Genomic DNA, 344,133 nt, shown 5'->3' with positions numbered 1-344,133 from the left:
CCTCGGTGTCCGGAGCCTGCGCGAGCACCGTCCCCCACGGGTCGATGATCATGCTGCGGCCGAAGCACGTCCGCCCCGGCTCGTGGTCACCGATCTGCCCGGCGGCCAGCACATAACACTGGTTCTCGATCGCCCGGGCCCGGAGCAGCACCTCCCAGTGGTCCCGCCCGGTGTGCAGCATGAACGCGGCCGGCACCACGAGGATCTTCGCCCCGGCGATGGCGAGCTGCCGGTACAGCTCGGGGAACCGCAGGTCGTAACAGATGCTCAGGCCGGTCGGCACACCGTTGACCTCGGTCACCACGGTGTGCTCGCCGGGCGCCACGGTGCGCGACTCCTGGTACGAAACCCGGCCGGCGATCTCCACGTCGTACAGGTGAATCTTGCGATAGCTCGCCGCAAGCGAACCGTCGGGCCGGAAGACCAGCGTGGTGTTGAAGGTCCGGCCGTCGTCCGGGCCGGTCTCGTGGAACGAGCCGGCGTGCACCCAGATGCCGAGTTCGCGCGCGGCCGCGGCGAAGAAAGCGGCGAACTCCCCGTCGACCGCCTCCGGTTTCGGCGCGTCCGCGGCCCGGCCGAGAAAGTCCACGTACTCCGGGAGGACGGCCAGCTCGGCGCCGCCTGCGGCGGCACGCTCGAGCAACGACCGCGCGACGGAGAGATTGTGGGCGCGGTCATCCCGCGAGTTCAGCTGGCACACGGCGACACGCATGAATCCGAGGGTACGACGTTCGCCGGCCCCGAACCGTTTTCCACAGTCCCGCGTCATCCACAGGCCGCCCGGCCCGTCGCCTCCTCTCCCGCCACACTGTCTTGCGGGGGGCTTCCCCCTGGGAGGGCGGGATTGCTGGGCGGGCGGGATTGTTAGGCGCGTCGGCCCGGGGCGAGCTTGCCGAAATTGCGTTGGCCCGGACGGCTTGCGGCAAGCGTGCTTGCCGGAAGAGGGCTTGCCATAGCGGGACGGCAAGCAGTCCGGCGAACAAGCCGGCGGCTTCCCGCCGCTACCAGCCTGCGGTGCCCGGCATGAGAAGCACCTCGGACCCGACCGGCTGATAGCCTGCCGCGATCATCGCCCGCAAGCTCGCGGCATTACCCGGCGCACACTGCCCCCAGATCGGCCGGTCTCCAGGAATCAGATGCCGCGCCGCCTCCGCCAGCAGACGCCCATGACCACGTCCCTGCGCCGCCGGATCGACCTCGAAGGCGACCTCCCACCGCCCACCCAGCCCACGCCCGACCACCAGCAGACCGTGCTCGGAAGCCCACAGGCGCACGTCCGTGCGGTACCGGTGGGCACGGAGGGCCCGGGGATGTTCGCTCGCGTCGAGCGCGGTGAGCGGGATCGGCGGGTCACCGGGAAGCGGGCCGGCAAGCAGCGACACGTCGAAGGCGCCGGCGTGCAGGCCGAACCGGTCCTCCAGCGCCGTCAGGAAGCGCGGTCCGCTGGGCGCCGCGAAATCCTCGCCGGCGAGTTTCTCGGCCCAGGCCCACTCGACGTCGGCCGCGACGACCACATGGCCCGGGAACGACACCACCGCCGCCCGATCGGACGACGGTGGTGGAACGACTTCGAGCCACGGGTCCGGCGTGTGCCGGTCGCCGCGTTCGACGCCGGCGAGAATGCTCGCCAGATCGCGGGAGGTGCTCAGGCCGACTTCTCCTCGCGGGCGTGCCGGCGGCGGCCGACGAACTCGCGCGGGACGATCGTGGGAATCACGTTCTCCACGACGACCTCACGGGTGATCACGACACGGGCGGCGTCCGGGTTGCTGGGGACCTCGAACATCACGTTCTGGAGGACCTCTTCCATGATCGCCCGGAGACCGCGGGCGCCGGTGCCCCGCAGCATGGCCTGGTCGGCGATCGCCTCCAGCGCACCCTCGTCGAACTCCAGCTCGACGCCGTCGAGCTCGAAGAGACGCTGGTACTGCTTGACGTAGGCGTTCCGCGGCTCGGTGAGGATCTTGATGAGCGCGTCCCGGTCCAGGTTGCGGACCGTGGTGATCACCGGGAGACGGCCGATGAACTCGGGGATCAGGCCGAACTTCAGCATGTCCTCGGGCATGACCTTGCTGAAGATGTCGTCGGTGTTCTTCTCGGTGATCGAGCGCAGCCGGGCGCCGAAGCCGACGCCGCTCTGGCCGACGCGCTGCTCGATGATCCGCTCCAGGCCGGCGAACGCGCCGCCCACGATGAACAGCACGTTCGTCGTGTCGATCTGGATGAACTCCTGGTGCGGGTGCTTGCGGCCGCCCTGGGGCGGAACGTTCGCCACCGTGCCCTCGAGGATTTTCAGCAGGGCCTGCTGCACGCCCTCGCCGGAGACGTCACGGGTGATCGACGGGTTCTCGCTCTTGCGGGCGATCTTGTCGACCTCGTCGATGTAGATGATGCCCTGCTCGGCGCGCTTGACGTCGTAGTCCGCCGCCTGGATCAGCTTGAGCAGGATGTTCTCGACGTCCTCACCGACGTAGCCCGCCTCGGTGAGCGCCGTGGCGTCCGCGATGGCGAACGGCACGTTCAGCATCCGGGCCAGGGTCTGCGCCAGGTGAGTCTTGCCGCAGCCGGTGGGGCCGATGAGCATGATGTTGGACTTGGCCACCTCGACGTCGCTGCCCGCGCCGGGAGCGCCGTTCGACTCGGCCTGGATCCGCTTGTAGTGGTTGTAGACCGCGACGGCGAGAGCTTTCTTCGCCTGCTCCTGGCCCACCACGTAGTTGTCCAGGAACTGGCAGATCTCCATCGGCTTGGGAAGCTCTTCCCACTTCACCTCGCCGGTCTCGGCCAGCTCTTCCTCGATGATCTCGTTACAGAGATCGATGCACTCGTCGCAGATGTAGACCCCTGGGCCTGCGATGAGCTTCTTTACCTGCTTCTGCGACTTCCCACAGAAGGAGCACTTGAGTAGGTCGCCACCGTCACCGATCCGTGCCACCTACGTTCTCCTTGCGCTCAACGACTGACCACTGGCCGGTCCATGTCCGAGGACGGATTGCCTCGTTGCCATCTCATCGTCTGCCGACCCGCGTAACTGAGGATGCTGGCTCGACGTTACCCGCAAAGGGGCTGTTCTCCGACCCCCCAAAACGGGCGTGTCAGGGACCGGCCAGTCTAGTCCGACCGGTCCGGCCCCCGACATCACGTGCCTCAGCTGCCGGCGCCGACTGACTGCAAGCTCTTCTTCCGGCTGACCAGAACCGTGTCGACCAGGCCGTACTCCTTGGTCTCGTCGGCGGTCATGATCTTGTCACGGTCGATGTCCTTACGGACCTTCTCGACGGACTGGCCGGAGTGACGGGCCAGCAGCTCCTCGAGCTGGGTCCGCATCCGCATGATCTCCCGGGCCTGGATCTCGATGTCCGAACCCTGGCCGTAACCACCCTCGGTGGCCGGCTGGTGGATGATGATCCGCGAGTGCGGGAGCGCCATCCGCTTGCCGGGCGTGCCGGCCGCCAGCAGCACCGCGGCGGCGCTGGCCGCCTGGCCGAGGCAGACCGTGCTGATGTCCGGGCGGACATACTGCATCGTGTCGTAGATCGCCGTCATGGCGGTGAACGAGCCACCGGGCGAGTTGATGTACATGGTGATGTCGCGGTCCGGGTCGGTGCTCTCCAGCGTCAGCAGCTGGGCCATCACGTCGTTGGCCGACGCGTCGTCCACCTGGACGCCGAGGAAGATGATCCGGTCCTCGAACATCTTGTTGTACGGGTTCGACTCCTTGATGCCCCACGAGGTGCGCTCGGAGAACGAGGGCAGCACGTAGCGGTTGTGCACCGGAGCGAACCCGGGAGGCATGGAAAGGTCGGTCATGGGTCAGCTCCTCAGTTCAGCGTTCCGGCACCGTCCGGGACCTGGACGGCCCCGGTGATCACCTTGTCGATGAAGCCATAGTCCTTCGCCTCAGCGGCCGTGAACCAGCGGTCCCGGTCGAAGTCGGCAGCGATCTGCTCCTGGGTCTGGCCCGTGTGGAACGCGATCCGCTCCTGGAACATGCGCTTGGTGTAAAGCATCTGCTCCGCCTGGATGGCGATGTCGGCGGCGGTGCCGCCCATGCCGCCGGACGGCTGGTGCATCATGATGCGGGCGTGTGGCAGCGCGTAACGCTTGCCCGGCGTGCCGGCGCAGAGCAGGAACTGCCCCATCGAGGCAGCCATGCCCATCCCGACGGTCGACACGTCGTTGTCGATGAACTGCATCGTGTCGTAGATGGCCATGCCCGAGTAGACAGAGCCACCGGGCGAGTTGATCCACAGGTGGATGTCGCGCTCCGGGTCCTCGGCGGAGAGCAGCAGGAGCTGCGCGCAGATGCGGTTGGCGACCGCGTCGGTCACCTCGCTGCCGAGGAAGATGATCCGCTCACGCAGCAGGCGGTTGAAGACCGAGTCGTCGAGGTTGCCACTCAGGGAGTCGCCGCCGCGCCGTGACACCGGCCCGGCAGGGATGTGGAGATCGGTCATGGCAGCCCTTCACAGCTTGCTGTGTCGGCCGAGACTCCGGCCGGCAGGTTGTCCGTCGTACGACCAACCTAACTGGTCGATTGCGCATCAGCTTCCCGCTCGGGCAGGTGTTCGCTGACAGCGCACCGGGCTCCGTCGTACGCCGGAAAGGACAACGGCCACCGCGCACCGGAAGCGGTGCGCGGTGGCCGTGCAAAACGGTCTTGATCAGTGGTTGTGACCGGCGTGCTCGTCCTCGCTGGCCGCGCGCAGGTCGTCCAGGGAGAGCACGTTGCCGTCGCTGTCCTTCATCGTGACCTGCTCCATGACCGACGCGAGGGCCTTGCCCCGGCGCACGTCGCCGAAGACGGCGGCCGCGGCGCCCGAGCGGACCAGCTGGTCGTAGTACTGCTGCGGCTGCATCTGGGCGCGCTGCGCCCGGTGCACGATCTCGTGGCCGAACTCGTCGTCGGTGACCTGGACGTCCTCGGCGTCGGCGACGGTGTCGAGCAGCAGCTGGATCCGGACGCCCTCCTGGGCCGCCTCGGTCAGCTCCTGGTCGATCTGCTCCTCGGTCTTCTCCTCGGAGGCGAGGTAGTCGGCCAGGGTGGCGCCGATCCGCTCGAGCTGGTCGGTCATCGCCTGCTTACGACCCTCGACCTCCTCCTTGACGACACCCTCCGGCGCCGGGATGTCGGCGGCCTCGACGAGCTGCTTGAGGGCCTCGTCGCGGGCGGCGTAGATCTGCTCGACCTTCTTCACCCGGGTGAGCCGCTCGCGCAGGTCGCCCTTGAGCTCGTCGAGGGTGTCGAACTCGCTCGCCAGCTGGGCGAACTCGTCGTCGATCTCGGGGAGCTGCTTGTCCTTGACGGTCCGGACGACGACCTTGACCTCGGCGTCGCGGCCGGCGAAGTCGCCGCCGACGAGCTGGGTGGTGAAGGTGGTCTCGTCGCCGGCGGAGAGGCCGACCAGCACCTCGTCCAGGCCGGGGAGCAGCTGCTTGCTGCCGACCTCGTGGGAGATGTTGGTGGCCGAGCCGCCCGGCACCTCCTCGCCGTCGACGGTGGCGTTCAGGTCGAGCTGAACGTAGTCACCCTCCGCAGCGGCGCGCTCGACGGTCTTCAGCGTGGCGAAGCGCTCGCGCAGGCCGTTGATCTGCTCGTCGATCTCGTTGTCGCCGATCGCGACGACCGGAACCTCGACGGTGATGCCCTTCAGGTCCGGGATGGTGATCTCGGGGCGGACGTCGACCTCAGCGGTGAACTTCAGCGGCGCGTTGTCGGCGAACTCGGTGATCTCCACCTCGGGCCGGCCCAGCGTCTTGACGTCGTGCTCCTGAACCGCGGCGAGGATCTGCTGCGGGATCGCCTCCTGGACGGCCTCGTTGAGGACCGCGCCACGGCCGACACGCTGGTCGATGACCGCGGCCGGCACCTTGCCCTTTCGGAAGCCCGGCACCTGAACCTGCGCGCCGATCTCCCGGTACGCCTTCTGCAGGCTCGGCTTGAGCTCCTCGAACGGCACCTCGATGGCGAGCTTCACCCTGGTCGGGCTCAGAGTCTCGACGGTGCTCTTCACAGGCGTACTCCTTGTTGCTGCGGATAGTTGATGATCAGTCGGGGTGGCGGGATTTGAACCCACGGCCCCTCGCTCCCAAAGCGAGTGCGCTACCAAGCTGCGCCACACCCCGTGGCGTCGGCCAGTGTATGCGGTCTGCTTACCCGCGTGTGCGCTGGAGTCACCTGCTGGGGAATCCGGTTCGCGCGGACGGTAGATGATTCAGTAAGCTGACCACGAGCCCGGAGCTGATCCGGGCCTCGCGGGCGTAGCTCAATGGTAGAGCCTCAGTCTTCCAAACTGATTACGCGAGTTCGATTCTCGTCGCCCGCTCCAGCGCGAAGGCCCTGGTCAGAGGTTGTTCCTCCGGCCAGGGCCTTCGTCGTTCACCCCTCTGGATGATCTTGCGGGCCATCAGCGGGCCACCAGCTCGTCTCGGAGGGTCAGGTGGTCTCGAGCAGATCCTTGATCCGGGCCAGATCCGCCCGGTTGGCCCGCCGCATCGCCGTCGCCATCATGGGCGCGGCGACCCTGGAGAACCCCGATGGCTCACCGCGGTTTCGCAGCGTCATCCGGGTGCCACCGCCGTCAGCCGATGTCCAGGTGTAGGTGGTCTCCATCGGGAACGGCCCCTGCGCGGTACGCATCACCAGCCGCTCGCCGGGCTCGTACTCGACGATTTCGTACGTGTAGCGCAGGGTGCGGCCTAGGAACTGCGCCTGGAACGTCACCCGGCTACCCAGACGCAGCGGCGGCTCGCTCACCCACTCCACCGAGGCGATGTTGGCGTACCAGCTCGGCGCGTTGTCGGGATCGGCCGCGTAGGCGGCGACCTCGGTCACCGGCCTATCGATCACGGTCTCGGTCAGCACGTCGACGGCCATCACGCCTCCCAACCCACCAGGTCCTGTTGACGCCGCTGGCTGTCATCCTCCGACCGCGGCTCCGGCATGCTGCGGAGTTTTGGCGAACTCGTGCACGATGCGTTCGCAGAAGGCCGGCAGGTCGTCCGGTGACCGGCTCGTGGTGATGTTGCCGTCGGTGACGACCGGCTCGTCGACCACCTCCGCCCCGGCGTTGCGCAGGTCGGTACGGATGCTGGGCCACGAGGTCAGCCGTCGCCCGCGGGCGACGTCGGCCTCGACGAAGTTCCACGGGCCGTGGCAGATCGAGGCGACCGGCTTGCCGGACCGGACGAAGTCCCGGACGAACCGCACCGCCGCGGGCTCCATCCGGAGCTTGTCCGGATTCACCGTGCCGCCCGGCAGCAGCAGCGCCGCGTAGTCGCCGACCGACGCCTCGCCGACCAACTGGTCGACCGCGAACGTGCCGGCGTCCTCCAGGTCGTGGTCACGCGCCTGGATCTCGCCGCCGTTGATGGAGACCACGACGGTACGAGCGCCGGCGTCGTCGAGGGCCTGCCGCGGCCGCTCCAGTTCGACGCGTTCCACCCCGTCGCTGGCGAGGATGGCGATCCGGCGCCCGTTCAGCTCTCCGGCCATGTCAGGCACCCGCCCCCGCCATCGCCGGGTGCAGGACGACCTTCGTCCAGCCGTCGTCGCGCTTGTCGAAGTGTTCGTAGGCCTCCGGCGCCCGGTCGAGGGGCAGCTCGTGGCTGACGATGAAGGACGGTTCGGCCTTGCCGCCGGCGATCAGGTCGCGCAGCTGCCGGTTGTACTTCTTGACCGGGGCCTGGCCGGTGCCGATGTGCTGGCCCTTGAACCAGAACATGCCGTAGTCGAAGGCGAGTTTGCCCTGCTTGGCAAGCTCGTCGTTCGCGCCCGGGTCCTGCGGCACGAAGACGCCGACGTTGCCGATCTTCCCGGTGAAGCGCACCGAGGCGACCAGCCGGTTCATCGTCAGGTTCGCCTGTTCCTGGCCGTCCGGCTCGTGCGCCTGGTAGCCGACGCACTCGCAGCCGTTGTCCGCGCCCAGGCCTATCGTCTGCTCGAGAACGGCCTGCACCGGGTCGACCTTCGAGTCGTCGATGGCGATCGCGCCGATCGACTCCGCCAGCCGCAACCGGTCGGGATGCCGGTCGACGACCATCACCTTGCTCGCTCCCCGGATGGTCGCCGACAGGGCGGCCATCAGACCGACCGGACCCGCGCCGTAGATGACCGTCTGATCGCCGGGCTGCACGCCGGCCATCTCGGTGGCGTGGTAACCGGTCGGGAAGATGTCGGCCAGCATCACGTAGTCGGTCTGGCGCTCCTCGGCGTCCTCACCCAGCCGCAGGCAGTTGAAGTCACCCCACGGCACCCGCAGCAGCTCGGCCTGTCCCCCCGCGTACGGCCCCATGTCGGCGAAACCGTATGCGGCGCCGGCCATCTTCGGCTCCGGTTGAGCGGTCAAACAATAGTTCGTCAGCTGACGCTCGCAATTCTTGCAATGCCCGCAGGAAATGTTGAACGGCAGGACCACGTACTCCCCCACCTGTACCTTGTCGACCCCGTCGCCGACCTCGACCACCTGGCCCAGGTTCTCGTGCCCGAACCACCGGCCGGGCTCGAAATCGGTCCGGCCCTCGTACATGTGCAGATCCGAACCGCAAATGTTCGCCGACGTGATCCGCACCAGTACGTCCGTCGGCCGCTCGATCCGCGCGTCCGGCACGTCCTTGACGCTGACCTGCCGCGGGCCTTCGTACACCACTGCTTTCACTGCCGCCTCCTCGTCGCAGACTCCTCCCTCCGCCCGGGATCGGGCCGGGGTCTTCATTACATACACGCGATGAATCGCCGCGGGCCGGTATCGGTTTTTATACCGATACCGGCCCGGAGATCTCATTTCAGAATGGCGGAGCACCGTCCGTTGAATCGGTGCGAAGAATCGCGGCACGACGCATATGCAGACCCCGCCCGGGTATTCGGTCCCGCCATTTATCCCGGAATGCCGGGAAGAGGTCGCGCCGCGCCGCTCGGCATGCCCGGCCGTCCTCAGGGTTTGAGGACGACCTTCTCGCAGTTCTCCTGCTTGTTCTTGAACATCTCGAAGCCCCGCTCCGCCTCGTCGAGCGGCAGGGTGTGTGTGATGATCCGGGTCGGGTCGATCTCGCCGCGTTCGATGCGCTCCAGCAGCGGCTTCATGTAGCGCTGCACGTGGCACTGGCCGGTGCGCAGGGTCAGCGATCGGTTCATCCAGGCGCCGGCCGGGAATTTGTCCAGCAGGCCGCCGTACACACCGATGACCGACACCACGCCGCCGCTGCGGCACGACAGGATCGCCTGGCGCAGGGCGTGCGGGCGTTCGGTCTCCGACCGCACGGCCTGCTTGATCCGGTCGTACGCGGCGATGTGCGCGCTGCCGTGGGTGGCCTCCATGCCGACCGCGTCGATGCACTTGTCCGGCCCTCGCCCGCCGGTCAGTTCCAGCAGCCGCGACCGCACGTCGACCTCGTCGAAGTTGACCGGGATGTACCCGGCCTGCTCGGCCAGCCGCAGCCGGTACGGCTCCTTGTCGATGGCGATGACATTCGCGGCGCCGAGCACCCGGGCGCTGTCCATGGCGAACTGCCCGACCGGGCCGGCGCCCCACACCGCCACCACGTCGCTGGGCTGGATGTCGCACATCTCGGCGCCCATGTAGCCGGTGGGCAGGATGTCGGACAGGAACAGGACCTGCTCGTCGGTCAGATCGGACTCGATCTTCAACGGGCCGACGTCGGCGAACGGCACCCGTGCGTACTGCGCCTGGCCGCCCGCGAAACCGCCGGTGAGATGCGAGTAGCCGAAGATCCCGGCGACCGGGTGCCCGAACAGCTTCTCCGCGATCCCGGCGTTGGGGTTGGTGTTCTCGCAGCAGGAGTACAGCTCGGCGGCACAGGCGGCGCACGCGCCGCACGCGATCGGGAACGGCACGACCACCCGATCACCGACCCGCAGCCTGTCCGCGGACACCCCGGATCCGACCTCGACCACCTCGCCCATGAACTCGTGGCCCATGATGTCGCCGTCCTGCATGGTGGGCACGTACCCGTCGACCAGGTGCAGGTCCGAGCCGCAGATCGCGGTGGAGGTGATCCGTACGATGGCGTCGCGCTTGTTCAGGATCTTCGGGTCCGGCACGTCGCGGACCTCGACCTTGTTGCGGCCCGCCCAGGTGTTCGCCCTCACGCGTCCGCTCCCTTCGCCAGCTCTTCGTCCGACAGCGGCTGCGCCGGACGCTGCGGGAACTCCTTACGCGCCCGCTTGCCCCACGGGGCGCCGTCGGACCGGACCACCTCACCGGTCTCCAGCACCTGCTTGAACCGGCGCAGGTCGTCGTCGAGCTGCTGGTGCGGTTCCTCACCGAAGTACTTCGCGACCGCCTTGCCGACTGCTCCGCCCGGAATGTCGTACGCCAGGACGACGTGCACCTCGGTGCTCACGCCGTCCGGGGCCGGCAGGAAGCGGACGGATCCGGCGTTGGGCACGTCGGCGTTCCCGGTCGAGCGCCACGCGATCTTCTCGCCGGGCACCTCCTCGACGATCTCCGCGTCCCAGCCGACGTCCTTGCCGAACGGGGCATCGGCGGTCCACCGGCTGGTCCGGTCACCGGTGGTGCGGACCTGCTCGAGGTGCGTCATGAAGGTCGGAAGGTTCTCCAGGTCGCGCCAGAACCCGTACACCTCGGTCGCGGGTTTGCGAACGGTTGTCGTGGCCGTCAATTCCATAGGTCCTCCCTTGCGGTTGCCTCGCGCCGCCGGCGCGGGCCCGATGTCCTTGGTTCGGGTGGCTTGCACAGCGATCAGCAGGTCGAGCAGGGTGACGCCGACGACGGCGCCGGTGACCGCGAGCAGACGTCCCCGGCGGCTGCCGCCGCGGTGAGCCAGGGCGACACCCAACGCGGTCAGGTCCATCGCGTCACCGGCGACCCGGGTCCACGCCCAGGCTCCCTTGCGCCGGCTCGTCAGGAGCCCGGCCGCGTGCACCAGCTCTCGTGCGCCGACCAGCGGCACCACCACGCGCGAGGTCGCCGAGTCGTCCACACCGCTCAGCCGGCGCACCCTGTCCGGCGCCGCCAGCTGTGCCACTCCCAGACCGAGACTCATCCAGCCGAGCCCACGGCCTCGCCGTCGTACCTCGTCCTGTCTGTCCTTCGCCACCAGTAGGGTCACGGCAGCCTCCATATCCGGTTGCACTCAGCCGCACGCCCGGCGCTCAGCGCGTGACTCAAGGGCCCGAGTACCCCTGGAAAATCCCCTAAACCCGTCAGCCGGCCACAATGCGGGTCAGGCGTCGAGGCGGAGCAGCGCCGCGCGGACCCGGTCGGCGTCCGGGTGCCCGAGATCGTCGAGCACGGCGAGAGCTTTCCGGTACTCCTCGTGGGCGGCGCCCGACCGGCCGGCCGCGTGGTGGGTCTCGGCGAGGTGGATCCGGGCCGCCGACTCGTAGTAGCGATCACCCAGCTCGCGGTACAGGTCGATCGCCCGCTGGAGAGCGGCGACGGCCGGCCCGTGGGCACCGAGATGGTGATGGGCGTATCCCAGGGTGTCCCAGGCGTTGGCCTGTCCGGCACGGTCGTCGAGGCTCTGGGTGACCTGAATCGCCTCCCGGCAGCGGATGAGGGCGTCGTGATACTCGCCCAACCGGACGTGGTGCCAGCCGGCGGCGTTCAGCGCGTGTCCCAGGCCGAACCGAAGGCCGTTCGCCCGGCACAGGGCGACCGCCCGGTCGCCGTGGCCGGCCGCTTCCCGGTGGCGGCCCTGCTGCTCGCGCAGCGCGCCGAGGTAGTGGTGGGCCTGCGCCTGCCCACTCGGGTCGTCGTGCTCGCGGTACAGGTCGAGCGCCACCCGCAGGTGGGTCTCGGCCCGGTCGTCGTGGCGCAGCCGCAGGTGGGTCCGGGCCAGATGCAGATGCGCGCGGCCCTGCGCAGGAACGTCGCCGGAGCGCGCCGCGGCCTCCACCGCGTGCCGCTGGACGGTGACCTGGTCGTGCCACCTCCCCCGGCGGTAGAGGAACGTCGCCACCGCCTCGGCCAGCAGCCAGCTGCTGGGGGCGTGACCGGTGGCCGCGGCGGTCAGCAGGTTCGGGTGTTCGACGGTGAACCAGCGCATCGCCTGGTCCCGGTCGGCCGGCGCCTCGACGGTGACCCCCTCGCCCGGCGCGCCGGCCGGGACGGGATCACGCGCGGGGTCGAGCAGCCGGTCGGCGGCCCGGGCGGTGTGCAGGTAGTGCGCCAGCAGCCGGCCGGTCGCGGCGCCGGACTCGTCGTCCGGATTCAGCCGGGCGGCATGTTCGTGCAGCAGGTCGTGCATCGCGTAGCGGCCGGGGGTGGGCTCGGTCACCAGGTGCGCGCGGACCAGCTCGGCCAGTGCCGGCCGGACCCGCGGGGCGGGCTGCCCGGCCAGGCTCGCCGCCGCGGCGACGGAGAACTCCGGGGTCGGTTGCAAGCCGAGAAGGCGGAACAGCCGGGCGCCGGCCGGGGTCAGCGCCTGGTACGACCAGTGGAACACCGACCGTACGTCGGTGCCGGCGTCGCCGGTGACCAGGGTGTCGAGCCGATCCTCGACGGACAGGTCCGCGGCGAGAGCGGCAAGCGGAAGCCCCGGCCGCGTGGCGGCGCGGGCCGCGGCGACGGCGAGCGCGAGCGGTAGCCGTGTGCAGCGGGCCACGATCGTGTCGACGGCCTCCGGCTCGGCGGCCGTGCGATCGGCGCCGAGACGCCGGGCGAGCAGATCTCTGGCCTCTTCGCTGCTGAGCACGTCGAGCGGCACGGGGTGGGCGGCCTCGGCAGCGACCAGGCCGGTGAGTCCGTGCCGGCTGGTGATCAGGACGAGGCAGCCGGGTGCGCCGGGGAGCAGGGAGCGCACCTGGTCGGCGTCCCGGGCGTTGTCGAGCAGGATCAGCATCCGCTTCCCGGCGAGCAGCGTGCGGTACAGCCCGATCTGAGCGGCCGGTTCGCTCGGCCACCGCTGCGCCGGCACGCCGAGCGCCTCGACGAATCCCCGGATCGCCTCGGCCGGCGTGATCGGTGCGCCGGCCGGGGCGAACCCTCGCAGGTCGGCGTAGAGCTGGCCGTCGGGGAACCGGCCGGCGACCCGGTGCGCCCAGTGCACGGCGAGGGTGGTCTTGCCCGCGCCGGCCGTACCGGACACGATCACGATCGGCATCGCCGGCGCCGGGCGACGGGCCGAGGCGAGGAGCGCGTCGAGCCGGTCGAGCTCGCGGCCGCGCCCGGCGAAGCCGCGCACCTCCGGTGGCAGCAGAGCCGGCCGGGCGGCGCCGGCCGGCGGCTCCGCCACGCGGGTCCACTGCTGCCGCAGGACCCGCTGCCGATACTCGACCAGCGCGGCGCCGGGATCGATGCCCAGGTCGTCCGCGAGCCGGTCGCGGAGCCCGTCGAACACGGCCAGCGCCGCGGCCTGCTGCCCGGTCGCGGCGAGAGCCAGCATGAGCCGGGCGTGCAACTCCTCGTGCAGCGCGTGCTGATGGGCGAGCGCCCGCAGCCCCGGCACGCTGACGATGTGCCGGCCCTGGGCGCCGGCCAGGTCGGCGTGCCACAGGACGGCGGCGATCCGTTCGTCGGCCAGGGCCACGGCGAGCGGATGCCCGGCGAGCCCCGGCAGGTCGTCGAGAACATCCCCACGCCACAACGACAGCGCCTCACCGGCGACCCGCAACGCCGTCGCGGGCTCGGCCCCGGCGACCGCCCGGGATTCCTCGACCAGCTCGCGGAACCGCAGCGCGTCCAGCTGGCCGGCCTCCGCGTCGAGGCGGTAACCGCCGGTCGCCGGGGTCACGATCGCCGGGCTTCCCGGGGCTTCGAGACGGCGGCGCAACCGGCTCACGTACGTCTGGAGCAACCCGCGCGCCGAGCCCGGCGCGGCGTCGCCCCACAGCACGCCGAGCAGCTCGGCCTCGTGCACCGTCGTGCCCGCCGTCAGCGCGAGCCGCCCGAGCAGCGTCCGTTGCCGGACGGAGGTCAGCGCCGCGTCCGTCCGGAGCACCAGCGGGCCCAGGATCGCGACCGCCGGGCGGGCACCACCGCCGGAGGGAGCCGGGCGGCCGGCCGGTTCCGGCTCGGCGGCACGGCGCAGCGCCGTCGCCTCCGGCTCGTCCAGGCCGAGCGCGCGTTGCAGCACGCGCACCGACCGTGGGTGCGGATGCCGGCTGCGGGCCTGCTCCAGGTCGCGGAGCGTGGCGACGCTGATCCCGGCCAGCGCCGCCAGCTCCCGCTGGGTGAGCCCGGCCGCGCGACGGTGCGTCCGCAACCGCGTCGCGAACGTTGCCTCGCGAGCGTCCTGTGCACCGGTCACCGTTGATCTCCCGCGGCATCGATGGGCATCCACTCCCGGCAGAAGCTAGTACGGGACCGCTACTGGCGGTGCCCGTCCAGCGCCCGGCAAGCGGCTCCGCCGACGATCGGCGGTGACTCATTCCTCAGGACGTACGGAAAAGGAAGCTTCATGCGCATGAGACGGGTTCTCGCCGCCCTCACGGCGGGTGTCGCCGCCCTGGTCGGCGTTGTTCTGGCACCCGCGTCGCCGGCGTCCGCGGCGACCTATACGGCCTACGTCAGCATCCTCACGCCGAACGGCAACATCGGACCGAGCGTCATCGACATCCCGCGCGATCACATGAACGACGGCGTCATCGCCCAGCTGTGGATCCTGAGGTCCGGAAAAGACGTCGACAACCAGCGCTGGAACATCAACCGGATCACCAACCTCTCCGCTCCGTTCGGCAAATTCCAGTTCGCCAATTCGCAGACCGGCAAGTGCCTCACCGACTACGGGCCGCCTTTCGACGACCACACTGTGCGGCAGTACACCTGCACCACCAGCACCAACCAGTGGTGGCAGGCGGTGCGCGTGTCCAGTTCCAACGCCAACTGGGTCGAGCTGGTCAACATGAACTCCGGGAGGTGCCTGGACTCTCGCGGCTACGGATACGGCAACGGCGTGGTCCTCCAGACCTACCCCTGCCACGGCGACTGGAACCAGCGGTTCAACCCGTACCCCTGATCCGCGCTTCACCAGCGGCCCCGGTCAGCGAACCTGACCGGGGCCGTCGTTCGTGTCCGCACCTTGACATGTGACCCGATGGTCACATAACTTTGCGTCATGACAGACGACGATCGGGTGTTCAAGGCCTTGGCCGACCCGAGCCGTCGCTTCCTGCTCGACCTGCTGTTCGCGCGTGACGGCCGCACGCTCACCGAGCTGGAGTCCGAGCTGGAGATGACGCGGTTCGGCGTCGCCAAGCACCTGAGGGTGCTCGAGGAGGCGGGACTCGTCGTCACACGCCGGTCGGGCCGGGAGAAGCTGCACTACCTCAACCCGGTGCCGATCCGTGAGATCCACGACCGGTGGATCGACAAGTACACCGAGCACCAGATCACCACCCTCATCGATCTCAAGCGCACGCTGGAGGAGGAGTCATGAGCGACACCAAGGTGTTCCGGATCTGGATCAAGGCGACACCGGAGAAGATCTGGCAGGCGATCACCGACCCGGAGTGGAACGGGCGCTACGGCTACGCCGCCCCGCAGGTCTACGAGTTGAAGAAGGGCGGGAAATACCAGGCGACGGCCAGCCAGGACATGAAGGACTACGCCGCCGCGAACGGTTTCCCGATGCCGGACGTGGTGGTGGACGGCGAGGTGCTCGAGGCCGAGCCGCCGCGCCGGCTGGTGCAGACGTGGCGGATGCTGATGGACCCGACCTGCGCGGCCGAGCCGTTCACCACGCTCACCTACGACATCGAGGACTCCGGTCCCGGCGTGTGCCGGGTCACCATCACCCACGAGCTGACCGGCGCCCCGGCGACCGCCCTGATGGTGCAGGGCAACCCGGACCCGGGCGCCGACGGTGGCGGCGGCTGGGCCTGGGTCCTCAGCGACCTCAAGTCGCTGCTGGAGACCGGCAAGGTCCTCGCCGCGGGCTGAGTCACTGCGACGGTCAGGAGCGCGAGCACGGCCCGGAGTGCGCTAGCCTCCGGGCCATGCTCGTGCTCTGGTTCTCCCTTCTCGGGCTGGGGATATCGATGAGCGGCACGGCGATCTGGCTCACCCGCCGGGACCGCCGCCGCGCGCTGCCCACCCCCGAGCAGGACGACTGGCCGGGCCCGGCGGGCCGCCACCGGGAGCCACCCGGACCCTGACAGACTTGACCCGTGAGTGACGGGGAGTTGGCGGCGTACAGTCTCGTCGAGCTCGCCGTCGACCGGCTGCGGCGGGACATTTTGAGCGGGCGCACCGATCCGGGTGAGCGACTGGTCGAGGAGCAGCTGACCAAGCGCCTCGGGATCAGCCGGGCTCCCCTGCGCGAGGCCATGCGACTGCTGGCCGAGCAGGGTCTGGTCGAGCACATCCCCCGGCGCGGGGCACGGGTGGCCACCCTCTCCGACGCGGACGTGCAGGAGCTCTACGAGGTCCGGGACGTGCTGGAGCGGCATGCGGCCGGCGCCACCTCGGCCGGCCGGGACCTGTCCCGGCTGCGGGCCGCACTGGACCGCATCCGTGCGGCGACCGACGCGGACGACCGGCTGGAGCTGGCCAACGCGCACCGCCGGTTCCACGTCGAGGTGGTCGCGCTCAGCGGCAACCGGCAGCTCACCGCCCTGTACGAGACGATCCTGGTGAAGATCCAGCTCTACATGGCCGTCAACATGCGGCGCGAGGCGGAGGCGGCCCGGGCGGCGGACGGCGTGCACCGGCACGAGCGGCTGTTCGCGGCGGTCCAGCGCGGCGACGCGGCGGAGATCCAGGCGGCGCTGAGCACGCACGGGGCACGCGCGTACCTGTCCTGACCAGCGTCAAGATCACGCTGGGAAATCTTGTCGTTACGGGGAGCAGGGTTCCCGGAAACAGAACTGTCGACAATCGACGATGTGGACGGAGACGGATACGAGGTCTAGATCAACCGGTGCCTGAAGGGATTCTGCTGATGACCGCGACGATCGGGCCGGTGCCGGCCAACCCCTACCCCTGGCCCTACGACGATCGGGTGCCGGTCAGCCGCACCGCGCTGCTCTGCATCGACTGGCAGACCGACTTCTGCGGGCCGGGCGGCTACGTCGACGCGATGGGCTACGACATCGAGCTCACCCGCGCCGGGTTGCCGGCCACCGCCAAGCTCCTGCAGCACGTCCGGGACCTGGGCATGCTGGTCGTGCACACCCGGGAGGGCCACGATCCGGACCTCGCCGACCTGCCGGCCAACAAGCGCTGGCGGTCGGCCCGGATCGGCGCGGAGATCGGCGGCCCGGGTCCGTGCGGCCGGATCCTGGTCAAGGGCGAGCCGGGCTGGGAGATCGTGCCCGAGGTGGCGCCCACGCCCGGCGAGGTGGTGATCGACAAGCCCGGGAAGGGCGCGTTCTACGCCACCAACCTGGACCTGGTGCTGCGCACCCACGGCATCACGCACCTGATCCTGACCGGCATCACCACCGACGTGTGCGTGCACACGACGATGCGCGAGGCCAACGACCGCGGCTACGAGTGCCTGATCCTCAGCGACTGCACCGGGGCGACCGACCCGGCGAACCACGCCGCCGCTCTGCACATGGTGACCATGCAGGGCGGCGTCTTCGGCTGCGTGTCCACCTCCGACGCCGTGATCGCCGCGACGGAGGGCTGAGCCGTGCCGACCGTCGCCGCCGATCCCGGACCGTTCACCTTCGACCCGGCCACCACCGCGCTGCTGGTCATCGACATGCAGCGCGACTTCCTGCTGCCCGGCGGCTTCGGCGAGAGCCTGGGCAACGACGTGGCACAGCTGCGGCGGACGATCGAGCCGCTGGCCGCGCTGCTGGCGGCGTGGCGGGCCGCCGGCCTCCGGGTGATCCACACTCGCGAGGGCCACGTGCCCGACCTGTCCGACTGCCCGCCCGCCAAACTCCGGCGCGGCTCGATGATCGGTCAGCCCGGCAGATTCGGAAAAATCCTGATCCGCGGCGAGTACGGCCACGACATCATCGACGAGCTGCGACCGCTCGACGGCGAGACAGTCATCGACAAACCCGGCAAGGGTGCGTTCTATGCGACCGATTTGTCGGATGCGTTGAAAGACGCGACGTCGTTGGTCGTCACCGGGGTCACCACCGAGGTCTGCGTGCACACCACCATCCGCGAGGCCAACGACCGCGGTTACGAGTGCCTCGTGCTCGCCGACTGCGTCGGCTCCTACTTCCCCGAGTTCCAGCGCGTCGGCCTCCAGATGATCGCCGCCCAGGGCGGCATCTTCGGCTGGGTCGCCGAGTCCTCCGCCCTGATCAAGGAGATAACGCGATGAAACTGCCTTATTGGGTACGCGGTGACACCAACGCCTTCTTCGGCTTCGGCGTCAACGTCCTGGTCAACGTGCTCACCCTGACCGGCCTCTGCCTCGGCGTGATCAAGATGCCGGCCGGCGACGTGTTCGGCGTGGTGCTGCCCGCCCTCGGCATCGCCCTGGTCGCCGGCAACATCTACTACACCTTCCTGGCCCGCCGCCTGGCCGCCCGGGAGAACCGGGCCGACGTCACGGCGATGCCCTACGGCCCCAGCGTCCCGCACATGTTCATCGTGATCTTCGTGATCATGCTGCCGATCTATCTGGCCACCAAGGATCCGATCGCGGCCTGGACGGCCGGCATCGCCTGGGCGTTCATCATCGGCGTGATCGTGCTGATCGGCGCGTTCGTCGGCCCCTACATCCGCAAGTACGCGCCCCGGGCCGCCCTGCTCGGCACCCTGGCCGGCATCTCGATCACCTTCATCTCGATGAACCCGGCCGGCACCATGTGGTCCGCCGCCTGGATCGCCCTGCCGGTCTTCGGCCTGCTGCTGATCGGCCTGCTCACCGACGTCAAATTGCCGTTCAACCTCCCGATCGGCCTGGTCGCGCTGCTGGCCGGCACCGCGATCGGCTGGATCGGCGGGGCGATGAGCGTGCCGGACGTGACCGCCGCCGCGAAGGACATCGCGTTCGCCTTCCCGCACCTCAAGGTCGGCCTGCTGATCGACGGGCTGAGGGACATGGCGCCGCTGCTGGCCACCGCCATCCCGCTGGGGGTCTACAACTTCACCGAGGCGATGACCAACGTGGAGAGCGCGGCCACCGCCGGCGACCGGTACAACCTGCGCAGCGTGCTGCTCGCCGACGGGGCCGGCGCGGTGATCGGCTCCTGCCTCGGGTCGCCGTTCCCGCCCGCGGTCTACGTCGGCCACCCGGGCTGGAAGGCCGCCGGCGGCCGCACCGGTTACTCGATGGCGACCGGCGTGGTGATCGCGCTGCTCTGCTTCTTCGGCCTGTTCGGCCTGCTCGGCGCGATCTTCCCGACCGCGGCGATCGTGCCGATCCTGCTCTACATCGGCCTGTTGATCGGCGCTCAGGCGTTCCAGGCGACGCCCCGGGCACACGCCGCCGCGGTGGTCGCCGCCCTGATCCCGAACATCGCCCAGTGGGCCACCGGCCAGATGGACAACGCGTTGGCCGCGGCCGGCACCACCGCGACCCAGGTCGGCTCGGAGGCCCTGGCCGGGGCGGGCCTCGTCTACGACGGGCTGCGCACACTCGGCCAGGGCGCCATCCTGGCCGGTCTGGTGCTCGGCGCGATCGTCGCGTTCATCATCGACAAGCGGTTCTGGCACGCGGCGGTCTTCTCCGGGGCGGGCGCGGTCCTGACCTTCGTCGGCCTGATCCACGCCCCGAAGGTGCAGTGGAACGCCGACGGGCAGGTGACGCTCGGGTACCTGTTCCTGACCGTGGTCTGCGTGCTGTTCGCGCTGACCCGGCCGGCGCCGCGGGTGCCGGAACCGGACGAGGAGACCGAGGACGCTCCGGAAGCGGCGTCGGTGCCGGCCTGATGGAACGGGACATCCCCGCGGTGATGGCGGAGGTCGCCACCGCTTTCGAGGCCTATGAGCAGGCGCTGGTGGACAACGACGTCGAGCGCGTCCTCGGTTTCTTCGCCGACCGCGCGGTCCGTTTCGGCATCGCCGATCACCAGGACGGGCTCGACGAGCAGAGGCGGTGGCGGGTCGCGCAGGACCCGCTGCCGCCGGGCCGCCGGCTCAAGGAGACCCAGATCCATACGTACGGCCTGAGCACCGCCGTGGTGACCACCCTGTTCGGTTACCCCGGGTCCGACGTCCCCGGCCGGCAGACGCAGGCGTGGGCACGTCTGCCGGAGGGCTGGCGGATCATCACGGCGCACGTCTCGGAGCCGGCCTCGTGACTCAGGAGAACAGGTCTTTCACCCAGTTGAAGGCGTCCATCACCCACTGGGTCTGGCGGAGGAAGGTGAAACCGACGCCGACCAGGTAGAGCCCGGCCACCATGTGGGCGCCGCGGGCGGTGTGGCGGGGCCGGTTCAGATAGCGCTCCAGCACCACCCGGCCGACCAGCCGGGCCAGGAAGAAGAGGCCCACCCCGACCAGCAGCGTGATGACGAAGACCACCACCGGGGTGACCAGGGAGCCGCCCTCGGACAGCGCCCAGATGCCCCAGCAGACGAACGCGAAGAGCACCGCGGCGGTGCTCCACTCGCCACCGCGGCGCAGCTGGCGCAGGTGCCAGCCGAGGCTGTGCTGCTCGTGCGGCATCCCGGCGCCGGGCCAGCCGGTGCCGGTCGGCTCGTGGACCGCGGTGAAGTCGTCGCGCCGCTGGTCGCGCGGGGTGACCACGGCACGGCCCTGGCTGAACGGCGACGGCGGCGCGGCCTGCGGGCTGCTCGGCGAGGACTGCACGCGGGTGGGGTCGTCGGCCGGCGGCACGGGCGGCGCGGTCGCCGTCGGCTGGTCGGCCCACGGGTCCTGCGGCGGCATGTCGAGCGTCCGCTCCGACCACTGCGGTTGCTCAGGCATGGTTCCCCCTCCAAGGTTCGACCGGGCGGTCGTCTGTTCCGAGAGTAGCCAGCTCGCAAATAGCTGGCTCGCACACGCCCGAGTCCGTTACACAAGCTCCATGGACGACGCGGTACGGCTCCGGGCCGGGACACCCGAGGACATCACGGCGATCTGTGAGTTGCTCACCCTGGTGTTCCATCAGGATTTCGAGGGCGAGCTCAAGGCGGCCGAGGCATCGGTCCACGAGCCGGAGCGGTCGCTGGTCGCCGACGACCACGGGCTGATGGCCGGGCACGCCCTGGCGTTCAGCCGCGAGCTGACCGTGCCCGGCGCGGTGCTGAGCGCCGCGCACATCTCCAGCGTCGGGGTGCGGCCGACCCACCGGCGGCGCGGCCTGCTCACCGCGCTGATGCATCGCCAGCTGGCCGACATCGCGGCGGCCGGGCGGGAACCGATCGCGGTGCTCTGGGCCAGCGAAACCGGCATCTACCCCCGGTTCGGGTACGGCCTGGCCTCGTCCCGTCTCAAGTTCTCGATCATGAACCGGGAGGTCCGGCTGACCGTCCCGCCCGCCGAGCCCGCCGGCCGGCTGCGGATGGGCGCCCCGCTCGCGCTCCTCTCCGACCTCAGCAAGCTCTACGACCGGCTGCGCACCACCCGGCCCGGCTGGTCCGACCGCGACGACCGCTGGTGGCGATACGTGCTGACCGACGCGAAGGACCACCGCGACGGCGCCACCCAGCAGTACGCGGTGGTCCACGACGGGCCGGGCGGCCCCACCGGTTACGCCCTGTGGCGGGTCATGCACAGCTGGAACGACCACGGGCCGGACGCCGAGGTTCAGGTCCGCGAGGTGGTCGCCGATGATCCGCAGACCTATCAGGCGCTCTGGCGGTTCCTGCTGGGCATCGACCTGACCCGGCGGGTGAGCTGGAAACTGGCCGCGGTCGACGAGCCGTTGCAGCACCTGGTGGACGAGCCGCGGCGGCTGGGCGCCACGCTCGGCGACGGGCTGTTCATCCGGCTGGTCGACCTGCCGGCCGCGCTGGCCGCCCGGCGCTACCTCGCCCCGGTCGACGTGGTGCTGGAGGTGGCCGACCCGATCCTGCCGGCGAACGCCGGGCGCTGGCGGCTGACCGGCGGCCCGGACGGGGCGGCCTGCGTCCGGACCGGCGACCCGGCCGACCTGACGTGCTCGGTGACCGACCTCGGCGCGGCCTACCTGGGCGGGACCTCGCTCCAGGCACTCGCCGCGGCCGGCCGGGTCCGGCAGCTGACCGGAAACGATCCGAGCGTGGCGTTCGGCTGGCACCGGGCGCCCAGCGCGACCGAGGTGTTCTGAGGCCCGCGGCGGCGGTACCGTCGGGATCATGGCTGAGCCCGAACGCCGCCGCCGGCGGGTACGCCCCCCGTCCGGGGCGAGTCCCGCCCCGGCCGAGCCCGCGGCGCCGGTGCCCGCCCCACCGCCGTCCACCCCACCGCCGTCCCCGCCGGCCGCCCCACCGCCGTCCCCGCCGCCGTCCGCCCCGGTGCCGGCGCCGCCCGCGAGCGCCCGGCCGCCGGCCAAACGGCCCGCACCGGCCGGCAGCGGCGCGGCCGAGGACCGGGAGGCCGAGCGCGGGCTGCGTGGCCTGGTCGGCTCAGGTTCGTCACAGGTCAGCGTCGGCGCCGCGCTGCGCGCCCGGGACGCGGCCCGGCCCACCGACGAGGATCTGGCGGCGGCCGACCGGGATCTGGTGATCGTCCGGCGAAACTGGCTGCCCCGGGAGGACCTTCCCCGCCGCTGACTACGATGTGAGGGACCACCGTCCGCTTCTGGAAACGGTTGACCAACACATGCAGTGGAAGAACCGCCCCAACGGCCTGACCTGGTCAGGTGTCATCAAGAACGAGGAAGCCAAGCGGGAGGCGGCGGCCCGGCTGGCCGCCGAGTTGCAGGACGGGCAGACGGTCGGCATCGGCTCCGGCTCGACCAGCTTCCTCACCCTCCAGGCCCTCGCCGCCCGCGCGCGGCAGGAGGGGCTCTCGTTCACCGCGATCCCCACCTCGATCGAGGTGGCGAACGCGTGTGCCGCGCTCGGCCTGCGCACCGCGACGCTCAACGAGGTCCGGCCGGACTGGTGCTTCGACGGCGCCGACGAGGTGGACGCGAAAAAGCGCCTGATCAAGGGCCGCGGCGGCGCGCTCTACCAGGAGAAGCTGATGATGGCCGCGGCGCCGAAGGCGTACATCGTGGTCGACCAGTCCAAGATCGTGGAACGGCTGGGGCAGAACTTCGCGGCGCCGGTGGAGATCGACCCCGCCGCGCTCAGCCTGATCTTCGAGCAGTTGCAGGACTTCCCCGGTCTCGACGAGGTCACCCTGCGCCCGGCCGGCGGCAAGGACGGCCCGGTCATCACCGAGCGCGGCAACCTGACGCTGGACCTGCGGTTCAGCGAGATCGCCGACGACGCCCACACCCGCCTGAAGCAGATGTCCGGCGTCGTCGAGACCGGTCTCTTCTTCGGTTACGACTTCGAGTTGATCCTGGCCGGCTGACGCCGGTCAGAACGTCAGCGCGGCGCGGAGGGCGGCGGCGACCTGGTCGGCCGCCGCCCGGGCCGCGTCGATGGTGGCGATCTTGCGGGCGAAACCGTGGTTCATCCCCTGGTAACGGGTGTGGACCACCGGCACGCCCCCGGCGATCAGCGCGTCCGCGTAATCGGCGCCCTCGTCGCGCAGCGCGTCGTACTCCGCCGTGATGATCAGGGTGGAGGGCATCCCGGACAGGTCGGCGACGGCCAGCGGCGCCACGTCCGGCGTGAGCCGGGTCATCGGATCCGGGACGTAGGTCTCCCAGGCCAGCTTCATCGAGGCCCGGTCCAGCCCGTACTCCCCCAGCTCGTCGTACGACTCGGCGGAGGTGAGCGGGTCCAGCGCCGGGTAGATCAGCGCCTGGAAGTCCAGTGGGGTGCCGGCGTCACGCTGCCGGCGGGCGGTGACCGTGGCGAGCTGGCCGCCCGCGCTGTCCCCGCCGATCGCCAGCCGGGACGGGTCCACACCCAGCTCGGCGCCCTCCTTGCGGACGTGGTCGAGCACCGCCTCGGCGTCCAGGAGCGCGGCCGGGTGGACGTGCTCCGGGGCGAGCCGGTAGCCCACCGACAGCACCGCGAAGCCGGACCGGTCGGCAACCCGGCGGCAGAACCGGTCGACGGTCTCGATGCTGCCGTAGCACCAGCCGCCGCCGTGCAGGTAGACGAAGACCGGCGCGCCGGCCCGGGTCGCGTAGAGCCGGCAGGGCACGCCATTCGCGTCCAGGTCGGCGACCACCGGCAACGGCAGCGCCGGGCCGGTCTCCGCCTCGTTGGACTCCTCCATCGCCGCACGGGCGAACTGGAGCCTCTCGTAGGGGCTCGCCGAGAGCTGCTCGGCGGAGGGGCGGCGGCGAAGTCTCGCCGCCGCCGTCACCTGCGGATGGAGCACGATCAGCCGAGCTGGGCGAGGACGAGACCGCCCCGGGCCTTCGGGGTGAACCAGGTGCTCTTGCGCGGCAGCTTCAGCCGGGCCAGGTTGACCTCGACGAAGTCCTCCACGGTCACCGGGGCGATCAGCACGGCCAGCTCGGCGCGGCCGTTGTCGACCTCGTCGCGCAGCCACTCCACCGGGTAGTCGCCGCCGATGTAGGAGATCCGCTTGTCGCCCGGGTCCAGGCCCAGCACGTCGCGCAGCAGCACCCGCTCGACCAGGGCGTGGTCCAGGTTCTCCACCGCCGTGCCGGCCGGGTCGGACGGGAGGCCGACGGCGTAGGAGCGGCCCCCGGCGTACATCTCGATCGTCCCCTTGCCGGGCAGCGCCGCGGCGCGCGGCAGCTCGGTGACCGTCGCACCGGCCGCGCGGAGCCGCTCCAGCAGCTCGTCCGGGCTGGCCGGGAGCTCGCTGATCAGCCGGTTGTACGGCTGGATCGCGACCGACGCCGGGGTGGTGATCACGGCGAGGAAGCGGGGCAGGCCACCGGTCTGCGCGGCCAGGCTGCGGTGGTTGCCGTCGGCGACCACCAGCTCGCCGCCGCCGGCCAGCTCGGTGAGCCGGTCCTGGGTCTCGCCCGGCCCGAGCACCCAGATGGCGTGGGTCCGGCCGCTCTGGTCGGTGTCGGTGGCCTCCGGCTCGCCCGCGGCGGCGCAGGCGTCGGCCAGCGCCGCGTGCAGCTCCTCGCCCTTGCCGGTCTGCAGCAGCAGCACCGGGGAGAGCAGCGTCTGGAGCGCGTCGGCGAGCGCGACCCGCTCGCGGACCTTGGCGATGAAGACGTCCTCGTTGCGGATGACCAGGCCCGGCTCGTCGGCGCTGGTGGAGATCTGGTCGGTGTCGACCAGGCTCCACAGGCCGTAGGCGGGCGCCTCGTCCTGCGCGGTGATCCGGTAGAGCACCACGACGTGCTCAGCCTGCCGGTAGTGTCCCTCGGACTTGTCGCGCTCCAGGCGGACGACGGCGTCCGGCAGGGATTCGGCGAAGGTCTTCCCGAGGGACTCGGGCGCGAGATGCGGCATTTCCACGGCCAGCGAGCTGTGCGCGTTGGCCGCGATGATGTCGGTGATTTCGGCGTCGTCGGCGAACTCGTCGTAGTTCTGGGCTCCGGTACCGCCAGTGGTGATCCAGGCCCGGCTGATCGGGTGCACGACCGTCATGGCAGGCAACTTACCCGGCGGCCCGGCGGTACCCACGCACCGGCATGTTCCCACGTGACCTGCTCAACTGTGCTCGTCGGCGGACGTTCACCGGTCGCTCCACCGGCCGGGCCGTCACGACGACCGGCGGGGCGACGAGGCCCGCCAGTTCAGGGGATAAATCTGTCCAGACTTCGCGCTGGACACTGATCGTCACGCCGAGGGCGTCGCTGGATGAGGTGTACATCACCTCATCCAACGACCGCCCGCGGTGACAAGTGGCGAACTAATCGAAAATCGGACCGATCTCCCGGCTGCGCTTGATCTCGTAGAAGCCGGGGGTGCCGGCCACCAGCAGCACGCCGTCCCACAGCTTGCCGGCCGCGTCGCCCTTGGGCGCCGGGGTGACCACCGGGCCGAAGAAGGCGATCTTCTCGTCCGGGTTCGGCCCGGGCGCGTGGATCACCGGGGTGCCGACGTCCGTGCCGACCGGCTTCATGCCGGCGTTGTGGCTGGCCCGCAACGCCTCGTCGTACTGATCGGTGTCCGCGGCCGCGGCCAGCTCCGGGTCCAGGCCGACCTCGGTCAGCGCCTCCCGGTAAAGCTTCTCGTCGAGCTCGTACTTCTGCAGGTGGATCCGGGTGCCGAAGGCGGTGTACAGGTCCCGCAGCACCTCCGGGCCGGCCGTCTCGGCGGCGGCGATACAGACCCGGACCGGGCCCCAGCCCTTGCTCAGCAGCTCCTTGTAGCGCTCGGGCAGCTCGTCACGGCCCTCGTTGAGCACCGACAGGCTCATCACGTTGAAACGGACGTCGAGGTCCCGGACCTTCTCCACCTCGAGCAGCCAACGGGAGGTCATCCAGGCCCAGGGGCAGATGGGGTCGAACCACATGTCGACGGTGGCGCGTTCAGTCATAGATCGATCCTGCCACCACGGAAGCGGGTGCGGGTGCGGTGCGAGAGTGGCGCGGCGCATAGGCTGCGAGGAAACGCAGTCAGCTCGAAGGAGAGTGCACGTGGCCGGTGTTCACAACCTGACCCAGGTCGAGGCTGCGGAGCGGAGTCGTCTGCTCGAGGTGACCGCTTACGACATCAGCCTCGACCTGACCGACGGAAACGGCAACCCCGGGTCCGACACCTTCCGCTCCACCACCACCGTCTCGTTCCGGTGCGGCGAGCCCGGCGCCGAGACGTTCATCGAGGCCGCGGCGGCGAAACTGCACAGCGCCACGCTGAACGGCGCGCCGCTCGACCTGAGCACCTGGTCGGCCGAGAAAGGCCTCCCGCTGCCCGGCCTGGCCGAGACCAACGTCCTGGTCGTCGAGGGTGACTTCGCCTACTCGGCGAGCGGCCAGGGTCTGCACCGCAGCGTGGACCCGGTGGACAAGGAGATCTACCTCTACAGCCAGTTCGAGACCGCGGACGCGCAGCGGGTCTACGCGGCGTTCGACCAGCCCGACCTGAAGAGTGTCTTCACCTGGCACGTGACCGCGCCGAACCACTGGAAAGTGGTCTCGAACATGCCGGTCGAGCGGGAGGAGCCGGTCGGCGCGGGCGCGCGGACGGTCCACTTCGCCGAGTCGGCGCGGATGAGCACGTACATCACGGCGATCTGCGCCGGGCCGTTCCACGAGGTCCGCGACTCGCACGACGGCATCGAGCTGGGCGTCTTCTGCCGCGCCTCGATGGCCCGCCACCTGGACGCCGACGACCTGTTCCTGATCACCAAGCAGGGCTTCGACTTCTTCCACGAGCAGTTCGGGGTGCGGTACCCGCTGCCGAAATACGACCAGCTGTGGGTGCCGGACTTCAACGCCGGCGCGATGGAGAACTTCGGCTGCGTCACGCACGCCGAGGCGCACTACATCTTCCGCTCGCAGGTCACCGACTACGAGTACGAGCAGCGGGCGAACACGATCCTGCACGAGCTCGCCCACATGTGGTTCGGCGACCTGGTCACCATGCGCTGGTGGAACGACCTGTGGCTGAACGAGTCGTTCGCCGAGTGGGCCAGCCACTGGTGCAACGCCGAGGCCACCCGGTTCAGCGACGCCTGGTCGACGTTCCTGGCCATGCGCAAGGCCTGGGGTTACCGGCAGGACCAGCTCTCCTCCACCCACCCGGTCTACTGCGAGATGCCCGACCTGGAGGCGGTCGAGGTCAACTTCGACGGCATCACGTACGCCAAGGGCGCCAGCGTCATCAAGCAGCTCGTCGCGTACGTCGGCCTGGAGCCGTTCCTCACCGGCCTGCGGGAGTACTTCACCAAGCACGCCTGGGGCAACGCCACCTTCGACGACCTGCTCACCGACCTGGAGACGGCGTCCGGCCGGGAGCTGCGCAAGTTCGCCGCGCAGTGGCTGGAGACCGCGCAGGTCAACACGCTGCGCCCGGTCGTCGGACTGGACGACCAGGGCCGCTACACCAGCGTCGCGGTGCTCCAGGAGGCGCCGGCCGGTTACCCGACGCTGCGTACCCACCGGCTCGCCATCGGCCTCTACGACCTGGACGGCGAGCGGCTGGTGCGGCGCGACCGGATCGAGGTGGACGTGACCGGCGACCGGACCGAGATCGCCGAGCTGACCGGGGTCCAGGCGCCGGACGTGCTGCTGCTCAACGACGACGACCTGACCTACGCGAAACTGCGGCTGGACGAGCGCTCGATGGGCGTGCTGGTCGAGCACATCGCGGGCTTCGAGTCCTCGCTGCCGCGGGCGCTGTGCTGGGCCGCCGCCTGGGACATGCTGCGCGACGCCGAGCTGGCCGCCCGTGACTACGTGCAGCTGGTCTGCTCGGGCCTGCCGGCCGAGACCGACATCAACCTGACCACGGCCACCCTGCGGCAGGCGGCCGGCGCGCTGGTCAGCTTCGCCGACCCGGAGTGGGCGCCGACCGGCTGGGGCATGCTGGCGGAGCTGGCCACGGCGCAGCTCGCGGCCGCCGAGGCGGGCAGCGGCTGGCAGCTGACCTGGGCGCGGGCCTACATCACCGCGGCACGCACGCCGGAGCAGGCCGAGGTGCTGCGCGGCTGGCTCAGCGGCGGCACGAAGCCTGCGGGCCTGGTCGTCGACACCGAGCTGCGCTGGTCGCTGCTCCAGGCGCTGGCCGCGATCGGCGCGGCGACCGAGTCGGAGATCGACGACGAGGTGGCCGGGGACAAGACGGCCAGCGGTGAGCGGGAGGCGGCGATCGCCCGCGCGCTGCTGCCGACGCCGGAGAACAAGGCCCGGGTGTGGGCCGAGCTGACCGGCCCGCAGACGCCGCCGAACTGGCTCAACCGGTCGCTGCTGCAGGGCTTCCAGAGCACCCGCCAGGTGGCCCTGACGGCGCCGTACGCGGAGAAGTTCTTCGCGGTGGTGGACGACGTGTGGGCCCGCTCGGACAGCGAGCCGGCGCAGGAGTTCGCCACCCTGGCGTACCCGACCTTCCAGATCAGCGAGGAGACGGTCGCGCTGACCGACGCCTGGCTGGCGCAGGACGGGCACCCGGCGTCGCTGCGGCGGCTGGTCGCGGAGGGGCGGGACGGGATCCTCCGGGCGCTCAAGGCGCGGGCGAAGGACAGGAGCGCAAGCTGATTTTCGTACGCAAATAGCAGTTTGAAGGGCCTCGTCCGGTTTACCGGGCGAGGTCTTTTCTTCGTAAAGGCCCGGTAACTCGCCGGCAACAACGCTGAGTGAGTAGGCTTTCACTCCGCGGCGTCGGAGCCGGCCCGCTCTCACCGGCGATGCTGGAGGTGGCGCGTGACGATGCTGAGCCAGGGCTCGCCGATGCGGTGGACCGCGCCCGACGGCCGATGGACCGAGCCGGACCTGCATCTGTTCCCGCAGGACGGTCATCGGTACGAGATCGTCGACGGCAGCCTGCACGTCACCCCGCCCCCGCTGGACCCGGCACACGACGCCGTGGTCGACGCGGTGGTGCTCGCCCTGCGCGCGGCCGCCCCGCCGGACTGGTGGGTGTGCGCCCGGCTCGGCGTGGAGATTGGCGCCAGCAGCCTGGTGCCGGACGTGACCGTGCTGCGCCCGCGCTCGTCCGGGGCGATCTGGGTGGATCCGGCCGACGTGGCCCTGGTCGTCGAGGTGGAGTCACCCGAGACGCGGCGTTACGACCGTCTGCTCAAACCGGCGGTGTACGCGGCCGCCGGCATCCCCGGTTACTGGCGGATCGAGCCGGGCGCGGCGCTGGCCGTGCACGCACTGGACGGCGCGGCATACCGCGAGATCCAGCGCGTCGAGGGCGCCGAGCCGGTGAAACTCGACGCCCCGTACCCGATCCGGGTAAGCGGTTTCTGAGACGGGAGGATCAGGAGCGGCCGGCGTGCGAGGCCAGCTGGTCCAGGCCGATCAGCAGGCCGCCGACCAGGTCACCGCCGGCGAACGAGCCGGCCATGCCGAAAGCGGCCAGTTTCGCGTCCCGGTCGGTGATCCGCTTACGGGCCTCGTCGCCCGTGACGATCTCCAGCCGGCGCTGGCTCGGGGAGACCGCGAGCAGCACCGCCTTGTGCGGGTTCGCGATCTGGCTGTGCAGTTTCTCGGCGGACTCGCGGATCGGCTCCTCGAGCTCACCGAGGTAGATGCTGAAGGTCAGGCCGGTGGCCCGGTCGGCGATCCGCAGCGCCTCGTCGAGGCGCAGCAGCTGACGGGTCGTGAACGGACCTTCGCGGTCGGCCTCGACCAGCTCACCACTTGTCACTTGCGCCTCCTGTCGGGCCGGGCCGGACCGGAGCGCCGGAACTGTCCTCGATGACCAGTCCGCGCTCGATCGCCGGAGTGTCATGGCCGGCCGCGGCGGCGCGCGCGGGTGTAGCCATGAACCACATCGGCGCGAACTCGTATGGCCGGCCGGGACGGTACCGCTTGGACGGCTTGCCCTTGCCGGAGCCGGCGAACACGATGGCCGCCACCGTGCCGATGACCGCGGCCGGGATGATCACATAGACCAGAACGGTTGTGATTACAGACAACTGAACGCCCCCAGGCGCCGGTGATCCATTTTGAGGTTGAACATCAATCACGGTAGCGGAGCACGAGTCGTGCCGGACCGTCGGGTCTCGAACCGGGGTCTCACGCCGTCGGGATCTACGCGGAATGTGCGTCCCGGTGCGAAAATCACCTTCACGCGCCGTCCGCGTACTTTCGGACCGCGAACGGCGAGAGGGGGATTCCATGCGATGGATCGGTTCCGCCGCCGCTGCCGCGATGATCCTGGCAGCGACCCTGTTCCCGGCGTCCGCCGCGCAGGCCGCGGCCGTCTTCCTCGAGCTCAACCCCAGCACGGTGCGCGCCGGTGACCAGGTGTCGGTGCGCGCCTCCTGCGAGGACAACCTGAAACCCGCGACGGTCACCGTCGTCGAGATCGGGCCGATCCGGGCCAAGCCCGACTTCGGGTTCCTGACCGCGACCGCGAAGGTGCCGGGCGACACCCCGGCCGGCGACTACAAGGCCACCCTGCAATGCCCGAGCGGACAGACCGCGACCGCCACCCTGCACGTGGTCGCCAAGGTGGAGCCGAGCCGCGGGCCGGCCACCGGCGGCGGCGGGACGGCCCCGGAGCGGGTCGCGCCGCTGCTGGTCGGCGGCGGCCTGGTCGTGATGCTCGCCGGGCTGGCCCTGGCCGGGCTGGCGATCCGCCGCCGGCGGCTGGGCTGAGGCCGCGGTGACGGAGGAGACGAAGCGACCGCCGCGCATGCCCGAGGCGGTCGCCAGGAAACAGCCTGCCCAGGTGATCGGGGCGCCGCCGCCGGGCGTGGTGACCGGGCCGCTGCCGACACCGCCGTCGCAGGCCGGCCGGAGCCGGCGCAAACCGGTGCAGCCCGGCCGGCCGCGTCGCCGCCGGCGCCGGCGGCTCGGCATCGGCTGGATCGCGCTGATCCTGTTCTTCATCGGACTGTTCGCGGTCGGCATGGGACTCGGCGTGGCGACCGGCTTCGACCTCGGGATGTTCCAGGAGCCGGACAAGCCGCCGCCGCGGGCCTTCCCGGTGCTCGACCCGAGCCGGCCGCAGCGGCTGAGCATCCCGGACCTGGACGTGGACGCGCCGGTGTTGGAGGTCGGGCGGGCCGGTGACGGGTCGATCGACGTGCCGCCGCTGAAACGGCACAACGAGGTCGGCTGGTTCGACGGCGGGCCGACACCCGGGCAGTTCGGGCCGGCGCTGTTCGTCGGGCACGCGGACACCCGGACCGGGCCGTCGGTCTTCCACGACCTGGGCCGGCTCAAGCCGGGACAGCGGATCGAGGTACGCCGGGCGGACGACACGATCGCCGTGTTCGAGGTGAACTCGGTGGAGCACTACGACAAGGACCGGCTGCCCGTGCACCGCGTGTACGGCGACTACAGCCGGCCCTCGTTGCGCCTGATGACCTGTGGGGGCAGGTGGCTCGGTGGCGACCAGGGTTACTCGGACAACGTGGTGGTGTACGCGTTCCTGGTCGACTCCCGATAAAAGATCACGCCGCCTCGGCGTCGGCCAAGGCGGCGTGGTGATCGGGCAGGTCCAGCCAGTCCATCCAGCGGGGGTCGGGCGTGCGGTGCCCGAGCACCCGCCAGGCGACCCCGCGTGGGGCCTGCGGTATCGAATGGAGCCGCCAGCCCAGCTCGGCGGGGGTCTTGTCACCCTTGCTGTGGTTGCACTTGGCGCAGGCCGCCACGACGTTCTCCCAGGCGTGCAGGCCGCCACGGCTGCGCGGGAAGACGTGGTCGATGGTCTCGGCGGAACCCCGGCAATACGCACACCGGCCGCCGTCGCGGGCGAAGATGGCGCGCCGGGAGAGTCCGACATGGGTGCGATAGGGCACCTTCACATACCGGGTGAGGCGGACCACGGAAGGGACCGGGAGTTGCTCGTGCGCGCTGTGCAGGATGCCATCGCCGTCGGACACGCACTCGGCCTTGTCGGTGAGCACGAGGATGGTCGCTCGACGCACCGATACGACGCACAGCGGCTCGTAGGTAGCGTTCAGCACTAACGCGGAAGAGCCCACTGTGGGTCGTATGTCAGGCATCGCGATCACCCTTCCGGTGTCAGTTGCTGGTGCGCGCTCCTGTAGCTCAGCCGTGTGTGATCTGGGCCTCGCAGACGAAGCCTGTGCGCCAATAGTCCCTGATGGATGACCAAATTGCGAGCACAATCTGTGGCCAAGCGGTAAACGTCTGACGTCATGCACCCAGCCGGACCCGGTACCTTGCTTGGCGTGCTGCAAGCTGACCCATCCCCCTCCGTCTCGGTGGATATCGACCTGACCAAGTCCTGCAACTCCGACGCGGTGTGCAGCTGGCTGATCGAGAAAGCGGACGTGAGCCCGTGGCTCGCCAAGAGCGGCTACCTGTTCATCGTCAAGCCGCTCCGGGTCATCATGATCGTCCTGATCGCGATGCTGATCCGCTGGCTGCTGCACCGGATGATCTCCCGGCTGACCGCCAGCACCTCGCGGGCCGCGATGCCGGCCCTGCTGAAACCGCTCAAGGAGCGGGCGGACGTCACTGCCGAGGACGCGCAATACATCCCGGAGCGCCGCCGCCAGCGCGCCGAAGCGATCGGCTCGGTGCTGCGCAGTTTCGTCAGTGCCGTCGTCTTCACCATGGCCGCCCTGCTGGTGCTAGGCGAGTTCGGCTTCAATCTGGCCCCGCTGCTGGCCAGCGCCGGCATCGTCGGCGTCGCCCTCGGCTTCGGCGCGCAGAGCCTGGTCAAGGACTTGATAGCCGGCCTGTTCATGCTCCTGGAGGACCAGTACGGCGTCGGCGACACGGTCGACCTGGGCGAGGCCACCGGCGTGGTGGAGAGCGTCGGCCTGCGGATCACCACGGTCCGTGACACCCGCGGCGTGCTCTGGTACATCCGCAACGGCGAGATCGTCCGGGTCGGCAACAAGAGCCAGGGCTGGGCGATGGTGGTGATCGACATCCCGATCGGCTTCGTCAGCTCGGAGGAGGCGGTCGCGGTGCTGAAGGAGGCCGCCGACGCGGTCGCCGGCCACCCGGAGCACCAGAAGGAGTTCATCGAGCCGCCGGACGTGGTCGGCGTGGAGACGCTGACCGTGGACGGGGCGACGATCCGGACCATCGCCAAGACCACCGCCGACAGTCAGGCGACCGTGCAGCGGGAGCTGCGCCGCGCGCTGACCGAGGCGCTGGAGAACACCGGGCTGTCCGAGCGGATCGCCGCGTCCCGGCTGGTGCCGCGTTCCGCGGTGCCCCCGGCCTGGTACCCGGGCGGCGAAAATTCCTCGTCTTCGATGGGTGAACAGCGCCCCGGCGGAGCGTCCTGACCTGCGCCTACGCTAGATACATCGGTTACAACCTCCGCCGAACGGCCGAAAATCGGGCCAACCGCCCTAGCATCGACTAGGACGATCGGGCAGAATCCGGTAAAGCTTCTGCACATGCATAGGCACGTTCGCGTCGGCTGACCCGTGGACGCGTGCGGCCGTCGCCGGGCTCTCGGCGATCGTCGAGAGCGATGGAGGACACGTGGCCAACGCCCCGGAAGAACCCAAACCAGCCCCGGCGGCTACGGAAGGTGACAGACAGGTCACTTTCCGTAGCCTTTTCCGGCTGCGGGAGTACCGGGCGATCTACTCCTCGATGGTGATCAGCTGGCTCGGCGACTACCTGTCCCGGGCCGCCGTCACCGTCCTGGTGTACCAGCAGACCCGCTCGGTGCTGCTCTCCGCGATCTCGTTCGCCATCGGCTACCTGCCGTGGATCCTGCTCGGCCCGGTGCTCTCCGCTCTCGGCGACCGGTATCCGCACCGCCGGGTGATGGTCTTCTGTGACCTGTTCCGGATGTCGCTGACCGCCCTGCTGCTGATCCCCGGCCTGCCGACGCCGCTGGTGCTGCTGGTGATCCTGGTCGCCAGCCTGGCCACCCCGCCCGCGCAGGCGGCCCGCTCGGCGGTGATGCCGCTGGTGGTCGGCCGGGAGCGGCTCACCCTGGCGATCGCCACCGGCAACACCACCGGCCAGGCCGCCCAGGTCGTCGGTTACCTGATCGGCGCCACCATGGCGGTCGGGCTGAGCCCGCGGGTCGCGCTCGCCCTGGACGTGTGCAGCTTCGCCCTGTCGGCGCTGCTGATCGCCACCCAGGTGCGGGCCCGTCCGGCCGCGGTGGCCGCGTCGGAGCGCCGGCACCTGCTGCGCGAGACCGCCGAGGGCTTCGGGCTGGTCTTCGGCAACGAGGTGCTGCGCTCGATCGCGATCGTGGTGTTCACGGTGATCGCCTTCGCGGTGGTGCCGGAGAGCCTCGCCGCGTCCTGGGCCGCCGAGGCCACCCCGGACGGCACCTCGCAGGGGCTCGCCCAGGGCATGATCATGGCGGCCGGCCCGTGCGGGTACGTCCTCGGCGGCCTGCTCTTCACCCGCCTGGTCCCCGCCGAGCGCCGCTGGCGGCTGCTCCCGATGCTGGCCGTCGCCACTCCCCTGGTGCTGATCCCGACCCTGGTCAACCCACCGACCGTGGTGGCCGCGGCACTGATCCTGGTCTCCGGGATGACCCAGGGCGCACAGATGCCGGCGCTCAACGGATCGTTCGTGCTGGCCCTGCCGGCGAGCCACCGGGCCCGCGCGTTCGGGGTGATGAACAGCGGCATCCAGACCAGCCAGTTCCTCGCGGTCGGGATCACCGGACTGCTCGCCGACCGCTTCCACGTGCCCGCCGTGGTCGGCGGCTGGAGCGTCGCCGGCACGATCGCGCTGCTCGTGGTCGCGGCCTCCTGGCCGAACCGGGAGAAGTTCCTCGCCGCCGAGAAAGCCGCCGAGCGGGCGGCCGCCCCGGTGGCCGAACCCACAGGGTAGGCCGCGGGCGTTCCAGCGGGCGGCTGGCAGGATGGAACGGTGAGCGCACCCGTACCGGAAGAGGTCACCTTCTTCACCGCCGTCGGTGGTGAGGAGACGTTCCGCCGCCTCGTCGACAAGTTCTACGAGGGCGTCGCGCAGGACCCGCTGCTGCGGCCGATGTATCCCGAGGAGGATCTCGGCCCGGCCGCCGACCGGCTGACCCTCTTCCTGATGCAGTACTGGGGCGGGCCGAACACCTACTCCGCCAGCCGCGGCCACCCCCGGCTGCGGATGCGGCACGCGCCGTTCCGGGTCGGCCCGGCCGAGCGGGACGCCTGGCTGGCGCACATGCGGGTGGCGGTCGACTCGCTCGGCCTGGAGCCGCGGCTGCACACCATGCTCTGGGACTACCTGGAGCGCGCCGCCTATTTCATGGTGAACACCATGGATCCGGCGCACGGATAGTCACGCCGTTCCCGGGTGGCTCGTTGATCGGATTGTCCATCCACGATCCGGGAGCCGCCCCATGCGTCGTCGCCACCTGGCCGTCGCCACCGTTTTCCTCACCGCCCTGGGCGGATTCCCACCGCCCGCGATGGCCGACATCACGCAGTCCGCGATCGTCTCCAGCAACCCGGTCGACTGGACCCCGCACGTGCTGGACGGCACCGTCTGGTCGCTGGCGGTGGTCGGTGACACGGTGATCGTCGGTGGCGCGTTCACCAAGGTCGCGGACAGCAGCCGGCGCACCACCCTGGCCCGGAAGAACATCTTCGCGTTCGACCTGCACGACGGCACGATCCGGTCGTTCGCGCCGGAGGTGGACGGCGCGATCTACTCGCTGGCGCCGGGCGCCGACGGGACGGTCTACGCCGGGGGCGCCTTCAAGACCGTGAACGGCGCCTCGTCGCGCGGGCTGACCCGGCTCTGGCTGGGCAGCGGCAACCGGGACACCACGTTCAAGGCCCGGGTCAACTGGGGTGACGTGCGGGCCCTGGCGACCCGGGGCGACGACCTGTACGCCGCCGGCACGTTCTCCGCGATCAACGGGACCGGGCGGGTCGGCCTGGCCCGGATGAACGCCGAGACCGGCGCCGTCGACCAGGACTTCGACGCGCACCTGGCCGGGCCGGGGCTGAGCCGGACCCGGGTCGAGCACTTCGACGTCACCGCCGACGGGCGCAAGCTGGTCGCGGTCGGCGCGTTCCTCAAGGCCGGCACCGCGGACCGCACCCAGATCGCACTCTTCGACGTCGGTGGCTCCTCGGCGCAGCTCACCGGGTGGTACACGCGGGCGTACGAGCCGCAGTGCATGAAGGGCTTCGACACCTACCTGCGGCAGGTGAAGTTCTCCCCGGACGGCTCCTACTTCGTGGTCGCCGCGACCGGCCGGGCGTCCTCGGCGCAGAAGCTCTGCGACTCCGCCGCCCGCTTCGAGACGAACCGGACCGGCGAACAGCGCCCGACCTGGGTGCAGCGCACCGGCGGGGACTCGCTGTACGCGGTCGCGATCACCGGACCGGCCGTTTACCTGGGCGGGCACCAGCGCTGGTTCGACAACCCGTACGGCACCGACGGCAACGGCCCGGGGCCGGGCGCGGTCTCCCGGCCGGGCATCGGCGCGGTCAGCCCGGCCACCGGCAAGGCGCTGTCCTGGAACCCGACCCGCTCGCGCGGTGTGGGGGTGCGGGCCTTCCTCACCGTGCCGCGCGGGCTGCTGGTCGGCTCGGACACCGATCAGCTGGGCAAGGAGTACCACGGCCGGCTGGGGATGTTCCCCCTGGACTGACCGCTCAGAGCAGGGCGCCCTCGTCGTGCAGCCAGTCGACGAACGACGTCGCGACGGCGGCGCCACAGTCCAGCAGCTCGACCAGGAGGGTGTCGTGGGTGCCGGCGGCGAGCGGCACCTGCAGCTCTGCGTAGATCGGCAGCTGGCCGCGCTCGGTCGGATCCCCCACATACGCCTTGCAGAAGCGGCGGGTGTGGTTCCACTCGTTGACCACCCGGTACGCCCGATCCGCCCAGTCCGGCGGCACCGTCGCATGCGGACGCGCCCGCATCACCAGGATCTCGTCGTCCGGACCCTCCAGGGTGAACAGCACCGCGTGCCGCTCCCACATGGCGAGCAGGCTGCCGCCGCCGTCGGCGAGGAATCGGATGTCCAGCAGGTCGAGCGCTTTGCCGATGCGCGTCAGCGACACCGGCTCGACCAGATCGGAGGATCCGGTCGCAGGCAGTTCGGACGGAACGGTGGTCCGGCTCGGCTCGCGCTGGGCCGGGACACCGACGCGGACGGTGCTCTGCACCGCCACTTCGCCACCGGTATCCGGCTCGTCACCCGCGGCCGATCCCGGACGCCATGACCACCACGGCATCGTGTGCACCTCACTCCCCAACAGACCCACTGCCGGACGTAGCAGTAGATCCGAGGGCCGACGGTACCCGGACCGTTCCTGAAGGTCATCCCCCCAACGGGAGGGCGGGACCGGAAGGACTATGCGACCTCACCCTTTCGGGTGAGTCGTCATCGTCATAACAGTCAATTTGTGGGCGCTCTGTCGCCAAGCGACTCCATATGGTGCCGAAATTCCTACCCAACTGCCCGCGCGGCGCACTCGCGCCGCGGCCGGCTCGGGGTCCTTCGGACCGAGGAAACCCATCCGGGCAACCGCTTGCACGAGTCGCTGGGAGATCTCGACCGGGGCGCCGCCCTCCGGCGTGACGACCAGTGCCACGTGATCGAGAAGCGCGTCCCGGACCGCCCGCTGCCCGACCGCCCGGCCGTCCACCCCGCTCGCGGTCACCTCCCGCAGCGTGCCGGCGGCCGCTGCGGCGAGCCGGATCAGCTCGGCACCGGTGACCTCCTCGATGGCCTGGCTGGCGGCCGGCGGCAACGGCCAGCGCCACTGGGTGTCGCGCCGCTCCGGCAACTCCTCGCCACCGGCGGCGAGCACCGCGAGCAGGGCGGCCGCCGAGACCGTCGCGTCGCCCGGGCCGGGCCCTGCCACCTCGCGGGTGACCAGCACGTCCCAGGGCAGGTGCGCCCAGAGCGCGGTGCGGCCGCCGACTGATCGCAAACGGACCGGGGCGGCCGGATCCAGCCGGGTCAGCCGGGCCAGGAACGCGCCCGCGTCGGGAACCCCGAGCAGGCCGTGCCCACTCATGACCGGATCCGGTAGGGCGTCAGGAAGTCCCTCTCCTCGGCGGAGAGCCGCCGCGGGTGACCCTCGGCCAGGTTGTACGGCACGCAGACCGAGCGGGCCCGCGAGGCCAGCACCCCGTCGTCGAAGAGCTCGTAGTCCACCGTGAACGAGGCCGCTTTGAGCTCCGAGACCCACATCTCGATCCGCACCGGATCGCCGAAGTCGACCGGCCGCAGATAGTCGATCTCGTGGCGGGCGATCACGATGCCCTCCTCGAACGAGCCGAGCCCGTGCTTGCGGGCCCCGACGAAGAACATCGCGACGCGCGCCTCCTCGTACAGCGTGAGGAAGCGCGCGTTGTTGACGTGCCCGTACGCGTCCATGTCGGACCAGCGCACGGGCACGTCGTAGACGAAACGACCAGAATCAGTCACGAGTGAGCTTGCGGTAGGTCACCCGGTGCGGGCGGGCCGCCTCGGCGCCGAGCCGGTCGATCTTGTTCTTCTCGTACGCCTCGAAGTTGCCCTCGAACCAGAACCACTTGTCCGGGTCCTCGTCGGTGCCCTCCCACGCGAGCATGTGGGTGGCGACCCGGTCGAGGAACATCCGGTCGTGGGAGATGACCACGGCGCAGCCGGGGAACTCCAGCAGCGCGTTCTCCAGGCTGGAGAGGGTCTCGACGTCCAGGTCGTTGGTCGGCTCGTCGAGCAGGATCACGTTGCCGCCGATCTTCAGCGTCATCGCCAGGTTGAGCCGGTTGCGCTCACCGCCGGAGAGGACCTTGGTCGGCTTCTGCTGGTCCGGGCCCTTGAAGCCGAAGGCCGCGACGTACGCCCGGGACGGCATCTCGACCTTGCCGACCATCATGTGGTCGAGCCCGTCGGAGACGACCTCCCACACCGTCTTGGCCGGGTCCAGGCCGGCCCGGCTCTGGTCGACGTAGGACAGCTTGACCGTCTCGCCGATCCGCACCGAGCCCTCGTCCGGCTGCTCCAGCCCGACGATGGTCTTGAACAGCGTGGTCTTGCCGACGCCGTTCGGGCCGATGATGCCGACGATGCCGTTACGCGGCAGCGAGAACGACAGGTGGTCGATCAGCGTCCGCCCGTCGAAGCCCTTGACCAGGTCGCTGACCTCGATGACGGTGTTGCCCAGGCGCGGGCCCGGCGGGATCTGGATCTCCTCGAAGTCCAGCTTCCGGGTCTTCTCCGCCTCGGCGGCCATCTCCTCGTAGCGGTCGAGGCGGGACTTCGACTTGGTCTGGCGCGCCTTGGCGTTCGACCGGACCCACTCGAGCTCCTCGGTGAGGCGCTTCTTGAGCTTGGCGTCCTTGCGGCCCTCGACCGCCAGGCGCTGCGCCTTCTTCTCCAGGTACGTCGAGTAGTTGCCCTCGTACGGGTACGCCCGGCCGCGGTCCAGCTCGAGGATCCAGCCGGCCACGTTGTCCAGGAAGTACCGGTCGTGGGTGATCGCGATGACGGTGCCCGCGTACTTGGCCAGGTGCTGCTCCAGCCAGTGCACGCTCTCCGCGTCCAGGTGGTTGGTGGGCTCATCGAGCAGCAGCAGGTCGGGCGCCTCGAGCAGCAGCTTGCACAGCGCGACCCGGCGGCGCTCACCACCGGAGAGCTGGGTGACGTCGGCGTCCGGCGGCGGGCAGCGCAGCGCGTCCATCGCCAGCTCCAGCTGCGAGTCGATGTCCCACGCGTCGGCGTGGTCCAGCTCCTCCTGGAGCTTGCCCATCTCCTCCATCAGCTCGTCGGTGTAGTCGGTGGCCATCTGCTCGGCGATCTTGTTGAACCGCTCCAGCTTGGCCTTGGTCTCGGCGACCGCCTCCTCGATGTTGCCGAGGACCGTCTTCGCGTCGTTGAGCGGCGGCTCCTGCGCGAGCATGCCGACGGTGTAGCCGGGCATCAGCCGGGCATCGCCGTTGCTCAGCGTCTCGAGCCCCGCCATCACCTTGAGCAGCGTGGACTTACCGGCGCCGTTCGGGCCGACCACACCGATCTTGGCACCCGGCAGGAAGTTCAGCGTCACGTTGTCGAGCACGACCTTGTCGCCGTGCGCCTTGCGCGCCTTTTCCAGGACGTAGATGAACTGGGCCACGGTGTGCCCTACCTCCGCGATCGTGAGTTTTCGGTGCCGGAATCATTTCGGTGCCGGAATCAAAGGACAATCTTTCCAGGTCCCGCGGGCACCGTGAACGTCAACCCCTGGCGGTCACTCCGGCGCCAGGTCCTGCACCCGCGGCTTTCCGGACAGCGGCGTGATCAGCAGACGGTCGTCGTTCAGGTTGAAGATACTCCCGTCGGACGCGGTGCCCTCGTAGCTGCCGTCCGGCTCGTGCACGACGTCACGCAGGAAGAGCGCGGTCTTGCCCTCGATCCAGGTGGCCGACTCGCCGCCCTTGTTGGCGTGGTAGAAGAGCTGCCCCGCCTCGTTCTGGCAGATCCAGATCACCGTGCCGGCGGTGGTGCGGCGCCGCACCACCTGGGACAACGGGCCCGGGATCTGCGAGTGGACGGCGAAGTCCTGGGTCTGCTGCGGGCACAGACCGTCGGTCGGCAGGAGAGAGGGCGGCGCCGACGGGGTATACGAAGGAGCGGCGTCAGTGGTGGGGGACGTCGCCTCCGTGCCGCGGTCCTTCCGCTCGCTGAGCAGATACCCACCGATCATCCCGATGATCGTCAGCAGCACAGTGGCAATCACCACAGGAAAGAAGATCGGGCGCCGCTGCTGGGAATGATCATCGAGGGGGGTCACCGGCACAGGATGACACCCCGCTTCAAAGGCATGAAGAGAGTGGGTACGACCCGGGCTGGCTACGCACAGTAGGCTCGCCTTGGGAACAGAAACCACCCGGAGGTGTACTCAGCGTGGCCCAACGAAGTTCCTTCGTCGTCGTCGCCAACCGTTTGCCCGTGGACGAGGTCATTCTCCCGAGCGGGGAACGACAGTGGCGTCCCAGCCCAGGAGGCCTGGTCACGGCGTTGCATCCGGTGCTCACCGAGCACCGTGGGACCTGGATCGGATGGGCCGGCGGCGACGGTGCCGCCCCGGAGCCGTTCGAATTGGAAGGCATCAACATCCATCCGGTGCCGCTGAGCGCCGACGAACTCGAACGCTATTACGAGGGCCAGTCGAACGCGACGATCTGGCCGCTCTACCACGACGCGGTGGAGACCCCCGTCTACAAACGGCGCTGGCGGGACTCCTATCGCGCGGTCAACCAGCGGTTCGCCGAGGCCGCGGCGGACGTGGCGGCCGAGGGCGCCACCGTCTGGGTGCAGGACTACCAGCTCCAGCTGGTGCCCGCGATGCTCCGGGAGATGCGCCCCGACCTGCGGATCGGCTTCTTCCTGCACATCCCGTTCCCGCCGATCGAGCTGTTCATGCAGATGCCGTTCCGGGCCGAGATCCTGCGCGGCCTGCTCGGCGCCGACCTGGTCGGTTTCCAGCAGCGGCTGGCCGCGCAGAACTTCGTCCGGCTGGCCCGGCACCTGCTCGGCCTGCGTTACGAGGGCCAGTCCATCCAGGTGGACGGGCGCAAGGTGAAAGCCGGCGCGTTCCCGATCAGCATCGACACCCGGGAGATGGAGCGGCTGGCCGCCGACCCGTCGGTGCAGGCCCGGGCCAAACAGATCCGCGCCGAGCTGGGCGATCCGAAAACGGTCATCCTCGGCGTCGACCGGCTGGACTACACCAAGGGCATCGAGCTGCGGCTCAAGGCGTTCCGCGAGCTGCTGGCCGACCAGAAACTCAGTGTCGGCGACGCGGTGATGGTGCAGGTCGCGACGCCCAGCCGGGAGCGCGTCGAGCACTACCAGACGTTGCGGGTCAAGGTGGAGCGCGAGGTCGGCCGGATCAACGGCGAGTTCGGCAAGGTCGGCACCCCGGCCGTGCACTACCTGCACCAATCGGTCAGCAAGCAGGAGCTCGCCGCGATGTACGCGGCCGCCGACGTGATGATGGTGACCCCGCTGCGGGACGGGATGAACCTGGTGGCCAAGGAGTACATCGCCTGCCGCGGCGACACCGGGGGCGCGCTGATCCTCAGCGAGTTCGCCGGCGCCGCCACGGAACTGCGCCAGGCCTTCCTGTGCAACCCGCACGACCCCGACGGCGTGAAGGACGCGCTGCTGCGGGCGATCAACTCGGAGCCGGCCGAACTCAAGCGCCGGATGCGGGTCATGCAGCGCCATCTGCGCACCCACGACGTCGCCCGGTGGGCCCGCACGTTCCTCGACGAGCTCGACGTCGACGAGAAGGACGACTAGGACCACGCTTTCCGGTGCCGGGCCGCTGCGGCCCGGCACCGTCCGTTTCCCGTACGCCCCAAGCCCGGTCCCGCCCCGGTCCCGGCCGCGAGTCACCGTTCCCCGGCTGACCCTGTTCGTCGGGCTGGCACTCAGCGCCCTATTCCGAGCCCGGACAGGGCCACCAGCACCAGCCCGGGTTGTCGGGCTGGCACTCAGCGCCCTACTCCGAGCCCGGACAGGGCCACCAGCACCAGCCCGGGTTGTCGGGCTGGCACTCAGCGCCCTACTCCGAGCCCGGACAGGGCCACCAGCACCAGCCCGGGTTGTCGGGCTGGCGCCCAGCGCCCCATTCCGAGCCCGGACAGGGCCACCAGCACCAGCCCGGGTCGACGGGCTGGCACTCAGCGCCCTACCCCGAGCCCGGACAGGGCCACCAGCACCAGCCCGGGTCGACGGGCTGGCACTCAGCGCCCTACCCCGAGCCCGGACAGGGCCACCAGCACCAGCCCGGGTCGACGGGCTGGCACTCAGCGCCCTATGGCCGCCCCGGAAAGGGCCGTGAGGACCAGCCCGGTTCGTCGGGCTGGCGCTCAGCGCCCTATGGCCGCCCCGGAAAGGGCCGTGAGGACCAGCCCGGTTCGTCGGGCTGGCGCTCAGGGCCCTATGGCCGCCTCGGGAAGGGCCGTGAGGACCAGCTCGGGGTTCAGTTGGCGACCGGGGTGAACGCCTCCGTCGCCGCTACCACGTCACCGATCACGACCACCGCGGGCGGGCGGATCCCGGCGGCGGTGACCTCGTCGGCGACCGCGCCCAGCGTGCTGCGCAGCGACCGCTGGTGCGCCGTCGAGCCCTCCTGGATCACCGCGACCGGCGTCGCGGTGTCCCGGCCCTCGGCGAGCAGGCGTGCCGCGATCCTCGGCAGGTTCTTCAGGCCCATCAGCACCACCAGGGTGCCGCGCAGCCGGGCCAGGGCCGGCCAGTCGACCAGCGAGTCCGGGTGGTCCGGCGGGATGTGCCCGGAGACCACGGTGAACTCGTGCGCCACCCCGCGGTGGGTGACCGGGATGCCGGCCAGCGCGGGCGCCGCGATCGAGCTGGTCACGCCGGGCACCACCAGCACCGGGACGCCGGCCTCGGCGCAGGCCAGGGCCTCCTCGCCGCCGCGGCCGAAGACGAAGTTGTCGCCGCCCTTGAGCCGGACCACGAACTTGCCCTGCAGAGCCCGGTCGACCAGGATCCGGTTGATCTCCTCCTGGGCGGCGGACGGCCCGTACGGGATCTTGGCGGCGTCGATCAGCTCGACCTCGGGCCGCAGCTCGCCGAGGAGCATGCCGGGGACCAGCCGGTCGGCGACCACCACGTCGGCGGCGGCCAGCAGCCGGCGGCCCTTCACGGTGATCAGCTCCGGGTCGCCGGGGCCGGCGCCGACCAGGGCCACGCCCTTCAGTTCCGGGGCGGCCGGCGGGGTCGCCTCCAGCGCGTGCGCGACCAGGTCACGGACGGCCATCGCCCGGCGCCGGTCGCCACCGTCGGTCACCGCGACGGTCACCTGCCCGTGCCGGGTGACGGCCGGGGTCCACGCGGTGGCGGCATCCCGGTCGTCCGCGCGTACGCAAAAGATGTCGTGCTCCTCGGCCGCCGCACTGACCGTGGCGGCCGCCTCCGGGTCGTCGATGGCCACGTGCACCAGCCAGGCGCCCTGGACGTCGGCGGGCTCGAAGCGCCGGGGCGTCCAGGTCGCCCGGCTCGCGTCGACGTGCGCCCGCAGCGCCGGGGTCAGCTCGGGGGACACGATGTCCACCCGGGCGCCGGCCGCGATCAGCGCGGGCACCCGGCGGGTGGCCACCGAGCCGCCGCCGACGACCAGCACGCGGCGGCCGTCGAGGCGCAGGGCCAGCGGATAAAGACTCATCTCTCGACAACTCCCGCGCGGATCGTCCCGATTGCCATGATCATTTCTCCGAGACCCCCGCGGAATCGAACGTCGCGACCTCGTGCAGGACCCGGACCGCGGCCGCGACGATCGGCAGCGCCAGCACCGCGCCGCTGCCCTCGCCGAGGCGCATCCCGAGGTCGAGCAGGGGCGTCAGGCCCAGGTGGGCGAGCGCGACGGTGGCGCCCGGCTCGGCCGAGCGGTGCCCGGCGACCATCGCGGCGACCGCGTCCGGGGCGAACGCGGCGGCGGCCAGCGCGGCCGAGGCGGCGATCACGCCGTCCACGATCACCGGCACCCGGTTGGCGGCCGCGCCCAGGACGAACCCGGCCAGCGCGGCGTGCTCCAGCCCGCCGACCGTGGCCAGCACACCGAGCGGGTCGGCGGGGTCCGGCGTGTGCCGGGCCAGCGCCGCGGCGATCACCTCGGTCTTGTGGGCCAGCATGGCGTCGTCGATGCCGGTGCCCCGGCCGGTCACGGTGGCCGGGTCGCTGCCGGTGAAGACCGCGATCAGGGCCGCGGCCGGGGTCGTGTTGGCGATCCCCATGTCGCCGGTGAGCAGGCATCTCGCGCCCGCCGCGACGAGCTGGCCGGCGACCGCGACGCCCAGATCGACGGCGGCGAGGGCCTCCTCGCGGGTCAGGGCCGGCTCGACGGCCAGGTCCCGGGTGCCGCGGCGCACGTTCGCGTCCAGCAGGTTCGGCCCGCCGTGCAGCGGGATCGCCACCCCGGCGTCGACCACCATCACGTCCGCGCCGGCCTGCCGGGCGAACGCGTTGACCACCGCGCCGCCGGCCACGAAGTTCGCCACCATCTGGGCGGTGACCTCCTGCGGCCACGGGGTGACGCCCTGGGCGTGCACGCCGTGGTCGCCGGCGAAGACCGCGACGGTGGCCGGCTCGGGCAGCGGCGGCGGGCAGACCCCGGCCAGCCCGGCCAGGCGCACCGACAGCTCCTCCAGGTCACCGAGTGACCCGGCCGGTTTGGTCAGCCGGGCCTGCAACTCGCGAGCGGCGGCCATGGCCTGCTCGTCGGCCGGGCGGATGGCCGCCAGGGTGGTCTCCAGGGTCACGGGCGCTCCTCGATCACGTCTCGCAGAGTCTGCACGAATCTGTCCGTGGTGGCAGTGTCGCGCACCGCAATCCGGAGCCAGTCGGGGCCCAGACCCGGGAAGGTGTCGCCCCGACGGACCGCGTAACCACGTTTGCGCAGCTCGACGCGGATCTGATCGGCGCCGGGAAGGCGTACCGCAATAAATGCGGACGCCGGGTCGCCGGCAACCGTGACCTTCGGCACCTCCCGCAGGCGGTCCACCAGGTGGGCGCGCTCGGCCGCGAGCGCGGCCGCGATCTCGCGCTCGGCGGCGATCGCGACCGGCGAGGCGCAGGCGGTCGCCGCGGCGAGCGCCGGCGTCGAGACCGCCCAGAGCGGCTGGGCCGCGGCCAGCCGCGGCACCAGCTCGGCCGGGCCGAGCAGGTAGCCGATCCGCAGACCGGCCAGGCCCCAAGTCTTGGTCAGGCTGCGCAGCACGACCAGGCCGGGCAGGTCGCGGCGCTCGGCCAGGGATTCCGGTTCGCCCGGAGACCCTTTCCGGTACGTGGTGTCGGCGAACGCCTCGTCGATCACCAGGACCCGGCCGGGGCGGGCCAGTTTCGCCAGGTCCTCGGCCGGGTGCAGGACCGACGTGGGGTTCGTCGGGTTGCCCACGAAGACCAGGTCCGCGTCGTCGGGAACCTGCGCCGGATCCAGCCGGAAGCCGTCCGCCTCACGCAGCAGCACCCGCTCGACCCGGTGCCCCGCGTTGAGCAGCGCGGCCTCCGGCTCGGTGAACTGCGGATGCACCACGACCGGCCGCCGGGCGCCGCGCAGCGCCTGGGCGAGCAGCACGAACGCCTGCGCCGCACCGGCCGTGAGCAGCACCTCCGCCGGGTCGCGGCGGTGCCGGGCGGCGACCGCGGCGGTCGCCGCGGCGGCGTCGGGGTAGGCGGACAGGTGGGCCAGCGAGGCCGCGATCGGGTCGGCCAGCCAGCCCGGCATCGCCTGATGCCGCACGTTGACCGCGAGATCGATCAGGCCCGCCCCCACCTCGGCGTCGCCGTGATGATCAAGGTCGAACGTCATGCGCCCAGCATGCCGCACCCACGTTGTCTGGCTGATTCGTGGGGAACATGAGGCGATTTGTCATACCTTCAGAGGGTGACGAGCCGACGCCCCACCGTAGCCGGAAGAGTCGCCCTCCTGGTCCGCGCCGGGCTCATCGCGGGCCTGGTCATCGCCGGTCTCTCCTATCCGTTCACGGCCCTGGCCGGGATGGGCGTCAAGGCCGGCACCGACGCCCTGGCGAACATGCCCGAGCAGCTCACCGAGGTGCCCGCCGCGCAGACGACCTACGTCTACGCCAAGGACGGCAAGACCCTGCTGACCATGTTCTACGAGGAGTACCGGCGGCAGGTGCCGCTCGAGGACATGTCGCCGTACATCACCCAGGCCATCGTGGCCTCCGAGGACACCCGGTTCTACGAGCACCACGGCGTCGACGCCAAGGGGGTGGCCCGCGCCTTCGTCGCCAACCAGCAGGCCGGCGGCGTCTCCCAGGGCGCGTCGACGCTGACCATGCAGTACGTCCGGATGGCGCTGCGGGACAGCGCGAAGACGCCGAAGGAGGCCCTCGAAGCGACCGAGCAGACGGCCGCCCGCAAGCTGCGCGAGATGCGGCTGGCCATCGAGGTCGAGCAGCGCCTCAGCAAGCAGGAGATCCTCCAGCGCTATCTGAACGCCGCCTACTTCGGGCACCGCGCGTACGGGATCTACGCCGCCTCCGAGGTGTTCTTCTCCAAGCCCGCCAAGTATCTGACCCTGAACGAGGCGGCGCTGCTGGCCGGGCTGGTCAAGGCGCCGTCGGCGTACGACCCGGCGACCAAGGACCAGGGCGCGGCCCGGCAGCGGCGCGACTACGTGATCGACCAGATGCAGAAGATCGGGTCGATCACCGCGGCGCAGGCGGCCACCGCGAAGAAGTCCAAGATCAAGCTGAAGCTCAGCGCCCCGCCGAACGACTGCGTCTCGGTCCCCGACAAGTACAACGACTGGGGCTTCTTCTGCGACTACTTCAAGAGCTGGTGGCGCGAGCAGCCGGCGTTCGGCGAGACGGTGCTGGACCGGGAGGAGAATCTGCGCCGCGGCGGGTACCGGGTGATCACCTCGATCGACCCGAAGGTGCAGGCGGCGGCCATGAAGCACGTGCTGAACAAGGAGAAGCGGGACAGCCCGTTCGCGCACGGCGAGGTGGTGGTGCAGCCGGGGACCGGGCGGATCGTCAGCATGGCGGTGAACCGGAAGTACTCGCTGCACCAGGCCGCCAACGGGAAACACAGCGACCACGCGCAGGACTCCGACGTCCGCGGCAACTACCCGAACACGGTGAACCCGCTGCTCGGCGGCGGGGACATGGCCGGGTACCAGGCCGGGTCGACCTTCAAGATCTTCACGATGCTGGCGGCGCTGGACGCCGGGCTGCCGCTGTCCACGTCGTTCTACGCGCCGGAACGGTTCGTCTCGAAGTACATCACCGCGCCCGGGCCGGCGACCTGCGGGACGCACTGGTGCCCGAAGAACTCCAACAAGTCGATGACCGGGACGCAGACCATGTGGAGCGGGTTCGGCAAGTCGGTGAACACCTACTTCGTGCAGCTGGAGCAGCGGGTCGGCGCGGAGAAGGCGGTGGCGATGGCGGAGAAGCTCGGGTTGAAATGGCGTACCGAGGTGGACCGGAAGCTGGCCACGCCGGAGCACGCGTCCGGGTGGGGCGCGTTCACGCTCGGGGTCAGTGACGCCACCCCGATCGAGATCGCCAACGCGTTCGCCACGATCGCGGCCGAGGGCCGGTACTGCGAGCCGCTGCCGGTCATGGCCATCCGCAAGACCGACGGCACCGACGCGATGTACCGGGGCAGGATGATCGCCGCCCCGCGCTGCCACCGCGTCTTCAGCGAGAACGTGGCCCGCGCCGCGACGGACGCGGCCCGCTGCGTGACCGGGTACGGCGCCGACCGCGGCAGCTGCGGCGGCTGGGGCACGTCGCCGATGGTGTTCGCCACGCTGGGACGACCGGTGGCCGGGAAGAGCGGCACCACCGACAACAACAAGACGGCCTGGTTCAGCGGCTTCACCCCGCAGCTGGCGGCCTCGGCCTTCGTCGCCGACCCGGACAACCCGGAGCATTACGTGGGGACGAGCCGGTCCACGATCTCCAAGTACACGGTGGCGGAGACGCTGCGGGACGCTCTGAAGGGGCAGCCCAAGCTCGATTTCACGCCGCCTTCCGACAAGCTCGTCTGGTAATCCATCGAGACCTCGGGCAGGGGCCGTCCCGCACCTCGGGGGCGGCCCTCGCGCATGCCGACACCAGCCGGCGCCCCTCCGTGTAGCCGCGCCGGAGCCACGTCTTGGGTGGGGCCCTTGGTGGTCAGGCGGAGCGGGCGGCGGGTGGGTGCTCGCGACGGAGGTGGGCGGAGGGGACGTCTCGGGTGCGGGGTGGCCGCCAGGACGGGTCGCGGCCGGCCAGGGCCAGGGCTCGGGGCAGGGGGTCCTCGTCCGGGTCGATCGGGACCCGGGGGCCCAGGAAACCCGGGGTGCCGTCCGGTGGGCCGGCGGCCAGGAAGTCGATCAGGGTGGTCAGGACCCGCGGGTCGGCGGCGAAGTCCTGGCCGGTGGCGCGGGCCAGATCCCAACCGTGCATGACCAGCTCGTTGACCGCGACCGTGCCCATCGTGCGGGCCGGCATGGTGATCCCGCCGGCGCGGGCCTCGCCGAGCCAGGCGGACGGCGCTTTCCACGCGGTGGCGAGCTCCTCCAGCAGGACCGGGAGGCGGCTGCGCCAGTGCGGCGAGAGGTGCGCCGCCGACGGCGCCGGCGGCGGGCCGTCACCGGACGCGTCGGCGCCCTTGCGGGCGGCCTCGGCGAACGCCTCGGCCAGCCGCATCAGGTGATCGAGAAGGGTCGCGACCGACCAGCCCGGGCAGGGCGTGGGAGCGGTCAGCTCACGGTCGTCGACCCCCAGCAGCAGAGCTCTGAGCTGACGAACCGGCGGGTCCAGATCCAGCGGCAGACGGGCGGCCACGGTCATCCTCCTTCGGTTGTCGTGCCCCTCACGGTACGAGGCGGGTACGACAATTTCCGGTCCGCCGGCCGCCGTTTTGGCACGCTGGGCCGCTTCCGGCGAGCTTTCCCGCCGGCCGGCCCCGGGCCCGCCCGGTCAGCCGCTCAACGGCACCTCACGATGCGTGGCCGGGATCACCGTCAGGCTTCCGCGGAACCGTGCCGGACGCCCTTCCGGCCACCGCCGGAATCGGACACGAGCCTCTCCGGTGAACAACGGCAACGATCGGGCGCGAAACGGTCAGGACGGGATGGGGATGTCCGATGTGGGACGGTTGTCGGGTGTGCCGTCCGGGCCGGGGGACGTACCGGGGTTGCCGTGCACCGGGCCCGCGTTGGGCATCCCGGAACCGGGGCGCGGCGGGACCGGGCCGTTGGGCGGGGGCATCGGACCGTTGGCCGGCGCCGGTCCCAGGGCCGGGCCGTTGGGCGGGGCCATCCCCGGCATCGGGCCGTTCGGATGCGGCATCCCGGGCAGCGGACCGGTCGTCTGGCCCGGATCGGCAGGGGGCATGCCGGCGCCCTCGCCGGAGATCCCGGCCGGCGGCGACCCGTGATCGCTCGCCGGCGTCACACCGGGCCCGTAGTCACCCGCGTGACCCGGACCGGGGAAGAACTCACGCGCATGACCCGGACCGGGACCGAACTCACCCGCGTGACCGGGACCGGGACCGGGACCGAACTCACCGGCATCACCAGGACCAGGACCGAACTCGCCCGCCGGCACCGGACCCGGGCCGGGAATGCCCTGTCCCGGGCCACCTTGCTGAGCGCCGCCCTGCGCGGACAGCGACGCGCTCATCGGCATCGGGACCGGCTGGGCCAGCCCCTCGCTGACGCGCGGCACCGGAGCGGCCATCGGCCCGGCCGGGTGCGGACCGGACATCTGCGGACCGGACATCTGCGGAGCGGGCATCTGCGGGCCCTGACCGGACGCCGTCATCGGCCCGGCGACAGCGGCCGCGACCAGGCGTTTCGCGATCTCCGGTGCGGCCGCCCAGTGCAGGCCCAGCTGGGACGCGTGCACCTGCCGCCAGACGAAGCCCTCCGGGTTTCCACCCGACCAGGTCCAGGCCGGCGCGGCACCCGCCCGCGGCGTCACCAGCGCACGGTGCTGCTTGTACCCGGTGATCCGGGCGCCGGCCGGGGCCAGCACCGAGGTGCCCGGCGCGGTCGCCTCCCGATACCCGGCGACCGTCTGCTCCCCGGTGATCCCGGTGATGTCCAGCACCCCGCACATCGGCCGGCCGTCCAGGTCCCGGCCCAACCACGGCAGGGCCACCCCCTCGGCCACCACCGGCCAGCCCTCGCGGGCGAAATTCGCCACGTCGGCGCAGAGCCGCCGGTTGGCGGAGAGCTCCTCGGCATACCCCTCGGGGAGGCCGGAGCCGACGATCAGCGCACGGGTGCCGGGCGGCAGCGACTCGTCCCGGAGCGGATCGACCACCACCACCTCGGCGCCGACGGCGGTGAGCAGCTCGGCGGTCTCGACGTACGTGTAAGGCGCCCCCGGCCCACCGGCGAGCGCGACCACCGGGCGGACCTCGGCGGGCTCGCCGGCCTCGGCCGGCGTCCAGAGCGGACCGGGCAGCGGCGGCGCCGAGTTGGCCAGCGCCATCAGGCGGTCGAGGTCGAGCGACGAGGCGACCGCCTCGCCCAGCCGGCGGACCGCGCGCCCGGCCTCGACCGTCCGGTGCGCCACCGGAACCAGGCCGTGTGCCCGGGACGGCAGCACGTTGGGCAGGTCACCGCGGCGCAGCGCACCCAGCACCGGCATGCCGATGTCGTCCAGGGCGCTGCGCAGCATCTGCTCGTGACGCGGCGAGGCGACCCGGTTCAGGATCACGCCGCCCAGGTGCACCATCTCGTCGAACATCCGGAACCCGTGGACCAGCGCGGCCAGCGAGTGCCCCATCGCGGCCACGTCCACCACCAGCGCGACCGGGGCGCGCAGGGTGGCCGCGACCGCCGCGGTGCCGTCGATCTCGGGCTGGCCGGTGAGGCTGTCGAACAGGCCCATCGCGCCCTCGATCACGGAGAGCTGCGCCCCGGACGCGCCGTGCCCGAACAGCGGCGCGATGCGCTGCGCGCCGACCAGGCGGGGGTCCAGGTTGCGGCCCGGACGTCCGGCCGCCAGCCCGAGGTACGCCGCGTCGGTGTGATCCGGCCCGACCTTGAACCCCGCCGTGGGGACGCCACGGGCCGCCATCGCGGCGAGCAGCCCGACGGCTATCGCGGTCTTGCCGTGGCCGGACGACGGCGCACTCACGACCAGACGAGGCTGGGCGGTGATCAATGTCTCCCCCGAGGGTTACGCGGACCGGCGGTCACGTGGTATTGGCCGCCGGAAGTTCGCACAGTACCCGGCAACGGCGGAGGCTACCGCCTCGCCGGGTAGCCTCGGGGGGTGTACCGGTTCCTGCTGACCCCGCGCTGGTTGGCCGCCGCCGTCCTGGCCGTGGTCGCCTCAGTGATCATGGTGATGCTCGGCAACTGGCAGCTGCGCCGATACCACGAGCGCCACGAGATCAACACGAGGATCGATGCGGCGGACTCCGTCCAGGCGGTCCCGCTCACCTCGGTGCTGGCCGCGCCGACCGCGCCGGGCTCCGCCGGTGCCTCCCCCGGCAAGGCGCTGGCCTGGACAAAGGTCACCGTGACCGGGCGCTACGACCCGGCGCACGAGATCCAGGCCCGGGGCCGCACGGTGAACGGCGAGGTCGGTTTCGAGATTCTCACGCCGCTGGTGCTGGCCGACGGCACGGCGGTGCTGATCGACCGCGGCTGGGTGCCACCGGCGGGCAACGGGGCGCTCGCGCCGCCGCAGGCGCCGGCCGCTCCGGCGGGTGACGTGACCGTCGTCGGCCAGGTTCACCTGTCGGAAAGCCGACCTGCCCCGGTCGAGCGACGGGACGGCCGGCTGGACACCCGGCGGCTCAACCTGCCCCGGCTCGCCGGCGAGCTGCCCTTCCCGGTCTACGGGGCCTATGTGCTCGTCACCACGCAGACCCCGGCCAACGATCCGGCCTTCGTCCCGGTGCCGATCGACCACGAGGACGCCTGGCAGAACGGGGGTTATGCGGTCCAGTGGTGGCTGTTCGCGGTGATGGCCCTGCTGCTCTACGGATACCAGGCCCGCCGGGAGGCGCACGGCGCGAACACCCCGCCCGGCGAGCAGCCGGCCCCGCGCGACCCCGCCGAGCCCACCCGAGACCGCGTGGAAGCCGCCGACCAGCGCCGCACGGCGAAAACCATGGACCGCGTGGAAGCCGCCGACCAGCGCCGGACCGCGAAGACCATGGACCGCGTCGAGGCCGCCGACCAGCGCCGGGCCGCGAAGGAGCCGGTGGATCGGGTCGCCGAGGCCGACCGCAAGCTCGCGGCGCAGAACGGCGCGGATTAATGTCCCCGGCATGACCTTCCCGCCGGACGATCCCTGGGGCACCCCCGCGCCGGCCCCGCCCGGCCCGCCGCCGGGCCCGGTCGGGCCCCGACTCGTGCCCCCGCAGGTCCCCGCGCCCGCGCCGGACCCCGGACCGGCCCCGGCGCCGCGGCTCCCGAACGATCCGACGATCTACGTCGGACCGGTGATCGTGCAGATCGCCGAGATCGAGATCACCTCGACGGTGGTCCGCACCCCGGCCGGCGACGTCCCGCTGGCCCGCACGCAGTGGCAGGTCAACGACTTCTGGGTGACCCAGCGCCGCACCCCGACCTGGGCCAAGATCGCCGGCGTGGCCGGGGTCTGCTTCACCGGCGGGCTGAGCCTGCTGCTCTTCCTGGTCAAAGAATCGGTGCCGCAGGGCACCGTGCAGGTCACCGTCACCAACGGCCCCTGGCAATACGTCGCCCGCGTCCCGGTGCACGACGAGCGCGACGTGCACACCATCAATCAGCAGGTGAATTACGTCCGCAGCCTGGCCGCCCTGTAGGTGCCGGCCGCACCACCGGCAGGGTCAGCGCTGAGCCCCGATCGCGCGGACCGCGTCGATGGTGTCGGCCTCGGCGGCCCGCTTGTCGTCGCGGTAACGCAGCACCCGGGCGAACCGCAGCGCGACCCCGCCCGGGTACCGCGGTGAGGTCTGCACGCCGTCGAAGGCGATCTCGACGACCTGTTCCGGCCGCACCCGCACCACCCAGCCGTCGTCGCCGACCGCCAGCTCCTTGAACCGCTCGGTCTGCCAGCGCAGCAGCTCGTCGGTGAGCCCCTTGAACGTCTTGCCGAGCATCACGAAACCGCCGGTCTCCGGATCCCGGGCGCCCAGGTGCAGGTTGGACAGCCAGCCCCGGCGCCGCCCGTGCCCCCACTCGACGGCCAGCACCACCAGGTCCAGGGTGTGCCGGGGTTTCACCTTCACCCAGGCGGCGCCGCGGCGGCCCACGTCGTAGGGCGCCTCGGGCGCCTTCACCACGACGCCCTCCTGCCCGGCCGCGACGGCGGCGGCGAACGCGGCGGTCGCCTGCTCCTCCGTCTCCACCGTCTCCCGCCCGACGATCAGGTCACCGGGCAGCGCGTCGGCCAGCGCCGCCCAGCGCACCCGGCCCGGCTCGTCCAGCAGGTCCGTGCCGTCCAGGTGCAGAAGGTCGAAAAAATACGGCACCAGCGCGAGCGGGTTGCTCTTTCCCCTGGTCGCGGCCCGGCTCGACGTCTCCTGGAACGGCCGCGGCCGGCCCTGCTCGTCGAGCGCCATCGCCTCACCGTCGAGCACCACCTCGCGCAGCGGCAGCGCCCGGACCGCGGCCACCACCTCGGGCAGCCGCGGGGTGATGTCGTCCAGGCTGCGGGTGAACACGGCCACCTCGTCACCGGAGCGGTGCACCTGGATCCGGATGCCGTCCAGCTTGGTGTCGACCACCGCGGGGGCGCCGGTGGCCAGCAGCGCCGCGCCGACGTCCGGGGCGCTCTGCGCCAGCATCGGGGTGAGCGGGGTGCCGACCCGCAGGCTGATCCCGGCGAGCGCGGCAGCGCCGCCGCTCAGCGCGGCGACCGCGACCTGCTTGAGATCACCGGAGAGCAGCAAGGCCCGGCGTACCGCGGCGACCGGCACCTGCGCGGCCGCCGCGACCGCCTCGGCCAGCAGCCCGGCCTGCGCACCCTGCCGCAACTCCCCGCCGAACAGACCGACCAGCAGCCGCTGCTCGTCCTCGGTGGCCGCACCGAACAACGCCCCGAGCAACTCCCGCCGACGTGCCTGCGATCCCGCTCCGGAGACCGTCGCGATCTCGGCGATCGCCGCGTCGACCCCGGCCACGGTCAGCGTCGGCTCCAACGCCGGAGCCGGCCGGTTGCGCAGCCCGGCGTACCCCACCCCGGTCTGCCGTTGCCGCAGCTCACCCGCGAGGTAGGCGGACCCTGCCGCGACCTCGTCCGGCTCCAGCCGGCGCAGCGCGTCAGCCAGCAGCTCGATCTTCGCCTTCCGCCCACCGGTCGCGGAGACCGCGGCCGAGGTCGCTGCAATATCTACGAACCGCATGGATCCCATCCTCGCAGCGGAAGCCACATAACGATCACATTGAACGTCACGATCTTCGTGCACACCGGTCAGCGACAGGCCACCCGAAGCACCACGAGCGATCACGCCGACACACCCCGGCAGGCCGGTCGAATTACGGCAAAATCACCATCAAACCCTTTATTTGCGCGCGTCCGCTCGGGTGCGGACCGCACGCTCCCGCGCGGGCCGGGCACGGAGATCTGGCCGCTGGCGCGTCCAGAACGATCTCCGCACCCTTCATTGCCCGCGGGTGGCCCGGGAAATCAAATCCAGCCCGCAAACTCCCAGCTCACCCGCCCCGAAGCCGCCGCCGCACGGCGGCTCGCCCCGCACCCGGCCGACCCGCAACCGGCCGAAAACCGCACACACAGCGACTCGCCCGCACGCGAACCCGGCCCACACCGGAAGAAGCCATGACACACGCCGCCCTACCCGAACCGGCCCACACCACAAGAAGCCGTGACACACGCCGCCCCACCGGGCACCGAGGCCGGCAGCCGACGACAGAAGCCGCGGCACACGGTGTCCCACCCACACCCCAGGCCGACAGCCGACGACAGAAGCCGTGACGTGGGGCGGCTCCTCGCACCCGAAGTGCCCGCCAGGCGAGCCGGCCTGCGCAGCGCCCCCTCACCCGAAGCCGACCCGCGACCGCGAAAGCCGTGACACACGCGACTCACCCCAGACCCGAGCTGCCCGCCAGGGGGAGCCGGCCTGCGCAGCGGCCCCTCACCCGAAGCCGACCCGCGACCGGAAAGAACCGTGACGCACGGCAACTCACCCCGAACCGAACTGCCCGCCAGGAGAGCCGACGTGCGCGGCGACCCCTCACCCGAAGCCGACCCGCGACCGCGAAAGCCGTGACGCACGGCGACTGACCCCGGACCCGAGCTGCCCGCCGGAAAGAGCCATCGCGCGGAGCCTTACCCCGTATCCCGAGGTCGACCTGCGACCGGCGAAGCCGTCACGCACGGCAGCCCATCCTGCACCCGAAGTGCCGCCGGGAGGAGCCGTGGCGCGTAGCGCCCCGGAAGCCAGCCACGACCGAGAAGCCGCCGCGCACAACGACTAGCTGGCACCTGGGGCCCTGCCCGGAGAAGTCGTGTGACGCGCGGCGGCCCCATCCCGAAGCCGGCCCGCGACCGGGAAAGCCGTCGCGCACGACGACTCGCCCGCACACTAGGCCGGCCCTCCGCCGGAAGGAGCCGCGACACATGACGCACCGCCCCCGAAAACCGGCCCACGACCGCGAAAGCCATCGCGCACCACAACTCGCCCGCACACGAGATCGGCCCCCGACCGGAGAAGCCGTCACGTGCGGCGGCCCACCCCGCACCTGAAACACCCGCCGCGAGGAGCCGCGACGCGTAGCGCCGGAAGCCAGCCACGACCGAGAAGCCGCCGCGCACAACGACTCGCCCACACACGAGACCGACCCTCGACCGAAGAAGCCGTCACGTGCGGCGGCCCCGCCCCAAAGCCGGCCCGCGACCGGGAAAGCCATCACGCACGACGACTCGCCCGCACACTAGGCCGGCCCTCCGCCGGAAGGAGCCGCGACACGTGACGCATCGCCCCGAAAACCGGCCCACGACCGGGAAAGGCCATCGCGCACGACGACTCGCCCGCACACGAGACCGACCCCCGACCGAAGGAGCCCTCACGTGCGGCGGACCGCCCCGCACCTGAAGTGCCCCGGGAGGAGCCGTGACGCGTGGCCCCGGAAGCCAGCCACGACCGGCAAAGGCCATCGCGCACCACAACTCGCCCGCACACGAGACCGACCCTCGACCGGAGAAGCCGTCATGGGTGGCGGCCCACCCCGCACCTGAAGCGCCTGCCGCGAGGAGCCGTGACCCGTGGCGCCCCGGAAGCCAGCAACGACCAGGAACCCGCCGCGCACCACGACTCGCCCACACACAAGGCCGACCCGGACCGAAGAAGCCCTGACACGCGGCGGTCCACCCCGCACCTGAAGCGCCCACCGCGAGGAGCCATGACCCGTGGCGCCCCGGAAGCCAGCAACGACCAGGAACCCGCCGCGCACCACGACTCGCCCGCACACGAGGCCGACCCCCGACCAGAGCAGCCGTCATGTGCGGCGGACCGCCCCGGCACCTGAAGCGCCCACGGGAGGAGGTGTGGCGCGGGGCGGCTTGGTCAGCGGTAGAGGGCGGCACGCGACGGGAGGAACAGTGGCGCGGGGCGACTTGGGGGTCGCTCGGCGTCGGGGGCGGGCACGTGACGGGAGTAGTTGTGGCGCGCGGCGAATTGCGGCTCGCTCACCACGGGGAGCCGGCCGGTGGCGGGCAGTCTCGGGGTGGGTGCCGGGGTTGGGGTTGACCGGGACCACCCGCGAAGAATGAAGGGTGCGGCGATCGCCCTGGACGCGCCAGCGGCCAGATCGCCGTGCCCGGCCCGCGCGGGAGCATGCGATCCGTACCCCAGCGGACGCGCGTAAATGAAGAATTTGATCTTGATCAAGCGGTATTTCTCGACGCGGCCCGCGACCACCCGCCGCACGACGGTCATGCCGCTCTCTGCTCGTCGATGCGGAAGCCGCGGGCGCGAACCGCCTCGGCGACCCGGGTCAGCTCGGCGTCGATGCCGCACAGCGCCTGGGAGATCTCGTCCAGATGCTCGGTGAGGGTGGAGTCGTCCCACCCGGAGACGTCGACGTCCCCCAGGGCTCGGACCGCGGCGCGCAGCCGTGCGATCGTCTCGATCCGATCGCGAGTCCGAAGCCGATCCAGAGTGGCGCGCGGACCTGCGAGTTTCGCCCGGCCGGCGCCGCTCGTCGGAACAGCTGATATCGAACGCATGTTCGAATCCTAACAGGATCACCCGGCCCGCGGTCCCTGCCGGGTGACCGAAAGACACGCGCGTCACACGACCGGACGACGCCCGCTCACACCGCCATCGCGTGCCGGAATCTCGCCTCGGCCTCGGCCGGCTCGGCCCGCGACGCGACGAAGCCGTCGGGGCGGATGAGGTAGAAATGACCGGGTTGGAGAGGGGTGTTCGGGGCCGCCGGGAAGAGGTGCACGGGCAGCCCCAGATCGGGCGCCTCGGTGCCCTCGACGCCGCCGTATCCGTGGATCTGCCAGTCCGCCGAGCGCAGCACCGCGAAGTTCCCGCCGGTCCAGGGCAGGCGGCGGCCGACCACCGGATCACGCTTGCCGTCCGGGGTGCGCGCCTCCGGGCCGATCGGGTAGTGGATGCGGATCTGCGAGATGTATTGGAACAACCGGGACCCACCGGACGTCCGGGGCAGCACCCGGACCGCGACCGGCGCCGCCAGCCGGATCCCGGCGGCCCGCAGCGCCCGGACCGCCGGCCGCTCCGAGGTGATCGCCTGGAAGAGGCGGTCGGTGGTGGCGACCAGGGTGCGGGCGACCGGGCGGCGCTCCGCCTCGTAACGGTCCAGCCAGGTGTCCTTGCGCCGGCCCCGGAGCACGTCGGCGAGCTTGAAGGCCAGGTTGTGCGCGTCCTGGAGCCCGGTGTTCATGCCCTGCGCGCCGACCGGCGAGTGCACGTGCCCGGCGTCGCCGGCCAGGAAGAACGGGCCGTCCCGGAACGCCGCGGCGACCCGGTGGTGCACCCGGTAGGTGGCGAACCAGCGCGCTCGATCGAAGGTGACCGCGAACGAGTCGCGCAGCCGCTCGCGCGCGTCGTCCTCGTCCAGCACGCCGTCCGCGTCCTCGTCCCGGATCAGGCCGATCAGCCGCCAGTTGTCCCGGCCCGGCATGGGGAACGCCAGCAGGAACTCCCGGCCTCCGGGCCGTACGTTGATCGCGCCGGTCACCAGGCCGGCCGCCGCGGAGGCGTCCAGCACGTAGAACCGGTGCGCGTTGGTGCTGCCCTCGAAGGCGATCCGCCGGGCCTTGCGCACCGCCGAGCTCGCCCCGTCGCAGCCGACGCAGAACCGGGCCCGGACGGTGTCGTTGCCGACCTTCGCCTCGATGCCCTCCTCGACCTGGGTCATCGCGGTGACCGGGGTCTCCCAGACCACGTCGCCGCCGAGTTTGCGCAGGTTGTCGTAGAGGATCTCCTCGTTGCGGCTCTGCTCCAGCACCTCGAGGAACGGGTACGGCGTGACGCCCTGCCCGAGCGGCCCAACCGGGATCCGGCCGAACACCCGGGCGCCGGTGCCGGGCGAGAGTGCCTCCGCCCGGCAGGCCGCGTCGATCACCTGGTCGCCGATGCCGAGCTGGTCGTAGATCTCCAGGCTGCGCGCCTGCACCACCAGCGCCCGGGACTCGCGGGTCGGACCGTCCTTGCCGTCCACCACGAGCACCCGCACGCCGAGCCGGGTCAGCCAGTTGGCGAGCATCAGCCCGGTCGGGCCGGCGCCCACCACGAGGACCTCACACGACAGCTCGGCCATCAGCGACTCCGTCCTAGATCATCTCGTCAGGGTCTCCGCGACGTTCTTGAGCAGCAGCACCTCGGCCACGCAGACCCGCTCGAACTCGCCCAGGTGCAGGCTCTCGTTCGGCCCGTGCGCGGCGGAGTGCGGGTCCTCGACCCCGGTGACCAGGATCGTCGCACCCGGGAACAGCTCCTGGAAGGTGGCGATGAACGGAATCGAGCCGCCGATGCCCATGTCGACCGGCTCGGCGCCGTCCCAGGCGGAGCGGAACGCGGCCCGGGCGGCCTCGAAGCCGGCGCCGGTCGCGTCGATCACGCACGGGTCGCCGTCGCTCTCCAGGGTCACCTCGACGTGCGCGCCCCACGGGACGTTCTTCTCCAGGTGGCTCTTGACCGCGGCGTACACCGACTTGGGGTCGTCGCCGGGCGCGACCCGGACCCCGATCTTGGCCTTGGCCGTGGCCTGGAGGGCGTTGGCCGCCTCCAGGGTGCGCGGCGCGTCGATGCCGAGCACCGAGATCGCCGGCTTGGTCCAGGTCCGGTCGGTGATGGTGCCGCGGCCGATCAGCGCGACGCCGTCGAGCACCCCGGCCTCGTGCCGGAACCGGTCCTCCGGGTAGTCGACGCTGGCGCCCTCGCGGCCGACCAGGCCACCGACCGCGACCTCGCCGTCGTCGTCGTGCAGCGAGGTGAGCAGTCGGGACAGGGTCATCAGCGCGTCCGGCACGGCGCCGCCGAACATGCCGCTGTGCACGGCGCTCTTGAGCACCTTGACCTCGACGAACAGGTTGACCAGACCGCGCAGCGAGGTGGTCAGCGCGGGCGTGCCCACCTCCCAGTTGCCCGAGTCGGCGATCACGATCACGTCGGAGCGCAGCTCGTCGAGGTGCGCCTGGATGATCGCGTCGAGCGAGTCCGAGCCGTACTCCTCCTCGCCCTCGACGAAGACCACCACGCCGACCGGCAGCTGGTCGCCGAACGCGCGCAGCGCCGCCACGTGCGCCATCACGCCGGCCTTGTCGTCGGCGGCGCCGCGGCCGTAGAGCCGGCCGTCCCGCTCGACCGGCTCGAACGGGTCGCTCGCCCAGAGCGCGGGGTCACCGGCCGGCTGGACGTCGTGGTGCGCGTAGAGCAGCACCGTGGGTGCGCCGGGCGGAGCGGGTTTCCGGCCGATCACCGCGGGCTGGCCGCCGTGCCGCACGATCTGCGTGTCGAGGCCGCAGCCCCGCAGCAGCTCGGCGACCGCCTCGGCGGAGCGCTCCACGTGCGAGTGGTCGAAACCCTCGAAAGCGATGCCCGGGATCCGCACCAACCGTTCCAGATCGGCGCGGACACCGGGCATCTCCTGCGCGATTTTGGCGCGCAGTTCGGATTCAGTAAGGCTCATTCGCCGATCGTAATCAGCCCGCCTCGCCGCCGTTGCCGTTGCCACCGCCGTTGTCGTCACCGCGGGCCCGGCGGCGGGCCTCACTCGCCCAGTTCATCGCACGGCCGGCGGCCGCCCCGGCCATGTCCGAGGCGCCGTCGCCGAACCGGCGGACCAACCCGACCAGCGGATCCTGCGAATTGGCGAAGTCATCCCGGTACGACTTCGCCGCGGCCTTCACGTCCTCGGTGACCGAGGCGTCGCCGTCCGAGTCGCGGCGCGGGTAGTCGCCGCCGAGAATCTGCGCGTACGCCCCCGAGTCGATCCACTTGCGCAGCTCGGCGGCCCGCGCGACCGGGAACGGGTGGGTGCTCCACGCGGTCATGCCGAGCTTGTGGATGCTGTCCCGGATGTCGCCGCCGCCCTCGTACTCCGCGGCCTGCTCCAGGAACGCGGTGGTGTCGATCTGCGACAGGTCGCCGCCACCGGCCAGTTTCATCAGCAGCCGCAGCGAGGCGGCCGGGTCCTGCCCGGCGAGCAGGCCGGCCCGGTCGGCGGAGAGCTCCGCCTTGCGCCACCACTCCAGCATCGCGGCGATGATCGCCCGCAGCGCGATCGCGCCCACCGGGATCCAGCTGAGATTCGCCGCCCAGCTGGTCAGGATCATCATGATGGTCTTGTAGACGGCGTGGCCGCTGCGCACGTGGCCCAGCTCGTGCCCGAGCACGGCCCGCAGCTCGTCGTCGTCGAGTTTCTCCACCGCGCCCGTGGTGATCACGATGAACGGCTTGTCCAGGCCGATCGCCGAACCGTTGATGATCGGCGACTGGCTCACGAAGAGCTCGGGCAGCTCGGCGATGTCGAGCGTGCTGGCCGCCTCGGTGAAGCGCTGGTAGACCCGCGGGTACTGCCGGTGGTCGACGCGGATCGCGCCGGCCAGGTAGGCCAGCCGGAAACCGCGCTCGTTCCACATCCCGAAGAACGTCTTCACCACGTCGTCGAAGCCGCGCAGCTCCCGCAGCGCGGTCAAGGCGCCCCGGTCGGCCGGATGCTCCCAGGCACGTGAACTGATCCCGGTCAGCGTCACCCGGCGGCGTACCGGTCGGTTCTCCTCGTCGGTGGTCATCGATCACACCCCGTCCTCGTGGCACACATCCGGCCGCGCGGCGACCGCCGCGCCGGACCCAACGTACGCCCGGAGCGCAACGATGTCGTCAGGGTCCGACCCTTACGGGGCACCTGGCGCAACGAACGGCAACCCAGGTGGGGCGCCGTTTTCCAGCAGCCGCCAGAGCGCCTCGGTGTCCAGGTGCTCGGCCACCAGATCGCCGAGCACGTCCAGGGCGCGGGCGCGGATCGTGGCGTACCGGGTGTCCGGGGCCACCGTGAACCCGTGCCGCCCGGCCTGCGCGGCGGCCACGGTCAGGAAGCGGCGACGGAACTCGTCGGACTCGAACGCGCCGTGCCAGTGGGTGCCGTAGACGTTCCCGGACACCGCGCCCTCCGGCCGACCGTCGGCGTAGCGCAGCAGCGGCTCCGGCTCGCCGGCGGTGACCCGCCCGTGGTGGATCTCGTAGCCGTGCACCGGCGCGCCCAGCCCGGACCCCGTGCCGCGGGCCAGCGTCTTGCGCGCCGCGAAGGTGATGCCGACCGGCAGCAGGCCCAGCCCGGGCACCACGCCGTGCCCGCTCTCCACCTCGTCGTCGATCGACTCGGCGAGCATCTGGAACCCGCCGCAGACACCGAGCAGCGGCTTGCCGGCGGCCGCGTGCGCGCGCACCGCCTCGGCCAGCCCGGTCTCCCGCAGCCAGGCCAGGTCGCTGACGGTGGCCTTGGAGCCGGGCAGCATCACCAGGTCGGCGTCGGCGACGTCGCCCGGCTCGACGGTGAGATGCACCCGGACGCCCGGCTCGGCGGCGAGCGCCTCGGCGTCGGTGGCGTTCGAGATCCGGGGCAGCCGGATCACCGCGACCCGCAGCCACTCACGGCCCTGCGGCGGGCCGGGACGGCCCAGAGTCGTTCCGTACGCCAGCGAGTCCTCGGCGTCCAGCCAGACGTCCCGGTGGAACGGCAGCACGCCGTGCACCGGACGCCCAGTCACCGCGGTGATCATGTCGTTGCCCGGCTGGAGCAGGCCCAGGTCGCCGCGGAACTTGTTGATCACGAAGCCGGACACCAGCGCCTGATCCTCGGCGGAGAGCAGGGCCAGGGTGCCGAAGAAGGCCGCGAACACGCCACCCCGGTCGATGTCGCCGACCACCAGGGTGGGCAGCCGGAAACGGCGGGCCAGGCCCATGTTGACGAAGTCGCCCTCGCGCAGGTTGATCTCGGCGGGGCTGCCGGCGCCCTCGCAGATCACGGCGTCGTAGTCGGCTCGCAGGTCGGTGAGGGTGGCGTACGCGGTCTCGGCCAGCTTGGGGCGCAGGGACCGATAGTTCCCGGCGGTGACCGTGTCGATCGCCTCGCCGAGCAGGATGACCTGGCTGGAGCGGTCGCTGCCGGGTTTGAGAAGGACCGGGTTGAAGCGGAGGTCCGGGGCGAGGCCGCACGCCTCGGCCTGCATGGCCTGGGCTCGGCCGATCTCGCCGCCACGGCCGTCGGGGGCTACCACGACCACCGAGTTGTTGGACATGTTCTGGGCTTTGAAGGGGGCTACCCGGACGCCGTTGCGGTGCAGGTAGCGGCAGATGCCGGCGGTCACGACGCTCTTACCGGCGTCCGATGTGGTGCCGGCGATCAGGAGGCCGGCGGTCATCGGGGGGTGCTCCGGGTTGCGGGTGCGCTGGTGGCCCCTGCGGGGCCCCACCCCCACCCCCGCCTCCGACCAACCGCCCCAACCCCACCCCGGACCAGCGCACCCCCAGCCGCCAGCACCAGAGCAGCCACCCCCACCGCCCCGGAAACCCGAGCCGCCCGCCGCAGATGCACCGCCCCCGGCTTGGGCCCGTCCCCGAGAAACGGCCGGGTCTCACTACGTCCGAAATAGACGTTCCGCCCACCGAGCCGAACCCCGAGCGCCCCCGCCATGGCCGCCTCGCACTGCCCGGCGTTGGGCGACGGATGATCCCCCCGATCCCGCCGCCACACCCGCAGCGTCTCCCGAGGCGACCCCCGTCCGACCGGCGACACCACGATCGTCAACATCCCGGTGATCCGGGACGGCACCAGGTTCAGCACGTCGTCCAGCCGGGCCGAAGCCGTCCCGAACCGCGCATACCGCACCGACCGATGCCCCACCATCGCGTCCAGCGTGTTGGCCGCCCGATACCCGAGCAGCCCGGCCGGCCCCAGCACCGCCCCCCAGAACAGGGGCGCGACCACCGCGTCCGACGTGTTCTCGGCGACCGACTCGACCGTCGCCCGCGCCAGCTCCGGCTCGTCGAGCGCGGACGGATCCCGCCCGCACAGATGGTTCAGCCGCCCGCGGGCCGCCGCCAGATCACCGGCTTCCAGGTGCCGCGCCATCACCCGGGACTCCTTGCGCAGCGTCCGGCCGCCCAGCACCGTCCAGGTGGCGGCGGCGGTGAGCGCGAACCGGGCAACCGGAACGTTCCGGGTGGCCCGGCCGGCGGCCAGCCCGGCCAGGACCGGCACGCCCACCGCGACCGCGGTGAACACCGCTCCGGCCCGGCGCCGGGGCTGGTAGACCCGGCGCTCCAGGGCGGCGGCCGCGGTGCCGAACCCGGCCACCGGGTGGAATCGACGCGGGTCGCCGAGCACGGCGTCCAGCAGGTATCCGGCGATCAGCCCGGCCGCGTCCGCGGTCCATCGCGAGGGCACGGCGGTCAGCGGCCGAACGGGGTCAGGTCGAACGCCCACACGGCGAGCGCCACCGGCTCCGACTCCGGGTACGGCACCGGTTCCAGCGCGCCCCACTGGATCGACCCGGGCGCCCGGTCCTCCAGGAACTCCACCACGATCGCGCGCAGGTCCTCGGTCACCTGGTAGACGACCGGGAACACCAGGTCGCTCGGTTTCCGGCTGCCGACCGAGCAGCGCAGCTGGCCGGCCTCCGCGTCGTGCCACACGTAGAAGGTCGCGGTCCCCTGGTGACCGGAGACGGACACCTGCTCGCGCAGCGCGGCCGCGGTCTCCTCGAACGCGGTCACCACCTCGTCGGCCGACGTGCCCATCCGCTCGTGCGGCGGCGCGCCGAACCAGTTCGTGTTGACCTGCTCGGCGTCCGGATCCTCGGGCGTTAGCACCATCGTCTCGTCGGCGACGGCGCGGATGTCCTTCAGCATCACCGCCTCAGTCTGCCGGTTGGGGTTGTCTCGAGACCAATCGGGCCGCTCCGCCTGGCGGCTCGGAGAACCGGCACGATCGGCCTATCCCGATCGAGGGAATCGGGGTTCGTCGACAAACTTGGCACGTTGCCCGTCCCGCACCGGCGGCCCGGCCCGGACCCCGACGCGACCGGGCCGCCGGGCGCCGGCCACCCCGGGAATCCGCAGGGAGAGACCCCCGGGGCGGCGGCTGTGCGGGAAGGTCTCAGGCCGCGACCGGCTCCTTTTTCGTACGCCGTGAGCGCGGTGCCTCGACGGTCTCCTCCTCGGCGCTCTCCTCGGCCAGCTCGGCCACCACCTCCAGGAAGGCGGGCTCCACCTCACCGGGGATCAGCTCGGGCAGCCCGTCGCCGTACCGCACCGGCGTCTCGCCGTCGGCCACCGGTTCGGCCGGTTCGCCGTCGATCACGGTGTCCGCCTCGGTGTCCTCCACGGTGCTGGTCCCGGCCGGGCGGGCGCGGTAGAACCGGGATCGGCCGCGGGCCAGGTCGTGGCCGACGGCGAGGGCCTCCATCTCGTACGAGACGCGGTGGTTGGCTTCCTCGTCCTGCCAGTCACGGGTGTAGAGACGGCCGAAAACGATCACCGGGTCGCCGACGTTGATCGAGGATCCGACGTTCTCGGCCAGCTTGCGCCAGGCGGAGACCCGGACGCGGAGCGTGTTGCCGTCGACCCAGCAGCGGTTCTCCCGGTCGTACCGGCGGGCGGTGGAGGCGAGCCGGAAGTTCGCCACCAGCTGGTTGGAGTTGGTGGTGCGGCGCCACTCGGGCTTGGTCAGCACGTTGCCGACGACGACGATGTGGGTGTCGAACACTGGTGTCTCCTTGTGGTGGAAGTGCAGCGGACGTGGCACAGCCTGGCCCGCCGGCCACCTCCGGGCGGCTCGCCCTGTGGACGGCGCGGGATTGTGGAGGACCGGCCCGGATCTCGGTCGATCTGTTATGGCGCGCGACGGCGTACTCATGGGTAACCTGTCCGGGTGGAGACCGACGTCCTGGGCTGGCCGTATGAACGGCACACCATCGAGCTGGGCACCGACGACGAGGGCCCGGTCGTGGCCACGCTGGTCAGACGGCGCGCCGAGCAGCCGTCCCGCCGGGCGGTGCTGCACGTCCACGGGTTCGTGGACTACTTCTTCCAGACCCACCTGGCCGACTTCTTCGTCGAGCGCGGCTGGGACTTCTACGCCCTCGACCTGCGCAAGTACGGCCGCAGCCTGCTGCCCCACCAGACGCCGAACTTCGCCCGCAGCCTGACGGAGTACTTCCCGGAGCTGGACGAGGCGGCCCGGATCATCCGCGCCGAGGACGGCCATGACCAGCTGCTGGTGAGCGCGCACTCGACCGGGGGGCTGATCACTTCGCTCTGGGCCCATGCGCGCCGCGGGCAGGGCCTCGTCGACGGACTGTTCCTGAACAGTCCGTTCTTCGACTTCAACCTGCCCTGGTTCATGCGCCGCCCGGCCATGTCGATGCTGATCGCGACCACCGGCCGGACGCCGTACAAGCAGCTGCCGACACCCTCCCTGGGCCTGTACGGCCAGAGCATCCACCGCGACTACCACGGCGAGTGGGCGTACGACCTGGCGTGGAAGCCGATTCTCGGCTTCCCGGTCCGGATGGGCTGGCTGGCCGCGATCCGGCGGGGCCAGCGCCGGCTGCAAGCCGGCCTGTCCATCGACGCGCCGGTGCTGGTCGCCTGCTCGGATCGGACGTTCCGCGGGCGCGCCTGGCACGAGGACGTCCACGTGACCGACTCCGTCCTGGACGTCGAGCACATCGTCAAGTTCGCGCCGGGGCTCGGCCCGCGGGTGACGATCGCCCAGTTCAACGGCGGCAAGCACGACCTGACGCTGTCCGGCAAACAGGTCCGCGCCGAGCTCTTCCGGGAGCTGGGCCGCTGGACCGAGGCGTTCGTGCCGGAGCCGGGCACCCCGGAGATCGACGTCCCGCCGGCACCGGAGGATCAGGGCGGCCGGGCGGTGGTCCTGGAGGCGGCCGAGGCCGCTGTGGAGAAGGCGGCCGACGAGGCGGACGACAAGTCCGGCACGACCGCCTAGTATGTGCTGGCCAGCGCTCGTAGCTCAGCGGATAGAGCAACGGACTTCTAATCCGTGGGTCGTAGGTTCGAATCCTACCGGGCGCGCCAACCACTTCTACCTGCTAAAACAGCCGATCTAGCGCTGTACGGAGTCTCTCGGTGTACACGAGAGCGAGAGACTCCAGATGGCTGGCCTACAAAGAAACCACCCCTCGCCGGTACAAGCCCATGTGAACGAAGCCAGCGAAAGGACCTTCGCGAGCTACCGGCGAACGCTCCGGAGCCGCAACAGGTCGGGTCGAGACCAGCGCTGGGGAGGGCTTGGTTCTGGTGTCTCTACCCGCTCAGGAAGAGGAGCTGAAGCCGTTCCTGGTGCATGGGGCCATCGTCGGCGACCGGGTTGAAGGTGCCTACATCAGCATCGTTCGACGTAGTGGCGAAGACTCGATCCCGATCACGGTGGCGCAGATCCACTCCACCCTTGCCGCTGGTCGTGCCCTACTCCGTCGTGGCTAGGTGCCCGGCGTTGAGTAGTCGGGCCGAAGGTGAACACGGGGGTGCGGCGACTTCTTCGCAAAGGTCAACCCGCAAACCTTGCTTGCGCTAAGAACACCACGCTGAACCTCTGCGGGAGCACTGGCGTATACCAGTGTGCAGGTGCCAAATAGATGGCCATAAGCGACAGGTGAAGCTGAGCTTCTCCCTGGTCCGGCGCTCAACAAGTCGGCAGTAGATCTATGAGCGGCTATCAAGCGGTTGATCGTGAACCTGGAACCGGGGTTGCGCAGGTTGGCAGGAATCAGACACTCCGTCCCTCTTCATTACCGGGGGTAGTGACATGGCAACACGATCGGCTGGAACCCGACGACCTACTAGCGGGCTCGCACTCCTGCTGTTTGGCCTGCCCGCAGTAGTGGAGCCGCTCGTTGTAGGTGTCGCGGCAACCGGGTTCGACGAGATCGCGGACGCCTCGCCGTTCGGAGCCCAGGGAACCTTCGCCATCGGCGTCGTGGCTGCCGTGTTCTCGGCGATCGGAACAGTGATGGCCTGGCGGGGCGTCGACGGCTTGATCCGGCTGATTATGGCGATCTTGCTGGCCATCTTCGCGGGCTTGATCGCTGCGATGGCGCTCGCGCTCTTGTTCGCAGGGGGAGTCACTCTCATCTTCGCCGTGCTGTTGCTCCATGCCGCGTTCTCGATCGTGATGATCACTCAAGCGCTTCTACGGTCGAAGCCATCCTCGGAAGGACGTTGACCGACGATGCAGCCGGAAGCGTTCCGCCAACTACAGCAACGAGTTGAGGCACTCGGCCGGCTCGCTCAAGAGCTGGGAGCCGCTACCCCGCAGTGGTCTGAGGGCAGCGATCCGACCGGATGGGTTCATGTCGTGCTAGGTCCGAACGGTCTACCGGCGGAGATCCGTGTTCGCGACAAATGGCAGCAGCGACTTGAGCCGGAGCAACTTGGCGTCGCGGTGATGGAGGCTCACCGTGAGGCTGTCCGTCAAGCGATGCGGGTGTTGACGCGTCGACTCGACGACACCCACTGGTGGAGCCGAGAGAGAGACCTCGACGAATACCCGGAAGACTTTCTCGGCCAGAGTTCTCCCGCGACATCTCCATCGCCCCTCTCGGGCGGCCGAGTGCACAACGACGTCGAGTACGGCGAAGACGTCTTGAAAGCCCTCCAGGCGGTCCAACGCCGTGCGGATGAGGTTCCCCCGGCCACCAAGGGGGCGGAAGGACGAGACGACGGACGCCACGTCGTTGTTCGGCTCGGCGTAGGCGGCATGACGGGTTGCGAGATCGAGCCGAGATGGGCGCGCAACTGTGACGGCACCAGGATCAGCACCGCGCTGGCGGTGGCACTGAAGCGTGCGAAGAGCGAGATCGACGCGCCAGAGACGAACGCGGGGTCGGACGTCGACACACTCCTGAGCGATGCCCTCGCCACGCTCACAGCCTTTACCGATCAGCACCAGAGACCCGGTGGTATGCGATGAGCCAGCCCACTGCGGGAGAAGTGTCGGTCGCGACAAACGTGCTACGGAGCGAAGCGGGCCAGTGGGAAACGCAGGCCGGAAAGCTCACTTCCCTAAGCACCGAAGCGGCTGGCATGGAATTCGGCCGGCTCGAAGCTGGCCTCTTCCAGGCGATGGTTGGCCCGTACAACGACGTCATCAACGCCGTGACAGCCCGTGCTACCGAGGGCGCAACTGCCATGAAGGAGATCGCGGCAACCCTGCGCAATGCTGCGAACACCTACGAGGCCGAGGACCAGGCAGGGGCGCACCGGCTCAAGAACATCTACTAGCACGGGGTGAGTTGTGGACTTCAGCCGGGCGCAATACAAAGCGGTGATTGCCGAGATCGAAGCCGGCATCAAGACCTTGCAAGGAAAGCTGACCGAGGTGAAACCAGCCGCGCACGCTGCCGCAAATCACTGGTGGGTCAATCCAGCCTTCGGCGCGGCGATGGAAAAGCTTGCTGACCTGTCCGTTGAGGCTGGAACGGCAATCGCACAGTGGGTCATCGATGTTCTGAAGGGTGCCAGTGCCCCGATCTGGATGTTCGTCGACGCCTACAACTGGATGAATCTGCGCAGTACGGCCAACGGCGTGTCGACCGATCTCTCCACGCAGAACCTGGTGATCGACGACTCGGACTGGTCCGGCGATGCGCGCGAGAAGTACCTGGCTTCTGCGGGAGCACAGGCCAGCGCTGCTGCTCGACTCGGCTCGATCGCCACGACCACCTCCGCAACGCTCGCCGGATGCGCAGCCGCAGGTCTGCTCTTCTACATCTCAGTAGCCGCCGTGGTAGCGAAGCTGATCGCTGCAACAACCGCCTCCATCGCGGCGATGGGGACTGGCGTCTTCTCCATGACAGGCGCTGCTCTGCTCCTAGAAACTGCGGGCTTCAGCAGCGCTGTGTTGACTGGAGCCACGGCCACCCTTGCCACCTTCCTCACCTCTCAGGTCACGGCAGTAATCCTGCTGCACGGCGACGCCATCGACCCCGGCAGCTTCCCGGGCGGAGTCTGGCCGAAGTCGAACACCTCTCAGTTCAGCGACGCAACCGTCAAGGACGACGACGCCGACTGGAGCCTCAAGAAGAAGGACTAGCCGAGGGCCCGCCGAAGCCGGCGGGCCCTTCGTCGTCAGATCACCGGACGCGGATGCGAACCGTGTCGAAGGCCGGAGTCTGGTTGGCACGCTCCATCATCGGGATCCGGTGCGAGCCGTCACCGGCCCAGGACGCGCACTGCGCGAGCCCGGCCTGCGGCAGCCCCGGCACCTGGATGGTCACCGTGTCCGGGGTGCGGCCGCCCTTGCTGTCCTCGGTCGCCACGAAGAACGCGGGCACCGGGTCCGGGGCCGGCGCGGTGGTGGTGCTGGACAGCATCCGGCAGGCGGTGTGGAAGTGCCCGCGGACCAGGCCGTTCTTGAGAACGCTCGACTCCACGTAGTAACCGCCCTGACCGGCGGCCAGGAACCGGTCGCGGATCAGGTTGCGGGTGCTGACCTGGAGGGTGAACGCGGTGTTCCGGTTCACCTGCCGCGGCGCCGACGTGATCAGCAGCGACGGGTTGTTCGCCGCCGAGCCGACCTCACCGAACTCGGTGGAGACGCACCGGTCGCCCTTCTGGAAACCGTCGTGCCGCGTCAGCTTGCTGGTGTCGCAGCTGTTGGTCAGGATGCCGAGGTTGCCGCCGGGCACCGCGGTGGTCGCGGTCGCGACGGGCTTCGCAGGAGCGGCGCCGCCGCCCCCGTTCAGCGTGCAGGCGGCCAGCCCTCCGGCGTTCAGGTTCGGCTTCTGCGCGTTCCGGCCGATCGCGGTTTCGATCCGGCTGATGGTGGCGAACCGCTTGTCCTTGAGCGGGCCGAGGATGGCGTTCTGGATGAAGTTCGCCCCGCCCTGGCCCTTGGTGTCGGCGATCCGCTTGTTCGCCTCGGCGATCTGCGTCTTGAGCAGTTCGAGGTTGCGGTTCACCTCGTTCTGCGCCTGCGCCGGGACGGCGACGTTGATCTTCACGTCCGGACAGTTGACCGTGGGCGTGGACTCGGCGGCCGAGGCCACGCCGAGGCCGATGCCGGCGATGGTCACCGCGACTCCCACGACCGCGACCACCTGCCAGCGACGCGACTTGCTGCTGATTCTGGACCGATACATTGGCCGGCGCCTTCCCCTGGCAAAGAGATGCTTCGGCCATCGATACGGGATCGCTCCCAGATCGGATCAATGAAGGCGGAGAAGTATTCTCGGCGGATGCTCGCCAGCCTGTTGTTCGCCGTCGCCGCGCTCGCTCTCGTGGCCGGCGTGCTGCTCGGTTTCCGCCTGGCCCGGTCCCGCTGCCAGGCCGCCCGGCACGACGAGGCGGTCGCGATCGTGGCGGCGCTGGTGCAGACCCCGGACGCCCCCGATCTCTACGAGCGCGCCCACCGGCTGCTGCTCGACGAGCCGGCGGCCGGTGGGGCGCGTTGATGCGGCGTTCAGGCCGCGGCCAGCGCCTCGGTCGGGGACAGCCGGGCCGCCCGGATGGCCGGGTAAAGTCCGGCGATCGCGCCGATCAGCAGGGTGGCGCCGATCCCGCCGGCGGTCACCCAGAGCGGGACGGCGATCGGCCAGTCCTGGCTGGTGGCATACGCCGCGGTCACCACGGTCCCGCCGAGCACCCCGCCGAGACCGCCGAGCAGTGACAGCAGCAGGGACTCGGCGACGAACTGGGTGCGGATCTGTCCCCGGGTGGCGCCCAGCGACCGCCGCAGCCCGATCTCGGCCCGTCGTTCCAGCACCGAGATGACCATGGTGTTGGCCACCCCGATCCCGCCGACCAGCAGCGCGACCGCGCCGAGGCCGAGCAGCAGGGCGTTGAAGGTCTGGTTGGCGGCCCGCTTCGGCTTCAGGGCGTCGGACGGGTTGGAGACCTGCACCTCGTCCGGGTTCTGCGGGTTGGCGGTCGCGGCGAGCACCGCCCGCACCGCCTCCACCTGTGACTCGACCGATCGGGTGTAGACGGTGGTGGCGTGCCCGTCGAAGCTCAGGTACGACTTCGCCGCGTCCCACCCGATCAGCACCGCGTTGTCCAGCTCCCCGGCGAGCAGCACCGGCTTCAGCACGCCCACCACCCGGTACCAGCGCCCGCCGATGTAGACCGCCGGCACGTCGCCGAGCCGGCGGGCGGCCGTCGCCCCGAGCACCACGGCCGGGAACTTCGCGGTGGCCGCGTTCAGCCAGGTGCCCTCGGCCAGCGTGCCGCCGACCGTCGGGAGCAGGTCGAGCCGGGCCGCGAGCAGGGACAGTCCGCCGGTCTCCCCGGGCGGGATCCGGTCGGTGCGATAGACCGGGTTGTTCAGCACCTTGCCGACCGCGGTCGCGGCGGTGACCGGCCCGATCCGCTTGATCATCGACAGCGCCTCGTCGGGCAGCGTCGCGTCCTCGCCGAACATGGTGTTGCCCGGCGACACGGTCAGCAGGTTGGTGCCCAGCTGGGCCAGGGCCCGGTCGAGGTTGGCCCGGCTGGAGGCGGAGATCCCGACCACGGCGACCATCGCGGCGATGCCGATCGCGATGCCCAGCGCGGAGAGCACCGCCCGCAGCGGCCGGGCCCGCAGTCCCGATCCGCCGAGCCGGAACAGGTCGGCGGCACTGAGCCGGGCCGGCCGCAGCGACGACGCGGACGACGGCCGTGACGATTCCACCACGACGACCACTCAGACCACCTCCCCGTCCAGCATCGGCACCTGCCGCGGCAGCGATCCGGCGATCTCGTGGTCGTGGGTGATCACCAGGACCGTGGTGCCCGCCGCGTTGAGCTCGCGCAGCAGGTCGACCACGCCCGCGCCGGCGACCGAGTCCAGGTTGCCGGTGGGTTCGTCGGCCAGCAGCACGGCCGGGTCTCCGGCGACGGCCCGGGCCACCGCGACGCGTTGCCGCTCTCCTCCGGAGAGCTGATGCGGGCGATGCCCGAGACGATCGCCGAGGCCGACACGGATCAGGGCGGCCTCGGCGCGCCGCTCCCGCTCCTTTTTCGGTACGCCGGAGTACAGCAGTCCGTCGGCGACGTTGGCCACCGCGTTCCGCCCCGGCGCCAGGTGGAACTGCTGGAACACGAAGCCGATGGAGCGGGCTCGCAACGCCGACAACTGCCGGTCGGTGAGCGCCGCCACGTCGTGCCCGTCGATCCGGATCGCGCCGCTGGTCGGCCGGTCCAGGGTCCCGATCATGTGCAGCATGGTGGACTTGCCGGAGCCGGACGGGCCGACGATGGCGATCAGTTCGCCGGGCTCCACGGTGAGGTCCACCGCACGCAGCGCGGTCACCCCGCCGGGGTAGGTCTTGGTGACCTCGTTCAGCTCGATCACCGGGCTCACGTCGGGACACCCACCTTCATGCCCTCGGTGAGGCCGCCGCCGGAGACCTCGACCTGCCCGTCGGCGAACAGGCCGGTCCGCACCGCCACGATCCTGGTGGTGCCGCCGTCGACGACCTGGAGGCCGTACCCGCCCTCGGCGAGCGCCAGCAGCGCGTTGACCGGCACGGTCAGCACGTCCTTGGCCTGCGAGGCGACGAAGAGCACGGTCACCGCCGCCTGGTTCAGCCCGGCGGGCGTTTTGTCGAAGGTGATCGTGACGTTGACCTTGGTGGTGTCCTCCTCGCCGGGGTTGTCCGCCGTCTCCACGGTGGTCTCCACGTCGGTGATCCGGCCCGGGACCACGGTGCCGTCCGGCAGGGTGACCTCGACCTTGGCGCCGTTCTTGGCCAGCCGCTGGTCGTCGACGTCCAGCTGGACGGTGGCGACCCGGCCGGTGTCGCTGACCTGCAGCAGCTCGGCGCCCTGCTGGGCGGCGCCGCCGGGCTCGACGGTGTGCGAGGCGATCCGCACCGCCCGGGGCTTGAAGACCACCCGGCCCAGCTCGACCGTGCCGGTCTCGTCCAGGCCGAGGTCGTCCTGCCACTCCTCGACCGCGTCGGCGGTCGCCGAGGTGTACTCGTCGTCGACGGTGAAGCCCCGGTAGCCCAGTGCCCAGAGGTTCTTCTCCAGTTGCTTGACGTCGGTGCCCTCGTCGCCGGAGGAGAGCGAGCGGTAGGCGGGCATCGTGCCGTACATCAGCAGCACCGGCTTGTTGTCCACCTTGTACAGCGGCTTGCCGCGCCGGACGGTGGCGCCGGCCGCGGGCATCCAGGTGACGGTGCCGCTGAGGCTCGCGGCGAGCGCCGTCGTGTCGCCGTACCCGAGGGCCCCGTCGTGGCTCTCCTTGTCGACGAGCGTCTGCTTGGTCACCTCGGCGGTCGCGGCCGGCGGGCTGCTGCCGGCCTGTGCCGGCGTATTGCCGTCCGGCAGCCCCCCGACCAGCACGAACGCGGCCGCTCCCCCGGCCGCCAGGACACCGGCCACCGCTGCTGTCGTCCACCTGCGGTTCACGCGTTGCCTCCCCCGTCGCTGCCGGTGTCGGTGCCTTTGTCGCGGGGACCCGGCATGAACTGTTCGCACTTCTTCTCGGCCGCCTTGAAGGTGGGCGACTCGGGATCGATGCCGAGCTTCTTGTCGATGCCGATGCCGCCGTCCGGGTTCGGGTCCGGGAAGTTGGGGACGCCGTTCTCCCGCATGCACTTGGCCATCTGCCGGATCTTCTCCATGTCCTCGGCGTTCGGCTTCTCACCGGTCGCGCGGTCCGGCGCCCACTGCTTGCAGGCCTGCTGAGCGGCCTCGAAGTCCTCCGGCTTGACGTTCCGGGGAAGCTTGAGGGTCTGCCGGCCCTCGACCGGATCGGGGAACCAGGTCATGCCGTGCTCGCGCATGCACTTCGCGAATTTGACCGGGGCGTCCGGGTCGTCGGAGGGTGTCGCCGACGCAGTCGGCTTCCCGTCCGGTCCCGCGCTCTGCGCGGTGGCCACCGTCGGATCGGCCCCGGCGCCCTTCCCGCAGCCGGTCAGCGCCACGGCGAACATCAGGCCCGCCGCCAGCATCGTCGCCTTCCTCATCGTCGTCTCCTTCGCCGGCGGCCGTCCGGCCGCCACCCACCGAAGTAGAGCGATGCCGGGGTTTCCCCGGCGTCACGAAAAACGATGACGCCGAGTTGACAGCGGGCCGGGTCAAGATGGACGCATGCGGATCCTGGTGGTCGAGGACGAACCGCTGCTGGCCGACGCGGTGGCGCAGGGCCTGCGGCACGAGGCGCACGCGGTGGACGTCGTCTACGACGGCGGCTCCGCCCTGGAGCGCATCGATGTGAACGACTACGACGTGGTGGTGCTGGACCGGGACGTGCCGGTGGTGCACGGCGACAAGGTGTGCCAGGTGCTGGCCGAGCGCAACGCCGACATCCGGGTGCTGATGCTGACCGCGGCGGCCGGCATCGACGACCGGGTCACCGGCCTGTCCCTGGGCGCCGACGACTACCTGCCGAAACCGTTCGCGTTCCGGGAGCTGTCGGCCCGGGTCGCGGCGCTCGGCCGCCGGTCCCGGCCGGCCGCGCCGCCGGTGCTGCGCCGGGCCGGGATCAGCCTGGATCCGTACCGCCGCGAGGTGCACCGCGACGGGCGGTACGTGCCGCTGTCCCGCAAGGAGTTCGCGGTGCTCGCCGAGCTGCTGCGGGCGGACGGCACCGCGGTCTCCGCGGAGACCCTGCTGGAGAAGGCGTGGGACGAGAACGCCGATCCGTTCACGCACGCCGTGCGGATGACCATCCTGAAGCTCCGCCGCAAGCTGGGCGACCCGCCGGTGGTGCTGACCGAGCCGGGAGTGGGGTACCGGATCCGATGATGCTCACCGTGCGAGCCCGGCTCACCCTGATCTACGGCGGCCTGTTCGTGCTGGCCGGTCTGGTTCTGCTCGGCGCCACCTACGTGCTGGTCGGCCGGGACGCCATGGTGGCCGGCGAGCAGCGCGCCCAGGCGGTGATCGGCCCGGACGGGCAGCCGGCCACCCTCAACACCATCGTGCGGGACGCCCGGGCGGACACCATGCACGCGCTGCTCACCCAGGGTGCGATCGCCCTGGCCGTGGTGTGCGCCGCGACGATCGCGCTGGGCTGGCTGATCGCCGGCCGGATGTTGCAGCCGCTGCACCAGATCACCGCGACCGCCCGGCGGATCGCCGAGTCACCGGCCGCCGACCGCGGCCTGCACGAGCGGATCGCCATGACGGGCGCGGAGGACGAGGTCAAACAGCTGGCCGACACGTTCGACGTGATGCTGGCCCGGCTGGACCACTCGTTCGACGGGCAGCGCCGGTTCATCGCCAGCGCGTCGCACGAGCTGCGCACCCCGCTCACGCTGAACCGGACGCTGCTGGAGGTGGCGCTCACGCCGGAGACCGCGTCACCGGAGGTACGCCAGCTCGGCGCCACCCTGCTGGCGATCAACGACCGGCACAGCCGGCTGATCGACGGGCTGCTGCTGCTGGCCCGCTCGGATCGCGAGGTGACCGAACGGTCGTACGTCGATCTCGCCGACATCGTCGACCACGTGGCCGTCGCGGACACCGTCAAGGTGGTGGCCGAGCCCCGCGAGGCGGCCGTGCTCGGCGACCCGGTGCTGCTGGAACGCCTGGTGCAGAACCTCGTGGAGAACGGTGTCCGGCACAACGTGCCGGAGAACGGCTGGGTCCGGGTGTACACCGTGACCCGGCCGGACGGCTGGGTCGAGCTCCGGGTGCAGAACTCCGGCCCGGTCATCCCCCGTTACGAGGTGCCCGGCCTGTTCGAGCCGTTCCACCGCTACCGCAGCGAGCGCCTGGTCTCGCCGGGCGCCGGGCTGGGCCTGTCCATCGTCCGGGCGGTCGCCCGGGCGCACGGCGGCGACGTCCGCGCCGACGCCCGCGACGAGGGCGGCCTCGACGTCATCGTGCTGCTGCCCCGAGCGCCGTAACCGCCCGGAGCAACCCGACCGGCGGGAAAATCCGTTTCCCGCCGGGTTTCGCGCTGCCACGATCCGGATCGCGCGTTGCACAACGGCGGGGAGGCGGTGAACCGGCGCGGCCGCCCCGGCCGTAACCCACCGCGACAGCACGCCGGAAGGCCCGGCAACCGCCCGGTTGTTGGGACCTCACCCACACCGCACCGGCCGGCGCCGCCGAGGGGACTAGGCTTGACGCCTTGTGAACTGGGCTTCGGCGTGGCGGCCCGGGCGGTCTACCGAACATGGAACGGAAGATGATGATCGACCAGGCCAAGGTGCGAGTCCTGCTGTTGGAGAGCATCCATCCCGATGCGGTGTCCCGGCTCGAGGAGGACGGCTTCGCTGTCGAGTCCGTGGCGAGCGCGCTGGACGAGGCCGAGCTGATCGAGCGCATCTCCGGAGTGCATCTGCTCGGCATCCGCTCGAAGACCAAGGTCACCGCGAAGGTGCTGGAGGCCGCCGACAGCCTGGTGGCGATCGGCGCGTTCTGCATCGGGACCGACCAGATCGACCTGACCACCGCGTCGACCTCGGGCATCGCGGTCTTCAACGCCCCGTTCTCCAACACCCGCTCGGTGGTGGAGCTGGCGATCGCCGAGATCATCGCGATGACCCGCCGGCTCACCGAGAAGAACGCGCTGATGCACCAGGGTGTCTGGGACAAGTCGGCGGACGGCGCGCACGAGATCCGCGGCCGCCGCCTCGGCATCATCGGGTACGGCAACATCGGCACCCAGCTCTCCGTCCTCGCGGAGAACCTCGGCATGTCGGTCTCGTTCTACGACACCGCCGACAAGCTGGCGCTGAGCAACGCGCACCGCTGCGCCAGCCTGGACGAGCTGCTGGAGACCAGCGACATCGTCACCCTGCACGTCGACGGCCGCCCGGGCAACGCCGGTTTCTTCGGCGCCGAGCAGTTCGCCAAGATGCGCCCGGGCAGCCTGTTCCTCAACCTGTCCCGCGGCATCGTCGTCGACCACCTGGCGCTGCGCGACGCGCTGAAGAGCGGCCACCTGGCCGGCGCCGCCGTCGACGTCTTCCCGCAGGAGCCGAAAGGCCGTGGCGACGAGTTCCTCTCCGAGCTGCGCGGCCTGCCGAACGTGATTCTCACCCCGCACATCGGCGGTTCGACCGAGGAGGCGCAGTCCGACATCGGCGGCTTCGTGGCGAACAAGCTGGCCAAGTTCCTCACCGAGGGCAACACCACGCTGAGTGTGAACCTGCCCGGCGTGGTCCTGCCCGAGCAGCCCGGCCTGCACCGCATCGTGCACGTGCACATCAACACCCCGGGCGTGCTGGCCCAGGTCAACCGGATCCTGGCCGAGCACAACGTGAACGTCGAGGGCCAGCTGCTGAGCACCCGCGGTGAGTACGGCTACCTGATCACCGACATCGGCAAGGGTTACAGCGACGAGGTCCTGGAGCAGCTGCGCGCCATGGACCAGACGGTCCGCCTGCGCGTGCTGTCCTGATCCGCGTCCCCGCCTCGGGGGTCACCCGGCTTCCACGTTCAGCAGGGTGATCTTCGAGGCGGCGTCGACGTCGTACCGCCCGGCGGCGTCCCAGTTCTTCGGCGTCAGCGTCGACCCGGGCGCGACGTCCCGCAGCGTCCGGGACCCGGCCGTGACGGTGGCCGCCCCGCCGCCGACCTTGACCCGGATCGGGCTGCCGACCGGCGCCTTCAGGGTCAGCTCGTCGACCCCGCCGGTGATCTTCACGGGCACCGTGCCGGAGGGCACCGACAGGGCCATCACCGCCCGCCGGGTCCCGCCGACCATCTCGATCCCGGTCACCTGCCCCTTGCCGAGGTCCACGTCGCGTTCGGCCGCGTACCCGGAGAAGCGCAGGGTCCAGCGCACCGACTGGGCGAGCACCACGTCCACCTCACCGTCCGCGCCGTCGCCCTGCCGGGTCACCTGCAGGCGTACCCCGGTCTCGTCGAGCTGCGGGCTGGGCCGCAGCGGCGAGTCGTCCGGGGTGCTGATCCGGAACAGGTCGTCACCGATGTCGGCGACCGTCACCCGCACCCGGTCGCTGGCCGCCAGCATCTCGAAGGACGCCGTGGTCCGGCCGTTGAGCGGCGCGGTCACCAGCCGGGACCCGGCGGCGGCGCCGTCCCCGCCGAGATTGAGCATCTGGGTGACCTTGGAGTCCGGCCCGGAGTAGAACACCACCCCGGTCAGCGCGATCACCAGCACGGCGGCCACGCCGAGCACCGCCATGCCCGTGGTGACCAGCCGGGACCCGCGCCGCCGCGGTGGCGGCGGCGCCGGCCGCGGCCGGGCGGGCGGAGCATCGGCCGGCGCGGGCGGCAGCGAGGGGATCGGATCGAGCGTGCTGGCCCAGTTGTTCGTCTCCCAGGACGGCAGCGACGTCCACGGCCCGGCGGCGGGCGAGCCCTGCGAGGTGGGCGAGGCCGGCGAGGTGGGCGCGGCGTCGGCGGCCCGGCGCCGGACCACCGGCAGCCCGCCGGACGCGGATGCGGACTCGGCGGCCGGCCAGGCGTCGGCATCGGCGTCGTCCCGCCCGCCCAGCGGCCGGTTGCCGCTGATCGGCCCGGCGGTGAAGCCGAACGACGCGCGTCCCGGGCCACCCGGTGAGGCGGGCCCGTACTCGGGTGGGTCGACCGGCGCGGCAGCCGGAGCAGGAGAGGGTGCCGTGACCGGGCCGGGGGAGGCCGGCGAGCCGGCGGCGGCCGGCGGGTCGGGCGGCGCGGGCGCGTCCCCGAACCAGCTGGTGCCCTCCGTGGAGTCCGGCTGCGGTTGCCGGTACAGCCGTTCCCCACGCCGCCGCTGCGGCAGCTGTCCCGACGGCTCACCTGCCGACTCCGGCGTTGCGCCGTCGGCGACGGTACGGTCCACGGCCGATGTCCTCTCCCCTGCGACGTCGTCACTCGACGCCCGCAAGGCAATACGGATCGCAGCCCTCCGCAGATGAACCGGATCGACGTGTGATCGGCGAATTTACCGCCCGACAGGCCGGACCAGCCCGCGGCGAGTGGCGATCGCCACTGCCTCGAGCTGGCTGTGCGCGCCGAGCTTGGCGAGCACCGCCTTCTGGTACCCCCGGCAGGTGTGCACGCTGATGCCCAGCCGGCGGGCCACCGCCCGGGCGTCCAAACCGGCCGCCATCAGCTGCAACACCTCGTCCTCACGCGCCGTGAGCCCGCTGCTCGCCCGGGTGACGGTGGCCGGGCTGGTGCTGCGCAGCAGCCGGGCCATGATGTCGGTGGAGACGGTCATCCCGCCGTCGTGCGCGGTGCGCAGTGCGTTCAGCACCTCGGCCAGCGCGCCGTTCTTGGAGATGAAGCCGGCCGCGCCGAACGTGGTGGCCCGGCTGATCAGACCCGGGTCCTCGCGGGCAGTGAGGATCACCACACGGACGTCCGGCTGGCGCACCCGGATGAGCTGCGCGATCGCGATGCCGTCCGCATCGGACAGTTCCGGATCGAGGAGGATGACGTCCGGTGACAGCTCGGACGCGAGGTGCAACGCCTCCGCACCGGTCCGCGCGTGCCCCACCCAGCACAGGTCCGGCTGCCCTGCCAGGGCATGTCCGAGCAGCTCAGCAAAGGTCTGGTGACCGTCGACGACGAGCACTCGGATCGCCTCGCCGTTTCCCATGCGTGCACCATCCTCTGTCCAGCGGTTCGGCCCGATGGGCCCCGCGCAGTCTAAGGACTACCCACCACCATGCCCGCCCTACCAACAGGCGGCCGTTGTGCCACGAGGACGCCAGGGTGCCACCCGAGCGGCCGCTGTAACCAGTCTTTCGGCCGAGGGCACCCCCCGCATTGGGGCTTGCCGCTACCGGGGGCCGACGACACGATTTTGCATCATGTACGAGATTCAGCTCTTCGGCCGCATCGAGGTCCGCACCCGTGGCATCCGCCTCGGACGCGACGACTTCGGCGGCGACCGCCCGCGTCAGTTGCTCGCCCTCCTGGCGCTGCACGGCGAGCTGTCGCTTGTGGAGCTGTCCGACCTGGTCGGCGCCCCGTCCGCGACCGTGCGGGCGGATCTCAAGGTGCTGCGTGAGGCCCTGGAGCCGGGCGTGCGCGGCCGCGACTCGGTGGTCGTCGGCCGCTTCGGGCGTTACCACCTGGACACCGAGCGTGTCCGGGTCGACGTGCACACCTTCGACCAGCTGATCACGGCCGCCGAGGGCCGTTCGCCGGAGCGCGCCGCCCGCCCGCTGACCGCGGCCGCCTTCCTGGCCGCCCGCCCGCTGCTCGAGGACGAGGACGCCCCGTGGGCCGCCGAGCTGCGCGCGGAGTATCGCGCCCGGCTGCTGATGGCGAACCCGCCGGTCACGGCGTGCGTCTGAGATAGCGGCGGCCCGAGGGGGACAATCGCGAGGTGCTCGACGCCTCGACAGCCCTGCTCCCGGTCCCGCTGGCCCCGGAGATCTCCCTCCACCTGGTCGACGCCCCGGTCGGCCTCTTCGACCTGACCGGCGGCGAGTTCCGCAGTGACGTCCCGCCGCCGTTCTGGGCGTTCGTCTGGGCCGGCGGCCAGGCGCTGGCCCGCTACCTGCTGGACCACCCGGACGAGGCGGCCGGCCGGCGGGTGCTGGACCTGGCCACCGGCTCCGGGGTGGCCGCGATCGCCGCCGCCCGCTGCGGCGCCGCGCGGGTCGCCGCCACCGACATCGATCCGGACGCGGTCGCCGCGGCGCATCGCAACGCGGCCGCCAACGGCGTCACCCTCGCCGAGCCGATGGAGCTCCCCGAGCTGGTGCTGGCCGGCGACGTCTTCTACAGCCCCGCGGTCGCCCCGCAGATCACCGGGCAACTGCGCGCCTTCCGGCGGAACGGGGCGTCGGTGCTGGTTGGCGACCCCGGGCGTGGGTACTTCCCGGAACGACTCTTCGAGCTGATCACCGAATACGTGGTGCCGGTCCCGGAGAGCCTGGAGGACACCGGCGAGCTGCGCACCGGCGTCTGGCGCATGCGCTGACCCTGATGCGTTCATCACGCAACAACTTGTACGCTACACGTATTGTCCCCACACCTTGAGGACGGCAATCACGTGCACGAGGAGCAGAACGCCACGGCCGGCGTGTCGCGGTTGTCGGAGGAAATCATCCGGTTGATCCGGATGGGGCCGCGATTCCGAGGCATGCTCAAGACCGGAGACCTCGGCGCCGAGTTCTCCGCGTTGATGCTGCTGTTGCCGTTGCGTGCGATGGGCCCGATGCGGGTGACCGACCTCGCCGATCTGAAACAGGCCGACCCGTCGACGATCAGCCGGCAGGTCGCCCAGCTCGTCAAGGCCGGCCTGGCCCGCCGCGAGGCCGATCCGGCGGACGGCCGGGCCTCCCGGCTGGCCGTCACCGAGGACGGCGTGGCGGCCTGCGAGCGCCTGCGCACCGCCCGGACCGCCCTGCTGGAACGGGCGCTGAGCGATTGGCCGGCCGCACGGGTCGACACGTTCGCCCAGCTCTTCGAAGAATTCAACAGCTCCGTCGAGGCGCTGCTGCGCACCGACCTCGGCGCACCACCACGGGAGAACGCGTGAGCCACCCCAGCCCCCCGGCCGAGAAATCGACCGGGGAATTCACCCACCGGCAGATCCTCACGATCCTCGTCGGTCTGATGATGGGCATGTTCCTCGCTGCCCTGGATCAGACGATCATGGCCACGGCGACCCGGACCATCGCCGACGACCTGAAGGGCTTCGACCTCCAGGCCTGGGCCACCACGGCGTTCCTGATCACCTCGACCATCTCGACGCCGCTGTACGGCAAGCTGTCCGACATCTACGGCCGCCGGCCGTTCTTCCTGTTCGCGATCGGCATCTTCATCGTCGGCTCGTTCCTCTGCGGCCTCTCGCAGAACATGTACGAGCTCGCCGCGTTCCGCGCGGTCCAGGGCATCGGCGCCGGTGGCCTGATGTCGCTCGCCCTGGCGATCATCGGGGACATCGTGCCGCCCCGCGAGCGCGCCAAGTACCAGGGCTTCTTCCTGGCCGTCTTCGGCACCGCGAGCGTACTCGGCCCGATCCTGGGCGGTTTCTTCGCCGGCGCCGACCAGATCCTCTGGGTGGACGGCTGGCGCTGGGTCTTCTACCTGAACGTGCCGATCGGTCTCGCCGCGATGGCCGTGGTGGCCAAGGTGCTGCACCTGCCGCACACCCGGGTCAACCACCGCATCGACTGGCCGGGCGCGGTCGCCCTGATCGTCGGCCTGGTGCCGCTGCTGACCGTCGCCGAGCAGGGCCGCGCCTGGGGCTGGGACTCCGGCCGCTCGATCGCCTGCTACGTCATCGGCGCCCTCGGCCTGATCGCCTTCGTCGTCGCCGAGCGGGCCTACAAGGACGAGGCGCTGCTCCCGCTGCGCCTGTTCGGCAACCGGACCGTCGCGGTCGGCACCGGCGCCAGCACCATCCTCGGCGTCGCGATGTTCGGCGGCCTGATGACCGTCCCGCTGTACCTGCAGATCGTCAAGGGCTCCTCGGCCACCATGGCCGGCCTCCAGATGATCCCGTTCGTGTTCGGCATCATGGCCGGCTCGATCGTCTCCGGTCAGCTGATCGCCAAGACCGGCCGCTACCGGATCTTCCCGATCGTCGGCAGCACCTTCATGGTCCTCGCGCTCGGCCTGTTCTCGCTGATCAGCGCGGACACCCCGCTGTGGCGCACCATGCTGGTCATGGTGCTGATGGGCCTCGGCCTGGGCGGCAACATGCAGCCGATGATCACCGCGGTGCAGAACGCGGTCTCCCCGCGGGAGATCGGCGTCGCCACCGGTGCGGTCACGTTCTTCCGCTCGATGGGCGGCACGCTGGGCACCGCGGTCTTCCTGTCGGTGCTGTTCAACGTGCTGCCCGGCAACATCAGCGACGCCTACGCCGACGCCGGCAAGAACGACCCGGCGTTCCAGGCCGCGGCCCAGGCCCACCCGGACCAGGTGCAGCAGCTCCAGGGCGCGATGCAGCAGTCGCTCAGCGACACCTCGGTGCTGAACAAGTTCGCCGACGGGCTGACCCACCCGTTCAAGGTCGGCTTCTCCGACAGCGTGCACATCGTGTACCTGATGGCGTTCTTCATCATGCTGGTCGGCCTGGTGCTGGTCTTCTTCCTGCCGGAGATCCCGCTCTCCATGCGGTCCGCGCAGCAGGCCCGCGCCGAGGACGCCGCGCAGGCGGAGCAGAACGCCGCGGCCGTCGCCGACGGCGACCAGAACCAGGCGGAGGTCAAGGCGGGCAGCGACAGCCCGGGCCGCTGACCCGATTGCTACGGTACGGACGGCCACGCGCGCCGTCCGTACCCGTCGCACACGGGCTAGCGTGAACCGCATGGCTGTTGTGAAGATCAACGCGATTGAGGTCCCCGAGGGCGCCGGCCCCGAGTTGGAGAAACGCTTCGCCGCCCGGCAGGGCGCGGTGGAGAACGAGCCCGGCTTCCTCGCCTTCGAACTGCTCCGCCCGGTCGCCGGCGACAACCGCTACTTCGTCTACACGAAGTGGGAGTCGGAGGAGGCGTTCCAGAACTGGTCGCAGGGCAGCGCCCGGGCGGCCCACGCCGGCGAGCGCGCCAAGCCGGTCGCCTCCGGCGCCAGCCTTCTCGAATTCGAAGTCGTCCAGCAGGTCACCAAGCCCGCCTCCTGAACGTCACCGGCCGATCGGCCACCCGGCGAGCCGCGGCGCACCCGCGCCCGGCTCGCCGCCCGCGCTCAGGAGCCGGCGTCGCGGTCCCGGGTGGCGGCCGCGACCAGCCGCTCGGCGACCGCCAGCTGGTCCAGGCCAAGACGCTGGGCGCTGTCCCGCAGGATCCGGTGGGCCTCCTGCACCCCGCAGCCGCGCTGCGCGATGATCACTCCGACCGCCCGGTCCACGGCGGCCCCCTCGGTCAGCGCCTCCCGCCGGTGCAGCTCGCCGAGCAGCACCTCGGCCTGCCCGGCCACCGCCATCGCGGTCAGCAGCAGATCCGGACCGATCGCGCCGGGCCGCCCCAGGCAGATGCTGAGCGCCCCCACCGCCGCCCGCCGGACGTCCAGCGGAATCGCCGCGACCGCACCGATCCCGTCCCCCCGGGCCGCGGCGGCCAGCTCCGGCCACCGTTCGTCGGTCCCCAGATCGTCCGTGGTGACCAGACTGCGGGTGCGGGCGGCTTCCAGCCCGGGACCGCTGCCACCGGCGTACTGAAGGCGATCTGACGTCTCCCCGGCGGACCCGGCGGCCGCGACCGTCACCGGGCCGCCCTCACTGATCAGCGCGACCGCGCAGCGGGTCGCGCCGGGCAGCGCGCCGGCGATCAGCGAGGCCAGCCGGTCGAGCGCCTGCTGGAGCGTGTCGGCGGTCAGCAGGCGGGCGGTGACCTCGTGCAACAGCCCGGCCAGCTCGACCGGGTGCGGGCCGCCGGCGCCGAGCAGATCGGCGCTGCCGTGCCGGGGACGGCCACCGGCGACGAGCCGCCGGGCCTGGCCGGGTGCGGTCGCGCCACCGAGGGTGGTGCGCCGGCGGGACCGGGTGCCGCGCTGTGCGGCCGGTACGCGACGTTGCGGTACTGACACTCGACGGATACTGCCATGTCGATCCGCCGAAAGCCCGATGCGGTGCCCCGATCGGGGGGTGTTGTCCGTTTAAACCCTCTGTGCCGGGAACGCTCAAAATCGCCTGGCCGGGAAACCGGCCGGGAAAACAGTGCGGCCCCCGGCGAACCGGGGGCCGTACGAAGAAGATGCCGGTGTGCAGGTCGCCTCGCGGCGAGTGGCTCAGCACGGCTCCAGCCGAACGGTATTCCGTGCAGGCGATGGGTGAGGCCCGGGGACACTGGGCACACCGGCATCCGTTCACAACCTTCGGCAGCCGGCCATGATTCCGACAGCGGTTGTGACCTGGCTTACACGCCCGGCGGGGCCGGACGTTTGCCCGCCACCGCCGCGGGTAACCGTGCCGCCGTGACCGATGAACTCACCGGGGACGACTCCCGCCTGACCACCTTCCTCGACGAGGCGTACCGCGCCGAGGAGCGGATAAGCAGCGGCGACCTGCAGCGCCGGGCGATCGCCGAGGATCTGCCGGCCACCCTGCTGACTCGGATCGACGCGCTGCCGGAGGGCGAGTATCTGCAGGACGAGGCCGAGGAGGCGCTGCGCGTACGCTGATCGGGTCTCAGCCTTCCGCCTTTTCCTTGGCCATCGAGTAGGCCATCTGCAGGAAGTCGGAGACGGCGGTGGCGGTCAGCGCGGTCGCCGCCAGCCGGGTCAGCCGGGGCGCCAGCACCAGGCCGCCGGTCAGCCCGGTGGCCACCCAGGCGGCCAGGCAGAACGGGCAGGTGAGCAGCTCGCCGATGCCGTGCTTGACGCTGCTGCCGGAGTCCCGGACCTCCTCGTTGAGCTCGGCGGCCCCGGCCGGCTCGGTATACCGGGTGAACGGCGCCCGCAGCGGGCTGGTCACCGCGTCCTTGGCGAGCAGCCGGCTCAGCTTGTGGGTGGCGATCGAGATCAGCGCCACGTCGGCCAGAGCGGGACGTTCCGGGGGCGTGCGGCCGGTCACCTTGGCGGCCGCCGCGAGGCCGGCCGCGAGCGCGCCGTAAGCGCCCATCGCGACCAGATAGCCGGCCAGCGGCCGATGCTCGTGCGGCGCGTACGCCCGGGCCGTCTCGGTGGCCCGGGCCTGCAGGCTGGTCATGTCGGGGGGGGGTCCTCTCCGCTTCGGGTGGCCGTTCCGCTCCGGCGGATCAGAAGTCCTGGGTGAGCCTGCCGGGGTCGATCTCGCGCCCCGGAAAGCGCGCCATGTATTCGGTCTCCAGCTCCGCGGTCCGCCGGAAGTGGTTCTCCAGCGCCGCGTCCGGGCCGTGCCGCAGGGTGGCCAGCCGGGTCCGGTAGAGGCTGGCGAGTTCCCGGAACAGGTCGTCGTCGGGCAGGCCCACCGGGTCGACCCCGATCTCGAAGTCGACCACCGCGCCGCCCGCCGATCGCGGATCCGTCATCGTGCACCTCCGCTGTCTCGAAAGTCGCTGTCCGTTCAGGGCTTGCCCGCGCGGGCCACCGCCAAACCCGCCGGTAGTCTCGTGTGCATGAAAGGGCTGTGGACTCCGGCGTGGATCGCCCGGCACCTGCTCGCGCTGGTGCTGACCGCGGCCTGCCTCGGGCTCGGCTGGTGGCAGTTCAGCCGGGCGACCGGCGGCAACTCGCTCAGCTGGGGCTACATGTTCGAGTGGCCGGTCTTCGCCGGCTTCGTGGTGTTCATCTGGATCCGCGAGATCCAGGTGTTCCGGCGCAGGCTCACTCCCCCGGCCGAGCCCGGCGAGACGCCCGCCCCGCCCCGTGACCCGGACGCCCCGGTCACCCTGGGCCGCCCGGTCCGGGTCGCCGTGCAGCCGGCCGCGGCCGGCGCGAGCGACCCGGAGCTGGAGGAGTACAACGACTATCTGGCCTGGCTCGCCGAGCACCCCGGAGCCCGGCCGGCCGACTACCCCGGCCGCATCACCAAGAAGTAGAAGCAGAAGGAGACCCCGTGCAGGGCGCCCTCACCCGTTACCGGATCATCGCCTGGATCGTCGGCGTGCTCCTCGTCGTGCTCGTGCTGGTCGGCATGCCGCTGAAATACTTCGGCGACAACGCCACGCTGGTCGCCCTGATCGGCCCGCTGCACGGCTTCCTGTACATGGTCTACCTCCTGCTCACCTTCGACCTGTCCCGGCGGGCGCACTGGCCGTTCGGCCGGATGGTCGTGGTGATGCTGGCCGGCACCATCCCGTTCTTCTCGTTCTGGGCCGAGCGTCAGGTCACCCGGCATTGGCTGCCGAATGCCGCACTCGAGCCGGCACTGAACGAATAGCCCACTCGCCGCGGTCGAAATAACGCTCAGCGCGGATCAAATAACAGCCGGTTATCGGGATTTAGTTCGCAAGACCGACTATGGGAAGAAATCACTCGCCGAGGTCTTGATTTTGTTTTCTTCCCCGATAAGTTGATGCGGTTGGTCCGGTCCGCAGCCACAAACCCTCCGGTGGCGCCGGCCAACGCCGCCGAATCTCGAGCGAACCGGGGACCCAGGTCCCAGGGGTGAATCCGCGCCGGCGCGCGCGGTAGGGCCTTCTTCCGAGCCCGAACCCGTCAGCTAACCCGGTAGGCGGCTCCCAGCGGAAGAAAGGCCCCTGACCAGTGCCACTCCCCCGTACCAGGCTCCGGGCGCTGGTGGTCGCGCTGACCGCACTTGCGATCACCACGTCGGGAGCTGTGGCCGCCCACGCGGCTCCGTCCGAGAGCGAACTGAAGAAGCAGATCGACCAGGCTTCGCAGAAACTCGAGGACGTCACCGAGACGTACAACAAGACGCGTCTCGACCTGAAGAAGACCAAGGCGGACGCGGTGAAGCTGACCGCCTCGCTGAAGCCGGCTCAGGCGGCGCTGGCCCAGGCCAGCGCCAAGATGTCGACCATCGCCACGTCGCAGTACATCACCGGCCGGGTCGGCCCGATGACCGTGCTGCTCAGCGGCAAGCAGGGCGAGCTGCTCGACCGGATGGGCTATCTGGAGCAGATCACCCGCGCCAACCAGGCGGACATCGACACGTACACCGAGACCACGCAGACCTTCGCGCAGAAGCAGGCGGCCCTCAAGACCACCGAGCAGAAGCAGCAGCTCCAGATCAAGGAGCTGGACGCGCAGAAGACGAAGATCAAGAAGGACCTTCAGAAGCTGTACGACATGCGCGAGGCCGCGTACGGCAGCGCCACCGAGGACACCGGGTCGTACACCGGCAAGATCCCGCAGATCGCGGGCTCGGCGGGCAAGGCGGTCGCCTTCGCGTTCAAGCAGGTCGGCAAGCCGTACGGATATGGCGACGCGGGCCCGGACTCGTACGACTGCTCGGGTCTGACCATGGCGGCCTGGGCCGCCGCCGGCAAGTCGCTGCCGCACAACGCGGCCGCCCAGAAGGGCGCCGTGCGGATGTTCAGCGACAAGAGCCAGCTCCAGCCCGGCGACCTCGTGTTCTACCGGGGTGGCGGGCACGTCGCGATCTACGTCGGCGACGGCAAGATCATCGACGCGCCGTCGGCCGGCCGGGACGTGCTCTACCGGACGATCAACATCATGACCCCGGACAGTCCCGGGTACGGCCGGGTGTCATAACCGGCCGCAGGAACGCCGAAGGCCGGCACCCCTCGGGGTGCCGGCCTTCTCTGCTGGTGGTGGGTCAGGCTGCCTGCAGGCCCTCGGCCCGGGCCAGCTCACGCAGCCGGCCGAGCGCCTGGATCTCCAGCTGGCGGATCCGCTCGCGGCTGAGCGAGAAGCGCGAGGCCACCTCGGTCAGCGAGTGCTCGCGGCCGTCCTCCAGGCCGTAGCGGGCCCGCATGATGCCGGCCGAACGGTCGTCCAGGTGGTTCAGCAGGCCCTCGATGCGCTGGCGCTCCAGCGCGCTCAGCACGATCTCCTCGGGCGACGGCGCGTCGCTGTCGGCCACCAGGTCGCCCAGGTTCGTGTCGCCGTCGTCGCCGACCGGGGTGTCCAGGGACACGGTGTCCTGGGCCCAGCGGGTGAGCTCGTTGACCCGCTCCACGGTCACGCCCAGGGCCGCCGCGATCTGCTCGGGCTCCGGGTCACCGCCCAGCTCACGGACGAGCTGGCGGGTCACGTTACGCATCCGGTTGACGTCCTCGACCAGGTGCACGGGGAGGCGGACGGTGCGCTCCTGCTGGGCGATCGCCCGGCTGATCGCCTGCCGCACCCACCAGGTCGCGTACGTCGAGAATTTGTAGCCGCGCTCGTAGTCGAACTTCTCGACCGCGCGGACCAGGCCGGTGTTGCCCTCCTGGATCAGGTCGAGCATCGGCATGCCCGAGCGCACGTAGCGGCGGGCGATCGACACGACCAGTCGCAGGTTGGCACGGATGAACAGGTCTTTCGCCTTGGAACCCTCGGTGACGAGGCGCTCCAACTCCTCCCGGCTGACGCCGCGACGCTCCTCGCCCTGCTCGAGCAGGTGCTCGGCGTAGAGGCCCGCCTCGATCGCCTTGGAGAGCTCGACCTCCCGCGCGGCGTCCAACAGCGGCGTCCTGGAGATTTCGTGCAGGTAGACTCCGACGAGGTCGCGCTCCTCGGCAACCTGGTCGGTACGCATCACGGTGTTCTTCTCCACGTTGCCCACGGTCCCCTCATTGCCGTCACTAACCCTGTTACGGGCATTACCTGCGTCCATCAGCCCTCTCCCGTAACGTCCGCAGCTCGTGCATTGCGGTTGCTGACATCTACACAACAATTAGCTGCCTGCGCTGATTCCGGCTGGCTGGTCGAAAGTGTCACGAATGCCTGGGTCTTACCTGAGAGCCCAGTGCGCGGTAGCTGAGTGCGATCTCTCTGCGGCCGTCTTGCGGATAGACGGATACCCGTCGCGCGCCTCATAACACCATCGGCCTCTCATCGTCCACAGCGACGGGCATCACCTGGGCGCCGCGATGCTCGTCACCCTGGTTCTACGGGTTTTCCGCCCCGTGGGTTCACGTGCAGCATCGACCAGGCGCCGACGGGCCTGAATCAAACGCGAACATCAAATAGATCTCACCCTGCGTGACCAGCCGGTCGAACGGGACCATCGGCCACAATGCGCCACGCCGCGCCACAGTTCAGTCACCCGGGGGTATGACGTTCCCCGATGTGGTGACATTCCCCCGGCGGGCCTGCCGGGCATCAAGGAGTGAGCAAAAGCACATCCACGTCCGTGTGACAACCTGCTCCCATGACCAACACTGCTCTTGTGACGGGCGGCACCGGCGGGCTCGGCGCGGCCACCATCGCGGCGTTCCTGGACGCCGGGTGGCGCGTGGTGGCCCCGGCCCGCCCCGGCTCCGTGGATCGGCTGCCGACCGGCGTCGTCGCCGTCCCGGCCGACCTCACCGACCCGGCCGGCGCGACCGCCGCCGCCGAGGCGGCCGCCGGCGATCCGGACGCCCCGCTGAAGGCGGTGGTCAACCTGGTCGGCGGATACGCCGGCAGCGGCCTGATCGCCGACACCCCGGTCCAGGAGTTCGAGGCGATGCTCACCGCCAACCTGCGACCCACCTACCTGACCACCGCGGCGGCCCTGCCGCACCTGGTCGCGGCCGGCGGCGGCGCGGTGGTCTGCGTCTCGTCCCGGGCCGCGGTGGCGCCGTTCCCCGGCGCCGCCGGCTACATCGCCTCGAAGGCGGCGGTGCTGGCCTTCGCCGCGACCGTCGCGGTCGAGTACAAGAAGCAGGGTGTGCGCTGCAACACGGTGCTGCCCAGCGTGATCGACACCCCGGGCAACCGCGACGCGATGCCGGACGCCGACCGCAGCCGCTGGGTCGACCCCGCCGAGATCGCCGGCACCATCCTGTTCCTCGCCTCGGACGCCGCGGCCTCGATCAGCGGCGCCCAGATCCCCGTCTACGGCCGGGCGTAGTCCCCGTCGGCCAGCCATGATCCCCATCCCCGTCGATCGCCCGCGTTGTCCACAGTCGCGGGTTGTCCACAGGACCACCCGCGTGATCAGCGATCTTTCGCCACACTGACCGATGGGGGATCCCCCTGGGAGGGTGGGCTTTCGAGCGCGGATCGGGCTATCGACCCGGCAAACCGAAACGGAACGGGCGGCCGCTCAGAAGCTCTCCGCCACCTGCCACCCGATGACCGCCGCCCCGGCCACCACCGGCACGCCGGCCAGCACCAGCGTCCCCACCCGGACCCGGCGCTGGACCGGCGGCACGGCCGCCAGCCGCGCCGAGATCGCCGCGTGCACCCGCTCCGGCGACCCGTTCGCGTCGATCACCACGAAGTCCGCGAACTCCGGCAGCGACCGGTACGCCCGATCCGCCGCCGTCAGATACTCCATCGACTCCTGATCCGTGCCCCGCCGGTCGATCCGTTCCCGGGCCACCGCCGGATCGACCGCCAGCAGGAACGTCACGTCCGGCCGCGGGAACAACCGGTACGCCAGCCGCGCCCGGCGCTCGGCGGCCGCCCCGGCCCCGTGCGCGCGCAGGCTGGCGAACTGGCAGAACGCGTACCGATCCATCACCGCGACGTCCCGCCGGACCGCGCGGCGCAGCAGGGTCCGGGCGATCGCCAGCCAGCGCAGCAGCGACTCGATGACCAGCATGCCCCGCCGCCCGAACAGTCCCTCGGCGTCCCCGCGGCCCCAGCGCGCGGCCCGCCGGCTGAACCAGGCCCGGCCGCCGGCGTTCTGCCGGTAGACCGCCGGCTGCCCGGCGCCGGCCAGGGCGGCGGCCAGCAGCCGTGCCTGGGTCGTCTTGCCGGAGCCGTCGATCCCGATCAGGGCGATGGTGCGAGCGGGGGAGGACATACCAACCGACGGTAGCCGGGCACCGCACACCGCGTTCCCCCTCGCGAGCCGGGTGACGCGGACCAGAATGATCGTCAGTGGTTCAAGGTGTGACCACCCTGGGTAGTCGACATCAAATGGACACGGACAGGAGGTCACCATGCCGCACCGCGTCGACGAGGGGCTGGCCGGCACGATGAAACGGGTCGCCGCCTCCCTGAAGACCGCGGAGATACCGTTCGCCCTGGGAGGCAGCTTCGCTGTGTACGCCCACGGCGGTCACTCCAGTGACCACGACGTGGACTTCCTGATCCGCGAGCAGGACAAGGAGCGGGCTCTCCAGGAACTGGCCAAGGTCGGCTTCCAGACCGAGGAGCCGCCGGAGGACTGGCTGGTCAAGGTGTACGAGGACAACCGGATGGTGGATCTGATCTATCGCCCGGTGGAGACCCCGGTCACCGACGAGACGCTGGCCGACACCGAGCGGATCTCGGTCGAGGCGATCTACATGCCCGTGCTGTCGGCGACCCAGCTGATGATCCACAAGCTGCTCAGCTACAGCCAGCACCACTGCGATTTCGCCCAGGGGCTGCCGGTCGCCCGCTCGCTGCGGGAGCAGATCGACTGGGCCCGGGTCCGGCGGGAGACCGCGAAATCCCCGTACGCCGAGGCGTTCCTCGTCCTGCTGGACCGACTCGACGTCGTGTCACTGGAGCCCGACGAGGGGAAGGCCTGAGATGACCAAACAGATCGACCTGGAGGCCGAGATCCATCGGCTGCTGGCCGAGCACGACCGGATCGCCGAGCAGGGAGTGACCGTGCAGCAGCGGGAGAACACGCTGGTGCTGGGCGGCGAGGTGGAGAGCGCGCAGCGGCGGGAGGAGATCTGCCGGCAGATCACCGCGCGCTACCCGGACCTGGAGATCGCCTGCGACATCGGCATCACCCGGACCCAGGCGCCGGCCGAGGTGGAGGAGATTTCATGATCCGGATCGCCGCCGTTGGCGACGTGCATGTGGACAAGGACGTGGTGGGCCGGTACCGGCCGGCCCTGGACGAGCTGCCGGACCGGGCCGACGCGCTCCTGGTCGCCGGTGACCTGACCCGGCACGGCACGGTCGACGAGGCCAAGTGCTTCGTCACCGAGTTCGGCGGGCTGGCGGTGCCGGTCGTGGTGGTGCTCGGCAACCACGACCACCAGAGCGACCGGCAGGACGACGTCACCCAGGTGCTCACCGACGCCGGGATCACCGTGCTGGAGGGCTCCGCGACGGTGCTGGAGATCCGCGGGCACCGGCTCGGGATCGCCGGGACCAAGGGGTTCGGCGGCGGCTTCAAGGGCGCCTGCGCGAGCAACTTCGGCGAGCGCGAGTCGAAGGACTTCGTCCGCACCACCGAGCGGTACGCCGACGCCCTGCGCGAGGCGCTGCGCTCGGTCGAGTGCGACGCCCTGGTGGCGCTGACCCACTACGCGCCGGTCCCGGAGACGCTGGCCGGCGAGCCGCTGGAGATCTACGCCTTCCTCGGCTGCTACCAGCTGGGCCAGGCGATCGACGACGCGCCCACCGCGCTGGCCCTGCACGGGCACGCGCACCACGGCGCGGAGCGTGGCCGGACCCCGGGCGGGGTGCCGGTCCGCAACGTCGCGCACCCGGTGATCAAGCAGGCGTACAACGTGTATCAGCTGCTCACCGACACTGTGGACGAGCGGAACGAGGAGTTGGTGACCGCCTGATCCGGGGACAGGTTTTCGAGTTCCGGACATCGGGTATCGGACGGGCATGGACCTACTGCTCTGGATTCTCGCCGTTATCCTCGTGGTCGCCGGCATCCTCGCGCTGTTCCGGCGGCAGATCCTCTGGGGCGTTGTGCTGATCATCGTGGGGCTGTTGGTCGGCCCCGGCGGCGTCAGCATCTTCACCTGATCCGCATCCCCCGCTTCCTCTCATCGGTACCGTCACCGGGACCGTCCGCGTTCTCCAGAACGCGAACGGTCCCGGTTCTCTTTGGTGCGCCGACGCACACGAGGTGCGATGGACGACAGCTGATATCTGACTCAATCCCCGCGGACGATCGCCAAGTTTCGCGAGGTAAATCAGTGGCTGTTCACGTTCACCACTTCACCTACGGCGCCTTCAACCCGATAGCCGCGACGCTGCTGGCGTACCTCGGCTCGTTCCTCGGGTTGCTCTGCACGGAACGCGCGCGGGACGCGCACAATCGCAGCCGGCGCAACCGGTGGCTGGTGATCGCCGCCTTCGCGATCGGCGGTGGCGGCATCTGGCTGATGCACTTCTCCGCGATGCTCGGCTTCGACGTGCCGGACAGCCCGGTCCGCTACGACCTGCCGGTCACCCTGCTCAGCCTGGGCTTCTCGGTGCTGACCGTGGGCATCGGGCTGATGGTGGTCGGGCACGGCGGGCGCAGCCGGGCCAAGACGATCGCGGCCGGGGTGCTGACCGGGGGCGGGGTGCTGGCCATGCACTACACCGGGATGGAGGGGATGCGGCTGTCCGCGCGGGTGCACTACGACCCGCTGCTGGTCGCCGCGTCCGCGATCATCGCGCTGGCCGCCTGCACGATCGCCCTGTGGTTCACCGTCTCGGTACGCGGCCTGCGCCGGGTGGCCGGCGCCGCCGCGGTGATGGCGGTCGCGGTCTGCGGGATGCACTACACCGGGATGGCCGCGTTGCGGGTGGAGATGGATCCCACGATCATCCCGAGCGGCGCCGGGATCCGGCCGCTCACCATGATCGTGCCGATCACCGTGCTCACCGCGATCATCATCGTCGGGGTGGCGCTCAGCGCGTTGCAGGCGATGACCGAGGAGGAGTTCACCGACGGCGCCGGCACCCCGAAACGGGGCGTGCACGCCGAGCCGCCGCAGCCCTGGTCACTGCGTCAGCCGTCGATGGGCGGCGGGCTCCGGCTCTCCCCCGCGGCGCGCGCCATGGCGGCCGGGCGAGCCGCCGGGGTAGCCCGCCCGTCGCCGTCCCCCTCGCCGCGCCCGGCGCCCCGCCCGCCGACCTTCGACCCGGCCGTGGCCGGCGCCCCGGTCCCGGCGCCGATGGCACCGATGCCGATGACACCCCGGCCCGCGCCGCCGCGGATGACGCCGATGCCACCGGCGTCCGCGCCGTCGCCGGCGGCGCCCGAGCCCCCGGTGCCGGTGGCTCCGACACCCCCGGCCGTGCCACCGGCCCCGGCCGGTGAAGCCGGTGGTCCGGCGGTGGGTCCGGGCGCCTCCGGACCGTGACCGATCCCCGCCACGGCCGCCGATCGGGTATATCTGATCCGCATGGCGCCAAGGATGCTGCTGTCGATGCCGCTGCACGCGATCACCGAGGTGTACGGCGAGGCCGGCCTGCGGCAGCGCTTCGCGCTGGAGCTGGAGTCGTTCCCGCCGGACGAGCGGGAACGACTGACCGAGGCGCTGGACCTGGCGGCGCGGCTGCACGCGGAGGACCGGCGGGTCCGCGAGCCGTACCTGAACCACCTGCTCCGGGTGGCCATCCGGATCATCCGCTACTACCAGGTGCGGGACGTGGACGTGCTGGTCGCGGCGCTGCTGCACGACGCGGTCGAGGATCACCCGGCGGAGCTGGCCGGGCTGGCGCCGGACACGTCGTACGAAAAGGCCACCGAGGCGGCCCTCGCCGCCCTCGCCCAGCGATTCAACCCACGGGTGGCCGACCTGGTCCGGTCGGTGACGAACCCCGCCTACGCGCCGGACCGGGATCGGCACGAGCAGTATCGGGAGCACGTCGCGGAGAGCCTGGACCGTGATCCGTGGGCGCGGATCATCAAGATCTCCGACTTCACCGACAACGGGGTCGGGGTGATCCACACCACGCTGGACAAGGCGCACCGGTCGGCGACCAAGTACCGCCCGCTGGTCCCGAAGCTGCGCGAGCTGATCGGGCGGCCGGACACCCCGCTCTCCACCCAGGCCAAAGAGCACATCCTGGACCAGTTGGACCTGGCCGAGGAGCGATTCGCCGCCATCCTCGACGACTGACCGTGTAGTGCCGCCTACGCTGGCGGCATGCCCTCCACTGACGCCTGGTGGCGCGACGCTGTCATCTACCAGATCTACCCGCGCTCGTTCGCCGACGGGAACGGCGACGGCATGGGCGACCTGCCCGGCATCACCGCGCGCCTGCCCCGGCTCCGCGAGCTCGGCGTCGACGCCGTCTGGCTCTCCCCGTTCTACGTCAGCCCGCAGCACGACGCGGGCTACGACGTCGCCGACTACCGGGACGTCGACCCGCGGTTCGGCACCCTGGGCGACGCCGACAAGCTCATCACCACGGCACACGACCTCGGCCTGAAGATCATCGTGGATCTGGTGCCGAACCACACCTCCAGCGAGCACGCCTGGTTCCGGGCCGCGCTGGCCGCGCCGCCCGGCAGCCCGGAGCGCGACCGGTACATCTTCCGCGACGAGCCGCCGAACTCGTGGCAGAGCGTGTTCGGCGGCCCGGCCTGGCAGCAGGTCCCGGACGGCCAGTGGTACCTGCACCTGTTCGACGTCTCGCAGCCGGACCTGAACTGGGACCACCCGGAGGTCCGCGCGGAGTTCCTGGACATCCTGCGGTTCTGGCTGGACCGCGGCGTCGACGGCTTCCGGGTCGACGTGGCGCACGGCCTGATCAAGGACGCCGCGCTGTCCGACTGGACGCAGCCGGCCACGGTGCTCGGCGGCCTGGAGCCGGCCGGCCCGCCGCCGCCGATGTGGGACCAGGAGGGCGTGCACGAGATCTACCGGCAGTGGCGGTCGGTGCTGGACGGCTACTCCCCCGCCCGGATCCTGGTGGCCGAGGCCTGGGTGCAGCCCGAGGAGCGGCTGGCCCGCTACGTCCGGCCGGACGAGATGCACCAGGCGTTCAACTTCCCCTACCTGGAGGCGCCCTGGACACCGGGCGAGCTGCGCGAGGTGATCGACTCCTCGCTGGCCGCCACCGGCGCGGTCGGCGCGACCACCACCTGGGTGCTGTCGAATCACGACGTGGTGCGGCACGCGTCCCGGCTCGGTTTCCCGGTCACCGAGAAGCGCAAGCCGGGGATCGGGATCGGCGACCCGCAGCCGGACACCGGGCTGGGCCTGCGCCGGGCCCGGGCGGCCACCCTGCTGATGCTGGGCCTGCCCGGCTCGGCGTATCTCTACCAGGGCGAGGAGCTGGGGCTGCCGGAGCACACCACGATGGCCGACGCGCACCGCCAGGATCCGGCCTGGGAGCGGTCCGGGCACGCCGAGCGCGGGCGGGACGGCTGCCGGGTGCCGATCCCGTGGGAGGCGGATGCGCCGTCCTACGGCTTCGGGCCGGGCGACCGCAGCTGGCTGCCGCAGCCCGCGGCCTGGGCGGAGTACGCGCTGGACCGGCAGGTGGACGTGCCCGGCTCGACCTACGAGCTGTACCGGTCGGCGCTGCGCCTGCGCCGGGAGCACGAGCTGGGTGGCGGGTCGCTGGCCTGGCAGGCGACCGGCGACGACGTCCTGGCGTTCCGCAACGGCGGGCTCCTCGTGCTGACCAATTTCGGTCAGGATCCCGTGGCCCTACCGGATGGCGCCCGGGTCCTGCTGAGCAGTGAGCCCCTCAGCGACGACGGCGGGGTCCCCACCGACGTGACCGTCTGGGCTCATCTCTGAGGCCTTGGTCAGCAGGACGGCGTGGGTCGCGGCCATGTCGCCGGCCACCGTCCTGCTGGCCAGCCAGTACATGATCCCGGTCGGGATGAAGAAGAACTGGAACGAGGCCAGCCCGACCGCGTAGTTCAGCGGCGGCGGGAACGCACCGGAGAGCCGCTGGAAGGCGACCGCCACCAGCGCGTTCCCGCCGGCCCGGCCGACACCGTTGACCAGGTTGCCGAGGCTGTAGACGGTGCCGCGGTGCTCGGGCGGGTTCACGTCCGAGATCATGGCGAACCAGTTCGGCGAGTTCGCCGAGGTGAGCATCAGCGCGAAGACGGCGATGCCCAGGCAGGTGGCGACGGTCGGCTCGGTCACCACGTTCTCCAGCACGCCGCGGATGACCGCGCCGGTGCTCGCCCCGTCCGGCACGGTGATCGTCATCGGGACGAAGAACAACACCACGTAGAACGGGACCGCGGCCAGCACCCCGACCGCTGCCACCAGGGCCCGGCCCCGTGGGGTACGCCGTTGCAGCCGGTCACCGGCCAGCCCGCCGAGGATCGACAGCGCCGCACCGAGCTGGAAGATCGTCGCGAACGCGCTGCCGACCAGCACCGCCGTGCCCGCCGAGTAGCCCTGGTCCTCGGCCCGGGCGCGGAACAGCACCGGCAGCCAGACCAGCGAGCCGAACGCGATCTGCGCGGTGCCGCCCTGCAGGATCAGCCAGACGTTGGTCCGCCGGCCCAGGATGATCGGCAGGTGGTCGTGGTGGATCCGCTCGTCGTACTCCACCCCGGCCAGCTCCGGCTGGCTCTCGCCGCGCGGCACGTTGTAGGTGAACAGGTACAGCACCGTGGCGACCAGCCCGGCCGCGGCGGTGACCAGGAACGGCGCGCGCCAGTCGGTGTGCCCGAGGATACCGCCGACCAGGGTGCCGGCCAGCGTGCCGAGGCCCTGCGACAGGCCCCAGAAGCTCATCACCAGCCCCCGCCGCTTCGGCGTGATCAGGTCGCTGACCACCGAGAAGCTCACCGAGGCGACCGCGCCCAGGCCGACCGCGGCGACCACCTGGGCGAGCAGGAACGTGGGGTAGCCGGTGGCCAGGCCGGACCAGGCGGTGCCGGCGACCCAGATCAGGGTGCCGATGGTCAGGACCGGTTTGCGGTCGGTGCGGTCGCCGGCGTACGCCCAGCCGATCGCGGCGACCGCGCTGATCAGGAACATGATCGTGGTGGCCAGGGCGATGTGCCCCTCGCCCACCCCGAAGTCGTCCCCGATGCTGCCGTACAACGGCGGCACGATGCCGATCGCCACGTTGTCGAGGGACGCCAGGATGACGAAGACCACGACGCTGTAGACGCGGTGCACGATGCCGCCCCTGCCCATCACGGGTAGAGGTTAGCGAGAGTTCGGCCTGCGGTCAGGGTCGCGTTGCCGGGACGACCACGGTTTTCGATGATCTGAGCGCATGCTGATCGTCCGGATCGCCAATTTCGTCCACGCCACCTCCGGTGGGCTCCGCACCGCGCTGCGCGCGCTGGGGCAGGGTTATCAGGAGGCGGGACACCGGGCGGTGCTGATCACTCCCGGTCCGCGTGCGACCGAACAGGAGTTTGCGTACGGCCGGGTGCTCACGTTGCCCGGTCCGGTCGTGCCGGGGCTGGGCGGGTACCGGGTGCTGCTGAACCGGGTGGCGGTCGGCGGGCTGCTGGAGCGGCTCGGCCCGGACCGGATCGAGGTGCACGACCGGTCCACGCTGCGCTGGCTGGGCGGGTGGGGACGGCGGGCCGGGGTGCCGTCGATGATGGTGTCGCACGAGAGCCTGGACGGGCTGCTGCGGATGTTCGGCCCCGGACGGTCGCTCGGGCTGCGGGCGGCGGACCGGCTCAATGCTCGTACCGTCAAGGCTTTCGACTCGGTGGTCTGCACGACCGGCTGGGCGGAGCGGGAGTTCACCCGGCTCGGCGCCACGCCGGTGCGGGTGCCGCTCGGCGTCGACCTGGCCCGGTTCACGCCCGGCAACCGGGATCCGGAGCTGCGCCGCCGTTACGCCGGGCCGGATGGGGTGATCCTGCTGCACTGCGGGCGGTTGTCGGCGGAGAAGGATCCCCGGCTGTCGCTGCACGCCCTGGCCGGGCTGCGGGCCGCCGGGACGGACGCGGTGCTGGTGGTGGCCGGGGACGGGCCGCTGCGGGCGCCGCTGGAACGCGAGGCGGCCGCCCGGGGGCTGCCGGCCACCTTCCTCGGGCACGTCGCCGACCCGCGGCTGCTGGCCGCGCTGCTGGCCACCGCGGACGTCGCGCTGGCGCCCGGCCCGATCGAGACGTTCGGGCTGGCCGCGCTGGAGGCGCTGGCCAGCGGCACCCCGGTGGTGGCCCGCACGAGCAGCGCGCTGCCCGAGGTGATCGGCGACGCCGGGCTGCCCGCGGACGGCACCGGCGCGGCCTACACCGCCGCGGTCCGTGCCCTGCTCGATCGGCCGGCCGTCGCGCGGCGCGCCGCCGCCCGCGCCCAGGCCGAGCGTTTCCCCTGGTCCGGTGCGGTCGACGGCTTCCTCGCGGTGCACGGCCTGGCCCGCATCCGCGGCACGGACCCGGCGATCGCCTGACCGTTCACCGCCGGTGCCCGGCCCGGCGCGTCACTGCTCGTGCGCGGCCCGGCGCGTCACTGCTCGTGCGCGGCCCGGCGCGTCACTGCTCGTGCGCGGCCCGGCGCGTCACTGCTCGTGCGCGGCCCGGCGCGCGCGCAGCGCCCGGACCCGGCCGCGGCTCGCGCACGCCGGTGACGGGCACCAGCGCCGCCGCCCCGGCGGGTCGATGAAGACGCCGCGGCAGTCGTCCTCCGGGCACACCTTCAGCACGTGCCGGTCCGCACCGGTGAGCTGGTCGATCGCCTGCCGGGTGATCCGGGCGAGTGCCTCGCGCGCGGTCGCCGGCGGCGCGAGCCGGAGCCGCTCGTCCGCGATCAGCCGCACCGGCGCGTCCTGCCCGGCCAGCAGGGTGACCAGCCGGTCCGCGGCCGCGGGCGGTGGCGGCACGCCGTCGACGGTGGCCAGGGCGAGCGGGCGCAGCGTCTCCCGCACCTCGCGGGTGAGCTCCAGATCCTCGGGACCCGGCGCACGGACCGGCGACAACTCGCTGTGCGCGAGCCACTCGGCGAGCCGGTCGACGCCGGTCAGCCGCTCGACCGGGTCGGCACTGAACGACCGGCCCCGAGTGGCGAGCAGGTTGAGCCAGACGGCGCCGCAGTCGTATCGCAGCGCGAGCGGGTCATGCACGGTCACCCGACGATGGTAACGCTTCATCCGTTACGCCTGCTACGGTCGGTCGTAACGGTTCAACCGTTACAACCGATCGAGGGGGATCTGATGAGCGACGTGTCCGAGCAGTTGACTCCGGCGACGATCGACCGCGGCCAGGGCTATCGCCTGCTGGACACCCTGCAGGACGAACAGACGCAGAGGGCCACCCTGCCGATGGTCGAGCACCTCGCACCCGGCTTCGCCGACTGGATCGTCACCAGCCTGTTCGGCGGCACCTATCAGCGCGACGGGCTGTCGCTGCGCGAGCGGCAACTGGTGAATCTCGCGGCCCTGACCGCTCTGGGCGGCGTCGATCCCCAGCTCACCGGGCACGTCCGGACATCGCTGCGACTGGGCATGGACCCGGCGCAGATCGTCGAGGTGTTCGTGCACCTGGCGCCCTATGTCGGGGTACCCAAGGCGCTCGCCGGGCTCCGGGTGGCGGCGGCCGCGCTGGCCGACGCGGAGAAGGCGGAGGAGTCACGATGAGCCCGACGGTGCGTACCGTCCTCGGCGACGTCGAGCCGGCGGCGCTGGGTGTGTGCGACGCGCACGACCACCTGTTCCTGCGCTCCCCGGTCCTCGCCGGACAGGAACTCGACGACCCGGTGGCCGCGCTGACCGAGCTCACCGCGTTCGCGGCGCTCGGCGGCGCCGCCGTCGTCCAGTGGACACCGTGGGGCATGGGCGGCCGGCACGACGAACTGCCCGGGCTGTCCCGGCGCTCGAAGGTGCACGTCGTCGCCGCGACCGGGATGCATCAGGCGAAGCACTACGACCCCGAGGACCTCCGGAAACGGTACGACCGGCTCGCCGAGACGTTCGTGCACGAGCTGACCGCCGCCCCGGTGCGGGCCGGCCTGATCAAGATCGCCGGGAGCTTCCACCACCTCGACGAGCACGCCCGGCAGGTCGCCGCCGCGGCGGCGCGGGCCCACCACGCCACCGGCGCCCCGATCGGCGTGCACCTGGAGGGTGGCACCGCCGCCCTCGACGTGCTCGACCTGCTCTGCGGCACCCACGCCGTCGCGCCCGGCAGCCTGATCCTGGGTCACCTGCACCGGTTCCCCGACCCGCGGGTGCATGTCGCGGTCGCCCGGGCCGGCGCCTACGTGGCGTTCGACGGGCCGTCGCGGGCCCACCACCAGACCGACTGGCGGCTGCTGGACAGCATCGCCGCGCTGGTGGACGCCGGCCATCAGGACCGGATCCTGCTCGGCGGCGACACCGTGACGGCCGCCGCGCGCTCGACCGCCGACGGGCCCGGCATGCCGTTCCTGCTCAGCGGACTGCGTCCGCGCATCGAGCGGGAGATCGGCGGCGAGGTCGCGACGGCCGTCCTGGTCACCAACCCGGCCCGGGCGTTCGCCGCCGACTGGCGCTGAACGGCCCCGGGACTGCTCCCACGGTCCCGGCCGTCCGGGTCGTCCCCGGCATCGCCGAGAAGATCGCGGGGTACGGCAGAAGCCCCGTACCCCGCGATCGACGGTCAGCGAGTGCGGTCCAGCACGGCGTGCTGGGCGGCGGCGTACTGTTCGCGGATCAGCGGGACCGGGTCGTCCTCGTAGACCTCGGGGGTCTCCGCGGACCAGGCGGGCGGGGCGTCGCCGCCGGTCAGGACCCAGGCGGCCTGCCGGGCCGCGCCGTCGGCGACGTACTCGCCGGGCGGCGGGACCAGCACCGGCTTGCCGAACAGGGCGGGTGCGATCCGCCGCACCGCCTCGCTCCGGGCGCCGCCGCCGACCAGCACGATCCGGTTCGCCCGGGCGCCCTGCCCGACCAGCGCGTCCAGGCCGTCGGCGAGGGCGCAGAGCATCCCCTCGACGGCGGCCCGGGCCAGGTGCGCCGGGTCGGACGTCTTCAGGGTGAGCCCGTGGATCGCACCGGTGGCGTCCGGCCGGTTCGGGGTCCGCTCCCCCTCCAGGTAGGGCACCAGGACCAGGCCGTCCGCCCCGGCGGGCGCGGTGAGCGCGAGCCGGGACAGCTCGTCGTGCGAGACGCCGAGCAGTTTGGCGGCCGCGTCCAGCACCCGGGCGGCGTTGAGGGTGACCACGATCGGCAGGAACCGCCCGGTGGTGTCGGCGAATCCGGCCACCGTGCCGCTCGGGTCGACCGGGGCGGCGTCGGACGAGACGAAGACCGTGCCGGACGTGCCGATCGAGACGATCACGTCGCCGGGCAGCGCGCCGGTGCCGAGAGCGGCCGCCGCGTTGTCCCCGGCGCCGGGGCCGATCGGCGCGCCGTTGGCGAGGCGCCCGGCGATCCCGGTCGGGCCGAGCACCTCGGGCACGATCAGCTGCCGGCCGAAGCCGAGCTCCAGCAGGTCGTGCCGGTACTCGCCGGTCCTGGCCGACCAGTAGAGGGTGCCGCTGGCGTCACTGCGATCGGTCTTGAGGTCCGCGAGGTCGGTGGACCCGGACAGTTTCCAGGTCAGCCAGTCGTGCGGCAGGCAGACCGCCGCGACCCTCGCCGCCTGCGACGGCTCGTTGCGGGCCAGCCAGCGCAGCTTGGTCAGGGTGAAGCTGGCGACCGGCACGATGCCGACCGCGTCCGCCCACTTGTCCGCCCCGCCGAGCTCCTGGATCAGGTCGGCGGCCGCGCCGGCGCTGCGGGTGTCGTTCCACAGCAGCGCCGGGCGGACCACGTCACCGTGCTCGTCCAGCACGACCATGCCGTGCTGCTGGCCGGCCAGCGAGACGGCGGCCACGTCGTCCAGTCCGCCGGCCTCGGCGATCGCCTCCCGCAGGGCCGACCACCAGGCGTCCGGGTGCACCTCGGTGCCGTCCGGGTGGGCGGCCCGGCCCTGCCGGACCAGCTTGCCGGTCTCGGCGTCCCGGATGACGACCTTGCAGGACTGGGTCGAACTGTCGATCCCGGCGACGAGCGCCATGACTACCGGGCCCCGAGCAGGTGCTCGATGGCGAGCTGGTTCAGCTTGACGAAGCCGTAGCCCTGGGCGCCGGCGGCGTCCGCGTCGAAGTCCTCGAACGCGCTGCGGTCGGCGAGCAGGTCGGTGTAGGTCTCGCCGGCGTTCAGGGTCGGGGTGCTCAGCTCGGCGACCTTGGAGGCGGCCAGCGCGGCCTGCACCTCGGGGTCGGCGCGGAACGCCTTGGCCCGCTCCTTGAGCAGCAGATACATCTTGATGTTGGCCTTGGCCGACTCCCAGACGCCGTCCAGGTCCTCGGTGCGCGACGGCTTGTAGTCGAAGTGGCGCGGCCCGTCGTAGGCACGGCCGCCGTCCAGCCCGTTCTCCAGCAGGTCGACCAGGGAGAACGCGTTGAGCAGGTCACCGTGGCCGAAGACGAGGTCCTGGTCGTACTTCGGGCCGTGCTGGCCGTTGAGGTCGATGTGGAAGAGCTTGCCGTGCCACAGCGCCTGGGCGATGCCCTGGGTGAAGTTGAGGTTCGACATCTGCTCGTGGCCGACCTCGGGGTTGATGCCGAACAGCTCGGGGCGCTCCAGCTCCTGGGTGAACGCGATGGCGTGGCCGGCGGTCGGCAGCAGGATGTCGCCGCGGGGCTCGTTCGGCTTCGGCTCGATGGCGAAGCGGAAGCCGTAACCGCGGTCCTCCGAGTACTGCGCGAGCAGGTTCAGCGCCTCGCGGTAGCGGTCCAGGGCGGCCTTGACGTCCTTGGCCGAGTCGTACTCCGCGCCCTCGCGGCCGCCCCAGAGGACCAGGGTCTTGGCGCCCAGCTCGGCGCCGAGGTCCATCTGGCGCAGCACCTTGCGCAGCGCGTAGCGCCGGACGGTGCGGTCGTTGCTGGTGAAGCCGCCGTCCTTGAACACCGGGTGGGTGAACAGGTTGGTGGTCACCATCGGGACGATCAGGCCGGTCTCGTCGAGCGCCTTTTTGAACCCGGCGATGATGCCGTCGCGGGTCTGCGCGTCCGCGCCGAACGGGACCAGGTCGTCGTCGTGGAAGGTGACGCCGTACGCCCCGATCTCGGCGAGCTTGTGCACGGTCTCGACCGGGTCGATCGCCGGGCGGGTGGCGTCACCGAACGGGTCGCGCGCCTGCCAGCCGACGGTCCAGAGACCGAACGAGAACTTGTCATCACGTGTGGCCTGCACCGACACGGTTACCTCCGGGAAACGCGATCGATTTGTTTATTGGTTGAATTATTTGGCGGGGGTATGGCATTGTCAAGGGCGTGACGGCCCGGATGAGCTCGAGTACCACCGCCCCCGTCCGGCAGTCGAGCGTGCGAGCCCATAATCTCGCGCTGGTCCTGCACACCGTGGCGAACAGCGCCGATCCGCCGTCGCGGGCCGCCGTCGCGGGCGCCACCGGACTGACCCGGGCGACCGTCTCGGCGCTGGTCGACGACCTGATCGAGGGCGGGCTGCTGATCGAGCTGGACCCGCCGCCGCGGACCGGCGCCGGGCGTCCGGCGGCCGGCCTGGCGCTCACCGCGGCCGGCCCGGCCGGGCTGGGCCTGGAGATCAACGTCGACTACCTGGCGGCCTGCGTGGTCGACCTGACCGGCGCGGTCCGGCAGCGCTTCATCGAGCACGCCGACCAGCGCCCGGCCGCGGCCGCCGACGCGCTCGCCGCGCTGGGCGGGCTGGCCGCCCGGGCCCGGCTCGCCGCCGAGGCCGACGGCCTGGTGATCGCCGGCGCCACGCTCGCGGTGCCCGGCCTGGTCTCGGCCGGCCTGGTCCGGGTCGCCCCCAACCTGGGCTGGCAGAACGTGGACGCCCCGGCCCTGCTGAGCGGGGTGCCGGAGCTGGCCGGTCTGCCGGTCACGGTGGACAACGAGGCGAATCTCGCGGCGCTCGGCGAGCTACGGGTGGCCGGCGGCGAGCAGACCTTCCTGTACGTCTCCGGCGAGATCGGCATCGGCGCCGGGCTGGTGATCGACGGTGAGCTCTACCGGGGCGTGCGGGGCTGGAGCGGCGAGATCGGGCACCTGACCGTCGACCCGGACGGCAAGCCGTGCCGGTGCGGGGCGAACGGCTGCCTGGAGCAGTACGCCGGGCAGGAGGCCCTCGCGGCCGACGAGCCGGGGGCCGCCGCGGCGCTCGGGATCGCGCTGTCGGCCGTGGTCAACCTGCTCGACGTGCCGGTGATCGTGCTGGGCGGGGCCTATGCGCCGTACTTCGAGCGGCTGCGCGACGGGATCGAGGCGGAGCTGCGGCGGCGGGTGCTGACCGCGGGACTGGCGCCGGTCACGGTGCGGGCCGCTCGCCTCGGGGCGGACGCGGCGGTGCGCGGGGCGGCGGACGCGGTGGTGCGCGGGGTGCGGGACGACCCGGCCGCGTGGCTGCGGCGGGCGGGCTGACGGCGTACCGAAATCGGGTTGTGAATGTGGTCCTGGAAACAGGCGCGGCCGCCGTCCCAGAGCTGGGGCGGCGGCCGCGCCGGGGTTCGCGGTCGTCTTACTCGACGCCGGTCCGGGAACCGATCGCCTGGAGGAAGATGTCCGTGATCTTGGTCGGGTCCGGGGCGAAGTAGAGGCCGCTGCCACGCACCGACTTCTGGATCGCGCCGAGCTCGTCCTTGTTCACGTCGTTGCCGATGCCGATCAGCACCAGGCGGACGAAGTGTTTCGGGTCCTGGACCTTCTTCAGCTGCGCGAGCAGCTGCGCCTGGGTCATGCCGTTGACGTTGTCGTTCTCGCCGTCGGTGAACAGGATGACCGAGTTGACCTTGCCTTCCTTCCAGTTCGCCTTCGCGTAGTTGTAGGCGTCGAGCACCGTGTTGTAGAGACCGGTGTCACCGCCGCTCACCGGCGAGAGCTTGGGGATGGTGTCCTGCACGCCCTTCCGGTTGCTGCGCAGCGACGTGATCTTGATGAGCTCCTCCCAGGGCCGGTGGTTCGGCCCCAGGTCGGTGGTGAAGCGCCAGACGCCGACCGCCCACTCGTCGCTGAACAGGCTCAGACCGGTGGTGGCCGCCGCCTTGGTGACGTCCGCCCGGGACGCGTTGTTCGCGGTGGGCACCGGCGTCTTCATCGAGCCGGAGACGTCGAAGACCGCCAGCACCCGGCCGGCCTGGGTGGTCGCGTTCCAGGAACCGACCACCTTGCTGACCGTGGTGGCGTCGAGACCGGCCGCGGCCGTCCCGCCCTGCTCACCACTGCCGCCCGCGGGCGCGGTGATCGCCGGCGACGCCGCCGGGGCGCCGGCCGGGGCCACGAAGCTGGACCCGTACGTGCCGTCCGGGGCGCGCAGGCCCTGCGCCGAGATCTCGTTCTTGAACGAGGCCGCGGTCAGCTGCTTGAGCAGACCCTGCGCGGCGCTGATCTTCTGACCGTCGACCACCTGCGGCAGCACCGAGTACGGGTAGTCCATCGGCACCGAGCTGGGCTCCAGGTAGAGCGCGCTGAGCGCGACCGGCGGCCGTTTCGCGTTGTACGCGATCACGTCCTCCTCGGAGAGCGGCGCGGCGCCGAGGCTCTCCAGCAGGGTGCCCTCGTCGGTCGCCTTGGGGAACGACTCGAGCAGCTCGTCCCGCAGCTCGGACCGGCTCTTGGCGAGGTAGGTCAGCGCGTCCACCAGTTTCGAGACGCTGCCCTGGCCCGCACCGATCGCCGAGCCGATCGACATCAGCGCGGTCAGGCCGGACGCGTCCCGGGCCGGGTTCACGATGCCGAACCGCGGGCCGTCGGCGTTCTTGATCTGCCCGAGCAACGAGGTCCAGGAGACCTTCTTGCCCTGCAGGCCGAGCTGCTTGGAGATCGGCTCGGGCATGGCGATGACCAGTGGGCTCTGCGCCACCGAGGTGACCTTGGACGGCGTGAAGCCGGAGGCCTCGTTCTGCAGGCGCAGCAGCCAGGTGGACGAGTCCGGGAGCCAGACGTCGGGCACCTGGATGGCACCGGATGGCTGCCCCAGGCCGGACAGGTTCACCCCGTGCTGTCCCGCGATCGCGCTGGCGACGTCGGCCGAGGCCAGGGACTCCACGTTGACGGACACGCAGGTGCCGCTGACGTTGCCCCCGTCCTGCGCCCACTTGTTCGCAGCATTGGTGACGGCGGGTGATATCTCAGGGGCCGCGGCGACGTTCAGCTTGATGGAACCGGTGCAGCCGGAATCAGCCAGCTGGCTGTAACCGAACCAGGTTCCCGCGATAACGACGACGATCGCCATCGCACCACCAACGACGCCCGCCCCTTTTAAGTTGAAGTTCCTACGATGGCGGCCAGACACGCGCTCCATAGTGCGCATGTCGAGAGCTGAATGCCATATACGTTCGGTCGAAAATTACTCAGATTGGCGTTCTCCGATCTAGGAAACACCCAGCGTGACGACGCCATCTCGATCAGTATCAGGTTCGGGCACCCGGGTGCCGGATTTCTGCGTAAAGATCACAGACATGCCCGGGTGCCCGATCTGGCCTATGACCTGATCATCGCCGGGGTCCAGCGGAGCAGGCAGGTGGGGCTCGGCTCAGTGGCCGGCTCACCGTGCGGAACGGGAATTCCGGTCTCCGGATCGACCCGGAAAACTGTCACGTTGTGTGAACGCTCATTGGCTACGTAGAGGTGATCGCCAATCAAGATCATGTGCCGCGGCCAGGTGCCGCCGGTCGATGTCTCGGCGATCCGGATCGCGCTCTCCCCGTCCCAGGCGAAGGTCGACACGGTGTCCGGACCACGGTTCGCCAGATAGACGAACCGGCCGTCGCGCCCCGTGGTCACCTCGGACGGATGGACCGGACCGGTCACCTCGCTCGCCGGCACCTCGCCGCGGTGCTCCAGGGTCGGGCCGCCGGCCGCGCGGTACCAGCTGAGCGTGCCGGTCAGCTCGCCGGCCAGGAGCAGCGCGCCGTCCGCCGAGTGGGTCAGGTGCCGCGGGCCGGTCCCCGGCTCGGCCTGCACCGCCGGCTCCGGCGCCCCGAGCCGTCCGGAGACCGGGTCCAGCCGGGACCGCCACACCCGGTCCGAGCCCAGGTCGGAGATGAGCACGTCCGGCCCGTTCGGGTCCGGGACGACCATGTGCGCGTGCGGGCCGGTCTGCCGCTCCGCGTCCGGGCCGGAGCCGGTGAGCGTGAGCAGGTCGGTGCGCTCGCCCGGGGCGCCGTCGCCGTCGAGCGGGAACACGGCGACCGAGCCACCCGAGTAGTTCGCCACCACCAGGTGGTGGCCGTCCGCGGTGACCGCGAGGTGGCAGGGGTCGGCGCCGCCGGTGGGCCGGACCGCGAGCGGGATCAGCGAGCAGTCCGGGGCGACCGTGAAGGCGGAGACGGTGCCCTCGTCCAGCTCGTTGACCGCGTAGAGGACCGGCAGGGCCGGGTGCCGGGCGAGGAAGGACGGTGACGGGGTGCGGGCGGCCAGGCCGAGCCGGGTCAGCTCGCCGGTCGCCGGATCGCGCCGCAGCAGCGTGATGCCGTCGCCCTCACCTCCCTTGTCCCCGGTGTAGCAACCGACGAAGACGTACTCAGCGTTCGCACCCATGCCCACGATCCCATCACAGGCGGCCGGGCAAACTCCGCAGGGACCGCTTCTTGACCGGTATAGAAAGGTCGCGGTACTGTACCGGTACAGATTGGAGGACGTCATGGAGCTTCCCACCGCTTACGTCCGCGGGCTGCACGCCGCCAGCCGCGAGGTGCTGAGCGCCCGGCCGGACGCGCCGGTCGTGCCCTTCGCCGAGAAGCCGCCGCGCCTGCGCACCTCACTCGCCCGCACGCTCTACCGGTTCTCCGCGGCCGTCGCGCCCGGCGGCCGGCGGCCCGAGGCCCTCTTCCGGTGAGGGAGCGCGCCTCCGGCCACCGTCCGGCCGGGGGCGCGCTCTACGGTGGAGCGGTGCCCCGGGTGACCCTGCAGACCATCGCCGACCGGGTCGGCGTGAGCCGGATGACGGTGTCCAACGCCTTCTCCCGGCCCGATCAGCTCTCCCCCACCCTGCGCGAGCGGATCCTCGCCGCGGCTCAGGAGCTGGGTTACGCGGGCCCCGACCCGACCGCCCGGGCCCTGGCCAAGGGCACCACCGGCACGATCGGCATCCTGCTCACCGACTCGCTGCGCTACGCCTTCACCGACCTGGTGGCCGGCGGCTTCCTCGGCGCGATCGCCGAGGAGCTGGCACCGACCGGGCTCGCCATCACCCTGCTCAGCTCGGCGTCGACCGGCGATCTGATCCCGGCCCGGGACGTGGCGATGGACGGCGCGCTGATCTACTCCTGCGACCCGACCTCACCGGCGGTGGGCTGGCTGCAACGCCGCCGGCTGCCGCTGGTCTTCGTCGACCAGGCCCCGATCGACGGGTACGCCTGTGTGAACGTCGCGGACCGCGAGGCCGCCCGGGACGCCGCCCGGCACCTGGTCGGCCTCGGGCACACCCGGATCGCGTACGCCACCGTCGGCGCGCACGGGCCGTACGGGCTGATCGCCGACACCGACGTGCCGGTCGAGGGGTATGCCTCGATCCAGCGCCGCCTCGGCTGGAACGACGTGCTCGGCCCGGCCGGGATCACGCCGCCGGTGATCCGGCAGCCGTTCGAGCGGGTCGACCTGCTCCGCGCCGACGCCCGGGAGCTGCTGTCCCGGGCGGACCGGCCGACCGCCGTGCTGTGCTTCTCCGACGTCACCGCCATCGGCGTCCGGCAGGCCGCCGGCGACCTCGGGCTGCGGATCCCGGAGGACCTCTCGCTGGTCGGCTTCGACGACGGCCCGATCGCCACCCAGATGCAGCCGGCCCTCACCACGGTCCACCAGGACGTCCAGGAGAAGGGGCGGAACGCCGCCGCGCTGCTGAACGCCGCGCTTCGGCACTCCCCCGAGACTCCGCACCTTCTCCTGCCCGCCACCCTGGTGGTGCGGGGCAGTACCGGCCCCGCACCCGCCCCGGCCTAGCCGTTCAACAGGTCGTACGCCGCCTTCGGGGCGTCCACCTGGGCCGAGCCGGTCGGCGCCGCCGGCGACGCGGCGCTGCCGTACTGGTCGTAGGTGACCTGATAGGTGAGCGCCTTGGCCTGGCCGGCCGCCGGGACCCGCACGGTCGCCGTGCTGATCCGGCCCTGGGCGTCCACGGTCGCCTCGAACGGCACCGCCTTCGCCTTCTCGCCCAGCGCGGTGAGCGTCGCCGCCTCGACGATCTCGGCCTCGGTCGCCCGGGTCAGGTCCACGGTGCCGGCGAAGTGACCGGACGACTTCTCGGTCAGGCCGGACGCCGCGTCGACCAGGGTGCTCAGGTAGCCGGGGTCGGTCTGCCCGGCGTACGTCAGCTCGCGCTCCGCCTCGGCGCCGAGCTTCTTGGTGTCCAGCTTCATCCACTTCTTCGGCAGCTTGGGCAGGCCCGCGCCGGCCGGTGCGTCGCCGAACGAGATCTTGGCCCACGAGTCGCCGCCGACCACCAGGAACTTCATGGTCAGGGTGAACCCGCCGTCCGCGATCTTCTGACTGATCTCGGTGGTCAACGTCTTCTTGGCGCTGTCGACGATCCCGGACGCGGTCTGCTCGCCGCCGGTGATCGTGTAGTGGAAGACGTCGGTCGCGGTGCTCGGCACCGCCTTCTTCAAAGTGTCCGCGGGCTTCGGCGGCGCCGGCTTGCCGGCCTCACCGCCGGCCTGCCCGCAGCCGGCCAGGATCAGGAGTGCCGCCGCGGCGGCCAGTCGCTTGGTCAGCACAGTCATCGTCAGTCCTTCTCCAGTAGCGCATCGACGGATCAAAGGCTCCCCGGTGGGTCTGCCGTAGCGCTGCGGCTATGCTGCTGCCGGCTGCCGTTCCGCTGCCGTCTCGAGGAAAGCGCTGGTCACAGGGGGTACACGGGGGTGGAGCCGGAGACACGGTTCGAGATCCTCGGACCGCTGCGCGCCTTCCGCGGACCCGACCCGGTCGACCTGGGCCCGGCCAAACAGCGGGCGGTCCTGGCCGTGCTGCTGCTGAGCCCGGGCAAGCCGGTGCCGACCACCCGGATCGTCGACGCGGTGTGGGGCGCCGACCCACCCGAGAACGGCGCCAACGTGGTGCAGAAATATGTCGCCGGGCTGCGCCGCGCCCTCGGCCGGGAGCGGCTCACGCTGTCCGCCGGCGGATACACGCTGGCGATCGGCGCCGACGCGCTGGACGCCGAGGTGTTCCGGGCCGCGCTGGCCCGGGCCGGGACCGAGCAGCGGGCCGGCCGGGCCGATCAGGCCGCCGAGACCGTCCGGGCCGGGCTCGCGCTCTGGCACGGCGACGCGCTGGACGGACTGACCGGGCCGATCTTCGAGACCGCCCGGGCCGCGCTGGCCGAGGACCGGGCCAGCGCCTGGGAGCTGTGGGCGGAGATCCGGCTGGCCCACGGCGACGACGCCGGGCTGGTCGGCGAGCTGACCCGGCTGACCCACGACTTCCCGCTGCGGGAGGGGCTGCGCGCGCAGCTGATGCTGGCCCTGCACCGGGCCGGGCGGCAGGCCGAGGCGCTCGCCGTGTTCCGGGACACCCGGGAGTTCTTCCTGGACGAGCTCGGGGCCGAGCCGGGCGAGCGGATGCAGGAGGTGCACCGGCGGATCCTGCGCGGGGAGCTGGAGCAGCCGCCGCCACCGGATCCGGTGTCGCCGGCGCCGTACACGCCGACCTCCCCGCCCCCGGTCTCACCGCCCCCGGTCTCGCCGGCGCCGGTGTCCCCGCCGTTCTCCCCGACGATGTTGCAGCCGCAGCGCGGCCACGCGCGCTGGCTGGAGATCGTGGCGGCGGGCGCGGCCCCGTTCCTCACCTGCGGGGTGGCGGCCTGGGTCTACTTCCTCTACGCGGCGATCCAGCGCGGCCGGTGGTACCACTACGTGGTCGCCGGCGCCTACTTCGCCATGCTGCCGTGGATCGTCATGTGGTTCGAGATCGACCCGTCCCCGATCGACTCGGACACCACCACCGCGGCCGAGGGCGTCGCGGTCTCCTCCTGGCTGCTGCTCTGGCTCGGTTCCACCGTGCACGGCGTCATCCTGGCCGTGCAGGGCGGCGACACCCGGTCCGCGCGGACCCGGCGGGACCTGGCCCGGCGGTTCGCCGCGATCGACCCGGCGGCCGCCGTGCAGGCCGGCATCGGGCGGCCCGACCTGCTGCGGTACCTCGACGACGGCGGGCTGGTCGACGTGAACAACGCGCCGCCGCACGAGCTGACCCGGGTGCCCGGGATCAGCCCCGCCGAGGCACACCGGATCGGGATGGACCGGCACTACAACGGGCCGTACCGGCAGCCCGCGGATCTGGTGTCGCGGGGCGTGCTGACCCAGCGCCAGCTGCGCCGGGCCGAGTCCTGGCTGATCTGCCTGGGGTGGTAGCCCCGGCTCAGCGGCTGCCGGCCGCCGCGAACTGCCGGCGGGCGACGTACTCCACCAGCTCGATCAGCACGTTGCGGGCGGCCACCTGGTCACGCGCGTCGAAGAGCACCACCGGCACGCCCGGGTCCAGGTCCAGGGCGCGGGCCACCGCGTCCGGGCCGAACCGCTGCGCGGCGTCGAAGTCGTTCACCGCGACCACGAACGGCGTGCCACGCTGCTCGAAGTAGTCGATCGACGGGAAGCAGTCGGCCAGCCGGCGGGTGTCGGCCAGCACCACCGCGCCGAGCGCGCCCTGCGACAGCTCGTCCCAGAGGAACCAGAACCGGTCCTGTCCGGGCGTGCCGAACAGGTAGAGCTGGAGGTCCTCGGTGATCGTGATCCGGCCGAAGTCCATGGTCACCGTGGTGGTGGTCTTGCCCTCCACACCGGACACGTCGTCGGCGCCCTCGGCCCCGGTGAGAACCTCCTCGGTCTGCAGCGGGCGGATCTCGCTGACCGACCCGACCATGGTGGTCTTGCCCACGCCGAAACCGCCCGCGATCAGAATCTTGAGGGCGACCGGGATGCGCGAACCGCTGGCGCGGTCAGAGCGCACGGAGTCCATTGACAACCGCCTTGAGAACGTCGACGTCGTGCGGCTGGGTGGCCGCGGGGGGTTCGTACAGCGAGATGAGACCCGCCGAGCGTAGATCACCGAGGAGAACCCGGACCACGCCGATCGACAGGTCCAGGTGGGACGCCAGCTCGACCACGGAGATCGGCTCCCAGGCGGCGGCCACGATGGCGTGGTGCTCCGGCTGCAACTGGATGCCGGGCGCCAGGTCCGGCACGGTGGCCACCACGAACGCGACCAGGTCGAAGTCGCCGCCGGACGGCGCGACGCGGCCCTGGGTCACCGCGTACGGACGGACCACCGGCCCGGCGTCGTGATCCATCCAGTCGTGTGCCATGTCGGCAGGCTCAGAGGGCATCGGGCGCCAAAGTGCGTTCCGGGGCGCTCATCGTCTGGCCGACCCGGGTGACCAGCATCGCCATCTCGTAGGCGATCAGGCCGAGGTCGGCGTCGGCCGAGGCCAGCACGGCCAGACAGGCGCCCTGCCCGGCGGCGGTGACGAAGAGGAACGCCTCCTCCATCTCCACCACCGTCTGGCGGACCTGCCCGGCCCCGAAATGCCGGCTCGCGCCCTTGGCCAGGCTCTGGAATCCGGCCGCCATCGCCGAGAGATGCTCGGCGTCCTCCCGGCTCATCGCGGCCGACGCGCCCAGCATCAGGCCGTCCGCGGAGAGCACCACGGCCTGCTGTGCGGTCGGCACCCGCTCGACGAGGTCGTCGAGGAGCCAGGTGAGGTTCGCGCTCTGCTTCGTCGTCTGTGCCACTATGCGTCCTTCTCCGGCCTGGTGCTTTCATTACCGCCGGGGCTCTCGGCACGGTCGCCGGCCGTGTCGCCGTCGGCCCCGGAAACTGCTTCGTCCTGGGTGGACCTGGCGCTCGCCATCTCGCGCGACGCCTGGATACGACCCCGGGTGGTGCCCAGTTGCAGGGCGCTCATCAGCGTACGGACCTGCTCCGGCGAACGCTCCGGCGCGGTGGACTCCCGCTCCACCACCGGATGGCGCAGCTGCGGGGCCAGGCTGGCCTGCCGGACCCGCTTGGGCAGGCCGTCCGGTTCCAGCTGCTCGGTCGGCTCGTCGCCGCCGGCCGCCGGCGAGACGGCGGGCGCCGCCGGGGGTGCCGAGGTCGGCGCCACGAACATCGGGGCGGCCGAGGTCGGCGCCGCCGGGCCGGGTGGCTCCGGCGTGGTGAACAGCGGCGCGGCCGAGGTCGGCATCAGCGGCGCCGAGTTGCGCGGCACCGAGCGGGGCGCGCCGAGCGCACCGGCCACGTCGTCGAGCTGCCCGGCGGTCGCCGCCGGGGGCTGCTCGGCCGGCGGGACCTGCGGGGTCCGCCGGATCCGTTTGCGCTGCACCAGGCCGTCCGGGCTGAGCTCGGACGCGATCGCGCTGGGCGTGGGACCGCCGGGCTCGCCGCCGGTCAGCGCCTTGGTCTCCGGGTGCACGCCGTTGAGCGAGCCGGCCGGCAGCGACTCGCCGTTGGTGGTCCGCTGCCGGGGCACCGCGGGCACCTGCTGCAACTTGCCGTTGCCGGACCACTGGAGCGCGGCCAGCGAGCTCCTGGCCGGATCGTCGGTCCCGGAGCCGACCAGCGGGGTGTTCCCGCCCGGCGCGGGGACGGCCGACCGGCCGTTGGCGCCGGCCGGTGCGGGCGCCTCGGTGACCAGCTCGCCCGGGAGCAGGACCACGGCGGTGATCCCGCCGTACGGCGAGGGCTGCAACGACACCCGGATGTGGTGCCGGACGGCCAGCTGGGCCACCACGAACAGGCCGAGCCGGGCGCTGTCGGCCGGGTCGAAGTCGGGTGGCTCGGCCAGCCGGCGGTTCGCCTGCTCCAGCGCCTCCGCGCTCATGCCCAGGCCGCGGTCCTCGACCTCGACGGCGTACCCGTTCGGCAGCACCTGCCCGGAGACCTGCACCCGGGTGTGCGGCGGGGAGAACGAGGCCGCGTTCTCGATCAGCTCGGCGAGCAGGTGGATGACGTCACCGACGGCGCGGCCGAAGAGCGCGGAGGGGGCCACCGCGCGGATGTCGACCCGCTTGTAGTCCTCCACCTCACTGATCGCGCCGCGGACCACGTCGATCACCGGAACCGGGTTGCGCCAGCCCCGGCCGGGCGCCGCGCCGGCCAGAATGACCAGGTCCTCGGCGTGCCGCCGCATCCGGGTGGCCAGGTGGTCGACCCGGTAGAGGTCCTCCAGCTCCTGCGGCTCGGTCTCCCGGCGCTCCATCTTGTCCAGCAGCGACAGCTGCCGGTGCAGCAGCGTCTGGCTGCGCCGGGCGATGTTGAGGAACACCTCGTTGATGCCGCGCCGGACGTTCGCCTCGTCGACGGCGGACTGCACCGCGGTGCGCTGCACGTCGTTGAAGGCCTGACCGACCTGGCCGATCTCGTCCTTGCCGTAATCCAGCGGGGGCGTCTCGACGTCGACGTCGACCGCCTCGCCGCGCTGGAGGCGGCGGACCACGGTGGGCAGCCGGTCGGAGGCCATCTCCAGAGCCTCCCGGCGCAGCTTGATCAGGCGGCCGACGATCGACCGGCCGACCCGCACCGAGACCCAGATCGCCAGCACGAAGGCGACCAGGCCGGTCAGCGCGGACAGGCCCAGCCAGACGAACACGGTGACGGCCAGCGGGGTGGCGTCCGAGACGACCGCGTCGACCGTCCGCAACTCGAACGCGCGCAGCTCGGCGGAGACCTGGTCGAACACCGGCTGCCACTCGGTGCCCTTCACCGGCGGCGCCGCGCCGGTGTAGCTCAGGTTGAGCAGCTTGTTCTGGAGCACGTCCAGCGTGACGAAGGTGGAGCCCCGGGTGACCAGCTGGGCGTAGTCGCCGCGGGCCTTCTCCGGCATGTCCGCGACGCCCGACTTCAGCAGGTACCGCGAGGTGGCGACGTCCTCGATCAGCTGGCCACGGGTCCGCTCGTCGACCTTGCCGGCCGCGTTCGCCCCGGCCAGCGTCGCGTCCACCCGGGACAGGTACTCCAGGCCGCGGTAGCCGGTGATCAGGGCGCGCACCTCACGGTCGACCTTCTCGTGGAAGAACACCGCGGCGGTGCCGGAGACGTCGAAGCCGGCGTCGACCACGTCGTTGTACGTGTTCATCATGTCGAGCAGCTTGATCTCGCGCGCGTCGATCCGGGCCCGGACCGCCTGGAGCGCGTCGAAGTCGCTGAACAGCGTCGCGACCCGCGCCCGCAGGTCCGTGGACATGTCCAGCCCGTCGGTGGCGGAGCGGAGGTCGGCGATCGCCGCGTCGGTCGCGGCCCGCTGGGTCCTCAGCTCGGTGCCCGGCGTCTCCTGCGCGGCCAGGTAGACGGCGGAGAAGTGTCGCTCCCGCTGCATCTGCGCGATCAGTTGCAGGCCCGGGTCGCCCATCCGCAGCACCACGTCGCGCGCGTTGAGCAGATCCATGGCCGGCCCGGCGGTCGCCGCCGTCGCGAAGACCCACAGCGCGAGAAGCGCGGCGAGCGGCACCGCGACCATCGCGATGATCTTCGATCTGATCGACCAGTTGCGGCTTCTCATCAAGCTCCGCCCGGAGGGGGTTCGGCAGGGAACGGCGACACACCGCGATCCGGAGCCGGCCGATCAGAAGTGGACGGCGGCCCGGGCGAGATGCGCCTGGCGAAGAATACGGAAAGACGTCCGTCACAGCTAGGTCTCGGGCCATCGGAAACTTCCCTTCCATGCCCTTTGTCCGGCAGCGGCCGTTGTAGATCCGCACTTCACCGAGGTCGGAGTTATGACAGAGGTTCCGACAGGTTTCGCCCGATGCGATTGACGGATGGGTCCGAGTGGGCATGACACCGGGGGAAGAAGGAGGAACCTGATGTCCGCCACCGCCACCATCGTCCTGATCATCGTCATCCTGCTGGTGCTGGCCGCGGTCGTGGTCGCGGTCCGGGCCGGCCGGCGTCGCAAGCTCCAGCAGACCTTCGGACCCGAGTACGACCGGGTGGTCGCCGACACCGGCAACCGCACCGAGGCGGAGCGCGAGCTGCTGGAACGCACGAAGCGGCACGCCCAGCTGGAGCTCACGCCGCTCTCCGCGGAGTCCCGGGCCAAGTACACCGCCGCCTGGGAGGAGGTCCAGATCCGCTTCGTGGACAGTCCGAAGGAGGCGGTGTCGACCGCCGACGAGCTGGTCACCCGCCTGATCACCGAGCGCGGGTACCCGACCGCGGACTACGACGAGCGGCTCGCCAACCTCTCCGTCGAGCACGCCACCACATTGGAGCACTACCGGGCGGCCCACGAGATCAGCGAGCGCAGTAAGAATGACGAGGCCGGCACCGAGGACCTGCGCCAGGCGCTGGTCCACTACCGGGCTCTCTTCGCCGACCTGCTCGGCGAGGACCCGGTGCCGGGCGGCACCACCGCCGTGCCCGCGCCGCGGACCACCGCGGAACGTTCCGTGACCGAGACGACGACCGAGAAACCGACCGGCGAGCCGGCCGGGAAGCCCGCCCCCGAGACCGACGCCACCAGCCGCTGAGGAGCCCCCACGATGCGCTTCTTCTCCAACGAGGCACAGGACAACGCCGCCGAGCAGGACGACCGCAGCGACGGTGTGCCGTCGCAGCGCGCCGGGTCGCCGTGGCACGACACACCCCCGGCGGACCGGACGGACGAGCCCGCCGACCGGCCCGGCGAGCCGGTGGACCACACCGGCGAGCCGGTGAAGCACACCGACGAGACCGGCGCCCACCGCGACTCGGACGACGACGACACCACGAAGATCGACGACGTGCGCCGGGACGACGACGCCGACACCACCCAGCCGATCGGCGCCCACGAGTCCGCTGTGGACCGTGACGAGAACCCGACGACCCCGTGGGATCGCGCCCGCGAGGAGGACCGGGACGCCGACGCGCTCGCCGACGAGGAGGAACGGGCGGAGCGGGAGGAGGCGGCCGGGAAGGACGACGACACCGTGGACGCGGCGATCGAGGACCGGGGCACTTTCGAGGACCCGCAGGTCGAGGATGCCGAACCGGTGGTGGCCGTCGCCACCGTCCCGGCAGCGGCCGAGGCCGGAACCGGCACCACGTCCGGCCCGGCGCCGTTCTTCCCGGAGGCCGAGACCCAGCCCCTGCGCGACCGCTGGCGCGAGATCCAGCTCCGCTTCGTCGACGACCCGAAGGCGACCACCGGCGAGGCCGCCGCGCTGGTCGACGAGACCATCGAGAAACTGACCACGTCGCTGCGCCAGCACCGCGGTTCGCTCGCCTCCGGCGGCGACGACACCGAGGCGCTGCGGGTGGAGCTGCGGGCCTACCGCGACATTCTGGACCGCCTGCTCGGCCTGTGAGACCCGATTTCGGTACGGAGGGGAGCCCCGCCGCGGGCTCCCCTCCGTTCGCGTCTCACCAGGTCTCGGACGGCTCCGCCGACGGCGGCCCGTCGTCGCCGGTGGGCGGGGTGGACGGCTCCGTCTCCCGATCCGACGGCTCGGCCGACGGCTCGGTGCTGGACTCGGTGGGCGGGGTGCCGGTCGGCGCGGAGCTGACCGTCCCGGACGGCGACGGCGACGGGCCGGCCGGCGGCGACGGCGAGGGTGACGGGCCGGCCGGCGGTCGCGGTGCGGGGCGCTTGGCGGGTTTCTCGCCCTGCGGTGGCACGGTCCGGTCGGTGATCGGGTCGGCGGTCTCCGAGGCCTCGCCCGCGCCGTGACCACCCGAGTCGGTCACCGCGGCCGGCAGCTCCTGGCGAATCGTGGTCGGTGGCGTCCCGGACGCCGGAGTCCCGACCGTGGCGAGTTGCACGCCCAGCCACAGCGCCGGGCCCAGCCCGACCGCGACGATGGCTCCGAACAGCGCCGTCGGCCCCCGCTCCATAGCGCCTCCCCCCACGTCCCAGCGATCGTCTCGCTCGGCACCCGGAGGCTTGCTACCCAATAAGGGCATCCGGGAAGCCAACAACCGCTGAGGTCATTGTGACCCGAAGTGACGCATCAGTGACTCATTCGTCGGGGAGGAGACTTCAGCGCGTTCCGGTGAGAAAGGTGACGGCGTCGTCCCAGGCGGCCCATCCGCCCGGGAGCTCGTCGGTGTCCAGCGACGGGCGCAGGGTGAGCTCGCCCCCGCCGTGCAGGCCGATCACCCACCCGCGCCGCCGGCCCGGCAGGCTGGTGACCGTGGCCACCTCGGCGAACGGCACGAACCGCCGGCCGTCGCCGGGCGGCTCCAGGGTGGCCACCGCGGTGGCGGTCCCGGCGGCGGCCGTCGCCTCGCCGGAGACCGGGACGCCGCCGGCCGCGATCTGATGCAGCCGTCGCTTGGCCTCCACGCCCTTGCCCCGGGACAGACCCGGGACCAGCAGGAGGCCCAGGTCGGTGACGAGCAGGTCGGTCCGCTCGCCGTCCGCCGACAGGTTGATCAGGCCACCGAGCACCTGCGCCCGGGCGGCCGGCCGGTCGCCACCGGACGCGGCCAGGTCCACCCCGATCCGGTCGAGGTAGGCGCGGACCGCCTCGGCCTGCTCCGGGTCGGCCGCGGCCGCCGCCACGTCGGTCAGGTTCAGGTGGGCGCCGTCCGCGGCGACCAGCTCGGCGGTGCCGGTCCAGCTGTGCCGCCAGCGGGCCACCCCGCTGCGCAGCGCGGCCAGGGCGAGCATCAGGGAGAGCAGGTCGACGATCCGGTCGGCGGTCTCCTCCGGGGTGAGGCCGGGGAAGATGGTCGCGGCCGCGGTGGCCAGCCGGCCGTCGGCGGCCAGCTCCAGCACCCCGGCCGCATCCGGCACCGGGGCGCCGACCGCCCGGGCCACGGTGGCCAGGGCCGCCTCGGCCTCCCGCTCCATCTCGGCGGTGCGGGCCAGGCTGAGGAAGTCGTCCCAGCTCACCTCGGTCCGTCCGGCCGGCGGGAAGGCGACGGCCTGCAACGCGCGCCCCAGCCCGGGCAGGTCGGGCACCAGATCGTCGGCCGGTTCTTCTTTTTCATCGTCTACTGAGGAATCGGGCGTCGGCGCGGCCGGGGAGCCGGGCGCCGCCGGAGCCGTCGGCGCATCGGGTGCCGCGGCCGGGGCCGCCGGCGAATCGGGCGTCAGCGCGGCCAGCCGCTCGGCCAGCGGCGGGTGGGTGTCCCAGTCACCGGCCGGCTCCGGTCCGCGGGCCCGCAGGATCGCCACGTCCTCGGCCCGCGCCGCGAGCACCCGCAGGAAGCCGCCGAACACGTCGTCCGGCACCTGCCCGGCCTGCCAGCCGGGGCCGACGTACTCGGCGTGGAACAACCGCTGCATGCCGGCGAGCACCGGCAGGTCGCGCAGCGCGCCGGCGGCCGCCTCGGCCCCGGCGTGCGCGGCGGCGACCCGGTCCGCGGCCAGCTCCTGGGCCCGGCTGAACGGCGCGTCCCAGCGCCGGTAGACCTGGGCGTACGCCCGGAAGACGGCGGCGGCCGGGTTGCGGCCCCGGCCCCAGCGGGACGCCAGCCGGCCCACCTCGACCCGGCCGCGGTACGCCATCGGCGCCCACCGCCCGAGCCGTGCCGAGCCGTGCGCCAGCTCGTGCGCCACCGCCGCCCGCAGCCGCCCGCGGTCCCACGCCTGCAACAGCGGCAGCCCGACGTAGAGGTCCCGCCGTCCGCCGCCGAGCCCGAGCGCCCGGGTCCGCTCCCCCACCACCACGGTGGCGTCGGCGACCACGGTCAGCCCGGCCGGCGGGGTCACGCCGGCGGCGGTCGCGGCCGCGTCCACCAGCGCCCACAGCTCCGGCGCGTCGGCCCGCGGCACCGCCACCCCGGCCGGCACCCGCCGGCGTGAGCGCAGGGCCCGCCAGGTGGCGTAGCCGAGCGCGCCGAACGTGGCGATGCTCAGCGGCACCCCGGCGCGCAGCGCGAAGTCGGTGGGCAGCAGTTTCAGCACGGTCCACAGCACGCCGAGGACCACGGCCAGCTGCAGTCCGGCGACGATCAGGAACCCGGCCAGGGCAGCGGCCGACCTCGCCGCCGCTCGCGCATCGTTGCTCAAGCCGCTCTCCTCCCACCGAGAAACGCCCAGCCTAGGCGTGTGGCCGGAGGTACGGCTGAGGGCCCCGTGGCGATCAGCCGGCCGGCCAGTCGATTTCCGGAGCGCGGAACCACGTCACACCGGCCGCGTCCCAGCGCGGGCCGAACGCCGCGAGCCGCTCGGCGAACGAGTCCCAGTCCCGGCCCGCCTGCGGGGTCCAGGACACCTCGGCCACCGCCGGGAGCCGCGGAAACGTCAGGTACTGGAGGTCGGCGACGCTGCGCAGGGTCTCCGACCAGAGCGGCGCGGCCACCCCGAGCAGGGCGGTCTCCGGCACCCCGGGCAGCCGGTCGGCCGGGTCCCAGTCGTACGCCCGCCGCACCGGCACCAGCCCGGCCCAGTCCAACCCGATCGGGGTCGTCTCGTCGTACTTCATGTCGAGATACGTCCGGTCGGCCGGCGCCATGATCACCTGGTGACCGGCGGCGACCGCGGCGGCCACGTTCGTCCCCTCGTCCTGCGGCCGCCAGTACTGCACCACGGTGCCCTCGGGCAGGTCGGCCGCGGCGATCTCGTGCCAGCCGATCGCCCGCTTGCCGTACTTCGCCGGCAGCGGCAGCACCCGGGACAGGAACGCCCGGTAGTCCTCGGCCGTGGTGGAGAGGCACTCGTCGCCACCGATGTGCAGGTACGGCCCCGGCGTCGCGTCGGCCACCGTCTTCAGCACGGTCTCGACGAAGGCGTACGTCTCCTCCTTGCCGGCCACCAGCGAGCTGTACCCGACCTCGGCGTCGGTGCGCGGCGCGACCGGCTGCCCGTCCGCGGTCAGTTCCGGGTACGCCACCAGGGCCGCGTTCACGTGGCCCGGCATATCGATCTCCGGCACCACGGTGACGAACCGCTCGGCGGCGTACGCCACCACCTCGGCGTAGTCGGCCAGGGTGAGAAAGCCCGGCCCGGCGCCGTCGCAGCCGGTGCCCGGGCCGCCGCCGACCTCGGTGAGGCGCGGCCAGCCGGGGATCTCCAACCGCCAGCCCTGGTCGTCGGTGAGGTGCAGGTGCAGATGATTGATCTTGAACTGGACCAGCAGGTCGATGTGCGCGCGGATCTCGGCGGCGGTGAAGAAGTGCCGGGCCAGGTCGAGCATCGCGCCGCGATAGGCGAACCGGGGCCGGTCCTCGATCACCCCGCCGGGCAGCACGCCGTCCCCGGCGGCCAGCTGGCGCAGCGTCTGCACACCCCAGAACAGCCCGGCCGGCGCCGCGGCACGCAGCGTCACACCGGTCGCGGTGATCTCCAGGCGGTATCCCTCGGGTCCGAGGCCGTCGGCGTCGGTGAGGGCGAGCCGGATCGGCCCGTCCGCACGCGGGGCCGCCGCGAGCGCCGCGACGGCGTCGGGGGCGACGGTGAAGCTCACGGCCGGTTCCGGAACAACCAGGGCGGGCGCCGGAATCACATCGGCGAGCCGCTTCGTCTGAGGGCGCACTCTGAAGACTCTAAACTGTTTCGCTATGTCGATAACTGTGCGTCACGCCACGCGGGGCGATGAGCAACCTTTGCACGCGCTGGCGACACTTACCTTCGGATTGGCCTGCCCTCCGGGCACCGCACAGGCCGACATCGACGCGTTCGTCGCCACCCACCTGTCCGCCGAGCGGTTCACCGCGTACCTCGCCGACCCGGCCCGGACCCTGCTGCTGGCCCTCGACGAGGACCGTCCGGTGGGCTACGCGATGCTGGTCCGCGGGCCGATCGCGGACCCGGACGTGGCCGCCGTGGTGGACGCGGCGACCAGCGTCGAGCTGAGCAAGTTCTACGTCGCGCCGGACCGGCACGGCTCCGGCGCCGCCCACGCGCTGATGACGCGGACCCTGGCGACCGCGGCCGCGACCGGCGCCGCGTCCTGCTGGCTCGGGGTGAATCAGCAGAACGTCCGGGCCGCGAAGTTCTATGCCAAGCACGGCTTCACCATCATCGGCGTGAAACGCTTCCTGGTCGGCGCCGAATGGCACGACGACCACATCCGCAGCCGCCCACTCCCCTGAGGCGGCGGCGCGCTCCGGGCGTACGGAAATCCTGGCGGAGATGGCGCACCGCGGACCCGGCACCGGAACGCGGACCCGATCCTGATCGCCCGGGCCTTGATTAAGGGGATTTTTATATAAGCTCCGGGCGAAAATTGACGGGAAATTGTCGCACCCGATAGCTACCTTCGTGAATGCGGACCGGCGCCACGGGGGCGTCGGTCCGTCCAGATCAGAGGGTCGTGCCGCGCAGCAGGTTGCGGCCCACCGCCTGCACGTTCTCCCGCAGCTCAGCGGGTGATTCGACGGTGAAAGGCACGCCCAGCACGCCGAGCACCATGGTCGGCCAGCCGAGATCGTCGACGTTCATCCGGAGCCGGCAGACGCCGTCGCGGACCGGTTCGATCGTGCCCCAGTGGCCGACCACCGCGGTCACCCGCTCGGGGTCGGTCTCCAGCAGGACGGACACGTCGTGCCGGGTGGGGATCGCGCGGATCCGCGACCGCAGCCAGACCACCGGGTCGCCGCCCGGGATCTCCCGGGGACGGAACCGGGCACCGGTCAGCGCCGGTCCGGCGATCCGGTCCACCCGGAAGCTTCGCCAGTCGCCGCGGTCGAGGTCCCAGGCCAGCAGGTACCACCTCCGGCCGAGCGGGACCAGCCGGTGCGGCTCCGCGAACCGGCGGGCGGTCTCCCCGTCGCGCGGGGTGTAGTCGAAGCGCAGCCGCTCCTCGCCGCGGGTGGCCATCGCGATCGTGGTCAGCACCCCGGCGTCCAGCGTCGGCCCGCCGCCGAGGACGCCGGGGCTGGTCACCGCCTGCAACGCGTCGATCCGGCGGCGCAGCCGGGGCGGCAGCAGCTGGATCACCTTGGCCAGGGCACGCACCGAGGTCTCCTCGAAGCCGGCGACCGCGCCGGCCGCCGCGCTGCGCAGCCCGACCGCGATGGCCACCGCCTCCTCGTCGTCGAGCAGCAGCGGCGGCACCGCGGCGCCGGCCTGCAACTGGTAGCCGCCGGCCACGCCGCGGCTGGCGTCCACCGGATAGCCCAGCTCGCGCAACCGGTCCACGTCCCGGCGCAGCGTGCGCGGGCTGACCTCGAGGCGGTCGGCCAGCTCCGCGCCGGGCCAGTAGCGATGGGTCTGCAGCAGCGACAGCAGTCGCAGCATCCGGGCACTCGTGTTCGCCATGGGTCCAGAATCCCTCGCATTGAGGCCAGAAAGTGGCCGCAACTCACCCTAGCGTCGACGGCATGATGATTGCGACGCGAGAACTGACGAAGCGGTTCAAGAGCGTGGTCGCCGTCGACGGTGTCTCCCTCGACGTCACGGACGGCGAGCTGGTCGCGCTGCTCGGGCCGAACGGCGCCGGCAAGTCCACCACGCTGCGGATGCTCACCACGCTGATCCCGCCGACCTCGGGCAGCGCCGAGGTGGCCGGCTTCGACGTGGTCATCGGGCAGCGCGAGGTGCGCCGGCGGATCGGCTACATCGGACAGGGCAACGGCGCCGGGCACAGCCAGCGCGGCCGGGACGAGCTGATCAGCCAGGGTCGCGCGTACGGCCTGCCGGTCCGCCAGGCCCGCGCCCGCGCCGCCGAACTGATCGACTCGCTGGGCCTGGGCGAGGTCGCCGACCGGACCGTCTCCACGCTCTCCGGCGGGCAGCGCCGCCGCCTGGACATCGCGATGGGCCTGATCCACGCGCCCGAGCTGCTCTTCCTCGACGAGCCGTCGACCGGGCTGGACCCGCAGAACCGGGCCAACCTCCAGGAGCACATCCTCCGGCTGCGCCGGGAGCACGGCACCACGATCGTGCTGACCACGCACTATCTGGAGGAGGCCGACTCGATGGCCGAACGGGTGATCGTGATCGACCACGGCCGGATCATCGCCGACGACAGCCCGCAGCGCCTCAAGGCCAAGCACGTCGGTGACCGGGTGATCCTCGGTTTCGCCTCGGAGGCGGAGGCGGCCCGCGTCCGGGAGGGCACCCGCGAGGGCACCCGGGTGGTGATCACCACGGAGGACGGGCCGCGGCTGGTCCCGACCCTGCTCGACCTGCGGCCGCTCTCCGTCGAGGTGATCCGGCCGACCCTCGACGACGTCTTCCTCACCCTGACCGGTCGCAGCCTGCGCGACGAGACCCAGGAGGCCTGATCATGAGCAACCTCGTCACCGACACCGGGGTCGTCTTCAGCCGCGAGCTGCGCCCGGTGCTCCGCAGCCCGTTCACGATCATCTTCTCGATGGTGCAGCCGCTGTTCTTCCTGGCGCTGTTCGCGCCGCTGCTGCCCGACGATCAGTCGCTCCAGTGGTTCGTGCCCGGGATCATCGTGATGTCCTGCCTGTTCGGCTCGTCGATGACCGGTTCCAACCTGCTCTACGAGATCCAGACCGGCTCGCACGAGCGGATGCTGGTCACCCCGCTGCGCCGCCCCGCCCTGCTGATCGGCCGGGCGCTCAAGGAGATCGTCCCGATGCTCGCCCAGGCCGCGCTGATCGTGGCGGTCTGCATCCCGTTCGGGTTCCGGCTGCACCTGGGCGGGGCGCTGCTCGGGCTGCTGATCCTGGCCGGGTTCTGCGTCGGGCTGGGCGCGCTGTCGTACACGCTCGCGCTGGCCTCGAAGAACCAGGAGTGGCTGTTCTGGACCGTGCAGCAGACCCTGCTCTTCCCGTTGCTGCTGCTCGCCGGGGTGCTGCTGCCGATCGACAACGGCCCGGCCTGGTTGCGGACCCTGTCGAAGATCAACCCCATGACGTACGTGGTGGACGCCGAGCGCGCGCTGTTCGACGGCGACGTCTGGTCCCGGGCCACCGCGTACGGGTTGATCGCCGCCGCCGGGATGGGGTTGTTCGGGCTGCTCGTCGGCGTGCGGGCGATGCACCGCTCGGACTGACCCGCTACCTTCCATCCCTGGACCGCCGCACACCGGGGATGGGGAGCACGCATGCTGGAGCAACGCCTCCGTCCGTTCCGCCAGTTCCTGGACACCCTGCGCCGGCCCCGGCGCGCCGCGCCCGCCCCGCGCCTGGGCAACCCGGACGCGGTCGTCGACTGCGCGGTCTACGCCGCCGGGCAGCGCCGGGCCGAGCCGGGCCAGCCGCGGCAGGTGCCGTTCCCGGAGGCGGCCCGGATCGCCCGGCGCCGGCGCAACGCGTTCGTCTGGCTCGGCCTGCACGAGCCGGACCGGGCCACGATGGACCTGATCGCCGAGGTGTTCGGCCTGCACGAGCTGTTCGCCGAGCGGGCCACCAGCGGCGGGCACCGGCCCGGGATGGAGACCGTAGGCGAGGTGACCCGGCTGGTGCTGCGCGCCGCCCGGTACGTCGAGCACGACCGGCTCACCGACACCTCCGAGGTGGTGGAGACCGGCGACATCACGGTGCTGATCGGCCCGTGGTTCGCCATCACGGTGCGGCACGGCCCGGTCGGCCCGCTCTGGGCGGTGCGCCAGGAGCTGGAGAAACGGCCGGACGTGCTGCGGCACGGGCCGTGGGCGGTGGCGTACGCGGTGGGCAGCCGCCTGGTCGACAGCTACCTGGACGTGGCCGGCCACGTCGAGCGCGACCTGGAGACCCTGGAGGAGGAGATCTTCAGCGCCGGGCGGGGCGCCGGGATCGCCCACGTCTACCAGCTGAAACGGGAGATGGTGGAGTTCAAGCGGGCGGTGCTGCCGCTGGCAGATCCGTTCACCCAGGTGCTGGCGGCCCGGGACCTGCCGGCCGGCCTCCGGCCTTACCTGGTGGACGTGCGCGGGCGGCTGGGCCGGGCGGTGGACCGGGTGGCCGGCTTCGACGATCTGCTCAACTCGATCCTGCAGGCCCGGCTGGCGCAGATCTCGATCGCCCAGAACGACGACATGCGCAAGATCGCCGCGTGGGCCGCGATCGCCGCGGTGCCGACGGTGATCGCCGGGATCTACGGGATGAACTTCGCGGTGATGCCGGGGCTGGGGTCGCCGTACGGCTTCGCCGGCTCGGTCGGCACCATGGCGGTGCTCTGCGGCGGCCTCTACTGGCGGCTCAAGAAGACCGGCTGGCTGTGACGCCGGGTAACTGAAAGCCAGATCACACCGCTCGCCCTTTCGGTCGTTTTTCCAGTCCAGACAGCTTGCCAGGCTGATCAGATTCGCCCTACCCGATGAACACGGCGAGTTACTAGTTTCGTCACCATGCCGATCTTGGGGGTAGTGACGAAGTGACGGCACGCCGGGGCATCCTGGCCGCACTGCGCGGTCACGTCGACCTCTTCCTGAACGCCGGCTCGCTGATGGCGACGACGCTGGTCACCTCGGCGTTCGGTTTCGCGTACTGGTGGATCGCCGCACGCGTCGCCACGCCCGCGGCGGTCGGCCAGGCCTCCGCCGCGGTCTCGGCGATGACCCTGATCGGCACCATCGGCATGTTCGGCATGGGCACCATGCTGATCTCCGACCTGCCGGCGATCCGCCGCGGCAAGTGGGACCTGATCTCCACCTGCCTGCTGGTCGCGGGCGCCGCGGCGACCGCCGGCGGCCTGCTCTACGTGGCCGCCGCGCACCTCTGGATCCCCAGCCTGCAAGCGGCGATGGGCGGCGTCCCGGGCACCGTGCTGCTGGTAGCCGGCATCGCGCTGAACGCCATGACGCTGGTCCTCGACGAGGCCATGGTCGGCCTGCTCCAGGGCCCGTTGCAGCTGATGCGCAACGCCTGGTTCTCGGTGATCAAGCTGGTCCTGCTCGGTGTGCTCGCGCTGCTGCCGATCACGCTGACCGGCGGCGAGCTGCTGCTCACCTGGGTGGCCGGCATCGTCGCGTCGACCGCGATCCTGCACCGGGCGGTACGCCGGCGCGGCATGATCGACTCGCTGCGCCCGCGGGTGTCGCTGCTGCACGGCCGGGGCCGGGCCACCTTCGACCACAACCTGCTGAACCTGGCCACCTACCTGCCCCGGGCGGCCCTGCCACTGGTGGTCACCGCGGTGCTCTCGGCCGAGGCGAACGCCGCCTTCTACACCGCGTTCATGGTGCTGTCGTTCCTGGCCATGGTCCCCGGCAACGTGGCGCTCACGCTGTTCGCGGTGGCCGCCGGCGACAAGGCCGCGCTGCGCGGCAAGGTCCGGATGGGTCTGCTGATCTGCCTGGCCGGTGGCGTCCCGGTGGCGCTGGTGGTGATGCTGCTGGCCGAGCCGATCATGTCGGTGTTCGGCAGCGCGTACGCCGAGACGGCCGGCTCGGCGCTCGCCATCCTGACGCTGACCTACGTCCCGTTCGTCTTCCACCACTTCTTCCTCGCCGTGTCCCGGGTGCGGGGCAAGGTCCGCGGCGCCGGGATCTTCTCGGTCTTCGCCGGTGCGGCCGAACTGCTCGCGGCCTGGTGGGGCGGCACCCACGGGGACCTGACCGACCTGGTCACCTGGGTCGCCGTGGTGATGGCGATCGAGACCGTGCTGGTCGCGCCGACCGTGCTCAAGGTTGTATTCGCGCCCGTCGTCGACGAGACGGCGCCGGCAGAGGGAGTGAATGTCATGTCCACCACCAGCCTGACCCTGCACGAGAAGGCGTGGCTGCCGCTGGAGTACATCCGCACGGTCGGCCCGCTGACCGGGGTCACCGCGGACCGGCTGCGCAACGCCCTGGTCGGGCTGCACCTGGCCGATCCGTCGCACCGGGCGGTCTCCCGGCTGGACCGGTCCGGCGCCAAGTGGCAGCACATGGACGCGGCGAGCTTCGCGACCTACGTGCTCGACGCGGTGACCGACGCCGGGCCCGGCCCGGTGGACTTCGACGCGATGACCCGGCGCCTGCAGGCCGAGCCGCGGGGACACCACCCGGTGCGGATCCTGGTCGGCGGCGGGTACGTGGCGCTCAAGGTGTCGCACGCGTACGGCGACGCCGGCCCGGTGAACACCCTGCTGCGTGAGCTCATCCTGGCCGCGAACGAGGGCCGGGCGGCGCGCATCGCCCCGTCCGCGCGCCACCGCTGGGCGCTGCCGAAGGCCTGGTGGAAGCAGTTCGGGCTGCACCCGGACCGGTGGCGGACCGGGCTGAGCTTCCCGGCGCCGCCGCACGCCGAGCCCGGGCCGACCCGGCCGTGGCAGGCCGGCCTGACCGTGCGTACCGCCCGCTCGTCCCTGGTCCTCGGCCAGATGCGCACCTGGCGCGACGAGTACGCCCCGGGTGTCACCACCTCGGCGATCACCTTCGCGGCGTTCACCTCGGCGCTGGTCGAGCTGGGCCTGGAGCCGGACCTGACCGGCGGCACCTTCCTCGCCGACGCCCGTCGCTACCTCGGCCCGGGGGTGAGCATCGACAGCAACTTCTGCATGGGCCCGTACCTGCGCCCGGAGAACCTGATCGACCCGATGTCGATCCACAAGACACTGAAGGCGGAACTGGCCACCGGCCGGATCCTCACCATGATCGCGTTGCGCGAGGGCAAGCTGCTGCTGACCGGCGCGCCCGGCCTGCCGGACCCGTTCCCGTCCGAGATCGCGACCCGGCCGCGCCCCCGGCTGACCTTCAGCAACCAGGGCCGGCACGACGTGCTCGGCGACCTGCCGTGGGCCGTCGACGCGGCCGGCCGGGTCAACCAGAGCGTCCCGACGCTGAACGGCCCGGAGGGCGTCACGCTGACCACCAGCGAGATGAACGGGGTGCTGCACCTGGAGGCGACCTTCCACGCCTCGACCTACGACCCGCAGGTGGTGCAGCGCGCCCTCGACCTGGTGTGCAGCGACCCGGCCGGCCTGATCATGGCCCGCCGCTGAGGTTGCGGACCCGCGCCCGGCACGGCCTGCCCCCCTGGCCCGCCGGGCGCCCCACCGGCCGCCGGACACCCCCTGTCCGGCGGCCGGTTCTTCAGATCAAGACCGGTTTCGGTACGCCGAGAGGCGCACGACCGGGGGGAAGCCGGCCGTGCGCCTCTCTCATGCGGGGACAGGGTCAGTGGTGACCGCCGCCGCCCTGTCCCGGCCCACCGTGGCCCGGCCAGTTCTGGTCGCCCCCGCCCGAGTGGGAGCCGCCGGGGTTGGCGCCACCCTGCTGGGGGTTACCGGAGTTGCCCTGACCCTGGCCCGGTCCCTGGCCCTGGCCGGGACCCTGGCCCTGGCCGGGACCCTGACCCTGGCCCGGTCCCTGACCCTGGCCCGGTCCCTGACCCTGGCCCGGTCCCTGACCCTGGCCCGGTCCCTGACCCTGGCCCGGTCCCTGACCCTGGCCCGGTCCCTGACCCTGGCCGGGACCCTGACCCTGGCCGGGACCCTGACCCTGGCCGGGACCCTGACCCTGGCCGGGCCACTGACCCTGGCCGGGCCACTGACCCTGGCCGGGGCCGGTGGGACCGCCGGGGAATCCGGTTCCGGGGCCGCCCGGACCACCCTGATTCCCCGGCGAGCTGTTGCGCAGCACCGGCAGCGTGAGCACCGTCGTGCGCATCTGAGTGCGGGCCCGCCAGCCGCACTCGTCGTACGAGATGGTCGTCCACAGCCGCGCCACCCCGCCGAACACCGAGTACGGCGTGACCCGGATCCGGGTGACGTCGGTCCGCCGCGGGGTGAGCGTGGAGCCCCGCGAGAACTGCGCCCCGTTGCGGTGCCCGAGGTAGTCCACCCGCACCCGGTCGCCGCGGACCTGGACCCGCGCGTCGCAGATGGTCCGGTCGGTGCGCCAGGCGATCTCGATCCAGCTGGGAACGTTCGCCGGCACCGGCCGCAGCCAGGTGGTGATCGGCTGCGGGCCGCGGAACGGCGCCGCGGCAGCCGGCCCGGCGGCGGCGCCGGCGACCACCCCGGTCGCCGCCGTGGCCAGCGCGAACATAGCTGCGATTCGCCGACTCTTGTGCATTACGAATCCTCCGATGCCTCTGTTGTCCGGTCCGGCAGTAGCGCGGCCCGACAAAAGCGACGATATGGGAATTGAGTGACTGACTGTCCGTATTTGACCGCGTTTTCGGAGGCGAAACGCGATATGGACAAATCGCCATGATCAGGTCAGCCGAAAAGCTGATCCAGGGTTTTCGGAGATCCCCGCGGGGTATGCACCAAGCCATGACGGAGAAGGCGGAAGACCTCGGCGAGCCGGTCGCCTACCTGGTCCTGCGCGAGGGCGTACCGGTATACGCCCCCAGCGGCGACACCGTCGGCACGGTCGACCACGTCCTCGCCGACGAACACGAGGACGTCTTCCACGGCCTCCTGCTCAGCACCCCGGACGGTCCCCGCTTCGCCGCCGGCGACAAGGTCGCCGGCCTCTACGAGAACGGCGTCATCCTCACCGAGCCGGCCGACCACCTGCCCCGCCCCACCGGCGACCTGCCCGAGGCCCACCCGGACAGCAACCTCAAACGCGCCTGGAACTGGCTGGTCAAACCCCACTAGCCGCATCCACCAGCCCGCCCGCGCAAGGCCCGCGCGCACAAGGCCCGCCCGCACAAGGCCCGCCCGCACAAGGCCCGCCCGCGCAAGGCCCGCCCGCGCAAGGCCCGCCCGCGCAAGGCCCGCCCGCGCAAGGCCCGCCCGCACAAGGCCCGCGCGCACAAGGCCCGCGCGCACAAGGCCCGCCCGCCCCAAGGGGGATCCCCCTCAAGCAGTATGGTGCGCGATTCCATGATCACGCCGGGCGCCTGTGGACAACCGCCTGATGTGGACGGTCAGCGGCCCCAGCGGAGCAGGCAGGCGCCCATCGACATGCCGCCACCGAATCCCGCCAGCAGCAGGAGATCCCCGGCACGGAAGGCGCCGGCACGGTTCGCGTCGTCGAGCGTGACCGGCAGCGAGGCGCTGCCGACGTTGCCGTAACGCTCCAGCGTCAGGTGGGTCCGGGCGTTCTGGAAACCGGCGGCCGTCACCAGTTCCCGGAGCATGATGCCGTTGGCCTGGTGCGGGACGAAGTGGTCGACGTCGCCGGCCTTCATCTCGTTGCGGTGGAGCAGCTTCTCCAGAGCGGGTGGCACGGCGGCGGCCACGAAGTCGCGCACGCCGCGGCCGTTCATCCGGAAGTAGTGGTCGCCGGCGGCCACCGTCTCCGGGGTGGCCGGCAGGCGGCTGCCGCCGCCCTTCACATAGATCAGGCCGTTCGCCTCGCCGCGGGAGGCGAGGTCCAGGTCGACGATGCCGTAGCCGTCCGGCACCGCCCCGACCACCGCGGCCCCGGCCCCGTCGCCGAAGAGCACCGCGGTCCGGCGGTCGCCGAAGTCCAGGATCCGGGAGTAGATGTCCGCGGCGATCACCAGGACCAGTGCGCCGGGGTTGGTGGCCACCAGGCCGTTGGCCACGCCGAGGGCGAAGACCCAGCCGGCGCAGACCGCGTTCACGTCGAGGCAGGCGGCCCGGTCGGCGCCGATCAGATTCTGCACCAGGTTGGACGTGGGCGGCTGGGGCGAGTCCCCGGTGGAGGTGGAGACGACGATGTAGTCGATCTCGGCGGCGGCGACGCCGGCGTCCTCCAGGGCCGCCCGGGCCGCGTGGCCGGCGAGGTCGGAGGCCGCCTCGCCGGATGCCGCGAACCGGCGCGCCTCGATCAGGGTCTTCCGGGCGACCCACTCCGGGTCGGCGTCCGGCACCCGCCCGGTCAAGTCCAGATTGGTCACAATCTGTGACGGAAGATACGAACCGGTTCCCAGAATTCCGACCGCCACGCGCGCCCCCACCCACTCCCGAAAAGCCGTTCCGTAGCTGGGAAAACCCTATCTACCTGGGGTGGGGCCGTGCGTATCGTCTAGCTGGCGGTTCGGTTGAGAAAGCCCGGACAGACCGGCGAGGCCCGCTCAGGACTGCGGTCCACGGTCCCGATAGGTCCACGCTCCGTTACCGAGCGTGCCTCGGCCGGTCCGGCTCTTCGCCTCCTGCGCCTGCTTCGCGAGCCGGGCGTCGATCCGCGCGTTCAGGTATTCGGCGGCCGCGCGGTCCTCCTCGTTGGGGGCGGCGGCCAGCGCGTACGCCATGCCGATGATCCCGAACACCACCGCGACGCCGATCGGCACCAGCAGCGACGCGGCGGTCGCGCCCTCGATCGTGCCGAAGTGGTCCTCCTCGATCACCGACATCGCGGACATGCCGGTGAAGTGCATGCCGTTGACCGCGACGCCCATCACGAGCGCCGAGATGAAGATGACGATCGGCTTGCTGACCACCAGGGTGAGCCAGAGGGCGACCGTGGCGGCGACCACGGCGATCGCGATCGACAGGATGACCCGCGAGCCGGAGTACTGGATCTCGCCGTTCAGCCGCATCGCGGCCATGCCGGTGTAGTGCATCGCGGCCACGCCCAGGCCGGCCAGGACGCCGCCGATCACGATCCGGACCTGCCGGGCAGCGGTGCCCAGCAGCGCGATGGCCAGGCCGACGCCGACCGCCACGAACGCGATCACCACGCTGGCAGCGGTGAGGCTGACGTCGTAGCGGATCGCGGTGCCGACCACGTCGAAGCCGAGCATCGCGACGAAGTGCATGCTCCAGATGCCGGTGGCGCCGATGGCGAGCGCCGCGAGGACCAGCCACCAGCCCTTCTCACCGTTGGTCCGGGCCGAACGGAGACGGACCGCGCTGGTGAGGCCGAGCAGTGAGCCGAGGACGGACAGCAGATAGCTGACTGCCGGAGTCACCCATCCGTGGTCAAAGTGATGGATCTCCGCCATGATGGCGCGCTCCCTCTCTCCTGAAGGTTGTGCCGCGCTGCATCCTGCCCCACCCCCGTCGCGGCCGTTACCGATTGTGATCCACATTTCGTTACGAGCGCACGAGCAGTTGATCTCGATTTGGGGCAGAGTTGAGGGAGCATCCTCCGAACCGCCGATTGCCCTTCCGTTTTGCCTAATCAATGACCCACATGCCAGATGCGTCACGATACGACTACAAAACGGACGATCTTGGGGCGCAACCGGATAAGGATAACTTTCTGTAACGTCTGATAAATCCGCAGGTAACGGCCCGGGTACGCGCGGTGATCAGGGCACGATCGGCGCTTGGCCGGCCGGCGAGAGCAGGCCCAGGGCTGCCGCACGCTGCGAGTGCAGGATCTGCACGGTGTCCTCGGTGCACGTCCCGGGTTTCTCATCCATGACGCACAGCGTTCCCACGATGTGGCCCTCCGGCGAGTGCAGCGGGACGCTCGCGTAGGAACGGATCCCGCTCACGGCGAACAGCGGGCTGCTCGCGTACTCCTCGCTCTCCCGGCTGTCGGCGATCAGCACCGGCACGTCCTCGGCCACCACGATGGCGTCCGGCGACCACTCGGCCGGCACGCCACCGGCCTCCCGCACCCACGTCGGCAGCCCGTACGACCCGGCCACCACCACGGTGTCGTTCAGCATCAGGGTGACCGCGGCGGTCGGCGTGCCGGTCAGCACCGCCAGCCGCTCGGCGAACGCGTCCAGCCCGGCGGCCCTGGCCGGGCGGGTCAGGAAGTCGGAGACGGCCAGCAGCCGGGGCACGTCGGCCAGGTGGGCGGCGGCGTCCGGGTGCGCGACCGGCGGGTGCTCGCCGGCCGGGTACGCCGCGAGCAGCTCGTTGACCGCCTCGACGAGGTGTTTCGGCCGGACCGGCTTGGAGATGGTGACGTCGCACAGTTGCCGGGCCGCGGCCGGGGTGGCGGCGGACATCATGATCACGGGAAGGCCCGCGGTGGCCGGGTCGGAGCGCAGCCGGTCGGCCACCTCGAGGCCGCTCATCCCGGGCATGTGGTGATCGAGGATGACCAGGTCAGGGGTCGTGCTGCCGATCACGTCCAGCGCCGCGGCCCCGTCCGGCGCGATCCGCACCGTGTGCCCGGCGCTGTTCATCACGGTGGTGAGCAGCTCGGCGATGTCCCGGTCGTCCTCCGCGATCACGATGGAAGCCATGATCTGTCCCCCTCGATCGGCCGCAAAGACGCACCAACGGTAAACCGGGCAGGTCAGAGATATCCCTGAAAACGAGATGGTCAGACATGGCTGCTTTGTTGCCGGATGGCAAGAATCAGGCGGTCCGGTCAGGCCGCCGCTGGGACGGGAGTGACCGGCGGAGCGCCGGTCGCCCAGGCCAGCTCGGCGGTCCGGATCCGCTCCACCAGCGCGGCGATCCAGGCCAGCTCGGCGGTGACCAGACCGTGCCAGTACCCGTGCTCCAGGGTGTGCACCTCGGTCATCTCGCCGGCACCGGCCGGCAGCCCGGCGCGCTCCTCGGCCAGCCGCTCGGCCCGCGCCTCCAGCAGGGCCACGGCCCGCTCCGCCGGGAGTGACCCCAGGTACGCCACGGCGAGCGCGAAGTCGACCGAGGCGACCGGGGTGTCCCGCAATCCGGACTCCACCTTCGCCCTAAAGCCGGCCACGCCCTGCTCGGTCAGCTCGTACTCCGTGCGGGGCGGGCGGTTGCCCACCTGGCCCGGCTCGCGCGCCTCCACCAGGCCGGCCCGGTGCAGGGACTTGAGCAGCGTGGTCACCGTGCTGCGGGTCGCGGTGAGATGGGCATACCGCTCCTGAAGGCGGGTGGCCAGCTCGTAGGCGTGCGCGGGCCGCTCCCCGAGGAGTCCGAGGATCGGCAGCACCAGACTGTTCCGTGAGGCATCCAACGGCATGAACCAACGTTATGGGCGTATACACCTAGAGACAACCCAATATTGACCTTGATCTCCGGGTAACGCCCGATCAGACCCTGGTGTCCCATCATGTGGCACGTCGTAGGGTGGCGAGGGTGGAACCACTGACGAACTGGGCCGGCAACATCACCTTCGGCGCGCGGCAGGTGCTCCGCCCGCGCTCCGTCGACGAGGTCCGCGAGCTGGTCGCGGACGCCACCGCGCTGCGCGTGCTGGGCAGCGGGCACTCGTTCAACCGGCTCGCCGACACCGGCGGCGACCTGTTGTCGCTGGCCGGCCTGCCGCGCACCGTCGAGATCGGACCGGACCGGCGCACCGTCCGGGTCGACGGCGGCATCCGGTACGGCGAGCTCGCCACCCGCCTGCACGCCGAGGGCCTGGCCGTGCACAACATGGCCTCGCTGCCGCACATCTCGGTGGCCGGCGCGGTCGCCACAGCCACCCACGGCTCCGGCGTCGGCAACGGGAACCTGGCCACCGCGGTCGCCGGGATCGAGATCGTCCGCGCCGACGGCGAGCTGGTCACGCTGGCCCGGGGCGACGAAAGCTTCCCCGGCTCGGTGGCCGCGCTCGGCGCGCTGGGCGCGGTCGTCGCGCTGACCCTGGACGTGCGACCCGCGTTCGAGCTCCGGCAGTACGTCTATGACAACCTGCCGGCCGCCGCGGTCCGCTCGGCGCTGCCCGAGATCCTCGCCGACGGCTACAGCGTCAGCCTCTTCACCCGCTGGACCGGCACCGACGTCGACCAGGTCTGGGTGAAACGACGCGACCCGAGGACCGATCCGGTGTTCCACGGCGCCACCCTGGCCGACGGCCCGCGCCACCCGGTGCCCGGCATGCCCACCGAGAACTGCACTCAGCAGGGCGGCGTGCCCGGCCCCTGGCACGAGCGGCTGCCGCACTTCCGGATGGAGTTCACCCCGAGCAGCGGCGCGGAGCTGCAATCCGAGTGGCACGTCCCGCTGGCGCGGGCGAACGACGCGATCGACGCGGTGGCCCAGATCCGCGAGCGGGTCGCGGACGTCCTCCAGGTCAGCGAGATGCGGACGATCGCCGCCGACGACCTGTGGCTGTCGCCCAACTACGAGCGGGACAGCCTGGCCCTGCACTTCACCTGGATCGCCGACACCGAGGCGGTGCTGCCGGTCGTCGCCGACGTGGAGAAGGTGCTGGCCCCGCTCGGCGCCCGCCCGCACCTCGGCAAGATCTTCACCAGCGCGCCGGCGCTGCCCCGGGCCGCCGACTTCGCCGCGCTGGTCCGGCGCTTCGACCCGGCCGGCAAGTTCCGCAACGAGTTCCTCGACAGGCTGCTGGGATGACGGAGGCTGCCGCCGAGAAACGGGTCACCTGGAGTGAGCTCTTCTTCGACCTCGTCTTCGTCTTCGCCGTCACCCAGGTGTCGCACCTGCTGCACGAGCACCACTCCTGGTCCGGGGTGGGCCACGCGCTGGTCGTCTTCGTGCCGATCTACTGGGTCTGGGTGGGCACCTCGGTGCACGCCAACACGCACGACGTGGACAACACCGCGGACCGCCTCGGCGTCTTCGGGATGGGCGCGGCCAGCCTGTTCATGGCGCTCGCCGTGCCCTACGCGTACGAAGATCGGGGTTTGCTCCTCGGTGGCGCCTATTGGGCGGCCCGGCTGGTGCTCGCGGTCCTGGTGTTCCGCGGCTGGCGCAACATCCCGATCAACACGTTCAGCGTCTCGGCCTGCGTCACCGGCCCGTTGATGCTGGCCGGCGGCCTGGTCGAGGGCAGCGCCCGGCTCTGGCTGTGGACCGCCGCCGCGGCCATCGATCTGCTCACCCCGCGCCTGGTCCGGCGCCGGCTGATGGCCGTCCGCTTCGAGCCGCACCATCTGCCGGAACGCTTCGGGCTGTTCCTGATCATCGCGCTCGGCGAGTCGGTGGTGGCGGTCGGCGGGGTGGCCGTGGACGAGCCGCTCACCGCGGCCCGGCTGCTTGCCGTCACCGCCGCGTACGCGCTGGCCTGCGCCCTGTGGTGGGTCTACTTCTCGTTCGCCTCGGACGCCATGCGGCACGCGCTGGACATCGCCCGGGTGCAGACCGACGTGGTGCGCAACGTCCTGGCGTACGGTCATCTGCTCCTGCTGGGCAGCGTCATCGCGGTCGCGGTCGCGCTGGCCGAGGCGGTCGCCCACCCGGCCGAGCATCTGCACCTCTACCCGGCCGCGCTGCTCTGCGGCGGCACCGCGGTCTACCTGATCACCTTCGCCTGGAACCGGTGGCAGATGTTTCGGGTCTTCGGCTGGGGCCGGGCGGCGGCCGGTCTGGCCGCCGCGCTGCTGCTCCCCCTGGCTCTGCTGACCCCGGCCGTCGTCGCCGTGCTCGCCCTGGTCGCCGTGCTGGTCGTGCTGAACGTGGCCGAGGCGGTGACGGTCCGCCGGCGCAACGCCCGCGCCGCGGTCTGAGGCCCCGGTCAGCAGCCGCAGGTGGCGCCGGCCGGGGCGGTCAGCTCGTCGGCGGGCCGGGACCACTCGCCCTTCTCGTCGCGGACCGGGAAGCCCTCGCGGACCCAGTACTCGTAACCGCCGATCATCTCCTTGACGGCGTAGCCGAGCTTGGCGAACTCCAGGGCCGCCCGGGTCGCCCCGTTGCAGCCCGGCCCCCAGCAGTAGGTGACCACGGCGGCGCCGGCCGGGATCAGCTCGGCGGCCCGCGCCGCGATCTCGCGGGTGGGCAGGTGCACCGCGGCCGGCAGGTGCCCCTGCCGCCAGGCCTCGTCGCTGCGGGAGTCGACGACGACCACGCCGGGGGTGCCGGCCTCGATGTCGTGGTGCACGTCGCTGACGTCGGTCTCGAAGCGGAGCCGGTTGCTGAAGTGTTCGATCGCGCTGGTCATGCCGTTGATCGTGCCGTCCGGGCGCGCCCCGGCCCAGTGGCGCGAATGCCATCCACCGCTAATATCTCGCCATGTATCAGGTGGAGAGGCGCGGAGAACGCGTCACCGTGCTGGCGTTCGACGGCATGTCGGTCTTCGAGCTCGGCATCGTCTCCGAGGTGTTCGGCCTGCCCCGCCCGGAGTTCGACCGCCCCTGGTACGACCTGACCATCTGCGCCGAGACTCCCGGCCCGGTCCGCGTGGTCGGCGGCGCCACCCTGCACACCGAGCACGGCCTGGACACCTTCGCGGCAGCCGGCACGCTGATCGTCCCGGGCGTCCCGGACGTCCGCGCCGACCCGTCACCCGCCCTGGTCGCGGCGCTGCGGACGGCACACGCCCGGGGCGCCCGGATCATGTCGATCTGCTCGGGCGCGTTCGCGCTGGCCGGCGCCGGCCTGCTGGACGGCCGCCGGGCCACCACGCACTGGCGGTACGCGGAGCTGCTGCGCGCCCGTCACCCGCACGTCCAGGTCGACGCGGACGTCCTCTACCTGGACGACGGCGACGTGCTGACCAGCGCCGGGAGCGCCGCCGGCCTGGACCTGTGCCTACACGTGATCCGCCGCGACCACGGCCCGGCGATCGCCAACGCGGTGGCCCGCCGCCTGGTCGTGCAGCCACACCGGGACGGCGGGCAGGCGCAGTTCATCGAGGCGCCGGTCGCCGACGACCCGGCCGACGACCGGCTGGCCCGCAGCATGGAATGGGCGCTCGGCAACCTGGCCGAGCCGATCACCGTCGAGGTGCTGGCCCGGCGGGCGCACATGTCGGCCCGCACCTACCTGCGGCACTTCGCGCGGGCCACCGGGACCACGCCGATCCGCTGGCTGATCGGGCAGCGGGTGCACGCCAGCCTGGCGCTGCTGGAGACGACCGGGACACCGATCGAGGAGGTGGCGGCGGCGGTCGGGTTCGACTCGCCGGTGACCTACCGGCACCACTTCACGAGGGCGATGCGGACGTCGCCGTCGGCCTACCGCAAGGCGTTCGGGGCGGACGAGGCGCCCGGCGCGGTGTAGATCAGGGCAGCGTAGAGCCCGGTCGGCCCGGACCACGCGACGAAGGTGTACTGCCCGGTCTCGACGGTGTAGGTGGCGATCGTCGCGACGTCACCGGCCGGCCGCCCCACCGCCGCGCCGCACCCGGCGACGACCTGTTGCTCCGCCTCCGGCGCGACCCGTCGCCCGGCCCAGTTGGCCAGGGCCGTGCAGGACTCGGCCGACACCACCGGCGTGGACCAGATCACCACGAAACCGTCATCGCTGAGCAGCACCGGCTCACCGTCGAACTCGCCCTGCTCGCCGAACTTCATGATCTGCGTCGGGCCCTCGTCCGGCTGGGCGGTGACGTCCCAGCGGTCCGGTCCGCCGTAGGTCAGGATGCCGCGCAGCGCCACGTCCCGCGTCGAGGTGACGTCGGTCGGCCGGGTGGCCACCCAGGTCACCAGCGCGAGCACGACCAGCGCCAGCACGCCCAGCCCGATGACGAGCGGGCGGCGCCGTCGCGGTGCGGGAGCGGCGGGGGCCGCGGAGCCGGTGTCGGGGCTGGTGTCGGGGCTGTCGGTCACCGGGCCAGTGTCACCCAAGCGGGTGCGTGGCCACGCCGCCGGGTGGCACGGTCGCCGGGTCCGCGCCGGGCAGCGGCACCGAAACCGGCACGTCGCCGTGGTTGAACAGGAACAGCAGATCGCCCCGCCGGACCGCCTCGACCCGCGGCGGCAGCCCGGGCAGCACCGGCGTCACCCCCGCCTCGGCCGCGACCCGGTCCAGCACCCGGCGCCACCCGTCGTCGTCCAGCCCCACCGACACGTACCAGGCGGAACCCTCACCGAACCGGTTGCGGGTGATCGCCGGCGCCCCCGCCAGCACGTCACCCGCGTAACGGACCACGGTCGCCGCGCCGGCGGTCTCCACCCGCTCGCTCCACCCGGTCGCCCGGTCCCCGTCGTCCAGCGCGATGCCGTCCCCGGACGCCAGCGGCCGCCACTCGACCACCCGCACGCCGAGCACGTCCCGGAATGCGCCCGGATAGCCGCCGAGCCGGATCCGCCCGGCCGGGTCGGCGATCCCGCTGAGCGGCCCGACCACCAGATGGCCGCCGCCGGCGACGAAGTCGCGGATCGCGTCCGCCGCCACGTCCGACACGAGATAGAGGTGCGGCAGGACCACGATCCGGTACGCCCTGAGCCGCGCCGCGAAGCCGTCCAGCCCCGGGAACACGAAGTCGGTGGCGATCCCGGACCGGTAGAACGCCCGATGCGCCTGCCGCACCGCCGCCCGATAGTCGATCTCGGCGGACGGCAGCCCACCGCCCTGCAACGCCCACCACGACGGCGCGTCCCAGCCGATCGCGACCCGCGCCGCGACGGTCCCGCCGACCAGGTCGCTCAGCGCCCCCAGCTTGCGTCCCAGCCCGATCGCCTCGCGGAACACCGGGCTGTCCGGCCCGGCGTGCGGCACCAGCGCCGAGTGGAACAGCTCCGCCCCGCCGCGCGGCTGGCGCCATTGGAAGTACATCGCCCCGCGCGAGCCGCGAGCCACGTAGTTCAGGCTGTGCCGGGTGAGCCGCCCGGGCTCCTTGGCGTGCATCCGCCCGGGCGTGTAGATCAGATTCGGCGCGGTCTCCATGAGCAGCCACTCGCCGGGGCCCGCCGCGGCCCAGCCGCGGGCCAGGTCCCCGCCGAACGCGGTCTCCGCCTCGGCCCCGTCGCCGGCCTCCGCCGGGTAGTGGTCGACCGCGATCAGGTCCACCTCGGCCGCCCAGCGCGCGTGGTCCACGCTGACCCAGCCGCCCTGCACGAAGTTCGTGGTGATCGGGATGTCCGGGTTCGCCGTGCGGAGCAGGTCGCGCTGCTCGACGAAGGCGCCCAGGAACTCGTCGGAGAGGAACCGGCGGAAGTCCAGCACGTGCGCCGGGTTCGGCAGGTACTGCGTGGCGCGCGGCGGCATGATCTGCGCCCAGTCGGAGTAGCGCTGGCTCCAGAAGGCGGTGGTCCACGCCTCGTTCAGCGCGTCCAGGTCGCCGTGTCTCTTCGCCAGCCAGCCACGGAACGCGGCGGCGGTCAGGTCGCAGCGGCAGTCGGTGCCGTACTCGTTGTGCACGTGCCACAGGGCCAGGGCCGGATGCCGGGCGTAGCGGGCGGCCAGCTCGGCGGCGACGGTGCGGGCGGCCGCGCGGTAGGCCGGGGCGGAGACGCAGTAGGTGTCCCGGCTGCCGTGGGTCAGCCGCACCCCGTCCGCGGTGACCGGCAATCCCTCCGGGTGCGCCAGGGTGAACCACGGCGGCGGGGACGCGGTCGGGGTGGCCAGCGCGACCTTGATCCCGCCCTCGTGCAACCGATCCATGATCCGGTCGAGCAGGCCGAAGTCGAAGCGGCCCTGCTCCGGCTCCACATGCGACCACGCGAAGACGCCGAGCGACACGACCGTGACGCCGGCCTGCCGCATCAGTGCGACGTCCTCGGCCCAGACCTCCTCAGGCCACTGCTCAGGGTTGTAGTCGCCGCCGAAGAACAGCATCACACCACCTTGACTTTAGTTTTGGCTCTGAACAAAGTAGGCACCGTGACCAGTGCCGTCAACGGGCCCGTCCCGCCTGCGGACCCCGACTCTCCCGCCGCCGCCACCGGGCGGACCCCCCTCTCGTTTCCGGGGGTCTGCCCGGTGTCCCATCCGGCGATCGCCACCGAGAATTGGGAGCACGCACTGATCACCGGCAACGGACGACAGGGGGCACTGTGTTACGGCTCGCCCACGGCACTGCGGTTCACCCTGGCTCACGAGGAGGTCTTCCAGCCGGTCACCGAGCCGCTGCCGGCGCCGCACACCGCCACGGCGCTGCCGCGCCTGCGGGAGATGCTGCGGGCGGGCCGGTTCGCCGAGGCCGCGGCCGAGGTCTGCGACCTCGCGGCCGCGGAGCACACCGGGTTCGCCGAGACGCGCTGGATCGATCCGCTGATCGGCACGGCGACGCTCACGGTGATCCCGGACCGTCCGGGCGGCGGGTGGTCACGACACACCGATTTCGGTACGGGACGAGTCGTCCACCAGTGGGACGGCGTCACCTGCGAGGCCTTCTTCTCCCGTCCCGCCGACGCCCTGCTGATCCGGCTCACCGGCTGCGGCGGGACCCTGTCGCTCGCCCCGGTCGGCGGGACCCCGGAGCGCCCGGTGGACTTCACTGTGGACGGTCCGACCCTGACCGCGCGGTTCCGGGGTGCGGACTGGGCGGGGGCACTCGACGGATACACCGTCACGGCGCGCTCCTGGCGTACCGGAAGCGGGGTGGTCATCGCGGCCCGCACCACCCCCGGCCTGAAACCGGCCGGCCTCCCCGCGATGCCGGACTTCGACGCCCTGCTCGCCGCGCATGCCGCCGAGCACGGCGACCTGTTCGGCCGGGCCCGCCTGGACCTGCCCGGCGACCGGCGCACGCAGCTGCTCTTCGACGCCGGCCGGTACGCGATCATCAGCAGCACCGGCTCCCGCCCACCGACGCTCCAGGGCGTCTGGAGCGGCACCTGGTCACCGCCGTGGCGCAGCGCCTGGACCATCGACGGCAATCTCCAGGCGGCGCTGCTCGCGGTGCACACCACCGGCACCCCGGAGCTGATGCCGCCGCTCTTCGACCTGCTCGACGCCCTCCGCGACGACCTGCGGGAGAACGCCCGCCGCCTGTACGGCGTGCCGGGCCTCTACGCCCCCGCGCACCTCGGCACGCACGGCCGGCAGAACCACTTCGGCCCGATCTGGTGCCTGACCTTCTGGACCGCCGGCGCGGCCTGGCTGGGCCGGCTCTACCTGGAGCACTGGCAGCACACCGGCGATCGGTCCTTTCTGGACGAGCGCGCGCTGCCCTACCTGCGCGAGGTGGCCGACTTCCACCTGGCGTTCGCCGAGATCGACGGCGGGCGGGCACGGTTCAGCCCGTCCTACTCGCCGGAGAACCATCCGGTCAACACCGGCGCGCAGGCCACTGTGGACGCGGCGATGGACGTGCGGGCGGTCGGGGACGTGCTGCGGGCGCTGCTCACCCACGACGCCGGGGATCCGCGGGCGCCGCGCTGGCAGGCCCTGCTGGACGCGCTGCCGCCGCACCGGATCAGCCCGGCGGGCGAGCTGGCCGAGTGGCTGGACCCGCGGTTCGACGACAACCACGAGCACCGGCACTGCAGCCATCTCTACCCGTTCTACTACGCCGGGGACGTGACGATCGAGGAGGATCCGGCGCTGCGCGCCGCGGCGGTGGCGGCGGTCCGGCGCCGGTTGCGGTGGTGGCTGAGCGAGGCGTCCGACGAGATGGGGTACGGGCTCGCCCTGCTCGGCGTGGCCGCGGCCCGGCTGGGGCTGGCCGCCGAGGCGCATGCCGCGCTGACCCGGCTCGCCGAGGCCTACTGGCGGCCGAACCTGGTGCCGACGCACAACCGGGACCACCTGTTCAACGTGGACCTGGCGGGCGGCTTTCCCGCACTGGTCGCCGCGATGCTGCTGGCCAGCCGCGACGTCGTGCCGGGCGGGCCAGCGCGCCTGCGGCTGCTCCCGGCCCTGCCCGCGGAGTGGCTCACCGGCAGCGTGCGGGGGCTGGTCGCCCGCGGCCCGGTCCGGGTTGACCTGGCCTGGCGGCCGGGGATGCTGGAGGCGACGCTGACGTCCGCGCAGGCGCGGACCGCGGTGGTCGGCTGGCCGGGCGGCACGGTCACGGTCGCGCTGCTCGCCGGGGTGCCGAGCCGCCTCTCGCTGCCCGGGTGACGACGTCGCGGCCTGCCCGGCGCCGAGGGAGACCGCCGGGCGGGACCGGAGCTGGGATCCGGGCCCACCCGGCGGTGGTCTCGCGCGGGCCGGGGTCAGCCCTTGACCGCGCCGACGATCACGCCCTTGGTGAAGTGGCGCTGGACGAACGGGTAGACGATCAGGGCCGGGATCAGGGTGACCACCACGACGGCCATCTTGATGGCCAGGTTCGGCGGGGCGGAGTACCCGATGCCGGGGAGCACCACGCCCGAGGTGGCGTTGGTCGGCGACTGGCCGGCCAGGATGAACTGCTGGAGGACCCGCTGCACCGGCTGGAGGTCGTTGCGGTCGATGTACAGGACGGCGTTGAAGAACGTGTTCCAGTAACCGACCGCGTAGAACAGGCCGACCACCGCGGTGACCGCCTTGGAGAGCGGCAGCACGATCCGGACCAGGATCCGGAACTCGCCGGCGCCGTCGATCCGGGCGCTGTCGAACAGCTCCTGCGGGATGCCCATGAAGAACGCCCGGAGCACCACCAGGTTGAACGCGCTCACCGCGGCCGGCACCACCAGGGCCAGCAGGTTGTCCTTCAGGCCCAGGCCGGTGACCACCAGGTAACTGGGGATCATGCCGGGGTAGATCAGGAAGGTCAGCAGGAAGTAGAACAGGATCGGCCGGTGGAACAGCGTGCCGGCCCGGGACAGGCCGTACGCGGCGAGCACGGTCACGGTCAGGCTGAGCGCCGTGCCGATCAGCGTCACGATCGTGCTGACCAGCACCGCGTCGGTGACCTGGCCGCCCGAGAAGATCACCACGTAGGCGGACGGGTTGACCTCGCGCGGCAGGAAGACGTAACCGCCGGCCGCGTTGATCGTGTCGGTCGAGGAGAGGCTGGTGACCACCACGACCCAGAGCGGGATCAGCACGGCCAGCACCACCACGGTGATCACCACACCCTTGCCGAACCGGCCGATCAGGGTGGGCTTCTCCTCCCACGCCGGCCGTCCGCCGGGGCGCTTCGGTCGCAGAGCCTCGAGTGTGGTCATGACTTGGAGTAGATCCCTTGCTCGCCGAGCCGGTGGGCGATCTTGTTGGCGCCCAGGATGAGCAGCAGGCCGACCAGCGCCTTGAACAGGCCCGCGGCCGCGCCGACGCCCCACTGCTGCACGCCGATGCCCTGGTAGTAGACGTAGGTGTCGAGCACCTCGGCGGCGTCGCGCCCGACCGCCTCGCGTTGCAGATAGAACTGCTCGAAGCCGACGTTGAGCGCGTCGCCCAGCCGCAGGATCAGCAGCAGCACGATGACCGGGCGCAGGCCCGGCAGCGTGATGTGCCAGAACCGGCGCATCCGCCCGGCGCCGTCGGCCGCGGACGCCTCGTAGAGCGAGGGGTCGATGGCGACCAGCGCGGCCAGAAAGACGATCATGCCCCAGCCGGCGTCCTTCCAGATCGCCTGCGAGGTGATCAGGAAGTAGAACGTGTCCGGGTCGGTCATGAAGTCGGGCGCGGTCATCCCGTGGTCCCGCGCGGTCTGCGCGATCAGCCCGGCCCCGCCGAGCATCATCTGGAACAGCGAGACCACCAGCACCCAGCTGAAGAAGTGCGGCAGGTAGACCACGCTCTGCACGAACGACCGCAGCCGCGGCGACATGATGCCGTTCAGCAGGATCGCCAGCAGGATCGGGACGGGGAAGTAGAACACCAGCTGGAAGGCCGTGATGGCGAGGGTGTTGCGGACCGCCTCCCAGAACGACGGGCTCTCGAACAGGTACTGGAAGTTGCCGAACCCGATCCACTCGCTGGACAGGAACGCGTCCAGCGGGGAGTCGCCGGCGAACGGGTTGTAGTCCTGGAACGCGATGACGTTGCCGAGCGCCGGCAGGTAGTGGAACACCGCCAGCAGCAGCATGGCCGGGACGCACATCAGGATCAGCGGCCAGTCCCGCCGCAGCCGGGCCCCGAAGGTCAGCGGCTTGGCCGCGGTCCGCGCGACCCGCACGGACTCCGGCTTCACCAGGGACGGCGCGCTCATCGCCCGTTGTCCGCCAGCACCTTGGCGTAGAAGTCGCGGGCCGCGTCGCCGCCGGCCGCCTTCCACTCCTGGATCACCTTGTCGTAATCGGCGAGCGGGCGCCGGCCGCGCAGGATGTCGGTGATCTTGTCGTCGGTGGGCTGCTGGATCGCCGCCTGCGCGCTCGGCACCTCGACCTTGATCCCCGCCCACGGGTTCTTCTCCAGGTACTTGGTGGCGTCGTTGCCCCAGCCGACCAGGTCCTGCGCGTAGGTCGGCAGGTCCGGGTCGCTGACCACCACGGCGGGGCGGCCGCCGAGGAAGATGAACTGGTTGGCGAACTCCTTGGTGAAGGTCTCGTTCGTCTTCGGGGCGCCGCTCGCGTCGCGGGTGAAGTGGGTGCCCTCGACGCCGTAGTTCTGCAGCTCCCACTCCTTGGTGCCGAACGGCGCCGCGGTGTAGTTGAGCACCCGTAGCAACTCCTGGGTCCGGTCCTGGCCGAGCCCCTTCCGCACGAAGGTCCACATGATCGACGGGGTGCCCTGCCAGCGCACCGGCGGCGTGCTCGCGTCCGCGCCGAAGACCTTCACGGCCTGCATGTCGAAGCCCTTGCCCTCGCGGGTCTTCTCCCGCTGCGTCTCCTTCCAGGAGCCCAGGCCCGTCGCGTACGAAAAGATCTTCCCGCCCTTGAACAGCGTCGTCACGTCACCGCCCTTGCTGCCGGCCAGGTCGGGATGGATCAGTTTCTCGGAGTAGATCCGGGCCATCCACTCGACGGCGCGCCGGTACTCGGGGGTCTCGTAGCGGTGCATGACCTTGCCGTCGGCGGTCTTGAACCAGCCGTTCTGCGAGCCGGGGTTGCCGCAGATCTGCAGCACCTCCTGGAAGATGTCGCCGAACGCCCACTCGCCCTTGTCCGGGTTGGTGAACTTCTTGCCGAACTCGTAGAGCGAGTCGAGGTCGGTCGGCGCGGCGATGCCCCGCTGATCGGCGACGTCCTTGCGGATGAACAGCGCGGTCGGGTACGGCGAGTCGGTGGGGAACGGGACGCCCATCAGCTTGCCGCCCCAGACCGAGTCCTTCCAGGCGGCGGTGTCCAGGCCGGCCAGCAGCGGGTACGCGGTCGCCTTGTCCCCGGCCAGGTACGGCGTCAGGTCCTCGAAGAGCACGTGCACCCCGTCCGAGAACCGGGCCAGCTTGTTGATCTCCCAGCCCGGGATGCAGGTCAGCTCGGGCACGTCCCGGGCACCCAGCATGGTGTTGAGCTTGTCGCCGTAGGTGTTGCCGTCCTGCACGCTGAACGTGATCGTCCCGCCCAGGTCGGCGCCGACCGCCTCGACGTACTTGTTGGACGACGGCGGGGCGGGGCCCCACCACGGGGTGACCGCGCTGACCGGCTTGCCGGAGGTGATCGCCTTGCCGGTGATCGCGTCGACCAGGCTCGCCGGGTACCTGGTGTAGCCGTCGGCCATCGGGCGGATGCCCGCCACGTCCGGCTTGACCAGGCCGGAGTCCTGGAACACCGGCACCACGCCGGCGGCCTCCTCGGCGTTGGTGGCCCCACCGGCGGTGGTCGGCTTCTTGCTGCATCCCATCGCCAGGCTGGCCGCGCCGAGGCCGGCCAGGCCGAGGAATGTCCGCCTGCTCGTAGACGCGCCCACGGCGCACCCGCCTTCCTATATGACATTAGTTTGTCTAGGCTCTAAACTAAGTACATCGAAGACAAGCTAACTGACGTTCCGGAACCCGACAAGACACAGTGGGAGCGCACCCACGCCGGGATGCGGCAAGATTGTTCACCGGGACAGCCGGCCGAGATCGGGAGCTTGACGTGACCACCACACGGGCGGAACCTCAGCCGGCCGGCTTCGCCGACGTGCGCACCACCAACCTCGCGGTGGTGCTGCGTCACCTGCGTGCGCACGGCCCCAGCTCGCGGGCCGCGATCGCCGCGGAGACCGGGCTGACCAAGGCGACCGTCTCCAGCCTGACCGGCGACCTGATCGAGCACCGGCTGCTGCGCGAGACCGGCCCGAGCGGGAACCGGATCGGGCGCCCGGCCACCGTGCTGGCCCTGGACGGCTCGGCGTACGCGTCGATCGGCATGCAGATCGCCCCGGACCAGCTCACCGCGCTCGCCGTCGACTACTCCGGCGCGCAACTGCTGCTGTGGCACCGGGCGACCGCCGGCACCACGGCCGAGATCGTCGCGCTCGCCCAGCGTGCCGCGTCCCGGGTGCGCCAGCAGGGCCGGCATGTTCTCGGTCTGACCCTCGCGGTGCCCGGCGACCTGCCGGTCAGCGGCGCCGACCTGCGGGACCGGGTGGCCGGGTCGCTGCGGCGCAAGGATCTGGTGGTCACGGTCGCCGGCTCCGCCACGCTGGCCGCGCTCGCCGAGCAGCGCCTCGGCGGGCAGCGCGACCTGGCGTACATCTCGGGTGCGGCCGGCCTGGAAGCCGGCCTGATCATCGACGGCAACCCGGTGCGGGGCGGCCGGCTCGGGCGCTCCGTGCTCGGCCCGGCGGGCACCCCGACGCTGGCCGACCGGGCCGGCATCGCCTCGCTGGTCCGGCGGGCCCTGCCGGATGTCGATCCGGAGGCTCTGACCGACCTCGGTTCCGCGGTGGAGACGGTGGCCGTCCGCGCCCGGGCCGGCGACGTGACCGCCGGCAAGGCCGTGGAGCACGCCGGCGGCTACCTGGGCCAGGGCCTGGCGCTGCTGGCGAACCTCATCGGCCCGGAGGTGTTCGTGCTCGGCGATCACTATGCGACGCTCGCCGAGTGGCTGGCCCCGGCCGCCGCCCGGGAACTGGAGCGGCACGCGCCGACCCCGATCGTCGCGTCCACCCTGGGCCTGCACGCGGCCGCGCTCGGCGGCGCGGTGTCCCATCTTCATCAGGTCGACATCGGGCGACTCCCCGATAACGATCGATGAGTGAAGATGCGGCTCGCACCTTGACCTAGTCCTGACCGGGGTGCGAGCCTCAGGGAACTCCGTCCGAAACATTCGCGAAACCACTCGCGTGGATCTCTTCGCCCGTTTGTCGAAGCGCTTCGACGACCGGGCACGGCCCCCGAAGGAACACGGTGTGATGACCGAATCCCCCGCTCGCGTCGTCTTTCGCGACCCCCAGCAGAAACTCGCCACCCGCGTCGCCGACCTGCTCGGCCGGCTCAGCCTGCCCGAGAAGATCGCCCTGCTCCACCAGTACCAGGCGCCGGTCCCGCGGCTCGGCGTGGCCGCGTTCCGCACCGGCACCGAGGGCCTGCACGGCGTCGCCTGGCTCGGCACCGCCACGACCTTCCCCCAGGTGGTCGGCCTGGCCAGCAGCTGGGACCCGGACCTGCTCCGCCGCGTCGGCGAGGCGGTCGGCAGCGAGGTGCGCGCCATGCACCACGCCGATCCCCGGGTCAGCCTGAACGTCTGGGCGCCGGTGGTGAACCTGCTGCGCGACCCGCGGTGGGGGCGCAACGAGGAGGGGTACGCCGAGGACCCGTGGCTGACCGGGGTGCTGAGCACGGCGTACGCCGGCGGCCTGCGCGGCGACCATCCACAGTGGCTGCGCACCGCACCGACACTGAAGCACTTCCTGGCCTACAACAACGAGACCGACCGCTGCCTGACCTCCAGCAACCTGCCGCCGCGGGTGCTGCACGAGTACGAGCTGCCGGCGTTCCGCCCCGCCGTCGAGTCGGGCGCCGCGGTCGCCGTGATGGCCTCCTACAACCTGGTCAACGGGCGGCCGGCGCACGTCAGCCCGCTGATCAACGAGGTGCTGCGCGGCTGGCCGGTCGAGGACGTGATGGTGGTGGGTGACGCGTACGCGACCCACAACATCGGCGGCGACCAGCACTGGGCCGATGACCACGTGGCCGGGTTCGCGGCCGCGCTGCGGGCCGGCGTCGACTGCGTCACCGAGGAGGGCCCGGACTCGGCGCCGACGATCGCCCGGTTCACCTCGGCGCTGGAGCGTGGGCTGATCACCGAGTCCGACGTGGACGCCGCGGTGCGGCACATCCTGTCGGTGCGGATCCGGCTCGGCGAGTTCAACCCCGACGAGGACCCGTACCGCGCGATCGGCACCGAGACGATCGACTGCGCGGCGCACCGGGAGCTGGCCCGGGAGGCGGCGCGCGCCTCGGTGGTGCTGCTCAGCAACGACGGGATCCTGCCGCTGGACCCGGCGCGGGCGGGACGGATCGCGGTGATCGGGCCGCTCGGCGACGCGGTGTTCGAGGACTGGTACAGCGGGACTCCCCCGTACCGGACGACACTGCGGGCCGCGTCGGGTGACGTCCTGTTCCACGAGGGGGTGGACCGGGTGGCGCTGCGCGGTCTGGTCGTCGCGGACGGGACGCTCCGGACCGCCGACGGGCCGGGCGCGGCGTTCGACGTCCTCGACTGGGGCCAGGAGACGATCTCCCTGCGTGCGGTGGCGACCGGGCTGTTCGTCGGCTTCGACGGCGACCGGATGACCTGCGACCAGCCCGGCCCGAACGGCTGGGAGGTCAACGAGACCTTCACCTTCGTCCCGGTGGACGGCGGGGTGGCGCTGCGTCACCTGCGGACCGGGCGCTTCCTGCGGGCCGATCCGGACGCTCTGGTGCGGCCGGCCGCCGAGGACGTCGCCTCGGCCACCGTGTTCCCGGTGGACGTGCTGGTGGACGGGGTGACGGCGGCCGCCGAGCTGGCCGCCGCCGCCGACGTGGTGGTGCTGGCGCTGGGCAACCACCCGATGGTCTGCGGCCGGGAGACGATCGACCGGCGGGACCTGGACCTGCCCGGCACGCAGGACCAGCTGCTGCGCGCGGTGCGGGCCGCCAATCCGCGTACCGTCCTGGTGTTGACCAGCAGCTATCCCTACGCGATCGGCTGGGCGAAAGAGCACCTGCCGGCCGTCCTCTGGTCCGCGCACGGCGGGCAGGAACACGGCGCGGCGCTGGCCGGCGTGCTGTTCGGCGCCGAGCCCACCGGCCGGCTCACCCAGACCTGGTACGCCGACGACAGCGAGCTGCCCGACCTGCTCGACTACGACATCATCGCCACCGACGCCACCTACCTCTACCACCGCGGCACCCCGCTGTTCCCGTTCGGCCACGGCCTCAGCTACACCAGTTTCCGCTTCGAAAACCTGCATTTGGGTACGCCCACAGCCGACTCCGACGGGATCGTGGCGGTGAGCGTCGACGTGGTGAACACCGGCGACCGCCCCGGCGAGGAGGTGGTGCAGCTCTACACCCGGCAGCAGCGGTCCCGCGTCAAGCAGCCGCTGCGCCGCCTGCGCGGATACCGGCGGGTGCGGCTGGCGCCCGGCGAACGCACCCGGGTCACCCTCGACCTGGACGTCGCCGGCCTGGCGTTCTGGGACGTCACCCGGTCCCGGTGGGTGGTCGAGACGGCGGCGCACACGGTCGCGGTGGGCGCGTCCAGCACCGACTGGCGGCTGACCGCGACGCTGCGCGTGCGCGGCGAGGAGATCCCGGCCCGCACGGCCCGCGCGGGCCTGCGGTTGATCGACAATGACGGGTACGCCGGGACGACGCCCGTGGCGGTCACCGGCTCCCCCGACGAGGCCCTGCGCAGCGTCTCCGCCGACGCCTGGGCCGCCTTCCGCACCGTCGACCTGAACGGTGGCCTGCACCGGGTCGACCTCCTGGCCGCCGGCCCGTCCGGCACGGTCACCCTGCGCCTGAACGACCCGTTCACCGGCCCGGTCCTGGCCACCGTCCCGGTCCCGCCGGTCACCGACCGGCTCGCCGTCGCCCCGGCGCGCGCCACGATCGGCCCGGTGAGCGGCACCCACGACCTGTACCTCGTCTTCGACAGCCCGGACGTCACCGTCGCGCACCTGGCCTTCTCCTGATCTCGGGCGCTCCCGGCCGCACCGGGACGGCCGCCACCCGGCACCGCGCGACCCCGGGCCTCCGGTGGGCCGGCATCGATCGGCCGGAGCTGGCAGAGTCGGGGGGTGACGACGGCGGTGGGGAGGCCGGGATGACGAGTGCGGGGCAGGTGGCGGCGTTCGCCGGGGTGATCGCGCTGGCGGCGGCGTCGCCGGGACCGGACTTCGCGGTGGTGGTCCGGCGGTCCATGATGGCCGGACGGTGGCACGGCCTGGTGGCCGGGCTCGGTGTCGCCACCGGCGTGTTCGTCTGGTCGGTGGCCGCCGCGATGGGCGTGGCCGCGCTGCTGGAGGCGTCCGCGGTGGCGTTCACCGTGGTCAAGCTCGCCGGCGCGGCCTACCTGCTCTGGCTCGGTGTCACCGCTCTGCTCGCCGCCCGCCGCGGCGGCGACTCCCCGCGGTTCGAGGACACGCCCCGGGCCGCGGCCCGCCCCTGGGTCTCCTACCGCGACGGCGTGCTCTGCAACGTCTTCAACCCGAAGTGCGGCGTCTTCTTCATGGCCGTCCTCCCCCAGTTCGTCCCGATGGACGGCCGCCCCGCCGACGTCCTGCTGCTCTCCTCGGTCGCGGTGCTAGTCACCGTCGCCTGGTTCGCCACGGTCGCCACCCTGGTCGCCGCCCTGCGCCGGGTCCTGTCCCGCCCCCGGATCCGCCGCACCCTGGACGCCCTGACCGGCGCGGTCCTGATCGCCCTCGGCCTGCGCCTGGCCACCACCAGCGCCTGAGCCACCACCGCATACAGTGTCGGCCATGGCGGGGAACAGGGCATCGGTGCAGGTCGGCGGCGTGGTGGCGGTGGCGGTCCTGGCGGCCGGCAGTTGGTTCGGCTGGATGGGCTGGGATCACGAGTATCAGACCGATCCGGTCACCGGGGTGGTCAGCGGGCCCTATGAGGCGTGGCAGGTGATCGGCTGTGCCGTGACGCTGCTCGCGATCTTCGCCGGGGCGGTGGTCGCCGGGGTGCGGCCGGCGTTCGTCTCGATCGCCCTGACCCTGGCCTTCACCGCCGCCTGGACGTACACCGCCGCCGCCGAGGACGCGACCGGGCTCTACGGCGCCGGCGCCGTTCTGCTGCTGCTCGGGCTGGGCCTGGCCACCGCGGTCGCCACCCTGGTGGTCGCGCTGATCCGCAGCCGGCGCGGCGCCGCCTGAGGTGTTCGATCTCTGGCCCGATCAGTCGGCACATGGATGCGGGCCATCCGGCGAGCGGGGGGACTGATCGCTCGGTGGGATGGCCCGCGGTGTCCGGCCGCGCCGGCCCCGCTCCGTCGTCGAAGGGATCCCGCCAGGTGGCTGTTCGGTGAGGACTTGAGGTCCAGTACCGGAAGTACAGTACTCGGTGTATTCCGCAAAAAGGCCGACTCGCGGAATGCTGACCTTTCCCGTAACCAATTCCAGCGGGGGTTCGAGCGGGCTCGACACGGCTTGTCACCTGCCAGTTCGCAAGTTGCATGCTTTTCCGCTAACGACCCTCCTTTCTGGAAAGTGGCACACTCAAATCGCCGGAACGCATTGTCCCGAGCCGATTGCCGTACGTACTCTGTTGGTCAACCATCATCGATCAACTTGAGTACGATGAAGCGGGCAGGCACACGGGGCCCGCAAGGGGAGCAGCCATGCTTGTGAAGATCGTCGATCAAATCCCCAGCGATGAGATGCACAAGGCCGCCTGGGAACTGTACGAGGGCGCTTTCACAGATCTGCGGGCGCTGGCCGTACAACGACACCTGATGTACCAGTCGGAGTTCGACGAGGTGATGCGCGACCAGCGGGTCGACAAGTATCTGTGCCTCGATGACGGTGGCCGGCTGTGTGGCCTGTCCACCTTCACCAACGATCTCTCGGCAATGCCACTGATCGCCCCCGAATACTTCGAGCGACGCTGGCCGGATCTTTATCGGCAGAGGAAGATCTGGTACGTCGGCTTCACCGCAGTCGGCAAGGACTCTCGTGACACCCGGGCATTCGCCGAACTGGTCGAGGCCATGCACCGCACTGCCTCGGACCGGAACGGAATGATCGCTATCGACTACTGCCGGTACAACGACGATCAACGCAACTTCGGTCGCGTCGTCCGGCTCATGTTGCGCCGACTGTCCTCGGGCGCGCTGCGAGCCGAATGCATGGACCAGCAGTCATTCTGGATCTACGAATTCCCGACGGCTGCCTGATTGTCGGCTCATGCCATAGGCGCCCTCCACATGCCCCACAGGGGCGGTCCGTCGGGCAGCTGGATCACGGACCGGACCTGGTAGCCGTGCCGGAGGTAAAGATCCCGGTTACGCGGATCGTTCGCCTCCAGATAGGCCGGAAGCCCGGCCCGGTCCAGCCGGGCGTGGTGACGGTCGAGCAGCGCGCTGCCGATGCCCTCGTTCTGCCGGGTCGGCCGCACGGCCAGGAAAGCCAGGTAGTGGTGGGGCTCCAGCGGGTGGTGCGCGTCGACCGCCGCGTCCAGGACGTGCACCCGGTCGGACGCGGTCTCGGTGGCCTCCTTGATCCGCCGGTCGTAGTCGGCCGGCGGCGGGATCATCGAGGTGAGCGGGAACCAGAGCGCCACCCCGCACATCCGGCCGTCCTCGGCGTCGGCGGTGCTGTACACCTCTCCGTACTGGAGGGCGTAGTCCACGAAGATCTCGAAGTACCGGGGCGCCGTACGCCTGCGCAGGGCTGGATCGGGCTGCAGCCAGCGGGCGACCGGGCCGTCACCCATCGCCTCGGCCACGAGGTCGGTGATCTCCTCGGTGTCGAACGGCGACACGTGCCGGATCACGAGTTCCTGGATGGCGTAGGTCATTGCGGTTTCCCAACTTGGTCGAACGGGGGGAACGGACCGAACTGCTGCTCGTAGGCCGCCTGCTCATAGGGGGCCTGCTCGTACGGCGCCGGCTCGAACGGCGGGTGATGCTGGAACGCCACGGAGTGCGAGTGCGGCGGTGGTGGTTCGAAGAAGTCCACGACCGGCCGGTTGTCCACGCCGCGCCCGATCGAGGCGTACGCCTCCGGCCGGGAGTACCGCACCGCGACCGCCCAGAGCGCGCCGAGCACGGCCAGCACGCCGTAGCCCGCCGAGAACGCCCAGTTGAAGATCGAGTCGTCGGCCAGCCCCAGGATGTCGCCGAGGCCCACCACGGTGGCGAACAGGATGACGCTGAGCAGGAAGAACGAGATGATCGGCGAGATCTTGCTGCGCCACGCGTTCTCCCGGTGCGGATGCCGCAGGAAGAACGCGATCACCGCGGCCGAGGTGCCCCACATCAGGATCAGCACGCCCAGGCCGCCGACCGAGGTGAGGTAACCGAAGAGCTGGACCAGCGGGTCGGCCCCGGCCAGCCAGTACCCGATGATCACCCCGAGGGACAGCACGCTCTGGGTGATCGAGCCGACCACCGGCGCGCCGGTCCGCGGGTGGGTGTATCCCCACCGGCTGGGCAGGATCCGCTCCCGGCCCAGGGCGAACTGATAGCGCGACACGGCCGCGTGGAAGGCCAGCAGGGCAGCGAAGATACTGGTCATGAAGAGCACGTAGCCGAGGGTGATCATGATGTCCGGCACGTGCGGGCCGACCAGGCTGAAGACCAGGTTGGTCGTCTGCTCCTTGGCCTCGGCCGCGATCCGGTCGGTGCCGGCGCCGACCGACATGGCCCAGGCGGAGAGCGCGCACATCAGGCCGGTGATCAGCAGCGCGATGTGGGTGGCCCGGGTGATCGTGCGTTTCGGGTCCTTCGCCTCCTCGGAGAGCACCACCGTCGCCTCGAAGCCGGTGAAGCCGCCGATGGCGAGCACCATCATGGCCACCACCTCGGGGGTCATCAGCTGCGACGGGTTGAACGTGGCGAAGCTGACTCCGCCGTCGGCCGGGTTGGCGACCATCACCAGGTCGTAGATGAGCACCACGGCGATCTCGGCGATCAGCAGGACGCCGAGCACCCGGCCGCTCAAATCCACCCAGAGCATGCCGAGCACGGCGACGACCGCCCAGGCCACCAGGGCACAGGCCACCCAGGACGCGTTCAGCCCGACCGCGCCGAGCACGCTCGACGCGACCACGCCGAACAGGCCGAAGAGACCGGCCTGCATCATCGAGTACGCCGCGAGGGCGACCAGCGCGGCCGAGATGCCGAGCTCCCGGCCCAGCCCGTGGCTGATGTAGGAGTAGAACGCCCCGGAGTTGACGATGTGCCGGCTCATGGCCACGAAGCCGACGGTGAACAGCGACAGGATCGCGGCGACCACGAGGTAGACCAGCGGCAGCGCGGTGTTGCCGACGACCGCGTAGATCGTCGAGATGGCCCCGATGATCACGGTGAGCGGCGCCGCGCCGGCCACCCCGAAGAAGACCACCGACGGCACCCCGAGCCGGTTGCTGGCCAGGGTCTGACTGACGATGTCGGTCGGCCCGGCCGAGCGCGCGTGCAGCTCGGTCAGCATCGTCCCGGCCCAGCGGTCGACGTTGTCGCGGCGACGCTGGTGCCGTCCTCGGCTCACCGGCGTCCCACCGTCAGCGCCGACCCGACCGACGACTCGGTGCACTCGACGAGCTCACGAAGATCGTTCGGCAGGGAGGCGATCATCCCGGGCAGCGCGTGGTAGATGTGCGGGTAGTTCTCGAACCCGTACATGACGTGCCGGGTGAGGCCGGTGGCGACGACGATGCCGACCAGCATCCGGTCGGCGGCGCTCAGGTCCATGCCGCGGACCAGCATGTTGGCGATCCGGGTGGAGGCCCAGGCGGCGGCGTTGCGCTGGCGGGCGGTGTTCGGCATGTAGAGGGTCTGCGTGGTGCCGAGCATGCGGCGCCGGGTGACCGCCTCGACGGCGCCGACGCGCATCAGGCGCTCGGCGACCCGGAGTGCCGAATCCTGCGCGAGGAATGCCAGCCAGGTCCGCACGTCGCGGTGCTGTGACTGGGCGCAAAGGAGATCAAGAATGTCGTGCGCGAGCGCATCGCGGGGCGGCCGTTGATCAATGATGAAAAGGTCGCCCTCGCTGACGCCGATACGCCCTTCGAGCACCAGCTCGGAGAGTAATGCGGCAGCCAATCCGAGGCCGGTAGCGCGGGGATGCAGCCTGGACCGACCGGTGCGGTCCTCGTGTGCGATCAGGTAGTACTGGTCAGCCAACACTTGCGCCACGCCCCTTAGACGCCAGTTCCAATGATCATTTTGCCTTTGTAGCAAACAAGACAGAACTCGATGTCCGCAGCATCATGTCCCCGACAGCAAGGTCAATGCAAGAAGTACTAGACTTCTTATTCAGTCCCTGCTGCTCAACACCCGTTTCGTGATCATCAATTGTCGATCATGAATGGGGGTACCTGGACTGTGAGGAACGCTCGTAACATCAGCTTCCTAGGGACCATTAGGGAGTCACAGGTGTCCGATATTGAGGGTCCGACACTGCGTCGCCGGCGACTCGGCGCGGAGCTCAAGCGTTGCCGCGAGGCGGCGCGTTTGACCCAGCAAGAGGTGTCCCGGCATTTCGAGTGGCACTCCGCCAAGGTCACCCGGATCGAGACGGCGCGGGTCGCGGTGACGCCCCGCGATGTCCGAGATCTATTGACTCTCTACAACGTCGAGGACCCGGAGTACCGGGAGGCGCTCGTCGAGTTGGCCCGGCTCTCCCGGGAGCGGACCTGGTGGACCGACTACCGCGACATCATGCGTCCGGGCAACTTCGTCGGGCTGGAGGCGGCCGCCACGTCGATGCGGTCCTGGGAGCCGATCATCCTGCCCGGCCTGCTGCAAACCGAGTCGTACATGCGGGCACTGATCAGTACCGGTCGATCGAATGACCCGCCGCAGCACATCGACCGGCGCATCTCGCTGCGGCTCACGCGGCAGACCCGGCTGACCGGGGAGCGCCCGCTGGAGCTGGCCGCGATCGTCGACGAGGCCGCGGTGCGCCGCATGGTCGGCGGCGCGGACACCATGAAGGCACAGCTCGAACATTTGATTGAAATAGCTAAATTGTCGAATGTATCGCTGCAAATCATGCCGTTCGGTGCCGGCGAACATCCGTTCCTCGGTGGGGCTGCCACACTTTTGGAATTTCGGGATACCACTCTTTCGGATGTTGTCTACCTCGAAGGTCTCGCGGGAGACTATTACGAGGAGCAGCCGACTGAGGTTGCTCGATACCGGCAGGAGTTCGAGCGATTGAGCAACAGGGCGCTCGACCATCGCACCACCATCAAGATGATCGAGGGTCTGCTCACCGCTTAGCGACTCCCGAAGCTATCGCAATGGAGGGAGGTGCCGAGTTGCTCGCGCACCAGATCAACGGTGCCGTCTGGCGGAAAGGCAGTCGCAGCAACGGCAACGGCGGCAACAACTGTGTCGAGGTTGCGTTCCTCGACGAGGGAATCGCCGTCCGTGACAGCAAGAACCGGATGGGACCAGCTCTCTTGTTCACGACGGCGGAGTGGACCGCCTTCGTGGACTCTGCCAAGGACGGCGAGTTCGATATCGCTTCGTGAGCCTACCGATCGGCTCGCACCGACGGAAGGGTTGTTCCGAACTTCTTAGGTGCATGATGTGAGGGAAGCTGTAGCACCCATCCGGGTGCTACAGCTTTTTCATGGTCGTTCCCAGTCAAGATCGATGACCATTGACATCGACCTGCACCAATGCCAGGGTACGTGCACCGTTGACCGCTCGGTGACGATCGCCGCCCACCCGGCGGCGGGTCCCGTCACCCCGCTGAAGGGACGACCCTCGCATGCGCCTTCGCAGCGCACTCGCCGCCGTCGCGGCCGCCGCCGCGGTTCTGGCCGGCCCCGCTCCGGCCCACGCGGCACCCGCCACAACCCTGGCGGCGACCACCCTGGCCTCCACCATCAAGCTGAGCAACTGCTCGGCGGCCCTGGTCCGTTACCCCACGTCGGTCAGCACCGACCGGGCCATGATGCTCACGAACGGACACTGTTACGAGGGCGGCCTGATACCGTCCGGCACCGTCCTGCAGAACCGCAGCAGCAGCCGCTCCGGCACCCTGCTGAGCAGCAGCGGCAGCTCCCTCGGCACGGTCCGCGCGGACCGGATCCTGTACGCCACGATGACCGGCACCGACGTCACCCTGTACCGGCTCAGCAGCACGTACGCCACCCTCAGCAGCCGCTACGGCGCGACCGCGCTGACCATCTCGGCGAGCCACCCGACGGCCGGCGCGACGATCAGCATCCCGTCCAGCTACTGGAAGCGGATCTGGTCCTGCAAGATCGACAGCTTCGTCGGCACGCTCCGCGAGGACGAGTGGACCTGGCACGACTCGATCCGCTACAACGCCGGCTGCGACACCATCCACGGCACCTCCGGCTCGCCGATCGTCGACGCCACCAGCGGGCAGATCGTCGGCATCAACAACACCGGGAACGACGACGGCGAGATGTGCACCCTGAACAACCCGTGCGAGGTCGACGCGAACGGCACCACGCACGCGTACCAGGGGCAGAGCTACGGCGAGCAGACGTACTGGTTCACCACCTGCCTGACCAGCTCCCGCACCATCGACCTGACCAAGTCCGGCTGCTTGCTGACCAAGCCGTAGCCGGCCCGCGCCCGGCCGGCGGTCCCCCGGCCGGGCGCGGCCTTTTCCGATCAAGAGCCTCTTTCGGTACGCCGCCAGGACCGCCCCTGGTCACCGCCCGGCCGCGCCGCCAGGACCGCTCCCGGTCACCACCCCGGCGCGCCGCCGGGCGGGGGCTGGATTCTGCTGCTGTCAGGCGACGCGGGCGACCGGCGCCGCGCACCCCGCGACCGGAGCGGCAGCCGGCTCGACCGGAAGCAGGTGCCGGACCGCGGTCGCCTGCGCGGCCGCGAGGATCCCCTCCTGGCAGAGGCTCTGCCAGTTGCGCCGGGCGGCCTGCGCGTCCCGCCAGGCCAGCCGCTCCGCCTCGACGGCCCGCTTCCAGACCGCCTCCAGGTGCGCCGCGCTCGCCCGCTGGATGACCAGTTCCTGGTCGACCGGGTGCAGCCGGGCGTCCCAGCCGCCCCGGCCGGTCAGCGCGTCGGCGACCGCGCTGGTCGGCAGTTCGCCCCGCTCGGCGGCGGCCCGGACAGCGAGGTGCAGGTGCCGCTCGCGGTCGGCGTACTCGGCCGGGCTCTGCACGGTCCACGGGGTGCCGAACGCGGCGGCCCGCCGGCTGCGCAGCACCCGGGAGTCGGCCGCCTGCCAGGCCCGGAACGCCGCGTCGACCCGCTCGGAGGCCGCCTCCCAGTGCTCCTGCCAGCGGTCCGCGGCGTATCCGGCGCGCTCCGCCGCGACCCGCACCTCCTCGGCGTACCGGACCGCGCGGACCGCGCCGGCCTGCTGCCGCAGGCGCTCCGCGCGGCGGGCCTCGGCACCCCGGAAGAGCCGGCCGAGGAGCGCGTGCCGGCCGGACAGCGCCCGGGCGCCGGACACCTCCGAAACGGATGATCCGGTGACGGTGTGATCCGGGGAAATCGTCTCATTCAGAACAGCGGGGACGACCGGCGTGCGGTTCTCGGAAACGGCCTCATCCGAAACGGGGGAGGCGCCGGAAACGGCGGTCGCACCGTTCCCGGAAACGGCGGCAGGGGCGGAAACGGGAGCGGCCGGAACGGCGTACCGGAAAGCGGCTCCCTCCTCCGCGGCGACCGTGACGTAGGAGCGGGCCGCGTCCGCCGCGAACGCCGCGGTGATCGCGTCGGTGACGAAGAAGTCGGCCGGTTCGGCGGCCTCGGCCGCCGGTCGCGGGCGGGCCGGACGGCCGATCAGAAACGCCCACGCGTCGGCCAGCGCCCGGCCCGGATTGCGCACTTTCGCCGGGCTGGCGAGGACCACCATGGCCGGCACGGTGGCCAGCCAGAGGGCGCCCCAGATCGCCACCGGGGCCGGCTCGTTCAGCAGCATTTCGGCGACCATGTTCATGAGTTTTCCGTTTCCGCTCGTCTGAGGATTCCGCTGGCCGGGCACGTGCACGCGACCGGCGGAAGGGCCGGTGAGCGGCCGTTCCCGCCGGTTCAGGCGGCGGTGCGGGGCGGCGCTCGCGAACCCGCGGCCCCGGCCGAGCGCTGCGCGAGTTCCACGCGCGTGCGATCGGTGACGGGGTGGCCGGAGACCGGCTCGGCGGGCGGAGCGGAAACCTCGGCCGGTGCGGCGGGAGCCGGCGTGGCGGAGGTGGTCGCGGCGGTGCTGGAGACCGTGGCCGCGGCGGAAACGGAGGCGTTCGGGACGGCCGGCGCCATGGTGGCCGGGCTCGCGGGAGCCGCGAGGAAGGCCAGCAGCAGGGCCAGGAACGCGGGCAACGACCGGAGCACCGAGGTGCGGCGCGCGGTCGTCGTCATGGCTGTCAAGGTAGCCGTCCGCCCTGGTCGGCCGGGGGATGCGGCGCGCCGCGCGGGCGCGTTCACCCGCAGGTGGCGCCGGGTGGGCGGGACCCGGGCCGGCCTCCTCGCCCGCGGGGAGACCGGCCTGGGCCGTCGGTGCCGGGCAGCGGCACGGTTCGAGCCAGTATGGGCGACTTCCGATGGATCGGTATCCGTATTAATTCGGATTTAAAGTGGCCGCCGGTTCGCTCACGTCCCGGCCGCCGGGGCCGATGAGACCGTCCGGACGAACCTGCACAGGACGGGAGCGATCATGCGGAGACCAGCCGTCGCCGGCGACCCCGTACTGCTCGCCCTGGTGGCGGCCACGCTGCTGCTGTTCCCGCTGTTCCTGACCGGGCTGGGCGGCAACGGCACGTCGTGGACCGTGCAGACCGTGCTCGACCTGCTGAACGTCGTTGTCGCCGCGCGACTGGCCGCTCACCCGGACGTCTCGGCGGCGGGCCGCCGATTCTGGCGCGCGGTGGTCATCGCCTGCGGCCTGAGCGCCGTCGGCGACGGCTTTCAAACCATCCTTGCGTACGGCGGGGGCAGCGCCCGGGTCAGCGTGGTGCAGACCGCCTTCGTGGTGACCGGCATGACGATCGCGGTCGGTGCGACGTTGCGGCATCCGCTCGGCGGCGAGGGCCGGCAACGGTTGCGACTCTGGCTGGACGCCGCGACCGTACTCACCGGCGTCGCGGTCTTCCTCTGGTATTTCCTGCTCGCCGAGGAACTGGGCGGCCCCGACGTCGGCGGCCGGTGGGCCGCCGCGGCCACCACGGCGGTGATGCTGCTGATCGCGTTCGGCGTGCTCAAACTGATCTTCAGTGGCACCGCGCCGTTCACCCGGACCGCCGGGATGCTGGCCTGCCTGGGACTGGCCGGGACCTCGCTGGGCGCGTCGGTGGCCGGCGTGCTGTTCGGCGACGACCTGCCGCCCGGCGTGATGTCCCTGATCCAGCTGGTGCCCTGCATGATCATGGTGGGCGCGCTGCGGCTCCAGTTGTGGCAGACCGGGCCGGCCGGCCCGGTCCGGGACCGGGCGGCCGGGCACCGGCCCAGCCGGTTGCCGTACCTCGCGGTGATCGCCACCCAGGTGCTGCTGGTGTGCTCGCTGCGGGACGGCGAACCGGGCCTGCGGACCTGGGGTGTCGCGCTCGGCGCGGTGGCCATCACCACGCTGGTGCTGTGCCGCCAGCTCTCCGCGGTACGCGACAACGAGCGCCTGCTCACCGAGCTGGACCAGCAGCGGGAGTGGTTCCGGGCGCTGGTCCAGAACACCTCCGACCTGACCGTCGTGGTGGCCCGGGACGGTGTCGTGCGGTACGCCAGCCCGGCCACCGAGCGGGTGCTCGGCCTGGACCCGGCGGAGCTGGTCGGCACGTCGATGTACGACCGCACCTGCCCGGACGACCTGCCGGCGGTGGACCGGCACGTGGCGCTCCTGTTCGCCGACCCGGGGCAGAGCGTGGCGGCGCAGGTGCGCTGGCGGCACGCCGACGGGACGTACCGATGGCTGGATCTGATCAGCACCGACCTGTACCACAACCCGAACGTCCGGGGCGTGGTGATCAACGCCCGGGACGCCAGCGAGACCCGCGCGCTGCACGACGAGTTGCAGCGGCAGGCCAGCCACGACGCGCTGACCGGGCTGGCCAACCGGGTGCTGCTGCAACGCCGGATCGACGCGGCCGCCGGGGCCGCCGGGCCGGGCGCGATCAGCATGCTGCTGATCGACCTGGACGGCTTCAAGGCGATCAACGACCAGCACGGGCACCACACCGGTGACCAGGTGCTGGTGCAGGTCGCCGCGCGGCTGAGCGGGCTGCTCGGCACCGGTGAGGTGGCCGCCCGGCTGGGCGGCGACGAGTTCGCGGTGCTGTTGCCGGCGACCGGGCCGGACGAGGCGGCGAAGCTGGCCGACCGGATCGCCGCGGTGGTCGCCGAGCCGATGCTGGTCGGCGAGCGGTGGCTGAGCGTGGGCGCCAGCGTCGGGGTGGCCTCGGGGCTGCCCGGCGAGGGCGACCGGCTGCTGCGCGAGGCGGACGCGGCGATGTACCGGCGCAAGCACGACCGCAGGGCGGGCGCCCAGCCGGTGCGCTGACACCGGCCGGGCGCCGCCCCGTCACCAGGTGAAGAAGTTCTGCTGGGTCTGCGCGTTGAACTGCCGGGCCCGGAACCGGTCCGCCCCGCGCAGCCGCTTGTCGTCGACCTTCAGCACGTCCAGGCCCTTCTGGATGTCGCTGGAGTAGACGTGGCCGTTGTACCAGTACGCCGACCAGGAGCCGCCGAGGATCATCCGCTCGGTGCTGAGCGGCCCGCGCTCCCAGTACGCGATCTCCACCGGCTTGCGGGAGTTCGTGAAGTCCCAGACCGAGATGCCGCCCTGGTACCAGGCCTGCACCATGACGTCCCGCCCGGGCACCGGGATCAGCGAGCCGTTGTGCGCCACGCAGTTCTCGGTCGCGGCGTTCTCCCGCGGGATCTTGAAGTAGCTGCGAAACTCCAGCTTGAGCCGCTTGCCCTTGCCGACGATGTCGTAGATCGCGTCGGCGCCACGGTCGGGGCCGACAGTCGGGTTGCAGGTGGCGCCGCCACCGCCGCCGAGCTCGTCGGTGAAGACCACCTTGGTGCCGGCGTTGTTGAACGTCGCCGAGTGCCAGAACGCGAAGTTCGTCGTGTCCCGGACCGTGGTGATCACCGTGGGCGCCACCGGGTTCGAGATGTCGAACAGCGCGCCGTCGCCCATGCAGGCGCCGGCCGCGATGTCGCGCTGCGGGTACGCGGTGATGTCGTGGCAGCCCGTGGTCGGCGAGCTGTCCTCGTCCCCGCCGAACCCGCCGTCCGGGAACAGCACCGGCGTCGCGACCACCGCCGCCGCGGCCGGGTTCTTCAGCGGCACCTTGACGATCGAGATCTTGTCGTGCGGCAGTGCGCAGTTCGGCACGCTCGCGCCCGACAGGTTGTACGACGACACGTACAGATAAACCGATTTGTCGCGGCCCTTGCCCGGCACCAGCGTCTCGGTGTGCGAACCGCAGTCGGTCTTGACGGCGGCGACGTAGCGCGGGTTCAGCGGGTCGTGGACGTCGAAGACCTTGATCCCCTCCCAGCGCGGCGTCTCGGCCGGCGCGCTGCCGGGCACCGCGGTGCTGGCGCACGAGTCGTCGGTGCGCTGCGAGTCGGTGGCGACGAAGAGCAGGTCGCCGTGGATCGACAGGTCGTTCTGCGAGCCCGGGCAGACCACCTGGGTGGCGATCTTCGGGTTCCGCGGATCGCCGATGTCGTAGACGGTGAAGCCGTTGTAGTTGCCGCCGAACGCGTAGTTCCCGCGGAACGCCCAGTCGGTGTTGTAGGAGTTCTCGGCCGCGAACGGGCCACCGGTCTTGTTGTCCAGGTGGCCGACCTGGGTGATGTTCGGACTGCTGACGATCTCGTCGACCCCGGGCACGGCGGTCGTGCCGGCCCGGGCCGGCGCGGCGGCCACCAGGCTGCACATGATCGTGACAGCGGCCAGCCCTCGTGAGGCCAGGTGCTTCATGGAGCTCCTTCCGGCTGCGAGCCGCCGGCGGGCACCACATGTGAGCGTGCACGCACCGCCAGCGACATCGATGACTGTGGTTACGATAGCCGCCGGAGGGTGATCCATGAATCGCTTGTCGTGGATGGGAATCGCGGGCGTGGCGTTGATCGGCACGGCGCTGCTGGCCGGGCTGCGCCCGGCGCCGGAGGAACCGGACCCCGGGCCTCCCCCGGCCCGCGTGGTGCTGCCGGGGCGACCCGGAGAGCCCGCCACCGTGACCGACTCGGATCACGTGCGAGCGCCGGACGGGTCGACCTACAACGGCATCGACGTGGCGTACGCCCAGATGATGATCGCCCACCACGAGCAGGCCGTCGCGATGGCCGGGCTGGCCGCCGACCGGGCCGGGCGGGCCGGGGTGCGCGCCCTCGCCGACCGGATCAGCGCCGCCCAGAAGCCCGAGATCGACGTGCTGCGCGCCTGGTTACGCGACCGCGAACAGCCGGAGAGCGAGCCCGGCCACGATCACGCCGGGATGCCCGGGATGCAGTCCGCCACCGCGATGAGCGAACTGGCCGCGGCGCGCGGCGCGGACTTCGACCGGCGCTTCGTGACCATGATGATCGCCCATCATCGCGGCGCGCAGCAGATGGCCGGAGATCTGCTGCGCGCCGGCGAGGATCAGCGTCTGTCCGAAATGGCCAATGAGACGGCGGTCGAGCAGGGCAGCGAGATCAACCGCCTGAACGACCTGGACGTCGCCTAGAGGTGCATGCCGCCGGAGGCCTCGATCCGCTGGCCGGTGATCCAGCGGGTGTCGTGGCTCAGCATCGCGGCGATGACGCCGGCGATCTCCTCCGGCTCACCGACCCGGCCGAGCGCGATCACCTTGGCCAGACCGGCGCGGACCTGCTCGTCGTCCCGCAGCATGCCGCCGGCGAACTCGGTCGCCGACGGGCCGGGGGCGACCGTGTTGGCGGTGATGCCGCGCGCCGCGGCCTCCTTGGCCAGGTACCGGGTGAAGACCTCGACGGCGCCCTTCATCGAGGCGTAGGCCGCGTAGCCGTCCCCGGTGAACCGGGCCAGACCGGTCGACAGGTTGATGATCCGGCCGCCGTCGGCGATCAGCGGGAGCAGCTTCTGCGTCAGGAAGAAGACGCCCCGGAAGTGCACGTTCAGCAGCTCGTCGAAGGCCTCGACGGTGGTGTCGGCGATCGACGCGTGCACGCCGATCCCGGCGTTGTTGACCAGGAAGTCGAAGTCCTCCCGGCCGAACCGGTCGCGCAGCACCCGCCGCAGCTCGGCGGCGAAGTCGTCGTAGGTCTCGAGCGCGCCGACGGTCAGCTCCAGCGGGACGGCGTCGATCTTCTCCCCCGGGTCGCCGCGGTGCGTGTAGACGACCTCGACGCCGGCGTCGATCAGGGCCAGGGCGGTGGCCCGGCCGAGTCCGCGATTGCCGCCGGTGATCAGGGCGATTTTGGGCATGGTGGTCCCTTTCCACGTGGTCTGCAGGGGGTTTACGAAACCGCGGCGAGCAGTTGGAGCTTCTCGTAACTGGGCGACCCGGGCGCCGCGGTGAAGACCAGCAGGGCCTGTTCCTGCTCCGGGTCGTACAGGTTCTGGCACCACAGCTCGAGCTCGCCGAGCTGCGGGTGGACCAGTGTCTTGCGGTCGACGTGGGCGAGGCCGACCTGGTGCTCGTCCCAGATCGCGGCGAACTCCGGACTGACCGCGAGCAGCGCCGCGACCAGCTCACCGGCCCGGCCGTCCGGGTCGGCCGCGTAGGCCCGCCGCAGGTTCGCGGTGAAGTACCGCCCGTGCTTCGGGTGGTCCCGCTCTGGGTAGACGTTCCGGCTCACCGGGTCGGTGAACCAGCGGTAGACGGTCGCCCGGGCCAATCCGGTGAACCGGGTCTCGTCCCCGAACAGGGCCACCGCCATCGGCGTCTGGCGCAGCGTCTCGCCGAGCCGGGACAGCACCATGGCGGGGGTGTCCGTCAGCCGGTCGACGATCCGCATCATGCCGGGGCTGATGTGGTCGTCGCGCAGCGACCGGCGCGGCACCGGGTGCCCGCCCAGCCGGAACAGGTGGTCCCGCTCGGCCAGGCTCAGGTGCATGGCACGGGCCAGCGCGGCGAGCATCTGGTCGGACGGCGCCGGCCCGCGCTGCTGCTCGATCCGCCCGTAGTAGTCGGCCGACATGCCGGCCAGCGCCGCCACCTCCTCACGCCGCAGGCCGCCGGTCCGCCGTCGCGCCCCGCGCGGGAGCCCGACATCCTCCGGTTGCAGCGCCTCGCGCCGGGTCCGGAGGAAGTGGGCCAGCTGTTCCCGATCCATGCGCCAAGTCTCTCCCCCGGTGATCGCCGGATGAAGGCCACGCTCATCCCCGGACAACCTGTCCCTGGCTGGTGCTCGAACGGGTCCGGACGATCGGCGAGGAATGTGGCCGGACCACGTCGATCATCCTGCGCGCGCCGCGCGGTAATGGCTGACCGGCGGCATCTGGTGGCCGCTTCGGCGCTGGTGCTGCTCGCCGCCGGATGCGACCGTAACGGTTCCGCGGGACCACCGGCGCCCATCGGTAGCCCGCCCCGGACGGGTGGGACGCCGCGGTGAGCACGCAGTTGCGTCCGTTCCTGCCCGCCGGCGGCGGTCGGCGGAGCAACGAGACCGCCGGTTATCACGGATTGGCGCATCTCAATACGGATACCGGTACGGTCTTTCCCGACGCCATCGGCGGACCGGCCGGATCGGCCATTGACCGCGGCTGTCACCCTGTTGACCGCTACGGAAAACGGGGACAGGGAGCCATGGAGAACGGATTCGTCGAGGCCGCGCTGAGCTTCCCCACCGTTCTCCTGACGCCGTTGCTGATTCTGGTGGTCGGCTACTGGCTCGTGGTGATCGTCGGCGGCGCGGACCCGGAGCACGGGCACGGGCACGGGGCGCTGCTCGGTGTGCCGATCCCGGTCTTCGTCTCGCTGCTGGTGGCGCTCGCCTGGTTCGGCACGCTGGCGGGCGCGCAGTGGCACGGGCCGGCACCGCTCTGGCTGATCCCGATCGCCGCCCTGGTGGCCGCGGCGATCGTCACCCGGCTGGTGGCCATCCCGCTGCGGCGGCTGCTGCCCACCGGGCCGGCCGCCTCCCGCGCCGACTTCGTCGGCCTGACCTGCGTCATCCGCACCGGGCGGGTGACCCGGACCTTCGGCCAGGCCGAGGTCCACTCCCCCGACGGCTCGTCGGCGATCATCCAGGTCCGCCAGACCGGCGCGGACGAGCTGCCCGCCGGCACCGTCGCCCTCATCTACGACGTCGACCCCGAAGGCGAGTTCTTCTGGGTCGTCCCCGCTGATATCGCCAAGAAAGGCCTTTGATGGACGTTGTCTCCACCGGTTTCGGTGTGCTTGTCGCCGTCGTCGTACTGATCGCGCTCGGCGTGCTGTTCTTCCTCAGCCGGATGTTCCGGAAGGTGGAGCAGGGCAAGGCTCTGATCGTCTCCAAGGTGCGCCGGGTGGACGTGACCTTCACCGGCGCGGTGGTGCTCCCCGTCCTGCACAAGGCCGAGATCATGGACATCTCGGTGAAGACCATCGAGATCTCCCGCACCGGCCGTGAGGGCCTGATCTGCCGGGACAACATCCGCGCCGACATCCGGATCACCTTCTTCGTCCGGGTCAACAAGACCACCGAAGACGTGATCAAGGTGGCCCAGGCGATCGGCACCGCCCGGGCCAGCAACGAGACGACGCTCCAGGAGCTGTTCAACGCGAAGTTCTCCGAGGCGCTCAAGACGGTCGGCAAGCAGCTCGACTTCGTCGACCTGTACACCAAGCGCAACCACTTCCGGGACCAGATCATCGAGGTGATCGGCACCGACCTGAACGGGTACAGCCTGGAGGACGCGGCGATCGACTTCCTGGAGCAGACCCCGCTCGCCTCGCTGGACCCGAAGAACATCCTGGACGCCCAGGGCATCCGGAAGATCACCGAGCTGACCGCGATCGAGTCGGTGCGCACCAACGACTTCCGGCGCAACGAGGAGAAGGAGATCACCCGCCAGGACGTGGACGCCCGCGAGGCGATCCTCGAGCTGGAGCGCCGCAAGGCGGACGCGGAGATCAAGCAGCGCCGGGAGATCGAGACCATCCGGGCCCGCGAGGAGGCCGAGATCGCCCTGGCCCGGGCCGAGGAGACGCTCCGCTCGGAAGCCGCCCGGATCAAGACCGAGCAGCAGCTCGGGGTGCAGGCGGAGAACAAGAACCGGGAGATCGCGGTCGCCGAGAAGAACCGCGAGCGGGTCATCGCGATCGAGACCGAGCGCATCGAGAAGGACCGGATGCTCGAGGTCATCGGCCGGCAGCGGGAGACCGAGCTGTCCACCATCGCGAAGGACAAGGAGGTCGAGACCGAGAAGCGGTCGATGGCCGAGGTGATCCGGGAGCGGATCGCGGTGGAGAAGACGGTCGCCGAGCAGGAGGAGAACATCAAGCGCCTGCGTACCGTCGAGGAGGCCGAGCGGACCCGCCAGGCGGTCATCATCAACGCCGAGGCCGAGGCGCAGGAGGCCCTGGTCAAGGACATCAAGGCGGCCGAGGCCGCGGAGGCCGCGGCCAAGTTCAAGGCTCGCGAGCAGCTGCTGCTCGCCGAGGCCCGGCAGCAGTCGGCCGAGCTGGACGCCCGCGCCAAGATCCGCCTGGCCGAGGGCATCCAGGCCGAGACCGCCGCGGCCGGCCTGGCCGACGTCCAGGTCCGCGAGCGCAACGCCGAGGTGATCGAGAAGACCGGTCGCGCCGAGGCCGAGGTGATCGAGAAGACCGGCCTGGCCGAGGCCGCCGTCGAGCGGCAGAAGGCGCTGGTCGCCGCCGAGGCGATCAAGGAGAAGCTGAAGGGCGAGGCCGAGGGTCTGGAGCAGAAGGCCGGCGCGATGGCCACGCTCGACGACGTCACCCGCGCGCACGAGGAGTACCGCCTGCGGCTGGAGATGGAGAAGGAGATCCGGCTGGCCGGCATCACCGTGCACAAGGAGATCGCCGAGGCGCAGGCCATGGTGGTCGCGGCCGGCCTGGAGAAGGCGGACATCGACATCGTCGGCGGCGACTCGGTCTTCTTCGACAAGCTGGTCGGCTCGATCTCGCTGGGCAAGAGCATCGACGGGTTCATCGAGCACAGCACGGTGGCCCAGGCCGTCGGCGCCCGCTACCTCAACGGCGAGGGCGACCTGGCCGAGGACCTGCGCAAGGTGGCCGGCGCGGTGTCGACCGCGGACGTCGCCAACCTGAGCGTGGCCGCGGCGGTGGCGAACCAGATCAAGGCCGACAAGAAGGACCGGTCTGAGTGACCGAGTCGACCATCGACGCGGGCACCTACGAGGTGCTCCGGGCCCGGCTCGCGGCGAAGGCCCGCGAGCTGGGCGCGCGGGCCGAGGCGCTGAACACGCGCCGGGTCGAGGTGTTCGGCGCGCAGCAGACCGCGTTGCTGGGCGCCGAACGGATCCGTACCGGCAACAACTGCGTGCCGGTCGACGTCGCGCCGGCCGGGGAGGCGCTGCTGTTCGGCGCCAACGCGTTCCTCGGGATGAAGGCCGAGACGTCGGTGGACGACGTGTTCACCGTGGTGGACCGGCAGTTCCAGCCGGTCCAGGTGCCCGGGCTGCTGGACGATCCCGGCTTCCGGCGGGACTTCGCCGAGCTGTACCGCTACTACAAGGAGACCCGGCTGCGGCAGCTGCGCCGGGTGGAGGGGCTGCTGCTCGCGGTCTTCCAGACCGGGGCGCGCGCCGACGACCTCAAGGTGCTGCGCTGGCGGGTCGGCCTGGACGGGTCGGTGGCCTACCAGGACGCGCGCGGGGAACGCGACCACGTGCTCCCGCCCACGCACGACTTCACCTGGACGGTCACCACCCGCGAGCAGCACGTGCTGGGCCGGCACCCGCACGTCTCGATCGAGGACGAGGTGTTCGTCGAGGCGGTCGGCGGGACGCTGACCGTCAAGGTGGAGAACAACACCGAGGACGGCGAGGGCATCTTCTCCGAGCCGGTCGACGAGCCGTTGCAGAGCCTCGCCGACGCGGAGATCTCGTACGCCCGGGTCGGGCCGATGATCCTGCTGCGGGTCCTGCCCTATCAGGAGAACGCGTACCGATATCTGATCTTCAACACCCGCACCCGGGACGTGCAGCGCCTGGACGGGATCGGGCAGGCCTGCCGGCGGCTGCCGGAGGACCAGGGCGTCATCTTCCCCGGCGGCTACTACCTGGCCACCGGGATGTCGAAGACCTTCGACCAGGACACGAGCGGGCTCGCCTTCGAGCGGGTGATCCGGTCGGTGAACGGCGAGGACGTGCTGCACGTCTTCCACGACGCCGGCTCCGGGCGCTACCTGCTGCTGCCCTACAACGTGATCCGCAAGGAGGTCGCCACCCCGATCACCGGGCACGGCTACGCGATCTTCGACGACGGCACGCTGGTGGTGCTGCGCAGCCCCGACCAGGCCGGCACCGCCGAGCCGACACGGATACATCCCGTGCAGGTGTGGCAGACGCCGTACGTCTCGGACGCCCACGCCGCGGCCCAGCCCGCCGGAACCGGACCGCTCGACCGGATCGGCAACGCCGATCTGGTCCGGGGCATCGCCGACGCGCTGTCGGTGACCCGGATGGTCGACGAGATGTCCGCGGCCGGACCGGTCTTCGAGGCGATCATCGCGGCCTGCACCCGGGCCGTCGACACCTACCACTGGCTCGGCGACGCCGAGCTGGAAAACCTCGCCGAGCCGCTCACCGAGGTGCGTGCCGCGGCCACCCAGGTGCTCGACGAGTTCGCGGCGGTGCAGGCGCTGACCCAGCAGGCCGAGCAGGCCCTGGCCGAGGCCGGGGCGGCCGCCGACACGCTGGTCCGGCGGGTCGAGTCGGAGGCGCCGACGACCACCGGCGGCTGGGTGAGCCGGCTCGCCGAGCTGCGGCGCGAACGCGGCCGGGTGGCCGGGCTGCGCGAGATGCGATACGCCGACCTCGACCGGCTGGACCGGATCGACGCGTCGCTCGCCGCCGCCACCGACGACACCGCCCGGCGCGCGGTCGAGTTCCTGCGCCGCCCGGACGCGTTCGCCGACTACCAGTCCGGCGTCGAGGAGCTGGCCGCCCAGGCCGCGGCGATCAGCACGGTCGCCGAGGCCGAGCCGGTCGCCGAGCGGATCACCGAGCAGTCCGACGGGTTGCAGGTGGTCACCGAGGTGGTCGGCGGTCTGGAGATCGCCGACGCCACCGTGCGGGTGTCCATCCTGGAGCAGATCGGCACGGTGCTGGGCGGGCTCAACCGGGCGCGCGCCACATTGGACGGTCGTCGCCGCGAGCTGGCGGCGGTCGAGGGCCGGGCCGCGTTCGCCGCCGAGTTCGCGCTCTTCGGCCAGTCGGTGTCCGCCGCGCTCGCCGCCGCGGACACCCCGGAACGCTGCGACGAGCACCTGGCCCGGCTGATGGCCCAGGTGGAGACCCTGGAGACCCGGTTCGGCGACGTCGACGACTTCGGCGAGCGGCTGGCCGCCAAACGCACCGAGGTCTACGAGGCGATCGCCGGGCGGCGCCAGTCGCTGCTCGACGAGCGGGCGCGCCGCGCCGACAAGCTGGCCGACTCGGCCCGCCGGATCCTGGACGCGGTGCACCGCCGGATCCTCACCCTCGGCGACCCGGACGAGGTCAACACGTACTTCGCCACCGACCCGATGGTGGCCAAGGTCCGGTCGGTCGCCGAGGAGCTGCGGGCGGCCGGCGACACGGTCCGCGCGGAGGAGCTCGACGGGCAGCTCAAGGCGGCCCGCCAGGAGGCCGGCCGGGCGCTGCGCGACCGGCAGGACCTGTTCGGCGACGGCGGGATCCGGCTGGGCCGGCACACCTTCGCGGTCAACGAGCAGGCGATCGACCTGACCCTGGTCCCGCACGACGGCGGGCTGGCCTACGCGATCACCGGCACCGACTACCGGGCGCCGGTCACCGACGCCGGGTTCCAGCAGACCCGGGAGTTCTGGGACCAGCCGCTGATCTCCGAGTACCGGCAGCTGTATCGCGCCGAGCACCTGGCCGCGGCGATCCTCGCCGACGACCCGGCGGCCGCGGCCGCCGCGCTGACCGAGGGCACGTTGCGGGACCTGGTGCGCCGGGCCGCCGAGGCACGGTACGACGAGGGGTACGAGCGGGGTGTCCACGACGCCGACGCCACGGTGATCCTGGACGCGCTGCTGCGCCTGCACGCGGCCGCCGGGCTGCTCCGGTTCGACCCGCACACCCGGGCGCAGGCGCAGCTGTTCTGGGCCTTCCGGACCACAGCGGAGCAACGCAAGCTCTGGACGCTGCGGGCCTCGTCGCTGGTCCGGGCCCGGGAGTTGTTCGGGTCGGCCGGGCCGGCGCTGGACGAGCTGCGGTCCGAGTTGGACACCGCGGCCGGCGTGCCGGTCGGTGAGTACCTGGTCGAGGAGCTGGCCGGCGGGCGCGGCTTCGCGACCGGCGCCGGAGCCCGCACCCTGCTGGACCGGTTCCACCGTGAGCTCAGTGGCGCCCGGTTCGCCGACGACCTGCGGACCCTGGAGTCGGATCTGGTCGCCCGGCGACAGCTCGCCCACGCCTGGCTGAGCGCGTTTCTCCAGGCGAAGCCGGATTCCGGCGACACGTCGGACCTCGACGAAGCGGTGGCGATCGAGCTGACCGGCACGACGCTGACCCGGTACGACGTGGCCGCCGCCACCAGCGAGACGGTCTCCGGGCTGCTCGGCGTGCACCCGCGGATCACCGACGGCCACCTGACGGTCCGGCTCGACGCGCTGCTGGGCCAGACCCGGGACTTCCGGAACGTCCGGATGCCGGCCTACCGGGCCTACCAGAAACTGCGGGCCACCCTGGCCGCCACCGAACGCGACCGGCTCCGCCTCGACGAGTTCAAGCCGCGGGTGATGACCACCTTCGTCCGCAACCGGCTGCTCGACGACGTCTACCTGCCGCTGATCGGCGACAACCTGGCCCGCCAGCTCGGCGCGGCCGGTGACGACAAACGCACCGACCGGTCCGGCCTGCTGCTGCTCATCTCCCCGCCCGGCTACGGCAAGACCACCCTGATGGAGTACGTCGCCGACCGCCTCGGCCTGGTCTTCGTCAAGGTCAACGGGCCGGCGCTGGGGCACGGCGTCACCTCGCTGGACCCGGCCGACGCGCCGGACGCCACCGCGCGGCAGGAGGTGGAGAAGATCTCGCTGGCCTTGGAGATGGGCAACAACGTGCTGCTCTACCTCGACGACATCCAGCACACCAACCCGGAGCTGTTGCAGAAGTTCATCTCGCTCTGTGACGCGCAACGGCGCATGGAGGGCGTCTGGAACGGCAGGACCCGGACGTACGACCTGCGCGGCAAGCGGTTCGCGGTGTGCATGGCGGGCAACCCGTACACCGAGTCGGGCAAGCGGTTCCGGATCCCGGACATGCTCGCCAACCGGGCTGACGTGTGGAACCTGGGCGACGTGCTGGCCGGCCGGGAGGACCTGTTCGAACTGTCCTATCTGGAGAACGCGCTCACCGCGAACACCGTGCTCGCGCCGCTCGCCTCGCGCGACCGCGGTGACCTGCCGCTGCTGCTGCGGCTGGCCGAGGGGGACGAGACGGCGCGGGCCGATCGGTTGTCGTACCCGTACTCGGCGGCCGAGCTGGAGCAGATCCTGGCCGTGCTGCGCATGATGAAGCGGGTGCAGCGGGTGGTGCTGCGGGTCAACCAGGCGTACATCGCCTCGGCCGGGCAGGCCGACGCGAGCCGTACCGAACCGCCGTTCAAGCTCCAGGGCTCCTATCGCAACATGAACAAGCTGGCCGAGCGCATCGTGCCGGCGATGAACGACGACGAGCTGGAGCAGGTGCTCGACGACCACTACCTGGGCGAGGCGCAGACCCTCACCGGCGGCGCCGAGGCCAACCTGCTCAAGCTGGCCGAGATCCGCGGCCGCCTCGACGACGCCCGGGCCCGGCGGTGGGCCGAGGTCAAGGCCGGTTACCTGCGTGAGCAGGCGCTCGGCGGGACCGAGGCGGATCCGATGGTGCGCGCGGCCGGAGCGGTGGCCCTGGTCGCCGACCGGGTCGCGGCCGTGGAGGCGGCGATCGGCCGGCTGGGGCGCTGACTCAGTCCTGCTGCGGGAGCCGGGTGCCGAGCTGAGCGGCGGCATCGGCCAGGGCGGTGAACCCGTCCTGGCTGATGTCGCCGTCGTCGTGCAGGTCGACCAGCTTCTCGGCGAAGTCCTGGAGGCGCTCGGCGGCCTTCTCCTCGTCCTGCTTGCGCAGCGACTCGCCGACCCGGCGCAGCCGTTTCGACAGGTCGCCGGCGTCGTCCCGCTCCAGCTGCCTGCGCCGGACGAGCAGGCCGAGCTCCCGCTGCATCTGCTGGAGCAGCACCCCGGGCCGGACCCGCGCGACCGGCTCGGTGGTGGGCTCGGTGGTGGGCTCGCTGGTCGGGGTCGTCGACGGGGCCGGCTCGGTGGTCGCCTCGATCGTCGGCAGCGCGGTGGTCTGCTGCAGCACCGGCGCCGACGGGGCGGCGGCGACCGGGGTGTCGTCGTCGCCCGGGCCGGAGACCGCCCAGTAGCCGACGGCGAGGGCCAGGAAGGCGCCGGCCGCGCCGAGCACGATCCGGCGACGGCGGCGGCCGGCCGCGTACCGGTCGTGCTCCGGCACGGTCGGCAGCACGGCGGTCGGCCAGTGCGGCGCGGACGGGCGCGGATCATGCATGTCGGACACGGCGACATCATGCCAGCTCGCCCGCCCGCCGCACGATGTCCTTACCGAACCCTCACAGCCGGACGGGCAGCCCGTCCAGGCCGCGCAGCAGCAGGCCGGGCCGCCAGCGCAGGTCCTCGGCCGGTACGTCGAGCCGCAGATCCGGGTGCCGGTCGAGCAGCGCGGTGAAGGCGATCTGCGCCTCCAGCCGGGCCAGCGGCGCGCCCAGGCAGTAGTGGATGCCGTGGCCGAACGCCAGGTGGTGCGGGTTCGGCCGGTCCAGGCGCAGCTCGTCGGCGTCCGGGTACTGGTCGCTGTCCCGGTTGGCGGAGAGCAGCGAGACGACCACCGGGTCGCCGGCCGGGATGGTGACGTCGCCGATCGCCACGTCCTCGGTGGCGATCCGGAACGTCGCGGTTTCGACCGGACCCTCGTACCGGAGGAATTCCTCGATCGCGCCCGGCAGCAGCCCGCGGTCCGCACGCAGGCGGTCCCACTCGGCGCGGTCCCGCAGCAGCAGGTAGGTGCCGTTGCCGATCAGGTTGACGGTGGTCTCGTGCCCGGCCACCAGCAGCAGGAACACCATCGAGGAGAGCTCGTCCTCGGTCAGCCGGTCCTCCGCGTCGCGCACCTGGATCAGCCCGGAGAGCAGGTCGTCGCCGGGCCGGGCGCGCCGCTCGGCGAGCAGGTCGTGGATGTACTTGACCATGGCCTCCAGGGCCGGCGCCAGTTTCGGACCGGCCTGCGAGCCGGCCACCACCGCGTTCGACCACTCGCGGAAGTCGTCCCGGTCCTCGGCCGGAACCCCGAGCAGCTCACAGATCACCTGGATGGGCAGCGGGAAGGCGAACGCGTCGATCAGGTCGGCCCGCTCCCGCCCGTCGAGGTCGTCCAGCAGCTCGGTGGCGATCTGCTCGATCCGCGGGCGCAGCGCCTCGATCCGGCGGCCGGTGAAGGCGGCCGAGACCAGGCGGCGCAGCCGGGTGTGGTCCGGCGGGTCGACGGCCAGCATGTGCTTGGAGATCGCGGCGCCGATGCCGGGCGCCATGTCCGCGGCCGGTGCCGCGCCGGCCGTCCGGGAACCACCGGCCGCCTCGCCGGAACCCATCGGGTACGCCCGTTTCGACAGCCGCGGGTCGGTCAGCGCCCGCCGCGCGTCCTCGTAGCGGGTGATCACCCAGGCGTTCAGGCCGGACGGCAGCACGGCGCGGCGCACCGGGCCGGTCCGGCGCCACCGGGCGTACACCGGATGCGGGTCCGCCTGGAACCCCGGATCACCAAGGTCGACGATGTCCTGCGTCATCACTTTCCTCCCCCGTTGACGGGTATCGACTGCCGACGATACCGGCGATGTCTCCACCCGGGTCTCCACCCGTGGGTGGCGGTGTTCCACCCGGGGAGATCCCTACCTTTCAGGGCATGGAAATCATCACCGCGCTCCTGGTCGTCGCCGTTCTCGCCTACGCCATGGTCCGCCGGTTCCTCGGCGAGCCGCTCACCTCGCGCCGCCTGATCGTGCTGCCGCTCGTGCTCACCGTGTACGGCGGCTACGTGGTGGCCCAGACCGGGTTCACCCACCGCACGGCCGACCTCGCCGCGCTCGTGGTCTGCGGCCTGACCGCCGTCGCCGGCGGCGCGCTGCGCGGCCGGACCGTCCAGGTCCTCGTCCGCGACGGGCACGTCTGGTACCGCTACACCTGGGTCACCCTGGCCGTCTGGATCGGCCTGATCGCGCTGCGGTTCGGCCAGGCGGCCGCCGCGGTCGCGATCGGCGCCGACCGGCCGGTGCTCACCGCGTCGCTGCTGCTCGCCCTGGGGCTGAGCTTCCTCGGCGAGGCCGCGGTGGTCGGCCCGCGGGCGATGGCGACCGGCGCCCCGTTCGCACCCCGCCGGTCCCGGGTCGCCGCGGCCCGCTGAGTCCGCGATGACCGCACCGGTTCGGCAGACTGATCCCGTGTCCCTCCTCGATCGGCCACGGCTGCTGCACCACTGGCGCCGGGTCCGCAACCTGATCATCCTGGCCTTCGTCACTGTGGGAATACTCCAGGACAACCCGCCCGGCGTCGCGCTGCTGACCGGCGTCACGCTGGCCGGGCTCGGCGGTGCCTTGCTCGCCCTGCGGATCCTGCCGCCCAGCCGGCACCTGATGGCCGCGTGCGTCACGATGGCGGCCGGGCTGTGGCTCATCAGGGTGGCCGGCCCCGGCATCGCCCCGATCTATCTGGTCCTCGCGGTGGCCAGCAGCGCCGCGGTCCTCGGCCTGGTGGCCACCGGAGTGCTGACCGGTGCCGGGCTGCTCGCGCTGAGCGCGGGGCTGGCGGCGCAGGACGTTCCGGTGGCCGCGATCGCCATCTGGTGCGGGATCACCGTCGTGGTGACACTGCTGATCCTCCTGCGCCGGCAGCGGGAGTCCGCCGCCGAGCAGGAACAACTGCTCGCCGACGAGCAGGCCCTGGCCGGCATGCTGGCCGAGCGGGCCCGGCTGGCCCGGGAGATCCACGACGTGCTGGCGCACTCGCTGTCGGCGCTGTCGGTGCAGCTGGAGACCGCCGCGGCGCTGCTGGAGCGGGACCGCACGGCGGAGGCCGCGGTGCTGGTCGACCGGGCCGGGACGCTGGCCCGGGACGGCCTGACCGAGACCCGCCGGGCGGTGAGCGCGCTGCGCGGCGACCCGCTGCCGGTTCCGGAGCTGGTCGGCGAGCTGGCCCGGGGCTACGGGCGGGACCTGGACGCGCCGGCCACGTTCACCGTCGACGGCGAGCCGCGGGAGCTGGACGCCGACACCGGCCTGGCGCTGTTCCGGGCGGCGCAGGAGGCACTGTCCAATGTGCGCAAGCACGCGCCGGGCAGCTCGGTCGAGGCCCGGCTGACGTTCGCGCCGGACGCGGTCGCGCTGAGTGTCCGCAACCACGGTCCCGCCGGTCCGCCGATCACCGGCCTCTCCAGCGGTTACGGCCTGATCGGGCTGCGGGAGCGGGCCGAACTGGCCGGCGGGACGGTGCGGGCGGGTCCGGACCGCGACGGCTGGCTGGTGGATGTCAGGATGCCGGGGTGAGCATCCGCGTGGTGGTGGCCGACGACCAGACGGCGGTCCGCGACGGGCTGGCCCTGATGCTGAGCCTGCTCGACGACGTCGAGGTGGTCGGCGAGGCGGCCGACGGCGACCAGGCCGTCGAGCTGGCCGGCCGGGAGCGCCCGGACGTGGTCCTGATGGACCTGCGGATGCCCCGCCGCGACGGGGTCGAGGCGACCGCGCTGATCAAGGCGCGGTTCCCGGAGACCCGGGTGGTCGTGCTGACCACGTTCGCCGACGACGAGCACATCCTCGGGGCGCTGCGGGCCGGCGCGGTCGGCTATCTGACGAAGGACGCCGGGCGGGTGCAGATCGCCCAGGCGGTCCGGGCCGCCGCTATCGGGCAGGCGGTCCTCGACCCGCAGGTGCAGCAGCGCCTGCTGGCCGCGGCGGCGGGCGGCGCCCCGGTCCCGGCGGCCGTGCCGGAGCGGGAGCTGCCGGACGGGCTGACCGCCCGGGAGGCCGAGGTGCTGCGGCTGATCGCCGCCGGGCTGTCCAACAAGGAGATCGCGCAGCGGCTGTACGTCACCGAGGTGACCGTGAAATCACACATCAACCGGTTGTTCGCCAAGGCCGGGGTCCGCGACCGGGCGCAGGCCGTGCGTTATGCCTACCAGCACGGCCTGTCGGCCTAGCCGCGGCGTGGGGAGCGGGGTGGGCGCACCGGGAGGCGACGCCGGCGCGGCAGCGCGCGGACCGGACGCTCCGGCCGATTGCAATTACAAGCAGTGACCACAACGATACGGGGGTGCAGCGGGTCTGCGCTGGCCACGACGGCGGTTCCCCTTTCCGGAAGGACTCGGGCATCCACTATGTGTCACCGGCATCGATTCCACCGGCCACTTGAGGTTCTTTTAAAGATCATCTCAGCGGAGGCTAACCTGGCTCTCACCACCTCGCCGGACGGAGCACCCGCAGCACCATGATCCTTCGCCTACGTCGTGCCCTCCGCGCCGCCCTCGCCGTCGCCCTGCTCACCACGGCAGCCGGGTGCACGGGCTCCCACGGTGGTGGCCTCGCCGACGCGCTGGCACCCGCCGCGACCACCGAGGCCGGGGGCGCCAAGCGGCCGAACATCGTCTTCGTGCTCACCGACGACCTGGCGAAAAACCTGGTGCCGTACATGCCGGCCGTGCTGGCCATGCAACGCGAGGGCACCACGTTCACCAACTACACGGTGACCGACTCGCTGTGCTGCCCGTCGCGGGCCTCGATCTTCAAGGGGCAGTACCCGCACAACACCGGGATCTTCAAGAACCACGGCTCGGACGGCGGTTTCCAGCTCTTCCACAGCCGCGGCGAGGAGACCTCGACCTTCGCGACCGACCTGCACGCGGCCGGGTACCGCACCGCCTTCCTCGGCAAGTACCTGAACGAGTACCAGCCGAAGGATCTCCGGTACACCGGCAAGCCGTACGTGCCGCCGGGCTGGGACGAGTGGTACGCGGGCGGCAACGCGTACCAGAACTACGACTACGCGCTGAACGAGAACGGCGTGGTCAAGCGGTACGGGCACGCGCCGCGGGACTACCTGACCGACGTGGTCTCGGCGAAGGCGTCCGACTTCATCACCGCCTCGGCGGCGAGCGGCAAGCCGTTCATGGTCGAGGTGGCGACGTACACGCCGCACTCGCCGTACACGCCGGCGGCGCAGGACACCGGCAAGTTCGCGACCCTGCAAGCCCCGCGGACCCCGGCGTACGACCGGGTGCCGCTCAACGCGCCGCACTGGCTGTCCCGGCACGCCCCGCTGACCAAGAAGCAGCGGCAGACCCTGGACCTGGAGTTCCGCAAACGGGTGCAGGCGGTGCAGTCGGTCGACCGGATGATCGCCTCGCTGCGGGCCACGCTGACCGAGGCCGGCGTCGCGGACAACACGATCGTGGTGTTCAACTCCGACAACGGGTACCACATGGGTGAGTACCGGCTGACCTCCGGCAAGCAGACCGCCTTCGACACCGACGTGAACGTGCCGCTGATCGTCACCGGACCCCGGGTCAAGGCCGGTCAGACCGTCGACGAGGTGGTGGAGAACGTCGATCTGCGGCCCACCTTCGGCGAGCTGGCCGGGGCCAGGACGCCGGCCGACGGGGCGGACGGGGTGGACGGGCGCAGCTTCGTGCCGCTGCTCACCGGCGCCGGCGACCGGGCCTGGCGGACCACGGCCCTGGTCGAGCACCGGGACCCGGCCACCGACCCGGGCGACCCGGACTTCGAGGTGGACAGTGCGAACATCCCGCCGGCGTACAACGCGCTGCGCACCAAGACGTTCACCTACGTCGAGTACGTCGACGGGTCGAAGGAGTACTACGAGCGGGACCGCGACCCGGAGATGCTGAACAACGTCGTCGGCACGCTCACCCCGCAGCGGCTGGCCGAGCTGCACGCGGCCGTGGTCGCGCTGACCGCGTGCCGGGGCCAGTCGGCGTGCTCGGCCGCCGGGCGGTCGCCGGCCTGATCAGAACGGCCGGCCGCCGAACGCCGGCGGCCCGCTCGGCGTGATCACCGGATAAAGGCTCGACTGGACCTGCCAGGACGGCGCGGGGCGCGCCTCGGCGAGCACCCGGACCAGCGCCTGCGCCATGTCCCCCAGCGCGGTGTGCAGCCGCGGGTCGTCGACCAGGCCGTGCTCGTCGACGGTGCGGATGTCCAGCGGGAGGCGGACGCAGGCGGCCCGCAGCAGGCGCGCGCCGCCGTGCCCGAGCACCGACTCCAGGCCGGCCCGGGCGCCCTCGTCCCGCCCGGGCGCGACCACCGACAGCCAGGCGGCGGCCCGGCCGGTCAGCTCGCCGCCGTCGACCAGCCAGTCCAGCAGGTTCTTCAGGCTGCCGGGCAGCGCGCCGGCGTACTCCGGGGTGCTGAACAGCAGCGCGTCCGCGGCGACCACCAGCCGGCGCAGCTCGGCGACCGGCGCCGGCGGCGGCGTCTCCCCCGGCACGAACGCCGGCAGCCCGGACAGCCCGGTGTAGAGCGTGACGTCGAGGCCGGGCGGGGCGAACCGGGCGGCGGTGCGCAGCGCGGCAGTGTGCAGCGAGCCGTCGCGTGTGCTTCCCGAGATCAGCAGGACGCGGGTCATGGCGCCGACGATACGTCCTCACCTGCGGCGACCCGCTCACCGACAACTGTCAGATCTTTGCCGCACACCGGGTGCGCCGCGGTGATCGTGGACTCGGTGAGGCTTGCGCCTCGTGAGCCTCCGCCGCTGGTGCCCGCCCCTGCTCCTGCTCGTCCTGCTGGCCACCGCCTGCGACGCGCCACGACCGGATCTGCCCACCGCGCAGATCCGCGTCGATCAGGTCGGGTGGACCACCGGCGAAACCAAGATCGCGATGCTGCTCGCCCCCGGGGACGCCGCCGGGGCGACCGCCACCGTCGTCGACGCCGCCGGGCAGGTGGTGCTCACGGTCACCGCCGGACCCAGCCGGGGCGCCTGGAACCCGCGCTATCGCGCGATCAACCCGCTGGATCTCACGGCCCTGCGCCGGTCCGGCACCTTTCGGGTACGCCTGAACGACCACGTCCGAGCCGACTCGCCCCCGTTCCGGATCGGCTCCGCCGCACGGCTCTACGCCCCGCTGGTGGCCGGCTCGGTGAGTTACTTCCAGGCACACCGCGACGGCCCCGACCAGGTCGACGGCCCCTGGCAGCGGTCACCCGCACACCTGGCCGACCGGTCCGCGACGGTCTACCGCACCCCGGCCGACGACGACGCCACCCTGGAGTCCACCGGCGTCACGGCCGACGTCTCCGGCGGCTGGTTCGACGCCGGCGACTACCTGAAGTTCACCCACACCGCCGCGTACGCGCTGGTCGTCATGCAGATCGTGGAGCGCGACGGCCCGGCGCCACCGGACCTGGCCGCGGAGATCGGGCACGGCCTGGACTGGCTGGGCCGGATGTGGCGCGACGACGTCCTCTACACCCAGGTCGGGGTGGCCGGGAACGGTCACTTCCTCGGGGACCACGACGCGTGGCGGCTGCCGGAGGCCGACGACGAGCTGGCCGTGCGGCCCGGCGACCGGCGCTACTACCAGCGATACCGGCCGGTGTTCCGGGCGGCGGCGCCGGGCGACCCGATCAGCCCGAACCTGGCCGGGCGGGTGGCCGCCGCGTTCGCCCTGGCCGCCCAGCGCGAGGCCGTCGCCGACCCGGACCGGGCCCGGTCGCATCTGGACACCGCCGCCGCGATCTTCGGCCGGGCGGACACCGACCCCGGCGAGGACCTCGTCACCACCGTGCCGCGGTCGTTCTACCCCGAGGAGAGCTGGGCCGACGACCTGGCCCTGGGCGCCGCCGAGCTGGCGCTGGCCGGGACCGCGCTGGGCGACGGGCGGACCGGGGACTGGACCGGTCAGGCGGCGCGCTGGGCGGACGACGCCGGTGGCGGCGACGACGGACTGACCGTCTACGACGTCGACGCGCTGGCCGACGCCGAGCTGTACCGGCTGGCGCCGTCCGCCGCGCTCGCCGACGACCTGCGCCGGCGCCTCGACGGCGCGGTCGCCGCGGCCCGCGCGGACCCGATGGGCGCGGCGGCGGGCAGCGGCGGCGCCGACTACACGGCCCGGCAGCTGGGCTGGGCGGCCACCGCCGGCCTCTACCGGCGGATGACCGGGGACGACCGGTACGCCACGTTCGCCACCGCCCAGCGCGACGTCGCCCTCGGCCGCAACGGCTGGGGCATGTCCCTGGTGATCGGGGCGGGCAGCACGTTCCCCCGGTGCCCGCACGACCAGATCGGGACGCTGACCGGGATGTCGATGACCGGTGGCGTGGTCAACGGGCCGAACGCGGCCGACCGGGTGGAGTCGCTGGAGCGGGAGACACCGGAGACGCTCTGCTCGGCCGGGTCCTATGCGGACTTCGACCGGCCGGACGCGCAGTACGCGGACGACATGCGGGTCTCCGCGACCAACGAACCGTCGATCGACTTCACCGCGGCCGGAATGCTGGCCTTCGCCCTCGTCCGGTGAGACTCACCGGGAAGATGCCAGTGTTGCGCGATCGGTGAACTGATTACTGACCGTAGGCGTATCCGGAGGTGAGTCGCGTCGGGCAGGACTGCCGGGACGGTGGCGGCCGGACCGCTCCGGCCCGATGCGACTGCTCCGACGACGAACGATCGGGAGGGTGATCCTCGATGGCGCGATCCGACCTCACCGTCGACCTCGACGGGCCGGCCGACCCGGCCCGGACGGTCGAGTACACCGCGGCGATGTGCGGCGAGACCCTGGCCGGCACGGCCTGGCTGGCCGGGCACGACGCCGAGTGCGAGGATTTCTGCAGCCGGGTGGCGGTGGTCTGCCTCAGCCCGCTGGACCGGGTGCTGGTCACCGGCTGAGAAAGCGAAAGGGCCCCGCGACGGGGGCCCTTTCGGATGTGGTGCGCCGCGTAGGACTCGAACCTACAACCCGCGGATTAAGAGTCCGCTGCTCTGCCAGTTGAGCTAGCAGCGCCGGCCAACGAGGAGAAACGTTAGCACACCCCGGAGGTCAGCCCCGGGCCCGGGGGAGGCAGCACTTCTTGTACTTCGTGCCGGAACCGCACCAACACGCAGCGTTACGCTGCGGCGGCCACTCGGCGGCCCCCTGGGCATCGGCGGCCTCGTCCGCGTAGGCCGCGTGGGTGTCCTGGGCGGCCGGGTCGAGGCCTTCGGCGGCGGCGAAGGCCTCCAGGGCGTCCACCGAGCCGACGATCAGGCCCAGGTGCACCACGCCCGCGTCGGACCAGGCGCTCAGGGCCCGCTCCACGCCCTCGCGATGCCGGTCCCAGTCCGGGTTGTAGATGTCGGCCCGCTCGGGCCAGCGGGCGATCAGCCGGGTGAACTCCGGCGCCGGCCAGAACAGCATGGCCCGGCCCTCCTGCGGGTCCGGCCCGCCGGCCGCCGCCTCCATCTCGTGGTAGAGGTCGTCGAGGTCGTCGTGGCCCAGGTCGAGCTCCTCGCGCACCCGGTGCCGCTCCCTGACCAGCTCGAACAGCTGCTCGGCCCGGCCGGCGTCCGACACGCCGCCGGCGATCGTGGTCACCGCCTCGGTCAGCCACTCCTCGGCGACCGTGCCGAGGCCGCAGGCGCAGAGCGCCTCGGTGAGGTAGGCCGGGGCGCCCGGATCGCGCAGCAGCTCCGGGCGGAGCGCCTCGAACTCCCGGCGGCCCTCCTCCGCGCTGCCGGAGGTCACCAACCGCTCCGCGTGCCGGGCGCGGGCGGGGTTGTCCATCTGGTCGGGCGCGATCGTGGCATCGGAAGGCACGGGCCACCCTAACCCGCGACAACGACAAAGGCCGCAGACACCCGGGAGGTGTCGCGGCCTTGATCGTGTGGTGCGTCGCGTAGGACTTGAACCTACAACCCGCGGATTAAGAGTCCGCTGCTCTGCCAGTTGAGCTAGCGACGCCTGGCAACGAGGAAAACCGTAGCACGGCCTCGGAAGATCCTCGAAATCGCCTCGATCCCTCCTTGAGGGGGACCCACGATTTGCGCGCATGAGTCAGGATGTCTGCGCCGAGAACTCCAGAACGGGGCACGACGATGGTTGACTTCCGCCGCTGTGTGGCTGCGCTGCTGGCGCTGGCCGTGACCGTGCCGCTCGCGGCATGCGGCGACGACGACAAGCCGACGTTCGCCGAGCCGGCCCAGGCCGCCAGCGCGAACCCGGGCGCCTCCGCCGTTCCGGAGAGCACCACCACCCCGGCCGCACCGGCCACCCTGGCCATCACCCCGGCCGCGAACAAGAAGAATGTGCCGACCAGCGCCGAGATCGGTGTCAAGGTCAGCAACGGCCAGGTGACCTCGGTCAAGCTGACCGACAGCAAGGGCAAGGCGGTCGCCGGCAAGCTCCGCGAGGACGGTTCGTCCTGGGTGCCGGGCAAGACCCTGAAGAACAACGAGAAGTACTCGGCCGAGGTCACCGCCACCGGCACGGACGGCGGCACCACCACGGCGCGGACGACGTTCACGACCATGGGTGACGCGGCACACCACACCGGCACCGGGCTCTACCTCTTCGACGACCACACCTACGGCGTGGCCATGCCGGTGGTGGTCGAATTCAACCCGGGGATCAAGAAAGCCGACCGGGCCGCCGTGCAGAAGCGCATGTTCGTCGAGACCACGCCGGCCCAGCCGGGCACCTGGTCGTGGACCTCCACGGGCAACGCGGCGTATTACCGCGCCCCGCAGTACTGGCAGACCGGCACCCGGATCAGCGTGCGGATCGCGGTCGGTGGCCTGCCCACCGGCAAGGGCCTCTACGGCGACCGGGACCGCGCGGCGACCGCCAAGATCGGGCGCAAGTTCGAGATGAAGGTCGACAACGCCAGCAAGAAGATGACCGTGCTCAAGGACGGCAAGCAGATCAGGACGCTGCCGGTGAGCCTCGGCAAGAAGAGCACTCCGTCGTCCAGCGGCACCATGGTGATCATCGAGAAGATGGCGCAGACCGTCTTCGACACCACCGACACCGACCCGGAGAACGGCTACAAGGTCGACATCGAGTACGCACAGCGACTGACCTGGAGCGGGCAGTACATCCATTCCGCGCCGTGGTCCACGGGTGCTCAAGGTCACCGGAACGTGTCGCATGGATGTGTCAATGTCTCACCTTCGAATGCGCGCTGGCTCTTCGACAAGACGCTGGTCGGCGACCCGGTCACGGTGAAGGGGACCGAGGACAAGCTGGACTACGGCAACGGCTGGACGCCATGGGACGTGAGCTGGGAGAAGTTCGCCGCCGGCAGTGCCCTCCCGGTGCCGGCGAACCTCGGCTGACCAGGGTCCGGCGCGACGGTCGATTCAGCGTTCGGCACATCACACCGATAGGGCAGACAGCGCGTCGCGGCACGAATCCGGGATTGGTCAACTGGCGTCTTTGGAGCAGTATTGGGCGCCGGGGAGAAACGACGCCGTGAGGGGACCATGGAGATCGACGGAGTCCAGCCGACGGAGCTGAGCCAACGGGCCGGCACCGGCCGCCGCCGGGTGCGGGCGACCCTGGTCGCGCTGCTCGCGGGCAGCCTGCTCTTCACCGCCGCGTGCAGCGGCAGCAAGTCACCGTCCTGGCAGGGCGGCAACGACAACGCGGCCGGCGCCGCGTCCGAGTCCCCGTCCGCCGCCCCGCTGCCCAACACGGCCGAGGTCACCTCGCCCAAGGCGGCGGCCACCGGCGTCGAGGCCTGGTCCGACGTCAGCTACACCAGCGAGGACCCGGAGAACACCACCGTCAAGGTGACCGACGCCAAGGGCGACGAGGTCAAGGGCACCGTCGACAAGGACAAGAAGGTCTGGCACCCCAGCGAGTCGATGGACTGGGGCAGCAAGTACACGGTGACCGTCAGCACCCCGGAGACCGAGGGCAAGAACAACACGGTCACCAGTGAGTTCACCACCATGAAGAAGCCGGCCAACCTGGTGCGCGTCACCAGCTTCCTCGGCGACAACAACACGGTCGGCGTCGGCATGCCGCTGATCGTCAAGTTCGGCCGCGCGATCCCGGAGAAGTACCGGGGCGACGTCGAGCGCAAGATGGTGGTCACCGCCACGCCCGCGCAGGAGGGCACCTGGCGCTGGATCAGCCCCACCGAGGTGCACTTCCGGCCCAAGGTGTACTGGAAGGCGTACTCGAAGGTCTTCTACAAGGTCCAGCTCAAGGGCGTGAAGATGGGCGACGGGTGGTATGGCAAGTCCGACCTCACCGTCGACATCAAGATCGGCCGCTCGTTCGTCATGACCGTCTCCAACAGCACCAAGAAGATGACGGTCAAGCAGGACGGCAAGACGATCAACACGATCCCGGTGAGCCTCGGCAAGGCGAGCACGCCGTCGTCCAGCGGCACCATGGTGGTGATGGAGAAGAAGGAGCACACCGTCTTCGACACCACCGACACCGACCCCAACGGCGGTTACCGCACCGACATCGACTACGCCCAGCGGATCACCTACAGCGGCCAGTTCATCCACGCCGCCCCGTGGTCCGAGGGCAAGCAGGGCCGGGTCAACGTCTCGCACGGCTGCGTCAACGTCTCCGAGGCGATGGGCAAGTGGCTGTTCCAGCGCACCATGATGGGCGATCCGATCACGGTCTCCGGCACCGAGGAGAAGCTGAAGAACGGCAACGGCTGGACCGACTGGAGCCTGAGCTACGAGGAGTACAAGAAGGGCAGCTACCTCTGAGCTGACGGTCGTCAACCCCCGCTTCGGCACGGGCCCGGTCTTCGGACCGGGCCCGCGTTCGTTCTCTTTCGGTACGCCCGGAGCCGCACCCACCAGCCCCACGAGTGGTGATCGCGTTCCGGGGACGGCGTGCGGTGGCGGTCGTAACGTTCTGCGTGTGCACATCCGCCCGATCCACCAGGGTGACGCGCCGCGGCTGGCGGCCCTGCTCGACCAGCTCGGCTACCCGTCGAGCCTGCGGGACGTCCGGCACCGCCTCGGCTACTGGCTGGACGACCCGGCCAGCTTCCTGATCGGCGCGGACGACGACGGCATGCTGGCCGGGGTGGCGGCCCTGCACGTCACACCGATCATCGAGGTGACCGGGAAGTTCGCCCGGCTGGTGGCGCTCGTGGTGGACGCGGAGAACCGCAAGCGCGGCGTGGGCCGGGCCCTGATGGCGGCGGCCGAGGAGCGGGCCCGGGCGGCCGGCTGCCTGTTCATGGAGGTCACCAGCGGCCGGCAGCGCCACTCGGCCCACCGTTTCTACGAAACTCTCGGCTACACCGACACCCACGAACGAGCGCGCCGCTTCGTCCGCTCCCTCACCACCCCGCCGACTCCCCCGTGACCCATCCCGGGCGGCGCCTCCACCGCCTTCCGCTCTCCTGATCGCGCAGCCCGGCATCGGGCCGTAGCGTTAAGGGATGGCACGATTTGGGCGCTTTGTCGCGCTGGTTGTGATTGCTGGCCTCACCGGCTGCGGCTCGGCCACGAAACCCGGGACACCGGAGACATCGGCCCGCCCGAGCGTCGCCGGACCCGCGCCGAGTGACCCGAGCGCGGCCACGGGAGGGGCGCCGGGCGACCCGAGCGAGTCTGTCGCGCCGGGGTCGTCGGCGGCGGTGGACGATCCGCCGGGGCTGCTCACCTGCCGGGCCCTGGCCCGGGCGATCCGGGAAGCTTCGCTGATGCGGCCGGGGGTGGTCCAGGGGATCGTGGACGTCAGCGGGACGGCCGACGCCCCGGTCGCGGACGCCGCGGCACGGTTGGCGCAGGCGTACCGGACGGCTCTGGCCTCGCGCGGCGCCCAGGGTGAGCCGGACGCGGTCGCGGCGGTCAGCGCGGCCGCCGCCGACATGGCGCAGGTTTGTGCGGACAGCGGCTTCGATATGGCGGACTGATCGCACGGGGGCTGCGGTCGTACCGTAAAGCGGCGGTCGGCAAGGCCAGCGGACCGAGACCTGAGCAGCGGTCCTGGGACCGGCCCGGAAGGCGGACCGAGACCGAGCAGCGGCGCAGGAACCGGGCCCCGAAGGCGAACCGAGACCGAGCAGCGGCGCAGGAACCGGGCCCCGAAGGCGAACCGAGACCGAGCAGCGGCGCAGGAACCGGGCCCCGAAGGCGAACCGAGACCGAGCAGCGGCGCAGGAACCGGCCCCGAATGCGAACCGAGGCCGAGCAGCGGCGCGGGAGACGCGTCGGGACGCGGACCGGACCGGGAGTGCGCCTCGGGAACACAGACTGGGACTGATCAGCGGATCGGGAATGCGCCTCGGGAACGCAGACCGGGACTGATCAGCGGGCCGGAATGCGGCCGGGCCCGATCCGTGGGGATCGGGCCCGGCCGGGGGATGCGAGCGACAGCCGGTCGGGGACGGGGGAATCCGGCTCAGCTCGCTGTGAAGGCCCCCGTGACCTCCACTTTCTGGTCTCCTGCCGAGACGAACGCGCCATACAGGTCGGCGCCGAGGGCCCGTTTCCCGGAGGCGTGCTCGTACTGGGCGGCGAAGACGTAGCTGCCGGCGGCGAGGGTGCCGCCCGGTCTCAGGGTGAACCGATAGATCAGCGCGTCCTTCTCCTCGGTGACCGTGATCGTCATCATCTCGGCGGGGATCGTGCTCCACCTGCCGGTGCTGCGCAGGCCGTCGGTGCGGGCCACGCTGATCGCCAGGTCCAGCGCGGTCACCTGCTTCGCCGCGGTGAGGGTCACGTCGCTCTGCGCCCAGGTCGGGGTGGAGTGTGAGTTGATCACTCCGGTGGTGCTGACGAACCCGGAGATCGGCTGGTGACTCGGCGTCGCCGGGGTGGCGGTGGTTCGCCCGGCGTGCGGTGTGGCCGTGCCGCCGGTGTGCTTCGGCTTCCCGGCCGGGGACGACGGGATGCCGGTCGGCAGCGGCGGCCGGGTGGTCGGCGCCACCGAGGCGGTGCCGGTCGTCGCGGTCGGCGTCCGGTCCGGTTCGTCAGCGGTCAGGATCCGCATCCCGGTGAACCCGGCGACCAGGGTGGCCACCACCGAGGCGGCCGCGGCGACCGGGCGGAAGCCGGTGAGCCGGAGGAAAGGGCGCGACGCCCGGACCGGCGCGGCCGCGAACCGCTGCCGATTGATCCGATCGAACATCGCCTCGCCGTCCGGCACGTGCCGCTCGGCCTCCTGGCGCAGCACCGCGCCCAGGTCATCGACCATGGTGACCTCCTCCCGTCGTCAGCGGCATCTCCCGCAGGAACTCGCTCAACTGCGCGGCGCCCCGCGACGTGTGACTCTTCACCGCGCCGACCGAGATCCCGAGGATCTCGGCGACCTCCTTCTCCGGCACGTCGAAGGCGTACCGGAGGATCACGCACTCCCGGCGGCGCAGCGGGAGACGCCGCAGCGCCGCCCGCACGTCCAGGATCGCCGGGGTGTCGGTCTCCCCGCCGCGCTCGCGGCGCAGCAGGCCGAGGCGGAGCAGGCCGGCTCGTTCCCGGGTCTGCTTCTTGATCCACTGACGGGCCAGGTTGGTCACGATGCCGCGGGCGTACGCGATCGGGCTGTCCGCCGCGCACACCCGCTCCCAGTGCCGCCAGACCTCGACGAACGCGTCCGACGCCAGATCGTCGGCGACCTGCGTCTCGCCGGTGACGAGGTACGCGAGGCGCGACAGGTCGGTGTGGTGTTCGTCGAAGAAGCGCCTGAAGGCGCGTTCGGCGTCGTCCTCCGGCACGCGGCTCTTCCTGACCGTGGCGGGTCCGCAGGCGGACCGGTTCAGCTGATCTTCACCGAGTACGCGCTGGTGTCGAGTCGTCCCGAGCCGGTGAAGACCTCGGTTCCGGCCTGCACGCTGGACAGATACTTGGTCTTGTCGAGCCATCCCCGCCCTGCCAGGTGGTCGGTGAAGTCGGTCAGGTTCAGGTCGGCCGAGGTGGTGTTCGAGGTACGCACGAACGAGTACACGGTCCAGCCGATGTCGCCCTTGTAGAGGTCCCAGGTCGTCCCGCCGACCGTGACGGTCGCCTGCTTGGTGCCGACCGGGCCGGCGCCGCCGGACCTGTAGAGCCAGACCATGACCTCGTCGGTGGGCTGGTCCTGCCAGTCGGCGGTGCCGGTGGAGTGCAGCCAGAGGTCGTAGGAGACGTTCATGATGGTGGCGGTCTTCGCGGTGACGGCGAAGTTCCAGCTGGTCCGGACGTTCTTACCGGCGCTGAGCGGGATCGGCAGGCCGGTGCCGGTGGCCTTCCAGCCCCAGTGCCAGCCGAGGACCGCGCCGGCGTAGGACTTGACCTTGGTGGGGTCGCCGGACCAGGTCCAGCTGGTGCCCCAGCTGAGGTTGTCGCCGGTGAGGCCGTTCTCCCAGACGCACTGGGAGCCGGTGCCGTCCGCCTTGCCCCAGACGTTGTTGTTGATCCAGTACTTGCCGCGGAGGAGGGCGGCGTAATCGGTGCAGTTCTCGGCGCCCTTGGTGACCGTCGCGCTGGGCGTCGCGGTCGCGGTCTTGGTCGCGGTGGGCGTCGCGGTCGCGGTCCTGGTCACCGCCGGGGACGTCGTGGCGGTGGCGGTCGCCCCGCAGGTCACCCCGTTCAGGGTGAACGCGCTCGGCACCGCGTTGCTCCCACTCCACGCCCCGGTGAACCCCACCGCCACCGTTCCCCCGGCCGCGATGCTCTTGTTCCACCCCGCGTCGGTCACCGTGACCCTCGTGCCACTCTGGGTCCAGGTGCCGTTCCACCCCGACGCGAGCGTCTGCCCGGACGGGAACGCGAACCCGAGCGTCCACCCGTCGACCACCGACGACCCGGTGTTGCGCACCTTCACGTCACCGGTGAAGCCGCTGTTCCACTGGCTGGTGACGGTGTAGGTGACGGCACACGTCGCGGCCTCGGCGGCATCCGCGTGCAGAACGCCGAATACCGCGGCGCCGGTGCCGAGCGTCGCCACCGCGAACGGGACGACGAAACGCTTCGCGAGCATCAGGGGAACTCCCGGGGGAAGGGATGAAGGTTGATCACATCCCCAGTGGCCCCGGAGGCCGGAAAGGTTGCGCGCTGCCCGAAAGTATTTTGAGCGCCGCCGCAGCGTACGAAAAAGGCCCGGTCCGAAGACCGAGCCTTTCGTTACATGGGGTGATCGACGGGACTCGAACCCGCGACCCCCTGGACCACAACCAAGGTCATTAAGCCGGGCATGCCGTGCGCGAGGTACGTGCGCCCAGTTCAGACGCGCTCTCTCGTGTCAGATGAGAGCCGCTGACGGTGGCCTACCGACGCTGACCGCTCCCAACCTGCTCCCACTTCGCTCCCAAATCTCGATCGAAGCTTCTTGATCGTCCGAGCCGGTCGCTGAAGGCGACTAGCTAAGCGCCGAACGCCGTTCGCCGTAGGTAAGCCGTCCTGGCGGGTCGGTCCGGCAAGGCGTCTAGCGTTGCTTGAGACGCATCGATCACTGGCTGAAGGGTGCTGAGGTCGGCGGTCGGGAACGGTGACGGGAGATGGCTTAGAGGCGTCGCGATGACGCCGGCCGCGCCCGCCTCCATGCGGCTGCCGATCTGGCGTGATGAGCCGTCTAGAAGGGTAAATTCCGGCCCCGCTGCATGCCTGATGCTCGCGATATCGGGAAGCCCGATTTTTGCAATCTTCCCGCCAGCCGGGAGCACGCCGTTCTTAGCGGCCATTGCGGCCAGCTCAGAATCAAATACGGTCGGCGTGTACATCGGATGGCTATAGATGTAAGAATCGGCTGGCAGTGAGGATAGAAAATCTAAAGCCGCACCCTTGTTTGCAAGTCCTTGAAGAACTGCCATAGGCCTAATACCTCGGGCACTCGCTTCCTCTATGTCGTCATTATTCCAGCAGCAGGCAACAAGCCTTTCAGGCGGCAACTGCTCTAACCAGATGTCGACAATTGACCCTCTATCGCTGACAGATAGCAGGTCGCCGCGCGTAGTGGAGCCTGACAACAGGAATGAGTGCACCCAAGTGTTGGCCGCTCGGCTGATGTATGGCCTGATCGCACTAGTGTCGATCACTCCCGGCGCACCGGGGGTCAAAGCGGGAACGTAGACAATCATCTAACGAGGCGTCCCTTTCCAAAATCCGTCAATCAAGCTGGCGGCTTGCTGAATCGACATTATCGACGTGTCGATGAACAGGTCCGCGCCTTGAAGTGGCTCAGTGGCGTCCCAGGCACGCAAACGTTCGTCATCATCATCAGTATTACGTTCTCGGATGCGGGTTGCGGCAACATCGCGGGGGCACCAAAGATATACGACCGCCCAGGAGGCTTCTGGCACAGCCCTCGTAACCTCAGAGACAGCGGGAACTTGGCCCAGGTGCACCACCGTTATTGACCGACCTATGTGGTCGATCAGAAATGACCGGTCGATGATGTAGCTAGAACTGTATCGAGCGTTTTCCCATACCACTTCGCCGCGTTCACGTAGGTGTTCGATCTCAGCCGTCGTCGCCATCCGATAGCCGCTCGTCCGCCCCGAGCCCACCTTGATGCGAGGGAAAAGACGATAGGCCGAATTGATCTCATGCAACGCGGCAGTGATCGAGTCCTTCCCAGCGGCCGGCGGGCCGTAGAGGATTACACCTTTCATCACCGCTCACTCGCCAGCTTCATTAGCGAGGATTGCCTTCAGTAGCTCTTGCGACTGCTCCTGGAGTGGCGAACTGGAGGCGCTGTTGTCGATTAGCTCGTACGGTGCCACCGGACGGAAATCGAGGCCAATACGCCCGATGTAACCGTTCCAGTCAGCCAGCTTAGCGGAATCTCTCGCCGCGCCTCGATGCCGGATGTATGCCTGCATCGTCGGTTCGTCGCAAAACACCCAGACGAGAGTTACCCGCGCTCGGTACTTCGACAGCCGAGCGCTCGTCCGGCTAATCCACGCAGCATCGCCAAACTCGCGGAGGAATGGCGCAGTAACGATAGCGCTATTGCCGCATTCCACATTTTCGTCAGTGGCGGCAAGCAGCGCCTCATATTCACGCGGCCGGACGAGATCCAGATACGTGTCAGATTCTCGATCGTTCGGCGACATGCCGAGAACTTCGAGCGCCGCCTCCACTACCGGCCTGGTGAGCGTGTCTTTGTCGAGCATCGGCCAACCCGTTTGACGCGCCAGAATTCGGCCTAGTTCAGTTTTCCCGCTACCGGCGAATCCGCCGATGAAAATCACGTGCGGCGCGGCTGTCCGATATTCGGACCGCGGAACCGGTTGAGCTGGGGCGCGGACAACTCGCCGAGACCTCGACTGGCTCACCACTAGGCCCTCTTCCATGAGGACCTTCATCGCTTCGGAAATAGTGAAGACGCTTACGTTCCATTGCGCTGCCAGGTCGCGCGTCGAGGGCAACACCTGACCGTCACGAAGTACGCCGGCCTCAATCTCGTTGCGAATGTTCCGCGCAATCTGCTGATGAAGCGACTCGGGCGGGGTCAAGCGGGGGCGAGACGTAGCCATCTGGGTTGTCCTCACTGCCGCACGCGGCTCCGGTAGCCAACTAGGCGAGCCTACCAACACCTAACAGTTGACTGCCCTGTGAGCCCGCTCTCCGCTGCTCAGAGCCTGTTTGTGCCATAACAGTTGAGTGGTAGAGCTAACAACTGTTAGCGTGAGCTGCATAGCCGGTCGGGCTCCGACACGGCGGAGGTGGCTTCGGCTGCACCGTTCGTGATCGTCCCGCCGCGCACACGTTTTCTGAGAACTCCATAGAGCCGCTGGGTCGCACCTCCCACGGGACGGAATCCCGAAAAGGTCGCCGCGCATGGGCGCTGGTCACCCATGCACCGTTCTTCGTCATTTCGCTGGTCAGCGCGGCATCAGCCGCTCGTGTTTGGTGCCGCGCTGGCCCTTCCTATGGAGGAAACATCCCGTGAGCGATCACGACTTCTACACCGAGCCGACCGCCGCCGACCTGGCGGCGATCGAGGCTGAGGAACCACTACTCGCCGCGGAGTTCGCGTGGGCGGTGGCTGAGGTTGAGCTGCTGGCCGCGATCAACCGTGGTCGGTCCTGCGAGTTGGACGTGCGGCGCGTGCGCCGCGCCGAGCACGCGGTAATCCGCGAGACGTTCGCGCTGGTCAATCGGCTTAACCGCTCGCCGAGCCCGCGCCGCGTGGCTTGATGGCCCGCGTTCGGGCCGCGTTCCACGATCCGGAGGGCACCCGGTACGGCATCCCCACCTACTGGTGGAAGGGTGCTCCGTCCGGCTATGCCACCCGCCGTCAACTGCGGGAACGCGGTCTCTGTCCTGGTGGTCAGCCGATCGCCGCTCAGATCTTGTGGCGCGGCGTGGGCGGTACCCGAGCCGCCTACCTCTACCGCACTGACCTGGCCCGGCCGAAGCGCACCGCTACCCCGGCCGTCCGGGCGGCGCTCGCCAAGGCGATGCGCGCCCGCCGCACCTGCTCGACCTGCCGGGCCGTCCGGCCCTACTGCATTCCGCGCTCGCTCGGCTGCTGCATCGAGTGCGCGTGACCTGCCCTTATCCCTGATCCGGAAGGAACAGCCGATGACCGCCCCGAGCGCCTACCCGCGCACCGTCGACGAGTTGATCCCGCACGCTCGTGACCTGGCCGACCGGCTCGGCAAGATCCCGAGCCGCAACCTGCTGATGACGACGTTCAAGGTCGGTGGGCCGAAGGCGAAAGAGCTGCTCGCCGCGCTCATGCCTGCCCCGGCCGCGTCGACCGCTCCCGAGCCGATTGAGCCCGAGCCGCCCGCCGAGCCGATTTTGCCGGCCGAGCCGGTCGCCGAGCCCGCGGTGCCCCCGGCGCCGCTACCGCCGATCTCGGCCGACAAGACCCCTGATCTCGGTATTGCCCGCCCGTCCGCCGCGCCGGTCGAGCCGCCGGTGGCCGAGCTGGGCGGCAAGCCCGAGAGGAAGCGGCGGCCGGTCGTCTGGCCGGTCTTGATCCTGTGCCTTCCCGCGTTCGTCGCGGTGTGGGGCGGCTGGGTGGAGATGGGTCGCATGACGGGGTTCGGCATGGTCAAGCCGCTGCCGGGCATCGCCGACAACTTCGAGATCAACACGGCGATCACGCTGCCGATCGGCGTGGAGACCTACGCCGCGTACGCCCTGTACGTCTGGCTGTCCGGCCTGGTAGACGGGGCCGCGCGCAAGTTCGCCATGTGGTCTGCGATCGGCTCGCTGCTGGTCGGCGGCGGTGGTCAACTCACCTACCACCTGATGGTCACCGCCGGGTGGCAGACCGCCCCGTGGCCGATCACCGCCGCCGTCGCGTGCTTGCCGGTCGCAGTGCTCGGCATGGGCGCCGGTCTGGCGCACCTGATGCACCGCACGGCGGCCTGACATGGGCAAACACCGTGACATTGCCGAGAAAGCCGCCCTCGACCTGGCTACTCACTCGCTCGTGACGTTCCTGGGCAAGGCGGGTTTGCGTGATCGCGCGAACGCGTCGCTGACCCCGGAGCAGAGCGAACTGCTCGACGTGGCTGCTCGCCGTCACGAGCGCCGCGAGAAGAACCGCTAGATCCGCCCGACGGCACGGCTACTGGCCTGGTAACCGCGCCGTGCCGTCGGTCTCCCCATCCAGTCACCAGACCTTCGGGAGGTCACCAGTATGGCAAGCAATCTGTTCAGCGCGAGAAGCCGCCGCGAGCGTTCCGCGTCCGAGATCAAGGCCGAGCAGGACCGGGCTCGCGCCCAGGACGAGCGCGACGCCCGCGCTGCCGCCGCTCGCAACGGCCGCGATCGCCGCTCGATCGGTAACGGCGGTGGCCGCTGATGGCCGACCAGGTTCCGAACACGATCACTGACCAGCAGTGGGCCGACATCGCCCGTCGCGCTCACAAGGCAAACCCCAGCGTGCTCTCCGACGACGCGATTCGCCGCCGTCGGCTCTACGGCGAGCAGAAGAACAAGGCACAGCAGAGCTGATCATGTCGGACGGCTGGATCTGGCTGAGCTACTACGCCGTCGGCTACTGGCCTGCGTGGTTCGCCGCCATCGAGCAAGTGCACGAACACGCGGAGGAGAGCGCCCGGCAGGTGCTCTCCTCCGCGATCAGGCAAATCCCTGTGGCTGTCTCGCCTGCTGTCGACGACGCGCGAGCACAGCTATCCCGCTGGAACTGACCCCGGAGGACTTCGGTCATGGGCAAGAAGAACAAGAACATCGTCAGCGACGGTGACATCGTCGCCGGTCGGCGCACGATCACCACCGGCGGCCGGCACATCGTCAGCGACGGCGACATGTACGTCGTGCGAGGCCGATCCGTCAGCAACGGCAAGGCCCGTCAGTGCACGTCCTGCGGCGGCACCGGCGGCTGGCAGACCACCACCCAGGACGGCCAGTCGGTGACCGTGCACACCGGATGCGGCGCCGTCCAGTGACCGCCGCCGGGGTGTTCGCCGCCGTCTTCGTCGCGCTCTACGTCGCGCACCAGTTCGCCGATCACTGGGTGCAGAGCCAGCACCAAGCCGACTGCAAAGGCCGTCCCGGCTGGCCCGGCCGTATCGCATGCGCAGCCCACGTCGCCACCTACACCGCGACGGCCCTGTTCGCCCTGGCCGCGCTGCGGTGGTCCCTCGACCTCGACCTGAGCCCCGGCCGCGTCGCCGCCGGGCTGGCCGTCTCGGCGGTCACGCACTACATCGCCGACCGGCGCACGCCACTCAAGCGGCTCGCTGATCTGTGCGGTGCTGGCCGGTTCTACACGCTCGGCATCCCCCGGCCCGGCCACGACGACAACCCGTCGCTCGGCACCGGCTCGTACGCGCTCGACCAGTCCTTTCACTACCTGTTCCTGTTCATCGCCGCCCTCGTGATCGCCTGACCGGAACGGAACCACCGATGCCTTTACGTCGCCTTTTTGATCTGCTCACCTGCCGCCGGGCCGTCTCGTTTCAGTCGCCGGACGGTGAGGCGTTCCGAGCCGTGATCAGCCCGGCGCTGTGCGGCGGGTTCGTGCTCGCCATCGACTACACCGACTGCCAAGTCATGGCTGATGCCGATCTCGGCACCCGCATGGACGACTACGACAACCCGAACGCGGCCGAGTTCGCCGCCGCCGACCAGGGCTTGACAGACCTGGGACTGACCCGCACCGAGCCCTGGCGCGCTGAGGGTTGCCCGGGCCGTTTCGTTGCTGCGATCGCCGACGCGTCGGCGCAGCTCACCCCCCTCGCATGCCCGGGCACGACCGACCGAACGGAGGACCGTTCATGAGCACCGCTGCCCTGCCCGATCCCGACGACTTCGACCTCACCCCTACCAAGTCTGACCCCGACGACACCACTGCGGCGGTGCTCGACTTCGTCCTGGAGCGCCGCCGCCGGGCCGAACGGGCGGCCGATCCGGACGCCGATCCCGACGAGATCGAGGACGCTGAGAGCTTCGACGACGCGCCGCCGGTCGAGGGCGGGCCGGTCGATATGGCCGACGACATTCCCGCCGAAATCCGCGACCGGCGCCAGGACCGGCGGCCGATCCTGGCCGACTGGGCACGCTCGTGGCGCGGCCTGCGGGCCATGGTCAAGCACCAGACCAAGGACGCCGGCTACGTGGTCGCCTACCACGGGGTCCGGTCGCCGAAGTACGCCGGGAAGCTCGCCCTGTGGGCTCCGGTCGGCGCGGTCCGGGGCATCGGCCGCGCGCTGCACTGGGCGATGGCTGAAGAGGGCAACTGGGACCTGCGTCAGGCCGCCGCCCAGCGCGGCGAGGCGGACGTATGGCTCAAGCTCGACGCCCGCCGCCAGCGACAGAGCGTGTGGCGCTGGTGGGTGCTCGCGTTCGCCCTACTCGCCGCCATCGCCGCGACGGTCGTGCTGGCGCTCGGCCCGGCCTGGTGGACCTACGGGGCGCTCGCCCTGGTCGTGCCGCTGCTGGCCACGGTCGGGCGACCGGCAGACCGGCCGATCACCGACCGCGTCTCGGAGGGCAACCGGTACCGCAAGCTCACCGCCGAGCTGGTCCGCCGGGCGCTCACGTCGTTGCAGCTCGCCGCCATCAACTCCGCGGTGGCAAAGGACCCGAAGGCCATCGCGTTCCCGTACGACATCCACCGCGACGGCCCCGGCCACATCGCGATCGTGGACCTTCCCTACGGGGTCGAGGCGTCCGAGGTGATCGCCCGCCGGGGCAAGCTCGCGTCCGCGCTGCGGCTCCCGCTCGATCAGGTGTGGCCCGAGCCCGCGCCCGGTCACACGGGCCGGTTGGCGCTGTGGGTCGGCTACGAGCCCGCGTCGCAGATGAAGCAGCCGCCGTGGCCGCTGCTGTCCGACTCGGCCAAGGTCGACCTGTTCAAGCCGTTCGCGTTCGCCACCACTCCCCGGCTCGACAACGTGACGGTGGAGATGATGTTCCGCAACTGGATCTTCGGTGGTCAGCCGGGCTCCGGTAAGACGTTCGCGCTGCGTGACCTGCTGCTCGCGGCCGGGTTGGACGCGCGTGCGGAGATCCGGGGCTACGAACTGAAGGGCGTCGGGGACTTCGCCGTGCTGGAGCCGATCATGGCCGAGTACGGCAACGGCTTCGACGACGAAACCCTCGCCCGGTGCTTCGCCTTCATCGAGTGGCTGTACGAGGAAGCCCGCCGCCGGTCCAAGCGGATCGAGCACTACGCCAAACTCGGCAAGGCCCCCGAGAACAAGGTCACGCCGGAACTGGCGTCGCTGAAAGACTCCGGTCTGCACCCGCTGGTGGCCTGGTTCGATGAGCTGCAAGAGCTGATGACCAGCAAGTACGGCAAGGAAGCCGGGGAGATCCTGGAGAAGGTCATCAAGCTCGGCCGGGCGCTCGGGATCATCATCCTGATCGGCACCCAGATCCCGGACAAGGACAGCCTGCCGACCGGCATCACCCGCAACGTCAACTCCCGGTTCTGCCTGTCCGTGGCCGACCAGACCGCGAACGACATGATCCTGGGAACGTCGGCATACAAGCTCGGCTACCGCGCCACGGTGTTCGAGCCGGTCAAAGAAGCCGGATGGGGTGTCCTGCGGGGCTTCGGCAAGGTCCAGTCGGTCCGGTCGTACTACGTCGACACGACCGCCGCCGCAAAGATCGTGGCCCGCGCCATCGCCCTGCGCACCGCCGCCGGCAACGTGCCGACCTTCCCGGAGGACCGGGAGGTAGCGCCGCAGCACGACCTGCTCGCCGACCTGTTGCAGATCTGGCCGGGCGATGAGGCGAGCGTGTGGAACGAGACGCTGATCGAGCACCTAGCCGAGCTGCGACCGGAGATCTACGGCGGCTGGAAACCGGCTCAGCTCACCGCGATGCTGTCCGGCAAGCCGTACGGGATCAAGGTCGCTCAGATCAGCCGACGCATCGACGGCAAGGTGGTCAACCGGCGCGGCCCGGCGCACGCCGACATCCTCACCAAGGCCACGGAGCGTAAGCGAAACCAGAGCGGCAACTGACCGCGCTGAGGCTGCTTGCGCAAGCGGCACGACCTGCTTGCGCAAGCAGCCCTGCTAGCACCTGATCTAGATCATGAGCTGCCGGTTAGCGGATAGCAGCTCACACCCCTTCATGCCCTGAAAACGGCTCGGGAGGCTGTTTTGAACCCCCAGCTCACGGCCGCTATCGGCCTGCTCGCCGCCTTGATCGTTATCACTCTCTGCTACGCTTTCGCGTGCTGGGTTTGGCCGTTCCGCTCCTGCCGCAAGTGCGGCGGAGACGGCAAACGACGCTCACCGTCCGGCCGCGCGTTCCGGCTCTGCCGCCGCTGCACCGGCACCGGGCGGCGACTGCGGGCCGGGCGCTGGATCTACAACCAGCTTTCGCGCCGCTACCGGGACGCGCGGTGAGAGCGCGGACCGTGGCCCGCTTCCGGCGGGTCGAGACGCCGCACACCGACTGGTGCACCCGTGATCACCGCTGCGGGGTCAACGAGCACCGGTCGGCCGACATCATCGCCGACGCAGCCGGCGGCCGGGCGATCATCACCCGCGTCCGCGCGGCCGATGTCGACTACGCCGAGATCCGCATCCGTGTCCCGCTCTCCCGCTCCGAGTCGGCCGCGCGGGAGCAGCTCGGGACCGCGTTGCACCTGTGCCGTGAGCTGCTGACCGCCGTCGCCGCGATCATGCCGTCCGCGCTGGCCCGCCGCACCGACCGGTGGGCGATCGGCCGTCAGGCCGCCTGATGACCGGCCCGGCCTCGCTGGTCTGCGCAGCCGGCTGCGGCAGCCCGCTTCACCCGGCCGCCGTCGCGGGCCGGCACACCAGCCACCCCGGATGCGACCCCGCTGCACAGCCGCCCGCCGATCGGCGGGTGTTCCTGTGGAGGTGCCTGGCCTGCGGCGCGAACGGCCCGACCGACTCCGGTCAGCACGCCGCGCACCTCGGATGGGTGCACGACGTGTACGCCTGTCCGGCCGCCCCAGCGATCAGCGCCGAGGAACGCGCCCGGCGTGTCGCCCGCCGGCTTGATCTCAGCTCCCGCTACCCCGGCCAGGCACCGCCCTGGCCGCCCGCTGCCCGCCCCGATCTAGGAGGCTCCCCATGCTCGACCCTGGCCCCTTGCGGGCCGCCGCGCTCGGCCACGCCGGCCGAGGGTGGCACGTCTTCCCGCTCCGTCCCGACAACCGGCCCCACGACCCGGATCACCCGAAAAAACCCGCCTTCCCCGACCACGGCACGGACCGATGCACCCGCACCGATCCGCGCTGCCGCGCCGGGCACACCGGCTGGGAGGCCCGCGCGACCTGCGACCCGCGCCGCATCGGCCGCGCGTGGTCGTTCACGCCCTACAACGTCGGCATTGCCTGCGGACCCGCCGGCCTTGTGGTGATCGATCTCGACGTGCGCAAGCCCGGCGCCGACGTGCCGGACGGTCACGACGGGTACCGGCACGGCTTGCAGGTGTTCACCGACCTGTGCCACCGGCACGGCCAGGACGTGCCCGACGACACGTTCACCGTGGCCACCGGCAACGGCGGCCAACACCTGTACTTCCAACACCCAGCCGGTGAGCCGCTGCGCAACACCCAAGGCGACCGGGGCGGACTCGGCTGGCTGATCGACACCCGGGCGCACGGCGGCTACGTCGTCGCTGCAGGCTCGACCGCCGGCGGCCGGGCGTACCGGGTACTGCACGACTTGCCGGTACGCGAGTTACCCGGCTGGATCGCCGGGCTGCTCCGCCCGGCCGAGCCGATCAACCCGCGCAAGGTACTGGGCGATTTCTCCGCATTTCGGCGGAGTGCGTACGTGCGAGCCGCTGTCGGCAAGACGCTCGACCGGCTCGCCGCAGCGCGGCCCGGCGGCCGCAACTTCGCGCTCTACGTCGCTGCGTGCTCGCTCGGGCAGCTCGCCGCCGGCGGGGCGCTGACCGACGCCGAGGTGACCGAGGCGCTGACCCCGACCGCCCACGCGATCGGCTTATCCGAGCGCGAGACCGCCCGCACAATCCGCTCCGGGCTGCTCGCCGGGGCACGCAGCCCGAGGAGGGTGGCATGACCGGCAACGAGACGGCCGAGCCGCGCCGGGTGAAGGTCGGCACCGGCCCCGAAACGATCCGCACCCTCAAACGCGAGCTGACCACCGGCCTGCTGCCCGACACGTACGTGTCCGGCGGCGCCCTGGTGCACATGGAGACCGTGTCCGGCGGGCTGACCGGCGCGGCCGACGAAGACTCCCCGCTGCCGGTCAACGCCAGCGTCATCCAGCCCGCCGGGCTGGCCGGGCTGCTCGCCGAGCACGCGCACGTCTACCGCAAGAAGGTCCGCAAGAACGCAGAGGGGGAAGTGGAGACCTACGACGAAGAGTGCACCCCGCCGCGCGAGGTGCTGGCCGCCGTGCTGACCGGCAAGACCTGGCCCAACGTGCCCGCGCTGCGCGGCATCATCGGCGCACCTGTCCTGCGCCGCGACGGCACCCTGTTGCAGGCCCCCGGCTACGACCCGGCGACCGGCCTCTACCTGGCCTCCAAGGTCGACCTGCCACCGGTACCCGAGACGCCGACCGGCGAGCAGGTCGCCACCGCGCGCACGTTCCTGCTCGACAGGTTCCTGCGAGACTTCCCGTGGTCGGGCAAGGCGGACCGGGCGAACTACATCGCGCTGCTGGCCACGCCGATCCTGCGGCACTTCACCCGCAGCCTGACCCCGTTCGCGCTGATCGACGCGACCATGCCCGCCTCCGGCAAAACAATCTTGACCGCCGGGCCGGGGATGCTCTACGGGCAGCGGGTCATGCCGTGGGCATACGCCGAGGAGGAGTTGCGCAAGAGCATCACGGCGGTGCTGGCCGAGCAGGTCGGCGTGGTCATCTGGGACAACCTGGCCGAGGGCACTGTCATCGACTCCGCGGTGCTCGCCCAGTTGGTCACTTCCGGTGTGTGGTCGGATCGCCAGCTCGGCGCGTCGCGCAACGTGGCCACGGTCAACGACCGGCTGTGGATGGCCACCGGTAACAACTTGCAGGTCGGCGGGGACATGGCCTCCCGCACCGTCCGGGTGCACCTCGATCCAAACATGCCCCGACCGGAATCGCGTGATCAGTCCGGGTTCGGCATCCCGCACCTCGATCAGTGGATCACCGTCCCGGCCAATCAGCTCACCGTGCTGTGGCACCTGCTCGTGCTGGTGCTTGACTGGACGCGGGCCGGCGCACCTCGGGCGATCGGAGTGTCCATGCGCCAGTTCACGCCGTGGGCACAGGCGCTCGGCGGGTTCCTGGCCCACCATGGGATCGAGGGATTCCTGACCAACATCGCCGACGTGCGGGGAGTCGATGAAGACGAAACCCGCTGGCGCGGGTTCCTGTCCTGCTGGCACGAGCGCTACGGCACCACGCCGATGACCGCCGCCGAGCTACGCCGTGGCGCCGAACCGGTCGTCATCGGCGGAGATGTCAGCGATCCGTGGGACGGGCAGTTCATCACCACCCCGACCGGCAAGCTGCCCAACGCCGTCGTGCTCGGACGGATGCTGACTGGGCAGAACGGCAGGTGGCGCGGGGACTACGTGATCCGCGCCGGGAAGTCCGAACGCGGGGACCGGGCCGTCTTCACCGTCGAGCACCACGGCGACTAGGTCCAATCTGCTGAAACATCTCCGCATCTCCGCACTGCCCTCCCGAAAGTGGCAGCTACCAGGAGAAACAGGCTGCGGAGATACCGGGTGTTGGATCTCCGCACATCTCCGCATCTCCGCACGATCAAAGGCTCTCAAGGTCATGCGGAGATGCGGAGATCTGCGGAGATGCGATCCGACCATCTCCGCAGCACAAAACCGCAGGTCAACCGCGCTGCTGCGGAGATGCGGAGATGTTTCAGCCGATCCAGCCCCACAAAGTCACCGCGACCGAACCGACCCGCTGAGAGCCACACAGACACATACGCCCATGGCCTAACCCTCGGGTGTCCGAGATCTTGGCTCTGGGGCGCTCTCAGCGGGTCGCTGTACGGCCCGCAGCCACACCGCAGCCCTCACCGTCCCTTCGACACCCCTCATGCGTGGAACGGGCGCTGACGGGCCGTTCCACGCGCGGCTCGCATTCGTTCCAGGAGGACCGCATGACCGCGCCAGCCCGTGATTTCACTGATCACATTCCGAGAATCTTCACTCTCGACGAATCCGCCGAGATTCTGCGAGTGAAGAAGAGCTGGCTGGAAAGGAAGGCCGCCAGCCGGGAGATTCCATTCTCCAAGCTGGGCGGCGCCTACCACTTCTCAACCGACCACCTGTGGCGCATTTTCTTCCAATACGAGCAAGTGCCCAGCACAGGCGAGTCGGACGAACCGGCAGCGATCATCCCGCGCAGAAAGCGGCAACGCACCGCGCCCGCTGATCCGCGTGTTGTTCCGCTCCGACCCCGCACACCTCGCACTTCGCGACAGAGCCAACTTGCTGCCTGAAAGAAATTCACCGACAAAAGGAGTCAACACGTGGCCTACGCGGAAAAAAGAGGAAACCTGTACCGGGCTCGCTGGCGGGGCCCGGACGGGTCGCTGGAGTCCCAGCCGGGATTCACGTCGGAAAAAGCCGCGCTGAAATACGGACGCGACCAAGAGGCCGCCATCCGAGCACAGCGATACGTCGACCCGCGCGGTGCTCGCATGACCCTCACCGACTGGGTGAACAGGTGGTTCCCAGCCCTCGATCTGGAGCCCAACACCCTCGACAACTACCGGTACCACTTCGAGGTCTTCATCCTTCCCACGTTCGGCAAAGACCCGCTGATGGACCTGACCGAGCAGGCTATCTCCAAGTGGGAACAGAGCATCGTTGCCGCCGGGTTCGGGAAAAAGACAGCCACGAACGCGCGCGGTGCCCTCTCGGCCGCGCTTTCCGATACCGTTCCTCGCTACCTGACGTTGAACCCGGCCGCGAAAAAGAAGGGGAAGGGCAGGAAAGGAAAGAGCCGTATCGAGCGTGTCGAGAAGGACGCCAAGGTGTGGGCGACTCCACTACAGGCGCTGTTGATCGCCGAACGTGCGGCCACCATTTCCGGTCTCGATGCAATGTTCACCGCGGTCATCACCCTCGCCTACACCGGATGCCGGTGGGGAGAAATGCTCGGTCTACCACCGGACCTCATCCATTCCGGTGCTATCGACTTGCATTGGAAGTTGTACGAACTCAACGGCAGGTTCTACCGGGGCCGACCCAAGGACGGCTCGATGCGCACAGTGGCCACTCCCCCGTTTCTGAACGGCCTGCTGCGACATCATCTGGCGTCCGGAATCCCACTCAAGTGCACCTGCCTCCCTCGCGCGGATGACGGGCGCCGGATTCCGTGGTGCACGGGCGGGGAGTACGCATTCGTGACTGCCGAGGGCGCGCACTACCGACGCTCCAATGTCAGCGAGCGGATTTTCCGTCCGGCCGCCGATGGTTGGTACCCGCAGCGCGCCCCCCGCCGGCCTCGCATGCCGGTGCTGGTTGACCACCAGTTCCCATGGCCGGGCAAGCCGCTGCCGGCGTGGCCGGCCGCTGTTCCTGGCGAGCAGTATGAGCCGCCGCAAGGACGGGGCCGCCCGCGGGTGACCGACGAGACGCGACTGGCGTCGTGGCTGCCGGTCCTGCTCGACCTCACCCCGCACGGCCTGCGGCACGGCTACCAGACCTGGATGGACGAGGACGGCATCCCGTACGTGGCTCAGTCGCGGCAGATGGGCCATGAGGTGCCGGGCATGCGCGGTATCTACAGCCACGTCACCGATCGGATGCTGGACGAGATCCGCGGCGCGCTCCAACGTCGCTGGGAGGAGTCGCTGAGGGCCCGCGCGGCACTGTCGCTCACCTCGGCCGTTCCGGTGCTCGCCGCAGCCCTGAAGGCGCTCCCGAAGGGAGCGTCCGCTCCCAATCTGCTCCCAGAATCGGACAGGTGAAAGGCAGAGGGCCTGACCGCTTTCGCGATCAGGCCCTCTGACCTGCACTTCACATGGGGTGATCGACGGGACTTGAACCCGCGACCCCCTGGACCACAACCAGGTGCTCTACCAACTGAGCTACGACCACCATGCCCGCACGGTGCAGTTTCCCCGTGGTGCCGGCTAATCATAGCCGCCCGCCCGGGGGTGCCGTCGAGCGGGTTACCTCAGAGCTCCGCGGCGATCGCCTTGGCCGCCTCCACATCGGGCCCGGGCTGCGGGACGAAGACGGTGCGCCGGTAATACTCCAGCTCGCGGATGCTCTCCCGGATGTCGGCGAGGGCGCGGTGAGACAGGCCCTTGGCCGGCTGCCCGAAATACACCCGCGGGTACCACCGGCGGCACAGCTCCTTGATCGAGGAGACGTCGATCATGCGGTAGTGCAGGTGGGCGTCGAGCGCCGGCATGTCCCGGGCCAGGAAACCGCGGTCGGTGGCGATGCTGTTGCCGCAGAGCGGGGCGGTCCGCGGGTTCGGCACGTGCTCTTTCACATACGCCAGAATCAGCTCCTCGGCCTCGCTCATGGTGAGCGCGGAGCGGCGCACCTCCTCGGTGAGCCCGGATTTCGCGTGCATGTCCCGGACCACCGGGGGCATCGCGTCGAGCGCCGCGTCGTCCGCGTGAATGACCAGGTCGACACCCTCGCCCAGGACGTTGAGTTCGGGATCGGTGACCAGCGCCGCGACCTCGATGAGCTTGTCCTTGCCCAGGTCGAGACCGGTCATCTCACAGTCGATCCACACCAGAAGATCCGCCACTCGGACAGCGTACGCCGGGAGTGGCGCGGTTGTTCGACGCGAGTGTCTCCACAGCGAACATTCGCGTTGTTTGTCCGCTTTAGGGGGCTGGCTTCCCACTTGGTCGGTTGAGGGGGTAAAGTGAACTTAACGGACGAAGCCCCCCTTCGGTTACTCCGTTCCCCCCGGTAAAGGGGCCCTCCGTGTCGGCAGCGTGGAGGGCCCCTTCGGCGTCACCACCACCCGCGCCGGACCCGCGGCGACGGCATCGATCAGGCGCTCCCCCTCGGCCATCACCGCGTCGCGCACCGGCCCGCTCCATCCGGTGAAGGGGCTGATCCGCAGCTCGCCACCAGTGCGCTCCCAGGTCGCCGCGACGAACCCGTCGACCAGCACGGTCGGCCGTACGATCGACCAGCCCGGGGTGACCAGCGCCCGGTCACCCGGGTGGATGATCCGGCCGCGGTCGGCGTGACCCAGCACCGCGTTGTCGAACTCGGGCAGGAAGACGACCGGGACCGGCTCGTCCGGGTCGGCCAGCGGGGCGTCCGGCAGGTCGTACAGTTCCACGCCGTTCTCGTCCCGGAACACCCGCAACTCGCCGCGGAGCTCGTGCAGCACGGCACCCATCCGGGTCAGCCCGGACCACGTCTGCACGTCCTTGGCACTCGCCGGCCCGTAGGCCGCCAGATAGCGCCTGACCAGCGTCGCCGGGTCCGCGACGGCCATCGGCCGGCCCAGCCAGGCGTCCGCGGCGACACAGCCGATCCGGCCCCGGAAACCCCACGACCCGGACGGCGGCGGGTGCAGCAGCGGCGCCGTCAGATGCGCGGCCACGGCCAGGTCGTTCGGCGGGTGGCCGGGGAAGTCCGCCGCCAGGCGACGGCCCAGCTCGGCACGGGACAGCGGCTCCGCCGCCAGAATGCGGCCGACCGACGCCAGGAGAGCGGTCCGGTCCGGGCCGCCGACCCGTTGGGCAAGCCTTTCCAGTACGACCTGGACCGTCGGCCGCAGCCAGGGGTAGTCGGCGCCGGCGCAGAGGTGCTGGGTGCCCCGGAGCAGGGCGCCGCGGACGACCTGGCGGCTCTCCAGCAGCTCGGTGAGATCCCGGAGGCGGAAACCGGCGACGCGCGCCCGGAGGCTGAGGTAGGGGCTGTCGTTCTCCTGGCCCTGGAGCGCGACCAGATGCCGGATGACGTCGAGCGCGCCCTCCCGGGATGGGGTGTCGAGGAACTGCCGGCGCAGGTAGGTCCGATTCAGCACACGGGTGGAGAGGGTCGGCATGGAGCCGACGCTAGGGCTCGTTGCGGTCAGATCCTGGCCGCAGAAGCGGCGAGGGCCACCCGGTGATCGGGTGGCCCTCGGTGCTCCTGACCGGGGTCAGCTTTCGTCGGTCTGGTCCTTCGGGCGGTTGCGGGCCGGGGTCCGGGTGGTGCGGCGCTTGCGTTCGGTGCCGCCGGCCAGCAGCTCCGCCGCCTCCTCGCGGTAACTCGGGGTCCGCTTTCCGCTCTCGGCCGCCTCGGTCTTCTCCGTCGCGGCGGGCTTGGCAGCGGTGGCCCGCGGCGTCCGGGTCCGGGGACGCGGCTTGCGCGCCGCCGAACCCTCCCCGGCCTCCGCGCCCGGGGTCACCCCGGCCTCGCTGCCGGACGCCACCTGCCCCGATGCGCCACCCGGGGCCTCAGCCGGCGCGGGCGTCGCTTGACTCGGCGTCGCCGACGCCTGGGTCGGTGCGGACATCGCTCGGGCCGGCATAACCGACGCCGCCTCAGCCGGCGCGGACACCGCTTGGGCCGGGTTCGCCTCAGCCTGGGACTGGGCAGCAGGCGCTGGCCGGGCCGGTGCAGCGGGTGGTGTCGGCTCGGTCCGGGTCGCGGCGCGGGCCGCGATCGTCTCGGCGGCCTTGATCCAGGCGGCCGGGACCTTGCGACCCCCGGTAGCGCTGCTTTGCCGCCCGGCCCCGGTGAGACGGTCCTTCGCCCTCGACAGCGGGCGGTCCGGCTCGGCGGCCCGCTTCACGGCCGGTTTGGCCGATTTGGCCGCCTTGACCTGCTGCTCCGGAACCCGATCCGCTGTGACCTGCCGCTCGGCCAAGGCTTCCGCCTCGACACGCTGCTCGGTAGCGGGTGTCCCCTCGCCCTGCTGTTCCGCGGCCGCCTTCACGTCGGCCCGCTGTTCCGCGGCCGCCTCCACGTCGGCCCGCTGTTCCGCAACCGCCTTCACATCGGCCCGCGGTTCCGCAGCCGTCTTCGTGTCGGCCGGTTGGGTCGGCTCCGTGCCGGCCCGCTGGTCGGCGATCGGTGCGGCCTCGACCGCGTGGATCGAGGACCGTTCTTCGGCGGCTCGTTCGCTGGGCTGCCGGGGCATGAGCGCTCGCGTCGGCCCGGCCATCGCGGCCGCCTTCGGCGTTGCCGCAACCTGTTCGCCGCCGGGCAGGTCGTCGGTCTCGGCCGATTCTTCGGTACGACCGTCCGCCCCGCCGACCGCCACCTCCCCCACCGGTCCAGCCTCGACCGCGTGGATCGAAACCCGGCCTTCCTCGCCAACCTTCCGCGCGCCCAGATTCGCATCCACATTCGCAGCCGGCTTCACGACGCCAACCGACTCACCGGCCTCCGGCCCAGCAGTAGCCGGCCCAGAACCAGCCGACGCGGAACCAGCCGACGCGGAAGCAGCCGACGCGGCAATGGCCGACTCGGCAGTGCGGGCCGTCGGCACCGGCGCGGCCGGACCGCCCGGCTGCCGAGTGGGAAACGGCACGATCGGCGGCTTGGACTCCTCCCGCGTCTCCGTCTCCGGCGCCGAGCCGTTCACCTCCGCTGCTCCCTCGCTCACTGAGCCGTCAGCCGACGGGTCCGGCAGCTTCTCCGTCCCCAGTCGCTCCCCCAGCTTGCCCTTGTCCCGCCGCTCGCCCCCGAGCCCGTCCGCTGCCGCATCACCGGTAGCCAGCGCGGCCACTGCCGGGTCCTCCGTGACCGGCTCAGCCACCGCCGCCTCACCGGCAACCGCCAGATCCCCCGTCACCGACTCGCCCACCGCCGCCTCACCAGCAACCGACCCGGCTGCCGCCAGATCCACGGTCACCGGCTCATCCGCCGGCGCCTCACCAGCAACCGATCCGGCCGCTGCTAGATCCCCCGTCACCGGCTCACCCACCGCCGCCTCACCAGCAACCGGCCCGGCCGCTGCCAGATCCCCGGTCACCGGCTCACCCACCGCCGCCTCACCAGCAACCGACCCGGCTGCCGCGAGGTCTTCGGTCGCCGGCTCGGCCGGGTTCGTGTCGTCGGTCGTCGTGCCGGGCTCGGCGTCCTCGGTGGCGGGACGGGACGGCTCGCCGACCGGCGGCCATTCCGGCTTGTTCTCGGAGCTTTCGGTCGCCGCCGCCTCGGACTGCTCGGCGACCGTTGTCGTGGTGCTCTCCGGTTCGGCGGCCCGCTGGCGAACCGGGCCCTGCGGGCTCGGCGTGCCACCGGTCTCGGCCAGCGCGGTCTTGGCGATGCCCTGGGCGGCGGCGACCTTGGCGGCCCCCGACGCCGCCGCTACTCGCGCGGCACCCTGCGCCGCCGAGGTCGGTGGGGCCTGACGCTGCGTCCCGGCCGGGCCCGCGAGAACCGGCGCATCCGGAGCAGCCGGAGCCTTCGGCTGTGCGGGGGACGCACTCTGCGCCTCCGCGTTCGGGGAATTGGGCTTGGGTGACGGGCGGCTGCCGCCCATCCGGGTCAGGCCGGTGGCGGCCCAGTCCGTCGCGGCCGGGCCGGTCAGCAGGGCGACCCGGCGCGGCGCGGGCGCCGGCCACACGCCACCACGACGATCTCCGTCGCGCTTCTTCCGGTGCCTCGGCTCCTCGCCGGCGCTTCCGGGCTTCTCGGCGGAGCGCGCCGGTCCGGCTTCCGGCCCCTGCCGGCCGGCCTTGTCGACCGCTTTCCCGTCGGCTGCGGCAAAGGCGGGCTCGGCGGCCAGGCCGGCAGCCCGCTCGCTACCCGCACGATCGGCCACAGCGACATCACTGCCGGCGGCGGTCGAGGCAGCGGGCTGCTCGGCCAGCTCGGCAGCTCGGTTGCCAGCGGCCTCAGCGGCCAGGCCAGCAGCGGTCGAGGCGGCGGGCTGCTCGGCTGGCTTGGCAGCTCGGTGGCGGGCGGCCTCGGCCAGTGCGGCGGCGGCCTGGGCCTCGGTCTGGCGGGCACGTTCCGGCGCGGTCTGGGCTACCCAGGCGCCGACCGCGGTGGCCTGGAACTCCGGCAAATCGGTCGGGGCCGGGAGGCGACGGCGAAGGTGCCGCTCCGCGCGCGAGCCCGGCGCCGGGCTGGACAGATCCGCGCGCGGCCCGGAAGCCGGGCTGGACAGATCCGAGCGCGGGCCTGACACCGGGCGGGCCAGATCCGGGCTCGCGCCCGACACCGCGTTGGAAAGATCCGAACGCATGCGGGAAGCCGAGCCGGACAGGTCTGGGCGCGCGCCTACGGGCGGCCCGGACACCTCGTCCATCGCCGGGGTAGCGCCGAGCAGGCTCAGCGGGCGGCCCGGCGCGGGCGTCTCCGCTCCCGCGCCCGGAGTCGAGGTGGCGCCGGCCAGACCGGCCGTGGCCGGGATGGGCAGGGCGCCGGGAACGACCGGGGTGATGCCGCCGGGCGCGATGCCGGCGTGCGTCGTGCCGACCAGGTGGCCGGGGTCCGCGGCGCCAGGCAGGTGGCCGGTTAAGGCGGCGCCGGTCATGCCGCCGGCTGCGGCAGTGCCCGGCATGGTGCCGGCTACGGCGGCGCCCGACATGGCGCCCGCTGCGGCACCGCCCGACATGGTGCTGGCTGCGGCAGTGCCGGGCACGTGGCCGGCTGTGGCGAGGGCGGACGGGACCGGCTCGGACGACGGCGTGGGCGGGGCTGTGGGCGTACCGGAAGAGGGCGGGAGGGAAGCGCGGTCCGGACCACCGGGGTTTTTCGGCGGCCAGGCGAACTGCGGCAACGCCGGCGGCCGGGCCGGCTGCGTGTCGGCCAGGGTCCGCGGCCGGTGAGCCCCGCCCTGACCGAAACCGAACAGCCCACCCGGGCCACGCCGCCCGAGCGTCCGGACCACGTTCTGATCGAAGGCGTCGAAGCCGGACGGGTCGGCGCCGGGCAGGGCGCGCCGGGCGCCGGACTCCAGGCCGAGGCGCGGCAGCGGGGCGCCGATGGCCAGCATCAGCTCCGGGACCTGGCTCGGTTCGACGACGTAGACCACCTCGCGGCGGCGGCCCGGCATGGCCAGCACGATCACGCCGGCCATGGCCAGCATCGCGCCGAGTGAGAGCAGGCCCCAGGCGGTCGGGTCGAGCCAGCCGGGGCGGACCTCGACGGTGCCGTTGAGGCGCAGGCCCTCGCCGCCCGTCGCGTTCATGATCACCAGGCTGTAGCCGCCGGTCAGGTCGCCCGGGGTCCAGCGCAGTGCGCCGCCGCCGGTGCGGGTCCAGAAGTCCTGGTGGCCGGGGGCGGACGGGAGCGACCGGTCGCCGTCGAACCGGGCCGAGGTGATCGGCAGCTCGCCGGTGCCGACCTGGACGCCGCGGACCTCGGTGTGCGGGACGCCGCGCAGGTAGCTCTCGACCTCGCCGGCCGGGGCCAGGCCGACGAAGGCCGGGCCCTCGTCGGTGAGCGCGGTGATCCGCAGCTCGGTGCCGCCGACCCGGGCGAACGACGCGTCGTCGCGCAGCAGGCGGTCGACGTCCGGGACGACGATCGCGTACCCGGGCACGCTGAGCCGCTGCAGCTCGGCGCTGAACGCCCCACCGGCGTCGCGGTGCCGCAGCGCGGCCCACAGGCACCCGCCGGCCAGCAGCGCGGGCAGTCCGATCGTCAGTAGCAGCATGCCGAGGACCGGCCGGAACAGCCGCATCGTTCATTCCCCCTTCTCGGGCCCCACTGCGCGCACCATACCGAGGCAAATAGCCCCAAAATGGTCAAACGAGCAGGCAGCCCTCGATAGATACGGCAATGGCCCGATCCGATACGGAACGGGCCATCGCTTTTTCCGGGGTCAGGAGATCGTGGCGGTCATCGTGAACGTCGTCTGATCGATGTCGGTCGTCCGGGCGGTGAACTTGAACGTCCAGTCCCCCGCCTGCGGCAGCGCGATGTCGCCGATCGCGTGGAAGTCGGTGATCCGCAGCAGCGGGATCTCGATCGGCTCGATGCCCTTGGCCGGCAGCGCCGCGGTCGCCTTCCACTCGACCACCGGCAGCGGCTTGTTGTCCGGGGTGTACGCGTACAGGTGCATCGAGTTGTTCCCGACCGTGGCCGGATAGATGTCCACCTGCAACGACATGGTCTTGTCGGTGAGCGTCTGAGTCACCGTCTGACTGGTCGCGGTGGTCTGCGCCGCCTCGGCGGTACGCGGCGGCGCGATCTGCACCAGCGCCGCGGTCACCCCGAGCACCACCGCGGTGATCCCCAGCTCGACCAGCACCACCCCGCGCAGCCCGCGCGGCGACTCCTCGGCGGACCGCTCCTTGACCAGCTTCCGCGAGTACGCCGCCACCCCGATCACCACCGCGGCCAGCCCCACCTTGACCAGGATCAGCCGCCCGTAGGTGCTGGTGAACAGCCCGTCCAGGGTGGAGACCTCGATCAGGGCCTGCACCACGCCCGCGAAGATCAGCGCGCCGACCGCGGCGGCCGCCCAGCGCGACCAGATCGGCAGGATCGCGCCCAGCTCCCGGGCGTTGGCCCGGGGCAGCAGGAACGCGAAGAGCATGACGAGACCGCCCAGCCAGACCGCCATGGCGGCCAGGTGCAGCGCGTCCAGCACCACCGAGACGCCCGGGACCGGGGACGCGGTCGGGTGCCCGGTCAGCGGCCAGGTGGCCAGCGCGGCCACCCCGAGCACGCCGAGCAGGGCCAGGTCGAGCTTCGACTCGCCGCCGGCGCCGACCAGCAGCGGCCGGAGCAGGAAGGCGGCCGCGATCACCACGGCCAGCCGGACCAGCATCACCGCACCGAACGTGCTGCCCAGCACGTCGCGCAGGTCACCGAGCCGGACGTCGAAGAGGCCGGTGCCGAGCGTGTACGGCGCCTGGAGCCAGAGCCCGAGCACCGTGCTGCCGATGACCAGGCCGATACCCGTCCAGATCACCCGGCCGGGCCCCCGCCGGGACAGCCGCTGCGGCCAGAGCAGCGCGAGCACGAGCACCGGGCCGACCAGGAGCACCAGACCGGCGTACCCCACGTATTTGCCCACCGGGATCAGGGCCCGGACCACCGGGTCCACCTTGACGTCAGCGGTCTCGTCCGCCGAAGGCGGTGTCGACGCCGCGCCCACCGAGTAGGTGATCGTGCCGCCCACCGGATGGCTGTCCGCCGAGATCACCCGGAAGGTGACCAGGTACGTCCCCCGGGCGCCGCCGGAGCGCAGCGGGATGGTCACCCGGCCGCCCTCGGCCGTCGGATCACCCTGGTCGGCCCGGGAGCCGTCCGGAGCGATCACCCGGATCTTCCCGCTGATCAGCTGCACCGACTCACTGAAGGTCAGGGTCACCTTGTTGGGGGCGTCCGGCACGATCGTGCCGTTGCTCGGGTCGCTGCTGGTCAGCACGGCGTGCGCGCTGGCCGGGACGGCCGACAGCAGCACCCCGATCATGCCGATCAGCAGCCCGAGCAGAACGGTCGCGCCGCGGCGTCGGTCAACGGTCATGACGGCCATGCTCTCTGATCACGTTCTGTTCGACCACATGCGGGTGGTCGCCGGTGAGGTTCGGATGGTTCCGGGCCCGGACGGTTCGCGTACGATGCGGGTCGTGACGGCTGGTGAGCAGGAGACGGACGAGACCACCGCGCTGGCGCTCGCCGCTCGCGACGGTGACCCGGCCGCACAGGCCGGGTTCGTGCGGGCCACCCAGGCGGAGGTGTGGCGGTTCACCGCCGCGCTGGTCGATCCGGGCGTCGCGGACGATCTGACTCAGGAGACCTATCTGCGGGCGTTCCGGGCGCTGGACTCGTTCGAGGGCCGGTCGACGGTGCGCACCTGGCTGCTCGGCATCGCCCGGCGGACCTGCGCCGATCACCTGCGGGCCGTGGTCCGGCGGCGGAGATTGAACGTGCGGCTGGCCGCGCAGGCCGCCACCGAGGCGCCGGCGCCCGATCCGGCGCACCGGTTGAGCGGCGCCGACCTGCTGAGCCGGCTGAGCGAGGAGCGGCGGACGGCGTTCGTGCTGACCCAGGTGCTCGGGTTGTCCTACGCCGAGGCGGCCGAGGTCGAGTCGGTGCCGGTCGGGACGATCCGGTCCCGGGTGGCCCGGGCCCGCGACGAGCTGGTCACCGCGGTGGCGAAAGCCCAGGCAAGCTGAGAATGTGCTGAGACGCGAGATGATCGGGAACTGACCACCGACCACCTCCGTCTAACGAGGCGTGACCATGGAAACCATCACGCGTGCCGCGCTCTGGCCGTGGATCTCCACGCTGGCCCGGTTCGGGTTGGCCGCCGTGTGGCTGATCGCGGGCGCCACCAAGGTCGGTGACCTGGCCGAGTCGGCGCGGGCGGTGAATGCGTACCAGGTGATGTCCTACGACGCGGCCCGGGTGGTCGGCGCCGTGCAGCCGTTCCTGGAGATCGCGCTGGGCCTGCTCCTGCTGGCCGGTCTGGCCACGCGGCTGACCGCGGCGATCTCCGCGGTGCTGCTCGTGGTGTTCATCGGCGGGATCGCCTGGGCCTGGTCCCAGGGGCTGCGCATCGACTGCGGGTGCTTCAGCACCGGCGGCGAGCTCGGCGCCGGGCAGGACACCGCGTACGGCCTGGACATCCTGCGTGATCTCGGTTTCCTGGTGCTCGCCGGGATTCTGCTGTGGCGGCCGCGGACCCGGTTCTCGATCGATGGCGTGTTGATGGGGGAGTCGTCTTGAGCAAGGGAAACCGGGACCGGGCGGAGAAGGCCCGCCGGATCGTCGTGCAGCAGAAGGCCGCCGAGCGGCGCCGGCAGGTGACCGTCTGGACGTCGGTGGCGGTGGCCGTGGTGCTGCTCATCGCCGGGTTCATCGGGTACTCGACGCTCGCCGGGCAGGACAAGGGCAAGCTGGTCACGCCGAGCTCCGCGGTCGACGACGGGACCGCGTTCGCGGTCGGCACCGGCACGGTCGTCGTCGACCTCTACGAGGACTTCATGTGCCCGAACTGCAAGAACTTCGAGACCGCCAGCGGCGCCAAGCTGCGCGAGATGGCCACCTCCAACAAGATCACCCTGAGGTACCACGTGGTGTCGATCCTGGACCGCGCCTCGAACGGCACGAAGTACTCGACCCGCTCGGCCGGGGCAGCGGCGGCGGCCGGTGAGGCGGGCAAGTTCACCGAGTTCCACGACGTGCTCTACGCCAATCAGCCGGCGGAGGGCAGCGACGGCCTCACCAACGCGAAGATCATCGAGCTGGCGACATCGGTCGGGCTGACGGGTGACAAGTTCGCCGACGCGGTGAACTCCGGTACCTACGAACCATGGGCGACGCACGCGACCGAGGTCTTCTCCGAGCGCCACTTCAACGGCACTCCGACGGTCGTGGTCAACGGCACCCAGGTCGAGCAGCCCTCGCTGGAGAACATCACGCAGGCCATCGACAAGGCGGCCGGGTGAGGCGGGTCCTCCTGAGCTTGTGGGTGGCCGGTGCGATCGTCGCGCCGGCCACGCCCGCGTTCGCGCACGGCGGCGAGGGGGCGAACGTGACGGCGTACCGGACCACCGTCACCGGGATCAGCACCCCGATGGACGGCCTCACGGTCCGCACCGTCGAGGGTGGCGCCCGGCTCGAGCTGACCAACGACACCGGCCGCCCGATCGAGATCCTCGGCTACTCCGGCGAGCCGTACCTGGAGGTTCGCCCGGACGGCGTCTATCAGAACGCCTCCTCCCCCGCCGCCTACGTCAACCAGACGCTGGCCGGCGACACCCCGGTCCCGCCGACCGCCGACGTGACCACCGCACCGACCTGGCAGCGGATCTCCACCGGCACCACGGTCCGCTGGCACGACCAGCGCACCCACTGGCTCGGCGCGACCCGTCCACCCCAGGCGGTGGCCGATCCTGACCACGCGCACCGGCTGCGGGAGTGGGCGGTGCCGCTGCGCGACCAGGTCCGGGTCTTCGAGATCCGGGGCACGCTCGACTACGAGCCGCCGCCGGTGACCTGGGCGTGGTGGGTGGGCGCGGTCCTGCTCGGCCTGGCCTTGACGGCCCTGGTCCGCTTCCGCTCGCGGTGGATCGCGCCCCTCGCGGTCCTCGCCGGTCTCGCCGTCCTCACGTACGCCGTGACGCGCGGCCTGGACGGCGCCGGCTGGTCCGGAGTGCTCCTGCTGACCGGCGCCCTGGCCCTCGGGGCGGCCTGGCGGCACCCGCCGTTCTACCTGGCGCTGTCCGGTTTCGTCCTCGCGGCGTTCGCCGGTTTCGGCAGCTCGGACGCCTTCCTGGCGGCCGTGGTCCCGGCCGTCGGCCCGGGCTGGCTGGCCCGCGCCTGCGTCATGGTGACGCTCGCCACCGGCGCCGCCCTGTCCCTCACCGGCCTGCTCAGGATGCGCGCCGCCGTCCCGTCCCCCACCTCCCGGGTGGCGAGCGACTAGGGTGGCCTGAGGCGTCGCTCGGGTTGGTCAGGGAGGACATCGGTGTATCTCCACCGTCTGCGCGTCAGCAACGTGCGCGGCTTCCACGGCACCCACGAGGTCGACCTGTCGTTCGAGCTTGCCGCGGAGGGGGACCCGGACGAGCGGTATCCGGGCTTCGTCGTCCTCGCCGGCCGAAATGGATCGGGCAAGACGACCCTGCTCCAGGCCGCCGCGGCCGCCCTCGCCGGCCCGGCAGTGACCAACAACCTGACCGAGGGCATCCGTGACTGGGTGACGCATCACGCCACGGAAGCTGTCGTGCGCGCCGAGATCGAGCCAGCCGGGGACGAAGTGCTCTTCACGCCCGGCCGGCTCGACGCTCCGTTGAAGTGGCAACGCATCGAGAGCGTGCGGGCCCGACCCGAGCCCGGCGCGGCGGACGTGCGCCGGGTCGAGGAGTCCCTCTGGTCACCCCGCCCCACCAACTGGTTCGCTGCTGGATACGGACCGTTCCGGCGGCTGGCGGGAACCAGTGGCGAAGTTGCTCGCCTGATGGCCGGAGATTGGACCGTCGGCCGGTTCGCCACCCTCTTTCGCGAGGAGGCCTCCCTCGCCGAGACGGTGCACTGGCTTCAGCAGGTGAACTATCGCGCACGGTCCGGACAGCGGCCGCTCGCCGACCTCGAACGACTCGTCCTCGCACTACTCAACGACGGGTTGTTCCCGGACGGGCACATCGTCGACCGGGTGGATCCGGATGGTCTCTGGATCGTCCGGGACAACGGACGGCCGGTCCTGATCGAGGAGATGAGTGACGGCTATCGGAGCGTCGCGGCCCTGGTGACGGACATCATCCGGCAGATCAACGAGTGCTACCGCAATCACATCGCCTGGTCGATCACCGACGAGCCGCGAATTTTCAACTCCGGCGTCGTGCTGATCGACGAGATCGACGCGCATTTGCACATCTCCTGGCAGAAGCGGATCGGGCCGTGGCTCCGCGAGCACTTTCCGAACATCCAGTTCATCGTGACCACCCACAGTCCGTACGTCTGCCAGAGTGCCTCCCCCGGCGGCCTAATCCAGCTCCCCGGGCCGAACGACGACTTTGCGCCTCGAGTCGCTTCCGACGATCTCTATCGGCGAGTGGTGAACGGCAGCGCCGACGACGCCGTTCTCACCGAACTCTTCGGCGTCGAATCGCCCTACTCGCAGCGGGTCGACGAACTCCGCGCCGAACTCACCCGCCTCGAACGGCTCGCCATCCGCGGCACCGCCCAGCCCGACGACCTGGAGAAACTCGCGGACCTGACCGAGGAGTTGTCGCCCTCCCCCAGCAGCCGGGCCCGCGACGTCCTCGGCGAGGACGCGTGATCCCGTTCGCCCGTCGGCCCCTCCCGGCCGACCTGTCGGCGAGCCTGGCCGCGAAGACCGCCGTCCTTCGGACAAGCGCCACACCGTACGACGATGCCAGAAAGGCCTGGAAGACGGCCGGGCCGATTCGTCGCAGCTTGAAAAGACACCTGGGAGTCATGTGCGCCCGGCCCGCGTTCTGCATGTACTGCCACGAGAGCAGGGGCACCGACGTCGACCACTACGAGCCGATCAAGCGGGACCCCCTGCGGACCTTCGAGTGGCCCAACCACCTGCTCGCCTGCTCCTACTGCAACCAGCAAGCCAAGCAGGAGGCGTTCCCGCTGGATTCGGCCGGGACGCCGCTGCTGCTGGATCCGGCCGCCGACGACGCGGCCGACCACATGACGCTGGCGTCCACCGGCGTCTTCATCGAGCTCACGGCACGGGGCGCGGAGACGATCGCGGTGCTGGGATTGAACCGGCGACCGGAACTTGTCCAGGCCCGGCTCGTCTCCTGGCGGGGCGTGATCCGGGTGTTCGAGCAGGCCGCACGTGCCGGTGACGCGCTGACCGCCGACGACCTGGAGGATCTGCGATTCCTGCCGGTGGTGGACGCCTTCCACCACTTCGCGCACGACGTGGCGGCCGGGCGGCTCGGCCTCAAGGGTGTCCGACCGGCGCTCACGGCGTACGCAAGAAACAAGCTGTCGGTGATCAGCGGCGTTTTTCCCGGCTGTCGCCTCTAGATCGCGATGTCGTCCACGTTGACGTTGACGGCGATGACGCGCAGGCCGTAGCTCTGCACGGCCTCGGTCACCGTGGTCTGGACGGCGTTGGTCACCTCGGCGACCACCGTGCCGGCGGCCAGCACGACGACGATGTCGATGGTCACCGTGCCGTCCTTGACCCGGGCGGAGACGCCGCGGCTGGCGTCGCCGACAGTGTCCAGGCCGACCTTGTCGAGGACGCTGTTGAAGAAGCGGGCGACGTCGCCACCCAGGTCCGCGACACCGGGGACGGTGCGCGCCGCCGCGGCGGCGATCTTCTCCACCACCTCACCGGAGACGGTGGTGCTGCCGTTCGCCGTGGTACCGCCCGTGGGCTCGGTCATGACCCTGATCTCCGCTCTCGACGAGTCTGCCCGCGGAGCGTACTGAAGATCCGCGGGCGCCCGCCAGACCGTCCGTGAATTGTCCGGGGTGGAGCATCGGAAAACACACTGTCCACCGTGTCCCGAATGCGGAAAACGACGTTTCCCCGCTTCCCCGAAACGGAATCGCCAGATGACCTCTACCAGCGAAAACGTTGGCATATCCGGGCCGGCGAAACGCCGGTAGCGTACGTTTCACTGCCACGGGAGGCGTCATGGGAAATGACCACTACGGCGATGAGCTGACCCTCCGGTTGTCCGACATCGCCGACATCACCGCGCTCGACGACGATCAGGCGCTGACCACCTTCATGCGCGATCTGGTGACCCGGATCGGGATGACCGTGATCGCCGGTCCGCTGGTGGCCACCGAGGGCGGACCGCCGGAGAAGTCCGGCAAGTCGGCCGTGGTGATCCTGGCCGAGTCGCACGCCGCCATCCACACCTATCCGCACCTGCGGGAGATCTTCGTCAACGTCTTCTCCTGCAAGCCGTTCCGCGAGGCCGACGTGCTCGCCGAGTTCCGCCGGCTGGTCGGCGACTACGAGGTCAGTGAGCACACCCTGCGCCGCCGGGGCGAGGAGTGGCCCCGGGATCTGTCCGCCGCCGAGCGACTGTGGAGCGGCCGCCGGGCACCCGCCTGACCCGGCACTATCGTCGGTCCCATGACTGACAACGTGCGTCTCGGCGCCGGCGACGCCGCGCCTGACTTCACTTTGCCCACCGACACCGGCGAGAGCCTCTCGCTCAAGGACCTGCGCGGGCGCAAGGTCGTGCTGTACGCGTATCCGGCCGCGATGACGCCGGGCTGCACCAAGCAGGCCTGCGACTTCCGCGACTCGCTCGCCTCGCTCCAGGCCGCGGGTTACGAGGTGGTCGGCATCTCCCCCGACAAGCCGGAGAAGCTGGCGAAATTCCGTGAGCGCGACGCGATCACGTTCCCGCTGGTCAGCGACGTGGACAAGAGCGTGCTGACGGCGTACGGCGCGTTCGGCGAGAAGCAGCTGTACGGCAAGACGGTCACCGGCGTGATCCGGTCCACGTTCGTGATCGACGAGAACGGGGCGATCGAGCGCGCCCTCTACAACGTCAAGGCCACCGGGCACGTCGCCAAGCTGCGCCGCGACCTCGGCCTGGACTGATCTTTTCTTTCCGGCACCGTCCGAAATCCGGGAAAGTCCGCAAGTCCGGGCCACCCGCGCCGATCAGGAGAGCAATCCACCCCGGCGCCGGGTGACCGGACTCACGGCGGCCGTCATGCGGTACCAACCCGCAAGGCGGCCGCCGTGCACGGTTCCGGGTGGAACCGAGGAGCCACGAACGGCAGTGACCGTTTAGACTCCACCCAACGCTTTGCTCGTGATGGGTAAAACGGGCGGGAGTGGCGAAATTGGCAGCCGCGCGGGTTTTAGGTGCCCGTGCCCGAGAGGGCGTGAGGGTTCGAGTCCCTTCTCCCGCACAAGTTCTCCGCCGAGGCGGTTATCCACAGGTTGTGCACAACGCAGTCGGCAGCCCCGCCGGGGTGCGATGGCGGGGCTGTCGACTGGGGGGACCGGGCAAAGCTGTCAATCGCAGGTGGTCTCGCCGGCCGCGAGCGCGACCAGGGCGTCCTCGGTGGTGCTCGGGGCGGCCGCGGCGGCCGACTCGGGCAGCGGGGCCACCAAGGACGCCGGCGGGGAAACGGCCGCGGGCTTGGTGGCGGCGGGCGACGACTTCTTCGTACGGGTGGGGGACGGCGACGTCGTGGTGGCCTTCTCGACGACCGTGGTGGAGCCGCCGGTGAAGGCCTTCGAGGTCTTCTGCACCGTGCCGGGATCCATGTCGATGCCGGAGACCGTGGTGGCGTTGCCGTACACGTCAGTGATCTTGATCTTGTAGGGCCCGGAGCCGGCGCCGCCATCGATCAGCCAATAGTTGTAGTCGGTGCGGTGCGCCGACTTGAAGCTGCCGCCCGGAGCGGCGACCTGGACCGACGACAGCAGGTTCCCGTGGTTGTCGATGCGGGCGGCGAACCAGTACCGCGAGGCGCCTTCCTTGATCCGGACGGTGATCGGTCCGGGCGTCGCCGGGTTGGTGACCAGCTTGTACTTGATCGGGATGATGCCGTCGACCTCGGCGCCGATCTTCTTGAACGCGGTGCGGCTCAGATCCAGGTGCCCGGCCGGGCACTCCGGGCAGGAGTCGAAGACCTTGACCCGGACCTTGCCCTTCGGACCGGTGACGTCGAGGTAGGCGCCGCAGGAGGCGCCCTCGGCGTACTGCTCCGGGCCGAGCGCGACGTACAGGTCGTCGGCGGGCACCTCGAACGAGCAGTTTCCGGTGGTGCCACCGAGCTCGTAGAAGGTGGCCTTGCCGGTCTTGGTGCTGGTGCTCGGCGGCGCGGCACAGGCCGATCCGCCGGTCTGGAGCAGCAGCGCCACGCCGATGATGCCGGCGAGGGCCGCGGCGCCGCCGGCGGCGAGCCATCGGGTCGGGAACGGGCGTCGATGAGCACTCACGCTCAGCGATACTGCTTCGGCCGGACGCCGCGGGCAAATCTTCTAAGACACTCCTAAGACACAGGTACCGCTTATGAGTGCCACGTCACTCCACCGGTATCACCGCGTCGCCGATCCGCAACTCCCCGGTTTCGCCGGCCGCGAGGTCCGGGATCAGATTGACCGCGAACATCAGGCCGCCGCCGATCCGGCGGTGCCTGCCCAGCACGTGCAGCGGCTGCCGGCCGCTCTCCCCGGTCTCCTGGTCGATGGTGGTGACCCGGCAGCGGGCGCAGTGCTTGGGCACCCGGAAGGTCAGCTCGCCGATCCGCAACCGGCCGCCCAGCCAGCCGTCCTCGGCCCAGGCCGGCGCGCCGGTGACCACCAGGTTCGCCCGGAACCGGTGGATCGGGACCGGGTCCTCGCCGCTCTGCGCCAGCCAGTCGTTGACCGCGTCCAGCGAGGCGGTGTTGGCCAGCAGCAGTGGGTAGCCGTCGGCCAGGCTGACCCGGTCGTCGGGCAGCGCCAGCTCCTCGATGGTCCGGCCGGTCGGGTCGGCCTGCCAGACCAGCCGGGCGTCCCGGCCGAGGAACTCACGGCACCACGCGCTGCCGGCCTCGCTGAGCCGGGCCGGGACCTCGGGCTTGTTGCGGAACACGCGCACGCCGACCTTCGGCCCGTCGGCGGGCTCGTCCAGGTCGAGGCCGGGCAGGCCGGGAGCGGTGAGGCGCAGGCCGCCGGGCCGCGGGTGCACGGTGAGCTGGGTGAGGCGGGCGGTGTCCCGCTGGGTGATGCCGACGCCGTCCGGGTCGATCATCATCCAGCGGCGGTCGCCGGTCAGGCCCCAGGGCTCGACGACGACCGTGTCGTGGTCGAGGCGATGACAGCCCTTGACCGGGTAGGTGTGCAGCTCAGCGATCCGCATGCGTCCCACGATGCCATGCTTGAAATGATCTTCGCCATGCTGCTTCTGCTGGATCTGGACAACACACTGATCGACCGGGACGGGGCGTTCCGGGAGGCGGCCGAGTCCTTTCTCGCCGGGCACGGCCTGCCGGCCGCCGACCTCGGCTGGCTGCTGACCACCGACGCGAGCGGCTATCGGCCCCGGGCGGAGGTGGCCGCCGCACTGGCCGAGCGATATCCGGACGCGGTGCCGGAGGAGGCCGTACGGTCCTTTCTGGACAACGGGGCGGCGGACCGGGTACGGCTGGCGGAGACCACCCGGCTCGCCCTGGACGAGGCCGCCGCGGCCGGCTGGACCCGGGTGATCGTGACGAACGGGCGGGTCGGCCAGCAGACCAAGAAGATCCACACCTGTGGCCTGGACCGGCACGTCGACGGATGGGTGATCTCGGAGGGGGTCGGGTGCAAGAAGCCGGACCCGGAGATCTTCCACGCCGCCGCCGCGACGGCCGGGGTGCCGCTCTCGGCCGCCTGGATGATCGGGGACTCGGCGCACGCGGACGTCGGCGGCGCGCACGCCCTCGGCCTGCCCACCGTGTGGATCTCCGCGGGGCGGGAGTGGACGGAGGCGGCGTACCGGCCGACGCACGTCGTGACCGAGGTGGCCACCGGGATCCGGCGCGCTCTTTCCGGTAGAACCGATGCGCACGTCTAGCCCGGTGAAATTCGTCATGCATACGCTGTGCCGGTGACTGGGGAGCGGGTGCTCGACCTGTTTCAGGGGGCGCGCCTGACGCCGACGCAGCGGCGGATCGCGCAGATTCTGGTGGAGCACTCGGGTAAGGCGGCCTACCTGTCGGCGGCCGAGGTCGCGGGACTGGCCGGGGTGAGCCAGCCGTCGGTGACCCGGTTCGCGATGGCGGTCGGCTACCCCGGATATCCGGCGTTGCGGCGGGAGCTGCGGGCGCTGGCGTCCGGTGCGCCCGCCGAGCCGGCCGGGCGCAACGGGATGCAACGCGCGGTGCTGGCCGAGGCCGAGCACCTGCGACAGCTCGCGGACGATCTCGGGCGGCTGGAGGACGTACGGAAAGGGGCGGAGATCCTGGCCGCAAGCCGTCCGTTACCGGTCCTCGGTCTGCGGGCGGCGGCGCCGCTCGCGGCGTATTTCGGCTACTTCGCGGCGAAGGTCTTCCCGGACGTGCGGCTGCTCGACTGCGGCGGGACCGGGCTGCTGGACCGGCTGGACCAGGTGCGGGCGGCGGGGGCCTCGGCGCTGCTGGCGATGGTGCTGCCGCGCTATCCGCGGGAGTCGGTGGCGGCGATCCGGGAGGCCCGGGCGGCCGGGTTCGCGGTGGTGGCGATCACCGACTCGCCGGTGAGCCCGATCGCCGAGCTGGCCGACGTGGTGCTGCCCGCCGCAGTCGGCACGCGCCTGGTGTTCGACCTGCACACCGGGCCGATGACGATGGCCATGGTGCTGCTGGAGGCGATGTGCGACACCGCGCCGGAGCCGGTGCACCGGCGGCTGGAGGAATTCGAGGCGGTCGCCTCACGTCGCGGGCTCTTCGTGGCTTGAGGCGACCGAGTAACGGCGCAGCTCCGGGACCGTGCGCAGCACCGCGACGACCGTGACGACGGTGAGCAGGCCACCGACGCCGATGGTGAGGCGCGGCCCGGCCAGCGCCCCGATCGAGCCGTGCAGCAGGTTCGCCAGTTGCGGGCCGCCGAACAGCACGACCGTGAGGGCGCCCTGGATCCGCCCGCGCATCGCGTCGTCGGTGTACGCCTGTGAGATCGCGTTGCGGAACGTGCTCAGCACGAAGTTGACCGCGCCGCCGGCGGCCAGCACCACCAGCGCCGTCCACAGCCGGGTGGTGAGGCTGAACACGACGACCGTCGCGCCCCAGGCGATGGCCGCGCCGGCCATCATCAGCCCGTGCCGGCGGGCCCGGGTGAACAGGCCGGAGCCGAGCCCGGCCAGCACCACCCCGGCCGGGTACGCGGCGTACAGGAAACCCGCCGACGCCGGGCCGAACACCCGCGCGGCCAGCTCCGGGTAGAGCGCCGACGGCATCCCGAACACCATCGCGGCGAGGTCGACGGCCAGCACCGCGACCAGCATCCGGCTGCCGGCCAGGTAGCGGAAGCCGGCCAGCACCTGCCGGCCGATCGAGCCGCGCGGCGGGGCGCCGGTGGGCGGGAGGGCCGGGAGGCGGTGCACGGCGTACAGGACGGCCAGCAGGGCCACCGCGTCGCAGAGGTAGAGGCCGGCCAGGCCGATGACCGGAATCAGCAGGCCGGCCAGGGCCGGGCCGACGATCGAGCCGGTGTAGCGGACCAGCGAGCTCAGACTGTTCGCGGCGGGCAGCAGGTCGCCGGGGACGAGCCGGGGCAGCACCGCGCCGGACGTCGTGCTGATCGCGCCGAGGCTCAGCCCCTGCCCGCCGACGAGCAGCAGGAGCAGCCACAGCGGGGCGCCGCCGAGTGCGGCCTGCGCCCACAACGCCAGGTAGACCACGGCCAGACCCGACTGGGCGGCCAGCAGCACCCGGCGGCGGTCCCGGGTGTCGGCCAGCGCCCCGGTGCCGAGCGCCGCGCCGGCCAGGCCCAGGAAGGACACCACGGCGGCGGCGCCGACCGCGGCCGAGGACCCGGTGGTCGCGTAGAGCTGCACCGGGACCGCGACCACGCCGAACGAACCGCCCACCGCGGCCACCAGCGAGGCGGTCCACATCCGGCGGTATGCCGGGACGGCCAGCGGCCGCAGATCCGTCAGCGTCCGCCTCAGCGGGGCAGTTCCTTCGCCACGACCTTGGCCAGCTCGCGGAACGCCTTGCCCCGGTGGCTGATCGCGTCCTTCTCCGCCGGGCTCAGCTCGGCGTTGGTCCGCTCCTGGCCGTCGCCGAGGAAGATCGGGTCGTAGCCGAAGCCACCCTCGCCACGCCGTGCGCGCAGCAGCCGCCCGGTCTGCCGGCCCTCGACCAGGTGCTCCCGCCCATTCGGCAGGACCAGCGCGGCGGCGCAGACGAACGCGGCGCCGCGGTGCTCGTCCCCGACGTCGCTGACCTGGGCGAGCACCAGGTCCAGGTTGGCCGCGTCGTCGCCGTGCGCCCCGGACCAGCGGGCACTGAACACGCCGGGCATGCCGTTGAGCGCGGTGACCGCCAGGCCGGAGTCGTCGGCGACGGTCGGCAGGCCGGTGCGCTTGGCGCCCTCCCGAGCCTTGATCAGCGCGTTCTCACCGAAGGTGAGGCCGGTCTCCGGGACATCCGGGTAACCCGGGAAGTCGGCGAGGCCGACCAGCTCGATCTGGTGCATGCCGAGCGCGGCGTCCAGGATGCGCTGCAACTCGACGAGCTTCTTCTTGTTCGCGGTGGCCAGCAGAAGGCGGGCGCTCACTGGGCGAGGGCCTTCTGCTGCGCGACGGCCAGCTCGGCGCAGCCGCGGAGGCCGAGGTCGAGCATGGCGTCCAGCTGGGACCGCTTGAACACACCGTTCTCCCCGGTGCCCTGCACCTCGACGAAGTCGCCGGCGCCGGTGCAGACCACGTTCATGTCGACCTCGGCGGCCACATCCTCCTCATACGGAAGGTCGAGCCGTGCCTCGCCGTCGATGATCCCGACACTGACCGCCTGGATCGAGGTGTGCAGCACCTTCTCCACCTTGCCGGCCAGCGCCTTGCGGCCGGCCAGCCAGGTGACCGCGTCGTGCAGCGCCACGTAGGCCCCGGTGATCGCGGCGGTCCGGGTGCCGCCGTCGGCCTGGAGCACGTCGCAGTCCAGGACGATCGAGTTCTCCCCGAGCGCCTTGAGGTCGATGCAGGCGCGCAGGCTGCGGCCGATCAGCCGGGAGATCTCCTGGGTCCGCCCGCCGACCTTGCCTTTCACGCTCTCCCGGTCGCCGCGGGTGTTGGTGGCGCGCGGCAGCATCGCATACTCCGCGGTCAGCCAGCCCAGGCCGGAGCCTTTGCGCCAGCGGGGCACCCCCTCGGTGACGCTGGCGGTGCAGAGCACTCGGGTGTTGCCGAACTCCACCAGCACCGAACCTTCGGGGTGGATGCTCCAATGCCGGGTCAGGGTCACCGGTCGCAACTGGTCGGCCGAACGGCCGTCGGGACGCGCCATGACCACAACCCTATGCGTAGCGGGGTGCGCCGGCTTCGTCCGCCCCGGACTCGCGCACCAGACGCGGCCGCGGGACCGCCGGACGGATCAGCGCGGGGGCCGGCACCGGCACCTCGGCCGGCTGCACGTCGTGCGCCCGGAGGAAGCCCTCCACCGACCGGGCCCAGCCGAACTGCTCGGCCCGGGCGCGGGCGGTCGCCCGGCGCTCGTCACGCGGCCGGGCCATCAGCTGGGAGACCCCGTCGGCGAACGCGTCCGGGGTGCCCGGCACCGCGACACCGGCCTCGCCGATCACCTCGGGCAGCGCGCTCTGCTCGTCGACCACCACCGGGGTGCCGCAGGCGAGCGCCTCCAGCGCGGCGAGCCCGAAGGTCTCCACCGGGCCGGGCGCGACCACGACGTCGGCCGAGGCGAGCAGCGCGGCGACCGCCTTGCGGTCGGCGATGTGCCCGGCGAAGCGCACCGGCAGCCGGGCCGCACGGTACGCCAGCGCGGCCCGCCGGGTGCCGTCCCCGGCCACCACCAGCACGGCCGGCACCTTGCCGTTGCGCAGCGCCGCCACCGTGTCCACGGCCAGCTCCGGCCGTTTCGCGGCGGAGAGCCGGCTGGCGTAGACGATGAGCAGCTCCTCCGGCCGGGCGTAGCGGGACCGGACGGCGATGTCGAGCCGGCTCGGGTGGAACACGTCCAGGTCGACGCCGAGCGGCACCTCCACCAGGTTCGGCACGCCGAGGCGGCGGAACTCGGCGGCGGCGAACGCGGTGGTGCAGACGATCGTGTCGAACGCCTCGGCGGTACGCCTGTTCAGCCGGTCGGCGAGGGCGTCCCGTTTGGGCATGCCCCAGACACCGAGCAGACCGGCCAGGCTCTCGTGCGAGACCATCATCGACCGGACCCCGCGCTGCCGGGCCCAGGTGCCGGTCCAGCGCAGCGTGGTGCGGTCGGAGACCTCGATCCGGTCGGGTTTCAGGCTGTCCAGCAGCTTGGTCAGCTCGCGCCGCCCGGCCAGCACACGCTGGCCGCCGGTCCGCGGGATGGGGGCGCTGGGCAGGGTGATCACCCGTCCCTGGCGCAGCTGCCGGTCCTTGAACTGCCGCCCGGGAACGATCAGGACGGCCTCGTGGCCGGCACGCTGATAACCCTTGCCGAGCTCACGCAGAGTGGTGCGCAGGCCACCGGTATGAGCCGTGACGAAGTTGGCCAGGCGGACTATGCGCATGCAACAACTCCAAGATCACGACACGTGGCGCACCGGTGCAAGCCGATCCCACCCCGTACCGGCTCAGAGATCGTATCTGGCGCCCGGGCGGACCACTTCGACCGGTCCCGCGTACGCGGCTCCGGCCGCCTCCACGATAGAGGCCTCGCTGGCCCACGCCGGGACGAGATGCGTCAGGAGCAGCTTTGCCACGTCCGCCTTGGTGGCCGCCTCCCCCGCCTCACCGCCGGTCAGGTGCAGGTCCGGCGGGTTCGGCACGCCGTCCATGTAGCTGGCCTCGCAGAGGAACAGATCGGCGCCGGCCGCCAGGCGCAGCAGCGCCTCGCAGGGTGCGGTGTCCGAGGAGTAGGCGATCACCCGGCCGTTGTGCTCGATCCGGACGCCGTACGTCTCCACCGGGTGGTTGACCCGGTCGACGGTGACGGTGAGCGGCCCGATCGGGAAGGTGCCCGGTTGCAGTCCGTAGAACGTGTACACGTCGTCGACCGGCTCGCCCTCGGCGCTGTAGGCGGCGGCGATCCGCTCGGCGGCGCCCAGCGGCGCGTACACCGGCAGGGCCGGCAGCGGGCCGGCCGGGTCGTAGCGGCGGACCACGACATAGGTGCACGCGTCCAGCATGTGGTCACAGTGCAGATGGGTGAGCAGGATGGCGTCGATCGCCCGCATGTCCGAGTACCGCTGCAGGGCGGAGAGCGCTCCCGATCCGAAGTCGATCAGCAGCCGGAATCCCTCGGCTTCCACGAGATAGGCCGAACAAGCCGACTCGGGGCCGGGGAAACTGCCGGCACAACCGAGAACGGTTAGTCGCATGCGGGTCCCTCTGACTCACACTGGGTCGGCCACTTCTGAGTCGACCCCATCTGGGTCGTCCACGCCCCGCCCGACCGGTCCGCGCTGGACTTGTCAGACCAGTCAATCACGGAGCGAAGCGTACGCCGTGACCACTGCCTGACGTTAACAACTGATCGATTTGTCGCTAAATCGACAACGCACATCACAGACCCTGTGACCTCGGTCGTCACCATTTCCACCGTCACGTCCGGTAAGCCCTTTGCGTTGCTCTCAGTGAGCACGTGAAAGCGATCTGATGGAGGCGACGTGACCGCGGTCGAGCCGGCCCGCATCTCCCGCACCGCGTTACCCGAAATCGTCCCGTTCGAACCGTCCTGGGATCCGGAACCGCCGATTTTCCGATTCCCGGCCGAGGACGACGAAGCACCCGAGTCCGCCCGGGTGCTGGCGATGGCGGGGTATTCGGCGATGCTGGGCCTCACCGGTGTCGGGGTCGGGCTGTACGCACTGGTGGCCGTCCTTCGCGGGGCGCCCGGCTGGTACCTGCCGGCGCTGGCGATGCTGACCATGTTCAGCGTGGGGCTGGCGGTCGGCGCGTTCCTCTCCGTCCACCAGCGCACCCTGCCATGGATCCTGTTGCTGGCAGCAGCGCCCCCGATGCTGGGAGCGCTGCTGCTCGCGGTGGCCTACTAGGTGGGCCGTCAGGCCCACAGCTGGCCCTCGAGGGCTTCCTCGGCGTCGTTGAGCGTGCCGCCGTACGCCCCCGTCGACAGGTATTTCCACCCGCCGTCGGCGATCACGAAGGCGACGTCGGCACGCTTGCCGTTCTTGACCGCCTCGTGCGCCACCGCGAGGGCGGCGTGCAGGATCGCCCCGCTGGAGAAGCCCGCGAAGATCCCCTCGACCTCGACGAGCTGGCGGGTCCGCAGCACCGCGTCCCGGGTGCCCACCGAGAACCGGCGATCCAGCACGCTGGCGTCGTACAGCTCCGGGACGTAGCCCTCGTCGATGTTGCGCAGGCCGTAGACCAGTTCGCCGTACCGCGGCTCGGCGGCGATGATCTGGATGCCCTCGACCTTCTCCTTGAGGAACCGGCCGGTGCCCATCAGGGTGCCGGTGGTGCCCAGGCCGGCCACGAAGTGCGTGATCGTGGGCAGGTCGTGCAGCAGCTCCGGACCGGTGGTCTCGAAGTGCGCGCGGGCGTTCGCCGGGTTGCCGTACTGATACAGCATCTTCCAGTCGGGGTGCTCGGCGGCGATCTGCTTGGCGGTCGCGACCGCCTGGTTCGACCCGCCGGCGGCCGGCGAGAAGATGATCTCAGCGCCGTACATCCGCAGGAGCTGGACGCGCTCGGCCGACACGTTCTCCGGCATCACGCAGACCAGCCGGTAACCCCGCAGCTTGGCCACCATGGCCAGGGCGATGCCGGTGTTGCCGCTGGTCGGCTCCAGGATGGTGTCGCCCGGGCGGAGATGCCCGGACTCCTCGGCCTCGCGCACCATGAAGAGCGCGGCACGGTCCTTGATGCTGCCGGTCGGGTTGCGGTCCTCCAGCTTGGCCCAGAGCCGCACCGGTGGCGCCCCCTCGGGCACCACCGGGGAGAGGCGGGGCAGGCCGACGAGCGGCGTGCCCCCGCACGCGTCCAGCAGGCTCTCGTAACGAGCCATGATTACCGGTCCTCGGTCACTTGCCCAGGAGGGCGGCGGCCGCCGCGAAACCCAGCGCGCCACCGGCCACGGCCGGGAGGATGGTGATCGAGTCACCGTCGTTCAGCTTCGCGTCGAGCGCGCCGAGGAAGCGGACGTCCTCGTCGTTGACGTAGATGTTGACGAAGCGGTGCAGGCCACCCTCGGGGGTGATCAGCCGGCCCTTGATGCCGTTGTGCTTGGCGTCCAGGTCGTCGATCAGGGCGGTGAGGGTGTCACCGGCGCCCTCGACGACCTTCGAGCCGCCGGTGTAGCTGCGCAGGATGGTGGGGACGCGAACTTCGATAGCCATGATTGGTCATGCTCCTCAAGTCGGAAGTTACGGGCAGGGTCGATCAGGTCGCGCGATTAACGGCAGCGACACTCGTAGACGACCGACACCGGGCTCTGCCCGAACATGTACGACTGCACGACACTCACCTTCACGACTTCACCGTCGCATCCACGATGTTGACCTCTTCTTCGGTCACCACACCGTCCACGATACGGAACGAGCGGATCTCCTCCGCATCGGGCTCACGGGTCGAGACGAGCAGGTAGTGCGCGCCCGGCTCACCGGCGAAGGAGATGTCCGTCCGAGACGGGTACGCCTCCGTGGCGGTGTGCGAGTGGTAGATGACCACCGGCTCCTCGTCGTTGTCGTCCATCTCGCGCCAGACCCGCAGGTGCTCCATCGAGTCGAACTCGTAGAACGTCATCGACCGGGCGGCGTTGTCCATCGGGATGTGCCGGGTCGGCACGTCACTGCCGATCGGCCCGGCAACCACACCGCAGGCCTCGTCCGGGTGGTCCCGGCGGGCGTGGGCGACGATCGCACGCACGATCGAACTGTCGATGGTCAGCACGGCGTTCACATTACCGAAGTATTTCGCCACCCCGCGCGTGGCGAGGCACACACTCGGCGTCGCTACTTGATCTCCGGCAGCGCGTTGAGCAGCGACTCCTGGAGATATCCGAGGTAGGCGTAGACGGAGAGCTGGAACACCCGGCTGGAACCGGGATCCTCCAGCACCGCCTCGTCCAGCTCCTCGGCCAGGTCGGTGTCCGCCTGGATGTCCAGGCGGGTGCCCATCGCCAGCCGGGCGTCGTTGATCGCCCGCAGCCAGGCCTCGGCGGCCTCGCCGTCCAGGCGCACCTCGCCCTCGCCCTCGTCGGGCAGCGCGGCCAGGATCGCGCCGGCCTGGTCGATCTTCGCGGTCTTCAGGTCGCCCTCGGTGTACAGCCGGAACTCGGTCGAGTCCTCCGGCCGGTCCGGATAGATGTCCGGGAAGAGGCGGCCGACCACCGGGTCGGTGTGATCCATCCCGTCGGTCAGCAGGCCCACCACCTCGGCGGCCACCTTCCGCAGGACGCGCACCTCGTCATAGGCGAACGTGGCCACACACTGACCGCCGCTGCGTCGGAACATGCTCTTCCCCACCCGCTTTGTCAGGCTCGGTCCACAGTTGCCCAGAGACCGTATCCGTGCAGTTGGTTGGCGTCCATCTCCATGCGCTCCCGGGCGCCGGTGGAGACCACCGCCTTGCCCTTGGTGTGCACGTCCATCATCAGCCTTTCGGCCTTTTCCTTGCTGAATCCGAAGAGCTTCTGGAAGACCCAGGTCACGTACGACATCAGGTTGACCGGATCGTCCCAGACGATGGTCACCCAAGGTCGATCCTCGGCCGGTACTTCCTCGATCTCCGGCGTCTCGACGGGAGCAACCTGAGGCAACGCCATGCCCCCCATGGTGCCACCGGTTCGGCCGTACCTGTGAACCGGAGCACCGAACGGCAGGTCGCGGCGTGTTGCCGAAGCACGCATTAGGGTAGGTCGCGTGAATACGACCGGGCCGGCTCTGCTGACCGACCACTACGAGCTGACCATGATCAGTGCCGCGCTCAAGGACGGCACCGCGGATCGGCAGTGCGTCTTCGAGGTCTTCGCCCGCCGGCTGCCCACCGGCCGGCGTTACGGCGTGGTCGCCGGCACCGACCGGCTGATCGACCTGATCGCCGGCTTCCGGTTCGACCCGGCCGAGATCGACTTCCTGCGGTCCTCCGGCGTGGTCGACGAGCCGACCGCGACATGGCTGGCCGGCTATCAGTTCACCGGCGAGATCGAGGGGTACGCGGAGGGCGAGCTGTTCTTCCCGGGCTCGCCGATCCTCACCGTCTCCGGCAAGTTCGCCGAGTGCGTGGTGCTGGAGACCCTGATCCTCTCGGTGCTCAACCACGACTGCGCGATCGCGGCCGCCGCCGCCCGGATGGTCACCGCCGCCCGCGGCCGGCCGATCATCGAGATGGGCTCCCGGCGCACCCACGAGCACGCCGCGGTCGCCGCCGCCCGGGCCGCCTACCTGGCCGGTTTCGCCTCCACCTCCAACCTGGCGGCCGGCCGCGCCTACGGCATCCCGACCACCGGCACCTCGGCGCACGCGTTCACGCTGCTGCACGACGACGAGCCGGCCGCGTTCGGCTCCCAGGTGGCGGCCCTCGGCAAGAACACCACGCTGCTCGTCGACACGTACGACATCACCCAGGGCATCCGGAACGCGATCGCGGTGGCCGGCCCCGACCTGCGCGCGGTCCGGATCGACTCCGGCGACCTGTCGGTGCTCGCCCAGCAGTCCCGGGAGCTGCTCGACTCGCTCGGCGCCACCGAGACGAAGATCATCGTTTCGGGTGACATGGACGAGTACTCGATCGCCACCCTCGCCGCCGAGCCGGTCGACATGTACGGCGCCGGCACCGCCGTGGTCACCGGTTCCGGAGCGCCCACCGCCGGCCTGGTCTACAAGCTGGTCGAGGTGGCCGGCCGCCCGGTCGTCAAGCGCTCGGAGAACAAGGCGACCGTCGGCGGCCGCAAGACCGCCGTGCGCCGGCACAAGCCCACCGGCACCGCCATCGAGGAGATCATCGTCTCCCAGGGGGTGCCCGACCACCAGGCCAACGACCGGCTGTTGCAGCGCACCTACATCGCCGCCGGCGAGCCGCAGCCCCGGCCCGGCCTGAGCGAGTCCCGGGACCACCTGCGGCAGTGCCTGATCTCCATCCCGTGGGAGGGCCTCAAGCTCTCCGCGGGCGACCCGGCCATCCCGGTCATCATCATTCCCACCGTCTAGGGGGCCGCCATGTCACGCGCGCTGATCATCGTCGACGTGCAGAACGACTTCTGCGAGGGCGGCTCGCTGCCGGTCACCGGTGGCGCCGCCGTCGCCAAGGGCATCTCGCTGGTGCTCGACAAGGCCGGCGAGCGGTGGGACCACGTGGTCGCCACGAAGGACTACCACGTCGACCCGGGCGCGCACTTCAGCGCGCACCCGGACTACGTCGACTCGTGGCCGGCGCACTGCGTGGCCGGCTCGTCCGGCGCCGACTTCCACCCGGAGCTGGTCACCGACCGGATCGAGGCGATCTTCCACAAGGGCGCGCACCAGGCGGCGTATTCCGGCTTCGAGGGGCACACCGAGGCCGGCGAGGATCTCGCCGGGTGGCTGCGGGCCAAGGGAGTCACCGACGTCGAGGTCGTGGGCATCGCGACGGACCATTGCGTACGCGCGACCGCCCTCGACGCCGCCACCGCGGGCTTCGCCACGACCGTGCTCCTGGAACTGACCGCCGGCGTGGCCAAGACGACGACGGACGCGGCCCTCGACCAGTTCCGCGCCGCCGCCGTCGCCACCACCGGCGCCCCGATCGTCGCCCCCGCCTGACCGCCGCTCAGCGACAGCGGCGAAACACCAGGTGGTCCTCCTCGGCCGGCTCCAGGGTCAGCACCAGACTCCAGCCACCGAACTCCTGGTAGGCGTCGAGCACCAGCTCCGCATCACCCGAGTGGAGCTGGTCGAATCCGGCCGGATCGCGCCCGCCCAACTCGTCGATCCAGATCGCGATCCGCTCCCGCCGCTCCGGCGCGGCGTCCGCCTCCAGCGAGCTGAGCTCCCAGCCACCGGCGGCCACCACCGCCCCATCGGCCGATTCCCGCCTCGCGGCCACCGACGGGCGTCCTGCGTCGGCGCGGTTCCCTGTCGAGCGCGGAGCGGCCGTGCCCGCGCCGCCGACCGGTAACGAATCACTCGCACCGGCCGAGCCCCCGCCGCCGACCGGTAACGAATCACTCGCACCGGCCGAGCCCCCGCCACCCACCGGCAACAGACCACTCGCACCGGCCGAGCGCCCTACGCCGACCGGTAACGAATCACTCGCACCGGCCGAGCCCCCGCCACCCACCGGCAACGAATCACTCCCAGCGGCCGTGCCCCCGCCGCCCACCGGCAACAGATCACTCGCACCGGCCGAGCCCCCGCCGCGGACCGGTGACGGATCACTCGCACCGGCCGAGTCCTCGTCGCGGACCGGTGACGGATCACCCGCACCGGCCGAGTCCTCACCGCGGACCGGTGGTGGATCGATCTGACCACGCAGCGTCGAGGAGAGACCAGAAACGGTCAGTCCGCCGGCGGGATCCAGACGAAGAACGTCGCCTTCGGTGGAGCACCACCCGTGCGCGAACTCGGATTCCGCCTGCTCCGCCTCGCTCACGGCGTCCCCGGTGCCGAGCAGGTACCACCCACCGGCCCCGACCACATCCGCCAGCCCCACCCCTGCCAGCATCGCCCCGAGAACCAACCACCAGATACGACGTCCCATCCCGCCCCTCCCAAGATCAATCCTGGCGGGGGCGGAAACGCCGGAGAAGGCCCTTCACAGGCCCTCCACAACACCTCCGCGAGCCGCACTCAGTCGCCTGCCCCAGACCAGCTCAACAGCCGCCCGGTCTCCTACGGCTCAACGGAGCATCCGCCCAGCGCCGGCGGCTGGGGCTACCGCATGGCGAGCTGCCAACAGCGGCCCGCGTGCCCTGGCCGGGGCATCGACCCGCCGGCCCTTCGGGAGCTTGCCGGGACATCCCCTGGTCCGCCGTGATCACGCCGCACCTGGCACGGAAGCGCCGAGCCCCACCTGAACTTCGCCCGACTCCCCCGGAGCCACGAGTTCTCGCCCCGCTCAGCGGCCGAAGGACCGCCCAGCAGCAGGCTCTGCCCCAGTCAGGTCGGCACCCGAAGCGTCCTCGGCAGCAAAGAAGCGCCGGACCATACGGACACGCCCGACGCCTACGACCCGCACGTAGCAACGGACGGCACCGCGAACACGCCGGACGATACGGACAGGCCCGACGCTTACGACCCGGACGTGGCGACGGACGGCACCGCAAACGCGCCGGACCATACGGACACGCCCGACACCTACCACCCGGACGTAGCAACCGGCGGCACCGCGAACACGCCGGATGATACGGACACGCCCGACACCTACGACCCGCCCATAGCGACCGACGGCACCGCGAACAGGCCGGACGATACGGACAGGCCCGACGCTTACGACCCGGACCTGGCGACGGACGGCACCGCGAACACGCCGGACGATACGGACACGCCCGACACCTACGACCCGGACCTGGCGAGGGACGGCACCGCAAACACGCCGGACCATGCGGACACGCCCGACACCTACGACCCGCCCACAGCGACCGACGGCACCGCGAACACGCCGGACGATACGGACGTGCCCGACACCTACGACCCGCCCATAGCGACCGACGGCACCGCAAACGCGCCGGACGATACGGACACGCCCGACGCCTACGACCCGGACGTGGCGACGGAGGGCGCCGCGAGCGCGCCGGACCCGCCCACGGAGGACTCCGTGGACGCATCGGCCCCACCGGAGACAGACGCCTCGGGAGCACCGAAAGCCGGGTCGGTCGAGCCGGCCGCGGGCAGGGTGTCGGACGGATCGGCAGCCGGTGGGGTTTCCCGGCGACGGCGCAGCTCGGCCGGGAGGACCAGCAGGGCGACCAGGATGCCGACGGCGCCGACGGCGACGAAGCCCCAGGCCGGACCGAGGGAGTCGATGGCCAGGCCGGCCAGCGGACCGCCCAGGGCGACGCCGACGGTCAGCGCCGAATTGTGCAGGCCCATCGCCTCACCACGGGCCGCGGCCGGGATCATCTGGCTGATCGCGGCCGAGCTGGCGGTGATGGTCGGGGCGCAGAGGGCGCCGGCCGGAATGAGCAACAGGGCCAGCAGCCACCAGTGCGAGCCGCCCAGGCCGACCGGGACGGTCAGCACCGCCATCGGGACGAACAGGGCGAGGACCGGCAGGCCGCGGCGAACCGTGCCGTAGGCGAAACCGCCGACCAGGGAGAACAACGCCCAGAGCGACATCACCAGACCGCTCCAGCTGAGCTCGCCGGACTCCCGCAGCACGGCCACCACCGACACGTCGGTGCCGGAGAGCACCACCGTGGCCGCCATCGTGACGGCGAGCACGGCGACGAACCGCGGCTTGAGCCAGTCGCGCCGAGCGACCCGCTCACCGGCCGAGACCGGGGCCTCGTGCTCGGCCCGGGTCGGCGGGTTGAGCAGCCACAGGCCGAGGCCGGCCAGGAGGATGCCGCCGGCCAGGGTCAGCATGGCGACGCGCGGGCCGGCCGCGCTGGTCGCGATCAGGACGCCGAGGGCGGGGCCGGCCATGAACGACAGCTCGGTGGTCATCGAGTCGAGGGCGAACGCGGGCAGCCGATGCGACTCGGGCGTCAGCGCGGCGATCGACTGCCGGGCCACCGAGAAGGCCGGCAGGGCCAGGAAACCACCGACCACGGCGACCGGGAGCAGCGCCCAGTAGGGCAGCGCCTGCGCCACCAGCCAATAGATCACCTCGGCGACGGTGGTCAGCACCAGCACCGGGCGCAGCCCGCGCCGGTCGATCAGCCGGCCCATCACCGGGGCGCCGAGCGAGCCGCCGATGGTCGCCGCCGCGCCGACCAGGCCGGCCGCGCCGTAACCCCGGCCCAGGTCGGTGACGACGTGCAGGGTGAGCACCACCGCGGCGGCCGCGATCGGGATGCGGGCCAGCGTGGCGACCACCAGCAACGACGGGATCTTCGGCAGCGCGAGGGTTTCCCGGTAAGGCTTGAGCAACATGACGATCCTGACCTCCGCCGCCGATCCTCTCCCAGGGGTACGACAGAAACCAACGGCTTTGGCGCAGCTCACGTCGCCGATCGACGGTCAGCCGAAAAACGCCCGTAACAATCCGGAAAACGAAGCGGCCCGCACTCCGAGGAGTGCGGGCCGCTCGCGGCGGACTCAGCGGTCCTTGTTGCTCTCGACGTCCTCCTGGTAGGTCGCCCCACCGTCGGACTCGTGGGTCAGCACCCGGGCGCCGCCCTCCGGCGGGCCGGCGATCGACTGGTGGTCACCGGCCGCGAGCTCCGGGAACTTCAGGTCGAAGGCGGGCCGCTCGGAACGGATCCGCGGCATCCGGTCGAAGTTGCGCAGCGGCGGCGGGGTGGTGGTCGCCCACTCCAGCGAGTTGCCGTGGCCCCACGGGTCGTCGGCCGTGGCGACCTTGCCGACCTTGTAGGACTTCCAGATGTTGTAGAGGAAGGGCAGCGTGGCCAGGCCCAGGATGAACGAGCCGATCGTGGAGACCGTGTTCAGCGTGGTGAAGCCGTCGGTGGGCAGGTAGTCCGCGTACCGCCGGGGCATGCCCTTGGTGCCCAGCCAGTGCTGCACGAGGAAGGTGGTGTGGAAGCCGACGAAGGTCAGCCAGAAGTGCACCTTGGCGAGGCGCTCGTCCAGGTAGCGGCCGAACATCTTCGGGAACCAGAAGTAGATGCCGGAGAAGACCGCGAACACGATCGTGCCGAAGAGCACGTAGTGGAAGTGCGCGATCACGAAGTACGAGTCCGACACGTGGAAGTCGATCGGCGGGGCGGCCAGCAGCACGCCGGAGAGACCACCGAAGAGGAAGGTCACCATGAAGCCGATCGCGAAGAGCATCGGCGCCTCGAAGCTGATCTGGCCGCGCCACATGGTGCCGATCCAGACGAAGAACTTCATGCCGGTCGGCACCGCGATCAGGAAGCTCAGGAAGCTGAAGAACGGCAGCAGCACCTGGCCGGTGACGAACATGTGGTGCGCCCACACCGACATCGACAGCGCGCCGATCAGCAGGGTCGCGGCGACCAGGCCCTTGTAGCCGAAGACCGGCTTGCGGCTGAAGACCGGGATGACCTCGGTGATGATGCCGAAGAACGGCAACGCGATGATGTACACCTCGGGGTGGCCGAAGAACCAGAAGAGGTGCTGCCAGAGCATCGGGCCGCCGGTCTGCACGTCGAAGACGTGCGCGCCGAGCACGCGGTCCGCGGCGAGCGCGAACAGCGCGGCCGCCAGGAACGGGAAGACCATCACCGCGAGCAGCGCCGTGACCAGCATGTTCCAGGTCATGATCGGCATGCGGAACATGGTCATGCCGGGTGCGCGCAGGGTGAGGATCGTGGTGATCAGGTTCACCGAGCCGAGGATCGTGCCCAGACCCGAGATGGCCAGGCCGACCACCCACATGTTGCCGCCGACACCCGGCGAGTGCAGCGAGTTGCTCAGCGGCGTGTAGGCGAACCAGCCGAAGTCGGCGGCGCCACCCGGGGTGAGGAAGCCGCCGATGGTGATCAGACCACCGAACAGGTAGAGCCAGTACGCGAACGCGTTCAGCCGGGGGAACGACACGTCGGGCGCGCCGATCTGGATCGGCACCACGTAGTTGCCGAAGGCGAACACGATCGGTGTGGCGAAGAACAGCAGCATGATCGTGCCGTGCATGGTGAACAGCTGGTTGAACTGCTCCGGCGAGAGGACCTGCATCCCCGGCCGGGCCAGCTCGGCCCGCATCAGCAGCGCCATGAGGCCGCCGAGCAGGAAGAACACGAAGGCGGTGATCATGTACATGATCCCGATCTGCTTCGCGTCCGTCGTGCGCAGGATCCGGGCGAATGCCGAACCCTTGACCTGCCGCCTGACCGGATATGGACGGGTCGCGATCGGCGACGGCGCAACGGTCGTCACGAATTGCCTCCGTTGTCTCGTTCGTCCCACTCGGCACACCCTGAAGATCGGGCGTACCTCGCTGGCAGAATAGTCCCCCGACGACTTTCGGCCGTCGCGGGGTGACCAAAGGACCACCCTGGACGAACTCGGTGTGCTAGACCGGGGCCACCAGACCCTTGTAGTGATCGGTGAAGATCCGGAGTCCGCGGCGGCGCAGCATCGGGTCGCGCAGCGACGGCGGCACGTCCCTGGTCCGGTCCCGCTCGCGGGTGCGGTCGCGCACGTCGGCGCAGCGCGGGCGGCGCCGCTGCTCGTAAGCGCGCAGCGCGGCCGGGATGTCCGCCTCGGCCCGGCGCAGCTCCTGGCCCAGCACGAACCCGTCCTCGAAGGACATCGCGGCGCCCTGGGCCAGGGTCGGCGCGGTGGCGTGCGCGGCGTCGCCGACCAGCACCACCGGCCCGCGGGACCAGGTGGGCAGGACCACCTCGTCGGTCCGGGAGACCGACACCTTCTCGACCCGGTCGAGGATGGCCGGCACCGGGCCGCCGAACTGACCGAACACCTCCTGGAGCCGGTCGCGCGGGTCGGCCGGGTCGGGAGCGTCGGGGGCGGTCTCGTCGGCGTAGCAATAGATCTTGCGGCCGCCCATCGGCATCGCGACGAACTGCGCCCGCCTGCCCAGCACCGCGGTCCAGTCGGTGAGCGGCGGGCCGCCGGAGACCACCGCGCGATAGACGATCTGCCCGGTCGGGGTGGCCGGGCCGCCCAGACCGATCTTCTCCCGGATCGTCGAGCGGCGGCCGTCGGCGCCGATCACCACGTCATACTCCGCGATGGCGCCGGTGGCGAACTCGACCTTGGCGCCGCCCTCGACGATCTGCAGGTCGCGCACCTCGGTGTCATAGCGCACGTCGCCGCCGACGCCGGTGAGCAGCACCTGCTGGAGATCGGCACGGGACAGCGCGCGGGACTCGCCGACGCCGGCCCAGAGACCGGCCACATCCATCTCGAACAGGTGGCGGCCACGGACATCCAGGAAGACCTGCCGGAAGATCAGGTCACCCAGCGGGCGCAGCGGGACGTCGAGGCCGAGCAGGCGCAGCGCGCGGGAGGCGTTGCCGGGCAGATAGATGCCGGCGCTGGGACTCATGGTGGCGGGCAGAGCCTCCACCACATCCGGCCGGAAGCCCGCGACTCGCAGCCCCCGGGCCGCGGCCAGGCCGGCGATGCCGGCGCCCACCACGAGGATGCGCAAGGTCATCGGCCAACGCCTTCCTGTCGATGGACACGCGTCGGAGCCAGAACACTACCGCGAGCCACCGTGACGGGAAAGCCACGATCAACATCGAATCCGATTTGCACTGCGCTCGGTGCATCCGACCGCTTTGGTGTCACTCCGGCGAGTGGCTCCACAGTGGCGAACGCGCGGCCGGCGCGGGCGAGTGCGACCGCCCGGCGCGCCCGGATCACCCGGCGTGAGAGCGGCGGCAGAAGAGCGGTCCCCGTCATGCGCACACCCAACCATCGGGGTACGACAATTCCGGGCCGCGCGATCCGGCGGCAGAATCAGTACATGCCGGACCGTCTGGACGAGTACCGCCGGAAGCGGGATCCCGCCCGCACGCCCGAACCGGTCCCGGCCGGGACAGCCACCCCGGACGAGGAGCGGCACCGCTTCGTCATCCAGCAGCACCACGCCCGCAGCCTGCACTGGGACGTCCGGCTGGAACGCGACGGCGTCCTCGTGTCGTTCGCCGTCCCGCGCGGCCTGCCCCGTGACCAGGCCCGCAACAACCTGGCCAAACACACCGAGGACCACCCGCTGGAGTACTTGGACTTCGCCGGCGAGATCCCGGCCGGCGAGTACGGCGGCGGCCGGATGACCATCTTCGATCAGGGCACCTACCGCTCCGACAAGTGGCGGTCCGACGAGATCAGTGTCACCTTTCACGGTGACCGCACGAAGGGGCGATACGTCTTCTTCCAGACCGGTGGCGCGGACTGGATGGTGCGCCGGATGGACCCACCCGAGCCCGGCTGGGAGACGATGCCCGGCGACCTGCGCCCGATGCTGGCCACCCGGGCGAGCGCCCTGCCCGGCGACGACGCGGCGTGGGGGTACGAGATGCGCTGGTCCGGGCAGCGTGCTCTGGCGTACGTCGATGGCGGGAGAGTGACCCTCGGCGGACCCGGCGGCGAACCGCTGATCGCGGTGTTTCCCGAGATCCGGGCCCTGGGGCCGGATCTCGCGCCGATCGAGGCGGTCCTCGACGGCGAGCTGGTGGTGTTCGACGGCGCCCGGCCGGACCCGGATCGGCTGGCCCGGCGAGTCGGGGCGAGGAATCCGAAACGGGCGGCGGACCGCGATCCGGCGCAATTCCTGATCTACGACCTGCTGTGGCTGGACGGGCACCGGACCACCGGACGCCTCCGCTACGCCGAGCGCCGCGAGTTGCTCGACGGCCTGGCCCTGGCGGGCGAGCACTGGCAGACGCCACCGTTCTTCCCGGGCGGCGGCCGGTTCGCCCGGGACGCGGCACGTTCGCAGGGGTTGTCCGGCGTGGTGGCGAAGCGACTGGATTCGCCCTACCTGCCCGGCGAGACCAGCCGCCACTGGCGGGAGATCGACGTGAACTGAGGTAACCCCGCTATCGCCGCTCGGCGCGGGGGTACCGAAGATGCAACCGGCAGTTCCTTCAGATGCACCGCGGCACGCCCGATGGCGGGGGTTCAACCGGCGACCGCAGTCGAAAGGGCCTCACGTCAACGATGTACGCACCGGCTGTCTCCGACCTGTCCGCCGAGCTCTGGCAGTCCGCGGCCCGGGTGCTGGACCTCAACTGGTCCGGCGACCACACCGTCCCGTCCCGCCGCCTCTACCCGCATCAGTGGAGCTGGGACGCCGCGTTCATCGCGGTCGGCCTGGCCTACGTCAATCCCACCCGGGCCTGGCGTGACCTGCGCAGCCTGTTCGAGGCGCAGTGGCCGGACGGCCGGGTGCCGCACATCGTCTTCGACCCGGACACCGCCGAGGACGACTACTTCCCCGGGCCGGGCGTCTGGAACGTCCCGGCCTACGGCCGCCGCCGGGCGCGCAGCAGCACCGGCCTGGTGCAACCGCCGCTGCACGCGCTCGCCGCCTGGGAGGTCTACCGGCACGCGTCGGCGCACGGCGCGGCCTGCGTCGCGGAGGCCCGCACCGAGCTGGCCTGGCTCTATCCCCGGCTCGTGGCCCAGCAGGAATACCTTGCCGAGCGCAGGGACGCCGGCGGCACCGGGCTCGCCGCGATCGTGCATCCGTGGGAGTCCGGCCTGGACAACAGCCCGGCCTGGGACACCGTGCTGGACGCGGTGCCGGCCGACATGTCACTGCTGGAGCTGCACCGGCGCCGCGACGTGGCGGTCACGGACGCCGCGCAGCGGCCCACCGACGAGGACTACGCCCGCTACATCGGGCTGGTCCTGAACTACCGGGACGGCGGGTACTCGGACACCGAGCTGGCGCAGCGGCACCCGTTCGCGGTGGAGTGCCCCGGGTTCAACAGCATCCTGGCCACCGCCGAGCTGGCCCTCGCGCAGATCGCCGGGGTGCTCGGGCGGACCACCGACGCGCGCCGGCACCGGGACCGGGCGCGGGAGATCACCGCGGTCGTCTCCCGGCGGCTGTGGGACCCGGACACCCGGACGTTCCGGGCCCGGGACGCCCGCACCGGCCGTCTCAGCCCGGCCCGCTGCGTGAGCGGTCTGCTCCCGTTGATGCTGCCGGACCTGCCCGCCGGCCAGGCCGACGCGATCATGACGGAGATCCGGTCGGAGCGGTTCGGGCTGCCGGCCCCGAGCGCGGACCGGACCGCGCCGTCCTTCGACACCCACCGGTACTGGCGCGGCCCGATCTGGATCAACGTGAACTGGCTGCTGCGCCGCGGCATGCAGGTGCACGGCCACCACGGCGAGGCGGAGGAGCTGCGGCGGGCCCTGCTGCGGCTGGTGCACGAGCACGGGCACTACGAGTACTTCCACCCGGAGACCGGGCAGGGGCTGGGTGCGCCGGCGTTCAGCTGGACCGCGGCGCTCTGCCTCGATCTGCTCGCCGACCGGTCGGCTCCGGCTTACGCACGATGAGACCCTTTACGTACGACCGGGGGCGCGTGCTCCGGTCGTACCGTAAGAATGTGGCTCTTTAAAAGACGACGACCGAGCGCAGCACGTCGCCCGTGTGCATCTTGGCGAACGCCTGCTCCACCCCGTCCAGCGGGATCTCCTCGGTGACGAAGGCGTCCAGGTCCAGCCGCCCCTGGCGATACAGCTCGGTCAGCATCGGGAAGTCGCGGCTGGGCAGGCAGTCGCCGTACCAACTCGACTTGAGCGCGCCGCCGCGGCCGAACACGTCGAGCAGCGGCAGCTCGATCGTCATGTCCGGGGTGGGCACGCCGACCAGCACCACGGTGCCGGCCAGGTCACGGGCGTAAAAGGCCTGCTTGTACGTCTCCGGCCGGCCGACCGCCTCGATCACCACGTCGGCGCCGAAGCCACCGGTCAGCTCCCGCACCCGCTCCACCACGTCCTGCTCACGGGCGTTGACGGTGTGGGTGGCGCCGAAACCGCGGGCCCACGCCAGTTTCCGGTCGTCGGTGTCGATCGCGATGATCGTGGTGGCCCCGGCCAGCGCCGCGCCGGCCACCGCGCCGTCGCCGACCCCGCCGCAGCCGATCACCGCGACCGAGTCGCCGCGGGTCACCCCGCCGGTGTTGATCGCCGCGCCCAGGCCGGCCATCACACCGCAGCCGAGCAGGCCGACGGCGGCCGGCCGGGCCTGCGGGTCGACCTTGGTGCACTGGCCGGCGTGCACCAGCGTCTTCTCCACGAACGCGCCGATGCCCAGCGCCGGGGAGAGCTCGGTGCCGTCCTCCAGGGTCATCCGCTGCTTCGCGTTGTGGGTGGCGAAGCAGTACCACGGCTTGCCCTTGGCGCAGGCCCGGCAGTTGCCGCAGACGGCACGCCAGTTGAGCACCACGAAGTCGCCGGGCGCCACGTCGGTCACCCCGGCGCCGACCGCCTCGACGACGCCGGCCGCCTCGTGCCCGAGCAGGAACGGGAAGTCGTCGTTGATGCCGCCCTCCCGGTAGTGCAGGTCGGTGTGGCAGACCCCGCACGTCTGCACCCGGACCACCGCCTCGCCGGGCCCCGGGTCGGGCACCACGATCGTGGCCACCTCGACCGGCTTGCCCTTCTCCCGGGCGATCACACCTCGAACCCGCTGACTCATGCCGCACGCACCTTTCGCCATTGATCGGTGGAACTGAGCCTACGGACTTTTCAGCAGCGCCTCGGCCAGCTTGCCGAGCTGCCGGGCCTGCGCCGGGGTCAGCCGGTCGAAGATCAGCTGCTGGACCGCCTCGGCGTGCCCCGGCGCGCTGGCCACCACCTTGGCGTACCCCGCGTCGGTGAGCACCGCGATCTGCACCCGGCCGTCCTGCTGATCCCGCTCCCGGCGGAGCCAGCCCTGCTGCTCCAGCCGGGCCACCACGTGGGAGAGCCGGGACAGCGAGGCGCACGCGCGTTTGGCCAGATGGCTCATCGGCAGGCGGCGATCCGGGTGCTCGGAGAGGGTCATCAACACCAGGTAGCCCATGTGGGTGAGGCCGGCGTCCCGCTGAAGCTGCGCCTCCAGCGCCGCGGGCACCTTGACCAGCACCTCGACCAGCCGTCGCCAGGATGCCTGCTGCTCATCGGTCAACCAGCGGGGCTGCTCGTCCATGCTGGAAGATTAGTGGCGTTCGGACAGTCCGATATAGGCCGGGTGGACAGCAATCCACGCGGCGTCACCGAATCGATCGACTTACGTGAACCTCAGCGAGTACGCTGTCCGAGGACTTTCTACCCCGCCACGGCGCCGGAACCGGCTGGCTGGGGGGCCTCGGCCGGTTCCGGCGTCGTGCGCACTGGCAACCTCGCTCAAGCAGCGGGCGGGTTTGTCCGGCGGGTGCGGCTCCGGGGTCCACGCTCCTCAGGCGAGGCCGCCGGGGACCACCGGTGACGGGCGGCCGATGAGGTATCCCTGCACGTAATCGACGCCGAGTTCCCGCAGCATCCGCAGGGTGGCCTCGTCCTGGACGAACTCGGCGACGGTGTGGATCCCGTATGCCTGGCAGACCTGGACCAGGGCACGGACCAGCACCTGATCCTGCGGGTTGTCGACCAGATCGACGACGTATTCCCCGTCGATCTTCACGAGGTCGATCGGGAACAGCCGGAGATAGCGGAACGACGCGTAGCCGGAGCCGAAGTCGTCCAGCGCGAGCGAGCAGCCCAGGTCGCGGACCCGGTCGGCGAACCGGCGGGCCTCGCTCAGGTTCCCGATCAGCGCGGTCTCGGTGATCTCGAAGGTCAGCTGCTCCGGGTTCACCTGATATTGCGTGAGCAGGCGCTCCACCTCGGCGGTCAGCCGCGGGTCGCCGACCGAGCGCCCGGAGAGGTTGATCTGCAGGCCCATCCCGGGCTGCTCGACGGCGAGCCGCATGGCCCGCTCCACCACCCACAGGTCGATGTCGAAGACCGCGTCCAGGCGCTCCGCGGCGTCCAGCACCTGGATCGGCGACTGCGGGCCGTCCGCCTCGTCGAGGACCCGCAGCAGCAGCTCGTGCCGCGTCACCTGGTTGGTCTGCAACTCCAGGATCGGCTGCGAATAGAGGGTGAACCGGTCGGTGCCGAGCGCGTCGGCGACCCGGTTGCGGTACGAGCCCTGCCGGTCCCGGGCCGGCACCGGGTGGGCGACCAGGGTGAGCGGCCGGTCCGCGTCCCGGGACTGCCGCCACGCCTGCTCGGCGTCGATCAGCAGGTCGTGGCTGCCCGCCTCGGCATCCGGCCGGAACCGGACCAGGCCGCACCAGACCCGGGCCTCGGACTCCGCGCGGATCGCCTCGACCAGCTCGGACGCCTGCTTGCGGGCCGACGACCAGTTGGTGGCGGCCAGCAGCACCGCGATCTCGTTGGTCCCGACCCGGCCGAGCAGCCGGTCCGGGCCGACCCGGGACTCCAGCATCCGGGCGGTGCGGTGCAGCAGGGCGTCACCGGCCTCCTCGGCCTGCACCCGCAGCACCAGCAGGGCGCCGGCGGCCCGGCGCAGCGCGCGGTCGATCTCGTCGGCGAACCGGGCGCGGGTCAGCAGGCCGGTCGCCGGATCCGGCTCGATCAGCGACGACTGCACGGTCTCGCCACGCCGGGTGAGCCGGGCGTCCTCGCGGCGGGCCCGCTCGCGGGCGGTGACGTCGCGGACCGTGCCGCGGATGCCGCGGACCGTGCCGTCCTGGCTCATCATCGGCTCGAGCCGGCAGTCCACGTCGAACCAGCCGCCGTCGGCGCGCATCAGCCGGACGGTGGCCCGCACGGTGGTCCGGCTGGTCCACGCCTCGGTGATCGCGCCCAGCGCGCCGGCCAGGTCGTCCCGGTGCACGTAGCGGGCCAGGACCTGGCGGGTCATCTCGTCCTCGGCGGGTGGCCGGCCGAGCATCGCGGAGAGCGCGGTGGACCAGACGATCTGGTCGTTGGCGGTGGTGTAGGAGAACCAGGCGGCGCGGTCCTCGGCCGGTGAGCGCGGCTCCGGCAACGGGGTCACCGGGGGCGACCAGCGCTCTCGTTCTTCGGGCACGGTCATCCGACGGCACCTCCCCCCTTGCGCACGGCTGCTCCCCCCCGCCAACCAGGACCCCTCACCTATTACGACCTGTCACCGGGCCGTAGTAACAGTGGACGCCAGAGTCAAAGTTTTGACCGATCCGCAAGCAAGGCCAGGAGCAGGGAATTATCGCCCATCCAGAGTAACGAAACAACCGAACGGCGGACCGCTTTACCACCCAATTCCACCGAAATAGCGTCGTCGACTCCATGACGGACAGTCACTGCACGTATCCGTATTAAAACCTTCTGCGATTTCTTACCCGGCGGCGACCGTCCACATGCACACCACGTTCCGAGAGCCTAGCGTTCAGTCACCGATCGGGCTGATCTCCAGCTCGGAGATCCGCTGCCAGACCGGTCGCATGGCCGCCTCCGGCTCGCGGGCGAAGACACTGCCCCGGATCCGTACGAACACGCAGTTGCCGACCCGCTCCAGCACCGCCTGCCGGCGCATGTCGCTCTCCCACTGGTCCGGCCCGTGGTAGGCGTCGCCGTCGCACTCGATCGCCAGCCGCCGGCCGTCCGGGGCGTTCAGCACGAAGTCGATCCGGTAGCCGCCGATCCGGAACTGCGGGATCGGCCGGTAGCCGCGGATCGCCAGCAGGCGCAGCACGGCACGTTCGAAATCGCTTTCGCACCGGGCCGCGAGATCGGTCGCGGCGGCCTCGGTGGGGACATTGATCGCGTACGCCAGGAGCAGCGCCCGCGCGTCGTCGGCGAGCAGCGCACCCGGCCGCACCGAATGGTAGATCCACAACTGATCGCGGGCCCGGGACGCCGCCACGTTGATCCGCCGGTGGTAGTCGCGCTTGGTGAAGGCCGCTATCCGCTGATCGTTCTCGGACACCACCATGGACACCAGCACCACGTCCCGCTCGTCGCCCTGGAACGTGTACGCGTCACCGACCCGCAGCCGCCGCGCCTGGATCTCGTCCTCGCCGATCGCCTCACGGATCTTCGTGAGCAGGTAGTTCGCCTGTCCGCTGCGACTGAGCAGGCTGATCACGCCGAGCGTCCGCCCGTCGTACCGGGGATCCGCCACGATCTTGGTGACCCGGTCGACCAGCGCGTCCGCCTCCCGCAGGTTGACCTCGCCGAAGGCGGCCAGGGTCTGCCGCACGCCGTCGGCGCAGTACACGTTCCGGATCGGCTCCAGCGCCGGCCGGTCCGCCCGCAGCGGCATGATCTTGCCGTCGTAGTAGTGCCGCGAGGAGAACTCGATGATCTGGGGCACGCAGCGGAAGTGCTCGGTGAGCAGGATCCGCTCCGGCGAGCGGCGCACCGCGTGGTCGTAGAGCGAGGACTCCGGGTCGAAGTGCTCGGCCGACGGGACATCGGTCAGGTGCCGCTGGATCAGCCCCTGCACCGGCCCGACGAAGCTCAGCTGCGGCCCGATCTGCTGATCGTCGCCGACCACCACGGCCCGCTCGGCCAGCGACAGCACCGGCAGCGCGAACAGGTCCGCCTGCGACGCCTCGTCGACGATCACCACGTCGAACGTCGCGCCACCGGCGAACTGCTCGATCGCCCGGTCCACCGACATGACCCAGACCGGCACGGCGGCCACCGCGGACTCCATCGCCCGCTGGGCGTGCGCCTGCCAGAGCGCGGCGCTGCGCCCGGTGCCCTTGCCGATCTTGCGGAGCGCGGTGGTCCAGTCGGCCAGCGCGGCCCGCCGCCGGTCGTCCAGCGCCCGGGCCACCTCCAGCCAGGCGGAGGCGACCACCAGCTCACCGGTCAACCGGCGGATCCGGACCCGGGCCCGCTCCACCCGGCGGCTCAGCACCGCCGGGTCCACGTCGCCGACCACCTTGTCGAACCAGGTCTGCGCCCGCCGCCACTCCCACGCGTCCAGGCAGGCCTGCCCGGAGACGACCGGGTGCTCCCCGGTGGCGATCTTGGCGGCCCACTCCGGCGCGGCACCCGCCAGCCGGTCGTGCATCGCGTGGAACCGCAGCACGTCCGGCTGCAACAGGGCCACCCGGCGGACCTCGCCGACCGCCTCGTCCCACCCGTCCAGGCTCTGCCACGCCTCGGCCAGCTCCGGCCACCGGGCCAGCCGCTCGACGACCGCCCGCTCCTGCGCCAGCCCCTGATCCACCGCGAAGACCTCGGCGGCGCCGTCGATCATCTCGGCCACGGCCGCCAGTCGCGCGCCGTCCAATTCAAGATCAATTTGGGGTACGCGCGCGGTCACCCGCTCCACCAGCGGGGGCCAGCGGCGCAGATCGAACTCCAGCGACTGGGCGGCCTCGGCGAGCAGCGCGCCGGCCCACACCTCCGGATCGGTCCAGCCGCCGGTCGGCTCGTCGATGCGCAGCCGGTCCACCCAGTCCGCCCAGACGTCACCGAGCCGGCGGTGCGCCTGCGCCCGGCGAACCCGGGCGGCGACCAGATCCACGTCCTCGACGGTGCGCATCGGCTCGCCGTCCACCCGGATCTCCTCGGCGACCCGGAACAGCCCGGCCTGCAACAACCGGCTCAACCCCTTGCCGGCCGCGAACCGGAGCCGGATCTCGGCCAGTCGGGTGAGCAGCAGCTTCGGCTCGGCCAGCAGGGTCTCGCCGATCACCACCCGGTGCCCGGCCTGCTCCTTGGCGCTGACCGCCAGCTCGTCGAGCAGCGCGGCGACGGTGGCCACGTGATCCGCCCACAGGGTGCGCCAGTGCTGGTCGTCCATCAGCCGGCCGAGACGGTCGGTCCAGGTGCCCTCGCGGCGACGCAGCCAGGTCACCGCCTCCCTGAGGTCGGCCATCAGCTCGGTGTGGGCGGGACGCTGCTCACGGCGTACGCAAGCAAGGTCGACGCCCTGGTCAGCCAACCGGGACAGACGCTCCTGCGCCGCGGCGATCTCGGCCCGATGGGCCGCGATCGCGGCGGCGTCCGGCAGATCCATGATCTCCGGCAGCGGGCGCATCGCGGCCGCACGATCGTCCGGCGACAGCCGGGCGGCCAGTTTCAGCAGCGTGCCGAAGTCCTCGATGGTCAGCGGCGGCGGACCGGCGACCGGATCCGGAATGCCGCCGTGCGCGGCCGCCCGCTCCCGCAACCAGGCGCCGACCTCGGCGGGCAGCAGGCTCACCCCGCCGATCTGGTAGGTGGTCGCCTCGCTCTCGGCGATCAGCCGCTGCCCGGCCATCGCGCCGGCCAGCTCCCGCTCGGCCTCCTCCAGATTCCGGGTGAGCCGGTCCACCCGGCGCGCCTCGGCGTCCTGGTCCAGGGTGGCCGCCCGGTCGGAGAGCTCGCGGGCGGCCAGCTGGAGCTGGACCAGCTGGTCGGTGGTGCGGCCGAGGACCGCGAGGCAGAGCGCCTGCACCTCCTCCGGCAGGCCGTCGCGCAGCACCCGGAGCGGTTCCTCCTTCTGCGCGACGACCAGGACCCGCTTGCCGTTCGCCATCAGGTGACAGATCAGGTTGCGGATGGTGTGCGTCTTGCCGGTGCCGGGCGGGCCCTGCACGGCGACGTTGCGGTGCTGCGCCAGGCGGCGGGCGATCGACTCCTGCGCCTCGTTGGTCGGCAGCGGCATGAGCAGGCGCTCGCCGACGCGGTGCCAGGTCTCCGGGTGATCGTCGGGCATGGCCAGGCGGCTGGGCTCGTGGGCGAGGACGGCGGCCAGGGCGCCGACGCCCTCGGTGGCTCGGGAGGCGGTGAGGCGGTTGCGGAGGTTCTCCAGGAAGCCGCGTAGTTGGCGCTGGCGGGGGCGGGCGAAGAGGACCGCGGTGTCGCGGACGAACGTGGGCCGGGGTTTGTCGGTGCCGGCCTTGACCGACTTGTCGGCGCCGGGGTCGGTCGGTTTGTCGTTGCCGGGTTTGATCGACTTGCCGGCGCCAGGGTCCGATCTGTCGGCGCCTGGGTCGGTCGATTTGTCGGCGCCGGGGTTGATCGGTTTGTCGCCGGGCTTGATCACGAGGCGGTCGTGACCGAGGCGGGTCAGGGCGCGCTCGAAGAATTCGCGGCGCTCGAACTCGTTCCACAAATCGACCTCGACCACGCCGCCTGGGCCGGCCAGGCCCTGGAGCTGGGCCAGGTGGCGCTCGTCGAGGCCGTGCAGGGCGTCGGTCTGCAGCCGGGACGGCCCGGCCGGGGAGACGGTGATCAGGGCGCGGTCCGGGTCATACTCGATCAGGACCGGGGTGGCGACCAGGGGGTATCGGACCCGGGTGCCGTCGATCGAGGTCTCCAGGATGCCGTGGCCCCAGACCAGCTCGGTGGTGGCGGCGGCCATGTCCAGCTGATGCATCCGGTCGAAGAGCTTGCGGTGCAGGTCGCGGGTCTGCTCGGCGGCCGCGGTGAGCAGCGACCAGGGACGCCAGGTCTGCTCCCGCCAGACCGCGAAGTCGTCCGCTGCCGGATCCGGACCGTCGGCTGCCTCCTCGGCGCTGCTCCCGGTCTCGGCGGCGCTTTCCGTGCCGGACGGCCGCTTGGCGGCGGTGCTCTCGGTGGCCGGTTCGGTGGTGGCGGTGATCTCACCGCGCAGCCGGCGGCGGAGAGCGGCCGGGACGGACACCGGGGCCGGCAGCTCGGGGCGGCCGACCCGCAGCCAGGAAGCGCCGTCCGCGCCCGGTCCGAGCCGACAGTCCGGATGCGCCGGCAGCGCGTCGAGCCAGTGCGCGTCGGAGGGCACGGTGCGGGCCGGGCGGTCCAACTGCGCGCGCACCGCAAGCAGGTAGTCGGCGACCGCGACAGCCCGGTCCCGGATCGTCGTGGGCGACTCCATCCCGTGAAGTCTAGAGGCGACCTCGCCAACCGGTCAGTTCGGTTGGCCGCGCTTTTCCGCCCGTCACGCGTGCATCGGGCGCCAGCTTCCCCCCGAAGATCACCGCGTCCGGCCACAAACTCTCCGGATCGCAACGCCAGCCCCCGGGATGGCAGCCGCCCCCGGAATGCCCGCGCTCCCGGAACGCCGCACCCCCGGAACGCCGCACCGTGGATCGCGGCGCCCCGGGATCGCGGCGTCAGGCTTCTTCCGGATCGCGGCCGACCGCGGAACGGCCGCCGTCCAGCGGGATGATCGCGCCGTTGAGAAAGGCCGCCGCGTCCGAGAGCAGAAAGGCGACCACGTCCGCGACCTCGCCGGGCCGCCCCATCCGGCCGAGCGGTTGCAGGAGGCCGATCTCCCGGTGAAAGGCTTGACGGTCCGCCTCCGGCAGATTCCTGAGGTACGCGTCCGAGCGCTCCGTGGCGATCGATCCCAGGGCGACGGCGTTCACCCGCACCCCGAACGGCCCGTAGTCGACAGCCAATGCCCTGGTCAAACCCTCGATCGCAGCCTTGGCCGTGGCATAGGGCAGGGCGCCCCGCACCGCCCGCTGCGCCTGATGCGACGACACGTTGACGATCGCCGCCTGATCTCGGGCCTCATCAGCGAGGAAGACACTCAGGGCCGCGGCGCACCCGGTCAGGGTCAGGTCGAGGTTCCGGCGGATCAGCCGGCTCACCTCGGCGGCCGGGGTCTCGTGCAGCCACGCGGTCGGGAAGATCGCGGCATTGTTGACCCAGCCGCGCAGCGGGGCGGCGGAGTCCGCGGCCCGGGCGGCGTGCTCAGCGGTCGCCTGGTCGGTGGCGTCGCCGACGACCGGAATGATCCGCGAGCTGTCCGGATGCCGGTCGATCCAGCCGAGGGCTTCCGGATCGCTGTCCAGGACGACCACCGTGTCCCGGTCACCGAGCAGACGTTCGGTGATGGCGCGCCCGACGCCCCGGCCCCCGCCAGTGACCACGAACGAAGCGGTCTCGCCCATCAGCCATCGCCCCCTGTGCCGGTCGCTCGATGCCGCACCAACCGTAGACCGGACACCACCCAACCGCCGCAAAGCACCCAACGCGGAAGCGGAGCGCGCCCAAGGCAGGGGCAAGCCGAGGCCGGGCGATCGGGCCGCGCACGAGGACGGCCGAGCGAGCCGAGGACCAGGCCGGACAAGCAGGCCGCGCACGAGGACAGCCGAGCAAGCCGAGGACCAGGCCGGACAAGCAGGCCGCGCGAGCCCAGGCGAAGCAGGCCGCGCGCGAGGCGGGACCGCAAAGGAGGCGAGCCAAGGACGAGGCGGGCCGAAGACGAGGCGGGCCGAAGACGAGGCGGGCCGAAGACGAGGCGGGCCGAAGACGAGGCAGGGCGAGCGGACGGAACCGGTGGACGCCGCCCAGGGCGGGCGGGCGGCATCCACCGGGCGGCTCCGGCCCGCCGCTAGCGGAGGCTCGATGCGAACAACCGCTCGATGCGAACGACCGCTCGATCCGAACAGGCCGCTCGATGCGAACGACCGCTCAGTGAAGGGCCGCCGGGCGACCCCTCACGGGAACTGCATGCGCCGAGGCCGCGGGATGACCGGAGGCGGCAGCGGCAGGTCGTCGAGGTGGCTCCAGTTCAGGGTGCCGTTGTCGGTGGACTTCACCTCGCCCAGGCAGGCGCGGAGCAGGCCGAGGTTGGGTGCGCCCGCATAACCCGCGATGACCACCTCGGGTTTCGGCTCGATCCGGGCGATGGCCGCGCAGATCTTCGCGACCTCGCGCTCGTCGACCGCGTCCAGCGGCAGCGGCGCCTCGACCGGGGAGCGGCGCCACGGCGGCCCGAACCTCCCGAGCAGCTCCCTGGCGAGCCGGCCGAACGAGCGGCCCACCTCGGCGTCGGCCATCGACAGGCGGGCGGACTGGCCGTAGCACCACGGGACCACGACGTGTCCGTTGATGAGGACCAGTTGATAGACCGACTTGGGGACACTGATGATCTCGGCGCCCGGCAAGGTGCCGAGAAAGAGCACCAGCTCCTCATAAGGCAGCGGCCAACGCGGATTACCCAGCACGCGCTCCACGGTCTGGGTCATGGCCGGGCGTGCGTGCACCTCGCGGTCGATCGCTGTGCTCAGGGCCTCTGGCACCCGAGTCCACAGCTCGTCGGCGATCTTGTCGCCGAACTGGTCGACCAGCCAATCGCTCGGACCGACGAGAACGTCTGGACGCATTCCCCACCACCACCGTCCGTGATGTCGACGTCACTGCTGGCTAGAAGAGTTGCACTTCCGATGATCGACTGGAAGGGGCTGCAACGAGATCAATAAAATCAACATGAATGAAATCGTGCGCGTCGATCAAAGGTTAGCCACCACGACGGGGCATCGAGCCGAGAGGGGTCGAAACCTGCAACTTGCGCGGCGAACCGCACGCGCAAGTTGCAAGACGGTTTCCCTATTCCTCCGTACCCGATATTGAACCCCCGAGTTATTTCCGATCGGTGACAGAGAAGCAAACATCTTTTCACCGGACATGATCAAACACTCCGCGACCTGCGTCGTCGCGCCAGCGATGATCACCGGTCGGCCAACTCCGAAGTGGAGCGTCCGCCGAGAAACGCGTTCCAGGCGCTGCATCCAGCTTTCATCTAGATCAACACACCCCCGCCCCGGCGCCCGCAACCGGGCAAACCCCCGACCTCTGCGCAACTCGAGACAGCCAAGTGTCGGATACCCGTCAGAACACCCGTTCTTTGATCCACAACTCCCGGCAAGCGCTCTCTCCGCCCCCTCCGAGCGGCCTATTCGATCTTGACGAGCCACCCCCGGGCCACGACCCGCCGGAATCCTCCGATAATCGCATCCGGAAAGGGGACCGGGACCACCGCCGCGAGAGCGAGTCGCGCATTTCCGGGAAACGCCCGCGTGGCCGGGACGGCACCGTACCGAAGAATGCGGAATGCGACAGTGACGGAAGTGCGGTGAAGCCAAAACGGAAACGGAGCGTGACCGGAAGCCCGCGAATGCAGGGTGGAACGAGCACGCAGCGCGGACCTGAACCGGATAAGCGCCGACCGGCCGGATCGGCCGCCTGTCCACCGGGACGCACACAGCCTGCGCCGACGCCGCCCGCCGCCCGGATTGACGCAGCTCATCGATATCCCGGCAAACGGCGCGAAGATCGGCGACCGCACCGGCCGGGAGAGGGAAACACATCGCCGTTCCGGCACCCCGGGCTCGGCCGATCAGGCGGGGTGGCGCACCGAACGCCCACCCCGGACAACCGTTGCGTCCGGGCAAAGCCGACCCGGCCCCGAATGCCGTTCGTCAGGCGGGGTCGACGGTGTCCCCGGAATAGTCGAAACCGTCCGGCGGGAGCCGCCATTCGCGCAGCACAGCGAGCAGCTCCGACTCGTCGGCGGCCCGGGCCCGCCGCAGCCGGACCGCGCCCAGATCCTGGTCGTAGCCCTCCAGGCGGTCCGCCTCGTACTCCCAATGGTTGATCAGGAAGCTGCGCCCCGCGTCGCTGCGGATCACCACCTCGTCCGCCGGCCCGCCGCTCGGGACGATGTGCACGAACGACCAGCGGTACGGCTGCGAGGCCGGGACCAGCACCGCCAGCCGCCGGCCGAGCCGCAACGCCGCCAGCTTGGCAGCCGGCCAGGTCCATTCACGACGATCCATGACAAGGCCCCAGCGTACCCAGCGAGGGTTTCCGGCGGCGCCGCGGGTTTTGTCGGTGGCCCGCGCTACCGTGCCCGGGTGAGTTCGATCAGCCCGGCCGAGGAGGCCGCCACCGTCATCGCCGCGGTGCTCGGCGACCTGCGCTCCGGCCGGCACCGGGGCGTCGTCGTCGACTCGCCGCCCGGCGCCGGCAAGTCGACGCTGGTGGTCCGCGCGGCCGGCGAGCTGGCCGCGACCGGCGCGCCCCTGATGATCGTGGCGCAGACCAACGAGCAGGTCGACGACCTGATCGAGCGCCTGGGCACCCGCTCCCCCGAGGTCACCGTCGGCCGCCTCTCCGCGGTGGACTACGAGCGCTCCGACCGGGTCAAGGACCATCCGAACTGCCGGGTCGCCGCCAAGGTCCCCGACCTCGCCTCCCCCGCGATCACCATCGGCACGGCCGCCAAGTGGGCCACCGTGGCCGAGGGCAGCTGGCCGTGGGCCATCGTCGACGAGGCCTATCAGATGCGGTCGGACGCGCTGCTGCGGGTCGCGCCACGGTTCGAGCGGGCGCTGTTCGTGGGCGATCCCGGTCAGCTGGACCCGTTCTCCACCGTCGAGGTGGAGCGCTGGACCGGCCTGTCCTGGGATCCGATGCAGAGCGCCGTCGCCGTTCTGCTGCGGCACAACCCGGAGCTGCCGGTGCACCGGCTGCCGGTCTCCTGGCGGTTGCCGGCGTCGGCCGCGCCGGTCGTCGCCGAGGCGTTCTACCCGTTCACCGGCTTCCGCTCGGGCACCGGCCCGGGCGACCGCACGCTGCGCTTCGAGCGGCCCGCCGAGTCCCCGCTCGACCGGGTGCTGGACACCGCGGCGGCGACCGGCTGGGGCCTGCACGAGCTGCCGGCCCGGTTCACCGTGCGGACCGACGCCGAGGCCGCCGCCGCCTGCGCCCAGCTCGCCGCCCGGGCGCTGGCTCGCGGCGGGGTGACCGATTCCGAGGCCGGTGCCGGCCCGCTGACCACCACCCGCATCGCGATCGGCGCCGCGCACCGCGACCAGGCCGCCGCCATCCGCGCCCAGCTCCCGCCCGAGGCCGCCGGCATCACCGTCGACACCGCCAACCGATTGCAGGGCCGGGAGTACGACCTGACCGTCGTCCTGCACCCGCTCTCCGGCCGTCGCGACGCGACCGCGTTCCACCTGGAGTCCGGACGGCTCTGCGTGCTCACCTCGCGGCACCGGCACGCGTGCGTGGTGGTGGCCCGCTCCGGCATCCCCGAGCTGCTCGACGCACACCCCTCCACCGAGCCCGTGCACCTGAACGTTCCGGTCAAGTTCCCGGACGGCTGGGAGGCGAACCAATCGATGCTGGCGCATTTATACCGAACGTAACCCACCGGCAACCGTCGATCCGGTTACCGTGGAACTATGACGCCCAACGGGGCTTATCGACCGATTCTTCGACCACGCCGCGGCGAGCTCACGGCGCTGGCGCACCTGTCCGCCGACGAGGCCGGCCGGGTGCTGCCGATCGTCGAGATGGACCCGGCGCTCAGCATTCTTCCGCTGGTCCGCGAGCTGCCGCCGCGCACCGAGATGCTGGCGCTGGACTTCGGCAAGGTGCCGGAGCCGCCGTTCACCGCCGACCAGCCGTTGCCGGTGGCGGAACGGCTGGCCCGGCTCGGCGTCACCATGGTCCCGGTGCTCCGGCCGTACGAAAGCGGTCGCCGCCTGGTGTCGCACGGCCTGGCCGCGCGGATGCACCGCAACCGGGCGATCTTGCGGCTTCAGCCGCACGTCGACGCCGGGAACCCGGTCGCGGCCGACGCGGTCACCGACCGGGTGCTGGCCGCCACCGCGCTCGACCCGGCCGACGTCGACCTGCTCATCGACCTGGCCGAGACCGCCTGCCAGGCGCACGCCGACGCGGTCGAGGAGCGGGCCCGCCGGGTGCTGCGCTGGGCCCGGACCCTGCCGTGGCGGTCGGTCAGCGTGGCCTCCGGCGCGATGCCGCCCAACCTGGACGACCTGCCGACCGACCGTCCCGTGGCGGTGGGCCGGCTGGACGCCCGGGTGTGGGAGCGGCTCGGCGAGGCGGGGATCGGGTACGCGGACTACGGCGTCACCTCGCCGATCCGGCGCCTCGGCGTGCAGTATCACCGGCAGCTGCCCACGCTGCGGTACACCACCGAGCGGGAGTGGTGGATCTATCGCTGGGCGCGGCGCGGCGGGCGCAGCGACGACCGGTGCCACGACCTGTGCCGGACCCTGGTCACCTCGCCGCAGTGGCCGTCGGCGGGCTCGAAGTTCTCCTGGGGTGACGCCGAGATCGCGCGGCGGGCCCGGACCGCGCGGGGCGCCGGGAGCTCGGCCAGCTGGATCGCGTGGAGCACGTCGCACCACATCTCGCACGTGCTCCGGACACTGCCGGCGCACTGAAACTGTCGTACGCTTGTTCTAATGTCGCTCACGGCTGCCCTGGCGTATGCCCGGCACGGCATCCCCGTCCTGCCGGTGCACACGCCTGACCAGGGTGGTGTCTGTTCCTGCCACCGAGGAGCGCGATGCGACAGTCCCGGCAAACACCCCCGGCTCCGGCACGGCGTGAGCGAGGCCACCACCGACCCCCACCTGATCGAGCTCTGGTGGGCGCACTGGCCGCGGGCCAACGTGGGCCTGCGCACCGGCGTGATGATGGACGTCGCCGACGTCGACTCGGCGGCGGGCTGGCACGGGCTGCGCCACCTGCTCGGCGACGCGTTCCCGCCGGGCCCGCAGGTGCGCACCGGCGGAGGCGGCCGCCACCTGTGGTTCCGCCCCACCGGCTATGGCAACCGGGTGCACCTCCTCCCCGGCCTGGACTGGCGCGGCGCGGGGGGATATGTGCTGGCTCCGCCCTCCCGGCACGCCGGCGGCGGTGGGTACACCTGGATCTGCCGCCCGGGCGCCGGCCTGCCGGCCTGCCCGGCGGCGCTGCGCGACCTGATCGCCGGGCCGCCGCCGGCGCCGCTGCGCCCGGTCGCGCACCCGGACCGCTATGCCGAGGCGGCCCTGGAGTCGGCGATCGACCGGGTCGCGGGCGCCGCCGTGGGCTGCCGCAACGACACGCTGAACCGGGAGGCGTTCGCGCTGGGCCGCTTCGTCGGGGCGGGCCTGCTCGACGCCGGCACGGTCCGCCGGGAGCTGACGGCCGCCGCCCGGGCCGCCGGGCTGGGCCCGCGCGAGATCCGCGGCACGATCCGGTCCGGCCTCGACGCGGGCTGCCGTCAGCCGTTCGACCACGCGGCGTAAGGCGCGTTTCATAACCCCGCCGAGTGCGAGGCCAGGTTCAGAGCTGCCGGGCGCCGCCGCAGCCGTCCGGCGATCACGCGCGGCGCGACACCGAAACCAGGTGTGGGCTGGGTCACCATACAATCACGGGACGGGAACCGTGGACTGGTCTGGGCAGATGGCACGGATGAGGGGCCCGGCATGACCGATGGGACTGCCGGAAACGGATGATCGGGTCCGCGGCGCGCGGGTCGTCAGGTCCGTCACGCCGGTAACCTGGCAGGCAACCGGCCGGGGGGCGATGGTGCTTCAGTGGGACGTCATCGGCGACACCGAGCAGAGTGTGCTCGCCGATCCCGTGCGCCTGCGTTCGGTCCGGCAGCTGGGGCGTTCCGGGCCGGATGAGGCGTTCGACCGGGTGGCGATGCTGGTCCGCAAGCTGGTGGACGCGCCGCTCGGGGTGGTCTGCCTGGTCGACGCCGAGGAGCAGTTCCTGGCCGGCCAGGTCGGCATGCCGGAGCCGTTCGCCAGTGAGCGCGCCATGCCGCTGACCCACTCGTTCAGCCGGCACGTGGTGGTCGCCGGCGAGATGCTGGTGATCCCGGACGTGCGGACGGACCCGCGGATGCGCGGCAACCCGTCGATCGAGCAGCTCAACGCGATCGCGTACGCGGGCGTCCCGATCACCGACCCGGACGGGCTGGTGGTGGGCGCGCTGTGCGCGGTGGACCACGAGCCACGGGACTGGACGCCGAGCGAGGTCACGCTGCTCACCGAGCTGGCCGCGGTCTGCTCGTCGGAGGTGTGCCTGCGGATCGCCCGGGCCACGGCCGAGGAGGCGCGGCAGGCCGCCGAGTCGGCACACCACCAGTTGGAGCTGCTCACCGACCTGACCGAGTCGCTGGCCGCGACGATGGACGTGGACGAGGCGATGCGCCGGCTCGGCCGGATCGTCACGGCCCGGCTGGCCGACTGGTGCGTGGTGACCTATGCCGACGAGCCCGGCGCCGAGCCGCACGTCAGCGCCGCACACCGGGATCCGGCCCGGGCCGCCGACATGGCCCGGCTGGCCGAGCTGGCCGCCCGCTCCCGCACCGACCTCCAGGCGATCGTGCTGGCCGCCCGCCGCAGCGGCCGCCCGGTGCGCCGCGCCGACGGCCCGGCGAAACTGCGCGGCCGGCTCAGCGACGCGGAGATCGCCGCGATCGCCACCTCGGCCGGCCTCGGCTCGTCGATGGTCGCGCCGATCATCTCCCCGGTGCGCCGCCGCGTGATGGGCGCGGTCCTGCTGGTCAACGGGCCGGACCGGGCGCCGTTCAGCGCCGCCGAGGAGCGCATCGCCGCCGAGATCGGCCGCCGCGCCGGGCTGGCCGTGGAGAACAGCCGGCTGTACCGCGAGCAGCGCCACGTCGCCGAGGTGCTCCAGCGCAGCCTGCTCACCGAGCTGCCCGAGCTGCCCGGCGTCGAGCTGCACGCCCGATACCTCCCGGCGCAGGACGGCGCCGCGGTCGGCGGCGACTGGTACGACGCCTTCGCCCAGCCGGACGGCAGCGTCCTGGTCGCGGTCGGCGACGTGTCCGGCCACGACATCGAGGCCGCCGCCACCATGGGCCAGTTGCGAAACCTGGTCCGCGGCGACGCCTACGGCCGCACCGACGAGCCCGGCGTCCTGCTCACCCAGCTCGACCAGGCCCTGCACGGCCTCCGCGTCCCGGCCGCCGCGACCGCCGTGCTGGCCCGCGTGCGCCAGTCATGGTCGGGCTATCAGATCAGCTTCGCGAACGCCGGACATCCGCCCCCGCTGCTCCTCCTCCCGGACGGCCGCGTCCAGGTCTGGTGGGTCCCGCCGGAGCCACTGCTCGGCCTCCCCCCGCAGGACCCGCGCACCACCACGATCCGCTACGTCCCACCCGGCTCGACCCTGGTCCTCTACACCGACGGCCTGGTCGAGGACCGGGACCAACTCCTCGACGACGGCGTCGCCCGCCTCGCCGAGGTGTTGCGCCACTGCGCGGTCTACCCCGGCGACGAACTTTGCGCCCGCCTGCTCGAGGTCGCCCCCCGCCGCAGCGACGACATCGCCCTGCTGCTGGTCCGCCTAACCGGCTGATACCTCCAGAAATCAGGGGCCAACGGCTCGCTCATCCTCCAGGGCCAAAGCCTATTTTTCTACGCCTTTCCGCCCAGTCCCGGGACGTCACGCGAGGCCGCGGCCCACTCCGGGCCGCCCAGCGGGCATCCGGGCGGAATCCGGTGGCCGCGGTGGTTCGCCCATCACCAGGACGGCGTGCACCCGGCTGGCCACGCCCCGGGGCCGTCGGCGGGTCAGGCGGGTGATTCCTCGTACGTCGGCGGGCCACCGTGGGTCCACGGCGTCTCCGCGGGGTCGGGGAGGGCGCCGCCGCGGCGGAACTCTTCGCTCAGGGTGGTCAGGACCAGCCGTTCGCCGACGGCGGGGACGCTGCCGGGTTCCGCGACCAGCTTGCGGCCCATGCCGCCGGACAGCTCCAGCAGCACGTCGAACTCGATCTCGTCGGGGCCGGCCGGCAGAGCGGATGAGGGGGGCGCCGCGGGAGCGGGTGCTGACGCGGGCAGGGAGGGGGCTGCGGTCGGGGGGTGGACTCGGGTCACCGAGACGACTCGGGCTTTTTGCGACGGGCGGGACGGGGAGGTCAGGGTGGTGCCGGGTTCCACGCGGACCGGCTCGCCGGTGCGGACCATGATGCGGGGGCGCAGGACGGGGCGTTTGCCGGTGTCGTCGACGCGGTCCGGGGCGGCCAGGGTGACCGTGCCGGCGAAGGCGGCGCCCGCCAGGCGGTATTCGGCCAGGACGAGCGGGTCGTCGAAGGCGCGCTGCACCGCGTAGCGGGAGGCGGCGCTCTCCAGGCGCTGCAACCGGGCGGCCGCCGCGACCGCACCGTCACGGCGGGGCTGCGGGGCCCCGCCCTCCGCGACGTGCTGGGCGAACGCCGTGTACGCGTCCTTGTCCCCGTCCCACCGCTGCCGCACCCGGTCGCCCACCGGCATCCGGCGCAGCAGGTTCAGGGTTCGCCACATGCGGTCCCAGGTCGGCAGCAGCAGCGTGCGCACCACCTCGGGCAGCTCCGGGGCGGACCGTTCGATCAGCGGGGCGAGCACCTTGTTGTCGAAGTCCGGGTCGGTGGCCGGGCCGGCGACCGGGCCGTTCTCCACCGCGCGGGCCGCCGCGGCGCCCTGCTCGATCCAGGCGAGCAGCACGCCCAGCTGCGCGTCCTCGGCTCCGCTCTGCCCGGTGGCCCAGTGCAGGCCGAGCGCCTGCACCGCGTTGAGCAGCAACGACGAGCCGGGCACCTCGGCGCTGTTGGCAAAGAAGGTGAGCCACCGGCCGAGCAGCGGCACGGTGATCGGCACCGGGTGCTCGCCGTCGACCGAGCGGAACCGGGTGGAGCGGCCGAACAGGCGCAGGAAGTCGACGCCGGCCGGGTTCGGGACCCAGAGCTGCGGGGCGTCGGCGTACCGGGTGCGGACGTCCTTGCCCCGGTCGACCGGGATCTCCTCGGTCCGGTCGGTGAACGAGTCGACGTACGCGGTCAGGATCTGTCCGAGCCGGTCGGCGAACCGGAAGCGCTCGTCCCGGTCCCGGGGCTGGGTGACCACCAGCAGTTCCGGCTCGGCCGGGTCGGTGCCGACGAGCGCCGCGAGCGGCGCGTTCGCCTCGCCGGCCATGGCCAGCGGGATCAGCACCATCGGATGGTCGTGCACGTGCAGGTGGCGCACGGTCGCGATCGGCTGCGCCCGCCCGGTGGCGACGGCCTGCGCCCGGGCGAGGGCGGTGAGGGTACTCAAGAAGCGATCCCGGGCGACGACGAGGCAGCCCCACCCGGCCCGGGCGAGGGAACAGCGGCCGGGTCGGCGTACCCCAGGGAGAGCGCCTCGGTCCGCAACCGCAACGCGGCCCGCAACAACGCCGCGGCCTCCTCCTGATCCGCCGACGGCGCCCGCGCGCCGGAGGCGAGCGCCAGCACCTCGTCCACCGACTCGATCCCGCCGAGCGCCTCCCGCACCGGCCGCCCCAGCGCCCCGGTCGTCCCCGCCGCCTCGTGCCGGCAGAACACCGAGAGTTCGCAGGTCGACAGGCACTCCGGGGCGTAGTGCGGCGCGACGTGCCCGAGCGCCACGATCAGCTCGTCGGCCGGCCGGCTCAGGTCGAACGTCACCCCGGCCGGCAGCGCGTCGATGATCTCGCCGACCGAGGAGAGCCGGGACAGCTGCCGGCGCAGGGTGGACAGCTGCTTGCGGACGTCGAGGCGGACCGCGACCGGGCGCATCGCGAAGTTCTCCGGGCAGACCAGCACGACCTCGTGGTCGACCAGCAGCGGGTCCATCCCGAGCCGGCCGAGCAGCTCGCGCAGGGCCAGCACGTAGACCGCGGCCTGGGTGGCGGCCGCGGACACCTTGGCGCTCTCCGCCTGCCCGTCCACGATCGCGAAGGACTTGATCTCGACGACCTGCAACCGGCCCGCGTGCGCGTAGGCGACCAGGTCCGGCTCCAGGTAGACGGTCTGCCCGGCGACCTCGAGGGTGAGCAGCGGATGATCGATCAGCGCCGCGGACGCCGTGGCGAGCACGTCGACCGTCCGCGTGTGCCGGTCGTCCAGGGTGTCGTCGGAGTCGGCGCCGAGGTCCTGATAGGCGGCGCCGTCCGCCGCGTCGAGCACGGTGCGCAGCAGCGCGCAGTCGTCCGCCTTGAGCATCGCCTCGAACGCGTTGCCCCGGGACAGCGCGAACCGGGACTGGCCGAAGCTGCCCGGGAAGCCGACCGTCTCGGCGAGTTTCAGCTTGTCGACGCCGGCCGCGTCGAGCACGGCACGCCGGTTGCAGCCGGGGTTGCCGGTGAGGGCGGCGATCGTTCGCGCGTTGTGCCGCTTGGCCTTGCCGGAGCCGCGTAGCTCGTCAAGCCGGGTCATCAGAGCCCTTCTTGATCGACAAATCAGGGGAAGTCTACGGTACGGCGGCTTTCTCGCCGCCTTTCACCCGCGAGAGGTGAATAAAACGCGCATATCAGTCACAAAACCGACGGCGCGCTAGGTTCGGGGCATGCCGAAGGCCATCTGGAACGACGAAGTGATCGCGGAGAGCGACGACACGGTGGTGCTCGAGGGGAACTATTACTTCCCCCGCGCCTCGGTGCGTGACGACATCTTGATCCCCTCCGACACGCACACCGTCTGCCCGTGGAAGGGCAAGGCGTCGTATTACTCGCTGCGCGCCGACGGGCAGACCGCCGCGGATGCCGCCTGGTATTACCCGGACCCGAAACCGGACGCCGCGGCCGTCCGGGACCGGGTCGCCTTCCGCCGGGACGTGAAGGTGGAGAGGTAAGGACACCCCACCGGGGGCCCGCTCACGCGATGCGCGGGTGGGCCTCCTCGATCGCGGTGACCTCCAGATAATCCAGCATGTCCCGCTGCTCGTCGGGATCCAGCGCCCGGAAGGCGGCATACGCCTCGTCCCGGGCATTCACCGTCTCGGCGGCCAGCAGCGCGATGATCGCCGACCAGGCCAGCGACACCCGGTCGAAGAGCCGGGCGCGGCGCAGCGAGGTGAGCCGGGTCAGCATCGCCACCTTGGCCACCGCGTCGTCGTCGTGCGCGACCCGGTCGCAGAGCTCGAACAGCGCCCTCCCCCGGTACGGATGCTCGGCCTCGATCATGCGGGCCAGCTCGGCGTTGCTCATCTGGTCGGTCGCCGGGGCCGGGCCGCGCCGGGGCAGCCGCGGGTTCGGTTCAGCGTGCACGGCTGTCCCGCCCGCTCTCGTAACCGTTGCCCGGCGCCTGGTGCGGCAACGTGGGGGTGCTCGGAAAGCTCGGGAACGGCGGCGGCGCCGGCATCACCGGGGCGACCGGCTCGTCCGGCTGCGCCGGGAACCGCTGGGTGAAACTGTCGAGCACCGCCTTGCCGGTCTCGGTCCCGGCGCCGACGGTCGCCTCGACCGCGTCGGCCACCCGGTCGGCGAGCGCCGCCTGCGCCCGGCGGATGGTCCGCAGGATCTCGGTGGCGAGCCCGGGCGCGCCCAGACCCAGCGACCGCTCGTCCAGCTCCAGTCCGGTCACGTTGCCCGAACTGGCCACAGTGACCAGGATCGCGCCGTCGGCACCGGCCGCGGTCGCCCGCAGCGCGGCCACCCGATCGGCCAGCGCGGCGGCCGCACCCCGGGGCCGGGGCGCGCCGTCAACGGCGCCCAGATCTCCACCCAGCACGTTTCGCCCTCCGTTGCCGACTTCCGTGATGACGTCCCATGAGATCACGACCACGCCATCCCCGCGAGCACCCACCGTAGCGACTCCCGGCGCTCACCCGACCCGGCGACCGCCGTAACCTTCAAGCAACGCATCGACCGCCACGATCGAGGGGGTGCCGTGGAGACGGGTCAGCCGCACGACGCACACGCGCCGGACTGGCGGTCCGCGATGATCGACGTCTCCCAGTCCACTCTGGACGAGCTGGTCGCTCGCGAGGACTCCGCTCTGGATCACTGCCTGCGTCGGCTCGCCGCCGAGCTGGCCGGTTCCAGCGAGCAGATCGCCGGCTTCAATTCGGCGCTCTGACCGGCCAGGATCCGGTTTGCGCCCGTTCCGGCTCGCCGACGCCGACCTCGCCGCCCTGGGCGCCGGCCGGCCCTCCGCCGACACCCTGGCCCTGCTGCGCCGGGCCCGGCTCAGCCGGCATCTGCTCCTCCTGCGGGAGGCTCGGCGCGCTGTTCCGGAAGATCCTCTCTGGTACGCCCGGCTGCGCGCGTTACCCGCCGCCGAGTCCCGCGAGCGCTCCGCCGACCCGATGACCGGACTCTGGGCGGCCCGGCTCGTGGCCGCCCACCGCGCCGGCATCTCGCCCACTGTCGGTGATCTGCCCGACCCGGCGGGTCATTCCCTGGTCGCCTCGCACGCCGGGCACACCCTGCGGGTGCGGCTGGACGATCGGAGCCCGCTGCGGCACCTGCTCGGGCTGCCGCCGACCGAGCCGCTCACCCCCGACGAGGTGGCCCACTGGCGGCGTTGCCTCGACGCGGCGTGGCAGATCCTGGTCGACCGGCATCCGGCGGCGGCCGGGATCCTCGGCGGGGTGCTGCGGGTGATCGTGCCGGCTCGGCCGGATCCGCTCGCCGAGGGCGTGAGCGCCACCTCGGCGGAGGCGTTCGGGGCGGTCGCGGTGTCGGCGCCGGCTTCCGGGACCGGGCTGGCGGTCGCGCTGCTGCACGAGACGCAGCACAGCGTGCTGAACGCGGCGCATGGACTGTTCCCGCTGGTCGAGCCGGGGGCGGGGCGGGAGTATTCGCCGTGGCGGGAGGATCCGCGGCCGGTTTACGGGGTGCTGCACGGGATCTACGCGTTCCTGGCGGTGACCCGGTTCTGGCGCGCCGAGTTGCGGACCGGGGCGACGGCGAACGACGAACAGCGGACCGAAGCGACGGCGAACGACGAACAGCGGACCGGCGCGACCGCGAACGACGAACAGCGAACCGAAGCGACGGCGAACGACGAACGACGGACCGAGACGGCAGCGGGCGGGGCGAGTGAGGCCGAGTTCGAGTTCGCCCGCTGGCGGGTCGCGGTGCACGAGACGGCCGGGCGCCTGCTCGACGGCCCGGCGCTCACCCCGGCGGGACGCCGCCTGGTCGCCGCCCTGCGCGACGAGGTGACGCCCTGGCTCGCCGAGCCGGTGAACCGCGAGGTCGACCGGCTGGCCGCGCTGGCCCGGGCCGACCACCGGGCCCGCTGGCGGCTGCGGAACCTGACGGTGCCGCCCGCGGCGACGGCCGGCCTGGTCACGGCCTGGCGGACCGGGCAGCCGGCACCACCGGTCGAGGCCACGATGGGTCGCACCGAACGGGTGGTGGAGTCCAGCGCCCGGTTGCGGCTGATCCGCGCCCTGCTGCGCGACGAGCCGGAGCGCGCGGCGGACGGCGACGACGCGTGCCTGCGGGGTGATGACGGGGCGGCGCTCCACGCGTACCGAAAGATGCTCGTGGCGGACCGCGCGAACGAAGCGGCCTGGAGCGGGCTCGCCCTCGTCTCCCCGCATCGCGCCGCGCGCGAGCGGCCGGAGGTCGTCCGCGCCGCCGCGCTCGCCCTGCCGGAAGCGGACATCCTGGCCCTCGCCGCCTGGCTCTCCGCCTGACGCAACCGCATCTGCACGTGCAGCGGAAGGTGCCGCCACGAAGTCGGTTGCAAGTCGGTTGACCTGCGGTTTTGCTGCCGGTGCGGGACCGGAAAGGCGACCTGGATCACTCAACCCGGCCGCCCCGGCACCGATCTGAGCGGCCGGAGGTGGATCGTGGCTCGGAAAGCTCTCTTGGACCGGATGCGGCGTGTCGTCGACGACGGCGTCGTTCTGGCTTCGCTGGTATTGCTGGTGTGGCCGGCAGCGGACGCTGCCGACGGGACCTGGACGACCCGGCTGGTGCCGGTGGCCGCGGCCCTCTGTCTCGGCCTGGCGATGCTGCTGGTCGCGCCGGAGCGGCCGGTCCTGCGCTTCGCGCCGACCGCGGCGGCCCTGGCCGTCAGCGGCATCCGGCACCTGCAGGGCGAGCTCGCCCGGGGCGCGGTCTGGCTGCTGCTGGCGATGGCCGTGGCGGTGCTGATCCGCCGCTGGATCGGGGCCGGCTCGGACACCGCGCTGATGCGCGAGATGACCACGCAGCGGGCGCTGCTGGCCAGGCAGGCGTACCGGGACCCGCTGACCGGCCTCGGCAACCGCAAGATGTTCCTGGAGCGGGCCGAGCACGAGCTCTCCGAGGCGAGCCGGACGATGACCGCGGTGATCGTGGTCGACCTGGACGGCTTCCGCGAGCTCAACGACACGCACGGCCACGAGGTCGGCGACGAGCTGCTGCGCGCGGCGGCCGACCGGCTGGCCGCCAACGTGCGGGCCAACGACGTGGTCGCGCGCCTCGACAGCGACGAGTTCGTGGTGCTGCTGCCCGGCCTGGAGGACGAGCAGGCCGCGGTCGCGGTGGCCGACCGGGTGCTCACCGAGCTGCACCGGCCGCTGGAGGTGGCCGGCATCAAGATGACCGTCCGGGCCAGCGCGGGTGTCGCGATCACCGCCGGCGGCGGCGAGACCGTCGACCACGTGCTGCGCGAGGCCGACCAGGCCCTGCACCGCGCCAAACTGGACGGCGGCGGCACCGCCCGCCGGTTCGACCCGGAGCTGTTCGCCCTGGAGGAGCAGCGCCGCAAGGCCGAGGGCGACATCATCCGGGCCCTGGACCTGGGCGAGTTCGAGGTGCACTACCAGCCGATCGTCGACCTGGACGGCGAGCACACCGTCGGCGTCGAGGCGCTGATCCGCTGGCAGCACCCGGAGAAGGGCCTGGTCCCGCCCGGCCTGTTCCTGGAGTTGGCCGAGCAGCTGGGTCTGCTCCCCCGGCTCGGCGGCTGGGTGCTCGAGGAGGCCTGCCGGCAGGCGGTCAACTGGCAGCGCCAGTTCCCCGGCTTCGAGATGAACGTCAACCTGTCCGCCTCGCAGCTGAGCAACCCGAACCTGGTCGCCGAGGTCCGCGCCGTCCTGGAGCGCACCGGCCTGGAGCCGGAGCACCTGGTCCTGGAGCTGACCGAGTCGGTGGCGCTGGTCGACCTGGAGGAGTCGGCCCGGATCCTGAGCGAGCTCAAGGATCTCGGGGTGCGGATCGCGCTGGACGACTTCGGCACCGGGTTCTCCTCGCTCAGCCACCTGAGCGCGCTGCCGGTGGACGTCGTCAAGATCGACCGGTCGTTCGTGCAGGCGATGCCGGAGAGCGGCGGGGCGTCGGTGGCCGAGGCGGTGCTGCACATCGCGCGGACCTTCAACCTGGCGCCGGTGGCCGAGGGCGTGGAGGACGCGGCGCAGGCCGAGTGGCTGCGGGACCTGGCGTGCAGCCGGGCGCAGGGCTACCACTTCGCCAAGCCGATGCCCGCCCTTGACGTCACCGAGCTGCTGGACAAGCAGGCCGACCGGGACATCTGCGCCTGACCGGCCGGGGTGTCAGTGCCGGAACTGGTCCGACACCTGGCGCAGCCGGTGGGACAACTGGGCCAGTTCGGTCGCGGCCGCCTCGGTCTGGGTGGCCGCCTCGTGGGTCAGCGTGGTGGTGTCGGCGACCCGGTTGATCGAGTCGGCGACCCCGGTCGCCGAGTGCACCGCGGAGTTCACGCTGGCGACGATCTGCCCGGTCGCGGCCTTCTGGTTCTCCAGGGCCAGGGAGATGGTCCGTTGCAGCCGGTCGATCTGGTCGATCACCTCGCTGATCCGGGTGATCGCCTCGAACGCGCCGGCGGTGTCCCGCTGCATGGCGGTCACCTTGTCGGAGATGTCCCCGGTCGCCGAGGCGGTCTCCTGGGACAGGTCCTTCACCTCGCCGGCCACCACCGCGAACCCCTTGCCCTGTTCCCCGGCCCGGGCCGCCTCGATCGTCGCGTTCAGGGCGAGCAGGTTCGTCTGCTCGGCGATCCCGGTGATGATGCTGACCACCGCGGAGACCTCCTCGCTGGAGCTGCGCAGCCCCTCGATGCTCCGGTTGGTGTTCGCGGCCAGCTCCACGGCCTCCTTGGCGACCCGGTCGGCCTCGGCCACGGCCGTGGTGATGTCGTCGATGGACGCCTCCAGGCCGCGCGCCGCCGCGGTGGTCTCGTCCACGCTCGCCGTCACCTTGCCGATGTCCTGGCTGGCCTTGCCGGCCTCGGCGGAGGCCGTCCCGGCGCCCTCGGACAGCTGCCGGCTGGTGGCGGTCAGCTGTTCCGAGGCGGCGGCGACCGAGTTGGCGTTCCCGCCGATGTCCACCATCGCGGTCCGCAGCGAGCCGACCACCGCGTTCAGGCTGGCGCCGAGCTGCGCCAGCTCGTCGCCGCCGGGCAGCGAGGCGTCCACGGTCAGGTCGTAGCCGGCGATCGCCTGCGCGGCGGCCAGGTTGTGGTTCACCCGGCTGGCGATCCGGCGGGCCAGCAGCAGCGCGGCGCCGCCGAGCAGCAGGGCGGCCAGGATGCCGATGATCAGCGTCTCCAGCTTCGCGTGCCCGGCGGCCGCGGTGGCGTGCGCGTAGGCACGCTGGACCTGCTCGGTGATCGCCGCGCTGAGCCGGTCGAGGGCCTCCGCGGCCTTCGCGTCGACCTCGTCGTAGGCGGGCCGGGCGGCCAGGGCGGCGGTCCGGTCCGGGTCCGAGGCGACCCGGCTGGCCAGGGTCACCATCCGCTGGCCGGAGGCGATCAGCTCGTCGAGCACCGGCAGCACGGCGTCGGCCTGCGCGCGCAGGCTCGGCATGTGCCGGATCACGTCGTCGATGCCGGTCCGGGCCTGGGCCACGTTCGCGCCGAGCAGGTCGAGCGCCTCCTGCCGCTCGGTGGCGTTGTTGGAGACCAGGGTGGCCAGCACGTTGCCACGGAACAGCGCCCGCGCGGTGTCGGCCGACTGCACGGCCTGCTGCGCCGAGGCGGCCGCCCGGGCGGTCGTCTGCTGGGCGGCGATCGTGGAGATGCCGCGGTATCCGATCGCACCGGCCACGATGACCAGGATGAATCCGGCCACCGCCAGGCCGGCGATCTGCCGCCGGATGGTGAACGTCACGATGATCTCTCCCTCCCCTGGCACCGTAACGGCCGATCCGCGTCGCTAAGGCCGGTTCCGCATCGGCCGAAGAAAAGGCACGGAGGTTGTTGTGCGAATCATGGCTCTGTTGCTCGCCGCCACGGTCACCCTGACAGCGGCCGGCGGCTGCTCGGACGGCGAACCGGAGAGCGCGCCCCTGGACCGGCTCGCCGAGGCCCGGGCGGCGCTGCCCGACTCGATCAAGCAGTCCGGGATCCTGATCACCGGCACCGACCCGACGTTCGAGCCGATGACGTTCAAGAACGGCGAGAAGTACGCCGGTCTGGACATCGACCTGGCCGAGGCGGTGGCCGGCAAGCTCGGCCTGACCACACGCTGGCAGACGGTGTCCTTCGGCGACCTGCTGGACCAGGTCGGACAGCACAAGATCGACATGTCCATCTCGTCGATGTTCGACCGGGCCGAGCGGCAGAAGAAGGTCGACTTCGTCAATTATCTGAACGCCGGCACGTCGATCGTCGTCCGCAAGGGCGCCGGGGACATCGGCGGCATGCCGGGACTGTGCGGGCGGCGGGTCGCGGCCCAGCCGGAGACCGTGTTCGTCGAGATGGCCACCGCCCAGAAACGGGACTGCGGCCGGAAGAAGCTGACCGTGGTGCTGTCCAACAAGCCGTCCGCCGACGTGCGCGACGGCCGGGCGGACGCCGCGCTGAACGACTTCCCGATCGCCGCGCTCGACGTCGAGAAGATGAAGACCATCGAGCTGTCCGGTCCGCAGATCGAGGCGATTCCGTACGGCATGGGGATCGCCAAGGACCGCAGGGCGCTCACCAGCGCCGTGCAGACCGCCCTGTACGCGATGATCGACGACGGCACCTACGACGCGCTGCTGGCCAAGTGGAAGGTCAAGGAGGGCGCGCTGCGCACCGGGGCGATCAACGGCGGCGCCTGAGAGCAGCGGGCGGCTTTCGCGCACACCCCGATCAGAGCGGCGGCAGATCGATGTCGGTCTCCAGCCGCTGCCCGGCGGAGGTGACCTGGAAGATCGGGTGCCCGTCGCCGTACGCCTTGGTCAGCGCCGCCACGGCCTGCTGCTGCGCCGCCTCGTCCTGATCGGCCAGCGCCAGGTTCCACGCGCAGGCCACCGTGTCCGGATGGTCGGCCCCGCGCACCACCCGGGAGCGGCGCAGCGTGTCGGCGGCCAGCTCCCGTCCCGGCATCGCCTCACCGGCCGCGAACAGGTCGGCGGCCAGCCCGTTCGCGCAGCTCAGCGTGAACGGGTGGTCGGCGCCGACACTGCGCCGCAGCCCGCCGAGCACCTCCTCGTCGATGGTCCGGGCCTCGGCGTGCCGCCCGGCCGCGCGGACCACCCCGGCCAGCCCGGCCGAGGCGGCCAGGGTGAACGGGTGCTCGTCGCCGAGCACCGCGTGGAACCGGATCACCGCGCGTTCCAGCAGCTCGTGCGCGCCGGCCAGGTCACCGGCCGCGCGCACGCAGTTGGCCAGCGAGACCGCGGTGGCCAGGGTGTCCACGTTCAGGTCGCCGAACCGCTGCCGGCAGGCGGCGAAGTTGGCGGTGGCCAGTTCCCGGGCCTCCGGCCGGCCCCGCCGGTGCGCGGCCATCGCGGTCAGCCGGCCGGCCCAGAGCGCGAACGGGTGGTCCTCGGCGACCTGCTCGGCGTGCCCGCCCAGGACCGTCGCCACCCCGGCGTAGTCGCCCAGGCCGAACAGGTCGTAGGCGAGCGCGGCCCGGGACGCCAGGGTCTCCGGGTGGCCGGGCGCGTTGATCGCCTGCCGGTGCCGCAGGGTCTGCTCGTCCAGCGACCGGGCGCCCCGGAAGTCGCCGATCAGCCGCAGGTCGATGCCGAGGTTGTTGGCGCAGCGCAGCGCGGTCGGGAAGCTCTCCCCGAACAGCCGCCGGTAGCGCACCAGGTTGTCCGCGTCCAGCTGCCGGGCCTGTCCGAAGTGGCCCTGCATGCGCAGGTCGCCGCCGACGCTGTTGGCGGTGGCCAGGGTGGCCTCGTCGTCGGCGCCGAACACGTCGCGCTGGGTGCGCAGGGTTTGCAGGTTCAGCGTCCGGGCGTCGGTCGTGCGGCCCACCGCGCGCAGGGCGTTGGCCAGGTGGAACGAGGCGAGCAGGGTCTGCTCGGCGGACTCGCCCAGGGCGTCGCGCCAGCGGGCCACCGCGGAGCCGGCCAGCTCGCGGCTGGAGTCGTAGTCGCCGCGGGCGAAGTGGAACCGGATGCAGTTGATCACCAGCTGGCGGATCTCCTCGGCGTCACCGCCGAGCAGGTCGGAGTGGATCAGATGCGGGGCCAGCTCGGCGTACCGATACCAGCCGGCCGGGTTGTCCGGGTCGCCCGGGTCAGCCGCCGAGAGCATCGCGCGCACGGTGCGCAGCAGGTCGGCGTGCCGCTCCGAGCTGAGCTCCTGGCCGAACATGCCGCGGATCAGCGGGTGCACGGTCAGGCGCTCGCCGGACGGGTCCAGGCCGGCCAGGCCGTACCGGGCGATCCGGCGCATCGCGGCCCGCAGCCGGCGCTCCACCCGGACCGTGCGGGCCACCTCCGGGTCGAGCGGCAGGGTGCGCGCCGCCCAGAGCAGTTGCCAGGAGATCGGGGCGCTGGCCAGGAACGTGCAGAGCTCCAGCAGCATCCGGTCGGCCGGAGCGGCCTCGCCGAGCGCGTCGGCGGCCAGCCCCCAGGCGACCCGGAGCGGGGTGGGGAAGGCCAGCTCACCGGCCCGCCGGTGATAGCGGTCGAGGTATTCCGGGACCGGCCAGCCGGTCGCGGAGCGGACCGCGGCGGCCAGGTCGAGCGCGATCGGCACGTCGCCGAGGGCCGCGGCGAGCCGGTCGGCATCCTCCGGGGCGAGGTCCGGGGTGCGGGCGCGCAGCAGGTCGACGGCGTCCGGCCGGTCGAACACCGGCACCGGCAGCGCCTGCGCCACCTCGGCGGTCCAGCGTGGATTGCGGCTGGTCACCAGCACGTGCCCGGCGCCGGAGGGCAGGTACGGCATGATGTCCTCGGGCCGGTTCGCGTTCTCGAACACGACCAGCCAGTGCCGGAACGGCTCGCCCTTGCTCAGCGCGTCGCGCACCGCACCGAGGGTGCGGTTGAGATCGCGCGCCTCGGGCAGCCCGAGTTTCTGCGCCAGGCCGGCGAGGGCCGCCCGCATCCCGGCGTTCTGCTCGGCCGGGATCCACCACACCAGATCGTAGGAGTCGGCGTGCCGGTAGGCATATTCCACCGCCAACTGGGTACGTCCTGTTCCGCCGAGCTGATGGTCCGGACTCGGCAGCAGCACGACGGGACCGTTGCCGAGCAGGCCGCGCACGCGGGACAGTAGTTCTTCACGACCCACGAAGCGGGGGTTGCGCGGCGGCAGACCGCCACGGATCGGCACACCGTGCTCCTCACGTCTTGGTGATGCCGATTACCGTACGTGGAACCCCCGCCACAGCAAAGCGGGCAACGCGCCCGGCGAGACGGAAGGCCCCCGGTGATCGAAGAAGTGACGACGCTGGATACCGATGGCGGCACCACGACCGTCTCGCTGCGCGGAGAGATCGACGTGCTGACCGTGGAGCAGGTCCGGGTGGCGCTCGGCGAGGCGGTCACCGGGCGTCCGCGGCAGATCGTGGTCGACATGGCCGGCGTCGCGTTCATCGACTCGACCGGGCTGGGTGCGCTGATCTCCGGCTTCCAGCGCGCTCGTGACCAGGCGATCCCGTTCTCGCTGTCCCACCCGAGCGACAACGTGCGCCAGATCCTGGTCCTGAGCGGCCTCCTCGAAGTGGTGCACGTCACACCCTGAAGTTTTCCGACAAAACCCCCTTTTGCGTACGCCCTGAGCACGCGCCCGTGACGCGATGCGACGGACCGGGACCGCCTCGCGCCGAAGCGAACCGCGGGCCGCGGGTGCGGCCCGCGGCCCAGCGGTCGTCGCGACGGGAGTGGCCGGGGCCGCAAGTCGTACCGAAAGGGTTGGGGTCTAAGCCTTGGCGGCCGGAACCGCCAAGCCCAGCCCCGGCGCGATCGGCTTGAGGCGTTTGCCGGCGAAGAGCATCAGGCTCAGGATCGAGCCGAGGATCGCCAGGCCCCCGGCGCCGTACCAGGCCCAGGTGTACGCGCCGAGCTGATCACGGACCAGGCCGGCCGCGGTGGCCGCGATCGCCGCGCCGAACTGGTGTGACGCGAAGACCCAGCCGAAGACGACCGGGCCGGCCGCGCCGTAATACTCCCGGCACAGGGTGACCGTCGGCGGCACCGTGGCGACCCAGTCCAGGCCGTAGAACAGGATGAAGACCAGCATGCCCGGGTGTGCCGTGGCGGCCAGGAGCGACGGCAGGATCAGCAGCGACAGGCCGCGCAGCGCGTAGTACGCGCCCAGCAGGATCCGGCTGTCGACCCGGTCGGTGAGCCAGCCGGAGGCGATCGTGCCGACGATGTCGAAGAGGCCGACGAGCGCGAGCAGGCTCGCCGCGGTGGTGTTCGGCATGCCGTGGTCGTGCGCGGCCGGGATGAAGTGCGTGCCGACCAGCCCGTTGGTGGTCGCCCCGCAGATCGCGAAACCGCCCGCGAGCAGCCAGAACGGCCGGGTCTTCGCGGCGTCGCGGAGAGCGGTCAGCGCGGCCTTGGCGGCATTGCCCACCGGCTTCGCCGGCGGCTCGGTGACCCCGCCGAGCGCGGTCACGCCCAGGTCCTGCGGGTGGTCCCGGAGGCGCCAGAGGATCAACGGTACGACCAACAGCGCAACCACCGAGACGGTGAGCGCCGCCGTGCGCCAGCCGTGCGACTCGGTGATCCGGGACAGCACCGGCAGGAAGATCAGGTTGCCGGTCGCGCCGCCGGCCGTGAGCACCCCGGTGACCAGGCCCCGGTGCTTGACGAACCAGCGCCCGGTGATGGTGGCCACGAAGCCCAGCGCCAGCGAGCCGGTACCGAGCCCGACCAGCACGCCCCAGCAGAGCATCAGTTGCCAGCTCTGCCGCATGAACACGGTCAACCCGGAGCCGAGCGCGACCAGCAGCAGCGCGACGGCGGCCACCCGGCGGATGCCGAACTTCGCCATCAGGGCCGCGGCGAACGGCGCGGTCAGGCCGTAGAGCACCAGGTTCACCGAGACGGCGGCGGAGATGGTGCCGAGCGACCAGCCGAACTCGGCGTGCAGCGGCTGGAGCATCACCGAGGGCGTGGAGCGGAAGCCGGCCGCACCGATCAGCGCGATGAACGCGACCGCGGCGACCGACCAGGCGGGGTGGATACGCATCTTCACGTGATGATTCTCGGCAGTCCGGCCCGTCCGGACGAGTGGCCCGAAGGCCATCATGCGCAAGAATCGGGCCATGCACTCCATCGCGGTCCTGGTCCTCGACGGTGTCGTCCCCTTCGACCTGGGTGTGCCCGCCCAGGTGTTCGGCGCCTCCCGCGACCCCGACCGGAATCGGCTCTATGAGCTGCTGGTCTGCGGCGAGGGCCCGGCGCGCGCCGAGGCCGGCTTCACCGTGACGCCGGACCACGACCTCTCGGTGGTGGCCCGGGCGGACACCGTCCTGGTGCCGGGCATCCACACCGGCGGCCCGGTCACCGACGGCACGCTTCCCGGCCCGGTTCGCGAGGCGCTGCTCGCCGCGGCCGCGCGTGGCGCCCGGATCGTGTCGATCTGCACCGGCGCCTCGGTGCTCGCCGCGGCCGGCCTGCTGGACGGCCGCCCGGCCGCCACCCACTGGGCCTGGGCGAAACGGATCGGCGGGCTCTACCCGCGGGTCGACTGGGACTTCGACGTGCTGTTCGTCGACGACGGGGACGTGCTCACCTCGGCCGGCGTCGGCGCCGGGGTGGACCTGTGCCTGCACATCGTCCGCTCCGACCACGGCGCCGAGGTGGCCAACCGGGCGGCCCGCCGCTGCGTGGTGCCGCCCTGGCGGGACGGCGGCCAGGCGCAGTACATCGAGCGCCCGGTCCCGGCCGGCGGCGGCATCGGCACCGAGCCGACCCGGGCCTGGGTCCTCGACCGGCTGAGCGAGCCGGTCACCCTGGAGGAGATGGCCGGGCACGCCCGGATGAGCGTGCGCACCTTCACCCGCCGGTTCCGGGACGAGACCGGGTCGAGCCCGCGGCAGTGGCTGCTGCGGCAGCGGGTGGAGCACGCCCGGCTGCTGCTGGAGTCGACCGACCTGGGGATGGACGTGGTGGCCCGGCGGTCCGGGCTGGGCAGCGCCACCGCCCTGCGGCAGCACCTGCACGCCACGATCGGGGTGGCGCCGTCGGCTTATCGCCGGACCTTTCGCCACTAAGTTTTCGGCCGGGATGTCCGATGGAGGGGTGTATACCCTGTGCCGCCGCGCTTGAGGACTTCATGGACCAGACCTTCCGGCCTCTGCTTGACGCTCTGAAGCAGATCGGCATCGACCCGCACGCGGTCGACGCCGCCGCCGAGGAGGCACAGCGCAGCGGCCGGCCGGTGCGCGCTGTCCTGATCAACGACCAGGTGGTCACCGAGGAGCAGCTGACCCAGGCGGCCGCGGCGGCCTTCGGGATCAACACCCTGGACCTGGTCGGCTTCACCCCCGACCCGACCGCGCTGAAGCGGATCCCGCTGCCGGTGGTGCTCCGGCACCGGGTGCTCGGCCTGGCCATCACCGACGGCGAGCTGGTGGTCGGCGTGACCGACCCGGCCGACGTGGTGGCGCTGGACGACGTCCGGGCGGCGACCGGCATGACGGTCCGCCCGGTGGTGGTGGCCCGCTCCGAGGTCCGCCGGATCATCGAGAAACTGCAGCGCGAGGACAGCGACCTCGGCGACCTGGCGGACGCCGAGACCGGCGACTCGGCCGGCATGGCCGCGCAGCAGACCAGCACCGACGACGCCCCGATCGTCCGGTACGTGAACAGCCTGATCGAGCAGGCGGTCATGAACCGCGCCTCCGACCTGCACCTGGAGCCGACCGAGGACGACATGCGGGTGCGGTACCGGATCGACGGCGTGCTGCACGAGGTGGACATCGTGCCGCGGGGCGTGATGGCGGCGCTGACCTCCCGCATCAAGATCATGTCGGGCGTCGACATCACCGAGAAGCGGATCCCGCAGAACGGCCGGATCACCGCGCTGATCCGGGACCGGACGGTCGACCTGCGGACCGCGACGCTGCCCACGGTGTGGGGCGAGAAGATCGTGCTGCGCGTGCTCGACACCGGCGGCATCGACCTGGACCTGCGCAAACTCGGGTTCACCGAGCACAACCTGCGCCGGTTCGAGGAGTCGTTCAGCAAACCGCACGGGATGGTGCTGGTGACCGGCCCGACCGGGTCCGGCAAGTCGACCACGCTGTACGCCACGCTGGGCCGGATCAGCAAGCCGGAAGTCAACGTGATCACCATCGAGGACCCGGTCGAGTACCGGTTGCGCGGGATCAACCAGGTGCAGGTGAACGCCAAGGCCGGACTGACCTTCGCCGCGGTGCTGCCGGCCATCCTGCGCTCCGACCCGGACGTGGTGCTGATCGGTGAGATCCGGGACGGCACCACCGCGCAGATCGCCGTCGAGGCGGCGCTCACCGGTCACCTGCTGCTCTCCACGCTGCACACCAACGACGCGCCGGGCGCGGTCACCCGGCTCACCGAGATGGGCATCGAGCCGTTCCTGGTCGGCTCGTCGCTGGACTGCGTGCTGGCCCAGCGGCTGGCGCGGCGGCTCTGCGACTGGTGCAAGGAGGCGTACCAGCCGACCGAGGAGGAGGTGCTGGGCGCCCGCTGGCCGCTGGAGGACCTGGCCTTCCCGCAGGTGCTGTACCGGCCGGTGGGCTGCCGCAACTGCGCGAACACCGGGTACAAGGGCCGGATCGCGCTGCACGAGGTGATGCCGATCAGCCCGGAGATCGAGTCGCTGTGCATCCAGCGGGCCGCGGCCGGCGAGATCCGCGAGGTCGCGCTCGCCCAGGGCATGTACGAACTGCGCGCCGACGGCCTGGCCAAGGCGGCGGGCGGCCTGACCTCCGTGCGGGAGGTGTCCCGAGTAGCAGTCTGACAGCACCCGTACCGCTACTAAACCCGGCCGCCGGGATGCCGAATCAACAGGCGTCGGACAGCGAACGAGAGGGCCGGAACCGTGAACACGATCGAGCACGAGGTGCGGCAGCCGGAGACGGCCGCCAGCGCGGACGACCTCGCCGTGCTCGACCAGTTGCTGATCACGCTGGTCGAGTCGCGCGGCTCGGACCTCCACCTCACGGTGGGATCGCCGCCGATGATGCGGGTCGACGGCGCGCTGCGCCCGGTACCCGGGTACGGCAAGCTGAACGCCTCGGACACCGAGCTGCTCGCCCGCGCGGCGGTCACCCCGGCCCAGTGGGAGACGTTCGAGCGCGAGCAGGAGATGGACTTCGCGCACAGCATCATCGGCGTCTCCCGGTTCCGCGGCAACCTCTACCGGCAGCGCACCTCGTGCGGCGCGGTCTTCCGGGCCATCCCGCACAAGATCAAGCCGCTGGACGAGCTGGGCATGCCGGAGTCGGTGGCCCGCTTCGCCCACCTGCCGCGCGGACTGGTGCTGGTCACCGGCCCGACCGGGTCGGGCAAGACCACCACCCTGGCCTCGCTGCTCGACCTGGCCAACCGCAGCCGCGCCGACCACATCATCACCATCGAGGACCCGATCGAGTTCCTCCACCCGCACAAGCGCAGCATCGTGAACCAGCGCGAGGTGGGCGCCGACACCGAGACCTTCGCCAGCGCGCTCAAGCACGCGCTGCGGCAGGACCCGGACATCATCCTGGTCGGCGAGCTTCGTGACCTGACCACCACGTCGACCGCGCTGACCGCCGCCGAGACCGGCCACCTGGTGATGGCGACGCTGCACACGCAGAGCGCCACCCAGACCATCGACCGGATCATCGACATCTTCCCGCCGCACCAGCAGTTGCAGATCCGCGCGCAGCTGGCGGCCAGTCTCCAGGGTGTGGTCACCCAGGCGCTGGCGCCCCGCGCGGACGGCAAGGGCCGTGCGGTGATCTGCGAGATCCTCTCCGCGACGCCGGCCATCCGGAGCCTCATCCGGGAGGGCAAGTCGCACCAGATCCCGTCCTTCATGCAGGCCGGCAGCAACGAGGGCATGCTCGCCTTCGATCAGCACCTGGCCGAGAAGGTGCGTGAGGGCGTGATCACCATGCAGACCGCTCTGGAGATCAGTCACTCTCCGGAGGAGCTCAAACGGCTCGTCGGCAGGGGATGATCATGACCGCCAACAAGACTTTCACGTACAACACGATCGACGCCTCGGGCAAGAAGTCGAAGGGGACCATCGAGGCCCCCAACGAGGCCGCCGCCACCCACATGCTCAAGCAGCGTGGCGAGGTGCCGCTCGGCCTGATCGAGGCCGGACAGGGTCTCCAGCGCGAGCTGAAGATCCCCGGGCTGGGCAACCGGGTCAAGCTCAAGGACCTGGCGGTCTTCGCCCGGCAATTCGCCACCATGACCTCGTCGGGCATGTCGCTGCTGCGCTCGCTCTCGATCATGGAGGAGCAGACCTCGTCGCCGCCGCTGAAGAAGGCGCTCGGCGAGGTACGCGCCGACGTGGCCGCCGGTGGCGGGCTCTCCGCCTCGATGGCCAAGCACGACCGGGTCTTCCCGCGGCTGATGGTCGCGATGATCCGGGCCGGCGAGACCGGCGGCATGATCGACCGGGCTCTCGAGCAGATCGCCGACAGCCTGGAGAAGGACACCGCGCTCCGCGGCAAGATCAAGAGCGCGCTGACCTATCCGGCGATCGTGCTGGGCTTCACCTTCGTGCTGATCGCGGCGATGCTGATCTTCATCGTCCCGATCTTCGAGGGGATGTTCAAGAGCCTCGGTGGCGAACTGCCGGCGATCACCCAGTTCCTGGTCACGACCAGCCACAACATGTGGTGGATCGGGCCGCTGGTGCTGGGCGCCGGGATCGGCAGCACGGTCGCCTACAAGCGGCAGCTGCGGACCAGCGCGGAGTTCCGGCTCCGGGTGGACCAGCTCAAGGTCCGCATGCCGGTCTTCGGCTCACTGTTCCAGAAGCTGGCGATGAGCCGGTTCTCCCGGAACCTGGGCCTGCTGCTGAACGTCGGCGTGCCGGTCATGCAGGCGCTCGCGGTGGTCGGCGAGACCACCGGCAACGAGGTGATCAACATCGCCATGAAGGACATCCAGGGCACCGTCCGGGACGGCCAGCCCATGTCCACGGCGATGCGGAACCACAAGATCTTTCCCGAGATGGTCAACCAGATGATCGAGGTCGGGGAAGAGAGCGGTCAGATCAGTCAGATGCTCGACAAGGTTGCCGACTTCTACGACAGGGAAGTCGACTCCGCCGCCGAGTCCCTGGCCGCCTCGATCGAACCGATCATGGTGCTCATCATGGGTGCGGTGGTCGGCGGCATGGTCGTCTGTCTCTACCTGCCGATGTTCACGATCTACCAGAACATTCAGTCGAGCTGACCCGCTCGCTCAGCGTGCGACGCCGCACGCGCGGTACACCCGGCCGCTCCCAACTGCCGGTTCTTCCTTCCCTGCCCCACCCCTGTATGCCTATGGAGGCAATCCCCATGCAGAACGTCATCGACCGCCTGACCGTCAAGCGCGACGACATCCTCGCCAAGAAGGACGACGACAAGGGCTTCACGCTCATCGAGCTCCTGGTCGTGGTGGTCATCATCGGCGTCCTGGTCGCGATCGCCGTGCCGGTCTACCTGAACTACCGCCAGGGTGCGGCCGACAAGTCCGCGCAGTCCGACGTGCGTGGCGCGATCAGCGCGGTGGAGCAGTACTACACCAGCAACGGCAACCTGTACCCGACCGGCCCGCTGACCAGCATCAGCGGCACCGGTAGCTCCGCCACCACCACCTCGACGATCGCCCTGACCTCCGGTGGCTCCACGGTCGGCACCATCACGGTCTCCGACAAGACCCAGCTGACCTACATCAACAACGCCACCACCGGCACCTACGCCATCTGCGCGACCAACTCGGGCGGCAGCGGCAAGGTCTACGTCTACCGCAGCGCGGCCGGCGGCTCGGTCCAGACCGCCAGCGGCGTCACCGTCAGCAGCTCCGGCTGCACCGGCGTCACCGCCTGATCCTCGTAACACCCTGACGGGTGGCGCCACCGCTGGTGGCGCCACCCGCCCTGGCAACTACCGAAGGAGTCCGACATGCCGCTGGTACCGCTGCTGGTGGTGGCCGCAGTGTTCGGCCTCGCGGTGGGCTCGTTCCTGAACGTCGTGATCCACCGGGTGCCCCGCGACGAGTCGCTGGTCCGTCCCGGTTCGCACTGCCCGAACTGCGGCCACGAGGTCCGCAACCGGCACAACGTCCCGGTCTTCGGATGGCTGCTGCTGCGCGGCCGGTGCGCCGACTGCGCCACCCCGATCAGCGCCCGCTATCCGCTCGTCGAGGCCGGCACCGCCGCCCTGTTCGTCGCGGTGGCCGCCCGGTTCGGCTGGTCCTGGGCCCTGCCCGGCTATCTCTACCTGGCCGCCGTCGCGATCGCCCTGGCGCTGATCGACCTGGACGTGATGCGGCTCCCCGACAAGATCGTCCTCCCCTCGTACGCGGTGGCCACCGCCCTGCTGGTCCCGGCCGCCCTGCTGGCCGGCGACCCGGCCGCCCTGCTCCGCGGCGCGCTCGCCGCGATCCTGCTCTACGCCCTCTACCGCGTGCTGGCCGTCTGGGGCATGGGCGGCGGCGACGTGAAACTCGCCCCGCTGCTCGGCTTCTACCTCGGCTGGCTCGGCTGGGGCGCGGTGGCGGTCGGCGCGTTCGCCGGCTTCCTGCTCGGCGGCCTGGTCGGCGCGGTCCTGCTCGCCACCCGGACGGCCGGGCGCAAGAGCCGGATCCCGTTCGGGCCGTACATGCTGGCCGGCGCGTTCCTCGCGGTGTTCGCCGCGGCGCCGATCACCGACTGGTACGCCAACCTGCTCACCTCCGCCCCGTACTGACCGATAGCCGTAGTGACGTTCCCGGACAGAAAGGAAGACCGATGGCTGGCGCAACACCGATCGGGCTCGACATCGGCTCGTCCTCGATCCGGGCCGTCGAGGTCCGCCGCACCAAAGACGACTACACGCTGACCAACTTCGGGCAGATCCCGCTCGCGCCGGGCACCGTGCACGGCGGCGTGGTGCAGGACCCGCTGACCGTCACCAGCTCGCTCAAGCAGCTCTGGGCGGCCTCCCGGTTCGGCACCAAGCGGGTGCACCTCGGGGTGACCAACCCGCAGCTGGTGGTCCGCGAGATGTCGATCGCCAACCTGCCGGCCGGCCAGATGCGTCAGGCGCTGCCGTTCCAGGTCAAGGACCAGCTGCCGCTGGCGGTGGAGAAGGCGCTGCTCGACTTCTACCCGCTGGAGCAGCCGGGCAACAACCCCACCGTACGCGGCCTGCTGATCGCCATGCCCAAGGACGCCGTGCTCGACCTGGTGCAGGCGGTGGAGAAGGCCGGCCTGCACGTGACCGGCGTCGACCTGGCCTCGTTCGCCCTGCTGCGCGCCGCCTCCCGGCTGGACGCCCAGGTCGAGGCGATCGTCGACATCGGCGCCGACATCACCAGCGTGGTGGTGCACGCCGACGGGGAGCCGCTGTTCGTGCGTACCCTGCCGCGCGGCGGCTCGGAGATCACCGACAGCATCGCGACCCGTCTCGGCATCCCGGCCATCCAGGCCGAGGGCCTCAAGTGCCGGTTCGGCCTGCACGGCGACGGCACCCCGGACAGCGTGGCGGCGCTCACCGACGCGGTCCGCCCGCTCGCCAGCGAGCTGCGCAGCTCGTTCACCTACCTGGCCTCCGGCGAACGCCAGAAGCAGGTCACCCGGCTGTCGCTGTCCGGCGGCGGCGCGCTGATGCCCGGTCTCGCCGAGCACCTCCAGGAGCAGCTCGGCATCGCCGTGATGTACGCGGACAGCACCTCCCGCCTGCGCGACACCCGCCGGGCGCGGGAGCGCGGTTTCGACAGTTTCGTGCCGTCGGCGGCCGTGTCGATCGGCCTCACCTTGGGAGCGGGCCGATGAGCACGGCATTGATGCCATTGGACCCGTCGGTCTCGCCGCAGCAGGCGTCGCGGGTGCTCAGCATCCGCGCCAACCTGCTCCCGCAGGACATCACCGACAGCCGGCGGGCCCGGCGCACCCGAGCCGTCGTGCTGCTCAGCGCGGTGCTGGTGCTGGCCGCGCTGAGCGGCTGGTACTGGCAGGCGGCCACCCTCAAGCAGAGTGCCGAGGCGGACTTCGAGGACGTCACCCGGCAGGTGTCGACGGTGCAGAAGCAGCAGACCAAGTACACCGAGCTGACCCAGACCAAGAACACCAACACGGTGCTCTCCGGCGAACTGGCCAAGCTGATGGCGCAGGACCTGTCCTGGCAGGCCATGCTCGACCTGGTGCGGACCACCGGCGAGGACGCCGGCGCCGACGTGTCCGAGGTCAGCGGGACGCTGCTCAAGGACGGCGCGCAGGCGTCGTCGGCCAACAGCGTCGGCCAGCTCTCGATCAGCGGCACCGCGACGGACAAGAAGGCCGTCGCGAAGTACATCGAGGCCCTGCTCAAGCTCGAGAAGAAGGGTCTCACCGACCCGTTCGTCTCCAACGTCTCCGGAGCCGACGACGACAAGGAAGGCGTCACCTACAGCCTGACCGTGTCGATCACCGCGAAGGCGTTCTGCGGCCAGTGGGGCGAGACCGACTGCACGTCCGGAGGTAAGTGATGAGCGGGCTCCGCTCCGACCGCGTCTGGCTCTTCGGTGGCCTGGCCCTGATCGTCCTCCTGGTGGTCACCGGCTGGTTCCTGATGATCAAGCCGAAGTACGCCGAGGCCTCCGACATGCGCGGGCAGGTCGAGGACACCACCACCCAGCTCGCCCAGCTGCGCAAGCGCCTGGCCGATCTGAAGGCGGACAACGAGAACCTGGCCGAGTACAAGGCGGACAAGGCCCGGTTCGAGAACGCGCTGCCGACCGCGGACAGCATCCCGGAGTTCCTGCGGCAGTTGCAGACCCTCGGCTCCACCCTGAACGTCGACGTGAGCGCGTACACCGCCTCCGGCCGTTCCAAGTCCGACACGGTGACCACGGTCGAGGAACTGCCGATCACACTGAACGCGACCGGCTCGGTCGCCGACATCAGCAAGTTCGTGAACCAGTTGCAGAACACCCAGCCGCGGGCGGTGCTGATCCAGTCGGCGGGCCTGACCTTCGTCGAGAAGGACTCGGCCGAGCTGTCCCTGACGCTGGCCGCCTTCCGGAACACCAGCAGCACGAACACGGTGGTCACCACCACCCAGTGAACCGGCGCCGGCCGGGCCGCCCGCGGGGCGGCCCGGCCGGACTCATGCCGCCATCAGCGCGGCCGCGACCTCGAAGGCCGGGCGGCGCACCGTGTACCGGGTGATCCCCCAGCGGCGTTCGTTCTCCGCCAGCTTCGCCCGGATCTCACTCACCGTCCCGGCCAGGGCATACGGCGTCACCGCCATCTCCGCCTCGCTGACCTCGGCGTCCACCGCCCACTTCGCGTACGTCGCCGCACCGTCCCCGGTCACCTCGACGTAGTGGGCCAGCACCTCCACCGGCTTGCCCCCGGCCAGCTCCACCTGCCGGTCCACCTGCTCCGGGTGGAACCTCGCGGTGTGCATGTGCCCGTCGTCGAGGGTCCGCCCCAGCCCGGAGAGCCCGATCAGGTCGGCCTGCCCGGCGGCCCAGCGCAGCAGCCGGGTGTTGCCCCCGCCGAACAGCAGCGGCACGCGCTCCTGCACCGGGCGCGGCGAGGCCATGCCATCGCCGGCCAGCAGTCGCATCGTCGCCTCGGCCACCGCGATGCAGTGGTCCACCCGTTCCCGCACGCCCGGGCGCTCCCGTCCGACGGCGGTCCACTCGGCCGGCGTGTGCCCGGCGCCGATCCCGAGGACCGCCCGGCCGCCGGAGACCACGTCCAGCGTCGCCACGTCGGCGGCGATCAGGATCGGCTCGCGCACGCCGGCGTTCACCACGTACGAGCCGAGCCGGATCGTGCTGGTCACCGCGGCGGCCGCGGCCAGCGCCACGAACGGCGAGGTGCAGCTGCCCGGGTGGTCGGGGGTGTAGAGGGTGTGGAAGCCGGCGGCCTCGGCCCGGCGGGCGAGGTCGAGCCACTCGGCCGCGTCGTCGGGCTTGGCCTGGAGAGAAAAGGTAGCCATCGCCGGATTCTGCCCAGTGCCCGCCGCGACCGCCGCGTTCTTCTGCGGACAGCAGAGGACACCGCTACTCGACCGCAACCGCGGAGTTCTGCCGCCGCCGCCGGCCCTGCCGATCAGGAAGGTCCACGAGGAGGAGCCCGCGAAATGAACCAGAACCTGATCCTGATCGCCGACGACGACGCCGACGTCCGGGACATGCTCACCGTCAGCCTGGAAGCGGCCGGATACCGCGCGCTCGGCGCCAAGGACGGGCACACCGCCGCCCGCATCCTCACCGTCGCCAAGCCGATCGGCATGATCACCGACGTCCGGATGCCGGCGATGAACGGCATGGAGCTGTGCCAGCTGGCCCGCAGCAACCCGGCGATCCGGGACATGGCCATCCTCATGGTCTCCGGCAACAACCACGCCTACGACGTGGACGCCGGCCTGATCTCCGGCGCGGACGGCTACCTGCCCAAGCCGCTCTCGCCGAAGCAGCTGGTCGCCGAGCTCCAGACGCTGATCAGCCGCCGGCACCTCGGCGTCTGACCGATCGCCTCCTCCGGCGCCCCGCGACCACCGGCCGGGGCGCCCTCTTTCGGTACGACCGGCTCGCTCGCCGCCTGATACCGCACCATGGCCGGCGGTACCCACCAGATCGTCCCGGCCACGTCCGGCAAGGTGCGCGGCCCACCCCGAGCGGGCAACCGTGACCAGCGGATCCGGGGCAGTATTTCCGCCACTCGTTTGGCATCATCTGCCGCGTGATTCGCCTCTATTCGCTCTTCGCGCTGCTCGACCTGGCGCTGCTGGTCGTCGCCCTGATCGATTGCCTGGCCACCGAGGAGTTCGCGATCCGCGCCCTCCCCCGGGTCGTCTGGGTGCTGCTGATCCTGCTCTTCTCCCCGATCGGCCCGATCGCCTGGTTCATCGCCGGCCGCCCGGCCCGCCCGGTCCGCCTCAGCAACGGCACCACCTGGCGCCCCGGCTCCGGCTTCCCCGAGTCCGAACGCCCGGCCCGCCGCGGCCCGCTCGCCCCGGACGACGACCCGGAGTTTCTCCGCGGCCTGGCCGCCTCCCGCCGGGAGGACGCCGAACTGATGCGGAAGTGGGAGGCTGACCTCCGCCGCCGCGAAGCCGACCTCCGCCGCCGCGAGGCCGCCGTCGAACCCCCGGACGACCAGAACTGACCAGTCCGCCCCCGGCCGGCGAACGGGCTGCCGGACGCGCGTGCTCACGGCGTACGGAAAACGGCCGGACCGCATCGCCCACGGCCTGTCACCGGTGCGCGAACCCGCCCTTCTTCATTGATCCGTGACAATAAATATGTTGATCAACAACCAGTCAGGAGAGTTGACTTTCTGCGGGCGGGGCGAGCGGGGGCTCGCCGGCCGCGAAAGGACGACAAGTGAAGAAAGCATGGGTTGCGGCGCTCGCCGCCGGTCTCGGAGTGGTGCTGGCCACTCCGGATGTCGCCTCGGCCGCCTGGCACCCTGACTCGCCGCCACAGGTCGTGGCCGGCTGGACCGACTCGGCCCAGCCGGGCAAGGCATTCCCCACCGGCAACGGCATCGACCTACCGCTGGGCACCTCGACGGACGACGCCGGGGTGACCCACACGTCACGGATCTACGCCACCTTCGACCTGTCGCGGTACGAAGGGGCGCTGCTCACCGGCGGCACCGTGTACGTCCAGGAGAAGAGCGCGGCCGACTGCACCAAACGGTCGATCGAGATCTGGCGCACCAAGGCCGTGTCGACGGTGCCCACCTGGAAAAAGGCGCCGTCCGAGCTGACCAGGCTGGACGAGATCCAGACCTCCGAGTACTGCCCGACGGCCTCGATCGGGTTCGACGTCAGTGCCGCGATCGCCGACGCCAAGGCGGCCAAGCAGCGACTGGTCACCTTCGAACTCCGGGTCTCGGCCGAGCACGAGGCCGACCCGGCGTACGCACGGAAGCTGAACTGGTACAAGACCGTCCAGCTCAGCCTGTCCTACAACACCGTCCCCAAAGTGGACAGCAATCACCTCTACACGGGCGGTCGCTCCTGCACGCAGCTCAAGCCGTACCCGGTGACGAACTTCGGGCGCCTCCAGGCGCTGGTCACCGACCCGGACGAGGGGGAGCGGATCACCGCCGAGTTCGCCGTCTGGCCGGTGAAGAGCCCGGACAACCGCACGATCCTCACCGACCAGTACCCGCGGACCGGACGTGTGGCCTCGGTCCTCGTTCCCGAGGCGAACCTGGTGCAGGGGCAGGCGTACGGCTGGCAGGCCCGGGTGAGCGACGGGACCGAGACCTCGGCCTGGTCGAAGAAGTGCTTCTTCACCTACGACGGCACCGCGCCGTCGGCGCCCGAGGTCACCACGACCAACTACACCCCGGGCACGTGGGGTCCGGTCGGCGAGTACCCGGAGTTCGTCTTCGACGGCCACGGTGACAAGGACATCGCCGGATTCCAGTATTCCTGGAACGGCCTCGGCGTCGGCGGGATCTGCACGACCGATGACGAGTACGGCCAGTTGGTGTGCCACGACCCGTTCAGCGAGCCGCGCACGGTGAAGGCGTCGACGCCGGGTGGAAAGGTCACCATCGCCCTCAATCCGGACGACTCCGGCGTGCGACAGCTCACCGTCCGCGCCATCGACCTGGCCGGCAACAGCTCCCCGAGCACCACCTACGACCTGTTGATCCCCACGTCCGAGCCGACCGTGACGGTGGAGGGCGGCACCCCGGAGTGGAACAAGCAGGTGCTGCTCAAGATCACGCCGGCCGCCGGCGTCACCGGGGTCACGCGATACGAGATCGAGCGGGCGGGCCAGGACTACACCGACTCCCGCACGCCCGACGAGAACGGTGTGGCGTACTACAGCTTCTTCGCGACGGAGGCGGGCGGCCCGCGGATCACCGTCCGCAGCGTCAGCGACGACGGGTTCACCTCCGCGCCGGCGAACTGGACTTACACGTTCCTGCCCTGGCCGGGCGTGCACTCCGACGTGTACGACGACGTCAGCGCCGAACCCACCGGCGGCGTCGGCGTCACGGGCTCGTTCACCTTCTCCCCACCGCCGGGCTGGCACGAGGTCGCCTCGTACCGCTACGTCTTCGACGACTGGAGCGCCGAACCGACCGTGGTCCCGGCGGGCGAAGACGGCAGGGCCACCATCACCTGGACCCCGGAGACCGACGGCTACCACTTCGTCGAGGTCTACGCGGTCAAGCCGGACGGCACCCTGAGCGAATACAGCAATTACTACCAGTTCCAGGTCGCCCCGGCCGCCTGAGCCATGACGCACGACAGAAACGCCCGGATCCTGGTCCGGGCGTTTCGCCAACGGGCCCTGGAGATGATCAACCCCGGGCGGCGCGGAAGTAGGCAGCCGCAAACAGAAACGCCCGGACCGAAGTCCGGGCGTTTCTCAAGGGTGGAGCTGAGGGGACTCGAACCCCTGACCCCCACACTGCCAGTGTGGTGCGCTACCAGCTGCGCCACAGCCCCTTGCACTGCATCTTTCCGGTGTCCCCGGCGTTTCCCCCGGGCACGCTGGAAATACTACACACCCATCCGGAGCCCCTCGCAGCACCCCCTCAGTTCAGCGAGACGTCCGGGGGGAAGTGGGCGACGGCGGCCAGGATGTCGCCCTGGCGGCGCAGGACCATGGCCCACAGGTCGTCCGGGCGCTCGACGAACGGGTCGCCGGGCAGCGCGTCGAAGACGAACCAGGAGCCGGCGGCGATCTCCTCCTCCAGCTGGCCGGCCGACCAGCCGGAGTAACCCGCGAAGACCCGGATGCCGGCCACGTTGTCCCGCAGGCGGTCCGGGTCGGCGGAGAGGTCCAGGGTGCCGAGCGAGCCGGCGACGGGATGAAAACCGGTCACCCGCTTTTTCACCTCGGGCCGGGTGCGGGCCAGGCAGATGGCCGACTCGGGCTGCACCGGGCCGCCCTCGAAGAGCACCGCCGGGTCGCCGGCCAGCTCACCCCAGTTGCCGAGCACCTCGGCGACCGGGACCTCGGTGGCCCGGTTGAGCACCACGCCCAGGGCGCCACCCGGCTCGTGGGCGACCAGCAACACGACCGTCCGGTCGAAGTTGGGGTCCTTGAGGGTCGGCGTGGCGACCAGCAGCTGACCGGTCATCGACTCCACCGACCGGCCTCCGATCCGCTGTCCCTCACCGAACATGAAGTACCTGCCGCCCGTTCGACGTCAACGCCATGCTCAGCACATTAGCCCGAGATTCCGGCCACGGATAAGGTCTGCACATGAACCCGTCACCCCCGGCAGCAGAGATCGGCGTCATCGGCGGATCAGGCCTGTACGCACTCCTCGACGGCGCCATTGAACACGAGGTGGCGACGCCGTACGGTCCGCCATCCGACAAGATCACGGTGGCTTCGGTCTCCGGGCGGCGGGTCGCCTTCCTGCCCCGGCACGGGCGGGACCACCGCTTTCCGCCCCACAAGATCCCCTATCGGGCCAACCTCTGGGCCCTGCGCTCGCTGGGGGTTCGCCAGATCATCGCGCCGTGCGCGGTCGGTGGCCTGCGTCCCGAGCTGGGCCCGGGCACGTTCGTGGTGCCGGACCAGCTGATCGACCGGACCAGCGGCCGGGAGCAGACGTTCTACGACACCGGCGCGGTGCACGTGTCGTTCGCCGATCCGTACTGCCCGGCCGGCCGGGCCACCGTGCTCGATTCCGCCACCCGGGTGAACGCGGTCGACGGCGGCACCATGGTCGTCGTCGAGGGCCCGCGCTTCTCCAGCCGCGCCGAGTCCCGCTGGTTCACCTCGATCGGCGGCACGATCGTGAACATGACCGGTCACCCGGAAGCGGTCCTCGCCCGCGAGCTGGCCCTCTGCTACACCGCCATCGCCCTGGTCACCGACCTGGACGCGGGCGTCGAGGGCGACCACGGCGTGACCCAGGAGGAGGTCTTCCAGGTCTTCGCGGAGAACACCGCCCGCCTGCGGGACGTGCTCCTCGACGCGGTGACCAAGCTGCCCGCCGAGCGGACCTGCCCGTGCAAGGACGCCCTCGCGGGCATCAAGCTCCCGTTCGAGCTGCCCTGAGACCGTTCACGGGGCGAGGCACTCGCTGCTGGTCCCGATGAGGACACGGCGCGGCGCGCCCGGCGCGGCGTCGACGACCGTGACGCTCAGGCGGCCCTCCTCGCCGAACCGGGCCATCACGTCGGGGAGGCCGTCGTCGAGCAGGTCGGTGCGGACCCGCAGGCCCAGCCCGGCCAGGTGATCGGCGAGCGCGGGCAGCCGCGCCTCGGGGTCGCCGTCGCCGGGCAGGGTCAGCTCCAGCTCGACGTCCGCCTGATAGTCACCGGTCGCGCTCTCCCCGAAGATGCCGCCGAACAGCCCGTCGTAGCACGCGTGACGGTCCTGGACCGTCGGCGACGCGGCCGCCACCCCGAGGTGGTCCCGGCCGATCTCGGTGAGCAGACGCCGCTGCCATTCCTCGGCGGCGGCCGTGTCCGCGGCCGGGAAGTCGTGATACTCGCCGTCCTCGGCCGTGGCGGGCGGTGCCGGGGGCGCCTGTCCCTCGTCCAGCCGGGCCGGCCGGGCGCCGAAGGCACCCTCCAGCTCGGCCCGCTGCCATCTCTGCTGCCGCCACTTCCCGCCGACGGCGCTGCCCACGACCAGCACGTCCATCGGTCCGCGGTGGTTGCGCCAGGCGATTTTCGCGACCCGGCGGCCGAATCCGCTCCGGTTGGCCGAGTCCTCGACCGGCAGGCTGGTGCTCACCTCGACGTCGACGTAGGTGAGAGCGCCTTCCACGCGTACCGAAATCTTGAGGTTCTTGATCCCGGCCGAGCCCCAGGGATCGGTCCGCGTCCCAGCGGCCTCGCCCTCGGCGGTGTTCCGGATGATCAGGAAACCCACCGTCGCCAGGACCACCAGGAGCAGCGCAACGGCGCCGAGCTTGCGCTGCCGGGAAGCGAGCCACCCCGTACCGATCGACATCCGCCCATGATGCCGATCGGGGGCAACCGGCCGCGCCGGGGGTGCGAGGCTGTGACGCCGGCGCCACGCCTCGCACCGGCGCCGGTCAGAAGGTGACCGGCAGCGAGCCCAGCCGGTGCCCGATCGGCATCGTCGGCTGCCAGTCCGGCGTCTCGTAGGCGGGCCGCAGCTCCGGGCATCGGTCGAGCAGGATCCGCAGGCACTCGTCGGTCTCCATCCGGGCGAGCGCCGCGCCCAGGCAGTAGTACGTGCCCATCCCGAAGCTGAGATGCCGGTTGCGCCGGCGGGTGATGTCGAAGACGTCCGGGTCGGTGAAGACGTCCGGATCCCGGTTCGCGGCCATCAGCGCCAGATAGATGTGCTCCCCGGCCGGCACGGTGTGCCCGGCCAGCTCGACCGGCTCGGTGGCGACCCGGCCGATGACACCGGCCGGCCCGTCGCAGCGCAGCATCTCCTCGACGGCGAGCGGCGTCAGGTCCGGATCCGCCCGCAGCTTGGCCATCTGGTCCGGGTGGTCGAAGAGCAGCACCAGCCCGTTGGCGATCAGGTTGGCGGTGGTCTCGTGGCCGGCGAAGAGCAGCAGCACGCAGTTGGCGACCGCCTCGTCCTCGGTGACGATGCCCTCGGCCTCGGCGGCCATGAATGTGCTCAGCACGTCCTCGCGGGGCGCCCGGCGGCGGTCGGCCGCGATGACCCGCAGGTAGTCGTGCATCTCCAGCATGCTTCGCTGGGCCACGCGCAGCTGCTGCACGTCACCGTTGCCGAAGATCGGCACGATGTCCCGGGACCACGCCTGCAACTGCTCACGGTCGCTGACCGGCATCCCGAGCAGCTCGGCGATCACGTTCGCCGGCAGCGGGTACGCCAGGTCGTGCACCACGTCCATCTTCCCCTTCGGGGCGACGGCGTCGAGCAGCTCGTGGGTGAACTCGCGGACCCGTGGCCGCAACCGGTCCACCATCGCCGGCGTGAAATATCGCTTGAGCAGCTGCTGGAAGCGCACGTGGTCGGCCGGGACGGTGTGCCCCATCCACATCTCGATGGACTGTTTGACCGGGGCCAGCTCCTCCTGCTCCGCCGGTGTCAGGCGCTGCAGGACGCGGGCCATGTTGGCGCTGTCCAGCCGCTTGTCCCGCAGCGCGGCGTTGACGTCGGCGTACCGGGTCAGCAGGTAGGCGTCGAACTGGGGCAGCCGGGCGAGCGGGCTCTCGGCGCGGACCCGGTGCAGGAACGCATCCGGGTCGGTCATCGCCTCGGGGGTGAACAGGTCGTAGTCCCGTACTGTCGGGGCGTGATCGCTCATAGCCGCGATTCTGGCCCAATGTAAAGATCGTTATCTATCCCGTACGCCGCCACCGCTCCAGCACGAGGTCGATGTCCGCGCGGATCCGCGCCCGGGCCTCGTCCCGGGGCACCCCGGCCATCAGCAGCTCGTCGTACGCGGTGTCCTCGTGCCGCACCGAGGCGATCACGGCCCGGGTCACCGCCTCCGGGTCGAGTGCCCGGCCGGCGGCGCTGCGGCCCACCCGCCCGCTGCTGCGGGTGCCGGCGTGCCGGCCGATCGCCGCGGCCCGGGCCGGCGGGCAGCCGGGGAACAGCCGGCGGATCTCCTCGGCCAGCTTCTCCTGGAACACCTCGTCCGCGGCCTCACGCCGCACCCGGTCCCGCTCGCGGCGGCGCGCCCGGGCCTCCTCGTCGGACAGGCACTGCTGCTCGGCCTGCTCCAGCGCGGCCTGCTCGACCAGCAGCCCCTGCCGCTCGTGGCGCCTGCGGGACCGGTTGAACCGCACCACCACCGCGGAGAGCCGGCCGGCCTGCTTGGCCCGCCGGGTCAGCGCCGCGTCCCCGGCCGGCAGGAACACCAGGTGATCGAGGTCCGCGCAGGTGAGGCAGAGCGGCCCGGCGTCCTCCATGATCAGCGCGTTGCCGTCGGTCGCCCCGCAGCCGGTGCAGGTGAAGTCCTTCTGGGGCAGCACCACCACCAGGTCGGGCGCCTTGCTCTGCCGCGTGATGAGCCGTTCCCGCTGCTGTTCCGGCAGGTCGGCGGCCGTCCAATGGGTCCGGTACGCCGACTCCACCGCCGCGTCGCCGGCCTCGGTGAACCGCAACGCCCGCCGGTCCCGGGTGGCCGCCAGGTATTCGACCTCGCCGGCTCGCAGGCCCCGGCTCGCCACCCACCGATGAAAGATCTCCATGGCGTCGGCCAGCCGATCCGCCGACACGGCCGCGACCGCTTCCAGGCAGGCCGCCCGCCCCTGCCGCCAGTCGGTCACCAGCCCGGCCGGCACCCAGCCGATCCCGGTCAGGACGTCCAGCGGGCTGACGTATTTCTGCCGCTCCAGCGCGCCCTCGGCGGCGGCCACGACCCGACGCTCCAGCTTCGAGACAGGCTGCATGCCCGGCAGGTTACCGTGCTGCCGGGCCCACAGCCCGCCTCAGAACGAGCGCAGGATGTCGTTCACCCGCTCCTTGGCGTCCCCGAACAGCATCGCGCTGTTCTCCCGGAAGAAGAGCGGGTTCTGCACCCCCGCATACCCCGACGCCATCGACCGCTTGAAGATGATCACCTCACCGGCCTCCCACACCTTCAGCACCGGCATCCCCGCGATCGGGCTCGCCGGGTCCTCGGTGGCCGCCGGGTTCACCGTGTCGTTGGCGCCGATCACCAGCACCACCGACGTCCGGGCGAAGTCGTCGTTGATCTCGTCCATCTCCAGGACCACGTCGTACGGCACCTTCGCCTCGGCGAGCAGCACGTTCATGTGCCCGGGCAGCCGGCCGGCGACCGGGTGGATGCCGAACCGGACGTCGACGCCCTTCTCCCGCAGCTTGCGGGTGAGCTCGGCGACGCCGTACTGCGCCTGGGCCACCGCCATGCCGTACCCCGGCGTGATGATCACCGAGTCGGCCGTGGTGAGCAGCTTGGCGACGGCGTCCGCCTGGATCTCCCGGTGCTCGCCGTAGTCGGTGTCGTCCGACGGGCCGGCTTCGATGCCGAAGCCGCCGGCGATCACCGACAGGAACGACCGGTTCATCGCCTTGCACATGATGTACGACAGGTACGCGCCGGACGACCCGACCAGCGCCCCGGTCACGATCAGCAGGTCGTTGGAGAGCAGGAAGCCGGACGCCGCGGCGGCCCAGCCCGAGTAACTGTTCAACATGGACACCACGACCGGCATGTCGCCGCCGCCGATCGAGGCGACCAGGTGCCAGCCGAGCAGCAGCGCGATGGCGGTCACCGCGACCAGCAGCCACAGCTGCGGGTCGATCACGAACCAGACGGTCAGCGCCACGAACGCGACCAGCGCGCCCACGTTGAGCAGGTTCTTGCCGGGCAGCATGAGCGGCCGCGACTTCATCCGGGCGGACAGCTTGAGGAACGCCACGACGGAACCGGTGAAGGTGACCGCGCCGATGAAGACCCCGATGAACACCTCGGCGCTGTGGATCCCGAGCAGTCCCTGAGCCTCCAGCGCGGCCGCCTCGGCGCCGTCCGGGTCGGCCTCGACGTGCAGGTATCCGTTCCAGCCGACCAGCACGGCGGCCAGGCCGACGAAGCTGTGCAGCAACGCGATCAGCTCCGGCATCCCGGTCATCTCGACCTTGCCGGCCCGGTACAGGCCGATGGTGGCGCCGATGCCCGTCGCCACCAGCAGCAGGGCGAGCCCGGTGCCGCTCAGGTCGCCGACCACGGCCAGCGCCACCGTCGCGACCAGGGCCAGCGCCATGCCGAGCATGCCGAAGAGGTTGCCGACTTTGGCGCTCTCGTGCCGGGACAGGCCGGCCAGCGCCAGGATGAAGAGCAGGGCCGCGACGAGGTACGCCGCCTGGGCTGCGGTTTCGATGCTCATCGCGTCAGCTCCTGGTGAACATGGCGAGCATGCGGCGGGTCACCGCGAAGCCACCGAAGACGTTGATGCTGGCCAGCAGGATGGCGATGAACGACAACGCGGTCACCACGGGCCCACCGTGCCCGAGCTGGAGCAGCGCGCCGACCACGATGATCCCGGAGATCGCGTTGGTCACCGACATCAGCGGTGTGTGCAGCGCGTGGTGCACGTGCCCGATGACGTAGTACCCGATCACGATGGCCAGCGCGAACACCGTGAGATGCACGCGCAGCGCATCCGGCGCGAACGCGGTCAGCAGGAAGAGCACGGCCGCGCCGACACCGACGAGCACCAGGTCGCGTCGCGGCCCGTCCGCCTTCGCCGTCGCCTTCGGCTCGGCGATCACCGCGGGAGCCGCCGGGGCCGGGGTCGCCGAGACCGACACGGGAGGCGGCGGCCAGGTCAGTTCACCTTCGCGTACGACGGTGATCGAGCGCTGCACAGCGTCCTCGAAGTCGAGCACCAGGCAGCCGTCGCGTTCCGGGGTCATCAGCTTCATCAGGTTCACCAGATTGGTGCCGTAGAGCTGCGACGCCTGCGCGGGCAACCGGCCGGCCAGATCGGTGTAGCCGATGATGGTCACGCCGTTCGCCGTGGTGACCACCTCGCCGGCGACGGTGCCCTCGACGTTCCCGCCGTTGGCGGCGGCCATGTCGACGATCACGCTGCCCGGTTTCATGCTGGCCACCATCCGCTCGGTGATCAGCCGCGGCGCCGGCCGGCCGGGGATCAGCGCGGTGGTGATGATGATGTCCACGTCGGTGCACTGCTCGGCGTAGAGCCGGGCGGCCCGCTCGTTGTAGTCGTCCGACATCTCCTTGGCGTACCCGGTCGCGGACACCTCGACGTCCGCCGCCTGCACCGCGAGGTACTCCCCGCCGAGCGACTTGACCTGGTCGGCAACCTCGGGCCGGGGATCGGTGGCCCGGACGATCGCGCCCAGGCTGCCGGCCGCGCCGATCGCCGCGAGCCCGGCCACGCCGACGCCGGCGACCAGCACCTTGGCCGGCGGCACCTTGCCGGCCGCGGTCACCTGCCCGGTGAAGAACCGGCCGAACGCGTGCGCCGCCTCGACCACCGCGCGATAGCCGGCGATGTTGGCCATCGACGAGAGCACGTCCAGCGACTGCGCCCGCGAGATCCGCGGCACCGCGTCCATCGACAGCACGGTGATCGGCCGCCGCGCGAACTCCTGGACCAGCTCCTCGTTGAGCCGCGGACTGAAGACGCCGATCAGCGTCGCTCCGGCCCTGAGCCGGTCCAGCCGCGCCGGCTCCGGCGCGTTGATCGTGAAGAGGATGTCGGCCCGGTACGGATCGCCGAGCGTCGCGCCGGCCTCCGCGTACGCCTCGTCGGAGAAGGACGATCGCCGCCCCGCTCCGGGCTCCACCACGACCTCGTATCCCAGCTTGAGCAACTGCCCCACGGTCGCGGGCGTCGCCGCCACCCGCGTCTCACCGGGGCTCGACTCCCCGAGAACACCTATGATCATCAATCGACTCCCGTGCAGTTCTAGCGACGTTGCCGGACCTACGGCGGAAACATGAAGGTGAGTGTCTTCACGTATGCCGACCATGAACGCGTTCAAGGCATGAGCTTGTTACTCGCGAGTAGCTTAACGCCCCGCATGACCGCTGTCACACTCCAAGTCCTCACATCACTCTCAGTGACCCCACGGTAATCGTGCGCCTCAGGAATCGAAACGGCATCGGCCCCGGTTCGGACGCGCGAACCGGGGCCGATCCATCGAGCCGTCTCGCTCAGCCGCCCGCCGACTCAGTCGCGACGACCGAACATTCCGGCGGCGCGGTCGGCTCACCGGCCTCCGCCAGGTTCTGATTCGTCTCGGTCGGGCTGGTCAGCCGGGTGAAGCCCTGGCCGAGCGTCACCTCGACGGTCGCGTCCGGAAAGCTGGGATCGAACAGCATGGTCGCTTCCCCGTGCAGTTCCGCTCGCACCAGGACGGCCGATCCGATCCCGGCCGGCCCGTAACTCAGCGAAGCCACGCCCGGCAGCGGATACCCGGTCGCGCCGTTGAGCACGGTGAAGCGGCGCTCCCGCAGCTGCGCGGCGGCGTCGTCGATCAGCGCGGTCTTCGCTCCCCCGTCCAGCACCCGGATCCTCACCTGCGCCGGATCATCCGGCAGGGTCAGCACACACGGCACCTCGGTCCGCCCGGCCGGCGGGTCACCGACCGGCGCGTCGACGCCCGGCGCACCGTGCTCGCTCGGCCAGACGAACGCCACGGCCGCCACCGCCGCCACGACCACACCGGCCACCGTCACGGCGGCCAGCTGACGGCGTCCCCGGCGCCGGCCACGGGCACGGACCTCGGCGGCCGGCAGCACCCGCAGGTCACGAACGTCGGCCTCCAGCTCCCGAAGTCGGTCAGGCACGGGACGTGACATCACTGTTCTCCTGATCGTTGTCGCCGAGCAGCCGGGCAAGCGCGGCCCGCCCCCGGGAGAGCCGCACCTTGACCGTCCCCTCCGGAACGCCGAGGTCCGCCGCGATGTCCCGCACCGAGATGTCGAGGAGGTAGTACAGAGCTATGACCTGCCGCTGCGACTTCGGCAGCCGCTGAAGAGCCGCGACCACAGCCACCCGGTCCGGCGACGGACTCCCGCTCGCCTCATCCGGCGGCCCCAGGCGAGACCGCGCCGCCACCCACCGCCGCACCCCACGCCACCGATTGATCAGCAGCCGAGCGCCGACAGTCCGCACCCAGGCCTCGGGCTCGTCATACCGCGCAACCCGGGCCCAGTGCTGCCACCCCCGGGCAAACGCCTCCTGCGCCACGTCCTGCGCCACGTCCCGGTCCCCACAGATGGCATAGAGATAGAGCACAACCCGCCGAACCGCCCCCGCATAAAACGAGTCGAAGTCCGCCCCGTCATCCCCCACCACAGCCCCAGCCGCCGTCGATACCCCCACACCGGAATACACACCGCACCACCCCGTCCGGTTACAACAAACCCCAACTTCCTCCCGGAACGCCAGACCCACGTGGGACCCGCAGGGTCAAGGGCGGCGCAGGGCCCGCTGAACCCACGGACAGCCAAGGATTCGCGAGCTCGAAGAGCCTGCTGTAGGGGAGGCGCGAGGCCGCCGGCTTGAGGGGCCAAGAGCCGCGGGGTTTCCGGGGGCTCGGCCCCCGGAGCAGACAAACCGAAACGGCCCCCGGCTCGCGCTTTCCGCGAACAGGGGGCCGCCAGGCAGTGGAGCTGGATCTCACTCGACGCTCCGGTGGCGGGCTAACCTCTTAGCTAAGGAGGAGGCCATGCCAGAAGCAGCCGCGCAGTTCAACATCCACGACGCGAAGACGAACCTTTCGCGGATCATCGACCGCGTCGAGCACGGTGAAGAGATCATCATCAGCCGGGCCGGCACCCCCGTTGCCAAGGTGATTCCGCTCAACCGCAGGGTCGACAGAACTGGTCGAGGCTCCCTGGCCGGCCAACTCGTCATAGCCGACGACTGGGACTCCCCCGAGACGAACGAATCCATCGCCCGGGATTTCGGTCTCGCATGAGCCTGCTTCTGGACACGCACATCGTGCTGTGGTGGCTCACGGACGATCCCACGCTCGCCACCGAGATCAAGGACCGGCTCGACCACGAGCCGGACGTCTACATCAGCCCGGCAACAATCTGGGAGGTGGCCATCAAGCAGTCCATCGGCAAGCTGGAGAAGCCGGCCGATCTCCCCGAACGCATCCGCGACAGCGGCTTCCGCCACCTGGACATCACCGCCGAGCACGCCATCGCCGCAGGACGCCTCCCCCTCATTCACCGAGACCCGTTCGACCGCATGCTCATCGCCCAGGCCCAGGTCGAACGCATGACCTTGGTAACTCGCGACGCCGAGATACCGAAATACGACATCGACGTCCTGCCCGCCTAGGTCCACCGGTGCCAAAAAGCCGGTTCGCTCCTGGCGAGCGCGCGCAGCGCGCAAAGCGGCCCACTACGAACCGCTACCAACCGCAGCCACCGCAACCCACGTAACTCGGGGTGTCCGAGGGCTCGGCCCCTCCGGAGCAGACAAACCGAAACGGCCCCCGGTTCACGCTTTCCGCGAACAGGGGGCCGCAATGCCGAGGAGGTAATGACCTCTTACTTGAACCTCGGTGACCAGGTCCGACATTTGAAAGACGCCGTCAGCTAACTGCTGATCCGGTGCTGTACCTAGGGGGACGAGAAGCCGTGCCTCGGACGTCCAGTCAGTCGCGGTTGAGCTGTCGCGCCGTGGGATTGACGCTATGGGCAACGCCGAGGCAGCCGCGCTCCAGGTGGCCAACCGGCCGCCGTCTCTTCATACCTGGTGCGGGTGGCAACGACGTTGATCGAGGCTCGGCTGTATACGCTCCGCGTTGTGCAGCCGGGCCTTCCTTGCCTCCGGCCAGCCCAGCAACTACGGCTTGGCAGCGTCGCTGCAGTGCTGGCGCTTCCAGGATGGGCGGTCGGCGAGGTGAAGTACACGGGCGCCCATTCGGCGCCGTTGCTGCGCCACCGCCGGCCGCAGGTCAGTAGCGGAGTGAGCAGGATCGTCGGCCCGTCCCAGGCCGGACGCTGACTCGTTTCCGGCGCTGATCCGGCCGACGGAGCGCGTTCCGTTCGGGGTGGTGCTGGCGGACGTGTGCTGGCCGGTGCTGACCCGCAGGTAGTGGCTTGGCACGGCCAGTCGCTGAGCCCGCAGGCGCAGCGTGAGCGCCATGGCACCCACCAGTGGCGTGATGGTCGATGGATGGTTGCTGGCCGGTGCTTCGGCGGGGTCGAGGCCGATGCATGCCGACGCGAATGTGGCATCGCTTCCTCGCAAAGCTGGCGAACAAGCAGAGGTCCGGCCGTGCGCTTGTGGCGGCATGCACGACCGGACCCTGGTTCGCGCCGTTGCCACCCGCACCGCACGGCTTAGTACTGCAGCGGCACTTTGGTGAGTGACGCTCTTGCTGTTCGCGCGTTGGTCATGGTGTGAAGGTTGTCGATCAGTGGCGGTTGGAGCTGGATCGTTTCTGCACACGGATCGGACCGCGGTTCGGTCGTATCGAGCCGCGGTCCCGGGCCGCGCGCTACCTGCGCGGTCTGACCGCCGGACTGTCCCGGCATAACGGGTGGACGATCGCCGAGCATGCCGGTGACGTCAGTCCGGGCGGGATGCAGCGGCTGCTGCGCCGGGCCGAGTTCGACGTTGACGGCGTCCGCGACGACGTGCGTGACCTCGTGGTGACCCACCTGGGTGACCCGGACGCGGTCCTGGTCGTCGACGACACCGGCTTCTTGAAGAAGGGCCAGCACTCCGCCGGGGTGCAACGGCAGTACTCCGGCACCGCCGGGCGGACCGAGAACTGCCAGATCGGGGTGTCTCTGGCGTACGTCGGCGGTCACGGCCACGCCCTGATCGACCGGGCGCTGTACCTGCCCAAGTCCTGGACCGACGACCGGGATCGCTGCCGGCGGGCCGGGATCGGCGACGACGTCGAGTTCGCCACCAAACCGCGTATCGCGATGACGATGCTGCAACGCGCGATCGACGCCGCCGTGCCGTTCGGGTGGGTCGCCGACGACGAGGTCTACGGCCAGGTCCCCTACCTACGCACCTGGCTGGAAGAGCGCCGGATCCCGCACGTCCTGGCGACCCGCTGCGACGACACCGCACCCGGCCGGGACTGGCAGCACGTCGTGGCCATGCCCGATCTGGCCGCTCTACCAGCGGCGAAATGGCGACGGATCAGCTGCGGCGCGGGTGCGCACGGCCAACGGTGCTACGACTGGGCCCGCGTCGCGGTCAGACCCGAATGGCGGCACGGGTTCGGGCACTGGGTGATGGCCCGTCGCTCGATCAGCGACCCGACCGAGCTTGCCTACTACCACTGCTACGCCCCGACCCGCACTACCCTGACCCAGCTGGCCCGCATCGCCGGACGCCGCTGGCCAGTCGAGGAATGCTTCCAACAGGCCAAGAACGAAGCCGGCCTCGATGAATACCAGGTCCGCGACTGGCGGGCCTGGTATGCCCACATCACCCTGTCCATCGCCGCGCATGCGCTGCTCGTCGTGGTCAAGGCCTTGGCCGCACAGGCAAACCCGACTTCGACCCGGGCACAGTAATCGCGCTGACGGTACCCGAGCTGCGCCGCCTCCTCCTGGCATTCACCCTGACGCGCCGACCATCAGCCGACCACGTCCTGGCCTGGTCCTACTTCCGACGACACCGCCAATGGCAAGCCCGCGTCAGCCACTACCACCGGCGCGGGCAGACACCACCCGAAATGCCGTTGCAGTATTAGGGCGCGTCGTGACCCCTTGGTGCGTAGCTGCCTCGGCGTTGCTAACAGCTTCGGCTGCCTTGACGGCACTCCAACCGCGCCCGACAGACGTCTTGGGAACGTCTTGTTGTCCGTTCGGCGGCACACGGTGTCCGGAACGACGAGTTCCCAAGCGGGCAGTATGACGAGCGTCGCCGGCTCTGCTGACCACAGTCCGCACTTCGGTCTAGCTGGTTGCGAGCCTAACGCCGTCGAATAGCTTTGCCAAATCGAACGGCGCCTGGGTTAGTCGGCTTGTTGCGGTTCGAAATAGATGTGAATCTCAAAGACCGGCTGATCGGCGGTCAATCGAGGCGAAAGACGTTGCCAATGCACGGCCTGTATCTCAACTGCCCCATCATTACTAGCCGCCCACTGCGCCGCTCTGTTGAGGACTTGGGCTTCGCTATCTCCGCCGATGTAGACCGCCGCCACACTCTCATCTCTGGCTGTTTGATCATCCATGTGCTCTCCAAACGCCATCTAGCGCCGAGCGGCCGGTCCTTAGTCTAAGAGATGCAGATCAATCTGCCAAAGTCTGTCGGATTCCTGACCACGGGCGCACAAAGCGCATGGTGACCGTCAGATGATGTCGGCTCCTTGCTTGTTATTTGCTGTGTCAGTTATCCGACGTAAGGGGTCCGGCGGAGCGCAATAACCAACGATGCTCGTCGAAGCTTGCTTAGTTGCCGATCAAGGAGAGTCGTACGGCGCTCAAAGGAGCTCTATATGCTACTTCCGGCGGACATCAATGGCGTGCAGATTCTCGTCGAAGTCACACGCAGCGCAGGAACCGAGCCCACCTCGGGGAGGCAGCAGACTGCCGAGAAGGTATCGGACTTGCTGGAAAGATCACAAAAAGTAATCGAAGCCGTAGCGCAGTCTATTTCTGCGACCGGCCTGCACGTAGCCCAGAAGGCTAGTCAGGCTAGTCAGATCGAAATCCAATTTGGTTTGAAGTTTTCGGCGCAAGGAAACATCATCTTGGGCGGAGTCTCGGCTGAGGGCACACTAGCGGTGAAAATGATATTCGCGCAAAATCCGGTCACGGATCCTGACGAATCATTCGAGTGGCACGACTCTGACGGCCAAAAGGAATCCAATGAGTAGCACAGGCTCAGCGGTCAGTCTGAAACTCTGTCTCGGACGTGTTGTAGATACCACGGATATCCCCGTTGGAACTTGCTTCCAAGTCGCGGACGGATACTTGGTGACGGCATATCACGTGCTTGCGGATGTCATCTCCGATCCGGTCGGATCCGAGGTGTGGATCGAACCCGTAGTGCCAGGAAGCGAGCGAAGAATTAGAGCCAGCGTTCTCGCTACCGACATGAAGAATGATCTTGCCCTACTTCATTCGGCTCAGAATCTAGCTGGCAGTGTCTCACTCTTAGCGCTGTCCGACGCCCAGATGCCCGGTACCGAATTTTCGGTTGCTGGGTATGGCATCATGCCTGAATCGGATGGCGACCAGCAATTCAATTTCCTGGAAAGTCGAGGCATTTGGGAGGGTCTGGCAGAGAGGCCAGATGGTCTTCTGCTCGCCGCTGCCACTGCATCAGGAGTCACCCAAGGGATGAGCGGTTGCCCTATCGTTCGCGACGGCGACCAGGCTGTCATAGGGGTTTTGACAGGACGTTATAATTCAATAGACGGATGGAACCAGAACCGCGTATGGATTGCGCGGGTGGAGATGCTCGAATCGCTTCTTAAGCCTTACGCGAATCCACCCATAGATCGATCGCAAGGTTCAAATAGAGCAGTCCGTGACAGCTGGCTGACTGAAACGGTACTTAATCGGCAGTCTATGCAGAACGATGTCTTCTACGCTGCTCCCGAGTGGAGCACGGAGTGGGATAGAGCCGGCGAAGCGCTCCGTAGCGCGTGCATCCTGATAGTTGTAGCGGCAGCGGGTATGGGGGCTACAACCTTTGTTGAAAACTTGCTTCTACAAATTACTCCAGAAAGTACGAACATTACTCGTCTGGATCCGGGTGACTGGAGCTCGCCAAACGTTGAATCGATACCTCGGCGTGCCCGACGCGGGGCGGTGCTTGATCTCAAGGATCCTGAGCACGACCGCCCCTCAGAGCAATTTATAAGAAGTCTTGGACAGATCGCTACCGAATTCCATGATATTCAGTCGCACTTGGTCATTACTGTTCAGGAGGAAGTATGGCCCGGCTTTTCTGCCAAAGCCGTTGATAAAGTCCGGGTCATTTACCTTCGGAGCGCTCCCGATCCTGTCGAACTTGCGAAGAGATATATCGAAGCAAGGGCTCCTGAAGTAACATCGATGTTCGAGGATAACCGGGTCGTGAGTCATCTCCGTGGGCGGAATGCCGTCCAGACAATGACTGCCGTCGAGAGGGTGCTTCATCTCTATCATGAAGCCGGAAGATTCGGAGATACGGGGCCGCACCTCGATGCGTCAGACATTGCGGAAGCCCTTGACGATCACTCAGAAGAGCTTGACGTGATGTTTGCCGATCGCGATTACGCGAGCGCAAGCTCTAGTTACACCGTTCACCGATCTGGCAATCTTAAGGTACTGTCGCCTCAAGACAGATGCCTTATCCTCGCTCTTGCATGCTACCGGCATGTGAGTCTTCGCAAGCTTGAGGAAGGCGCTGAACAGCTTGAGTATCAGCTTCGAGGAAAGAAACGCCCGGAAGAGGGAAAGTCCGAGCCATTCCTGACTCTCGCGAAACCGGGGCTACGAGGTCGCCTACAGGCTATTCAGGCCGAACCTACCAGCGGTGACTTGGTGGCCTTGAAGCGTGAGGGTCTAGCCGAAGCGGTTGTCAAGTACGTATGGGATAATTACCCGAAGTCTCGCGGTCCGCTAACTGCCTGGGTAATCGGGTCGTCTGAGGAGCTAAAGGGACAGAGTGCCGACGAACTGCTATTCTCTGCAATCCAGAGACAGCAGGACGTAGACATTATTAAAGGTACTATAGGCCCCCAAGCTCAGAGGCATAATAAGCCGGAAATCCTGAGTGGCGTTCTATCTCGCGCGCTCCGAAACCCGCATATGCAACGACGGTGTGAGCGTCTTATATATGACTGGGCCGTACAGTCTGACTACCAGTCAGTCGTCGTCGAGGTTGCAAAAGGAATGTTGCACACTGATCGATGCGATATTGCAGTCAAAAGGCTTCAGCGAGTGGCTGACTACTCTACGTCGCCGAATGTTCTTGAGGAGGTCAGCGCTACCTTCCGCGAAACTGTTGATGACCCACAGCTTTCTGAATGGTTCTTGGAGAAAGCCGAGACATGGTTTGCAAAGAGTCCAGATAGTAGAGCAACTGGACTTGCCTTTGTGGCGATCGCCGAGTCAGACTTTAGAGGCTATAGGTGGCTTCTTGAGAAGCGCGATTCTGAACAAAATGTAGATCGCATGATTGGCCGAATCATCGCTCAGCCTAATCTGAGCCGGGCTGTTATTCATCTCATTCAGAAGGCAAGCATGGATAGTATGCTTTATCTTCAGGTTCTCGAACGGATCGGGCACGCCGTTAGGCAGAATGGTGCACTGCTGTCCATGTTCAACCTGTCGGCGCAGCTTCGCCAGGCGGGTAGTGAGGCGAATCGCGATCCGGTTGCCGACCTCGCTAAGATCCTGGAACTTGATAGGTGACTACTTTGATTGGTTGGTTCGGTCGGGCAATAATGCTACGTTCACCCGCAAGCTTAAGGTGTCCAACAGCTACACCTGAAATATGCTTTGAGGTTAGTTATGAAGCACAGTGCTATCGCGGATGGAAGCGTCATGGGGATCTCGAAAGCTATGTGCGCAACCTCCTTGGTCAAGAGATCCGCCGGCAATGCACGGACTGGGCAGGCGACGAGGCTTCGCAGTGCGCGGATGCACTGAACTCTCAATTTGGCATTCCGAGAGGAAGTCTTCGAAGTTATTATAGGCGTCTTACGGCTCGTATATCTGTGCGTGTGGGTGCGGTCGAGCGGCAAGCGGCTATCCAAACTCGGGAAGACGCGCGACGCATTGAGCGTCTCCATAGGTTGAAGGCTGCACTCTATAGTGATCCATCCTTGCTTGTTGTTGATTTTCTTGATCGCAACCCCAATTTGCAAATTACAGCGCAGGATATTGACAGGTTTCGTAAGCTTGCGCACGACCTGCGGCACCAAGAGCAGTGGTGGTGGCCGGTGATGTCGGCTTGGAGTGACCTGGCGCTGCAAACTAATTCTCCTGAAGCGGCCTTGCATGTGATGGAGGCCTTGAGGCGAGCGATCCTCGGTCTGAACCGCGAGCTCGCGGTCAGGAAAGGGGTGAGCGTGACCTCTGAATCTGACGCGCCTAGCCGTTGAAGACCTGATGGAGAAGATGAAGGTGCTCGCTCAGGTTCAGGTAGGCGGTCATTACCTCCGCTCTTTGTGGAGGGCTTGATCGGGACAACGGTCAAACCCTTTCTCATGCCCACCAAGATCGCGGTATACCGAGCTGACGCAACCCGCTGCCGTCGCACCACAAAGAGGTTCTGTGACACCTCTGTAGTGCCGGCTCGGGTGCCCGTCGTCCGCGGCTCACGTGGCAGATACATTCTCACCGGTGGGACGCTGAAGACCGGCCATCGTTGCCCCGGCGGAGCACATCGCCCTCTTCCTGCGGGCGCCCCTCTCAGCTGCTCGCGCTTGAGTACTGCACGGCGTTTGTAAGGACGCCACGGACGTTGTCCGTCGCCTCGCCCGATGATCGGGGTGTTAGGCGAGCAGGTCGCGGGCGCCTTGGCGCAGCAGCACGGCGGCCACGCTGGTGCCGAGGGTGACCGGGTCGGTAGCCCATTCGTGCACGTCCAGCACGGTTTTGCCGTCGAGGTTGATGGCCCGGGCGCGCAGGCTGATCCGCCCGTCGTGGGTCCTTGTCGCCACCGGCTTGGCGGTTGTCCTGACCGCACTTCGTGGTGCTCTCCGAGTCGAAGAGCGCGTCTACGCGGCGACCGTGATCGCGGTCGCCGGTGGCTGGCTCGCCGTCGACCGCGTTCGGCCCGGGTCAGAAGCCACTGCAAATCCTCCTGCTCGTCGCCATGGCTGTCTGCGCGATCCCTTGGTGGTCACACCGGCGCCGCCGAGCCCGTGTCCGAGTGGATCGCACCATGCAGGGGTGGCCTGACCTGGCCGAGCAAATCGGCCTTGCCGGGTCGCGGGTGATGTCCGCCGTGGTCGACGTATGGGGTTGGCGTGCCCGGATGACACTACGAGCAGGTCAAACGGTCGCGGACGTCCTCGCACAGGTACCCGCCATCGAGTCGGGACTCGGCACCCGCCCCGGAGCGGTCCGGGTCGAGCCAGATCCGGCACACGCCGGTCGGTTCGTCATGCGAGTGCTCGCCGAGGACCCGCACGCCAACGCCGTTCCATGGCGCGGCCCGACTGCCCGATCGGTGGCCGACCCCATCCGGCTCGGCGTCTTCGAGGACGCGGCCAACGTCGCGGTACCGATGCTGCGTCGGCACGTCCTGGTTGGCGGCATCGCGGGCGCTGGCAAGAGCGGCGTCCTCAACGTCATCATCGGCAACCTGGTCGCCTGCCCCGACGTCGTGCTCTGGGGCATCGATCTCAAGGGCGGCATGGAGCTACGTCCGTGGGTACCCTGCCTCGCCCGGCTGGCCACCACCCCGGCCGAGGCGGAGACGATGTTGCGCGACGCCGTCCGGGTGCTCGAAGCACGTGCCCGGGCGATGGCCGAATCGTCGTCGCGTCTCTGGATCCCCACCGAACGCACGCCAGCCCTGGTCATCGTGGTAGACGAGTACGCGGAACTGGCCGAGCAGTCCCCCGCCTCCGTCGAGTACGCGGACTCGATCGCCCGCCGTGGCCGCGCGCTCGCCGAGACGCTGCTCGCGGCGACCCAGCGCCCGACTCAGCAAGCCATGGGCAAGGGTGCCATCCGCTCACAGATGGACGTACGTATCTGCCTGCGCGTCCGTGAGCGCCGGGACACCGATCTGATCCTCGGTCAGGGCATGGGGGCCGCTGGTTGGCACGCGCACGACCTGGACGCGCCCGGCAAGTTCCTCGTCTCCGCCGAGGGCTTCAACCACCCACGTCGCGCCCGGGCCTACCTGGTGACTGACGACGATGTCCGCGCCACGGTCGAGCGCTACGCGGACGAGCGTCCGGCCCTTGATCGCCTATCCGCCGATGCCCTCACCAGTAGGGAGGTCTTCCAAGGCGAAGTCATCACCGGATCCGACCCCGAAGCCGCTCTCTGGGCTGCTCTCAACGAGGCACCCGAGCACGGGCTGTCCGTTTCTGAACTCATGCGAATCACCGGAATGAGGCGCACATGGATCTACGACCGACTCCAAGCTCACGCCACGCAGGTCAGCCGTGGGCGCTGGCGGATGCCCAGGGCCGAGTCCGGTGGATAGTCCGCGCGGACGTCCGTCCCCGCGCACGCGTCTGCGCAGCTACAGGCGCGGACGGACGGCGGACGGATGAACCAACGCGAGCCCCGCCGGAAGCGCCGACGTAGGCCCGTACGTGAGATCCGCATCGATCCCCAGATCCTCGCGAGAGTGCTCGTCACGATCATCGAGGAGATCACCCGCGACTGAGGAGGAACCGAGATGGCGCAGATTCCGCGCCAGCACGACCGGCCGGCGAGCACGCCCAAACGCGCATTCAGCTACCTGCGCGTCTCGTCGGCCGGGCAGGTCAATACCGACTACGACCCCGAGGGCATTTCGCTGCCCGCCCAGCGCGCGGCCATCCAACGCCGCGCCGCCGAGCTGGACGCCGAGATCGTCGCCGAGTTCGTCGAGCCCGGCCGCTCCGCGACGACGGTGGACGGCCGACCGGTCCTCCAGGAGATGATGGCCCGACTCAAGGCCGAGAAGAACGTGGACTACGTGCTCGTCTACGCGCGGTCCCGGCTGCACCGCAACAGCATCGACGCGGCGATCACCAAGCGGGACCTTCGCAACGCCGGTGCCACGCTGATCTCGGTCATGGACTACACCGAGGACTCGGCGATCGGCGACCTCGTCGCCACGGTGCTCGACGGGGTCAACGAGTATCAGTCCCGCGCGTCGGGAGCGGACATCGCGTACAAGGTGGGTCAGAAAATCGTCAGGGGTGGATCGGTTGGCCGCGCCCCGATCGGCTACCTCAACGTCCGGGAGACGTTCGAGGGACGCGAGGTGCGTACGATCGCCGTCGACCCGGTGCGCGGCCCGCTGGTCCGGATGGCGTTCGAGCTGTACGCCACCGGAACGTATGGATTCCATGCCCTGATCGCGACCCTGAGCGACGCCGGCCTTCGCACGAAGCCGACCAAGCGCTTCCCTGCCGGTACCCCGATCTCGCTGAACTCGCTCGGCAACCTGCTCCGCGACCGGTACTACCTCGGATACGTCTCCTACCGCGGAGTCGAGTACAAGGGCCGGCACGAACCGCTGGTCGAGCCCGAGGTCTTCGACCGGGTGCAGCACATGCTGGAGACCCGCCGAGCCGGTGGCGTCCGCGAGCGCACCCATAACCATTACCTCAAGGGCGTCGTCTGGTGTCACCGATGCCAGCGCCGCCTCATGATCATGCGGGGCAAGAGCCACACCGGCGACCTGCACTTCTACTACTTCTGCCGCGGGCGCCAGCAGCACGCTTGCGACCTGCCCTACCTGCCAGTTGCCCGAGTTGAGACGGCCGTGGTCGACAACTACGCGACGATCATGCTGCCCGCCGACCTCCGAGATGATCTCAGCTCCCGCATTGGTGAGGTGCTGTCTGAGTCAGCGGGGACCAGCGCCGAACTGCGTAGCCGGATCAAAGATCAACTCAAGACGCTCGACCGGCAGGAGGACCGGTTCCTCGACCTGGTCGGTGATCCGGACTGGCCGCAGGACAAGATCGGGGCGCGGCTGCGGAGGATCCGGGACGAACGGGATCGGCTGGCCCGGCAGCTCGACGACTCGGACACTCCGCGGCTCGATACGGCCGGCGAGACGATGCTCTACCTACTCGACCTGCTCGCCGACCCGCAGGAGCTGTACCGCCGGTGCAAGCAGCAGGGCCGGCGCGTACTCAATCAGGCGTTCTTCGCCAAGGTCTATTTCGATCACGACGAGGATGGACCGTTCGTCGCGGCTGATGAGCTGTCGGACCTGGTGTTGCCGCTGGTCAAGGAGGCCCGAAACGACAGCGGCGGCGCCATGGGCGCCGCCGCTGCGGGTGAACCGTCCCCCGCTCTCGCGGGTTCAAGTAGTCCTCCACTGGTGGAGGTGCCGGGAATCGAACCCGGGTCCTTCGTTGTTTTGTCAGGGCTTCTCCGAGCGCAGCTCACTATGTCCCTACTCGGCCCTCCGACTCACGTGAGCAAGTTCGGACGACGGGCCCAGTCACTGATTGATCTCGCCGCGCGGTCCCCGTGACCGGGACCGGTTGGCCAGCCTCCTAGCTGATGCCGGTAGCTGGGACGGAGGCGCTCCCAGACCGACAGACCACGCTACTCGCCTCAGGCGGCGAGAGCGTACTGGTCAGCGTCAAACTTAGAGTTGGCGCTTATAAGTTTCCGACGACCGATTCTCGAGACGACGTCGGCTTCCTCGGCTCGCTTCCCCTGTCTCCACGTACGAAGTCGAAACCAGTCACCCCCTGGATATTGGTACAGCCCGACAATCTTAGCTCACCCGGCGACAACCGCCACCGAGCACCCGGTCTGCTTGAGGTTCCGGTCGTTGGTCTCGCCCTGGAACCCGAGCCGGATGCTGGCGCCACCGGCCAGCGACGACTCGCTGGCGAGGGCGATCTGGGTGCCGCTGGAGGAGGCCGCCCGGGCGTTCCACGGGCCACCGGAGATCCGGACGCTGGTGGAGTACCCGATGGTCACCGTGAAGTTGTGGGCCGACGAGCCGGTGTTGGTCACCTTGACCCCGGCGATGAAGCCGGAGCCCCAGGAGCTGATCGAGCAGCTGACGGTCAGATCACGCGGGACCGGCGACGGCGAGGTCCTCGACGGCTGGGCGGACGGCGAGGCGGAACTCTTCGACGGCTTCGCGGACGGCGAGGCCGAGCTCTTCGAGGGCTTGGCGGAGGCCGACGGGGACGGCGAGGCCGACGACGACACCGAGGGCGACGGTGACGTCGGCGCCGCGGAGGAGAGTGCGGGCAGCGGGACGGTGGTCGACTCGACGGCCTGCAAGTCGGCCGAGGGCTGCACCATCACCGGGGTCTCGTCGGCGGACGCGGCGCCGCCGGCGCGCATCGCGATGAACACCACCAGGCCGACCAGGATGGCCGCGGCCAGGCCGAACACGCCTCGGGCGATGAAGAACTGGCGGTCTCTGTGCTTGGACAACGGCCGGTCTCCCCGGTGAAGAGTGGAGCAAGGAGCGAAGTGATCAACAAGCTTTGGCGGGGCAGAATACCCCGTCAGTTCATGCCTTTGGCACGGCGGCCCATCGCGCGGTTGATCTCGCGCTTGGCGTCCCGTTCCGCCATGTCCTGGCGCTTGTCGTAACTCTTCTTGCCCTTGGCGACGCCGAGCTCGACCTTCGCGTACCCGTTCTGGAAGTAGACCGAGAGCGGGACCAGGGTGACGCCGTCGTCGCGCAGCTTGCCCATCATCTTGTGGATCTCGTCGCGCTTCAGCAGCAGCTTGCGGACCCGGCGGGGCTCATGGTTGGTCCAGGTGCCCTGGGTGTACTCCGGGATGTGCATGCCGTGCAGGAAGATCTCGCCGTTGCTCTCGTGGCCGAACGCGTCGACCAGCGAGGAGCGGCCGGCGCGCAGCGACTTCACCTCGGTGCCGGTCAGCACCATCCCGGCCTCATAGGTCTCGAGGATGGTGTAGTCGTGGTACGCCTTGCGGTTCGAGGCGACGAGCTTGCGCCCCTGTTCGCGTGGCATACCTGCAGACCCCCGGGTGTGATCGATCGACCCAGAAGTCTAACAAAGGCACGAGGGCAGGTAGTTCAGCGGATTCCGGGGCGCTCCGCCGAACCGGGTCTCGAAGTGCAGGTGCGCCCCGGTCGACGCGCCGGTGGAACCGACCCTTCCGATGATCTCGCCCTGCCGGACGTACTCGCCGACGTGCACGAAGATCCGGGACTGGTGGCCGTAACAGGTGGAGAAGCTGGTACCGAGGACCCGGCCGTGGCTGATGCAGGTGTAGTTTCCGTATCCGCCGTTCCACCCGGCCTGGATCACCCGACCGGCCGCGGCGGCCCGGATCGGAGTGCCCGAACCGGCGGCGAAGTCGGTACCGGCGTGCAGCTGCCAGACTCGGTAGTACGGGTCGTACCGGTTGCCGTAGTCGCTGCTCTTCCAGCCGTGCACCGGCATCAGCAGCCGCCCGTGGTACCGCCCGCTGTACCCGGACCGGGTCTCCCAGCCGCGCATGCTGGAGCGCACCTTGCGCTCGGCGGCGAGCGCGGCCCGGTACTGGGCCAGCACGGTGGCGCGCTGGGCGTTCGCCGCGCTGAGCGCCGCCCGCCGGGACAGCACCAGTTGATAGACGTCGCGCCGGGCGCGCACCGCGTCGACCTGGGCGGACTGCGCGGCGCGCAGTTTGGCGGCCGCGTCGGCCTCGGCGACCTCGGCCGCCTGCCTGGCCGCGCCGGCCCGGTCCTGGGCGGCCCGGGCCTCCCGGCGTGCCCCGATCAGCCGCCGCACGTCGTCGTTCTCCTGCCGGACCAACTGGTCGACCAGGCTCATCCGGTCCATCATGTCGGCCGGACCGGTCGCCGAGACCAGCAGGTTGAGCCGGGAGACCGAGCCGCCCATGTAGCTGGACCGGGCGATGCCGGCGACCCGCTCCCGGGCGGCGGCCACCCGTGCCTGGGCGGCCGCCCAGTCCTCGGCGATCCGCTGGTAGCTCTGCCGGGCGGCGTCGGCACGCTCGCGGGCGGTGTCCGCCTCGACCCGGGTGGCGATGACCACGCCGCGGGCGGCGGCCACCCGATGCTGGGCGGCCGGCAGGGCGGCCGAGGCCAGGGCGAGACGACGGGCGGCGAGGCGGGCGGTGTCGCCGGCGTTCTCCAGCAGCGCCTCGGCGCGGCGCACCGCCGCGGCGGCCCGGTCGGCGTCGTCGCGATCGGTCCGGGACGCCGCCACGGCCGGGGCGGGCACGACCACGGTGAGCGCGCTGAGCAGGCAGAGGGCGGCGGCCAGGAAGGGATTCGGGCGACGGTACCTCACAGGGAGTCACCGTACTCTGACTAATCGCCCGCAATACCGCAAACTGCCCCGAAGACCCCGAAGGCCGCTACCCAGGTGGGGTAGCGGCCTTCGTACGCAAAGCTCCTGAAGGGTTAGACCTTGAGGTAGAAGCGGAGGGTGACCCAGGCGGTCACCGCGCTGACCAGCGCGCCGACGCCGGCGAGCAGGGGCAGCATCAGCCAGACGTTGCCGGCGGGCACCGGCGTCAGGATCGCGGTCAGGGCCTGGAGCTTGTTGTCCAGCAGGACGACCTTGCCGATGAACAGCGCGATGAAGCCGAGGATCGAGCCGATCAGGCCGGCGACCACCGCCTCCAGGACGAACGGCGCCTGGATGAACCAGTTCGAGGCGCCGACCAGCTTCATCACCGCGACTTCCCGGCGCTTGCTGTACGCGGCGACCTGGATGGTGTTGCCGACCAGCAGCAACGCGGCGAAGGCCATCACCGCCGCGACGACGAGGGACATCAGCTGGACCGAGTTGAAGATGTTGAACACCTTCTGGAGCAGCTCGCGCTGGTCGATGATCCGCTGAATGCCCTGCTCGCCCTCGAGGGTCTTGGCGAACTGGTCGTAGCTCTCCGGGTTCTTCAGCTTCACCCGGTAGGACTCGGGCAGGCTGTTCACGTTGACCGCGGCGACGAAGTCGGGCGAGTCGGCGTAAAGCACCTTGAAGCGCTCGAGCGCCTGCTCCTTGGTCTCGTAGGAGCTCTCCTTGACCAGCGGGCTCTCGTCGATCTTCTGCTTGATCGCCTGGCGCTGACCGTCGGTGACATTGTCGACCAGGAAGATCGAGACCTCGATCTCGCCGTAGTAGAAGTCCTTCATACGGTCGACCTGGAGATACATCAGCACGCTGGCACCAAGCATGGTCAGCGAGACCGACATGGTGATGATCATGGCGACCGACATGGTGACGTTTCGCCACAGGCCCACCAGGACCTCGTTGAGGACATACTTCACGCGCATCGGGGGGATCCTTCCGGGACTCCGCGTGTCACAGGTTCAGCGTTGGTTGGGATGACGGAGCCGGTCTCAGCCGTAAACACCGCGCGCCTGGTCACGGACGATCCGCCCGCTCTCGATCTCGATGACCCGGCGGCGCATCTGGTTGACGATGTTGGAGTCGTGCGTGACCATCACGACGGTCGTGCCGGTCCGGTTGATCCGGTCCAGCAGCCGCATGATCTCGATCGACGTGTCCGGGTCGAGGTTACCCGTGGGCTCGTCGGCGAGCAGGATCAACGGACGGTTCACGAACGCCCGGGCGACCGCGACACGCTGCTGCTCACCACCGGAGAGCTCGTGCGGGTAGCGGTGCTCCTTGCCGCCGAGACCGACCAGCTCGAGCACCTCGGGAACGACGCGCCGGGCGACGGCCTTGGTCTTGCCGATCACTTCAAGGGCAAACGCGACATTTTCGTACGCGGTGCGGTTGGGCAGCAGACGGAAGTCCTGGAAGACGCAGCCGATCGAGCGACGGAACTGCGGGATCTTCCAGGAGCGCAGCGAAGTGACGTCCTTGGCGTTCACCACGACCTTGCCGCGTGTCGCCTGGACCTCCTTCAGCAGCAGCTTGATGATCGTCGACTTGCCAGAACCGGAGGGGCCGATGAAGAAGACGAACTCACCCTTCTCGATCCCGACGCTGACATTGTCCAACGACGGCCGAGACGCCTTCGGATACGTCTTCGTCACGTTCTCGAGCTGAATCACGGGACTGGAGTCTACGCGGTGTAACGAAATCGCCAAGTCCGCTGGGGTCGGGAATCTTCGCCACCTGCGGCAACAGCAAAACTGAACGACTCCCACCTGACCGAGCGCTCAGGTGGGGTCGCTCACCGTGATGAATCTAGCTAGGCGGACGCCTGATTCTGCTTCCGCCAACGGATACCCGCCTCGATGAAGCCGTCCACGTCGCCGTCGAAGACCGACGAAGGGTTGCCGGTTTCGTACTCAGTACGCAAATCCTTCACCATCTGGTAGGGGTGCAGCACGTACGAACGCATCTGATCCCCCCACGATCCGGTGGTGTCCTGCTTCAGATCGGCCATCTTGGCCGCCTCTTCCTGGCGCTTGCGCTCCAGGAGGCGGGCCTGGAGCACCCGCATGGCGGCCGCTTTGTTCTGCAACTGCGACTTCTCGTTCTGACAGGAGGCCACGATGCCGGTCGGGATGTGGGTCAGCCGGACCGCCGAGTCGGTGGTGTTGACGCTCTGCCCACCGGGGCCGGACGACCGGTACACGTCGACGCGGATCTCGTTCTCCGGGATGTCGATGTGGTCGGTCTGCTCCACCACCGGCATCACCTCGACCCCGGCGAAGCTGGTCTGCCGGCGGCCCTGGTTGTCGAACGGGCTGATCCGGACCAGCCGGTGGGTGCCCGACTCGACGCTCAGGGTGCCGTACGCATAAGGCACCTTGACCGTGAAGGTGGCCGACTTGAGGCCGGCCTCCTCCGCGTACGACGTGTCGTAGACCTCGGTCGGGTAGCCGTGCCGCTCCGCCCACCGCAGGTACATCCGCATCAGCATCTCGGCGAAGTCGGCCGCGTCGACCCCGCCGGCGCCGGCCCGGATCGCGACCAGCGCCTCGCGGGAGTCGTACTCCCCGGAGAGGAGGGTGCGGACCTCCATCTCCTCGATCGCCTTGGACAGCGTGGCGATCTCGCTGCCGACCTCGTCGATCGAGTCGGTGTCACCCTCCGCCTCGGCCATCTCCAGCAGCAGGCCGGCGTCGTCGAGCCGGGAGCGCAGCCGCTCCAGCTTGGAGATCTCTCCCGCGACGTACGACAGACGGCTGTTGACCTCCTGCGCGTAGGCCTGGTCGTCCCAGAGGTCCGGGGCGGAGGCCTGCTCCTCGAGCTCCGTCTTGTCGCGCCGCAGCTTGTCGACGTCCAAGACGTTCTCGATGTTGCGGAGGGTGGCGTCGAGCGCTTTGAGTTGCTCAGGGAAGTCGGCAGCGGTCACGACACTCAAGAATACGCTTCCCGGCCAGCTCACTGGCCGGGGCGTCGGCAACTCATTCGGACGGAACGGTCTTCAGCCAGGTGAGCGCCGCCTTGTGATAGGCGACGGCGAACTCCAGGGCGGCCGCGCCGTACGGATCACCGTTCTTCTTCACTTCCTTGGCCTGGTCCTTCGCCATCGCCAGCGCCTCCGAGTGGTACTGGTTCGCATTGGTGTAGAGCGTCTTCAGCTGGTCCTCACTGTGCTGCTGGCCGAAGGCGACCCGCAGCGCGACCGGGTTGCGCAGCGCGTCACGGCCAGGTGTCTCGGTGAGCCAGCGGCTGAAGGCGCGCTTTCCCGAGGCGGTGATCGCGTAGGGCTGACTGGAACGTGGGCCCGGCTTGCCGAGGCGGACATACCCCATTTCGGCCAGTACGGGCAATTCGCGGTAGACCTGGCTCCGCGTCATCGACCAGTAGGGCCCGAGGCGGCGTTCGGCAGCCGCCATGAGCTGTCCGCCGGTCATCGGCCCCTCGTGAAGCAGGCCGAGCAAGGCGGCAGCCGTGGGATTGATCTGGAAGTCGGGCATGCCTTCTAAGCTGCCACTTTGTCGCAGCCACGTCCAGGATTTCGCACGATCCGTCCAGTTTGCGCCTCCACAAACGACTGTCCCGCACAGACAGTCCGACAACGAGCGCCCAGACTGGGCGTTTCGCGCGCCGGAACCCGCGTGACCAGCTAAAATGGAGCAGCTATTCGGTCAGACAGGCAGGCCGAGGCAGGAAACGCCCATTTCTGCGCGAGTCGCCCTGCACATTCGGACATTCTTGTCCAACCACCCCACCCGTCGCCCTGAAGCGGACTGACGGCTCATCCCATGTGGGGGTACTCCCAAGCCGTAGGAGCGTCGAACGTCTCCTTGAGAGTTCGCGGCGAGACCCACCGGTGCAGATTCAAGATCGAACCGGCCTTGTCGTTGGTCCCGCTTCCCCGCGCGCCGCCGAACGGTTGCTGCCCGACCACCGCACCGGTCGGCTTGTCGTTGATGTAGAAGTTGCCCGCCGTGAACCGCAGCGCCCGCTGCGCCCAGGCCACCGCCGCCCGGTCGGTCGCGAAGATCGACCCGGTCAGCGCGTACGGCGAGGCGCCGTCGGCCTGCTCCACCACGGACCGGAAGTCGTCGTCCGGATAGACGTGCACGGCCAGGATCGGTCCGAAGAACTCGGTGGTGAACACCTCGTGCGTCGGATCGGTGCACTCCACCAGGGTCGGCGCGACGAACCAGCCCTCGGTGTCGTCCGCGGTGCCACCGGCCAGCACGGTGCAGGAGGCGCTGTTCTTGATCCGGTCCAGGGCGGCGGCGAGCCGGGCGAACGATCGGTCGTCGATCACCGCACCGCCGAAGACGGACAGGTCGGTGACGTCGCCGTACCGGATCGAGGCGACCGCGGCGGCGAGCCGGTCCCGCAGGCCGGCCTCCCAGAGCCCGCGCGGGATGTAGGCGCGGGACGCGGCGGAGCACTTCTGGCCCTGGTACTCGTACGCACCGCGGACCAGCGCGGCGAACAGCGCGTCCGGGTCCGCGCTCGGATGGGCGACGACGAAGTCCTTGCCCCCGGTCTCGCCGACCAGCCGCGGATACGACCGGTACTTCGCGATGGTGGCGCCGACGGTCGCCCACAGCTTCTGGAAGGTCGCCGTCGACCCGGTGAAGTGGATCCCGGCGAGCGCCGGGTGGGCCAGTGCCACCTCGGACACCGCGAGCCCGTCGCCGGTCACCATGTTGATCACACCGGGCGGCAGCCCGGCCGCCTCGAACAACCGCATGGTGAAGTGCGCGGCGAACTGCTGGGTCGGCGACGGCTTCCAGACCACAGTGTTGCCCATCAGCGCCGGGGCGGAGGGCAGGTTGCCGGCGATCGCGGTGAAGTTGAACGGCGTGATCGCGTAGACGAAGCCCTCCAGCGGGCGGTGGTCGAACCTGTTCCACACTCCCGGCGCCGACTCCGGCTGCTCGGCCAGCAGCCGCTCGCCGAAGTGCACGTTGAACCGCAGGAAGTCGATCAGCTCGCAGGCCGCGTCGATCTCCGCCTGGTAGCAGGACTTGGACTGGCCCAGCACGGTGGCCGCGTTCAGGGTGTCCCGCCAGCCGGCCGAGAGCAGCTCGGCGGCGCGCAGGAAGATCGCCGCCCGCTCGCTGAACGGCAACTCCCGCCAGCCCGGCGCGGCAAGCTCGGCCGCCTCGACCGCGGCCGCCGCGTCGGCGCGCGACGCGTTGCCGGTCACCCCGAGCACCTCGTGCCGCCGGTGCGGCTGCACCACCTCGATCGCCGGCCCGTCGGCCATCCGCTGCCGGCCGCCGATCGTCATGGTCAGTTCCGGTCGCTCGCCGCGCAGCGCGGTGATCCGGGCCGCCAGCGAGGCTCGCTCCGGACTGCCGGGTGCGTAGCCACGGACCGGTTCGTTGCGGGGGGTGGGCACGGTGAACTGTGCGTCCATTCCTGCTCCTCGACCTTGTGAGGGTGGTGGGAGGCCCGCGCCGGGGTCGCCGGGCGCCTGTCCGTCCATCCTCGCACCGGGACGGACGGCCGGTCCGGTCCGCGCAGGTTCGCCGGTTACCCTGACCCCCATGACCGACCCCGAGCGCCAGTCCGCACCGGAGACCCGCGAGGTCTCGCGGCTCACCGCGACCCTGCTGGCGGTTGCCGCGCTCGTCTGGACAGCCGGGATGCTGCTGTCCGCACGCGTCAAGATCACTGGTTGGGCGTCCGCCGAGATGGAGGTCACCTCGACGGCCTACGCGCTGCCCGGCGTCGTCGCCGCGGCGATCGTCGCCGGCGCCGCCGTCGCCCTGCTGGTGCTCACGCTGGTCAGCGGCCGCCGCACGCTCGGCGCCACCACGCGGTTCGCCGTCGGCACCGGCAGCGGCCTGCTCGTCGGGGTGCTCTGCGCGCTGCCGATCGTCACGATCAACACGGAGGGCACCATCTACGCCGCGGTCGGCGGCACGCTCGCCGCGGCCGCCACCCTCGGCGGCGCGCTGGCCGGTTTCCGGATCCCCCCGGTGATCGCCGCCGCCGGCTGGGCGACGCTCGGCGTCTTCCTGATCGGCTCGGTGCTCAACACCAAGCAGATCCAGAACCAGCTGCTCAACCTGCTGGGAAACGATTCGACCGAGGCTGCGGCAAACGCCAATCAATACTTTTCGTACGCCCAGTCCGCGCTGAGCGGCCTGGCCGCCGGCCTGATCGCGTTCGCCGTCCTGCGCCGCGCCCGCCGCCGGACCGGCGCCGACCTGCGCTGGCCGTTCTACCTGATCGCGGGCGCCGGCGCGGGCGTGCTCTCGGTGATCGCCGAGGTGCTGACCCGGACCGCCGGCGCGCAGGTGCTGAACCTGGCCGGCAAGGTCAGCGAGCTGGAGCGGTCGGTGCAGCAGATCCTCAGCGCCAACCGGCTCAACAGCGCGCTGATCGTGCTCTTCCTCGGGGCGTTCACCGCGATGGTCGCGTTCGGCCGGACCCTCTCGCCCGCGCCCGACGAGGACGAGGACGAGGACGTCCCGGTCACGCCCTAGAGCAGCTCGTCCAGCTCGGAGACGGCGTACCACTCCAGCTCGTGGTCCTCGGCGCCGTCGACGGTGAACTGCGCGTCCGGGTCGCCGGCCAGCGCCTCCTCGACCACCTCGGCGGCCGCCGCGACCGCCTCCACCGCCTCGGCGCCGTCCACATGGATGCTCGCCACCTGCTCCATCCGCACCGGCTCGGGCAGCCGCACCGTGCTCGACCCCAGCTCGACGTCCTCCCGGACCAGCCCGGACGCCGGCAGGTCGGCGGAGACCACCACCCGGCGCCGGGGCGCGGCGCCGTCGTGCCGGAGCAGTTGGAGGGCGCCCTGGGCGGCCCGGGTGAAGGCCACGTACTCCAGCTCCTCCTCGTCGCCCTCGGCGTACCACTCGCGCAACGCGGGCGTCACGGCGTGCGCCTCGACGGCCCCCTCGCCGAGCCGGCCCTCCGCCCGCAGGACCGCCAGCATCGGCAGGGTGGCCGGCACGTAGACCCGGACCAGCTCGGTGATCGGCACGTTCTCCTCCAGCTTCGCCATCCCGGTCAGTACACCGCCGCCGCGGGCCGGGCGAGGCTCATTCCACCAGGCGTCTCCGGATCGTGGACACCCGGGAGTCCGGACCGGCCTCCGGCGGCAAACGGTGGCAAACTCAAGCTGCCGGAACGATCGAGGGTGGGAGGGCACGGTGGAGGCCCGGTTCCTGTTGCTGTCCGACGTGGCGGCCGAGCTGAACGTCTCGGACTCGCAGGTCTATCACATGGTGCGCAGCGGCGAGCTGCCGGCGATCAAGATCGGTGGCCGCGGCCAGTGGCGGGTCGAGCGGGCCAAGCTGGAGGAATACATCCAGGGGAAGTATGCGGAGACCGCCGCCTGGGTGCGGGAGAACCCGCTCACCGAGCGCGAGCCGGAGTGAGCGGATCGCTCCTTTTGCAGGTTTTTCCGGATGCCTTCGGCCCGGTTGACCCCTCGTCCCGGACGGGAGAAGACTGAGGCAGTCGAAAGCAAACGAGGCCAAACGCAAGGATTGGCGGTGGAGATGCGATCGGTGGTTCAGGTTGCGCCCGCCGGGTCGCGGCCGACGGTTCGCCTGCGCCCGGTTCTTCGGTACGACCCCCCGTTCGACGACGAGGTGACGCCCCCGACGTGGTCGTCCACCCAGCAACTGGCCCTGGAGTGGCCCCGCCCGGTCCGGCGATCCTCGGCCGGCCCACCGCTGCCCGAGCCGCCTCCAGCCGACGGTGGGTCGCAGGAGCCGGCCGCCCCGGCGGCCACGGCGGCGCCCGTGGTGACCGGGCCGTCCGGGGACGCGCGGCTGGCGGTGAAGCGGTTCGTGCACCTGTGCGTCGAGGTGCTGAACGGTTACCGGCCGGCGGCCCACCTGCGCCGGCTGTCGCTGCCGGCCGACGCGGCCGACGTGGTGGCTCAGGGTGTTGCCGGGGCCCGGCGGGTCGCTCAGTTGCGGCGCGCCCGGCGGCCCGGCGATCGGCGTGGGCAGCGGCCGTCGCCGGTCGCGGTGCTCAGGGTCAATCTCTGCGAGCCACGGCACGGGGCGGTCGAGGCGGCGATCGCGCTGGTCACCGGGGAGCGGACGTGGGCCATGGCGTTGCGCCTGGAGTTGCACGACGACAACTGGTGCGCCACCACTCTCCGCCTCGTCTGAGGCCGGACCGGTCCCCCGGCCGGGGCAGGAGCGACGCGGCGGCCCGGGCCGGCAAGGAAGCGACGCGGCGGCCCGGGCCGGCAAGGAAGCGACGCGGCGGCCCGGGCCGGCAAGGAAGCGACGCGGCGGCCCGGGCCGGCAAGGAAGCGACGCGGCGGCCCGGGCCGGCAAGAGAGCGACGCGGCCCGAGCCAGGGCCGGAACAACACGGCCCGGATCAGGCCGGAGCGACGCGGGCTCGGGCCGGCACGAAGCGACGAGCTCCGGGCCGGCACGAAGCGACGGACGCAACCCGGGCCGACACGAAGCGAAGGCGGCGCGGGTCCGCTCGCGCACAGGACAGCAGGGCACCCACCCGGGCGGTCACTGAGCGAAGACGGCGCGGGTCCGCTCCCGCACAGGACAGCAGGGCACGCACCCGGGGCGGTCACTGAGCAGTGGAGGCGGTGGCCGTTCTGGGTTCCACAACGCCGGAAAGCCCGCACGACCGCGGCGCAAACAGCGCCGCCCGGCGCCGACCTGATGGTTCAGGTCCGCGCCGGGCGGTTTCCGGACTGCTGCGGGATCAGGCGGCTCCGCCGGGAGCGCCGTGGCACCGCTTGTACTTCTTGCCCGAGCCGCAGTAGCACGGCGCGTTCCGCGACGGGCCGTTCGACTCGGAGGACTGCGGGGCCGCGTGCCGGCCGGCGCGGGTGTGCGCCGGGCTGGCCGGGACCGGCGAGTTGCCCGGGCCGAAAGCGGACGGCTGCTGCTGGATCACCGGGGTGCCGGCACCCGCCTCGCCGTCGATGGCCGGCGCGGTGTACTGGAGGTTCTGCGGACGGTTGCCGCCGCCGAGCCCCTTGGCCCGCACCTCGACGTGCTCGTGCGACTCCTCGACCGGCGCGTCGTCCGGCACCTCGCCGACCGTGGGCAGCTCGAAGGCCTGGGACGGGTCGACCGTGATGGTGGGCTGCTCCTCGACCTGGACCTCCAGGTTGAAGACGAAGCCGACGGCCTCCTCCTTGATGCCCTCCATCATCTGGTTGAACATGTCGAAGCCCTCGCGCTGGTACTCCACGACCGGGTCGCGCTGCGCGTAGGCCCGCAGGCTGATGCCCTCCTGGAGATAGTCCATCTCGTAGAGGTGTTCACGCCACTTGCGGTCGATCACCGCGAGCAGCACCTGCCGCTCCAGCTCCCGGACGGCCTCGGAGCCCAGCTCCTCCTCGCGGGCCGCGTAGGCGGCCTGCGCGTCCTGCCGGAGCTGCTCGATCAGGAACTCCTGGTCGATCGCGTTGCGCTCGCCGCCGGACTCCTCGATCAGGTCCTCGATGGTGAGGGTGACCGGGAAGAGCCGCTTCAGGTTCGTCCAGAGCTGCTCCAGGTCCCAGTCCTCGGCGTAGCCCTCCGAGGTGGCGACCGTGACGACGTCGGTGATCACGTCGTCGATCATGCTGGTGATCTGGTCGTGCATGTCCTCGCCGTCGAGCACCCGCTTGCGCTCGGCGTAGATGACCTGCCGCTGCTTGTTCATCACCTCGTCGTACTTCAGCACGTTCTTCCGGATCTCGGCGTTCTGCGCCTCGATCTGGGTCTGCGCGCTGCGGATCTGCCGGGTCACCATCTTGGACTCGATCGGCACGTCCTCGGGGATGTTGAACCGCTCCATGACGGCCTCGACCGCGCCGGCCCGGAACCGCTTCATCAGGTCGTCCTGGAGCGACAGGTAGAACCGGGACTCGCCCGGGTCACCCTGCCGGCCGGAGCGGCCGCGGAGCTGGTTGTCGATCCGGCGGGAGTCGTGCCGCTCGGTACCCAGCACGTAGAGACCACCGGCGGCCTGCACCTCGGCCTGCTCCACGTCGCAGGCCTCCTTGACCTGCGGGAGCACCTCCTCGAGGGCCTTCGCGTACTCCTCCGGGTTCTCCGCCGGGTCGAGGCCGCGCTGGGCCAGCTCCTGGGCGGCGAGGAAGTCCGGGTTGCCGCCGAGCAGGATGTCGGTGCCGCGGCCGGCCATGTTGGTGGCGACCGTGACCGCGCCCTTGCGCCCGGCCTGGGCGATGATCGTGGCCTCCTGCGCGTGGAACTTCGCGTTCAGCACGCTGTGCGGGATGCCGCGGCGGCGCAGCAGGGTGGAGAGGATCTCCGAGTTCTCCACCGAGACCGTGCCGACCAGGACCGGCTGGCCGGTGGCGTGCCGCTCGGCGATGTCCTCGATGACCGCGTTGAACTTGGCCTTCTCGGTCTTGTAGATGACGTCCGGGTGGTCGATCCGGATCATCGGGCGGTGCGTCGGGATGGTCACCACGCCGACCTTGTAGACGCTGTTGAACTCGCCGGCCTCGGTCTGCGCCGTACCGGTCATGCCGCCCAGCTTCTTGTAGAGGCGGAAGTAGTTCTGCAGGGTGACGGTCGCCAGGGTCTGGTTCTCCTGCTTGACCTCCACCCCCTCTTTCGCCTCGATGGCCTGGTGCATGCCCTCGTTGTAGCGGCGGCCGTGCAGGATGCGGCCGGTGAACTCGTCGACGATCAGGACCTCGCCCTCGGGGCTGACGATGTAGTCCTTGTCGCGCTTGTAGAGCTCCTTGGCCTTGATCGCGTTGTTCAGGTAACCGACGAGCGGGGTGTTCACCGACTCGTACAGGTTGTCGATGCCGATCCGGTCCTCGACCTTGGCGACGCCGCGCTCGGTGATCGCCACCGTGCGCTTGGCCTCGTCGACCTCGTAGTCGCCGGCGCCGTCCTTGCCCTTCTCCAGCCGCTTGACGATGGCGGCGAACTCGCCGTACCACCGGGCCGAGTGCTCGGCCGGGCCGGAGATGATCAGCGGGGTCCGGGCCTCGTCGATCAGGATCGAGTCCACCTCGTCGACGATCGCGAAGTTGTGGCCCCGCTGCACCAGCTCGTCCTTCGACCAAGCCATGTTGTCGCGCAGGTAGTCGAAGCCGAACTCGTTGTTCGTCCCGTAGGTGATGTCGCACTGGTAGGCGGCGCGGTGCTCGGCGGCCGGCCGGTTCGGCAGGATGACGCCGACGGTGAGGCCGAGGAAGACGTGCACCCGCCCGACCCACTCGGCGTCACGCTGGGCGAGGTAGTCGTTGACCGTGATGATGTGCACGCCGTCGCCGCTCAACGCGTTGAGGTACGCCGGGAACACGCCGGTCAGGGTCTTGCCCTCACCGGTCTTCATCTCCGGGATGTTGCCGAAGTGCAGCGCGGCGCCGCCCATCAGCTGAACGTCATACGCCCGCTGGCCGAGGACGCGCTTGGCGCCCTCACGAGCCACGGCGAACGCCTCCGGCAGCAGCGAGTCGAGCGACTCGCCGTCGGCATACCGCTCCTTGAACTGCTCCGTGCACTCGCGCAACTCGTCGTCGGTGAGGTCGACGTAGTCATCCTCGATCGAGTTGACCGCGTCCGCGATCGACTTGAGCCGGCGCACCATGCGGCCTTCGCCGGCACGGAGGATCTTTTCCAATATCGACACGGGTCAGCGCTCCCCTAGACAGTCTGCCCAGCCATCGTAGGCACCTTCTCCGGAAGCCTGTGACCCGAGCCTCCCGCCAAACTCACAAAAGGGACTGAACGGGGCAGGAAGTTCGCTGACAGCGCAGTCGGCAGGGCGTTGAAACGTGTTTCGCGCCCGGGCGCGTCTGCGGAAGGATGGCCCGGTGGATCAGGACAACGGGGTACACCTGCGCGCGGCCGGCCCGCACGACGAGGCCGCGCTCGCCGCGGCACGCGACGATCGGCTCGGCCGCCGGTTCCTGCCGCGCGGCACGACCGAGAGCAGCGGTTTTGCGTACGCGATAAGCGCCGGAGGCGCCCGCGGTCCGGTCGGCGCCGTGGAGCTGGACCATCTGCTGCCCGATCTCGGCACGGCGCAGGCCCGGTTCTGGGTCGGGCCGCCGGCCCGGCGGCGGGGCGTCGCGACCGCCGCGCTGCGCGCCCTGAGTGAGCAGGTTTTCGCCGGGATGCCCGGGATGCCCCGGTTACAGCGCCTGGAGTTGCTGATCCACCAGGACAATCCGGTGGCCCAGCGGGTCGCGCTGGCCGCCGGTTACCTGCGCGAGGGCGAGCGGCGCGGCGCTTTGCCGAACCCGGCGGGCGGGTTCGACGACGTGGTGGTCTACGCCCGGCTGGCCGGCGACTCCGGCGAGCCGGTCGAGCGGCTGCTGCCCGACCTGCCGGGCGGCGAGCTGACCGACGGGGTGGTGACGCTGCGCCCGCTCGGCGAGGACGATCGGGGCTTTTACGCCGCGCTGCACGGCGAGCCGGACGTGGTGGCGACCAGCGTGCCGCCGGTGCCGCCGAGCCCGGAGGAGGTGCACCGGCGGTGTTTCTGGGCGGCCGCGCAGTGGCTGGCCGGCCACCGGGCCGACCTGGTCGTGGTGGACGTCGCGAGCGGCGCCGCGGCCGGCCAGATCTCGTTGTACTACCAGGAGCCGCGCACCGCGCAGGCGATGATCGGGTACAGCATGCTGCCCGCGTACCGCGGGCGCGGCCTGGCCACCCGGGCCGCCAAACTGCTGGCGCTGTGGGTGTTCGCGGAGACCGGGATCGCCCGGCTGATCGCGGGCACGCTTCCGGACAACGTGGGATCGCAACGGGTGCTGGAGAAAGCCGGGTTCCGGCGGGAGGCGTACCTGCGCTCCCGGCTGCCCGGTGTGGCCGGCACCCGTTACGACGACGTCCAGTTCGTGTTGTTCGCCGAAGACCTGCTGCGACAGGCCTCCGGCGGGGAACTCACACAGCCAGGCTGAGAATCCCGTAGTCGTAGCCTCGACGGCGATAGACGACGCTTGGCCGGCCGCTCTCCTTGTCCTGGAACAGATAGAAGTCGTGTCCGACGAGTTCCATCTGGAAGAGCGCGTCATCGACGGTCATCGGCTCGCCGGAGTGCTCTTTCTCGCGAACGATGCGCCATGGCTGGTTCTCGTCGTGCTCGGTGAGGTCGTCGACCTCTGGCTCGGCGGTCAGCGTGGCGGTGCCACCCCTGGTCAGGTCGGTGGGAAGGTTCGCGGTGGCGGCGGCGACCGAGACCGGCGCGTGCCGTCCGCGGTGGACGCGGCGCCGGTCGGCAGAGCGGCGCAATCGGGCGTCCAGTTTGTTGATGGCGCAGTCCAGAGCTGCGTAGAAATCCTGTGCCTGAGCCTCGGCGCGGACCACCGGTCCCTTGGTCATGACGGTGATCTCGACCCGCTGGCAGGTGTCGGACTGGCGCGGGTTGCGTTCGTGGAACAGCTCCACGTCGACCCGCATCAGCTTCTGGTCGTATCGTTCGACCTTGCTCAGCTTGTCGGCGACATGCTCTCGATAGTGGTCGGGAACCTCTACGTTGCGGCCCTTGACGACAATGTCCACTCGTGACCTCCCCCAACGTGATGATCGTGGGGCGCCGGTGTCCGGCGCATCGTGTTGCCTGAGAAGGACGCCGCTCGCCTGGAAGAGAAGGAGAGGCGACGCGGCAAACGTGAGTGAGACGACTCCTTTCCGGTGCGGAGTGCAAACGCGCCCGGTCGACCGAGGGATCCAGCGGGCGAGTTGAGGAACCCTACCCTCGTCACCTAGACGCTAACCTGCCGATCCTCGCTCGTCACCCCTCGTTTGGGATAACCAACGGCTGACATTCGGCCCTATCGGCATCCGAAAGCGTGACTACAGTCAAATTCCCAGACGGCTTCGGCGGAGTTCTGTCGCTGCCAGCACTGCGGCGCCCGTGACCTGCATGTCCGCCTCCTCCAGACGACGTACCGCGGCGGCCACCGTGGCCCCGGTGGTGACGATGTCGTCCGCTACCACCAGCGTGCCTCGCATCGCGCCGCCGCGCCGCAGAACGCCGATACGTGCGGGAATGATTCGCAGCGAATTGACAGCCTCCGTCAACCGCCCGGCAGCGTCCAGTGACGTGGAGTCAGGCCTGGGCAGAGCCCGTAGCGGCTGGGCCGCCGAGGCCGCCCAGCCGGCCGCGCACAGCCGCCGGACGGCGTGCGCGGTGAGCCGGGACATGTGGTCGCCGTACCGCTCCCGGCGGGCCGCCCGGGTGGACGGGACCGGGACGATCAGCACCGGGCGGTCGCGCGGCGCCACCATCGCGACCGCGCCGGCCAGCAGGGCGCCGAGCGGCCCGGCGAGCCGATGAGAGCCCTTCTCCTTGTACGCCAGCAGCGCCCCGCGCAACGCCCCCGCATACGGCCCGACGGTGGCGCAGGCGGGAAATCCGGCCGGTCGTGGCCGCGGCGCCGACCAGTACGGCCGCAGCCCCTCCAGCTCGGCCACGCAGGCCGGGCAGACCCCGTGCCGCAGCCGCTCCCGGTCCGCGCCACAGCCCGCGCAGGCCCCCGGCAGGACCAGGTCGGCGAGCTCGCCGAGCAGCCCGATCATTCCAGGTAGAACGGCGCCAGCGGCACGGTCCCGGCGGGCTGGTTGACCGGCGGCCCGGCCACCTTGGCGGCGTCGATCAGGGCGGGCTGGGAGAGCGCCTCCCAGGCCTTGCCGTCCGAGGTGTAGCAGACCGACCGGGAGAACGCCCGCCCGTTGAACCGGTCGGACTCCAGCGGGCCGGCCGGATAGACGCTCAGCGAGTCGACCGCGGTGCTGCCCAGGTCGCGCAGCCGCTCGCCCTCCAGGGCGCCGTCGATCGACACGTCCTCGATGGTGACCCGCTGGTTGTCGCGTACGCCGGCCACGGTCAGCCAGCCCTCGCTGCTGAAGTCGACCGCGCTCACCGTGTCCAGCGAGGCGGGCCGCAGCTGCTGCGGCGTGCCCATCGACGGGGCCTCCCCGCCGGGGCTGAGCGAGGCGCGGTACAGCTTGCCGTCCACCACCAGGGCCACCCGGCGGCCGTCCGGCGACACCGCCACCGAGGTGATCCGGGTACCCGGACCGGTCCACGGGATCTGCCGCGCGGCGCCCTTCCCGGCCGGGAAGGCGTACAGCTTGTCGTTCGCGATGATCAGGCCGAGGGCGCCGTCCGGCGCGCCGTCGGCCGAGCCGTCCCCGGTGACCGCCCAGACCGGCTCGCGGAGCGTTCCGGCCAGGCCGCTGATCGGTTGCAGCGGGGCCTGGGCGCCGGGCACGGCGGAGGCCACCCGCAGCGCCTCGCCCTTGCCGCTCTTGACCACCACCGCCGCGAAGGTGCGTTTCGGCGTGGCGCTGATCGCGGCGGACCGGACGTCCTTGTTCTCCTCCTGCTTGAGCACCGGCACCGGGTTCACCGACCAGGGCTGCCCGGAGATCCGGCGGATCTTGCCGGCGTAGACCACGAAGCGCTCCGGCTCGTCGACCAGCTGCGCGGCCGGGTTGCTGGCCAGGTAGTCGTCACCGGTGAAGGTCCGGACGTCCTGATGCTCGATCTTCAGGTCCAGCTCGGTGCCGCTCGGCAGCAGCGGCCGCAGCGTCCATTGCAGCTGCATCCGCAACCGCTCCACCGCCTGCTCGGCGTTGTCGGCGGAGACCGCCTGGGTGCTCAGGGCGATCTGCACCTTGTTGTCGTCGATCGTCGGGACGTTGCCTTTCAGCGCGGTGCCCTTGGCCAGGTTGGCCACCGACAGCCAGCTGGACGGACCGTTCAGCAGCCAGTTCAGCACGGTGGTGGGCCGCTGCTCGGCCGGCACCGCTTTCGGCAGGTAGCGGATGTCCGGCACCAGGCCGGTGTACTCGGTGTTCCAGTAGTAGAGGGCGTGCTGCACGTACGAGCTCTGCAACATGGTGACGTCGAGCGGCAGGATCGGCGGCGCCTCGGTGACGAACAGGCCGTCCTGGTCGGCGAGCCGGCCCACCTTGATCTGGTAGGTGCCGCGACGGGACTCCCGGGCCGGCTCCAGCCGGCCGAACTCGTCCAGCGTGCCGACCGCCTCGTAGGACACGTCCACCACGTCGTGCCCCGGGTTGGTGAGCGGCTCGCCGATCAGCCGGACCACCTGGAGCCCGCTGCCGGACGGCTTGAAGCGCACGGCCGCGCTCGGGGTCATGAACCCTTTCAACCGATCGGCCGCGGTGGCCAGGTCACCGGCCGCCGCCTTGAAGTAGTTCGCCGCGAACTTGCGCTCCTCCTCGGCGTCCTGCCGGGCCACCGGGACGACGTCGCCGTCGCCACCCGAGGTGATGCCGGTCGACGGGCCGGGACCGACCTCTTTCACCCCGCTGTTGTCCGGGATGCCGCAGGCGCCGCTCAGCAACGCCACCAGCGCGACGACGGCCGGCAGGGCGATCGGGCCGGGAATCCGGGTACGCACGTCAGCTCACCTCCGCCGTCCGGTCCCGGGGGATCAGCGGCAGCGGGGCGGCGACCAGCCGGTCACCGGCCCGCACCGGCAGGGTCAGCCGGAACTGGGAGCCCTCGCCGGGCGCGCCCCAGGCCTCCAGCCAGCCGCCGTGCAGCCGGGCGTCCTCCGCACTGATCGACAGGCCGAGGCCGGTGCCGCCGGTCTGCCGGGCGCGGGACGGGTCGGCGCGCCAGAACCGGTTGAAGACCAGGCGCTCCTCGCCGGGTTTGAGGCCGATGCCGTGGTCGCGCACGGTGATCGCCACCGCGGCGTCGTCGGTGGCCATGGTGATCTGCACCGGCCGCGCCTCGCCGTGCTCGACCGCGTTGCCGACCAGGTTGCGCAGCACCCGCTCGACCCGGCGCGGGTCCACCTCGGCGATCACCGGGGTGTCCGGCAGGCGCAGCTCCAGCTCGACGCCGACCCGCTCGGCCAGCCCGGTGAGGCGTTCGACGACCCGCTGCACGATCGGGACCAGGTCGGTGTGCTCGGCGTCCAGCGCGGCGAACCCGGCGTCGAACCGGCTGATCTCCAGCAGGTCGGTGAGCAGCCCCTCGAAGCGGTCCAGCTCGGCCTGGAGCAGCTCGGCGCTGCGCGCCACGGCCGGGTCGAAGCCGTCCCGCTCCGAGAAGATCAGGTCGGCGGCCATCCGGACCGTGGTGAGCGGGGTCCGCAGCTCGTGCGACACGTCCGAGGTGAACCGCCGTTGCAGCCGGGACATCTCCTCCAGCCGGACGATCTGCCGCTGCAGGTTCGCCGCCATCTGGTTGAACGCGGCGGCGAGCATGGCCAGGTCGTCCTCGCCCGCCACCTTCATCCGCTGGTCGAGCAGGCCGGCCGAGAGCCGCTGCGCGGTACGCGCGGCCACCCGGACCGGGTTGACCACCAGCCGGGTGACCAGGCCGGCCACCACACTCAGCAGGATCACCAGGGCCAGGCCGGTGACCAGCACCATCGTCCGGATCTGGTTGGCCGCGGCGTTCTCGGTGGTCAGCGGCACCATGTAGTAGAGCTCGAGGTGGCCGAACGGGGCGCGCACCGGCGATCCGTAGACCAGGAATTTCGTCAGGTGCCCGTCCACCTCGGCGGTCCGGATCTGCCAGGCCACCTTGGCGTTGCCGGCGACCGCGTGGACCAGCTCCGGGGTGATCAGGCGACTGGTGTCGGCCGAGGGCGGCACGGTCTGCGGGCGCAGCGCCGGATAGTTCTCGGCGCGCAGCGACACCACCGTGCCGGCGTCGCCGGCCTGCTCACCGTCGTAGAGCGAGTTGACCGTGTCGGCGATGGTGGCGGGCAGACCCGCGTCATAGGCCTGCGGATGCACGCTGAGCTGCCGGGCGGCCCAGTCCTCCTTGCGGGCCAGCGAGGCGGCGACCTCGTCCTGCGCACGGCTCGACAGGATGTCGGCGCTGCGGTCCGCGATGAACCAGCCGAAGGTGCCGACCAGCAGGCTGGTCGCCACCAGGGTCAGGGTCACCACGCGGACCTGCAGCGAGCGCCGCCAGGAGCGGCGTAACGGGGCGGTGTATTTCTCCAGGCGGAGGGAGATCACACGCCAGTAGCGCCGCGCCACTCGCAGGGCGCGGCGCACGGGTTGGGGTAGCCAGGCCGGAGCACGCATCTCGCGGGCAAGGTTAGCCCCCGGTCCGGCCTAGCCGGTGCCCGCCTTGTAGCCGACACCGCGCACCGTCAGGATGATCTCGGGTCGTTCCGGATCCGGTTCGATCTTCGCGCGCAGCCGCTGCACGTGCACGTTCACCAGCCGGGTGTCCGCCGCGTGCCGGTAACCCCAGACCTGCTCGAGCAGCACCTCGCGGGTGAACACCTGGCGCGGCTTGCGGGCCAGGGCCACCAGCAGGTCGAACTCCAGCGGCGTGAGCTTGACCTCGTCGCCGTCCCGGGACACGGTGTGCGCCGGCACGTCGATGTTGATCTGGTTGCCGGGCGGCCCGATGGTGAGCATCTCCGGCGCGGCGTCCTCGCCCCGGCGCAGCCGGGCCCGCATCCGGGCGACCAGTTCCTTGGGCTTGAACGGCTTGACCACGTAGTCGTCGGCGCCGGACTCCAGGCCCAGCACCACGTCCACGGTGTCGCTCTTGGCGGTGAGCATGACGATCGGGATGCCCGACTCGGCACGAATGGCGCGCGCCACATCGATGCCGCTCATGCCGGGAAGCATCAGGTCGAGCAGGACGATGTCCGGGCGGTTCTCCCGGAAAGCGGCGAGCGCGCGTTCGCCGTCCGCCACGAACGAGGGCAGGAATCCCTCACTGCGCAGGACGATGCCGAGCATCTCGGCCAACGCGGGATCGTCGTCGACGACCAGTACCCGGGCTCTCATGCGGTCCAATATTGCACTGTCCTCCCGTCCCCCGCGCTACCTGGGGGCGATCTTGCCCGGCAGCCTACGCGAAAAGTCGCCCCGGCCAGAAGGCCGTGCTGACCCGGAAACCCTGAGTGAGGACATGAAAACGGGCGGTCCCGGTCCGGGACCGCCCGTGGCGCGCAATTGTGGAACCGGGTTACGCGCCGGGCCGGTCGAACTCTCCTGCTCGGACTCCGGCGATGAAACCGGTCCAGTCCCGTGTGCCGAAGCTGAGCATCGGCCCGGTGGCGTCCTTGGAGTCGCGCACCAGAACCGATACCGGAGTGTTGGCGACCTCGACACAATGCCCAGCAGCGCCACTCCGGCTGCTCTTACGCCAAGTGATCGTGGCGTCCTGCATGGTTTCTCCCTCCCTGGAAATGCCTCTCCATTGGAACTCACGCCAGGCGCTCAACGAGCCAATCGATCCCTCGACTCAGCGATGACCGTTCGGCTCTCTTCTTTCGACAAAGCGCGTTCGCGCAGGTCATCAAAGGCCTCCTGGTACACGTCGATCTCCTCCGGCTTCACCCGGAAGTGACCGCCGGTCAGCCCTTCGGAGTGCACCACGGGGTTACGCGTGCCTTCGCCGAATTCCAGCACCAGGAACGATTCGGTCAAACCGGCGTGCGCCCCGGCCTCGAACGGCAGGATCAGCACCTCGACGCCGGGCTGCGCGGTGGCCTCCAGCAGCCGCTGCAACTGCCGGACCAGCACCTGTCGGCCGCCCACCTCGCGCATCAGGACACCCTGGTCCAGGACCACGTCCAGGCGCGGCTCCGGATCCTTGCGGAAGAACCGCTCGCCCCGGCCCATCCGCACGTCGAGGCGGCGCTGGATGACGTCCACGTCGTCGATGTCGGCGCCGCTCTCGATCACCGCGCGGGCGTACTCGTCGGTTTGCAGCAGGCCCGGCATCACCTGGGCCTCCCACTGGGAGATCAGGGTGGCGTCCGCCTCCAGCGCCAGATATTCGTCGTAGGGGTCCGGCATCGACGAGCGATACGGCGTCCACCAGGCCCGGACCCGGCCGCGATGGGCCAGGTCGCGCAGGCGGCCGCGCTCCTCGGCGCGAACCCCGTACAGGGTGAGCAGGCGGTCCAGATCCGCCTCGGTGATCCCCGTGTGCGCCGTCTCGATCCGGCTCAGCTTCGACTCCGACCAGCCCAGCGCGGTCGCCACATCCACCGCCCGGCGCTCGCCACGGAGCCGGCGCAATTCGCCGCCGAGTTCCCGGCGCGCTGTCGATGTCGGCCTCGCCACGGAGTCACCATATCGGCGCATCAATGGCCGATTGCAACTTGCACGGCCGATCAGGAAGGAAAGTGCGCAACTTGTCCGTTCCAGCTCTACCGTTCCCCAGCGTCTTTCCGCGACGATGACGGCCGTCGTTCCGCGGTGACGGCAGTCACCTTTCTCTGAACGACGCCCAGGTAGGGGGCTTGTCAAGTGACCTGACACCGCGATGACGACCGAATTCCATCGGTGTAGTTCGGGGTCGCCGGCCGGTCGGCCGGCGGAGCGACTAGTCATCCGTACAGGTGAACGGGAAGGTCGGGCGTTTCGGTGACGCTCCTGGGTGGCGTTCCGGCGGCCGCGAGGCCGCGACCACCATCGGCCGCCCGGCGCGACACGGCCGCGCCCCATCCGCACCACCTTCAAACGCTTTCGGTACGACCATTAGCGCGCCGGCCGGCGGAACCGCAGGAGCCGCATTTCCGGCATCCGGGAAGCACCCGCCCCACATCCATTCCGCGGCGCCCGGATGCGTTCCGGAACCGCGCCCGGCGCGTCGACAGTGGAACCTCGCCCGGGTGACCGAAAACCATCTCTCCGGACAATGAGGGAGGAACGGATAGGCGTCGACGGGAACGGTGGACAGGCACTCCGCTTACTGCGCGCTAACGCCGTATCGGTTTCTCGCGATACGACAGGGAGCGGGCCGGCATCCGACTTCGAGGCCTTAACTGCCCGGACCAGGCAGGGAGTCCGTAAAGCGAACAAGACGCACAAACGTCAGCTATCCAAACTTCGTCGGACATCGCACGCGTCCGGGCGGTGAGCGGGCGCGCCGAAATGGGGAGCGAGCGCGCCACCGGCCGGCGCTCGGATGGATCGCGAAGGGGATCGAATCGGGGATAGCGAACGGGGCGACAGGCCGAAACCCGCCGCCCCGTTCATCCCCCCGGTTTGGTACCGCGCGCGTCCGTGGGACCCCCCGATCACCAATGACGCTGCGTGTTTATAGATTCACACTCCGCACATGCCATGTCAAGCAATTTCGCCAAATTTCGGGCGCGGCGCGCCCGACCGCAGGACACGCCGGTGGCGGAGGCAGGCAGAGCGGCAGACGGAGAGGTGCCGGGCGGAGAGACGGAGGGCGCCGGGGCCGAAGGGGCCCGGCTGGAGGGGCCGGGGGCTGGAGGGGCCGGGCCGGAGAGGCCCGAGCCGGAGAGGCCCGAGCCGGAGAGCGGAGGGGCGAAAGCCGGAGGGCGAAGGGCGGGCGGAGGGCGGAGGGGCGAAGGCCGCAGGGGCGAAGGCCGGAGGGCGAAGGGCGGGGCGGAGGGCGGAGGGCGAAGGGCGGGCGGAGGCGGAGGGGCGAAGGCCGCAGGGGCGAAGGCCGCAGGGGCGAAGGCCGCAGGGGCGAAGGCCGCAGGGGCGAAGGCCGCAGGGGCGAAGGCCGCAGGGGCGAAGGGCGGGGCGGAGGGCGGAGGGCGAAGGGCGGGCGGAGGCGGAGGGGCGAAGGCCGCAGGGGCGAAGGCCGCAGGGCGAAGGGCGGGGCGGAGGGCGCCGGGCAAAGCGCGCCGGGGCGGGGATGCCGGACCGAGGGATGCACCGGGCGAAGGGCGGGGCGGAGGGCACCAGGGCGGAGGGCAGCGGCCGGGAAGCGCAGGCCAGGGCGAGGACACGAAAGCGGCAGCGGCGACGTCGCGGAGGGCAGACGGGAGCTGTGGCCGGTGGAGACGACGGAGGCGCGGCACCCGGAAGGGTGCCGCGCCTCGGGAAGGACAGGCCGGGTCAGCCGGGGACGGCCGCCACGAAGACCGTGCCCAGGCCCGCGGCGGTCAGGGGACCCGCCGAGGCCGGGGCGTAGGCCGCCGTGCCGGGCGGCAGCGTCACCGGGATCCCGTGTTCCTCCCCCACGTGCACGTCACCCGCCACCCCCAGGATGATCCGCGGGCCGCGCCCGGGCAGTTTCACCGGCGGCCGGTCCCCGGTCAGCTCGATCCGGAACATCTCGAAGTCGCGGACCGGCACCCGCCACGACGTCACCCCGGGCGCCACCTCGGCGCCGTGCAGCAGCGGATCGTCCAGGGTCTCGAAGCGCAGCACCCGGAGCAGCTCCGCCACGTCCACCCGTTTCGGCGTCAGCCCGCCGCGCAGCACGTTGTCGCTGGCCGCCATCAGCTCGACGCCCAGCCCGTGCAGGTACGCGTGCAGGTTCCCGGCCGGCATCCAGATCGCCTCGCCGGGCGTCAGGTGCACCAGGTTGAGCAGCAGCGCGACCAGCACCCCGGGATCGCCGGGATAGTGCCCGGCCAGGTCGATCGCCAGCCGGAAGGACTCCTCGTGCGGATGCCCCGGCTCAGCCGCCGTGGCCGCCGCCACCACCTCGTCGATCAGCGCCGGACGGTCCTCGGCCGGCCAGCTGAGCAGCAGCCGGACCGCCTCGGACAGGTCACCGGCGTGCAGCGCGGCCACCACCGGCCCCAGGCGCGCGACGCCCAGTTCGGTGAGGACCAGCGCGGACACCGCCGGCGACCGGAACCCGCAGAGCGCGTCGAACGGCGTCAGCGCGACCAGCATCTCCGGCTTGTGGTTGGCGTCCGTGTAGTTCTTGGACAGCGCCGGATCGGCCTCCTGCCGGGCGAACGCCTCGGCCGCGTACTTCAGGTCGGGGTGTGCCTGCAACGACAACGGGGCGCCGGCCGCCAGCACCTTCATCAGGTACGGCAACCGCGCCCCGAACCGTTCCGCGACGTCCGTCCCGAGCTGCCCGCCCGGGTCGTCGTCGATCAGCTGGAGAAGGGTGACCGGCCCGTCCGGGCCGGGCACGGTGGACGGGTCACCCGGGTGCGCGCCGAGCCACAACTCCGCTTCCGGCCCCTCGGTCGGGGTCGGGCGGCCTTGCAGCTCGGCGATCGCGGTCCGGGATCCCCAGGCATACGGCCGGATCACTCCGGTCAGCGGGTAAACCGTCATACCCGGCAAATTAGCAGTTGTCAGGCAGTGGCGGGTGGCGCCGACGTTACGGCGTTCTCCGAACTCTCCCGGACCCGGTAGATGTCCGGCTCGATGTAGATCACCCGGGCGATCGGCACCGCCTCCCGGATCCGCACCTCGGTCTCGTCGATGTGCCGGGCCACCTCGTCGGCCCGCTCGGTCCGCGGCACCGCGATCTTCAAGGCGACGAGCAGCTCCTCGGGACCGAGGTGCAGCGTCTTCATGTGGATGATCCGCTCGATGCCGTCGCCGGAGAGCACCGCCTTCTCGATCTGCTTGACCGTCTCCGGGTTGGCGCCCTCGCCGATCAGCAGGCTCTTGGTCTCCACCGCCAGGATCGCCGCGATGGCCACCAGCAGGATGCCGATCGCCGCGGTGCCGACCCCGTCCCAGACCCCGTCGCCGGTGATCAGGGTGAGCCCGACCCCGAACAGGGCGAGGACCAGACCGACCAGGGCGCCGGCGTCCTCCAGCAGGACGACCGGGAGCTCCGGCGCCTTGGCCCGGCGGACGTAGTCCACCCAGGAGGTCTTGCCGCGGGTCCGGTTCGACTCGGTGATCGCGGTGTAGAACGAGTAGCTCTCCAGCGCGATCGCGACCACCAGGACGGCGACCGGGACCCACTTCCAGCTGTCGATCGGCTCCGGGTGCCGGATCTTGTGGTACGCCTCGTAGAGCGCGAACAGGCCACCGACGCTGAACAGCACGATGGAGACGATGAACGCGTAGATGTAGCGCTCCCGCCCGTACCCGAAGGGGTGTTCCGGGGTGGCTTTCTTCTGCGACTGCTTGCCGCCGATCAGCAGCAGCAACTGGTTGCCGGAGTCGGCCACCGAGTGGATCGCCTCGGCCAGCATCGACGACGAACCGGTCAGGAACCAGGCGCCGAACTTGGTGACCGCGATTCCCAGGTTGGCGCTGAGCGCCGCGATGATCGCTTTGGTGCCGCCCTCAGCGCTCACGAAAGTCCCTCAGGCATCGGGTTGGACAGCTCCTTCATCTCGCTGATGGCCGGGACCGCCATCGGGTCCAGGCCGTGGGCCAGGGCCAGGTACAACGACGCGAAGTCGGGCACCGCGACCAGAGATGCGAGCCGCTCCAACGTCGAACCGCCTTCGGCGGTGAGCACGTCGCAGCGTACGCCACGTCGATCGGCGAGCGTCTGGATGGCGTCGGCCCGGCGCTCCTCGACGGCGACCGGCTCGTCGGCGTCGTCCTCCGGGTTCAGCCCGCCGTCCCGGAACACCACCAGACGCAGCCGGGTCACCGCCTCGTCCTCGTCGTCCGGGTCGGCGAAGATGTCCCGCGACCCCTCGGCGAGACCGCCGAAGACGCCGTCCAGCAGGCCCACCCGGCCGCGGCCGGCCTCGCCCAGCGCGCCGGCCATCGCCGGGTACCGCGCGTTCGCCGCGAGCGTGTCGGCGAACCGCCGGGCCGCGACGGTGGCCAGCGGCGAGGAGCCCCAGACGATCGGCACCGAGCCGGCCAGGCCGAGGGCGAGCGCCTTGGCCGGGTTGACGAACGAGTCGGCGCCCGGGCGGCAGCGCTCGGCGTCGGCGTCCAGCCGGGTCGCGGTCTCCGCGATGTCCGCCTCGGTGACCTTGACCAGGCCCAGCGCGCGGCCGGCCAGCAGCACCGGGACGGCCAGGCCCCACAGGGTGGCCCGGGCCGGCGCGCGGCGCGGCACGCCGATGAACGGGGCGCGGGCCCGCTCGGCCATCGCCTCCAGCTCGGAGTCCGGGTTGCCGATGGCGACCAGCCGGGCGCCGCGGCGGGCCGCCGCCTCGGCCGCGGCCAGCGCCTCCGGGCTGCGGCCGGAGGCGGACACCGCGATCACCACGTCGGCCGCGCCGACCCAGCCGGGGATGCCGGCGCTGCGGTGCCCGATGATCGGCACCGGGCAGCGCGGGCCGGCGACGGTGGACAGGATGTTGCCGGTCAGGCCGGCGGTGCCGATGCCGGCGACCACGACGGCGCGCGGGCGGCCCTCGTCGGCGAGCATGCTCAGGTCGACCTCGGCGGCCAGCGCCGCGGTCTCCCGGACCTGGGCGCCGGCCGAGGCGGTGGCCCGGAGCATGCCGCCCGGGTCGTTGCCGAGCATCGACTTCTCGTCGTTGAGCAGCGACTCGTCGGCGACGCGGTGCCCGTTGACGCCGGCCGAGCCCTCGAGTGGGTTGACCATCAGTTCTCCTCCCCAGTGGCCTGCTCGGGAGAACGGGCCTCGTCCAGGAGAAGGATCGGGATGTCGTCCTTGACGTCGAAGATCCGGCCACACTCGGTGCAGGTCAGCGTCTGGCCGCCGGCGTCGTAGTCCAATGGCGCGTGATGGGTGTCCGGGCAGGCCAGGATGTCCAGCAACTGCGGATCGAGCGCCACCTAGCTACTCCTTTGCGCGGCGGATACCGCCGCGTACGTCACGACGACGTCGCGGCGGAAGCGTGTCCCCGCGATCCTAACCGCGAACGATGGCGAGCACGTCGTCCCTGAGCGACGCCATCCGCGCGGGGTCCGCCGCCTCGACGTTGAGGCGCAGCAGCGGTTCCGTGTTGGACGCCCGCAGGTTGAACCAGGACCCGTCCTCGAACGAGAAGGTCAGTCCGTCCAGATCGTCCACCTGGGCGTCCGGGAACGCGGCCCGGACCTCGTCGCTCTTGGCGGCGGCGTCGGCCACCGTGGAGTTGATCTCACCGGACGCGGTGTACCGCTCGTACTCCGCGGCGAACTCGGAGAGCGGCAGGTCCTGCCCGCCGAGCGCGGCCAGCACGTGCATCGCGGCGAGCATGCCGGTGTCGGCGAACCAGAAGTCGCGGAAGTAGTAGTGCGCCGAGTGCTCGCCGCCGAAGACCGCGTTGGAGTCGGCCATCTCGGCCTTGATGAACGAGTGGCCGACCCGGCTGCGGATCGGCTTGCCGCCGTTCTCCAGGATGATCTCCGGGACCGCGGCCGAGGTGATCAGGTTGTGGATGATCACGCTGCCCGGGAACTTGGCCAGCTCGCGGGCGGCGACCAGGGCGGTGATCGCGGAGGGCGAGACCGGGTCGCCGTTCTCGTCCACCACGAAGCAGCGGTCGGCGTCGCCGTCGAAGGCCAGGCCGATGTCGGCGCCCTGCTCGCGTACCGCGTTCTGCAGGTCCACCAGGTTCTTCGGGTCGAGCGGGTTGGCCTCGTGGTTCGGGAACGAGCCGTCCAGCTCGAAGAAGAGCGGCACGATGGTCAGCGGCAGCGGCTCGAGCACCTGGTCGCCGAGCACGGCCGGCACGGTGTAGCCGCCCATCCCGTTCCCGGCGTCCACGATCACCTTGAGCGGGCGGATGCCGCTGAGGTCGACCAGGTGGCGCAGGTGCGCGGCGTAGTCGCCGAGCAGGTCCCGCTGCTCCACCCGGGACACGCCGTCGGCCTCCGCGTTCAGGTCGCGCAGCAGATCCTGGGCCCGCTCCCGGACCACCACGAGGCCGCTGTCCTGGCCGACCGGCCGGGCGCCGGCCCGGCACAGCTTGATCCCGTTGTACTGCGCCGGGTTGTGGCTGGCGGTGAACATCGCGCCCGGCAGGTGCAGCGACCCGGAGGCGTAGTAGAGCTGGTCGGTCGAGGCCAGCCCGATGTTGATCACGGCGCAGCCGGCCGCGTTGACGCCCCGGGCGAACGCGGCGGCCAGCCCCGGACCGGACTCCCGCATGTCGTGCGCGATCACGATCTGGTCGGGTTCGTCGCCGGACTCGCGCAGCATCTCGACGAACGCCGTGCCGATCGCCCGGGCCACCGGCTCGCTGAACTGATCAGGGACGATTCCCCGGACGTCGTACGCCTTGATGATCTGGGACAGATCCAGCACCCGCTGACTCCTCACCGAAAAGCCCTGTTTGGGGCGAGGGTAGCGGAGCACGGGCAGCGTCCAGGTTGTAACCGCGCAACCGGGACGTTAACTGAGAAGATCACGACAAACCCGGTCCGCCGCACGGGTGGTCTCCGGCAGCCGGTATCGCGGGGCCAGCCGCAGCGTGAGCGCGCACGCGGTGTCCAGGTCGATCCGGTGCCCGGCCGAGACGAACACCGGCTTCACCCCGGCCTGGGTACGCAGCACCGCGCCCACCGTCTCCCCCGCGTCGACCAGCGCCGACCGGCTCCCCCGCGCCTCGCCGACCGGCTCCCACTCGCCGACCAGCCGGGTCTTGCCCACTCCGAAGGACGGCAGGCCGGTCAGCACGCCCAGGTGCGCGGCGAGCCCGAACCGCCGCGGGTGCGCCAGCCCGTGTCCGTCGCAGATCAGCACCTCCGGCCGCACGGTCAGCTTCTCCAGCGCCTCGAGCAGGGCCGGCACCTCGCGGAAGGCGAACAGGCCCGGCACGTACGGAAAAGCGGGTTTGCCTCTGACCACCGCGGTGTCGCGGACCGTGAGGTCCGCCGCGTCCAGCACCACCACGGCCGCGCCCAGCCGGTCGTCGTCCGCCGAGTAGGCCACGTCCAGCCCGGCCACGGTCGCCGGGGACGCCGGGCCCGGCTCGGCGACGACCATGGCGCGCAGCCGGTCCTGCTCGGCGAGAGCTTCTTCTTCGGTACGAGGCCAGTCCTGCACGGCCAGAACCATAGATCCTGTTGTCTCTTATCGTGACCCGCGTCACGATGGGTGGGTCTGGAGGTGCTGCCGGTGAATCCCTGGCTTGCCCTGACCCCCGGCGACGACCCGGCCGAACGGATCCGGCAGGTCGGCCGCGCCCACGAACGTTTCCTGGCCGAGCGGACCCGGCCGGACCTGATGAGACCCGTCGTCGCCGAGTCCTGGGCCCGGTCGGCGGCCTGGATCGGGGCGGACAGCACCGCGCCGATCGACCTCTGTGACGACGAGCTGGAGGCCTACCGCGCGGCGCACCCGCTGGCCCGGGTGATGCCGCTGTTCCGGGACCTGCTCGGCGGGCTGGCCGAGGACGGCGAGCACATCCTGGCGGTCTGCGACGCGCACGGCCGGCTGCTCTGGGTCGAGGGGAACGCCGGCACGCTGCGCGGGGCCGCCTCGATGAACTTCGTGCCGGGTGCCCGGTGGGACGAGGCGCACGCCGGCACCAACGCGCCCGGCACCGCGCTGGTGGTCGACCACGCGTTGCAGATCTTCGCGACCGAGCACTTCAGCCGGCCGGTGCAGCGGTGGACGTGCACGGCGGCGCCGATCCACGACCCGGGGACCGGGCGGCTGCTCGGCGCGATCGACGTGACCGGCGGCGATCACCTGGCCAACCCGCACAGCCTGGCGCTGGTGCGGGCCACGGCGCTGGCGGCCGAGGCGTACCTGCGGGAGCCGCCGCGCGACACCGGACCGGCTGTCGCGGCGCTCGGCCGCGACGAGGCGGTCTTCATCTCCGGAAATATCCGGACCAAGCTCGGCCGGCGCCACTCCGAGTTGCTGATCCTCCTGACCACCCACCCCGAGGGCCGCACCGCCGACCAGCTCGGTTTCGACCTCTACGGCGATGACCTCAATCCGGTCACCGTCCGAGCTGAGATGTCCCGGCTGCGTCGCATCCTCGGCCCGGAACTGCTCGATTCACGGCCTTACCGGCTCAGATACACCGTTAGATCAGACATCGGCACGGTCGCCGAACTCCTCGACCGCGGCCGGCCGGCCGAAGCCCTCCAGCACTACTCCGGTCCCCTGCTGCCCGGCTCCGACGCCCCCGGCATCGTCCGCCTCCGGCGGCTCCTGGACGACCGTCTCCGCGCCGCCATCCTCACCAGCGGCGACCGCCGGCTCCTGCAGACCTGGCTGGGCACCCCGCACGGCGCCGACGACCTGGAGCTCTGGGAGGCCTACGCCGCCCGGACCCCGCACGACCCGGTCGCCTCCCGCCGCGTCGCCGAGCTGACCCGCGAATACGCCTGCAACGTTCCTGCAACGTATCCATAACTAACGTCCGCCTCGAAGAGGGAGGCGAGACCGTGACCACCTACACCCCGCCCGGCTCCGAGGGCTCGATCGTCAGCTACCAGTCCCGCTACGACCACTACATCGGCGGCGAGTACGTCCCACCCGCCAAGGGCCAGTACTTCGAGAACCCCACCCCGGTCACCGGGAGAGCGTTCACCGAGATCGCCCGGGGCACCGCGGACGACGTGGAGAAGGCCCTCGACGCGGCACACGGCGCGGCCGACGCGTGGGGACGCACCTCCATCACCGAACGGGCCACCATCCTCAACAAGATCGCCGACCGGATCGAG

320 protein-coding genes, 8 tRNA genes, 1 other RNA gene, 5 pseudogenes and 1 riboswitch (2 of these 335 cut by a window edge) are annotated in these 344,133 nt (G+C 71.0%); of the genes and pseudogenes, 163 read left to right on the top strand and 171 right to left on the bottom strand.

The features are described from left to right. The 7 genes from Aiant_RS27590 to Aiant_RS27560 form a co-directional block, all read right to left on the bottom strand. Positions 1 to 712: the 5' portion of a carbon-nitrogen hydrolase family protein gene (locus Aiant_RS27590; RefSeq protein ID WP_189329724.1), read on the bottom strand. The gene continues 83 nt to the left of window position 1, outside the view; the window shows 712 of its 795 coding nt (coding positions 1–712); the start codon lies at positions 710 to 712; its stop codon lies off the left edge, out of view. A gap of 289 nt (positions 713 to 1,001) precedes the next feature. Beyond that, complete coding sequence (locus Aiant_RS27585) at positions 1,002 to 1,514, bottom strand: GNAT family N-acetyltransferase (protein WP_229829922.1); 513 nt, start codon at positions 1,512 to 1,514, stop codon at positions 1,002 to 1,004. A 131-nt stretch (positions 1,515 to 1,645) separates the two neighbouring features. After that, positions 1,646 to 2,935, bottom strand: a complete 1,290-nt coding sequence (clpX, locus tag Aiant_RS27580; RefSeq protein WP_189329723.1) for an ATP-dependent Clp protease ATP-binding subunit ClpX — start codon at positions 2,933 to 2,935, stop codon at positions 1,646 to 1,648. A 212-nt stretch (positions 2,936 to 3,147) separates the two neighbouring features. Then, complete coding sequence (locus Aiant_RS27575; protein ID WP_189329722.1) at positions 3,148 to 3,810, bottom strand: ATP-dependent Clp protease proteolytic subunit; 663 nt, start codon at positions 3,808 to 3,810, stop codon at positions 3,148 to 3,150. Positions 3,811 to 3,821: 11 nt separating this feature from the next. Continuing rightward, positions 3,822 to 4,457: a ClpP family protease gene (locus tag Aiant_RS27570; protein ID WP_189329721.1), complete on the bottom strand. Its 636-nt coding sequence runs from the start codon at positions 4,455 to 4,457 to the stop codon at positions 3,822 to 3,824. A 207-nt stretch (positions 4,458 to 4,664) separates the two neighbouring features. Next, positions 4,665 to 6,014, bottom strand: a complete 1,350-nt coding sequence (gene tig, locus Aiant_RS27565; RefSeq protein WP_189329720.1) for a trigger factor — start codon at positions 6,012 to 6,014, stop codon at positions 4,665 to 4,667. 38 nt (positions 6,015 to 6,052) lie between these two features. Beyond that, positions 6,053 to 6,126, bottom strand: a tRNA-Pro gene (locus tag Aiant_RS27560). A 129-nt stretch (positions 6,127 to 6,255) separates the two neighbouring features. Between Aiant_RS27560 and Aiant_RS27555 the strand changes: the two genes are divergently transcribed. Next, positions 6,256 to 6,329 (top strand) — tRNA-Gly (locus tag Aiant_RS27555). 107 nt (positions 6,330 to 6,436) lie between these two features. Here Aiant_RS27555 and Aiant_RS27550 read toward each other — a convergent pair. From Aiant_RS27550 to Aiant_RS27525, 6 genes are all read right to left on the bottom strand, one after another. Next, a complete protein-coding gene (locus Aiant_RS27550; protein WP_189329719.1) occupies positions 6,437 to 6,877 on the bottom strand; it encodes an SRPBCC family protein in 441 nt (146 codons plus the stop codon). Between the two features lie 42 nt (positions 6,878 to 6,919). After that, positions 6,920 to 7,495, bottom strand: coding sequence for a type 1 glutamine amidotransferase domain-containing protein (locus tag Aiant_RS27545; protein WP_189329718.1), 576 nt, complete (start codon positions 7,493 to 7,495; stop codon positions 6,920 to 6,922). 1 nt (position 7,496) lies between these two features. Beyond that, positions 7,497 to 8,657, bottom strand: a complete 1,161-nt coding sequence (locus Aiant_RS27540) for a glutathione-independent formaldehyde dehydrogenase (RefSeq protein WP_189329717.1) — start codon at positions 8,655 to 8,657, stop codon at positions 7,497 to 7,499. Positions 8,658 to 8,932: 275 nt separating this feature from the next. Next, entirely contained in the window at positions 8,933 to 10,108 is a 1,176-nt protein-coding gene (locus Aiant_RS27535) for a zinc-dependent alcohol dehydrogenase (protein WP_189329716.1), read from the bottom strand. Further along, entirely contained in the window at positions 10,105 to 11,025 is a 921-nt protein-coding gene (locus tag Aiant_RS45925) for an SRPBCC family protein (RefSeq protein ID WP_229829921.1), read from the bottom strand. Before Aiant_RS45925 ends, Aiant_RS27535 begins: the two co-directional genes overlap by 4 nt. Before the next feature lie 180 nt (positions 11,026 to 11,205). After that, positions 11,206 to 14,232, bottom strand: a complete 3,027-nt coding sequence (locus tag Aiant_RS27525) for a BTAD domain-containing putative transcriptional regulator (RefSeq protein WP_189329714.1) — start codon at positions 14,230 to 14,232, stop codon at positions 11,206 to 11,208. Positions 14,233 to 14,382: 150 nt separating this feature from the next. Here Aiant_RS27525 and Aiant_RS27520 point away from each other — a divergent pair, with 150 nt between their 5' ends. The 9 genes from Aiant_RS27520 to Aiant_RS27480 all read left to right on the top strand — a co-directional run bounded on the left by Aiant_RS27520 (position 14,383) and on the right by Aiant_RS27480 (position 20,137). After that, the gene (locus Aiant_RS27520; RefSeq protein WP_189329713.1) at positions 14,383 to 14,940 is read left to right on the top strand and encodes an RICIN domain-containing protein; all 558 of its coding nucleotides are present in this window, start codon (positions 14,383 to 14,385) and stop codon (positions 14,938 to 14,940) included. 99 nt (positions 14,941 to 15,039) lie between these two features. Further along, on the top strand, positions 15,040 to 15,360 hold the full coding sequence (locus tag Aiant_RS27515; RefSeq protein ID WP_189329712.1) for an ArsR/SmtB family transcription factor: 321 nt from the start codon (positions 15,040 to 15,042) through the stop codon (positions 15,358 to 15,360). Then, complete coding sequence (locus Aiant_RS27510; protein WP_189329711.1) at positions 15,357 to 15,863, top strand: SRPBCC domain-containing protein; 507 nt, start codon at positions 15,357 to 15,359, stop codon at positions 15,861 to 15,863. The genes Aiant_RS27515 and Aiant_RS27510 overlap by 4 nt, the downstream gene beginning before the upstream one ends. A 56-nt stretch (positions 15,864 to 15,919) precedes the next feature. Continuing rightward, complete coding sequence (locus tag Aiant_RS27505) at positions 15,920 to 16,078, top strand: hypothetical protein (protein ID WP_189329710.1); 159 nt, start codon at positions 15,920 to 15,922, stop codon at positions 16,076 to 16,078. Between the two features lie 12 nt (positions 16,079 to 16,090). Continuing rightward, positions 16,091 to 16,726, top strand: coding sequence for a GntR family transcriptional regulator (locus tag Aiant_RS27500; RefSeq protein WP_189329709.1), 636 nt, complete (start codon positions 16,091 to 16,093; stop codon positions 16,724 to 16,726). Positions 16,727 to 16,863: 137 nt separating this feature from the next. Further along, positions 16,864 to 17,556: a biuret amidohydrolase gene (biuH, locus tag Aiant_RS27495; RefSeq protein WP_189329708.1), complete on the top strand. Its 693-nt coding sequence runs from the start codon at positions 16,864 to 16,866 to the stop codon at positions 17,554 to 17,556. A 3-nt stretch (positions 17,557 to 17,559) separates the two neighbouring features. Continuing rightward, positions 17,560 to 18,210: a cysteine hydrolase family protein gene (locus Aiant_RS27490; protein ID WP_189329707.1), complete on the top strand. Its 651-nt coding sequence runs from the start codon at positions 17,560 to 17,562 to the stop codon at positions 18,208 to 18,210. Continuing rightward, on the top strand, positions 18,207 to 19,766 hold the full coding sequence (locus tag Aiant_RS27485) for a SulP family inorganic anion transporter (protein ID WP_189329706.1): 1,560 nt from the start codon (positions 18,207 to 18,209) through the stop codon (positions 19,764 to 19,766). Before Aiant_RS27490 ends, Aiant_RS27485 begins: the two co-directional genes overlap by 4 nt. After that, the gene (locus tag Aiant_RS27480) at positions 19,766 to 20,137 is read left to right on the top strand and encodes an AtzH-like domain-containing protein (RefSeq protein ID WP_189329705.1); all 372 of its coding nucleotides are present in this window, start codon (positions 19,766 to 19,768) and stop codon (positions 20,135 to 20,137) included. Before Aiant_RS27485 ends, Aiant_RS27480 begins: the two co-directional genes overlap by 1 nt. 1 nt (position 20,138) lies before the next feature. Here Aiant_RS27480 and Aiant_RS27475 read toward each other — a convergent pair whose 3' ends face one another. Further along, on the bottom strand, positions 20,139 to 20,765 hold the full coding sequence (locus tag Aiant_RS27475; protein WP_189329704.1) for a DNA-directed RNA polymerase II: 627 nt from the start codon (positions 20,763 to 20,765) through the stop codon (positions 20,139 to 20,141). A 100-nt stretch (positions 20,766 to 20,865) separates the two neighbouring features. Between Aiant_RS27475 and Aiant_RS27470 the strand changes: the two genes are divergently transcribed. The 3 genes from Aiant_RS27470 to rpiA are packed head-to-tail and all read left to right on the top strand — an operon-like array spanning position 20,866 to position 23,285. After that, on the top strand, positions 20,866 to 22,089 hold the full coding sequence (locus tag Aiant_RS27470; RefSeq protein WP_189329703.1) for a GNAT family N-acetyltransferase: 1,224 nt from the start codon (positions 20,866 to 20,868) through the stop codon (positions 22,087 to 22,089). A 28-nt stretch (positions 22,090 to 22,117) separates the two neighbouring features. Further along, the gene (locus Aiant_RS46890) at positions 22,118 to 22,534 is read left to right on the top strand and encodes a hypothetical protein (protein ID WP_306415814.1); all 417 of its coding nucleotides are present in this window, start codon (positions 22,118 to 22,120) and stop codon (positions 22,532 to 22,534) included. Positions 22,535 to 22,583: 49 nt separating this feature from the next. After that, entirely contained in the window at positions 22,584 to 23,285 is a 702-nt protein-coding gene (rpiA, locus tag Aiant_RS27460; protein WP_189329702.1) for a ribose 5-phosphate isomerase A, read from the top strand. 6 nt (positions 23,286 to 23,291) lie between these two features. Here rpiA and Aiant_RS27455 read toward each other — a convergent pair whose 3' ends face one another. The 3 genes from Aiant_RS27455 to Aiant_RS27445 all read right to left on the bottom strand — a co-directional run bounded on the left by Aiant_RS27455 (position 23,292) and on the right by Aiant_RS27445 (position 26,303). After that, positions 23,292 to 24,209, bottom strand: a complete 918-nt coding sequence (locus Aiant_RS27455) for an alpha/beta hydrolase (protein ID WP_189329701.1) — start codon at positions 24,207 to 24,209, stop codon at positions 23,292 to 23,294. Positions 24,210 to 24,211: 2 nt separating this feature from the next. After that, on the bottom strand, positions 24,212 to 25,408 hold the full coding sequence (locus Aiant_RS27450) for a DUF1015 family protein (protein WP_189329700.1): 1,197 nt from the start codon (positions 25,406 to 25,408) through the stop codon (positions 24,212 to 24,214). 265 nt (positions 25,409 to 25,673) lie between these two features. Further along, positions 25,674 to 26,303 (bottom strand): mycothiol-dependent nitroreductase Rv2466c family protein, encoded by a 630-nt coding sequence (locus tag Aiant_RS27445; RefSeq protein ID WP_189329699.1) that lies wholly within the window; start codon positions 26,301 to 26,303, stop codon positions 25,674 to 25,676. A 100-nt stretch (positions 26,304 to 26,403) separates the two neighbouring features. Here Aiant_RS27445 and pepN point away from each other — a divergent pair, with 100 nt between their 5' ends. Further along, complete coding sequence (gene pepN, locus Aiant_RS27440) at positions 26,404 to 28,962, top strand: aminopeptidase N (RefSeq protein WP_189329698.1); 2,559 nt, start codon at positions 26,404 to 26,406, stop codon at positions 28,960 to 28,962. Positions 28,963 to 29,133: 171 nt separating this feature from the next. Then, on the top strand, positions 29,134 to 29,679 hold the full coding sequence (locus tag Aiant_RS27435; protein WP_189329784.1) for a Uma2 family endonuclease: 546 nt from the start codon (positions 29,134 to 29,136) through the stop codon (positions 29,677 to 29,679). Between the two features lie 10 nt (positions 29,680 to 29,689). On the opposite strand, the gene Aiant_RS27430 is transcribed toward Aiant_RS27435, so the two are convergent. Both Aiant_RS27430 and ctaJ read right to left on the bottom strand, forming a co-directional pair. Further along, positions 29,690 to 30,079 carry a DUF5130 family protein gene (locus Aiant_RS27430; RefSeq protein WP_229829920.1) on the bottom strand — a complete coding sequence of 130 codons (390 nt, stop codon included), beginning with the start codon at positions 30,077 to 30,079 and terminating at the stop codon, positions 29,690 to 29,692. Next, positions 30,066 to 30,350, bottom strand: coding sequence for an aa3-type cytochrome oxidase subunit CtaJ (gene ctaJ / locus Aiant_RS27425; RefSeq protein ID WP_189329696.1), 285 nt, complete (start codon positions 30,348 to 30,350; stop codon positions 30,066 to 30,068). Before ctaJ ends, Aiant_RS27430 begins: the two co-directional genes overlap by 14 nt. Before the next feature lie 202 nt (positions 30,351 to 30,552). Between ctaJ and Aiant_RS27420 the strand changes: the two genes are divergently transcribed. Then, complete coding sequence (locus Aiant_RS27420) at positions 30,553 to 31,035, top strand: hypothetical protein (protein ID WP_189329695.1); 483 nt, start codon at positions 30,553 to 30,555, stop codon at positions 31,033 to 31,035. 7 nt (positions 31,036 to 31,042) lie between these two features. Then, on the top strand, positions 31,043 to 31,831 hold the full coding sequence (locus tag Aiant_RS27415; RefSeq protein WP_189329694.1) for a class F sortase: 789 nt from the start codon (positions 31,043 to 31,045) through the stop codon (positions 31,829 to 31,831). A 4-nt stretch (positions 31,832 to 31,835) separates the two neighbouring features. Here Aiant_RS27415 and Aiant_RS27410 read toward each other — a convergent pair whose 3' ends face one another. Further along, positions 31,836 to 32,390, bottom strand: a complete 555-nt coding sequence (locus tag Aiant_RS27410; RefSeq protein WP_185039931.1) for an HNH endonuclease — start codon at positions 32,388 to 32,390, stop codon at positions 31,836 to 31,838. Positions 32,391 to 32,546: 156 nt separating this feature from the next. Here Aiant_RS27410 and Aiant_RS27405 point away from each other — a divergent pair, with 156 nt between their 5' ends. The 4 genes from Aiant_RS27405 to Aiant_RS27390 all read left to right on the top strand — a co-directional run bounded on the left by Aiant_RS27405 (position 32,547) and on the right by Aiant_RS27390 (position 36,949). Then, positions 32,547 to 33,653 carry a mechanosensitive ion channel family protein gene (locus tag Aiant_RS27405; protein ID WP_189329693.1) on the top strand — a complete coding sequence of 369 codons (1,107 nt, stop codon included), beginning with the start codon at positions 32,547 to 32,549 and terminating at the stop codon, positions 33,651 to 33,653. Positions 33,654 to 33,969: 316 nt separating this feature from the next. Beyond that, entirely contained in the window at positions 33,970 to 35,178 is a 1,209-nt protein-coding gene (locus tag Aiant_RS27400; RefSeq protein ID WP_229829919.1) for an MFS transporter, read from the top strand. 39 nt (positions 35,179 to 35,217) lie between these two features. Beyond that, positions 35,218 to 35,625, top strand: a complete 408-nt coding sequence (locus Aiant_RS27395; RefSeq protein ID WP_189329691.1) for a globin — start codon at positions 35,218 to 35,220, stop codon at positions 35,623 to 35,625. Between the two features lie 61 nt (positions 35,626 to 35,686). Then, entirely contained in the window at positions 35,687 to 36,949 is a 1,263-nt protein-coding gene (locus Aiant_RS27390; RefSeq protein WP_189329690.1) for a PKD domain containing protein, read from the top strand. A gap of 4 nt (positions 36,950 to 36,953) precedes the next feature. Here Aiant_RS27390 and Aiant_RS27385 read toward each other — a convergent pair whose 3' ends face one another. From Aiant_RS27385 to Aiant_RS27365, 5 genes are all read right to left on the bottom strand, one after another. Continuing rightward, complete coding sequence (locus Aiant_RS27385) at positions 36,954 to 37,535, bottom strand: type III secretion system chaperone family protein (protein ID WP_189329689.1); 582 nt, start codon at positions 37,533 to 37,535, stop codon at positions 36,954 to 36,956. A gap of 129 nt (positions 37,536 to 37,664) precedes the next feature. Beyond that, positions 37,665 to 38,324: a DUF8185 domain-containing protein gene (locus Aiant_RS27380; protein WP_189329688.1), complete on the bottom strand. Its 660-nt coding sequence runs from the start codon at positions 38,322 to 38,324 to the stop codon at positions 37,665 to 37,667. Next, the gene (locus Aiant_RS27375) at positions 38,321 to 38,686 is read right to left on the bottom strand and encodes an acyl-CoA thioesterase (RefSeq protein WP_229829938.1); all 366 of its coding nucleotides are present in this window, start codon (positions 38,684 to 38,686) and stop codon (positions 38,321 to 38,323) included. The genes Aiant_RS27380 and Aiant_RS27375 overlap by 4 nt, the downstream gene beginning before the upstream one ends. A 43-nt stretch (positions 38,687 to 38,729) precedes the next feature. Beyond that, the gene (gene ettA, locus Aiant_RS27370) at positions 38,730 to 40,406 is read right to left on the bottom strand and encodes an energy-dependent translational throttle protein EttA (RefSeq protein WP_189329686.1); all 1,677 of its coding nucleotides are present in this window, start codon (positions 40,404 to 40,406) and stop codon (positions 38,730 to 38,732) included. 114 nt (positions 40,407 to 40,520) lie between these two features. Next, a complete protein-coding gene (locus Aiant_RS27365) occupies positions 40,521 to 41,012 on the bottom strand; it encodes a hypothetical protein (protein WP_189329685.1) in 492 nt (163 codons plus the stop codon). 164 nt (positions 41,013 to 41,176) lie between these two features. Here Aiant_RS27365 and Aiant_RS27360 point away from each other — a divergent pair, with 164 nt between their 5' ends. Then, positions 41,177 to 42,577 (top strand): alpha,alpha-trehalose-phosphate synthase (UDP-forming), encoded by a 1,401-nt coding sequence (locus Aiant_RS27360; RefSeq protein WP_189329684.1) that lies wholly within the window; start codon positions 41,177 to 41,179, stop codon positions 42,575 to 42,577. Positions 42,578 to 43,262: 685 nt separating this feature from the next. On the opposite strand, the gene cobA is transcribed toward Aiant_RS27360, so the two are convergent. The 3 genes from cobA to cobC are packed head-to-tail and all read right to left on the bottom strand — an operon-like array spanning position 43,263 to position 46,613. After that, positions 43,263 to 44,471 carry a uroporphyrinogen-III C-methyltransferase gene (gene cobA, locus Aiant_RS27355; protein WP_189329683.1) on the bottom strand — a complete coding sequence of 403 codons (1,209 nt, stop codon included), beginning with the start codon at positions 44,469 to 44,471 and terminating at the stop codon, positions 43,263 to 43,265. A gap of 40 nt (positions 44,472 to 44,511) precedes the next feature. Then, a complete protein-coding gene (cobT, locus tag Aiant_RS27350; RefSeq protein WP_229829937.1) occupies positions 44,512 to 45,513 on the bottom strand; it encodes a nicotinate-nucleotide--dimethylbenzimidazole phosphoribosyltransferase in 1,002 nt (333 codons plus the stop codon). Between the two features lie 47 nt (positions 45,514 to 45,560). After that, positions 45,561 to 46,613 (bottom strand): Rv2231c family histidinol phosphate aminotransferase CobC, encoded by a 1,053-nt coding sequence (cobC, locus tag Aiant_RS27345; protein ID WP_229829918.1) that lies wholly within the window; start codon positions 46,611 to 46,613, stop codon positions 45,561 to 45,563. Between the two features lie 75 nt (positions 46,614 to 46,688). Here cobC and Aiant_RS27340 point away from each other — a divergent pair, with 75 nt between their 5' ends. Then, entirely contained in the window at positions 46,689 to 48,833 is a 2,145-nt protein-coding gene (locus tag Aiant_RS27340) for a transglycosylase domain-containing protein (RefSeq protein WP_189329680.1), read from the top strand. 124 nt (positions 48,834 to 48,957) lie between these two features. Here the strand turns inward: Aiant_RS27340 and Aiant_RS27335 are convergent, their stop codons facing one another. Beyond that, on the bottom strand, positions 48,958 to 49,617 hold the full coding sequence (locus tag Aiant_RS27335) for a TIGR03086 family metal-binding protein (RefSeq protein WP_229829917.1): 660 nt from the start codon (positions 49,615 to 49,617) through the stop codon (positions 48,958 to 48,960). 273 nt (positions 49,618 to 49,890) lie between these two features. Beyond that, positions 49,891 to 51,918 carry a cobyrinic acid a,c-diamide synthase CobB gene (locus tag Aiant_RS27330; RefSeq protein WP_245006624.1) on the bottom strand — a complete coding sequence of 676 codons (2,028 nt, stop codon included), beginning with the start codon at positions 51,916 to 51,918 and terminating at the stop codon, positions 49,891 to 49,893. A gap of 138 nt (positions 51,919 to 52,056) precedes the next feature. Here Aiant_RS27330 and Aiant_RS27325 point away from each other — a divergent pair, with 138 nt between their 5' ends. Together Aiant_RS27325 and Aiant_RS27320 are read left to right on the top strand one after the other, a co-directional pair. Continuing rightward, a complete protein-coding gene (locus Aiant_RS27325) occupies positions 52,057 to 53,052 on the top strand; it encodes an SURF1 family cytochrome oxidase biogenesis protein (RefSeq protein ID WP_189329677.1) in 996 nt (331 codons plus the stop codon). A gap of 10 nt (positions 53,053 to 53,062) precedes the next feature. Continuing rightward, the gene (locus Aiant_RS27320; protein WP_189329676.1) at positions 53,063 to 53,581 is read left to right on the top strand and encodes a hypothetical protein; all 519 of its coding nucleotides are present in this window, start codon (positions 53,063 to 53,065) and stop codon (positions 53,579 to 53,581) included. A gap of 24 nt (positions 53,582 to 53,605) precedes the next feature. On the opposite strand, the gene Aiant_RS27315 is transcribed toward Aiant_RS27320, so the two are convergent. The 10 genes from Aiant_RS27315 to ssb form a co-directional block, all read right to left on the bottom strand. Next, positions 53,606 to 55,123: an ATP-dependent DNA ligase gene (locus Aiant_RS27315; RefSeq protein WP_189329675.1), complete on the bottom strand. Its 1,518-nt coding sequence runs from the start codon at positions 55,121 to 55,123 to the stop codon at positions 53,606 to 53,608. A 2,181-nt stretch (positions 55,124 to 57,304) separates the two neighbouring features. Further along, positions 57,305 to 57,676 carry a hypothetical protein gene (locus Aiant_RS27310; protein WP_189329674.1) on the bottom strand — a complete coding sequence of 124 codons (372 nt, stop codon included), beginning with the start codon at positions 57,674 to 57,676 and terminating at the stop codon, positions 57,305 to 57,307. Further along, positions 57,673 to 57,966 carry a hypothetical protein gene (locus tag Aiant_RS27305; RefSeq protein ID WP_229829916.1) on the bottom strand — a complete coding sequence of 98 codons (294 nt, stop codon included), beginning with the start codon at positions 57,964 to 57,966 and terminating at the stop codon, positions 57,673 to 57,675. The genes Aiant_RS27310 and Aiant_RS27305 overlap by 4 nt, the downstream gene beginning before the upstream one ends. An 86-nt stretch (positions 57,967 to 58,052) precedes the next feature. Further along, a complete protein-coding gene (locus Aiant_RS27300) occupies positions 58,053 to 59,531 on the bottom strand; it encodes an FAD-dependent monooxygenase (RefSeq protein WP_189329673.1) in 1,479 nt (492 codons plus the stop codon). 18 nt (positions 59,532 to 59,549) lie between these two features. Continuing rightward, positions 59,550 to 60,902 (bottom strand): dipeptidase, encoded by a 1,353-nt coding sequence (locus Aiant_RS27295; protein WP_189329672.1) that lies wholly within the window; start codon positions 60,900 to 60,902, stop codon positions 59,550 to 59,552. A gap of 13 nt (positions 60,903 to 60,915) precedes the next feature. Continuing rightward, positions 60,916 to 62,007, bottom strand: a complete 1,092-nt coding sequence (locus tag Aiant_RS27290; RefSeq protein ID WP_189329671.1) for a M48 family metallopeptidase — start codon at positions 62,005 to 62,007, stop codon at positions 60,916 to 60,918. 102 nt (positions 62,008 to 62,109) lie between these two features. After that, positions 62,110 to 63,636: a cobyric acid synthase gene (locus Aiant_RS27285; RefSeq protein ID WP_189329670.1), complete on the bottom strand. Its 1,527-nt coding sequence runs from the start codon at positions 63,634 to 63,636 to the stop codon at positions 62,110 to 62,112. Further along, positions 63,633 to 64,661, bottom strand: a complete 1,029-nt coding sequence (locus tag Aiant_RS27280; RefSeq protein ID WP_189329669.1) for a cobalamin biosynthesis protein — start codon at positions 64,659 to 64,661, stop codon at positions 63,633 to 63,635. The genes Aiant_RS27285 and Aiant_RS27280 overlap by 4 nt, the downstream gene beginning before the upstream one ends. 5 nt (positions 64,662 to 64,666) lie before the next feature. Beyond that, complete coding sequence (locus Aiant_RS27275) at positions 64,667 to 65,125, bottom strand: hypothetical protein (protein ID WP_189329782.1); 459 nt, start codon at positions 65,123 to 65,125, stop codon at positions 64,667 to 64,669. A gap of 247 nt (positions 65,126 to 65,372) precedes the next feature. Further along, positions 65,373 to 65,981, bottom strand: coding sequence for a single-stranded DNA-binding protein (gene ssb, locus Aiant_RS27270; RefSeq protein WP_189329668.1), 609 nt, complete (start codon positions 65,979 to 65,981; stop codon positions 65,373 to 65,375). A 165-nt stretch (positions 65,982 to 66,146) separates the two neighbouring features. On the opposite strand from ssb, the gene Aiant_RS27265 reads away from it, so the two are divergent. From Aiant_RS27265 to Aiant_RS27240, 6 genes are all read left to right on the top strand, one after another. Next, entirely contained in the window at positions 66,147 to 67,226 is a 1,080-nt protein-coding gene (locus Aiant_RS27265; protein ID WP_189329667.1) for an alpha/beta hydrolase, read from the top strand. Positions 67,227 to 67,239: 13 nt separating this feature from the next. Further along, positions 67,240 to 67,315: transfer RNA gene (locus tag Aiant_RS27260), tRNA-Arg, on the top strand. A 730-nt stretch (positions 67,316 to 68,045) separates the two neighbouring features. Further along, positions 68,046 to 68,462 (top strand): hypothetical protein, encoded by a 417-nt coding sequence (locus Aiant_RS27255; protein WP_212846527.1) that lies wholly within the window; start codon positions 68,046 to 68,048, stop codon positions 68,460 to 68,462. Between the two features lie 6 nt (positions 68,463 to 68,468). After that, positions 68,469 to 69,209: a YbaB/EbfC family nucleoid-associated protein gene (locus Aiant_RS27250; RefSeq protein WP_189329665.1), complete on the top strand. Its 741-nt coding sequence runs from the start codon at positions 68,469 to 68,471 to the stop codon at positions 69,207 to 69,209. Continuing rightward, positions 69,206 to 69,520, top strand: coding sequence for a type VII secretion target (locus Aiant_RS27245; protein ID WP_189329664.1), 315 nt, complete (start codon positions 69,206 to 69,208; stop codon positions 69,518 to 69,520). The genes Aiant_RS27250 and Aiant_RS27245 overlap by 4 nt, the downstream gene beginning before the upstream one ends. Positions 69,521 to 69,533: 13 nt before the next feature. Then, positions 69,534 to 70,331: a hypothetical protein gene (locus Aiant_RS27240; RefSeq protein WP_189329663.1), complete on the top strand. Its 798-nt coding sequence runs from the start codon at positions 69,534 to 69,536 to the stop codon at positions 70,329 to 70,331. A 40-nt stretch (positions 70,332 to 70,371) separates the two neighbouring features. Here the strand turns inward: Aiant_RS27240 and Aiant_RS45920 are convergent, their stop codons facing one another. Further along, positions 70,372 to 71,379, bottom strand: a complete 1,008-nt coding sequence (locus Aiant_RS45920) for a hypothetical protein (protein ID WP_229829915.1) — start codon at positions 71,377 to 71,379, stop codon at positions 70,372 to 70,374. 96 nt (positions 71,380 to 71,475) lie between these two features. Between Aiant_RS45920 and Aiant_RS27230 the strand changes: the two genes are divergently transcribed. Further along, positions 71,476 to 71,691, top strand: a complete 216-nt coding sequence (locus tag Aiant_RS27230) for a hypothetical protein (protein WP_189329662.1) — start codon at positions 71,476 to 71,478, stop codon at positions 71,689 to 71,691. 8 nt (positions 71,692 to 71,699) lie between these two features. Here Aiant_RS27230 and Aiant_RS27225 read toward each other — a convergent pair whose 3' ends face one another. The 4 genes from Aiant_RS27225 to Aiant_RS27210 are packed head-to-tail and all read right to left on the bottom strand — an operon-like array spanning position 71,700 to position 75,192. After that, the gene (locus Aiant_RS27225) at positions 71,700 to 72,911 is read right to left on the bottom strand and encodes an ABC transporter permease (RefSeq protein WP_425322717.1); all 1,212 of its coding nucleotides are present in this window, start codon (positions 72,909 to 72,911) and stop codon (positions 71,700 to 71,702) included. Positions 72,912 to 72,920: 9 nt separating this feature from the next. Beyond that, positions 72,921 to 73,571 carry an ABC transporter ATP-binding protein gene (locus tag Aiant_RS27220; RefSeq protein WP_189329780.1) on the bottom strand — a complete coding sequence of 217 codons (651 nt, stop codon included), beginning with the start codon at positions 73,569 to 73,571 and terminating at the stop codon, positions 72,921 to 72,923. A gap of 5 nt (positions 73,572 to 73,576) precedes the next feature. Next, the gene (locus Aiant_RS27215) at positions 73,577 to 74,632 is read right to left on the bottom strand and encodes an efflux RND transporter periplasmic adaptor subunit (protein WP_189329661.1); all 1,056 of its coding nucleotides are present in this window, start codon (positions 74,630 to 74,632) and stop codon (positions 73,577 to 73,579) included. Beyond that, positions 74,629 to 75,192, bottom strand: coding sequence for a hypothetical protein (locus Aiant_RS27210; protein WP_189329660.1), 564 nt, complete (start codon positions 75,190 to 75,192; stop codon positions 74,629 to 74,631). The genes Aiant_RS27215 and Aiant_RS27210 overlap by 4 nt, the downstream gene beginning before the upstream one ends. 124 nt (positions 75,193 to 75,316) lie before the next feature. On the opposite strand from Aiant_RS27210, the gene Aiant_RS27205 reads away from it, so the two are divergent. The 3 genes from Aiant_RS27205 (at position 75,317) to serA (ending at position 78,581) form a co-directional block, all read left to right on the top strand. After that, positions 75,317 to 75,973 carry a response regulator transcription factor gene (locus Aiant_RS27205; RefSeq protein ID WP_189329659.1) on the top strand — a complete coding sequence of 219 codons (657 nt, stop codon included), beginning with the start codon at positions 75,317 to 75,319 and terminating at the stop codon, positions 75,971 to 75,973. Then, positions 75,973 to 77,079 carry a sensor histidine kinase gene (locus tag Aiant_RS27200; protein ID WP_229829913.1) on the top strand — a complete coding sequence of 369 codons (1,107 nt, stop codon included), beginning with the start codon at positions 75,973 to 75,975 and terminating at the stop codon, positions 77,077 to 77,079. Before Aiant_RS27205 ends, Aiant_RS27200 begins: the two co-directional genes overlap by 1 nt. 272 nt (positions 77,080 to 77,351) lie before the next feature. Beyond that, on the top strand, positions 77,352 to 78,581 hold the full coding sequence (gene serA, locus Aiant_RS27195; RefSeq protein ID WP_268248700.1) for a phosphoglycerate dehydrogenase: 1,230 nt from the start codon (positions 77,352 to 77,354) through the stop codon (positions 78,579 to 78,581). Positions 78,582 to 78,602: 21 nt separating this feature from the next. On the opposite strand, the gene Aiant_RS27190 is transcribed toward serA, so the two are convergent. Then, on the bottom strand, positions 78,603 to 79,970 hold the full coding sequence (locus tag Aiant_RS27190; RefSeq protein WP_189329657.1) for a hypothetical protein: 1,368 nt from the start codon (positions 79,968 to 79,970) through the stop codon (positions 78,603 to 78,605). A gap of 102 nt (positions 79,971 to 80,072) precedes the next feature. After that, the gene (locus tag Aiant_RS27185; protein WP_189329656.1) at positions 80,073 to 80,732 is read right to left on the bottom strand and encodes a response regulator; all 660 of its coding nucleotides are present in this window, start codon (positions 80,730 to 80,732) and stop codon (positions 80,073 to 80,075) included. Positions 80,733 to 80,946: 214 nt separating this feature from the next. On the opposite strand from Aiant_RS27185, the gene Aiant_RS27180 reads away from it, so the two are divergent. The 5 genes from Aiant_RS27180 (at position 80,947) to Aiant_RS27160 (ending at position 84,719) form a co-directional block, all read left to right on the top strand. Then, a complete protein-coding gene (locus tag Aiant_RS27180; protein WP_189329655.1) occupies positions 80,947 to 81,435 on the top strand; it encodes an AfsR/SARP family transcriptional regulator in 489 nt (162 codons plus the stop codon). Between the two features lie 32 nt (positions 81,436 to 81,467). Beyond that, the gene (locus Aiant_RS27175) at positions 81,468 to 82,067 is read left to right on the top strand and encodes a class I SAM-dependent methyltransferase (RefSeq protein ID WP_189329654.1); all 600 of its coding nucleotides are present in this window, start codon (positions 81,468 to 81,470) and stop codon (positions 82,065 to 82,067) included. Positions 82,068 to 82,109: 42 nt separating this feature from the next. Further along, a complete protein-coding gene (locus Aiant_RS27170; RefSeq protein WP_229829912.1) occupies positions 82,110 to 82,628 on the top strand; it encodes a MarR family winged helix-turn-helix transcriptional regulator in 519 nt (172 codons plus the stop codon). Continuing rightward, a complete protein-coding gene (locus Aiant_RS27165) occupies positions 82,625 to 84,337 on the top strand; it encodes an MDR family MFS transporter (RefSeq protein WP_189329653.1) in 1,713 nt (570 codons plus the stop codon). The genes Aiant_RS27170 and Aiant_RS27165 overlap by 4 nt, the downstream gene beginning before the upstream one ends. Before the next feature lie 70 nt (positions 84,338 to 84,407). Then, positions 84,408 to 84,719: an antibiotic biosynthesis monooxygenase family protein gene (locus Aiant_RS27160; RefSeq protein ID WP_189329652.1), complete on the top strand. Its 312-nt coding sequence runs from the start codon at positions 84,408 to 84,410 to the stop codon at positions 84,717 to 84,719. A gap of 65 nt (positions 84,720 to 84,784) precedes the next feature. Here Aiant_RS27160 and Aiant_RS27155 read toward each other — a convergent pair whose 3' ends face one another. Then, the gene (locus Aiant_RS27155; protein WP_189329651.1) at positions 84,785 to 85,624 is read right to left on the bottom strand and encodes a GAF and ANTAR domain-containing protein; all 840 of its coding nucleotides are present in this window, start codon (positions 85,622 to 85,624) and stop codon (positions 84,785 to 84,787) included. Positions 85,625 to 86,011: 387 nt separating this feature from the next. Between Aiant_RS27155 and Aiant_RS27150 the strand changes: the two genes are divergently transcribed. Beyond that, the gene (locus tag Aiant_RS27150) at positions 86,012 to 86,218 is read left to right on the top strand and encodes a hypothetical protein (RefSeq protein WP_189329650.1); all 207 of its coding nucleotides are present in this window, start codon (positions 86,012 to 86,014) and stop codon (positions 86,216 to 86,218) included. 7 nt (positions 86,219 to 86,225) lie between these two features. Here the strand turns inward: Aiant_RS27150 and Aiant_RS27145 are convergent, their stop codons facing one another. Beyond that, the gene (locus Aiant_RS27145) at positions 86,226 to 86,744 is read right to left on the bottom strand and encodes a DUF1360 domain-containing protein (RefSeq protein ID WP_189329649.1); all 519 of its coding nucleotides are present in this window, start codon (positions 86,742 to 86,744) and stop codon (positions 86,226 to 86,228) included. A 49-nt stretch (positions 86,745 to 86,793) separates the two neighbouring features. After that, positions 86,794 to 87,045: a DUF6158 family protein gene (locus tag Aiant_RS27140; protein ID WP_189329648.1), complete on the bottom strand. Its 252-nt coding sequence runs from the start codon at positions 87,043 to 87,045 to the stop codon at positions 86,794 to 86,796. Between the two features lie 87 nt (positions 87,046 to 87,132). Here Aiant_RS27140 and Aiant_RS27135 point away from each other — a divergent pair, with 87 nt between their 5' ends. From Aiant_RS27135 to Aiant_RS27125, 3 genes are all read left to right on the top strand, one after another. Then, on the top strand, positions 87,133 to 87,555 hold the full coding sequence (locus Aiant_RS27135) for a hypothetical protein (protein ID WP_189329647.1): 423 nt from the start codon (positions 87,133 to 87,135) through the stop codon (positions 87,553 to 87,555). A gap of 17 nt (positions 87,556 to 87,572) precedes the next feature. Then, positions 87,573 to 87,896 (top strand): DUF3817 domain-containing protein, encoded by a 324-nt coding sequence (locus Aiant_RS27130; RefSeq protein WP_189329646.1) that lies wholly within the window; start codon positions 87,573 to 87,575, stop codon positions 87,894 to 87,896. A gap of 178 nt (positions 87,897 to 88,074) precedes the next feature. Then, positions 88,075 to 88,208: riboswitch (cyclic di-AMP (ydaO/yuaA leader) on the top strand. Positions 88,209 to 88,222: 14 nt separating this feature from the next. Continuing rightward, on the top strand, positions 88,223 to 89,194 hold the full coding sequence (locus Aiant_RS27125) for a C40 family peptidase (RefSeq protein ID WP_229829911.1): 972 nt from the start codon (positions 88,223 to 88,225) through the stop codon (positions 89,192 to 89,194). A 64-nt stretch (positions 89,195 to 89,258) separates the two neighbouring features. Here the strand turns inward: Aiant_RS27125 and Aiant_RS27120 are convergent, their stop codons facing one another. Then, positions 89,259 to 90,260, bottom strand: a complete 1,002-nt coding sequence (locus Aiant_RS27120; RefSeq protein WP_189329645.1) for a sigma-70 family RNA polymerase sigma factor — start codon at positions 90,258 to 90,260, stop codon at positions 89,259 to 89,261. Between the two features lie 537 nt (positions 90,261 to 90,797). Between Aiant_RS27120 and Aiant_RS27115 the strand changes: the two genes are divergently transcribed. Then, entirely contained in the window at positions 90,798 to 91,481 is a 684-nt protein-coding gene (locus Aiant_RS27115; protein ID WP_189329644.1) for an SDR family NAD(P)-dependent oxidoreductase, read from the top strand. Between the two features lie 195 nt (positions 91,482 to 91,676). Here the strand turns inward: Aiant_RS27115 and Aiant_RS27110 are convergent, their stop codons facing one another. Then, complete coding sequence (locus Aiant_RS27110) at positions 91,677 to 92,381, bottom strand: dTMP kinase (protein WP_189329643.1); 705 nt, start codon at positions 92,379 to 92,381, stop codon at positions 91,677 to 91,679. 139 nt (positions 92,382 to 92,520) lie between these two features. Here Aiant_RS27110 and Aiant_RS27105 point away from each other — a divergent pair, with 139 nt between their 5' ends. The 7 genes from Aiant_RS27105 to Aiant_RS27075 all read left to right on the top strand — a co-directional run bounded on the left by Aiant_RS27105 (position 92,521) and on the right by Aiant_RS27075 (position 98,010). Next, the gene (locus tag Aiant_RS27105; protein WP_189329642.1) at positions 92,521 to 93,096 is read left to right on the top strand and encodes a nucleotidyltransferase; all 576 of its coding nucleotides are present in this window, start codon (positions 92,521 to 92,523) and stop codon (positions 93,094 to 93,096) included. A 1-nt stretch (position 93,097) separates the two neighbouring features. Then, positions 93,098 to 93,346, top strand: coding sequence for a hypothetical protein (locus Aiant_RS27100; RefSeq protein WP_189329641.1), 249 nt, complete (start codon positions 93,098 to 93,100; stop codon positions 93,344 to 93,346). After that, complete coding sequence (locus Aiant_RS27095; RefSeq protein ID WP_189329640.1) at positions 93,343 to 94,095, top strand: metallophosphoesterase family protein; 753 nt, start codon at positions 93,343 to 93,345, stop codon at positions 94,093 to 94,095. Before Aiant_RS27100 ends, Aiant_RS27095 begins: the two co-directional genes overlap by 4 nt. Positions 94,096 to 94,141: 46 nt before the next feature. Next, complete coding sequence (locus tag Aiant_RS27090; protein ID WP_014688232.1) at positions 94,142 to 94,285, top strand: GPGG-motif small membrane protein; 144 nt, start codon at positions 94,142 to 94,144, stop codon at positions 94,283 to 94,285. A gap of 173 nt (positions 94,286 to 94,458) precedes the next feature. Continuing rightward, a complete protein-coding gene (locus Aiant_RS46615) occupies positions 94,459 to 95,616 on the top strand; it encodes an MHYT domain-containing protein (RefSeq protein WP_189329639.1) in 1,158 nt (385 codons plus the stop codon). Between the two features lie 42 nt (positions 95,617 to 95,658). Then, complete coding sequence (locus tag Aiant_RS27080) at positions 95,659 to 96,378, top strand: HD domain-containing protein (RefSeq protein WP_189329638.1); 720 nt, start codon at positions 95,659 to 95,661, stop codon at positions 96,376 to 96,378. A gap of 27 nt (positions 96,379 to 96,405) precedes the next feature. Next, positions 96,406 to 98,010, top strand: coding sequence for a glycoside hydrolase family 13 protein (locus tag Aiant_RS27075; RefSeq protein WP_189329637.1), 1,605 nt, complete (start codon positions 96,406 to 96,408; stop codon positions 98,008 to 98,010). Here Aiant_RS27075 and Aiant_RS27070 read toward each other — a convergent pair. Beyond that, positions 97,918 to 99,378 carry an MFS transporter gene (locus Aiant_RS27070; protein ID WP_189329776.1) on the bottom strand — a complete coding sequence of 487 codons (1,461 nt, stop codon included), beginning with the start codon at positions 99,376 to 99,378 and terminating at the stop codon, positions 97,918 to 97,920. The genes Aiant_RS27075 and Aiant_RS27070 overlap by 93 nt on opposite strands. A gap of 82 nt (positions 99,379 to 99,460) precedes the next feature. Here Aiant_RS27070 and Aiant_RS27065 point away from each other — a divergent pair, with 82 nt between their 5' ends. Then, on the top strand, positions 99,461 to 100,600 hold the full coding sequence (locus tag Aiant_RS27065) for a glycosyltransferase (protein WP_189329636.1): 1,140 nt from the start codon (positions 99,461 to 99,463) through the stop codon (positions 100,598 to 100,600). 108 nt (positions 100,601 to 100,708) lie between these two features. On the opposite strand, the gene Aiant_RS27060 is transcribed toward Aiant_RS27065, so the two are convergent. Then, positions 100,709 to 101,275, bottom strand: a complete 567-nt coding sequence (locus Aiant_RS27060; protein WP_212846526.1) for a CGNR zinc finger domain-containing protein — start codon at positions 101,273 to 101,275, stop codon at positions 100,709 to 100,711. A gap of 84 nt (positions 101,276 to 101,359) precedes the next feature. Here Aiant_RS27060 and Aiant_RS27055 point away from each other — a divergent pair, with 84 nt between their 5' ends. Next, positions 101,360 to 101,782 (top strand): carboxymuconolactone decarboxylase family protein, encoded by a 423-nt coding sequence (locus Aiant_RS27055; protein WP_189329634.1) that lies wholly within the window; start codon positions 101,360 to 101,362, stop codon positions 101,780 to 101,782. Then, positions 101,779 to 102,678, top strand: a complete 900-nt coding sequence (locus tag Aiant_RS27050; protein ID WP_189329633.1) for a phosphotriesterase family protein — start codon at positions 101,779 to 101,781, stop codon at positions 102,676 to 102,678. Before Aiant_RS27055 ends, Aiant_RS27050 begins: the two co-directional genes overlap by 4 nt. A 104-nt stretch (positions 102,679 to 102,782) precedes the next feature. Here the strand turns inward: Aiant_RS27050 and xylB are convergent, their stop codons facing one another. Both xylB and xylA read right to left on the bottom strand, forming a co-directional pair. Then, positions 102,783 to 104,183, bottom strand: a complete 1,401-nt coding sequence (gene xylB, locus Aiant_RS27045; RefSeq protein WP_189329632.1) for a xylulokinase — start codon at positions 104,181 to 104,183, stop codon at positions 102,783 to 102,785. Positions 104,184 to 104,185: 2 nt separating this feature from the next. Continuing rightward, positions 104,186 to 105,370, bottom strand: coding sequence for a xylose isomerase (gene xylA, locus Aiant_RS27040; RefSeq protein ID WP_189329631.1), 1,185 nt, complete (start codon positions 105,368 to 105,370; stop codon positions 104,186 to 104,188). An 86-nt stretch (positions 105,371 to 105,456) separates the two neighbouring features. Here xylA and Aiant_RS27035 point away from each other — a divergent pair, with 86 nt between their 5' ends. Next, a complete protein-coding gene (locus Aiant_RS27035; RefSeq protein WP_189329630.1) occupies positions 105,457 to 106,575 on the top strand; it encodes an ROK family protein in 1,119 nt (372 codons plus the stop codon). A 97-nt stretch (positions 106,576 to 106,672) separates the two neighbouring features. Here Aiant_RS27035 and Aiant_RS27030 read toward each other — a convergent pair whose 3' ends face one another. Both Aiant_RS27030 and Aiant_RS27025 read right to left on the bottom strand, forming a co-directional pair. Next, positions 106,673 to 108,385 (bottom strand): substrate-binding and VWA domain-containing protein, encoded by a 1,713-nt coding sequence (locus Aiant_RS27030; RefSeq protein ID WP_189329629.1) that lies wholly within the window; start codon positions 108,383 to 108,385, stop codon positions 106,673 to 106,675. A gap of 248 nt (positions 108,386 to 108,633) precedes the next feature. Continuing rightward, the gene (locus Aiant_RS27025) at positions 108,634 to 109,692 is read right to left on the bottom strand and encodes a lactonase family protein (protein ID WP_189329628.1); all 1,059 of its coding nucleotides are present in this window, start codon (positions 109,690 to 109,692) and stop codon (positions 108,634 to 108,636) included. A 103-nt stretch (positions 109,693 to 109,795) separates the two neighbouring features. Here Aiant_RS27025 and Aiant_RS27020 point away from each other — a divergent pair, with 103 nt between their 5' ends. Both Aiant_RS27020 and Aiant_RS27015 read left to right on the top strand, forming a co-directional pair. Then, a complete protein-coding gene (locus tag Aiant_RS27020) occupies positions 109,796 to 109,990 on the top strand; it encodes a hypothetical protein (RefSeq protein WP_189329627.1) in 195 nt (64 codons plus the stop codon). A 53-nt stretch (positions 109,991 to 110,043) separates the two neighbouring features. Next, positions 110,044 to 111,093, top strand: coding sequence for a LacI family DNA-binding transcriptional regulator (locus Aiant_RS27015; RefSeq protein ID WP_189329626.1), 1,050 nt, complete (start codon positions 110,044 to 110,046; stop codon positions 111,091 to 111,093). On the opposite strand, the gene Aiant_RS27010 is transcribed toward Aiant_RS27015, so the two are convergent. Beyond that, on the bottom strand, positions 111,090 to 111,872 hold the full coding sequence (locus Aiant_RS27010; RefSeq protein ID WP_189329625.1) for a hypothetical protein: 783 nt from the start codon (positions 111,870 to 111,872) through the stop codon (positions 111,090 to 111,092). The genes Aiant_RS27015 and Aiant_RS27010 overlap by 4 nt on opposite strands. Before the next feature lie 138 nt (positions 111,873 to 112,010). Between Aiant_RS27010 and Aiant_RS27005 the strand changes: the two genes are divergently transcribed. After that, complete coding sequence (locus Aiant_RS27005) at positions 112,011 to 113,501, top strand: AfsR/SARP family transcriptional regulator (protein ID WP_189329624.1); 1,491 nt, start codon at positions 112,011 to 112,013, stop codon at positions 113,499 to 113,501. 7 nt (positions 113,502 to 113,508) lie between these two features. Here Aiant_RS27005 and Aiant_RS27000 read toward each other — a convergent pair whose 3' ends face one another. From Aiant_RS27000 to Aiant_RS26985, 4 genes are read right to left on the bottom strand one after another with little or no spacing between them, the layout of a single operon-like run. Next, complete coding sequence (locus Aiant_RS27000; RefSeq protein WP_189329623.1) at positions 113,509 to 114,105, bottom strand: GTP-binding protein; 597 nt, start codon at positions 114,103 to 114,105, stop codon at positions 113,509 to 113,511. Beyond that, positions 114,086 to 114,451, bottom strand: coding sequence for a DUF742 domain-containing protein (locus Aiant_RS26995; protein ID WP_425322621.1), 366 nt, complete (start codon positions 114,449 to 114,451; stop codon positions 114,086 to 114,088). The genes Aiant_RS27000 and Aiant_RS26995 overlap by 20 nt, the downstream gene beginning before the upstream one ends. 10 nt (positions 114,452 to 114,461) lie before the next feature. Then, positions 114,462 to 114,878 carry a roadblock/LC7 domain-containing protein gene (locus tag Aiant_RS26990; RefSeq protein ID WP_189329621.1) on the bottom strand — a complete coding sequence of 139 codons (417 nt, stop codon included), beginning with the start codon at positions 114,876 to 114,878 and terminating at the stop codon, positions 114,462 to 114,464. Continuing rightward, positions 114,878 to 117,643: a nitrate- and nitrite sensing domain-containing protein gene (locus Aiant_RS26985; protein ID WP_189329620.1), complete on the bottom strand. Its 2,766-nt coding sequence runs from the start codon at positions 117,641 to 117,643 to the stop codon at positions 114,878 to 114,880. The genes Aiant_RS26990 and Aiant_RS26985 overlap by 1 nt, the downstream gene beginning before the upstream one ends. A gap of 304 nt (positions 117,644 to 117,947) precedes the next feature. On the opposite strand from Aiant_RS26985, the gene Aiant_RS26980 reads away from it, so the two are divergent. Together Aiant_RS26980 and Aiant_RS26975 are read left to right on the top strand one after the other, a co-directional pair. Further along, a complete protein-coding gene (locus Aiant_RS26980) occupies positions 117,948 to 118,613 on the top strand; it encodes a hypothetical protein (protein ID WP_189329619.1) in 666 nt (221 codons plus the stop codon). A gap of 12 nt (positions 118,614 to 118,625) precedes the next feature. Further along, positions 118,626 to 119,429, top strand: a complete 804-nt coding sequence (locus Aiant_RS26975; RefSeq protein ID WP_189329618.1) for a hypothetical protein — start codon at positions 118,626 to 118,628, stop codon at positions 119,427 to 119,429. 55 nt (positions 119,430 to 119,484) lie between these two features. On the opposite strand, the gene Aiant_RS26970 is transcribed toward Aiant_RS26975, so the two are convergent. The 3 genes from Aiant_RS26970 to Aiant_RS26960 all read right to left on the bottom strand — a co-directional run bounded on the left by Aiant_RS26970 (position 119,485) and on the right by Aiant_RS26960 (position 123,545). Further along, entirely contained in the window at positions 119,485 to 119,955 is a 471-nt protein-coding gene (locus Aiant_RS26970) for a hypothetical protein (protein ID WP_189329617.1), read from the bottom strand. Between the two features lie 145 nt (positions 119,956 to 120,100). Continuing rightward, on the bottom strand, positions 120,101 to 122,080 hold the full coding sequence (locus Aiant_RS26965) for a M48 family metallopeptidase (RefSeq protein WP_189329616.1): 1,980 nt from the start codon (positions 122,078 to 122,080) through the stop codon (positions 120,101 to 120,103). A gap of 73 nt (positions 122,081 to 122,153) precedes the next feature. After that, on the bottom strand, positions 122,154 to 123,545 hold the full coding sequence (locus tag Aiant_RS26960; RefSeq protein ID WP_189329615.1) for a family 20 glycosylhydrolase: 1,392 nt from the start codon (positions 123,543 to 123,545) through the stop codon (positions 122,154 to 122,156). A 100-nt stretch (positions 123,546 to 123,645) separates the two neighbouring features. On the opposite strand from Aiant_RS26960, the gene Aiant_RS26955 reads away from it, so the two are divergent. Beyond that, a complete protein-coding gene (locus tag Aiant_RS26955; RefSeq protein ID WP_229829909.1) occupies positions 123,646 to 124,104 on the top strand; it encodes a GNAT family N-acetyltransferase in 459 nt (152 codons plus the stop codon). A gap of 211 nt (positions 124,105 to 124,315) precedes the next feature. Here Aiant_RS26955 and Aiant_RS26950 read toward each other — a convergent pair whose 3' ends face one another. After that, positions 124,316 to 125,272 carry a helix-turn-helix transcriptional regulator gene (locus Aiant_RS26950; RefSeq protein ID WP_229829908.1) on the bottom strand — a complete coding sequence of 319 codons (957 nt, stop codon included), beginning with the start codon at positions 125,270 to 125,272 and terminating at the stop codon, positions 124,316 to 124,318. A 62-nt stretch (positions 125,273 to 125,334) separates the two neighbouring features. Between Aiant_RS26950 and Aiant_RS26945 the strand changes: the two genes are divergently transcribed. The 4 genes from Aiant_RS26945 to Aiant_RS26930 all read left to right on the top strand — a co-directional run bounded on the left by Aiant_RS26945 (position 125,335) and on the right by Aiant_RS26930 (position 130,831). Beyond that, positions 125,335 to 126,240, top strand: coding sequence for an ABC transporter ATP-binding protein (locus tag Aiant_RS26945; protein ID WP_229829907.1), 906 nt, complete (start codon positions 125,335 to 125,337; stop codon positions 126,238 to 126,240). Positions 126,241 to 126,242: 2 nt separating this feature from the next. Beyond that, on the top strand, positions 126,243 to 126,980 hold the full coding sequence (locus Aiant_RS26940; protein ID WP_189329613.1) for an ABC transporter permease: 738 nt from the start codon (positions 126,243 to 126,245) through the stop codon (positions 126,978 to 126,980). Between the two features lie 51 nt (positions 126,981 to 127,031). After that, positions 127,032 to 128,129, top strand: coding sequence for a magnesium and cobalt transport protein CorA (locus Aiant_RS26935; RefSeq protein WP_189329612.1), 1,098 nt, complete (start codon positions 127,032 to 127,034; stop codon positions 128,127 to 128,129). 152 nt (positions 128,130 to 128,281) lie between these two features. After that, a complete protein-coding gene (locus Aiant_RS26930) occupies positions 128,282 to 130,831 on the top strand; it encodes a lipopolysaccharide biosynthesis protein (protein ID WP_189329611.1) in 2,550 nt (849 codons plus the stop codon). A 175-nt stretch (positions 130,832 to 131,006) separates the two neighbouring features. Here Aiant_RS26930 and Aiant_RS26925 read toward each other — a convergent pair whose 3' ends face one another. Beyond that, on the bottom strand, positions 131,007 to 131,879 hold the full coding sequence (locus tag Aiant_RS26925; protein WP_212846525.1) for a hypothetical protein: 873 nt from the start codon (positions 131,877 to 131,879) through the stop codon (positions 131,007 to 131,009). A gap of 230 nt (positions 131,880 to 132,109) precedes the next feature. Between Aiant_RS26925 and Aiant_RS26920 the strand changes: the two genes are divergently transcribed. After that, positions 132,110 to 132,439, top strand: coding sequence for a hypothetical protein (locus tag Aiant_RS26920; protein ID WP_189329609.1), 330 nt, complete (start codon positions 132,110 to 132,112; stop codon positions 132,437 to 132,439). 272 nt (positions 132,440 to 132,711) lie between these two features. Here Aiant_RS26920 and Aiant_RS26915 read toward each other — a convergent pair whose 3' ends face one another. The 4 genes from Aiant_RS26915 to Aiant_RS26900 form a co-directional block, all read right to left on the bottom strand. Then, positions 132,712 to 133,650, bottom strand: coding sequence for a 3-oxoacyl-ACP synthase III family protein (locus tag Aiant_RS26915; RefSeq protein WP_229829906.1), 939 nt, complete (start codon positions 133,648 to 133,650; stop codon positions 132,712 to 132,714). A 177-nt stretch (positions 133,651 to 133,827) separates the two neighbouring features. Next, on the bottom strand, positions 133,828 to 134,697 hold the full coding sequence (locus Aiant_RS26910; protein WP_189329607.1) for an MHYT domain-containing protein: 870 nt from the start codon (positions 134,695 to 134,697) through the stop codon (positions 133,828 to 133,830). 309 nt (positions 134,698 to 135,006) lie between these two features. Then, a complete protein-coding gene (locus Aiant_RS26905; protein ID WP_189329606.1) occupies positions 135,007 to 135,900 on the bottom strand; it encodes a response regulator in 894 nt (297 codons plus the stop codon). 128 nt (positions 135,901 to 136,028) lie between these two features. Then, positions 136,029 to 136,613: a PadR family transcriptional regulator gene (locus Aiant_RS26900; protein ID WP_189329605.1), complete on the bottom strand. Its 585-nt coding sequence runs from the start codon at positions 136,611 to 136,613 to the stop codon at positions 136,029 to 136,031. A 116-nt stretch (positions 136,614 to 136,729) separates the two neighbouring features. On the opposite strand from Aiant_RS26900, the gene Aiant_RS26895 reads away from it, so the two are divergent. Then, positions 136,730 to 137,953, top strand: coding sequence for an FAD-binding protein (locus Aiant_RS26895; RefSeq protein WP_189329604.1), 1,224 nt, complete (start codon positions 136,730 to 136,732; stop codon positions 137,951 to 137,953). Beyond that, positions 137,950 to 139,065, top strand: coding sequence for a low temperature requirement protein A (locus tag Aiant_RS26890; RefSeq protein ID WP_189329603.1), 1,116 nt, complete (start codon positions 137,950 to 137,952; stop codon positions 139,063 to 139,065). The genes Aiant_RS26895 and Aiant_RS26890 overlap by 4 nt, the downstream gene beginning before the upstream one ends. A gap of 8 nt (positions 139,066 to 139,073) precedes the next feature. On the opposite strand, the gene Aiant_RS26885 is transcribed toward Aiant_RS26890, so the two are convergent. Beyond that, positions 139,074 to 139,496: a rhodanese-like domain-containing protein gene (locus tag Aiant_RS26885; RefSeq protein ID WP_189329602.1), complete on the bottom strand. Its 423-nt coding sequence runs from the start codon at positions 139,494 to 139,496 to the stop codon at positions 139,074 to 139,076. A gap of 71 nt (positions 139,497 to 139,567) precedes the next feature. Between Aiant_RS26885 and ftrA the strand changes: the two genes are divergently transcribed. Next, positions 139,568 to 140,557: a transcriptional regulator FtrA gene (gene ftrA, locus Aiant_RS26880; RefSeq protein WP_189329601.1), complete on the top strand. Its 990-nt coding sequence runs from the start codon at positions 139,568 to 139,570 to the stop codon at positions 140,555 to 140,557. Here the strand turns inward: ftrA and Aiant_RS26875 are convergent. Next, positions 140,512 to 141,105, bottom strand: a complete 594-nt coding sequence (locus Aiant_RS26875; protein WP_189329600.1) for a hypothetical protein — start codon at positions 141,103 to 141,105, stop codon at positions 140,512 to 140,514. The two genes, ftrA and Aiant_RS26875, sit on opposite strands and share 46 nt — an antisense overlap. 10 nt (positions 141,106 to 141,115) lie before the next feature. Further along, positions 141,116 to 143,056, bottom strand: a complete 1,941-nt coding sequence (locus Aiant_RS26870) for a beta-galactosidase (protein WP_189329599.1) — start codon at positions 143,054 to 143,056, stop codon at positions 141,116 to 141,118. 144 nt (positions 143,057 to 143,200) lie between these two features. Here Aiant_RS26870 and Aiant_RS26865 point away from each other — a divergent pair, with 144 nt between their 5' ends. Next, entirely contained in the window at positions 143,201 to 145,285 is a 2,085-nt protein-coding gene (locus Aiant_RS26865; protein WP_189329598.1) for a glycosyl hydrolase family 95 catalytic domain-containing protein, read from the top strand. 95 nt (positions 145,286 to 145,380) lie between these two features. Here Aiant_RS26865 and Aiant_RS26860 read toward each other — a convergent pair whose 3' ends face one another. The 3 genes from Aiant_RS26860 to Aiant_RS26850 all read right to left on the bottom strand — a co-directional run bounded on the left by Aiant_RS26860 (position 145,381) and on the right by Aiant_RS26850 (position 148,942). Then, on the bottom strand, positions 145,381 to 146,316 hold the full coding sequence (locus Aiant_RS26860) for a carbohydrate ABC transporter permease (protein ID WP_189329597.1): 936 nt from the start codon (positions 146,314 to 146,316) through the stop codon (positions 145,381 to 145,383). After that, positions 146,313 to 147,194: an ABC transporter permease gene (locus Aiant_RS26855; RefSeq protein ID WP_425322716.1), complete on the bottom strand. Its 882-nt coding sequence runs from the start codon at positions 147,192 to 147,194 to the stop codon at positions 146,313 to 146,315. Before Aiant_RS26855 ends, Aiant_RS26860 begins: the two co-directional genes overlap by 4 nt. 104 nt (positions 147,195 to 147,298) lie before the next feature. Next, entirely contained in the window at positions 147,299 to 148,942 is a 1,644-nt protein-coding gene (locus Aiant_RS26850) for an extracellular solute-binding protein (RefSeq protein ID WP_229829904.1), read from the bottom strand. A gap of 170 nt (positions 148,943 to 149,112) precedes the next feature. On the opposite strand from Aiant_RS26850, the gene Aiant_RS26845 reads away from it, so the two are divergent. The 5 genes from Aiant_RS26845 to Aiant_RS26825 all read left to right on the top strand — a co-directional run bounded on the left by Aiant_RS26845 (position 149,113) and on the right by Aiant_RS26825 (position 155,355). Next, positions 149,113 to 150,216 carry an ROK family transcriptional regulator gene (locus Aiant_RS26845; protein WP_189329595.1) on the top strand — a complete coding sequence of 368 codons (1,104 nt, stop codon included), beginning with the start codon at positions 149,113 to 149,115 and terminating at the stop codon, positions 150,214 to 150,216. A gap of 157 nt (positions 150,217 to 150,373) precedes the next feature. Continuing rightward, positions 150,374 to 153,145, top strand: coding sequence for a glycoside hydrolase family 3 protein (locus tag Aiant_RS26840; protein ID WP_189329594.1), 2,772 nt, complete (start codon positions 150,374 to 150,376; stop codon positions 153,143 to 153,145). Positions 153,146 to 153,276: 131 nt separating this feature from the next. Continuing rightward, positions 153,277 to 153,909: a LysE family translocator gene (locus Aiant_RS26835; RefSeq protein ID WP_189329593.1), complete on the top strand. Its 633-nt coding sequence runs from the start codon at positions 153,277 to 153,279 to the stop codon at positions 153,907 to 153,909. 25 nt (positions 153,910 to 153,934) lie between these two features. Then, positions 153,935 to 154,336: a hypothetical protein gene (locus Aiant_RS26830; RefSeq protein WP_189329592.1), complete on the top strand. Its 402-nt coding sequence runs from the start codon at positions 153,935 to 153,937 to the stop codon at positions 154,334 to 154,336. A 464-nt stretch (positions 154,337 to 154,800) separates the two neighbouring features. Beyond that, a complete protein-coding gene (locus tag Aiant_RS26825; protein ID WP_189329591.1) occupies positions 154,801 to 155,355 on the top strand; it encodes a hypothetical protein in 555 nt (184 codons plus the stop codon). An 8-nt stretch (positions 155,356 to 155,363) separates the two neighbouring features. Here Aiant_RS26825 and Aiant_RS26820 read toward each other — a convergent pair whose 3' ends face one another. Genes Aiant_RS26820 through Aiant_RS26810 form a run of 3 tightly spaced genes read right to left on the bottom strand, consistent with a single transcriptional unit; the run spans position 155,364 to position 158,307 of the window. Then, entirely contained in the window at positions 155,364 to 155,978 is a 615-nt protein-coding gene (locus Aiant_RS26820) for a GNAT family N-acetyltransferase (protein WP_189329590.1), read from the bottom strand. Beyond that, positions 155,975 to 157,669 carry an APC family permease gene (locus tag Aiant_RS26815; protein ID WP_229829903.1) on the bottom strand — a complete coding sequence of 565 codons (1,695 nt, stop codon included), beginning with the start codon at positions 157,667 to 157,669 and terminating at the stop codon, positions 155,975 to 155,977. Before Aiant_RS26815 ends, Aiant_RS26820 begins: the two co-directional genes overlap by 4 nt. Beyond that, a complete protein-coding gene (locus Aiant_RS26810; RefSeq protein ID WP_189329589.1) occupies positions 157,666 to 158,307 on the bottom strand; it encodes a GOLPH3/VPS74 family protein in 642 nt (213 codons plus the stop codon). The genes Aiant_RS26815 and Aiant_RS26810 overlap by 4 nt, the downstream gene beginning before the upstream one ends. A gap of 249 nt (positions 158,308 to 158,556) precedes the next feature. On the opposite strand from Aiant_RS26810, the gene Aiant_RS26805 reads away from it, so the two are divergent. The 3 genes from Aiant_RS26805 (at position 158,557) to Aiant_RS26795 (ending at position 160,729) form a co-directional block, all read left to right on the top strand. Continuing rightward, positions 158,557 to 159,405, top strand: coding sequence for a helix-turn-helix domain-containing protein (locus tag Aiant_RS26805; RefSeq protein ID WP_189329588.1), 849 nt, complete (start codon positions 158,557 to 158,559; stop codon positions 159,403 to 159,405). A 20-nt stretch (positions 159,406 to 159,425) separates the two neighbouring features. Beyond that, on the top strand, positions 159,426 to 159,659 hold the full coding sequence (locus Aiant_RS26800; protein ID WP_212846524.1) for a DUF397 domain-containing protein: 234 nt from the start codon (positions 159,426 to 159,428) through the stop codon (positions 159,657 to 159,659). A gap of 242 nt (positions 159,660 to 159,901) precedes the next feature. Beyond that, positions 159,902 to 160,729, top strand: coding sequence for a trypsin-like peptidase domain-containing protein (locus tag Aiant_RS26795; protein ID WP_189329587.1), 828 nt, complete (start codon positions 159,902 to 159,904; stop codon positions 160,727 to 160,729). 171 nt (positions 160,730 to 160,900) lie between these two features. Here the strand turns inward: Aiant_RS26795 and Aiant_RS26790 are convergent, their stop codons facing one another. Together Aiant_RS26790 and Aiant_RS26785 are read right to left on the bottom strand one after the other, a co-directional pair. Beyond that, a complete protein-coding gene (locus Aiant_RS26790; protein WP_189329586.1) occupies positions 160,901 to 162,073 on the bottom strand; it encodes a hypothetical protein in 1,173 nt (390 codons plus the stop codon). Positions 162,074 to 162,165: 92 nt separating this feature from the next. Continuing rightward, positions 162,166 to 162,489, bottom strand: coding sequence for a hypothetical protein (locus tag Aiant_RS26785; protein WP_189329585.1), 324 nt, complete (start codon positions 162,487 to 162,489; stop codon positions 162,166 to 162,168). Between the two features lie 295 nt (positions 162,490 to 162,784). Between Aiant_RS26785 and Aiant_RS26780 the strand changes: the two genes are divergently transcribed. After that, a complete protein-coding gene (locus Aiant_RS26780) occupies positions 162,785 to 164,617 on the top strand; it encodes a diguanylate cyclase domain-containing protein (protein WP_189329584.1) in 1,833 nt (610 codons plus the stop codon). A 21-nt stretch (positions 164,618 to 164,638) separates the two neighbouring features. Here Aiant_RS26780 and Aiant_RS26775 read toward each other — a convergent pair whose 3' ends face one another. Next, on the bottom strand, positions 164,639 to 166,054 hold the full coding sequence (locus Aiant_RS26775; RefSeq protein WP_189329583.1) for an LVIVD repeat-containing protein: 1,416 nt from the start codon (positions 166,052 to 166,054) through the stop codon (positions 164,639 to 164,641). A gap of 106 nt (positions 166,055 to 166,160) precedes the next feature. Here Aiant_RS26775 and Aiant_RS26770 point away from each other — a divergent pair, with 106 nt between their 5' ends. After that, a complete protein-coding gene (locus Aiant_RS26770; RefSeq protein WP_189329582.1) occupies positions 166,161 to 166,802 on the top strand; it encodes a DUF305 domain-containing protein in 642 nt (213 codons plus the stop codon). On the opposite strand, the gene Aiant_RS26765 is transcribed toward Aiant_RS26770, so the two are convergent. Then, on the bottom strand, positions 166,799 to 167,521 hold the full coding sequence (locus Aiant_RS26765) for an SDR family NAD(P)-dependent oxidoreductase (protein ID WP_189329581.1): 723 nt from the start codon (positions 167,519 to 167,521) through the stop codon (positions 166,799 to 166,801). The two genes, Aiant_RS26770 and Aiant_RS26765, sit on opposite strands and share 4 nt — an antisense overlap. A gap of 32 nt (positions 167,522 to 167,553) precedes the next feature. Continuing rightward, positions 167,554 to 168,372 carry a helix-turn-helix transcriptional regulator gene (locus tag Aiant_RS26760; protein WP_189329580.1) on the bottom strand — a complete coding sequence of 273 codons (819 nt, stop codon included), beginning with the start codon at positions 168,370 to 168,372 and terminating at the stop codon, positions 167,554 to 167,556. 473 nt (positions 168,373 to 168,845) lie between these two features. Here Aiant_RS26760 and Aiant_RS26755 point away from each other — a divergent pair, with 473 nt between their 5' ends. From Aiant_RS26755 to Aiant_RS26745, 3 genes are read left to right on the top strand one after another with little or no spacing between them, the layout of a single operon-like run. Next, positions 168,846 to 169,409 carry an OB-fold-containig protein gene (locus Aiant_RS26755; protein WP_189329579.1) on the top strand — a complete coding sequence of 188 codons (564 nt, stop codon included), beginning with the start codon at positions 168,846 to 168,848 and terminating at the stop codon, positions 169,407 to 169,409. After that, the gene (locus tag Aiant_RS26750; protein ID WP_189329578.1) at positions 169,409 to 171,373 is read left to right on the top strand and encodes an SPFH domain-containing protein; all 1,965 of its coding nucleotides are present in this window, start codon (positions 169,409 to 169,411) and stop codon (positions 171,371 to 171,373) included. The genes Aiant_RS26755 and Aiant_RS26750 overlap by 1 nt, the downstream gene beginning before the upstream one ends. After that, positions 171,370 to 176,184 (top strand): DNA repair ATPase, encoded by a 4,815-nt coding sequence (locus Aiant_RS26745; RefSeq protein WP_189329577.1) that lies wholly within the window; start codon positions 171,370 to 171,372, stop codon positions 176,182 to 176,184. The genes Aiant_RS26750 and Aiant_RS26745 overlap by 4 nt, the downstream gene beginning before the upstream one ends. 1 nt (position 176,185) lies before the next feature. Here Aiant_RS26745 and Aiant_RS26740 read toward each other — a convergent pair whose 3' ends face one another. Further along, positions 176,186 to 176,788, bottom strand: a complete 603-nt coding sequence (locus Aiant_RS26740; RefSeq protein ID WP_425322715.1) for an FIMAH domain-containing protein — start codon at positions 176,786 to 176,788, stop codon at positions 176,186 to 176,188. A 61-nt stretch (positions 176,789 to 176,849) separates the two neighbouring features. Beyond that, positions 176,850 to 178,079, bottom strand: a complete 1,230-nt coding sequence (locus Aiant_RS26735; RefSeq protein WP_189329575.1) for a cytochrome P450 family protein — start codon at positions 178,077 to 178,079, stop codon at positions 176,850 to 176,852. A 116-nt stretch (positions 178,080 to 178,195) separates the two neighbouring features. Here Aiant_RS26735 and Aiant_RS26730 point away from each other — a divergent pair, with 116 nt between their 5' ends. The 4 genes from Aiant_RS26730 (at position 178,196) to Aiant_RS26715 (ending at position 182,307) form a co-directional block, all read left to right on the top strand. After that, the gene (locus Aiant_RS26730) at positions 178,196 to 178,693 is read left to right on the top strand and encodes a DUF1453 family protein (RefSeq protein ID WP_189329574.1); all 498 of its coding nucleotides are present in this window, start codon (positions 178,196 to 178,198) and stop codon (positions 178,691 to 178,693) included. A gap of 37 nt (positions 178,694 to 178,730) precedes the next feature. Next, the gene (locus tag Aiant_RS26725; RefSeq protein ID WP_189329573.1) at positions 178,731 to 179,831 is read left to right on the top strand and encodes a sensor histidine kinase; all 1,101 of its coding nucleotides are present in this window, start codon (positions 178,731 to 178,733) and stop codon (positions 179,829 to 179,831) included. Continuing rightward, on the top strand, positions 179,828 to 180,484 hold the full coding sequence (locus Aiant_RS26720; protein ID WP_189329572.1) for a response regulator: 657 nt from the start codon (positions 179,828 to 179,830) through the stop codon (positions 180,482 to 180,484). Before Aiant_RS26725 ends, Aiant_RS26720 begins: the two co-directional genes overlap by 4 nt. Before the next feature lie 287 nt (positions 180,485 to 180,771). Beyond that, a complete protein-coding gene (locus tag Aiant_RS26715; RefSeq protein ID WP_189329571.1) occupies positions 180,772 to 182,307 on the top strand; it encodes a sulfatase family protein in 1,536 nt (511 codons plus the stop codon). On the opposite strand, the gene Aiant_RS26710 is transcribed toward Aiant_RS26715, so the two are convergent. Further along, complete coding sequence (locus Aiant_RS26710) at positions 182,308 to 182,925, bottom strand: NADPH-dependent FMN reductase (RefSeq protein WP_189329570.1); 618 nt, start codon at positions 182,923 to 182,925, stop codon at positions 182,308 to 182,310. Positions 182,926 to 183,037: 112 nt separating this feature from the next. Between Aiant_RS26710 and Aiant_RS26705 the strand changes: the two genes are divergently transcribed. Both Aiant_RS26705 and Aiant_RS26700 read left to right on the top strand, forming a co-directional pair. After that, positions 183,038 to 184,822 (top strand): glycoside hydrolase family 9 protein, encoded by a 1,785-nt coding sequence (locus Aiant_RS26705; RefSeq protein WP_189329569.1) that lies wholly within the window; start codon positions 183,038 to 183,040, stop codon positions 184,820 to 184,822. A gap of 167 nt (positions 184,823 to 184,989) precedes the next feature. Beyond that, a complete protein-coding gene (locus Aiant_RS26700) occupies positions 184,990 to 185,190 on the top strand; it encodes a hypothetical protein (protein ID WP_189329568.1) in 201 nt (66 codons plus the stop codon). Between the two features lie 39 nt (positions 185,191 to 185,229). On the opposite strand, the gene Aiant_RS26695 is transcribed toward Aiant_RS26700, so the two are convergent. The 3 genes from Aiant_RS26695 to Aiant_RS26685 form a co-directional block, all read right to left on the bottom strand. Next, positions 185,230 to 185,305 (bottom strand) — tRNA-Lys (locus Aiant_RS26695). Between the two features lie 36 nt (positions 185,306 to 185,341). After that, positions 185,342 to 186,097: an SEC-C domain-containing protein gene (locus tag Aiant_RS26690; protein WP_189329567.1), complete on the bottom strand. Its 756-nt coding sequence runs from the start codon at positions 186,095 to 186,097 to the stop codon at positions 185,342 to 185,344. Positions 186,098 to 186,165: 68 nt separating this feature from the next. Beyond that, positions 186,166 to 186,241: transfer RNA gene (locus Aiant_RS26685), tRNA-Lys, on the bottom strand. Between the two features lie 134 nt (positions 186,242 to 186,375). Here Aiant_RS26685 and Aiant_RS26680 point away from each other — a divergent pair. The 4 genes from Aiant_RS26680 to Aiant_RS45905 all read left to right on the top strand — a co-directional run bounded on the left by Aiant_RS26680 (position 186,376) and on the right by Aiant_RS45905 (position 190,178). Further along, positions 186,376 to 187,614 (top strand): L,D-transpeptidase, encoded by a 1,239-nt coding sequence (locus Aiant_RS26680; RefSeq protein ID WP_189329566.1) that lies wholly within the window; start codon positions 186,376 to 186,378, stop codon positions 187,612 to 187,614. 147 nt (positions 187,615 to 187,761) lie between these two features. Continuing rightward, a complete protein-coding gene (locus Aiant_RS26675; protein ID WP_189329565.1) occupies positions 187,762 to 189,015 on the top strand; it encodes a L,D-transpeptidase in 1,254 nt (417 codons plus the stop codon). 157 nt (positions 189,016 to 189,172) lie between these two features. Next, a complete protein-coding gene (locus Aiant_RS26670; protein WP_229829902.1) occupies positions 189,173 to 189,625 on the top strand; it encodes a GNAT family N-acetyltransferase in 453 nt (150 codons plus the stop codon). Between the two features lie 274 nt (positions 189,626 to 189,899). After that, positions 189,900 to 190,178 (top strand): hypothetical protein, encoded by a 279-nt coding sequence (locus tag Aiant_RS45905; protein WP_229829901.1) that lies wholly within the window; start codon positions 189,900 to 189,902, stop codon positions 190,176 to 190,178. Positions 190,179 to 190,666: 488 nt separating this feature from the next. On the opposite strand, the gene Aiant_RS26660 is transcribed toward Aiant_RS45905, so the two are convergent. The 6 genes from Aiant_RS26660 to Aiant_RS26635 all read right to left on the bottom strand — a co-directional run bounded on the left by Aiant_RS26660 (position 190,667) and on the right by Aiant_RS26635 (position 195,698). Next, entirely contained in the window at positions 190,667 to 191,461 is a 795-nt protein-coding gene (locus tag Aiant_RS26660) for an RAD23 family protein (protein WP_189329563.1), read from the bottom strand. Further along, positions 191,451 to 191,978: a SigE family RNA polymerase sigma factor gene (locus Aiant_RS26655; protein WP_189329562.1), complete on the bottom strand. Its 528-nt coding sequence runs from the start codon at positions 191,976 to 191,978 to the stop codon at positions 191,451 to 191,453. Before Aiant_RS26655 ends, Aiant_RS26660 begins: the two co-directional genes overlap by 11 nt. Positions 191,979 to 192,019: 41 nt before the next feature. Further along, entirely contained in the window at positions 192,020 to 193,222 is a 1,203-nt protein-coding gene (locus Aiant_RS26650) for a glycoside hydrolase family 12 protein (protein WP_189329561.1), read from the bottom strand. A 382-nt stretch (positions 193,223 to 193,604) separates the two neighbouring features. After that, on the bottom strand, positions 193,605 to 194,051 hold the full coding sequence (locus tag Aiant_RS26645; protein WP_212846523.1) for a hypothetical protein: 447 nt from the start codon (positions 194,049 to 194,051) through the stop codon (positions 193,605 to 193,607). A 267-nt stretch (positions 194,052 to 194,318) separates the two neighbouring features. Beyond that, positions 194,319 to 194,852 (bottom strand): ATP-binding protein, encoded by a 534-nt coding sequence (locus Aiant_RS26640; protein WP_189329559.1) that lies wholly within the window; start codon positions 194,850 to 194,852, stop codon positions 194,319 to 194,321. Positions 194,853 to 194,858: 6 nt separating this feature from the next. Next, the gene (locus Aiant_RS26635; RefSeq protein WP_245006623.1) at positions 194,859 to 195,698 is read right to left on the bottom strand and encodes a GntR family transcriptional regulator; all 840 of its coding nucleotides are present in this window, start codon (positions 195,696 to 195,698) and stop codon (positions 194,859 to 194,861) included. Positions 195,699 to 196,131: 433 nt separating this feature from the next. Between Aiant_RS26635 and Aiant_RS26630 the strand changes: the two genes are divergently transcribed. The 16 genes from Aiant_RS26630 to Aiant_RS26555 all read left to right on the top strand — a co-directional run bounded on the left by Aiant_RS26630 (position 196,132) and on the right by Aiant_RS26555 (position 207,564). After that, positions 196,132 to 196,383, top strand: a complete 252-nt coding sequence (locus tag Aiant_RS26630; protein ID WP_189329557.1) for a DUF6284 family protein — start codon at positions 196,132 to 196,134, stop codon at positions 196,381 to 196,383. Then, on the top strand, positions 196,383 to 196,736 hold the full coding sequence (locus Aiant_RS26625) for an RRQRL motif-containing zinc-binding protein (RefSeq protein ID WP_189329556.1): 354 nt from the start codon (positions 196,383 to 196,385) through the stop codon (positions 196,734 to 196,736). The genes Aiant_RS26630 and Aiant_RS26625 overlap by 1 nt, the downstream gene beginning before the upstream one ends. Before the next feature lie 34 nt (positions 196,737 to 196,770). Continuing rightward, a complete protein-coding gene (locus tag Aiant_RS26620; protein WP_189329555.1) occupies positions 196,771 to 197,571 on the top strand; it encodes an ABC transporter permease in 801 nt (266 codons plus the stop codon). A gap of 1 nt (position 197,572) precedes the next feature. Further along, a complete protein-coding gene (locus Aiant_RS26615; RefSeq protein ID WP_189329554.1) occupies positions 197,573 to 197,752 on the top strand; it encodes a hypothetical protein in 180 nt (59 codons plus the stop codon). A gap of 90 nt (positions 197,753 to 197,842) precedes the next feature. Then, a complete protein-coding gene (locus Aiant_RS26610) occupies positions 197,843 to 198,007 on the top strand; it encodes a hypothetical protein (protein WP_189329553.1) in 165 nt (54 codons plus the stop codon). Then, a complete protein-coding gene (locus tag Aiant_RS26605) occupies positions 198,007 to 198,159 on the top strand; it encodes a hypothetical protein (RefSeq protein WP_189329552.1) in 153 nt (50 codons plus the stop codon). Before Aiant_RS26610 ends, Aiant_RS26605 begins: the two co-directional genes overlap by 1 nt. A gap of 2 nt (positions 198,160 to 198,161) precedes the next feature. Beyond that, positions 198,162 to 198,356, top strand: a complete 195-nt coding sequence (locus tag Aiant_RS26600) for a hypothetical protein (protein ID WP_189329551.1) — start codon at positions 198,162 to 198,164, stop codon at positions 198,354 to 198,356. An 18-nt stretch (positions 198,357 to 198,374) separates the two neighbouring features. Next, positions 198,375 to 198,614 carry a hypothetical protein gene (locus Aiant_RS26595; protein ID WP_189329550.1) on the top strand — a complete coding sequence of 80 codons (240 nt, stop codon included), beginning with the start codon at positions 198,375 to 198,377 and terminating at the stop codon, positions 198,612 to 198,614. Further along, positions 198,596 to 199,057 (top strand): DUF3307 domain-containing protein, encoded by a 462-nt coding sequence (locus Aiant_RS26590; RefSeq protein WP_189329549.1) that lies wholly within the window; start codon positions 198,596 to 198,598, stop codon positions 199,055 to 199,057. Before Aiant_RS26595 ends, Aiant_RS26590 begins: the two co-directional genes overlap by 19 nt. 17 nt (positions 199,058 to 199,074) lie before the next feature. Continuing rightward, on the top strand, positions 199,075 to 199,449 hold the full coding sequence (locus Aiant_RS26585; protein ID WP_189329548.1) for a hypothetical protein: 375 nt from the start codon (positions 199,075 to 199,077) through the stop codon (positions 199,447 to 199,449). Then, positions 199,446 to 201,644, top strand: coding sequence for a cell division protein FtsK (locus Aiant_RS26580; RefSeq protein WP_189329547.1), 2,199 nt, complete (start codon positions 199,446 to 199,448; stop codon positions 201,642 to 201,644). Before Aiant_RS26585 ends, Aiant_RS26580 begins: the two co-directional genes overlap by 4 nt. Before the next feature lie 386 nt (positions 201,645 to 202,030). Continuing rightward, the gene (locus tag Aiant_RS26575; RefSeq protein ID WP_189329546.1) at positions 202,031 to 202,372 is read left to right on the top strand and encodes a hypothetical protein; all 342 of its coding nucleotides are present in this window, start codon (positions 202,031 to 202,033) and stop codon (positions 202,370 to 202,372) included. Between the two features lie 376 nt (positions 202,373 to 202,748). After that, positions 202,749 to 203,687, top strand: coding sequence for a bifunctional DNA primase/polymerase (locus Aiant_RS26570; protein ID WP_425322620.1), 939 nt, complete (start codon positions 202,749 to 202,751; stop codon positions 203,685 to 203,687). Next, positions 203,684 to 205,264, top strand: coding sequence for a hypothetical protein (locus Aiant_RS26565; RefSeq protein ID WP_189329544.1), 1,581 nt, complete (start codon positions 203,684 to 203,686; stop codon positions 205,262 to 205,264). The genes Aiant_RS26570 and Aiant_RS26565 overlap by 4 nt, the downstream gene beginning before the upstream one ends. 422 nt (positions 205,265 to 205,686) lie before the next feature. Continuing rightward, on the top strand, positions 205,687 to 206,088 hold the full coding sequence (locus Aiant_RS26560; protein WP_189329543.1) for a helix-turn-helix domain-containing protein: 402 nt from the start codon (positions 205,687 to 205,689) through the stop codon (positions 206,086 to 206,088). A gap of 30 nt (positions 206,089 to 206,118) precedes the next feature. Continuing rightward, positions 206,119 to 207,564, top strand: a complete 1,446-nt coding sequence (locus Aiant_RS26555) for a tyrosine-type recombinase/integrase (protein WP_189329542.1) — start codon at positions 206,119 to 206,121, stop codon at positions 207,562 to 207,564. 54 nt (positions 207,565 to 207,618) lie between these two features. Here Aiant_RS26555 and Aiant_RS26550 read toward each other — a convergent pair. The 5 genes from Aiant_RS26550 to Aiant_RS26530 all read right to left on the bottom strand — a co-directional run bounded on the left by Aiant_RS26550 (position 207,619) and on the right by Aiant_RS26530 (position 216,011). Continuing rightward, positions 207,619 to 207,694 (bottom strand) — tRNA-His (locus Aiant_RS26550). Between the two features lie 79 nt (positions 207,695 to 207,773). After that, positions 207,774 to 208,331: an oligoribonuclease gene (orn, locus tag Aiant_RS26545; protein WP_229829935.1), complete on the bottom strand. Its 558-nt coding sequence runs from the start codon at positions 208,329 to 208,331 to the stop codon at positions 207,774 to 207,776. Positions 208,332 to 208,514: 183 nt separating this feature from the next. Next, on the bottom strand, positions 208,515 to 209,627 hold the full coding sequence (locus Aiant_RS26540; protein ID WP_189329540.1) for a winged helix DNA-binding domain-containing protein: 1,113 nt from the start codon (positions 209,625 to 209,627) through the stop codon (positions 208,515 to 208,517). 96 nt (positions 209,628 to 209,723) lie between these two features. After that, a complete protein-coding gene (locus tag Aiant_RS26535; RefSeq protein ID WP_189329539.1) occupies positions 209,724 to 214,208 on the bottom strand; it encodes a hypothetical protein in 4,485 nt (1,494 codons plus the stop codon). 141 nt (positions 214,209 to 214,349) lie between these two features. Then, on the bottom strand, positions 214,350 to 216,011 hold the full coding sequence (locus Aiant_RS26530; protein ID WP_189329538.1) for a copper resistance CopC/CopD family protein: 1,662 nt from the start codon (positions 216,009 to 216,011) through the stop codon (positions 214,350 to 214,352). Between the two features lie 85 nt (positions 216,012 to 216,096). Here Aiant_RS26530 and Aiant_RS26525 point away from each other — a divergent pair, with 85 nt between their 5' ends. The 6 genes from Aiant_RS26525 to Aiant_RS26500 all read left to right on the top strand — a co-directional run bounded on the left by Aiant_RS26525 (position 216,097) and on the right by Aiant_RS26500 (position 220,993). Continuing rightward, entirely contained in the window at positions 216,097 to 216,654 is a 558-nt protein-coding gene (locus tag Aiant_RS26525) for a sigma-70 family RNA polymerase sigma factor (protein WP_229829934.1), read from the top strand. Between the two features lie 67 nt (positions 216,655 to 216,721). Beyond that, entirely contained in the window at positions 216,722 to 217,207 is a 486-nt protein-coding gene (locus tag Aiant_RS26520; protein ID WP_189329537.1) for a MauE/DoxX family redox-associated membrane protein, read from the top strand. Next, entirely contained in the window at positions 217,204 to 217,929 is a 726-nt protein-coding gene (locus tag Aiant_RS26515) for a DsbA family protein (RefSeq protein WP_189329536.1), read from the top strand. The genes Aiant_RS26520 and Aiant_RS26515 overlap by 4 nt, the downstream gene beginning before the upstream one ends. Next, positions 217,926 to 218,909 (top strand): hypothetical protein, encoded by a 984-nt coding sequence (locus tag Aiant_RS26510; RefSeq protein WP_189329535.1) that lies wholly within the window; start codon positions 217,926 to 217,928, stop codon positions 218,907 to 218,909. Before Aiant_RS26515 ends, Aiant_RS26510 begins: the two co-directional genes overlap by 4 nt. A gap of 42 nt (positions 218,910 to 218,951) precedes the next feature. Further along, positions 218,952 to 220,265, top strand: a complete 1,314-nt coding sequence (locus tag Aiant_RS26505; protein WP_189329534.1) for an AAA family ATPase — start codon at positions 218,952 to 218,954, stop codon at positions 220,263 to 220,265. Between the two features lie 158 nt (positions 220,266 to 220,423). Next, positions 220,424 to 220,993, top strand: a complete 570-nt coding sequence (locus tag Aiant_RS26500; protein ID WP_189329533.1) for an HNH endonuclease — start codon at positions 220,424 to 220,426, stop codon at positions 220,991 to 220,993. Here the strand turns inward: Aiant_RS26500 and Aiant_RS26495 are convergent. Next, positions 220,990 to 221,358, bottom strand: a complete 369-nt coding sequence (locus Aiant_RS26495) for an Asp23/Gls24 family envelope stress response protein (RefSeq protein WP_189329532.1) — start codon at positions 221,356 to 221,358, stop codon at positions 220,990 to 220,992. The genes Aiant_RS26500 and Aiant_RS26495 overlap by 4 nt on opposite strands. 254 nt (positions 221,359 to 221,612) lie before the next feature. Here Aiant_RS26495 and Aiant_RS26490 point away from each other — a divergent pair, with 254 nt between their 5' ends. The 3 genes from Aiant_RS26490 (at position 221,613) to Aiant_RS26480 (ending at position 222,856) form a co-directional block, all read left to right on the top strand. Then, positions 221,613 to 222,041, top strand: a complete 429-nt coding sequence (locus tag Aiant_RS26490) for an S-adenosylmethionine decarboxylase family protein (RefSeq protein WP_189329531.1) — start codon at positions 221,613 to 221,615, stop codon at positions 222,039 to 222,041. Positions 222,042 to 222,062: 21 nt separating this feature from the next. Next, the gene (gene bcp, locus Aiant_RS26485; protein ID WP_189329530.1) at positions 222,063 to 222,539 is read left to right on the top strand and encodes a thioredoxin-dependent thiol peroxidase; all 477 of its coding nucleotides are present in this window, start codon (positions 222,063 to 222,065) and stop codon (positions 222,537 to 222,539) included. Between the two features lie 233 nt (positions 222,540 to 222,772). Continuing rightward, a tRNA-Leu gene (locus Aiant_RS26480) sits at positions 222,773 to 222,856 on the top strand. A 106-nt stretch (positions 222,857 to 222,962) separates the two neighbouring features. Here Aiant_RS26480 and Aiant_RS26475 read toward each other — a convergent pair. Next, positions 222,963 to 223,895 (bottom strand): expansin EXLX1 family cellulose-binding protein, encoded by a 933-nt coding sequence (locus Aiant_RS26475; RefSeq protein WP_189329529.1) that lies wholly within the window; start codon positions 223,893 to 223,895, stop codon positions 222,963 to 222,965. 85 nt (positions 223,896 to 223,980) lie between these two features. Then, the gene (locus Aiant_RS26470) at positions 223,981 to 224,799 is read right to left on the bottom strand and encodes an MOSC domain-containing protein (protein ID WP_189329528.1); all 819 of its coding nucleotides are present in this window, start codon (positions 224,797 to 224,799) and stop codon (positions 223,981 to 223,983) included. Positions 224,800 to 224,835: 36 nt separating this feature from the next. Between Aiant_RS26470 and Aiant_RS26465 the strand changes: the two genes are divergently transcribed. Both Aiant_RS26465 and Aiant_RS26460 read left to right on the top strand, forming a co-directional pair. Then, a complete protein-coding gene (locus Aiant_RS26465) occupies positions 224,836 to 225,495 on the top strand; it encodes an HAD family hydrolase (protein ID WP_189329527.1) in 660 nt (219 codons plus the stop codon). A gap of 27 nt (positions 225,496 to 225,522) precedes the next feature. After that, the gene (locus Aiant_RS26460) at positions 225,523 to 226,356 is read left to right on the top strand and encodes a MurR/RpiR family transcriptional regulator (RefSeq protein ID WP_189329526.1); all 834 of its coding nucleotides are present in this window, start codon (positions 225,523 to 225,525) and stop codon (positions 226,354 to 226,356) included. Here Aiant_RS26460 and Aiant_RS26455 read toward each other — a convergent pair. From Aiant_RS26455 to Aiant_RS26435, 5 genes are all read right to left on the bottom strand, one after another. Next, on the bottom strand, positions 226,330 to 227,514 hold the full coding sequence (locus tag Aiant_RS26455; protein ID WP_189329525.1) for an MFS transporter: 1,185 nt from the start codon (positions 227,512 to 227,514) through the stop codon (positions 226,330 to 226,332). The genes Aiant_RS26460 and Aiant_RS26455 overlap by 27 nt on opposite strands. 50 nt (positions 227,515 to 227,564) lie before the next feature. Continuing rightward, positions 227,565 to 228,179: an RdgB/HAM1 family non-canonical purine NTP pyrophosphatase gene (rdgB, locus tag Aiant_RS26450; RefSeq protein ID WP_189329524.1), complete on the bottom strand. Its 615-nt coding sequence runs from the start codon at positions 228,177 to 228,179 to the stop codon at positions 227,565 to 227,567. After that, positions 228,176 to 228,904: a ribonuclease PH gene (rph, locus tag Aiant_RS26445; protein WP_189329523.1), complete on the bottom strand. Its 729-nt coding sequence runs from the start codon at positions 228,902 to 228,904 to the stop codon at positions 228,176 to 228,178. The genes rdgB and rph overlap by 4 nt, the downstream gene beginning before the upstream one ends. Before the next feature lie 10 nt (positions 228,905 to 228,914). Continuing rightward, positions 228,915 to 230,123 carry a glycosyltransferase gene (locus Aiant_RS26440; RefSeq protein WP_189329522.1) on the bottom strand — a complete coding sequence of 403 codons (1,209 nt, stop codon included), beginning with the start codon at positions 230,121 to 230,123 and terminating at the stop codon, positions 228,915 to 228,917. Between the two features lie 63 nt (positions 230,124 to 230,186). Next, positions 230,187 to 230,933: an MBL fold metallo-hydrolase gene (locus Aiant_RS26435; RefSeq protein ID WP_189329521.1), complete on the bottom strand. Its 747-nt coding sequence runs from the start codon at positions 230,931 to 230,933 to the stop codon at positions 230,187 to 230,189. A gap of 288 nt (positions 230,934 to 231,221) precedes the next feature. On the opposite strand from Aiant_RS26435, the gene Aiant_RS26430 reads away from it, so the two are divergent. Then, positions 231,222 to 231,608, top strand: a complete 387-nt coding sequence (locus Aiant_RS26430) for a hypothetical protein (RefSeq protein ID WP_189329520.1) — start codon at positions 231,222 to 231,224, stop codon at positions 231,606 to 231,608. Positions 231,609 to 231,616: 8 nt separating this feature from the next. Here the strand turns inward: Aiant_RS26430 and Aiant_RS26425 are convergent, their stop codons facing one another. From Aiant_RS26425 to clpS, 5 genes and pseudogenes are all read right to left on the bottom strand, one after another. Then, on the bottom strand, positions 231,617 to 232,582 hold the full coding sequence (locus Aiant_RS26425) for a PLP-dependent cysteine synthase family protein (RefSeq protein ID WP_189329519.1): 966 nt from the start codon (positions 232,580 to 232,582) through the stop codon (positions 231,617 to 231,619). Between the two features lie 16 nt (positions 232,583 to 232,598). After that, on the bottom strand, positions 232,599 to 232,913 hold the full coding sequence (locus tag Aiant_RS26420; RefSeq protein WP_189329518.1) for a MoaD family protein: 315 nt from the start codon (positions 232,911 to 232,913) through the stop codon (positions 232,599 to 232,601). Between the two features lie 56 nt (positions 232,914 to 232,969). Continuing rightward, positions 232,970 to 233,466 (bottom strand): annotated as a pseudogene (locus tag Aiant_RS26415) (M67 family metallopeptidase). A 62-nt stretch (positions 233,467 to 233,528) separates the two neighbouring features. Beyond that, on the bottom strand, positions 233,529 to 234,029 hold the full coding sequence (locus Aiant_RS26410; RefSeq protein WP_189329516.1) for a DUF2017 domain-containing protein: 501 nt from the start codon (positions 234,027 to 234,029) through the stop codon (positions 233,529 to 233,531). Positions 234,030 to 234,049: 20 nt separating this feature from the next. Further along, on the bottom strand, positions 234,050 to 234,340 hold the full coding sequence (gene clpS / locus Aiant_RS26405; RefSeq protein WP_185039781.1) for an ATP-dependent Clp protease adapter ClpS: 291 nt from the start codon (positions 234,338 to 234,340) through the stop codon (positions 234,050 to 234,052). 97 nt (positions 234,341 to 234,437) lie between these two features. Between clpS and Aiant_RS26400 the strand changes: the two genes are divergently transcribed. Further along, entirely contained in the window at positions 234,438 to 235,724 is a 1,287-nt protein-coding gene (locus tag Aiant_RS26400) for a nicotinate phosphoribosyltransferase (RefSeq protein WP_189329515.1), read from the top strand. Positions 235,725 to 235,733: 9 nt separating this feature from the next. Further along, positions 235,734 to 236,315, top strand: coding sequence for an isochorismatase family protein (locus tag Aiant_RS26395; protein WP_189329514.1), 582 nt, complete (start codon positions 235,734 to 235,736; stop codon positions 236,313 to 236,315). A gap of 7 nt (positions 236,316 to 236,322) precedes the next feature. Here the strand turns inward: Aiant_RS26395 and Aiant_RS26390 are convergent, their stop codons facing one another. From Aiant_RS26390 to Aiant_RS26375, 4 genes are all read right to left on the bottom strand, one after another. Then, positions 236,323 to 236,598, bottom strand: a complete 276-nt coding sequence (locus Aiant_RS26390) for a hypothetical protein (RefSeq protein WP_189329513.1) — start codon at positions 236,596 to 236,598, stop codon at positions 236,323 to 236,325. A gap of 1,646 nt (positions 236,599 to 238,244) precedes the next feature. Beyond that, on the bottom strand, positions 238,245 to 239,588 hold the full coding sequence (locus Aiant_RS26385) for an MFS transporter (RefSeq protein ID WP_229829900.1): 1,344 nt from the start codon (positions 239,586 to 239,588) through the stop codon (positions 238,245 to 238,247). A 165-nt stretch (positions 239,589 to 239,753) separates the two neighbouring features. Further along, complete coding sequence (ctaD, locus tag Aiant_RS26380; protein ID WP_189329512.1) at positions 239,754 to 241,514, bottom strand: aa3-type cytochrome oxidase subunit I; 1,761 nt, start codon at positions 241,512 to 241,514, stop codon at positions 239,754 to 239,756. Positions 241,515 to 241,650: 136 nt separating this feature from the next. Continuing rightward, positions 241,651 to 242,757, bottom strand: a complete 1,107-nt coding sequence (locus Aiant_RS26375) for an FAD-dependent monooxygenase (protein WP_189329511.1) — start codon at positions 242,755 to 242,757, stop codon at positions 241,651 to 241,653. A 312-nt stretch (positions 242,758 to 243,069) separates the two neighbouring features. On the opposite strand from Aiant_RS26375, the gene Aiant_RS26370 reads away from it, so the two are divergent. Both Aiant_RS26370 and Aiant_RS26365 read left to right on the top strand, forming a co-directional pair. Beyond that, positions 243,070 to 244,134, top strand: coding sequence for a DNA polymerase ligase N-terminal domain-containing protein (locus Aiant_RS26370; RefSeq protein WP_189329510.1), 1,065 nt, complete (start codon positions 243,070 to 243,072; stop codon positions 244,132 to 244,134). Between the two features lie 131 nt (positions 244,135 to 244,265). Then, positions 244,266 to 245,618, top strand: coding sequence for an MGH1-like glycoside hydrolase domain-containing protein (locus Aiant_RS26365; protein WP_189329509.1), 1,353 nt, complete (start codon positions 244,266 to 244,268; stop codon positions 245,616 to 245,618). A gap of 58 nt (positions 245,619 to 245,676) precedes the next feature. Here the strand turns inward: Aiant_RS26365 and Aiant_RS26360 are convergent, their stop codons facing one another. The 7 genes from Aiant_RS26360 to Aiant_RS26325 form a co-directional block, all read right to left on the bottom strand. Further along, the gene (locus Aiant_RS26360) at positions 245,677 to 246,762 is read right to left on the bottom strand and encodes an S-(hydroxymethyl)mycothiol dehydrogenase (RefSeq protein WP_189329508.1); all 1,086 of its coding nucleotides are present in this window, start codon (positions 246,760 to 246,762) and stop codon (positions 245,677 to 245,679) included. A gap of 39 nt (positions 246,763 to 246,801) precedes the next feature. Then, positions 246,802 to 247,254: a MarR family winged helix-turn-helix transcriptional regulator gene (locus tag Aiant_RS26355; RefSeq protein ID WP_189329507.1), complete on the bottom strand. Its 453-nt coding sequence runs from the start codon at positions 247,252 to 247,254 to the stop codon at positions 246,802 to 246,804. Between the two features lie 249 nt (positions 247,255 to 247,503). After that, a complete protein-coding gene (locus Aiant_RS26350) occupies positions 247,504 to 249,150 on the bottom strand; it encodes a GGDEF domain-containing phosphodiesterase (RefSeq protein ID WP_189329506.1) in 1,647 nt (548 codons plus the stop codon). A gap of 330 nt (positions 249,151 to 249,480) precedes the next feature. Beyond that, complete coding sequence (locus tag Aiant_RS26345) at positions 249,481 to 253,890, bottom strand: AAA domain-containing protein (protein WP_229829899.1); 4,410 nt, start codon at positions 253,888 to 253,890, stop codon at positions 249,481 to 249,483. Between the two features lie 238 nt (positions 253,891 to 254,128). Continuing rightward, positions 254,129 to 254,914 (bottom strand): SDR family NAD(P)-dependent oxidoreductase, encoded by a 786-nt coding sequence (locus Aiant_RS26335; RefSeq protein ID WP_189329505.1) that lies wholly within the window; start codon positions 254,912 to 254,914, stop codon positions 254,129 to 254,131. Between the two features lie 549 nt (positions 254,915 to 255,463). Next, complete coding sequence (locus Aiant_RS26330; protein ID WP_189329504.1) at positions 255,464 to 256,132, bottom strand: hypothetical protein; 669 nt, start codon at positions 256,130 to 256,132, stop codon at positions 255,464 to 255,466. Positions 256,133 to 257,227: 1,095 nt separating this feature from the next. After that, positions 257,228 to 257,584 (bottom strand): hypothetical protein, encoded by a 357-nt coding sequence (locus tag Aiant_RS26325; RefSeq protein WP_189329503.1) that lies wholly within the window; start codon positions 257,582 to 257,584, stop codon positions 257,228 to 257,230. A 78-nt stretch (positions 257,585 to 257,662) separates the two neighbouring features. On the opposite strand from Aiant_RS26325, the gene Aiant_RS26320 reads away from it, so the two are divergent. From Aiant_RS26320 to Aiant_RS26305, 4 genes are all read left to right on the top strand, one after another. After that, the gene (locus Aiant_RS26320) at positions 257,663 to 258,958 is read left to right on the top strand and encodes an AAA family ATPase (protein ID WP_189329502.1); all 1,296 of its coding nucleotides are present in this window, start codon (positions 257,663 to 257,665) and stop codon (positions 258,956 to 258,958) included. Between the two features lie 36 nt (positions 258,959 to 258,994). Continuing rightward, positions 258,995 to 260,005 carry a beta family protein gene (locus Aiant_RS26315; RefSeq protein WP_189329501.1) on the top strand — a complete coding sequence of 337 codons (1,011 nt, stop codon included), beginning with the start codon at positions 258,995 to 258,997 and terminating at the stop codon, positions 260,003 to 260,005. Between the two features lie 21 nt (positions 260,006 to 260,026). Continuing rightward, positions 260,027 to 260,857, top strand: a complete 831-nt coding sequence (locus tag Aiant_RS26310) for a bifunctional DNA primase/polymerase (RefSeq protein WP_189329500.1) — start codon at positions 260,027 to 260,029, stop codon at positions 260,855 to 260,857. 280 nt (positions 260,858 to 261,137) lie between these two features. After that, positions 261,138 to 262,946, top strand: a complete 1,809-nt coding sequence (locus Aiant_RS26305) for a GAF domain-containing SpoIIE family protein phosphatase (protein WP_189329499.1) — start codon at positions 261,138 to 261,140, stop codon at positions 262,944 to 262,946. Between the two features lie 215 nt (positions 262,947 to 263,161). Here Aiant_RS26305 and Aiant_RS26300 read toward each other — a convergent pair whose 3' ends face one another. Both Aiant_RS26300 and Aiant_RS26295 read right to left on the bottom strand, forming a co-directional pair. Then, on the bottom strand, positions 263,162 to 264,661 hold the full coding sequence (locus Aiant_RS26300) for a hypothetical protein (protein ID WP_189329498.1): 1,500 nt from the start codon (positions 264,659 to 264,661) through the stop codon (positions 263,162 to 263,164). Continuing rightward, on the bottom strand, positions 264,658 to 265,782 hold the full coding sequence (locus Aiant_RS26295; protein ID WP_229829898.1) for a hypothetical protein: 1,125 nt from the start codon (positions 265,780 to 265,782) through the stop codon (positions 264,658 to 264,660). Before Aiant_RS26295 ends, Aiant_RS26300 begins: the two co-directional genes overlap by 4 nt. Positions 265,783 to 265,912: 130 nt before the next feature. Here Aiant_RS26295 and Aiant_RS26290 point away from each other — a divergent pair, with 130 nt between their 5' ends. Further along, entirely contained in the window at positions 265,913 to 266,197 is a 285-nt protein-coding gene (locus Aiant_RS26290) for a DUF427 domain-containing protein (protein ID WP_189329497.1), read from the top strand. A gap of 22 nt (positions 266,198 to 266,219) precedes the next feature. On the opposite strand, the gene Aiant_RS26285 is transcribed toward Aiant_RS26290, so the two are convergent. Both Aiant_RS26285 and Aiant_RS26280 read right to left on the bottom strand, forming a co-directional pair. Next, a complete protein-coding gene (locus Aiant_RS26285; protein WP_229829897.1) occupies positions 266,220 to 266,612 on the bottom strand; it encodes a hypothetical protein in 393 nt (130 codons plus the stop codon). Continuing rightward, a complete protein-coding gene (locus Aiant_RS26280) occupies positions 266,602 to 267,075 on the bottom strand; it encodes a hypothetical protein (RefSeq protein ID WP_189329496.1) in 474 nt (157 codons plus the stop codon). The genes Aiant_RS26285 and Aiant_RS26280 overlap by 11 nt, the downstream gene beginning before the upstream one ends. A 159-nt stretch (positions 267,076 to 267,234) precedes the next feature. On the opposite strand from Aiant_RS26280, the gene fxsA reads away from it, so the two are divergent. The 3 genes from fxsA (at position 267,235) to Aiant_RS26265 (ending at position 270,826) form a co-directional block, all read left to right on the top strand. Beyond that, entirely contained in the window at positions 267,235 to 267,423 is a 189-nt protein-coding gene (fxsA, locus tag Aiant_RS26275; protein ID WP_229829896.1) for an FxSxx-COOH cyclophane-containing RiPP peptide, read from the top strand. Positions 267,424 to 267,439: 16 nt separating this feature from the next. Further along, on the top strand, positions 267,440 to 268,993 hold the full coding sequence (locus Aiant_RS26270) for an aKG-HExxH-type peptide beta-hydroxylase (protein WP_189329495.1): 1,554 nt from the start codon (positions 267,440 to 267,442) through the stop codon (positions 268,991 to 268,993). Positions 268,994 to 269,176: 183 nt separating this feature from the next. Then, a complete protein-coding gene (locus Aiant_RS26265) occupies positions 269,177 to 270,826 on the top strand; it encodes a putative bifunctional diguanylate cyclase/phosphodiesterase (protein ID WP_229829895.1) in 1,650 nt (549 codons plus the stop codon). 12 nt (positions 270,827 to 270,838) lie between these two features. On the opposite strand, the gene Aiant_RS26260 is transcribed toward Aiant_RS26265, so the two are convergent. Beyond that, entirely contained in the window at positions 270,839 to 272,413 is a 1,575-nt protein-coding gene (locus Aiant_RS26260) for a methyl-accepting chemotaxis protein (protein ID WP_189329493.1), read from the bottom strand. Between the two features lie 100 nt (positions 272,414 to 272,513). Here Aiant_RS26260 and Aiant_RS26255 point away from each other — a divergent pair, with 100 nt between their 5' ends. Next, positions 272,514 to 273,347 (top strand): transporter substrate-binding domain-containing protein, encoded by an 834-nt coding sequence (locus tag Aiant_RS26255; protein WP_189329492.1) that lies wholly within the window; start codon positions 272,514 to 272,516, stop codon positions 273,345 to 273,347. A 31-nt stretch (positions 273,348 to 273,378) separates the two neighbouring features. Here the strand turns inward: Aiant_RS26255 and fxsT are convergent, their stop codons facing one another. Then, on the bottom strand, positions 273,379 to 275,799 hold the full coding sequence (fxsT, locus tag Aiant_RS26250) for an FxSxx-COOH system tetratricopeptide repeat protein (protein WP_189329491.1): 2,421 nt from the start codon (positions 275,797 to 275,799) through the stop codon (positions 273,379 to 273,381). A 96-nt stretch (positions 275,800 to 275,895) separates the two neighbouring features. Between fxsT and Aiant_RS26245 the strand changes: the two genes are divergently transcribed. Continuing rightward, entirely contained in the window at positions 275,896 to 276,210 is a 315-nt protein-coding gene (locus Aiant_RS26245; protein WP_189329490.1) for an STAS domain-containing protein, read from the top strand. Between the two features lie 177 nt (positions 276,211 to 276,387). Here the strand turns inward: Aiant_RS26245 and Aiant_RS26240 are convergent, their stop codons facing one another. Next, positions 276,388 to 277,665 (bottom strand): MFS transporter, encoded by a 1,278-nt coding sequence (locus tag Aiant_RS26240; RefSeq protein ID WP_229829933.1) that lies wholly within the window; start codon positions 277,663 to 277,665, stop codon positions 276,388 to 276,390. Between the two features lie 58 nt (positions 277,666 to 277,723). Here Aiant_RS26240 and Aiant_RS26235 point away from each other — a divergent pair, with 58 nt between their 5' ends. The 9 genes from Aiant_RS26235 to Aiant_RS26195 all read left to right on the top strand — a co-directional run bounded on the left by Aiant_RS26235 (position 277,724) and on the right by Aiant_RS26195 (position 286,696). After that, positions 277,724 to 278,692 carry a GlxA family transcriptional regulator gene (locus tag Aiant_RS26235; RefSeq protein WP_189329489.1) on the top strand — a complete coding sequence of 323 codons (969 nt, stop codon included), beginning with the start codon at positions 277,724 to 277,726 and terminating at the stop codon, positions 278,690 to 278,692. 62 nt (positions 278,693 to 278,754) lie between these two features. Beyond that, on the top strand, positions 278,755 to 280,422 hold the full coding sequence (locus tag Aiant_RS26230; RefSeq protein WP_189329488.1) for a GspE/PulE family protein: 1,668 nt from the start codon (positions 278,755 to 278,757) through the stop codon (positions 280,420 to 280,422). An 81-nt stretch (positions 280,423 to 280,503) separates the two neighbouring features. Continuing rightward, complete coding sequence (locus Aiant_RS26225; protein WP_189329487.1) at positions 280,504 to 281,625, top strand: type IV pilus twitching motility protein PilT; 1,122 nt, start codon at positions 280,504 to 280,506, stop codon at positions 281,623 to 281,625. A 2-nt stretch (positions 281,626 to 281,627) separates the two neighbouring features. Beyond that, positions 281,628 to 282,860 carry a type II secretion system F family protein gene (locus tag Aiant_RS26220; protein ID WP_189329486.1) on the top strand — a complete coding sequence of 411 codons (1,233 nt, stop codon included), beginning with the start codon at positions 281,628 to 281,630 and terminating at the stop codon, positions 282,858 to 282,860. Positions 282,861 to 282,967: 107 nt separating this feature from the next. Then, positions 282,968 to 283,498, top strand: a complete 531-nt coding sequence (locus Aiant_RS26215) for a type II secretion system protein (protein WP_189329485.1) — start codon at positions 282,968 to 282,970, stop codon at positions 283,496 to 283,498. Positions 283,499 to 283,573: 75 nt separating this feature from the next. Then, entirely contained in the window at positions 283,574 to 284,359 is a 786-nt protein-coding gene (locus tag Aiant_RS26210) for a prepilin peptidase (protein ID WP_189329484.1), read from the top strand. Positions 284,360 to 284,400: 41 nt separating this feature from the next. Next, positions 284,401 to 285,426: a type IV pilus assembly protein PilM gene (gene pilM / locus Aiant_RS26205; protein WP_189329483.1), complete on the top strand. Its 1,026-nt coding sequence runs from the start codon at positions 284,401 to 284,403 to the stop codon at positions 285,424 to 285,426. Next, positions 285,423 to 286,118, top strand: a complete 696-nt coding sequence (locus Aiant_RS26200) for a hypothetical protein (RefSeq protein WP_189329482.1) — start codon at positions 285,423 to 285,425, stop codon at positions 286,116 to 286,118. The genes pilM and Aiant_RS26200 overlap by 4 nt, the downstream gene beginning before the upstream one ends. Continuing rightward, a complete protein-coding gene (locus tag Aiant_RS26195) occupies positions 286,118 to 286,696 on the top strand; it encodes a type IV pilus inner membrane component PilO (protein WP_189329481.1) in 579 nt (192 codons plus the stop codon). Before Aiant_RS26200 ends, Aiant_RS26195 begins: the two co-directional genes overlap by 1 nt. Positions 286,697 to 286,738: 42 nt before the next feature. On the opposite strand, the gene Aiant_RS26190 is transcribed toward Aiant_RS26195, so the two are convergent. Continuing rightward, complete coding sequence (locus tag Aiant_RS26190; RefSeq protein ID WP_189329480.1) at positions 286,739 to 287,581, bottom strand: LLM class flavin-dependent oxidoreductase; 843 nt, start codon at positions 287,579 to 287,581, stop codon at positions 286,739 to 286,741. Between the two features lie 144 nt (positions 287,582 to 287,725). Between Aiant_RS26190 and Aiant_RS26185 the strand changes: the two genes are divergently transcribed. The 3 genes from Aiant_RS26185 to Aiant_RS26175 all read left to right on the top strand — a co-directional run bounded on the left by Aiant_RS26185 (position 287,726) and on the right by Aiant_RS26175 (position 290,849). Beyond that, entirely contained in the window at positions 287,726 to 288,112 is a 387-nt protein-coding gene (locus Aiant_RS26185; protein WP_189329479.1) for a response regulator transcription factor, read from the top strand. 215 nt (positions 288,113 to 288,327) lie between these two features. Then, positions 288,328 to 288,753 carry a PLD nuclease N-terminal domain-containing protein gene (locus tag Aiant_RS26180; protein WP_189329478.1) on the top strand — a complete coding sequence of 142 codons (426 nt, stop codon included), beginning with the start codon at positions 288,328 to 288,330 and terminating at the stop codon, positions 288,751 to 288,753. A 218-nt stretch (positions 288,754 to 288,971) separates the two neighbouring features. Further along, a complete protein-coding gene (locus Aiant_RS26175) occupies positions 288,972 to 290,849 on the top strand; it encodes a hypothetical protein (RefSeq protein ID WP_189329477.1) in 1,878 nt (625 codons plus the stop codon). A 142-nt stretch (positions 290,850 to 290,991) separates the two neighbouring features. Here Aiant_RS26175 and Aiant_RS26170 read toward each other — a convergent pair. Together Aiant_RS26170 and Aiant_RS26165 are read right to left on the bottom strand one after the other, a co-directional pair. Continuing rightward, positions 290,992 to 291,064, bottom strand: a tRNA-Ala gene (locus Aiant_RS26170). Between the two features lie 89 nt (positions 291,065 to 291,153). After that, positions 291,154 to 291,747, bottom strand: coding sequence for a YqgE/AlgH family protein (locus Aiant_RS26165; RefSeq protein WP_189329476.1), 594 nt, complete (start codon positions 291,745 to 291,747; stop codon positions 291,154 to 291,156). Positions 291,748 to 291,827: 80 nt separating this feature from the next. On the opposite strand from Aiant_RS26165, the gene Aiant_RS26160 reads away from it, so the two are divergent. Beyond that, positions 291,828 to 292,634 (top strand): S-methyl-5'-thioadenosine phosphorylase, encoded by an 807-nt coding sequence (locus Aiant_RS26160; protein WP_189329475.1) that lies wholly within the window; start codon positions 291,828 to 291,830, stop codon positions 292,632 to 292,634. Between the two features lie 6 nt (positions 292,635 to 292,640). On the opposite strand, the gene Aiant_RS26155 is transcribed toward Aiant_RS26160, so the two are convergent. From Aiant_RS26155 to Aiant_RS26125, 7 genes are all read right to left on the bottom strand, one after another. Continuing rightward, positions 292,641 to 293,537 carry a hypothetical protein gene (locus Aiant_RS26155; protein WP_189329474.1) on the bottom strand — a complete coding sequence of 299 codons (897 nt, stop codon included), beginning with the start codon at positions 293,535 to 293,537 and terminating at the stop codon, positions 292,641 to 292,643. A gap of 85 nt (positions 293,538 to 293,622) precedes the next feature. Continuing rightward, complete coding sequence (locus Aiant_RS26150; RefSeq protein ID WP_189329473.1) at positions 293,623 to 294,840, bottom strand: cytochrome P450; 1,218 nt, start codon at positions 294,838 to 294,840, stop codon at positions 293,623 to 293,625. 34 nt (positions 294,841 to 294,874) lie between these two features. Next, positions 294,875 to 295,933, bottom strand: a complete 1,059-nt coding sequence (locus tag Aiant_RS26145) for a DUF2293 domain-containing protein (protein ID WP_189329472.1) — start codon at positions 295,931 to 295,933, stop codon at positions 294,875 to 294,877. Between the two features lie 39 nt (positions 295,934 to 295,972). Then, complete coding sequence (pntB, locus tag Aiant_RS26140; RefSeq protein ID WP_189329471.1) at positions 295,973 to 297,391, bottom strand: Re/Si-specific NAD(P)(+) transhydrogenase subunit beta; 1,419 nt, start codon at positions 297,389 to 297,391, stop codon at positions 295,973 to 295,975. 4 nt (positions 297,392 to 297,395) lie between these two features. Next, entirely contained in the window at positions 297,396 to 298,922 is a 1,527-nt protein-coding gene (locus Aiant_RS26135) for a Re/Si-specific NAD(P)(+) transhydrogenase subunit alpha (RefSeq protein ID WP_189329470.1), read from the bottom strand. Between the two features lie 268 nt (positions 298,923 to 299,190). Next, on the bottom strand, positions 299,191 to 299,826 hold the full coding sequence (locus Aiant_RS26130; RefSeq protein WP_189329469.1) for a LytR C-terminal domain-containing protein: 636 nt from the start codon (positions 299,824 to 299,826) through the stop codon (positions 299,191 to 299,193). Further along, positions 299,819 to 300,337 (bottom strand): SigE family RNA polymerase sigma factor, encoded by a 519-nt coding sequence (locus Aiant_RS26125; protein ID WP_189329468.1) that lies wholly within the window; start codon positions 300,335 to 300,337, stop codon positions 299,819 to 299,821. Before Aiant_RS26125 ends, Aiant_RS26130 begins: the two co-directional genes overlap by 8 nt. A gap of 373 nt (positions 300,338 to 300,710) precedes the next feature. Here Aiant_RS26125 and Aiant_RS26120 point away from each other — a divergent pair, with 373 nt between their 5' ends. The 3 genes and pseudogenes from Aiant_RS26120 to Aiant_RS26110 form a co-directional block, all read left to right on the top strand. After that, the gene (locus tag Aiant_RS26120) at positions 300,711 to 300,962 is read left to right on the top strand and encodes a type II toxin-antitoxin system Phd/YefM family antitoxin (RefSeq protein ID WP_189329467.1); all 252 of its coding nucleotides are present in this window, start codon (positions 300,711 to 300,713) and stop codon (positions 300,960 to 300,962) included. After that, on the top strand, positions 300,959 to 301,333 hold the full coding sequence (locus Aiant_RS26115) for a type II toxin-antitoxin system VapC family toxin (protein ID WP_189329466.1): 375 nt from the start codon (positions 300,959 to 300,961) through the stop codon (positions 301,331 to 301,333). The genes Aiant_RS26120 and Aiant_RS26115 overlap by 4 nt, the downstream gene beginning before the upstream one ends. Before the next feature lie 1,070 nt (positions 301,334 to 302,403). Then, positions 302,404 to 303,519, top strand: a pseudogene (locus Aiant_RS26110) (IS701 family transposase); the annotation flags it as partial. Between the two features lie 464 nt (positions 303,520 to 303,983). Here Aiant_RS26110 and Aiant_RS26105 read toward each other — a convergent pair. After that, entirely contained in the window at positions 303,984 to 304,202 is a 219-nt protein-coding gene (locus Aiant_RS26105; RefSeq protein WP_189329465.1) for a hypothetical protein, read from the bottom strand. A gap of 264 nt (positions 304,203 to 304,466) precedes the next feature. Here Aiant_RS26105 and Aiant_RS26100 point away from each other — a divergent pair, with 264 nt between their 5' ends. The 3 genes from Aiant_RS26100 (at position 304,467) to Aiant_RS26090 (ending at position 308,069) form a co-directional block, all read left to right on the top strand. Continuing rightward, positions 304,467 to 304,847 carry a CU044_2847 family protein gene (locus tag Aiant_RS26100; protein ID WP_189329464.1) on the top strand — a complete coding sequence of 127 codons (381 nt, stop codon included), beginning with the start codon at positions 304,467 to 304,469 and terminating at the stop codon, positions 304,845 to 304,847. 100 nt (positions 304,848 to 304,947) lie between these two features. Further along, complete coding sequence (locus Aiant_RS26095; protein WP_189329463.1) at positions 304,948 to 307,377, top strand: S1 family peptidase; 2,430 nt, start codon at positions 304,948 to 304,950, stop codon at positions 307,375 to 307,377. A gap of 413 nt (positions 307,378 to 307,790) precedes the next feature. After that, a complete protein-coding gene (locus Aiant_RS26090) occupies positions 307,791 to 308,069 on the top strand; it encodes a hypothetical protein (RefSeq protein ID WP_212846522.1) in 279 nt (92 codons plus the stop codon). 393 nt (positions 308,070 to 308,462) lie between these two features. Here the strand turns inward: Aiant_RS26090 and Aiant_RS26085 are convergent, their stop codons facing one another. Beyond that, entirely contained in the window at positions 308,463 to 308,630 is a 168-nt protein-coding gene (locus Aiant_RS26085) for a hypothetical protein (RefSeq protein ID WP_212846521.1), read from the bottom strand. 212 nt (positions 308,631 to 308,842) lie between these two features. On the opposite strand from Aiant_RS26085, the gene Aiant_RS26080 reads away from it, so the two are divergent. Both Aiant_RS26080 and Aiant_RS47040 read left to right on the top strand, forming a co-directional pair. Next, positions 308,843 to 310,132: an FtsK/SpoIIIE domain-containing protein gene (locus tag Aiant_RS26080; RefSeq protein ID WP_189329461.1), complete on the top strand. Its 1,290-nt coding sequence runs from the start codon at positions 308,843 to 308,845 to the stop codon at positions 310,130 to 310,132. A gap of 198 nt (positions 310,133 to 310,330) precedes the next feature. Continuing rightward, positions 310,331 to 311,359, top strand: a pseudogene (locus Aiant_RS47040) (recombinase family protein); the annotation flags it as partial. A gap of 613 nt (positions 311,360 to 311,972) precedes the next feature. Here the strand turns inward: Aiant_RS47040 and ssrA are convergent. The 9 genes from ssrA to pruA all read right to left on the bottom strand — a co-directional run bounded on the left by ssrA (position 311,973) and on the right by pruA (position 320,364). Next, positions 311,973 to 312,354: a transfer-messenger RNA gene (gene ssrA, locus Aiant_RS26065) on the bottom strand. Positions 312,355 to 312,384: 30 nt separating this feature from the next. Beyond that, positions 312,385 to 313,056, bottom strand: a complete 672-nt coding sequence (locus tag Aiant_RS26060) for a cellulose binding domain-containing protein (protein WP_189329460.1) — start codon at positions 313,054 to 313,056, stop codon at positions 312,385 to 312,387. A 74-nt stretch (positions 313,057 to 313,130) separates the two neighbouring features. Beyond that, a complete protein-coding gene (gene smpB / locus Aiant_RS26055; RefSeq protein ID WP_189329459.1) occupies positions 313,131 to 313,607 on the bottom strand; it encodes an SsrA-binding protein SmpB in 477 nt (158 codons plus the stop codon). Between the two features lie 39 nt (positions 313,608 to 313,646). Next, positions 313,647 to 314,897, bottom strand: a complete 1,251-nt coding sequence (locus Aiant_RS26050; RefSeq protein ID WP_189329458.1) for a M23 family metallopeptidase — start codon at positions 314,895 to 314,897, stop codon at positions 313,647 to 313,649. Between the two features lie 113 nt (positions 314,898 to 315,010). After that, positions 315,011 to 315,886 (bottom strand): permease-like cell division protein FtsX, encoded by an 876-nt coding sequence (gene ftsX, locus Aiant_RS26045; RefSeq protein ID WP_189329457.1) that lies wholly within the window; start codon positions 315,884 to 315,886, stop codon positions 315,011 to 315,013. Positions 315,887 to 315,952: 66 nt separating this feature from the next. Beyond that, positions 315,953 to 316,633, bottom strand: a complete 681-nt coding sequence (gene ftsE, locus Aiant_RS26040; protein WP_189329456.1) for a cell division ATP-binding protein FtsE — start codon at positions 316,631 to 316,633, stop codon at positions 315,953 to 315,955. A gap of 140 nt (positions 316,634 to 316,773) precedes the next feature. Then, entirely contained in the window at positions 316,774 to 317,886 is a 1,113-nt protein-coding gene (prfB, locus tag Aiant_RS26035) for a peptide chain release factor 2 (RefSeq protein ID WP_189329455.1), read from the bottom strand. Between the two features lie 52 nt (positions 317,887 to 317,938). Beyond that, positions 317,939 to 318,454, bottom strand: a complete 516-nt coding sequence (locus Aiant_RS26030; protein WP_189329454.1) for a PadR family transcriptional regulator — start codon at positions 318,452 to 318,454, stop codon at positions 317,939 to 317,941. A 281-nt stretch (positions 318,455 to 318,735) separates the two neighbouring features. Beyond that, entirely contained in the window at positions 318,736 to 320,364 is a 1,629-nt protein-coding gene (gene pruA / locus Aiant_RS26025; RefSeq protein WP_189329453.1) for an L-glutamate gamma-semialdehyde dehydrogenase, read from the bottom strand. Positions 320,365 to 320,494: 130 nt separating this feature from the next. Between pruA and Aiant_RS26020 the strand changes: the two genes are divergently transcribed. Further along, positions 320,495 to 321,439: a hypothetical protein gene (locus tag Aiant_RS26020; RefSeq protein ID WP_189329452.1), complete on the top strand. Its 945-nt coding sequence runs from the start codon at positions 320,495 to 320,497 to the stop codon at positions 321,437 to 321,439. On the opposite strand, the gene Aiant_RS26015 is transcribed toward Aiant_RS26020, so the two are convergent. Next, a complete protein-coding gene (locus Aiant_RS26015) occupies positions 321,436 to 321,966 on the bottom strand; it encodes a DUF6912 family protein (protein WP_189329451.1) in 531 nt (176 codons plus the stop codon). The genes Aiant_RS26020 and Aiant_RS26015 overlap by 4 nt on opposite strands. A 148-nt stretch (positions 321,967 to 322,114) precedes the next feature. Here Aiant_RS26015 and Aiant_RS26010 point away from each other — a divergent pair, with 148 nt between their 5' ends. Next, positions 322,115 to 322,342 carry a helix-turn-helix transcriptional regulator gene (locus Aiant_RS26010; RefSeq protein ID WP_189329450.1) on the top strand — a complete coding sequence of 76 codons (228 nt, stop codon included), beginning with the start codon at positions 322,115 to 322,117 and terminating at the stop codon, positions 322,340 to 322,342. Between the two features lie 132 nt (positions 322,343 to 322,474). Beyond that, positions 322,475 to 323,089 (top strand): Rv3235 family protein, encoded by a 615-nt coding sequence (locus tag Aiant_RS26005; RefSeq protein WP_229829893.1) that lies wholly within the window; start codon positions 322,475 to 322,477, stop codon positions 323,087 to 323,089. A 564-nt stretch (positions 323,090 to 323,653) separates the two neighbouring features. Here Aiant_RS26005 and Aiant_RS47035 read toward each other — a convergent pair. Next, positions 323,654 to 323,947 (bottom strand): annotated as a pseudogene (locus tag Aiant_RS47035) (SEC-C metal-binding domain-containing protein); the annotation flags it as partial. Positions 323,948 to 324,036: 89 nt separating this feature from the next. Beyond that, positions 324,037 to 326,557 (bottom strand): annotated as a pseudogene (gene secA / locus Aiant_RS26000) (preprotein translocase subunit SecA); the annotation flags it as partial. A gap of 184 nt (positions 326,558 to 326,741) precedes the next feature. On the opposite strand from secA, the gene Aiant_RS25995 reads away from it, so the two are divergent. After that, positions 326,742 to 327,833 carry a GNAT family N-acetyltransferase gene (locus Aiant_RS25995; protein WP_189329448.1) on the top strand — a complete coding sequence of 364 codons (1,092 nt, stop codon included), beginning with the start codon at positions 326,742 to 326,744 and terminating at the stop codon, positions 327,831 to 327,833. Here the strand turns inward: Aiant_RS25995 and hpf are convergent. The 13 genes from hpf to nfi form a co-directional block, all read right to left on the bottom strand. Then, complete coding sequence (gene hpf / locus Aiant_RS25990; RefSeq protein ID WP_189329447.1) at positions 327,817 to 328,434, bottom strand: ribosome hibernation-promoting factor, HPF/YfiA family; 618 nt, start codon at positions 328,432 to 328,434, stop codon at positions 327,817 to 327,819. The two genes, Aiant_RS25995 and hpf, sit on opposite strands and share 17 nt — an antisense overlap. 300 nt (positions 328,435 to 328,734) lie before the next feature. Continuing rightward, entirely contained in the window at positions 328,735 to 329,454 is a 720-nt protein-coding gene (locus Aiant_RS25985; RefSeq protein ID WP_189329446.1) for a ComF family protein, read from the bottom strand. Next, positions 329,451 to 331,307 (bottom strand): LpqB family beta-propeller domain-containing protein, encoded by a 1,857-nt coding sequence (locus Aiant_RS25980; protein WP_189329445.1) that lies wholly within the window; start codon positions 331,305 to 331,307, stop codon positions 329,451 to 329,453. Before Aiant_RS25980 ends, Aiant_RS25985 begins: the two co-directional genes overlap by 4 nt. Before the next feature lies 1 nt (position 331,308). Further along, positions 331,309 to 332,958 (bottom strand): MtrAB system histidine kinase MtrB, encoded by a 1,650-nt coding sequence (mtrB, locus tag Aiant_RS25975; protein ID WP_189329444.1) that lies wholly within the window; start codon positions 332,956 to 332,958, stop codon positions 331,309 to 331,311. Positions 332,959 to 332,988: 30 nt separating this feature from the next. Continuing rightward, positions 332,989 to 333,678, bottom strand: coding sequence for an MtrAB system response regulator MtrA (gene mtrA, locus Aiant_RS25970; RefSeq protein ID WP_189329443.1), 690 nt, complete (start codon positions 333,676 to 333,678; stop codon positions 332,989 to 332,991). A 181-nt stretch (positions 333,679 to 333,859) separates the two neighbouring features. Further along, on the bottom strand, positions 333,860 to 334,063 hold the full coding sequence (locus tag Aiant_RS25965; RefSeq protein ID WP_189329442.1) for a DUF397 domain-containing protein: 204 nt from the start codon (positions 334,061 to 334,063) through the stop codon (positions 333,860 to 333,862). A 50-nt stretch (positions 334,064 to 334,113) separates the two neighbouring features. Beyond that, a complete protein-coding gene (locus Aiant_RS25960; RefSeq protein ID WP_189329441.1) occupies positions 334,114 to 334,965 on the bottom strand; it encodes a helix-turn-helix domain-containing protein in 852 nt (283 codons plus the stop codon). Between the two features lie 1,755 nt (positions 334,966 to 336,720). Beyond that, positions 336,721 to 337,905: a mannose-6-phosphate isomerase, class I gene (gene manA, locus Aiant_RS25955; RefSeq protein WP_189329440.1), complete on the bottom strand. Its 1,185-nt coding sequence runs from the start codon at positions 337,903 to 337,905 to the stop codon at positions 336,721 to 336,723. A 20-nt stretch (positions 337,906 to 337,925) separates the two neighbouring features. Next, complete coding sequence (locus tag Aiant_RS25950; RefSeq protein WP_189329439.1) at positions 337,926 to 338,888, bottom strand: cation diffusion facilitator family transporter; 963 nt, start codon at positions 338,886 to 338,888, stop codon at positions 337,926 to 337,928. Next, positions 338,885 to 340,108: an SIS domain-containing protein gene (locus Aiant_RS25945; RefSeq protein ID WP_189329438.1), complete on the bottom strand. Its 1,224-nt coding sequence runs from the start codon at positions 340,106 to 340,108 to the stop codon at positions 338,885 to 338,887. Before Aiant_RS25945 ends, Aiant_RS25950 begins: the two co-directional genes overlap by 4 nt. After that, positions 340,108 to 340,302, bottom strand: a complete 195-nt coding sequence (locus Aiant_RS25940; RefSeq protein ID WP_189329437.1) for a Trm112 family protein — start codon at positions 340,300 to 340,302, stop codon at positions 340,108 to 340,110. The genes Aiant_RS25945 and Aiant_RS25940 overlap by 1 nt, the downstream gene beginning before the upstream one ends. A gap of 76 nt (positions 340,303 to 340,378) precedes the next feature. Then, a complete protein-coding gene (locus Aiant_RS25935; protein WP_189329436.1) occupies positions 340,379 to 341,758 on the bottom strand; it encodes a phosphomannomutase/phosphoglucomutase in 1,380 nt (459 codons plus the stop codon). Between the two features lie 87 nt (positions 341,759 to 341,845). Next, complete coding sequence (gene nfi / locus Aiant_RS25930; RefSeq protein ID WP_189329435.1) at positions 341,846 to 342,511, bottom strand: deoxyribonuclease V; 666 nt, start codon at positions 342,509 to 342,511, stop codon at positions 341,846 to 341,848. 60 nt (positions 342,512 to 342,571) lie between these two features. On the opposite strand from nfi, the gene Aiant_RS25925 reads away from it, so the two are divergent. Further along, complete coding sequence (locus tag Aiant_RS25925) at positions 342,572 to 343,822, top strand: GAF domain-containing protein (protein WP_425322619.1); 1,251 nt, start codon at positions 342,572 to 342,574, stop codon at positions 343,820 to 343,822. 32 nt (positions 343,823 to 343,854) lie between these two features. Then, positions 343,855 to 344,133: the beginning of an acetaldehyde dehydrogenase ExaC gene (gene exaC / locus Aiant_RS25920; RefSeq protein WP_189329434.1), read on the top strand. It continues 1,245 nt past the right edge of the window; only the first 279 of its 1,524 coding nucleotides appear in the window; it begins with the start codon at positions 343,855 to 343,857; the stop codon falls past the right edge of the window.

Origin of the sequence: Actinoplanes ianthinogenes, from assembly GCF_018324205.1 — a bacterium.
Taxonomy (GTDB): domain Bacteria; phylum Actinomycetota; class Actinomycetes; order Mycobacteriales; family Micromonosporaceae; genus Actinoplanes; species Actinoplanes ianthinogenes.
Note: the sequence above shows the minus strand (reverse complement) of the source record. Positions and strands in the feature narration are given on the sequence as shown.

Excerpts from the sequence above, each read along its gene's own strand:
- Aiant_RS27575 (WP_189329722.1), bottom strand. The coding sequence starts at position 3,810 with ATGACCGACCTTTCCATGCCTCCCGGGTTCGCTCCGGTGCACAACCGC.
- Aiant_RS27570 (WP_189329721.1), bottom strand. The coding sequence starts at position 4,457 with ATGACCGATCTCCACATCCCTGCCGGGCCGGTGTCACGGCGCGGCGGC.
- Aiant_RS27550 (WP_189329719.1), bottom strand. The coding sequence starts at position 6,877 with ATGGCCGTCGACGTGCTGACCGAGACCGTGATCGATAGGCCGGTGACC.
- Aiant_RS27545 (WP_189329718.1), bottom strand. The coding sequence starts at position 7,495 with ATGGCCGGAGAGCTGAACGGGCGCCGGATCGCCATCCTCGCCAGCGAC.
- Aiant_RS45925 (WP_229829921.1), bottom strand. The coding sequence starts at position 11,025 with ATGAGTCTCGGTCTGGGAGTGGCACAGCTGGCGGCGCCGGACAGGGTG.
- Aiant_RS27520 (WP_189329713.1), top strand. The coding sequence starts at position 14,383 with ATGCGCATGAGACGGGTTCTCGCCGCCCTCACGGCGGGTGTCGCCGCC.
- Aiant_RS27515 (WP_189329712.1), top strand. The coding sequence starts at position 15,040 with ATGACAGACGACGATCGGGTGTTCAAGGCCTTGGCCGACCCGAGCCGT.
- Aiant_RS27510 (WP_189329711.1), top strand. The coding sequence starts at position 15,357 with ATGAGCGACACCAAGGTGTTCCGGATCTGGATCAAGGCGACACCGGAG.
- Aiant_RS27505 (WP_189329710.1), top strand. The coding sequence starts at position 15,920 with ATGCTCGTGCTCTGGTTCTCCCTTCTCGGGCTGGGGATATCGATGAGC.
- biuH (WP_189329708.1), top strand. The coding sequence starts at position 16,864 with ATGACCGCGACGATCGGGCCGGTGCCGGCCAACCCCTACCCCTGGCCC.
- Aiant_RS27485 (WP_189329706.1), top strand. The coding sequence starts at position 18,207 with ATGAAACTGCCTTATTGGGTACGCGGTGACACCAACGCCTTCTTCGGC.
- Aiant_RS27480 (WP_189329705.1), top strand. The coding sequence starts at position 19,766 with ATGGAACGGGACATCCCCGCGGTGATGGCGGAGGTCGCCACCGCTTTC.
- Aiant_RS27475 (WP_189329704.1), bottom strand. The coding sequence starts at position 20,765 with ATGCCTGAGCAACCGCAGTGGTCGGAGCGGACGCTCGACATGCCGCCG.
- Aiant_RS27470 (WP_189329703.1), top strand. The coding sequence starts at position 20,866 with ATGGACGACGCGGTACGGCTCCGGGCCGGGACACCCGAGGACATCACG.
- Aiant_RS46890 (WP_306415814.1), top strand. The coding sequence starts at position 22,118 with ATGGCTGAGCCCGAACGCCGCCGCCGGCGGGTACGCCCCCCGTCCGGG.
- rpiA (WP_189329702.1), top strand. The coding sequence starts at position 22,584 with ATGCAGTGGAAGAACCGCCCCAACGGCCTGACCTGGTCAGGTGTCATC.
- Aiant_RS27450 (WP_189329700.1), bottom strand. The coding sequence starts at position 25,408 with ATGACGGTCGTGCACCCGATCAGCCGGGCCTGGATCACCACTGGCGGT.
- Aiant_RS27445 (WP_189329699.1), bottom strand. The coding sequence starts at position 26,303 with ATGACTGAACGCGCCACCGTCGACATGTGGTTCGACCCCATCTGCCCC.
- Aiant_RS27435 (WP_189329784.1), top strand. The coding sequence starts at position 29,134 with ATGCTGAGCCAGGGCTCGCCGATGCGGTGGACCGCGCCCGACGGCCGA.
- Aiant_RS27420 (WP_189329695.1), top strand. The coding sequence starts at position 30,553 with ATGCGATGGATCGGTTCCGCCGCCGCTGCCGCGATGATCCTGGCAGCG.
- Aiant_RS27410 (WP_185039931.1), bottom strand. The coding sequence starts at position 32,390 with ATGCCTGACATACGACCCACAGTGGGCTCTTCCGCGTTAGTGCTGAAC.
- Aiant_RS27405 (WP_189329693.1), top strand. The coding sequence starts at position 32,547 with ATGCACCCAGCCGGACCCGGTACCTTGCTTGGCGTGCTGCAAGCTGAC.
- Aiant_RS27400 (WP_229829919.1), top strand. The coding sequence starts at position 33,970 with ATGGTGATCAGCTGGCTCGGCGACTACCTGTCCCGGGCCGCCGTCACC.
- Aiant_RS27390 (WP_189329690.1), top strand. The coding sequence starts at position 35,687 with ATGCGTCGTCGCCACCTGGCCGTCGCCACCGTTTTCCTCACCGCCCTG.
- Aiant_RS27385 (WP_189329689.1), bottom strand. The coding sequence starts at position 37,535 with ATGCCGTGGTGGTCATGGCGTCCGGGATCGGCCGCGGGTGACGAGCCG.
- Aiant_RS27380 (WP_189329688.1), bottom strand. The coding sequence starts at position 38,324 with ATGAGTGGGCACGGCCTGCTCGGGGTTCCCGACGCGGGCGCGTTCCTG.
- Aiant_RS27375 (WP_229829938.1), bottom strand. The coding sequence starts at position 38,686 with ATGGACGCGTACGGGCACGTCAACAACGCGCGCTTCCTCACGCTGTAC.
- cobA (WP_189329683.1), bottom strand. The coding sequence starts at position 44,471 with ATGAGTCTTTATCCGCTGGCCCTGCGCCTCGACGGCCGCCGCGTGCTG.
- cobT (WP_229829937.1), bottom strand. The coding sequence starts at position 45,513 with ATGGCCGCCGCTCGCGAGTTGCAGGCCCGGCTGACCAAACCGGCCGGG.
- cobC (WP_229829918.1), bottom strand. The coding sequence starts at position 46,613 with ATGACGTTCGACCTTGATCATCACGGCGACGCCGAGGTGGGGGCGGGC.
- Aiant_RS27335 (WP_229829917.1), bottom strand. The coding sequence starts at position 49,617 with ATGACCGTGGCCGCCCGTCTGCCGCTGGATCTGGACCCGCCGGTTCGT.
- Aiant_RS27320 (WP_189329676.1), top strand. The coding sequence starts at position 53,063 with ATGACCTTCCCGCCGGACGATCCCTGGGGCACCCCCGCGCCGGCCCCG.
- Aiant_RS27315 (WP_189329675.1), bottom strand. The coding sequence starts at position 55,123 with ATGCGGTTCGTAGATATTGCAGCGACCTCGGCCGCGGTCTCCGCGACC.
- Aiant_RS27310 (WP_189329674.1), bottom strand. The coding sequence starts at position 57,676 with ATGACCGTCGTGCGGCGGGTGGTCGCGGGCCGCGTCGAGAAATACCGC.
- Aiant_RS27305 (WP_229829916.1), bottom strand. The coding sequence starts at position 57,966 with ATGCGTTCGATATCAGCTGTTCCGACGAGCGGCGCCGGCCGGGCGAAA.
- Aiant_RS27300 (WP_189329673.1), bottom strand. The coding sequence starts at position 59,531 with ATGGCCGAGCTGTCGTGTGAGGTCCTCGTGGTGGGCGCCGGCCCGACC.
- Aiant_RS27295 (WP_189329672.1), bottom strand. The coding sequence starts at position 60,902 with ATGAGCCTTACTGAATCCGAACTGCGCGCCAAAATCGCGCAGGAGATG.
- Aiant_RS27290 (WP_189329671.1), bottom strand. The coding sequence starts at position 62,007 with ATGACCACCGACGAGGAGAACCGACCGGTACGCCGCCGGGTGACGCTG.
- Aiant_RS27285 (WP_189329670.1), bottom strand. The coding sequence starts at position 63,636 with ATGACCGCCGGCCTCCTGATCGCCGGCACCACATCGGACGCCGGTAAG.
- Aiant_RS27275 (WP_189329782.1), bottom strand. The coding sequence starts at position 65,125 with ATGCTGAAGGACATCCGCGCCGTCGCCGACGAGACGATGGTGCTAACG.
- Aiant_RS27255 (WP_212846527.1), top strand. The coding sequence starts at position 68,046 with ATGGCAACACGATCGGCTGGAACCCGACGACCTACTAGCGGGCTCGCA.
- Aiant_RS27250 (WP_189329665.1), top strand. The coding sequence starts at position 68,469 with ATGCAGCCGGAAGCGTTCCGCCAACTACAGCAACGAGTTGAGGCACTC.
- Aiant_RS27245 (WP_189329664.1), top strand. The coding sequence starts at position 69,206 with ATGAGCCAGCCCACTGCGGGAGAAGTGTCGGTCGCGACAAACGTGCTA.
- Aiant_RS45920 (WP_229829915.1), bottom strand. The coding sequence starts at position 71,379 with ATGTATCGGTCCAGAATCAGCAGCAAGTCGCGTCGCTGGCAGGTGGTC.
- Aiant_RS27230 (WP_189329662.1), top strand. The coding sequence starts at position 71,476 with ATGCTCGCCAGCCTGTTGTTCGCCGTCGCCGCGCTCGCTCTCGTGGCC.
- Aiant_RS27210 (WP_189329660.1), bottom strand. The coding sequence starts at position 75,192 with ATGAGGAAGGCGACGATGCTGGCGGCGGGCCTGATGTTCGCCGTGGCG.
- Aiant_RS27205 (WP_189329659.1), top strand. The coding sequence starts at position 75,317 with ATGCGGATCCTGGTGGTCGAGGACGAACCGCTGCTGGCCGACGCGGTG.
- Aiant_RS27200 (WP_229829913.1), top strand. The coding sequence starts at position 75,973 with ATGCTCACCGTGCGAGCCCGGCTCACCCTGATCTACGGCGGCCTGTTC.
- serA (WP_268248700.1), top strand. The coding sequence starts at position 77,352 with ATGGAACGGAAGATGATGATCGACCAGGCCAAGGTGCGAGTCCTGCTG.
- Aiant_RS27185 (WP_189329656.1), bottom strand. The coding sequence starts at position 80,732 with ATGGGAAACGGCGAGGCGATCCGAGTGCTCGTCGTCGACGGTCACCAG.
- Aiant_RS27180 (WP_189329655.1), top strand. The coding sequence starts at position 80,947 with ATGTACGAGATTCAGCTCTTCGGCCGCATCGAGGTCCGCACCCGTGGC.
- Aiant_RS27160 (WP_189329652.1), top strand. The coding sequence starts at position 84,408 with ATGGCTGTTGTGAAGATCAACGCGATTGAGGTCCCCGAGGGCGCCGGC.
- Aiant_RS27145 (WP_189329649.1), bottom strand. The coding sequence starts at position 86,744 with ATGACCAGCCTGCAGGCCCGGGCCACCGAGACGGCCCGGGCGTACGCG.
- Aiant_RS27140 (WP_189329648.1), bottom strand. The coding sequence starts at position 87,045 with ATGACGGATCCGCGATCGGCGGGCGGCGCGGTGGTCGACTTCGAGATC.
- Aiant_RS27135 (WP_189329647.1), top strand. The coding sequence starts at position 87,133 with ATGAAAGGGCTGTGGACTCCGGCGTGGATCGCCCGGCACCTGCTCGCG.
- Aiant_RS27120 (WP_189329645.1), bottom strand. The coding sequence starts at position 90,260 with ATGGACGCAGGTAATGCCCGTAACAGGGTTAGTGACGGCAATGAGGGG.
- Aiant_RS27115 (WP_189329644.1), top strand. The coding sequence starts at position 90,798 with ATGACCAACACTGCTCTTGTGACGGGCGGCACCGGCGGGCTCGGCGCG.
- Aiant_RS27110 (WP_189329643.1), bottom strand. The coding sequence starts at position 92,381 with ATGTCCTCCCCCGCTCGCACCATCGCCCTGATCGGGATCGACGGCTCC.
- Aiant_RS27105 (WP_189329642.1), top strand. The coding sequence starts at position 92,521 with ATGCCGCACCGCGTCGACGAGGGGCTGGCCGGCACGATGAAACGGGTC.
- Aiant_RS27100 (WP_189329641.1), top strand. The coding sequence starts at position 93,098 with ATGACCAAACAGATCGACCTGGAGGCCGAGATCCATCGGCTGCTGGCC.
- Aiant_RS27095 (WP_189329640.1), top strand. The coding sequence starts at position 93,343 with ATGATCCGGATCGCCGCCGTTGGCGACGTGCATGTGGACAAGGACGTG.
- Aiant_RS27090 (WP_014688232.1), top strand. The coding sequence starts at position 94,142 with ATGGACCTACTGCTCTGGATTCTCGCCGTTATCCTCGTGGTCGCCGGC.
- Aiant_RS27080 (WP_189329638.1), top strand. The coding sequence starts at position 95,659 with ATGGCGCCAAGGATGCTGCTGTCGATGCCGCTGCACGCGATCACCGAG.
- Aiant_RS27075 (WP_189329637.1), top strand. The coding sequence starts at position 96,406 with ATGCCCTCCACTGACGCCTGGTGGCGCGACGCTGTCATCTACCAGATC.
- Aiant_RS27070 (WP_189329776.1), bottom strand. The coding sequence starts at position 99,378 with ATGGGCAGGGGCGGCATCGTGCACCGCGTCTACAGCGTCGTGGTCTTC.
- Aiant_RS27065 (WP_189329636.1), top strand. The coding sequence starts at position 99,461 with ATGCTGATCGTCCGGATCGCCAATTTCGTCCACGCCACCTCCGGTGGG.
- Aiant_RS27055 (WP_189329634.1), top strand. The coding sequence starts at position 101,360 with ATGAGCGACGTGTCCGAGCAGTTGACTCCGGCGACGATCGACCGCGGC.
- Aiant_RS27050 (WP_189329633.1), top strand. The coding sequence starts at position 101,779 with ATGAGCCCGACGGTGCGTACCGTCCTCGGCGACGTCGAGCCGGCGGCG.
- xylB (WP_189329632.1), bottom strand. The coding sequence starts at position 104,183 with ATGGCGCTCGTCGCCGGGATCGACAGTTCGACCCAGTCCTGCAAGGTC.
- Aiant_RS27035 (WP_189329630.1), top strand. The coding sequence starts at position 105,457 with ATGAGCTCGAGTACCACCGCCCCCGTCCGGCAGTCGAGCGTGCGAGCC.
- Aiant_RS27030 (WP_189329629.1), bottom strand. The coding sequence starts at position 108,385 with ATGGCGATCGTCGTCGTTATCGCGGGAACCTGGTTCGGTTACAGCCAG.
- Aiant_RS27025 (WP_189329628.1), bottom strand. The coding sequence starts at position 109,692 with ATGGGTGCGAACGCTGAGTACGTCTTCGTCGGTTGCTACACCGGGGAC.
- Aiant_RS27020 (WP_189329627.1), top strand. The coding sequence starts at position 109,796 with ATGGAGCTTCCCACCGCTTACGTCCGCGGGCTGCACGCCGCCAGCCGC.
- Aiant_RS27010 (WP_189329625.1), bottom strand. The coding sequence starts at position 111,872 with ATGACTGTGCTGACCAAGCGACTGGCCGCCGCGGCGGCACTCCTGATC.
- Aiant_RS27000 (WP_189329623.1), bottom strand. The coding sequence starts at position 114,105 with ATGGACTCCGTGCGCTCTGACCGCGCCAGCGGTTCGCGCATCCCGGTC.
- Aiant_RS26995 (WP_425322621.1), bottom strand. The coding sequence starts at position 114,451 with ATGGCACACGACTGGATGGATCACGACGCCGGGCCGGTGGTCCGTCCG.
- Aiant_RS26985 (WP_189329620.1), bottom strand. The coding sequence starts at position 117,643 with ATGAGAAGCCGCAACTGGTCGATCAGATCGAAGATCATCGCGATGGTC.
- Aiant_RS26980 (WP_189329619.1), top strand. The coding sequence starts at position 117,948 with ATGTCCGCCACCGCCACCATCGTCCTGATCATCGTCATCCTGCTGGTG.
- Aiant_RS26975 (WP_189329618.1), top strand. The coding sequence starts at position 118,626 with ATGCGCTTCTTCTCCAACGAGGCACAGGACAACGCCGCCGAGCAGGAC.
- Aiant_RS26970 (WP_189329617.1), bottom strand. The coding sequence starts at position 119,955 with ATGGAGCGGGGGCCGACGGCGCTGTTCGGAGCCATCGTCGCGGTCGGG.
- Aiant_RS26950 (WP_229829908.1), bottom strand. The coding sequence starts at position 125,272 with ATGGCGAACACGAGTGCCCGGATGCTGCGACTGCTGTCGCTGCTGCAG.
- Aiant_RS26945 (WP_229829907.1), top strand. The coding sequence starts at position 125,335 with ATGATGATTGCGACGCGAGAACTGACGAAGCGGTTCAAGAGCGTGGTC.
- Aiant_RS26940 (WP_189329613.1), top strand. The coding sequence starts at position 126,243 with ATGAGCAACCTCGTCACCGACACCGGGGTCGTCTTCAGCCGCGAGCTG.
- Aiant_RS26935 (WP_189329612.1), top strand. The coding sequence starts at position 127,032 with ATGCTGGAGCAACGCCTCCGTCCGTTCCGCCAGTTCCTGGACACCCTG.
- Aiant_RS26925 (WP_212846525.1), bottom strand. The coding sequence starts at position 131,879 with ATGTTCGCGCTGGCCACGGCGGCGACCGGGGTGGTCGCCGGCGCCGCC.
- Aiant_RS26920 (WP_189329609.1), top strand. The coding sequence starts at position 132,110 with ATGACGGAGAAGGCGGAAGACCTCGGCGAGCCGGTCGCCTACCTGGTC.
- Aiant_RS26910 (WP_189329607.1), bottom strand. The coding sequence starts at position 134,697 with ATGGCGGAGATCCATCACTTTGACCACGGATGGGTGACTCCGGCAGTC.
- Aiant_RS26905 (WP_189329606.1), bottom strand. The coding sequence starts at position 135,900 with ATGGCTTCCATCGTGATCGCGGAGGACGACCGGGACATCGCCGAGCTG.
- Aiant_RS26900 (WP_189329605.1), bottom strand. The coding sequence starts at position 136,613 with ATGCCGTTGGATGCCTCACGGAACAGTCTGGTGCTGCCGATCCTCGGA.
- Aiant_RS26890 (WP_189329603.1), top strand. The coding sequence starts at position 137,950 with ATGACGGAGGCTGCCGCCGAGAAACGGGTCACCTGGAGTGAGCTCTTC.
- Aiant_RS26885 (WP_189329602.1), bottom strand. The coding sequence starts at position 139,496 with ATGACCAGCGCGATCGAACACTTCAGCAACCGGCTCCGCTTCGAGACC.
- ftrA (WP_189329601.1), top strand. The coding sequence starts at position 139,568 with ATGTATCAGGTGGAGAGGCGCGGAGAACGCGTCACCGTGCTGGCGTTC.
- Aiant_RS26870 (WP_189329599.1), bottom strand. The coding sequence starts at position 143,056 with ATGCTGTTCTTCGGCGGCGACTACAACCCTGAGCAGTGGCCTGAGGAG.
- Aiant_RS26860 (WP_189329597.1), bottom strand. The coding sequence starts at position 146,316 with ATGACCACACTCGAGGCTCTGCGACCGAAGCGCCCCGGCGGACGGCCG.
- Aiant_RS26855 (WP_425322716.1), bottom strand. The coding sequence starts at position 147,194 with ATGTGCGTCCCGGCCATGCTGCTGCTGGCGGTGTTCCACTACCTGCCG.
- Aiant_RS26840 (WP_189329594.1), top strand. The coding sequence starts at position 150,374 with ATGACCGAATCCCCCGCTCGCGTCGTCTTTCGCGACCCCCAGCAGAAA.
- Aiant_RS26835 (WP_189329593.1), top strand. The coding sequence starts at position 153,277 with ATGACGAGTGCGGGGCAGGTGGCGGCGTTCGCCGGGGTGATCGCGCTG.
- Aiant_RS26830 (WP_189329592.1), top strand. The coding sequence starts at position 153,935 with ATGGCGGGGAACAGGGCATCGGTGCAGGTCGGCGGCGTGGTGGCGGTG.
- Aiant_RS26825 (WP_189329591.1), top strand. The coding sequence starts at position 154,801 with ATGCTTGTGAAGATCGTCGATCAAATCCCCAGCGATGAGATGCACAAG.
- Aiant_RS26820 (WP_189329590.1), bottom strand. The coding sequence starts at position 155,978 with ATGACCTACGCCATCCAGGAACTCGTGATCCGGCACGTGTCGCCGTTC.
- Aiant_RS26800 (WP_212846524.1), top strand. The coding sequence starts at position 159,426 with ATGGAGGGAGGTGCCGAGTTGCTCGCGCACCAGATCAACGGTGCCGTC.
- Aiant_RS26795 (WP_189329587.1), top strand. The coding sequence starts at position 159,902 with ATGCGCCTTCGCAGCGCACTCGCCGCCGTCGCGGCCGCCGCCGCGGTT.
- Aiant_RS26790 (WP_189329586.1), bottom strand. The coding sequence starts at position 162,073 with ATGAACATGGTCGCCGAAATGCTGCTGAACGAGCCGGCCCCGGTGGCG.
- Aiant_RS26785 (WP_189329585.1), bottom strand. The coding sequence starts at position 162,489 with ATGACGACGACCGCGCGCCGCACCTCGGTGCTCCGGTCGTTGCCCGCG.
- Aiant_RS26780 (WP_189329584.1), top strand. The coding sequence starts at position 162,785 with ATGCGGAGACCAGCCGTCGCCGGCGACCCCGTACTGCTCGCCCTGGTG.
- Aiant_RS26775 (WP_189329583.1), bottom strand. The coding sequence starts at position 166,054 with ATGAAGCACCTGGCCTCACGAGGGCTGGCCGCTGTCACGATCATGTGC.
- Aiant_RS26770 (WP_189329582.1), top strand. The coding sequence starts at position 166,161 with ATGAATCGCTTGTCGTGGATGGGAATCGCGGGCGTGGCGTTGATCGGC.
- Aiant_RS26765 (WP_189329581.1), bottom strand. The coding sequence starts at position 167,521 with ATGCCCAAAATCGCCCTGATCACCGGCGGCAATCGCGGACTCGGCCGG.
- Aiant_RS26760 (WP_189329580.1), bottom strand. The coding sequence starts at position 168,372 with ATGGATCGGGAACAGCTGGCCCACTTCCTCCGGACCCGGCGCGAGGCG.
- Aiant_RS26755 (WP_189329579.1), top strand. The coding sequence starts at position 168,846 with ATGGAGAACGGATTCGTCGAGGCCGCGCTGAGCTTCCCCACCGTTCTC.
- Aiant_RS26750 (WP_189329578.1), top strand. The coding sequence starts at position 169,409 with ATGGACGTTGTCTCCACCGGTTTCGGTGTGCTTGTCGCCGTCGTCGTA.
- Aiant_RS26740 (WP_425322715.1), bottom strand. The coding sequence starts at position 176,788 with ATGCATGATCCGCGCCCGTCCGCGCCGCACTGGCCGACCGCCGTGCTG.
- Aiant_RS26735 (WP_189329575.1), bottom strand. The coding sequence starts at position 178,079 with ATGACGCAGGACATCGTCGACCTTGGTGATCCGGGGTTCCAGGCGGAC.
- Aiant_RS26730 (WP_189329574.1), top strand. The coding sequence starts at position 178,196 with ATGGAAATCATCACCGCGCTCCTGGTCGTCGCCGTTCTCGCCTACGCC.
- Aiant_RS26715 (WP_189329571.1), top strand. The coding sequence starts at position 180,772 with ATGATCCTTCGCCTACGTCGTGCCCTCCGCGCCGCCCTCGCCGTCGCC.
- Aiant_RS26710 (WP_189329570.1), bottom strand. The coding sequence starts at position 182,925 with ATGACCCGCGTCCTGCTGATCTCGGGAAGCACACGCGACGGCTCGCTG.
- Aiant_RS26700 (WP_189329568.1), top strand. The coding sequence starts at position 184,990 with ATGGCGCGATCCGACCTCACCGTCGACCTCGACGGGCCGGCCGACCCG.
- Aiant_RS26680 (WP_189329566.1), top strand. The coding sequence starts at position 186,376 with ATGGTTGACTTCCGCCGCTGTGTGGCTGCGCTGCTGGCGCTGGCCGTG.
- Aiant_RS26675 (WP_189329565.1), top strand. The coding sequence starts at position 187,762 with ATGGAGATCGACGGAGTCCAGCCGACGGAGCTGAGCCAACGGGCCGGC.
- Aiant_RS26660 (WP_189329563.1), bottom strand. The coding sequence starts at position 191,461 with ATGGTCGATGACCTGGGCGCGGTGCTGCGCCAGGAGGCCGAGCGGCAC.
- Aiant_RS26650 (WP_189329561.1), bottom strand. The coding sequence starts at position 193,222 with ATGCTCGCGAAGCGTTTCGTCGTCCCGTTCGCGGTGGCGACGCTCGGC.
- Aiant_RS26645 (WP_212846523.1), bottom strand. The coding sequence starts at position 194,051 with ATGGCAGTTCTTCAAGGACTTGCAAACAAGGGTGCGGCTTTAGATTTT.
- Aiant_RS26640 (WP_189329559.1), bottom strand. The coding sequence starts at position 194,852 with ATGAAAGGTGTAATCCTCTACGGCCCGCCGGCCGCTGGGAAGGACTCG.
- Aiant_RS26625 (WP_189329556.1), top strand. The coding sequence starts at position 196,383 with ATGGCCCGCGTTCGGGCCGCGTTCCACGATCCGGAGGGCACCCGGTAC.
- Aiant_RS26620 (WP_189329555.1), top strand. The coding sequence starts at position 196,771 with ATGACCGCCCCGAGCGCCTACCCGCGCACCGTCGACGAGTTGATCCCG.
- Aiant_RS26615 (WP_189329554.1), top strand. The coding sequence starts at position 197,573 with ATGGGCAAACACCGTGACATTGCCGAGAAAGCCGCCCTCGACCTGGCT.
- Aiant_RS26610 (WP_189329553.1), top strand. The coding sequence starts at position 197,843 with ATGGCAAGCAATCTGTTCAGCGCGAGAAGCCGCCGCGAGCGTTCCGCG.
- Aiant_RS26605 (WP_189329552.1), top strand. The coding sequence starts at position 198,007 with ATGGCCGACCAGGTTCCGAACACGATCACTGACCAGCAGTGGGCCGAC.
- Aiant_RS26600 (WP_189329551.1), top strand. The coding sequence starts at position 198,162 with ATGTCGGACGGCTGGATCTGGCTGAGCTACTACGCCGTCGGCTACTGG.
- Aiant_RS26595 (WP_189329550.1), top strand. The coding sequence starts at position 198,375 with ATGGGCAAGAAGAACAAGAACATCGTCAGCGACGGTGACATCGTCGCC.
- Aiant_RS26590 (WP_189329549.1), top strand. The coding sequence starts at position 198,596 with ATGCGGCGCCGTCCAGTGACCGCCGCCGGGGTGTTCGCCGCCGTCTTC.
- Aiant_RS26585 (WP_189329548.1), top strand. The coding sequence starts at position 199,075 with ATGCCTTTACGTCGCCTTTTTGATCTGCTCACCTGCCGCCGGGCCGTC.
- Aiant_RS26580 (WP_189329547.1), top strand. The coding sequence starts at position 199,446 with ATGAGCACCGCTGCCCTGCCCGATCCCGACGACTTCGACCTCACCCCT.
- Aiant_RS26565 (WP_189329544.1), top strand. The coding sequence starts at position 203,684 with ATGACCGGCAACGAGACGGCCGAGCCGCGCCGGGTGAAGGTCGGCACC.
- orn (WP_229829935.1), bottom strand. The coding sequence starts at position 208,331 with ATGACCGGTCTCGACCTGGGCAAGGACAAGCTCATCGAGGTCGCGGCG.
- Aiant_RS26540 (WP_189329540.1), bottom strand. The coding sequence starts at position 209,627 with ATGCCGACCCTCTCCACCCGTGTGCTGAATCGGACCTACCTGCGCCGG.
- Aiant_RS26535 (WP_189329539.1), bottom strand. The coding sequence starts at position 214,208 with ATGCGGCTGTTCCGGCCGGTCCTCGGCATGCTGCTACTGACGATCGGA.
- Aiant_RS26530 (WP_189329538.1), bottom strand. The coding sequence starts at position 216,011 with ATGGCCGTCATGACCGTTGACCGACGCCGCGGCGCGACCGTTCTGCTC.
- Aiant_RS26525 (WP_229829934.1), top strand. The coding sequence starts at position 216,097 with ATGCGGGTCGTGACGGCTGGTGAGCAGGAGACGGACGAGACCACCGCG.
- Aiant_RS26520 (WP_189329537.1), top strand. The coding sequence starts at position 216,722 with ATGGAAACCATCACGCGTGCCGCGCTCTGGCCGTGGATCTCCACGCTG.
- Aiant_RS26500 (WP_189329533.1), top strand. The coding sequence starts at position 220,424 with ATGTGCGCCCGGCCCGCGTTCTGCATGTACTGCCACGAGAGCAGGGGC.
- Aiant_RS26495 (WP_189329532.1), bottom strand. The coding sequence starts at position 221,358 with ATGACCGAGCCCACGGGCGGTACCACGGCGAACGGCAGCACCACCGTC.
- Aiant_RS26490 (WP_189329531.1), top strand. The coding sequence starts at position 221,613 with ATGGGAAATGACCACTACGGCGATGAGCTGACCCTCCGGTTGTCCGAC.
- bcp (WP_189329530.1), top strand. The coding sequence starts at position 222,063 with ATGACTGACAACGTGCGTCTCGGCGCCGGCGACGCCGCGCCTGACTTC.
- Aiant_RS26470 (WP_189329528.1), bottom strand. The coding sequence starts at position 224,799 with ATGCGGATCGCTGAGCTGCACACCTACCCGGTCAAGGGCTGTCATCGC.
- Aiant_RS26465 (WP_189329527.1), top strand. The coding sequence starts at position 224,836 with ATGCTGCTTCTGCTGGATCTGGACAACACACTGATCGACCGGGACGGG.
- Aiant_RS26455 (WP_189329525.1), bottom strand. The coding sequence starts at position 227,514 with ATGTGGACCGCCTCGCTGGTGGCCGCGGTGGGCGGTTCGTTCGGCGTG.
- rph (WP_189329523.1), bottom strand. The coding sequence starts at position 228,904 with ATGGCGCGTCCCGACGGCCGTTCGGCCGACCAGTTGCGACCGGTGACC.
- Aiant_RS26440 (WP_189329522.1), bottom strand. The coding sequence starts at position 230,123 with ATGCGCATAGTCCGCCTGGCCAACTTCGTCACGGCTCATACCGGTGGC.
- Aiant_RS26435 (WP_189329521.1), bottom strand. The coding sequence starts at position 230,933 with ATGCGACTAACCGTTCTCGGTTGTGCCGGCAGTTTCCCCGGCCCCGAG.
- Aiant_RS26425 (WP_189329519.1), bottom strand. The coding sequence starts at position 232,582 with ATGGCTCGTTACGAGAGCCTGCTGGACGCGTGCGGGGGCACGCCGCTC.
- Aiant_RS26420 (WP_189329518.1), bottom strand. The coding sequence starts at position 232,913 with ATGGCTATCGAAGTTCGCGTCCCCACCATCCTGCGCAGCTACACCGGC.
- Aiant_RS26410 (WP_189329516.1), bottom strand. The coding sequence starts at position 234,029 with ATGTTCCGACGCAGCGGCGGTCAGTGTGTGGCCACGTTCGCCTATGAC.
- clpS (WP_185039781.1), bottom strand. The coding sequence starts at position 234,340 with ATGGCGTTGCCTCAGGTTGCTCCCGTCGAGACGCCGGAGATCGAGGAA.
- Aiant_RS26395 (WP_189329514.1), top strand. The coding sequence starts at position 235,734 with ATGTCACGCGCGCTGATCATCGTCGACGTGCAGAACGACTTCTGCGAG.
- Aiant_RS26385 (WP_229829900.1), bottom strand. The coding sequence starts at position 239,588 with ATGTTGCTCAAGCCTTACCGGGAAACCCTCGCGCTGCCGAAGATCCCG.
- Aiant_RS26375 (WP_189329511.1), bottom strand. The coding sequence starts at position 242,757 with ATGACCTTGCGCATCCTCGTGGTGGGCGCCGGCATCGCCGGCCTGGCC.
- Aiant_RS26370 (WP_189329510.1), top strand. The coding sequence starts at position 243,070 with ATGCCGGACCGTCTGGACGAGTACCGCCGGAAGCGGGATCCCGCCCGC.
- Aiant_RS26365 (WP_189329509.1), top strand. The coding sequence starts at position 244,266 with ATGTACGCACCGGCTGTCTCCGACCTGTCCGCCGAGCTCTGGCAGTCC.
- Aiant_RS26360 (WP_189329508.1), bottom strand. The coding sequence starts at position 246,762 with ATGAGTCAGCGGGTTCGAGGTGTGATCGCCCGGGAGAAGGGCAAGCCG.
- Aiant_RS26355 (WP_189329507.1), bottom strand. The coding sequence starts at position 247,254 with ATGGACGAGCAGCCCCGCTGGTTGACCGATGAGCAGCAGGCATCCTGG.
- Aiant_RS26350 (WP_189329506.1), bottom strand. The coding sequence starts at position 249,150 with ATGACCGTGCCCGAAGAACGAGAGCGCTGGTCGCCCCCGGTGACCCCG.
- Aiant_RS26345 (WP_229829899.1), bottom strand. The coding sequence starts at position 253,890 with ATGGAGTCGCCCACGACGATCCGGGACCGGGCTGTCGCGGTCGCCGAC.
- Aiant_RS26335 (WP_189329505.1), bottom strand. The coding sequence starts at position 254,914 with ATGGGCGAGACCGCTTCGTTCGTGGTCACTGGCGGGGGCCGGGGCGTC.
- Aiant_RS26330 (WP_189329504.1), bottom strand. The coding sequence starts at position 256,132 with ATGCGTCCAGACGTTCTCGTCGGTCCGAGCGATTGGCTGGTCGACCAG.
- Aiant_RS26325 (WP_189329503.1), bottom strand. The coding sequence starts at position 257,584 with ATGGATCGTCGTGAATGGACCTGGCCGGCTGCCAAGCTGGCGGCGTTG.
- Aiant_RS26315 (WP_189329501.1), top strand. The coding sequence starts at position 258,995 with ATGACGCCCAACGGGGCTTATCGACCGATTCTTCGACCACGCCGCGGC.
- Aiant_RS26310 (WP_189329500.1), top strand. The coding sequence starts at position 260,027 with ATGTCGCTCACGGCTGCCCTGGCGTATGCCCGGCACGGCATCCCCGTC.
- Aiant_RS26305 (WP_189329499.1), top strand. The coding sequence starts at position 261,138 with ATGGTGCTTCAGTGGGACGTCATCGGCGACACCGAGCAGAGTGTGCTC.
- Aiant_RS26295 (WP_229829898.1), bottom strand. The coding sequence starts at position 265,782 with ATGACCCGGCTTGACGAGCTACGCGGCTCCGGCAAGGCCAAGCGGCAC.
- Aiant_RS26290 (WP_189329497.1), top strand. The coding sequence starts at position 265,913 with ATGCCGAAGGCCATCTGGAACGACGAAGTGATCGCGGAGAGCGACGAC.
- Aiant_RS26265 (WP_229829895.1), top strand. The coding sequence starts at position 269,177 with ATGCGGCGTGTCGTCGACGACGGCGTCGTTCTGGCTTCGCTGGTATTG.
- Aiant_RS26255 (WP_189329492.1), top strand. The coding sequence starts at position 272,514 with ATGGCTCTGTTGCTCGCCGCCACGGTCACCCTGACAGCGGCCGGCGGC.
- Aiant_RS26240 (WP_229829933.1), bottom strand. The coding sequence starts at position 277,665 with ATGCGTATCCACCCCGCCTGGTCGGTCGCCGCGGTCGCGTTCATCGCG.
- Aiant_RS26235 (WP_189329489.1), top strand. The coding sequence starts at position 277,724 with ATGCGCAAGAATCGGGCCATGCACTCCATCGCGGTCCTGGTCCTCGAC.
- Aiant_RS26230 (WP_189329488.1), top strand. The coding sequence starts at position 278,755 with ATGGACCAGACCTTCCGGCCTCTGCTTGACGCTCTGAAGCAGATCGGC.
- Aiant_RS26220 (WP_189329486.1), top strand. The coding sequence starts at position 281,628 with ATGACCGCCAACAAGACTTTCACGTACAACACGATCGACGCCTCGGGC.
- Aiant_RS26215 (WP_189329485.1), top strand. The coding sequence starts at position 282,968 with ATGCAGAACGTCATCGACCGCCTGACCGTCAAGCGCGACGACATCCTC.
- Aiant_RS26210 (WP_189329484.1), top strand. The coding sequence starts at position 283,574 with ATGCCGCTGGTACCGCTGCTGGTGGTGGCCGCAGTGTTCGGCCTCGCG.
- pilM (WP_189329483.1), top strand. The coding sequence starts at position 284,401 with ATGGCTGGCGCAACACCGATCGGGCTCGACATCGGCTCGTCCTCGATC.
- Aiant_RS26200 (WP_189329482.1), top strand. The coding sequence starts at position 285,423 with ATGAGCACGGCATTGATGCCATTGGACCCGTCGGTCTCGCCGCAGCAG.
- Aiant_RS26195 (WP_189329481.1), top strand. The coding sequence starts at position 286,118 with ATGAGCGGGCTCCGCTCCGACCGCGTCTGGCTCTTCGGTGGCCTGGCC.
- Aiant_RS26190 (WP_189329480.1), bottom strand. The coding sequence starts at position 287,581 with ATGGCTACCTTTTCTCTCCAGGCCAAGCCCGACGACGCGGCCGAGTGG.
- Aiant_RS26185 (WP_189329479.1), top strand. The coding sequence starts at position 287,726 with ATGAACCAGAACCTGATCCTGATCGCCGACGACGACGCCGACGTCCGG.
- Aiant_RS26165 (WP_189329476.1), bottom strand. The coding sequence starts at position 291,747 with ATGTTCGGTGAGGGACAGCGGATCGGAGGCCGGTCGGTGGAGTCGATG.
- Aiant_RS26160 (WP_189329475.1), top strand. The coding sequence starts at position 291,828 with ATGAACCCGTCACCCCCGGCAGCAGAGATCGGCGTCATCGGCGGATCA.
- Aiant_RS26155 (WP_189329474.1), bottom strand. The coding sequence starts at position 293,537 with ATGTCGATCGGTACGGGGTGGCTCGCTTCCCGGCAGCGCAAGCTCGGC.
- Aiant_RS26150 (WP_189329473.1), bottom strand. The coding sequence starts at position 294,840 with ATGAGCGATCACGCCCCGACAGTACGGGACTACGACCTGTTCACCCCC.
- Aiant_RS26145 (WP_189329472.1), bottom strand. The coding sequence starts at position 295,933 with ATGCAGCCTGTCTCGAAGCTGGAGCGTCGGGTCGTGGCCGCCGCCGAG.
- pntB (WP_189329471.1), bottom strand. The coding sequence starts at position 297,391 with ATGAGCATCGAAACCGCAGCCCAGGCGGCGTACCTCGTCGCGGCCCTG.
- Aiant_RS26135 (WP_189329470.1), bottom strand. The coding sequence starts at position 298,922 with ATGATCATAGGTGTTCTCGGGGAGTCGAGCCCCGGTGAGACGCGGGTG.
- Aiant_RS26120 (WP_189329467.1), top strand. The coding sequence starts at position 300,711 with ATGCCAGAAGCAGCCGCGCAGTTCAACATCCACGACGCGAAGACGAAC.
- Aiant_RS26115 (WP_189329466.1), top strand. The coding sequence starts at position 300,959 with ATGAGCCTGCTTCTGGACACGCACATCGTGCTGTGGTGGCTCACGGAC.
- Aiant_RS26105 (WP_189329465.1), bottom strand. The coding sequence starts at position 304,202 with ATGGATGATCAAACAGCCAGAGATGAGAGTGTGGCGGCGGTCTACATC.
- Aiant_RS26100 (WP_189329464.1), top strand. The coding sequence starts at position 304,467 with ATGCTACTTCCGGCGGACATCAATGGCGTGCAGATTCTCGTCGAAGTC.
- smpB (WP_189329459.1), bottom strand. The coding sequence starts at position 313,607 with ATGCCACGCGAACAGGGGCGCAAGCTCGTCGCCTCGAACCGCAAGGCG.
- ftsX (WP_189329457.1), bottom strand. The coding sequence starts at position 315,886 with ATGCGCGTGAAGTATGTCCTCAACGAGGTCCTGGTGGGCCTGTGGCGA.
- Aiant_RS26030 (WP_189329454.1), bottom strand. The coding sequence starts at position 318,454 with ATGCCCGACTTCCAGATCAATCCCACGGCTGCCGCCTTGCTCGGCCTG.
- pruA (WP_189329453.1), bottom strand. The coding sequence starts at position 320,364 with ATGGACGCACAGTTCACCGTGCCCACCCCCCGCAACGAACCGGTCCGT.
- Aiant_RS26020 (WP_189329452.1), top strand. The coding sequence starts at position 320,495 with ATGACCGACCCCGAGCGCCAGTCCGCACCGGAGACCCGCGAGGTCTCG.
- Aiant_RS26015 (WP_189329451.1), bottom strand. The coding sequence starts at position 321,966 with ATGGCGAAGCTGGAGGAGAACGTGCCGATCACCGAGCTGGTCCGGGTC.
- Aiant_RS25985 (WP_189329446.1), bottom strand. The coding sequence starts at position 329,454 with ATGATCGGGCTGCTCGGCGAGCTCGCCGACCTGGTCCTGCCGGGGGCC.
- mtrB (WP_189329444.1), bottom strand. The coding sequence starts at position 332,958 with ATGCGTGCTCCGGCCTGGCTACCCCAACCCGTGCGCCGCGCCCTGCGA.
- mtrA (WP_189329443.1), bottom strand. The coding sequence starts at position 333,678 with ATGAGAGCCCGGGTACTGGTCGTCGACGACGATCCCGCGTTGGCCGAG.
- Aiant_RS25965 (WP_189329442.1), bottom strand. The coding sequence starts at position 334,063 with ATGCAGGACGCCACGATCACTTGGCGTAAGAGCAGCCGGAGTGGCGCT.
- manA (WP_189329440.1), bottom strand. The coding sequence starts at position 337,905 with ATGACGGTTTACCCGCTGACCGGAGTGATCCGGCCGTATGCCTGGGGA.
- Aiant_RS25945 (WP_189329438.1), bottom strand. The coding sequence starts at position 340,108 with ATGGTCAACCCACTCGAGGGCTCGGCCGGCGTCAACGGGCACCGCGTC.
- nfi (WP_189329435.1), bottom strand. The coding sequence starts at position 342,511 with ATGGTTCTGGCCGTGCAGGACTGGCCTCGTACCGAAGAAGAAGCTCTC.